Here is a 451015-nt window from a genome sequence, read left to right on the forward strand (position 1 = left end):
GGCCGGTTCCTCCAGCGGGACGAACTGAGCCCCGCCGAACGCCGTCATGGACGCACTCAGCGCTGCCGGGGACGAGTCGACCGGCAGCAGCATGTGATACGTGACGTCGTCGTCGACACCCTCATGAAGGGCGAGGATCTGATCGGCGTCCAGGGCGATGAGCTGGCGTTCCACCAGCAGGGCCACGTTGTACATGCCCCCAGCCTAGGCCGCGCGGCGGTCGCGGACCCAGCGCGTCAGCAGGACGCCGTCCTCCTCGACCACGTGGCCGAGTCGCATGGGCAGCTCCACGGCCCGCGCTCCCTCGGTGATCCGCTTGGCCGGGCCGCCCACCAGGTGGGGCGAGATGGTCACGCAGGCCTCGTCGACGAGGTCGAGATCGACCAGGGTGCCGTGCAGCGCGGGGCCGCCCTCGCACAGGATGCGGTTGAGACCGCGGGCGGCGAACGCGTCCAGCACCGCGGGCCAGTCCACCGCGTTCTCGCCCGCGACGACGACCTCGGCGGTCTGCGAGAGCCGCTGGCGGGCCTCGGCGGGGGAGGAGGCCGGCGTCAGGATGATGAGACCCGGGGTCAGCAGCGACTCGGGGATGTCGAGGTTGCGGCTGACGACGGCGAGCCGCGGCACGCGCGGGCGGCCCTCGCGCAGCGACTCGTGGATCGAGTCAGCCGAGATGGGGTGGTATCCCTCGGCGCGGGCGGTTCCCGCGCCCACGAGCACCACGTCACTCAGGCTGCGCAGGACCTTGAACACCGTGGCGTCCGGCTCACCGCCGAGATGGCCCGACAGGCCCTGGGGATCCTGGACCCCGCCGTCGACGGAGGCGACGAAGTTGGTCCGCAGCCACGGCTTGTGGGAGTCGGGGTAGGCGTACAGGTCGGCGAGCTCGTCCAAATCCGGCATGGCACCACGGTAGGGCGACCTGGGGCATACTGCCGAGATGACGGACCTGCGCTCCCTCCTCGCGACCACCGGACCGATCGACCTGTCCACGAGGCCCGCCGATGACACACCGGGCTTCGAGGGGACGAAGAAGGATGCGCTGCGACTGCTCCCGGGCATCGGCGAGCGCCTGATGGACTCCCAGGAGCTGCTCTTCGCCAACGGCCGCGCCGGGACGACCGACCGGAAGGTCCTGATCCTCCTGCAGGGGATGGACACCTCCGGCAAGGGCGGCACCCTGCGGCACGTGGCCGGGCTCGTCGATCCCCAGGGCCTCAAGATCACCGCGTTCAAGGCCCCCACGGAGGAGGAGCGGCAGCACGACTTCCTCTGGCGGATCCGGCCGCAGCTGCCCGAGCCCGGGATGATCGGCGTTTTCGACCGCTCGCAGTACGAGGACGTGCTGATCGGTCGGGTGCGCCAGCTCGTGCCCGCCGAGGAGATCGAGCGCCGCTACGACGAGATCAACGCCTTCGAGAAGGAGTTCGTCGACGGCGGGGGAGTCCTGCTGAAGTGCTTCCTGCACATCAGCGCCGACGACCAGAAGGAGCGACTGGGCGAGCGGCTCGACGACCCGACCAAGTACTGGAAGTACAACGCCGGCGACCTCGACGAGCGCGCGCTGTGGCCGCAGTACCAAAAGGCCTACGAGATCGCGCTCGAGCGCTGCTCCACCGACCACGCGCCCTGGTACGTCGTCCCGGCCAGTCGCAAGTGGTACCGCAACTGGGCCATCGCCACGATGCTCGGCGAGACGCTCGAGGGGCTCGGTCTGGACTGGCCGGCGGCCGACTTCGACGTCGAGGAGCAGAAGAGGCGCCTGGCCACGATGTGACCGGGCGCCCCTTCCAGCTCTCGAACGGTCAGACGTCCGCGAAGAGGGCGTCCATCGGGACGAGGTCCACCGCGCCCACGGCGTAGCGGGCCAGGATGACCTCGGCCACCTCGTCGGCCACGCCCAGCGGCTCGGCGACCGCCACGGCGCCAGCCTCGAGTGCCAGCTCCTTCGCGCGGTCGGGCAGGACGCCCGGCGCCAGGAACAGCATGCCCACGGCGATGTGCCGACGACCGTCGGCCCGGTGGGCCCGCACGGCCTCGCTGGCCGCCGGCGGGGCGCTGGAGGCGAACGCCGCGATCGTGGGCAGCTTGTGGTGGGCACCCCACGCACGGGCGGCGCGGGAGACCATCGCGTTGGCCATCGGGTCGGACGAGCCCGCGCCGGTGAGCACGAGGGCGTCGAGCTCGCGGACGCGGTTCTCGCGCAGCGCCTCACGCAGGCGGCGGTCCAGGACGTTGAGGAACGTGCCCTCGATGCCGAGGACCTTGGTGACCTCGATGCGGACGTCGTGCTTGGCCGAGGCCGCCTTCGCGGCCTGGGGCACGTCGACCTTCGCGTGGTAGGCCTCGGTGAGCAGCAGCGGGACCACGACGATCTCGCTGAAGCCCTCGGCGACCAGCCGCTCGACGACCTCGTCGAAGCTGGGGCCGCACAGGTCCAGGAACGCGGACTCCACGCGGAGATCGGGGCGCATGCACGCCACCACCTCCGTGAGGGCGTTGATGGTCTCGGCCGATCGCGGATCGCGGCTGCCATGGGCCAGGGCGATCAGTGCGGGTGCGGTCATCGTGCATTCCTCCCTTCCTGCGGTGCGGTGCTGGTGATGTCGGTATCGGTGGTGGTGCGGGCCAGGTGGCCCAGGAACTTGAGCCGGAACGCGCGCAGACAGCTGCGGCACTCCCACTCGCCGTGCGTCTCGCCGTGGGGACGCAGGTCCTCGTCGGCGCAGTACGGGCACGAATAGGGGACGAGGCGTTCACTCATCGGAGCACCTCCTCGTCGGCCCTGGCGACCCACGCGGCGAAGGACTCGCCGTCCTCGCGGTGCGCCAGGTAGGTGCGCGAGAGCTTCTCGACGTAGTCGGGCAGCTGGTCGCCGGTGACCTTGTGGGCGCGGAGCTTGCGACCGAAGCCGGCGTCCAGGCCCAGGGCGCCACCGAGGTGAACCTGGAAGCCCTCGACCTGCCGGCCGTCCTCGTCCATGACGAGCTGGCCCTTGAGGCCGATGTCAGCGGTCTGGATCCGCGCGCAGGAGTTCGGGCAGCCGTTCACGTTGACCGTGATCGGCGAGTCCAGCTCGGGCACGCGCTGCTCGAGCTCGTCGATGAGGTGGGCCGCGCGGTCCTTGGTGTTGACGATCGCGAGCTTGCAGTACTCGATGCCGGTGCAGGCCATCGTGTGCTGACGCCACTGCGACGGGCGGGCGTGCAGGCCCAGCTCGGCCAGGGCCGCGACGAGCGACTCGACGCGATCCTCCTCGATGTCGAGGACGACGATCTTCTGCATGGGCGTGAGCGCGACGCGGTTGGAGCCGTGGGCCTCCACGACGTCGGCCAGCTGCTGCAGCATCGGGCCGGAGATCCGGCCGACCGTGGTGGCGGCACCGACATAGAACTTCCCGTCCACCTGGCGGTGCACGCCCACGTGGTCGACGGGGGTGTCGGGCACCGGGGGAGCGTCGAGGTCGATGAGCGTGCGCTGGAGGTACTTCGTCTCCAGCACCTCGCGGAACTTCTCGATGCCCCAGTCCTGCACGAGAAACTTCAGGCGGGCGCGCGACCGCAGCCGGCGGTAGCCGTAGTCGCGGAAGATGCTGACGACGCCCTCCCAGACCGCGGGAACCTCGTCGAGCGGCACCCAGGCGCCGAGGCGCAGGGCGAGGTGCGGGTTGGTGGACAGGCCCCCGCCGACCCAGACGTCGAAGCCGGGGCCGTGCTCGGGGTGGACCGCACCGATGAACGCCACGTCGTTGATCTGCGGGACGACGTCGTGACCGGGGTGGCCGCTGATGGCCGTCTTGAACTTGCGGGGCAGGTTGGAGAACGCCTGGTCGCCGATGTAGCGGCTCTCGATCGCGTCGATCGCCGGCCGGCCGTCGATGATCTCGTCGGCCGACACGCCGGCGACGGGGCTGCCCATGATGACGCGCGGGCAGTCGCCGCACGCCTCCTGCGTCGACAGGCCGACGGACTCGAGGCGCTGCCAGATCGTGGGGACGTCGCGCACGTCGATCCAGTGGTACTGGATGTTCTGGCGGTCGGTGACATCGGCCGTGCCGCGACCGAAGTCGACCGAGACGTCGGCGATCGCGCGCAGCTGCTCGAGCGAGAGCTGGCCACCGTCGACGCGCACGCGCATCATGAAGCGGTCGTCGTCGAGCTCCTCGGGCTCCAGCGTGGCGGTCTTGCCGCCGTCGATGCCGGCCTTGCGCTGCGTGTAGAGGCCCCACCAGCGGAAGCGTCCGCGCAGGTCGCCGCCGTCGATGCTCTCGAAGCCGCGGTGCGCGTAGATGTTCTCGATCCGGGCGCGGACGTTGAGCGGGTTGTCGTCCTTCTTGGACTGCTCGTTCGCGTTGAGGGGCTCGCGGTAGCCCAGGGCCCACTGACCCTCGCCCTTACGGCGGCGGGGACGGGCAGGTGCTGCTGGGGTGGTGGTCATCGGTGCTCTCTGTCGCGTGGCTGGGCGCGAGCGTCATCGCTCAGCGCGGGGGCTGCGGGGTGGGGCAGATCAACGACACATCATGGAGCGCGCACGACCGAGGTCGACGTGGAGTCGTTCCACGAGCCAGGTGGTCTGTGCGGCGAGCATGCAGACAGTCTGTCCAGTGAGACGGCGGTCCAACAAACGGACGTCTCGAATCGTGGGACTGTCGTCCGTATCGCGAGACGCAAGAGAAACAAGTACTGGAATCCCAGTTCGAATTCACACGGCCGGTTGAGCCCTCTCGACGATGCCACGCAGGTCGAGGCCGCTGGGCAGCGTGCCGAACGTGCCCGCCCACTGCCCGCCGAGACGTGAGGCGCAGAACGCATCGGCCGCGGCGGGACTGGAGTACCGGATCATCAGGGAGCCCTGGAAGATGGCCGCCATGCGTGAGGCGACCCAGCGCGCGGAGGCCTCGGCGTCGGCGGGATCGGCCAGTCGGCGGAGCACTTCGTCGACCGCGGCGTCGAGGCGCGCGTCCTCGCCGCGGACGGTGCCGACCTCGGTGCGCCAGGCGTCGAGGGTGCCGTTCTCGCGTGAGAGCGCTCGCAGGACGTCGAGGGCGTTGACGTTGCCGCTGCCCTCCCAGATCGAGTTGAGCGGGGACTCGCGGAACAGCAACGGCATGCCGGACTCCTCGGCGTAGCCGTTGCCGCCGAGGCACTCGAGCGCCTCGCCGACCATCATCGGCGTGCGCTTGCAGACCCAGTACTTGGACAGGGCCAGGCCGATGCGCCGGAGGTTGCGCTCGTGCTCGTCATCGGGGCGATCCATCGCCGCTGCCAGGCGCAGGCCGGCCAGCATGCCCGCCTCGGACTCCAGGGCGAGGTCGGCCAGGACGCCCACCATGGCGGGCTGGTCGATGAGTCGCGCGCCGAAGGCGGAACGGTGCCGGGTGTGCCACGCGGCCTCGGCGAACGCCTTGCGCATGATCGAGGCCGATCCCAGGATGCAGTCCATCCGGGTGGCCGAGACCATCTCGATGATCGTGCGGATCCCGCGTCCCTCCTCGCCGAGGCGAACGGCCCACGTGTCGTCGAACTCCAGCTCGCTGGAGGCGTTGGACTTGTTGCCGAGCTTGTCCTTCAGTCGCACGATCGTCAGCGGGTTGCGCGAGCCGTCGGGCAGCACCCGCGGCACCACGAAGCAGGTGGAGCCGGAGTCGGTCTGGGCCAGGACCAGGAAGACGTCGTTCATCGCGGCCGAGGTGAACCACTTGTGGCCGGTGAGCCGGTACTCGCCCCGGACGTCGGTGGCCTTGGCGATGGTGCTGTTGATCCGCAGGTCGGAGCCGCCCTGCTTCTCGGTCATGCCCATGCCGGCCAGGAGGCCGGCCTTCTCCTGCGGCGCGCGCAGCCCGAAGTCGTACGTGGTGGAGGCCAGCCCCGGCGTCCACTGCGCGGCCAGCTCGGGGTCGGTGCGCAGCGCGGGCACGACCGCGTACGTCATGGTGATGGGGCACATGTGGCCCTGCTCCACCTGGCCCCAGGTGTAGAAGCCGGTGGCCCGGCGCAGGTGCGCGGCGGGGTGGTCGGAGGTCCACGGTGCCGCGGTGAGTCCGAAGCCGACCCCGCGCTCCATGAGCCAGTGCCACGAGGGGTGGAAGCGGATCTCGTCGATGCGGCGCCCGAAGCGGTCGACCGGCTCGTGGACCGGCGGGTACTGGTTGGCCAGGTGCCAGTGCTCGCGTGCCTCCGCCGTGCCGGCGAGCGCGCCGATCGGCTGGAGGTACTCGCGGATCTCGCCCGCCTGAGCGCCCCCCAGTGCCGCGACGGCGTCCATCAGCGGGGTGTCGGCGGCCGCGATGTTCACGTCGTCGAAGGGCACGGCCTGGTTCTCGGGGATGCGCTGCACGGGATCCATGGACTCACCGTAATTCCTCGCGGTGACACGCCTGCCGACATAGCGCGGGTGCTATGGACACTCATAGCACGCATGCGATACGGTCCCGGCATGCGAGGACCGATCGAGCACGACGACTTCTACGAGGGCATCGCCCGGCAGGTGGTCGAGCAGCGAACGCTCCGGCGGCTCTCCCAGCGTGAGCTCGCCGATCTGTGCGGCACGACCCAGTCGGCGATCGCACGGTTCGAGTCCGGCTCGCGCCCACCCAAGCTCGACACGCTGCTGCGGATCGCCGCAGCACTGGACTGCGAGCTCGACGTCACGTTCCGCCCACGCACGCGCCCCACGAAGGAGTCCCGATGAGCACCCGAGTCGACACCGAGCAGATCGAGTCCACCCGCAGCGAGAAGCTGCTCGCGGTGCTGCTGGCCGCCTTCCTGCTCGTGGGCGCCGTGTGGTTCTACGCAAAGGTTCCCGCCTGGGTCGACGGCGCGCTGCCGCAGGTCGACGATTCGGCCGTGGTCCAGGCCGAGAGCCGACAGGTGGAGGCGGACCAGGCACGGTGGGACGCCGAGACCGAACGCGACGAGTCGAGACTCCAGCTCGACCTCGAGCGGGAGGAGTACAAGGTCGCGCTGCAGGAGGGGGAGGGCGTCGCCGACGCGCGGCGCGAGTACGAGGAGGCCCAGGCCGAGTACGACCGGGTCGACGCCGAGCTGGAGGCCGCCACGGCGGCGGCCGGCACGGCCGAGAAGGAGGCCGAGCGGGCGCGGGAGGCCTACAACCAGGAGAACCGCTCGGGCCTGAAGGCCTGGCTGGTCGCCGGCATCCGGCTCGCCTTCGTCGCCGGGTGGACGCTCGGCGCGTACCAGCTGATGGCCCGACTGCGGCGACGCGAGTCGCGCTACCTCACGCTCGCGTTCGCCGGCGCCGCGGTCGGCGCCATCATGGCGCTCGTCTTCGCGGTCGACTACATCACCGACTACGTCGATCCGCTGGACCTCGGGCCGTTCGTGCTGTCGGCCCTCGGCGTCGTGGCCACCGTGGTGGCGTTCCGGGTGCTGCAGAAGCACCTCGCCGCTCGGGTGCCGGGCCGCCGGGTGCGCAAGGGGGAGTGCCCGTTCTGCGGGTTCCCGCTGCACGACGCCGGTCTGGACGGCGGACCGCACTGTGCGGGCTGCGGGCGCGACGTCATCGCGGACTGCGCCTCGTGCGGCGCGCCCCGGCGTGTGGGTTCGCCGCACTGCGCGGCGTGCGGCGCGCCCTGATCACGGCAGACGACTCACCGTGACCCACCCGGCGGCGCCCGACAGGTCCTCGAGCTCGGCGGGAGTCAGCTCGATGGCCGAGTCCGCGCTGCCGGCCGCCGGGAACACCGTGTCGAAGCGCTTGAGCGAGGTGTCCAGGTGGACGGCGGCGTTCGCGGGGTTGGCGAAGGGGCAGACGCCGCCCACGGGGTGACCCGTGAGCGCCTCGACCTCGTCGGCCCTGAGCATGGTGGCCTTGCGGCCGAAGGTGGCCTTGAAGGCGGCGTTGTCGGTGCGCGCGTCGCCGGCCATCACGACGAGCACGCACGTGTCGGGGGAGTCGCCGCGGAACGAAAGGGTCTTGGCGATGCGGGCCGGCTCGACACCGAACGCCTCGGCTGCCTCGGCCACTGTGGCGCTCGAGCCGGCGGTCTGCAGGATGTCACCGGCGCGTCCGTGACCGGTCAGGAACTCGCGCACGCTCTCGATCGACATGGCTCGATCCTGCCCGACGACGTCAGGCGCGCGGGAGACGGTCGGCGAGACCGGAGTTCTGCAGGAACTGCTCGCTGAGGAAGCGGCTGCCCTCGTTGTTGGGGTGGACGCCGTCGGGCGCCTGGTCGAGGGTCAGCGGCTCGGTCTCCACCCAGGAGAAGCCGTGGCGCTCGGCGGCCTCGCGCACGATGGGCCGGATGATGCGGCCCTTGCGCTCCTTGGTGGTGCCCCACGGGGTCAGCACGAGGACGTCGTCGTGCGACCGGCCGAGCTCGTCCCAGACCGCGGCGAGCTCGTCGAAGAAGCCCTCGGCGGCGCGCTCGATCTCGGTGCGGGTGGCCTCGACGACCCGGCCGTCCTTCGTGCAGCGGCGCCAGTCGTTGCGCCCGCCCTCCACGACGAGGATCCGGGGGGCGACGGCGCGCACCGTGTCGAGGCGCGACGTGAACCGGGTGTGCTCGCAGCTGCTGCTGCGCGACAGGAATCCGGTGCCGCCCATGGCGTCGAGCTGCGGCTCGAGACCGAGCTGGAAGGCGACCATCGCCCACCAGCCGGGATAGCGGCTGTGGCGGTCGCCGTAGTACGAGGAGTAGGAGTCGCCGATGACGAGCATCTTCTCGGGCGCCGACGGGGCGACCAGCGGCGTGACCGTGGGACTGGCCGCGGCGGGCGTGGAGGGTGCTGCGGCGCCGGCGCTGGTGACCAGTGCGGTCAGGGTGCCGGCGACGGTGAGGACGACAAGTCCGAGGCGCCTGCGGGGCAAGTGGGCACGGCTCGTCACGCCGGTTCCTCCGTGGTGTCGTTACTGGTGAGTCAGTAGAAGATAGCGTGCCCGGTCGCCAGGTCCGCGAGCCACGCGGTGACATTCTCGTGTCGCGGACGAGAGGGGCACACGACGAAGCCGCAGACCGTGAGGCCTGCGGCTTCTTTCTGTGGGCGATACTGGGTTTGAACCAGTGACCTCTTCCGTGTCAGGGAAGCGCGCTACCGCTGCGCCAATCGCCCTTGATATTCAGTTTTCCGAGAGGTGGGTACGGGATTTGAACCCGTGTAAACGGATTTGCAGTCCGTTGCCTCGCCTCTCGGCCAACCCACCGCAGATGGGTCTGCCGAGACCCTCTCCGAGCGGACAACGAGATTCGAACTCGCGACCCTCACCTTGGCAAGGTGATGCTCTACCACTGAGCTATGTCCGCAGCGACCGATTTCCCGGCCGACAAGAAACATTAACCGATGGGTCCGGAGCGCACCAAACCGGGTCGGCATAAGGTCGGGGCATGAAGGCATGGGTCAACGGTCAGCTGCTGGAATCTCCGCACGATCGGGCGCTCAGTGTGCTCGATCACGGTCTCGTCGTCGGCGACGGCGTGTTCGAGACGGCCGCCGTGATCGACGGCGAGCCGTTCGCGATGACGCGTCATCTGGACCGGCTGGTGACGTCGGCCGAGGGGCTCGGCATCGGCCGGCCCGACGTCGAGGCCGTCCGCGAGGGGATCGCGGCGACGATGTCCGGCCAGAAGCTGCCGTTCGGACGGATCCGCATCACCGTGACCTCGGGCGAGGGCCCGCTCGGGTCGCCGCGGGGGAGCTCCGGGCTCACGCACGTCGTGGTCACGGAGCCGGCCGACCGTCCACCGCCGGTCAGCGCGATCGCGACCGTCCCGTGGACGCGCAACGAGCGCGGCGCCCTGGCCGGACTCAAGACGACCTCGTACGCGGAGAACGCGAAGATGGTCGAGTACGCACGGGCTCGGGGCGCGTCCGAGGCGGTCATGGCGAACACCCGCGGCGAGCTGTGCGAGGGCACCGGCTCGAACATCATGTATGTGCTCGACGGGCAGGTCGTCACGCCGACGCTGGAGTCGGGCTGCCTCGCCGGCATCACCCGGGCGCTGGCCCTCGAGTGGCTCGCGGGCGAGCTGGACGTCGTCGAGCGAGATGCGCCGCTGGAGGTGCTGTTCGCGGCCGACGAGGTGATGCTCGTCGGGACGACGCGCACCATCCAGGCGATCAGCCGCGTCGACGACCGCGAGCTGCCCGCGCCCGGCCCGATCACCCAACGGGCGCAGGAGATCTGGCGCGCGCGGGAGGCCGAGTCGACTGACCCGTGACGACACCTTGGGCTGGCGACCAAGAAGCAGCGCCACGCGATCTGGCTCTGGCAGGGCGGCGAGTGCGCGAGCGAGGGCTGCCGCGACCCGATCGACCACGTCCACCACGAGATCCCCTGGTCGCTTGGTGGGCCCACGGAACTCGGTGTAATGACCGGTCGTTGCGCCGTCTGTCACACCCACGTGCAGTCTCGCGAGGGCACGATCCGGGCGGTCGCGTAGAGCGGTGCGGGTATGGAGGACATGCCCCCGTTCGTGCTGCGCTGGGAGTGTGCGTTAGTCTGGTCGTCGCACTCGGGCGATTGGCGCAGTGGTAGCGCGCTTCGTTCACACCGAAGAGGTCACTGGTTCGAACCCAGTATCGCCCACCCGAGGAAAACCCTGGAATCGCAACGATTTCGGGGTTTTCGCTTTTTCGGGCGTAGTTCTCTAACAGCGTGGACCACTCGCCTCCGTGCGCGGTCGTCGGACCCGGGCCCATCTCGCCGCGTCCTGACCCTCAGGGGCCCTTCGCAATCATCTCCGCAATGTGAGGACTTCGAGCCGAATCCTTGGAACCGTGCGAGGACGCCGCTCACCAGCCAGCGGCCTTTCAACGACGAGAGGACACGACCATGCGGTTGCGCCGCGGAGGATTGGACGGACCCACGTTCCAGATGCGCCAGAAGATGATGGCGATCGGGGACGACTTCTGGATCGAGGACGAAGATGGGAACAGGGCCTTCAAGGTCAATGGCAAGGCCGCTCGAATGCGTGAGACCTTCGTCCTGGAGGATCCGCGCGGCCAGGAGCTGTCAAAGATCCAGGAGAAGAAGCTCACCGTCCGCGACAAGATGGTCATCGAGCGCGGTACCACCAGGGCCACGGTGCACAAACGGCTCTTGGGCCTGCGCGACCACTACCTCATCGAAGTCGACGGCGGCGAGAGCCTCAAGGCTCACGGCAACGTCGTCGATCATGAGTACGAGATCGAACGCGACGGGGACACGGTGGCAACGGTGTCCAAGAAGTGGTTCAGGATCCGCGACTCCTACGGTGTTCAGCTGGCCGAAGGTCAGGACATCCCGCTGATCTTGGCGATCACGGTCTGCGTGGACGCCATGTCAGCGGGCTGACGAATGGCTCGCGCCCCACGTGGGTGTCCCCTCGGTGCGCGACGCGGATCCTGAGCACGATCCGTCGGCCGTCAGATGCGGGACTTCTCCGTTCGCGGGCCGGTCCCGATCATCCGAAGAGGCCGCGCTCCACCGTGCCGAGTCGCACCCGCTGGGGGTGGTCGCCGACCGGCAGGTAGGCGATCTCCTTCTTCGTGCGGACGTCCAGGACGGCGACGGAGTCGGAGTCCGACAGCGAGATCCAGCACGTGTCGTTCAGGCCCTCGGTCGTCCAGTAGGGCTTGAGGTAGCTGTGCCCCGTGGTCGCGGTGTCGAAGAACGTGGGCGCGCCGGTGGCACGGTCGACGAGGGCAGCGTAGTCGTCCATCGTGCCCGCCACGCAGAGCGTCGTCCCGTCCTTGTCGATGGACAGGCCGTGGTGCGCGGAGTCGTTGACGTACTCGGTGATGGGCATCTTGGGCACCCGGTTCGGCAGCGGGATGAGGCGCGTCACGGCACCCGTGCGGGGCTCGGCGATCTTGCCGGTGGAGTAGTCGGCCTTGCCGTTGATGTCCGCGGCCATCGTGTCGAACTCGACGTACCCGTGGAAGTAGGAGACCTGGAAGTAGACGAAGCGCTCGCCCGGGGCGATCGCCATCGGCCGGACGGCCGAGCTCATCTTGGGGTGGCCTGCCTCGGCGAGCTCCTTGCCCATGTCCCAGCGCTTGTCGATCCCGAAGTCGTCGTTGCGCACGATCTCGAACCACCGGTCTCCCTTGGTCCAGTCGCCGAGGGGCCCGTCGAGGGCCGTGTAGGCCGAGCCGATGGAGGCGTGGAAGATGCGCTGGCCGTCGGCACTGTAGTTGTTCTCGTGCGGGGTGTCGCCCGACTCGAACGTGCGCAGGCGGTCACCCATCTTGACGGTCCGGCCGTCCGGCAGCGTCTGGTCGACCATCGCGAACTCGATGACCTGGCGCTCCACGGAGTCGCTGACCAGCAGCCGCTTGCCGTCCGGGGAGAGGCCGGCGTGGTCGCTGCGGTAGCCGTCCATCGGCTGCTCGGCGACGATCGAGTCGCTGTCACCGGCGACCGCCTTCGCGATGTCGATCCACACGACGTCGGCGAAGCTCGGGCGGGACACGGCCAGGAACCGGCCGTCCTTCGTGCTGAACATGTCGTCGACGAACTGGTCGTGGCCCTGCCCGGGGCCGACGCGCACCGCCGTGAAGGTGATCAGGCGCAAGGGGTTGCGATTGATGTCGCGCAGCTCCTGGGCCTTGTCGGGGATCAGGTTGATGCCCGACCTGAGGATCTTCGGGTCGTGGGCGTCCACGATCGAGGCGGTCCCGGCCCAGTTGTTGCCCACGAACATCACGTCGCGGAGCGAGTCGGGGCTCGCCGCGGCGGCTCCCGTCGCCGCCGCGGACGGCATCAGGGCGGCAGCCGTGACGGCGGCGGCCAGGGTGGCGGCGATGCGGGCGGGGCGTGGGCTCTGGGGCATGGATGGATCATGCACCCGGTGTAACTCGCTGTGACACCCCTGTCTCACCCCTTGGTGATCTGGGTCACGCTTCCCGACTGGAGGGGGCGGCCGGTCAGGCGAGGACGCCGATCACCAGCGCGATGATGCCGAGCAGCGGCAGCGTGCCCTGCTTGATGGCGGCGCCCCGCTTGGAGGGGTCGGACAGCAGCAGGACCAGCGCCGCGGCGGCCATCGAGCCGATTCCCGCGAGGACGAGCGCCACGCCGACGTCGTCCGAGTCGCTCGCGATGAACGCGATCCCGACGGCGGTGACGATGGCGAGGAAGAGGTTGTAGAAGCCCTGGTTGAATGCCAGCTGCTTCGTCGACTCGGCCTCCTCGAGGCTCATCCCGAACGTGGCGCGCGTGCCGGCGCTCGTCCACGTGACCGACTCCATCACGAAGATGTACACGTGCAGCAGGGCAGCGAGGCCCGCGAGGATCACACCGGCGACGACCATGTCTTGGTCCCTTTCGTGGACAGTCCCTCGAGGGTAAATCCTCGCCCGTGTGGATCGAGTCAGGCGCCGATGAAGAGCTCGACGATTCGGTCGTCGCGCAGCGTGAAGCGGTAGGCGAGGTCGGCGACGCCTCCGGGGAAGTCGCCCTCGAGCCTGACGTGCGCCACTCCGTGCGTGTCGTCGATGCGCTCGGCGCCCGTCAGCTCGGTCGTGTAGGTGAACTCGCTGCCCGCACGGGTCAGGAAGTCGCGGATCTCGTGGAGGCCGCGGAAGGTCTCACCCTGGTCGGTGACCACGGCGTCGGGTCCGAAGTGGGCGAGCGCGGCGTCGGTGTCCTGCCGCGTGTGGGCGTCGAGGTAGTCGCGGATGGGAGCCGGCAGCTGGGCCGGGGGAATCTTCGTCGATGTCATGCGACCAGCCTCCGGCGTGCCCGGACGGGAGGGTCAAGGACTGGACCCTCCTGCAGGGGGAGAGTGCACACTGATCACGTGCTGGCGATCGGCGCGTTCTCCCGGATGACGCATCTGAGCGTGCGCACGCTGCGGCGGTACCACGAGGCGGACCTGCTCGTCCCGGACACGGTGGACGACCAGACCGGCTACCGGTACTACAGCGCCGACCAGATCCCCACCGCCCAGGTCATCCACCGGCTGCGCCAGCTCGACGTCCCGCTGGCGGACGTGCGGCGCATCCTGCTGACGCCCGATCCGGAGGCCCGGGCGTCCCTGTTCGCCGACCACCTCGACCGCCTCGAGGCGGAGCTGCAGCGCACCCGCGCGGCCGTGGTCAGCCTGCGCCGGCTGCTCCAGCCCGAGTCGGCACCGCTCGAGGTCGAGCTGAGGTCGGTGCCGGAGACGACGGTGGCGGGCATCGAGGCCGAGGTGGACCACGCCGACGTGCTGACCTGGTACGCCGGAGCCATCGCCGAGCTCGACGCGGGCGTCCGTGAGCCCACCGGCGTGCCCGGGGCGCTGTTCGACAACGAGCTGGTCGAGGTCGGCCGGGGGCGCATGCTGCTGTACCGCCCCACGCCCCGACCCGAGGCCGTCGGGCGCATCCGGCCGGCGACGCTGCCGGCCGTCGAGCTGGCGGTGACGACCCACGTGGGCCCGCACGACGACATCGACGTGAGCTACGGGGCGGTCGGCGCATGGCTGGTCTCCAACGCCCTGGCGGTGGCCGGCCCGGTGCGCGAGACCTACCTGGTCGGCCCCCGCGACACCGACGACCCCGACGCATGGCGGACCGAGATCGGCTGGCCCGTGTTCCACGTCGGAGGAGGGGCCGTGGCCTGACCCGCCACGCCATTGAGCGGCGACCTTCGTCCTAGGACAGCTCGCGCGGCCGCACGGCAGCAGCCGCGACCCCCAGGGCGGCCGCCGCCGCGAAGGCGAGCCGTGTGCTGGAGGCGTCCGCCAGGGTGCCGAGCGCCGCCGCTCCGACAGCCTGTCCGAGGGCGAGGACGAGGAAGCCCCAGCCGACGCCCGCGGCCGGGATCCGTGGATGCACGCGCGTTCCCCACAGTAGGAGCAGGCCGCTCGCGGCGATGTAGGCCGCGCCGAAGGCGGCCAGCGCGAAGCATGCGGCGAGGAGGCTCCCGGGCCAGGCCGCCACGACGGCGGTGGCGCCCGCGAGCACCAGCGCGGTCGCCGTCCAGGCGGCGCGGAGGCCGAACCGCTCGGTGAGGTCGCCCCCGGCGGCACCCAGGACGCCGAAGGCGCCCAGCAGGATCCACGCGATGGTCGAGGCCTGCTCGCCGAGGTGACCGTCCGTGACCAGGAGGTCGCGCCCGAACGTCCAGACCGCGGCGCTGGCGACGCCCGTGAGTGCAGCGGCGACGGTGAGCCGCACGCTGCCCGTGGGGAACAGCGGTCGGGGAAGCAACGGATAGCGTCCGGCGCGTCGTCGCTCGCCGTGCGGCACGCCCACGGCGGCGCCCAGGGTGGCGAGGGCGCTCAGCAGGGCGAAGGCCAGCCACGCGCCGCGCCACTCCTCCTGGGTGAGCAGCGCGATCGGCCCCGCGACGGCCACGCCCACGCCCGTGCCGGCGTTGACGACGGTCTGGGTGCGGGCCTGCCGCTCCCGTGCCACGGTGCGGGCGACCGCGTGGGCGAGTGCCGGGGAGACGACGCCCGTGCTCGCTCCGCCGAGGAGGACGCCGAGGACGAGCGCCGGGGTGCTCGGCGCCAGCGCGACCGTCAGCGTTCCGGCGGTGGCGAGGGCGCCGGCCGCGACGGCGACCGCGCGCCCACCCAGACGCGGAGTGAGAGTGGACGACGCCAGGATCGCGACGCAGTAGACGGCGTACCCACCCGCCGCGATCGTGCCGGCCGCGGCGGCGCCGAGGGTGAACTCGTCCCGGAACGCCGGCACGAACAGGCCGTACGCGAACCTCGCCAGTCCGTAGCAGGCGCCGATGAGGCAGAGCCCCGCGGCGCTGAGCGCGAGCTCGTCGCGGTGCGAGGCGACGGAGCTCATCGGGACGGGAACTTCACTGATCGGTGAACCACGCTGTCGACGGTACTACACTGACCGGTGAAGTCGATCGGAGGAACGCATGGTGGAGTCGACCATCGGGCACGCGGAGGCGCTGCGCGTCCCCGACCTCACGCCCGGAGCCCGGCGGATCCTCGACGCGTCGGCCGACCTGTTCTACCGCCACGGCATCCACGCGGTGGGCGTCGACGCCATCGCCTCGGCCTCCGGCGTCACGAAGCGCACGCTCTACGACCGGTTCGGCTCCAAGGACGCCCTGGTCGCCGCCTACCTGCAGGCCCGGCACGCCGCCTGGTGGGACCGGATGGAGGAGCGGCTGGCGTCGGCACCTGCGCCGCGCGTGCTCGCCGTCTTCGACGCCTACGCCCTCGACGCCCCGTCGATCGACCGCGGCTGCGGGTTCCTCAACGCCGCGGGCGAGCTGCCCACCGGACACCCCGGACAGGCCGTGATCCGTGCCCACAAGGCGGCCGTGCGGAGCAAGCTCGAGGGGCTTCTGCGCCTGGACCGCCCCGACGTGACCGACCCTGCCGCAGTCGCCGACCACCTCTTCCTGCTCCTGGAGGGCGGAGTCGCGCAGCGCGGGATCGACGGCGACGGACGGATGCTCGCCGTGGCGCGGGAGACCGCCGCACGGCTCGTCAGCTGACGGCCGGGAACCCGCCGGCCCGCACGAGGTTGCCGTGCAGGTCGATGACGTGGAACTCCGTGGCGCCCCACGGCTCGTCACGCGGAGAGCTGAGGACCGCCGGCTCCGGGACCTCGACGTGGCTCCACCCCGCGTGGCACGCGCGCGCCGCCTCGGGGTCCGGGAAGCGGAGGTAGCAGGCCACGTCGTTCGTCCAGCGGTCGACGGAGTCGTCGAGCCAGAAGTGCAGCTCGATCGCGAGCTGCTCGTGCCGCAGGATGAGGTACTCGTCCCACCGCCCGAGGGGCGTGAACCCGAAGCGGTCCCAGAAGCTCACGGTGACGTCGAAGTCGGCGCTCGGCAGGATGGGGATGGTCTCCGTCACGCGGCCAGTGTCTCCCGTGGGAGGCCTCCGGGCCAGGCCCGACTGCGAGGATGGACGCGTGTACGTCAAGATCTGCGGCCTCCGCACAGCCGAGCACGCCCGCGTGGCGACGAGTGCCGGGGCCGACGCCGTGGGCGTGGTGATGAACCGGACCAGCTCCCGGCGGGCCACCGACGACGAGGCGCGTGCCGTGATCGAGGCTGCCCGTGGCAGCGCCGACTCCGTGCTGGTCGTCAACGACATGCCGGCGGAGGACGCCGCGCGCACCGCGCGCCGCCTCGGCTTCGACGTGCTCCAGCTGCACGGCCGGGCCTACGACCAGCAGGACTTCGCCGCCGCGCTGGAGGTCGTCCCGCGGGTCTGGCGGGCGACCTCGCTCGACCTCGACCCGCCGCTGGAGGTGGGTGCCTGGGGCGAGGAGGTGCTGCTGCTCGACGCCCCGAAGCCGGGGTCGGGGGAGCGATGGGACCTCTCGGACCTCGCCGACCGCGCGCCGGACGGCACGTGGCTGATCGCCGGGGGCCTGTCCCCGGCGAACGTCCGTGAGGCGGTCGAAGCCGTTCGGCCCTGGGGCGTCGACGTCTCGAGCGGCGTGGAGACCGCGCCCGGTGAGAAGTCGTCGGCGCTCATCCGCGCCTTCGTGGAGGCGGCGCTGCGGGCCTGAGGCCCGGTTGCGGGTGCACCCGCGCGCTCGCGACAGTGGGAGCAGCGGAACTCTCCGCGACGGTGGGAAGGCGTGACATGGCCAACGGAACGGCGGCCGCCGGCGGCGGCGCGATCTACGGTCTCGGGATGTTCGGCGCATGGGTGTGGTTCTGGACCGAGGCCGACGGCCTCTGGGAGCACCTCTACGCGATCTTCCAGGGCCTCTTCTGGCCCGCCTACATGGTCTACGAGGCGTTCGCGGCGCTGGCGTCCTGACGACCGGGAGCGCTCAGCGCGAGCGCCAGGCCTCGATGTGCTCGGTGCGCTTCATGACCGACGACGGCAGCGCGCCCTCGGCGAGCTGCTCGATCGTGACCGTCTCGAGCACCTCGCGCAGGGCGTCGCGCGCGGCGATCCACACCGGCTTGAGGATCTCGGCGCGGCCGTTGTACTCGACGGCCTCGGGACGCAGCCCGTAGATCGAGACGATGGGTCCGTCGACGGCGCGGAAGACGTCCGCGACGGTGACGGCGTACGGCGGTCGGGCCATCCGCCAGCCCCCGGACTGCCCGCGCTGGGACAGCAGGATGCCCGCCTTGCGCAGGTCTCCCAGGATCGACTGGAGGAACCCGTGAGGGATGTCCTGACGACGACCCAGCTCGTCGGCGGTCACGGGCTTGTCACCCGGTTCGGCCGCCAGCTCGATCAGCGCCCTCAGCGCGTAGTCGGACTTCGTCGAGACTCTCACCGCCCCAGTGTCGCAAAGCCGACCGGCCGTTCCGTGACTATCCTCCGAATGTGACGACTGCTTCCCCTTCCCCCGACGTCTCGAACCTGACCGCCGCCCCGCTCGCGCACGTCGTGCGCGGCGACCTCGTCGAGTCGGTGCACCTGGGCCACCTCGTCGCCCTCGGAGCAGACGGCACGCCCGTGCTGACCCTCGGTGACCCGGAGGTCACGATGTGGCCGCGCTCCAGCGTCAAGCCGTTCCAGGCCGTCGCGATGGTCCGCCACGGGCTCGACCTGCCCGAGCGGCTCATGGCCCTGGCCGCCGCGAGCCACAACGGCGAGCCCGACCACATCGCCGGTGCGCTGGCGATCCTCGCCCGCGCCGGACTCGACGAGCGCGCCCTGCGCAACACGCCCGACCTGCCGTGGGGGACGACGGCGATGCGCGACTGGCTCGAGAGTGGCCAGGGTCCCGAGCAGATCAGCCAGAACTGCTCGGGCAAGCACGCCGCGATGCTCCTCACGTGCGTCACGGCCGGCTGGGACACCGAGACGTACCTGGCGCCGGACCACCCGCTGCAGCGCGCGATCCGCGAGACGATCGGGGAGTTCACCGGCGTGCCCGTCGACCACGAGACCGTCGACGGCTGCGGGGCTCCGCTGTTCGCCACCACCGTCACCGGACTGGCGCGCGGGATCGGGCGGCTCGCGGCGTCGCCGAAGCAGGCTCCCGACTCGGCCGAGGCGCGGGTGGCGCACGCCATGTCGACGCACCCGCACATGGTCGCCGGCGGGCAGCGTCCCACCACGACCCTGATGCGCGCGGTGCCCGGACTCGTGGCGAAGGACGGTGCCGACGGCATCTTCGCGGCGGGCCTGCCCGACGGGCGCGCCGTGGCGTTCAAGGTGCTCGACGGGGCGGAGCGACCCCTCGCGCCGGTCCTGGTGACCGCGCTCGACGCGCTCGGTGCGTTCTCCGGGGACGACGTGGACCACGAGGCCGTGGAGTCGCTGCGCGAGCGCGCGGTGCTGGGGGCCGGCCACGCCGTCGGCGCGATCCGCGCGACGTTCTGAGCTAGTCCGCCCGCTGGCGCACCCAGTCGATCACGGCCACGTCGCTCGTCCGGAACCGCTCGACCTCCTCGCCGCCGTCGCACCGGCAGAGCACGACCTCGGCGCCCGCGGCGTCGGTCTCCACGACGCGACAGGTGCCGCCGTAAGTGACCCACCGTTCCAGGTCGTCGATCCGGGAGGTCATGCCTCGGCCGCCCAGGTGCGCAGCTGGCGGTGCACGTTCCACGCGCCGACGATGACGGGGGAGTCGCCCAGCTCCGGCACGTGCTCGGCGAGGTCGGGGTCGATCTTCCAGTCGCGGGGATGGATCAGCACGGCGTGGTTCTGCGGGCCGCCGATGCCGCCGTGCGACCCGACCTGCCCCTCGAAGGCATGGATCCCACCGAGCTCGTCCACGGTGGAGATCACGACGAGGTCACCGGAGTCGGGCAGCGCGTGCAGGCGCGCGAGGTCGAGCGCCGTCCGGGAGGGGAAGCCGCGGAGGGGATCGTTCCCCGTGGAGGCGCCGTCGGGGCCCAGGCCGCGGGTGCCGTCGGGCCCGAGCACGAGGGGAGCGCCGGTGTCGTCGGTCGACAGCACGAGCCCGACGCCGGGACTGGCCAGCAACCCCGGCACGAGGCGCGGCCACGCGGCGTCCACCTCGGCGAGCGTGGGCCGCGAGTCACGCCGGGGGAACCACACCATGCCGAGGTTGCCGCCACCGGTGACGACGACCTCGGGGTCGGCAGAGTCGGACACGACCTTCTCCGGCTGGCGCTTGCCCTCGCCGACGACGGAGGAGGCCAGCGCGTTCAGTGGCCCGAGCTCCTCGCCGCCGCCGGTCGTGGTGAGCAGCGACGCTCCGCCGCGGTCCGGACGCATGAGCGCCGCCACGTGGTCGGGGAATGAGCAGCCCGCCAACTGGGAGAACGGTGCGCCGAGGCTCTGCCCGTGGTCGGACACCAGCACCAGGTCGTAAGGGGTGGCGACCGAGCGGGCGACCTCCTCGAGCGCCGCCAGGACGCCGTCGAGGCCCTCGATCGCGCGCATCGCCTCGGGCCGTTCCGGACCCGCGTGGTGCGCGATCTCGTCGTAGTCGACGAAGTCCACGAAGATCATCGGCGAGCCGCTCGCCATCTCCTCGGCGACCAGCGACAGGTTGAGCTTGCGCAGCAGCACGTTCGTCACGCCGCGCAGGACGACGTAGCCGCCCTTGCGCGGGATGCGGGGCTGCACGTCGCGGGCGCGCTGGCGATAGCCCTGGTGGAGCTCCTTGAGCACCTCGCCGACGGTCATCACGAGAGCGCCGGGCAGCAGGAACGGACGGATGAAGAAGGCCAGGTAGGCGGAGCCGGAGCCGAGGTCGCGGGCGCGGGTCGCCTTGCTGATCGTGAGGTACGCCCGTGAGGAACCGCCGGTGTAGGTCGTGCTGATGGCGCTGCCCTCGGTGAGCAGCCCCGAGTCGGGCGGGAACCGTGACTCGACGAGCCGTGAGTCGGCCGGGTTGCCCGCGGCGAGCAGCCGGCCCGACCGCCGGTCCCACCAGCGGAACGCCGGGACGTCGGGGCTCCCGTGCAGGAAGCCGGCCATGCTGGCGGGGGTCGTGCACGGGATGGTGGCCCACCACCCGCTCAGCGTGTGGCTGGAGCCGATCCAGCGGGCGATGTTGGGTGCCTGGCCGCCGGCGATGGCGCGCCGCAGCACCGGCAGCGCCAGGCCGTCGAGCTGCACGATGAGCATGCCGCGCCCGTCGGAGTCGGTCCGCGAGCGCAGGGCACGCGAGGTGCGGGCGGTGGCGGCGCCGACCACGTAGCCGCTGTCGGTCGCCCCGGAGAACCAGCGACCGACCGCCATCACCGCGGAGGCGACCAGCAGGACCACGACCGTGTCCCCGACGGAGAGGTTCGCCCGGGCGCCCAGGCTGATGGCGGCGCCGAGCACGAGCACCTGGGCGCCGAGACCGAGGGCCATCGCGAGCAGCACGCTGCCGCGCGAGGCCAGCAGGCGCAGGGGAGTGGCCAGGATGACGTCGACGAGGAACATCGCCACCATGACGACGAGGACGAGCTCGAGCTCGTCGTAGACCTCCTCGCCCACGGCGAGGAGGCCGAGGGTGACGCCGACCCCGACGACGACGACCGTCCACAGCGCCTGCAGCAGGTCCGGCACGCGCGGCACCCACCGAGATCGTCGTGCGGCCTGCACGGGTGCGGCGGCCCACCCGACGGGCGTGGTCTGGCTCACACCGGCATGGTCCCACGCGGCAGGGGCGTGCGGACACCCATCGGCGGCATCACGACGCGGGCTCCGAGCCCGGCACCCGCGGCGGCGGCCCGGAAGCGCGGCGCGGGCCGCTGGAACCACTGCTCGTGGGTGGGGCCGGACGAGCGCAGCACCACCGGCCAGTACGTGCCGTGGTGGACCGGGAGGATCCAGCGGGCGCCCACCGCGCGGACCGCCTCGACGGCCTGCTCGGGGTCGAGGTGACCGTCGCCGAGGGACGGCCCCCAGCCGCCGATCGGCACCAGTGCGAGATCGACCGGCTCGACCGCCGCGAAGTCCATCACGCCGGTGTCGCCCGGGTACCAGCAGGTGGTCCCGTCACGGCCGAAGCGAAAGCCCAGGGAGGTCGCCTCCGCGGCGCCGGGCCGCTTGTCGCGTCGACCGTCGTGACGGGCGGGCAGCACCTCCACGTCGACACCGGCAACGGTGAGCCGGTCGCCCGGCACGACCTCGATCGTCTGGAGGCGCTCCAGCGAGCGCACCGCCTGCACCGCCCCGCGCGGGACCACGATCGGCACCGCATCGTCGAACCGGCGCAGGGTCGGCAGGTGCAGGTGGTCGTGGTGCAGGTGCGAGATCAGCACGAGGTCGGCCCGGGTGGCGTGCGCCGGCGGAGGGTCCGAGGCGCGCCGCACGTGGAAGAGCCGCCGGGACATCAGCGGATCGGTCACCACGGTGGCCCCCGGGAGCTCGATCGTGACGAACGAGTGTCCCCACCACGTGACGGCCGTCATGCCTCAGTGTGGACCATCCGGGGGCCCCGGTGACAGGGATGTGTCAGCGCGCGGCGAGTGCGGCGCGGGCCGCGCTCATGCCCATGAACTCCGAGTCGTCCTCGGCCGACATCAGCTCGCCGTTGGCGAACGTGGCGTAGACGTCGATGTCCTGCTTGCCGCAGCCCTGGTAGACGCGGTCCTCGAGCTGCGTCACGCCCTTGGCCTGCAGCGCCTTCACCTCGGCGATCGCCTGGTCGATGAGCACGACGAACTCCGGCATCTCGTCGCCCATCAGCACCTTGAGCGCCTCGAGCTGGGCGATGAGCTTCTCGGGCGTGTAGCGCTCGCCCTCACCGGCCGAACGCAGCTTGGAGGAGACGGTCGCGACGCTGTCGCCCTTGACGTCGGGGGAGAACGCGGCGTCGGTCTTGAGCGTGCGCATGTTGAGCACCGAGGCGCAGCGGCCCTGCTTGATGACGAGACGCTGCTTCGCGAAGGCGCCGCGCTTCTTGCCCTTGTACTTGTACGTGATCTTCGTCGTCACGATGTACGCGCCCGGCTTGAGCTTCACCGCGGAGCGGTTCTTGCGCAGCACCTTGCCGCCCTGCTTGATGGTCATGGCCTTCTTGAGGACCTTGACCTTCTTGGCGGTCTTGAGGTTCGGCTTCACGAGCGCCGTGCCGTACCAGTCGATCGACTTGTTCGAGATCTTCTTGATCGTGACCGGCTTCGGGGCCGCCTGGGCGGGGGCGGCGACGAGCGTCGCGCTGGCGCCGACGGCGAGGGCGGCCAGGAGGCCGAGGATGGTGCGGCGCATGAGTAACGCCTTTCCGAGATGAGGGGCAAAGTCGACCTAGCGTACTCGGACGGGGACGGTCCCGGGACGAAACGGCGACCTCGGTAGGGTGAGCCCAAGAGCGCCGCCCAGCCGTAGGGGCCGCCCAGTCACCGAGGGGTTCACATGAGTCTGTCCGTCACCGTCGCCGGAGCCCAGCAGCAGGTCGACCCCGGGACGCGGGCGTGGCAGCTGTTCTCCGAGGACCCGCAGGTGATCGCCGCACGCGTCGGCGGCGACCTGGTCGACCTCGCGCGCGAGCTGGCCGACGGCGACGAGGTGGAGCCGGTCGCGATCGACTCGTCCGACGGCCTCGACATCCTGCGCCACTCGACGGCGCACGTCATGGCCCAGGCCGTGCAGGAGCTCTTCCCGGACGCGAAGCTCGGCATCGGCCCGCCGATCGCGGACGGCTTCTACTACGACTTCGACGTCGAGGTCCCGTTCACCCCCGAGGACCTCGCGAAGATCGAGTCTCGGATGAAGAAGATCGTCAAGGAGGGCCAGAAGTTCAGCCGTCGCGAGATCAGCGACGACGAGGCCCGCGCCGAGCTGGCCGACGAGCCGTACAAGCTCGAGCTGATCGGCCTGAAGTCCACCGCCGGGAACGAGTCGATGGAGGGCGCTGCCGAGGGCCCCAGCGTCGAGGTCGGGGAGGGCGGCCTGAGCATCTACGACAACCTCAAGCGCGACGGATCGCTGGCGTGGAAGGACCTGTGCCGCGGCCCGCACCTGCCCACCACCAAGCGGATCCCGGCGTTCACGCTGATGCGCTCGGCCGCGGCCTACTGGCGCGGCGACGAGAAGAACAAGCAGCTGCAGCGCATCTACGGCACCGCCTGGGCGTCCAAGGAGGACCTCGAGGCACACCTGCACCGCATCGAGGAGGCCCAGCGCCGCGACCACCGCCGCCTGGGCACCGAGCTCGACCTCTACAGCTTCCCCGACGAGATCGGCTCGGGCCTGCCGGTGTTCCACCCGCGCGGTGGCGTCATCAAGCGCGAGATGGAGGACTACGTCCGCCGCCGGCACATCGAGGAGGGCTTCGAGTACGTCGGCACGCCGCACATCGCGAAGGAGGGGCTGTTCTACACGTCCGGCCACCTGCCGCACTACGGCGAGGGCATGTTCCCGGCGCTGGAGATCGACGGTGGCGACTACCGCCTCAAGGCGATGAACTGCCCGATGCACAACCTGATCTTCCGGTCGCGCCAGCGCTCGTACCGCGAGCTGCCGCTGCGCCTGTTCGAGTTCGGTCACGTCTACCGCAACGAGAAGTCGGGCGTGATCCACGGCCTGACCCGCGTGCGCGGCTTCGCCCAGGACGACTCGCACTCCTACGTCACGCCCGAGCAGGCCCCCGCCGAGGTGGCGCACCTGCTGAACTTCATGCTGAGCCTGCTCGACGACTTCGGGATGGACGACTACTACCTCGAGCTCTCGACCCGCGACGCGTCCAAGGACAAGTTCATCGGCTCGGACGAGGACTGGGAGAACGCCACCCAGGTCCTCGAGGAGGTCGCCACGGCGACCGGTCTCGAGCTGGTGCCCGACCCGGGCGGCGCGGCCTACTACGGGCCCAAGGTCTCGGTGCAGGCGCGCGACGCGATCGGCCGCACGTGGCAGATGGGCACCGTGCAGTACGACTTCAACATGCCGTCCGCCGACCGGTTCAACCTCGAATACGTCGCCGCCGACGGCACCCGGCAGCAGCCGGTGATGATCCACTCGGCGAAGTTCGGCTCGATCGAACGGTTCATGGGCGTGCTGGTCGAGCACTACGCCGGGGCCTTCCCCCCGTGGCTCGCGCCCGTGCAGGCCGTCGGCATTCCCGTGGCCGAGCGGCACGTGGAGTACCTGGAGCGGCTCGCGGTGCGCCTACGCGCCGAGGGGATCCGCTTCGAGGTCGACGACTCCGACGAGCGCATGCAGAAGAAGATCCGCAACGCCCAGACGCAGAAGGTGCCGTACATGGTGCTGGTCGGCGACAAGGACGTCGAGGCGAACGCCGTCTCGTTCCGCTTCCGCAACGGCGAGCAGGAGAACGGGGTGTCGCTCGACGACGCGATCGACAAGATCGTGACGGCCGTCCGCGACCGGGTGCAGGTCTGATGCCCGATCCCGACGGCCTCGAACGGCTGTGGGCGCCCTACCGCATGGCCTACGTGCGGGAGGCCGGCAACGACACGGGCTGCCCGTTCTGCGCGATGGTCGCGGGGGAGCGGCAGACCGACATGATCGTGGTGCGCGGCGAGCACTGCTTCGTGGCGATGAACCTGTACCCGTACAACCCCGGCCACCTCATGGTGCTGCCGCTGCGCCACGAGTCGGGCCTGACCGAGCTGTCGCTCGAGGAGTCCAGTGAGCTGACCCTGCTGACCCAGCAGGCGATCCGCGCGATCGGCGAGGTCAGCTCGCCGCACGGGTTCAACGTGGGGCTGAACCTCGGGGCCTCGGCGGGTGGCTCGATCTCGCAGCACCTGCACCAGCACGTGGTCCCGCGCTGGGGCGGCGACGCCAACTTCATGACCGTCGTCGGGCGCACGAAGGCGCTGCCGCAGACGATCGCCGAGTCGGCCGAGCTGCTGCGGGACGTGTGGGAGAAGATGGCCTGATGCTGGAGCGTTTCCGTGCCTTCTGGAACCGGCTGTTCTCGCCGGTCGCCGACGGCCTCATCAAGATCGGCGTGACCCCCGACATGGTCACGTGGGTCGGCACGATCGGCGTCTGCGTCGGTGCCCTGTGGCTCTTCCCGCAGGGCGAGTTCTTCTGGGGCACGATCTTCATCACGGCGTTCGTGTTCAGCGACATCATCGACGGCACGATGGCGCGCAAGCTCGGCCGTACCTCCAAGTACGGGGCGTTCCTGGACTCCACGCTCGACCGCGTCGGCGACGCGGCGGTCTTCGGCGGCATCGCGCTCTGGTACGCGTGGGAGGGCGACTCGAAGGTCTACCTGTGCCTCGCGCTGGCGTGCCTCGTCCTGGGCGGCCTGACCTCGTACGCGCGGGCTCGCGCCGAGTCGCTCGGCATGGAGGCCAAGGGCGGCATCGCGGAGCGCTCCGACCGCCTCGTGGCCATCCTCGTGATGACCGGCCTGTCGGGCCTGTTCGACCTGCCGGTCCTGCAGCACATCACGCTCTGGGCCCTCGCGGTCGCCAGCGCGGTGACCGTCGGGCAGCGGATGGCGATGGTCAAGCGGCAGGCCGAAGCGGCCTGATCCGGGGCCGTCCGTCTCGCGGGCGCCGAGCGATGCGTGAAGCGCCGCCGACGCCTCGTAGACTTGACCTGTGAGCACCCAGAACCCCAGCAACGACCAGTCCACGACCGGTAGCGCCCGGGTCAAGCGCGGCATGGCCGAGATGCTGAAGGGCGGCGTCATCATGGACGTCGTCGACGCCGAGCAGGCCAAGATCGCCGAGGACGCGGGCGCAGTCGCCGTCATGGCGCTCGAGCGTGTGCCGGCCGACATCCGATCCCAGGGCGGCGTCGCGCGGATGAGCGACCCCGACCTGATCGACGGCATCATCGAGGCCGTCTCGATCCCCGTCATGGCGAAGGCGCGCATCGGTCACTTCGCCGAGGCGCAGGTCCTGCAGAGCCTCGGCGTGGACTACATCGACGAGTCCGAGGTCCTGACCCCGGCCGACTACGCCAACCACATCGACAAGTGGGCCTACACGGTTCCCTTCGTGTGCGGTGCGACGAACCTGGGTGAGGCGCTGCGTCGCATCACCGAGGGCGCCGCGATGATCCGGTCCAAGGGCGAGGCCGGCACGGGCGACGTCTCCAACGCCACGGGCCACATGCGCAAGATCCGTGCCGAGATCGCTCGCCTGCAGAGCCTGCCGAAGGACGAGCTGTTCGTCGCGGCCAAGGAGCTCCAGGCGCCGTACGACCTGGTCGTCGAGGTCGCCGAGGCCGGCAAGCTCCCCGTCGTGCTCTTCACCGCCGGTGGCATCGCCACCCCGGCCGACGCCGCGATGATGATGCAGCTCGGCGCCGAGGGCGTGTTCGTCGGCTCGGGCATCTTCAAGTCCGGCAACCCCGCCCAGCGCGCCGAGGCCATCGTCAAGGCCACGACGTTCTACGACGATCCCGACGTCATCGCCAAGGTCTCGCGCGGTCTCGGCGAGGCCATGGTTGGCATCAACGTCGACGAGATCCCCGAGCCCCACCGCCTGGAGACTCGCGGTTGGTGAGTGCGTCCACCCTTTTCGTCAGAACGCCCCCGGTATCCACCGGGGGCGTTCTTTCGTGTCATGGACCTGGTCACAACGAACTAGCCGTACACCATCAATCAGTCGTGATCTCAGCCACTAACTCGCGTTTCTTTCACGTTTGACCCCATCAGCCCCACGTTCCGTCGTTGTATGGGACTTGTCCGAAGTTGCTGGCGGGGGAGAAGGAAGAGAAGTTGATGCTGAGACGCTCCATCCCCTCTCGCTTGCTCGCCGTCGTGGCGATGCGGCGGACCCGCGCGCTGCTGGGGCTCGGTCTCGCGCTGGGCCTGACCAGCGTGAACACCCTGGCCTACTGGACGGACGAGGCCCAGCTGACGAGCGGCACGATCCAGTCGGGCTCCCTGGACCTGCTGATCGACGGCGAGCTCTCCGGGCAGGGCGGCGCGGTCACCCGAACGGCCCTGTCGGCATCCTCCCTGATTCCCGGCGAGAGCTTCGCCTTCACCGTCCCGGTGCAACGCCGGGCCAACACGGCGGGCTTCGGGCTCAGTGCGACCGCCACGTCGGCCGGTGGGCTCGCCTCCCACCTGCGCTGGAGCGTCTTCGAGGGGACCGCCGGGACGCAGACCACGAATGCGAACGGGCTGCGCAGTGCCTCCTGCACCGGGACGAGCGTCTCCACCGGCGTGGTGCTCGGATCCACCGGCCAGTCGGTGATCGGTGGCACGAACCCCGTGGTGAACCTGGGCGGGACGACCTTCAGCAAGAACCTCTGCATCCAGGTGTCGCTTCCCGCCACCGCCAGCAACGCGGCGCAGAGCACGAGCGCCACCACCACCTTCAGTCTCACGGCATCGCAGCTCCTGTGAGACGCCGACTGCGCGAGACGATCCTGTGGATCGGCGCTGCCCTGGGAACGCTGTGCCTCGTGTGGACGGGTGTCATGTTCGCCTTCGGCCTCACGCCGCTGGTCTTCACGTCGGGCTCCATGGAGCCCGCGATCGGTGCCGGCGACCTCGCGTTCGCCACGACGGTCGAAGCGGTGGACCTCGCCGAGGGGGACATCGTGAGTGTGATCAACGATCGCGGCACGCGCATCACGCACCGGGTCACGAAGGTCGATCGCCAGGACGACGGGAGCGCGATCCTGCAGCTCAAGGGCGACGCGAACCTCTCGCCGGACCAGGAGTCCTACCGCGTCGATGAGGTGGAGCGCGTTTCGTTCGCCGTGCCCCAGGTGGGCCGCCTGGTCAATCTCGTCGGCTCTCCCAACGGCATGTTCGTCGTCGGACTCGTCGTGGCAGGTCTGCTCTACCTCGGCTTCCGTCGCCAGGACGACGACGAGCCCCGAGGGCCGTCGTCGGGCCACGACGGCGACGACGTCGTCGATGGCGACGCCTCGACGCGCGGTGCGGGCTCCGTGCTCCGCCCCGTGACGATGGGCGTCTCGTTGGCTGCGCTCGCCCTCTCCGCGACGGTGGGTCCGGCGGTGGAGTCGACGACGGCAGCCTTCAGCGACTCCGCGCAGCTGACCACCGGTTCCGTGGGCGCGGCGTCCCTCCCGACGCGTCCGTCGAGCATCAGCTGCAGCAAGCCCTTCCTCTCGACGTCGGCGGTCGTCAGCTGGTCGGACGACGACGCGCGCCACGGCTACTACTACGAGGTGGACGACGATGCCGCGTTCGGCAGTCCCGACGTCGAGGGGTCGGTGGCCCCCAACGGCACGAACAGCTTCACGTTCAACTCCGGGTCCGCCGGCGGCTGGTTCTCCTCGACCACCTACCACCTGCGCGTGTACTCCGCCCTCGTCGGTCCCGGGGGAGCGCTCACTTGGCGATCGGCCAGCTACCGGTCCTACCGCGTGACGCGGTCGGCGTTCTTCAACGACTTCAGCTGTTCGACGGTGACATCTCCTGCGAATTGAGTAAACGCATGTGATGAATGTTACGGTTGGGTTAACGCCTGCCGCGTCCCCGGACGCGTGTGGATTCCCCCTGCGTCCTGTTCCCCCGCTCGTGGAACAAATGTCCCAGTCCATGGGACCCATGTCACAATCTCGTCGTGACCTCTGTCATACACCCAAGATTCTTTCGGAATTCGGCGTCATTTTTCCGTCGATCCGTCGTTACATAGATGAAGCAACTGATCGATGGTCGATCAGCCAACCCAAGGAGAAAACACATGAACAAGTCCACCAAGGGCGCCGTCGCCGCCGGAGCCGCCGCCGTCCTGCTGCTGGGTGGCGCAGGCTCGCTCGCGTACTGGAATGCCGAGGGCGACGTCGTCGGCGGCAACATCGAGGCCGGCACGCTGACCCTGACGCCTTCGGGCACGGCGGCCACCTGGACGCTGAACGGCACCGCCGTGGCAGGCAACGACCTCTCCTCCGTCCTGGTCGTTCCCGGTGACACGCTCCGCTACACGGGCACGTGGACCATCGGCGCGACGGGCGACAACCTGCAGGCGGACGTCGACTTCACCGGTCTGGACGGAACGGCGAGCGTCGCCGACAAGATGACCGTCACCGACACGTACACGCTCGATGCTGCTCCGCTGGCGGCCGGCGCCGAGATCACCGACGCCAACGACGGTGACGTGCTCGGCGCGACCGTCGTCGTCGACTTTCCGTTCGGCACGACCGTCGACAACACGTCGCAGGGCATGACGCTCGACCTCACCGAGGGCAACATCACGCTCACGCAGTCCGACGCCACGCCGTGACGAAGGCTTGAGTTCGCAATCGACCATCGATGAGTGAGGTCACGGGGATGACGAGTACGACCGACCGAGGGCGCTTCACGGCGCTCCGGTGGGCCGGCCAGGTGGTTGCCTGGCTCGTCATCCTCGTGGCCGTCTCGGCGGTCGCGGTCGGTGTCCTGATCCCGCGGATCGGGGGCGCCACGCCCTACACCATCCTCACCAGCTCCATGGAGCCGAAGTTCCCGCCCGGAACGCTCGTGGTGGTGAGGCCGACCCCCGCCGAACAGATCGGCGTCGGCGAGGTCGTGACCTACCAGCTGGCGTCGGGTGAGCGAGCGGTCGTGACCCACCGTGTCGTCTCCGTGGCCCTCGGAGCCGACGGTGAGCGCCGCTTCATCACGCAGGGCGACGCCAACTCGAGCGTCGACCGAACGCCGGTCATGCCGGTGCAGATCAAGGGAACCCTCTGGTACGCCGTCCCCAAGCTGGGATGGATGAGCAACGCGATCGGACAGGACCGGCGCAACGCCGCTGTCTACGTCGTCGCCGGGGGACTGGGACTGTACGCCGCCTGGATGCTGGGCGGGGCACTCCGAGAGCGGTTCAGACGTGCTCGACCCACGGACGAGGAGGCGAGGCAATGAGGCGGCTCCTGACGACCGCCCTCGCGCTCGGCCTCGCCTTCGCGGGCATCGCGCCCGCAGCGGCTGACGACGGGATCGGCCTGAGCACGGACGGTACGCAATGGGCCGACACCATCAGCGAGCCCCTCTTCGAGCAGGATGCCGTCTGGGTCCCCGGTGACAAGCGCACCGTCTCGTTCCACGTCCGCAACCAGGAGAGCTCGGACGCCGAGCTGACGGCCTCGGTGCGAAGCGACGACACCGCCCGGCTCCTGGGCGCCGACCATCTCCGTCTGCGCGCGCGGGTGGACGGACGCTGGTTCGTCCTCCGCAACGGTGTCTCGTCGCCGGAGCTCACCGCGGCGAGCATCAGTCCGGGCAGTGCCGTGCGCGTCGACCTGGAGGCGGCCTTCGACCCGGCCTCGTCCAACGCTTCCCAGGCCGCTTCGCTGGACTTCGTGATCGAGGTCCGGTTGGCCGAGGCCGTGGAGAGCACGGATCCGGAGCCCGGCGGGGAGACGCCCACCGACCGTCCGACCGACAACTCGGACGACAGCGCCAACGAGGACCCGACTGCGGCTCCGGCGGACTCGAACGACCTCGACGGGTCCGGGGCCGGCGCCCGCGACGACTCGGGTGACTTGGCGCGCACGGGGTCGGACACCCCAGCCATACTGATCTGGACGGCCATCCTCGCCATCACCGCCGGAGCCGCGTTCATCGCGGCCGGGCGGCGCGAAAGGGAAGACGAACCATGCGTGACACCGCGATGACCAGCCACCACAGTCGCCTGCGCTCGACGTGGCGAGTGGTGGCGTCGGTCCCGGTTCGGCTGCTGCTGTCGCTCGGACTGGTGCTGGGGTTCGCCGCCGTGGGCACGACGGCGTACTGGGCCGACACCGCCGCGTTCACCACCGGCAAGATCGAGGCAGGCAGTCTCGACCTCCAGCTCGGCGGCCGTGACCCGGTCACGGGTGAGATCCGGTGGGAGGCCGTCGGACTCAACCAGTCGTGGACGTACTCGGTCATGCAGCTCGACAACGTCTCGCCCGGCGAGTCCGTGAGCATGGAGCTGCACATGCGCAACGTCGGCACGACGCCGCTGACCTTCACCGCGGTCGGGACCTCGACGACCAACGACATGAATCCGCACCTCTCGGCCACGACCATGCTGGGTGGCACGGCCAACAACGTCGGCACCCGGGAGGCGGTGAACCGCACCGGTACGTGCACCGGCGGTACGCCGTGGTGGACCAACCACGTGCTCTCGACCACGGGACAGCCGGTCACCCCGAACAACGCACCGATCCGGATGAACGCCAACGAGTCGATCCGTGTCTGCATGCTGGCCGGTCTGTCGTCCGCCGCGCCGAACTCCTTCCAGGGGACGTCCACGACCATCCGGGTCGTCATCTCCGCCAAGCAGGTCGGCGCGCCATGAGCCACCGGCTCCTGCGCGTGTTGCGCACCGGCGGCAATGCGCTGCTGTGGGTGACGGCCGTCCTCGGCGCGCTGTCGCTCGTCCTCGGACTCGCCAGTGTGGTCGCCGGCGTCCAGCCCCTCATCTTCCGCTCGAGCTCGATGGAGCCCGCGATCCACGCGGGCGCGCTCGGCCTGGCCAAGACGGTCGATGCCGGCGACGTGGCCGTCGGGGACGTGATCTCCGTCGAGAGCGCCAGCGGTGTTCGCGTGACGCACCGGGTCGTCGAGGTCGAGAAGGCCGGCGAGCAGGTCAGCTTCACCCTCCGCGGTGACGCCAACGCGCAGCCCGACAGTCAGCCGTACCTGGCCACCGAGGTCGACCGGGTGTTCCTCGACGTCCCGTACCTCGGGTACGTGGCCAACGCGATGGCGACACCGTGGGCGCTCTTCGCGGCCGGGATCATCGTGGCGCTGCTGGCGGTCCGGCTGTGGCAGCGCGCCGGGCGCGAGACCCGGTCCGCCATGGGCACCGGCGCAGCCGGGGTGGCGGCCATCGGCATCGCCGTGGCCGGCCTCGTGCCCATTCCCCGGACCGAGGCCTACTTCACCGACAGCTCCACGTTCGAGGCCGGACAGATCCACTCCCACCAGGTGCGGATCTTCGACTGGGGCTCTCCCGTGTGCACGAACGACGCGGGTGGCACCTCGATCACGCTGCGAACGCTCGTGGCGTCGCAGCGCTACAACCAGATCTGGTACGTGGCGCCGGCCGGCGGATCGCTCCCGGCCACGCCGTTCCGGCGCGTCTCACCGACCGGCGCGCCCGACAGCGTCGTGACCACCCAGGTCAGGCGCGCCGACATCGGTGGATCCTCGTTGACACCCGGCAACTACCAGCTCACGGGCCGTTCCGAGCTGAAGGGCACGGCGACGTCCCCGTGGCTCTCGAACGGCACGCGCAACACGAACGTCTCGCTCACCGGGACCACGGACCTGCAGTGCGGAAGCGTCAACCTGCCGCCCGCGATCACGTTCACGACTCCTCAGGACTCCACGGCCTACGCGTCCCCGTCGGCTGCCCAGTCCACCACGCTGGCGCAGTGCGGTCGCCGGTCGCCGTGCGGAACGGCTGCGGACAGCGACGGGATCTACCGCGTGGAGTACCGGCTCCAGCGCGTCAACTTCCTGCTCACACGGTGCTGGGACACGTCCTCCGGCTGGCCGCTGTTCAGCGGGTGCGGAACGTGGCACCAGGCCGACGTGAGTCCCACGCTGCCCACCTCGACGGCGAGTCCGGTCACGTGGCGCGTCCCGCTGACGACCTCCGGGGTGTCGCCGTTCGCGGAGTCCGGCACCTACACGCTCTACCTGAGGGTCTACGACAACTCCTCGAGCCGGATGGTCACCGAGCGGACGATCCGGTTCACGATCAACTGATGGGGCCCGCGCACTAGACTCTCGGGGTGACTTCCATCGGCGTCTTCGCGCTCCAGGGAGACGTGCGCGAACACGTCCAGGCGCTCCAGCGACTGGGCGTCGAGGCGTTCACCGTCCGCCGCCCGGCCGAGCTGGCGCGGTGCGACGGGCTCATCGTGCCCGGCGGCGAGTCGACCACGATGTACAAGCTGGCCCGCACCTTCGAGCTGCTCGAGCCGCTGCGCCAGCGCGTGAAGGAGGGCATGCCGACCTTCGGGACGTGTGCCGGGATGATCATGCTGGCCGACCGGATCCGCGACGGCGCGCCCGGCCAGGAGACGATCGGCGGCCTCGACGTCACGGTCCGTCGCAACGCCTTCGGTCGCCAGGTCGACTCGTTCGAGGTCGACCTGGACCTGGCGGGTGTGGACCGCTCGGTGCACGCGGTCTTCATCCGCGCGCCGTGGGTGGAGGAGGTCGGCCCCGGGGTCGAGGTGCTTGCCGAGGTCCCTTCGGGCGAGGCCGCCGGTAGAATCGTCGCGGTGCGGCAGGGGCCGCTCATGGCGACGTCCTTCCACCCCGAGGTCGGGGACGACGACCGTGTGCACGGACTCTTCGTTGACCTCGTGAAGCAGAGCTAGGACTACGCAAAGGAACGTCATGTCGGGCCACTCCAAATGGGCAACCACCAAGCACAAGAAGGCCGCGATCGATGCCAAGCGCGGCAAGCTGTTCGCCAAGCTGATCAAGAACATCGAGGTCGCGGCGCGCACGGGTGGCCCTGACCCCGAGGGCAACCCCACGCTCTACGACGCGATCCAGAAGGCGAAGAAGCAGTCGGTCCCCAACGACAACATCGACCGCGCGGTCAAGCGCGGCGGTGGCGCCGACGGCGGGGGAGTCGACTACACCACGATTATGTACGAGGGCTACGGCCCGAACGGCGTCGCGTTCCTGATCGAGTGCCTCACCGACAACAAGAACCGGGCCGCCATGGAGGTCCGCACCGCGATGACCCGCAACGGCGGCACGATGGCCGACCCGGGCTCGGTGTCCTACATGTTCAGCCGCAAGGGCATCATCATCGTCCCCGCCGAGCAGGAGGGTGGCCCGACGAACGAGGACGACGTGCTGATGGCCGTGCTCGACGCGGGTGCCGAGGAGGTCAACGACCACGACGGCAGCTTCGAGGTGCTGTGCGAGCCGGGCGACCTCGTCGCCGTGCGCACCGCGCTGCAGGAGGCGGGCCTGGACTACGACTCGGCCGACGCCTCGTTCGTGCCCAGCGTGCACGTCGAGGTCGACGCCGAGGGTGCCGCGAAGGTCGTCCGGCTCATCGACGCCCTCGAGGACAGCGACGACGTGCAGAACGTCTTCGCCAACTTCGACGCGCCCGACGAGGTCATGGCCGACCTCTGAGCCGGCCTCGGCCATGATGTGGCCATGGACCGACGCGTGCGCACTCCCGACGGAGTCGGCTGGAGCGTTCGCGTCGGCCGACCCGCGCTGCGCGGCAGCGAGGGGGACCTCGTCGTCGGTGGCGCCCCGGCCGCCGGCGGCTTCGCGCCGCTGCTCGTCGTGGTGGGGCTGATCCTGCTCGCGGTGCTGGCTCCGGTGCTCGTCAAGAGCGACCGGGCGTGGGCCCTGGCGCTCGTCCCGGTGCTGCTCGCCGCGGGCTGGCTGCTGCTCGCGCGCTACCCGGTGGAGCTGCGCCGCGACGGCTCCGACCTGCCGCTGCACCGCACTCTCGTCGCCGGACGCGGGAACGCCCGCCGCGTCGCCGCCGAGCTCGCCGAGGAGATCTCCCGCACGCCCGACGGGAAGCTGACCGGCTGACCGCCGATCCGACGAACCGGGCGGCGTGCCTCCACGGGCGCGTCGCCGCCACCGCCTAGAGTGTCGAACATGCGTTCCCTTCGCGTCCTGGGCGTCGACCCCGGCCTGACCCGGTGCGGCGTCGGCATCGTCGAGGGGTTCGTGGGCCGTCCGCTGGACCTCGTCGACGTCGGCGTCGTCCGCACCCCGAGCGACCTCGACCTCGCGAAGCGGCTGCTGCGACTCGAGCGTGCCCTCGACGAGATCGTCGTGCGGCAGCGACCCGACGTGGTCGCGGTCGAGCGGGTCTTCAGCCAGCACAACGTGAGCACCGTGATGGGCACCGCGCAGGCCAGCGCGATCGCGATGCTCGTGGCCGCGCGCCACGGGATCCCCGTCCAGCTGCACACGCCGTCCGAGGTCAAGGCCGCCGTCACCGGCAGCGGCCGCGCCGACAAGGCGCAGGTTGCGGCGATGGTCACCCGGCTGCTTCGCCTCGACGCGCCGCCGAAGCCCGCGGACGCCGCCGACGCCCTCGCCCTCGCGATCTGCCACATCTGGCGTGGCGCCGCCCAGAACCGACTCGCCGCCGCCGTCGCCGCGGCCGGAGCGGCCCGATGATCGCCCACCTGCGTGGCGCCGTCGCCGCGGTCTCGCTCAACTCCGCCGTCCTCGACCTGCAGGGCGTTGGCTACCACGTCATGTGCACTCCCTCCACGATCGCCGACCTGCGCCTGGGCCAGGAGGCCACGCTGTGGACCTCGATGGTCGTGCGCGAGGACTCGATGACGCTCTACGGCTTCGCGAACGCCGAGGAGCGCGACATGTTCGAGCTCGTGCAGACCGCCAGCGGCGTGGGTCCGAAGGTCGCCCAGGCGATGCTCGCGGTGCTCCCGCCCGAGCGGCTGCGCACCGCGATCGCCTCGTCCGACCACGCCACCCTCACGAAGGTGCCCGGCATCGGCCGCAAGGGCGCCGAGCGGATCGTGGTGGAGCTGAAGGACCGGGTCGGTGCCGTCGCCTCGTCCGCCGTCTCGCCGGCCGGTCCCGCCTGGCGCGACCAGGTGCACGAGGCGCTCGTCGGGCTCGGCTGGTCGGCCAAGGACGCCGACGCCGCGATCGACCGGGTGGCCGACGGTGTCGGTCCCGATCCCGACATCTCGGCGATCCTGCGCGACGCCCTGCGATCGATGGACCGAGGCCGGTGAGCATGGACGAGTACGACGACTTCGAGTCGATCGTGGCCGAGGCCGCGTCCCCTCAGGAGAGCGCCTTCGAGCAGGCCCTGCGACCGCGCACCCTCGACGAGCTCGTCGGCCAGGAGCGGGTCCGTGAGCAGCTCGCGCTCGTGCTCGACGCCGCGGTCGCGCGCGACCGCACCCCCGACCACGTCCTGCTGTCCGGCCCGCCCGGGCTGGGCAAGACCACGATCGCGATGATCATCGCGAACCAGCTCGCGGCGCCGCTGCGCCTCACCAGCGGCCCGGCGATCCAGCACGCGGGCGACCTCGCGGCGATCCTCTCGGGCGTCAACGAGGGCGACGTGCTGTTCATCGACGAGATCCACCGGATGTCGCGGCCCGCCGAGGAGCTGCTCTACATGGCGATGGAGGACTTCCGGGTCGACGTCGTCGTCGGCAAGGGTCCGGGCGCCACCGCCATCCCGCTGCAGATCCCGCCGTTCACCGTCGTCGGCGCCACCACCCGCGCCGGCCTGCTGCCCGGCCCCCTGCGCGACCGGTTCGGCTTCACGGCCCAGCTCGACTACTACGAGCCGTCCGACCTCGACCGCATCGTGCGGCGCTCCGCCGACCTGCTCGACCTGCAGGTGAGCGCCGAGGCGTCCGCGGAGATCGGCTCACGCTCCCGCGGCACCCCGCGCATCGCCAACCGCCTGCTGCGACGCGTCCGCGACTACGCCGAGGTCCGCGCCGACGGCGCCGTCGACCACGCGATCGCGCAGGCCGCCCTCGACCTGTACGAGGTCGACGACCTCGGCCTCGACCGGCTCGACCGCGCGGTGCTCGACGCCCTGTGCCGCAACTTCGGCGGTGGACCGGTCGGCATCGCCACGCTGGCGGTCGCGGTGTCGGAGGAGCGCGAGACGGTGGAGGAGCTGGCCGAGCCCTTCCTGGTGCGGCTGGGCTTCCTGGCCCGCACGCCGCGTGGGCGGATCGCCACCCCGGCGGCCTGGCGACACCTCGGCCTGACGCCCCCGGCCGGGGTCGATGCCGGGCAGCTGCCCTTCGACTCCGCCGACTAGACTCCATCCGGTGACGTTCGCTGACTTCCTGCCCCTGATCCTGCTGGCCCTGGTCTTCTTCCTGCTGATCATCCGTCCCATGCGGGAACGGCAGAAGCAGTACTCGGCGCTGCGCCAGATGCAGTCGGCGCTGAAGCCCGGTGCCCGCGTGATGATCAGCAGTGGCATCCACGGCACCATCTCGACGATCGACGACGAGACCGTCGGCTTGGAGATCGCGCCCGGCGTGGTCATCACCGTGGCGCGCGCGGCCGTCGCCGAGGTCGTCGCGCCCGACGTGATCGACCCCGAAGCATGAGCGACTTCCCGGACGCCGCCGCGCGGCTCATCCGCGCCATCGACGACTGGCCCGAGGCCGGCGTCACGTTCCGCGACATCACTCCGCTGCTCTCCGATCCGCAGGGGCTGGCCGCCACCGTCTCCGCTCTGGTCGACGCGGCGAGGGCCTTCGGACCGCTCGACGTCGTGGCCGGCGTCGAGGCGCGCGGGTTCCTGCTCGCGCCGCTGATCGCCGAGGCGCTGGGCATCGGCCTGGTGCCCGTCCGCAAGGCCGGCAAGCTGCCCGCGCGCACCCTCTCGGAGTCCTACTCGCTCGAGTACGGCGACGCCGTCGTCGAGATCCACGCCGATGCCGTTCCCGAGGGCGCCCGCGTGCTCGTCGTGGACGACGTCCTCGCCACCGGGGGAACGCTCGCCGCCGCCGGCCGTCTGTTCGAGCGCGCCGGCGCCGTCGTCGCCGGCAGCCTCGTCCTCATCGAACTGTCCGCCCTCGAGGGTCGCGCCGTGCTCGGCGACGTCCCCCTGACCGCACTCCTGGAGTACTGATGAGCCAGCGCACCGTCCGCATCGTCGCCATCATCGCCATCGCCGCGCTCGTCCTGGGCGTGCTCGCCTCGGTGTTCACCGGCGCCCTCTGAAGCGCCCTCCGTAGGATGGACTGAAGGAGGCACGCGTGGCTGAGCGCATCGATGGACCATCGACGAAGGCTGCCGAGACCAGGACCCCGGACTCGGCACGCACCTCCGCGCGCGTGCGCAGCCGGCTGGCCCGCATCGGCGGCAAGTCCACCGGCGGCGGCAACCCGGTCCTCGACCCGCTGATCAAGGTCTACCGCGACACCCATCCCAAGGGCGACGTCTCGTCGATCGAGAAGGCCTACGAGGTCGCCGCGGCGATGCACGAGGGCCAGAAGCGCAAGAGCGGCGACCCGTACATCACGCACCCGCTGGCCGTCGCCACGATCCTCGCCGAGCTCGGCATGACGGCGCCCACCCTGTGCGCGGCCCTGCTGCACGACACCGTCGAGGACACCTCCTACACGATCGAGCAGCTGCGCAAGGACTTCGGCGACGAGGTCGTCCACCTCGTCGACGGCGTCACCAAGCTCGACAAGGTCAAGTACGGCGACTCCGCCCAGTCCGAGACCATCCGCAAGATGGTCGTCGCGATGGCGCGCGACATCCGCGTGCTCGTCATCAAGCTGGCCGACCGCCTGCACAACATGCGCACCCTGCGCTACCTGCGCCAGGACAAGCAGGAGCGCATCGCCCGCGAGACCATCGAGATCTTCGCGCCCCTGGCCCACCGCCTGGGCATGAACACGATCAAGTGGGAGCTGGAGGACCTCGCGTTCGCCACCCTGCACCCCAAGGTCTACGACGAGATCGTGCGGCTCGTCGCCGAGCGCGCGCCGTCGCGCGAGGCGTTCCTGGAGCGCGTCATCCGCGACGTGAACTCCGACCTCGGCCACGCCAAGATCAAGGCGAAGGTCACCGGCCGGCCGAAGCACTACTTCTCGATCTACCAGAAGATGCTCGTGCGCGGCCGCGACTTCTCCGACATCTTCGACCTCGTCGGCGTGCGCATCCTGGTGGACGACGTCGCCGACTGCTACGCCGTGCTGGGCGTCCTGCACGCCCGGTGGAACCCCATCCCGGGCCGCTTCAAGGACTACATCAGTGTCCCGAAGTTCAACATGTACCAGTCGCTGCACACCACGGTGATCGGCCCGCAGGGCAAGCCGGTGGAGCTGCAGCTGCGCACCTACGCCATGCACCGCCGCGCCGAGTTCGGCGTCGCGGCCCACTGGAAGTACAAGGCCGAGTCGCTCGCGGCCGTCGGCGGGAAGGCCAGCAAGGACGGACCCGGCGGCAACGAGATGATGTGGCTGCGCGAGCTGGTCGACTGGCAGTCCGAGACCGAGGACTCCAGCGACTTCCTGGACTCGCTGCGCTTCGAGATGCAGAACGCGGGCGTCTACGCCTACACGCCTCGTGGTGACCTGATCCAGCTGCCGGCGCACGCCACGCCGGTCGACTTCGCCTACGGCGTGCACACCGAGGTCGGTCATGCGTGCGTCGGCGCCCGCGTGAACGGCCGCCTGGTGTCCCTGGAGTCCGAGCTCGAGAGCGGCGACGTGGTGGAGATCTTCACGTCGAAGTCGCCCACCGCCGGCCCGAGCCGCGACTGGCTCGACTTCGTCAAGAGCCCCCGCGCGCGCAACAAGATCCGGCAGTGGTTCACGAAGGAGCGCCGCGAGGAGGCCATCGACCACGGCAAGGACCTCATCGCGAAGCAGATGCGCAAGGAGGGTCTGCCGATGCATCGCCTGTTCCGGCAGGCGAACCTCGACACGGTGGCCAAGGAGATGGGCCACGCCGACATCTCCGCGCTCTACGCCGCGGTGGGGGAGGGCAACGTCGGCGCGCAGGGCGTCGTCGACCGCGTCATCGACCTCGCCGGCGGCCGCGAGGGTGCCGAGGAGGAGGCCGCCGAGGCCACGGCGATGCCGCTGCGCTCCAGCCGGCCGTCCACGGCCCGCGGCGACGCCGGTGTCGAGGTGGTGGGTGTCTCTGGCGACGTCATGGTGAAGCTCGCGCGCTGCTGCACGCCCGTGCCGGGCGACAAGATCGAGGGCTTCGTCACGCGCGGCTCCGGCATCTCCGTGCACCGCTCGGACTGTGTCAACTTCGTGGAGCTGGCGCACCAGACCGAGCGGGTCGTGCAGGTGCGCTGGGTCGCCAACGCCAAGACCACGTTCCTCGTGGCGATGCAGGTCGAGGGCCTCGACCGTCCGCACCTGCTGTCCGACATCACCAAGGTGATCTCCGACCAGCACGTCAACATCCTGTCGGCCACCCTCAGCACCGGCCGCGACCGCGTCGCCAAGAGCCGCTTCACCTTCGAGATGGCCGACGCCAAGCACCTCGGCGCCGTCCTGAAGGCCGTCGGCGGCGTCCAGGGCGTCTTCGACGCCTACCGCGTCACCCAGTAGGCCATCCAGCGTCGAGACACGTGATCTCGATACACCGTCTCGCTTCGCTCGCCGGCACTCGATCACCGGCTGCCCGGTGATCGAGTAGCTCGCGAGCGCCAGCGAGCGGCGTATCGAGATCAGCTGTGGACGAAGGGCACCGGCCCAGCGATCTCCGCCACGCTGAGCGGATGGCCCACGTCTACATCCTCCGGTGCGCGGACGGCTCCTACTACGTCGGCAGCTCACGCAACCTGGCCGGGAGCCTCCACCAGCACCAGACCGGCACGGGCGCGGAGTACACGAGGCACCGGCTCCCGGTCGAGCTCCTGTGGTCCCACGAGTTCGCATCAGTCGTCGATGCGTTCGCGGCGGAGAAGAGGATCCAGGGGTGGTCTCGAGCCAAGCGCGAAGCACTCATGCGCGGCGACTTCCACCTCTTGCCCGGGCTGGCGAAGAAGCGCAGCTGGCGCCGGGACGCATGATCTCGATACACCGTCTCGCTGCGCTCGCCGGCACTCGATCACCGGCGAGCCGAGATCAGCCGAAGTCGGAGGCGGTGCGGCGGGCGATGTCGAGGAACGCCTGGCGCGACTCGAGGTTCTCGCGCAGGCTCTTGACCTTCTTGGCGTCGCCGGCGGCCTCCGCCTTGGCGATGTCGGCCTCGATGCCGGCGATGGCGTCCTCGAGCTTGGTGATCATGTCGTCCGCGCGGGCCGACTTCTCGGGGTCCGTGCGCTTCCACTCCTGGTCACCCGCATCGCGGATCGCCTTCTCGACGGCGCGGATGCGGCCCTCGAGCTCCTTGATCTGGTCGCGCGGCACCTTGCCGGCGGCCTCCCAGCGGTCGGCGATGTCGTGCCAGGCACGGCGCGTGGCCTCGAGGTCCTTGATCGGCAGCAGCGCCTCGGCCTCGACGAGGATCTCCCGCTTCACCGTGGCGTTCTCGGCGAACTCGGACTCCTGCGCGGCGTTGGCGGCCTCGCGGGCCTGGAAGAAGACGTCCTGCGCCGCGCGGAAGCGCTTCCACAGCTTGTCCTCGACGTTGCGCGGGGCGGAGCCGGCGGCCTTCCAGCGCTGCATGAGGTCGCGGTAGGCGCCCGACGTGGTGCCCCAGTCGGTGGAGCCGGAGAGGGCCTCGGCCTCCTCGATCAGCTTCTCCTTGATCTTCTTCGCCTCGTCACGGCGCACGGTCTGCTCACCGAAGTGGGCCTTGCGCTTCTTCGTGTAGGCGGTGCGAGCGCTGGAGAACCGGTGCCACAGCTCGTCGTCGGCCGACTTGCTGAGGCGGGGGAGCGCCTTCCACTCGTCGAGCAGGGCGCGCAGCCGGTCGGCGCCGTTGCGCCAGTCCTGGCCCGCGCCGATCTTCTCGGCCTCGGCGACGATGCGCGTCTTGGCCTCGGTGGCCTCGGCGGTGCGCTGCTCGCGCTCGGCCTTGCGCTTGGCGCGGAGCTCGCCGAGGGCCGGCTCGACCTTGTCGAGACGCGCCGACAGCGACGCGAGGTCGCCGATCGCCTGCGCGTCGACGAGCTGCTCGCGGATCGTGGCGACGGCCTTGGTCGCGTCGTCGGGCGACACGGTTCCGGCCTCGATGCGCTTCTCCAGCAGGTCGACCTCGGTCTCGAGGTTGTCGAAGCGCCGGGTGTAGAACGCGAGCGCCTCAGCGGCGTCGCCTCCGGTGACCCATTGCCCGATCAGACGTTCGCCATCGCCCTCTTTGACGTAGACGTTGCCGTCCGCGTCGACGCGGCCCCAATCACTCATGGCGGTCAGTCTAGGAGGTTCGCGGCGTCAGGTCCTCCTCGCGTACCCTGACGGACGTGCTTCTCACCGCCTTCCCCGCCGGACCACTGCAGGCGAACTGCTATTTCGTCGCCTCGGGCCCGGGTTCCCCGTGCGCGATCGTCGACCCGGGCATGCAGTCCGCAGAGGGCGTGCGCGCCGTCGTGGCCGAGCACGACCTGACCCCCGCCGCCGTCCTGGTGACGCACGGCCACTTCGACCACATGTGGGACGCGGCGCAGGTCGCCGACGAGTACGGCTGCCCGCTGTGGATCCACCCGGCCGACCGGCACCTGCTGGGCGACCCGATGGCCGCGATCTCCAATGAGTCGGCGGCGATGCTGCGTCAGCAGCTCGGGGAGATCGACGAGTCGCAGTTCTCCGAGCCGGCCGAGGTCCGCGACGCCGTCGACGGCGCCACGATCCAGGTCGGCGACCTGACGCTCACCGTCGACCACTGCCCGGGCCACACGCCGGGCACCGTGGCCTACCGCGTCGACTACACCGGTGACGAGCCCGTCTCGCAGATCATGTTCTCCGGCGACTTCCTGTTCTTCGGCTCGATCGGCCGCACCGACCTCGTCGGCGGCGTCCACGCCGAGATGCTGCGCAGCCTGCAGACCAAGGTGCTGACGCTGCCCGACGACGTCGTCGTGCTGCCCGGTCACGGCCAGCAGACCTCGATCGGCCGCGAGAAGGCCACGAACCCCTTCCTGCTGGAGCTGACCCAGTGAGCAAGCTGTCGGGCTTCCCCGAGTTCCTGCCGGCGGAGCGCAGCGTCGAGCTGGCGGTGTTCGACCACCTGGCCCGCGTCTTCGAGCTGCACGGCTTCGCCAACATCGAGACCCGAGCGGTGGAGCCGCTCGAGACGCTGCTGCGCAAGGGCGAGATCGACAAGGAGGTCTACGCCGTCCGCCGCCTGCACGCCGACGAGTCCGAGGCCTCCGAGCTGGCCCTGCACTACGACCTCACGGTGCCGTTCGCGCGCTACGTCGTGGAGAACGCCGGCCACCTCCAGTTCCCGTTCCGCCGCTATCAGATCCAGAAGGTCTGGCGCGGCGAGCGGCCCCAGGCCGGCCGGTTCCGCGAGTTCACCCAGGCCGACATCGACATCGTCGGCGACGGCGCGCTGCCGTTCCACTTCGACGTCGAGGTGGCGCGGGTCATGGCCGAGGCGCTCGCCGGGCTGCCGATCCCCGGCCTGTCGCTGACGCTGCAGGTCAGCAACCGCAAGGTGCTGGAGGGCTTCTACCTCGGCCTGGGCATCGAGAGGCCCACCGCCGTCATGCAGGTGATCGACAAGCTCGACAAGCTGTCGGCCGACAAGATCGCCGACCTGCTCGGCGAGCAGGGGCTCACCGAGGCCCAGGCCACGTCGTGCCTCGCGCTGGCCGAGATCGTCACCACCGACACGTCGTTCGTCCAGCAGGTCCGCGACCTCGGCGTCGAGCACTCGCTGCTCGACGAGGGACTCGCCGAGCTGGAGGCCGTCGTGGCGGGGTGTGCCACCGTCGAGGGCGTGACCGTCACCGCCGACCTGCGCATCGCGCGCGGCCTGGACTACTACACGGGCACGGTGTTCGAGACCCGCGTCGCCGAGCACCCGGGCCTCGGCTCGATCTGCTCCGGAGGCCGCTACGACGAGCTCGCCAGCGACGGCAAGCGCACGTACCCGGGCGTGGGCTTGTCGATCGGCGTCTCGCGCCTGCTCTCGACGCTGACCACGAGCGGCGTCACTGCGTCGCGCTCCGTGCCCTCGGCCGTCCTCGTGGCGGTCAACGACGAGGACTCGCGTCCCGGCAGCGACGCCATCGCCCAGCGCCTGCGCGCCCGTGGCATCGCCTGCGAGGTGGCCCCCGCGGCCCAGAAGTTCGGCAAGCAGATCCGCGTCGCCGAGCGCCGTGGCATCCCCTTCGTCTGGTTCGTCACGCAGGACGGCGACCAGGTGAAGGACATCAGAACCGGCGAGCAGGTGTCGGCCGATCCCGACGCCTGGACGCCCCCCGAGACCGACCTGCGACCGCAGGTGACCCACAAGGAGACGACAGCGTGATCCGCACCCATGACGCCGGAACCCTGACGGCCGCGAACATCGGCGAGAGCGTCACCCTCGCCGGTTGGGTCGCCCGCCGCCGCGACCACGGCGGAGTCGCCTTCATCGACCTGCGCGAGGCCAGCGGCGTCGCTCAGGTCGTCGTCCGCGAGGACGTCGCCCACCAGCTGCGCAGCGAGTTCTGCCTCAAGGTCACCGGCACGGTCCAGCGCCGTCCCGAGGGCAACGAGAACGCCGCGATCGCCACGGGCGAGATCGAGGTCATCGCCGACGACGTCGAGATCCTGTCGCGGTCCGAGCCGCTGCCCTTCCCCATCGACGAGCACGTGGAAGTGGGGGAGGAGGCGCGCTTGAAGCACCGCTACCTCGACCTGCGCCGGCCCGCCCCGGCCCGCGCGATGCGGCTGCGCTCGAAGGTCAACGCGGCCGCCCGCGCCGTGCTGGACCGCCACGACTTCGTCGAGGTGGAGACGCCCACGCTGACCCGCTCCACGCCCGAGGGCGCGCGCGACTTCCTCGTGCCGGCCCGCCTGCGTCCCGGCAGCTGGTACGCGCTGCCGCAGAGCCCTCAGCTGTTCAAGCAGCTGCTCATGGTGGGCGGCCTCGAGCGGTACTACCAGATCGCGCGCTGCTACCGCGACGAGGACTTCCGTGCCGACCGCCAGCCCGAGTTCACCCAGCTCGACATCGAGATGAGCTTCGTCGAGCCCGATGACGTGATGGCGCTGGCCGAGGAGATCTACGTCGCGCTGTGGAAGCTGATCGACGTCGACCTGCCCACGCCGTTCCCGCGGATCACGTACGCCGACGCGATGAGCAAGTACGGCTCCGACAAGCCCGACCTGCGCTTCGACCTCGAGCTGGTCGAGCTGACCGACTACTTCAAGGACACGCCGTTCCGCGTGTTCCAGGCGCCGTACGTCGGCGCGGTCGTGCACCCCGGCGGTGCCTCGCAGGCCCGCCGCACGCTCGACGGCTGGCAGGAGTGGGCGAAGCAGCGCGGCGCCCGCGGTCTGGCCTACGTGCTCGTGCAGGAGGACGGGTCCCTCACCGGTCCCGTCGCGAAGAACCTGTCCGACGCCGAGCGTGAGGGCCTCGTGGAGGCCGCCGGCGCGAAGCCCGGCGACGCCGTCTACTTCTCGGCCGGCCCGGTCAAGAGCTCGCGCCAGCTGCTCGGTGCCGCGCGCATCGAGATCGCCAAGCGCGAGAACCTCATCGACGAGTCGAAGTGGGCCTTCGCGTTCGTCGTCGACTGGCCGATGTTCGAGTCGGTCAGCGAGCTGGACTCCGGTGACGTCGCGGTCGGCGGCGGCGAGTGGACCGCGGTCCACCACGCCTTCACCGCGCCCCAGGACCCCGAGACCCTCGCCACGCCCGGCGACTCGCTGGCGCAGGCCTACGACATCGTCTGCAACGGCAACGAGGTCGGCGGCGGCTCCATCCGTATCCACCGCGAGGACGTGCAGAAGCGCGTCTTCGAGATCATGGGCATCGGCGCCGAGGAGGCGCAGGAGAAGTTCGGCTTCCTGCTGGAGGCGTTCAAGTACGGCGCCCCGCCGCACGGCGGCATCGCGTTCGGCTGGGACCGCACGGTCGCGCTGCTCGCCGGCGCCGACTCGATCCGCGAGGTCATCGCGTTCCCGAAGTCCGGTGGCGGCTACGACCCGCTGACCGCGGCTCCGGCCCCGATCACGCCGGAGCAGCGCGCCGAGGCCGGCGTCGACGCCGAGCCCGACGAAGGCGACGACGCCGAGTGAGTCGCTGGCTGCCTCCGGCGGAGGACCCGCGCACCGAGGGCGACCCGGTCGGTGAGAAGGCCACGTACCTGGAGTACCTGGCCAACCACCGGCTGACGCTGCAGCTCAAGTGCGCGGGCCTCTCGCCCGAGCAGCTGGCGCACCGCAGCGTGCCGCCGAGCACGCTGTCGCTGCTCGGCCTGGTGCGGCACATGGCGTACGTCGAGCACACGTGGTTCGTCCGCGTGGCGCAGCAGTCGCCGGAGGAGCCGCTGTTCCTCAAGGCCCACGACAGCGACGCGGACTTCAACGGCGCGGTCGGCACGCAGGAGTGCGTGGACGAGGCGTTCGAGGCCCTGCGCGCGCAGATCGCCCGGGCCGAGGCGTGGCTCGAGGGCATCGACGAGGCCGACTTCGGCCGCGAGCTGCCCCACCACCGCGCCGGCACCGTCGCGATCCGTGACCTGCTCGTGCACATGATCGAGGAGTACGCCCGCCACAACGGCCACGCCGACCTCCTGCGCGAGTGCATCGACGGTCGCACCGGGGAATGAGCCGTAGGCTCGTGGGGTGACCGACGGACTCTTCGACCTGCCCGAGGCGCCCGCCTCGGGACGCCGCGACTCCAGCGGATCCCTCGCGGGCAACGTGCACTCCAGCGCCCCGCTCGCGGTGCGGATGCGACCGCAGACGCTCGACGAGCTGGTCGGTCAGCAGCACCTCCTCGCCCCCGGGTCGCCGCTGCGGCGGATGATCGAGGGCAACGCCCCGCTCACCGTGCTGCTCTGGGGCCCGCCCGGCACCGGCAAGACCACGCTCGCGAGCCTCATCAGTCATCAGACCGACCGCCGCTTCGTCGAGGTCTCCGCGGTGAGCGCCGGCGTCAAGGAGGTCCGCGAGGTCATCGCCGGAGCCCGCCAGGCGCTGTCGCGCGGCAAGGAGACGGTGCTGTTCGTCGACGAGGTCCACCGCTTCAGCAAGGCGCAGCAGGACGCGCTGCTGCCCGGGGTGGAGAACCGCTGGGTCAGCCTCGTTGCCGCCACCACCGAGAACCCGCACTTCAGCGTGATCTCGCCGCTGCTGAGCCGCTCGCTGCTGCTCACCCTCCAGCCGCTCACCGACGACGACATCGCGGTGCTGGTCGACCGCGCGATCGCCGACGAGCGCGGCTACGGCGGCGACATCGCGATCAGCGACGACGCCCGCGACCACCTCGTGCGGCTCGCCGGGGGAGACGGCCGCCGTGTGCTGACCTACCTCGAGGCCGCCGCGGGTGCGGCGTCCGACCAGGGCCACGCCGAGATCACCCTCGATGATGCCGCCCTCGCCGTGGACAAGGCTGCCGTCCGGTACGACCGCCAGGGTGACCAGCACTATGACGTGACGAGCGCGTTCATCAAGTCGATCCGCGGCTCCGACGTGGACGCGGCACTGCACTACCTCGCCCGGATGATCGAGGCGGGGGAGGACCCGCGGTTCATCGCGCGCCGCCTGATGATCCACGCGAGCGAGGACATCGGCATGGCCGATCCCACGGCGCTGCCGCTGGCCACGGCCACGGCCCAGGCGGTCGCGATGATCGGCTTCCCCGAGGCCCGGATCCCGCTGGCGCAGGCGGTGATCCACCTCGCCACGGCGCCGAAGTCCAACGCGGTGATCCGCGCCATCGACGCCGCGATGGCCGACGTCCGCGCGGGCAAGGTCGGCGCGGTGCCGCCCGCGCTGCGCGACGCGCACTACTCCGGGGCGAAGAAGCTGGGCCACGGGCACGACTACGTCTACGCGCACGACGACCCCCGCGGCGTCGTCCCGCAGCAGTACGCGCCCGACGACGTCGACGGCTCCGACTACTACGAGCCGGGCCCTCACGGCGCCGAGGGAGCGATCGCCGAGCGCCTCGCCCGAATCCGCGCAATCGTCCGAGACCGGTAACCTCGTTCCCATGTCCGTGCAGCTCGCGATGCTCGTCGCCACCGCCGTCCTGGCGGTCGTGGCAGTGGTCGCGGCCGTCGTCGCGCTGCGAGCTCTGCGCGAAGCGAAGGCACTCGGTGATCGAGTAGCACGCGACGCAGGAGCGGCATATCGAGATCAGCCCGAGGACTCACGTGATCTCGATACATCGCCTCATTCCTCGGCGACACTCGATCACCGAGCTCCCGCGCCCGAGCCGACCACCGAGGTCGTGCGGGTCGTCGAGGGCCGCGTGATCGTCCAGCCCACCCACGACCAGCTCGTCGCGGCCACGATGACGCGCCCGTCGGTGCGCCTGAACATCCTCGTCGGCGGCGTCGCCCACGCGCTGCGTCCCGAGAGCCGCGACCGGATCCTCGGCCTGATGCGCCGCGAGTACCGCGCGAGGAGGCGAGCTCGCCAGCGGGCCGCCCGCGCGGCGGCTCGCGCCACCAACGGTCCGCCTCCGTCGTCCGGTGGCCAGGGCTGGGTGGGCTCATGAGCGCCCGTCTCGCCTGGTTCGTCGCCGGAGCGGCGGCCGGCGTGTACTCCAGCGTCAAGGCCAAGCGAGCGGCCTACCGGCTCTCCATGCCGGGCCTGATCGACCAGGCCGCCGCGCTCGGCTCCGGCGTGCGGGCCTTCCGCGCGGAGATGCACGAGGGGATGCACGCCCGCGAGGACCACCTGCGCCACCACCTGCTGGACCACGAACCCCGGCTCGCGCTGACCGAGCCCACCGAACCCCCCGAACCAAAGGACCCCCTCTGATGGAGACCGCTGAGATCCGGCGCCGATTCCTCTCCCACTTCGAGAACGCCGGCCACACGGTCGTGCCGTCGGCGCCTCTGCTGTTCGACGACCCGAACCTGCTGTTCGTCAACGCCGGCATGGTGCCGTTCAAGCCGTACTTCCTCGGCCAGGAGACGCCGCCGTTCGACCGCGCCACGAGCGTGCAGAAGTGCGTGCGCACCCTCGACATCGAGGAGGTCGGCAAGACCACCCGCCACGGCACCTTCTTCCAGATGAACGGCAACTTCAGCTTCGGCGACTACTTCAAGGAAGGCGCCATCACGCTGGCGTGGGAGCTGATCACCAAGTCGGTCGACGACGGCGGCCTGGGCTTCGACCCCGAGAAGATCTGGGTCACGGTGCTGCACACCGACACCGAGGCGCGCGAGCTGTGGAAGAAGGTCGCCGGCCTGCCCGACGAGCGGATCCAGGACCGGGGCCTGCTCGACAACTACTGGCACATGGGCGTCGAGGGTCCGGGCGGCCCGTGCTCGGAGATCTACGTCGACCGCGGCCCCGAGTACGGACCCGACGGCGGCCCGGAGGCCGACGAAGACCGCTTCCTGGAGATCTGGAACCTCGTGTTCATGCAGGAGGAGATCGCCAACGTCACCGCCAAGGACCAGTTCGACGTCATCCAGCCGCTGCCGAAGCAGAACATCGACACCGGCATGGGCCTGGAGCGCGTCGCGTACCTGCTCCAGGGCAAGGAGAACCTGTACGAGATCGACGAGGTCTTCCCCGTCATCGAGCGGGCCGCCGAGCTCACCGGTCGCAGCTACGGCGCCGACCACACCGACGACGTGCGCTTCCGCGTGGTCGCCGACCACGTCCGCAGCAGCCTCATGCTCATCGGCGACGGCGTCACGCCCGGCAACGAGAGCCGCGGCTACGTGCTGCGCCGCCTGCTGCGCCGCGCCGTGCGCTCGATGCGCCTGCTCGGCTACGAGGATCCCGCGCTGCCCCAGCTGCTCCCGGTGAGCATGGAGCGGATGAAGGCGTCCTACCCCGAGCTGGAGACGGACTTCGCCCGGATCAGCCAGATCGCCTACGCCGAGGAGGAGGCGTTCCGCCAGACGCTCGGCAAGGGCACCCAGATCTTCGACGTGGCCGCGGGCGAGACGAAGCAGTCCGGCGGCAGCGTGCTCAGCGGCAGCCAGGCCTTCCAGCTGCACGACACGTACGGCTTCCCGATCGACCTCACGCTGGAGATGGCGCAGGAGCAGGGCCTCTCGGTCGACCAGGAGGGCTTCCGCTCCCTCATGGCCGAGCAGCGGGCCCGGGCGAAGGCCGACGCGAAGTCGAAGAAGGGCCTGCACGCGGACACCACGGTGTACCGCGAGACGATCGACGCATTCGGACCCACCGACTGGGTGGCCTACACGAACCTCATCACCGAGTCCAAGGCGCTGGCGCTGCTCTCGGGCGGCCAGTCCGTGCCCGTCCTCACCGAGGGCCAGGTCGGCGAGGTCGTGCTCGACCGCACCGGCTTCTACGCCGAGTCCGGCGGCCAGAACGCCGACGCGGGCGTCCTGCGCTGGGACGGTGGCCACGCCGAGGTGCTCGACGTCCAGCGGCCCATCCGCGGTCTCGTCGTGCACCAGGTGCGCGTCGTCCAGGGTGAGCTGACCGCGGGCTCCGAGATCTCGGCCGAGGTCGACCACGAGTGGCGCATCGGCGCCCGCCAGGCGCACTCGGGCACGCACGTCGTTCACGCGGCGCTGCGCGAGGTGCTCGGCCCCACGGCGCTGCAGTCCGGCTCGTACAACCGACCCGGCTACCTGCGCCTCGACTTCGGCTGGGGCGGCGCGCTCGACCCGGAGCAGTTCCACCAGGTCGAGCAGGTCTCGAACCGGGCGCTGCGCGAGGACCTGCAGGTCTCGCAGCACTGGATGACGCTGCCCGAGGCCAGGGAGTTCGGCGCTCTCGCGCTGTTCGGCGAGACGTACGGCGAGGAGGTGCGCGTCATCGAGATCGGCGGCCCCTGGTCGCGCGAGCTCTGCGGCGGCACCCACGTCGAGCGCTCCAGCCAGATCGGCACCGTCGTGCTGACCTCGGACTCTTCGGTGGGCGCGGGCAACCGTCGCATCGAGGCGCTCACCGGCATCGAGGGCTTCCAGTACCTCGCCCGCGAGCGCGATCTCGTGCTCCAGCTCAGCGACGTGCTGAAGGCCAAGGCCGACGACCTGCCCGCCCGCGTGCAGGACCTCGTGTCCCGTCTGAAGTCCACCGAGAAGGAGCTCGAGAAGTTCCGGACGGCGCAGCTGCAGGCCGGTGCCGGTGACGTCGCGAAGTCGGCGGAGGACATCGACGGCGTCGCATTCGTCGCGCACCGTGCCGAGGGCGTCGGTGGCGGCGACGTGCGCCAGCTCGCGCTCGACATCCGCGGCCGCCTCGCCGACCGCCCGGCCGTGGTCGTCGTGATCGGCACGTCGGGCGACAAGCCCTCCGCGGTCGTCGCGCTCAACCCCCAGGCCATCGAGCGCGGACTCTCGGCCCAGCAGCTGATCGCCACCGTCGGCGAGCGGATCGGCGGCCGCGGTGGCGGCAAGGCCGACGTCGCCCAGGGTGGTGGCACCGATCTCGGTGGCATCGATGCGGCCTTCGCCGCCGTCCGGGACGCCCTGCGCGGATGACCTGGCGCAGGGGACGCCGCCTCGGGGTCGATGTCGGCGACGCCCGCATCGGGGTCGCGTCGTGCGACCCCGACGGGCTGATCGCCACGCCCGTCGAGACCGTCAAGGCGGGGGAGGGCTCGATCGCCCGCCTCGTGGCGCTCGTGGACGAGTACGAGGCCCTCGAGGTCGTCGTCGGCCTGCCCCTCGGGATGTCGGGTCGCGAGGGCCCCGCCGCGGTCAAGGTGAGGGCCTACGCGACCGCTCTGGCAGCGGCGCTTCCAGGTGTTTCGGTACGGTTGATCGATGAACGACTCTCGACGGTGGCGGGCCAGGCCCAGCTGCACGCGAGTGGGCGCACGACGAAATCGTCACGATCGGTCATCGACCAGGCGGCTGCCGTGGTGATTCTCCAGTCGGCGATCGACGCCGAGAAGGCGCGCGGAAGCGCGCCCGGCGAAGTGGTCGACGTGGCGACGGAAGGAAACGACGGATGAGCGAGAGTGACGGCGGGCTGGAGATCCTGACCGGCGAGGAGGAGCCCCGACGCAACCGTCCGGGCTCGCGTCGCAAGGAGGAGCCCCCGGCGAAGAAGAAGTCGGGCCTGAAGAACGTGATCGCCCTGATCGCTGTCATCGCGATCCTGATCGGCGGCTACGTCGTGGTCACCCAGGCCATGGACCGGATGGGCGGCGCCGAGGACTACTCCGGCTCCGGCACCGGCACGGCCGAGGTGACCATCCCCTCGGGCGCGAACGGCGTCCAGATCGCCCGGATCCTGGCCGAGCAGGACGTCGTGAAGTCGTCCGAGGCCTTCTACCAGTTGAGCCTCACCGACGCGCGCGCCCAGCAGATCCAGCCCGGCACCTACACGCTGCGCCAGCAGATGTCCGCCGAGGCCGCGCTCGCCGCCCTGGTCGACCCGTCGGCCCGCGTCCAGGCGAAGTTCACGGTGCCCGAGGGGGCGCGCGTGGGCCAGATCGTGGAGATCATCTCCAAGAACACCGAGCTCGAGTCGAAGGACCTCGAGGCCGCGCTCGACGACCCCGCCTCGATCGGCCTGCCCGACTACGCCAACGGGAACCCCGAGGGCTACCTGTACCCCGAGACCTACTTCGTCGAGCCGGGTGACGACGCCAAGGCCGTCCTGACCCGGATGGTGCAGCAGACGCTCAAGGTGGCCAAGGACCTCGACATCGGCACCCGGGCGCCCGCGCTGGGCCTGTCCGGCGAGGAGGTCCTCACGGTGGCCAGCATCCTGGAGTACGAGGGCCAGAAGCCCGAGGACTACGCCAAGATCGCCCGTGTGCTCTACAACCGCATCGAGCAGGGCATGCCCCTGCAGCTGGACTCCACGGTGTCCTACGTCAGCGAGCGCAAGGGCGACGTGTGGACCACGGCCGAGGAGCGCGCCAACCCGTCGCTGTACAACACCTACCAGCACCAGGGCCTGCCGCCGGGACCGATCGGCTCGCCGGGCGAGGCCTCGATCGAGGCTGCGCTCAACCCGGCCACCGGTCCCTGGCTGTACTTCTTCGCGAAGAAGGACGGCTCGGTGGTCTACAACGAGGACTTCGGCAAGCACAACTCCGACTGCCAGGCCGAGTACGGCGCCGGTTCGTGCGGCGGCTGACATGAGGTGCGCCGTCGTCGGCTCGCCGATCTCGCACTCGCTGTCGCCGGCGATGCACCGCGCGGCGTACCGCCAGCTCGGACTCGACTGGAGCTACGGCGCCTTCGACGTGCAGGACGGCGAGCTCACCGAGTTCGTGTCCGAGCACCGTGAGGGCTGGCGCGGCTACTCCGTCACCGCGCCGCTCAAGCGCGAGGCGGCCGGCCTGGCCGCGGAGCGCGACGCCTACGTGGAGACCCTCGGCGTCGCGAACACCCTCGTCGCCATCGACGGTGGCTGGTCCGCGCACAACACCGACGTGCCCGGAGCGGTGAGCGCGCTGCACGAGATCGGCGTCGGCTCCCTGCGCTCGGTGCGGATCGTCGGTGCCGGCGCCACGGCGGCGTCCATGGCCCTGGCGTGCCGCCGGCTCGGCGCCCGCGAGGTCGAGCTGCGGGTCCGCGACACCGCCCGCGCGGCCTCCACGGCCCGGACCATCGAGGGTCTCGGCCTGGCTGTCACGGTGGTCCCGCTGCACGTCGAGGTGCTCGAGTCGGTCGACCTCCTGGTCAACACGGTCCCGGACGGGTCGCTGGCCGGACGTGAGCACGGGTTCGTCGGCGCGACGAACGCGGTGTTCGACGCGGTGTACGACCCGTGGCCCACGGCGCTCATGCGGTCGGCCCGGTCCGAGGGCCGCTCGCTGGCCACCGGACTCGACCTGCTGGCGCACCAGGCGGTGCTCCAGGTGGACCTCATGGCCGGCGACACGGTCGAGCCGGCCGTCCTGGTGACAGCGGCCATGGAGGCGCTCGCCAGCCGTTAGGGTGCACCTCGTGCCCCTCGTCGTGAGTGCCCTGCTGGCCGGTCTGCTGGCAGCGGTCTCCCCGCTGCTGCTCGCGCGGCTCCCCGAGCCGGTGGCGGAGCCCGACGACGACATGCCGCCGAAGATCCCGTACGCCGACCTGGCGGCCGTGCCCCGGCTCGGACTGTGGCTGGCGCTGCCGGCGGCCGCGCTGGGAGCGGTCGCCGCCGCGACGATCTCGGAGCCGAGGCTGCTGCCGGTGTGGATCCCGATCGCGGCCGCCACGCCGGTGCTGGCCTGGGTGGACTGGAAGGTGCACCTGCTGCCGTACCTCATCGTCTCGCGCCTGTACGTCGTCTCGTGGCTGCTGATCGGCGTGAGCGCGCTGTGGATGCAGGACGCGTCGGTGCTGCTGCACGCGTTGATCGGCAACCTCGCGGTGTTCGGCTTCTACTTCCTGCTCGCCGTCCTCGGACCCATGGGATACGGCGACGTCCGGCTGTCGGCCGTGGTCGGCGTCGGGCTGGGCCCCCTGGGTCTGGTGGCCACGTACTACGGCGTGTTCTTCGGCCTGTGCATCGGCGCCCTCGTGGGCCTGGTGCTCGTGCGCGGCCGCATCGGGCAGCGGATCCCGATCGCCTTCGGTCCGTACCTGCTGCTCGGTGCGTTCGCCGCACTCTGGGTCTGACAGAGGCTGGGCGCCGGGGGTCTGAGAGAATCACCGCATGCTTCGTTGGTTGACTGCCGGTGAGTCACACGGCCCCGCACTCGTCGCGACCCTCGACGGCCTCCCGGCCGGTGTGGAGGTCACGAGCAAGGAGATCCAGGCCGCCCTCGCGCGGCGCCGTCTCGGCTACGGTCGCGGCGCCCGGATGGCCTTCGAGGCCGACGAGCTGGAGATCATCGGCGGCATCCGCCACGGACGCACCCTCGGCAGCCCGATCGCGATGCGCATCGGCAACAGCGAGTGGCCGAAGTGGGAGCAGGTCATGGCGGCCGACCCGGTCGATCCCGAGACGCTCGCCGGGCTCAAGCGCAACGCGCCGCTGACCCGTCCCCGCCCGGGGCACGCCGATCTCGCGGGCATGCAGAAGTTCGACTTCGACGAGGCCCGGCCGATCCTCGAGCGCGCGAGCGCCCGCGAGACCGCGGCCCGCGTCGCCCTCGGCGAGATCGCCGCGCAGTTCATCGCCCAGACCACGGGTGCCCGGATCGTCAGCCACGTCGTCGAGCTGGGCACCGTCAAGGCGCCGGCGGGTGTGCTTCCGAGCCACGCCGACGTCGAACGACTCGACGCCGACCCGCTGCGCTGCTTCGACCCCGAGACGTCGCAGGCGATGGTGGCCGAGGTCGACGCGGCCCACAAGGACGGCGACACCCTGGGCGGCGTCGTCGAGGTCATCGTCGAGGGGCTGCCGCCGGGCCTGGGCTCGCACACGCAGTGGGACCGTCGCCTCGACAGCCGCCTCGCCGCCGCCCTGATGGGCATCCAGGCGATCAAGGGCGTCGAGCTGGGCGACGGCTTCGAGCTGGCGCGAACCCGCGGCTCCCTCGCGCACGACGAGATCGTCCCGACCTCCGAGGGCATCCGCCGCGTCTCCGGTCGCGCCGGCGGCACCGAGGGCGGCATGACCACCGGCGAGCTGCTGCGCGTCCGCGCCGCCATGAAGCCGATCGCCACCGTCCCGCGCGCCCTGCGCACCGTCGACGTCGCCACCGGCGAGGAGACCCGGGCGCACCACCAGCGCTCCGACGTCTGCGCCGTGCCGGCCGCCGGCATCGTCGCCGAGGCGATGGTCGCCCTCGTCGTGGCCGACGCGCTGCTGGAGAAGTTCGGCGGCGACTCCGTCGGCGAGACCGCCCGCAACGTGCGCACCTACCTCGAGAACCTGAGCCACCGGTGACCGGCACCCGTCCGGTCGTCGTCGTGGTCGGGCCGCCGGGTGCGGGCAAGACCACGGTCGCCGAGCTCCTCGCCGACCGGCTCGGGGTCCGCGTCCGCGACACCGACCAGGACGTCGAGACGAACGAGGGCGAGACCGTCCAGGACATCTTCGTCAGCCGCGGCGAGCCGGTGTTCCGCGAGCTCGAGGCCGCCGCGGTGGCCGAGGCCCTGAGCACCCACGAGGGCGTCCTCGCGCTCGGTGGCGGCGCCGTGATGGACGAGGGCACCCGCGCGCTCCTGGCGGAGCACACGGTCGCCCACCTCGACGTCGGGCTCGCGCACGCCGCCGCCCGCGTCGGCATGAACTCCGGTCGACCGCTGCTCATGGGCAACATCCGCGGCCAGCTCAAGAAGCTCATGGACGCGCGCCGTCCGCTCTACAACGAGGTCGCCACCTTCACGATCGACACGAACGACCTCACCCCGGACGAGGTCGTCGACCGCGTCCTGAAGGAGCTCGGCCGATGACCCGCCGCGTCGCCGTCGAGACGGCGCAGCCCTACGAGGTCGTGGTGGGCCACCGCGTCATGGCCGAGCTCGAGAGTCTCGTGCCCGAGGACGCCCTGCGCGTGGCGATCATCCACGCCGGCCCGGTCCTGGGCGTGGCCGAGGGGCTCGCGCAGCACCTGCCCGGCCGCGAGGTGCTGCTGATCGAGGCGCCCGACGGCGAGCGGGCCAAGACCGTCGAGTTCCTCGCGCACTGCTGGGACCAGCTGGGCCTGCGCGGCTTCACCCGCTCCGACCTCGTGATCGGCGTCGGGGGAGGAGCCACCACCGACCTGGCCGGCTTCGTCGCCGCCAGCTGGCTGCGCGGCGTCCGCTTCGTCACGGTGCCCACCACGGTGCTCGGGATGGTCGACGCCGCCGTCGGCGGCAAGACCGGCATCAACGTCGCCGCCGGCAAGAACCTGGTCGGTGCCTTCCACGAGCCCGTCGGCGTGCTCTGCGATCTCGCCACGCTCGCCGAGCTGCCCGAGCGCGAGCTGCGCGGGGGACTGGCCGAGGTCGTCAAGTGCGGCTTCATCGCCGACCCGTCGATCCTGGACGACGTGGAGGCGGCCCCCGAGCGCGCGCTCGACCCCGCCGACGACCTGCTCGCCGACCTCGTCACGCGCGGCATCGCGGTCAAGGCCCGCACCGTGGCCGGCGACCTGCGCGAGACCGGCGCGGACGGCTCGATCGGCCGCGAGGCGCTCAACTACGGTCACACCCTCGGCCACGCGATCGAGCGGCACGAGAAGTACACGATGCGCCACGGCGAGGCGATCAGCGTGGGCATGGTGTTCGTCGCCGAGCTCGCCCACCGCTCCGGCCTGATCGACGAGGCCCTGGCGGCCCGGCACCGTGCGACGCTGGGTCTCGTGGGACTGCCGACGAGCTACGACGGAGCGTCGTTCGAGGAGCTGCTCAGCGGTATGCGGCTGGACAAGAAGACGCGCGGCGACCAGCTGAGGTTCGTGGTGCTCGACGCGCTGGCTTCCCCGCGCATCCTCGCCGGGCCGGACGAGGACGTCCTGCGTGCCAGCTGGGAGGCCATCCGTGGCTGAGCCGACCCGCCTCGACCGGCTGCGTGGCCTCCTCGCGGAGTCCGGGCACGTCGCGATGTACGTGTCCGACCTCATCAACGTGCGCTACCTGACCGGGTTCACCGGCTCGAACGGCGCGTGCCTCGTGCGCGCCGAGGGCGAGGCGGTATTCCTCACCGACGGTCGCTACCGCGACCAGTCCGCCGCCGAGCTCGCCGCCGCCGGGAACGACGACATCGAGATCGTCGTGACCCGCGACCTCCTCGGGGTCGCGGCGGGCCGCGCCCCGGCCGACCTCGTGGCCGAGACGCACTCGCTCGACGTGGACTCGTGGCAGCAGCTGGACCGTCCCGAGTCCTCGGGCCGACTGGTCGAGCGGCTCCGCGAGACGAAGGACGACACCGAGATCTCCGCCCTGCGTCGCGCCTGCGAGATCTCCTGCGAGGCACTGGAGGCGCTCGTGGCCGGCCCGCTGGTCGGCCGTACCGAGCGCGAGGTCGCCCGCGACCTCGAGTGGCGGATGCTCGAGCTGGGCGCCGAGGACAAGGCGTTCGAGACGATCCTGGCGGCGGGGGAGCACACCGCGATCCCGCACCACGACCCCACCGACCGCGAGCTGCGCCGCGGCGACCTGCTGAAGATCGACTTCGGTGCGCGCGTCGACGGCTATCACGCCGACTGCACGCGCACCTTCGTCCTCGGCCCCGCAGCCGACTGGCAGCGCGAGATCCACGCCGCCGTCCGCGAGTCGCAGGCCGCCGGCCTCGACCGCCTCCGCGACGGCGTTCCGGTGGCCGATGCGAACACCGCCGCGCGCGGATCGCTCGAGGCCTCGGGCTGGCTGGACGCGTTCACGACGGGCCTCGGGCACGGCGTCGGACTGCAGATCCACGAGGACCCGTTCATCGCGTCGTCCCACACGGGTAGACTTGCCAGCCGCACCGTCCTGACGATGGAGCCGGGGATCTACCTTCCGGGCCGTGGGGGCGTGCGCATCGAGGACACCGTCCTCGTCACCGACCCCGCCCACGGCGGTGAGCCCGACGTGCTCACCGATCTGACCAAAGAACTCCTGGAGATCGACTGATGGCAACCACGAACGACCTCAAGAACGGCATGGTGCTCAAGATCGACGGACGGCTGCTGGCTGTCGTCGAGTTCCAGCACGTCAAGCCGGGCAAGGGCCCCGCCTTCGTCCGCACCAAGCTCAAGGACGTCGAGTCGGGCAAGACGCTCGACCGCACGTTCAACGCCGGCACCAAGGTCGAGACGGCCAGCGTCGACAAGCGCGACATGCAGTACCTCTACAACGACGGCTCCAGCTTCGTGTTCATGGACACGTCCACGTTCGACCAGATCGAGGTCACGCCCGAGGTCATGGGCAACACCGTCGACTACCTGCTCGAGAACCAGGACGCCGTCGTTGCCACGAACGAGGGCCGCGTGCTCTACGTCGAGCTGCCCGCCTCGGTCGAGCTCGTCATCGAGCACACGGATCCGGGCCTGCAGGGCGACCGCTCCAGCGGCGGCACGAAGCCGGCCCGCCTGGAGACCGGCAAGGAGATCCAGGTTCCGTTGTTCGTCGGCTCGGGCGAGAAGGTCAAGGTCGACACCAGGGACGGCAGCTACCTCGGTCGCGTGAAGGCCTGATGGCTGCACGCACCAAGTACCGCAAGCGGGCCCTGGACATCCTGTTCGAGTCCGAGTCCCGCGGGCTGGCCGCCGACGGCACCCTCGCCGACCGCCTCGAGGCCAACGACCCGCCGGTGAATCCGTACACGGTCTCGCTGGTCGAGGGGGTCGCCGCGAACGTCCGGCAGATCGACGGGCTGCTGGAGGAGCACTCGCACGCCTGGTCCCTCGACCGCATGCCGGCCGTGGACCGCAACCTGCTGCGGATCGGCGTCTACGAGATCCTCTACGCCGACGACGTGCCCGACCCGGTGGCGATCAGCGAGGCCGTCGAGCTGGCGAAGGAGCTGTCGACCGACGAGTCGCCGCGCTTCGTCAACGGCCTGCTGTCGAAGGTCTCGCAGATCAAGTCGACCCTGACGCTGGGCGAGCCAGAGCCCGAGATCGAGGAACCGTCAGGTGAAGAGTCCGTCGCCGACGGACCCACCGGGACGGACGCCCCCGGGGACGGCGAAGAGCGCTGACCCGATGTGGCGGATGTACTCGTTGAGCGCATCCCCGGCCAGCGACCTCTGGATCGTGATGAACTGCTGCGGTGAGCGGCTGAACGCCAGGAAGAACAACCCGGCGTTCAGCTGACCGAGGTCGTTGTTGCCCTCGACGTAGTTGTAGCCGCGGCGCAGCAGCCGTGCCCCGCCGTTCCGGTCGGGATGAGCCAGGCGCACGTGTGCCGTCTCGGGGATCGCCGGCCCGCCGGCCTTCGTGGAGACCACGTCGAAGTCGGGCTCGGTGAACTCCGTGCCGCCCGACAAGGGAGCTCCCTGCCCCTTGTCGCGGCCGATGATGGCCTCCTGCTCCTCCAGCCGCACCCGGTCCCAGGACTCGATCAGCATCTGGATCTTGCGGGCCACGAGGTAGGTGCCGCCGGCCATCCACGACTGGTCGGAGCCGTCGGTCCACACCGACGCCGCCAGGTCGGACGTGTCGTCGCCGAAGATGTTGGCCGTGCCGTCCTTGAACCCGAACAGGTTCCGAGGAGTGGACTGCGTCTTGGAGGTGGTGGACGTGCGGCCGTAGCCGAGCTGGGTCCACCGCACCTGGGCCCGGCCGAAGGCGATGCGCGAGAGGTTGCGGATCGCGTGCACGGCGACCTGCGGGTCGTTCGCGCACGCCTGGATGCACAGGTCGCCCCCGCTGAATCGGTCCTCGAGCAGGTCGAACGCGAAGGACGGCAGCTCGACGAGCTCCTTCGGCCGGCGGCCGGCGAGCCCAAACCGCTCGTCGAACAGCGTCGGGCCGAACCCGAACGTGATCGTGAGCGCGTTGGCGGCCAGGTCGAGCGCCTCACCGGTGTCGTCCGGCGGCTTGTACGGCCCGCCCCCGACGGCGCCTTCGGGGGTGACCTCGCGGCCCGTGGTCATCCGCGCGGCCGCGTCGGTCCAGTCGGCCAGGAGGGCCTGGAGGTCCTCGTGATCGGCCGTGGACGTCATGTCGAACGACGCGAAGTACAGGTGCTGCTGCACCGTCGTGGCGATCCCGGCCTGGTGCTTGCCGTGGAACGGGACGGCGAGGTCGGTGCCGCTGGCGGTGCTGTCCTGCGCGGCTCCCGCAGCGAAGCCGCCGGCCACCCCGACGGCTCCGGCGGCTCCGGCGGCACCGAGCAGGCCCAGGGCGGAGCGCCGGGACAGGCGAGGCCCGGTCACGACGAGGAGACCCCGAGGACGGTGTGCGTCAGCTGCGACAGCGGCTCGCTGAGGGCGTTGAGCTGGGCGCCGAGCTCGTTGCGCTGCGGCTGCTCGACCGTGTCGTACGAGACGAAGCCCTCGTCGTAGTCGCCGTGGGTCTCGAGCAGGGCGAACATCGACCCGAACTGCTCGTCGAGGCTGCTCACGAGCTGCTCACCGTCGGCGCCCTTGCTCTCGGCGATTCCGCGGACCGAGGCGTAGGCCACCTTGGCGCCCTCCACGTTGGCGTAGAAGTCGTACAGGTCGGTGTGGCTGAACTCGTCCTCCTCGCCGGGCAGCTTGCCGTCGGGCGCGGCGACCTCGTCGAGCAGGCCGATGGCGCCGTTGGTGATGTCGCCGATCGTCAGGACGAAGTCGTCGGAGTGGACCTTGTCGTAGAGCGCCTGGATGTCGGTCTTCAGCTGGGCACCCAGCTCGGCGCGGCCGGCCTCGTCGAGCGCCGCCAGCTTCTCGTCGGGGTAGTTCTTGCGCGCCTCGTCGAGCCACAGGTCCATCTCGATGCGGTGGAAGCCGGTGAAGGGCAGGTTCTCGGCCTCGGCCCCGGGCTTGCGGTAGTCGATCTTGGGGTCGAGGTCGCCGAACTGCTCGGCGGTGGGCTCGATGCGCTCGTAGTTGATGCGCGTGATCGGGAAGAGCCGGCGCGCGGTCTCGTCGTCGCCGGAGGTGTACGCGTCGACGAAGTCGTCGACGTTCGTGACGAGCTCGCCCACCTGGTCCTTCGTGTAGGCGGTGTAGGAGGCGACGGCGGCGTCGATCGCCTTCTGCTGGTCCTGGTCGACCGCGACGTCGTCACCGGTGACGGTGAACTGCGCGTTCCCGACGCCGTCGCCCACCATGCCGGGCTTGCACTCGGTGAAGTAGTCGCCGGGCTGCGCCTGGACGGTGAGCTTGCGCGAGGTGCCCGGCGCGATGTTCTCGACCTCGCCGATGATCCGCAGCTTGTCGCTGTCGAGCAGGTAGAACTCGGTGATCTTGTCCCCGTCGTTCGCGACGTCGAACGTGATGGTGCCGCTGCCGGCCTCGACCTCGGACACCTCGCACCCGTCGGCGGTGCTGGAGACCTTGATCGCGGCGGAGTCTGAGTCGGAGTTCTTGACGCAGGCGCTCAGGCCGAGCGTCGCGGTGAGGGCGACGGCCAGCACGGTGGAGCGGGAGCGACGGTTCATGCGGGAGTTCCTTCGGTCGTGACGGGTCGGGTCGGGGTGGGTCGCCGGACGACGCGTGCGTACGCGAAGCCGACGACGGCGAGGTACGTCGCCCAGACGGCAAGTTCGAGCTTGGTCATGTCGGGGGAGAAGCCGATCGTGCCCTTGAGCAGGGCGGCCGGGAGTCCGGACGGGTCGATCGTGTCGCTGAGCCGGAACGCCCACGCGGACCCGCCCTGCGTCCACGGTCCGGGAAGCACACCGGCCTCCTGGAGGTCGTGGATGCCGTAGGCGAGGACTCCGGCGGCCACCACGATCAGCAGGGCTCCCGTCCAGGTGAAGAAGGTGCCGAGGTTGATGCGGACGATGCCGCGGTAGATCAGCCAGCCGATGGCAACCGCCGTGGCCAGGCCGAGCACCGCGCCGACCCAGGCCAGGGGAGTGTCATCGGTGGAGCGGACGGCGCTCCACAGGAAGAGCGCGGTCTCGAGGCCTTCGCGGGCGACCGCGAGGAAGCCGACGGCCACGAGCCCCCATCCCGGCCCGTCCAGCCGGGAGTCGACCTGCTGCTCGAGCTCGCCCTTCAGGCCGCGCGCGGTGCGCGCCATCCAGAAGATCATCCACGTGACGAGCCCGACGGCCACGATCGACAGCGTGCCGCCGATGATCTCCTGGGCCTCGAACGTCAGGCCATAGGTGCCGAAGGTGAGCAGAGCGCCGAGTCCGAGCGACAGCGCCACGGCCATGGCGACGCCGGCCCAGATGCGTGGCACCACGTCGTCACGGCCGATCTTGCGGACGTAGGCGATGAGGATGCCGACGATCAGCGCGGCCTCGAGGCCCTCGCGAAGACCGATCAGGAAGGTACCGAGCATCAGCGACTTTCAGCTTCAGGGCCGACCCGGTGTTAGGTCAGCCTCACCAAGGTACTCCTGCGTCGGCCGTGCGTCGACGCGGGCGGTGTGTAGTAAGCCACGTGGCCGCCGCGGGGGGATCTGGTAGCGCTCGACGTGCCGCACGGGCGTGTCGAGGTACCGGTCGTCGAAATGACCGTGGGACTTCATGTTGTGGTGCTTCCTGCACAGGCACCTGAGGTTGGATCCGCTGGTGGCGCCGCCGCTGTCGTAGGCCTTCGCGTGGTCCAGATCGGTCTCATCGGCCGGTGCCCGGCAGCCCGCGACCCGGCAGGTGCCGTCGCGCCAGCGGAGTGCCTGGCGGAGTGATTCGGGCGGCCGGTACGTCAGGACCGTGGTGTCGAGGACCTGTCCGACGGGGTCGAGGACGAGTCGCCTGAGCACGGCGTGCTCGGACTCGGCGAGCTCGCGCGCCCACTCGGCGCCGACGGGTTCGCCGTCGAGGGTGAGGCCGGGTCCGTTCGTCAACCCGATCAGATCAGTCGCGTGGATGCTGATCGCGATCTCGGCGCGGATGTCGGTGCTGGTGCCGGTGCTGGACGTGAGCCAGTGCGCCACGAGGTCGGCCTGCTTCTGCTCGCGGGTGCGTCGGTCCTTCTCGCCGGACTCCGGGTCCACCGGCGGCAGAGCCCTCGCAGCGCGGCGGAGCCGGTCGCCGACGGCGATGGCGACGCCGGTGGGCAGCAAGGCGTTCAGCCACGACGTGCCGTCGCCGTTGTGGCTGATGGAGACCCGGCGCTCCTCGACCGCCCGATCGGTCTCCTGCTGCACCTGGTCAGGCTCGAGCCGCGCGCGCAGCCGCCGCAGCCAGGCCCGCAGCTCGGCGATCGTGTGGGTGGAGGCGTAGTTGGGAGCGGAGGCCTCGAGCGCCGCCCAGGCCTCCGGGGTCTCCAGACGCTCGGCGGTGTCGGCGATCGCGGACACGCGAACGCCGTCGATCTCGCCCGATCGGAACGCCGACCAGACCGCCGGCACCCGCTCACGAACCACCGTGGCCTCGCTGACCATCGCCCACACCTGTCGCTCGGTGACGTGCAGCGACTGAGCCAGCTCGAGCGTCACCTCGCGCCGCGCCAGGTCCTTCGACAGCAGGGTGTCGTCCGTGCGATCGATCTCGGCCACCCGCTTGGAGTGGAACGCGGCGACGAACTCCCACTCCTCGAACTCCGCGATCGCCCGCGCGCGACGCACGGCGTCGCCCGTCACGATCGCGCGGTTCGAACTCATGGACCCAACCTAGTGGGCCCCACCGACAGAAACCGAGAGCGCGGAACGTCCTGTGCGAGGGAAGCGCGAACACTAGGTTGACGCTGTGAACGAAGAGGTCGTCGAGATGCTGGTACGTCTCGCATGCGGGGTCCCGTCAGAGCCGCCGATCGTCGGCAGCGTGGTGATCGGCGGTCGGCGACATCGCGTCTGGAAGCACGGCGAGCGGGTCAGGGTGGAGACGCCGGAAGGCCGGCTGCAGATGAGCTGTGACGGTGAGCGCCTGCTCAGCTTCTCCGAAGGCTCGGAGCGACCCCTCTCGATGGGTGCCGAGGCCTTCGGTCTCCACGACGAGGATGCGCCGTGGCACCGACTGGCCCGCCCCAGCCTCCGTGACCTGGAGCTGAGCGAACGGCGGGCGGACGGGCCCGTCGAGCGCGGTGAGAGGTTCGGCCGCGCGACCGTCTCCGTCACGTTGGATCACACGTACCACGACGACTTCCCCCTGCACCTCGTGCTGGACGCCGTCACGGGAATGCCCTTCGAGATGACCGAGGCCCGTTCCTCCGTCCTTCGGTGGACCGACCTGGAGGTGCTCGACTCGATCGACGAGGAGCAGTGGCGCTGGGACGGCCCCACGGGAGAAGCTCGGTGGTTCGGCTACGTGGGGGTGGACGACGAGCTGGTCGGCGACGTCCCTCCCTCGGTGCGTGAGCAGTTCCGGGAGGCGGCGCTCCGGGGCGCGAGGCTGGCGGAAGAGCTGAATCTGCCAGCCATGACCGCGGAGGTGCCGTTGGCGGTCGAGGTGGGCTCCTTCGAGCCCGGGATCGTCACGATCGACCTCGAGGGTGATGCCTTCGTCAGTGTTCGTGGTCAGGCGTCCCCAGATCCTGAAGGCCACCACCGTGCACAGTCGCAGTGGACGACGGCCGACGGATGGACGTGGACCCTGCACGCGTCGGGCGTCACCGACGAACAGCTCTTCGCGACGCTCCGTGACCACGTCACGGCGTGGCGCGACTCGCGTTCGCCCTCCAATCCCGACTGACCGGCTCTGGTGTCGGGCGAACTCCGGGAAGCCATGAGCGCGCCCTCTGGACTGGTTCGCCGCCGGCTGGGAGGCTGTGGCCGACCGTGCCCTCGAGTGGGCGCTGCAGCAGGCGGCGCCGGACCTGGAGATCCGTGGCTGAGTTCGTCCCTGCCGTCGGCAACATCCTGAGCCTGATCGAGCGCCGCGACTGGGTGCGCCTGGAGCGCAGCCTCGCCCCGGACGTGCACTGGACCACCGCCGTCGAGGAGCACCTGCACGGCCCGGCCGAGGTCATCGCGTGCCTGCGCGACGACCCCGTGCCGGGCCCGCCGGCGTACCACGACGTCGACGAGCGCGGCCGGCTCGTGCGCTGGGTCGACAAGATGGGCTGAATCCGGCATCGCGGGGGACTACGTTGCGAGGATGGAGCCTGCAGCACTCCACGTCGTCCGTCACGGGCAGGGTCGCCCGGTGGTGGTGCTGCACGGCGCGGGAGTCGACCACCGCGAGCCGGAGGCGTGCTTCGAGCCGATCCTCGGGCAGGTCGACAGGCTGCGCCGCGTGTACCCCGACCTGCCGGGCATGGGCCGCTCGCCCGCGCCGGAGTCGCTGCGGTCGTCCGACGACGTACTGCACCTGATGCTGGACTTCGTGCACGCCGAGTGCGGTCGCGAGCCGTTCCTGCTCCTCGGCCACTCGTGGGGCGCGTACCTCGCGCGGGAGATGGCCGCGCGGGTGCCCGAGCAGGTGGCCGGGTTGGCCCTGGTGTGCCCCGTGCTGACGGGCGACCACGACGTGCCTGAGCACCGGGTGGTCGCCGGGCCGGGGGGTCTCGGCGACGCCGTCTTCCGCGACTACTTCGTGGTCCAGACACCGCAGATGCTCGAGCGGTACGAGAGGTTCGTCGCGCCCTCGGCGGAGCTCGTCGACGAGGCGGCGATGGAGCGCATCGGCGAGAACTGGGGGCTCTCGCTGGCCGCGGTGCCGTACCCCGGACCGACCCTGGTCGTGGCCGGTCGACTGGACTCGACGGTGGGGTACGCGGGTGCGGTCGAGCTGCTCGGCGTCCATCCGCGTGCGACGCTCGCCGTGGTCGATGACGCGGGTCACGCGCTCCCGCACGAGCAGCCCGAGCTGCTGGGCGCGCTGATCCGCCAGTGGCTGGCCCGGGTGGCGCCGTGACGGCCGGCGACGTTCCTGACGCCTTCGACGCTTACACCGTGGTGATCCTGCGAAGGCCCCTCGACGCCCCGGAGCTGCCCGAGGACGAGCTCGAGGCCCTCCAGGAGCGCCACCTCGCGTATCGCGCCGAGCTGGGGCGCAGAGGCGTCCTCGTCGCGAACGGACCCTTTTTGGAGCAGTCGGACCCGTCGTTCCGGGGGATGTCGATCTTCAGGTGCGACCCGGGCGAGGCCGCGCGGCTCTCGGCTGAGGACCCGTCGGTGCTCGCCGGGCGGCTGGCGTTCGAGGTGATGCAGTGGTGGGTCGGCGCGGACTCGCTGGCGTTCCCCGGCGCGGAGGGGACGGTCGGGGAGCGTCACTCCGTGGGCGACCTATAGGATGTAGGTGAACACCTACAGGAAGTAGTTTCGCATGGCTGCCCGCCCCACCCTCACCGCCGAGTCGCTCGCAACGACCGCGGCCGACATCGCCGACGAGCTCGGCTTCGAGCGGCTCAGCGTCTCCGAGGTCGCTCGGCGCGTGGGGGTCAAGCCCGCGAGCGTGTACTTCCACCTCGACGACGCCGACGACCTGCGCGGTCGTGTGAGCACGCTGGCCCTCACCGAGCTCGGCGACCGGCTGGCCCTCGCGCTCGCGGGGCGTGCCGGTCGTGACGCGCTCCGGGCGCTCATTAACACGGTGCGCGGATACGCGCTGGAGCACCCGGGGCGGTGGGAGGCGACGCAGGTCCGCATCACCGCACCGGAGGCCGCTCCGGCGGGTGCGCGCGTCGGCGCCCTGATGCTCGGCGTCGTCCGGGCGTACGGGCTGCCAGAGGACGAGCAGACCCACGCCGTGCGCCTCATCGGCAGCACCGTCAACGGCTTCGTGCGCCTGCACGTGAACGGCGGCTTCGACCACTCCGAGCCCGACCCCGAGGACTCGTGGCTCCGCATGACCCAGGCGCTCGACAACGCCCTCACCCACTGGCCCGCCAAGGCTGCACCCCACCAGGACACCTCACGATGAACCCGACTCTCCACGACGTCCCGCTGACCGAGGAGCTGTTCCGCGGCGCGGTCGAGCTCGAGCCGACGGCACGCGGCATGCAGCCGCACCGACTGCCGGCGTGGGCCCGTCGACAGCTGCCCGACCCGCAGCTCCTCATGGCCGAGGCCCAGCCCTCCGGCGTGCGCCTCGTGATGCGCACGGCGGCCACGACGATCGAGATCACGGCCCAGCCGACCCGCGTGGCCTACGTCGGGGCACCGCCGCGCCCGCTCGGCGTCTACGAGCTGCTCGTCGACGGCGTGCCGGCTGGGCACGGATCGGTCGGCGGGGGAGACGTGCTCACCATCGACATGAGCACCGGCGGACGCGAGGTGACCCACGGAGAGCCCGGCACCGTGACCTTCGAGGGCCTGCCGGCGACGGAGAAGACGGTCGAGATCTGGCTCCCGCACAACGAGCTGACCGAGGTCGTCGCACTCCGGGCGGACGCACCGGCAGACCCCGTGCAGGCGGCCGACCGGAGGGTGTGGCTGCACCACGGCAGCTCCATCAGCCACGGCTCCGCCGCCGTGCGCCCCACCGGGACCTGGCCCGCCGTCGCGGCGACCGCCGGGGGAGTGGACCTGGTGAACCTCGGCTTCGGCGGCAGTGCCCTGCTCGACCCGGCCACCGCCCGCACGATGCGCGACCTCCCGGCCGACGTGATCAGCGTCAAGATGGGGATCAACCTCGTCAACGCCGACCTCATGCGCGTCCGAGGGTTCGTCGCGGCGCTGCACGGCTTCCTCGACACCATCCGCGACGGCCACCCCGAGACGCCCCTGCTGCTCGTCTCGCCGATCCTGTGCCCGATCCACGAGGACACCCCGGGACCCGGCCTCGTCGACCCAGCGACCCTCGGCACCGACGACGTCCGGTTCAAGGCCGGCGGCGACCCGGCCGACGTCGCGTTCGGCAAGCTCACGCTGCGCGTGATCCGCGAGCAGATGGGCCAGGTCGTGGAGTCCCGCCGGGTCGACGATCCGCACCTGTACCTGCTCGACGGGCGCGAGCTCTACGGCGAGGCCGACTTCGAGACCGACCCGCTGCCCGACGCCCTCCACCCCAGCGCCGACACCCACCGGCTCATGGGGGAGCGCTTCGCGAAGCTCGCCTTCGCCGCGGGCGGCATCTTCGGGTCCGACTAGGACGCGGACTCGGGCGGCATCTCGGCGAACGCCAGCGCGTTGCCGTCCGGGTCGGGCACCATCACGTGGCGCACCCCGTTGCCGTAGGTCTCGATCTCGCCGTGCCCGATGCCGGCAGCCGCGAGCCTCTCCAGCAGGTCGTCGAGGCCGGAGACGCCGAAGGTGACGCGGCCGGCGCCGGCGCGCTCGGGAGCCGGCTCGATGAAGAGCGTCGCGTGCTCTTCGATGTCCCAGAGGATCTCGTCGCCGGCGCGGAGGTCCGGCTCGCGACCGAAGAACCGCCGGTACCAGTCGAGCGAGGCATCGAGGTCGGACACCGGGACTCCGGCGATCATGTGAGTGATTGATCCCGCCATGGGTGGATGATGTCGCACATGAGAGCGGTGGTCCACGACCGATACGGCGGACCGGAGGTCATGCGGGTCGAGGACGTGCCGGTGCCGACGCCGTCAGCGGGCCAGGTGCTGGTGCGGGTCGAGGCGACCTCGGTCAACCTCAGCGACTGGGAGTGCCTCGTCGGCTCGCCGGCGTACGCGCGGATCGGAGGCCTGCGGGCCCCGGCGCGCCCGACGCTCGGCTCCGACATCGCCGGCGTCGTCGAGGCGGTGGGCGAGGGCGTGACCTCGCTCCGTCCGGGCGACGAGGTGTACGGCGACAACCTCGCGCTGAAAGGCGGCTTTGCGGAGTACGCGGTGGCCCCGGAGGCGGTGCTCGCCACCAAGCCGGCCGGGCTCTCGTTCGCCGACGCCTCGACGATTCCGCAGGCCGGTGCGATCGCGATCCAGGGCACCGCGTGGGCGCGACCTGGCTCGCGCGTGCTGATCAACGGTGCGGGCGGCGGATCGGGCTCGTTCGCGATCCAGCTCGCGAAGCGCCTCGGTGCCCACGTCACCGGCGTCGACAACGCCACCAAGCTGGACTTCATGCGCTCGGTCGGCGCCGACGAGGTACTCGACTACGAGCGGCAGGACTTCACCCGGACCGGGCCCTACGACCTCGTGCTCGACCTCGTGGCACACCGCTCCGTCCTCGCGTACCGCCGCTCGGTGGCGCGCGGCGGGACGTATCGCTGCGTGGGCGGCTCGGTCGGCACGCTCCTGCGGGTGCTCACCGCCGGCACGGTGGTCGGGAAGGCCACCGGCCGCTCGCTGGGCGTCCTCGTGGTGAAGGAGGGGCCCGCGCAGTTCGTGCCGCTCGCCCACCTGGTCAGCCGCGGCGACGTCAGCGTGCACACCGAGCGGACCTACCGCCTCGACGAGGTACCGGAGGCCCTCGCCCACGTCGGCGAGGGGCGTGCCCTGGGCAAGGTCGTGGTGGTCCCGTCCTCGTGACATGCCAAGGGCGAGCCACCGTGCGGTGACTCGCCCTCGACGGGATCTGCGGTCGCTCAGACCCGACGGACCTTGTAAGAACCGGTCCAGATCTTGACCTTCTCGACGGACTTGCCCGGACGGGGCGAGTGCCAGATCTTGTTGTTCCCGGCGTAGATCGCGATGTGGTAGACGCCCGAGCCGTTGTAGAAGCCGATCAGGTCGCCCTTGCGCTTGTTGCCCTTGGAGACCTTCTTGCCCTTCGACATCTGGGCACCGGCGACGCGCGGCATGCTCTTCTTGACGGACTTCTTCACGACGTACTTGACCAGGCCGGAGCAGTCGAAGCCCGACGGGCTCGCGCCGCCGTAGCGGTACGGGGTGCCCTTGTACTTCGCGGCGGTGTTCATGATCTTCTTGCCGCGGATGATGGCGCGCTTGCGCTTGATCGCCTTCTTGCGGGCGATGACGTACTTCTTGCGCTTGATGGCGGCCTTGCGCTTCACGATGCGCTGGTAGCGGAGCTGGGCCGCGGACGGGGCCGCGGTCGTGGTGGAGACGGAGCTCTGGGCGCCGCTCGAGCTGACGGTGGCCGGGGCCGCCTGGGCGGGAGCACTCACGGTCATGATGGAGGCCGCCAGGGAGGCAGCGAGAATCGTTGCGACATGTCGCATAGGGGGATCTCCTTCAACGCCTTCGAGGAGAGACCTGTCGGACTGGCAGTGAAGGTGTGCCCCACGCTCGGTGGTTAGCCCCAAGTCGCGCGAACGCGACGCAATGCTGGTTTCCCCGGCTCGCCGATTGTGTGTTGATGGACTGGTCCCGTGAACCTCGGCGAGTTCAGCGTGCTCACGGCCTGGCCCAAGTAGGGCCTCAGGGACCATAGGCACGTGAAATCCGGGACCACGAATCGGAGAGATTCCGCCGTTACCGTCTGAGATCGTTGCGGTTACTGGCATTCCAGCGCTAAACGCGGTTTGCACGAACAGGCATGACGTGAGCCATCTCACACTTTCGCGGTGTCGGGGAGGATGCACCCATGGTCATCCTCGAACCTGCCACCGCCGAGAACTGGCGCGACATCGCGAAGGTCCGCGCCTCCGAGGCCCAGAGCGGCTGGGTCGCCGAGCCCACCTACTACCTGTGCCTGTCGGCGTACGACGGGCTGTGGCGCTCCTGTGCCGTGCGGACCGAGGACGGGACGACCGTCGGGCACGTCATGTGGGCCGTCGATCCCGACGACGACAGCCACTGGATCGGCGGCCTCGTGATCGACGCGGGACGACAGGGCGAGGGCCTGGGCCGCGCCACCGTCGAGGCGTTGCTGACCCTGTGGGAGCGCGACGAGCCCGCGCTCTCCGGGACGCCCTACCGGGAGGCGGCGCTGTCGGTCTCGGACGACAACGAGGTCGCGCTCGGGCTCTACCGGTCCTTGGGCTTCGTCGAGACCGGCGAGCTCTCCGACGACGAGATCGTGCTGAGGCGTCCGCGCCCCTAGCCCGACGCCGGACTGCGGGCGTACGTTGAAGGGGTGTCGTCGGGCTCGATGGTGCAGGGCATGGTCCGGGCCGTGGGCGAGAGCCCGGTCGCGGAGTGGGTCGCCGACGCCCAGCAGACCGTCTACCGCCCGCTGCTCGAGTGGGCCAGGCGAAGCCCGCTGCACTCCGGAGTGCTGGGCCACTCGGTGCATCCCGTGCTGACCGACGTCACCCTCGGCTGCTGGCTCAGTGCCTCGATCCTCGACGTGGCCGGCGGATCGAAGGCGCACGACAGTGCGAGGCTGCTGGTCGCAAGCGGGCTCGCGGCCGCCGTACCGACCGCCGTCGCCGGTGCCGCCGACTGGACCGAGCTGTCGGGTGCGGAACGCAGGATCGGCGCGGTGCACGCCGCCGGCACGGACATCGCCACCTTCCTCTTCTTCGGGTCCCTCGTCGCGCGGATGCGGGGGAACCGCGCCACGGGCTCGAAGCTCGCGATCGCGGGCAACCTCGTCATGGTCGGCGCCGGCCTGCTCGGAGGGCACCTGGCCCTCACGAAGGGAACGGCGAACCGCACGGTCGCCACTCCCTGAGGGTCCGATCGTCATCGCCCGAGCCGGCGAACTCCGGATTCCACCGATAGGCGCGCGCGAAAGCGCCTAGTCTGCATCGACGGAAGCGGCGATACGGGACGGTGGATGGAAGACAACGAGCGGCACCTCGATCCGCATGGTGTGCGGCGTGGCCGCCGGAGAGGCGTGGCGCTGCTGGCGGCTGCAACGCTCGTGGCGGCGACGCTGACCTTCAATGTCGCGGGCGCGAGTGACTCCGTTGACCGTGCGGCTCGAAACCTGGGCCTGCCCTGGTTCGACGCCCTCAGGGACTCCGACAGCGACGGACTGTCCGATCGCGAGGAGCTCCGCGGCTGGAAGGTCAGCGACGGCAGCGTGTACACGACGGACCCGAAGAAGCAGGACACCGACGGCGACGGCCTGGTCGACCCGCTTGAAGCCGGACCACGTGAGCGCGCTGCGGGTGCGGCGTCGGAAACGTACGCCGGACTCTCCGACCCGACTGAGACCGACACCGATGGCGACGGGCTCGACGACGGCAGCGAGTTCTTCGCCGATCTGGACCCTCGCCTGCCGGACACCGATGACGATGGCCTGCGCGACGACGTGGAACTGGCGTTCGGCTCCGATCCGTCGTCCGCGAATCCGGACGACGACTCGTACTCGGACAAGGCGGAGTACGAACGCGGATCTGACCCTCTGGTGTACGACCTCAGTCTGGCCCAGGCAGCGGGTGCTTTCGTCGTGGGAGCGAGCGCGGGCGACTGGGCTTGGGCTGCTCGCAAGATCGGCCGCCTCAACGAGCAGCAGCTCCAGTCGCCGGAATACCTGATCGGGCAGCTCATCAGTGGGCTGGTGGGCGTCGGTGACGTGCGGGATCTCGCGGCGAATCTGGGAACCTTGGACCTCGTCGACGCAATTCTCAGCCTGGTCGGGATCGTCCCGATCGTCGGCGACACCGCCCGGGTCATCGCCACTCTGGGGAAGTTCGCAGCGCACGGAGATCGCGCCGCGCGTGCCGTCGCGATGACGATCGAGCGCCTTCCGTGGTCGAAAGCCGACAAGGCGAGCGCACGGGAGAAGATCTTCGGTGGCACCCGCAGACTCCCGGTCGAGCTCCGAGGTGGGCCGAAGGAACACAGCGTCTACATCGGGGCCGGATATGTCGGAAGGACGAAGGACTTCCCGGCGCGGAAGGCGCAACATGCGTCCGCGGGGCGTTCCTTCACCCCACAGCTGATCCCCACGGCCACGAAGCTGAGCCTCGGCGAGGCTCGGGCGATCGAGGAAGCCTGCATCGTGAGGATTGGTCTCGGAGCGTCCGGTGGCGCTCTCGAGAACCGCATCCACAGCATCAGCCCCGGAGTCGCGCACTACGCCGCGGCGGTGGAGTGGGGAACGAGGTTCCTGGACTCGAACCGGGCGGCATGCTCTGTCGCCTAGATGTACAGAGCTCGTGGAACCACCGACCACCCCCGGTGATGAGTTCTCGCCACTTCCGCCGTCTTACCTGTGACAGGACATGACGAGACGGAAGAGGATGGCCATGAGTGTGGACACGCAACTGGGGGAGCGCAGCGACATGACCGAGGTCGACGAGCCGACGTTCTCCGCGATGGTCGAGCGGCACCGGCGGGAGCTGCACGTGCACTGCTACCGGATGCTCGGCTCCTTCGAGGACGCCGAGGACACCGTGCAGGAGACGTTCCTGCGGGCCTGGCGGCGGCGGGAGACCTACGAGGGTCGCTCGACGTTCCGCGCCTGGCTCTACAGGATCGCGACGAACGCCTGCCTCGACCTGCTGGCCAAGCGGCGCCCGGAGCCGGCCACCGGTGGCGAGGTGCTGTGGCTGCAGCCGTACCCCGACCGACTGCTCGACGAGCTGCGCGCGGACGACGCCGACGAGCCCGAGTCGCGGGTCGTGGCACGCGAGACGATCGAGCTGGCCTACCTGATCGCGGTCCAGCACCTGGCGCCACGGCCGCGGGCCGCGCTGATCCTGCGCGACGTGGTCGGCTGGCCGGCGAAGGACGTCGCCGAGCTCCTCGGGGACTCCGTGAACTCGGTGAACTCGGCGCTGCAGCGCGCCCGCGCCGGGATGCGCGAGTACCTGCCGGCCGAGCGCCAGGACTGGACGGGTGGCGCTGACGACCCCGAGACGCTCGAGCTGGTGCGCCGCTACACGGAGGCGTGTGTCGCCACGGACATCGACTCGATCGCCGAGATGCTGCGCGAGGACGTGCGCTGCTCGATGCCGCCGACGCCCGGACTGCACGTCGGCCGCGACGCGGTGGTCGGCGACTGGGTCGAGAGCGGCTTCGAGAGCATGACGGGCCTGCGGGTCGTCCCCACGTGGGCGAACCGGCAGCCTGCGGTCGGGGCCTACCTCTGGCGCGAGCAGGAGAACGCCTACCTGCCCCTCACGGTGGACGTGCTGCGCATCGAGGACGGGAAGATCAGCGAGATCCTCACCTTCCACAGCGACCAGTTCCCGCGGCTGGGACTGCCCGAGCGTCTGGAGGCATCATGAGCGCCGCGGAGGCACGAATCGGCACCCGGCCCCACCTCGGCAGGGTCGCCGTGACCGGCGTCGTCGCCGCGGTCGTGGCGGCAGCGGTCACCACCGCCTGCGCCGCGCTGGCGAAGGCAGCCGGCGTGGACTTCGAGGTCCCTGACGGTGGTGAGGCGATCCCGGTGGGCGGCTTCACCACGGTGACCGTGTTCTTCTCGCTCGTCGGCGTGGCCGTCGCGCTGGCGCTGGGACGCTGGAGCGCTCGCCCGGCGCAGCGGTTCCTCCAGGTCACGCTGGCACTGACCGCGGTGTCCCTGATGCCGCCGTTCCTCGCGGGAGGCAACGCGGCGACGACCGCCACCCTCGTGGGACTACACCTCGTCGCGGCCGCCGTGGTCATCCCGGTCGTGGGCCGGGCGCTCCGCACGCCGTGAGAGCCAGTCGCTGATCGTGGGAAGCACGAGGTCGAGCCTCCGCAGCATCCCGTCGTGGTCGAGCCCCGGCACGATCTCGTACGGGATGCCGCGGGCGTCGAGGTCGCGCGCCAGCTGGGTGGGGGAGAGGAGCGACGCCAGGACGGCGTCGTCCTCGCCCCACCAGAGGCGGAGTGGGCGGTCGAGGTCCGCCAGTGCGCCGGGCGGCAGGGCGGCGACGTCGTCCCAGAACGCCTCGGCAGCCGCGGGGTCGTAGGTCGCGAGGATCTCCTCCCAGGCCTCGGGGTCTTCGCACGCGGAGGCGTTGCGGGCCCGCGCACGGTCGCCCATGCCGCTCAGGTCGGCGGTCAGCGGGAAGCCGCCGCAGGCCACCGCCGTCACGCGTGCACTGCTCAGAGCGAGCCGCGCGGCCATCACGCCGTTCATCGAGTACCCGAACGTGGCGTAGGAGCCGATGCCGAGGTGGTCGAGCACCTGCTCGACGTCGCCGACGAAGCCGCTCATGTCATACGCACCGGGACGCACGCTCGGCCCGAACCCGCGCGGAGCCACGATCACCACCCGGAACCGTTCCGCGAGGGCGGACAGATTCATCGACGACCAGTCGACGTTCAGGCGCGGCACCACCACCGCGGCTCCCTCGCCCGCCGAGGACCACCAGATCCCGTCGAGCTCGGCCATGCGGCTCAGGGCATCCCGGCCATGGAGGTGAGCGCCGCGTAGTCGTCGGCGTCGAAGCCCGCGTCCGTGAGGACGTCCTTCAGCGAGATCGCGTCGAGCCTTGCGACGATCGCCTCCGTCACAAGTCGGTCGAGGTCGGTCAGCACGCCCTGGATGCTGCCGCCGACGGCGCACGCCGGATTGGGGCCATGGATCCCGAGCACCGGATCGTCGCCCTGGAGCAGTTGCCAGACCTGCGCGAGCGTGACGGATGCGGGGTCGACCGCCAGCTCCCAGCCGCCGCGGGCGCCGGGGCGCGAACGGACCAGGCCGCCGGCACGCAGGGGACCCAGCACCTTGCGCACGTGCACCGGGTTCACGGCAGTGCTGCCGGCCAGCTCCTCGGATCCGACGGGCTCGACGCGACCCGCCGCCGCACTGGCGGCGAGGTATGTCAGCACATGCACTGCCACCGCGAACTGGGTGTTGGTGGACCTGGCCATGACCCCATCTTGTCATATCGCCATCGTCGTGACTACAGTTAGGAACTGTCATCACCGTAACTACAGATCGGGACATCCCATGACCCTCGCCATCACCGGTGCCTCCGGCCAGCTCGGCCGCCTCGTCGCCGACCAGCTGCTCTCCACCGTCGATCCCTCCGAGGTCGTGCTGCTGACGCGCGACCCCGCCAAGCTCTCGGATCTCGCCGATCGCGGTGCGACGGTCCGTGCCGCCGACTTCGACCAGCCGGACGGCCTCGTCGATGCGCTCGCAGGCGTGGACCGGATGCTCCTGATCTCCACCGACGTCGTCGGCGCCCGGTTGGACGGCCACCGCGCCGCGATCGACGCCGCCGTGAAGGCCGGCGTGCGCCACGTCGCCTACACGTCGATCCCCGAGCCGACCGAGGACAATCCCTCGGGCGTCGTCCCGGACCACGCGGCCACCGAGGAGGCGCTCCGTGCCAGCGGCCTGGCGTGGACGATGCTGCGCAACAACCTCTACGCCGAGATGCAGGTCGGCACCGTCGAGCAGGCGGCCGCCAGCGGCCAGCTGTTCACCAACACCGGTGACGGGGGAGCCGCCTACGTCACCCGCGACGACGTCGCCGCCGTCGCGGTGGGCGTCCTCACGGGCGAGGGCCACGAGGGCCAGGCCTACGACGTGACCGGCCCCGCCGCGGTGACCGCCACGGATCTGGCCGCGCTCGCCACGAAGCGCGCCGGACGCCCCGTCGAGGTCATCGACGTCGACGACGAGGCGTACCAGGGCGGACTCGTCGCCGCCGGCGTGCCGGAGGCGTTCGCGCCGCTGCTCGTGTCGTTCGGTACCTCGATCCGGCTCGGGAAGCTCGCCCGAGTCACCGACGTGGTCGAGCGGGTCGGTGGCCGTACGCCGGCCGCTCTGGAAAGCCTGATCTCCTGATCAGGACCGACGCCGGCGCTGCTGCTCCAGAGCGCCGGCGAGGGCGTCCTTCATCTTGTTGAGCTGCTGGCTGATCCGTTCTCTTTCGTGCTCGGAGGTCCGTCTCAGCTGGGTGTCCATCGCGGCCTGCGCCTGGACGTCGTCGAACCCCATCAGCTCGCGCAGTCGGCGCCTGGCCTGCTGCTCCGATTTCGAGGAGTGGACCACGTCGGAGACCTCGGGCCACCGCTGCAACGCGTCGTGGATGGCCTGCAGGATGTGCAGGCGTTCACGGATGAGGCGGACGTCGTCGTCGGTGTACTCGTGCGCCTCGTCGTCCATGCGCGTCAGCATTCCACGGGACGACGCGCTGCGAGGGCGCGTTGGCGCGATCCGCGCACCGGTCACAATGGTCGCGTCCCACGTGTCCGAAAGGTGATGCCGATGCGCGCGCTCGTCCTCGATGCCGTCCGGGCCCGGCCGGAGATCCGTGACGTCCCCGAGCCGGCGGCTCCGGACAGTGGCGTGGTGGTCCGCGTGGCCGCCACGGGCCTGTGCCGCAGCGACTGGCACGCCTGGGCGGGCCACGATGACGGCGTCGCCTTCCCCCACGTGCCGGGCCACGAGCTGGCCGGCGTGATCTCCGAGGTCGGGTCCGGCGTCACGCTCTGGAACGTGGGCGACCGCGTCACGGTCCCGTTCGTCGCCGGCTGCGGCACCTGTGAGTGGTGCCTGGCCGGCGACGCGCAGGTCTGCCCCGACCAGGAGCAGCCCGGCTTCACCTACTGGGGCTCGTTCGCCGAGTACGTGGCCGTGCACGCCGCCGACACCAACCTCGTGCGAATCCCCGCGTCGGTCGACTTCGCGACCGCGGCCAGCTTGGGCTGCCGGTTCGCGACGGCGTACCGCGCGCTCGTCGGTCGCGCGCGGGTCGTCGAGGGCGAGTGGGTCACGGTGGTCGGCGCCGGGGGAGTGGGCCTCAGCTCGGTCATGATCGCCCGCGCGCTCGGCGCCCGGGTCATCGCCGTGGACCGCAACGCCGAGGCGCTCGCGGTCGCCGCGGACCTCGGCGCCGAGCACGGCATCCTCACGGGGCCGGACCTCTCCGGTGGCCCTGGCGCCGCGCCGCCCCCGACTTTTGTGACGGCAGTCGGTCCGGAAGTCGAGCGGGAGCGGAGCGGCGTCACAAATGTCGCCCTTGCGGTCGCGGAGCTCACCGGCGGCGGCAGTCACGTCGCGGTGGACGCGGTGGGCAGCGAGCAGACCTGCGCCGACGCGATCCTCAGCCTGCGTCGCCGAGGCCGTCTCGCCCAAGTCGGCCTGCTTCCCGCGATCGAGGGCCACCCGCGGGTGCCGATGGAGCGAGTCATCGGCTGGGAGCTCGACCTCCTCGGCAGCCACGGCATGGCCGCCGCCGACTACCCGGGCATGATGGCGCTCATCGAGCAGGGCGAGCTGGAGCCGCAGCGTCTCATCGAGCGCACCATCGGACTCGACGAAGCGGCGGCCCTGCTGCCGGTCTTCGACCGGGCGAAGCTCGCCGGCATGACGATCATCGACCCGATGCGCTGACGGACGCTGCCAGAGCGAGGGGACGCAGCCGGCCGTCGACCATCGTGTGGGCACTGCTCAGGCGCGGAAGGATGCGCTGGTCGTGCGTGACCAGGATCGTCGCTGTGTCGTGCTCGGCCGTGAGCCGCAGCAGCAGGTCGACGATCTGGGTGCCGCGTTCCTGGTCCAGTGCGCTGGTGGGCTCGTCGACGATCAGCACGGAGGGACGGTGCATCAGCGCGCGGGCGATGTTGACCCGCTGACGTTGTCCGCCCGAGAGCTGCGCGGGTCGTTTGTCGGCGTCGCGGCTCAGGCCGACCGCCTCGAGGAGCTCGGTGGCTCGCTCACGCGTCGCATCGCGTGCGCCACGGCGCTGCCGGTCGGTCGTGAGCTCGTTCATCACCAGCAGCTGCTCGAAGGCCGTCAGGGAGGCCAGCAGGTTCGATTGCTGGAAGACCAGTCCCACTCGTGTGCGGCGGAGTTCGGCTCGCTCGGGAAGGCTGAGGCCGGTCGCTTCGATGCCGTCGATGGTGACCGTGCCCCGGTCAGGGGTGATCAGGGTCGAGGCGACGGCCAGCAGGCTGGACTTCCCGGATCCTGACGGACCGGTGATGCCGACCGTCGCACCGGCCTCGACGTGCAGGCTGGCGTCGTCGATCGCGGTCACGCGGGATGTGCCGTCGGGGAAGGTCAGGGTGATGTTGGCGAGGTCGATCATCGGTTGCTCCCGAGGGCGGTGAGGGGGTCGATGCGGGTGACTGAGCCGGTGGCGAGACCAGCGCCGGCGAGCCCGAGTGCCGTCATGATGAGCCCGGGCAGCACCGTCGTCAGCGGACTCAGGACGAAGGGCAGGGCAGCGCCGGCCGCGGTGCCCAGCACCGCGGTCACCGCGATCCCGGTCGTCACGCCGACGAGCAGCACGACGGCGGCCTGTCCCAGGGCGTCGAGCGTCAGCATGCGGTTGGTGGCGCCGAGCGCCTTGAGCACCGCGATGTCCGGCTGCCGCTGGATGCTCCACACGGTGAAGAACGCGCCGACGACCAGGGCCGAGATGCCGAAGAGCATCCCGACCATGAGCAGCAGCGATCCGATCTCTGACTTGAAGGACCCGAGTGCCGGGAGCGAGGTCAGCACACCGGTGGACTCCGTGCCCGCCTCGGCGTCGGCAGCGGCGAAGTCGATCTGCGATCCCGAGACGGCCAGGACGGTCGCGAACGGTTCCGGCTCGCCGGGTCGTGCGGCGAGCTCCTGCCAGTCCGCCAGCGCGAGGTTGGCCACCGGCAGGTGGGAGTACCACGAAACGTCGCGGATGGAGTCGACGACGAACGCGCGGTCCGTGATCCGGACCGTGTCGCCGGCATCGACGCGCAGCTCCTGCGCCGTCTCCGCGCCCAGGGCGACGTGGCCACGCGGAGGTGATGGCTCGGAGGACATGGGTGGGCCGCCACCGAACAGCGCGACGGTCTCGTTCCGGTCGGCTGCGGACACCCGTGACGTGCTGATGCCCAGCGGGGCGACGGAGGTGACCCCGTCCCTCCCGGTCCAGGTGTCGGCCTGGGCCTGGGTGACCGCCGAGTCGGCGTAGGACGGCGGCTCGTCGCCCGGGGTCGAGAAGACGATGCGGTCCGCGTCGAGGGACGTGATGGCCGAGACGTTCTGCTGGGCCAGCCCTCCGGTGAGTCCGGCGAGGAAGGTCACCAGGACGGTGATGAGCGTGACGACGACGGCGATGAGCGCAAATCGTCCCTTCGCCACTTTGAGGTCGCGCCAGGCGACGAACATAGGATTCCTTCGAGAGAGGTGCGCACGATCCCGATGACGGGTGCGTCCCCTCCACCGTCGCTCGATTCCGGCGCCGCGCCATCGTGCACCCGATCGCTCTTCCGGTGGGCGAACGTACGAAGCACAATTCCACCTTTCGAACGAGGGCACCGACCGTCGCGACACCTAGACTGGATCGGTGATGTGGGTGTGAAGCGGGACGACAGCAGCCGCGGAATCGGCCCGGTCTCGACCTGGCTCTCGATGTCACTCCACGCGCTGGTGGCCGCACTGATCGCGATCGTGGTGCTCAACTCCGCCGATGGGACCGCCGCGGACCGCGTCGCGGTGATCTCGCTCGCGACGCTGTTCGCCGTCACGTACGTCCTCGGCGTCGTGCCGGAGGGTGCGTTGCCCGAGCCGGGACGGCGGGGTTGGTGGTGGATCGCGGCCCTGACCGTGGAGTGGCTCTCGCTGATGTGGCTCAGCGTGGAGGCGACCTACCTGGTCTTCGCGCTGTTCTTCCTCTACCTGCGCCAGCTCGGGACGGCGCTGGGCGTCATGGCGGTGATCGGCGCCACGATGGTCGCGATCGGCGCCTTTGGCCTGCACCGGGGCTTCGACGTCGCCGGGATCGTCGGGCCGGCCCTGGGCGCGGGAGTCGCCATCGTGATCGGCTGGGGCTACGAGGCCCTCCAACGCGAGGTCGCGCAACGACAGCGGCTGATCGAGGAGCTGACGCGGACTCGCGACCAGCTGGTGGTGGCCGAGCATGCCGCGGGCGTGGTGGCCGAACGCGAACGGCTGGCCCGCGAGATCCACGACACCGTCTCGCAGTCCCTCTCGAGCGTCATCATGCTGCTGCATGCCGCACAGCGGAGCGGTCCCGGTACGCCGAAGGGCGGCGAGCGGCTGGAGCAGGCCCGACAAGCGGCCACCGAGGCCTTGGCGGAGACACGCGAGTTCATCCACGCCCTGGCCCCACCCGCGTTGCGGAACGCCGGCATCGGGGATGCGCTGGTGCGGCTGGGAGCACGAACCCGGGACACCACCGGTCTGCAGGTCGAGGTGGACGTGCCGGCCGACACCGGCATCCTGCCCATGCCGGTGGAGACGGCTCTCCTGCGCATCGCCCAGGGCGCGATGGCGAACGTGATCCAGCACGCCCACGCCACTCGGGTCGACGTGACCCTGACGCGGCTCGATGACGAGGTCATCCTCGACGTCGTCGACGACGGTGTCGGGTTCGACCCGGCCCACCTCGGGCCGCTCGGGGACGTCTCCACGTCGTTCGGGCTGGCGGCCATGCGCGAGCGGGCGGCGTCCCTCGGTGGTCGACTCGACGTGGAGTCCCGTCCCGGCCACGGGACCAGCGTCGTGGCGAGCTTCGGAGTGGCCGGATGAGCGTGCGCGTCCTCATCGTCGACGATCACCCGCTGATGCGCGCCGCTCTGTGCGCGCTGTTCGAGACCGAGGGGTCGATCGAGGTCGTCGGGGCCGTGGGCACGACGGCGGAGGCTCTCGACGAGGCCCAGCGGAGCCACCCGGACGTCGTGTTGATGGACCTGCAGTTCAACCGCGTCTTCGAGGGTGCGCGGGCCACCCGCGAGATCCGCGGACTGGCGGAGCCGCCCGCGGTGCTCGTCCTGACGAACTTCGACACCGACGCTGACATCATCGAGGCCATCGAGGCGGGTGCCGCCGGCTATCTGCTGAAGGACGCCGCGCCGGAGGAGATCACCGCCGCCATCCATGCCGCTGCCGCGGGTCAGACCGCTCTGTCACCGTCGGTCGCGACGCGCCTCCTCGCACGGATGCAGCAGCCGCGGACGTCCCTGAGCGCGCGGGAGCTCGAGGTGCTGAACCTGGTCGCCGCGGGACACAGCAACACGGACATCGCCCGGCGGCTGCACCTGAGCGAGACCACCGTGAAGTCCCATCTGGCGCACGTCTACCCCAAGCTGGGCGTGAACTCGCGCACCGCGGCGGTCGCTGAGGCGCGTCGGCGGGGTGTCATCGGCCGCGCCTGAGAAACTCGTCCCCATGGCATCGAAGGCGGCGAGCATCACCAAGGCCACCGGAACCGCGTGGACCTCCTGGGACGAGTGGCTGACCGAGCAGGGAGCCCGTGAGCTTCCCCACCCCGACATCGCGAGGCTCGCGCTGGAGCGCGTCCACGAGCTCGGCATCACGCAGCACGCGGCGAACGGCAAGCCGTTCAACGACGGCTGGTGGGCCCAGACCATCGCGATCGAGTACGGACACCAGCACGGCCTGCGGGAGAAGGGCCAGCTGGCGGCGGGGGACCACGCGGTGTCGGCGTCGAAGAAGGTCGTCGGCACGCTCGACGAGCTGCTCGAGCGCTGGCTTGACCTCGTCGCCGGCCAGGACACGTTCGACGGTGTGGCGCTCGAGGGGGACCCACGCGTGAGCTCGACGGACAAGTGGCGCTACTGGCGAGCGAAGCTGGTGGACGGCTCGACGGTCAAGGTGGACGTCTCCGCCGATCGCATCGCGATCCAGCACGCCGGCCTCGCGTCGACGGCCGAAGGTGAGCGCTGGCGCCCGTACTGGAAGGCCCGCCTGTCCGATCTCGCGTGAGGCCGGTGTCCTGCTCGAGACGGATCAGACTCCGTCCTCGATCAGGGCCGTGGCCGGCAGCCAGTCGGCCCCGAGGAGCTGGGCGAGTTCACTGAGGCCCGTGGTGTCGCCTCCCGCGGTGTCGGAGGCTGCGGCGATCCGTTCCACCATGACCTTGCCGACCCGCTCCTCCACGGTGCCCTCGGCGTAGGCGATGTGCCACGGCGAGACCTGGTGGTCGCGGTGAGTTCGGCCGGTCACCTGTCGTCCGGCGATGCCCGAGAATCGCGCTTGGTGGAAGATGCCGACCCGCGGCTCGGTGCTCCCACTGCTGCCGTCTGCGAGGGTCTCGCCGGCGTGCAGACTGATCGAGGCGACGGTGGTGAACACGCAGACCTTCGCCTGTCCCGTCTGGAACCGGAGCCGCTCGGCCTCGACGTCGAACCGGTCACGGCCGTAGATGGTGGCGACCTCGATGCCGGTCTCGCGCAGTCGGTCGGCGATCGGGTCGGCGGCGGTCGCCACGAACTCGACGGAGCACGCGACCTGGCGCTCGGCCTCGACCTGCTGGGCGATCCAGGCGACGGTCGAGTCGACGCGGATCAGTCCGGCCTTCTGCCGGAAGCGCAGCAGCGCGGAGCGGCCCTTCGCGACGTTGCGGCCGCGCCGGGCGATGTCCATCTCATGGCAGAACTGGCCCCATTCAGTCTCGTAGGCGCTCCGTTCCGCCGGGGTGAGCGCCACGGGCATGCCGGAGATCGGCACCGGGCCCCACGGTGCGGCGCGGTGCAGCATGGCCGGTGGCCGTTCCTCGGCCAGCCAGCCACGTACCAGCTTGAGATCCGCGGCGCGCCGAGCGGGGTCGGTGGTCCACGTCGCGCCGTAGCGTCCGCGCTCCACCCCGACGCCGTGGCGCTCGAGCGCGTCGGCGAACGAGGCTGCGGGTTGCGTCGCTGAGGCCCACTCCTTCATCGGCTCGCCGAGCACCTGCGCATACGCCGGAGCGAGGTACGGCAGCTCGAGTGGCGTGTGCCCGGGCGTCGCGGTGGTCGCGATGACGAACGGCGCCTTGTCGTGCGGGCGGCCGTGTCCGGAGATCCGTGCCCAGAGCTTCCATCGCTTCGTCGTCGTCCGTCGCAGCGCGTGAGCCTCGTCCGCGATGATGACGTCCCAGGTGTGGTCCTTGACCTTCTCCAACCGGTCCCACGTGATGACCACCCAGTCGAGGCCGCCGTCGCCGAGTGCGGTGATCGTGCGGCACCAGTGCCCGATCGTGATCGCGGCGGGTCGGTCGGCCACGACGAGGACCCGCCGCGCAGCTCGGAGATCGGCCACCGCCGTCGCCCCGAGAACCGCAGAGATCGTCTTGCCCACGCCGGGCTCGTCGGCCAGCAGGAACTGCCGCCCGCCCGCTGCGGCACGCGCCGCGATCGCGTCGGCCGCCTCGAACTGGATCCTCCGCGGCTCAAGCTCGTCGGTCGGTTCGGGGCTCGGCGTCGGACGGTCGGGATTGAGGGAGTTCTCGATGAACCGACCGAGCGTGTGGGGCCCCGGAGCGTACGGGGCGAGGTGCTCGGGCAGCGCGCGTCCGACGTGGAGGTGAGTCCTGACCGCCGGGTGCCAGGTGGCGCCGTCGACCTGGGTCCCGTACGGAACGTCGAGCACCCAAACGCGCTCACCCGGTCCGGCGGTCGGCAACGGCCGCGACTGCTGGCGCGTCCCGCCACGGCGCGGAGACGCGGTGCGTCGGCGAGCACTGGATCGGCGAGGACTGGCCACCTTCCGGACGCTATCTGGGTGTCCGACCCGAACAGAGCTGGCTCGCCCGGGGGAGGCGTCCCGGTCGCCGTCTCCACTCATCGCCCCTAGGCTCGGGACGCTTGCGTCCCTTCGAGCGCGCGGGCCTGTGCCGACCTACCACGTCCCGGACCCATGATCGATCAGTGAAGGAAGCCCATGTGCCGCGTTCTGGCCTATCTCGGATCAGAAGTACCGCTGGAAGACCTGCTGCTCAAGCCTGAGAACAGCCTCATCAACCAGGCCCTCGACCCGGAGCGCCACCCGCAGCTCCAACTGGCCGGGTGGGGATTCGGAGCGTGGAGCGAGCACCTGCTCAAGCCGGAGAAGCCGTTCCTCTACCACCGTCCCATGGCCGCCTTCTACGACGACAACGTCGTCGGCATCGTGCCGAGCCTCCAGGTCAGCACCATGCTCGCCCACGTCAGGGCGGCGGACTACAACTCCAAGACCGTGCTGGCCGACGAGAACTGCCACCCCTTCTCCTTCGAGGGGACGCCGTGGATCGTCGCGCAGAACGGCGACGTGCCGAACTGGCAGCTCCTGCAGCGCGAGCTGCTGCAGCACTGCAAGGACGAGTACCCCGAGCAGATGGTGGGCACCACGGACACCGAGTTCCTCTACGTGCTCCTGCTGTCCCTGCTCGAGAGCGACAGCGACGAGGACGTGAAGCGCGCCTTTGAGGAGGTCATGAGACTCCTCGTCCAGGCGATGAAGGACCTCGATCTGCCTGCGCTGGCCAAGCTGAAGCTGGCGCTGGTCTCTCCGAACCGGATCATCGGGGTCAACGTCGGCACCGGGCACGACGGTGAGCCCGATCCGGCGGGGGACTGGGAGGAGCTGCGCAAGTCCGGCCCCGGCACGGACGACTACGCCCTCTCCATGCTCCTGGAGCCGATGTACCTGCTGATGGGCCGCAACTTCGACCACGACGGCCCGACCTACGACTTCGACGAGTGCACCGTCGACAACGCGACCGGCGTCATCTTCGCCTCCGAGCCGTTGACCGACAGCAAGGCGGACTGGGGGACGTTGGAGTTCGGCGAGATCGTGTTCCTCGAGAGGGACGGCGAGAAGATCACTAAAACCGTCGACAAGTTGAAGGTGTAGCGAAACCGGCGGCGGTCCGGCGGCGCGTAGGGTGGAGTCCGTGCAGCGCGAACGCTCCGGACACCGGGGCACCGAGGCCCGTGATCCGGTGTGAGCGCGATCGACCGAAGTCAGGGCTTGAAGTACTCGGACATGACGTCGCCAACTCACTCGGCCTGGTGCAAGTCGGTCCGGAGGAATTCGCGCATCACCGGCTGGAGGTCGATGACCGGGGTGCAGATGACCGCGTCGAGCCCGACCGCGGCCAGTTCTCGACCGGTGACCGACTCGATCATGCAGCAGGCCACCCGATGCGCCTGGGACCACCTCGGTCCGCGGTCCGCGAAAGACCCAACAACGGTCGATCGGTGCGACCGATCGGGCTGTGGCTCGCGATAACCGGCGAAGTTGTTGAAAACGAAGTGCACCTCGACGTGCGAGAAGCCATTCATGCCCTGAAGGCAACTGGCGCCGAACCGCTCGTCGACGGTGATCGTGCTGCGGACCCTACTCCGGCACAGCACGCACAAATTCAATCACTCGATCAGGCTCGGCTCCCATATCCGCAGGCCGTCGTGCGTGAACGCCAGATAGCCCTGTATGCGTTCGTTTTCGTGTCGACCGCGAATGATCCCAGCACGCTGTGGTACAAAGAACGCCTTCATCCCGGATATCTCCGCAGTGCCAGCCTGGGGTCCGCGGATCTGGGTGACTCGAGCTTCGACTACCCTCAATCGACTCGAGTCAGCCCAGAAATCGAGAGCAGGATCCCATTTTCCGAGTTCTGAGTGATGGACCAAGGATGCCATGCCTTCCCCGTCGCCATACCAATCAACCGAGCGTGTACGAGTGCCCTCATTCCGCGCCATCTCTGCGCTCTTTCGTGCGTGCTTCTCGGCATCCCCCACGGACGCCGGTAGCCCAGCCAGAACGTCGAGCGCGTAGGCAACGAGAGAGCAGTATTCGGCATCCAAGCACGGGTTCGAGGCCCTCCAGTACGCGAGAACTTCCTTCACGCGCTCGTGAGACACCGGTGGTTGCTTCAGTCGGACCGCACGCCACCATGCAAGTGCATCCGACGACGTGTATCCGCCCACTGAAAGGTTCTCGTCGAGTAGCGACACTACGCGGTCTACATCCTTAACAGACAATGCGCGCCAGTCCCTGTCAACGCGTGCAAGGTAGGTCCACACCAATTGGCGACGCACGATCTCAAGCGGAACGCTCCCCTTCTGCAGGAGCGAATCCAGGAGTTGAAGAGAGGCGGCGTGGTCACCGTAGATGCGCTTTAACTTGGCTCGCTCCGTCTGTTCGAAACCGCTCGGTTTCCTTGGGTCGCCGCGGTATCGCAGCGTGGAAATGAGGTCCTCGGCCTTCTCGACACTGGAAATGATGAGCGGGTGAGGAGCGCCGCTCAGGTAGGCCGCAAGGGACTTGTCACGGATCGCATGCTGGACGACCTTGATGCGCATCTGGATCTCACTGACGAAACCGTGATCCTTGGTACTCGCTGCTAAGTCGCGAGATATTGCGAATTCGCTTGACGCGTCATCGACCCACGGCGACAACTCGTCGAACGATACGTTTCGACCAAGGGCGTCGTAGACGCGAGACCGGTAAACCATTCCCAGAATGTGGTGCAAAGTAGGATTATCCGGAGAAAGAGCGCTCGCGCGTTTCGCGTATGTCTCCGCTGTGGGGTAGTCGCGCATTCGGAGCGCGTAATAGCGCGCCGTGTGCGCCCAGATGTGAGGATCCTCCGGCTGCCTATCCGCGAGATACCTCATTAGCTGTGATGCGCCGTCGTGCGACGGAATCTTTTCAATGAGCCGGGCAAAGCTCTCTCGGTTCGCGCCGGACTGTAGGGCGTCATCGTCGCGCTCGGTGAAGACGTTTTCGATCAACTTCCGCATTGAGTCGTCGTCGTCCCCAGCGAGGCAGAAATCTGCGAAGAGGCGACCCCAGCCCGCCAAGGCCTGCGGCCAGAGTTCATCACCCCCGCCCAACTGGCGGAGTATTTCCTCTGCAACCAGCGGATGAGTCGTCCTCCACTCACCTTCCCGAGACCGCCAAAGTAGACCACGCAACTCGGGGGCGAGGATGCGGACGAAGCGGCCCGAGCGGGACGAGGGAAGTCCCACGAGCCGAGCAAGGGCGTACTCAGGGACCGTGGTTTGTCCGAAGAAATGGGCAATGCTGCAGACGAGCATCACCTCTCGTTGTGTGCCTTCTATTCCAGCGAGTCGGCCACGGACAAAGCCATCAATTCCCTGGAAATCCCTTTCGAAGGCTACGAGGCCAAAAAAGAAGGCGTTGCGACGATGGTCCGGGTAGCGGGCGACGGTCTGCAGGTCGGTACGGGCTGCGAAATTACGTTCGCTATACTTCGCAACGAAATCCTCTGCCTCGAAATCAGTAAGTAGCTCAGCGATATAGGGCGAAGAAGATGCCGACGACGGAGGGCTGTAGGCGCGTGATACAGCCAGCACGACCGCAGGCAGCGAGACAGCGTGAAACTCGTTCATCAGTGTGGCAACTTGGTCATCGCGCACGGTCGGCGCTTCGACAACAACGAGCACAGCACGCGTAGTCTGGCGGGATAGCGACTCGATTCGACGAACAGTCTCACCCTCCACATAACGGGTTAGGAACACGACTGGGAACTGTGTTCGAAGATTGAACGCGACGCGTCGCGCAACGGTCGATCCGCCAGCGCCTGGCGCGTGCAGCAAGTTGAGGCGAAGCGTGCGGCGACCGGCGAGCATGCCCAGCAATTGCTTCTCAATCGACCCCGCTTGCGGGCGCGTCACGTCCGCGTCCGCGCCAAGCGCGGCCAACGTGATCTCTCCGCCCCGGAGGAAGTCGAGGGTCGCCGCCTCGGCCCCACTGCTATCTGGCTCGGCCATCCAGTAGATGTTTGCGTCCTCGGCTATCCAGGCTGCGTCGGCTGCCGATATCTCGACCGGGCCCTCTGCGCCCGGAAGTGTGCGAACTGTTGGCGCCTGCTGCGGAGGGAGCATCGAAACCAGCGCTGCAGTCAGCTCGTCGGGGTCAAGATCGAGACGGAAGTCTGAGTCGACGGATCGCCCCCTGCCGAGAACACCGACGTACGCTCGCTCTCCCATCTCGGTTAGTAGGTCATCGACAAGTGCGGACCGCCAGCCATCCCAAGCCTCGTCGCCGTCGTCTGCGACCAAGATCGTTACTCGGCGCCCTCCAATCGACGAGGCAAAGGAACTGAGCACGGTCCGCCACCTTCGACGAATGGAGCGGGTCCATTGCTTCAGATCGGAAACGGCGTCATCCAGTCCCTGCACACTCACCCACGAGGAAGAACTCATACCGAACGGGGGCGGATTCTCTGGAGACCCGAGATGGACAGCTCTGCGAGACTCAAGTTCGTCACGTGTGCGGGAATAGATTCCTCGGCTGTCAGACTCAGAATCGAGGTCCACAATTAAAGAGACTGGAAGTCCGCTGCTGACCACCGCTTCGGCGTGCATGGAATTCGGGGTCGCGACGAGTACGTAGCATTCTGTGGAAGACGGGAGCGGAAGCCCAGCGGCCACAAGGTCCAACTGGGTCTGCTCGATGGGAACGCTGATGTGCGAGGTGGCATCCCACGCTGCTATGAGTTCCAGGGTCGTCCCACGGGCGTTCTCGATCGCACGCTGCTGTCCACCGCCGGCGTCGGATTGCGACTTTCCGGCGACGAGGTCGGAGATACCGCGGACTAGGAAGTGCTTGGGGTTGTCGCCGGCACGATCTATTGCACTGAGAACAGCCGCGCCTTCCATCTCTACTGCGAGCGAATCGCCCCCAAGAGCCCGGATCCGATCAAGTTCGGCGGACTCCAGATCGGCGACGACTTTGTCTCCGCTCGCGAGCGCGCCAACGAACAGTTTGTAGCCCCCCGGAGTGAAGTTCACTCGGAGCTTTCGTGCGATGCCGACGAGGTCAGCAGGGAAGGTTCGCGTATCGGGTCGCGCTTGGAATCGGCCTCCTTCGAGTTTCCCAATTTCGTACGGGTAGACCTTGTCCGCGACCACGACATCTCCGATCTCGACGTCCTTGATCCCCCCTGCGATGCCGACAAAGATCACCAATGCAGGCCGGTACAACTCGACGGCCTTGAGGGTGGCCATCGCAGAGACGGTCAAGCCCATCCCAACCTCGACGAGCGCCGCGCGCAGACTGCTCTCACCGAACTCGATGCGTCCACGGATCGCTGGGTCGCTGAGTCGCGGGTCCTCTGTCGCGCTGACGACCAGTTCCTTTAGGCAGTCCCATTCGACTGGAATAGCGCACAGCAGCAGCACATCCACACCATCAGCCTGCACGGGACCTCCAGCATCTCGGGGATAGCATCCGCCGCCATTCCCATGGGCGAGACACTACCCACATCAGCGACGCCTCATCAGCCCTTTTGCCGGTCGACAGCGGCAGTTCTGCGGTGAGGAAGATCAGCTTCGAGATCCCGCTTTTTCGGATTGGGTGCCTTGCTAGTGGGGTCAGTGAGTTTGTTGAGGAGCCTTCCGGCCGCCGACACGCCCGTGAGGGTGCTTGTACTCGTGCGAATTGCTCCAACGCGTCGCTGTTCCCTCACTTCGCGGGCTGCGACTGAACGACGAAGAGGGAGTCAGTCGATTGTGCGGAGAGACGATGCGCGGGCGATGGCGGCCGGGGGATCATCAACCACCCAACCCCCACTGATAGCCTGACGCAGAACCATCCTTTAACCACCGTCCTGTGAGGCGGAGAAGGAGGTCGGGCTTGAGCACCGTCATGGATGCCACCGACATCTCGCGTGCGCTGACACGCATCACCCACGAGATCCTCGAGCGGAATCGCGACGCCGAAGGCGTGGTGATCCTGGGGATTCCCACCCGCGGGGTCGAGCTCGCCGAGCGGATCGCCGCGAAGATGGCCGAGGTCGAGGGGACCACCATCAAGCCGGGCGCGCTCGACGTCACGATGTACCGCGACGACCTGCGTCTGAAGGCGCCTCGCGCGCTCGAGGCCACCAACGTTCCCGAGGACATCGATGGGCGCGTCGTCGTCCTCGTCGACGACGTCCTCATGAGCGGCCGCACGATCCGCGCTGCTCTCGACGCGCTGAGCGACCTCGGTCGTCCGAAGGCCGTGCAGCTCGCCGTCCTCGTCGACCGCGGTCACCGCGAACTGCCGATCCGGGCCGACTTCGTGGGCAAGAACCTGCCCACCTCGAAGACCGAGAAGGTCCGGGTTCGGCTCAGCGACACCGACGGCGCCGCCGACTCCGTCTCGATCGAGGGGAGCGACGCATGAAGCACCTCCTGAGCGCCGGCGACCTGAGCCGTGACGAGGCCACCCTGATCCTCGACACCGCCGAGCAGCTGCTGAGCGTCGCCCAGCGACCCATCAAGAAGCTGCCCACGCTGCGCGGCCGCACGATCGTCAACCTGTTCTTCGAGGACTCCACGAGGACCCGGATCAGCTTCGAGGCCGCCGCGAAGCGCCTCTCGGCCGACGTCATCAACTTCAGTGCCAAGGGCTCCAGCGTCAGCAAGGGCGAAAGCCTCAAGGACACCGCGCTCACGCTGCAGGCCATGGGCGCCGACGCGGTCGTCATCCGCCACCACGCCTCGGGTGCGCCCCACCGCCTCGCCACCTCCGAGTGGACCAAGGGCGCCGTGGTCAACGCCGGCGACGGCACCCACGAGCACCCCACGCAGGCCCTGCTCGACGCCTTCACGATGCGCTCGCGCCTGGGCGACCTGGCCGGCAAGAACGTCACGATCGTCGGCGACGTGCTGCACAGCCGCGTCGCCCGCTCGAACGCGCTGCTGCTCGACACGCTGGGCGCAAACGTCACGCTCGTCGCCCCGCCCACGCTGCTGCCGGTGGGCGTCGAGACCTGGCCGGTCGAGACCTCCTACGACCTCGACGCCAGCCTCGAGAAGGCCGACGCCGTGATGATGCTGCGCGTCCAGCGCGAGCGGATGAACGCCTCGTTCTTCCCCAGCGCCCGCGAGTACAGCCGCCGCTACGGGCTCGACGTCGCCCGCATGAACCGGCTGCCCGACCACGCGCTCGTCCTGCACCCCGGACCCATGAACCGGGGCATGGAGATCAACGCCGATGTCGCCGACAGTGACCGCTCGGTCATCGTCGAGCAGGTCACCAACGGCGTTGCCGTGCGGATGGCGGTTCTCTATCTGCTGCTGGGTGGGGCTACGGAGGGGGAGGGCGCATGAACCGGGATCTCGATACGCGTCTCGCTTCGCTCGCCAGCTACTCGATCACCGCTTCGCTCGCCAGCTACTCGATCACCGCTTCGCTCGCCAGCTACTCGATCACCGGGGCGGCGCTCCGCAGCTACTCGATCACCGGAATGGAGAACGCATGAGCACCGTCATCAAGGGCGCCCGGATCCTGGGCGACGAGGCCACCGACATCCTCATCGAGGACGGGGTCATCACGGCGATCGGCGCGGACCTCAGCGGTGACGAGACGGTGGACGCCACCGGTCTCATCGCGCTGCCCGGTCTGGTCGACCTGCACACGCACCTGCGCGAGCCCGGCCGCGAGGACGCCGAGACCGTCCTCACCGGCACCCAGGCCGCCGCGCGCGGCGGGTTCACGTGCGTCTTCGCGATGGCCAACACCGAGCCCGTCGCCGACACCGCCGGCGTCGTCGAGCAGGTCTGGCGCCTCGGCCGTGAGCACGGCTACGCCGACGTCCAGCCCATCGGCGCGGTCACCGTCGGCCTGGCGGGGGAGCGGCTCTCCGAGCTCGGCGCGATGGCCGACTCGGCCGCCCAGGTGCGTGTTTTCAGCGACGACGGCAAGTGCGTCAGCGACGCCGTCCTCATGCGCCGCGCGCTCGAGTACGTCAAGGCGTTCGACGGCGTCATCGCCCAGCACGCGCAGGAGCCCCGGCTCACCGAGGGCGCCCAGATGAACGAGGGCCCGCTCTCGGGCGAGCTCGGCCTCACCGGCTGGCCCGCGGTCGCCGAGGAGGCGATCATCGCCCGCGACGTCCTGCTGGCCGAGCACGTCGGCAGCCGCCTGCACGTGTGCCACCTGTCCACGCGCGGCTCGGTCGAGATCGTGCGCTGGGCCAAGAGCCGCGGCATCGACGTCACCGCCGAGGTCACGCCCCACCATCTGCTGCTCGACGACGAGCTGGTGCGCAGCTACGACCCGATCTTCAAGGTCAACCCGCCGCTGCGCAGCAAGGACGACGTCCTCGCCGTCCGCGAGGGCCTGGCCGACGGCACGATCGACATCGTCGCCACCGACCACGCCCCGCACCCCATGGAGGACAAGGAGTGCGAGTGGGGCGCCGCCGCCTTCGGGATGATCGGCCTCGAGACCGCGCTGTCGATCGTCCAGCAGACCATGGTCGACACCGGTGCGCTGTCCTGGAGCCGCGTCGCCGAGGTCATGAGCGCGAACCCGGCGCGCATCGGCCGCGCCACCGGTCACGGCCGCCCGCTGGCGGTCGGTGAGCCGGCCCACGTCGTGCTCTACGACCCGTCGGTCGCCCGTACGATCGAACCCGCCGACACCGCGAGCCTCTCGCGCAACACGCCGTACGCCGGAAGGGAACTCCCGGGCCGCGTGGTCGCGACGTTCCTCGCCGGCAAGCCCACCGTCCTGGAAGGAAAGCTGCAGTGACGTTCACCCCCGCCATCCTCATGCTCGAGGACGGACGCACCTTCCGCGGACGCTCCTACGGCGCCACCGGCACCACGGTCGCCGAGATCGTCTTCAACACCGGCATGACCGGCTACCAGGAGACGCTCACCGACCCGTCCTACCGCGGCCAGATCGTCGTCATGACGGCCCCGCACATCGGCAACACCGGCGCCAACGCCGAGGACTTCGAGTCCGGCCGCGTGTGGGTCGACGGCTACGTCGTGCGCGACCCTGCCCGCCAGCGCTCCAACTGGCGCTCCGACCGCTCCCTCGACGACCTGCTCGCCGAGCAGGGCGTCGTGGGCATCAGCGGCATCGACACCCGCGCGCTCACCCGTCACCTGCGCGAGCGCGGCTCCATGCGCGCCGGCATCAGCACCGAGTTCCTCGACCCCGACGCCCTGCTGGAGCAGGTCACGGCCGCGCCGAGCATGACCGGCTCGAACTACCTGGCCGACGTCACCGTCGACGAGGCGCACGTCGTGCCGGCCGAGGGCGACCGGAAGTACACCGTCGTCGCGCTCGACCTCGGCATCAAGGGGATGACCCCGAAGCTGATGGCCCAGCGCGGCATCGAGGTGCACGTGCTGCCCGCTACCTCCACGCTCGACGAGGTGCTCGAGCTCAACCCCGACGGCGTCTTCATGTCGAACGGGCCCGGCGACCCGGCCACGGCCGACCACCAGGTCGAGCTCGTGCAGGGCGTGCTGGAGCGCGGCACCCCGTACTTCGGCATCTGCCTGGGCAACCAGATCTTCGGCCGCGCGCTCGGCCGGGGCACCTACAAGCTCAAGTACGGCCACCGCGGCGTGAACCAGCCCGTGCAGGACCGCACCACCGGCAAGGTCGAGATCACGGCGCACAACCACGGGTTCGCCGTGGACGCGCCGCTCGATGCCGACTTCGAGACGCCCTACGGCCCCGCGCGGGTCACCCACGTGTGCCTGAACGACGACGTCGTCGAGGGCATCGCACTGCTGGACCGCCCCGGGTTCAGCGTCCAGTACCACCCGGAAGCCGCCGCGGGTCCGCACGACGCCGGCTACCTCTTCGACCGCTTCACCGACCTCATGGAGGCAGCCCGTGCCGAAGCGCACTGACATCGAGTCAATCCTCGTCATCGGGTCCGGCCCGATCGTCATCGGCCAGGCCTGCGAGTTCGACTACTCCGGCACGCAGGCCTGCCGCGTCCTGCGCGAGGAGGGCATCCGCGTCATCCTCGTGAACTCCAACCCGGCCACGATCATGACCGACCCGGAGTTCGCCGACGCCACCTACGTCGAGCCCATCACGCCCGAGTACGTCGAGAAGGTCATCGCCGCCGAGCGTCCCGACGCCCTGCTGGCCACTCTCGGCGGCCAGACCGCGCTGAACTGCGCCATGCAGCTGGACGCGGCCGGGATCCTGGAGAAGTACGGCGTCGAGCTGATCGGCGCGTCCATCGACGCGATCGAGAAGGGCGAGAACCGCGAGACCTTCAAGGCGATCGTCGAGGACCTGCCCGCCGAGTGGGGTGCCGAGGTGGCCCGCTCGGTCATCTGCCACACCATGGCCGAGTGCGAGGCCGGCGTCGACGAGCTGGGTGGCTACCCGGTCGTCGTGCGGCCCTCGTTCACGATGGGCGGCTCGGGCTCCGGCCTGGCGTACGACCACGACGACCTGCTGCGCATCGCCGGCAGCGGCCTGGCGCTCAGCCCCACCACCGAGGTGCTCCTGGAGGAGTCCATCCTCGGCTGGAAGGAGTACGAGCTCGAGGTCATGCGCGACACCGCCGACAACGTGGTGATCGTCTGCTCCATCGAGAACCTCGACCCCATGGGCGTCCACACCGGCGACTCGATCACCGTCGCGCCGGCGATGACGCTCACCGACGTCGAGTACCAGCGCCTGCGCGACATCTCGATCGGTGTCATCCGCGAGGTCGGCGTCGACACCGGCGGCTGCAACATCCAGTTCGCGGTCAACCCGGTCGACGGCCGCATCGTGGTCATCGAGATGAACCCGCGCGTCTCGCGCTCGTCGGCGCTCGCGTCGAAGGCCACCGGCTTCCCGATCGCCAAGATCGCCGCCAAGGTCGCCATCGGCTACACGCTCGACGAGATCCCGAACGACATCACGCAGGAGACGCCGGCCAGCTTCGAGCCGACGCTGGACTACGTCGTCGTCAAGGTGCCGCGGTTCGCCTTCGAGAAGTTCCCGGCCGCCGACGCGACGCTGACCACGCACATGAAGTCCGTCGGCGAGGCCATGGCCATCGGCCGCAACTTCACCGAGGCCCTGCAGAAGGCCCTCCGCTCGCTCGAGCGCCCCGACGCGGTGTTCTCGTGGGAGCGCGAGTGGGTCGACCTCGACAAGGAGGCGCTGCTGAAGTCCGCCGCCGTGCCGCACGACGGCCGCCTGCGCGAGGTCATGGACGCGCTGCGCGCCGGCGCCACGCCCGACGAGGTCTTCGAGGCCACCGCGATCGACCCGTGGTTCGTCGACCAGCTGGCGCTGCTCAACGAGGTCGCCGCCGAGGTGACCGCCGCCGAGCGCCTCACGCCCGAGCTGCTCCAGCACGCCAAGCGCCACGGCTTCTCCGACGCCCAAATCGGCCGCATCCGCGGGCTCTCCGAGGAGGTCGTCCGCGGTGTCCGGCACGCGCTGGGCGTCCGCCCCGTCTACAAGACGGTCGACACCTGCGCCGCCGAGTTCGCCGCCAAGACGCCATACCACTACTCGTCCTACGACGAGGAGACCGAGGTCGAGCCGCGCGAGCGCGAGGCCGTCATCATCCTCGGATCGGGCCCGAACCGCATCGGCCAGGGCATCGAGTTCGACTACTCGTGCGTGCACGCGTCGCTCGCGCTGTCCGAGGCCGGCTACGAGACCATCATGGTCAACTGCAACCCCGAGACCGTCTCCACCGACTACGACACCAGCGACCGGCTGTACTTCGAGCCGCTCACGCTGGAGGACGTGCTCGAGGTCGTACACGCCGAGCAGCAGGCCGGCCCCGTTGCCGGCGTCGTCGTGCAGCTCGGCGGACAGACGCCGCTCGGCCTCGCCGCCGGCCTCAAGGCCGCAGGCGTGCCGATCGTGGGCACCCAGCCCGAGGCGATCGACCTCGCCGAGGAGCGCGGCGCGTTCGGACGGGTCCTGGCCGACGCCGGGCTGCCCGCGCCGAAGCACGGCACCGCCACCACGTTCGAGGGCGCCAAGCGGATCGCCGACGAGATCGGCTACCCGGTCCTCGTCCGCCCGTCCTACGTGCTCGGTGGTCGCGGCATGGAGATCGTCTACGACGAGGAGTCGCTCTCGACCTACATCGAGAACGCCACCGAGATCTCGCCCGATCGCCCCGTGCTCGTGGACCGCTTCCTCGACGACGCGGTCGAGATCGACGTCGACGCGCTCTTCGACGGCGAGGAGCTGTTCCTCGGCGGCGTCATGGAGCACATCGAGGAGGCCGGCGTGCACTCCGGCGACTCGGCCTGCGCCCTGCCGCCGATCACGCTCGGCAGCACCGAGATCGACCGGATCCGCGCCTCCACCGAGGCGATCGCCCGCGGTGTGGGCGTGCACGGACTGATCAACATCCAGTTCGCGCTCAGCTCCGACACGGTCTACGTGCTGGAGGCCAACCCCCGCGCCTCGCGCACGGTGCCGTTCGTCTCCAAGGCGACGAACACGCAGCTGGCGAAGGCCGCGGCAAGGCTCATGCTCGGCGAGTCGATCGCCGACCTGCGCGCCGCCGGCGTCCTGCCCGCCGAGGGCGATGGGGGCCGCCTGCCGGCCACCGCGCCGATCGCGGTCAAGGAGGCGGTCATGCCGTTCAACCGGTTCCGCACCTACGACGGTCGATATGTCGACACGCTCCTCGGCCCCGAGATGCGCTCGACCGGCGAGGTCATGGGCATCGACGCGTCGTTCGGCTCGGCGTTCGCCAAGAGCCAGTCGGCCTCGGGCGCGTACAACGGCCTGCCCACCTCGGGCACGGTCTTCGTCTCGGTCGCCAACCGCGACAAGCGCCACATGATCTTCCCGATCAAGCGCCTGGCCGACCTCGGCTTCGAGATCCTCGCCACGAGCGGCACGGCCGAGGTCCTCGAGCGCAACGGCGTGAAGGCCACGGTCCTGCGCAAGCTGCACGAGGACGACTCGCAGGGCAGTACGGTCGTGGAGAAGATCAACGACCGCGAGGTGCAGCTGATCGTCAACACGCCGCACGGCCTGGGCAGCGGCGCGAACGCCCGCGTCGACGGCTACGAGATCCGCACGGCCGCCGTGGCCGAGGGGATCCCGTGCCTCACCACGGTGCAGGCGCTCGCCGCCGCCGTGCAGGGCATCGAGGCCGAGATCGCCGGCAGCATCGGCGTGCGGTCGCTGCAGTCGTGGGCGGAGACGGTCACGCGATGAGCTTCGGCAGCCGCGCCCACGTGGCGATGCAGGCGTACGGTCCGCTGTGCGTCGGCATCGACCCGCACGCCCAGCTCCTCGAGCAGTGGGGCCTCGAGGACTCGGTCGAGGGACTCGACCGGTTCGCGGCCACGTGCGTGGAGGCCTTCGCGGGCAAGGTGGCGTTCGTGAAGCCGCAGTCCGCGTTCTTCGAGCGCTTCGGCGCGGCCGGCCTGGCGATCCTGGAGCGCACGCTGCAGGACCTGCGGCACACCGGCTCGCTGACGATCCTCGACGTGAAGCGCGGCGACATCGGCTCCACCGCGACCGCGTACGCCGACGCCTACCTCGACGACGACGCCCCGATGGCGGCCGACGCGATCACCGTGAGTCCCTACCTGGGCTTCGGCTCGCTGACGCCGTTCTTCGCGGCGGCGGAGAAGAACGACGCGGGCGTGTTCGTGCTGGCGTTCACCTCGAACCCCGAGGCGATCCGCTTCCAGGCCGCCACGACGTCGTCAGGCATGTCGGTGGGCGACGAGATCCTCGTCGAGCTCGGGCAGGCCAACGAGGGTGCCTCCCCGATGGGCTCCTTCGGTGCCGTCATCGGTGCCACCGTGGCCCACCTCGACACGCAGCGCCTCGGCTTCAACGGGCCGATCCTGGTGCCGGGCTTCGGCGCCCAGGGCGGCACGGTCGACGACCTGCGCCGCCTCTTCGACACCGTGACTGACCAGATCGTCCCGTCCACCTCGCGCGACGTCCTGGCCAAGGGCCCCGACGTCAACGCACTGCGCGCAGCCGCCGCCGCGACCAACGACGCGCTGTCCCTGCTGTAGCCCTGGGAGTGACGTTTCGGGGGTCTCACACGGCGTGTCGCCCCCGCGAACGTCACTGCCAGCGCTCCGTCAGCTCACCAGCCGGCGCCGAAGCAGACGAACGAGGTGGGGCGGTCGCCGGTCGCTTCGGCGAGCGCGACGGCCGGGGGAGTGCCCGCGGCCATGAGCTGGTGCACGTCCTGCAGGACCTCGCACGCCTCGTCGTCCGCCACGGCGGCGGGGGAGGCGATCACGCAGCGCGCACCGGCGTGCAGCCACGCGGTGACCATGCCCAGCGACTCCTCGGCCCAGCGCTGCGTGGAGCGGCCGACCTCGCACGCGGACAGGATGACGATCTGCGGCACCGTGGCGATCCGGTCGAGGTCGTAGCCGAACAGCGGCCCGTCCTCGAGCAGCACGCCGGAGAACAACGGGTTCTCGGCGGCGTGGCGCCCGTGGGCCGAGACGTGCAGCAGATCGACACCGTCGGCGAGGTCGAGCGTGGCCGCCACGGTGGCGCTCGCATCGGTGAGCGCGCTGGAGCCCGTCCAGTGGGCCGCCGACTGCTTGACCTCCTCCACGGCACGTGCGACGCCGGGTCCGGCGACGAAGCCCGCGCTGCGTGGTGCGCGGAGGTCGCGTGTGGCCAGCCACCGCGTGGCCGTGACCGGCACGGTGACCGGGCGCCCGGTGAAGCCCGGCAGCATTGACCACGGCAGGCCTGACAGCAGCCCCGCCGGAGTGATCACCACGCGTCGGTCACCCAGGTGGGGGAGCACAGGATCGACCAGGAGTCGTGAGAGCTCCACCAGCCTCCGGTCGCGCGATCCACGCACCGCTCGCTGCATCGCGGGCATCAGCGTGGCCGCCGCCATGTCGAGGTCGGCCTGGAGCCCGCCGAGCCGCTCGACGAGAGGACCGTGCGGGCCGAGGTCCAGCAGGACCGGGTCGCCGTCGGTGATCACCAGGGCGTGCACCCGGCGCCGGTCCCACAGGTAGCTCACGAGCGCGTCGCGGTCACCGAGGGAGTCGGTCAACTCGGCGGGCTCGACCACGTCGCCGACCTCGCCGGACCCGCGCTCGAGCCAGGCGCGGTGCCGCACCCTGTCGCGCAGGCGCGCGAGCTCCCGGGCCTCGGGGGACCCCTCGTCCGGCTCCTCCACGGTGAGCTGGCGGATCTGGGTGAGGTCGTCGGCGGCGTCGGCGTCCACGGGCGGCCGCACGGGTACGACGCGGCTGGTCAGCTCTCGCGCGCGCTCGGACCACTCCAGGACCAGCGACGGGTCGCCCGAGGCGAGGGCCTCGCGGATGCCGGTGAGCGCCAGTGCGCGACCGCTGCCGGCCACGCCGACGGCGAGGTCGAGGCTGCCGAAGGACGACTGCCAGTCGTGCAAGAGGTCGAGTCCGCGGCGCAGGTGGGCGAGCCCTTCGCGTCGTCGACCGCGCACCAGCGAGCGGGCGGCCATCGCCGACCGCTCGAGCAGTCGCTCGGTGAGGCCGTCGCGCTCGGTGGTACGGCCGCGCTTCAGCAGCAGGGTCGCCCGCTCGGGATCACCCAGGACGGCCGCGAAGCGGGCCGCGAGCAGGTCCAGCAGCTGGGCGAAGTGGTCGAGGCCGTGCTGCCGCAGGGCACCGGAGGTCTCCTCGGCACGGTCGAGCCACGCCACGGTGGGCGGCGCGATCGAGGTCTCGGCCGCCAGCGCGACCGTGTCGGCGCGCAGCGCCCACCACTCGCTGCCCGTGCCGCGCAGGCGCCGCGCCGCCTGCCGCGCCAGCCGGCGCGACCGGCGCGGATCGGTGAACAGCAGGACCCGCGCGGCGGTGGCCTCGCACTCGCCCTGGTGCTGGCGCAACCGTGCCTGGGCGAAGACGCGGGCGGCCGCGAGGATGAGGTCGACCGCCTCGTGGGTCTCACCGGCCGCCAACAACGCCTCGGCGGTGTCCTGGTCACACACGGCGGCGGCGACGGGGGAGAGGTCGGCCAGGTGCACGCGCGCCGCGTCCATCGCCGCGAGGGCCCCGACGAGGTCGCCGCTCTGCAGTGCCGCGTAGCCGTCGTTGTGGCGCGCCTGGGCCCACCCGGTCTCGTCGCCGGCCGCATCGAAGAGCGCGGCCGCCTCGTCGAAGTCGTGGCGCGCCCGCTCGAGGCGCCACTGCTGCAGGTGGAGCACGCCGCGGTTCATCAGTGCGTTCGCCCGGGCCGTGCCCGTCAGCGCGGGAACGGCGAGGTCGTACAGGGCCGACGCCCGGTCGGCGTCGCCCGCGTTCAGGTGCAGACCCGCCCGCTGGCTGTGCACGAGCGCACGCACCGCCGGCGCTCGCGCCAGCCTCGCGGCCTCGTCGCACCGCCGCAGGGCCTCCTCCGCATCGCCGAGGGTGGACTCGACGTGCGAGAGGTTGACCAGGATCCGCACCTCGCGTTCGGGATCGGCGTTGCGCTCCAGTGCCGTCAACAGCTGCCGCCGCGCCGTGCGGTACCGACCGGCGTCCATCGAGGCTCGGCCCCGCCGGTGCAGCTCAACGGCCGAGAGCACGGGACCTCACTCCGGGTCGGTGAGGCGACCGATCGCGGCGATCGCCCGCTCCACGGCCTGCGCCGGATCGTCGGCGGTTCCCTCCACCGGGAGGTCCTTCGCCAGTGCGGACGCCAGCTGGGCGGCGAACACGGGCGCGGCGAACGACGACCCGCTCCACACCGCGAAGCCGCTCGCGAAGTCGTCAGGGTCGACGGTCTCACGGGTGCGGCCACGGAAGGTGGCGCGCGCAATCGGCTGGAGACCACCCTCGAAGGGCGGGATGGTGCTGACGAGCGAGGCGCCCGGCCGGTACACGTGGACCCACGGCCCGGTGTTCGTGAACATCGCGTCGGTCCGTCCGTTCGGGTTCAGCGCGCCGACGGCGACGATCGGCGTGGCGCGGGGGTCGCGGCGCACGAGCTCGTCGGCCGGGTTCTCCCACGGCCCGAAGGCGGCGGGGAAGAGGGGTCGCGACGTCGCGTCGTTGCCCGCCGCGCAGACCACGGTGGTGCCGGTCCGGCCGATCAGGGCGAGCAGCTCGTACAGCGTCGGGTCGAACTCCAGGTCGTACGGCGTCTCGTGGTAGTAGCCGAAGGACAGGTTCAGCACGTCGAGGCTCAACCCGTTCTTCGCGCCGTCCCCGGCGCGGACGAGTTGCGTGATGCGGATCAGGGCGGTGACGAAGTCGGACTCGGCGAGCGTGCCGTCGGAGTCCATCACCCGCCACCAGTGGATGTCGGCGTCGGGGCAGCCCTGGTGCAGCAGGCCCACGATGAACGTCCCGTGGCCCGAGGCGTCGTCGATCGAGCCGTCGAGAGGGCCGCTGACGTTGCCGAGCGTCTCGGGGTCGGTGGGCGCGTCGTCGCGACCGATGGTGACTCCGGAGATCAGCTTCGTGCCGTCCTTGACCGCGCCGTTGGTGAACCAGGCGTGCTTGCCGCAGCCGGAGTCCAGCACCCCGACCCGCGGGCGGCGCTGGCCGTCGGGGTCGTCGGGGGAGCGAGTGGGGGCCGGGCCGACCCAGGCCACCGGCTGACGTCCGCCGGAGCCGACCTCGCCGTACGAGTCGACCGCCATGCTCGCGCCTCGGGTGAATGGGGCTCCGCGGGTGAAGGGTGCGCCGCGGGTGAACGGGGCTCCGCGGGTGAAGGGAGCTCCGCGGGTGAAGGGAGCGCCCCGCGTGAAGGGAGCCCCGCGCGTGAACGGCGCGCCCCGCGTGAACGGGCTGCTCTGCAGGACGTGGTCGAGACCGATGCCGTGCAGCAGGTCGGTGCCCTTCTCGGGCTCACGACCCAGCGCCAGGGCGCGGGCCGCCTGGAGCAGCGACCAGGCGTCCGGCGGACGGGCGTGCGAGCGAGCCGTGGCGGAGATGACGACGCGCGCCATGCCGACACCGCCGGTGGTGGTGAGCCACGGGTAGCGCTCGGCGCGCTCGCGGCGCTCCTCGTCGGTCTCCTCGACCACGATCCTCGGGTACGTCTCGTCCTCCACGACCTGCCAGTTGAACACCTCGGCCGCGTCCTTCAGCAGCTGGATCGCCGCATCGACGTCGACGAGGGTGGAGATGAGCAGCTTCGTCGAGAGGTACGCCGTGGGGTGGGTCTCGCGCCCGCCGGGGCCCACGGTGGCCTTGGACGGGTCGAGGGTCGCGCCCTCGCGCGCGGCGACGCTCTCGAGGTCCTGCTCCCGCTCCCACGGGTCCTGCTCTTCCCAGCGCGGCGGCTCCTGGCCAGTCGGACGCATCCGGTGCTCCTCAGATCTCGAAGGTGGGGGTCGCCAGCTCGGTGTCGCCCGAGAAGTAGATGCGGATCAGGCCGGCCGGAAGGGACTCGAACTCGAACCGGCCGTCGGTCACGTCGGCGGTCCAGGTCTGGTCGCCGGCGGTCAGCCGCGCGAGGTCGGCGCCGGTGCCCGTGACCCAGCCGTCCACGCGGCGGGTGGTCTCGTCGACCTCGGCCACGCGCAGCAGGATGGAGGTCTCGTCGTGGGAGAACTCGATGGTGATGACGCCCGAGCCGCGGGTGCCGACCAGCTCGGTGCTGCGGCCCAGCAGGCTCAGCAGCTCGTAGTCGGCGTCGAGGCTCTCGGCGGCGATGGCGGCGATCATCGCGTCGGCCAGGTGGGCCGGCGGCGGATCGAGCACCTCGTACATCGCTCGCAGGTTGGTGAAGATCGGATCGCGTTCGGTCATGACGTGGCCCCCTCGCCGGAGATGACGGCCTTGAGCTTCTCGAGGCAGCGTCGGCGTGTCGGGCCGATGCTCCCCACGGGCATGCCCAGGTCCTCGGAGATGTGCTGGTAGTCGGGCCGGTCATCGAAGGCGATCACGCGCAACAGGCGCTGGCAGCGCTCGTTGAGCTGCGCGACCGCCGACCACAGCCGGTGGTTCTCGTCGGCCGAGACGGCCTCGGACTCGGCGGCGGGCGAGCTGGGCAGCGCAGGCGCCAGCAGCTCGTCGTCGACCGCGTCCTCGCGCCGGTTCCGCGAGGCGACCCGCCACGCCTGGCGGCGGGCCGTGATGATGAGCCACGACGAGACCGCACGCGGGTTGTCCACGCTGTCGGCCTTGCGCACGAGCGTCAGCCAGGTGAACTGGATGACGTCCTCGCACACGTCCTCGTCGAGCCGGTAGGCGCGCACCACGTGCCACAGCACGGGGGTCATCTCGCGCACGAGTTCGTCGATCGCTCCGCGGTCCCCGTCACGCCAGCGTGCGAAGGCCTCGCCGGAGCGGATCCACGGGCCGTCGTCGGATTCTGCTGGTTCGTGTGACTTTTCGCTGGTCACGAAGTTCATTGTGCGCACATCCGGGACGAGGCAGGAAGAGGGCGCGCTGATACACGCGGTCGACGGACCGCCGGCGGGACGGTGCTCGCTAGTAACCTGTCGGGGTGCGACGACCCTCCCTGCTGCTGTCCGTGGTCCTCGGTCTCGCGACCCTGACGGGCTGCTCCGGCGGGGGGCCGTACTGCGACGCGGTCGACGCGGGCCGCGATTCGCTGGCCACCTTCGGCCAGCAGAACGACGCCGCGTTCGCCACCTACGCCGACGTCACGACGAAGGTCGCCCACGAGGCGCCCGAGGACATCGCGAAGCAGTGGACCGACATCGCCAAGGCGACCAAGAAGGTCGTGATCGCCCACCGCAAGGCCGACTTCGCGCTCGAGGACATGAAGAGCGAGGAGAAGGTGAACGCCCTGTCCCAGCAGGACATCGACCGGATCACCGCCGCCCACGAGGCCTTCAACGACACGAAGGCCCAGCGCGAGGACGTGGTCGAGCACGTGAACGACGAGTGCGGCATCGACCTGTCGAAGAAGTGAGGAGTTGACCGTGGCCCTGCCCGAGCTGACCGACGAACAACGCCGCGAGGCGCTGGCCAAGGCGGCCGCCGCCCGCCAGGTGCGTGCCGAGGTGAAGAACCGTCTGCGCCACTCCGGCGCGAGCGTCGCCGACGTGCTGGCCGAGGCCAAGCGCAACGAGGCCGTCGCCAAGATCAAGGTGCTCGACCTGCTCCAGAGCATCCCCGGCATCGGGAAGCTGACGGCCCAGCAGATCATGGCCGACCTGAGCATCGCCGAGAGCCGCCGCCTGCGCGGCCTCGGCACGAACCAGGCCAAGGGCCTCGTCGCCGAGATCGCCCGCCGTGGCTGAACCACGCAGTGCTGAACGGCGCGGTCGCCTGATCGTGCTGGCCGGGCCCACCGCGGTCGGCAAGGGCACGGTGGCGGCGTGGGTGCGCGAGCACCACCCCGAGATCTGGATGTCCGTCTCGGCCACCACCCGGCCCGCCCGGCCGGGCGAGGTCGACGGCCGGCACTACCACTTCGTGACCCCCGAGGAGTTCGACCACCTCATCGCCACCGACGGCCTGCTCGAGTACGCCACGGTCCACGGCGTCAACCGCTACGGCACGCCGCGCGCCGCCGTGGAGGAGAAGCTGGCGCAGGGCGAGTCGGTCCTGCTGGAGATCGACCTGCAGGGCGCCCGCCAGGTGCGCGAGCGGTTCCCCGAGGCGTTCCTGGTGTTCCTGGCGCCGCCCAGCTGGGACGAGCTGGTCAACCGCCTCGTCGGCCGCGGCACCGAGACCGAGGCCGAGCGCGAGCGTCGCCTGGCCACCGCCCGCGAGGAACTGGCGGCAGTGTCGGAGTTCGACGCCACCATCGTCAACACCGAAGTCGAGGAAGCGGGGCGGGAGTTGGTAGACTTGTTCAGATCACGCCCGCCAGCCGACCCTGCCGGGTAATCCTCGAACTTCTGGAGATTCTGAGTGTCCACGACACGTTCTGCCGCCGAAGGCATCACCAACCCGCCGATCGACGACCTGCTCGAGAAGGCGGACTCCAAGTACAAGCTCGTCCTCTACAGCGCCAAGCGCGCTCGCCAGATCAACGCGTACTACTCCCAGCTCGGCGAGGGCCTGCTCGAGTACGTCGGCCCGCTGCTCGAGACCGAGGTCCAGGAGAAGCCCCTGTCGATCGCGCTGCGCGAGATCAACGCCGGCCTGCTGACCGTCGAGGACATCACCCCCGACGCCGACGCGCCCGCGACCACCGACGAGGCCTGAGCCTGACGTCGCGATGAGTCGCATCGTCCTCGGCGTCACCGGCGGCGTCGCCGCCTACAAGGCGGCGCTGCTGCTGCGCCTGTTCACCGAGGCTGGGCACGACGTCCGCGTCGTGCCCACCGAGTCCGCGCTGGAGTTCGTCGGCGCCCCCACGTGGGAGGCCCTCTCGGGGAACCCGGTCCAGACCGGCGTGTTCGAGAACGTCCCCCAGGTCCCGCACGTGAAGCTGGGCCAGACCGCCGACCTCGTCGTCGTCGCCCCGGCGACGGCCAACACCCTGGCCCGCGCGGCGCACGGGCTGGCCGACGACCTGCTGACCAACACGCTGCTCACCGCCCGGTGCCCGGTCGTGATGGCTCCGGCCATGCACACCGAGATGTGGGAGCACCCCGCCACGGTCGCCAACGTCGCCACACTGCGTGAGCGCGGCGTGCTGGTCATCGAGCCCGACTCCGGGCGCCTCACCGGCGCCGACACCGGCCCCGGCCGGCTGCCCGATCCCGAGGCCATCCACGCGGTGTGCCTGCAGGTGCTGCAGGGCCGCCCGCGCGACCTCGCCGGCCAGCACGTCGTGGTCTCGGCAGGTGGCACGCGCGAGTTCCTCGATCCGGTGCGATTCCTGGGCAACCGCTCGTCGGGTCGCCAGGGGATCGCCCTCGCCGAGGCGGCCCTCGCCCGCGGTGCCACGGTCACGCTGGTGGCCGCCAACGTGGCGATCGACGTGCCCGCCGGCGCCGAGGTGGTCCGGGTCGTCACCACGTCCGAGCTGCGCGAGGCGATGCTCAAGGCCGCCGAGTCCGCCGACGCCGTCGTGATGGCGGCCGCACCGGCCGACTTCCGGCCGGCGTCCTTCGCCGACGCGAAGATCAAGAAGCAGCCCGACGGCGTCGCGCCGTCGATCGAGCTGATCGAGAACCCCGACATCCTCGTCGAGCTCGTCCGCACCCGCTCGGGTCGCCGTCCGGTCATCGTCGGATTCGCCGCCGAGACCGGCGACGCGAACGGCTCGGTGCTCGACCACGCTCGCGCCAAGATGGCCCGCAAGGGCTGCGACCTGCTCGTCGTCAACGACGTCGGGTCCGAGCGCACGTTCGGCCAGCCCGACAACGAGGTCACCATCCTCACGGCCGAGGGATCCGAGCATCCCGTGGCCCGCGCGGCCAAGTCCGAGATCGCCCACGCGATCTGGGACGCGGTCGTCCAACGGGTGGAATGAACCCGCCCCCTCATCACCCGCCCACTACAGTCATCACGACGTCTCAGACGTCGTAGCCACCAGCCAGAGAGGTAACCGTGAGCCGTCTATTCACCTCGGAGTCCGTGACCGAGGGTCACCCGGACAAGATCGCCGACCAGATCAGCGACAGCATCCTCGACGCACTCCTCGCGCAGGACCCGAAGAGCCGTGTCGCGGCCGAGACGTTCGTGACCACGGGCCTGGTCCTGGTCGGCGGCGAGGTCACCACCGAGGCGTACGCCGACATCGCGCGGATCGCGCGCGACCGCGTGCTCGCGATCGGCTACGACTCGTCCACCAAGGGCTTCGACGGTGAGTCCTGCGCCGTGCAGGTCACCCTCGACGCGCAGTCGCCCGACATCGCGCAGGGCGTCGACACGGCCGAGGAGGCCCGCCTCGGCGGCGCCACCGACCCGCTCGACCTCCAGGGCGCCGGCGACCAGGGCCTGATGTTCGGCTTCGCCTGCGACGAGACCCCCGAGCTGATGCCGCTGCCGATCACCATCGCGCACCGCCTCTCCGAGCAGCTGACCAAGGTCCGCAAGGACGGCACGCTGCCGTACCTCCGTCCCGACGGCAAGACCCAGGTCACCATCGAGTACGACGACAACGACAAGCCCGTGCGCGTCGAGGCGATCGTCATCTCCACCCAGCACGAGGAGGGCGTCGATCTCGAGCACCAGCTGCCCTCCGACCTCAAGAAGCACGTCATCGACGAGGTCCTGAGCCAGTACGACATCGACTCGTCGAACTACAAGTCGCACATCAACCCGACGGGCAAGTTCGTCATCGGCGGCCCCATGGGCGACGCCGGCCTGACGGGCCGCAAGATCATCGTCGACACCTACGGCGGCTACGCCCGTCACGGTGGCGGCGCGTTCAGCGGCAAGGATCCGAGCAAGGTCGACCGCTCCGCCGCGTACGCGATGCGGTGGGTCGCCAAGAACATCGTCGCCTCCGGCCTGGCCACCAAGGCCGAGGTCCAGGTCGCGTACGCGATCGGCGTGGCCCACCCGGTCGGCTTCTACGTCGACACGTTCGGCACCGAGGTCGTCGCGGTCGACACGATCCGCGAGGCCGTGCTCGAGGTCTTCGACCTGCGCCCGGCCGCGATCGTGCGCGACCTCGACCTGCTGCGCCCGATCTACGCCGAGACGGCCGCCTACGGCCACTTCGGCCGCCCGGGCCTGCCGTGGGAGAGCACCGACCGCGCCGACGCCCTGCGCGCGGCCGCGGGTCTCTGATCCCGTGCCCCGGGGCCCTGTCGGGCCCTGCTGGTAGAACAGCCGAGTGAACCCAGCACAGCGGCGTGTCGCGAGAGTCCTCGTCGACACGCCGCTGTCGCATCTGGACCGTCCGTTCGACTACGCCGTCCCCGACGAGCTGGCCGAGGCGGTCGTCCCGGGGTGCCGGGTCAAGGTGCGCTTCGCGGGGCGGCTCGTCGACGGATTCGTCCTCGAGCTCGCCGACGACTCCGCGCACGACGGCAAGCTCGCGGCGGTCGCCAAGGTGGTCTCCTCCGAGCCGGTCCTGACCGCTCAGGTCGCCGCCCTCGCGCGCGCCCTGGCCGACCGCTACGCGGGCACCGCGGCCGACGTGCTGCGGCTCGCGATCCCGCCGCGCCACGCCCGTGCCGAGGCCCACCCGCCGGTCGAGCCGGCACCACGGCCGCCCGACATCGGCAGCGCCTCGTGGCACGCCTACGTGCACGGCGCGTCCTACGTCGAGGCGCTGGCGGCGGGGGAGTCGCCCCGCGCCGTGCTGAACGTGCTGCCGCGCCACGAGCCCGAGCGGGCCGTGGCCGAGGCGGTGTCGGCGGTCGTGCGGTCGGGTCGGGGCGCGGTAGTCTGCGTGCCCGACGTGCGTGAGGTGGCTCGCTGGCACGCGGCCTTCACCGAGGCCCTCGGTCCCGACGCCCACGTGGCACTCACGGCCGCCGACAAGCCCGCGGCGCGCTATCGCAACTTCCTGCGGGTCTCCCGCGGTGAGGTGCAGGTCGTGCTGGGAACCCGTGCCGCCGCCTACGCGCCCGTGCGCGACCTCGGTCTCGTCGTGATCTGGGACGACGGCGACGACCTCCACGCCGAGCCCCGCGCGCCGTACCCCCACACCCGCGAGGTGCTGCTCACCCGGGCGATCGACACGGGTGCCGGCGTGCTGATCGCGGGCCATGCGCGCACGGCCGAGGCCCAGTCCCTCGTGCAGCAGGGCTGGTGCGCCGAGATCGTCGCCGACCAGGCGTCCCGCCGGCGCGAGTGGCCCGTGGTCGAGGTCACCGACGGCACCGAGCACGGCGCGGCCGCCGCACGGCTGCCCGCCGCGGTGTTCCAGGCGGTCCGGGCCGCCGAGGGTCCCGTGCTCGTCCAGGTGCCCCGGCGCGGCTACCGCACCTCCTTGGCGTGCCAGGACTGCCGCACGCCGGCCTCCTGCCCTCAGTGCCACGGACCGCTGCTGCAGCACCGCGCCGACGCCCCGCTGGTGTGCCGCTGGTGCGCCACGGAGGTGCCCCGCTGGCGCTGCACCGAGTGCGGCGGCACGCGCCTGCGCGCCCCGGTCGTGGGCCAGCTGCGCACCGCCGAGGAGTTCGGCGCCGCCTTCCCCGACCGCACCGTCCTCACCTCGGGCGGTGACACGGTGCTCGAGACGGTCGATCCCGAGGGTCACCCGCTCGTGCTGGCCACGCCCGGTGCCGAGCCGCCCGTCCCCGGCGGCTACGCCGTGGTGGTGCTGCTCGACACGTGGCTCATGCTGGGCCGCGACGACGTGCGCGTCACGGAGGAGTCGCACCGGCGCTGGTTCAACGCCCTGGCGCTGTCGGCCTTCGGCGCGCGCGCCGTCGCGGTCGGCGACACCACCGTTCTGCAGGCGCTCGTCCGGGCTGACCCGGTGGCCGTGGCCGCCCGTGAGCTCTCCGAGCGCGCCGAGACCCACCTGCCGCCCGTCGGGCGCCTCGCCACGGTCGACGGCACCGACGACGTGATCGGCGTCCTGGCGCGGCGGTCGTGGCCGGCGTTCGTCGACGTCCTCGGCCCGGTCCCGCTGGAGCCGGGCCGCGAGCGCCTCATCCTGCGGGTGCCCCGGCGCGAGGGACTGGCGCTCGCGGCGGTGCTCAAGCAGGTGGCCGCCGAGCGCAGCGCGGCCAAGGAGACACCGGTGCGGATCCAGGTCGACCCCGTCGCCTTCTGAGCCGCCCGGCGGCACGACCTAGACTCGGCGGGTGAAGATCGTGTTCGCCGGGACCCCGGCCACCGCCGTGCCGACGCTCGAGGCGCTCGTCGCCAGCCGCCACGAGGTGGTCGCCGTGATCACCCGTCCCGACGCGCGGGTCGGCCGCGGCCGCTCGTTGCAGCCCTCGCCCGTGGCGGTGGCCGCCGAGGCCCACGGGATCGACGTGCTCAAGCCGACGTCCACGTCCGACCCCGAGTTCCTCGACGCGTTGGCGGCCACGGAGGCGCGCCTGGGCGTGATCGTCGCGTACGGTGCGCTGCTGCGCCGCGACGTGCTCGACGCCCTCGAGTTCGGCTGGATCAACCTGCACTACTCCGTGCTGCCGGCCTGGCGCGGAGCCGCCCCGGTGCAGCGCTCGATCATGGCGGGCGACGAGATCACCGGCGCCACCGTCTTCAGCCTCGTGGAGGCGCTGGACGCCGGCCCGGTGCTCGGCACGATCACCGAGCGGATTCAGCAGGACGACACCACCGGAACGCTCCTGGACCGCCTGTCCGACCAGGGCGCCACCCTCGTCGTCGACGTCGTCGACCACATCGAGGAGGGCGACATCGGCGCGGTGCGCCAGCCCGAGGACAACGTCTCCTACGCCCACAAGCTGACCACCGAGGACGCTCGCATCGACTGGAACCGCCCCGCCTTCGCCGTCGACCGCCAGATCCGCGGCTGCACGCCCGCGCCGGGCGCCTGGACCGAGGTGGACGGGGCGCGCCTGAAGATCGGGCCGCTCACCATCGCCGAGGAGTCCACGCTCAAGCCGGGCGTGGCGTCGATCGGCAAGCGCGAGGTGCGCGTCGGCACCACCACGACCGACGTCGTGCTGGGCGAGGTGCAGCCGCACGGCAAGAAGGCGATGGCCGCCGCCGACTGGGGCCGGGGCCTCGGCGGCGCCACCGAGGTGGTGTTCGCATGAGCGCCAAGGCCATCACCGATCCGCGTGAGGTCGCGTTCGAGGTCATGTCGGCCGTCCGGACGCGCGAGGTGTACGTCAACCTGCTGCTGCCGACCTTGCTGGGCGGACTGTCCGAGCGCGATGCCGCCCTGGCGACCGAGCTGACCCACAACACGATCCGCAACCAGGGCACCTACGACGCGATCATCGATCGCGTGGCCACGGGCACGGTCCACCCGGCCGTGCGCGACGCACTGCGCCTCGGTGCCCACCAGCTGCTGGCGATGCGCGTGCCGCCCCACGCGGCCGTCGACACCACCGTGAACCTGGTCCGTCGCCGGATCGGGCACCGGCCCGTCGGCTTCACCAACGCGGTCCTGCGCAAGATCGGGCAGAAGGACCTCGGCCTGTGGCTCAACGAGGTCACCACGGGGCTGAGCCGGCTCGACGCGCTGGCCGTCCGGTACTCGCACCCGCGTTGGGTGGTCGAGGCGCTGGAGCAGGCCGTCGGCCCGGACCAGCTCGAGGACCTGCTCGAGGCCGACAACGTGCCGCCCTACGTCACCCTCGTGGCCCGACCCGGACTCGTCGACCCGCGGTCTCTGCCGGGGGAGACGGGCCGGCTCAGCCCCTATGCCCGCGTGATGACCGCTGGAGGAGACCCGGGCTTCGTGCCCGCCGTGCGCGACGGCCGCGCCGGGGTGCAGGACGAGGGCTCGCAGATGGTGGCGATCACCACGGCCGAGGCGCCGCTCGAGGGGTACGACACGCACTGGCTCGACCTCGCCGCGGGGCCCGGTGGCAAGGCCGCACTGCTCGGCGCGCTCGCCGCCCAGCGCGGTGCCTCCCTCGTGGCCAACGAGATGCAGCCGCACCGCGCCGAGCTCGTCCGTCAGTCCGTGCGGGCGCTCAACAACGTCGAGGTCACGGTCCACGACGGCCGCAAGGGTCCGTGGGAGGAGGAGTCGTTCGACCGCGTCCTCCTCGACGCCCCGTGCACCGGGCTGGGCGCCCTGCGCCGTCGTCCCGAGGCCCGCTGGCGACGCCGTGCCGAGGACGTCCCCGAGCTCGTCACGCTGCAGCGGCAGCTGCTCACGCGCGCCATCGACCTGGTCCGGCCGGGGGGAGTGGTGGGCTACGCCACCTGCTCGCCGCTGCCCGCCGAGACCCGCGAGGTCGTCGAAGCGGTGCTCGCCGAGCGGTCCGACGTGACGGTCGAGTCCGAGCACCACTGGTGGCCGCACATCGACGGCACGGACGCGATGTACCTGGCGCTGCTGCGCCGCAGCTGACGGATACGCTCGCCCCATGCGCATCACGCCGAGCCTGCTGAACGCCGACTTCGCGAACCTGGCGGGGGAGGCGGCCCGGATCCCGACGGCCGACTTCCTGCACATGGACGTGATGGACAACCACTTCGTGCCGAACCTGACGCTCGGCGCGCCCGTGATCGAGGCGCTGGCGAAGGCCGCGCCGCAGCCGATCGACGCGCACCTGATGATCGAGGAGCCCGACCGCTGGGCGCCGCAGTTCGTGGAGGCGGGCGCGTCGAGCGTCACCTTCCACGTGGAAGCCGCGAAGGCGCCGGTGCGCTTGGCCCGCGAAATCCGCGCGCAGGGGGCCCGCGCGTCGATGGCGCTCAAGCCCGCGACGCCGATCGAGCCCTACGAGGACCTGCTCCCCGAGCTCGACATGGTGCTGATCATGACGGTCGAGCCGGGGTTCGGCGGCCAGAAGTTCCTGGACCTGTGCCTGCCGAAGATCCGTCGCACGCGCGCCCTGCTCGACCGGCTCGGTGGCGACATCTGGCTCCAGGTCGACGGCGGCGTCTCGCTGGAGACGATCGAGCGCTGCGCGGAGGCCGGCGCCGACACCTTCGTGGCCGGTTCGGCGGTCTACAGCGCCGACGACCCGGGCGCCATGGTGGAGCGTCTGCGTGAGACGGCCGTCGGCGCCTGCCACTGAGCCGCTAGACTTTCCCCGTACGAGCTAATCGCTCGCGTGCTCCGGGGTCGGTGCAAGTCCGAACCGGCGGTGACAGTCCGCGACCCGAGGCCCTGCTCGCAGGGCCGAGGTTGAACCGGTGGAACTCCGGTACCGACGGTGAAAGTCCGGATGGAAGGCGCACGCTGCTCGGACGCATCCTGCGTCCGAGCCGTCCCCGGTGTCCCGTGAGCCTGATGTCAGGGAGACCGGTGGCCAGTCAGACCGAGACCGACGCGATGCGCCGGGCCGTCGAGGCCGCTCGCACCGTGGGTCGCACCCTGCCCAACCCGCGGGTCGGCTGCGTGCTGCTCGACGCCGCGGGCCGTGAGATCGCCGTGGGCGTCCACCGGGGCGCGGGCACGCCTCACGCCGAGGTCGACGCCCTGCAGCTCGCCGGCGACCGCGCCCAGGGCGCCACCGCCGTCGTCACCCTCGAGCCGTGCAACCACACCGGCCGCACCGGCCCCTGCACGCAGGCGCTGATCGCCGCCGGCGTGACCCGCGTGGTCTTCGGCACCAGTGACCCGGCCGAGGGTGCCGGGGGAGCGAAGGTCCTCCTCGAGGCGGGCCTCGACGTCGAGGGCGGCGTCCTGGCCGACGAGACCGACGAGCTGGTCCGCTTCTGGTCCCACCGCCACCTCCATGGGCGGCCGTTCGTCACCTGGAAGTACGCGGCGACGCTCGACGGCCTCAGCGCCGCGCCCGACGGCACCAGCAAGTGGATCACCAGCCAGACCGCCCGCCGCGACGTCCAGGCCTTCCGCGCCGAGTGCGACGCCATCATGGCCGGCACCTACTCCGTGCTCGCGGACGATCCGCGGCTCACCGTGCGCGACGCCGCCGACCTGCCGCTGCCGTACGACCGGCAACCGCTGCGCGTCGTGGTGGGGGAGTCGAAGATCCCCGCCTACTACCGCGTGTTCGACCGCGTCGCGCCCACGCGCCAGATCCACTCGCGCGACCCCCACGAGGTCCTCGCCGAGCTGCAGGCCGAGGGCATCCACCACGTCTGGCTCGAGGGCGGCCCCCGCCTCGCCGGGGCGTTCTGGGGCGATGGCCTCATCGACCGTGTCATCGGCTACATGGCGCCGGCGATGCTGGGCTCCGGTCGCGCCGCGCTCGAGGGCGAGGCGACCACGCTCGCGGACATCCGCCCCATCGAGATCACCGACCTGCGGATGGTCGGACCCGACATCCGCATCATCGGCACGCCGGGCCGGATGCCGCGCGAGGACATGGACACACCGATCGAGGAACCGGACAGCGAGGGCACGAACTGATGTTCACGGGCTTGGTGGAGGAGAAGGGCACGGTCGTGGCCCTCGACGACCTCGGCGACGCGGTGCGGATCACGATCCGCGGACCCGTCGTCACGTCGGACGCCGGACACGGCGACTCGATCGCGGTCAACGGCTGCTGCCTGACGGTGGTCGACCCGACGCAGGACACGTTCAGCGCCGACGTCATGCGCGAGTCGCTGAACCGCACCAGCCTCGGCGACCTGGAGGCCGGATCCGAGGTCAACCTGGAGCGCGCGATGCAGGCCGGGGCCCGGATGGGCGGCCACATCGTCCAGGGCCACGTCGACGGCACCGCCACGCTCATCGACCGCGCTCCGAGCGAGCACTGGGAGGTCGTCCGGTTCAGCCTCCCGGCCGAGCTCGCCCGCTACGTCGTGGACAAGGGCTCGATCACCGTCGACGGCACGTCGCTCACCGTGGTCGAGGCCGGCGACGACTGGTTCAGCGTGTCCCTCATCCCCACCACCCTCGCCGACACCGTGCTCGGCGACCGCAAGCCCGGCGACCGCGTCAACCTCGAGGTGGACGTCATCGCCAAGTACGTCGAGCGACTGCTCGAGAAGGGAGCTCACTCATGATCGAGGAGCAGCACACCGGAGTCCGCCTCGACAGCATCGAGCGCGCGATCGCCGACATCCGCGAGGGGAAGGCGATCGTCGTCGTCGACGACGAGGACCGCGAGAACGAGGGCGACATCATCTTCGCCGCCTCCAAGGCGACGCCCGAGCTGATGGCGTTCCTGGTCCGCTACTCCAGCGGCCTGGTCTGCGCGCCGATCACGGGCGAGATCCTCGACCGGCTGGCGATCCCGCTGATGACCCCGCACAACCGCGACCGGCTGCGCACGGCCTACACCGTGTCGATCGACGCGCGCGACGGCGTGACCACCGGCATCTCGGCCTCCGACCGCGCCCGCACGTGCCGTGTGCTCGCCGACTCGGCCACCGAGCCGTTCGAGCTGGTCCAGCCCGGCCACATCGTGCCGCTGCGCGCCAAGCCCGGCGGCGTGCTGGAGCGCGCCGGCCACACCGAGGCCGCGGTCGACTTCGCCCGCCTCGCGGGCCTGACCCCCGCCGGCGTGATCGGCGAGGTGATGAACGATGACGGCACGCTCAAGCGCGCGCCCGAGTTGCGCGAGTTCGCCGACGAGCACGACATGGCACTCGTGTCGATCGCCGACCTGCAGGTGTACCTGCGCCTGCACGAGTCGCAGATCACCCGCCTCGCCGACGCCCACCTGCCCACCGAGTTCGGCACGTTCCGCGCCATGGGGTTCAAGGACCGCATCGACGGCGCCGAGCACGTGGCCCTCGTCCACGGCGAGCCCGGCACCGAGGACGTGCTGGTCCGCCTGCACTCCGAGTGCCTGACGGGTGACGTCTTCGGCTCGCGCCGCTGCGACTGCGGCCCGCAGCTGGAGGCCGCGATGGCCGAGGTCGTCGCCGCCGGCGCCGGCATCGTGGTCTACCTGCGCGGCCACGAGGGCCGGGGGATCGGCCTGCTGCACAAGCTGCGCGCCTACGAGCTGCAGGACCAGGGCCAGGACACGGTCGACGCGAACCTCTCGCTCGGCTTCGGCGAGGACGAGCGCGACTACGCCGCCGGGGCGCAGATCCTGCGCGAGCTCGGCGTCACGTCGGTGCGCCTGCTGACCAACAACCCCGACAAGTCCACCCAGCTGGAGCAGTACGGCGTCAAGGTCGCCGAGCGGCTGCCCGTGGTCATCGCGCCGACGCCTGACAATTTGCGCTACCTGCAGACCAAGGCCGCCCGCATGGGCCACGACCTGCCCGACCTCCACCTGGACGAGGAGATCTGACATGGCCGGACACGGAGCACCCGAGATCACGGTCGACGGCAGCGGCGCCAAGGTCGCCGTCGTCGCGTCGAGCTGGCACACCGTCGTGATGGACGGCCTCATCGCCGGCACCGACCGCGCGCTGAAGGAGGCCGGCGTCAGCGACACGACGCTGCTGCGGGCGCCCGGCTCCTTCGAGCTGCCGATCATCGCCCAGGCCTGCGCGAACGCCGGCTACGACGTGGTCGTTGCGCTCGGCGTGATCATCCGCGGCGGGACGCCCCACTTCGAGTACGTCTCGGCGGCCACCACCGACGGGCTGTCCCGCGTGGCCCTGGACACCGGCGTGCCGATCGGCTTCGGCCTGCTCACGTGCGACACCGAGCAGCAGGCGCTCGACCGCGCCGGCCTGCCGGGATCGCCCGAGGACAAGGGCCGCGAGGCCGCCGAGGCCGCCCTCTCGGCATGGGCGACCGTCCGGGGCCTGACGCCCCGCCGATAGGATGACGACGATGAAGACGTTCGATGGCCTGTTCGCGGAACTGTCCGAGAAGGCCGCCTCCCGCCCCGAGGGCTCGCGCACCGTCGCCGAGCTCGACGCGGGCGTGCACGCGATCGGCAAGAAGCTCGTGGAGGAGGCCGCCGAGTCGTGGATGGCCGCCGAGCACGAGGGACCTGCGCGTGCGGCCGAGGAGATCAGCCAGCTGCTGTACCACGCGCAGGTGATGATGATCGCCGCTGGCATCTCCCTCGATGACGTCTACTCCCACCTCTAGGAAGCCCCACATGCTCAAGGTCGCCGTCCCCAACAAGGGCGCCCTGTCCGAAGCCGCCGCCGCGATGCTGACCGAGGCGGGCTACCGCCAGCGTCGCCACGCCAAGGACCTCGTCACCGTCGACGCCGAGAACGACGTCGAGTTCTTCTACCTGCGTCCGCGCGACATCGCCATCTACGTCGGCGAGGGCACGCTCGACGTCGGCATCACCGGCCGCGACCTGCTGCTGGACTCCGGCGCCAAGGCCGACGAGGTCATGGAGCTGGGCTTCGCGGGCTCCACGTTCCGCTTCGCCGCCCCCGAGGGCCAGCTGACCAGCGAGTCCGAGCTCCAGGGCCGCCGCATCGCCACGTCGTACCCCGGCATCGTGCGCCCGCACCTGGAGCGGCTCGGCATCGAGGCCCAGGTCGTGCGGCTCGACGGCGCGGTCGAGTCCTCGATCCGCCTCGGCGTCGCCGACGCGATCGCCGACGTGGTGGAGACCGGCACCACGCTGCGCCAGGCGGGCCTGGAGGTCTTCGGCGACCCGATCCTCACCTCCGAGGCGCTGCTGATCGCGCGCTCAGCCGCCGAGGTGCCCGCGGGCTTCGACGTGTTCCAGCGCCGCCTGCAGAGCGTCATTGTGGCGCGGACCTACGTGATGATGGACTACGACATCCGGGTCCAGAACGTCGACGAGGCCGTCCGGCTCACCCCGGGCATCGAGTCGCCCACGGTCTCGCCCCTTCATCGCGAGGGGTGGGTCGCGGTCCGGGCGATGGTCCCGCGCGAGGCCACCCAGAAGATCATGGACGAGCTGTACGCCCTCGGGGGCCGCGGCATCCTCGTCACCGACATCCTGTCGTGCCGGATCTGACGATGGGCCAGTCAGTCTCGCGGCGCACGTTCCGTCCCGTCGGCGTCATCGTCGTGATGTGGGCGTGCGTCGTCGTGCTCGCCGTCCTCGCCGCGCTGATCGGGATCCGCCTGCCCGAGGAGTACAAGTTCACGACCTCCCAGACCGCCACCATCTGGGTGCTCATCGGCTTCATGGCGCTGTTCGCCCTGTTCGTCTCACGCAGCCACGTCACGGCCGACGACGAGGGACTGACCTTCGTCAACGGCTGGCGCCGTCGCACGCTGCGCTGGGACGGGATCTCCGTCGTCTCGATGCGCCCCGGCACGCCGTGGCCCACGGTCGAGACGAAGGACGGCCGCCGCTTCGCCCTGTTCGCGATCCAGGCCAGCGAGGGCGATCCGGCGCGCGACGCCGTGACCTGGCTGTCCGGGCACGTCCGATGAGTCACGACGACGGTTCCTGGGGTGGCGGACGCTCGCTGGCCGAGCCGGCGTTCCCCGGCGACGACGGTGCCGTCGATCCCTCGCTCGACCTGACCGACGACACCACGCTGCTCGCCACGATCGGCACGGCGCGGGTGTTCGTCCCGGTCGTGGCGGTGCTGGGGGAGCGGGCCACCGACGGCAGCGACAAGAACTCCGACATGGCGGCGGTCCTGATGACCGGCGCCGACGGGCGCACCGCGCTGCTCGCGTTCAGCTCGCTGGAGACGATGAGCCGCTGGAACCCGACCTCGCGTCCCGTGCCCGTCTTCGGCCGCGACGCCGCACGGGCCGCCCTCGCCGATGGCGCCTCGGCCATGCTGCTCGATCTCGGCCAGCCCACCTTCGGGGTCGTGGAGACCGAGGACCTCGAGCACGTCGCCGCCGAGCACGTGCTGGTGCGCACCGCCGCCGGCACTGCCTGGATCGAGCCGGCGCGCGACTAGTCCTCCAGCGGTGCCACGCCCGTCAGCGGCACCGTGATGTGGACGTTCCCGTCGTGCCGCTCGACCCGGGCGACGAACCCGGCTCGTCCCACCGTGCGCAGCAGGGTGTCGTTCGCGGTGGCGGTGACGAAGGTCAGCCGTTGGGCGCCGAGCGCCCGGGCCCGTCCGGCGCCCTGCTTGACGAGCATCGTGCCGATGCCCCGGCCCTGCCACGCGTCCTCGACGATCAGGTGGAACGTCCACCGGTCCTCGACCTGCTCCACCAGGCCGTGGCCCACGATGTCCAAACCTGACTGCACGACGACGGCCATGCCACTGTCGGGGACGACGAGCCGACGTGCCAGCCGCGTGGTCATCGGCATCCGCAGCGGTGCCTGGTACCGGTGGTAGAGCGTCTCGGCGCTGCAGCGCTGGTGCAGGGCGGCGACGCCCTCGATGTCGGCGAGGGTGGCCCGGCGCGTCAGGGGCAACGGGGTCCGCTGGGCCGGCTGGAGCAGCGGCACGTCCATCCCCGCGTCACTGACGAGGGAGAGCAGTGCCTGGGCGCGGGACCGCTCGGCGGGCGTGAAGGGGACCGCCCGGCTGATCCGCAGGCTCGTGCCGTTGCGGCGCTGCAGGTCCAGCACGTCGTGGCCGTTGTAGTCCAGGACGTCCGGGGGAGTGGTGCCCAGCAGGTCGCGGAGCACGCTCTCGACGTCCCGCCCGCCCTCCAGCACCTCGTGCATCCCGCGGAGGTAGCGGGTCGCCTCGTCGTCGAGGGCGTCGGGACCCGTGCGGGTCACGGCCACGCGCGTGCCGCCGGCCTTCTCGAACACCTCGGCCAGCTGCAGGTCGGTCATGCCCGGTGCCGCGGTCACCACGAACTCGTCGGTCACGGTCGGGTCGCCGGGAAACACCTGCATGCTCGCGATGTTCACCTCGGCCTGCCCGCACGCGAGGGCGATCTCGGCCAGGATGCCGGGCCGGTTCTCCAGTGTCGTCCGCACGCGCCACATCATGCGACCAGTCTGACCCGCCGGTGTTTCGTCCCGATTTCCTCCGGGAACGAATCGGCTGCTAACATGGTTGACTGAAGTGGAGGTCACTCCCACCTGCCGGGTTCAAGGATCCGGGGGTCACCCGCTGCGGGTCGTTCTCGAACGATCTCGCGGCGTGCGGCACCGTACGGTGCGTGTGGTGGCTTTCGCTTCGACGGAGGCCACCTTTTTCGTGTCCTCCAAACCCGATCTCAGGAGGATCCATCAGCACAGATCTGCGCGTCAACGAGCGCATTCGCGTACCGGAGGTCCGGCTCGTCGGACCCAGCGGTGAACAGGTCGGCATCGTTCGCATCGAAGATGCCCTGCGCCTGGCCGCCGAGGCCGATCTCGATCTCGTCGAGGTCGCCCCCCAGGCCCGGCCCCCGGTCTGCCGCCTCATGGACTTCGGCAAGTTCAAGTACGAAGCCGCCCAGAAGGCGCGCGAGTCGCGACGCAACCAGACGAACACGGTCATCAAGGAGATGAAGCTCCGCCCGAAGATCGACCAGCACGACTACGACACCAAGAAGGGTCACGTCGTGCGGTTCCTGAAGGCCGGAGACAAGGTCAAGATCACGATCATGTTCCGCGGCCGCGAGCAGCACCGTCCCGAGCTCGGGTTCCGGCTGCTGCAGAAGCTCGCCGCCGACGTGGAGGATCTCGGCTTCATCGAGTCGAACGCCCGCCAGGACGGTCGCAACATGACGATGGTGCTTGGACCTCACAAGAAGAAGTCCGAGGCGCAGGCCGAGGTCAAGGCCGAGAAGGCCGTGACCACCGCCGCCCGCGAGGCTGAGCGCGAGGCCGAGGCCGAGGCCGAGAAGGTCCATCGCGAAGAACACCAGAAGACAGCGCCGCCGAAGAAGCCTCGCCGGCGCTCCGAGAACCTCGATCCAGACATGGAGGCATAACCGTGCCGAAGTTCAAGCCCCACTCGGGCATGAAGAAGCGCATCAAGATCACCGGCAAGGGCAAGCTCCGCCGCGAGCAGACCAACCGCCGCCACCTCTTGGAGGTCAAGTCCTCGACCCGAAAGCGCCGCCTCGACGGCACGACGTCGGTGTCGAAGGCTGACACCAAGCAGGTCAAGAAGCTGCTCGGTCTCTGAGCGCCCCCGAACTTTACGAAGATTTGAAGGAGTAACACTGTGGCACGCGTCAAGCGTTCAGTGAACGCGCAGAAGAAGCGCCGCGAGATCCTCGAGCGGGCCTCCGGCTACCGCGGACAGCGCTCGCGCCTGTACCGCAAGGCCAAGGAGCAGGTCACCCACTCGCTGGTCTACTCGTACAACGACCGCAAGGCTCGCAAGGGCGACTTCCGTCGTCTCTGGATCCAGCGCATCAACGCCGCCGCGCGTGCGCAGGGCATCACCTACAACCGCTTCATCCAGGGCCTGAAGGCCGCCGAGGTCGAGGTCGACCGCAAGATCCTCGCGGATCTGGCCGTCAACGACATCGCGGCGTTCAACGCTCTCGTCGAGGTCGCCAAGGCGAACCTCCCCGAGGACGTCAACGCTCCCAAGGCCGACTCGGCCGTCTGAGCTCCGGCTCAGTTCCACTCGTGGCGAGCCCCGGCGATCTGACCGTCCGTTCCGGACGGGTCAAGACCGCTCGGCGGCTCGCCACGCGTGCGTTCCGGGTCAAGACCGGCGAGTTCCTCGCCGAGGGCCCCCAGGCCGTGCGTGAGGCCCTCGATGCGCCGGGCGCGGTCATCGAGGTCTTCGCCACGGTCGACGCCACCGAGCGCCACCCCGAGCTGGCCGAGCGTGCCGAGACCTGGCACGTCGTCACCGACGACGTCGTCGAGGAGATCGCCGACTCCGTCACCCCGCAGGGACTCGTGGCTCGCTGCCACTCGATCCTCACCACGCTGGCCGACGTCCCGCAGGACGCGCGACTCGTGGTGGTCTGTGCCGAGATCCGCGATCCCGGCAACCTGGGGGCCGTCATCCGGTGCGCCGACGCGGCCGGAGCGGCCGGCGTCGTCGTGGCCGGCGACAGCGTCGACCCGCTCAACCCCAAGGTCGTCCGCGCCACCGCGGGCTCCCTGTTCCACCTGCCGATCGCCGTCGAGCGCGACGTCGAGGCGACCATCGCCGAGCTCCAGCGCCGCGGCTGCCAGGTGCTCGCCGCCGACGGCGCCGGTGAGACCGGCCTGTTCGACGCCGACCTCGACCTGTCCGTGCCCACCGCCTGGATGATGGGCAACGAGGCGCACGGACTTCCCGATCACTGGGCGCGCGCGGCCGACCGCGTCGTCCACGTGCCCATCCTGGGCCGCGCCGAGAGCCTGAATCTGGCCACCGCCGCGGCGGTCTGCCTCTACGCCTCCGCGCGCGAGCAGGGCTAGGCTCTGGCCGTGCCCTTCGAAGACTTCCCAGACGGCATCATCGTCGCCGACGAGCACGCCAAGGTGACACTGGCGAACAAGTGGGTCCGCTACTGGGCGCGTGCCGAGGGCGACGAGATGATCGGGATGGACCTGCGGGACGCGGTCCCGTTCGATGACCTCGCCGGCAACAGCTGGTTCGACTCCGTCCACCCGTACGACGGCCTCGCGATCCGCAAGCGCATCAGCGAGTCCTCCTGGTACTCCCCGCGCGGCAGCGAGTACCTCATCACCGCCTCCCTCGTGCGCGAGCGGCCCGCGGGCCGGGTCATCAAGGTGATCGTGAGCATGCGCAACGCCCGCGTGCGCCTGCAGCGCGACCGGCAGAAGTCCGACATGGTGGCCACGGTCGCCCACGAGCTGCGCTCGCCGCTGACCGGCATCAAGGGCTTCTCGGCCACGCTGCTGAGCCGTTGGGACGCGTTCACCGAGGACCAGCGCCTGTTCATGCTGCAGACCATCGACGCCGACGCCGACCGGCTCAGCCGCCTCATCACGGAGCTGCTCGACGCCGCGCGCATCGACGCCGGACGACTGTCGCTGCGCACCGAGCCGGTCCAGCTCGACGAGCTCACGGGGCGGGTCCTGAACTCGGTCTTCTCCGCGGTCGACGAGCCTCCCCAGCCCCGCGTCGAGGGCGAGGTGCCGGTGGTGTGGGGCGACGCCGACCGCGTCACCCAGGTGCTCACCAACCTCGTGGAGAACGCGATCCGCCACGGCGAGGGACTCCGCGAGGTCGTCGTGGCGTCCGAGCCCCGCGGCGACATCGACGGGGTTGCGGTGCGGATCGTCGACAGCGGTCCGGGCATCCCCGAGGAGTCGCGGGTCCGCATCTTCAGCCGCTTCTGGAGGTCGGGTCCCGGGGCCGGCAGCGGCCTGGGCATGTTCATCGTGCGTGGCGTCGTCGACCAGCACGGCGGGTCGATCGTCATCGAGGACGCCGACGGCGGGGGAGCGTCGATCTGCGTGTGGTTCCCGGTGAACGAGCCGGACACCATGGCGTCCTGACGCGCCGATAGACTCAAGGGCGTGTCTGCGCCCAATTCCGACTACGACCCGGTCGAGGTGACGCCCCTGCGCGCCGACGAGGTCGAACGCATGCGTGACGAGGCCCTCGCGGCGATCGCCGCGGCCGAGTCCCTCGACGCCCTCAAGCAGGTGCGCATCGACCACACCGGCGATCGCTCGCCCCTCGCGCTGGCCAACCGCGAGATCGGTGCGCTGCCGCCCGCCGCCCGCAAGGACGCCGGCCAGCGAGTCGGTCAGGCCCGCGGCGCCGTGAACCAGGCCCTGGCCGCCCGCACGACCGAGGTCGAGGCCGTCGAGTTCGAGCGCCGCCTCGCCGCCGAGACCGTCGACGTCACGCTGCCGGTCGACGTCGAGCCGGTCGGCGCGCGTCACCCGATCACCACGATCCAGGAGCACGTCGCCGACATCTTCGTCGCGATGGGCTGGGAGGTGGCCGAGGGCCCCGAGGTCGAGGCCGAGTGGCTGAACTTCGACGCCCTCAACCTGGGCCCCGACCACCCGGCACGCACGATGCAGGACACGTTCTGGCTCGACCCCGAGTCGGCCGCGATGGTGCTGCGGACCCACACCTCGCCGGTGCAGGCGCGCACGATGCTGACCCGCCAGCCCCCGATCTACATCGTCTGCCCGGGTCGCGTCTACCGCACCGACGAGGCCGACGCGACGCACATGCCCGTCTTCCACCAGGTCGAGGGCCTGGCGATCGACAAGGGCCTGTCGATGGCGCACCTCAAGGGCACGCTCGACCACTTCGCGCGCGCCGTCTACGGCACAGAGATCACCACCCGGTTCCGTCCCTCCTACTTCCCGTTCACCGAGCCCAGCGCCGAGGTCGACCTGCTCTGCTACGTGTGCCACAACGATCCCGCCGAGGTCGCCTCGTGCCGGACGTGCGGCGGCGAGGGCTGGGTCGAGTGGGGTGGCTGCGGCGTCGTGAACCCGCGTGTCCTGGTCGCGTGCGGCGTCGATCCCGAGGAGTACTCGGGCTTCGCGTTCGGCATGGGCCTCGACCGCACCGTCACCAGCCGCTACGACATCGCCGACCTGCGCGATCTCTGGGACGGCGACGTCCGCTTCACCGAGCCCTTCGGAGTTGGTCTCTGACATGCGTGTCCCCGTGGAGTGGCTGCGGTCACTCGTCGAGCTTCCCGATGCCGTCACGACGGAGCAGCTGGCCGACCGCCTGACGATGTACGACCTCAAGCTGGAGGAGATCGTCGGCGGCGGGCTCAGCGGTCCGCTGACCGTCGGTCGCGTCCTGGCGATCTCGCCCGAGGAGCAGAAGAACGGCAAGACGATCAACTGGTGCAGGGTCGACGTCGGCGCGCAGAACGATCCGTCCGTGCCCGACGCCCCTGGCGAGGACGTGCCGTCGCGCGGCATCGTCTGCGGCGCCCACAACTTCGGTGTCGGCGACCTCGTCGTGGTGTCGCTGCCGGGCACCTACCTGCCCGCGCTCGGCTTCGAGATCGGCTCGCGCAAGACCTACGGCCACGTGTCCGACGGCATGATCTGCTCCACCACCGAGCTGGGCCTGGCCGACGACGAGACCTCGGCCCACGGCATCGTCGTCCTGCCGGCCGGCTCGGCCGAGCCCGGCGACGACGCGATCGCGCTGCTGGGCCTCGGCGACCAGACCCTCGACCTCGAGGTCAACCCCGACCGCGCCTACGCGCTGAGCCTGCGCGGTGTCGCCCGGGACACCGCTCTCGCGTTCGACGTGCCGTTCACCGACCCCGCCGACCGCGAGGTGCCGTCCGCCGACACCCCCGCGTACCCCGTGCGCGTCGAGGACCCCGCGGGCTGCCCCGTCTTCACCACGCTCGTGGTGGAGGGCATCGATCCGTCGGCCACCACGCCGGCCTGGATGGCCAAGCGCATCGCCGACGCCGGCATGCGGCCGATCTCGCTCACCGTCGACATCAGCAACTACGTGATGCTCGAGCTGGGCCAGCCCAACCACTGCTACGACCGCGCCAAGGTCAACGGCGAGATCGTGGTGCGCCGCGCGACCGAGGGTGAGCGACTCACGACCCTCGACGGCGTCGACCGTGCCCTCACCACCGAGGACCTGCTGGTGGCGGACTCGTCCGGGCCGATCGGACTCGCCGGCGTCATGGGCGGCGACCACACCGAGATCGACGCCACGACGACCGATGTCCTGGTCGAGGCCGCCTACTGGGATCCGGTGACGATCTTCCGCGCGGTCAAGCGCCACAAGCTGCCGTCGGAGGCCGCCAAGCGCTACGAGCGCGGTGTCGACCCGGCACTGCCGCTCGTCGGCGCGGCCCGGGTGGCCGAGCTGCTGGTCGAGCTGGCCGGCGGCACGCTCGCGCCGGGCGCCACCGTCGTCGGGACCGCGCCTGCGCGGAAGCCGGTCACGTTCTCCACCGACCTGCCGGCCCGCATCAGCGGCCTGCCGATCACGCCCGAGCAGGCGCAGGACACCTTCGAGCGCAACGGCTGCACGGTTGAGCTCGCCGGTGACCGCTTCACGGTCACCCCGCCGTCGTGGCGCTTCGACCTGAACGACCCCTACGACTTCGTCGAGGAGGCGCTGCGCACCGCCGGGTACGAGAACGTCCCCTCGGTGCTGCCCACGCCCACGGGCGGACGGGGCCTGTCTCGCGACCAGGAGCTGCGGCGTCGCGTGGGCCACGTGCTCGCCGGGGCCGGTCTCGTCGAGGTCACCACGCTGCCGTTCGTCGGCCCCGCCGACCTCGACAGGCTCGGTCTGCCCGCCGAGGACGCGCGGCGCGAGCTCGTCCGGCTGGCGAACCCGCTGTCGGCCGAGGAGCCCGGGCTGACGCCCACGCTGCTGATCGGCCTGCTGCGCGCGGCGTCGCTCAACATCGGACGCGGCCACGAGTCGGTCGCCCTGAGCGAGATCGGGCGCGTGTTCCACCCGCGCGAGGGCAGCCCCGCGGCGCCGATCCTCGGCGTCGACCGGCGCCCCACCGACGAGGAGCTCGCCGCCCTCGACGCGGCGCTGCCCGAGCAGCCCCGCCACACCGGCTTCGTGCTGGTGGGGGAGCGCACGCGCTCCGGCTGGGCCGGCCCGGGTCGCGCCGTCGCCTGGACCGACGCGCTCGCGATCGCCCAGCGCGTCGCGGCGAACCTGCACGTCGACCTGACGGTGGAGGCGGCGAGCCTCGCCCCCTTCCACCCGGGTCGCTGTGCCCGACTCAGCATCGACGGCCGCGTCGTCGGCCACGTCGGCGAGCTGCACCCCAAGGTGGCCGAGACCTACGGCCTCCCGGGCCGCGTGGCCGCCGGCGAGCTCGACCTCGACGCACTCATCGAGTCCGCGCCGGCGATCGGCCCGAAGCCCCACTTCTCGGCCTTCCCGGTCGCGAAGGAGGACTTCGCCTTCACGGTGGACTCCGCCCTGACCGCGGGCGAGCTGGAGTCGGCGATCGCGTCGGCGAGCCCGCTGCTGGAGTCGGTGCGACTGTTCGACGTGTACACCGGCGACCAGGTCGGCGAGGGCCGCAAGTCCCTCGCGTTCAAGGTGCGCCTGCGTGCCGAGGACCGCACGCTCACCGACGCCGACATCAAGGCCGCGCGCGAGCAGATCGTCGCGGCCGCCGCGACACTCGGGGCCGGGCTGCGCTGACCGGCATCCGGCCTGTCCGGGTGATTGGATGGACGCATGACCGAGATCACACGCGTTCGGATCGAGCACGACCTGCTCGGAGAACGTGAGGTACCGGCGGACGTCTACTGGGGCGTGCACACCCTGCGCGCCCTGGAGAACTTCCCGATCACCGGTGTCCCCATCGCCATCAGCCCGTACCTGCCCCAGGCGCTCGCCGCCGTCAAGGAGGCCGCCGCCGAGGCGAACCATGATCTCGGCCTGCTCGACGACGAGCGGCACGCCGCCATCGTGCAGGCGTGCCAGGAGATCCGCCGCGGCGAGCTGCACGACCAGTTCGTCGTCGACGTGATCCAGGGTGGTGCCGGCACCTCCACGAACATGAACGCCAACGAGGTGATCGCGAACCGCGCCCTCGAGATCCTGGGCCACCCGCTCGGCGACTACACCCGCCTGCACCCGAACGAGCAGGTCAACCTCAGCCAGTCGACGAACGACGTCTACCCGACGGCGGTCAAGATCGCCGTCATCAACGCGACCCATGACCTCATCGCCGCGATGGGCGACCTCCAGGAGGCATTCGCCGCGAAGGCCGTCGAGTTTCACGATGTGCTGAAGATGGGCCGTACGCAGCTGCAGGACGCCGTGCCGATGACGCTCGGCCAGGAGTTCGGCACGTACGCGCTGATGATCGCCGAGGACCGCACGCGGCTGCGCGAGGCCGTGATGCTGCTGCACGAGATCAACCTCGGTGCCACCGCGATCGGCACCCAGCTCAACGCCCCGAACGGCTACGTCCCGCTGGCCCGCCAGCACCTGTCGCGGATCACCGGACTCCCGCTGGTGACCGCGGTGGACCTCATCGAGGCCACCCAGGACTGCGGCTCGTTCGTGCAGATGTCCGGTGTGCTCAAGCGAGTGGCGGTGAAGCTGTCGAAGATCTGCAACGACCTGCGGCTGCTGTCCTCGGGTCCGCGCGCGGGGCTGGGCGAGATCAACCTGCCGGCGCGCCAGGCCGGGTCGAGCATCATGCCCGGCAAGGTGAACCCCGTGATTCCCGAGGTGGTCAACCAAGTCGCCTTCCAGATCATCGGGCACGACGTCACCGTGTCGATGGCGGCCGAGTCGGGTCAGCTGCAGCTCAACGCGTTCGAGCCCGTGATCTGCTACTCGCTGTCGGCCGGGCTCTACCGGCTGCGCACCGCCATCACGTCGCTCACGGAGAACTGCGTCAAGGGCATCACGGCCAACACCGAGCACCTGGCGATGGAGGTGGCGAACTCGATCGGCCTGGTCACCGCCCTGAACCCGTACCTGGGCTACCAGACCGCGACCGAGCTGGCCAAGGAGGCGCTCGCCACGGGCCGGGGCGTGGCCGAGCTCGTGCTGGAGAAGGGCCTGCTGCCGCAGGACGAGCTCGAGCGGATCCTGCGGCCGGAGACGCTGGCCCATCTGGGGCCCAAGCCGGCCGACCGTTCCGGCGGCGTGTGAGGGGTGAGGTGGCACGGCGGCAGGGGTGTACCCTGTCGCCATGACCACCTTCGTGATCATCATTGGAAAGCGCGTCTGAATCTTCATCCCAGACGCGCCGCCTCCCGTACCCGGGAGGCTTTTTTTTGGCCCGACCAGACAGCAGGACGACCATGAGCACCACCTTCGGGAAGCACGACCCGGCGGACTTCCACGTCTACGACACGACGATGCGCGACGGCGCCCAGCAGGAGGGGCTCAACCTCTCCGTGCAGGACAAGCTGGCCATCGCCCAGCACCTGGACGACCTCGGCGTGGGCTACATCGAGGGCGGCTGGCCCGGCTCGAACCCCAAGGACACCGAGTTCTTCGCGCTGGCCGCCAAGGAGCTGGACCTGAAGCACGCCAAGCTGGCCGCGTTCGGCTCCACGCGCCGGGCGGGGGTCGCCGCGGCTGACGACCCGCTGATCGCCGCGTTGCGCGACTCGGGCGCGTCGGTGGTCACGATTGTGGCCAAGAGCCACGACCAGCACGTCACCAAGGCGCTGCGCACCACGCTGGAGGAGAACCTCGCGATGGTGCGCGACACGGTCGAGTACCTGCGGGCCGAGGGCCAGCGGGTGTTCGTGGACTGCGAGCACTTCTTCAACGGCTACCTCGACAACCGCGAGTACGCGCTGGAGGTGGTCCGCACCGCGATCGAGGCCGGCGCCGAGGTGGCCGTCCTGTGCGACACCAACGGCGGGATGCTGCCGCACCAGGTGGGCGAGATCGTGGCCGACGTGCTGGCCTCGACGGGTGCGCGACTGGGCATCCACGCGCACAACGACACGGGCTGCGCCGTGGCAAACTCGATCGAGGCGGTGCGCGCGGGCGCCACTCACGTGCAGGGCTGCATCAACGGCTACGGCGAGCGCACGGGCAACGCCGACCTCGTCACGTGCGTGGCCAACCTGGAGTTCAAGCTGGGCATGAGCGTGATGCCCGAGGGCGTGCTGGCCGACGCCACGCGCATCTCCCACGCGATCAGCGAGATCACGAACTACCCGCCGGTGGCGCGTCAGCCCTACACGGGCGTCTCGGCGTTCGCCCACAAGGCGGGCCTGCACGCCAGCGCGATCCGGGTCGATCCCGACCTGTACCAGCACATGGATCCCGCGCTCGTGGGCAACGACATGCGCCTGCTCGTCTCGGAGATGGCCGGTCGCGCGACGATCGAGCTGAAGGGCCGCGAGCTGGGCTTCGACCTGGGCGACAACGAGCTGCTCACCCGCATCACCGACCAGGTCAAGCAGATGGAGCAGGACGGCTACACGTTCGAGGCGGCCGACGCGTCGTTCGAGCTGTTGCTGACCGAGGCGGTCACGGGTCGCCGTCCGGAGTACTTCGACGTCGAGTCGTGGCGCGTCATCGCGGGCTCGGCCGGCGACGGCGGCGCCGAGGCGATCGTCAAGGTCGTGGCCGGTGGCACGCGCGCCGTGGTGGTGGGGGAGGGCAACGGTCCCGTCAACGCCCTGGACCATGCGCTGCGCCAGGCGATCGAGCGGATCTACCCCGACGTGGCCCAGTTCCACCTGATCGACTTCCGCGTGCGGATCCTCGACCAGGGCCACGGCACCGATGCCGTCACGCGTGTCCTCATCGAGACGACCGACGGCAAGAGCTCGTGGGTGACCGTGGGCGTGGGCCCGAACATGATCGAGGCGTCGTTCGAGGCGCTCGTGGACGCGCTGACCTACGGCCTGCGCTCCCACGGGGTCGCGGCGCTGTAGCGCGCGGGCGCGCCGAGGTGCCGGTCGTCGAGGTGACCGTGGGACTTCATGTTGTGGTGCTTCCGGCACAGGCACCTGAGGTTCTTCGCTGACGTCTCGCCGCCGGAATCGTAGTCCTTCGCGTGGTCGAGGTCGGTCTCGAACACCGGCGCCCTGCACCCGGCGACGCGGCAGGTGCCGTCCCGCCAGTGCAGCGCCTTTCTCAGCGACTCGGTGGGCCGGTAGCCCAGGACCGTGGTGTCGAGCACTTCGCCGACCGGGTCGAGCACGAGCCGTCTGAAGACGGTGTGCTCGCTCGCTGCGAGCTCGCGGACCCATGCCTGCTGCAGCGGCTCGCCGTCGCGCGTGATCCCCGGCCCGCCGGTGAGGCCGATCAGGTCGGTGGCGGCGATGCTGATGGCGATCTCGGCGCGAATGTCGGTGGTGGTGCCGGTGCAGGACGTGAGCCACCGGCCGAGGATGTCGGCCTGCTTCTGGTCGCGCGTGCGGGTGTCGCGGATGCCGGTCTGGGGATCGATCGTCGGCTCCGCCTTGGCGGCCTTGCGGAGTCGTTCGGCGGCGGCGATGGCGACTCCAGTGGGCAGGAGCGCGTTGAGCCAGCTGGTGCCGTCGCTGAGGTGGGTGAGGGACACGCGACGCTCGTCGAGGGCCTTCGCAGTCTCCTCGGCGGTCTCCTCAGGCTCGATGCGCGCGCGGAATCGGCGCAGCCACGCCCGCAGTTCGCTGACGGTGTGCGTGGCGGCGTAGCCGACGACGGTGGACTCCAGCTTCGCCCAGCTCTCGCGCTCGACGAGACGTTCGGCGGTGTCGGCGATCGCACCGGAACGCGCCGCGTCGAGGTCGCCGGCTCCGAACGCGTGCCAGACGAGGGGAGTGCGCTCGCGCAGCGTCTCGGCCTCGAACACGATGGCCCACACCCGGTGCTCCGTGACCTTCAGCGCCTGGGCGATCTCGAGCGTGACCTCACGCCGTGCCAGCTCCTTGCCGAGGATGATCTCGTCGGTGCGGTCGATCTCGGCGACGCGTCGCCGGTGATGGGCGGCGATGAGCTTCCACTCCTCGAACTCCGCCACCGCGCGAGCGCGACGTGCCGCGTCGAGTGCGCGAGCGGTGAGTTCCGAGGTCATGCACCCAACGTAGTGAGCCCCTACGACACCGGTCACTGGTCATTGCACGCGGAGGATCTGGCCTGCAGTTCCAGGGTGCCGACCCGTGAACTAGGTGCGGTGGAGTCCCGGCTGGAGGACTCGCTGGGTGGACGGAGGGTTGGCGCCGAGGTGTGCCGCAGGACGGATGGGGCGACGCTGGAGGTTGCCGCCACAGTTCGGGCACTCTCCACCCAGGCACGACTCGACGCATCGCGCGCACCAGGTGCACTCGAAGGTGCAGATCATGGCGTCCGTGGACTCGGGAGGCAGATCGATGTCGCAGCATTCGCAGCCCGGGCGCAGTTCCAGCATTCCGCCATTGTCGCGGGTGGGCGTCGCATCCAGCCTTCCCGGGTCTTTCCCCTCAGGGCGCGGTCGCGCGCTACTCCTCGGGCTGGTCGTTGGACGAGCGCCACAGCTCGGGCAGGACGAATGGGACGACGATCAGCGCGAGCACCCACAGGATGACGCTGGCCGGTCCGCCGAGCTCACCGAGGGGTCCGGTCTCGGTGACGTGGAAGATGAACGCCACCTCGATGGCGAACGCGGCGACGGTGACCGACGCTTCCTTGACACCGTTCACCGCGGCCTCTCCTGCCTCAGGGATGAGCCACCACGCTACCGGGTGACGCCCGCTTTCTGGTCACGCGTCGCGCTCTCGGACCGGAGTGCCCGCGCCTAGACTCGGCCCGTGCCCCCGCGATCGCCGTTGCCGTCCCGTCACGGCCTGGAGGCGGCCTGGTTGCGGACGCCCGACCGTCAGCCCGACGGGCCGCCGTGGCCGACGATGTCGGCGTGGCTGGAGCACCGGCTGTCGGAGCGCGCTGACGTCGGCCAGATGCTGGCGGACGAGCGCTTCGTCTACGACGACCTGCGGCCGGTGCAGGTCGACGACCCGTACGCGCCGCATACGTTCGTGTGGTTCCACCGCGACCTGCGCGACGAGGTCGAGGTGCCCGGTGAGATCCGGATCCTGCACCGCGACGAGCGCATCGTCGTCGTGGACAAGCCGGCGTTCCTGTCGACGATCCCGCGGGGCCGGCACGTGCTGCAGAGCGTCGTGGTGCGGCTCCGTGCCGAGCTCGGACTGCCCGAGCTGACGCCGCTGCACCGGCTCGACCGGGTCACGTCAGGGGTGCTGCTGCTGGCGACCGAGCGTCGCTGGCGCGGGCCGTACCAGACCCTCTTCGAGCACCGCCGGGTCGGCAAGACCTACCGCGCCCTCGCGCCGTGGCAGGCCGCGCTCGAGTCACCGGTCGTGGTCCGCAACCACGTGCGCAAGGAGCGGGGCGCACTCCGGGCCGAGGTCGTCCCCGACGCGCCGGTCAACGCCGAGACGCTGGTCGAGATGGAGTACCGCGACGGCGACCTGGCCGTCTACCGGCTCTCGCCCCGCACGGGTCGCACCCACCAGCTGCGCCTCCACCTGGCCGGCCTGGGCAGCCCGATCGTCGGCGATCCGCTCTACCCGACCGTGACCGACGCGTCGGTCGACGACTTCTCCCGGCCGCTCCAGCTGCTCGCCAGCGAGCTGCGGTTCACCGATCCGGTGGACGGCTCGGAGCGCCGCTTCGCCAGTGGCCGGAGCTTCCCGCTGCACCCCTGATTGACAGGCAAGCGACGACTTGCATAACGTGAGGGCGTGGGTGACGTCTTCAGGGCCATCGCGGAGCCGACCCGTCGTGCGCTGCTGGACGAGCTCCTGGAGCGCGACGAGCAGACGCTCTTCGAGCTGTGCTCGCGGCTCGCGATGAAGCACGACCTGACGCCTACGCGGCAGGCGGTCTCGCAGCACCTCGACGTCCTCGAGGACGCGGGACTGGTGCGGACCGAGCGCCGCGGCCGCTACAAGCTGCACACGATCGACACCGGGCCGCTCGCCCAGATCGCTGAGCGATGGCCACCACGAGAGGAACGCTCATGAAACTGCAGACGGTCAGCATCTTCGTCGACGACCAGCAGCAGGCGGTCGACTTCTACACGGGCACGCTCGGCTTCGAGGTCACGGCCGATGTGCCGATGGGTGAGCACCGATGGCTCACCGTGCGCCTCGGCGACAGCGTGGACGCCACGGAGGTGTCCCTCGAGCCCAAGGCGCACCCGGCGGCGGCCGCGTTCACCGACGCGCTGCTCGCGGACGGGATCCCGTTCTGCATGCTCGGTGTCGACGACGTGCAGCACGAGTACGAACGACTCGTCGCCTCCGGCGTGACCTTCAGCCAGCCGCCGACCGATGTCGGCCCGGTGATCATCGCCGTGTTCGAGGACGGCTGCGGCAACCTCCTGCAGCTCGCCCAGTTCAAGGACGCCTGAGCCGGCCGCGTCACCCGGACCGGGGCGAGAAGCGCTGCCGGTACGAGGTGGGCGTGGTGGCGTAGGACGCGGAGAAGTTCTGCCGGAACGTCACGACGCTGCTGAAGCCGCAGGCGTCGGCGATGCGGGAGATCGGCCAGGTGGTCGTCTCCAGCAGCCGGCGCGCCTCGTCGAGGCGGCGCTTCAGGACCCAGCGGGCCGGGGTGGAGCCGGTCAGCTCGACGAACCGGCGGGTGAAGTTGCGCCGGCTCATGCGGGCGTGGGCGGCCAGGTCGTCGACCGAGAGCGGCTCGTCCAGGCGGCTCAGAGCCCAGTCGATCGTCGGTGCCAGGTCGCCCACGCCGCCTGGCTCGGGCATCGGGCGGGTGACGTACTGGGCCTGGTCGCCCTCGCGGTGTGGCGCCACGACCAGCTGGCGTGCCACCGTGGCCGCGGCCTCGGAACCGAGACGTGTGCGCACGACGTGCAGGCAGGCGTCGATGGCCGACGCCGTGCCCGCCGAGGTCAGGACGTCCCCGTGGTCGAGGTACAGGGCGGCCGGGTTCACGCTCAGCCCGGGCCGCCGTGTCCTCAGGCGATCGACCGCACCCCAGTGCGTCACGACCTCCCGTCCGTCCGCCAGTCCGCTGTCGACCACAGGGAAGGCACCCAAGCAGAGCCCCGCGACGCTGCTGCCGCGATCGCGGGCTGCGCGGAGCCGGTCGACCAGGGCCGAGTCGGCGGGTGGGAGATCGGTCGGCCAGGACGGAAGGACCACGAGATCGGCCCCCTCGACCACCTCGGGGCCTGACACGTCCTCGATCCGGGGTCCCTCCGCCGTCCGGATCCCTTGGCCGTCCGCGGTCCAGACCACCGGATCCCAGCCCTCGGCGAGCCCCTGGCGACCGACCTCGCCGAAGACGAGCAGCGGGGCCGCGAGGTGGAACATGGTGATGCCGTCGAAGGCGTGGACGACGATGCGCACGAGCTGGCCCGATCTCATCGATAGATGGCTTTGGTGCCACTCACGGTACTCCGGCGAACCCGGCAGGCTTGATCCCGGAGCACCTGACCACACCACCTGCTGACCACCGCCTTGGAGACACCATGAACGCCCCGCGCCGCGCCCTGATCGTCATCGACGTCCAGAACGAGTACTTCGACGGAGTCCTGCAGATCCAGGCACCCTCGCGCGAGCAGAGCCTCGCCAACATCACCCAGGCCCTCGAGGTGGCCGCGTCCCAGGACGTGCCCGTCGTCGTGGTGCAGCACCAGACGCCCGAGGGTGCGCCGGTCTTCGCCGAGGGCAGCCACAGCTGGTCGCTGCACCCGGAGATCGAGGCGCTCGCCCAGCCGACCTGGAAGCGCGTCATCAAGCACAAGTCCAGCGTCTTCGCGGGCACGGACGTGGCCGCCTGGCTCGCCGACCAGGGCGTCGACACGATCAGCATCGTCGGTTACATGACGAACAACTGCGACCTTGGCACCGTCTTCGGCGCGGAGGAGCTGGGCTTGGAGGCCGAGATTCTCTCGGACGCGACCGGTGCGATCCACCTCGCGAACGAGGCCGGGAAGGTCTCCGCGGCGGACCTCCACGCCACGCTGCTGGTGCTGCTGCAGTCCAACCTCGCCGCCGTCGCGAGCACGGAGGACTGGACCACGGCGGTCGAGGCCGGCACCGCGCTGCCGAAGAGCGACCTCGGCACCTCGGCCATGCAGGGGCACGCGACGTTCGCGGGCTGAGAGCCGCTGCGCCGGGTTCTGCGGGTCTTCCTACCGAGGGGTCGTGGTGTCCGCGGTCGCGGCCCAGGACGCCAGCAGTCGGAGTCGCTCGGCCGACGGCGAGCCGGGCTCGGCGGTGTAGACGAGCAGCACGAGACCCGGCTCGGCGGTGATGGCCAGCTCCTCGTAGGCGAACGTCAGCTCGCCGACGACGGGATGGTGGAAGCGCTTCGTCCCCGTGCCGTGGGTGCGGACGTTGTGGTCGGCCCACAGCTGCCGGAACGTCTCGCTCTGCGTGGAGAGCTCGCCGACGAGGTCCTGCAGCTCGCGGTCGTGCGGGTCACGGCCCGCCTCGGCGCGCATGATCCCGACACACATCTCGGCGAAGAGGTCCCAGTCCGGGTAGAAGTCGCGTGAGGCGGGATCGAGGAATTGGAAGCGGGCCAGATTCGGCGTGCGGCCGCCGTCGCCGATCACGGGGGAGTAGAACGCCCGGCCGAGGGAGTTGGTGGCGAGCAGGTTCTGGTGGGAGTCGCGGACGAAGGCGACGCCCTCGGTGATCGCCTCCAGCGCCCACTGCAGGCTCAGCCGCGACGCGGCCTTGCCGGGGGAGCGGCGCCGTGGCCTGCCCGAGGCCGGGATGCCGTCCGCGGCGCGGGCGAGGTCGTAGAGGTGCGTCCGCTCGGTCTCGTCGAGCTGCAGGGCCTTCGCGAGGGACTCCAGCACCCCGGACGAGGCTCCGGCGATGTGACCGCGCTCCAGCCGGGCGTAGTACTCGACGCTGAGTCCGGCGAGCGAGGCGACCTCGCTGCGGCGCAGGCCCGGCACGCGGCGGGTGCCGGTGGTCGGGAGGCCGACCTGGTCGGGGGTGATGCGGGCGCGCCGGGTGGTGAGGAACTCGCTCACCTCCCGCCGGGCGTCCTGACGGTGGTCCACGCCTTCGAGCGTACGGGCGTTCGGTGCCGGGTGCGGACCACGAGGGATGCCCTGCCAGTACACCCATGCGCAGTGACTTCCTGCGCGCCGACGGGGCCGGTTCACTGGATCTCGTGGTGCCGTGCCGGCACCGCGGACGACGAGGACAGGAGCCATCGATGCGCCAGGTAGTCATGCACGCACCCGGGGACGTGAGGGTCGAGGACCGCGAGGACCCGACGATCGTCGAGCCGACCGACGCCATCATCCGCCTCGCGGCGACCTGCATCTGCGGCAGCGACCTGTGGCCCTACCGCGGCGCCGAGCCGGTCGACCACCAGGTCATGGGGCACGAGTACGTCGGCGTCGTCGAGGAGATCGGCGCGGACGTGCGGACCGTCACGGTGGGTGACTTCGTGGTCGGCTCGTTCTGGGCCTCGGACAACACCTGTGAGATCTGCCGCGCCGGCTACCAGGCGTACTGCACGCACCGCGTGCTGATGGGGACCATCGGGACGCAGTCCGAGCTGGCCCGCATCCCGCTCGCGGACGGCACGCTCGTCGCGACTCCCGGCATGCCCGACGCCGACCTGATCCCCTCGCTGATGGCCGCCTCCGACGTGCTCGGCACCGGCTGGTTCGCGGCCGTCGCGGCCGAGGCCGGTCCGGGCAGGACCGTCGCGGTCGTCGGTGACGGCGCGGTCGGCCTCCTGGGCATCCTCGCCGCGCAGCAGCTCGGCGCCGAGCGCATCATCGCGTTCAGCCGGCACGCGGATCGCCAGGCCCTGGCGCGGGAGTTCGGCGCGACCGACATCGTCGAGGAGCGCGGGGACGCCGGCGTGGCCCGCGTCAAGGAGCTGACGGACGGGCTCGGTGCCCACTCCGTGATCGAGGCCGTCGGCACGCAGGAGGCGATGATGCAGGCCATCCACTCCGCGCGGCCCGGTGGCCACGTCGGCTTCGTCGGCGTCTCGCACGACGTTGCCATCCCCGGTGACGAGCTGTTCATGGCGGGGGTCCACCTCCACGGCGGGCCCGCGCCCGTGCGCCAGTACCTCCCCGAGCTGATCCAGCTCATCTGGGACCGCAAGATCGAGCCCGGCAAGGTCTTCGACCTGACGCTGCCACTCGAGAGCGCCGCCGAGGGCTACCGGGCCATGGACGAGCGGACCGCGACCAAGGTGCTGCTGACGCTGTGAGCGTCGGTCTGACCCGCCGCGCGCGTGCCGTCCTGACGGTCGTCTGCCTCGCCGCGGCCACGACCGCGTGCGGCACGGGGGAGACGGCCGACCCCGCCCCGTCGGCCTCCGAGCCATCGGCTGAGGCGACTGCGAGCGACACCCCCACCACCGACCCGAGCGACCCGGAGGACGACATGCGCATCCGCATCACCATCGGCGAGGACCGCTTCACCGCGACCCTCGAGGACAGCGCCGCGGCGGACGACCTGCTCGCGCAGCTGCCCGTCACCATCGACATGACCGACCACGGCGGGGTGGAGAAGACCGGCCCGCTTCCGTCGCCGTTGTCCCTGGACGACCAGCCCGACGGGGCGGATCCGGACGTGGGAGACCTCGGCTACTACGTACCCGGCAACGACTTGGTCCTGTACTACGGCGACCAGTCGTACTTCCCCGGCATCGTGGTCCTGGGGCGGCTGGATGCAGACGCCGCGGCGCGGATCGCACGACTGGACGGCACGGTGACGGCCACCGTCGAGGCGGGGTGAGCGGGATGGACCTCCAGGAGTTCCTCGCCCACGTCGGCCGCGGCGACCTCATCGAGGGCGGCTCCGAGGCGCACCGCTTCATGCACGATGCCGCCCAGGACGCCTTCCGCGTCACCAGCCGGCTCAACTCCGGCTACTGCACGCCCGACGAGGTGCGCGCCCTGCTGACCGAGCTCACCGGGCGGCCGGTGGACGAGTCGGTCGCGCTCTTCCCGCCTTTCCACACCGAGTTCGGCAAGAACATCACCCTGGGCAAGGACGTCTTCATCAACCTCGGGTGCCGCTTCCAGGACACCGGTGGGATCACGATCGGGGACGGCACGCTCATCGGGCACGGCAGCACGCTGACTACGCTCAACCACGCCGTCGATCCGGACCGACGCGCGGACATGCTGCCGGCCCCGATCGTCATCGGCCGGAAGGTGTGGCTCGGGGCCTCCGTGACGGTCGTCCCCGGCGTGACCATCGGTGACGGGGCCATCGTCGGCGCCGGCTCCGTCGTGACGAGGGACGTGCCGGCCAACGCGATCGTCGCGGGCGTCCCGGCGAGGGTGCTGCGCGAGACGGGGTTCGACGCCCAACGAGCCTGATCGGGACGTTCCGGCCAGCCCACGCGTCCGGCCCGCCACAATGGGCGGGTGCTGTTGACGATCACCGCCACCCGGAGCGAGATGCTCGCCGATGCGAGCGACCTGGGCTACCTGCTGCACAAGCACCCCGACCGCGTGCAGACGTTCGACGTCTACGGCGGGACGGCGACGGTTTTGTACCCCGAGGTCTCGCCCGAGCGCTGCACCGTCGCGCTGGTGCTCGAGGTCGACCCCATCGGCCTGGTGCGCGGGCGACGCGGGCGGAACGAGGGGTTCTCGCTCGCGCAGTACGTGAACGACCGGCCGTACGCCGCGACGTCGCTGCTGTCGGTGGCGATGGGCAAGGTGTTCCGCAGCGCCCTGAACGGCCAGTGCAAGCCGCGGCCGGAGCTCGTCGACCAGCCGCTGGACCTGCGCATCGAGGTGCCGACCATGCCTGGCGGCGTCGACCTCGTGACCCGGATGTTCGAGCCGCTCGGCTGGGCCGTCGGGGCGGAGCCGATCGTGCTCGACCCCGAGATCCCTGCCTGGGGAGACTCCGACTTCTGCGCGGTCACGCTCACCGGGTCGTTCACCCTCAGCGAGGCGCTCAACCACCTCTACGTGCTGGTGCCCGTGCTCGACGGCGGGAAGCACTACTGGGTCAGCTCCGACGAGGTGGACAAGCTCGTGCGAGCCGGGACCGGCTGGCTGGCGAACCACCCCGAGCGGGAGCTGATCAGCCGCCGCTACCTGGCCCGCCAGCGGGACATGGTCGACGAGGTCCGTGAGCGCCTCGACGAGCTCGACGGGTCGACCGAGCCGGCCGTGCCCACGGAGGAGGGCGAGCCGCCGCTCGTCCGGCTGCGGCACGACGCAGTGATCGAGCAGGTCGAGCGGCTCCGCCCGGGGTCGGTCCTCGATCTCGGCTGTGGCCAGGGAGCCCTGCTGCGCCGTCTGCTGGAGACGCAGGGCGTCGACCGAGTGGTCGGCACCGAGGTGTCGGCGAGCTCCCTCGACGTCGCGTCCAAGCGCCTGCACGTGGACCGCATGACCGAGCGTCAGGCTGATCGACTCGACCTCTGGCTGTCGTCCCTGCAGTACCAGGACCCGCGACTGGTCGGCTTCGACCTCGCCGTGCTGATGGAGGTCGTCGAGCACGTCGACGCGGACCGGCTGCCGGCGGTCGTGGCGAACGTCTTCGGCTTCATGCGGCCCGCATCGGTCGTCGTGACGACGCCCAACAGCGAGTACAACGCCCTCTACCCGGCGCTGGCCGCGGGAGGGTTCCGCCACGTCGACCACCGGTTCGAGTGGTCGCGCGGCGAGTTCGCGGCGTGGAGCGACGGCGTCGCCGCCCGCTACGGCTACACCGTCGAGCGCTCCGGCGTCGGCGCCGAGGACCCCGAGCGGGGCACCCCCTCGCAGCTGGCCGTGTTCCGTCGCGCCGAGGAGGTGGCCGCATGAGCGTGCTCCAGGTGCCCGAGGTGTCGCTCGTCGTGCTCATCGGCGCGAGCGGCGCGGGCAAGACGTCGTTCGCGGCGCGGCACTTCCTCCCGACCGAGGTCGTCTCCTCGGACGCCTGCCGTGCGCTGGTGTCCGACGACGAGAACGACCAGTCGGCGACGACCGACGCGTTCGACCTGCTCGAGTTCATCGTCGGCAAGCGCCTGTCGCGCGGCCTGCTGACCGTCGTGGACGCCACGAACGTGCAGCCGCACGCCCGCAGGAGCCTGATCGCGGTGGCCAAGGAGCACGACGTGCTGGCGACGGCTGTCGTGCTCGACGTGCCGCCGGCGGTGTCGGTCGCGCGGAACGCCGAGCGGCCCGACCGCACCTTTGGCGCGTCCGTCGTCAAGCGGCAGCACGACCAACTGCGGCGGTCGCTGAAGTCGCTGCGGCGCGAGGGATTCCGGCACGTCCACGTGCTGTCGTCGGTCGAGGAGATCGAGGAGGCGACGTTCGAGCGCACCCGTCTGCACAACGACCTTCGTGACGTCACCGGGCCGTTCGACGTCATCGGCGACGTCCACGGCTGCCGTGCCGAGCTCGAGCAGCTGCTCGACGACCTCGGCTACGCGATCACCCGTGACGACGCCGGGCGGCCCGTCGACGCCGCCCACCCGGACGGGCGCCGTGCGATCTTCGTCGGCGACCTCGTCGACCGCGGCCCCGACTCGCCGGGCGTGCTGCGCCTCGTCATGGGCATGGTGGCGGCCGGCCACGCCCTCTGCGTCGCGGGCAACCACGAGGCGAAGCTGTCGAACGCGCTGTCCGGCCGCAAGGTCACGGTCAGCCACGGCCTCGAGACGACCCTCGCGCAGCTGGAGGCGGAGAGCGACGAGTTCCGCGCCGACGTCGCTCGATTCGTCGACGGCCTCATCGCTCACTACGTGCTGGACTGCGGCCGCCTCGTGGTGGCGCACGCCGGGCTGAAGGAGAGCTACCACGGCCGTGCCTCGGGCCGCGTCCGTGCGTTCGCGCTCTACGGGGACACCAGCGGCGAGACCGACGAGTTCGGCCTCCCGGTGCGCTACCCGTGGGCCGAGGACTACCGAGGCCAGGCGATGGTGCTCTACGGGCACACGCCGACGCCCACGCCGGAGTGGGTCAACAACACGATGTGCCTCGACACCGGCTGCGTCTTCGGCGGCTCGCTCACCGCACTGCGCTACCCCGAGCGCGAGGTCGTCCAGGTCGTCGCGGCCGAGACCTACTACGAGCCCGTCCGGCCCCTCGCGCCGCCGGAGCGCGAGCCCGACACGCTGCGCCTCGACGACGTGCTCGGTCCGCGCATCATCGAGACCTCGACCATGGGTCGGATCTCGCTGCGCGAGGAGAACGCCGCCGGCGCGCTCGAGGTGATGAGTCGGTTCGCGGTCGATCCGACGCGTCTCGTCTACCTCCCGCCGACCATGTCGCCGAGCGACACCTCAGTGCTCGAGGACCACCTGGAGCACCCCGAGCAGGCGTTCACGCACTTCGCGCGGACCGGCGCCGGCCCGGTGATCTGCGAGGAGAAGCACATGGGCTCGCGTGCCGTGGTGGTCGTCGACCGCGACGGCGGGGGCGTGGTGCACACGCGCACCGGGCGCGCGTTCTTCGACGCCGCGACCGAGCGCGCCGTCCTCGACCGGGTCGCCTCGGCCGTCGCCACGGCGAAGCTCTGGGACGAGCTGGGGACGTCATCGCTGGTGCTCGACGCCGAGATCATGCCGTGGTCGACGAAGGCGGGTGCGCTCATCCGCGAGCAGTACGCGGCGGTCGGCGCCGCGGCACGCGCGGGCCTGGCCGGCACGCTCGACGTCCTCGGCGCGGCGGCCGCACGAGGCCTCGACGTCGGCGACCTCGCCGATCGCACCAGCCGCCGGCGTGACGACGCCGACGCGTACACCGCCGCCTACCGCCGGTACGTCTGGGAGGTCGACGGCCTCGACGGGCTCCGGATCGCGCCGTTCCAGGTGCTGGCGAGCGACTCGGAGACCTTCGAGACCCGCGACCACCTGTGGCACCTCGCGATCGCCGACCGGCTGGCCGAGACCGACGGCGACCTCTTCACGACGACCGGCCGGCTGGTCGTCGACCCCGCCGACGAGGCCTCGGTCCGCGCGGGTGTCGCGTGGTGGAGCGACCTCACCGGCGCGGGCGGCGAGGGCATGGTCGTGAAGCCGCTCGCCAACCTCACCCGCGGACCCAAGGGCCTCGTCCAGCCCGGGGTGAAGGTGCGGGGCCGCGAGTACCTGCGCATCATCTACGGCCTCGACTACACCGAGCCGGAGAACCTCACGCGCCTCCGCGACCGCAACCTCGGTCACAAGCGCTCGATGGCCCTGCGCGAGTACGCCCTGGGACTCGAGGCGCTCAGGCGCCACGTCAGCGGCGAGCCCACGTGGCGAGTCCACGAGTGCGTCTTCGCGGTGCTCGCGATGGAGTCCGAGCCGGTCGATCCGCGGCTGTAGCGGTTCATCGTCGCTGCGTGCGCTGTCCCTTGACGCGAACCCCTCTTCGGGAGGTCACTGGGGAGGAGACCCCGGGCGAAGGTGGAGGGCGCGATGGAAGCGGGCAATCGGGACACGACGGTCCACGAGACGAACCGGACGCAGGCGGAGTCCTGGGACGGGCCCGGTGGCGAGTACTGGGCGGCGCACGCCGACCGGTTCGACCGTGCCGTGGCGGACTACCAGGAGCGCTTCGAGGCAGCCGTCGCCGTCCGTCGTGGCGAGCGCGTGCTCGACGTCGGCTGCGGGGGCGGGCTCACCACACGCCGCGCCGCTCGCGCGTCCGTCGACGGCGAGGCGCTCGGGGTGGACCTGTCGAGCCAGCTGCTCGACGTCGCCCGCGCCCGGGCCGAGGACGAAGGGCTCGACAACGTGCGCTTCCTCCGTGCCGATGCGCAGGTGCACCCGTTCGAGCCGGGCCACCACGACGTCGTCGTCTCCCGCACCGGCGCGATGTTCTTCGGGGACCCGGTCGCGGCGTTCGCCAACCTCCGTCACGCCACCAGACCCGGTGGCCGGATGGTGCTGATGACGTGGCAGCCGCCCGACCGCAACGAGTGGATCCGCGGCACCCTCGGTGTGCTCGGCGGGCCTCCCGGACCGACCGCCGACCTCGACGCTCCCGGCATGTTCTCGCTGTCCAGGCCCGAGCGGATCCGCGACGTGCTCGAGGCGGCGGGCTGGACGCAGGTGCAGGTGGACGGAGTCGAGGGGCAGGAGTGGTTCGGCGCCGACGTCGCCGACGCCCTCGGCTTCCTGCGAGGGCTGTTCGCGTGGCTCCTCGACGAGCTGCCCGAGGACGAGCGCGACGCCGCGGTCGAGCGGCTCCGCGAGAGCCTGGCGGCGCACGCGGCTCCCGGAGGGGTTCAGTTCGCGTCGGCCGTCTGGCTGATCAGCGCACGCAAGGAGACCGACGATGAACGATGACGCACCCACCTTCCGCGACGTGGACTCGTCCTCCGAGGAGGGACGGGCGGCCGCGCTGATGGCCCTCGACCTCCAGGCGCAGCTGCCGCCGATCCAGCGGTTGCACGCCTGGTTGATCGACCACCTGGAGCCGCTCCCGGGGATGCATGTCCTGGACGTGGGCTGCGGCACCGGCGAGGACGTCCGGGGCCTTGCGGTCCTCGTCGCGCCCACCGGCTCGGCCACGGGAGTCGACCCGAGCGAGACCATGCTGGCCGAGGCCCGGCGGCGCGGCGAGGCAGCGCGCAATCCTGCACGGTTCGTGCAGGGGACGGCCGAGGAGCTCCCGTCCGGGGACGGCGCCCTCGACCTGGTGCGTTGCGAGCGTGTGCTTCAGCACCTCGCCGACCCGGCCGTGGCGGTCGGCGAGATGGCTCGCGTCCTGCGTCCCGGCGGCCGGGTCGGCCTGATCGATACCGACTGGCGCACGATCGCGACCTGGCCCGGGGACCCGTACCTGGCCGCGGCCTGGCTCGAGGACTGGGCGGGGGTCCCGTCGCCGGCTGCCGGCGCCCAGCTCCTCGACCTCGTCCGGCGTCACGGGTTCGTCGACGCCCGCGTCACCACCGACACGTTCATGCTGCGCCCGCGTGCCCTCGACCAGCCACCGGTGTCCATCGTCCTGGAGCTCGCCGCTCGTCGTGCGGCGGCCGCGGGGGAGGAGGCCGCGTGGAGGCAGGCACTCGAGGAGAGCGCGGCGGAGGGAGCGTTCGTCTTCGCCGTCACGCTGTACGCCGTCGTCGCAAAGCGCGGGTAATCCTGCTCAGGACGCGGCCACGGCGGAGCGGAGGGCGTCGAGCGTGCGCTCAACGTCGGCGTCGGTCGTCGACCAGTTGCTGACGGAAATGCGCAGCACCGCCCGGTCGTGCCACACCGAGCCGGTGGTCCAGGCGGTGCCGTCCTCCAGCATCAGGCGGACGACGTCGCGGGTGCGGTCGTCGTCGCCGAAGGCGGCGCAGACCTGCGTGAACACCACGTCGTTGAGGACCTCGGCGGACTCGATGCCGGCGATGCCGTCCGCGAAAGCGCGGGCGTGCCCGGCCATCCGGTCGACCAGCTCGGCGACGCCACGGCGTCCGAGCGACCGCAGCACGGCCCACACGGTGAACGCGCGACCGCGGCGGGACAGCTCGGGGACCTTCTCGAAGGGGTCGCCAGCAGCGTCCTGGATGAGGTAGTCGCCGTGCATCGACATCGCCGCACGCAACGCGGCCGGGTCGCGGACGATCGCCAGTCCGCAGTCGTAGGGCACGTTCAGGGTCTTGTGCGCGTCGGTCGCCCAGGAGTCGGCGGCCTCGTAGCCGTGGACGAGGTGCCTGAACGACGGGCTGGCACCAGCGAAGAGTCCGAACGCTCCGTCGATGTGCACCCACGCGCCGTGCTCGTGCGCCGCGGTGATGGCGTCGTCGAACGGGTCGAACGCGCCGGAGTGGATGTTGCCTGCCTGGAGCACGACCATCGTCGGGCACTCGTCGTCGCCCTCCTCGAGCATCGTTCCGAGCGCCTCGGCCAGGAGTCGTCCCTCGGCATCCACCGGGACGAGCTCGGGCGCGCCCAGGCCGAGGTACCGCAGCGCCAGATCCACCGAGCCGTGTCCTTCGGCACCGGCCAGCACGCGCACGCCCGGCGAGCCCGCCAGTCCGCGGGTGCCGACATCCCAGCCCGCGCGGGTGAGCACGGCGTCGCGGCCCGCTGCCAGGCACGTGAAGTTCGCCGTGGTGCCGCCGGTGACGAAGCCGACCGCGCCGTCCGCAGGCAGGTCCAGGAGGTCGAGGACCCACGCCTCGGCGATGTCGTCGGCCGCGGTGGCCGCCGGGGTGACCGTGCGCATCCCGGAGTTCTGGTCCCACGCGGACGTCAGCCAGTCGGCTGCCATCGCCGCCGGGTGGGTGCCGCCGATCACGAACCCGAAGAACCGGCCCGAGGGCATCGCGGTCAGTCCCGGCTCCGCCGCCCGGGCCAGCAGGTCGACGACCTCGACAGGATCGGTCGGGCCCTCGGGGAGGTCGGCGCCGAGAGCCGCGATCACGTCGGCAACCGAGGCGACCGGCGGGACGGGGCGGTCGGGCAGGGTCGCCAGCCAGCTCAGGGCGTGCTCGTGAGCACGGGCGAGGGCTTCCGATGCGTCCGGCGGCCGGTCCATCTCGTCAGGATGACCCACCGACGAGGGGGAGTCCATAGCCCGCGGACGCCGCCGTCACTCCGGGAGACTGGGCCTCGAGAAGCGGATCTCCTCGATGTCGAGCCTGGCCTGCACCTGACGCAGCACGATGTCGTCGATGCGTCGTTCGTCGCGCAGCTGCACGAGAGCCTCGCGCCGCCGGGCGAGGAGGGCGAGCGACAGGCTCGTGTACTGGTCGTGGTGCTCCACCAGCGGGTCGCCGTCGGCCCCGGTCGCCTCCACGAGCCGTCGCTGCTTGTCGAGCTCGTGGCGGACCCGCGTCGTCACGATCTCGCCGACGCCGAGCTCGGTGGCCGTGTCGTCGATCGCCTCGATCGCGGCGTCGAGGGTGAGGACCTCGGCGAGCTGGATCTCCTCGTCGACCGAGGTGTCGCTGGGCAGCCGGGCGAACCGCACGATCGCCGGCAGGAGGAGTGCCTGGAGCAGGCTCAGCATGATCACGCCGCAGGCGATGAGCACGATGAGGTCGCGGTCGGGGAAGGGCGCCCCCGAGTCGACGGTGCGCGGCACGGCGAGGATCGCCGCGAGGGAGACCGCTCCCCGGAACCCGGCCGTCGCGGTGACGGTGCGCTGACGAGCGCTCACGCGACGCTCCCGCTGGACCGGGCGCCGGTCGACGGCACGGATCAGGTAGGGCGTCGTGTAGGTCCAGACCCACCGCACGCCGATCACGACGGCGGCCACCAGCAGGGTGTCCAGCAGCGCCCGCGCCATGGTCGTGCTGGAGAGGGCGCGGAACGCGGACTGCGCCTCGAGACCGATCAGCACGAACAGCGCGCTGCTCAGCATCGTGGTGGAGAGCGACCAGAACGGGACCACGAGGTGTCGGGTGGCCGCGCCGGTGATGCGCGGGGCGACCTGACTCAGGAAGAGCCCGCAGGCGACGACGGCCAGCACACCGGACGCCTCGATCGCCTCGGCCGCCAGGAACGCGGCGAACGGGGTCACGAAGATCGCGATGCCCTCGAGCATCGGGTCGTTCATCCGGCGGCGGATCTGCCAGCTGAGCAGCCCGACCAGCGCACCCGCGATGAGGCCGCCGCCGTACGAGAGCACGACGAGCCAGGTGACGTGCCAGCCGGTGAGGACCTCCTCGCCGACGGTGACGCCCACCGCGAGCCCGTAGATGACCAGGGCGGTGCCGTCGTTGATGAGGCTCTCGGCGCGCAGGGTCGTGACCGTGCGGCGGGGGAGGTGGCGGGCCAGGACGCCGACGGCGGTGGCGTCGGTGGGCGCGAGCGCCGCGCCGAGCACCCACGCCGGGCCCCACGACATGCCGAGCACGTAGTGGGCGGTCGCCGCGACGGCGCCGGCCGTGGCGACCACCAGGACGGTGCTCGTGAGGACCACGACGCGCAGGTTGTTGCGGATCTCCCGCAGCGACGTCGTCAGGCTCTCCCAGAAGAGCAGCGCGGGCAGGAACACGAGGAGGATGACCTCGGGTGGCAGGTGCGCCTCGCGCAGGGCCGGCGCGAACCCGATGAGCACGCCCGCGACGACCAGCAGGATGGCGGGGGCGATCGGGTAGCGGCTGGCGAGCGCGCCGCACGCCACGATCGCGATTCCCAGCAGGACGACCATCTCGAGTCCGAGCACGGGTCAATCCTGACGCACGCCCTGTCAGGCGCCGCCGAAGGGACGCGACGGGTAGCCCGTGTCGAAGTGCATGTAGTCGGGAACGTCGATGTTCTGCCAGATCCAGCCCTCGCGGTCGAACAGCCGCCACACGAGATCGTTCTCGAGGATCTTGCCGGGCCCCGGGGTGCGCTCGGCGTGGCGGGCCGAGGGCGTCCAGCAGTCGCAGCGCAGGTCCATCCACGGGTTCTCGAGCGGGTTGATGTCGACGGCGCGACCGTTCGCGTGGGGCGAGTCCTTGAACGGCGCGTTGATCTGGTCGGCGCGGCGACAGTTGAAGGCGGAGGTGTTGTCCGCCGCCAGACTCTTCGCGACGTCGCCGCCGTAGGCCTCGACGCCCCTCATCTTGCGGATCGGGAACTCCTCGGCGAAGAGGCGGTCGAAGATCCGCTGGATGCTTCGCGCCACGTCGGCGTTGACGATGACGTGACCGCGGCGCGTGCGGCCCTCGAAGTCGATGAAGTTCAGGTCGACGCGGCTCAGCTGCTCACGGCGCTGGATCGGGCACTCCGGACGAACCATGCCGGCTGCGACGATCGCGTCCCACTGGGCCGGGGGAACCTCGCGGATCCGCGAGGCGGGCGGGGGAGCGGGCGTCGTGGCGGTGGGCGACGGCGTGGGCGTCGTGGCCGTCGGGGTCGCGCTGGCGCTGCTGGGAGTGGCCGCGGGCTCGTCCTGCCCGCCGCTGCAACCTGCGAGCAGCGCCAGTGTCATGACCACGGTCGTCACGCGGAGGAGGTGTGGCATCGCGAATCGGCTCCCGTCGGGTCTGGACTGCACCTCCGCGAGTCTGTCAGGCGAACAGACGTCGGTAGTGGTCGGACTGCCCGGGGTGGTAGTCGTCGAAGCTGATCGCCGCGACGTCGGTGCCGGTCTCCGCCGCGACGAGGCGGTCGAGGTAGTACTCCCAGCCGGGGCCGACGTTGGCCGCCAGCTCCGGGTCGGTCATGGACTGGCTGAACGTCAGAGTGGTCGTGCCTGCGTCCTCGCTCAGCTCCAGCAGCAGGTCGAAGGTCTCCGTGTCGCCGGCGGGGGAGGAGACCTCAAGCAGGTGTGGTGGCTCGCAGCGGTGGATCGTGAAGGTCTCGTCCTGGACGTCGTCGCCCTCGGCGTTCATGCGGAACTCGACCGAGCCGGACGCGGGGTCGCCGCTCCACGTGCCGATCCACCGGGCGAGGCGGTCGCTCTCGGTGATCGCCGCCCACACGGCCTCGACGGGGGCTCGGAAGGTGCGGGTGAGCACGATGCCGTCGCTGCCGTGGCGGGTCTCGCGGCGTCCGGTCGGGTCGGGGGTCATGCGGTCTCCTCGGAGGAAGCGGGCGCCGGGGCGCCCCGGTGGTCCCTGACGGTGCGTCGGACCTCGAGATCCAGGCCGTCGAGCACGGATTCACTGAAGCGTGGCTGCGGGGTGAGCTCCTGCAGGAGGTCTCGCACGGGGGCAAGACCCTCGTCGACGAAGGCGTAGTGGCGCTCCCGCCCGTGGTCCTCCGCGGAGACCAGACCGGCCTCGACCAGCACCTTGAGGTGCTTGCTCACCGCCGGCCGACTGATCGGGTGCTCGGCCGCGAGGTCCACCACGCGCGCCGGCCCCTGGCTGAGCCGGAGCAGCAGCGCCCGGCGCACCGGGTCGGCGAGAGCGGTGAACGGATCCACGGTTCATTGGTAACGCAGTGGTTACCTGATGTCAACGGTGTCCATGCCGCGCGACTCGCGCCGGGTCGCATCTTGTGGCGATGGAGCCCAGATATGGGCCGAAGTGGCACATCATCCGGAGGGCGGGAGGCGCTCGCCGCGCCAGGGCGGGTCGGCGCCGGGGCGCGAGACCGTGATGGCCGCGGCGGTGACGGCGGCCTGCCCGAGCTCGCGCAGCTCGTCGGTGGTGAACGAGGTCCGGTCGGTCCACCCGCGCAGCAGCAGCTCGGTCAGCAGGGTGCCCATCCAGGTGTCGCCCGCGCCGATGGTGTCGGCGACCTCGACCTCGGGGACCTGCACCTCGACCTCCTGCGCACCGGAGCGGAGCACCGCCGACGCGCCGCCTCGGGTGAGGGCAGCCAGCACGGGACCGTGCGTGGCAAGCTCCCGGAGCACCGACAGCGGATCGCCGTGACCGTCCGCGAGCACCTCCGCGTCCTCGTCGCTCAGCTTCACGAAGCGGCTGAGCCGGGCGAGGTCGAAGACCCGCTGCCGGAGCACCGGCACGGACGGCGCGAGCGCGGGCCGCACGTTCGGGTCGAAGCCCACGGCCTGGCCACCGGCGTGCGCGCGTCGCACCAGGTCGGCGACGGCGTCAGCCCCCGGCGCCATCCACGCACCGATCGATCCGACGTGGACGAGGTCGAAGTCCGCCGGGTCGGGCAGCGACTCGGGGTCCCAGTGCAGGTCGAACTCGTAGGTGGCCGCGCCTGCGGCGTCGAGCGTCGCGGTGGCCGAGGCCGTGGGCGCCGACGACCCGGTGCCGTCGAGCGTCACACCGCTGCGCTCGAGGTGGGCCCGGACGAGGGAGCCGAAGTGGTCGTCCCCCACCTGCGCGGCCAGCGTGGTGTCGATGCCCTGGCGCGCCATGGTCACCGCGACGTTGAGGGGTGAGCCGCCCGGGTGCTCGGCGACGCTGCCGTCGGGCTTGCGGGTGACGTCCACCAGCGCCTCGCCGACGACGAGGGCGCGGGGAGCTCGTGCGGCGCTCACCGCGGTTGGAACAGCTCGACGAGGTTGCCGTCCGGGTCCGCGACGAGGACCTGCTGCCCGCCGGGACCGCCGACGATGTCCGTGGTCGGCTCGACGCCGCCCGCGCGGAGCCGTTCGACCTCGAGGGCCAGGTCGTCCACGATCACGTGGATGCGGTTGCGGCCCGGGACGTCGAGGTCGGCTGGGGTGGCGCGGGCGCCCGAGCTGCCCGGGCCGGACAGCAGGACCCGCAGCGAGCCCCGGGTCACGTCGGCGAACGGTGGTGCCGGATGGGCGCGCAGCGTGAACCCGAGCCGGTTCACGTAGAAGTCGATGGACGCCTGCACGTCCTGCACGATGTAGCGGACGCTGCCGTAGGTTTCGTCACCGCTCATGGGAGTACCTCCGGTCGCCCAGCCTAGGCACCCGAGGGTTCAGGTGCTCGGCTGCGCGGAGGGCTGGCGGGTCATCGGGATGTGGTCGATGCCGGCCTCCGTGTAGTGGGGCCCGGAGGTCACGAAGCCGAAGGAGCCGTACCAGTCCTCGAGGTAGGCCTGGGCGCCGATGCGGATCTCCTGGTCGCCCCAGCGGCTGAGGACCTCGCGGATGAGGGCTCCCGACAGTCCCGTTCCGCGGGCCTCCTTGAGCGTGGCCACGCGCCCGACCTTCCGGACGCCGCCGGCGACGTAGGTGCGCAGGTACGACTGCACGATGCCGTTGTCGTCGGCGATCCAGAGGTGGACGCAGTCGTCGGCCAGGTCGACGCCGTCGACGTCGGGCTCGTCGCACTGCTGCTCCACGGCGAACACCACGTCGCGGATGCGCCAGATCTCGTAGACCTCGCGGCCGCTGAGGTCCGGGCCGCTCCGGGCGGTGATGGTGGGGGTCGTCACGGGTCGACGATATCCGGCGCAGCGTGGTCTCGATACGCCGCTCGCTGCGCTCACGTGCTACTCGACCACCGGCGTGCTGAGCAGGTCCTCGACCGAGGCGAGGAGGCGCGCCCGCAGGGGAGCGGCGGCGTCGGTGAAGTCGCGCTGACGGCGCACGTACTCGGCCTTGCCCTCGGGCGTCTCGATGCGGATGGGCTCGTAGCCGAGGTCGCTGAGGTCGTACGGCGAGGCCATCATGTCGACCTCGCGCACGGCCAGTGCCAGCTCGAAGGCGTCCAGGACGATCGTCGCCTCGACGAACGGCAGCAGCCGGAAGGCGATGCGGTACAGGTCCATCGTCGCGTGGAGGCAGCCCGGCTGCTCCCACTCGAGCTGGTGCTCGCGGCCCAGCTCCTCGATGTTGAGCGGCCGCGCCTCGTCGGTGAAGAAGCGGAACGCGTCGACGTGGGTGCACGTCAGCCTGTGCGACTCGACGACCTCGTCGGTGCCGGCGCCGCCCAGGCGCAGGGGAGCGGGATGGCGCCGGTCGTCGGCGTCTCGGTAGACCATGGCCCACTCGTGCAGCCCGAAGCATCCGGTCCGCGCCGGGCGCGAGGCAGTGCGGGTGAGCAGGTCACGCGTCCAGCGCAGCCCCGGGAGCCGCTTCTCGAGTCGGGAGGTGTCCACCGAGACCACTCCGTCACCCTCGACGTAGGCGCCGAGCGCCGCGTACTCCGGCGCGTCGGCCAGCCCGACCCCGAGCCCGGGGTGCCACCGCTCGAGGGCGCCGGGGGAGAGGTTGTAGTACTCGAAGAGGAAGTCCGCGACGGGGTGCTTCTCGCCGTTCGCCCGCCGCGCCAGGTGGGGCGCGGTGTACCTGCGAGCCCGCTCGCGGTGGGCCTCCGCCAGGGGAAGCCAGTCGGTGCGGCTCAGGACCTGCATGATCCGCAGGTGCCGAAGATCTCCAGCGTGTGTGAGATGTCGGCGAAGCCGTTCTCCTCAGCCACGCGGTCGGCCCACTTCTCGACCGTCGGGCCCTCCACCTCCACCGTGCGCCCGCACGCGCGGCACACGAGGTGGTGGTGGTGCCCGCGGCTGCAGCGGCGGTAGAGCGTCTCGCCGTCGTCGGAGCGCAGGGCGTCGACCTCGTCGGCCTCGGCGAGTGCCTGCAGGGTGCGGTAGACGGTGGACAGGCCGACGTTGTCGCCGCGATCCTCCAACAGGGCGTGGATCTGCTGGGCCGAGCGGAAGCCGTCGAGGTCCTCCATGAGGTCGGCGACGGCGCGCCGCTGGCGGGTGTTACGCGGTGCCTCGACCATGAGGTGCCTCCTGTCGGGAACGGACGTGCGTCAGGCCGTGGGCCAGCGCCGCCACGATGAACACGCCGAGGGCGATCACCACGATCGTGGGCCCCGGCTGGGTGTCGATCTGGACGCTCACGAGCAGCCCGGAGACGGCCGAGAACAGGCCGATCCCCATGGCCGCCAAGTGGGTGGAGCGGAAGCTGCGCGTCAGCTGCTGGGCCGCGGCCACCGGCACCACCATGAGTGCCGAGACCAGCAGCAGGCCGACCGTGCGCATCGCGACCGTGATCGTCACCGCCGCGAGCACCGCGATGAGCATCCCGTACAGCCGCACGGGGATGCCCATGACGCGCGCCTGCGACTCGTCCTGGCACAGGGCGAACAGCTGCGGCCGCAGGGCGACAGTGGTCGCGATCACGACGAGGCCCAGCACCGTCACGACCGCGAGATCGGCCCGGCTCATCGTGATGATCGAGCCGAACAGGTACTGGTTCAGCACGGCTGCGGACTCGCCCGCGAGGTTCGTCAGCAGGACACCGCCGGCGAGGCCGCCGTAGAACAGCATCGCCAGGGCGAGGTCGCCGCTCGTGCGTCCGATGCTGCGCAGGACCTCGAGCAGGATGGCGCCGCCCACTGCGACGACCACCGCGGTGGCCAGGGGCGCGACGCCCGTCAGCAGGCCGAGCGCGACACCGGTGAGCGCGACGTGGCCGAGCCCGTCGCCGAGCAGGGCCAGCCGGCGCTGCACGACGAACGTGCCGACGGCCGGTGCCGACAGGCCCGTGATGACCGCGGCGACGAGGGCGTACTGCATGAACGCGTACGACAGGACGCTCATGACGTGCCTCCCGGAAGAGGGCCCTCGGCGGGCACGGGCCGTGTCACGGACGGCTCGCTGCTGTGCGCGTGGTCGTGCGCGTGGTCGTGGGTCCCGGGTCCGACCGCGGGTCCCTCGTACTCCACCAGCCCGCGGTCGAGGTGGACCGCGCGGTCCACCAGCGGAGCCATCGGGCCCAGCTCGTGCGCCACCATGACGATCGCGGTGCCGCGCTCGTCGAGCTCGCCCAGCAGGCCGGCGAAGACCTCGGCGCTGTGCGCGTCGATGCCCGCCATCGGCTCGTCCATGACGACGAGGTCGGGATCGGCCACCAGCGCCCGCGCGATGTGGGCGCGCTGCTGCTGGCCGCCGGACAGGTGCGTGATCGGCCGCTTCGCGAGGTGCGCCAGCCCGACGCGCTCGATCAGCTCAGCGGCCGCGGCGCGATCGGCGCGCGACGGCCAGCCGAAGCGCGGGCGGCGCGAGAGGGAACCACTCACCACGACCTCGCTCACCGTGGCGGGGACGCCGGAGAAGACCTCGGGGCGCTGCGACATGTACCCGATGCGCTGGTGGTCGGTGAAGCGACCGAGCGGGGTGCCGAAGAGCTCGATCGAGCCACGGTGCGGCAGCAGTCCGACCAGGGCGCGCACGAGCGTGGACTTGCCCGACCCGTTGGCGCCCAGGATCGTCACGAACTCGCCCGGCATCACCCGCAGGTCGACCCCGCGCAGCACCTGGGTGCCGCCGAGGTCGACCGTGACGCCGGTGGCGTCGATGACGGGAGGGACGGAGGGGGACGTCACGAGCAGCCGTTCGCCTTCGTCAGCGCGTCGAGGTTCTGTCGCATGAGGGAAACGTAGTCCTCGTCGCTCGTCTCGTCCGACAGGCCCTCGATCGGATCGAGGACGGCCGTGTCGGCCCCGGTCTCGCGGGCGACCGTCTCGGCCAGGGCGGAGGACGCGAGGCGTTCGGTGAAGACGGTGGTGATGCCGTGGTCCTTGACCTCCTCGGTGATCTCGGCCAGCGCCGCCGTGGTCGGCTCGGACTGCGGGTCGATGCCGCTGATCGCGATCTGGGTCAGGCCGTAGGCCGCGGCGAGGTGCCCGAAGGCGGCGTGCGACGTGACGAACTCCGTCTGCTCGCAGGAGGCCAGGCCGCTCGTGAAGTCGGCGTCGAGCTGCTCGAGCTCGGCGATCAGCTCCTCGGCGTTCGCCTCGTAGGTGGACGCCCCGGCGGGATCCGCCTCGACGAGGGCGTCCCGCACGCCCGCGGCAGCGGTCACCATGTTGGCGGGGTTGAGCCACACGTGCGGGTCGACACCGCCGTGGTCGTGATCATGACCCTCGTGGTCGTGGCCCTCCTCCTCGTGACCTTCCTCCTCGCCCTCGATCGGCGCCACGCCCTCGGCCAGGTCCACGGTGGACCCACCGTCGCGGTCCGCATCCTCGATCGCGTGGTCCACGGCCTCCTGGAAGTTCGACAGGTACACCACGACGTCGGCCTCGTTGACCTTCATGACCTGCTTGGCCGTGAGCTCGAGGTCGTGGGCCTCCGCGCCGGGGGACGTGAGCGTGGTGACCGAGACGTCGTCGCCGCCGATCCGCTCGGCGAGGAACTGCGCGGGATAGAACGACGTGACGACCTCGGTGCGTCCGTCGTCGTCACCGCCTCCCGCGCAGGCGACGAGGGTTGCGGCGAGGAGGGCGGTGCACGCGGCACCGGCAAGCAGCTTCATGACAACCATTCTCAAGAGGGTTGAGAACGATTGTCAAATCAGAGGCGGTGGCCGGTGGCCGGGTCGAAGACGTGGACGTCCGCGAGATCCAGGGGCGCGAGGCGGATGTGGCTGCCCTTCTCGGGCGGACGGCGCCAGTCGGTGCGGGCGACGAGGTTCTCCGTGAGGTTCTCGGTGTGCCCGTACAGGTAGGCGTCGGCGCCAGTCTCCTCGACGACGGAGACGGTGATCGGCAGCCCCTGCTCGGAGATGCCGAGGTTCTCCGGCCGCACGCCGACCGTGACGGTGGCACCGACCAGGTCGAGCACGGATCGCTCGATCGGGACCACGGCGTCGCCGAGCCTCGCGCCCCCGTCGACGACGGGCAGGTCCAGCAGGTTCATCGCGGGGGAGCCGAGGAACCCGGCGACGAAGACGTTCGCGGGACGGTCGTAGATCTCCCGAGGGGTGGCCACCTGCTGGAGGACCCCGGCGTCCATGACCGCGACACGATCGCCCATGGTCATCGCCTCGACCTGGTCGTGGGTCACGTAGACGGTGGTGGTCCCGAGCCGGCGCTGGAGCGCCGCGATCTGGGTTCGGGTCTGCACGCGCAGCTTGGCGTCGAGGTTCGACAGCGGCTCGTCCATGAGGAAGACCTGGGGCGACCGGACGATCGCCCGGCCCATCGCGACGCGCTGGCGCTGGCCGCCGGACAGGGCCTTCGGCTTGCGATCGAGGTAGGGCGTCAGGTCGAGGATGGCCGCGGCCTCCTCCACCCGGGTGCGGATCTCGGCCTTCGGGACGCGCGCGATCTTGAGCGCGAAGCCCATGTTCTCGGCCACCGTCATGTGCGGGTAGAGGGCGTAGTTCTGGAACACCATCGCGATGTCCCGGTCCTTGGAGGCCAGGTGGGTCACGTCGCGGTCCCCGATGAGGAGGCGACCGGAGTCCACGTCCTCCAGGCCCGCCAGCATCCGCAGCGTCGTGGACTTGCCGCAGCCCGACGGACCGACCAGCACGAGGAACTCGCCGTCCTCGATGGCGAGATCGATCGCGTCCACGGCCGGACGCTCCTGCCCGTCGAAGATCCGGGTCGCCTTCTCGAAAGTCACCGATGCCACGATGCTGCTCCTTCAACTGGGTTCATGGGCGCTGGGGTCACGGTCACCACGGCTGCCCGTCCGGCTTGTGGGCCACGGTGAAGCGGTAGTAGTCGATCAACGTCAGGTCCGCGGCGGCGTCCGGATCCACGACGCACGTCACGTGCGGGTGCAGCTGGAGCACCGAGGCGGGGCAGAACGCGCTCACCGGCCCCTCGACCGCGGCGGCCACCGCGGCCGCCTTGGCCGGACCGGTGGCGACCAGCACGACGTGACGCGCCTCGAGGATCGTCCCCAGGCCCTGCGTCAGCACGTGGATCGGCACCTCGTCGATCGAGCCGAAGAAGCGGGCGTTGTCCTCGCGGGTGCGCGGGGTCAGGGTCTTGGTCCGGGTGCGGGAGGCCAGGGAGGAGCCGGGCTCGTTGAAGCCGATGTGGCCGTCCGTGCCGATCCCGAGCAGCTGCACGTCGATGCCGCCCGCGGCGGCGATGGCCGCCTCGTAGCGGGCCGCCTCGGCAGGGACGTCCGTCGCCTCGCCGTCGGGGCCGTCGACCTCGATGCCGGCGCGGTCGGTGAAGTCGCGCCTGATCACCGAGTGGTAGCTCTGCGGGTGCGAGCGGGGCAGGCCCAGGTACTCGTCGAGCGTGAAGGCGCGCACGCCGTCGAACGAGAGCTCGCCGGTGTCGCGCCGGCGCAGCAGCGACGTGTACACCGGCAGCGGGGAGGAGCCGGTGGCCAGGCCGAGGACCGCACCCGGGTGCACGTGCCCGGCGATCGCATCCGCGGCGACCTCGCCCGGGCTCGTGGTGACAACGACCTCCATCAGCCCATCACTCCTTCGGTGACCAGCAGCGCGGCACCGCGCGTGCCGACCGCAATGTGATCGGGCAGCCAGCGCACGCGGTCGGCGACCGGGACGGCGCGGCCCACCAGGGCGCGGTCGTCGTGGTGCAGGCGGGCGCTCACCGCGGCACGCAGGGCGGGGTTGCGGGAGACGACACCACCGGTCACGAGGATCAGCGCGACGTCGGGGCCGTAGGCCAGCAGCGTGATCGCGTGCGCGATCCCGGCCGTGAGGTCGTCCGCGGTCCGGGCCGCCGCCTCGTCCCCGGCCTCGGCCGCGGCGAACAGCTGGCGTGCGGTGCCCGACCAGCCACGCCGCAGGCCGCTGCCGGAGGCGTACAGCTCGAGGCAGCCGGTCTGCCCGCACGGGCACACCGGGCCGCTGCGGTCGAAGACGAGGTGGCCGATCTCGCCGGCCGAACCGGTCGCCCCGGCGCGCAGCCGACCGCCGAGCACCATCCCCGCGGCCAGGCCCGTGCCGATGTTCAGCAGGGCGTAGTCGTCGACGCCCGGATCGTGCTGCGCGAGCCAGCCGCGGGCGCCGAGCGCGGCGGTCTTGACGTCGTTCTCCACGCCCACCGGCCCGGGCGTGAGCGCCCTCAGCGTCGGCAGCAGGTCGAGGGGCTCGGCCCCGAGGCCGAGGTTGACCGCGTGGGACGCGGTGCCCTTCGAGACGAACCCGGGGATGCCCACACCGATGCCGACGACGTCGGCGTCGGGGCCGACGGCGGCGGCGAGGTCGTGGACGGCCGCGGTGATGCCGTCGCGGATGCCATCGGCGCCGAGCTCGGTACGGCGGCGCAGCTCGGCCAGCGCGAGGCCGGTGGGGTCGGTGGGCGACACGGCCATCGCCTTGACGGAGGTACCGCCGATGTCGAGGCCCACGAGGATCGGGGTGGTCACGAGGCGTCACCCCTCAGCGCGCGCGAGAGCGCGGTCAGCAGGGCGGCCGACGAGCCCATCGTGCACAGGACGTCGGAGCGGTCCGCCAACCTCGGATCGGGCCATGCCAGCTCGACGAGCCGCGCCTGCGGATTGGCGTCCAGCTGGTCGGTGATCCAGGCGCGGACCTCGGGATGGGCGGCGGCCCGGCGTGCGACCACGAGGACCTCGCCCCCGAACGGCCCGACGCCCTCCAGATCGCGAGCGGTCAGGTCGACGACGTCGGCGTCCACGTCGAGGCGGCCCCAGTCGGTCCAGCCCACGGCGGGGTTGGTGCCGGTGTCGATGCGAACGACGGTGGCGCGTCCCGTCAGCGGGGTGACGCCGAGCCGGGCCACCACCTCCGCGGCGACCTTCTCGGAGGCGATCCGGGCGGTCTCGATCGTTCCCGGCTCGGCCGAGGGGCGACCCGACCAGTCGGCGCGCAGCCGCTCGACCCGCGCCGCTGCCTCCCTGAGCCGGCTGCGCTCCAGGGTGCCGGTCCCGACTGCCGCGACGACCGCCTCCACGGCCTCGGTGAGCGCACCGGGCCCGGCCGAGGACTCCGGGCCGAGGCACAGCAGGTCGGCACCGGCGGCGAGCGACGCGACGGCCGCGCCGCCCAGGCCGAGGGTGCCGCTGGCGCCGGCCATGTCGAGCGCATCGCTGACGATCACGCCGTCGTAGCCGAGCTCGTCACGCAGCAGGCCGGTCAGGACGGCCCGGCTCAACGTGGCCGGACGGTCGGGATCGAAGGCGGCGAGGACCACGTGGGACGTCATGATCGACGCCGCCCGAGCCTCGATCGCGGCCCGGAACGGCACCAGCTCGCGCTCGCGCAGGACTGCGGCGGAGGCGTCGACGCGGGGGAGCTCCAGGTGCGAGTCGGCGCTCGTGTCGCCGTGCCCGGGGAAGTGCTTCACGCTCGCGGCGACGCCCGCCGAGGCGAGTCCCTCGACGAAGGCGGCGACGTGGCGGGCCACGAGCGCCGGGTCGGCGCCGAAGCTGCGGGTGCCGATGACGGGATTGGCGGCGTTGCTGTTGGCGTCGGCGCACGGCGCCAGGTCCAGCCACACCCCGGCCTCACGCAGCTCGGCACCGATGCCGGCCGCGATCGTGCGGGTCAGCGCAACGTCGTCGACGACGCCGAGCGCGGCGTTGCCCGGGTGAGGGCTGCCCGTCGCCATGTGGAGGCGGGTCACGTCGCCACCCTCCTCGTCGAGGGCGAGGATCCGGGTGGGGTCCAGCGCCGCGACGGCTCGGGCGACGGGGCGGACGTCGCCGTCCGCGGGCAGGTTGTCGCCGTAGAGGCAGATCCCGGCCAGACCGTCGGCGAACGCCTCAGCCAACCACGAGGGAACCCGCGGGCCGTGGAACGCGGCCAGCATCACGCCGTGCGCGTCGGCGCGCACCGAGTCGTCGGTCATCCCTTCACCGCCCCCGAGACGAGGCCGGAGGTCATCCGGCCCTGGACGATCATGAAGAACACGATCACCGGAACGGCCACCATCGTCGCGCCGGCCATGACGCCGGGCCAGTCGATCGCCTCGTTGGACACGTCGGACAGGCCGCGCAGCCACAGCGGCAGCGTGCGGTTCGACGGGTCCATGACGACGACCGCGAGGGTGAACTCGTTCCACGCCTGGAGGAACCCGTAGACGCTGGCGGCCACCAGGCCGGGTGCCAGCAGGGGGAACGTGATCGTGAAGAAGGCGCGGGTGCGGCTGCAGCCGTCCACCATCGCGGCCTCCTCCAGGTCGATCGGCACGCCGTCGGCGAAGCCGCGCAGCATCCAGATGGTGAAGGGCAGGATCATCGCGATGTAGAGCAGACCCAGGCCGCCGATCGTGTTGTAGAGGCCGGCGTCGCCCAGCATCTTGTACTGGCTGATGAAGAGGGCCTCCGGTGGGATCATCTGGATCGCCAGGACGACGAGGACGAACTGGGCGCGCCCGCGGAAGCGGAAGCGCGAGATCGCCACGGCCCCCAGGAAGGCGCACAGGCCGGCGCAGATCACGGCGATCATCGTCACGGTGATGCTGAGCTTGAACGAGTCGACGAAGGCGTCGTCGAAGACCCGCGCGAAGCCCGAGCCCGTGAGGTCGCGGGGGAACCAGGCCGGCTCGGGGGAGCGCAGCCGGTCGGCGGGCTGGAACGCGCTGTTGAGGATCCAGTAGACCGGGAACATCCACAGGACCGCGACCACGACGGCCAGGGCACCCCACAGGCGGCGGGTCGTCGTGCGCGTCATCGCGACTCCTTCAGCAGCGCGCGGACGTAGCCCGCGGTGAGGACGAGGGTCAGCACGAGCACGAACATCGCCAGCGCGGACGCCATGCCGTAGTCGCTCTGGCCGATGCCGAGCGTGTAGATGTACGTGCCGAGCAGGTGCGTCTTGCTCGGAGTGCCTCCGACGCCCTGCAGGTAGTAGATCTGGGCGAACACCCGCAGGTCCCACACGACCTGCAGCAGCAGCGTGATCGTCAGGACGGGGCGGATCGTCGGGTAGACGATGTGCCGGAACCGCTGCCAGGCGTTCGCGCCGTCGAGCTCGCCGGCCTCGAGGGCGTCCTCGGACACCTGGGTCAGCGCCGCATAGATCGTGAACATGACGAACGGCACGCTCATCCACACGACGATCACGGTGGCCACGAAGTAGAAGGACCAGGGGTTCGTCAGCCAGTTGTGGCCGTCGAAGGACTCGAACCCCAGGCGGACCAGCGTCCAGTTGATGACGCCGTAGCGGGTGTCGAAGAGCCACTGCCACGAGGTCATCGCGGCGATCACCGGCATGGCCCACGCGAGCAGCATCGCGATCTGCAGCGTCAGCCGGGGCCCGCGCGACACGTGCTTCAGCAGCACCGCCAGCGAGATCCCGATGGCCATCGTCACGATCACGTTGACGGCGCAGAACGCGAGCGACCGGCCGACGACCGCCCACATCTGGGGATCGGTGAACAGCTGCGTGTAGTTCTCCAGGCCGACGAAGGGTGCCGCCTGGCCGAACTGCTGGGCCCGGCCGTACTCCTGGAACGACATCACGACCTGGCGCACCAGGGGATACCCCATGGCGATCCCGAGGATCACCACCGCCGGCGTCAGCAGGGCGTAGGGCCCGAACCTGCGGGCGGCCGTCTGCGTGCTCATCGTTCCTCCTTCCCTGGGCAGTGTGCTCCCGGCAGGCGGCGGGGCCCGGCCTCACGACCGGGCCCCACCGGGTTCCTCACCGCGAGCGGGTCACTTGTTGAGCTCGGCCTCGAGCTTGGCGTCGGTGGCCTTCGCGACGGTGGCGACGTCCTCGCCGTTCGCGATGGCACCGAAGAACTCCTCCATGACGCTCGACGTCTCGACCGCGGCCCAGTTCGGCGAGGTCGGGGTGAGCTTGGAGTTGCCGGCTGCGGTGATGGCCGCCGTGGCGAACTCGTCGTCGCCCATGAGCGACGTGAACTCGTCGTTGGCCGGGCCGAGGCCGTTCTTGGCGAGCAGCTGCTGGTAGTCGTCGCTGTAGATCAGCTTGAGCACCTCGAAGGCCAGGTCCTGGTTCTTCGACTTGGCCGACACGGCGAGGTTCGAGCCGCCGGCGAAGACCGGCGCGGCCTCGCCGTCGACACCCGGCAGCGCGAAGCCGCCGAGATCCTCGGCCTTGTCCTCGGCGACCGACCAGCGGGCCCAGCTCGGCGCCATGAACATCGCGGCCTCGCCGTTGTTGAACGGGGTCCACGCCTCCTCGTCCTTGCCGTCCTTCGGGGCGGTGGTGGCCTTCTCGGCCAGCTGCTGCCACTGCTCGAGACCCTGGATCGACTCGGGGCTCGACAGCTTGCCCACCCACGCGTCGCCCTCCTGGACGGCGATGTCGCCACCGTGCGCGAAGATCCAGCTGATGCCGTTGCGCCAGTCCTGACCGGGCAGCCAGAAGCCGCTGTACTTGTCGCCGCCGTCGGCCTTCAGCTGCGTCGCCGCGGCGCTGAAGTCCTCGAGGGTCTTCGGGGGCTCCAGGCCGGCGTCCTTCAGGGCCTTCTTGCTGTAGAAGACGTAGCGCGAGCCCCAGTAGTACGGCACCGCGTAGAGCTTGTCCTCCCACGTGCCGGCCTCGACGAACGACTCGGGGCCCATCGCGCCCAGCTCGTCGGCCTTGTCGGTCAGGTCGGAGAAGGCGCCGATGCTGGTGAACGAGGCGGCCTGGGTGTTGCCGATCTCCACGACGTCGGGCGACTCGTCGCTCGGCAGCGAGGTGTTCAGGCGGGTCAGCAGCTCGCCCCAGTCGATGCGCTCGATCTTGAGGGTCTTGCCGTCGTTCTGGGCGGCGAACTCCTTGGTCAGCCAGTCGCTGGCCTCGGTCGGGGTGTCCTCCTTGCCCGCGAGCCACAGGGTGATGGTGTCGGACCCGGCGTCGGACGACGAGTCGTCGTCGCCCCCGCACGCGGCCAGGACGCTCAGGGCGATCCCGGCCACGGCCGCGCTCGCCACGAACTTACGGAGCTTCATGATGTGCCTCTCCTGCATGATGTGTGGTGGTGGAGTGTTCGGCGCGGCGCACCTCACACGACTCCCAGCTCGCGATGGCGCACCAGCGCCGCCGCCCCGGTCAGGACGAGCTCGTCGTGGGCGACCAGGCGGATCCTGATGCGCTGGGCGACGAAGGGGAGACTCTGGCGGGCGACGGCGGCGCGTGCTGCCTCCAGCACGGGGCCGTCGAGCAGTTCGGTCGGTCCGTGCAGGACGACGTCGGCGATGCCGAGGGTGGTCACGATCGGCGTCAGGACCGATCCGAGGAGGTCGCCGACGTGGCGGCGGGCCTCGTCGGATCCGGCGGCCCGCAGGGCCGGCGCGCTGAGCAGGGTCTCGAGGCAGCCGCGGTTCCCGCAGGCGCAGGCGGCGCCGTCGGGATCGACGACGATGTGGCCGATCTCGCCGGCCGAGCGCAGGGGACCGGCCACCGGGTGGCCGTCGACGAGGATGCCACCGCCGACGCCCTGGCCGATCGTGACCATCAGCAGGCCGGCGTCGTCGCCGTCGCCGAAGGCGCCCTCGGCGACCGCCGCGATGTTGGCGTCGTTGCCGACACACACCGGCAGCTCGTGGCGCTCGGCCAGGGTGGCGGCGAGGGGGACGTCGTCCCAGGCCAGGTTCGGCGCCTGCAGGACGACGCCCGCGTCGTCGATGATGCCGGGCGTGCCGACGCCGATGCCGAGCACGCGGCGGGGGGCTCTCTCGACGAGGCGGGCGACGAGCGTGGACAGGTCGTCCACGGCGTCGGCGCCCCGGGTGAACGGGGCCTGCTCGCGCAGGAGGACCTGACCGTGCAGGTCGACGACGGCGCCGTCGAAGCCCGAGTCGTCGGACAGGTCGACCGCGACGATGACCGGCGCGTCCTTCGAGATGGCCACGAGCGTCGCGGGCTTGCCCAGGTGGGTGCCGGGGCGGGCGCCGATGTCGTCGACCAGCGACTCCTGGAGCATCTCGGCGACCAGGTCCGACACCGTCACGCGGGTCAGGCCAGTCTCGCGGGCGAGGTCTGCGCGGGTCGTCGGGCCGTGGTCCATGAGGTGCTGCAGCAGCAGGGTGCGGTGGTGCCGACGAGTGTCGGCCGGGCGCACCTTGCCCACCGCACGGCGGGTCACTGTGGTCGAGGTCACGGAGTTAATAAACCAAACTAACTAAAGCCCGTCAAGGCATTCGGGGGAACTGATCACGGACCGCCCTGAGGCCGGGGGTATCGTGGATCGCTGACCTCGGGCGCGCGTTGTCACGACGACGCGCAACGGCCCGCCGACATCCAGCCGGACAGGATTTCCTCCATGGCCTCAGTCATCGACACCGTCATCAGCCTCTGCAAGCGCCGCGGCTTCGTCTACCAGTGCGGCGAGATCTACGGCGGCACCCGCTCCGCCTGGGACTACGGGCCGCTCGGCGTCGAGCTCAAGGAGAACGTCAAGCGCCAGTGGTGGCGCTCGATGGTGCAGGGCCGCGACGACGTCGTCGGCCTCGACTCCTCGGTGATCCTGCCCACGCCCGTGTGGCAGGCCTCGGGCCACCTCGCCGCCTTCGTCGACCCGCTGGTCGAGTGCCTGCAGTGCCACAAGCGCTACCGCCAGGACCACCTCCAGGAGGCGTACGCCGAGAAGCACGGCCTCGACGACCCCGACGCGGTCGAGATGTCCACGCTGGTCTGTGCGAACTGCGGCACCCGGGGCCAGTGGACCGAGCCGCGCATGTTCAACGGCCTGCTCAAGACGTTCCTCGGACCGGTCGAGTCCGAGGAGGGCCTGCACTACCTGCGCCCCGAGACCGCCCAGGGCATCTTCGTGAACTTCGCCCAGGTCATGACGTCCTCGCGCCAGAAGCCCCCGTTCGGCATCGGCCAGATCGGCAAGAGCTTCCGCAACGAGATCACGCCGGGCAACTTCATCTTCCGCACCCGCGAGTTCGAGCAGATGGAGATGGAGTTCTTCGTCAAGCCCGGCGAGGACGAGGAGTGGCACCAGTACTGGATCGACACGCGCCTCAAGTGGTACACCGACCTCGGTGTGAACCCCGACAACCTGCGCCTGTTCGAGCACCCGGCCGAGAAGCTCTCGCACTACTCCAAGCGCACCGTCGACATCGAGTACCGCTTCGGCTTCGCGGGCTCGGAGTTCGGTGAGCTCGAGGGCGTCGCGAACCGCACCGACTTCGACCTGTCGACGCACGCCGAGCACTCGGGCCGTGACCTGTCGTACTTCGACCAGGCCAACAACGAGCGCTGGACCCCGTACGTCATCGAGCCGGCAGCCGGCGTGAACCGCTCGCTGATGGCGTTCCTCGTGGACGCCTACACCGAGGACGAGGCGCCCAACGCCAAGGGCGGCGTGGACAAGCGCACCGTGCTGCGCCTGGACCCGCGACTCTCGCCGGTCAAGGCCGCGGTCCTGCCGCTGTCGCGCAACGAGGCCCTCTCGCCCAAGGCGCGCGACCTCGCCGCCGAGCTGCGCCAGAACTGGAACGTCGACTTCGACGACGCCCAGGCGATCGGCAAGCGCTACCGCCGTCAGGACGAGATCGGCACGCCGTTCTGCATCACGGTCGACTTCGACACCCTCGAGGACGACGCGGTCACGATCCGGGAGCGCGACTCGATGTCGCAGGAGCGCATCGGCCTGAGCCAGGTCAGCGGGTACCTCGCGTCGCGCCTCATCGGTTGCTGAGCGTGCGCGCCCTCGCCGCAGCGCTCCTGCTGCTCGCGCTGGCCGCGTGCTCGAGCGGTGACGCCCAGGAGTCGTCAGCGCCCGAGCCGGGCTTCGAGGTGCCGGCGGGCCTGAGCCTGTCCGATCCGGGCACCGAGAGGAACGTCGGCGAGTCGCTGGCCGTGGCCTACCCGTCGGCCGACGACGAGGCCGGCACTGCGATGACGCTCGGCGTCGCCCGGATCGACAAGGCGCCGCGCCGCGACCTGTCGCTGTTCACGGTGCCCGAGGGCATGCAGCCGTACTACGTGCGCGTCGTGATGGGGAACCGCGGTCCGGCCGCGGCGGAGTTCCCCGAGGGCGTGCCGTGGTGGCTGCACCTCGCGGGCGACGTCCTCGTGCCGCCGACGGCCACGCCGGCCGGGCTCACCGCGTGCCGCGCGCCCAAGGTCGGTGCCTCCTTCGCGGCCGGTCAGACGGCCAAGGGCTGCCTGCTCTACTTCGTCCCGCGGGGCACGGCGGTCGAGTCGGTCGACTTCCAGCCCGGCGGCGTCACCACGGCGGTCCGATGGCGACCCTGACGCGGGGCCTCGACCTCGGGCGCGTCCACGTCGACGTGCCGGTCGTCCTCGCCCCGATGGCCGGCGTCACGAACGTGGCGTTCCGGCGCCTGTGCGCCGAGCAGGGCGCCGGGCTCTACGTGTGCGAGATGATCACCACCCGCGGCCTCGTCGAGGGCGACGCCACGAGCATGTCGATGCTGACGTTCGCCGAGGGCGAGCAGGTCCGCTCGGTGCAGCTGTACGGCATCGATCCCGACACCGTGAGCCGCGCCGTGGAGATCCTGTGCGCCGACCACGGAGTCGACCACGTCGACCTCAACTTCGGTTGCCCCGTGCCCAAGGTGACCCGCAAGGGCGGCGGCTCGGCGCTGCCGTGGAAGGCCACGCTGCTGGGCCAGATCCTCACCGCGGCCGTGAGCGCCGCGGAGCCGTACGGCGTGCCGGTCACGATGAAGACGCGCAGGGGCATCGACGAGGACCACCTGACCTACCTCGACGCCGGCCGCATCGCCCAGGACACCGGCTGTGCCGCGATCGCGCTGCACGGCCGCACCGCCGCGCAGCACTACAGCGGGCGCGCCGACTGGGACTCGATCGGCGAGCTCAAGGCCGCGGTCGACATCCCGGTGCTCGGCAACGGCGACATCTGGGAGGCCTCCGACGCGCTCGCGATGGTCGAGCAGACCGGCTGCGACGGCGTCGTCGTCGGCCGCGGCTGCCTCGGGCGGCCGTGGCTCTTCCGCGACCTCGCGGCCGCCTTCGACGGCCGCACCGTCGCCACCCTGCCGAACCTCGGCGAGGTCATGGCCGTCATGCGCCGCCACGCCGAGCTGCTGGGGGAGTGGCTGGGCGAGGAACGCGGCTGCGTGGAGTTCCGGAAGCACGTCGCGTGGTACCTCAAGGGCTTCCCCGCCGGCTCCAGCGTGCGGGACCGGCTCGGGCACGTCAGCTCCTACCGGGCGCTGGACGAGCTGCTCAGCGACCTCGACCCCGATGTCCCGTTCCCGGTGAGCGAGCTGGGCGTGCCGCGCGGCCGCCAGGGCTCCCCGCGCAAGGTCGTGCTGCCCGAGGGCTGGCTCGACTCGCGTGAGATGTCGGGCGCCATGGACGCGGCGGCCGAGGACGCGATCAGCGGCGGCTGACCCGGCGCGCCTCGCGCGCCAGCTCGACCTCGTCGAACGACACCCGGCGGGCGACCTCCGCGTCGAGGTGCGCTGCCTGGGCCGAGACCGGCCCGTCGGGCGTGTGCACGTGCACCGAGGCGACGCCCAGGCGGCGCTGCAGCGGCCCCTGCGAGAACTCCACCGACTGGACCTTGTGGTGCGGCACGATCGAGCGGCTGCGCGTGATCCAGCCCGTCGCCGTGGTCACCGTGTGCGCGGTGGACTCCAGCCAGCGGTACCTCCAGCCGACCGGCGCGAAGAGCCGCGAGCGGCTCGTGGGACGCACGCGGGCGCCGGTGCCCCGATCGGGATCGGGGATCAGCTCGTCGACGATCCGCTGGGCGAGGTCGAGGTCGGCGATCGGGAGCAGGGTCGTGGAGGAGACGCCCCCGCTGTCGTCCGAGACGGCGCCGTAGCCGGCGACGTCCACGTCGAGGCGCGACCAGCGGTAGCGGCGCCAGACGATCGGCTCCACGACGGCGATGCCCTGCACGCGGTCGTAGGGGATCGTCTGCGAGCTGCGGCTCAGCAGGCCGCGCTCGATGCGCAGGCCGCGAGGACCGCGGGACAGGGTGAAGTCCCACTGGGCGAAGATCCGGTTGGTGATCATCTGGCCGATGCCCCACAGGGCCGGGATGAGGATGGCCAGCAGGGCCCAGCCGGTCTCGGTGAAGAGGGCGAAGCCGATCGATCCCAGCGCGGCGAGCACCGTGGCGACGAAGTCCAGCGAGAGCAGCGTGCCGATGATGATGCGGTCCGGCGGCACGACGTGCAGCACCTGGCGCTGCTCCTGCACCGCGAGCTCGCCCTCGCCCTCGGGGTCCTGCGGCGTCCCGTGGGCGCGCTCGAGCAGGAGGCGGCGCAGGCGCCGCGACTCGGCCAGCGTCAGGAAGCGCAGTCGCGTGCGGGAGTCGGAGCCGCCGGCCATCTCGATCGTCAGCTCGGAGAGTCCGACCACGCGGGCGATGAGCGGCTCGTTGATGTCCACGGACTGCAACCGCTCGAACGGGATCCGGCGCGAGGACTTGAACAGCACGCCCTTCTCGACCCGGACCTCCTGGTCGTCGATCACGTAGCGGGTGAAGAGCCAGCTCACCCAGCCCGCCACCGCGCCGAGGACGAAGCCCGCCGGCAGGGACGCGAGGGTCCACCACTCGGGGTCGCTGAAGTCGAGGGCCTGCCAGGCGAACGCCACCGCGACGCCGGCTCCCCAGATCAGGCCCTGCAGGAGCGCGGTCAGGGGGTGGGTGCGGTGGGCCTCAGACGCCGGCGCCATGACCCTCACCGAGGTCGGTCAGCCGGTTGCGCAGGCGCGTGGCCTCGTCGAGGGGGACGCCGGGGATCTCGGCCGCCGTGGCGGTGGAGGCGGTGTGCAGCGTGACGGTGGCGAACCCGAACGCGCGGGCCACCGGGCCCGACTGCACGTCGACGAACTGCATCCGGCCGTAGGGCACGACCACGAGGCGGCGGAACATGATGCCGCCGCGCACGACGAAGTCGTCCTCGGCCTCGGCGTAGCCCCAGCTGCGGCGGTTGCGCGGCGCCCACCACCAGATCCACGCGATGAGCGCCAGACCGCCGCCGGCGGGCAGCCACACGAGCCAGTCCCATCCGCCGAGCGCGCCGTCGAACGGGATCCACAGGCCCACCGAGATGAGCAGGAGCACGATCCCGAAGGCCGAGCCGATGAGTCCGCGGGCTGTGGCTAGCTGCGGGGAGACGGCGGTCCACTCGCCCTCCGGGCTGGTGAACAGGTCCTGACGCATGCGATCCACCCTAGGGCTGCCCCGCGCAGCGTGTACGGTCCCCTCTCGTGGGACACCTGATCAGCGCCGAGGCGGTCGTCGACGTCCGGGTCGACCTCGAGCCGGGCTGGGTCGAGGTCGCCGACGGCATGATCGTGGCCTCCGGCACGGGCGCGCCGCCGCGGGCGGCCGACGAGCACCACGACGGCATCCTGGCGCCGGGGCTCGTCGACGCCCAGATCAACGGCGCCTACGGGGCGGACTTCGCAGCCGCCACTCCCGACGAGTGGGACCGGATCGTCGACGGCCTCGCCACGACGGGTGTCACGGCGATCGCGCCGACCTTCATCACCGCCCCCGTCGAGTCCCTCGTCGAGCAGTTGCGCGACTTCCGGGGCCAGCGGGCGCGGCTCGCCGGCCGCCCCGGTGCGACGCGCCTGCTCGGCGCGCACGTCGAGGGACCGTTCATCTCGGCCGCCTGCAAGGGCGCCCACGACGAGGCGTTCCTGGTCGACCCCACGCCCGAGCGCGTGGACGCGCTGATCGAGGCCGGGGGAGAAGACCTGGGCTACGTGACGCTGGCCCCCGAGCGGGCCGGCGCCATCGAGGCGATCGAGCGGCTCGTGCGTGCCGGGGTCCGGGTCAGCATCGGCCACAGCGACGCCGACGACGCCACCGTCACCCGCGCGGTCGACGCCGGCGCGACCCTCGTGACCCACCTCTACAACGCCCAGCGCGGTCTCGGGCACCGCGACGGTGGCGTGGTCGGCGTCGCGCTGACCGACTCCCGTCTGACCCCCGGCCTGATCGCGGACCTGCACCACGTCGACCCGATCGCCCTGCGGGTCGCGTTCGCCAGCGCCGCGGGCCGCATCATGCTCGTCACCGACGACCTGTCGACGTTCGGGATGCCGCCGGGCCGGTACGAGCTCGGTGGTGCCGCGGTCGTCATCGAGGAGGACCAGCCCGCGCGCCGGGAGGACGGCACGATCGCCGGCGCCGCGGTGCGCCTCGACGCGTGCATCGCCCACGTGGTCCGGGCCGCCGGGGTCGACGTCGCCACGGCGATCCGGGCGGCCAGCACCGTGCCCGCCGTCGCCCTGGGCGCGCCCGAGCTGGGCACGCTCGCGCCCGGGACCCCCGCCGATCTCGTCGTGCTGGACGCCGCCGAGCTGCGGGTCACGCACACGTGGATCGCGGGCCGAAGCCCCGGTTGACCGGGCGCCCGACCCGGTGGGACACTGGTAGACGCAGCCTTCGCGGCTGCCTACCCTCCACCTCTCCTGAACAAGGATGAACATGGCCAAAGCGCTGTACGGCTACGTCGGTGGCCCGTCCCCTGAGCACGCTCACGAGGTCGCGGTCCTGCGCCGCCGGATCGGCGACCTCGAGAACGAGGTGCTGCGACTGAAGGCCGAGAACGACGGCCTCCTCGCGCGCCTCGCCGAGACCGCCCACGACGGCGACCTCGCCGAGCTGCTCGAATCCGCTGCACGCTGATCCTGCGGCGTTTCCCCTGCGATGGCCGACATCGCAGGCACTAGGCTGACGTCGTGTATCTGAAGACCCTCACGCTGCGGGGATTCAAGTCCTTCGCGTCGTCCACGACGCTGGCCCTCGAACCCGGCATCACGGCTGTCGTCGGCCCCAACGGCTCCGGCAAGTCCAATGTCGTCGACGCCTTGTCGTGGGTGATGGGCGAGCAGGGCGCGAAGACGCTGCGTGGCGGCAAGATGGAGGACGTGATCTTCGCCGGCACCGCCGGCCGCGCGCCCCTCGGCCGCGCCGAGGTCGTGCTGACGATCGACAACTCCGACGGCGCCCTGCCGATCGAGTACGCCGAGGTCACGATCAGCCGCACGATGTTCCGCAGCGGCGGCTCCGAGTACGCGATCAACGGCAACACGTGCCGCCTGCTCGACGTCCAGGAGCTGCTGAGCGACTCCGGCATCGGCCGCGAGATGCACGTCATCGTCGGTCAGGGCCAGCTCGACTCGGTGCTGCGCGCCACCCCCGAGGAGCGTCGCGGCTTCGTGGAGGAGGCCGCGGGCGTCCTGAAGCACCGCAAGCGCAAGGAGAAGGCGCTCCGCAAGCTCGACGCCACGCAGGACAACCTGACCCGGCTGAACGACGTGCTCACCGAGCTGCGCCGCCAGCTCAAGCCGCTGGGCCGCCAGGCCGAGGTCGCCCGCCGGGCCGCCGGGATCCAGGCCACCGTCCGCGACGCGCGCGCCCGACTGCTCGCCGACGACATCGTCGCCGCGCGCACCACGATCGAGACCGAGCTGGCCGACGAGCACGCGCTGCGCGCCCGTCGCGAGGAGGTCGAGAAGGCCCTCGCCGAGGCCCGGCGCATCGAGGTCGAGCTCGAGCAGGCCCTCGCCACCGACGCGCCGCTGCTCGCCCGTGCCCAGGAGACGGTCTACGCCCTCGGCAGCCTGCGCGAGCGGTTCCACGGCACGGCCAACGTCGCCCGCGACCGGATCCGGCTCGCCGCCGACGCCTCGTCCGACCGTGTCGACGGACGCGACCCCGAGGAGCTGGAGGCCGACGCCCGGCGGGCCCAGGAGCGACTCATCGAGCTCGAGGCCGACGTCGCCACGGCCGCGGAGGCTCTCCAGGCAGCCATCGCCGTACGGGGCGAGGCCGAGGAGGCCTATTCCACCGAGGAGCGCCGGATCGCCGGACTGCTGCGCGCCGCCGCCGACCGCCGCGAGGGACTGGCCCGACTGCACGGCCAGGTCAACGGGCTCAAGAGCCGCGCCGCCGCCGCGGGCGAGGAGATCGGCCGCCTGACGGCCGCCCGCGCCGAGGCCCGGCAGCGCGCCGAGGAGTCGCAGCACGAGTTCAGCGCGCTCGAGAGCACGATCGCCGGACTGAGCGCCGGGGAGTCCGGCCTCGACGAGGAGCTGGAGGGCGCCGAGGCGGCCCTGGCCACCGCCGAGGCCGCCGTCACCGAGCTCACGTCGAAGCGCGACGAGCTGGAGCGCCGCCTGGCCACGGCCACGGCGCGCAAGGAGGCCCTCGAGCTGGGCCTGAACCGCAAGGACGGCTCGGGCGCGCTGCTCGCGGCCTCCGACCGGCTCAACGGCGTACTCGGCTCCGTCGCCGCCCTGATCACCGTCCGCGGGGGCCACGAGGCCGCCGTCGGCGCCGCCCTCGGCTCCGCCGCCGACGCCGTGGCCGTCGACCGGGTCGACAGCGCGATCGACGCGCTTCACCTGCTGCGCGAGGAGGACCTCGGCCGCGCGGGGCTGCTGCTCGGCTCGGGCCAGGTGTCCACCGACGACTGGCCCGCACTGCCCGGTGGCGCCGTCTACGCCGAGTCGCTCGTCGAGGCGCCCGCCGAGCTGCGCGGCTCGCTGCGCCGCCTGCTGCACAAGGTCGCGGTCGTCGAGACGCTCGCGGCGGCGAAGCGGCTCGTCGCCGACCTGCCCGACGTCACGGCCGTCACCGCCGACGGCGACCGCATCGGAGCTCATTTCGCCGAGGGCGGCTCAACCAGCTCGCCCAGCCTGATCGAGGTCACCGCGGCGATCGACGAGGCCGCCGAGACCATCGAGCGCACCGGGCACGAGCTGGAGGCCCTGCGCTTCGAGACCGAGCGCGCGACCACCGCTGCCGAGGCCGCGAACGACCGGGTCGACGCCGCGCTGGCCCGCCTGCACGAGTCGGACGCGTCGATGTCCGCCGTCGCGGAGAAGCTGGCCCAGCTGGGCACCACCAGCAGGTCCGCGGCCGCCGAGGCGGAGCGCCTCCAGACCGCGATCGCCGCCGCCGAGGAGGCCCGCGACCGCGACGTCGCCGGTCTGTCCGAGCTGGAGGAGCGGCTCACGGCCGCGGAGGACGCGCCGGACGTCGAACCCGACACCGCCGAGCTGGAGCGGCTCGCCGAGGCTGCCTCGGCCGCCCGCCGGGCCGAGACCGACGGCCGGCTCGCGCTGCGCACGGCCGAGGAGCGCGCCAAGGCCCTCGGTGCCCAGGTCGCGTCGCTGCTCGAGGCCGCGGAGGCCGAGCGTGAGGCCCGCGAGCGCGCCCGGATTCGCGCTGAGCGCCGCCGCCGTGAGGCCGAGACGGCCACCGCCGTCCTCCAGGCCGCCGAGACCGCGCTGCAGCATCTCGAGCAGTCGTACGCCGACGCCACCCGCACCCGGGTGGAGATCGAGCACGCGCGGTCCGAGCGCGAGCAGCGGCTGAAGGAGGCCCGCTCCACCGTCCGTGGCCTGTCGTCCGACCTCGAGGGCCTGACCGACTCGGTGCACAAGGACGAGATGGCGCGCGCGCAGCTGCGGCTGCGTCTGGAGTCCCTGCAGGAGCGCGCTTTGGAGGAGCTCGGCGTCGAGGCCGACACGCTGGTGGCCGAGTACGGCCCCGACCAGATGGTGCTGCCGATCGATGGCGAGGGTGAGCCGATCCCGTTCGACCGCAGCGAGCAGGCCAAGCGCCTCAAGACCGCCGAGCGCGAGCTGGCGATGCTCGGCAAGGTCAACCCGCTCGCCCTGGAGGAGTTCTCCGCGCTGGAGGAGCGTCACCAGTTCCTCTCCGAGCAGCTGGACGACCTGCGCAAGACCCGCGAGGACCTGCTCGAGATCGTCGCCGACGTGGACGCCAAGGTCGAGCAGGTGTTCACCGAGGCCTGGGCCGACGTCGAGCGCGAGTTCAACGACGTGTTCTCCCGCCTGTTCCCCGGCGGCGAGGGCCGGCTGATCCTCACCGATCCGTCGGACATGCTCTCGACCGGCATCGACGTGGAGGCCCGGCCCCCGGGCAAGAAGGTCAAGCGGCTGTCGCTGCTGTCGGGTGGCGAGCGCTCACTGGTGGCCGTCGCGTTCCTGGTCGCGCTGTTCAAGGCGCGCCCCAGCCCGTTCTACATCCTCGACGAGGTCGAGGCGGCGCTCGACGACACGAACCTCGGCCGCCTGCTGGAGATCTACGAGGAGCTGCGCGCCAACTCCCAGCTCATCGTGATCACGCACCAGAAGCGCACGATGGAGGTCTGCGACGCGCTGTACGGCGTCACGATGCGCGGCGACGGCGTCTCGGCCGTGATCAGCCAGCGCCTGCGCGAGGAGGAGTCGGCATGAGCCGTCCCGGAGCGATGTTCACGATCACCACCCGGTGGGAGGACGAGGACGTCTACGGCCACGTCAACAACGTGAAGTACTACTCCTACTTCGACACGGCCGTGAACGGCTACCTCATCCGCGAGACCGGCACCGACATCCGCCGGCTGCCGGCCTACGGCATCGTCGCGGAGTCCTCCTGCCGCTTCCTGCGCGAGCTCAAGTTCCCGCTCGACGTCGTGGCGGGCCTGACGGTCACGAAGCTGGGCACCTCCAGCGTCGTCTACGAGATCAGCCTGTACCAGGGCGACGACCCCGAGCCGGCCGCGATCGGCCGCTTCGTGCACGTGTACGTGACGGGGGAGGACCGCAAGGTCACCCCGATTCCTGACATCATCCGCACGGTGCTGGAGCCCCTCGCGGTCTGAGACGGACGAGGCGGGTGATGTCCGCCACGTCGAGTGCTCGACCGCACCTTCCTGACCCTGCCGCGACCTACGCTCGCGGGTGGATCACAACGGCGTGATCCACCGTCGGAAGGACCAGTGTGGACTCAGCACTCGAGCTCGCCCGGTGGCAGTTCGGCATCACGACCGTCTACCACTTCCTGTTCGTGCCGATGACGATCAGCATGGCGTTCCTGGTGGCGATCATGCAGACGGCGTGGTGGCGCACCGGGAACGAGAAGTGGCTCCGCCTGACCCGGATGTTCGGCAAGCTCTTCCTCATCAACTTCGCCATGGGCGTCGTCACCGGCATCGTGCAGGAGTTCCAGTTCGGCATGAACTGGAGCAGCTACAGCCGCTTCGTCGGCGACATCTTCGGCGCCCCACTCGCGATCGAGGGCCTGCTGGCCTTCTTCCTGGAGTCGACGTTCCTGGGCCTGTGGATCTTCGGCTGGGACCGGCTCAAGCCCGGCCTGCACCTGATGACGATCTGGATCGCCGCGATCGGGACGGCGCTGTCGGCCTACTTCATCCTCGCGGCCAACTCCTTCATGCAGAATCCCGTGGGCTTCACCATGAACGAGGAGCGCGGCCGGGCCGAGCTGAACGACTTCATGGCGGTGCTGACCAACAAGGTCGCCCTCATCACGCTGCCGCACACCCTGTTCGCGGCCTTCATGGTCGGCGGCGGGTTCGTGGCCGCGGTCGCGGTCTGGCACCTCATCCGCCGCCCCGACCGGGACGCCGAGGCGTTCCGCAGCGCGGCCAAGCTCGGTGCCGTGACGCTGCTCATCGCGGGCCTCGGTGTCGTCATCACCGGCGACATCCAGGGCAAGGTCATGACCGAGGTCCAGCCGATGAAGATGGCGGCCGCGGAGGCGCTCTACGAGGACGCCGACGAGTGCGCCCCGTTCTCCCTGTTCACGGTCGGCACCCTCGACGGCTCGAAGCCGCTGTTCAGCGTCGAGGTCCCTTGCCTGCTGTCCCAGCTGGCCACGGGCGGCCTCGACGGTGAGGTGCGCGGCATCAACTCGCTCAACGAGGAGTACGCCAAGACGTACGCCGACTCCGGGATCACCGCCTTCTCGCCGAACATCCCCGTCACCTACTGGAGCTTCCGCCTCATGATGGGCCTCGGCTTCGTGGCGATGGCCGCGAGCGCCTGGATCCTGTGGGCCCTGCGCCGGGGTCGCGTGCCGGCGCCCGGTGCGCGCACGACCCGCTGGCTGCTGTGGACCGCGATGGTCCTTCCCCTCATGCCGCTGTTCGCGAACTCCTTCGGCTGGATCTTCACCGAGATGGGGCGCCAGCCGTGGGTGGTCTTCGGCCTGATGCCCACCGAGGCGGGTGTCTCGCCGTCGGTCTCGGCCGCACAGGTGTGGACCTCGATGCTCGGCTTCGCGCTGCTGTACGGCGCGCTGGCCGTGGTGGAGGTCAAGCTGCTGCTGCGGTTCATCGACAAGGGCCTGCCCGACGCCAACCCGCCCTCCGCCCCCGACGACGACTCCGACGCCCCGCTGGCGTTCGCGTACTGAGGAGACCGCCATGGAACTCACCACCGTCTGGTTCGTCCTGATCGCCTTCCTGTTCGTCGGGTACTTCGTGCTCGAGGGCTTCGACTTCGGCGTGGGCATGCTCGTCGGCCTGCTGGCCAAGGACGAGAAGGAGCGGCGCGTCCTCGTCAACACCATCGGTCCGGTGTGGGACGGCAACGAGGTGTGGCTCATCGTCGGTGGCGGCGCGATGTTCGCCGCCTTCCCCGAGTGGTACGCCACCTTGTTCAGCGGCTTCTACCTGCCGCTGTTCCTCATCCTCATCGCCTTGATCGTCCGCGGCGTCGCGTTCGAGTACCGCGGCCTGCGCGACCAGCAGGAGTGGCGCGACCGATGGGACTGGGCGATCATCATCGGCTCGTTCGTCCCGGCCCTGCTGTGGGGCGTGGCGTTCGCGAACATCGTCCGCGGCGTCCCGATCAACGAGTCGCACGAGTACGTCGGCGGGTTCTTCAACCTGCTCAACCCGTACGCGCTGCTCGGCGGCCTGCTGACGACGTCGGTCTTCCTCGTGCACGGGGCGTTCTTCGTGGCGCTCAAGACCGTCGGCGACATCCGCGTGCGGGCGCACGCGTTCGCACAGCGGCTCGGTGCCGTCGTCGCGGTGCTCGCGGTGGCGTTCATCGGCTGGACCGCGGCCCGCGACGGCGACCTCGCCGTCTGGGTGATCGGCGGCGTGGCCGCCCTCGCGTTCCTCGGTGGCCTCGCCGCCAGCATGCGCGACCGTGACGGCTGGGCCTTCGTCGGCACGGCCGTGGCGATCGCCGGCGTCGTGGCGATGCTGTTCGTCGCGCTGTTCCCCGACGTGATGCCCTCGACCCTCGACCCGGCGTTCAGCCTGACCACCGAGAACGCGTCGTCGACGCCCTACACGCTCAAGATCATGACCTGGGTCGCGGTGGCGTTCACGCCCATCGTGCTCATGTACCAGGCGTGGTCCTACTGGGTGTTCCGCAAGCGCATCGGCGTCCAGCACATCCCGGCGTGAGACCCCTCGATCCGCGGCTCGTCCGCCGCTCGGCCACCGTCCGCACCCACCTCGTGTGGTCGGTGGTCCTGGGCGTCGTCACGGCGCTGCTCATCATCGGCGTCTCCTGGTGCGTCGCCGAGGTCGTCGCCCGCCGCTTCACCGGCGACGAGGTGCTGCTGCTCCCGCTCGCGATCGCCGCCGCCTTCGGGCTGCGGGCCGTGATCGCGTGGGCGCACGGCGTGGTCAGCGAACGGGCCGCGATCCGAGTGAAGGCCGAGCTGCGGTCCGAGGTCGTCGACGACCTGCTCGACCCGCGCCGCGTCGGCCCGCGGCCCGAGAGTGGTCGGCTCGTCGCGCTGCTCGGCCCGGGGATGGACGCGTTCGACGGGTACGTCGGTCGGTTCCTGCCGCAGTTGGCGCTCGCGGCGATCGTTCCGGCCGCGGTGATCGCCGTGATCGCGTGGACCGACCTGCTGTCGGCGGTGATCATCGTGGTCACGCTGCCGCTCATCGGCCTCTTCATGTGGCTCGTCGGCATGCTGACGCGCGACCGGGTGGAGCGCCGCTGGGCCGCCATGGAACGACTGGCCCGGCACTTCACCGACGTGCTCGACGGCCTCGTCGTGCTGAAGGTCTTCGGACGGCGCCAGGAGCGCGGGATTCGCGAGGTCGGCGACCGGCACCGGGTCGAGACGATGCGCGCCCTGCGGCTGGCCTTCCTGTCCTCGCTGGTGCTCGAGCTGATCTCGACGATCTCGGTGGCCCTCGTGGCCGTGAGTGTCGGCCTGCGCGTCGTCGAGGGCGATCTCGACCTGCGCGACGCGATGTTCGTCCTGCTGCTGGCGCCCGAGGCGTACCTGCCGGTGCGGCGGGTCGGGATGATGTTCCACGACAGCACCGAGGGAGCGACGGCCACCGCCGAGCTGCTCGACCTGCTCGACCACGACCGCCACGAGGGGACCGTCGCGCCCCCGTCCCGCCCGTCGACCATCACCGTGAGCGGCGCGCGGCTGACGCATCCGGGTCGCAGCGCACTGTCGCTGGCGGTCGACGAGCTGCGGGTCGAGCCGGGGGAGTTCCTCGCGGTCGTCGGCCGCTCCGGTGGCGGGAAGTCCACCCTGCTCGACGTCCTGCTCGGCTTCGAGCGGCTGGACGCCGGATCGGTCACCGTCGGCGACACGGCACTGGCCGACCTCGACGTCGCCGCCTGGCGGGAGTCGGTGGCCTGGGTGCCGCAGACGCCGCACCTCGTGGCCGGCACCCTCGGCGAGAACGTCGCGCTGGGACAGCGAGGCGCCAGCGCCGAGGAAATCGCTGCGGCCGCCGGCGACGCGGGACTGGACCTCTCCCTGGACCGCGTCGTGCGCGAGGGCACGACGGACCTGTCGGCGGGGGAGCGACGCCGCGTGGCGGTGGCGCGGGCCCTGCTGCGGATCCGGCGATCGGGCGCCTGGCTCGTGCTGCTGGACGAGCCCACCGCGGGCCTCGACGCCCACCACGAGGCCACGGTGCTGACCGCCCTGCGCGAGTCGGGCGCCACGGTGCTGGTCGTGACGCACCGCCCCGAGACGGTGGCCGCGGCCGACCGGGTCGTCGAGGTGGCCGCATGAGCCGCACCTACTCCCGCCGGGCGCGCCTGGGCACGGGACTGGCGATGGGCGTCGCCGCCCAGCTGGCGGCCGTCGGACTGCTGCTGGCCTCCGCGTGGCTCATCGTCCGGGCTGCCGAGCAGCCGCCCGTGCTCTACCTCATGGTCGCGATCGTCTCGGTGCGCTTCTTCGGGATCTCGCGGTCGGTGCTGCGCTACGTGGAGCGGCTGCTGACGCACGACGTCGCCCTCGCCGACGCGGTGGAGCAGCGTGTCGCCACCTACACCGACCTCGACCGCGCGGCGCCCGCCGGCCTGGGCGACCTGCGCCGTGGCGACCTCGTCAGCCGGGTCGTCGCCGACGTGGCCCGGATGCAGGACCGGCTACTGCGGCTGCGGATTCCGTGGTGGATCGGCCTGGCGGCCACGGCCGTCGTCGTGGTGGTCGTCGCGCTCATCGACTCGCCGTCGGGTCTGGTCATCACCGCCGGCGTGGCGGTGGCGGCGCTGTCGCTGCGGTGGCTCGTCGCACGCGCCGGCAGGGGGCGCAGCGGCCGGGCCGAGGCGCAGGGGCGCCTGTCGGCCGAGGTCGCCGCCGCGGCCGTCGCCGCGCGCGAGCTGGTGGCCTTCGGTGCCGCCGACGAGGCTCGGGCGACCGCCTCGACCGCCACGGGCGACGCCGCGTCGGCGCAGTCCGGCGGCGCGAGCGTCGCCGGCATCGGGTCGGCCGTCGTCCTGGCCGTCGCCGGGCTCACGGTCGCCGTCCTGGCAGCGCTGTCGGGTGGCCTCGACCCCGTGCTCGTCGGCGTGGTCCTGCTGGCGCCGATCGCCCTGGTCGAGCCGTGGGACGGCTGGTCCGAGGCCGAGCGGCTGCGGCCCGAGGTCACGGCCGCGGCAGCGCGCCTCGCCGCCCTGGCGGACCTGGGTGCGCCGGTCGAGGACCCTGCCGAGCCGCGCCCGCTGCCGGACGGCAACGACCTCGTGGTCGAGGACGTCCGCGTCGGCTGGGACGCGCCCGTGACGACGCCGATCTCGTTCAAGCTGCCCGAGGGTGCCGCGATGGCGATCACCGGTCCCAGCGGGGTGGGCAAGTCCACGCTCGCCTACGCGCTGCTGCGGCTGCTGCCGACGTGGCACGGCACCGTCTCGCTCGGTGGAGTGCCCACGACCGAGCTGTCGGCCGCCGACGTCCGACGCCGCATCGGCTACCTCGGCCAGGACGACGCCGTGTTCGACACCTCGATCCGCGAGAACCTGCGCATCGCCGATCCCGAGGCCGACGACGAGCGCCTGCGCGCCGCGCTCGCGTCCGCCGGGCTGCTCGTGTCGGTCGATGCCATGCCGCAGGGCCTCGACACCCCGGTCGGCGAGCACGGCGGCCGGCTCTCCGGCGGCGAGCGCCAGCGGCTGTGCCTGGCGCGGCTGCTGCTCGCCGACCACCGCGTGCTGGTGCTGGACGAGCCGACCGAGCACCTCGACGCGCCGACGGCGGCGGCACTGATGGACGACGTCCTCGCCCTCGCGGGTCCCGGAGGGCGCAGCCTCGTCGTCATCTCGCACAGCCCGGCCGTGCTGGCCCGGTTCGACGACGTCGTCCGCTTGTCTAGGGTGGACCCGTGACCACCGAGACCCTCGTCGTCCTGATCGCCGTCGCCGTCGTCATCCTCGGTGGCGGCCTCGCGTACCTCATCGCCAAGCCGCGCCGCGAGCTGCCGCCGCCCGACGTGATGGACGAGCTCACCGAGCGTGAGATCGAGCATCCCGAGCTGCGCGAGGTCGACCTCGACGAGGTCGAGGAGCTCGAGGCCGGGGTCCTGGAGGAGGAGCCGGCCGCCCCGGCGGCTCCCACGATCGAGCGCCCCGAGACCCCGCAGGGCCGCCTCGCGCGCCTGCGCTCGCGCCTGTCGCGCTCGCAGACGAGCCTGGGCCGCGGCCTGCTCTCGCTGCTGGGCGGCGGCGACCTCACCGAGGACCAGTGGGAGGAGATCGAGGACACCCTCCTCGCGGCCGACGTGGGCGTCGGTCCCACCACCGAGCTGGTCACGAACCTGCGCGCCCGGCTCGCCGCCGAGGGCGTCAAGGACCCGGAGCGCGCCAAGGCCGTGCTGCGCGACGAGCTGCTGGGCCTGGTGGGGCCCTCGCTCGACCGCACCATGCACACCACCGGGGACGACCACCTCCCCGGCGTCGTGCTCGTCGTCGGCGTCAACGGCACCGGCAAGACCACCACCGTGGGCCGCCTCGCCCGCGTGCTCGTCGCCGAGGACCGCTCGGTCCTGCTCGGCGCCGCCGACACGTTCCGTGCCGCCGCGGCCGACCAGCTGGAGACCTGGGGCGCCCGCGTCGGCGTGCCCACGGTGCGCAGCCACGAGGGCGCCGACCCGGCCAGCGTGGGCTTCGAGACCGTCAAGCAGGGCATCGCCGACGGCGTGGACGTCGTCCTGGTCGACACCGCCGGACGCCTGCACACCAAGTCGGGCCTGATGGACGAGCTCGGCAAGGTCAAGCGCGTCATCGAGAAGCAGGCCCCGGTCACCGAGGTGCTGCTGGTCATCGACGCCACCACCGGCCAGAACGGCCTCACGCAGGCGCGCGTGTTCGGCGAGGTCGTCGACGTCACGGGCATCGTGCTGACCAAGCTCGACGGCACCGCGAAGGGCGGCATCGTCATCGCCGTCCAGCGCGAGCTGGGCGTTCCGGTGAAGTACGTCGGCCTCGGCGAGGGCCCCGACGACCTCGCGCCGTTCGATCCCGCCGACTTCGTGGACGCCCTCCTGGAGGCGTAACACAGACGTAACACGGGGCGTCCCGACGCGAAATCGGGGACGGCCACAGTGGCGGGCATGGATGGTTACTACGCCTGGATGCTCATGGCCACGGCCATGGTGCTCTTCATGACCGTGCCCGCGCTCGCCCTGTTCTACGGCGGCATGACCCGCGCCCGCTCCGTGCTGAACATGATGATGATGTCCTACGTGGCCGCGGCCGTCGTCGGACTCGTCTACGTGCTCTGGGGCTGGTCGATGTCCTTCGGCAGCAAGGACGTCGGCGGCCTGTTCGCCAGCCCCTTCGAGCTCTTCGGGCTCGAGGGCGTCGAGTGGGGCGACTACATCGCCGTCGCGTTCCAGATGACCTTCGCGATCATCACCGCGGCCCTCATCTCCGGTGCGATCGCCGACCGGGTGAAGTTCTCGGCCTGGCTGGTCTTCCTGCCGCTGTGGGTCACGTTCTCGTACTTCCCGATCGCGCACATGGTGTGGGGCGGCGGCTTCATCGCCGAGCACTTCCCGGCCCAGGACTACGCCGGCGGCACCGTGGTCCACATCAACGCGGGCATCGCGGGCGGCATCCTCGCGCTGATCATCGGCCGGCGGATCGGGTGGCCGCGCGAGCAGATGCGCCCCCACAACCTGCCGTTGACGATGATGGGCGCCGCGCTGCTGTGGTTCGGCTGGTACGGCTTCAACGTCGGCTCGATCGTCTTCGCCGAGGGTGACGGCGCCGCCAAGGACACCGCCCAGTTCATGACCGAGACCGGCGTGACCTTCATGAACACGACCGTCGCCACGATGGCCGCGATCCTGGCCTGGCTGGCGGTCGAGAAGATCCTCCACGGCAAGGCCACCTCGCTCGGTGCGGCGTCGGGCATCGTCGCCGGGCTCGTGGCGATCACCCCCGCCTGCGGCGCGGTCGGCATCGTCGGCGCCATCGCGATCGGCGCGGCCTCCGGTGCGCTGTGCGCCTGGGCGGTCGGCCTCAAATTCAAGTACGGCCTCGACGACTCGCTCGACGTGGTGGGCGTCCACCTCGTCGGCGGCCTCGTCGGCACGCTGCTCATCGGCCTGTTCTCGACCGCCTCCGCGCCCGGTGGCATCGACGGGCTGCTCTACGGCGGCGGCTTCGAGTCGCTATTCAACCAGTTCATGGCGGCGCTCATCGCCATCGTGTGGACGGGCGTGTTCACCACGATCATCGCCCTGGCCATCAAGTACACGATCGGCTGGCGCGTCGACGACGAGGACGAGGTCACCAACGGCATCGACTTCGCCCAGCACGGAGAATCTGCCTACGACATCGCCGGGTCCACCGGATCCAGCTTCTGAGAACGGAGAATGATCGTATGAAGCTCGTGACCGCGGTGATCAAGCCGCACAAGTGGGAAGAGGTCCGGGAGGCGCTCGCCGCCTCCGGCGTGGCCGGCATGACCGTCACCGAGGCCAGCGGCTACGGCCAGCAGAAGGGCCACACGGAGGTCTACCGGGGCGCCGAGTACGACGTCTCCCTGGTGCCGAAGATCCGCCTCGAGGTCGTCGTCGACGACGCCGACGTCGAGGGCGTGGTCGCCACGATCACGTCCGCGGCCCAGACCGGCAAGATCGGCGACGGCAAGGTGTGGGTCATGCCCGTCGAGTCGGTGGTCCGGGTCCGCACGGGCGAGACGGACGAAGCGGCGCTCTGAACGAGACGCTCGACCAGGCCCGCCGGGGCCGGGCGGACGCAATGGACCGGCTGCTGCGCGAGGCCTTCGCGGCGGTGGCCGGGGACATCGAGACCGGCCTGGCCCTGGCGGCCATCGGCGGCTACGGGAGGGCGCAGCTCTCCCCGCACAGCGACGTCGACGTGGTCCTGGTCCACGCCGACCACCTCGATCCCGCCGAGGTCGACGCGCGGGCGGCGGCGCTGTGGAGCCGGCTGTGGGAGGCGAAGGTCCCGCTCGACCACTCCGTCCGGTCGCTGACCGAGATGGAGGAGTTGGCCGCGACGGACCACCGCGTCGCGATCGGCGTCGTCGACGCACGCTACGTGGCCGGCGACGCGGGCGCCGTCGTGGGCATGCGCTCCACCGTGATGGCCGGGTGGCGCCGGGAGGCCCGCTCGCGTCTCCAGGCCGTGCGCCAGGACCGGGACGCGCGGCTCGAGCGCTCGGGACAGCTGGCCTACGAGGCGGTCCCCGACCTCAAGAACTCCGGGGGAGGGCTGCGTGACGCCGTGCTGCTGCGGGCCATCGCGGCCACGTGGCTGGTCGACGTGCCGGCGCGCGAGGTGGCCCAGCTGACCGCCGAGCTGCTCGACGTGCGCGACCTGCTCCACGAGGTGGGTGGCCGGCGCACCGACAAGCTGGTCCCCGAGCTGGTGCCCGACATCGCCGCGCGGCTGGGGCTGAGCCCGGCCGACCTCGACGTGCACGCGCGCGACGTGGGCCGCCGGCTCGACCACCTCACGGCCCGCGCCTGGCGACGTCTGGACGACATCGCGCGCAGCCCGCACCGGTCGGTCGGCAGCCGCGGCCCCATCATCGAGAAGGTCGTCCCGGGCGTCGGCGTCCTCGACGCCGAGGTCGTGCTCACGACCGACGCGGCCCCCGCGGCGGACCCCGAGCTGCTGTTCCGTGCCGCCGCTGTGGCGGCGCGTCGGAACCTCCCGATCAACCAGGCGTCGCTCGACCGGATGGCACGCGAGATCCGGTGGCCGGACGAGCCGATGCCCGCGTCCACGCACCGCTGGTTGATCGACCTCGTCTCGTCGGGACGCCGCCTCGTGCCGGTGTGGCTGCAGCTGGACTTCGCCGGGCTGATCGACCCGTTCCTCCCCGAGTGGGCCGGCATCCGCCTGCGGGGCTCGTCCTCGCCGATCCACCGGTTCACCGTCGACCGGCACAGCCTCGAGGCCGCCGTGAACGCGGACGAGCTCAACCGCGAGGTGGACCGCCCCGACCTGCTGGCGGTGGCGGGCCTCCTGCACGACATCGGCAAGGGCGCGCCGGGCGACCACAGCGAGGTCGGGGAGCCGATGGCCGTCGCGATCGCGCGCCGCTGGGGCTTCGACGAGACCGATGCCGTGACGATCGGCTGGCTCGTGCGGCGCCACCTGCTGCTGCCCACCATCGCCACCCGGCGCGACATCGAGGATCCCCTCACGGCCTCGAACGTCGCGGAGTTCATCCCCGACGAGGCGGCGCTCGACCTGTTGTCCGCCCTCACCGCGTGCGACGCGCGGGCCACGAGCGCCGCGGCCTGGAGCGACTGGCGGCGCAGCCTCGTCGAGGGCCTCGTGCGCAAGGTCCGCGACCACCTCCGCGGCACCGCGGCGCCGGCATCCGACTACGCCGGCTGGCCGGCCCACGTGCCGATGCCCGACCTCGACCGCGAGGTGGTGGGGGAGTTCACCCTCGCCGTGCAGCCCCACCACGACGGCTCGCTGCTCACGATCGCCGTTCCCGACCGCCGGGGCATGCTGGCCGACCTCGCCGGAGCGCTCACGGTGGCGGGCCTGAACATCCGGTCGTGCCGCTCGGTCACGGTGGACGACGTGGCGGCCACGCTGTGGGAAGTCACGAGGTCCACGGTCGACGCCACCACCCTGGCCGAGCGCATCCGTCCGGTGCTCGAGGGCCGCGTCGACCTCGCCCAGCGCCTGGCCTACCGACTCGAGCGCGACGAGTACGAGCCGCGCGTGAACGTCCTCGACGCGCTCGAGCAGACGGCGACGCTGCTCCAGGTCCGCACCCTCGACCGCCGCGGGCTGATGTGGACGGTGTGCCACACGATCGCGACGCTGGGACTCCACATCCGCTCGGTGCACCTGTCGACGTACGGCGACGAGGCCCGCGACGTGTTCTACGTGACCGACGACGACAACGCCGCCCTGGGCGACGACGCGGCCCGCGCGTTGCGCCAGGCGGTGAGTGACGCCCTCGCCTGACGGGCGCTCGGCTACTCTGGGGACCTATGTTCGATTCGCTGCAGGACCGGCTCCAGTCGGCATTCAAGGGACTCCGCGGCAAGGGCAAGCTGTCCGATGCCGACATCGACGCTGTCGCCCGCGAGATCCGCGTCGCGCTGCTCGACGCCGACGTCGCGGTGCCCGTCGTGCGCGAGTTCATCGCGAACGTCAAGGAGCGCGCCCGCGGCGCCGAGGTGAGCCAGGCGCTCAACCCGGCGCAGCAGGTCATCAAGATCGTCAACGACGAGCTCGTGCGCATCCTCGGCGGGGAGACGCGCCGGATCCGCTTCGCCAAGAACCCGCCGACCGTGATCATGCTCGCGGGCCTCCAGGGCGCCGGCAAGACCACGCTGGCGGGCAAGCTCGGTCGCTGGCTCAAGGCGCAGGGCCACTCGCCGATGCTCGTCGCGGCCGACCTCCAGCGTCCCAACGCCGTCACGCAGCTGAAGGTCGTCGGCGAGCAGGCGGGCGTCACCGTCTTCGCCCCCGAGGCCGGCAACGTCGGGGGAGCCCAGACCGCCTCGGGCACCCAGAGCATCGGCGACCCGGTGCGGGTCGCGCGCGACGCCGTCGCCGAGGCGAAGCGCTCGCTGCACGACGTGGTCGTCATCGACACCGCCGGCCGCCTGGCGATCGACGCCGAGCTGATGAAGCAGGCCGCCGACATCCGCGAGGCCACGCAGCCCGACGAGGTGCTGTTCGTCATCGACGCGATGATCGGCCAGGACGCCGTCGGCACCGCCGAGGCGTTCCTCGAGGGCGTCGACTTCACCGGCGTCGTCCTGTCGAAGCTCGACGGCGACGCCCGCGGTGGTGCCGCCCTGTCGGTGCGCTCGGTCACCGGTCGCCCCATCATGTTCGCCTCCACGGGCGAGAAGCTCGACGAGTTCGACGTCTTCCACCCCGACCGCATGGCCTCGCGCATCCTCGACATGGGCGACGTCATGACGCTCATCGAGCAGGCCGAGAAGGTCTTCGACGCCGACCAGGCGGCGCAGGCCGCCGAGAAGGTCGCCGGCGGCTCCTTCACGCTGGCCGACTTCCTCCAGCAGATGGAGGCCCTGTCGAAGATGGGGTCGATGTCCAAGATGCTCGGGATGCTGCCGGGCATGGGCCAGTTCAAGGACCAGCTCGCGAACTTCGACGAGAAGGACATCGACAAGATCAAGGCGATCATCCGGTCGATGACGCCCTCCGAGCGCGACAACCCCAAGATCATCGACGGCTCGCGCCGCGCCCGCATCGCCCGCGGCTCGGGCACGCAGGTCAGCGACGTCAACCAGCTCGTCACCCGGTTCTTCGAGGCCGCCAAGATGATGCAGCGCATGGCCAAGGGCGGCGGGGTGCCCGGCATGGGCGCGATGCCCGGCATGCCCGGCATGGGCGCGGGCAAGCGCGCCGGGGCCAAGCAGCCGAAGCAGAACAACAAGAAGAAGGGCAAGCGCGTCTCGGGCAACCCGGCCAAGCGCGCCGCTGCCGCGCAGGCCGAGCCGGCGAAGCCCGCCGGGGCCGGTGCCTTCGGCTTCGACCAGAACGCCGCGGCCGACGACTTCGAGCTCCCGAAGGAGCTGCGCGACCTGCTCTGACGCGACTTGGTCCGCTCCCGGGCGTAGCGTGAGGGCCATGAGTCCGCCGCTGGTCGTGGTCATGGGGATCTCGGGGGTCGGCAAGTCCGCGGTGGGTCACGCGGTGGCCGACGATGCAGGGGTTCCGTACGCCGACGGAGACGACTACCACCCGCAGGCCAACATCGAGAAGATGTCGGCCGGGCAGGCGCTGACCGACGAGGACCGCTGGCCCTGGCTCGACCTGATCGGCGGCTGGCTCGCCGACCACGACGAGCAGGGCGGCGTCATCAGCTGCTCCGCCCTGCGCCGGGTGTACCGCGACGTGCTGACCCGGCACGCGCCACGCACCGTGTTCCTGCACCTGGTGGGCGACCACGAGCTCATCCTGTCCCGCATGGAGGGTCGCGACCACTTCATGCCGGTCTCGCTGCTGGAGTCGCAGGAGGCCACCCTCGAGCCGCTCGAGGCCGACGAGAACGGCGTCGTCTTCGACGTCACCGAGACGCCGGAGAGGATCGCCGCGGCGTTCCTGCTCTGGCTGCGCACCAGGGAGGCACACGCCTGATGTCCGATTCCACCCAGCTGATCCTCGCCGCCCTCCTGGGCATCGCGGTCATCGTCGTCCTGATCACCGTGGCGAAGCTGCACCCGTTCCTCAGCCTCACGCTCGGCTCGCTCACCGTCGGCGCGGCCGCCGGCATGTCGATGTCCAAGACGGTCGAGAGCTTCAGCGCCGGCGTGGGCACGACCGTGGCCGGTGTCGGCATGCTGATCGCCCTCGGCGCGATGTTCGGCAAGCTGCTGGCCGATTCCGGGGGAGCGGACCAGATCGTCGACACGATCATCGGAAAGTCGTCCGACCGGATGCTGCCATGGGCGATGGCCGGCATCGGCGCGCTGATCGGCCTGCCGATGTTCTTCGAGATCGGTCTCGTCCTGCTGATGCCGGTGATCTTCCTGGTGGCACGCCGGTCGGGGAAGTCGCTGATCGGCCTCGGCATCCCTGCGCTCGCCGGCCTGTCGGCGATGCACGGCTTCGTGCCGCCGCACCCCGGACCCCTCGTCGCCGTCGACGCGCTCGGTGCCGACCTGGGCCTCACGCTCGGCCTCGGCGTTCTCGTCGCGATCCCCACGATCATCGTCGCCGGGCCGCTGTTCGCGCGCGTGGCCACCCGCTGGGTGGACGTGCCGACGCCGCACCTGTTCGACGCCGACGAGCAGGTGCACACCGGTAAGCGGCCGAGCTTCGCGCTGACGCTCGCCACGGTGCTGCTCCCGGTCGTGCTCATGCTGGCCAAGACGGTGGCCGACATCGTCGAGGCCGAGGGCGTCCTGCGGTCGACGCTCGACTTCGTCGGCACCCCGCTCGTGGCCCTGCTCATCTCGGTGCTGGTCGCGATGTTCACCCTCGGCCGGGCCGGCGGGATGGAGTGGGACCGGATCATGGACACCCTCGGGGCATCCCTGGGACCCATCGCCGGCATCGTGTTCATCGTCGGCGCCGGTGGCGGCTTCAAGCAGACGCTCGTCGACACCGGGATCGCCGACGTCGTGGCCGAGTGGGTGGAGGGATCCAACTTCTCCGTCTTCGTCGTGGCGTGGCTCGTGGCCGTGCTGATCCGCCTCGCCACGGGCTCGGCGACGGTGGCCACGGTGACGGCCTCGGGCATCATGGCGCCGCTGGCAGGGGACCTGAGCAGCCCCGAGGTCTCGCTGCTCGTGCTGGCGATCGGCGCCGGCTCGCTGTTCTTCAGCCACGTCAACGACGCCGGCTTCTGGCTGGTCAAGGAGTACTTCGGCATGACGGTGGGCCAGACGATCAAGACGTGGTCGATCATGGAGACCGTGCTGTCCGTCTCGGGACTGATCGTCGTCCTCTTGCTCGGTCTCGTAGTCTGACCGGGTGCTGATCGCGCTCCTGCGCCACCACCTGCGGCCCTACCGGGTCCCGGTCCTGGTGGTGTGCCTCTTCCAACTCGTCCAGACGCTGGCCACGCTGTACCTGCCCGGCCTGAACGCCGACATCATCGATGAGGGCGTGGCCCAGGGCGACATCGGCCGCATCTGGCAGGTGGGCGGGCTGATGCTCGCCGTCACCGTGCTGCAGGTCGTGTGCAACGTCGTCGCGGTCTTCATCGGCTCGCGAGTCGCGATGGCCGTGGGCCGCGACCTGCGCGCCGAGGTCTTCGGCACGGTGCAGTCGTTCGGCAGCCGCGAGATGGCCTCGTTCGGACCGCCCACGCTGATCACCCGCAACACCAACGACGTCCAGCAGGTCCAGCTGCTGCTGTTCATGGGGCTGACGATGATGGTCGCCGCCCCGATCACCGGCATCGGCGGGCTGGTCATGGCCCTGCGCGAGGACGTTCAGCTGTCGGCCGTCTTCCTGATCGTCCTGCCGGTGCTCGTCATCTCGCTCGGGCTGATCATCGCGAAGATGCGCCCGCTGTTCCGCCTCATGCAGGAGCGCATCGACACGCTCAACCAGATCATGCGCGAGCAGATCACCGGCGTGCGCGTCGTGCGGGCCTTCGTCCGGGAGGACCAGGAGGCCGCCCGCTTCGCGCACGCGAACGAGCTCAACCGCCAGGTCGCCGTGGGCGCCGGCCGGCTGATGACGATCTTCTTCCCGCTGCTGATGGGCATCATGAACCTGTCGGTGGTGCTCGCGCTGTGGTGGGGCGCCTCGCGGATCGGTGCGGGCGAGCTGCAGATCGGCCAGCTGACCGCGTTCCAGCAGTACCTGATCCAGACCCTGATGGCCGTGATGATGGCCACCTTCATGTTCATGCTGTGGCCGCGGTCCGAGGTGTCGGCCGAGCGGCTCACCGAGGTGCTGCGCACGGAGCCCGCGATCGACCTCGACCCCGAGGTGCCGAGCGTCGAGCTGTCGCAGGGCCGCGTCGACGTCGAGAGTGCGTCGTTCTCGTACCCGGGTGCGGAGAACGCCGTCATCGAGGACGTGTCGCTCGTGGCCAGGCCGGGGGAGACCACCGCGATCGTGGGCTCGACCGGCAGCGGCAAGACCACGGTGCTCGGACTCGTCGCGCGACTGTTCGACGTCACCGGGGGTCGGGTCCTGATCGACGGCCTCGACGTGCGCGACGTGCGTCCGGCCGATGTCTGGCGGGCCATCGGGCTCGTGCCGCAGAAGGCCCTGCTGTTCACCGGCACGATCGCCGACAACCTGCGGTTCGGCCGGGCCGAGGCGACCGACGAGGAGCTCTGGGACGCGCTGCGCATCGCCCAGGCCGAGGACTTCGTGCGGGCGATGCCCGACGGACTCGAGTCCCCGGTGAGCCAGGGCGGCTCGAACTTCTCCGGAGGGCAGCGGCAGCGGCTCGCGATCGCCCGTGCGATCGTCAAGCGCCCGCGGATCTACCTGTTCGACGACTCGTTCTCGGCGCTGGACTACGCGACCGATGCCGCCCTGCGCGCCGCCCTGAAGCCCGTCACCGCCGACGCGGCCGTCGTGATCGTCGCCCAGCGGATCAGCACGATCCGCCAGGCCGACCGGATCGTCGTGCTCGACGAGGGCCGTGCCGTCGGCACCGGCACGCACGACGAGCTCATGGAGACCTCGGAGGTCTACCGCGAGATCGTCCTGTCGCAGCTGTCGCCGGAGGAGGCCCGATGAGCTGGCACGGCGCACCCCAGAAGCCCGCGAAGGCGAACAACTTCCGCGCGACGTTCGGCCGCGTGTTCCGCCGCCTGCTGCTCGACCGCACGATGGTGTTCGCGCTGGCCGCGTTCGGGCTGATCGGCGTGACGCTCTCGGTCATCGGCCCGAAGATCCTCGGGCACGCGACGGACATCATCTTCGACGGGTTCATCTCGAGCCAGTTCCCCGAGGGGATGACGAAGGCCGAGGCCGTGGCGTCGCTGAAGGCCGACGGGCAGGACCAGCTGGCCGAGCTCGTCGGCGCGATCGACCTGCAGCCGGGCCAGGGCATCGACATGGGCGAGCTCGGCACGGTCCTGGCGATCGTCACCGTGATCTACGTCGTGTCGTCGCTGTTCATGTGGCTCCAGGGCGTGCTGGCCACCACGGTCGTCCAGCGCATGGTCGCCGACCTGCGCAACGACGTCGAGGACCAGCTCAACCACCTGCCGCTGGCCCACCTCGACCGCCAGGAGCGCGGCGAGATCATGTCGCGCACGACCAACGACCTCGACAACCTCGCCCAGTCGCTCCAGCAGACGCTGAGCCAGATGATCACCAGCATCCTCATGGTCATCGGCACGCTCGCGATGATGTTCTGGATCTCGCCGCTGCTGACGATCATCGCGCTGGTGACGATCCCGGTGGCGATCGCCATCACCGGCGGCGTCATGAAGCGCTCCCAGCCGCAGTTCGTCGCGCAGTGGACCCAGACCGGGCGGCTCAACGCCATCATCGAGGAGTCGTTCACCGGGCACGAGGTCGTCAAGGTCTTCGGCCGCCAGCAGGTCGCCGAGAACGAGTTCGCCGCCACGAACGACGAGCTGTTCGGGGCCTCGTTCCGGGCGCAGTTCATCTCGGGCGTCATCCAGCCGCTGATGATGTTCGTCTCCAACCTCAACTACGTGCTGGTCGCGGTGGTGGGCGGGCTCCAGGTCGCCAACGGCACCCTGTCGCTCGGCTCGGTGCAGGCGTTCATCCAGTACTCGCGCCAGTTCACGCAGCCGCTGACGCAGGTCGCCGCGATGGTGAACCTGCTGCAGTCCGGCATGGCATCGGCCGAGCGGGTCTTCGCGTTCCTCGACGAGGAGCGTGAGCGCCCCGACCGCGTGGACGCCCCCGAGCCCGACCCGCTGCGCGGACGAGTCGTCTTCGACCACGTCGACTTCTCGTACACCGACGAGCCCCTGATCGAGGACCTGTCCCTCGTCGCCGAGCCCGGCCAGACCGTCGCGATCGTCGGTCCCACCGGTGCGGGCAAGACCACGCTGACGAACCTCGTGCTGCGCTTCTACGAGGTCGACGGCGGCCGCATCACGCTGGACGACGTCGACATCGCCGAGATGAGCCGCCGCGAGCTGCGTGACGACTTCGGTGTGGTCCTGCAGGACACGTGGCTGTTCTCCGGCACCATCCGCGAGAACATCGCGTACGGCGCGGACGACCCCTCCGAGGAGCAGATCCTGGCCGCCGCCCAGGCCGCCTCGGTGGACCACTTCGTGCGCACGCTGCCCGACGGCTACGACACGGTGATCACCGACGACGGCGGGGGAGTGAGCGCCGGCCAGCGCCAGCTGCTGACGATCGCGCGAGCGTTCCTGGCCGATCCGGCCATTCTCGTGCTGGACGAGGCGACCAGCTCGGTCGACACCCGCACCGAGGCGCTCGTGCAGTCCGCGATGAACGATCTGCGCTCGGGTCGCACCAGTTTCGTGGTGGCCCACCGGCTCTCCACGATCCGCGACGCCGACCTCATCGTGGTCATGGAAGCTGGCCGGATCGTCGAGCAGGGGACCCACGAGGAGCTCATCGCGGCGCAGGGCGCGTACCAGCGGCTGTACGCGGCGCAGTTCGCCTCCACGACGTTCACACCGCCCCGATAGGCTGTGCGGGTGTCCACACAGCCCGTCCTCGCCGTCATCGGCCGTCCCAATGTCGGCAAGTCGACCTTGGTCAACCGCATCATCGGACGGCGAGAGGCCGTCGTGGAGGACGTCCCCGGCGTGACCCGCGACCGCGTCCCGTACGACGCGATCTGGAACGGGCGAGCGTTCACCGTCGTCGACACCGGCGGCTGGGACCCTGACGCCAAGGGCATGGCCGAGCGCATCGCCGCCCAGGCCGAGGTCGCCATCGCCGTCGCCGACGCGATCCTGTTCGTCGTCGACGCCACCGTCGGTGCCACCGACATCGACGACAAGGTCGTGAAGCTGCTGCGCGCCTCCGGCAAGCCGGTCGTGCTGGCCGCCAACAAGGTCGACGACCAGAAGGGCGAGCTCGAGGCCGCCAGCCTCTGGAACCTCGGACTCGGCGAGCCGTACCCGGTCTCGGCGCTGCACGGTCGTGGCAGCGGCGACATGCTCGACGCGATCCTCGACGCACTGCCCGAGGCCCCCGAGGAGGACTTCGACGCGCCGCGCGGCCCGCGCCGCGTGGCCATCGTCGGCAAGCCCAACGTCGGCAAGTCCAGCCTGCTGAACAAGTTCGCCGGCGAGGACCGCGTCGTCGTCGACAACGTCTCGGGCACCACGGTCGACCCGGTCGACGAGCTCGTCGAGCTCGGTGGTCGCGTCTGGACCTTCATCGACACCGCCGGCATCCGCAAGCGCGTGAAGACCGCCACCGGCCACGAGTACTACGCCAGCCTGCGCACCTCGGCCGCGATCGAGCGTGCCGAGGTCGCCGTCATGGTGATCGACGCGAGCGAGTCGATCTCCGAGCAGGACCTGCGCATCATCAACACGATCGAGGAGACCGGCCGCGCCGTCGTGCTGGCCTTCAACAAGTGGGACCTCGTCGACGACGAGCGCCGCTTCTACCTCGAGCGCGAGATCGAGCGCGACCTCGTCCAGATCCCGTGGGCGCCGCGCATCAACGTGGCCGCCCGCACCGGCTGGCACATCGACCGCCTCGTGCGCGCGCTCGACGCGGCACTCGAGGGCTGGGAGACCCGAGTGTCCACCGGCGCGCTCAACTCCTTCCTCGGTCGCCTCGTCGCCGAGCACCCGCACCCGGTGCGCGGCGGCAAGCAGGCGAAGATCCTCTTCGGCACCCAGGCGTCCACGGCGCCGCCCACCTTCGTGCTGTTCACCTCCGGCAAGCTCGAGGCGGGCTACCTGCGCTTCATCGAGCGACGCCTGCGCGAGGAGTTCGGCTTCGTCGGCAGCCCCATCCACCTCCAGCAGCGCCCGCGCAAGAAGCGCGAGCGCCGCTGATGCGCTCGCCCGTCCCGGACTACCTCGACGAGGTCCTCCAGGCCTGCGGTGGCATCCAGGGCGAGCCGGCCGACTACATCCCGGAGCTGGCGAAGGTCGATCCGAGCCTGTCGGCCGTCGCGCTCAGCACCGTGGACGACGCCCACCACAGCGCCGGCGACGCGGAGCACCGCTTCACCATCCAGTCGATGTCGAAGCCGTTCGCGTACGCCGTGGCGATCGAGCACCTCGGCTGGGACGCCGTCCACGCGAAGATCGACGTCGAGCCGTCGGGGGAGGCCTTCAACGAGATCTCGGTGGACTCCGAGACGGGCCGCCCCCACAACGCGATGATCAACGCGGGCGCCATCGCGACCGCGGGCCTCGTGGGCTCGTTCGAGCGCTTCGCGGACTTCGCCTCGCGCCTGGCCGGTCGTGAGCTGGAGGTCGACGAGGCGGTCTACGAGTCCGAGATGGGCTCCACCCACCGCAATCTCGCGCTGGCCCACCTGATGGCGGCCTACGGCATCGTGGAGGATCCGCGGGACGCCGTCGAGCGATATGTGCGGCAGTGCTCGCTCGCGGTGGACGTCCGCGACCTCTCGCGGATGGCGGCGACCCTGGCGAACGGTGGCATGAACCCCGAGACGGGGGAGCGGATCATGGCCGAGCGCACCACACGCCAGGTTCTGAGCGTCATGGCCACGTGCGGCATGTACGACGCGGCGGGGGACTGGCTCAGCACCGTGGGCATCCCGGCCAAGAGCGGCGTCTCGGGCGGCATCATCGGCGTGCTGCCCGGGCAGGTGGGCGTCGCCGTGTTCTCGCCCGGCCTCGACGCGCACGGCAACAGCGCACGCGGCGTCGAGATGATGCGCCGGCTGTCCGACGACATGGGCATGCACCTGATGAACCCCGGTCGCCCGTCGCGGTCGGCGCTGGCCGACGTGCGGGTCGAGGACGGGACGACGGTCTACGTGCTCGGCGGTGACCTGCTGTTCGCGAGCGCCGAGTCGCTGATCCGCCACCTGGTGGAGCACCCGCCCGAGACCTCGGAGGTCGTGTTCGACATCAGCCGGGTCGACGAGGTCACCGACGTGGGGCGCCGGATGGCCGCGGAGGCCCGACGCCGCCTGGAGCTGGACGGCCTCGGCGTGACGGTGATCGACTTTGAGGGATCCGACCGGCTGGCCCAGCCGAGCTCCGACTAGGCCGCGGGCCACAGGTCGAGCTCGACCACCACGGGTGAGGGCAGGCGCCATCGCTCGCGGTGCTCGACCGCGGGGGCGATGAACTTCTCGGGGAGCCTGTCGTGGGACTTCATGTTGTGGTGCTTGCGGCAGAGGCATCGCAGATTCGCCGCACTGGTGGTGCCACCGCGGTCGTGGGCCAGCGCGTGGTCGAGATCGGTCTCGGCCGCCGGCGCTCGACACCCGGCCACCCGACAGGTGCCGTCGCGCCAGTGCAACGCCGCTCGCATCGAGTCCGGTGGCTGGTAGCCCAGGCTGGTGGTGTCCAGTACCCGCCCCACCGGATCGAGGACGAGCCGTCGGAAAAGCGTGGTCTCGGAGGCGGCCAGCTCGCGAACCCACGCGGCGGGAAGCGCGTGTTCGCCGTCGCGGGTGATGCCCGGCCCCTCGGTGAGCCCGACGAGGTCGGCCGCGTCGATGCTGATCGCGATCTCGGCCCGGATGTCGGTCTCGGTGCCGGTGCAGGACGTGAGCCAGTGACCGACGAGGTCGGCCTGGCGCTGGTCGCGGGTGCGTCGGTCGATCTCGCCCGTGTCGAGGTCCACCTTCGGCAGCTGCTTCGCCGCCCGCCGGAGGCGATTCCCGACCGCGATGGCGACGTGGGTGGGCAGGAGCGCGTTGAGCCAGGACGTGCCGTCGCCGTTGTGGCTGATGTCGACCCGGCGGGTCTCCACCGCGCGGTCGGCCTGCGCCTCGACCTCCTCGGGCTCGAGCCGTGCGCGCATGCGGTTCAGCCAGGCGCGCAGCTCGCCGGCGGTGTGGGAGGTGGCGAAGGGCACGACGCTGGCGTCGAGCACCTCGACCGAGGGCGTGTGCGCCAGCTTGTCGATCGTGTCGGCGATGAGCATGGCTCGCGCAGCGTCGATCGAGCCGTCGCCGAAGGCGATCCACGTGCGAGGTGCCCGCTCGCGCAGGATCCCGGCGTCGTTGACGATGCCCCACACGCGGTGCTCCGTGGTGCGGAGGGCCCGGGCGATCTCGAGGGTGACGCCGCGCCGGCCGAGGTCCTTGCCGATCTCGGGCGCGTCCTCCGCATCGACCTCGGCGCACCCGGACTCGTGGGCCGTGAGGATCAGCGACCAGGAGGCGAACTCGGCCCGTGCCTGCGCACGTGCAGCGGTTTGCAGCAGCAGCTCCTGGGGTCGTTCCATGGGCTCAATCTAGGGACGGCCACTGACAGTTCTGTTGGGCCCGGGATCGCGGTGCGCGCGTCAGAGGCCGAGGTCCTCCTGCACCTTCCGCAGCGCCTCGGCCGACGCGTGCAGCTGGCGCTCCTCGTGCGCCGACATCCGCACGTCCAGCACGCGCGCGACGCCCTTCGCGTTCACGATGCTCGGCAGGGAGAGGGCCACGCCGTCGATCCCGTGGTGGCCGCGATGGACGATGCTGACGGGCAGGACGGCGTTCTCGTCGCTCAGCACCGCCTCGACGATCCGGGTGGCCGAGACGCCGATCGCGTAGTTGGTGGCGCCCTTGCCCTCGATCACGGCATAGGCGGCATTGCGGACCCGGTCGGTGATGTCGTCCAGCTCGTGGTGGGAGAACGGTCGGGGGTCCTCCGCCGTGGCGGACGGCACCCAGTCGAGGATCGGCACCGGGCCGATGCGGGCCTGGGACCAGAGCGCGAACTCCGTGTCGCCGTGCTCGCCCACGATGTCGGCGTGCACGCTGTGCGGCGCAACCCCGGCGCGCACGGCGAGCAGCTGGCGCAACCGGGACGTGTCGAGCACCGTTCCGGATGCCATCACGCGCTCGTCCGGCAGCCCGGTGATCTGCTGGGCGGCCACGGTGAGGACGTCGCACGGGTTCGTCACGAGCACGTAGACGGCGTTCGGGGCGTGCTGCATCAGGACCGGCAGCATCTGCTCGAGGATCCTGACGTTCGTGCCCGCCAGGTCGATGCGCGTCTGGCCGGGGTCCTGCTTCGCGCCCGCGGTGATCACCACCAGGTGGGCGCCGGCGACGACCGCCGGGTCGGCCCCGCCGATGATCTGGCTGCTGCCGGTGAACAGGGCGCCGTGCTGCAGATCCAGCACCTCCGCCTCGACCTTCGGCCGGTTCACGTCGTACAGCGCGATGGTGCGCGCGGAACGTCGGATCAGGCAGGCGTAGGCGATCGCCGTGCCCACGCTGCCCGCACCCACGATGGCGACCTTGGAGTTCTCGATGACGGCCATGGCCCCATTGTGAGGTGCCCCCGGCCCGATGACGACCTCGGCGAGACCTGCGCTAGACTCTTGCAGGTTGTCACGGGCTGTAGCGCAGCTTGGTAGCGCACCTGACTGGGGGTCAGGGGGTCGCAGGTTCAAATCCTGTCAGCCCGACCGTGAGGTACCGGGAATTCCAGCGGAATTCCCGGTACCGAAAGAGACGCAGAATGGCCAAGTCTCCACTCTGTCTCCACATTGGATGCGAAGACAGCCTCCGCTCACACCTCCCGCGCAATCGGCGCCGACGTCTTCCGAGCGCCGACGAGTACCGCGGTCGAGTGCGCACACCTACTCGGCATGAACGACACCCACACCCTTTCCGCACTGGAACCGATGATGAGCGTCGAGGAGCTCTCCGCCTACCTCGACGTCCCGATCCTTGTCGCTTTGGGCCAGCGCCACCATCCACGACTACCTGCGACATGCCGCGCCCACCAACGTCACCATCACCTGGCTCCATTCGTCAGGTGGCTGCACCTGGGCCACCCCCATCGGACTCATGCTCGCACTCGGGTACCTATACGGGTCGCGTTTCTGTGCCGTGATCGTCGAGTCCGGTGGACCGGGGTGGGTCAACCTCCTGGTCATGCTCTTCTTCTGGAACTCCCTGAAGTTCATCTGGGTCGCGATATTCGGAATGCGACGAGTAACGCTGGCTGTCGCGCGTGCCGGCCATCGGACATTGCGTGGAGGTCCTCGTCTCGACGCCCATTCTGCTGGACACTTCAGATCGCGGCCATGGCGGCGGACAGCGAGTTCACGGCGGTCGTGCGTCGGCTCGGGTGCCTGCGCGGGGTCTCGACCCTGACCGGGTTCGCTCTGGCGGTCGAGATCGGCGACTGGGACAGTTCACTGGCAACACCATCGGATCGTTCGTCGGTTTGGTGCCCTCGGAGTTCTCCTCTGGCCGGTCACGGGTCCAGGGCCCGATCACCAAGGCCGGTAACACTCACGTCCGGCGGCTGCTTGTCGAATCGGCCTGGCACCATAAAGCTCGTTATGCGCCGGGCAAGGCTGGCCCGGCAGCCCGGGTGCGCGGTGACGAGGGAAACCGGCGCCTCCACGCCCGCTGGGTCCGGTTCACCGAGCGCCGCAAACGCCATGTCGTGGCCAACGTCGCCATCGCCCGCGAACTGGCCGGCTGGTGCTGGTCCTTGGCCGTCATGAAGGAGTAGACCGGCCACCTCAAGCTGGCTTCGTCGACAACAGTTCGGTGGTGGCAGCGTGAGGAGTGATCCGCGCAAACAACTATGAGCAGCCGGGCACTGCCGCTCGGTGACGCTCGTTTCTAGACACGCGGTCCACTCCTGCCGAACAACCGTCCTGCGGTACCCAACCCGCGCATATCGGTCTGACCGCGCGTCGCCAACGACACGCTCACCACCGGCCAGTCCACGAAGCCAAGAGGGGCCCGACGCGGCGATATCCAGGTCGGGCGCCTCGCTCTGCCACTTGACAGGAGGGACCTACCTATCAGTCATGACGTGGAAGCTCCCTGAGGAGCCTGAATTCCGGATCGGCTTGCGGTTGCGGATCATGCGAGTATGGGTGGGCTGGACCGTGCGTTTATGTGTCGCATCACCTCGAGCGAAAGGGGACCCTCGGATGACGAACGCCGCGAGAGGTTCCATCACCACGCTCTCGGAGGCTGAGTGCCGTGCGAGGCTCCAGACGACGACGGTTGGGCATATTGCTTTCGTCAATGAAGAGGGTCAGCAACTCATACCCGTCAACTTTGCTGTGCTCGATGGTGCGATCTACATGCGGACCTTTCCTGACAGCGTGCTCTCGGTGCTTGCACAAGGCCATCCCGACGTGGCTTTCGGCGTCGGCCACGACGACGTATTCCGGGTGGGCTGGAACGTCACCGTCCGAGGCGAGGCGTCCGGGGTCGACGACGCCGCTACCGTTGAGAGAGTGATGGAACGCCTTCATCCTTGGGCAGGGGGCTCACGGCCGCTGGTCATCAAGGTGACGCTTGACTCCATCGCCGGGCGGCGCGTCTCCGCCGTTGAGCCGTGAAGGATTAGGGCTGGAGGGTCTGTCGTGTCGTCAATGATCGCTGTCGGTGATGCCTTGGGCACCGCGACCGGGTTCGAACGCCGGGGGACTCGTGCGCGTACCGATACAGCCGAGTCAGCGACTTCGAGCCGACCGGGAGATTCCCGGTCACCGCGCAAATTACGTACAACGTGGGTGAGCATGAGAGCGATGATGAGGCTGGCCATATACTCGCCGACGGCCAGAGTCGCCACCATGGCGATCACGGCCAAAATGTCCAGCCCTCCAATGTCCCGCCATCAGGTCGCGGAGCAGGTCGACCGCCGTCACGACGATGACAATCCCGATGACGACGAAAGCCGTCACCGCGAGCACTGAGTTCTCCCCGAGCACCCAGAATCCCACCCCGAGGGCAAGACCGGCGAGGACGAACACGGTCAGGACCCGCTGCCGCAGGAACGACATGGAGTCACGCATGCGAATGCCTTCCAAATTGGATCCCCGTGCGCGGGCACATTCTTCGGTCTTCGGGACGCCCAACTTCCCGACGACATCATCTCACTACGCGATGTCGGGACCCTCGATACGCGACGCGGCGGCGCTGCGGAGGCAGCGACTACCTGCGCTTGGTCTCCGCCTCGGTTGCTGGCCAGACCCGCCGTCAACTGACGGCCGAACCGATGCTGATCAGCACCAGGCACGCGACGAAGAGGATCCCGAGCAGAGGACCCACGAATCGCAGCCACTGGTCGTAGCGCACCTTGGCGAGAGCGAGCCCGCCCATGACGACCGCGGAAGTAGGGGTGATCAGGTTGACCAGCCCTGAAGCGGATTGGTAAGCGGTGATCACCATCGCCCGGGAGACGCCGGCGAAATCACCCAGCGGGGCAAGGATTGGAATGGCCAGCGCGGCGTGCCCGGACGTGGAGGGAACCAGGAAGGCCAGGGGAATGTTGACCACGAACACCAAGGCGCCGAACACCCAGGAGGAGGTGTCGCTGACGAGGCTTTCCATGGAGTTCAGGACGGTGTCGGTGATCTCGGCGTTGTTCATGATCACGGTGACACCGCGGGCAAGGACGATGATCAGACCGACACCGATGAACTCCCCGGCCCCCCGTACCAGGGTGTCGGCGATCTGCTTCTCACCGAGCCTGCCGATGAGACCGACGACGAGCGACATCATCAGGAACAGGGCGGCCAGTTCGGGGAAGTACCAGTCCAGTTGCCAGGGGTAGCTCTCTGCATCGGTGCCTTCGATGATCTGGGCCCACGGCACCAGGGAGAAGATCATGAAGACAAAGGTCAGAGCGACGATGCCGAGCACGGTTTTGTGTGTGCCTTCGAGTGGCCCGACGTCGCCGATCCCCGCCCGCGCGATCTCGTCATCGCCTCGGGCTGGAACGGTCTTGGAGGTGGCAGGGTCGGCCTTGACCCTGCGGGCGTAGCGCAGAACGAACCAGACGCCGACCGGGACCAAGATCAGATACATGACGAGACGGAAGACGATGCCGTCCCCGATGGAGATGCCGGCAGCGTCGGAGGCGACGCCGGTGGCGAAGGGGTTGACGGTGGAGGCGAGCACGCCGATGGTCGCACCGACCAGGATCGTCGCTGCGGCGACCATGCGGTCGTAGCCGAGACTCAGCATGAGCGGGACCACGAGCGCGTAGAAGCCGAGGGTCTCCTCGGCCATGCCCTCGGTGGTCCCCCCGATGGAGAACACCACCATCAGCAGCGCGATGACCAGCGCTCCGCGGTGGCTGTAACGCTTCGCGATGCGCGCGACCCCGGCTTCGATGGCGCCGGTCTGCATCGCCATGGTGATGAAGATGCCGATCGCCAGCACGAACAGGAAGACCCCGGCGGCGCCGAACAGTTCGCCGGTCTCGTAGGGGCCGATGAACCCGCTCTCGGCGTTCTTGACCCCGTAGAGACCGTTGACCGGAGCAAGGAACAGCTCTTGGAGTCGATCCCAGATACCGAACTCGGTACTGGTCGACTCGTAGCTTCCCGGGATCGGGCGACCGTCATCGTCTACCTGGTAGGCCCCGGTGGGAATGATGAAGGCCAGCAACCACACCGCCAGCGTCACCACGAACAGGACGGTGAATGCGCTCGGGAAGTGCCACTTAGCGCCGTCCGATTGGACCGGCATGTCACTTCTGGCGGTCGTGGGCGTCATGGGCACTCCTCAGTCAGGAACAGATCACGTACGGCGCATCCTGCCGTCGAATCGCGATTTGGTCCACCATTCGACGGTCCTCACTTTTTACTCTCGTAGCAGTCATTCTCGGTACCATAAAGGGTTCGTGAAACTTCCATGAAGCTTTCAGCTGGCAGATGCTTATCCCTACCTTCCGGTGTGCCGCCTGTGCTTACATGACCGTTCGTCATGGACTCAGGAGGAACGAATGTCGCTCCACGTGGATTCAGAGGTCGGCCGGTTGCGCCAAGCGATCTTGCACCGGCCTGACATGGAGTTGGGCCGTCTGACGCCGTCGAACATGCGGGAGTACTTGTTCGACGACGTGTTGTGGGTCAAGGAGGCGAAGAAGGAGCACGATGGGTTCGCCGAAGCCCTGCGCGAGAGCGGCGTCGAGGTGCATTACTTCGACCAGTTGCTGCGCGAGGTCATCGAGATCCCCGAGGCCCGCAAGTTCGTCCTGGACGGCAGCTTCGACGAGCGCGTCTACGGACCGATGGCGATCGACACGGTGCGCAACACCTTCGATGCGATGTCCGGTGACGAGGCCACCGGGTTCCTGATCGGCGGGATGACCAAGCGCGAGTTGCTGGAACGGGTCGAGGGACCCGGATCGCTCGTGATCGCCGCCCTGGACATGGATGACCTCCTGCTGGCTCCACTGCCCAACCACATCTTCACTCGGGACACGTCCGCATGGATCTACGACGGTGTGTCCGTCAACTCCATGCGCAAGAGGGCCCGGTCCCGCGAGACCGTGCACTACGAAGCCATCTACCGCTGGCACCCGCACTTTGCCGACGAGGACTTCCAAATTTGGGGTGAAGGTCGCGCCGACGGCGCGGCAACCACCGAGGGCGGTGACATCTTGGTCCTGGGCCGGGGGGCGGTGCTGGTCGGGATGAGTGAGCGGACCAGCCCGCAAGGTGTCGAACGGTTGGCCACCAAGCTGTTCGCCGGAGGCGCTGCGAACAAGGTCGTGGCACTCGCGATGCCCCACAAGCGCGCGTTCATGCACCTGGACACCGTGATGACCATGCTCAACGAGGACACGTTCACCCAGTACGCCGGCATGCCGATGTTGCCCTCCTACACGGTCGAGCCCGGTGACAACGAGAAGGAGCTGAAGGTCACCCCGCACCGGCCCGAGGACATGCACACGGCGATCGCCGGCGCCCTCGGTCTGGACCGGATCAACGTGCTCACCGCCACCCAGGACATCCGGGCCGCCGAGCGTGAGCAGTGGGATGACGCGTGCAATGTGCTCGCGGTCCGGCCTGGCGTCGTGGTGGGTTATGAGCGCAATGTCACCACGAACACGCACCTGCGCAAGAACGGGATCGAGGTCATCACGATCGAGGGCGATGAGCTCGGTCGCGGCCGTGGCGGACCGCGCTGCATGACGTGTCCGATCGAGAGAGACGGGATCTGAGCCGATGTCACGGACATTGCGCAGCCGCCACTTCCTGAAGGAACTCGACTTCACCCCGACCGAGTGGAAGCACCTACTTGACCTGACGGCGACACTCAAGGCGGCCAAGTACGCCGGCACCGAAGTGCCGCGTCTGACCGGTAAGGAGATCGCCCTCATCTTCGAGAAGACCTCCACCCGCACCCGCTGCGCGTTCGAGGTCGCCGCCTACGACCAAGGCGCACTCATCACCTACTTGGACCCCTCTGGCTCCCAACTCGGGCACAAGGAGTCCATCGCCGACACCGCCCGGGTCCTGGGCCGGATGTTCGACGGGATCGAGTACCGAGGTTCCTCCCACGCCAACGTTGAGGAGCTCGCCGCGAAGGCCGGTGTCCCGGTGTGGAACGGCCTGACCGACCAGTGGCATCCGACCCAGTCACTGTGTGACATGTTCACGATGCGCGAACACAGCACGAAACACGACCACGAGATCGCCTTCGCCTACTGCGGAGACGCCCGCAACAACGTGGGCAACTCACTGCTGATCGCCGGCGCGATGATGGGCATGGACGTCCGCATCGTCGCGCCGAAGGAACTGTGGAACGACGACGACACCTTCGCCCGGGCCCGCACCATTGCCGAACGTACCGGCGCGCGGCTCCTGCTGACCGACGACGTCGCCGAAGGGGTCAAGAGGGTGGACTTCCTCTACACCGACGTCTGGGTCTCCATGGGCGAGCCCGACGACGTGTGGGACGAACGTATCGCCCTGCTTCGGCCTTACCAGGTCAATCAGGAGATGGTGCAGCGCACCGGCAACCCGGCCGTGAGATTCATGCACTGTCTGCCGGCCTTCCACGACCGCAACACGGTCGTGGGTCAGCAGATCTACGACAAGACCGGGATGGACGGCGTCGAGGTGACCGACGAGGTGTTCGAATCCGAACGTTCGATCGTGTTCGACCAGGCCGAGAACCGGCTGCACACCATCAAGGCCATCCTCGTGGCCACCCTGGGGGACTGACATGCGCATCGTCGTGGCCCTGGGCGGCAACGCTCTGCTCAAGCGAGGACAGAGCCCGGATGCGGAGATCCAGGAGGACAACGTCAAGCGAGCCGTTCGAGCGCTCGCACCGCTGGCTCGCGACCACGAACTGGTGATCACCCACGGCAACGGACCGCAAGTTGGAATCCTGGCCCTGCAGTCGGCCTCTGATCCGCGCCTGAGCACGCCGTACCCGTTCGACGTACTCGGTGCCCAGACCCAGGGAATGATCGGCTACTGGCTCCTGCAAGCCATGCAGAATGCCAGTCCGGGTCGACAGGTCGCCGCGGTCATCAACCAGACACTGGTGAGCGCGGACGACCCTGCGCTTGAGAACCCCACCAAGTTCGTGGGCGAGGTCTACGATGAGACGCAGGCTCAACGTCTCGCGCACGAGCGTGGTTGGACGGTCAAGCCCGACGGACCACACTGGCGCCGCGTCGTTGGCTCACCTCGCCCGGAGCGAGTCGTCGAGACCCGGCTGGTCCGGCTGCTCCTGACCAGCGGTGCCATCGTGATCTGCGCCGGCGGTGGCGGCGTGCCGGTGATCCGCAACGAGCAGGGCGAACTCGAAGGTATCGAGGCGGTCGTGGACAAGGACATGACCTCCGCGGTCCTGGCCGAGGCCTTGGAGGCCGACGCCCTGCTGGTGCTCACCGATGTCTCCGGCGTCCAAGAGAACTTCGGTACCCCCGACGCCCGGGTGATCCAGCGCGCCACCCCGAGCGCACTGCGCCGCTTGGACTTCCCAGCCGGATCGATGGGTCCCAAGGTCGATGCGATCTGCCGGTTCGTCGAACTCACCGGCGGCATCGGGATCATCGGACAACTCGACGACATCCCGGCGATCCTGCGGGGCGACGCCGGAACCGTCGTCACCCCAACGGGCGAGTACGACGGGCTCCCGATGCGATAGACAGCCGCCAGGGTAATGAACCACAGGGCCGATCGCGGCCGCCGGGCCAAGTTGACCTGACCAGACGTGTTGTTCGATTTCGGTCCTGGCTTCCGGACAACAGGTCGGGCACGATGACTTGAAATATTGGAGGGCCAGTGTCAAACCACGAAAATCACGGAAACCACCCGGCGAGCGATGTGGCTGGAGTCAGCGAGGGACCCCAGCACCCCGGTGACCACCCCGGCGGTGAGGATCACGGCCACGCCGGCCACGGCGCTGGTGCCGGACGAGATGGCGAAGACGGCGGTCACGGCCATCACGCGCATGGCGGCAAACACGCCGGACACCACACTGAGCAGTTCCGAAGTCGGTTCTGGTGGAGTCTCCTGCTGACCGTTCCGGTGGTGATCACCAGCGGGATGGTCATGGACTGGTTCGGGTACGAACTCGAATTCACAGGTCGGGAGTGGGTGGGCCCCGTCCTGGGTTCGGTGATCTTCTTCTGGGGCGGTTGGCCGTTCCTGGAGGGCGGCTGGCGCGAGATCAAGGAACGCAAACCGGGGATGATGCTGCTGATCACGATGGCGATCATCGTCGCCTACGTGGCGTCGATGGCGACGTCGCTCGGTTGGTTCGACCTGGACTTCTGGTGGGAGCTCGCCGCCCTGGTGACGATCATGCTGCTCGGCCACTGGCAGGAGATGAAGGCACTCGGCCAGGCTCAGGACGCGGTAGCTGCACTGGCTGAACTCCTTCCCGACGAAGCAGAACGAGTCGGACCGGACGGCTCGATCGAGCCCGTGGCGATCGAGGATCTGCACGACGGCGATGTCGTGCTGGTGCGCTCGGGAGCGCGAGTACCCGCTGACGGCGAAATCGTCGATGGGGCCGCCGAACTCAATGAGTCCATGATCACCGGCGAATCGAAACCGGTCGCCAAGGATGTGGGGGACCGGGTGGTGGCGGGCACCGTCTCGACAGACTCGGCGATCCGGGTTCGGGTCGACGCAGTCGGTGAGGAGACGACGCTCGCCGGAATCCAGCGACTGGTGGCCGAGGCCCAGGCGTCACAGTCCCGCACGCAGGTGCTGGCCGATCGGGCTGCCGCACTGCTGTTCTACGTGGCGACCGGTGTCGCTGTCATCACCGCCGTCGTGTGGTTCCTGCTCGGTGATGTCGATGAGGCCGTCACCCGGGTCGTGACGGTCTTGGTGATTTCTTGTCCGCACGCACTGGGCTTGGCCATCCCGTTGACCACCTCGATCTCCTCGGCGACCGCGGCCCGCAACGGCATCTTGATCAAGGACCGACTCGCCTTGGAACAGAGCCGCACCGTTGACGCCTTCTTGTTCGACAAGACAGGCACCCTCACGAAGGGGGAGCACAAGGTGGTGGGCGCCAGCGGTTCTGGCGGTGTGTCCGTGGAGGACGTGCTGCGCCTCGCCGCAGCGGTCGAGTCCGACAGTGAGCATCCCTTGGCGCGGGCCATCGTCGATGCAGCGAAGGCACACGGCGACGTGCCAGCCGCCACCGACTTCCGATCGAGCGCTGGCCGTGGGGTCGAAGCCACCGTTGACGGCGACGCCCACGCGGTCGGCGGGCCAGCACTGCTGCGGGAACGGTCCTTGACCGAACCGGGTGACCTTTCCGAGTGGTCCCGGGGGTGGAAGGACCGCGGCTCCTCGGTGTTGTACCTGGTTCGACGGGACACGATCATCGGGGGGATCGCACTCGAGGATGAGGTGCGCTCCGAGGCTCGCGCCGCTGTCGATGAAATTCACGCGATGGACCGACAAGTAATGATGATCACCGGCGATGCCCGCCAGGTCGCCGATGCTGTCGGCAAGGATCTCGGGATCGACGAGGTGATGGCGGAAGTACTTCCAGAGGAGAAGGACGCCAAGGTTGCCGAGTTGCAGGCTCGTGGGCTCAAGGTGGCCATGATCGGCGATGGCGTCAACGACGCCCCGGCTCTGGCCCGTGCCGATGTCGGCATCGCGATCGGTGCTGGCACAGATGTCGCCATCGAATCTGCAGGGCTCATCCTGGCCAGCTCGGACCCGCGGGCGGTCGCAGGCATCATTCGGCTCTCGAAGGCCGCCTACCGCAAGAGCCTGCAGAACCTGTGGTGGGCGGCGGGCTACAACGTGCTCGCCATTCCCGTCGCTGCCGGCGCATTCCACTGGGCCGGGATCAGCATGCCGCCCGCCCTGGCTGCTGTGCTGATGAGCGTCTCGACGATCGTCGTCGCCCTCAACGCCCAACTGCTCCGCCGGGTCGAGCTCCGTCACGCGACGATCGACGAGGACGCGCCGGAGGGAGCGGAGCCTGTCGAGGCGAAGCGATGAACGGAATTGGCGCCGGCGGTGATCGAGAGAAAGGGACAAACCGATGACGATCAACGAGGAATCCACTTCAACCCCATTGAAGAACGATGAACTCGCCAGGATCGACGTATGGTGGCGGGCGGCGAACTACCTCTCTGTCGGTCAGATCTACTTGATGGGCAATCCGCTGCTTCGCGAGCCGTTGCGGGACGAGCACGTCAAGCCGCGGCTTCTGGGGCACTGGGGCACCACGCCGGGTCTGAACTTCATCTACGCCCATCTCAACCGCGCGATCATGGCTCGGGATCTGGACATGATGTATGTCATGGGACCCGGTCATGGTGGTCCCGGTCCGGTCGCGGCCGCTTGGTTGGAGGGCACGTACAGCGAGGTCTACTCCGATGTGTCCCAGGACGAGGAAGGGATGCGCCGACTGTTCACCCAGTTCTCCTTTCCCGGCGGGATTCCCAGCCACGTGGCCCCGGAGACACCGGGGTCGATCCACGAGGGTGGCGAGCTGGGCTACGCGTTGTCCCACGCGTACGGCGCAGCCTTCGACAATCCCGACCTGATCGTGGCCGCCGTGGTCGGTGACGGGGAGGCGGAGACCGGGCCGCTGGCCGCCAGTTGGCACTCGACCAAGTTCGTCGACCCCGCCCGCGATGGGACGGTGCTGCCGATCCTGCACCTGAATGGGTACAAGATCGCCAATCCCACGGTGCTGGGTCGCATCGACCGAGACGAACTCGACGGGCTGCTCCGTGGCTACGGTCATACCCCGTACTACGTCGAGGGCTCCGATCCGGAGCAGATGCATCGCGACTTCGCCGCCGCCATGGACCGCTGTCTCGACGAGATCGCCGAGATCCGCCGCCTGGCCCGTGAAGAAGGGCATACGCAGCGGCCACGTTGGCCAATGATCGTGCTGGTCTCCCCGAAGGGCTGGACCGGGCCCAAGGAGGTCGACGGACTGAAGGTCGAAGGATTCTGGCGTTCCCACCAGGTTCCCTTCGCCAACGCGCGCGAGGATGACGCCCACCGCGCCGTGCTCGAGGAGTGGCTGCGCAGCTACCGGCCCGAGGAGTTGTTCGACGAGGACGGCGCACCGGTGGCGAGCATCCGCGACCTGCGCCCGACCGGGGAACGCCGGATGAGCGCCAACCCACACACCAACGGCGGGTTGCTGTTGCAGGATCTGCGGATGCCCGACTTCCGCGACTACGCGGTCCCGGTTGAACATCCTGGAACCGGCGCGGTGGAGGCGACCCGGGTGCTGGGCACCTTCCTACGCGACGTCATGGGCGACAACATGACGAACTTCCGAGTGTTCGCCCCAGATGAGAACAACTCCAACCGATTGGGTGCCGTTCTGGAGGTGACCGACCGCGCATGGATGGCACCGATCCTGTCCGAGGACGTCGGCCTGGCTCCGGACGGGCGGGTGATGGAGATCTTGTCCGAGCACACGTGCCAGGGGTGGCTGGAGGGCTACCTGCTCACCGGTCGGCACGGGATATTCTCCTGTTACGAGGCGTTCATCCACATCGTCGACTCGATGTTCAATCAGCACGCCAAGTGGTTGAAGGTCACCAACGGTATCCCGTGGCGCCGCCCGGTCGCCTCGTTGAACTACCTGTTGACCTCGCACGTGTGGCGCCAGGACCACAACGGCTTCTCCCATCAGGACCCAGGCTTCATCGACCACGTCATCAACAAGGGACCTGAAGTCATCCGTGTCTATCTGCCGCCGGATGCGAACACCCTGCTGTCGGTCGCTGACCACTGCCTGCGTAGCCGTCAGTACGTGAACGTGATCGTGGCCGGGAAGCAGCCCCAACCGCAGTACCTGTCGATGCAGGACGCCATCGTTCACGCCACGAAGGGAATCGGGATCTGGGAGTGGGCCAGTACCGACGCAGGGCAGGAACCCGACGTGATCCTTGCCTGCGCCGGGGACGTTCCGACGATGGAGACCCTCGCTGCGACGCAGATCCTTCTCGACTATTTCCCGGAACTGCGCATCCGGGTGGTGAACGTGGTGGACCTGATGCGCCTGCAGGACAAGCGGGATCACCCGCACGGTCTGACCGACCCCGAGTTCGATTCCCTGTTCACGACCGACACGCCAGTGGTTTTCGCCTATCACGGCTACCCGTGGCTGATCCACCGCCTGACCTACCGCCGGACCAACCACCAGAACTTCGCCGTCCGCGGTTATGTCGAGGAGGGAACCACCACCACCCCGTTCGACATGTGCGTGCTCAACCGGATCGACCGGTTCAACCTCGCCATCGACGTGCTCGATCGCGTGCCGCGACTCCACGCGGTTTCCGCGCATGCCCGGGAGGCACTGCAAACGAAACTGATCGAGCACCGCCAATACATCCGCAGCCACGGCCAGGACATGCCCGAGATCCGGAACTGGCAGTGGAGCAGCCACACGGGACCGTCAACAAGCGGACCGAATCCGCTGGAGGAACCAGAGCCTTGATCCTCACCGCTCGCGAGGGCGTCGTTGGGCTCGGTGAGCAGGGCGAGGCGTGACTGGACAACGCTCCTCAGAGGCGGGGAAGCGCGCGAGGACAAGCAGTGCATGAGGCCAACCGGTTTGGAAAGGAGAACTCGCATGAGTGAGAACATGATTCGCGTCGCGGTCAACGGCTACGGGGTGATCGGCAAGCGCGTCGCCGACGCGGTCCGCGCCATGCCGGACATGGCGTTGGTCGGCGTCGCCGACGTGGTCGCGGATTGGAGTACGCGTACCGCGGTCGGCCATGACATCGCGATGTTCGCCGCGACAGATCAGGGCGAGACCGCGCTGCGGGCTGCTGGTGTACCGGTGGCCGGGAGCTTGGCGGATTTGCTGGGGGACATCGACGTCGTGGTGGACACGACACCGAAGAAGGTCGGGGCGACCAATTTGGCGACCTATCGGGCGGCCGGGGTGAAGGCCGTGCTGCAGGGCGGTGAGAGTCATGCCACCACCGGGCACTCCTTCGTGGCGCAGGCGAACTACGCCAGCGCGGTGGGGCGCGACATGACCCGTGTGGTGTCGTGCAACACCACCAGCGTGGTGCGGGTACTGGGACCCTTGCAGGACGCCGGCTTGTTGAGTCGAGCGCGTGGCGTCTTGATTCGACGGGCCAGCGACCCGGGCGACTCCCACCTGGGTGGAGTGATGAACACCGTGGTGCCCGAGGCCTCCATTCCGTCGCATCAGGGACCGGATGCACTCACGGTGCGACCCGACCTTGACGTGGTGACGATGGCAGCGAAAGCCGCGCACACCCAGACTCACAACCACTATTGGACTCTGCAACTGACTCGACCCTCCAGCTCCGAAGAAGTGCTCGAGGTACTGCGGGCCGCGCCCCGGATCGCGTTCATCAAGATGACCGACGGCTTGACCGCACTGAACACCACCGTCGAGTTGATGCGAGATCTCGGTCGACCTCGCGGCGACATGTGGGAGGTGGCGATCTGGGAGGACGTCCTGACCGTGCAGGACGACGAGGCGTTCTTGACCTACCAAGTCGGCAACGAAGCAATCGTGGTCCCGGAGACCATTGATGCCATCCGAGCGCTGACCGGCAGCGTGACTGACGGGGCAACCTCCATCGCGATGACCGACCAGGTTCTGGGCATGCGTCAGAAGTTTCTCCCCTTTCTGGAACCACCGGTCACCGGTGTGTGACCACCAAGAGATGGAGCAGCGACCGCCAGTGGTGCCGAGCGGTACGGTGCCGACCGGTGCCGTACCACCCCACGACGCGGTGATCTTCGACATGGACGGCGTGGTCACCGACACCGCCGACCTCCACGCGAAGGCGTGGAAACGACTGTTCGACGCGGTACTGGACGACGAGCGGGCCAAGACGAGCACCCACAGCACGCCCGCCCCCTTCGACACGGACGCCGACTACCGGCGCTACGTGCACGGGCGGACACGGGAGGACGGGGTCGCGACCTTCTTGGCGGCGCGGGGCCTTGAAATCCCGACGGGGACCCCGCAGGACCCGTCAGGAAGTTGGAGCGTGTACGGCCTGGCCTCGCGAAAGAACGAGGTCTACCGTGAACTCCTTGCCGAGCACGGCGTTCGAGTGTTCGCCGGCACCCTGGACCTGCTGCACCGGCTTCGCGACGGGGGAGTGCCGGTCGCCTTGGTGACCGCAAGCCGTGACGCCGAAGCGCTTCTTGCTGCTGCCGATCTGGACGGGGTGTTTGACGTCGTCGTGGACGGTGGGTCCGCCGCCGAGACCGGTTTGCCGGGCAAGCCCGACCCGGCGACCTTCCGGGAGGCCGCACGACTCCTCGGCGTCGCCCCGGGCAGGACGGCGGTGGTCGAAGATGCCATCGCCGGGGTTCAAGCGGCCCGCCGCGGCGGTTTCGGGCTGGTGGTCGGGGTCGACCGGTCTGGGCAGCGGGAGTCACTGGAAGCCGAGGGCGCTGACGTGGTGGTTGAGGACGTCTCTCAATTGGATCTCGGCTCCCTGCGGGCCGACCCGTGGGTACTGGTCTACGAGGGGTTCGACCCGGCTCATGAGGGGCATCGAGAAGCGCTGACCACGCTCGGGAACGGATACGTCGGCACCAGGGGTGCGGCCCCGGAGCGGTCCGCGGACGAGGTGCACTATCCGGGCACCTACTTGGCAGGGGTCTACAACAGGCTCACCTCCACCGTGCACGGTCGAGAGGTGGAGGACGAACACCTGGTCAACGCCCCGAACTGGCTCTGCCTGGATGTGCGCACCGCGGGGGAGCCATGGTGGTCCCAGGGTGGCCTGGTGGCCTCTGCAGAGCGCCGCGAGCTGGACATGCGCCGCGGGGTGCTCACTCGGCACGCGGTACTCACCGATCCCGCCGGTCGCCGGATGAGGCTGATTCAACGCCGCGTGGTGTCGATGGCTCGCCCGCACCTAGCTGCACTGGAAACCACCTTGGTTGCCGACGGCTGGAGCGGCACGGTGACCTTGGCCAGCGGTGTCGACGCCGGAGTACGCAACCGCAATGTCGCCGAGTATCGGCCGCTGGCCGACCAGCACTTGCGCACGGTGAGGAGCGAGAGGGTCGATCCGAGCACGCTGCTGGTGGAGGTCGAGACCACCCAGAGCCAGATCCGCATCGCCACCGCCGTCCGGACCACGGTGACGGGCGGAGTTGCCACCGATTCAATGACCGCCGAGGAGGATCGGGCGGCGCACCGGTTCGAGTTGACCCTAAAGGACGGGGTGCCGGTCACGGTGGTCAAGACCGTGGCGATCTTTACCTCCCGGGACCGGGCGATCGCAGCGCCGCGGCTGGCGGCTCTGGATGAGCTGACCTGGGCCCCGGGTGGGCTCGACGACCTGCTGCCTGACCACGAGGCGGCATGGCAACGGCTCTGGGACCGTTTCGCGATCGAGCTCGAGGCCGATCGACAGACCCAATTGACATTGAATCTGCACGTGTTCCACCTGTTGCAGTCGCTGTCCCCGCACACCGCCGACATCGACGCCGGGGTGCCGGCCCGGGGCCTACACGGCGAGGGCTACCGGGGGCATGTGTTCTGGGACGAGTTGTTCGTGCTGCCGGTGCTGACACCGCACATGCCTTGGGTGACCCGCGCGCTGCTCGATTATCGGCTTCGACGTCTCGACGCTGCCCGCCGCGCCGCCAGCGTCGCCGGACTGGCCGGAGCGATGTTCCCGTGGCAGAGCGGCAGCGACGGCCGAGAAGAGACACCACACCAGCTGTACAACCTGCGCTCGGGTCGGTGGATGCCCGACAACTCCCGACGCCAACGCCACGTGGGGCTCGCGATCGCTTACAACGCCTGGCAGTACTACGAGGCCACCGGCGACGTCGCTTGGCTGGCCCATCGCGGCGCCGACCTGATCATCGAGGTGGTCCGCCTGTTCAGCAGCCTGGCCACTTACGACGACGACAACGATCGCTACCACATTGCCGGGGTGATGGGACCCGACGAGTATCACGACGGGTATCCCGACGCCCCGGGACAAGGACTGCGGGACAACGCCTACACCAACGTGCTCGCTGCTTGGTTGTGTCGACGCGCCCTGGACATCTTGGACCTGACCGCCGTGCACGACTGCGACGAACTGCGCACCCGACTCGACATCGGGCCCGACGAGCCAGACCGGTGGGAGCACCTCGGTCGCCGTCTCACCGTCCCGTTCCATGACGGGGTGATCAGCCAGTTCTGTGGCTACGAAGGATTGGCCGAGCTGGATTGGGACCACTATCGGGACGCCTACGGCAACATCGGCCGGCTCGACCTGATCCTGGAGGCCGAGGGAGACGCGACCAACGGCTACAAGCTCGCAAAGCAGGCCGACGTGCTCATGCTCGTCTACCTGCTCGGCCCCGATGGGCTCGTGGAGATGCTGCAACATCTGGGCTATCGCGCCCAACCCCACCTCGTCGAGGACACGGTGGACTACTACCTGGCACGCACCGCGCACGGCTCCACGCTGAGCCGCGTAGCGCACGCGTCCGTTCTGGCTCGCATGGATCCCGTCCGAGGCTGGCGCACCTTCCGCGAGGCGTTGACCGCCGACCTGGACGACACCCAGGGCGGCACCACAAGGGAAGGGATCCATCTCGGGGCCATGGCCGGGACCATCGACATCATCACCCGCGCCTTCGCCGGAATGCGCCGCGAGGATGAGGAGCTCGTGTTCGATCCGCGTCTGCCCGACGGTCTGGGATCTGCACGCTTCACCGTGGTCCATCGTGGCCGGCGGCTGCGGGTGACGGTCACCCCGGACCGGGTGCAGGTGAAACCCGACCGACGTGCCACCACCGGCAGATCCTCGTCAGGGCAGGGGGCACGAACCTGAGCGTTGATGCAGGCCAGCACGTGCTCGGTCGTGGTGCCATGTCTGAGTGACACCGCGCTTTCGAAAGGAGGACTCGACGGTGAACCTGCTGCATCGTCTCTACTGCCGGTCTCGGTTCTGGCGGTGGCACGTGGGTGTGCTGCTGCCCTGGGCGCTGGAGGGGATCGAACTCGAGCGAGCGGCGGTGTTGGAGCTCGGCCCGGGCCCAGGGCTGACAACGGACTGGCTGTTGCCGCGCGTGGGCTCGCTGACCTGCGTCGAGTACGACGAAGCTGATGCCACTGCACTGGCGCGACGGCACCCAAGCGTGAACGTGCGCCACGGCGACGCGACGGCACTGCCGTTCGCGCCGGACTCATTCGACGCGATCGTCTGCTTCACGATGCTGCACCACCTACCCTCGGCAGCGGCGCAGGACCGCCTGTACGCCGAGGCCGCCAGGGTCCTTCGCGCGCGTGGAATCTTCGCGGGCTCAGACAACCGATCAGGTCCCCTGCTCGCGCTGGCGCACATCGGTGACACCTTCACCGTGGTCGAGCCGGAGCGGCTATCGACACGGTTGAAAGTCGCCGGGTTCGGTGAGGTCGAGATTGGTGCCCGACCTGACGACTTCCGGTTCCGGGCGCGACTCAGAGCGCGTTGACCGCGTGCGGGGAGCGGCGTTGACCTGTGCCCGGCAGCGGTGCCCAGTCCCGATGTCGTGCTGCGGCTCAAATCGGCTGACGTCCCTCACATGCGGTCTGGGGGCCGTGTCACTTGTGGTCGTGCCCGCCGGGCATGACGAACATCATGGCCGCCATCATCGCGGTGCACAGCAGTGCGACGACGATGATGTTGGTACCTGCAATACCGGTCAGGAAAAGCAGGCCGGCGATGACCAACATCGGGATGCAGCAGATGATCATCATCAATCCATGACCGCGATGTGTCCCGTGGCCGACGCTGTCGGACTCGTGCCCGCCATGGTGGTTTTCGGAACTCGGCGAGGACTCCCGCGGATGGTGCCCCGCGTGCCCATCGCTGTGCGCACCGTGATCCATGCCGTGTGGCGTACTCATGATGTCTTTCCTTTCAAGGAGGCGGGCATGTGCCCGAGTTTGGCGTACAGCGGGCAGTGTCCGAGCGCTCCGGTGACGATGAGGTCGAGGCCTGCCGCCAGCAACAGCAGTTCGAGGACGACAGCCCAGGTGGATGAGGCGCCAGCCAGCAGCACGATTCCGGTAACGGTGCCGAGCGCTCCGACGACCACTCGAGCGACGCGTTCGGCAGGGGTGATGTTGATGCTCCACCGCTTACTCATGATCTCCTCCAACTCTTGGTCGACCGCCGATATCCGGTCCAATTCGATGTTCTCGCCGCGCGGTGAAGGTGACCGGCGTTGTCTCGTGAAGGTTCGTTGAAGAAGCGCTCGGTGGGGGGTGCCATGTCGACCGTTGGGTTTCCGGGACACGCAGCAGCCGGCGTCATGGCGCGGGTCGTCAGCCGTGGTGACCCTCGTGCTCGTCCGGATCAACGGTCCGCACGGGAACCCGTTCCTGGTCGCCGTTGCTGATGGCGGGACCGATGACGAAGGCCGAGAGGGAGAACATCAGCGCGAACACACCCAACGCGAGGGCGGGCGCCTTCCACGAGTCGAATCGTCGATGAAGACGTCGCAGTAGCGGTATGGAGAAGACCAGTCCGACGACGGCGAACAGCACGTTGCCGGTCGCGCCGGTCACCAGTACTGCTCCGCCGAGAAGGCCGACGTGGTGCAGCAGGTGGGGGAGCAGGCCCATGATGGCGCCGACAAGCGCGGTCAGTGCGTCCCATGCAGTCCCGAAGACGCCCACGTGCTTGTCAGATTCAGGACGAGCGAGTTCCGCCAAGTTGAGCTCACGATCCGGGACGTGGTGTGCGGGCATCGTCAGCCGCCCGTCCGGTGGGACAGCGTGGTCATCATGCCGGTCTCGGCGTGGTGAATGTCGTGGCATGGTGGGTCGTCCCCTGGCTCGGGTTGTGGCTTCGAAGTTCACTTCCAAGGCCCGCCATCGGGCACGATGACCACGATCGGACCTGGGTCCTCATGGCACGCCGTCGATCTCGTTGCGGCGACAAGACGGTGGTTGGTTCTCCTACCGCTGTGAGGTGCGCAGCACGGTGCTGCGGGCGTGGTACTCGTCCTCGTTGATCTCGCCGCGGGCGAACCGCTCGTTAAGGATCTGCATCGGGTCCCTGCGATCAGAAGGGGATGCATCAGTGCTCTGAGTGCCGCGGAAGATCGCGATCACTGCAACGACCACCAACGCCCAGAACGCGACCATGGCCAGGGTCATGAGGATCCAACCGACCCATCCCGTGCCGTCGTGATACCAACCCATCATCGTGCTCAGCTCCTCCGTCGGGCCTCGTACTTTCAATGATCGACCCGGCACCAGGGCGACATAGTGGACTTCGTGTGAAGGTTCGCTGAAGGATGGGCCGCCCGCGGTGCTGATCTGGGCTGGTAGGGCAGATGGACTGCCATCATGTCGGGTATGGGCGAGGACGTGATCAACGGAACGGCCGGCTCACCGGCGGGAGGTGCCGCGGGTGTTCGTCCCCCGACGGGCCTGCGGGCGATGGTCGTCGAGGACGAGACGCACCTTGCGGGGGTCATCGGCAGCTACCTCGAACGCGAAGGCCTGGAGGTGGCTGTGGTCCACGACGGTATGGAGGCATTGGAAGTCGCTCGAACCGTCGATCCGGATGTGGTGGTGCTGGACTTGGGTCTGCCGAGTCTGGACGGTGTGGAGGTCTGTCGGCAATTGCGCACATTCTCCGATGCCTATGTGGTGATGCTGACAGCGCGCAGCGAGGAGGTCGACACCTTGATCGGCCTCTCGGTGGGGGCAGACGACTACATGACCAAGCCTTTCAGCCCTCGGATCCTGATGGCCCGGATCCAGGCACTGCTGCGCCGACCTCGGAAGCCGGATGGGGCAGACGACCAGGTGGAGGGGGCCCGGACCTTCGGTGCGTTGGTCGTCGATCCGCTGGGGCGGGACGTCTGGCTCGAGGGGGAACCGGTGTCGTTGACGCGCACCGAGTTCGACCTTCTGGCCGCTCTCTCCGACCACCCGCAGATGGCATTCAGCCGCCGGCAGCTCATCGACACCGTCTGGGGTCCCACCTGGGTCGGCGATGAACATCTGGTCGACGTCCACGTCGGGCACTTGCGGCGCAAACTCAACGACGACGCCAGCCAGGCCCGATTCATCCGCACCGTCCGTGGAGTCGGCTACCGGATGGGCACCGGCCAGTGACCGACCGCCGAGCTCGCGCGGACACGACCCGTGTCCGCTCTCGGTTCGCCGCTCGGCTCCTGGTGGCCCAAGCCCTGGTCCTCGTGGCCGGGGCCCTGACCACGTGGCTCGTGGCTTCCGTCGTGGGCCCCGGCATCTTCAGCGACCACCTGCAACAGGCCGGTGACGAACACACCGCCGAACAGATTCGCCATGTGGAGGAGGCCTTCGCCTCCGCGCTGGTTCTGTCCATCTCTCTCGCGCTGATCGCCTCGGTGCTCGCAGCGCTGGCCGTCTCCTGGTACTTCAGCCGCCGGGTTCAGCGTTCGATCAGCGACGTCGCGGCGGCGGCGGCACAGGTCGCTGCCGGCCGGTACGGCGCCCGGGTGCCCGACCCGGGACTGGGTGAAGAGTTCGCCTCGCTCGCACTGACCTACAACCGCCTCGCCGAGAGACTCGAAGCGACGGAGTCGACCCGCCGGAGCATGCTGGCCGACCTGGCACACGAGATGCGGACCCCCCTGGCCACGATCGACGCCCATCTCGAGGCCGTCGAGGACGGCATCCGGTACCTCGATGACGACACCCTGGGCGTCATCCGGGGCTCGACAGGCCGACTGCGGCGCTTGGCCGAGGACATGACCGCCGTGTCGCGAGCGGAGGAAGGGCTCGACGTCACGCTGCGACCCGTGCCGGCAGCGGATGCTGCTGCGGCGGCCATCGAGGCCGCACGTGACCGGTACGCCACCAAGGGGGTTCGCCTGCTCAGCGAACTCGCCGACGCCGGCCAGGTCCGCCTTGACTCCGACAGATTCGGACAGGTGCTCGGCAACCTGCTCGACAACGCTCTGCGCCACACTCCGACGGGCGGGACCGTCACCTTGGACTGTCGCCGCATCGATGACTGGGTCCAGTACCGCGTCAGCGACACGGGCCAGGGGGTGGCGGCAGAGCACCTGCCGCACCTGTTCGACCGGTTCTACCGCGCCGACAGCGCCCGCGACCGCGGCCACGGTGGCTCTGGCATCGGTCTGGCGATCGCCAAGGCGCTCGTGGAGGCACAAGGCGGTGGCATCTCGGTGACCAGTGCCGGGCCCGGGAGCGGCACGACGTTCACGTTGCGCTTTCCCTGCTTCAAGTAACTCGTCCGCCCGGACTGAACGGCCCGGATCTTCAGCGAAACATCACAGAACCTCGCGGCCTTTCACCTACTGCCCTGGCCATCATGGCCGTGTTCAACACCGACTCGGTGAACGACATCAGCGTCTGACAGGGCAGGAAGCGGCGAACATGAAGGTTCGACGAAGTTCTCTTCGCGGCCGTGCTTTTCATTACCCGGTGGGGGTATGGTCAGTCACGAAGACCGATACCCCCAAGGGGTATCCTCCGAAGGAGTTTCGCGATGGCCGTTGAACCGGGATACATCACCGAGAAGCAGGCTGTCCTCGCCAGGCTCCGTCGCGTTGAGGGTCAGGTGCGTGGCCTGCAGCGGCTGGTGGACGAGGAGCAGTACTGCATCGACATCCTCACCCAGTTGTCGGCGGCCACGAAGGCCCTCGAAGGGGTCGCGCTGCTGTTACTCGACCAGCATCTCGAACACTGCCTGACGCACCCCACCGACCCTGCCGAGGCCCAGCAGAAGCTCAACGAGGCCTCCGCAGCGATCCGGCGACTCGTCCGCTCATGATCGATCCATCAAACGAAGGAGCACCCATGTCCGTGTCAGACGACAGCCGCAATCTTCAACTGCTCGACTCCTCCGCCGGCGACGGCGGGTGCGGCTGCGGGGGATGCGGCTGCGGATCCAACACCCAGTCCGAAAGTTCGACCGACACCACCACTGAGGCGATCACCATCGCCGCGCCGAAGGAGAGCGACATGACCACCAACACCTACGCCGTCACCGGAATGACCTGCGGCCACTGCGCCAGCGCCGTCACCGGCGAACTCAAGAGCCTCGACGGAGTCACCGACGTCACCGTCGACCTCGTCGCCGGCGGTACCTCGACAGTCACCGTCGCGAGCGCCGAGCCACTCGACCAGACCCAGGTCGCCGCCGCCCTCGACGAGGCCGGCGACTACCAACTCGCCTGAGGACCGAAACCCTCACGCGCATCCCGATTCAATCCAGGCAGGAGACACAGTCATGGCACAACCAACCCCTACGGTCGACGCGCTGCACGACGTCGAGCTCGCCATCGGCGGGATGACCTGTGCCTCCTGCGCCGCGCGGATCGAAAAGAAGCTGAACAAGGTCGAGGGTGTGTCGGCCACGGTCAACTACGCCACCGAAAAGGCCAAGGTCAGTTATCCGACGACGCTCACCCCTGCCGATCTTGTCAGCGTGGTGGAGGCCACCGGGTACACCGCGACCGTGCCCACTCAGGCGGCCAGCGGTGACGACCCTTCGACCGACGCGCAGACGGACCACCGGGATCTGGAGGCCGCGAGCTGGCGACAGCGCCTGATCGTCTCAACCGTGCTCTCCGTCCCGGTCCTGGCGATGTCGATGATTCCGGCGTTGCAGTTCGACAACTGGCAGTGGATCTCACTGACGCTGGCCTCACCCGTGGTCGTCTGGGGGGCGGCCCCGTTCCACCGTGCCGCGGTGACCAACGCGCGCCACGGCGCGGCGACCATGGACACCCTCATTTCCGTCGGAGTCACCGCCGCGTGGCTCTGGTCGTTGTGGGCGCTGCTGTTCACCCACGCCGGGATGACTGGCATGCGGATGCCGTTCGACCTCTTCCCGGATGGTGAAGCTGACGTCCACATCTACCTGGAGGTCGCGGCGGCGGTGACCACCTTCATCATTGCGGGCCGGTACTTCGAGGCTCGAGCCAAGCGCCAGTCTGGAGCGGCTTTACGCGCCCTGCTCGACATGGGCGCCAAGGACGTTGCCGTCCTGCGCGGCGGCACGGAGGTGCGCGTGCCGGTGGGCCAACTTGAGGTCGGCGACCGGTTCCTGGTGCGCCCGGGCGAGAAGGTCGCCACCGATGGCGTCGTCGAGGACGGTACATCGGCAATCGACGCGTCCATGCTCACGGGCGAGTCGGTCCCCGTCGAGGTCGGGCCCGGTGATGTCGTCGTGGGCGCCACGGTGAACGCCGGCGGACGTCTGGTGGTCCGGGCCGCCCGCGTCGGAGCCGACACCCAACTCGCCCAGATGGCACGGCTGGTCGAGGACGCCCAGAACGGCAAGGCGCAGGTCCAGCGACTCGCCGACCGTGTCTCGGCCGTATTCGTGCCCATCGTGCTCGTGCTCTCCTTGGTCACGCTCACCGCTTGGCTGCTGACTGGTCACAGCGTCACCGCCGCATTCACCGCCGCGGTGGCGGTGCTGATCATCGCCTGCCCCTGCGCCCTCGGTCTCGCGACCCCCACCGCACTGCTCGTCGGGACCGGCCGCGGTGCCCAACTCGGCGTGCTCATCAAGGGCCCGGAGGTGCTCGAGTCCACTCGGGTGGTCGACACGATCGTCCTGGACAAGACCGGCACCGTGACCACCGGAAGGATGGAACTGGTCGATGTGGTCCCCGCCGATGGTGTGAACAGTGCCGATCTGCTCCGGCTGGTCGGTGCCCTCGAGAACGCCTCGGAACACCCCATCGGTCAGGCCATTGCCACCGGGGCCAGCCAACGACTCGAGTCGCAGCTGCCCGATGTCGAGGGATTCTCCTCGACCCAAGGCCTCGGCGTCGCCGGGGTGGTCGACGGCCACGCGGTCGTGGCCGGCCGCCCCGGCTGGCTGGCCCGAGAGTGGAACCAACCCCTCGACGCGAGCCTGGCGGGAGTGGTCGAGGCCGCGGAACAGCAAGGCCGGACCGTGATCGCCGCTGGCTGGGACGGAGCGGCCCGCGGGGTCGTCGTGGTCTCCGACGCGATCAAGCCCACGAGTGCGCAGGCCGTGGCCGAGCTCAAGGAGCTGGGACTCGAGCCGATTCTGCTCACCGGTGACAACGAACGCGCTGCCCGTGCCGTCGCCGCCGAGGTGGGCATCGAGCAGGTGATCGCCGAGGTCCTCCCCGCTGAGAAGGTCGCCACTGTCGAGCGTTTGCAGCGCGAGGGCCGCACGGTCGCCATGGTGGGAGACGGCGTCAACGACGCCGCGGCACTGGCCACCTCCAACCTGGGCATCGCCATGGGCACCGGCACCGACGCCGCCATCGAGGCTTCCGACCTCACTCTCGTTCGCGGCGACCTGCGCGCCGCCGTGGACGCGATCCGGCTCTCTCGGCGCACGCTGCGGACCATCAAGAGCAACCTGTTCTGGGCTTTCGCCTACAACGTTGCGGCGCTGCCCCTGGCCGCGCTCGGTCTGCTCAACCCGCTGATCGCCGGCGCTGCCATGGCGTTCTCCTCGGTGTTCGTCGTGTCGAACAGTTTGCGACTGCGGCGCTTCCAGCCCGTCTCGACGCAGACAGCCGAGACGTCGCACGCTCGCCTTGACTCAAGCAAGACCAACCTTTCCCATGTGGAGGCAGTACGATGACGACGCACCAGCACACGAGCGGCCACCGCGACCATCACGCGCAGCGTGACGGGGGTACCACCGCCATCATCGAGGTCTCTGGGGTCCAGTGGGCGTCCAGCAAGAACGTAGCCGAAGCGATGCTGTCGCGCCGGCCCGGGGTGCTCTCCGTCGATGCCAACCCGGTCGCCCAGACGGCCACCGTCACCTATGACCCGAAGCGCACCAGCGTGAGCGATCTGCGGGACTGGGTGCGCGAATGCGGATTCCACTGCGCGGGACAGTCGGTTCCCAATCATGTGTGCGATCCGATGCTCGAGCCTGGCCGTGACGAGCACGCCGAGCACCACCACGAGCTCCAGCACGACGGTCACGACGCGGGCAGCAGCCACGCAGGCGCGGCTTCGCCGATCTCGTCACCGCATGATGCGATGGGCCACGGCGGTCACGGGACGATGTCGATGGCTGACATGGTTCGCGACATGCGCAACCGATTCCTGGTCGCCCTGCTGCTCGCGGTACCCATCACGCTGTATTCGCCGATGGGGCGGGACATGCTCGGCTTCGACGCGGCCGCTCCGTTCGGGATGCGCGATGACATCTTCGCCTTGATCCTGTCCCTGCCGGTGATCTTCTACTCGGCCTGGATCTTCTTCGACGGCGCCTGGCGGGCGCTCCGGGCCAAGACGCTGGACATGATGGTGCTGGTGGCCGTGGCCGTCGGAGCCGGCTGGCTGTACTCCCTCGGAGTCACCGTCACTGGGGGCGGTGAGGTCTTCTACGAGGCCGTTGTCATGCTCACCGTGTTCGTGTTGCTCGGCCACTGGTTCGAGATGCGGGCACGAGGCGGCGCCAACGACGCGATCCGTACGTTGCTTGATCTGGCTCCGCCGTTGGCGGTCGTTCTCCGCGAAGGCGAACCGGTCGAAGTTCCCACCTCCGAGGTCGAGGTCGATGACCTTCTCCTGATCCGGCCGGGGGCGAAGATCGCCACTGACGGCACCGTCGAAGAGGGCGAGTCGGAGGTCGACGAGTCCATGGTCACCGGCGAGAGCCTCCCGGTGCACAAGGGGCCCGGCGATCGGGTCATCGGCGCCACCATCAACGCCAGCGGCACCATCCGGGTGCGCGCCACCAAGGTGGGCGCTGACACCGCTCTGGCACAGATCGTCGCGCTGGTGCAACAGGCGCAGAACTCCAAAGCGCCGGGACAGCGACTCGCGGACAGGGCCGCATTCTGGCTCGTTCTGGTCGCACTGGTCGGTGGAGTCGGCACCTTCCTGGTTTGGCTCGCTGCCGGCGCAAGCGTGCAGACTGCGCTGCTGTTCGCCATCACCGTGGTCGTGATCACCTGCCCCGACGCCCTTGGACTCGCCACGCCGACAGCAATCATGGTCGGCTCGGGCCTCGGCGCGAAACGCGGGATTCTGTTCAAGAACGCCACCGCCATCGAGAGCTCCGCGCGCGTCGACACCGTCGTCTTCGACAAGACCGGCACCCTCACCAAGGGGGAGCCCGAGGTCACGGACGTCATTGTCGGCGACTTCGATCGCGATCGGGTCCTGGCGCTCGCGGGCGCACTCGAACGAGAGTCCGAACATCCTCTCGCTCAGGCCGTCGTGCGCCACGTCGATGCAACCGATGTGCCGCGCTTGCGCGCCACCGCGTTCCGCAACGTCACGGGCATCGGCGCCCTCGCCGAGGTCGACGGCCACCAGATCGCCATCGGCAACCGTCGCCTCATGGAATCCGAAGCGATCACCATCGGTGACCTGGGTGCGCAGCGCGACGAGATCGCCGCCGGCGGTCGCACGGCGGTGTTCGTTGCCGTCGATGATCGGGTCGTCGCGGTGATCGGGATCGCCGACGCGGTCCGCGAGACGTCCGCCGCCGCGATCTCCGCACTTCACGAGGCGGGCATCAGGGTCGCCATGCTCACCGGCGACAACCGTGCGACCGCCGAGCGGATCGCCGAGGAGTTGGGAATCGACGACGTCATCGCGGATGTCCTGCCCGAGGACAAGGCACACCAGGTCAAGCAACTGCAGGCGCAGGGGCGCACCGTGGCGATGGTCGGTGACGGAGTCAACGACTCACCTTCTCTCGTGCAGGCAGACGTCGGCATCGCGGTTGGCGCGGGTACCGACGTCGCGATCGACGCCGCAGACGTCGTTCTCATGAGGTCGGACCCCCTGGACGTCCCCGTGGCGCTGACGATCGGCCGAGGCACGCTGCGCAAGATGCGTCAGAATCTTGGTTGGGCGGTGGGATACAACGCGATCGCGCTACCCATCGCGGCTGGTGTCTTCCAGCCGTCCTTCGGCCTGGTCCTCAGGCCCGAGGTCGCCGCCTTGTCGATGTCCGGCTCCAGCTTGTTGGTGGCAGTCAACGCACTGCTGCTCAAGCGACTCCGGCTGCCCGGGCAGCAGCCCGACAACGATCCCACCCAGAACTCCGAGATGCAGCGGGCGTCCTGAGGGAGCTCGTGCCTCAGCCCAGACTGGCGAGGAGGTCGCGACAGGCCTCCTCGCACCGGCGGCAAGCCTCGGCGCAGATGCGGCAGTGTGCGTGCATGCTGGCGTGACTCTCACACTCGTCGCCGCAAGCCTTGCACGCGACGGCACAGGCTTCCAAGAACGCTCGGGTCACATCGGCGTCGTATGCGGTGCGCCTCGAAAGCACCTTGCCTGTGGCCGTGCAGATGTCGGAGCAGTCCAGATTGGTGCGGATGCATGTGGTCAATTCGGCGACCATGTCCTCGGCCAGGCACGCGTCAGCACAAGCCGTGCACGCTTGGGCGCATTCGAAGCAGGCTGCGATGCACTCGGCCAACTTCTGCTTGTCGATCTGACCCAGATCCTTCGGGTAGGCATCCAGCATCTTCGTGTGAACCATGGTTCCTCCTCCTCGAAATGGTGGCGGCGGGTGACCTGCGTCTGACGACCGGTGGGAACCGCCCTTTCATGATCAGTACCCGTCCGACTGTTGGATCATTCGCTTGACCGAGATCCTCCCGCGGAATGTTTACACGTGCAGATGTGCGCACGTAACGTTGTCGAGTGATCTTGGTCGAGCGTTCCGTCCTGCGGCATCGTGCCTACCGGCACCTGTTCAGTGCGCAGGTGGTGGCGCTGCTTGGCACGGGCCTCCTGACCGTTGCGTTGAGTTTGCTGGCGTTCGATGTTGCGCCGCGATCGGCGGGAACGGTCGTGGCTACTGCGTCGACGATCAAGATGGTCGCCTACGTGCTGCTTTCCCCGCTTCTGACCGCGGCAACTGCGAGTCTGCCGCCGCGTCGGGTGATGGTCGCGGCGGATCTGGTGCGCGGCGGGGTCGCAGTGGGCTTGCCATGGGTGAGTGAGGTCTGGCAGATCTACGTGCTGATCTTCGTGCTGCAGACCGCGTCGGCGACGTTCACTCCGACGTTCCAAGCGGTGATTCCCGCGGTCCTGCCCGACGAGCGCGACTACACGCGGGCGTTGTCGCTGTCGCGACTGGCGTATGACTTGGAATCGCTCGTCAGTCCCATGATCGCGGCGGCGCTCCTGACCGTGGTGTCTTTCCATGTCCTGTTTGCCGGGACGGCCGTCGGGTTCGGTGTCTCTGCGGTCATGGTCATCACGGCTGGGCTTTCGGTCCGGCCTCACAAGGCGGAAGTGTCGTTCTGGCGACGCGCGACAGATGGCATGCGCCTGTTCGTCACGCGCGGGCCGCTGCGCTTCTTGATGGCGTTGAACCTGGTGGTCGCGGCCGCCTCCTCGCTCGTCCTGGTCAACACCGTCGTCGTCGTTCGCGAAACACTCGGCTTGAGCTCGACCTCACTGGCGGTCGCGCTCGGTTGTTACGGCGCCGGATCCATGGTCGTGGCGTTGGCGGCACCGCGACTCCTCGACACGATCAGCGACCGGACGCTGATGCTCGCAGGTGGCGTCACCGTGCCCGCGGCTTTGGTGCTGGCTGTTCTCGTGACGGGAGGCGACCATGGTTGGGCGCCCCTGCTGGTGATCTGGGCTGTCATTGGCGCTGCGACGTCGGCGATCCTGACGCCATCGGGAAGAGTCATCAACCGGAGTGTCACCGAGGGCGAACGGGCCGGTGCTTTCGCCGCGAACTACTCGTTGTCCCACGCCTGTTTCCTGTTCGCCTACCCAGTCGCTGGATGGACGGGAGATCAATTCGGAGTCCCGACCACCGCCGCGGTCATGACCGCGATCTCAGTCCTGGGACTGGCGGCCGCCGTGGCATCGTCGCGCCGACCGGTACTCACTCGGTAGCAAGAGGTGGCAGGATCGGCAGCACCATGAGCGATCCGATCCCGACGCCGCGTCGTTCGAGCCTGGACCATCCGCAGCGCCCCGACCTCGAGCGCCTGCGTGAGGCTGCTGACGTGTTCGCGTTGATCGGAGAGCCCACGCGCTTGGAGCTCCTGTGGTTGCTCACGGAGGGACCTGCCACAGCCGGCGAACTGGCCGACGCGGTCGAAGCCTCGCGCACGGCGGTCAGCCAGCACCTGGCGAAGCTCCGCCTCGCCGGTCTCGTCGACGCCCAGCGCGACGGTCGCCATCAGGTCTACCGGATCCTCAGCGGACACGTCGCACGATTGGTGCGGGAGGGTCTCAACCAGGCGGACCATCTCGTCTCGGGCGAAGAACCACACCTCTGAGTCGCCCTGACCGCCGTGGAACAGGCGTGAGCGGGACGCGTCGAGGACCAGGGGAGGTCGTTCGGGGAGCACACTCGTGGAGCGATGTGCGGCTTTCGCCGGACAGACCATGACTAGGTGAGGCGACTCCACGTGGCACCCGAGGTCGTCGATTCGAAGACGGCACCACCCGCGGCTGCGTACCAGCGATCCGGCGTCACTTCGAGTGCCTCCGGGGAGTCCGGGAGCGCACCTCCCGCTCTCCAGCTCTCACCGCCGTCGCGACTCACATGAACACGTCCAGTGGCTGCAATGCCCACGACGAGACCGTCCTGGCCCCCATCGATGTACGCCAAGGACGGTGCGACGACGGTCCGCGCGCGAGCTCCGTCGCTCGCGGGATAACGAATCAATTCGCCGGACGGGGTCGTCGCGAAGAGGTCGGTCGAGTCGGGATCGGTGGCGACGTCGATGACTGGACGTTCATCGATCGTGGTCCAGTTCGTACGGTCGCTCGTGAGAAGCAGCTGTCCGGAAACGCTGTTGTAGCCCGCCAGCCGAGAGTCAGTGCCATCGAGTGCGTGGAAGTCTGCCTTTCCCGCTAGGGACACCTGCCGCCACGTCTTCCCCGCGTCGATGGACTCCATCAGACCGAGATGCGTGGGCAGGTCGCTTGCCAGGTCCGGGTGACCACTCGCGACGAAATGCCCGGGACCGATCACCGAGAATCCCATGAGATCGTGCCAAGCTTCCCCGACCCGCCGCGGTGGCGACCCTTCCTCCACGGTGAACAGGCCCAGATGAGATGCCACGAAGAGAGTCCCGTCGGCGGGGTCGATTCCCATGCCGTGAACGTGCCCCATGGCATCGCCCGACGTTGACTCGATCTTTGGTGCTGCCGTGCCGCAGGCCGCGAGCGAGGACACGATTACGGCGGATACAACAACTGCCGCACAGGCGCGGCGGGTGTTACTCACGTGACAGCCCTTCTGTCGAGGACGGTAACGGTGAACTCTCCGGCGTGGCCGGCTCGGGCGTCATACAGGTCATCTCCGGCTAGCTTGCTGAAATCCCTATAGAGCCAACACGAAACATGTGTCGGAATGTTCACCGCGCAATGAAGCTTCCCTGAAGATTTCAGCGTGACCGGCTCGGCCTTTCACTCCCGGGCAATGGGACGTCGTACAACGAACGTGGCGCCGTGGCCGCACTTGTGCGTGTTGTCGAGCAAGGACCCAGCAGCACCCGGCTGATTCACGAAGCGGGATCTTCAGCGAACCTTCACGGAATCAGCGCCCCAGTCGGGAGTCGGGGAGCGGATGCTGGGGTGGTTCGTCCCAGGGAGTGGAGTTCGACGTGAACCGGTTCAATGGCAAGTTGGTGTGGTTCGTCGCCGTAAGTGCGGCCGTGCTGGTCGGTGCGTTCGCCATGGGTGCGCCACCGTCGGGATTCGTGCTCATCCTCCTGCTCGCTTGCCCGTTGATGATGCTTCTTTTCATGCCTGAAACGCATGGCGAGGCTGACGAGGACGACGACTCGCGGCCCGTCGAGAAGGACCTTCAGCGGTGCGGGCCCCGCAGCGGACACTGAGGCCACGTGGAGTGTCGTTTCTGACCGCTTAAGGCCATCAATCTCACCCGGGCGCACAACGCGAGCGTCCAAAAGGGTGCCTCAGGGTCGATCGACCCCGCCCGGCCACGCATTGGCTCGACACCCATCGAGGGTTTTGGTCTGTTGGAGCATGACCGGAGCTGGCGCGCCGTTGCCTGGGCAAGCGGCGTGGGGGAGCCCGAGCGCATGGCCGAACTCGTGGTTCATCAGGTACCGACGATATGCACCGATGTCCTTCCCGTAAGACGGGGCGCCATTCACCCAGCGCCAGGCGTTGATCACGACCCGATCCCCATTGCGGCACGAGAGGCGGCCGCCCGTGTCAAGGGGAGCGCACAGGTCATCCGCCGTCTGTGGCGACGCGAGAATGATCCTCACTGAGGCATCGTTCGCCACGCGAGTGAATTCGTGGCCAGGGGACGCCCACCCCCGGGGATCGCTGAGGGTGGCGTCCACGGCTCGCGCGAAGCCCGCTGGCGCGAACGAAAGGCCCTCCTCGACTTCGACTTGGTAGGTCATGGTCGTGGGCGTGGATTTCCGCGGGGCAGAAGGGGTAGGTGCGATCTGGAACCTGCCTGACGCTGCCTCTGGGACACTGACCGGCTTGTCCGTGTCCGTGGATCGCCGCGCGGGTGGCCGGGCGGAACGGCTGCCCCGGCTTTCGACGTGGTCCTTCGGCGGCGACGGTCTGGCACGTGGCAACTCTGACCGAGCATCCGAACCGTTGGAAGCTGGGTCATCGGGGAGTTGCTTCTGTCCGTTGCCGACATAAGGGACGAGGAAAGCAGTTGCAACCACGGCTGCGGCCGACGCGGGTAGTCCTATCCACGCGGTCCTGGGTCTTCGCGCGCGCTGGGGCTGACGGCGCCGGTGTCCTCGCGGAGCCACCGGGCTGGCGGCTCCACTGCGACTCCTTCTTCGGGAACCTGTCACGACCTCGCTCGATCTGGAAGGGCGGCGTGCCGCCGGGCTGGGGGGGGAAGTGACCCAGCGGCACGCCAGTCGGCTGCAGCATCCATTCCGACGGCAGGTCGGAATCATGGTGGAGATGCTGCGAAAACGCTGCGTCAGGACCCGAGGAGACTGTTCATCAGGTCGATTTCAGCCTGCTGGTCGCTGATCACCTTCTGTGCCATCGCGATCGCGTCGGCATTCTCGCCGTCCTGGACTTCCGTCTCGGCCATGGCGACCGCACCCTCGTGGTGCTCGATCATCATCTGCAGAAACATGCGGTCGAACTCAGCGCCAGATGCATCCTCGAGGGACTTCATGTCCTCCTCGTCCATCATCCCGGCCATGCCGCCTTCGTCACTGGACCCGTGGTTCATGTCCCCGTGGTCCATCTCCCCGGACGGCACGTCTTCACCCCAGCTCTCGAGCCAGCCCTCAAGGGTCTCGATCTCGGGACCCTGCGCGGCTTCGATGTCGGCAGCCAAGGACTTGACTTCGTCGCTGCCGGCACGTGTCTCGGCGACCTTGGCCATCTCGATCGCCTGCTCGTGGTGAGGGATCATCTGTTGGGCGAACGTGACATCCGCGTCATTGAACGGGGCGCTCTGGCTGGAGGAGGAGCCCGTGTCGCTCGACTTTCCGCCATCGGAATCGTCGCTGCATGCGGCCAGGGTGAGACCGATCGTCGCGAACAGCGTGAGAGCCGCCAGCTTCCTCTTCATCAGGTTTTCTCCATCTCTGGTCGTCTTCAGTACGCCAGCGAGTCTGCCTCCCGAATGTGAAGAGCGACCACGCTCAGTCCTCAAGGTTCCATGAAGACTCCGGGACTGCGCCGGGTCCGAGGCTCCCGGTTGGTCGACCGGGGCGGTCGCACACACGTTGAAGGCGAGAGTTCAACTACTAGGAAGCATAGTAGACTCCAGCCATGGTCGACGAGGCGCTCAAGGAGAGAGATCAGTCGAAGTCGCCGACGCCAACCCGGACTGTCTACGGGTGGGGCTGGGGCCGCTGGGCGTGGCGAACGCTGACGTCGATGCGGACCGCCGTGATCCTACTGGCGCTGCTCGCGCTGGCGGCGATCCCCGGATCGTTCCTGCCACAACGGAACGTGGCGACCGATCCCGCGGCCGTCCCCCTCTTCTACCGAGACCATCCCACGTTGGCGCCATGGCTCGACCGACTCTTCTTGTTCGACGTCTACGCGTCTCCGTGGTTCGCGGCGGTCTACCTGCTGCTGCTCGTGTCCATGACCGGCTGCGTCCTCCCTCGCTGCGCGAAGCTCTGGCAGGAGTGTCGCGCGGAGCCGGCACGTGCTCCGACCCGCTTGTCGCGGATGGATGGTCATCGCGAGCTGTCCGTGCAGTCAGACCGTGGCTCGGTGCTGCGACGCGCAACTGAGATTCTTTCGCGGCGCGGTTACCGGGTCGTGCAGGCGCCTGGGGAAGTCCGGGCGGAGAAGGGCTACGTCCGCGAGGTCGGGAACCTCATGTTCCACCTCTCGCTGTTGCTGTTGTTGGTGGGCATGGCCAGTGGCAAGCTCCTCGGGTTCGAAGGTCGAGCCGCGCTCGCCGACGGGGACACCTTCACCAACGTCGAGTCGTCCTACGACGAGTTCTCCCGGTCGGCCCTCACCCGCGTCGATGAGCTGACTCCGTTCTCGGTCACCTTGGACGGCTTGGACGCCGAGTTCGCCCTCAGCGGTGCGCGTGCGGGGGAGCCTCGCAAGTTCGACGCCACGGTGACCTACCTGCAGGCCGACGGAACAGAGAAGTCCGCCAGCATCAAACCCAATCAGCCCCTCGACATCGAGGGAACCAAGTTGTTCCTCACGGGGCACGGCTACGCGCCGCGCGTCACGGTCCGCGACGGTACCGGTGAGGTCGTGTTCGCCGGTCCGGTGATTTTCCTGCCGATCGAGAACAACTTCACGAGCGACGGAGTCGTCAAGGCGCCGAACGCCCAGCCGACACAGCTCGGGTTCGAGGGTCTCTTCTTGCCGACGGCTCCCACCAATGAGGGCGACCGCTCGCAGTTCCCCGGTTTGATTGCCCCGCGGTTGGACCTGACTGCCTACACCGGTGATCTCGGGATGGACCGGGGTGCTCCTCAGTCGGTGTACGCCATCGAGCTCGACGGCATGGAGGAAGTGGCCCAGAAGCAGATGCGGGTGGGCGACTCGTTGGAGCTGCCCGACGGAGCCGGCAGCATCACCTTCGATGGCGTGTCACGTTTTGCCAACTTCCAGATCGCCTATGACCCGGGCAAGGAGATCTCGCTGGTCGCGGCGATCTTCCTGATGGTCGGCCTCACGACGTCGCTGGTCGTGCGTCGCAGGCGGGTGTGGGTTCGTGCCGTTGACTCCGGGTCGACGGTCACGGTGGAGATCGCCGGCCAGTCGCTGACCCGCAGGGATCTTCCCCCCGCTGATCTGGTCCGCCTTGAACGAGAACTACTCAGCCTCAATAAATCCTTGGAAAGGACCCCGTCATGACCTGGGCTCGGCTGTCGGACGATCTTGTCGTCGCCACCATGATGATCCTCGCGTTGGCGTTCTGCCTCTATGCGCTGAGCATGGCTCAACGCACCACACGGCAGCGAGGCGTCGCGAAGGAACCAGTGACCACACCAGCCGCCGCGTCCTCAGCGGCGGGCGGCGCACTTGAGCACGAGCCCGAGGTGGGCCAGCCGTGGAGCGAGCGGACCGCGCGGATCGCGTCGGTCATGGTCGTGATGGGCCTCGTGCTCAATGCGGCCGCGGTCCTGGCACGCGGAATCGCGGCCGAGCGAGCGCCGTGGGGAAACATGTACGAGTTCGCGATCGTGGGTTCGACCGCGATTCTCGGAGCCTATGTCGCGGGCCTGTCCCGGTATCCGCTCCACAGGCTGGGGATCTGGGTGATCGGACTGGTACTCGTGACTCTCGGAAGCGCGGTCACGGTCCTGTACACACCCGTCGATGCGCTGATCCCCGTTCTCGATTCGTACTGGTTGGCGATCCACGTCGGGGCCGCGATCGTCTCGGGCGGAGCGTTCACCGTCGCAGCCGTGACCTCGGCCGTGCGGCTGGTCCGGCCCGGGCGTCACCCCGAACGTGACGAGATGCTGGAGCGGGTTTCCTACGGGTTGATCGTGTTCGCCTTCCCCGTCTGGACGTTCGCGGTCATCGCCGGCGCGGTGTGGGCCGAAGCAGCCTGGGGACGCTACTGGGGCTGGGATCCGAAGGAGACCTGGGCCTTCATCACGTGGGTGTTCTACGCCGCGTACCTCCATGCGCAGTCGACCGCCGGCTGGCGGGGCAAACGCGCCGCCTGGTTCAGCATCGCGGGGTACATCGCGTTCCTGTTCAACTTCATCGGCGTCAACATGTGGGTTGGGGGACTCCACTCCTACGCAGGAGTCTGAGGCCCGAGACGCGCGGAGCCCGGCGCGCCGCTCCTCACGAGGGATCGCTGGCGCGTCGGGCTCGTCTCGACGCCGCGTACCGCCATGCTGCGAGAAGCAGGCCGACCATGCCACCACCGACGATCGCCAGCGTGCGTTGTTGCTGGAAGCGCACCGCCGGAGTGAGACCAGCGCGAAGCTGCACCGTCTCGACCAGCACCTCGGTGCCTCGGGACCGGTTCCGTGCGCGGACCAAGCCGTCCGCCGAGATGATCCCTGAGACGCCGTTGGTCGATGCCACCACGACGTCCCTGCCCAGCTCGACTGCTCGAGCGCGGGTGATCTCGAACTGTTGCGCTGGTTGGGCGGTGCCGGTGAACGTGGCGTTGCTGGTCTGCACCACGGCCACGCGAGCGCCGCGTCTCACTTGGGCCGGCAGCACGTCGTCGTACGCCACGTCGAAGCAGATCGCGTCGGCAACCGGCACGCCGTTGACCTGCAACGGCACCTGTCCGTTCCCGGGCAGCATGTCGCGAGGGATCTCCTCGAAGCGCGGGAACCAGTCACCGATGATCGGTCGCCAGGGGATGTATTCGCCGAACGGCACCGGGTTAGCTTTGGTGTAGGAACCGACGGGAATGCCATCGGAGGACCACAGGACTCCCCGGTTGAACGCCTGCTCAGGACGGGGACCGTCGACGATCGCCCCGACGAGCACCGGCGCGTCGACAGCCACTGCCGCATCCCCGATGGCCTCACTCAGGGCGAGATCCCTGGCCGGGTCGAGGGCAGTGGCGTTCTCTGGCCACACCACCAGGTCCACCGATCGCCCTTGCGCCGTCAGCGACTTCGCCAGCCGCCGGGTGGCCGCAAGGTGATTGCGGGTGACGGTCCGATGCTGTGCGATCAGGTCGGTGCCGTCGCCCGGCACCCCGCCCTGAACCACCGCGATTCGAGCGGATCCAACGGTGGGGACGTGGAAGGGCAGGGTGGCCGCGACCAGTCCGATGGTCATGGGAATCACGAGCCACAGGACCATGACGCGCCGGGGGAGCAGGACGAGGTGGGCCACACCGAACCCGGTCGTCGCGACCAGCAGGCTGGTGCCGGCGATACCGAGGTGAGCAAGCGCGGGCTCCCACGCCGTGTCCATCGCGGTGACCCCCAGTCGCCCCCAAGGCATCCCGCCCAGAGGCCAGCTGCTTCGTATCGTCTCCGCGCTGACCCAGATCAGTCCGCCCCACAGCGGCGCCGCAGGCACATCGCGGACCACCCGGATGCCCAGGCTGGCGATCGCAAGGAAGAGAGTTTGTGCCGTACCGAGTGCCAGCCACGCGGCCGTGCCGATGGATTCGTCCAACCACCAGAGCAGCGGAAGCATGTACGCGAGTCCGAAGCACAGACCCAATACTGGCGCACGGCTCCGAGACTCGCGTTGAATTCCCCACCACAGGAGTGCCATCGCGACAGGAGCCGCCACGCGGAATCCGAGTGGCTCGAAGGACGATGCCGCTAGGAGCCCCCCGAGGCTCATGGCGATGACTGAAGACCCCATGCGTGGGACCAGCCCCGTGAGCGCGGCCGAGAAGTCAGGCAAGAGTCGGCGAAGCGGTCCCCTCGAGGTGGTCTCGAAGACGATCACCCGGACCACCCCAGGCGGCACATCGAGTCAGACGAGTTTGAGCGTTGTCACGCACGTAGGTGCGTCCGGCTTCGTGGTGAAGTCAACGGTCCCTGTCTTGTCGCCCAGGCGAATCGACATGGTTCCCTCGATGTCGGCCGGCAGCCAGAATCCGACGAACCCGTTCGAGTACGTTTCGACGTCCTCGTCCACGATCACCGTGTCGTTGGTCTTGTCCACGATCTTCACGCGCACCTCGGTGTCAGCCAACTCGCCCTTGCACGTGGTCAGCGAGTGGAAGAAGCACTCGTGCGTTTGCGAAATGAAGGGTGCTGCGGACAGGTAGAAGCGGTCACGGTCCAACGGGACGCTGCCTTCACTGTCGCCCGCGCTGAGGATCAACTCGTCTGCTCTCACCGAGGCCATCAGGTCAGTTGGTCGTTGGTCCACCGGGAGGCGATCCAACGCGTTGATCACCTCGTCTGCAGATTTTCCGGCGAGCCCATACGGCTCCAGGATCTGTTGCGTGTCAGCGGAGTCGCCCTTCGCATCTTCGTTCCCGCCACGTTCTGGTGACGAGCTGCCGCAAGCGGACAAGACGAGGATCCCGAGAATCGCGATACAGAACAGTCTCTTCATCGGTGTGCGTTTCCTCTTCTTCATCTGGAACTGGTGGGTCGTGACCTGTCGGTTCTGCGCCATTACCGGACGTCGTCCGTCTCCTGAAGTACTGGTTCGAGCAGGCTACGCAGAGTCGCCGCGGTGGCCGGACCAATGACTCGGGCGGCAACTCTGCCCCGGCGATCCACCACGAGTGTCGTGGGGACCGCTGAAGTCGTCAGGGCTCCACCGAACGACAGTGTCGCGGTCGATGAGTCCTGAGCGATCACGCTGTCGTACGGGATCTCGTAATCGCGTTCGAAGGCACGTGCCGCCGCCTCGTTGTCCCGAACGTTGATGCCCATGAATGTCACCGCATCGCCGTACTGATGGGCGACCTCGACGAGGTCAGGTGCCTCGGTCGCGCAAGGGACGCACCATGAACCCCACACGTTGTAGACGGTCACCTCGCCGCGCAAGCTGTCCGTGTCGATGGTCTTCCCGCTGAGCAAGCGGGCTTTGAACGGCCGCGACTGGACGCGATCCGCCGATTCGTACTCCTCGATGATTGATCCTCCGTCGGCTCGGGCGGCCGATGTTGGTGTGGACGCGTTGCTGGACCACCACCACGCGAGAATGCCGAGCGTCGCCAGGACGGCAAGTGCTGCGAGAGTCCTCTTCCTGGTGCGGTGGGGGGTTCGAGATGGAGTAGTCACGGGTCAGGACCGCTTTCAGATCGGAGGATTCCACGTGTCGACAAGGCCTTGGGTGGCGGCCATCAGTTCGGACCACCATCCGGTCAGTTGCAGGACGCCCAGAGCAATGAGGAAACCGCCGCCGACTCGAGCCATGTTCGCGGAGTGCTTGCGAGCCCATGCGGTGCGTCGCATCCAGTTGGTCACGGAGAACGCGGCAATCAGGAAAGGGATCCCCAGGCCCAAGCTGTACGCGAAGGCGAGGCCAGCTCCTCGTCCCGCGGTGGCTGACGTTGTGGCCAGAGCGAGTACCGCCGCGAGCGCGGGTCCGATGCAGGGGGTCCACCCGACTCCGAAGACGATTCCGAGTAGAGGGGCACCGGCCAGGCCGACGCGCGGCCGGTACTTGAGTCGGACGGTTCTGTTCACGAACCGAAGGCCCGAGCCGGACAACGCGAAGCCCAGGCCCATCAGCACCGTGAGGACTCCGGACCAGCGGATGATCTGGTCCTGGTGCTCAACGAGTTGGGAACCGAGGATGCCGAAGAGCGCGCCGTAGCTGGTGAATACGGCAGCGAATCCCAGCACGAACAGTCCGGCGCCGACCAGTGTGCGCCCGCGGCCATGAGAAGCCTCGCCGCGTAGTTGGCGCGCCACGGTTGATTCCTGCCCCTCGACTCCCGCGACGTAAGAGAGGTATGCGGGCACGAGGGGGAGGGAGCACGGTGAGAAGAAGGAGACGACGCCAGCGATCACCGCTACGAGCATTGCGAGGATCAGCGATCCGGAGAGGATGGTTTCCTGCAGCTCGATCATGGGAGTCCGCCGAGCTCACCGGCACCTCGAGTGCATGGACCCATCGGCCCTTGTCGCACCACGGTCATACCCCTAATCGGTCGAGAACGAACGTTGATCCATCTACTAAGGAAGATAGTACATGGTGCTCGAGTGTCTCGGGGTGTCGCGTGCTGACGGCCCGCCGTTTGAGTCAGGAGAAGAGAGCGGGGCGACTGCAACAAGCGTGGGTGAAGCCGCTCTCCCCGCCCGAGTAGGCGGTCAGGAGCGCCGGCGCCGCACCTGTCCCCACGATTGCCGCCACGATCAGACCAGTGGTCATCCGGCGGAGCGGCGGCTGCGGCCGGACCAGTCGTCGTGCCCGAGCCAGCGTCGCGCCTCCTGTGGCGGCCAAGGCACCGGAGGGAACACGCGATGGGGTCATGACGGCGAGTTGAAGCAGTGCTGAGGCAAGTTCGGGGCCGTCCTCGGTCTCGATACCGTCGTCAGCATGCATCTCCGCGAGATCGGCGATCTCCTGGTGAGCGACGCCGAAGAAGGGCAGGAGCGGGAGTGCCTCCGCGAGAGCCAGCGACCGTTGGACCAGACGATCGTGACGTGCGGCGAGGTGAACTCGCTCATGTCGCAGGACCAACTCCAACTGCCTGGCGGTCAGGTGGTCGGCGGCCCCGCGGGTCACGACGATCTTCCCCCGGCGCGACCTGCGTCCATCGGGGATGCAGTAGACAGCCGCGGAACCGTGATCGAGCACGACCACGTCCTGACCGAGTGGGCTTTCGACGAGAGCAAGAGCCTGACGGTGCTGGCGGCGGGCGAGAGTCGCTTCGCGATGATGCCTCGTGAGTGCTCGGGCAACGCGCCACATCACCAGGAAGAACAGTCCGAATCCAACGGCGCTGACCGCCGCCCCCGCCGGGGTTGAGTACTGTCGCCGAAGCTCGACGAAGCAAGCGTGAAGGATCTCTCCTGCGGTGCCCACCGGCGAGAACCCGGGCAGTGCGAGGCAGATCGACCCGAGCAGCAGGGAAACTACGACCGCGCCCGCGAGGGCCTGCCAGAACGCAATGGCGAGCCGTGGGGAGCGATGAGTCCAACGAGCACGACCAAGCCCGAAGTGGCCGGCCAGCATGAATGCCCCTGCCAGGGCGAAGAACCCCGCCGCATGGCTCATGGGACGCCCTCGGGGTCATTCCCCGGCTCTTGGAGGAGTTGACGCAAAGACGCCAAGGCTTCCTCATCCAGGCGGTCGACGAAGTGCATCAGCACCCCGCGCCGGTCCCCGCCGTCGGCGAGTGCGTTGCCGAGCAATGAAGCGGTGTACTCCTCGCGAGTTTCGCGCGGGCTGTAGACGTAGGCGCGGCCCTGACGCTCACGGGTCACGAACCCCTTGCCATGGAGGTTGTCCAGCACAGTCATGACTGTCGTATAGGCAATGGTCCGGTCGGCCGCGATGAACTCCTGGACCTCGCGTACGGTCTGGGGCTGCTCGACAGCCCACAGGCGTTGCATCACGGATGTCTCCAGCGGGCCCATCGCTCACCAACTCTCGGTCTACTATGGGACATCGTATCCGGGGTCCGTGAATCTGGTTCGCCGTGGCCGCATCTACGCAGTGACAGATGGCGTGACCTAGGAACGCCGTCTACCGCTCGGTGCGCGTAGAGGGGGGCATCGGTTTGCTCGTACTCAGTTGGGACACGACTCGACTGGATCGAACGAAGCGCGTCCCATACTGGCCGCTTTGTGGCCTGATTGGCCCAGTTCTCGTTGCAGGTAGTCGGGTATCGTCGGAAGTGACCCGAAGGGATCATCCCTACCATTGGAGGGATTTCCGCGGTTCTCGGTACCCACCGTCTTGGCTCGTACGGAGCTCGGACTCGTCAGGGGTCGCAGGTTCAAATCCTGTCAGCCCGACCGTGTGTAATGTCTCAGGACATCGGAAACTCCCGGACCTGCATTTTGCAGGTTCGGGAGTTTTTTCATGTGGTTTTGTGTCGGGGTTGGTCGTCGCGGTCGGGGTTGATGATCAGGTCGCGGAGCAGTTCTCCGGTGGTGGCGTTGACGACTCTGACGTGGTGGTCGTCGATGAGCAGGGTGACGTGGGTTCGGGTGTGGGTTCGGCCGATGCCGATGTGGGGGAGTTTTCCGGCGATGCAGGTGTTCACGCGTGCATCGGGCGGGCAACGACGCTGGGCGTGCTGGGATCGCGACCGCGTGGCCGGCCGCGGTCTGTCTCCTTCTCGATGCGGAGAACTATAGGTAGCGGCAGACCTGCTCGGGACTGCACGTGTCGGGGTCCGGCTGCGCGGCGTCGTGCCTGAGTTCGGCAATAGTGTCATGCAGGGCGGTGAGCCGAGCGATCTGCTGCTCGATCTCGGCTAGGCGCTCGTCGAGCAGATCGCGCACGTGCTCACACGGCGCGGCGCCGTCATCGCGGATGTCGAGGATCTGGCGGATCTGAGCGAGGGTGAGTCCCGCCGCCTGGCCGCGGTGAACAAAGTCGATCCGGGCGACAGCGTCGGGCGCGTAGTCCCGATAACCCGACGGCGTCCGATCGGCTGGGGGCAGCAGTCCCGACTCCTCATAGAAGCGGAGAGTCTTCGGAGTGGTCCCAGCCGCAGCGGCCAGTTCCCCGATGCGCATCGCGGTCACCTCTCGTTCGGCAGGAGCACGCTTGACCTTCCCCTGCACTGGAACGTCAAGTATGGCTGAACAGATCAGAAGAAGACCGAAGGGTTGAAGGAGACAGCAGCGATGCCTACGAAGTACGACCTTGCCATCATCGGATCGGGCGGCGGGGCGTTCGCCGCGGCGATCCGCGCGACCGCGCTGGGAAAGTCGGTGGTGATGGTCGAGCGCGGCACGCTCGGCGGGACCTGCGTGAACACTGGGTGCGTGCCGTCGAAGGCGCTCATTGCCGCGGCTGGCGCGCGGTACTCCGCCGCCGACGCCCCGGACCGTTTCCCGGGGATCTCAACGACGGCGGGCCCAATCGACATGCCCGCGCTGGTCGCCGGAAAAGTGGCGCTGGTCGAGTCGCTGCGGGGCGAGAAATACGCCGACGTTGCTGAATCCTACGGCTGGCAAGTGCGTCAGGGAGTCGCCGCGTTCGCGGGCTCGCCTGATGCGCCGATGCTGAACATCACCGCCGCCGATGGGATGGCCGCGACCGTCGAGGCCGAGCACTACATGGTCGCAACCGGCGCTCGACCGTGGGTCCCGCCGATCGACGGCCTGGATAGCGCGGGGTACCTGACTTCGACCACGGCCATGGAGCTGCTCGAGGTCCCCAGGTCTCTCCTCGTCCTCGGCGGTGGCTACGTCGCCTTGGAGCAGGCCCAACTGTTCGCCCGACTCGGCTCCGAGGTCACGCTGCTGGCCCGCTCCCGACTCGCATCGAAGGAGGAGCCTGAAGTCTCCTGGGCGCTTGAGGACGTCTTCGCCGATGAGGGCATCCGCGTCGTCCGCCGCGCGGTGCCCACCCGGGTGACCCGGGCCGCAGGGACCGGGCTGGTCGTGGTGACCGCGGACGTATCCGGCGTCTCGCAGGACTTCCGCGCCGACCAAGTCCTGGTAGCCCTCGGACGCCGCCCCGTCACCGACGGACTCAATCTCGACTCTGTCGGAGTCAAGACAGGGGAGTCCGGCGAGGTGGTCGTCTCCGACAGGATGCAATCCTCGAATCGGCGGATCTGGGCCGCGGGCGACGTGACCGGGCACCCCGAGTTCGTCTACGTCGCCGCCCACCACGGCACCCTCGTGGCCGAGAACGCGTTCCTCCACGTCGACCGGACCGTCGACTACTCTCGTCTGCCGCGGGTGACGTTCACCGGCCCCGCGATCGGCGCGGTCGGGACGACCGAGAAGGAGGCGATAGGCGCGGGAATCCGCTGCGACTGCCGCGTCCTGCCGCTGCACCACGTGCCCCGAGCACTGGTCAACCGCGATACCCGTGGCTTCATCAAGATCGTCGTGAACGCCGACACAAGCGAGATTCTCGGCATCACTGCCGTCGCCAAGGACGCCGGCGAGCTCGCCGCCACCGGAGTCCACCTGCTCGGCAAGACCATCGCCGAAGTCGTCGACGCGTGGGCCCCCTATCTCACCATGACCGAAGGACTCCGGCTCGCCGCAAGAGCCTTCACCACCGACGTCTCACAGCTGTCGTGCTGCGCGTGAACGCGGTCGGCACTGGTACTCACAGGCGAGGGCGATGCCGCCGATGCGGACGGTTCTTGCGCTCGCGGAGCGGAAGGCCTGGCCGTACCCGCTGTCCCGGTCATCTCGGTGCCTCCGCCGAATTCGACTTGACCGAGCGTTCGATGGTACTCGACCCCGATACGCTCGGCATTCGCCTTGAGCCCGTTCGTCGCGTTCCAGCCGTTCTCGAGGGCAGCGCCGACGGCTCGCGTGCCGATGGCGTTGCCGAAGGTCCCGTCGCACGCTCGGCCGGCGGCGTGGTCGTTCGTCGCCGGCTCGCCCGGCCGCCAGCACGCCCACGACGAGCCCGGGAAGTGACTCTCGAGCTGAGCCGATCTCAACCAGAGACGAGGGTTTGCTCCGGTGAATCTCTTAGCGCGTGTCGTCCTCGGGTGGAAGGTTCTCGGCAATTCGCCGGCGGAGGATCGTCGTAGTCGAAGCCTGCTCGCGGGCACGCTCCTCCCGCCACATCAGGAGGGCTCCGGCCACCGCCCCCGTGACGATCACGATGTCGGCGAAGTTCCCGATGAACAGATTGCCGTAGGCAAGGAAGTCCACGACGTGTCCACGGCCGAATCCTGGTTCGCGGAACAGCCGGTCGCTGGCGTGAGAGGCTGCAGCTCCGCCCAGCGCACCGACCACGAGCGTCCACCCGAGCTGCCGAACGCGAAACGCGAAAACCGTCGCGACGACCACAGCGGCGACAGAGACCAAGGCGAACACCCACGTGAACCCTTCGCCAAAGGAGAACGCCGCGCCCGGGTTGTACGCCAGTTGAAGGCCGAACAGGCTTCCAACCAACGGCGTCCGCTCACCCTCGATGAGGGTGCTCTCGGCCCAGCTCTTGGTCCACTGATCGACAAGAACGACGAGCCCGCCAAGCAGGAGGGCTGTCACCGCGAACCGCCAGCGACCCCCACGGCGCACCCCTTCGGCCGAATCCTGATTCGCCCTCGCCCTCGGTCGACGAGTCATCCGATGACCTCGAAGAACCGGGTGATGACCTCGGACTCGATCAGGATGAACAGGCCCAAACCAATGAAGACCGTGGGCACGAGCCAGTGCTCGATGCGCTCCAGCGCCTCAGTGACGACCTCGCGGGTTCCGATCAGTCGTCCAGCGGCGCACCAAACGGCGACGAGGACGAGGAAGACCGCAATCATGACCGCGACGTCGGCCGGGGCGCTGGTGCGAAAAATCGGCGTGTAGAGCGAGATGTTGTCAGCCCCATTGGCGATTGTTATCCCGGCGACACTCCAGAGCCCGGCTGCGAGGGTCAAATCGCTGTCCTCGCCGTTGCGCTTGCGAAGCAAACCGCGGATGAGCGTCCAGATGCCGATGCTGAGAGGGATCAGTCCGAGCAGTCCGACCCATTGATCCGGCACGATCGTCAAGCCGAGCGCGGCGACCACACTGATCGCGACAAGCGTGATGAATCCGACGTATTGCCCCCCGACGATCTGCCACGGGCGCGGACTCCCATTGCGGGAGGCGAGGAACAGCACGGTGAGCACCACGATGTCATCGATGTTGGTAGCCGCGAACAGGCCAATGGCCGAACCGACAGTCGTCAGCATCAGCCCTCCAATCGCGGCGCGGGAGTGCGGGCGGCGCGCAGCCCGTTGAGAATCACGATGACCTCCGCGATCTCGTGGACCAGCACAACGGCGGCCAGCCCCAAGACACCGAACAGTGCGAGTGGAAGCAGCGCGGCGATGATCAGCAGCGACAGGATGATGTTCTGGTTGATGATGCGCCGTCCACGCCGCGCGTGTTCGAATGCCCGCGGGATGAGGCGCAGATCATGGCCCGTGAAGGCAACGTCGGCGGACTCGATCGCCGCGTCGGAGCCTGTCGCTCCCATGGCGATGCCGATGTCCGCGGCGGCGAGAGCCGGGGCGTCGTTGATGCCGTCGCCGATCATGGCGACCGATCCCGCTTCGGACAGCTCGGTGATCGCAGCGGCCTTGTCCTCGGGTCGGAGCTCGGCGCGGACATCGTCGATCCCGGCCTGCGCGGCGAGAGCTCGAGCGGTTCGAGCGTTGTCGCCGGTGAGCATGGTCACGCCCACTCGGTGATCGGTGAGGGTGCGCACGACGTCAGGGACTTCGGGGCGCAGCTCGTCGCGGACGCCGATCGCCGCGACCGGGACGCCGTCGCGGTGCACGATCACGACCGTCATGCCCTGCATTTCCAGATCCTCGACACGCGCGCCGAGCTCTCCGGCGTCGAGCCAGCGCGGGCTGCCGACAGTGATCTTCATCCCGTCGACGGTGCCATCGATGCCGTGTCCCGCCTGCTCGGTCACCTCCGCGGCCAGGGGAACGTCCTGGGCGGCCGCGGTGATCGCCGCAGCGAGCGGGTGTGTGCTGTGCTGCTCCAACGCGGCAGCCCACGCCAGTCCCTGAGCCTCGGTGATGCCTTCGACCACCAGGACCGCGGTGACGGCAGGCTCATTGCGGGTGAGAGTGCCGGTCTTGTCGACGGCGACGTGGCGGACGGTGCCGAAACGTTCGAAGGCCGCACCGGATTTGACGATCACGCCGAACTTGCTGGCCGCACCGATGGCGGCGACGACGGTCAGAGGGACGGAGATCGCCAGCGCACAGGGCGACGCCGCCACCAGCACGACGAGGGCGCGAGTGATCCACACGTCTGGGTCGCCCAGGATCGATCCGAGGAGCGCGACGAGCACAGCAAGGATCAGGACCCCCGGGACGAGGGGCCGCGCGATCCGGTCGGCGAGCCGGGCGCGATCGCCCTTTTCTGCCTGAGCCTGCTCGACCAGCTCCACGATCGTGGTGAGCGAGTTGTCAGTACCGGCCGCAGTGGTCTCGATCTCCAGCGCGCCAGCACTGTTGATCGCCCCGGCTGACACCGGGTCACCCGGCTCGACCTCGACCGGGATCGACTCACCGGTGATGGCCGAGGTGTCCAGGCTCGACCGTCCTGAGCGGACGAGTCCGTCCGTCGCGATCCGCTCGCCAGGTCGGACCATCATCACGTCGCCGACGACCAGATCCTTGGCTTGGACCTGCTCCGCGACACCGTCACGGAGCACCGTCGCCGTCTCGGGCACGAGCTTGAGCAACGCCCGCAACCCTCCGCGCGCCCGGTCCATCGCCTTGTCCTCCAAGGCCTCCGCGATCGAGTACAAGAACGCCAGCGCCGCGGCCTCCTCGACGTAGCCGAGAATGACAGCGCCGATCGCGCTGATCGTCATCAACAGGCCGATCCCGAGCTTGCCCTTGAACAGCTTTCGGATCGCGCCAGGGGTGAAGGTCGAGGCGCCCAAGAGGAGACCGACCCAGAAGAGCGCCAGGGCGGGAGTCTCGGCCCCGGACCATTCGGCGACCAGGCCGGCGAGGAATGCCAGACCCGAGAAGACCGGCACCATGACCCCTCTGTCCTTCCACCACGGCCGCTCCGAGTCCTCGAACTCCTCGCCCGTCGTGGGGACAGAATCGTGGTCGCATCCACACGCCGCGCTCATGCGCCCGCCCCCGTCTCGCAGCAGCCCGCCACGGTGCACGTCGAGTCCACGCACGGCGCGTGAACGTCCACGGCCAAGGTCACGTCCACCAGGGCGACGAGGGCGGCGGCGAGATGGGGATCGGCAATCTCATAGCGCGTCTGACGACCCTCGGCCTCCGCCACCACGATGCCGCAGTCGCGCAGACACGTCAGATGGTTCGAGACGTTCGAGCGAGTCAGCTCCAACTCGCGCGACAGCACGGCGGGATAGCTCGGTCCCTCGAGCAGGGTCATCAGGATGCGGGAGCGCGTGGGGTCGGCCATGGCACGGCCGAGCCGGTTCATGACGTCGAGACGCGAAGCAATGGTCAGCATGCGCTGAACTATACACTGAGCGCTGACCATTGGCGAAGGCCCCCGCGAGTCACGGGACGATGTGCCGGGCGATCAGTCGAGCGTCCGTGCCCACGCCTCCGAGGAGCGCTGAGCCCCTGTTGCGAAGCCACGAGTCTCCGAGGACGTACAAGCCCGCGATCGGAGTTCGTCCGTCCTGCTGATCCAGATTGCCGTCCGCGCCGACGACCGCTTCGGGCAACCACCCGAACCCGTTGCGATAGCCAGTAGCCCAAATCACCGATTCGAATCTGCGCTCGACGCCGTCGGCGAACGAGATCCTGTCGCGGTTCCCATCCACCGCACGAGGCAGAAGGTGGACGCCTTTCGAGGCCAGGTCGACCAAGCCTGGGCCCACCACCAACTCGCGCCGTGAGATGCGGCGTCCAATGCGACCGTCGGACGGCGCCGAGAGCACCCCCGTCAGTTGCAGCCACCTGAAGAGGTCGACTCCGAGCAGCCGGTGCGGAAGGCGCGGTTGCGGAGAGCCTTGGGCGATCGACACACAACGATGAGCCGAGAGCTCCCTGGCGATCTGGATCCCGGTATTTCCGGAGCCGACGACGAGGACCGGACCGTCGGAGAGTTGGTCGGGGTTCCGATAGGTGTCGCTGTGGAGGTTGGCTCCGTCTACGGCTGTGTTGTTAGCGAAGCCGGGGTACTGGGGGATCGCGAAGGGGCCGGTCGCCGCCACGACCGCGCGAGCGCGTAACGATCCCTTCGACGTTTGAAGGACCAAGGAGTCGTCCCGCTGTCGGTGGACGGAAACGGCGCGCGTATCCCACTTTGGCTCCACGCCCAGGCTCGCGCGGTAGAGGTCGAGGTAGTCGGCGACATCTTTCGATGACGGGTAGCGCCGCTGACCCCCTGGCATCCGAATCCCAGGTAGGTGAGAGTGCCAAGCCGGCGTGAACAGGGTGAGTGAATCCCAGCGGCGACGCCAGGAAAGCGTCTGGGCGGATCCTGCGTCCAGGACGACGAAGTCCTCGGCTGGCCGGAGACCCCGCTCGAGCAAAGCATGTGACATCGCGAGTCCCGCCTGCCCTGCCCCCACGATGGCGACGGGAAGCGACTCCGGCGGGGACGTTGGTGACACTGCGACTCCTTCTGGGCTGGCGATACGGGGACGCCGCTACTATTCAAGATAGTAGGCGTCATGTCGCGCGCCCATCAAAGATTACACGCTTGAGTGAATTCAGGACTCGATGTACTATCAGCTCATGAACGTTGCAGCCTCTACCGCTCTGGATGCGCTCGCCCGATTCGGTCACGCCCTGTCCGATCCGACGCGCGCCAAGATCCTCATGTCCCTGCGTGACTCACCAGCGTTCCCAGCTGACCTGGCCGACGCGTTGGACGTGAGTCGACAGTCGATCTCGAACCACTTGGCGTGCTTGCGGGGTTGTGGGCTGGTGGTCGCGGTACCGCAGGGGCGCCGCACCCGGTACGAATTGGCCGATCAGCGGCTGGGTCACGCGTTGGGCGACTTGCACGAGCTCGTCCTGGCAGTCGATCCCGGCCACGGTGTCAGCGGCGATGCCGGCGTGGAGAGTGATCGGTGATGGGCGCGGGTCACGGCCACGGTGCTGCAGGTCACGCCGGCGGTCGCCACCGGTGGCGCTTGGCGGTCACCTTCGTGCTGGTGTTCGCGTTCTTCCTCGTCGAGTTGGTCTTCGGTCTCATGTCGAACTCGTTGGCCCTGATCTCCGATGCCGGGCACATGTCCGCCGACGTGGTGGCCTTGGGGGCCGCGCTCGTAGCGACGCGGATCGCGACGCGGCTGGACACCACGGGCCGCAAGACCTACGGCTCCTACCGGGCCGAGGTCTTCGCCTCAGGCTTCACCGTGCTGATCATGCTCGGCGTGGCGGCGTATGTCGTCATCGAGGCCATCAGTCGAATCGGCGACGCTCCTGAGGTTGCCACCGGGACGATGCTCGTGGTGGGAGCACTCGGATTGGTCGTCAACATCGTCTCGATGCTGCTTCTGCGCGAGGGATCGCGCGAGTCCCTGAACGTCAAGGGTGCGTACTACGAGGTGGTTGCCGACGCTGCGGGAAGCGTCGGTGTGATCGCCGCGGGCATCCTGGTCGCCGTCAGTGGACAGCCCATCTGGGACACGCTCGTCGCCGTCGCGATCGGCATCTTCGTCGCCGTACGAGCGGTGGTGCTCGGCCGACAGGTGCTGGCCGTCCTCGGCCAGCATGTCCCCGAAGGCATCGTCGTGGACGAGGTGGTCGAGACGCTCGAAGCACTACCAGGCGTTGCGGGGGTGCATGACCTTCACCTCTGGACCCTCACTTCCGGCATGAACGTCGCGACCGCGCATCTCGTGGTGGAGAAGGGCTCTGACGGGCAGCTGGTCCTGACCAAGGCCCAGGGAGTCCTGGCCACCACCTATGGGATCGAGCACGCCACGCTGCAGACGGAGCTGGCCCCCACTCAGCAGTGCGAGGAAGTGAGCTGGTGAGGATCCCACTCGAGATCATGATGGAGCAGGGGATCAATGCGGACGGGAGCGAACCCATCGGCTGGCTGGCCGGTATCTACACCTTGGGGCTGTTCATGCTGGTGGGTTTGCTCCTCTGGTCGTTCGTGAGGACGATGCGGCGAGCCCAGCAGCCGTGGCTCGGCGAAAGCGCAACCGTCCCTGGGCAGACCGTCGATCAAGACCGATGCCACGGCTCACGCCGTCGTGCTGCGGAGCCACACGCCGCGATCGGGTGATCAGGTCACCGCACATCAACGTCACTCAGTGCGGGGGCTGATGGGGGAGGCGAGGGGGTTCATTCGCTGGTCGCCCGCTGGCGACGCCGGTCGCGCCCGATCGCCCAGAGCAAGACCGACAGCGGGAGAAGGAAGAACAGGCTGACACCCACGCCGATCAGAATCGCCGTGGTTCGGAAGTCGTCCCCGTCCTCGTCCACGGTCGAGGAGGATTCGCCCTTCGGAGTCTCACTCGCAGGGGAGCTCGCATCACGTGAGCTCGGGGTCGGGGGAAGCGGCGCCCTGAAACGGACGTTGCCGTCCACGGGGTGCCCGTCGGCCGAGATCACTCGGTACGCCACATCCCACGCCACATCGCCCGAGCCCGGGGGAGCGGTCGGCAATCTTGCGTCCGAAAGGTCAACCGAGACCGTCGGCCCGCTCGTCGACGGATCCAACACCAGGACTTGCTGCGGTGACGTGCCGATCGTGAGGCTCACCTTGGAGAACTCCTTGGACATCGGGTCGGTGAACTGCAACTGAATGCGGTCGGGAGTCGTCTGCACGGTGGAGTCGTCCGCCGGATCGGACGAGGTGAGGCCCGTGTGCGCCTGCGCTGACGGGGCAGGAGCGAGCACGAGGAGCGTAACGAAGGCTGCGGTCACTGTACGGACCAGCCACGTACCCCGCCGAGTGCCGGGGAGAGCCTTGCGAGATCGGGCGGAGAGCGGGGCCCTGTGTTGGGTGGTCACGGTTCTTCCTTGAGTCCAGGCGCGCCACGCAGCCATCGGGGCCAGGTGGGCATCGATGTCGCGGGCTTGCAGATGATCTACTAAGAACCATAGTTCATCGGTAAGGGCGTGACCCCACCCGGGGAGGAGCCGTTCCTCAGCGGCCGGAGGGCGAGGGACTGATCGTCGCCCCGGAATCAGACGCCTCCGGCGCAGCAACGACGCCTGTGCTGGAACAGCAGTCGTGCGATTCGCTGAGGCCTCCAGGAATGAGCGACAGGACGACCGGCGTCGTGCCGAGAAGCAGAATGGATGTGGCAAGAATCGTCTGAGCGGTCCGTCCGAGCGGCTCATGGGGGCGCATCAGCCGTCGGGCTCGCAGGATGACATCGGAGCCGGTCGCTGAGAGTCCGTTCGCCGTGGGCACTCGTTGGTTCGTGATGGCCAGCTGATAGAGGGCATCGGCCAACGATCTACGCTCGTCGGCCCTGACAGCATCGTCGGCCTGTAGTTCGGCGAGTAGCGCGAGCTGTTCGTGTGCCACCCGGAAGAAGCCGACGCGCGGAAACGCCCGGTTCAGTGCCCGAGCACGTGCCACGAGTCGAGCATGCCGCGAGTTCAGGTGGGCGTGCTCGTGCCGAAGCACGAGGTCCAGCTGGGCAACGGTGAGCGCTGCGCGTGCACCTGTGGTCACCACGACGGTGTCGTGCGTTCCGGCGCGGCGATTGCCCGGGAGGCAGTAGACGGCGGCGGCCTCGTGGTCGACGCTGAGGACTCCTTGGTGTCCGGGCTCTGCCACCAACGCAAGGTCTGCCAGGTGATCGCGGTGGGCGCGCAGGTCGGCCCGCCGCTGAGACCAGAGCGTCGACGTCATGCGCCAGGCGAGGAGGCCCAAGATCACCAGGCTCACGGTGGTGAGAGTCGCCCGCCCCGGGTGCGCGGACTGGCGTTGCAGTTCGATCACGCATGCCCTCGCGAACTCGGCGAGAGCGGCGGCAGCTGAGAGGCCCGGCATGGTGAGGGCCATCATGCCCAGCACGAACGACCCGGTCACGGCGGCGATGGCGACCTGCCACACGGCGATGCCCAGGCGGGGTGCGCGATGCAACCATGTCGCGGAGGGCAGCGCATACTGGCACGCCATCAGCATCGTGGCGAAGAAAGTCAGCAACAGGGCCGCGCCGATCACTTTGTGCCGTCCGGCCTGGTTCGTTCGGGGTTGGAGACGGCATCCCGCAGGGCGTCGAGTTCGGAATCGTCGAGCTGTTCGATGAATCGCATCAGGACGCCCGTTCGGTCGCCCCCGTCGGCAAGGACGTTGCCCAGAAGGGCGGCCGTATGGTCCTCGCGGCTGGCGGAGGCCGTGTACAGATACGCCCGGCCCTGGCGCTCTCGTCGAAGTAACCCCTTGGTGAAGAGGTTGTCCATGACCGTCATCACCGTGGTGTAGGCGATCTTTCTGTCGGCGGCCAAGGAACTGTGAATCGAACGAACCGATCGCGGTTCATCGCTCGACCACATCACCTGCATGATCGTCCCCTCGAGTGGACCCAGTCCGTGCATCCGATCTCCTCCAGTACGAACTCCCATCGTAGTGGCGGCCAGCGCAGTGTGAAGCGGCCAGTTCCCGTGCCGCGTCACGTGAGACACGCGGCTGGGCGGCAGCGCAGCCTCTTCGGCGCCGCGTTCTCGCCCCTGGTCCGGGCCGTGCGAGTACGCAGATACCGGCCAACTAAGATGCCTAGTAGATAGGCGCCAGTCTGCCGACGCCGGACCTCAGGGTCGGAGCGAGAGGTCCGCGGCGCCGCAGCCCTAGTCGCAAAGGAACTTGCCATGGTGGCGCACTCGGTCGGTGAGACCGTTGCATTCGGTCCTCTTCTGATCGCGATTCCCATCGCCCTGTTGGCGGGGTTGGTCTCGTTCCTCAGTCCGTGCAGCCTGCCTCTCGTGCCGGGCTACCTCGCCTACGTCAGCGGCGCCGCTGGGGCCGAAGTGGTGGGTCCAGACGCGCGCCGCCGATCAGTCGTCGTGATGGGGACGACTCTTTTCGTACTTGGGTTCGCCGCAGTCTTCACCTCCTACGGGGCCCTCGTCGGGGCGCTCGGAAGCAGCCTGCTGGACTACCAGGATGCGCTGGTTCGCGTGCTCGGGATCTTCACACTCATCCTGGGCCTGCTGTTCGTCGGCGCGCTTGACTCGGTCCCGTCTCTCTCCAGGACCTTTCGTCCGAAGTTCCAGCCTCGGATCGGACTCGCTGGTGCGCCTCTCCTCGGCGTCATGTTCGGGATCGGATGGACGCCCTGCATCGGACCGACGCTCGCCGCGGTGCTGACGATGGCGACGACGTCGGGGACGGCCGGCCGGGGAGCACTCCTGTCATTTGCCTACAGCGTCGGCCTTGGTTTGCCATTCGTCCTTGCAGCCGTGGGTGTGAGCCGGGCGATGCGGGTGTTCCAATTCGCCCGGAAGCACACCGTGGCGATCACCCGCTTCGGGGGCGTGATGCTGATCGGTCTGGGCCTCTTGCAGGTCACCGGCCTGTGGGGAGATTTCTTGGTGCAGATGCGTGGCTGGATCGGGACGTGGCAGACGCCCCTGTGATCGTGCGGCCGAGAGGCAGGCCTGCGCGTTCCGGCGAAGGCGAACGGGAAATCGGGTCAACTCATACGAGCGTCGACCAGTAAGTCCAGAATCGGACGCCGATCAGGCCCAACACGAACAGGAACGTGACCAACAGGATGGGCGCGTGCCACACCTCGGCCCAGCGTGTGACTCGAGCCGTAGCGACTCGTTCCCCGAAGATTCGTGCTCGGGCATTTCGAAGCGCGAGGTACCAGAACGTAGGGATGACGACGGCCCACACTGCCATGCAGTACGGGCAGAGCGCGCCGATCCGGTAGAGGCTCTGGAACACCAGCCACAAGACGAAACCCATTCCCGCCGTGACGCCGACCTGTAGTCCCAACCAGAACCAGCGCCGGAACTCAGCGCCCGCGAGCATCACCGCGCCGGTGGTCATCAGAACGGGAAATGCCGCCACACCCAGGATCGGATTGGGGAAGCCGAATACCGCGGCCTGATCCGACTTCATGATCGAGCCGCAGCTCAACACCGGATTCAAGCTGCATGACGGGGTGTAGGCGGGATTCTCGGCGAGCTCGAACCGTTCGACGAGAAGGACCGCTGAGGCAAGCAGGCCGATGGACCCGCCGACCAACAACAACCATGCCATCGCCGTCTCGCGCGTTGACGACCCCTGCGCGGCGCCGTTCACCTCGCCAGTGCCTCGTCGATCACCTGGGTGAAGTCCTCGACGCGTTGCGGCTCAAAGAGCTCTCCGTCGACGTAGAACGTCGGAGTGCCTCGAACGCCGAGCTCGATACCGTCATCGATGTCGCGCTGCACTCGAGCCTTGACCACGTCAGATCCGTAGTCCGTATCGAACTGGCTCATGTCCAGACCGATGTCTTCAGCAAAGCCGCGGAAGAGCTTGTCGTGCGGTTCCTGGGCCTCGCCCCAGGTTGACTGCGTCTCGTACATCTTTCGGTACATCTGCTCGAACTTGCCTTGACGGGCCGCCGACTCGACGGCCCATGCGGCGCGCTCCGCATTGAAGTGACCCGGCAACGGGAAGTACCGAGCAACGAAGGTCACCTCGCCCGCGTACTTCTCTCGGAGGTCCTCCACGATCGGGTACGCGGCACCACACGCCTCGCATTCGAAGTCGAGAAACTCGACGAACGTCACATCGCTGGAGCCCTTCTTCCCGAGCACGTGGGCGTCGGTCCGGCTCAGCGCCTCTTCCACCTGTGCGTCATCCGCGGTCGGATCGCTGGAATCATCGCCCGCCGACGTCATGAACACGCCAGCCAGTGCGGCGATGACGACGCCGGCGATGACTGCGGCGATCTTGGTCTGTCTGGTCAACTGTTCGCTCCTTGGACTGGGCGCATTACTATCGCCAATAGTAAGTCGTCCCACACGGCAACTTGGGCGGGGATCGCGTGAGTGTGCCGTCAGCTCGATTGCAGGTGCCAGGAACGTGTTGTCCGAGATCGTCGGTCTTCTCCTGCTTGCTGGGGCCGCGGTGTCGGCGTGGCGGGCCACGCATCCGACGCAAGCGTCTCTCGCCATTCCCGCCCGGCGGGACGCAGCACGTCGGCGGCGACCACGCCCCGGCGCCCGGCGAAAGGTGAGAAGGCGCAGCAGGCGGTGGCTTTCTCTGTCGGCCATCCTGTTCCTGGCGGGTGGGATCGTCCTCGGTGACGCGGTCGATGAGCTGGGCGCGAAGGATGCGACACGTGCTCAGGGATCGGCCAGAGCGGATCAACCACGCCCGGCAGCCACAACCCCGACGCCGGGCCGTGGTTCAGCAGCTGAGACCGACGCGCCGGCGAGCCGCACCTCCCGCACCGACGACAGGACGCCAGGCGCGGCCCCGGCGCTTCCCGAGTCTGGAAGCGGGAGGTTCTCCGTCGCGGGCGTTGGTCCCGCTGCGCCAGATGGGTCCGGTCGGGAGCTCACCTACTCGGTCGAGGTCGAAGAAGGTCTTCCGTACTCGGCGAACGATGTGGCCGGGTTCGTCGATGACGTGCTGTCCGACGGTCGCGGATGGACGTCGGTGACCACCGAGACGTTCCGGAGAGTCTCGACGGGCTCGAAGTTCCGGATTCGACTCGCCACCCCCGGAACGACCGATCAACTGTGCAGGCCCCTGGCTACGGGCGGACGGTTGTCATGTCGCAACGGCGAGATGATTGTCCTGAATTCGTGGCGATGGGCCCATGGCGCAAATGCCTACGGATCCGACCTCGCTCGCTACCGCACCTACCTGGTCAATCACGAATTCGGTCACGCCCTCGGAAACGGCCATGAGGCCTGCCCTGGCGTCGGTGAGACCTCGCCCGTCATGTCCCAGCAGACGAAGGGACTCGGTGGATGTCGCGCGAACCCGTGGCCCACCGCGACGGAGGGCAACAAGGCGTGACGCGGTGAGGGTGCGCATGAGGTACTACGTTTCATAGTAGGTTCGTTTCCAGGAGTGGGCGTTCGACTTCCCCCCGTCGTGGACGCCCACTCCGCTCCTGACAAGGAGTGCGATCTGCTCAGGCTCTTACACGGATACGCTCACTCCACCGAGCCTCTCGCGCTCCTACGGAGTGAATGCTCACCCCGCTCCCTGTTCGGTCGGTGGACTTCCTCAGGCGCAAACGGGACGGCGCCCGCGTTCGGTGGAAGCACTGTGACTTCAGAGGAGCACTTCGTGGAAGTCCTCAGCTAATGGCGAGGCTCTGCGTCTCTCGCGCGGTGGGGTCCCGCAGCACGTCGGACAGATGGCCAAGCGCTCCGGGGACGACGGAGTAGAACGCCCACGTGCCTCGCTGTTCGCGCGCGAGCAGTCCTGCCTCGACGAGGATCTTCAGGTGGTGGGACACCGTCGGCTGGCTCAGCCCCACGGGCTCGGTGATGTCGCAGACGCACGCCTCGCCGCCCTCGTGCGCCGCCACGAGTGAGAGTAGTCGTACGCGGGTGGGGTCGGCGAGAGCCTTGAACTTGCGTGACAGCTCGGTCGCGTCGTCCGGAGTGATCGGGGCGGCGGTCAGCGGGATGCAGCAGCTGGCGTCCTGTCCGTTGGGGTTGGCCATGGGCCCAGTATGTCCCCATTCTGCAAGGGGAAACGGCAAAGGTCGCGGGGGTGTCGAGCTGGCCGGAACAGTTCACCGGGCGTTCATCCGGCGTGGCGCGGTCGACCGGAAAGGCGGGGTACGCTCCTTCGTAGATAGACAACCGTCGATGGAGGACTGAGGTCCTCGAGGAGCCGCAAGTGACGTCCGCACCCGCCGCAGACAGTAGATCCGAAACCGAAGTCGTCGCCCACCTGTCGAGGCTGGACCGCTTCCTGCCGGTGTGGATCATCCTGGCGATGGCGCTGGGTCTGATTCTCGGTCGCACGGTCGACGGGCTGGACGAGGCGCTGGACTCGGTGAAGATCGGCTCGGTGTCGTTGCCGATCGCGATCGGCCTGCTCGTGATGATGTACCCGGTGCTGGCGAAGGTCCGCTACGACGAGACCCAGCGCGTCACGGGCGACCACAAGCTGCTCGGTGCTTCGTTGTTCATGAACTGGATCCTGGGGCCGGCGTTGATGTTCGCGCTCGCCTGGTTGATGCTGCCGGACCTGCCGGAGTTCCGCACCGGCCTGATCGTCGTCGGTCTCGCGCGCTGCATCGCGATGGTGCTGATCTGGAACGACCTGGCGTGCGGAGATCGCGAGGCCGCGGCGGTGCTCGTCGCCGTCAACTCCGTCTTCCAAATGTTCGCCTTCGGAGCCCTCGGCTGGTTCTACCTGCAGACGCTGCCGGGGTGGCTCGGGCTGGAGACGACGTCGGCCGAGTTCTCGTTCTGGTCCATCACCGGGAGCGTGCTGGTCTTCCTCGGCATCCCGCTGGTCACCGGATTCCTGACCCGCACGATCGGGGAGACGGCCAAGGGTCGCGAGTGGTACGAGGACACGTTCCTGCCTCGGCTCGGCCCCTGGGCGCTTTACGGCCTGCTGTTCACGATCGTGGTCCTCTTCGCCCTGCAGGGCGACGCGATCACGAGCCAGCCGTTCGACGTCGTGCGCATCTCGCTTCCGCTGCTGGCCTACTTCACGATCACGTTCGGTCTGGGGATGGTGCTCGGCAAGGTGCTCGACCTCGGCTACGCCAAGACGGCCACCTTGGCGTTCACCGCCTCCGGGAACAACTTCGAGCTCGCCATCGCGGTCGCGATCGGCACGTTCGGCGTCACCTCCGGCCAGGCCCTGGCAGGTGTGGTGGGGCCGCTGATCGAGGTCCCCGTTCTCGTCGGGCTCGTCTATGTCGCCCTGTGGGCCCGCAAGTTCTTCACTCCCTCCACCACCTCCGACCAAGGAGCACCGCATGTCTGATCGTCCCTCCGTCCTGTTCGTCTGCGTCCACAACGCCGGCCGCTCGCAGATGGCCGCCGGCTTCCTGACCGCGCTGGCCGGCGATCGCATCGACGTCCGCTCCGCGGGCTCCATGCCCGGAGACCAGATCAACCCGGTCGCCGTCGAGGCGATGCGCGAGGTCGGCATCGACATCGCCGGCGAGCAGCCCAAGAAGCTCACCGAGGACGCCGTGAAGGCCTCCGACGTCGTCATCACGATGGGCTGCGGGGACGAGTGCCCGTACTTCCCGGGCAAGCGCTACGAGGACTGGGTCCTGGAGGATCCGGCCGGTCAGGGAATCGACGCGGTGCGCCCGATCCGTGACGAGATCCGCGGCCGCATCGAGGAGCTCATCGCCTCCCTGACGCCCGAGGAGTCGAACCGTGTCTGACGTCCGCAGCGTCATCATCATCGGCTCCGGCCCCTCCGGGTACACCGCTGCCATCTACGCCGCACGTGCCAACCTCGAGCCGTTGGTGTTCGAGGGCTCCGTCACCGCCGGTGGCGCCCTGATGAACACCACCGACGTGGAGAACTTCCCCGGCTTCCCCGACGGCATCATGGGCCCGGCCCTGATGGACAACCTGCGCGCCCAGGCCGACCGCTTCGGCGCCGAGCTGGTGTCCGACGACGTCACCTCGGTCGACCTCACCGGCGACATCAAGACCGTGGCGCTGGCCAACGGCAGCACCTACCGCGCGCACGCGGTGATCCTCGCGATGGGCTCGGGCTACCGCAAGCTCGGCATCGAGGGTGAGGACGCGCTCTCGGGCCACGGCGTCAGCTGGTGCGCCACGTGCGACGGTTTCTTCTTCCGCGGCAAGGACATCGCCGTCGTCGGCGGCGGCGACTCCGCCGTCGAGGAGGCGCTGTTCCTCACGCGCTTTGCCGACAAGGTCACGCTGATCCACCGTCGCGACGAGCTGCGCGCCAGCAAGATCATGGCCGACCGCGCCTACGCCAACGACAAGCTCGAGTTCGCGTGGAACAGCGCCGTCGACCAGATCCACGGCGACGGCATCCTCGAGGGCGTCACGCTGCGCGACACCGTCACCGGTGAGACCCGCCGGCTCGACGTCAGCGGCCTGTTCATCGCGATCGGCCACGACCCGCGCTCCGAGCTGCTGACCGGGCAGGTCGACCTCGACGACGAGGGCTACGTCCTCGTCCAGCCCGGCTCCACCGCCACGAACCTCCGCGGCGTGTTCGCCGCGGGCGACCTCGTGGACCACACGTACCGCCAGGCCATCACGGCCGCGGGCACCGGCTGCCAGGCCGCCCTGGACGCCGAGCGCTTCCTCGCCGACATCGAGGCGGGATTGGTCAACGCCTAGGCGTCAGGCGTCCAGTGCGCGGGCGAGAGTCCCCATCGCGCCGGGGACGAGGGCGTAGAAGGACCACTGGCCGCGCTTGGTCCGGGTCAGCAGTCCGGCCTTGACGAGGATTCCCAGGTGGTGGCTGACCGTTCCTTGGCTCAGGTCGAGCGACTCGTTCAGGTCGCAGACACACGCTTCACCCGTCTCGGTGGCGGCGATGAGGGACAACAGTCGCAGGCGGCTCGGGTCGCCCATCGCCTTGAACCGCGCGGCGAGGCTCGTGGCCTCGGCATCGCTCAGGACGCCGCCGGTGACGGGGGAGCAGCAGCTCGTCGAGACCGGTTCGAGCACGGTGAGTTCGGTGGCCATGCCACCACCCTAGATCGTTCATTGACATTCTTCAATGAGGCGCTACAGTCGAGGCATCGACAATCGTCAATGTACGCGAGGAGCTTCCTGATGTCTGAGCTTTCCGACCTACCCGTCGTCGTGATCGGTGCAGGCCCCGCCGGCCTTGCGGCCGCCGCCCACCTGCGTGGCCGTGGAGTGGACTTCATCGTCCTGGAAGCGGGCGACGCCGCAGGTGCGGCCGTCCGGGAGTGGGGCCACGTGCGGCTCTTCTCCGCGTGGTCCGAGCTGATCGACCCCGCGGCCGAGAAGGTCCTGGCCGACGCCGGCTGGACCCCGCCTGACCCGAAGCGCTACCCCACGGGCGCCGACTGGGTGGCCGGCTACCTCCAGCCTCTGGCCGATGCGCTCGGTGGCTCGGTCCGCTTCAACACGACGGTGACGGCCGTGGCCAAGCAGTCGCGCGACCGCTTGGTGAGCTCGGGTCGCGACGAGGCCCCGTTCACCGTCCACGTCACCACGCCCCTCGGGGCCGAGCACCTCACCGCCCGTGCGGTGATCGACGCCTCCGGCACCTGGAGCGGTCCCAACCCGCTCGGCGGGGACGGCGTCCCGGCCATCGGTGAGCACGAGACAGCGGACCGCATCTCCTACCGGATCCCGAACCTCGGCAACGCTGGAGAGCTCGACCGCTACGCCGGAAAGCATGTCGTCGTCGCCGGGACGGGCGCTTCGGCGAAGGGTGCGCTGATCGGGCTCACCGCCCTGGCTAGGACGGCGCCCGAGACACGCATCACCTGGCTCGTCCGGCGCGCGAGCGTGGGGGAGGCGTTCGCCGGCAGCGGCCAGGACGAGCTGCCGGCGCGGGGTGAGCTCGGTCAGCAGGCCCAGGCGGCAGTCGAATCCGGACCCGTGACGACGATGAACGGCTTCCGGACATCGCGCGTCTCTCGGCAGGACGACGACAGGCTCACCATCGAGTCCTTCGACGGACAGATCGTCACCGACGTGGACGAAGTGGTCGTCCTGACCGGGTTCCGCCCCGACCTGCAGATGCTGTCGGAGATGCGACTGGACCTCGATCCGGTGCTGCAGGCACCTCGCGAGCTGGCGCCGCTGATCGACCCGAACGAGCACTCCTGCGGCACCGTCTACCCTCACGGCGCCAAGGAGCTCGCCCAGCCCGAGAGCGGGTTCTACCTGGTCGGCATGAAGTCCTATGGTCGTGCGACGTCCTTCCTCGCGCTGACGGGCTTCGAGCAGACGCGTTCGGTCGTCGCGGCCATCGCCGGCGACCACGAAGCCGCGGAGCGGGTGGAGCTGACCCTTCCCGACACCGGCGTCTGCGGTGGTGCCGGACTGTTCGACGAGGAGAGCGCCGAGGGCGGGAGCTGCTGCGCCGCCCCGGCTGCGCCTGAGCTCATCCAGCTCGGCAGCGCGACCACCTCATGAGCCAAGGAGACAGGACAGTGGACCCGTCGCACGAGTTGAACCGAGAGGCGATTGCGGCGGAGATCGCCTACGAGCACCAGGGCACGTTCTCACTCGACGAAGTCAGGGAATTCGTCGACCGCGCAGCCGAGTCGCTGTTGACCGACGCGAAGATCGCACGGCACGTCCCGCTGCTCGTCAGCCGCTACGCGCGCGAGCTCTTGGCGGCCTCGGCCCAGACGAAGGGACTGATTGCGAAGAAGGTTCCCGAGCTCCTGTTCGTCTGCGTGCAGAACGCTGGACGCTCACAGATCGCCGCCGCCATCGCCGCGCACCTGGCGCCGGGCAAGGTGCACGTGCGTTCGGCCGGGTCCCGGCCTACGGGCGAGGTCAACCCTCTCGCGGTCCAGGTGCTCGCCGAGCGCGGCATCGAGCTGGCCGAGGCGTACCCGAAGCCCCTCTCCGACGACGTGCTGCACGCTGCGGACGTCATCGTCACCATGGGCTGCGGCGACGAGTGCCCCTACTTCCCCGGCAAGCGGTACGAGGACTGGGGCGTCTCGGACCCCGAGGGCGCCACGCTCGAAGAGGCACGAGACATCCGGGACGACATCCAGCGTCGCGTCACGGATCTGCTCCGTGACCTCGCCGTCTGAGAGCCGAGGGGAGCCTGTCAGCGGCCGGTCTCGGGCCGCGGGTCACCATGGGGGAGTGAGAGACGACATCGCGATCCTCGGGATGACTCCCGAGGACTGGCCACAGGTGGAGGCCATCTACGCAGCCGGCATCGACGCCGGACACGCGACCTTCGAGTCAGTGGTCCCGATCTGGGAGTCGTTCGACTCCTCGCGGCTTCCCGACCACCGTCTCGTGGCGGTGCACGCCTCCGGGGCGGTGGCCGGATGGGCTGCCTGCTCGCCGGTGTCCAGCCGACCCGTGTACGCGGGTGTGGTTGAGCACTCGATCTACGTCGCGCCGCAAGCGCACGGCGGCGGGATCGGCGGTCTGCTCCTCGAAGCGCTCATCGAGTCCACGGAGGACGCCGGCATCTGGACCATCCAGTCGAGCATCTTCCCCGAGAACACGGCGAGCCTTCGCCTCCACGAACGCCACGGCTTCCGGACCATCGGCACCCGGACCCGCGTCGCGAAGGCCGTCGTCGGTCCCGCCGCAGGCAGGTGGCGGGACACCGTCCTGGTCGAGCGCCGGAGTCAGGTCGCGGGCATCGACTGAGCAACGGTCACGCCCGCCGCCCGCGTGTCCCGGTGATGGCGGCCGCTGTCGACCGAGCCGTGGGGCCGACGCCGGCCAAGGTTGCCGAGGCCGGTCCGGTCCAGTCTCCGTACCCCACCAGGAACAGCCGCGGCTCGCCGATCGCCTGCGTCCCGGAGGCGCCTCCGACAGCGATGCGTCCACTCTCGAGGCGCAGGCCCAACGGACGTAGGTGACGAAGCTCCGGTCGAAATCCGGTGCACCAGATGACCGCGTCACACGGTTGCTCCGTGCCATCGGCCCACGCGACGCCGTCAGTGCTGAGCCGGTCGAACATCGGTACCGCCTCGAGCACGCCACGATCCCTGGCGTCCTTCACGCTGGCCACCATGACGATGTCCCCGAGCCCGGCCACCCCGCTGTGCTCTCGCCCCTCCGCGAGCGCCTTGACGCGGGCGCTGGCCGTCTCGAAAAGCACCCTTCCATCCACGTCGTCAGCCAGGAACCTGGGCGGACGGCTGGTCACCCACGTCGTGGCAGCCACCGTGGATACCTCCGCGAGGATCTGGGCCGCGGAGTTGCCGCCGCCCACCACCACGACGTGCTGCCCGGCGTACTCGTCAGGCCTGCGATAGTCGGCGGCGTGCAGCTGCCGGCCGGCGAACGCCGCAGCGCCCGGGTAGACCGGCCAGAACGGTCGCTCCCAGGTGCCGGTGGCCGAGACCACGGATCGAGCAGCCACCGCGAGGTCACCGGCGACGACCCCGAGCGACCCGTGGGGGTCATCATCAAGGCGCGTCACGGACTCCACACGGCACGGGCGCAACACCGACAGCTCGTAGCGCTCCTCGTACCGGGTCAGGTAGTCCACCACGTGGTCCCGCGGCGGAAAGCCACGGGTCGCGTCATCCCAAGCCGGCATCATCCATCCCGGGAGCGAGGAGAAGCCCGACGGCGAGAACAACCGGAGCCCGTCCCACGTCCGGGGCCATGCTCCACCGGGCCGATCGGCAGCGTCGAGGATGACGAAGTCACGCCCCGGGACCATGCCCGCACGCCGCAGGTAGAACCCCGTCGCGAGCCCGGCCTGACCGCCACCGATCACGACCACCTCGACCTCTCGCGCCTTTGCACCAGCGGTCTCAGAGGGGGAGTCGTCTCGGGAGGACGCTCCCATCCGCTGACTCTCCACCGTGCCTCCGTTGCTGGTTTCGGACTCATCGACGCCTCGTCGGGGCAGCCGGTCGTTCGCCCCTGCGATTCTGTCCCGTCTGACGTTGCCAGGTGGGACGGGCCCACGTTCCGGTGGCCGTTATGTGGCCTGATTGGCCCAGCGTTCGTTGTGGGCAGTCGGGTATCGTCGGAAGTGACCCAGAGGAATCCCCCCCACCATTGGAGGGAGTTCCGCGGTTCTCGGTACCCACCGTCTCGGCTCGTACGGAGCTCGGACTCGACAGGGGGTCGCAGGTTCAAATCCTGTCAGCCCGACAACGGAAAGCCCCGGGAGACCGGGGCTTTCGTCATTTCTGTGGCTTGGCCGGCGGTCGCGATCACGCCCGGGAAGGTGCCCGATCCTGTGCCGTCATGGTGAGGGTGCCGCTCACGTATCCCTCGCCGTCACAGGCCCTCCCGTTGGGAAACGACGTTGTCAGCTCGACGTCTCGCCGAGCGGTCGCGGTCGTGGTGCCGGCGTCGTCCATCAACGCCACTGCGACCTTCACGGTTCCCGCGCTGAACCTCTTGTCGAGTTCGCTGAAGCTGACGCTGACCAGCCGCCCCACGGCACCTTCCGGGACTCGTGGGAGCGTCACGGTCGCGGTGGCACATTCGGCTGATCGGCAGACCTCGAACGTCACGCGACCTGAGGCGATGAACAGCGAACGCGGGATCTCCGCACTGAGCCCGTCGAACCCGCCGATTTCGGTGCACCCACCGCGCGCGACGCCGCATCCCTGGACCGCCAGGACGAGGATCAACGAGATCGTGGCCCAGCGCCGCATGCCGCCCTCTTCTCGGTAGGAGACGAAGTGTCACACGGGCAGGCCGTCGTCGGTGGCAGTTTCGCCGTAGACGGTCCGTTCCCGCGGGCGTAGCGTGCGGGGGAGAGGCCGGGGAGGGTGAGGCGTGATGCCGGCACGGGAGCCGATTCCACGTGAGGTGCGGATCCGCGACGAGCCACGCCGTCCCGAGGACGACCCGACCCTCGGCGTCTCCTTGGCGGCCGTCGCCCCGCAGCGACCTGCCCGCCACCGGCTCGTCACGGTGGGGGACTCGCTCGTCCAGGGATTCATGAGCGGAGCGATCCACCGTACGGATCTCAGCTGGCCCGCGATCATCGCCTTCGAGCTAGGACTGAGCGCCGACGAGTTCACCTTTCCGACGTACGAGTGGCCGACGGGTCCGGGCGGGCTTCCCGTCGATCTGGAGCGGCTCGCGCGCGAGTTCGACCGGCGGTTCGGCAGCGGCCTGGACCTCCTGGAGGCCGTCCGGGCGGCTCCTTGGCTCCGTGACCGGATGGACGACATCGAGGATCACTGGGAACGCGGCGCGGGGTCGCGGGAGCCGGAGGACGGCCGCCCGTTCCACAACACCGGAGTCCACAGCTGGGACGTGCTCGACCCGATCGTGACCACCGAGGCGAGGGTCGAGAAGCTGCTCGCGACGAAGCCGTCCGACAACTTCCTCGCCCAGCTCGTGGAGCACCACCCCGCGCGTGCCGCGTGGCCGATCCTGCACCGTGCCGCGGGCGGTGACCCCGGCCGGACGGTGCTCGACTCGGTGGCCGACCTCGCTGCCGGCGAGGGTGTCGAGACGCTCGTCGTCGCGCTGGGCTCCAACAACGCTCTCGGAACGGTGGTCTCGCTGGACATCGCGTGGACCCCCGACTCCTACGCGGAGATGACCCTCGAGCAGCGTCGTGACACCCGGGCCGGCTCGAACCTGTGGCGCCCCAGCGCGTTCCGCGCCGACTGGGCGGACCTCGTCGCGCGACTGCGGACGATCGAGGCGCAGCACGTCGTCGTGACGACCATCCCGTCGGTCACGATCGCGCCGCTCGCCCGTGGCACCCACGAGAAGGTCCGCCCCGACTCCCGCTACTTCCCGTACTACACGCGTCCCTGGATCACCGACGAGGACTTCGACCCTCGGCACGACCCGCACCTGACGGAGGACGACGTCCGCGCCATCGACTCGGCGATCGACGCGTACAACGAGACGATCATCGCGTCGGTGCGTGCGGCGCGGGAGGACGGACTCGACTGGTACCTCTTCGACATGGGTGGCCTCCTCGACCGGCTCGCCACCCGCCGCTACGTGGAGAGTCCCTGGGCACGACCGGCCTGGTGGGAGCAGTACGAGCTGCCCGCGGCCCTCCAGCGGCTGGACCCCGTGCCCACCACGCGGTTCTTCCGCGCCGGACCCGAGGGCCGCACCGAGGGCGGGCTGTTCTCCCTGGATGGCGTCCACCCGACGACGATCGGCTACGGGATCCTCGCCCAGGAGGTCATCCGGGTGCTCCGCCTCGCGGGCGTGGAGTTCTTCGACCGTCAGGGCAAGCGCCGTGCGGACCCGGTCGAGATCGACTTCGACCGGATCCTGCGCGCGGACACGCTCGTGTCCGATCCGCCCGCCTCGATCACCAGCACGCTCGGCCTGCTCGGCTGGCTCGACGACCGGCTCGGCTGGGTCACCCGCTTCCTGCCATGAGGCTCCGCACCCTCCTGCCGTTCGCCGACCGGGTCGATGCGGGCCGGCAGCTGGCGCGGCGTGTGCACCACCTGGCCGCGCCGGACGTCGTCGTGCTGGGCCTGCCACGCGGGGGAGTGCCGGTCGCCTTCGAGGTCGCGCGGGAGCTCGGCGCGCCGCTCGACGTCATCGTCGTGCGCAAGCTCGGCTACCCCTTCCGGCCGGAGCTGGCGATGGGCGCGATCGGCGAGGACGGCTGCGAGGTGCTCGACCGAGCGGAGGTCGCACTCCACGGGGTCACCGATGAGCTGGTCCGGGCGGTCGAACGCCGCGAGCGCGAGGAGCTCGAGGCCCGGGTCCGGCGACTGCGGGGCGATCGCGAGCGGATCGACCTCACGGCTCGCACGGCGCTGATCGTCGACGACGGCATCGCGACAGGTGCGACGGCCCAGGTGGCGTGCCGGGTGGCGCGACTCCAGGGTGCGGCGCGCGTCGTGGTCGCAGCGCCCGTCGCTCCGGCCTCGGCTGCCGAGGAGCTCGATGCCGCCGACGCCCTGGTGGTGGTCGAGTCGCCCGAGCCCTTCGGGGCCGTCGGCCGCTGGTACCGCCGCTTCGAGCCCGTCACCGACGAGGAGGTCGCCGCGCTCCTGAACGTATGACGAGGGCCCCGGGTCGCCCCGGGGCCCTCGTGGTGCCTTGCGTCACTTCACCTCGGACCGCAGGAGCGCCCGGGTGCCGATCAGCAGCGGGACGACCAGCCAGACGACCGCCGAGACGCCGAGCTGCGCCCACATCTCACCGGTGAGGCTCTCGTCGAAGAGCCGCATCGTGGCCCAGTTCAGGTCGAACCACGCGCCGTTGTCCGCCCACCACTGGTTCGTGCTGGCCAGGGCGCTGGACGCGCCGGGCAGGACGAGCGAGTAGACGAAGTACGCGACGATCGCGCCGGGGGAGTTGCGCAGGACGATGCCCAGCATCAGGCCCATCAGCATCCCGATCTCGTTGGCGAAGATGATCTGGGCGAACTCGCCCACGGTGATCGTCCACGTGGGGTCGACGCCGGCGATCGTCGTGCCGACGACGTTGCCCACCGCGCCGACGGCGCCGGCGATCAGCATCGAGACGGCGCCGATGGCGACGGTGATGACGGCCTTCGCCGCCAGCACCCGACCACGGTGGGGGACCAGCGTGAAGGTCGTCAGGGCCGTCCGCTGGCTCCACTCGCTGGAGACCGCGAGGATCGCGATCATCGGCAGGATGACCGACATCGGGGCTCCGACCGCACTGGCGAAGTGCTCGTACGTCAGGTCCTCGGCGTCGACGAAGATCAGCGTCGCCACGGTGGCGATCACCGAGAGGAGGACGACGCTGGCCATGAGCCAGAAGCCCGACCTCGTGTCGAACATCTTGCGCAGCTCGACGCGCAGGATCCGTGCGAACGGGATCCGTGCGGGCACGGTGCGCGGCTCGCGGGGCGCGATCCCGGTGGTGCCGGGAACGATCGTGGTGCTCATGCTGCTGCTCCTTCGGTGCGGTGCTGGACGTCGTCGCGCTGGGTGTCGGCGGTGAGGGACAGGAACATCTCCTCGAGGCGGGCGCCGTCCGCGGCACGCAGCTCCAGGAGGGGAATGCCCGCGTCGAACGCGACGGTGCCGACGGTGGTCAGGTCGGCCTCCGCGAGCACGGCGCCGCCGGAGCTCGGGGTGGCGGTGATGCCCGCGGCCTGCAGGGCCGTCGCGAGGGCGGCTCCGTCCGCGGCCCGGGCGAGGGTGCCGGCGCTGGCCAGCAGCTCGTCCTTCGTGCCCTGCGCGACGATCCGGCCGTTGCCGATGACGACCAGGTCGTCGGCGATGACCTCGATCTCGTGGAGCAGGTGCGACGAGAGCAGCACCGTGCCGCCGTCGTCCGCGAAGCCCCGGAGCAGGTCGCGCATCCAGCGGATGCCGGCCGGGTCGAGGCCGTTGGCGGGCTCGTCGAGGATCAGCACCTCCGGATCGCCCAGGAGGGCGGTGGCGATGCCGAGCCGCTGGCGCATGCCCAGGGAGTAGTTGCGGACGCGGCGACCGGCCTCGTCCGGGGTGAGGCTGACTCGCTCGAGCATCGCGTCGACGCGGGAGCGCGGCAGGCCCATCGTGAGGGCGGCGACGGTCAGGATCTCGCGGCCGGTGCGACCGGCGTGCTGGGCCGAGGCGTCCAGGAGGACGCCGACCTCGCGGCCGGGATCGGGGAGGTCCGCGAAGCGGCGACCGAGGACGTGGACGTCGCCGCTGCTGGGCGGCGTGAGACCAACCATGACGCGCATGGTGGTGGACTTGCCGGCGCCGTTCGGCCCGAGGAAGCCGGTGACCCGGCCCGGCGCGGCGATGAAGGAGACATCGTCCACGGCGGCGTGCGAGCCGTAGGACTTGGAGAGGGATTCGACGGTGATCATGTCGAGAAGCGTCGCGGTCCGGACCCCTCCGGCACATCGGGCGCGACCCCGAAGATCGCCCTGACGTGACCCTGAGCACCCCCGGTGGCCGACTCCGGTGTTCCTCAGGGCACGCGTGTCGCCGAGCCGCTAGCGTGCGGGCATGACTGTGCGAGAGCGAGCCGTCGTCGCCGGCTGGAACGGGTTCATCGGGCACCGGCTCGTCGAGGACCTCACGGAGCGCGGGTACGACGTCGCGCGCGTGGGGCGCAGTGGCCCGGACGCCAGGTGGTCGGACCCGGCGGGGCTCGCGCGACTGGTCGACGGCGCGGCGCTGGTGGTGAACCTCGCCGGCAAGAGCGTCGGCTGCCGCTACACCGACGCCAACCGCGACGAGATCCTGCGGTCACGGGTGGAGACCACCCGACAGCTGCGCGAGGCGATCGCGGCCGCCCACGAGCCGCCACGGCTCTGGCTCAACGCCAGCACCGCGACGATCTACCGGTACGCGATGGACCGTCCCCAGACCGAGTCCGACGGCGAGCTCGGCACGGGGTTCTCGGTCGACGTCGCGCGCAGCTGGGAGGACGAGCTCTTCGCCGGCGAGCTGCTGGGAACCCGCCGCGTGGCGCTGCGGATGGCGATCGTCCTGGGTGGTCCGGCGTCCGACCTGCTCGGACGTGTCGCGCGGATCGGCATCGGCGGGCCGCAGTACGACGGCCGCTGGTTCCAGCACCGGCGGTACCGGGGGATCGGGACGAACCCGACCGGCGGACCGGTGCCGATGCACCACTCGCGCGGCCGGCAGAAGTTCTCGTGGATCCACATCGACGACGTGCTCGCCTCGATCCGGTTCATCGAGGAGCACGCCGGCATCGAGGGTCCGGTGAACCTCTCGTCGCCGAACCCGAGCGACAACCGCACCCTCATGGCCGAGCTGCGCCGGACCGTCGGCATGCCGATCGGCCTGCCCGCGACGCGGTGGATGCTGGAGCCCGCGATGTGGGTGCTGCGGAACGAGTCCGAGCTGCTGCTCAAGAGCCGCTGGGTGCTGCCGGAGCGACTCGAGTCCGCGGGGTTCGCGTTCGGCTGGCCCGACCTACGACCTGCGCTGGACGACACCGTGGGATCGAGGAGGGCCCATGGGGCGCCCGACGAAGGATGACGCCTACCGGCTCGGCCGCCGGACCTACCTCAACGGCGAGCGGTTCGACCTCGGGCGGATGGCCGACGAGCTCGGGGTGAACCGTGTGACCCTCTACCGCTGGGTCGGCACCAAGGAGCAGATGCTGGTCGACGTCACGTGGCAGCTGACGGACCTGACCCTGCGCCAGGAGTGGGAGAAGGCGAAGGACTCGCCCGGCCCGCGTGTTCCCGCCGTGATCGGAGGGTTCCTGCGGGCGATGTTCTCGTGGCCCGAGGTACGCCGGTTCAACGAGGAGAACAACGCGTTCCTGATGCGGGTGATGACGACGGCGGAGTACGGGTTCCACGCACGGCTCGTGGGCGCGGTCCGCGGGTACGTCGAGCGTGACGTGGCCGAGGGCCGCACGACGGACACGGTTCCCGCGCAGGACCTGGCGTATGCGTGCGTGCGCCTCGTGGAGTCCTACGTCTACCTGCCGAGCATCACCGGCGCGCCCCCCGCGCCGGAGGCAACCCAGCGCGTGCTCGAGGCGCTGCTGCGGCCCTGAGCGCAGGCCGGACCACCAACGATGCAACAGAACTATTGTCATGTTGCATTCGCGGTTCTATGCTCCTCGCAAACGTGACCTACGCCACAGAGGTGCTCCCATGACCGTGACCCCCGAACGATCCACCTACGCCCTGCCCGGCCGACTCGGCGACGAGTCGCGCGGGCCCCGGACCGACGACCGGTTCCCGCCCGCGATGGTCGAGGCCATGGCGGCCTTCGGCCTCGATGCCGTGGCCGTCCCACCGCCGGTGTCCGCCGACGACGACCTCGAGACCGTCCTGGCCGCGGTCGGCGCCGCCCACGAGGGATTCCAGGCCGTCTACGACTCGATCCCGATCGACCTCCCGGGGGACCGGGACGATGTCGAGACTTCGACCGAGACGATCACCGGTGTCGACGGCAACGAGATCGTGCTGCACATCTTCCGGCCCGCAGGCGTCGACGGCCCGCTGCCCGGTGTCGTCTACACCCACGGCGGCGGGATGACGATCATCAGGACCGACAACCGGCTCCACCGTCGGTGGTGCACCGACATCGCCGCCTCCGGGTGCGTCGTCGTCATGGTCGACTTCCGCAACGCGTGGACCTCCGAGGGACACCACCCGTTCCCCGCGGGCGTCGAGGACTGCCTCGCGGGCGTGCTGTGGGCCGACGAGAACCGCGAGGCGCTCGGTCTGAGCTGCCTCGTGGTGCAAGGGGAGTCCGGCGGCGGCAACCTGGCCATCGCCACCACGCTCCTCGCGAAGAGTCGCGGCCGGGTCGACGCGATCGACGGCGTCTACGCCTGCATCCCGTACATCAGTGGCGGCTACTCCTGGGACCGCGACCGGCGCATCGCCGAGCTGCCGTCGCTGGTCGAGAACGACGGCTACTTCATCGAGACCGCGGGGATGGCGCTGCTCGTCCGTGCGTACGACCCGACAGGTGAGCACGCCGAGGACCCGCTCGCCTGGCCGTACTTCGCGACCGAGGACGACCTCCGCGGGCTGCCGGCCTTCGTGGTCTCGGTCAACGAGCTCGACCCGCTGCGCGACGAGGGCGTCGCCTTCGCGCGAAAGCTCGCACGCGCGGGCGTCGACGTCGCGGCCCGCGTCAACCTCGGGCTCATCCACGGCGGCGACGTGATCTTCCGTCAGTGGCTGCCGGGGCCGCAGGAGGCCGCCGTCCGGGACGTCGCGGGGTTCGCCGTCGACCGCGCCCGGCGCATGGCGGCGGGCGACTAGGGGAAGATCTCGACCCAGGTGAGCCTGACCGTACGACGAGGGCCGGCGCCCACCTCACCTTCGTGGGATGAGGACGGGCGCCGGCCCGCGGCTTAGCGTCGGGGATCGTCCGGACGTACGGGAGGCCACGGTGAACGTGCTCGCGGCAGTCGGGGCGCTGACTCTCCTCACCGCGGCTGCGGCGGCGCTCATGCTCTTCGCGCGGACGCGCGCGCCCGAGGGCAGTCGCTTCTCCGACGGCGACAGGGCCTCGGGTGTCTTCGGCGCCGTGGCGACGGGCTTCTCCGTGCTGCTGGGCTTCCTGATCTTCCTGGGCTTCAGCTCGTACGACGCCTCCCGCCAGGGCGCCGAGACCGAGGCCGTCCTCGTGCTGCAGCAGGCACAGACCGCACAGTTCATGGCACCCGCCGTCGCGTCGGACCTCTCGGGCGAGCTCGTCTGCTACGCCCGATCGGTGGCCACCACGGAGTGGGACACCCTGGACGAGGGCCGCCTCGGTGAGCGGGTGAACCCCTGGGGTGCCGAGCTCTTCCTGACCATGGTCGACGTCACGCCAGGGACCGAGACCCAGCAGTCGGCCTACGACCGGTGGATGGACCAGACGGCCGCCCGCGAGGATGCTCGCCTGGCACGGGTGCACGGCGCCGAGGGGATCGTCCCGCTGCCCCTGTGGATCGCGCTGGGCGTGCTCTCGCTGGTCCTCCTGGGATTCATGCTGCTGTTCGCCGACCCGGCCGAGGGGGTGGGAACCCAGGTGGCCCTGATCGGCAGCGTCACCGTGGTCATGGGAGCGCTGGTGCTGCTGCTGATCTTCTTCGACCACCCGCACGGAAGCGGCGTCGGGCGCCTCCAGCCCACCGCGATGGAACGCACCCTGCGCCTGCTCGACACCGAGTTCGAGGTGGCGGGCGTCGAGGTGACACCTCCCTGCGACAGGCGCGGCCGGGCGCTGTGAGGCGCAAGCCGCTCATCCCTTCTGGGTGATGGCCGTCCCCGCTGCGGAACGGACGATGGACTGCGGAGCGAGGGGAGCAGACCCATGGACGGTGTGCTGTCGACGCGCGGTCCCGTCCGGCTGAACCTCCTGTGCGCCGGCTCCTTCGTCTGTGGCGGCTCGCTCTTCGCCACCGGTGCGGCCTTGGCCCAGCTGGGTCCCGAGGATCCGACCGTCGCCACGGTGACGTACCTCGTCGGCGGGTTTTTCTTCAGCCTCGGCGGCTACCTGTCGGTGCTGCTCGCCGGCCGAGCCCGCTCCCGGGCCCGGCTCAGCGCGGTGGTCCTGTTCGTCGGGACCCTGTTCTTCGCCGTCAGCCTCGTGGCCGCCTTCGCGGACGGACTGACCCCACGTCAGTCGAACGGCTGGATCTGGATCCCCGACATCATCGGCTGCCTCTGCTTCCTCGCATCGGGGCACGTGGCGCTGGTCGAGGTCGGGGACGGCCGGTGGGTCGTGCGCCCCGGCGTCCTGACGTGGTGGGTCGCGGCCGTGAACCAGCTCGGCTCGGCGTTCTTCTTCCTCGCCGGACTCGCCGCCTTCACCCGCCCCGCGACCGACCAGCTGGTCAACGTGGGGCTCGTCAACTGGGGGACCTTCGCCGGCGCCGTCTGCTTCGTCGGCGGCGCGATCCTCCAGGCACTCGACACACCCACCTCGAAACGAACGGACGGTCTGGTCACATGACACTCGACGCGAAGCGGGCAGAGTCGCTCTACGGCAATCGCTTCCTGACGGAGCGGGCGCCCGCCACCGTCTTCCCGGCGAGCGGGATGCGTCCGACCGACGCGTTCCGGTTGCTCGAGGAGGACCTGAACCTCGAGGGCGATCCCCAGCGCAATCTCGCCACCTTCGTCACCACCTGGATGGAGCCCGAGGCGCAGCGGATCATCGCCGAGAACCTCCACCGCAACTTCATCGACCACGCCGAGTACCCCATCTCGGCCGAGATCGAGCAGCGGTGCGTGCGCATGCTCGCCGATCTCTTCAACGCGCCGGGGGAGACCACCGGCTGCCGGACCCAGGGGTCGTCGGAGGCGATCATGCTCGGCGCCCTGTCGCTCAAGTGGAAGTGGAAGCAGCGCCGGGAGGCCGAGAACGCGTCGACCGATCGTCCGAACCTCGTCTTCGGCGCGGACGTCCACGTCGTGTGGGAGAAGTTCTGCCGGTACTTCGATGTCGAGCCCCGGATCGTCCCGCTCGCCGAGAACAAGTACACGATCGGCCCCGACGACGTGGCGCCGCACCTCGACGAGAACACGATCGGCGTCGTCGGCGTCCTCGGCACGACGTTCACGGGCCACATGGACGACATCGCCGGCATGAACCAGCTGCTCCTGGACCTCAAGTCGGAGCGTGGCCTCGACATCCCGATCCACGTGGACGGGGCCAGCGGCGGGTTCGTGTGGCCGTTCCTCTACCCCGACACCGCGTGGGACTTCCGGCTGGAGCAGGTCAGGTCGATCAACGTCTCCGGGCACAAGTACGGCCTGGTGTACCCCGGCATCGGGTGGCTCGTCTTCCGCGAGACCTCCGACCTGGCCGAGGACCTCGTCTTCTACGAGAACTACCTCGGCAAGACCGACGCGACCTTCACGCTGAACTTCTCGACCGGCGCGGCCATGGTGCTGGCGCAGTACTACAACTTCGTCCGCCTCGGCCGTGACGGTTACACGTACGTCATGCAGCAGATGAAGCAGAACGCCACCGCCCTGGCCGAGAACCTGCAGGCGGGCGGTCGCTTCGAGGTGATCGGTGCCGACCTGGAGCAGCTGCCGCTCGTGGCGTTCCGGCTGCACGGTGACCATGAGGGATTCGACGAGTCCGACGTCTCGTGGCAGCTCTCGGCGGAGCGGGGCTGGATGGTGCCGGCCTACACGCTTCCCCCCAACGCGGAGAAGGTGAAGATCATGCGAGCGCTGGTGAAGGAGACGATGAGCCGCGAGCAGGTCGAGCGGCTCACCCTCGACATCGCCGAGGCGTGCACGACACTCGACGCGAAGGGGGGAGCGCACCACCGGGAACGGGCGCAGACGAAGATCGGCACCGGCTTCTGAGCGCCGCGGTCAGGAGGCGGAGCGGGCCACGGGAGCCTGCTCCGTGAGTCGCCGCAGCAGGGCTCCGAGCTGCAGGTCGGCGGTCTCGGCGTGCTCCGGGTGCCACTGCACGCCGGTGATCGGCGCGGTCTCGTGCACCACGGCCTCGACCACGCCGTCCGCCGCGCGTGCCGCGACGAGCAGCCCGTCGGCGACACGGTCGACCGCCTGGTGGTGGGCGCAGCGCACGTCCTGCGACGCATCCACCGCGGCACCGAGACCGTCGTGCGTCACGGTGACGCGGTTCCGGACGAAGTGGTCGTCGCCCTCCGCGCGGTGCCGCTGCGAGCCGAGGTGCTGCACGAGGGTGCCACCCAGGGCGACGTTCAGCACCTGGAGCCCGCGGCAGATCCCCAGCAGCGGCGTTCCCGCGGCGAGACACCGGTGCACCGCGTCGATATGGGCCTGGTCGGCATCCGGCTCGTGGTGTCCCGAGCCCGGGTACGTGGAGGCTCCGCCGTAGAACGACGGGTCGACGTCCTCGCCGCCCATGAGGACGACGGCGTCGGCCCGGTCGACGAGTTCGGCCGTGACCTCGGGAGGGACCTCGGCGCAGGCGACCGGCACGACGTCCCACCCGAGCTCCGCGGACACCCGGACCGTGGGCGCGTTCAGCGCGTCGAGGGTGACCTGGAAGGCAGGGTCGTGGGGTCGCCGGGTGCGCAGGTGCAGCACGGCCAGGAGGGGCCTCGCCGGCGTGGTCGAGCTCGTCACGTCGACAGCGTAGGCGTGCTGGAGTCCCAGGTGCGGAGCGAGGGTCGGTAGGTCAGCTCGACCGTCCGGCCGTCGAAGGTACGGGTGCCGACCAGCTCGAGGTCGAAGTCGGCGGCTCCGCCGAGGACCGGGCGCTCACCGGTCTGACCGGTGATCACGGGGAAGACCGTCAGCTGCACGACGTCCACGAGTCCGGCAGCCAGCAGTGCCCAGTTCAGCGACAGACTGCCGTGCGAGCGCAGGGGCACGTCGGACTCCTCCTTCAGCCGCGTCACGACGTCGACGGCGTCGCCCCGTGCCATGGTCGCGTCGACCCAGTCGGCCTGGGGGTCGACGGAGGACGAGACCACTGTCGCGGGCATCCGGCGCATCCGTCCCACCCACGAGTCCTCGATCTCGGGCCAGTCCTGCGACGCGGCGAACATCTCCACGAACTCCCGGAAGGTGGTGCCGCCGAAGACCATGCGCGCCTCGTCGGAGTAGAGGCGATCGCGGTACTCAACGAACTCGGGCCCCTGCTTTCCCCAGTAGCCGCCCCAGTCGCCCGGCGGCCGGTAGGAGCCGTAGCCGTCGACGCTGGCAAAGACGTCGAAGGTGTAGGTCGCGGTCATGGTGCCTCCGGTGGTGCGTTCCTGCCTCCGAGTGTGCGCCCGGCGCGACCCTCACGGCCAGCCCCGGCTCTGGCAGCATGGTCACGTGCCCCAGCCCCGCGTCGTCGCCGTCAGCCGGGACGACCTGCACCGCTTCAGCAAGGTGCCGGTCGACTCGATCACCCTCGTGGCCGGCCACGGGGTCGAGGGCGATGCCCATGCCGGCGCCTTCGTGAAGCACCGCTCCCGGGTCAAGCGCGACCCCCAGCAGCCGAACCTGCGCCAGGTCCACCTGATCCACGCCGAGCTGTTCGACGAGGCCCTCGCCCAGGGCTACGAGCTCGGCCCCGGAGACCTCGGAGAGAACGTCCTCACCGCCGACCTCGACCTGCTCGCCCTGCCCACCGGGACGCGGCTGGACCTCGGCGGGCCCGTGGTGCGCCTCACCGGGCTGCGCAACCCGTGCGTCCAGATCAACCGGTTCAAGCCCGGGCTGGTCAAGGTCGTGCTGGCGAAGGCCGACGGCACGCCGGCGGGACGCCCGGTCGGCACCTCGGTGCCCACGGTGATCAGGAAGGCCGGGGTCATGGCGGTGGTGGAGTCCGGCGGCGAGGTCGTTCCCGGCGGGTCGATCACCGTCACGCTCCCGGCGGAGCCGCACACGCCGCTCGCCCCGGTCTGACTAGTCCTGCACGAGCCGGGCGGGGAAGCCGCCCGTGGCGATCGGGCCCCATGACGTCGGCGTGATCCTGATGAGGCTCTTGCCCTGGTCGACCATCGCTTGGCGGTACTCGTCCCAGTCGGGGTGCTCGCCGGAGATGTTCCTGAAGTACTCCACGAAGGCGTCGAGAGCCTCGGGCACGTCGAGGACCTCGGCCGTGCCGTCGACCTGGACCCAGGCGTCGTTCCACTCGTCGGACAGGACGACCACGCTGACCCGCTCGTCCCGGCGGGCATTGCGGGTCTTCGCGCGCTCGGGGTAGGTCGAGACCACGAGTCGCCCCGCGTCGTCCACGCCTCCGGTGACGGGGGAGGCCTGGGGCCTCCCGTCGGCGCGATGGGTGATGAGGATGAACCGGTGCCGGGGACGGACGAACTCGAGCAGCTCGTCGAGATCGACCCGGGTGGTGGTGGCGATGGAGGGCATGGGATCACGCTACGCCGGCACGACGGGAGGGTTGACGGATCCACCCTCCGGTGTCACGTTGAAATGAGGCCCTAGGAGACATCATGCGCAGAGTCCTCGCCCTGATTTTCACCGCCGTCCTGATCCTGACGATCGGCATCCCCGGCGCGGCCGGCGCGCACCCGAGGCCCTCTCCCCGTCCCGGGGCGCCGGGCATCGGCGACCCGTATTTCCCGACGGACGGGAACGGCGGGTACGACGTCGGCCACTACGACCTCGACATCGCCTACGATCCGCCCACGGACCGCCTCCGGGGCCGCGCCACCATCTCCGCACGCACCACGCAGGCGCTTTCGGCGTTCAACCTCGACCTCAACGGCCTGACGGTCACGAGTGTCAGGGTTGACGGCCGTCCGGCCCGCTGGCGCCACGTGGGGGACGAGCTGACGGTCATCCCGCGTCGTGCCCTCGCGAAGCGGGCCCGCTTCCACGTCGTCGTGACGTACGGCGGCGTCCCGCTCGTGCTGGACGAGCCCGCGCTCGGGCGGGCCGGCGTGTTCCCGACCGACGACGGAGCCCTGATCGTCGGGCAACCCCACGTGGCCGACACCTGGTTTCCGGTCAACGACCACCCGCTGGACAAGGCGAGCTACCGGTTCCGGGTGACGGTGCCCCGGGGACTCGAGGCGGTCGCCAACGGCCGTCTGGCCGGTGTGAGGCGGCACGGCCGCACCCAGACCTGGACGTGGGTCGCCCGGGACCCGATGGCCTCGTACCTGGCGACCGCGACGGTCGGCCAGTTCAACCTCGACCACCGGCGCGTCGCCGGCATCGACTACTGGGACGCGATCGATCCGGTCCTCTACGAGCAGCCCGAGCCGCGCACGGGGGAGCGCTACGCGATCAACGGCGGCGAGAACTCGGCCTACCAGCGGCTGAGCCGGGTCATCGACGTCCCGGCGGCGGGCGGTGAGCTCTCGTTCCACGTCGCCCGCGACACCGAGCCGGGATGGGACCACTTCTTCGTCGAGGCGCGCCCGGTCGGCACCGAGGACTGGACGACGCTCCCCGATGCGAACGGTCACACCACCCGGGAGGTGGGCAACGCCTGCCCGGGCTGGCTCACCCTGCACCCGTTCCTCACGCACTACCAGACCGACGACGGCTCCGGCGGCTGCACGGCCGAGGGCACCACGGGGGAGTGGCACGCGGTGAGCGGCGCCAGCGACGGCTACGAGCAGTGGAGGCTGGACCTGTCCGCCTACGCCGGTCGGTCGGTCGAGGTCGCCCTGTCCGTCGTCGGCGACGAGTCGGTGGCCTACAACGGTGTGTACGTCGACGACGTGGTCGCGCCGGGTGGCGCGGGCTCGACCTCGTTCGAGGCCGACGCCGATCCGCTGGACGGCTGGGCGGCGACCGGTGCACCTGCCGGCAGTCCCGGCAACGCCAGCGACTGGCGCACCGCCACGGAGTCGGCGGGTCCGTCCACGGGCGAGAACGCCGAGGAGGCGCTGGCCCGCGAGCCCGAGATCATCGACTTCCTCGACGACATCCTCGGTCCGTACCCGTTCGGCGAGTCCGGGGGGATCGTCGACGACGACCCGGGGCTGGGCTTCGCGCTGGAGAACCAGACCCGGCCGATCTATGCGCAGGGCTGGTTCACCTCGCCCGGCGACAACACGTCGGTGGTCGTCCACGAGCTCGCGCACCAGTGGACTGGTGACGACCTGGCGCTCGAGGCCTGGCAGCACATCTGGCTCAACGAGGGCTTCGCCAGCTACATGGAGTGGCTCTGGTCGCAGGACGGTGGCGGGGCCTCGGCCCAGGAGATCTTCGACTTCTACGCCGCCATCCCCGCCGACGACCCGTTCTGGGCGACGGTGATCGGCGATCCGGGCCCTGAGCACATCTTCGACGGGCCGGTCTACGACCGAGGCGCGATGACCCTGCACGCGCTGCGCCTCGAGATCGGCGACGGCGACTTCTTCCGCCTGCTCAGGCGCTGGACGGCCATGCAGGCGGGGGCCAACGTGCGGACGGACGAGTTCACCGCGCTGGCGGAGCGAGTGTCGGGCGAGGACCTCGACGCGTTCTTCACCGCCTGGCTCTTCACGCCGGAGAAGCCCGCCAGCCTCCCCGAGACGGCTGCGCTGCGCAGGAGCCCGTCGGGCGACCTGGCCAAGCAGCTGGCCCGACCGGAGGTGCAGCGATAGTCCCGGCCGCAGGGGCCGTCGTCGTGGACGACGACGGCCGCATCCTGCTGGTCCGCCGCGGCCGTGAGCCGGGCCGCGGGCTGTGGTCGGTGCCGGGCGGCAAGGTCGAGCCGGGGGAGTCGCTCGAGGCCGCCTGCTCCCGCGAGGTGCTCGAGGAGACCGGCCTCACGGTGACGGTCGGCCCCGAGCTCTGGGTCGTCCGGCTGCCCACCGGCGACGGTCGCGAGTTCGAGATCCACGACTTCGCCGCCACGGTGACGGGCGGAGCCCTGCTGGCCGGTGACGACGCGGACGAGGCGGCGTGGTTCCCCCTGGGGGAGCTGGGCACCCTGCCGCTCGTCGACTCGCTCCTCGACCACCTGCGCCGTGCGGGCCTAGGGTCGTGACAACCCGCTCGACATCATCACCGGAGGTGGCCCGTGGCCCCGATCGTCCGAGTCCAGAACTTCATGCTCTCCCGCGACGGGTACGGCAGCGGGGCGGGCCAGAGTCTCGAGCGTCCGTTCGGGCATGCCGATCCGGCGGTCCTCGCCGGCTGGATGCTGGCCACGGCCCACTGGCCGGGCCGGATCGAGCCGGGCGGCAGCCGCGGGCTCGACGACTACTTCACCCGCGACTTCGGCAACAACATCGGCGCGGAGATCATGGGGCGCAACAAGTTCGGGCCGCAGCGTGGGCCGTGGGAGAACCACGACTGGCAGGGCTGGTGGGGCGACGAGCCGCCGTTCCACACCCCGGTGTTCGTCCTGACCCATCACGAGCGCCCGTCGTTCACGCTGGGCGACACCACGTTCCACTTCCTGGACGCCACGCCCGAGGAGGCGCTGGCCCGGGCCATGGAGGCCGCCGAGGGGAAGGACGTGCGCATCGGCGGAGGCGTCGCGACGGTGCGCGAGTTCCTGGAGGCGGACCTGATCGACACGCTGCACGTGGTCGTCGTTCCCACCGAGCTCGGCCGGGGCGAGCGCCTGTGGCAGGGGCCCGAGGACCTGCTCGACCGCTTCCACCTGGAGCAGGTGCCCAGCCCGAGCGGCGTGGCGCACCACCTGTTCTGGCGCCGCTGAGTCAGCCCGCCCGGGAGATCGTGAAGGCGCACAGGAAGCCGATCGTCGCCAGCAGGCCCACGTAGAGATGCGTGCGCTCGAAGGCCTCGGGGATCATCGTGTCGGCCACCATCGCCAGGATCGCGCCGGCGGCGCTCGCGGTGATGGCGGCGATCGTGGTGGGCGAGGCGTCGTCGAGCAGGAGGCAGCCGGCCATCGCGGCCAGGCCGCTGGCGAGCGCGATCGAGCCCCAGACGCCGAACACGTACCGGGCCGATCGGCCGCTGCGCTTCATGCCCGCGGCGCTGGACAGTCCCTCGGGGAGGTTCGAGACGAAGATGGCTGCCAGCACGGGCACTCCCACGCCGCCACCGCTCACGAGCGAGAGACCGAGCACCACCGACTCGGGCACGCCGTCGAGCAGGGCGCCGATCGCGATGGCCGTCCCGCTGCCCGCCTGCTCCTCCTCGGACGCCTGCTCATCGCCGGAGCGCTTGCGGTGGCGGGCGCCGTACCGCGCCAGCACGAGGTTCGCCGCGACGTAGACGAGCGCGCCCACGAGGAACCCGAGCACCGTGGGCGTGAGTCCGCCCAGCTCCTCGGCCTCGTCGACCAGGTCGAAGGCCAGGGCCGAGATCAGCACGCCGGCGCCGAACGCCATGATCGAGGCCACCACCCGGCGCGGCACATCCACGAGCCACGCGACGGCCGCGCCGATCACCAGGGCACCGCCGGCCAGCAGGCCCCACAGGCCCGCCTCGACCCAGAGCGGCACGTCCATGCCCCGATGATGTCAGCCAGGGCGCCCGGGTGAGCCGTTCCGGGCGCATGATGAAACGCAGGGACCGGAATCGGTGCCGTATCAGCCTGCAACGCCGGGCGCTCGTCATCGGTGAGCGAGGAGGTGGACGTCATGTCCGTCGACTACTACGTCGCCTGGTGGAACCTGGAGAACCTCTTCGACGAGGAGAAGGCACCCGCGACGCGTCGCACCGAGAAGCTCCGCCGGACGATCGGGAACGACCTCGTGGGGTGGACTCGCACCCTGCGCAACCGCAAGATCGACCAGCTCGCCTCGGTGATCGCCCAGATGAACGACGGCGCCGGACCCGATCTCCTCGGCGTCTGCGAGGTGGAGAACCGGTTCGTGCTCAACCTCCTCGTGGCCAACCTGGAGAAGCGGCTGCCCGGACGCCACTACGGGATCGCCCACGCCGACACCGACGACGCCCGCGGCATCGACGTCGCGTTCCTGTACGAGACGTCGGTGCTCGAGGTCCCCCCGAACGAGACGTTCTTCCACGTCGTCATGCGCCGCAACGCCACGCGCGAGCTGGTGCAGGTGAACTTCCGCACCACCCACGGCGCCAGGACCTGGGCCGTCTTCGGCAACCACTGGCCGTCGCGCAGCGGGGGTCAGTTCGAGTCCGCCGGCTACCGCCACATCGCGGGAGAGACCCTCGCCTACTTCCACGAGCGGGTCCTCGAGGTGCACGGTCCCGAGACGCCCGTGATCGTCCTCGGCGACTTCAACGACGAGCCCTTCGACACCTCACTCGTGCAGCACGCGCTCAGCACGCGTCAGCGCAACCGCGTGACCGGTGCGGAGATCCCGCTGCTGTGGAACCTCGCGTGGCCGCTGGCCGGCGGCAGGTCGGGGCAGCCGGACGGCACCTTCTACTGGCAGAACCAGCCCAACATGCTCGACCAGGTGCTGGTGAACCGCGCGATGACGGGTGACGCACCCCTGCGGGTGGACGAGGCCTCGGTGGAGATCCTGAGGTTCCCGGGGACGTCGGACGACGGACCGTACCCGCGCCCCGTGCCGTTCGGGGGAATGGGCCACCCGGTGGACGAGAACGGGTTCTCCGACCACTTCCCGCTCGGGATGCGCGTCACCGAGGCCGACTGAGCGGCGTCAGTTCCCCTTGCCCTTCCCCTTGTTCTTGCCCTTCGCCTTGCCGTTGTTGCCCTTGCCGGAGTTCCCGTTGCCCTGGTTGCCGGTGTTGCCGTTGCCACTTCCCGAGGACGAGCCTGCGTCCCCGGAACCGGAACCGGAGCCGGTCGGGGCGGGGGCCGCCACGGGGGCAACGGCGACCGACAGGGTCACGGTGGAGCCGTCGGGGAGTCGCCCGGACTTGTCCACCGCCACCACGTCGCCGGTGTCACCGGCACGTGTGACGTCGTCGCGCGCCACGACGAAGCCGCGACGCTCCAGCACCGCCGCCGCCTCGGCGAACGGCTTCCCAATGAGGCTCTTCGCGGAGATGCGCACCTTGCCCGAGGCGACCGACAGCGTGACGGGCGCGCCGTCGGTGCTCTCGGTGCCGGGGGAGGGGGACTGCTCGACCACCTCGCCCTTCGGTGTGCCGGCCACGTCGACGATCTCGGTCCGCGACGTCAGTCCTTCGTCCTCGATGCGGTCGGCAGCGGCGGCCGCCTGGAGGCCGATGACGTCCGGGATCACCGGGGCGCCACCGAACAGCAGCTCGCGGCCGCCCAGCAGCAGCGCAGCAAGCAGCACGGCCACGCCCACGGCGGCGTAGGCACTCACCGGGCGTCGGTGCCGCGTGACGACCGCCTTCTGCGTGGCAGTCGCGAGGGGGACGCTCGTCTCCACGGCCGCGCGTGCGGGCGCCGGCACCTCGAAGGTCGCAGGGAGTTCGATCGAGGTAGCGGCACCGATGGCGGCGGCGCAGCGCGCCACGTCGCCCGCCGTCGCCGGGCGGTCCGCCGGGTCCTTCGCCGTCATCGCGGTGATGAGCTGCTGGACCTCCGCGGGCACGGAGGGATCGAACGGGGGCAGCTCGTCGTTCAGCTGCGCCATCGCCGTGGCGATGTGCGTGTCGCGCCGGAAGGGCGACCGGCCCGTCAGGCAGTGGTAGGCGACCACGCCGAGGGCGTAGACGTCGGACTGAGCCGTCGCGCTCCTGCCGCGCACCTGCTCGGGGCTGATGTAGTCGGTGGTGCCGACGAGCGAGCCCGTGTCGGTCAGCGGCTCGCTCGTGGCGGCCTGCGCGATCCCGAAGTCGACGAGGACCGTCCGCCCGGCCGGGGTCAGCATGATGTTGGCCGGCTTCAGGTCGCGGTGGACGATGCCGGCGTCGTGGGCCGCCTGCAGCCCGTCGGCCACCTGCTCCACGACGGACATCACCTGCTCGGGCGGCATCGGGCCGCGCTCCCTCAGCAGCTGGCTCAGGGAGTGCCCCTCGACGTACTGCATGACGATGAACGTGGACCCGTCCGGCGCGGTGTCGTCCTCGACGTAGTCGAAGACCTGGGCGACGCCGGGATGGTGGATCGACGCGGCGAGATGGGCCTCGCTGCGCATGCGTGCCCGGCCGATGTCGTCGCCGCTCTGGTCGCCGTGGAGGACCTTGACGGCCACGGTCCGCCCCAGCACCGTGTCCGTCGCGCGGTGGACCGCTCCCATGCCGCCGGAGCCGACGACCGCGCCCAGCGTGTACCGCTGATTGAGTCGCACGTCCATGTCTGAACCCTAGGTCGGCGTCGTCGTACCCGCATGCGGGCGTTGGCGTAGGGTGAGAGCGAACGTGCTCGTGATGCACTGGGGGGCCGATCTGCGCGGAAAGGCGGTACGCATGACCACGGAGTCGCCGACTGGTCCGGCCTCGCCTGCCGAAGAGCCCGAGCGCTCCGGTCAGCACGACCCGTTCGATCTGGCCCAGACCGTCCTTGCGCTGCACGAGGCCGCTGACAGCGAACAGACGATCGAGCGCATCGCGGACTACTCGCGCTCCGCGATCGCCTGTGACGACGCCGGCGTCATGCTGCTACTCGGTCGCAACCAGATCGACACGGCGGGCGCTACGAGCGACGCTGTCGTCCGGGCCCACGAGCTGCAGATCAAGCTCGACGAAGGACCGTGCCTCGCCGCGCTCGAGCAGAGCGAGACCATCTACAGCGTCGAGGACACGACGACCGACACCCGGTGGCCACGATGGGGCGCCGCCGTCGCCGACTTGGGGTATCGCAGTGTGCTCAGCGTCCCGTTGGCGACGAAGAGCCGTCGGTACGGCTCGCTCAACGTCTACGCGCGTGAGCCGCGGGCCTTCGACGAGGACGACTTGGCCGTCACGATGATCCTCGCCCGTCACGCCTCCGCGTCCCTGGCAGCGAACCTCGACATCGAGGGATTGCGCAAGGCCGTGGACGCCCGCAAGCTCATCGGCATCGCGATGGGCATGATCATGGAGCGCTACGACATCGACGCAGATCGCGCGTTCGACGTGCTCCGTCGGATCTCGCAGACCGAGAACGTCAAGCTGCGCGACGTCGCGCGCCAGGTCGTCGAGGAACGGGGCCTGCCCGGGGCCTGACCCCGCATGCGTCACCGCACCAGTGGGTACGTGACGAGCATCGACACGGTTGCCTCACCAGCAGCGCCGCGGGACGGGGGACTTTCTGATGACCGAGACCTACGATCACGTGATCTCACGGCTCGCGGCGATCCTCGCCGCCCTCCAGGACGTCGAGCCCATCATCGAGCGGCTGTGCGAGGCGGGCCGGCGGATGCTCCGCGCGGATGGGGCCTCGATCGTGCTGCCCGGGGAGTCGGACCTGAGGGTCACGGCCTGCTCCACCGACGAGCTGGCCGCGACGCTCGAGGACCTCCAGACCGTGGTCGGGGAGGGCCCCACGCCCGCCGCCCTGGACTCGGGCGACGTCAGCACCGCCGACATCCCGGACGGCGACGACGAGGCGTGGCCCCTGTTCCACGAGCGCGTCGTCCAGCTGGGCTTCTCGGGCCTGGTCACGTCGGTGCCCCTGATCTTCGAGCACCACACGGTGGGCGTCCTGAGCGTGCACCGGCAGTCGCCCGACCAGATCGAGGCGGGCGTCTATCGCTTCCTGGGTGCGGCGTTGGGCGCCGCGCTCCTCGAGGACCCGGCGAACGCGCTCGGCGGCGGACCCCAGGACGTGGGGTGGCCGTCGCAGGCGAAGGTGCACCAGGCCACGGGCATGGTCATCGCCCAGGTCGGGGTGCGTCCCACGGATGCCATCGCGCTGCTGAAGGCACAGGCGTTCTCGGCGGGAACCACGTTGCTCGAGGTGGCGGAGCACGTTCTCGAACGCCAGATCAACTTTCGGAACTTCACGGTGGAGGGTGACTGACACGGACACCAGCAGCGCCACACCGCGTCTCGGCACGTGCAGCACGATCGCGGACGTGCGGGGCCGGTCCTGAGCGGGGACTGATCGTGATCGTCCTGCTCCCGCGGATCACGAGCGTGGTGCCGGCGCCCCTCGTGGCGATCGTGGTCCTCACCGCGATCACGGTCGTGGCCGCGCTCCACGTGCCGAACGTCGGCGACGAGGGCGAGCTGCCCAGCAGCCTCCCGGCGCTGTTCACCTCCGATGTGCCCTGGACGCTCGAGACCCTGCGGATCATCGCCCCCTACGCGGTGGGGATGGCCCTCGGCGGCCTGATGGAGTCGCTCATGACGGCCAAGCTCGTCGACGACATCACCGGCACCCACTCGGACAAGACGCGCGAGTCGTGGGGTCGGGGCGTCGCCAACGTGGTCACCGGCCTCTTCGGTGGCATGGGTGGCTGCGCCATGATCGGCCAGACGATGATCAACGTGAAGGCGTCGGGTGCGCGTACACGGATCTCCACGTTCCTCGCGGGCGTCTTCCTGCTCGTCCTGGTGGTCGGCTTCGGCGACGCCGTGGCGACGATCCCGATGGCTGCGCTCGTGGCGGTGATGATCATGGTCTCGGTCGGCACGTTCGGCTGGCACAGCGTCGCCCCGGCCACCCTGCGCCGGATGCCGCGCAGCGAGACGCTCGTGATGGTGGTGACCGTCGCAGTGGTCGTGGCGACGGAGAACCTGGCGATCGGCGTGGTCTCCGGTGTCGTGGTCGCCTCGGTGCTGTTCGCCCGGCGGGTGGCCCACTTCACCGAAGTCGTCGACGTCGCCCAACCCGATCCGGACACCCGCGTCTACAAGGTCGTGGGGGAGCTGTTCTTCGCCTCCAGCAACGACCTCGTCTACCAGTTCGACTACGCGGGCGATCCGCCGAACGTCGTCATCGACCTCTCCGAGTCCCACACCTGGGACGCCTCGAGCGTCGCGGCCCTCGACGCGATCGAGACGAAGTACGCGGCCAAGGGCAAGCACGTCACGATCCGCGGCCTGAACGAGGCCAGCCGCGAGCGTCACGGTCGGCTGGCCGGGCACCTCGACGCGGGGGAGTGAGCTGCTAGTCGACCTGACCCCGGCCCACCATCCGCGGGCCGGAGAGCCGTCGCTCGATGCGGTGCGCCTCCCGCTTGAGCGGACGCGCGATGTACTGCCCGAGGATCACCCCCGATGCCAGGGCGAGCGCCGTAGCGAGGGCGGACGCCAGCTCGAGCACGCCGTCCTCGCCCTCGGCGAGCAGGGCCAGCCCACGGTAGACGTCCAGGCCCGGCAGGAGCGGGACGATCGCCGGCACGACGACCACGAGGGGCGGCACCCGGAACCGGCCGGCGACGAGATGGCAGACCCCGCCGATCACCACCGCGGCGATCGCTGCGCCCCAGGTGTGCCCGACGTCGGTGGCATTGACCGACAGCAGCACGGCCTGCCCGAGCGCCCCGACCAGGGCGACCGCCACGAGGGCACGCAGCGGGGCGTAGGACGCGTAGGCGAACGCGGCGGCCGCCGTCGCGGCCCCGATCACCGTGGCACCCACCTCGGCCAGCCCGGACGCGCCGACGACGGTGACGTTGAAGAGATCGACCCCGAGCAGGTCGCCGACCGTCAGGCCGGCGGCCACCCCCGCGATGATGCCCATGGTGTTCAGGAACGCGTCGATCACACGAGCGGCAGCGGTCACGGGAAATCCCGTGAGCGCGTCCTGCGTGGCGCCGAGGATGCCGACGCCCGCCAGCAGCATCACGATGCCGGCCGTGACGACGCGGGACGGGTTCACGTCGAGCGTCGTCGCGGAGGCGCCCACCGCGACCATGGTGGCGACGAAGCCGCCCGCGGCCTGCTGGTAGAACGGCGGGATGCGCTGAGGCGGCAGCAGGCGCTGGGTCGCATCGATGCCGCACGCGGCGATGAACGCGAGCAGGCAGACCAGCGGTCCGCCGCCCAGCGTGAGCGCGATCCCTGCACCCATGAAGCCCCAGCCGACCGTCACGGACCACCGTCTCCGCTGGTGCCCGGTCGAGACGATCCGTGCGACCTGGTCCCGCGCCTCGAGCCGCGTGGTGTCGCCGGCGACCAGGGCACTCACGGCTTGGTCGACCTCGATCAGGTCGGCGTAGTCGACGGGGCGCCGGTTCACGCGGCGGACCTGGATCGCGGCGGCCTCGTCCCGGCCGGGCTGGTGGCGCAGGGTGAGGTCGACGAACGTCACGTCCGCCGAGACATTGCGCACCCCGCAGGCGCGGGTGACCTCCAGCATCGTGGCGCTGACGTCAGCGGCCCCCGCCCCCGAGGACAGCAGGACCTCCCCGATCCGCAACGCGAGGTCCAGCGTCTCGTAGACCTCGCGCCGGTCCGTCATGCGAAGCGCTGGAGGAACAGCGCCTCCGACAGGGCCATGGATGCGATCTCGGTCGGGTCGACGCTCTCGTTCGGGGCGTGGATGAGCGCCTGAGGCTCCTCCACGCCCATGAGAACGATCTCCGCCTCGGGGTACAGCTCCGCGAAGACGTTGCACAGCGGGATCGACCCGCCCTGCCCGAGGTGGGTCATCTCCACTCCGTACGCCTCCTGCATCGCAGCGGCCAGGGCCCGGTAGGCCGGGCCGTCCGTCGCGGCCTGGAACGGCGATCCCGTGGCCTCGATCTCGACGCTGCAGTGCACCCCCCACGGCGTGGCCGCGTCCACGTGGGCGACCAGGCGGGACTCGGCCTCCTGCGGCGTGATGCCCGGCGGGATGCGCAGGTTCAGCCGCGCCGACGCCTTCGGCACGATCGCCGCCGCCGAGCCGACCACCGGTGGACAGTCGATGCCCAGGATGGTCATCGCGGGCCGCGCCCACAGCATGTCGGACACGCTCCCACTGCCGAGCAGCGAGACGCCGTCGAGCACCCCCGCGTCGGAGCGGAACTGGGCGTCCGGGTAGGGCGCCCCCGTCCACTCCTGGGTGTTCTCCATCCCGTCGACGACGGTGTCTCCGTCCTCGTCGCGCATGGTCGAGAGCGCCTGCACCAGCGCGGCCAGCGCGTCGGGGGCGGCGCCGCCGAACATGCCGGAGTGCAGCTCGGTGGTCGCCGACTCCATCGTCACCACGACGTTCACCATGCCGCGCAGGCTCACCGTCGCCGCCGGCCGACCCACGGCGGCGTTCCCCGTGTCGCAGACCAGGATGGCGTCAGCCCGGAAGAGCTCGGGGTTGGCCTGCACGAACTCCTCGAGCCCGCCGGTGCCCTGCTCCTCCGACCCCTCCACCACCAGCTTGAGGTTGACCGCGAGGTCGTCGCCCAGGGCGCGCAGCGCGGTCAGGTGCATGAGGATGTTGCCCTTGCAGTCGGCAGTGCCACGGCCGTACCAGCGGCCGTCCACCTCCGTCATCTCGAACGGGGGAGTGCGCCAGGCCTGCTCGTCGACGGGCGGCTGGACGTCGTAGTGGGCGTAGAGCAGGACCGTCGGCGCGTCCGGCCGGGATCCGGCGCGGGACCCGACCACCGCCTGGCTGCCGTCCGCCGTCTCCTCCAGACGTACGTCGAACCCGACCCCGGCGAACCTGTCGCGCACCCAGGCCGCCGCCCGCTCGCACTCCTCGGGCGGGAACTGGCGCGGATCGGCCACGGACGGGATGGCGACGAGCTCGGCCAGCTCGTCGTGCACGTCGCCCATGAGATCGGTGATGCGCTGCTTGAGGTCCATGGCTCAGTCGCTCACGTGCTCGTCGGTCTTGAGGTCCTCGGCGAACTCGCGGAACTCGTCCAGCTCGTCGGGGCAGTAGACCTCCATGATGAGCAGCTGTCCCTGCACCGCCCGGCTATCGGCGATGACCGGACGCGTACCCGGCCCCGCCGCGCCGTTCGTGAGCATCGAGAAGAAGGTCGCACGGCGCAGGGCGCCGTTCGGGTCGTCGCACACGGCGCCTCCGTCGTCACCGAGAACACGCACGATCCTGTCCCGGTCGGGAGTCTGCGTGACCCCGGCCTCCTCGAGCGCCGTGATCAGCTCGTCGGCCCGGTCCTGCGCGCGGTTGCTCTCACGGACGTCCTCGAACAGCAGCACGGCCACGATGGCGGCGCCGGCGAGGAGCACGCAGGCCGTGATGTAGATCCACGACCTCTCCCGCGAGCTCTGGTTCTCCGTGTGTGTGCTCATGACGCGATCACCTCGTCGGGCTGGGGCTGCTTCCACGAGGGCTTGCGGAAGCGGTAGAACAGGAACGGAACGACTAGGCCGAGGCCCAGCGCGCCGCCGCCGACGATCGCGAAGTACACGCCGGAGTTGCCCGACGCGAACTGCGAGGGCGGGATGAAGCCGACGAGCAGCGCCGCCAGCGAAGCCGCGAAGCCGACGCCGCACATGCCGACCAGCATCGGTGCGCGGTAGCCGCGTGGGTGGTCGGGATGCTTGCGCCGCAGCTGGATCGCGGCCACGAACATCAGCAGGTACATGATCAGGTACACCTGCGTCGTGATGACCGAGAAGATCCAGTAGGCACTGGAGACGTCGGGGATCAGCGCGTAGGCCAGGCCGATCACCGTGGTGACCAGGCCCTGCACGACCAGGATGTTCTGCTGCACGCCGTTCTTGTTCAGCTTCTGCAGGAACGGCGGGAGGTAGCCCTCCTGGCGCGAGATCAGCAGCAGGCCCTTCGAGGGGCCGGCGAGCCAGGTGAGCATGCCGCCGAGCGAGGCGGTGACGAGCATGATGCCGACAATCGGGGTGAGCCACGACCAGCCGAAGTTGGCGAACACCGCGTCGAACGCCTGCATGACGCCGGCGGTGAGCGACAGCTCCTCGGCGGGCACGATCCACGCGATGGCGAGCGCCGGGAGGATGAAGATCGTCAACACCAGGCCCATGGCCAGGAACATCGACTTCGGGAACTCCTTGCCCGGGTTCTTCAGCGAGCTGACGTGCACGGCGTTCATCTCCATGCCCGAGTAGGACAGGAAGTTGTTCACGATGAGCACGAGGCTCGAGAGCCCGGCCCAGGCGGGCAGCAGGTTGTCCGCCGACATCGGGGCGGCCGACTCGTTGCCCTGGCCGAGGAAGACGACGCCCAGCAGGACCAGCACCACACCGGGGACGAGCGTGCCGATGATGAGGCCGCCGCTGGCCAGCCCCGCGACGCCCTTCGTGCCGCGTGCGGAGACCCACACGCCCGACCAGTAGACGACGATGATGACCGCTGCGGTCCAGACGCCGCTGCTGGCCAGCGCCGGGTTGAACACGTACGCCAGGGTGCTCGCCACGAATCCCAGCAGGCTCGGGTAGTAGAAGATCGTCATCGCGAACTGGCACCACACGGCGAGGAAGCCCGCGGGCTTGGAGATGCCCTCCGAGACCCACTTGTAGATGCCGCCCTCCCAGCCCGACGCCAGCTCGGCCGAGACCAGCGACGTCGGCAGCAGGAAGACGATCGCCGGCAGCAGGTAGAGGAAGACGCAGGCGAGCCCGTAGACGGCCATCGTGGGCGCGGCGCGGAGGCTGGCCACTGAGCTGGTGGTCATCATCGCCAAGGCGATCCACGAGATCCACTGGGTCGTGGTGGCCTTGGCGCGCGCGGCACGGACGGGAGCGCGATCAGCGGGGATGTCGGCGGTACTCACGACTCGCCTCGAGGCACGGGTGTGGTCTTCATGTGCCCGAGTGTCGCGCCGCGAGGGATCGTCTTCCTCACCCGTGGCGGGTGACCTGACGTCACTCCACGACGGCCAGGGACCGGTCCGTGGTGTTGAGCCGACGGCCGCCGGAGGGGGTCACGGTGACGATGTCCTCGATCCGCACGCCGAACCGTCCGGCCAGGTAGACGCCCGGCTCCACCGAGAAGCACATGCCCTCGACGAGAGGCTGCGCCTCGCCCTCGATCATGTAGGGCGGCTCGTGGGTCGTGGTACCGATGCCGTGCCCGGTGCGGTGGATGAACTGCTCGCCGTACCCGGCGTCGGTGATCACCCGGCGGGCAGCACGGTCGACGTCCTGGCACGCGACCCCCGGCGCCACGGCCTCGACGCCCGCCTGCTGGGCCTGCCGAACCACCTCGTGCACCTCGCGCACCAGGTCCGACGGCTCGCCGACGGACACGGTGCGGCTGGTGTCCGAGCCGTAGCCGTGCATCAGGCCGCCGAAGTCCAGGACGACGGCGTCGCCCTCCTCGATCGTCCGGTCGCCCGCCTCGTGGTGCGGGTTGGCGCCGTTCGGACCGGATCCGACGACCGTGAAGTCCACCTGCTCGTGGCCGAAGTCGCGCAGCAGCCGGGCCAGGTCGGCCGCGACCTCGGTCTCCCTCCGCCCAGCGAACCGCACGCTCAGGATCTCGCCGTACGTGGCGTCCGCGGCGGCGGCCGCGGCGTCCAGCCGGGCGAGCTCGGCCTCGTCCTTGACCGCCCGCAGCATCGGCAGCGCCTGCGTCAGCGAGCGGAACGCGACGCGGGGGACCGCATCCTGCAGGCCGAGAAGGTGCAGCGCCCATGCCGAGTCGGAGATGCCGAGAAGGCTCGACCCGCCGATCAGCGTCCCGGCCTGCGCGAACGGGTCGTCCCCGTCGGCCCAGTCGAGGAAGCGCAGGGCACTCGCCCCGTCGGCGCCCTCGGCGTCGGGACGCTCGAGCATCGGGACCATGAGCGTCGGCTCGCGCTCCGCGGTCAGCACGAGGACCGTGAGCCGTTCCGTGATCGCGGTGGGCCGGTACCCCGTGAGCCACACGAGCTCGGGGCCCGGCATCACGAGCATTCCGTCGAGTCCCGCCCGGTCCGCCTCGTCGACGGCGTGGCGCATGCGGGCGGCGTAGACGTCGGCGGTGAAGGGCTCCGGGGCGGCCGGGACGGTCATCGTCCGGTCCCCACGCCGGCCGTCGCCGAGGTCGGCAGCGTGTGGAGGGCGGCGGCGGCCGAGGCGGCGGCGTCGTCCAGCGTGCCGGCCGGGGGACGGTGCCGCTTCATCACCAGGGCCATCAGGACGCCGAGGAAGCTGAAGATCGCCATCAGCCACGCCGCGCCCGCCAGGCCGGCTGCCAGCGCATCGGCCTGGGCGGCGCCGTCGGCGGTGCGGTTCGCGATCACCGTGCCGTAGATGGTGGCCGCCAGCGCGGTGGCCACCGCGGCGCCGACGTACCGGGCCATGTTGGAGACGCCGGAGGCGCCACCCACCTGGCTCTGGGGCACCGAGGCCGTCGCGGCGGACGAGGCCGGGCCGTTCGACAGGCCCATGCCGACCGCGATGAGCACCAGGGGCAGCAGGAACGCCATGTACTCCCAGGAGGCGTCCGTGAAGCCCACGATGACGAAGCCGATCGTGGTGAGGAGGAACCCGACGCCGATGGTCTGCCGACCCCCGAATCTCGCGGCCAGCTTGGGCACGAGCGGAGCGACGACCACGAGACCGATCGTGGCGGGCAGCGTGGCCAGGCCGGCCTCGAGAGGGCTGAAGTTCAAGGTGGCGGGGTCCTGGAAGTACAGGCTCAGCAGGTACATCAGGCCGTTGATCGTGCCGGCACCGATCAGGATCGCGATCGTCGAGCCGACGAGGACCCGGTTGCGCAGCAGCGCGAGGTCGAGCAGAGGGACGGCGACGCGGCCCTCGACGACGATGAACGCGTAGCCCGCGGCGATCGAGAGGGCGAAGCAGCCCAGCGTGGCGGCGGACAGCCAGCCCCAGTCGCCGCTCTTGGTGAACGCGAAGATGAGCGGCGTCAGCGTGGCGGCGATCAGCACCGTGCCGGCGTAGTCGATCGACCGTGGCCGGTCGGGGTCCCGCGACTCGCCCACGGTCAGGAAGGTCAGCACCATGCAGACCACGGCGACGACGGCATCGATCCAGAACAGCCCCTGCCACCCCGTGAAGTCGACGAGGAGCCCGCCGAGCAGGGGTCCGGCCGCCGCACCCACGGCGGCCGCCGCCCCCCACAGGGACACGGCTCTCAGCTGTTGCTCGCCGTCGTTGGCGACCGACAGCAGGCTCAGGCCACAGGCGAGGATCGTCGCGCCCGCCGCGCCCTGGATGACCCGGCCCGCGATGACCATCCCGCCGGACTGGGCGAGCGCGATCATGACGCAGGAGACCACGAACAGCAGCAGGCCCAGCTGGAAGACCCGCTTGCGGCCGAAGACGTCGCCCAGCGAGCCGGACGTGACGATCACGGCGGCGCCGACGAGCGAGTAGCCGGTGACGGCCCACTGCAGGTCGGTGACCGACATGCCGGTGTCCTCGGAGATGGCGGGCAGCAGGATGCTGACCGCGGACGTGTTCGCGTTCACCACGAGGGTCGAGATGCAGGTGGCGGCGAGCACTCCGCCTGCGCGGGTGCTCACGGCAGCTCGGTTGTCCATCGGGCTCTCTTCCGTCAGGGTTCGCGGGGCTCGAAGTGCCCCAGGGTGTCGTCCCCGGCCTCCACCACGCCGTAGCTGGACTCGGGGATCGGGTTCCACGCCCCGGCGAGATCGCCGAGCGGCTCCGAGACGACCACGCGTGTCTCGTCGTCGAGGCCGGCGAAGACGGGATTCTCGGGGTAGAGCTCACGCAGGGCCGAGAGGGCCGAGCTGACGTAGAGGGTGCGGCTCTGGCCCACCGTCGAGTAGCGGAAGCCCCAGAGGCGTTCGCCGTCGGTGGTCGCGACGGTCATCTGCATCGCGTCGGGCACCCCGTGCCGGCGGGCGACGGCCTCGACGAAGCCGACCATGCGCTCCACGGCCGCGACGGGATCCTCGCGCAGGCCGAACGTGAGGGCCAGGAAGAACATGACCTCGGAGTCGGTCGACCCGGCCATCGCCGGGTACAGCTGCGGATCGACGGCGAGCACGAGGTCGCGCTTCAGGGTGTGGAACTCCCGGATGGCCCCGTTGTGCACCCAGAGCCAGCGGTCGTACCGGAACGGGTGGCAGTTGGACTGCTGGACGGGGGTGCCGGTGCTGGCGCGGATGTGGGCCAGGAAGAGCCCCGACGACGTGGATCGCGCGAGCTCGCGCAGGTTCTCGTCCCCCCAGGCCGGCCCGACCCCACGGAAGAGGACGGGCACGTCGTTGCGGCGCGCGCCGGGCAGGGACGGCGAGTCGTCGACGCCGTACCAGCCGATCCCGAAGCCGTCGCCGTTCGTGGTCTCCACGCCCATCCGCGAGTGCTGACTCTGGTCGATCAGCGAGTGCACGGGCTTGTAGAGCAGCTCCTCCAACAGGATGGGACTGCCCGAGTACGCCAACCAGCGACACATGGCAGCCTCCTTGGGAACGCCTCGGTCTCCTCGGCAGCGTGTGCCACGGTGGCGGCGTACCGCCTCATCCCACGAGGATGAGGCGGCCTCCGTGGGCGGTATCCACGATGAGTCCATGCTCACGGTCGGCGTGGAGGAGGAGTTCCTGCTCCTCGATCCCGCCGGGGCGGTCGTCGCTGCCGCGACCGACGTCGTGCGCGACGTCGCCGACGACCGGGTGAAGCCCGAGCTGATGACCTACCAGGTCGAGACGGCCACCGACGTGTGCACCGATCTCACGGCGCTCGCGAGCGAGCTGGTCGACCTCCGGCGGCGGGTCGCGTCGGCGTGCGACGCGGTCGGCGTGCGCCTGGCGGCGTTGGGCGTGCCGCCGGTCGGCGAGCCCGGCCTCGAGTTCGTGACGGACTCGCCCCGGTACCGCGACCTCGCCACCCGGTTCCCCGATGCCGCGGCGGTCGCGGGGACGTGTGCCTGCCAGATCCACGTGGGTGTGCCCGACCGCGACCTGGCCGTACGGGTCCTGGCACGGCTGCGGCGGTGGCTGCCGACCCTGTTCTCCCTCGGCACGAACTCCCCGGTGTCGGGCGGCCGCGACACCGGGTGGAGCAGCACCCGGTACGTCCGGCAGCTGAGCTGGCCGACCTTCGGCCCGCCCGGGTCCTGGACCAGCACCGACGCCTACGACGCGTCGGTCGCGGAGCTGGTCGACCACGGTGACGCGCTCGACCTGCGCAGCGTCTACCACCTGGCGCGGCTGTCACCGCGCTACCCGACGATCGAGATCCGCGTCGCGGACACGTGCCTGGACACCGCCGACACCGCGATGCTCGCGGGGATCTGCCGCGCCCTCGTGAAGGTCCTGGCCTCCGACATCGAGGCCGGACGACCCGACCTGCCGGTCTCGGACCCGGCGCTGCGGTCGGCCCTGCTGGCCGTCGCGGTGCACGGACGGCCACCCACCACCGGGCCCGAGGAGGTCACCCGCGCCGTCGTGGTCACCCGGCTGCTGCGGACGATCCTGCCGGGCATCGGAAGCTCCGCGGAGACCGACCTCGTGGTGGCGGGGCTCGAGCGCGTCCACCGGTGCGGCACCGGGGCGCAGCGTCAACGGCGGCTCCTCGCATCGACGGGGGACTACAGTCGCTTCGTCGACGCCGTGACGGCGGCCACGATCGGGGACGGAGCGACACGATGACCGAGGACCGCAGGAGCCATGGGAACCGCATGCGGCTGGCCCAGCGCCTCGCCGACCTGCACCCCTCGGGCATGATCCACGGCGCCCTCGTCATGGGTGCGACCCTCGCGTTGCTGAGCCACAAGACGGCGGCCGAGGTGAGCCTGCTCGGCGCCGGTGGCGTCCTGACGATCTACTGGCTGTCCCACGCGTACACGCACGCGCTGGGGCGGGGGATGGACGGGGACCCCGACCACCTGGCGCTGCGACTGGTCCGGAGCACCCGCCACGAGGCGCCGGTGTTCTGGGGCGGGCTGCCCCCACTCGTGGTCTGCGCGGTGGTGCTGGCGCTGGGCGGCGAGGTCGCGACCGCGATGCTGGCCGGCCTGTGGGTCACCGTGGTGCTGATGGCGGGCTACGGCTACCTCGCCGCGCACCAGGCCGGGGTGTCGGGCTGGCGGGCCGGCGCCGAGACAGCATTCGCCGCGCTGCTGGGCCTGTTCATGGTCGCGCTCAACACCCTGCTGCACTGACCGGTCGGACCGCCGGGAAGGGTCAGGCCCGCGCGGTGCGCCGGCTGCGGAGCACCAGCTTCACGATCTCCTCGATGACCACGAGCGTGGCGGCGAGACCGATGCACGTGCACCACTGCTCGAACGTCATCGCCGTGGTGCCGAAGATGCGCTGGAGGAAGTCCAGCGACGTGATGAGGATGATCGCGATCAGCGCGATGCCGTACCGGCGCAGCTGCGTCACCGCGGGGACGGCGTCGCGGTCGAAGATCGTGTTCTCCTGGTCGCGGCTCAGCAGCGCACCGGCCAGGTGGAACAGCGAGAGCGTCGTCAGCAGCATCGTCGCGCCCAGCAGGGCGTCCTCCCAGTCGGCGCCGATCTGGTAGGCGGCGAGCGATCCGGCCGTCATCACGGCGCCCTGGATGCACAGCCGGATCCAGTTCGCCCGCGACAGCACCGGCGCACCGACGGGTCGCGGCGGGCGGGCCATCAGCCCCCGCGCCGGCTGGTCGAAGCCGAGCGCGATCGCCAGCGGGATGTCCACGACCATGTTCAGCCACAGGATCTGCAGCGGGTTCAGGGGAGCGCCGTCGGCGATGCCGATGACTCCGGCGACGAGGAACACCGCGATGTAGGCCACGAGCGTCGACATCTGGAAGCGCAGGTACTTGAGCAGGTTGTCGTACAGCGTGCGGCCGTACGAGACCGCCTCGACGATCGTGGCGAAGTTGTCGTCGGTGAGGATCATGACGGCGGCCTCCTTCGAGACCTCCGTGCCGGTGATCCCCATGGCGACGCCGATGTCGGCCGTCTTCAGCGCGGGAGCGTCGTTGACTCCGTCGCCCGTCATGGCGACGACCTCGCCCTTCTGCTGCAGCATGCGGACGAGTCGCACCTTGTCCTCGGGCGCCACGCGGGCGACCACGCCGATATCGTCCAGGCGGCCCATCAGCTCCTCGTCCGACATCGCCGCGAACTCCGCCCCGGTCACGGCCTCGCCGGTGATGCCGAGCTCCTTCGCGATCGCCGCCGCGGTGGAAGCGTGGTCACCGGTGATCATCCGCACGCGGATGCCGGCGTCGCGACACTCGGCGATCGCGGCCTTCGCCTCGGCCCGCGGCGGGTCGACGATGCCGACCATCGCGAGCAGCGTCAGGTCGTGCACGTGCTGGATGAGGTCGCCACCGGCGCGCACGACACCCGGATCGAGATCGCGCTGCGCGACGACCATGACCCGCTCGCCGGCAGCGGCGATCCGGTCGTTCGCCTCGAGCGCGAGGTGACGGTTGTCGTCGGTGATCGGCACCACGGATCCGTCCGGACGGCGCAGGGTGGTGGCCCGGTCGATCAGCACGTCCGGGGCGCCCTTGACGTAGCAGCGCACCACGGCCGAGCCGTCGTCGGCGGTCATCTCGTGGAAGGTCGCCATGAACTTGTACTCGGAGTCGAACGGGACCTCGGCGACGCGCGGGTGGGCCGCGCGGGTCTCGGTGATGTCGAGGCCGCCCTTCGCTCCCAGCACGATCAGCGCGCCCTCGGTGGGGTCGCCGATGAGGCTGTCCCCGTCGAGGACCGCGTCGGCGCACAGCACCATCGGCAGCAGGTAGGGGGCGAGGTCGAACGCGCCGCTGCCGACGTGGCTGATCTCGCCCGTGGTCGCGTATCCCTCGCCCGACACGGTGTACCGGTGGTGGCCGGGAATGACCAGCTCGCGGGCCGTCATCTTGTTGAGGGTCAGCGTGCCGGTCTTGTCCGAGCAGATCGCCGAGGTCGAGCCCAGCGTCTCCACGGCGGGGAGGCGTTTGACGATGGCGTGGCGGTTGGCGATCTCGCGCGTGCCCATCGAGAGCAGGGCCGTCACGACGGCGGGCAGGCCCGTCGGAATGGCGGCCACCGCCAGCGCGACGCCGGTGATGAACAGGGTGTCGAACGACTCCCCGCGGGCCAGGCCCAGCAGCAGGACGAGCACGAGAGCGATGCCGGCGATGCCCGCGATGATCTTCGACAGCGAGTCGAGCTGCTTCTGCAGAGGCGTCTTGCCGATCGAGGTCCCGGCCAGCAGGTTGGCGATGTGGCCGATCTCGGTGGCCATCCCCGTGGAGGTGACGATGAACTCGCCGCGCCCGCGGGTGACGGCCGTGTTCATGTAGACCATGCAGGTCCGATCACCGAGGGGCACGTCGGTGCCCTCGACCGGGCGGTCGGACTTGCCGACCGGGAGGCTCTCGCCCGTGAGGGCGGCCTCCTCGATCTCCAGCGTCGCGGCCAGGGACACCCGTCCGTCCGCAGGGATGCGGTCGCCGGCCTCGACCAGGACGATGTCGCCAGGGACCAGCTGCTCGGCTTCGACCTCGATCGCGCGATCGTCACGGCGGACCCGGGCGATCGTCTTCATCATCTGCGACAGGGCCTTGACGCTCGCCTCGGCCTTGGCCTCCTGGCGCAGCCCGATCACGGCGTTGAACACCGTGAGACCCGCGAGCACCACCGTGGTCCCGGTCTCCTGGGTGACGATCTGGTTGATGAGAGCCGCGGCGAGCAGGATCACCTGCATGAAGTCCTGGTACTGCCTCAGGAAGGCCCGCCATCCCGGCTCGGCCGTTCCCTCGTCCAACCGGTTCGGGCCGACGCGATCGAGGCGGGCCGCGGCCTCCTGCTCGCTCAGTCCCGTGGCCGGGACGACGCCCAGCGCCAGCGCCACGCGGGAGGCCTCGGCTCCGACCGGATCGAGGTCAGTGGGCAGCAGGTCGGTCGTCGTGCGCTGATCCGTGGTCATGGGGTCCTCCCGTCGCCGCGAACGAGGTCGCGGGGCTGCACCGTTCGCCCGAGCATGGGGGCGGCGCCTGCCCGGCGCCTCACCCGCGACGGGTGAGGGCGCCGCGGCAGGACCGGCTACGCGTTGCGCAGCTCGTCACCGTGCACGATGACGGCCCAGATCACCAGGAGGCTGATCGTGACCATCAGGACCGACCAGAACGGGTAGGCGGCCATGAAGGCGAAGTTCACGATGACACTCAGCATGGCCACCAGGACCGCCACGATGCGGGCCCAGGTGGCGCCTGACATCAGCGAGAGGCCCGCGAGCGCGACGATGATGCCCCCGATCAGGTGGGCCCAGCCCCAGGCGGTGTAGTCGGCGTTGACGACGAGGCCGCTGCTGGCGACGACGAAGTACTCGTCCTTGAACAGGGCAACGAGGCCGGTGATCGCGTGCAGGACGCCCAGCAGCAGGAGCATGAACGCGGCGAAGTAGACCCAACCGGCCCAGCCGGAGACGGACGACGGCTGGACGGTCTGGTAGTCGGAGGAGGGGGTGGTTGCGGGCCCGGCGGGCTCTGCGGTGCGGGACATGATGGTGCCTTTCTGGTGAGGCTTCCTCCAGTCTTGGAGCCTGCACGAACCGCCTGCCTCACCCCTCACGGATGATCCGCTCACCGGCCCATGGGCGCTTGCATGGCAGGAAGGACCACACGGCCCCCGGCCGGAAGGTCGCCACCGACGTGACAAGGACGCAGCGACATGACCACAGCGCGCACGACCCCACGCAGCTCCGGGGGAGCAGCCTTCGGCCTCATCGCATTCGCCGCGGTGATGATGATCATCATGGGCATCTTCCACGTCTACATGGGGATCGTGGCCCTCGCGAAGAGCGAGTTCTACGTCAAGGTGCCGGACTACGTCCTCGAGGTCGACGCCTCGACGTGGGGCTGGATCCACCTGATCGCCGGCGTGATCATCGTCCTCGCCGGCTTCGGGATCTTCTCCGGGAAGGGCTGGGCGCGCGGCGTCGGCATCGCCCTGGCGGCCCTCAGCATGCTCGTGAACTTCGCGTTCATCCCGTACTACCCGATCTGGTCGCTGCTCGTGATCGCGATCGACGTGCTGATCATCTGGGCGCTCGTGGACCGGGGGACCGAGTTCGGACCACGGAACGACTCCTCCCGCGGCCTGATGTGAGGGACGGCAGAACCACGACCGCACGGAGGCCCGCATGAGCATCGATGGCGACCCGGGCTCCCGGGTGTCCGGCCGGACCGTCTCCGGCGTCCTGACGCTCGTCGTCGGTTTGGCTGCGCTCACGATCGTGCTCGGCGGAGTGCACGCCGTCTCCGGCCTGGTCGGACCCGTCTTCCTGGCGTTGGTGCTCACGGTCACCGTGCACCCGATCCGCCGGCGCCTGGAGAGGACCCGGCTGCCCGAGTGGGCGGTCTCACTCGTGATGCTCCTGTCGGCCTACCTGCTCATCGTGCTGATCACCCTGGCGCTGATCGTGTCGGTGGCCCAGCTGGCCGCCCTGCTGCCGCAGTACACCGCCGACATCACCTCGACCATCGACGATGCCCTGTCGGCCCTGGGAAAGCTCGGGGTCGACCAGGAGCAGATCGACCAGGTCGTCAGCGCCATGGACCCGTCGCGGCTCGTCGATCTCGTGGGATCGCTGCTCGCCGGCACGCTCGGTGCCCTGACCGACGTGTTCTTCCTCTTCACGGTCCTGCTGTTCATGGCGTTCGACACCAACGGCGCCCGGGAGAACCTGAGGATCCTCGGGTCGCGCTTCGGCGATCTCGTCGAGGCGCTGGCGCACTTCGCCCGCGGCACGCGCACCTACATGGCGGTGGCGGCGATCTTCGGGCTCATCGTGGCGGTGATCGACGGCGCTGCGCTCTACGCCATCGGGGTGCCCGGCGCCTTCGTGTGGGCCGTCCTGGCCTTCGTCACGAACTTCATCCCGAACATCGGCTTCGTCATCGGCCTCGTCCCACCCGCGGTCATCGCGCTGCTGGAGGACGGGCCGGGCCTCATGCTCGCCGTGATCGCCATCTACTGCGTCGTGAACTTCGTGATCCAGTCGATCATCCAGCCGCGGATCGTGGGGGAGAGCGTCGGACTGTCGCCGACGCTGACGTTCCTGTCGCTCGTCTTCTGGGCCTGGCTGCTCGGGCCGGTCGGGGCGTTGCTGGCGGTTCCGCTCAGCCTCCTGATGAAGGCCCTGCTGGTGGAGGCCGATCCCCGACTGTCGTGGGCGCTGCCGCTGATCTCGGGGCACCCGTCTCCTCGGGACGACGGCGAGCATGAGCCACGGGGCTGACGAAGACGGCTCGCCGCTAGCCGGCGTGCTGGAACGTCGCGTGGACGCGGTCATCAGCCGTCTGCCCGGGTGGGCCAAGGGACCGGTGGACTGGTTCCTCTCGTTGTGGATCGGGCGGACGCTGCTGCGGGTGGCCGGCGCGTGCGTGCGTGTCGAGATCTTCGACCGGGCCATGACGATCGCGGCGCAGTTCTTCAGCTCGATCCTGCCGCTGCTCATCGTCGCGGTGACGTTCCTGGGAGCCGGGTCCGACCAGATCTCCGACGTCATCGGGGCGACGGGATCGTCCGAGGAGCTGATCGACGAGGCCGTGCGCGGCTCGAGCGAGGCCGCCTTCGGGGTGGCCGGCGCGCTGCTCGTCCTGGTCTCGGCCACGAGCCTGTCCCGCGCGCTGACCCGCGCGTTCGCCGTGGTCTGGGAGGTCGACCGGCCACGGATGACCCTGCGTTCGACGTGGCGGTGGTTCGCCGTCGTCATGGTCCTGCTCATGGCCGTGGTCGTCGTGCAGAACCTGACCCAGCGCGCCGGGGTGTTCCCGCCGCGGTTCCTGTGGCCCGCGGCGCTCTCGCTGGCCACCGACGTGCTCGTCGCGGTCTTCGTGCCCTGGGTGCTGCTGGCCGGCCGGGTGGCCGCGCGGTGGATGGTTCCGGGAGCCGTGGTCTTCGGCCTCGTGATGATGGTGGTCCGGCCCGCCGCCGACGTGTGGCTGCCGTGGGCCCTCGACGTCAGCGCCGAGCGGTACGGACCCATCGGCATGGCATTCACGTACCTGGCGTGGCTCTACATCGTGGCCTTCGTCTTCATCGGGACCGCGGTGATCGGCCAGGTGGTCGTGAGCGACCGCGGCCGCGCCGGGATCTGGCTGCGCGGTGACCACGGACTCACCCAGGAAGCATGATGCCCGCCGCCACGGACACCGCAAGACTCGCTGGAGCGGAAGGAAGTTCCCGATGACCCAGGACACCGTGCAGGAATCCCATGCGCCCCTCGAGCCCCGAAGGCCGGACGACACGTCGCGAAGCCGCTCGGTGGCCGCCGTGCTGTGCCTCGTGCTCGCCGCGGTGCTCACCACGCCCGCGGCGATCGCCTACTGGGGCCAGCGCACGCTGAACGACGCCGAACGGTACGTCGAGACCGTGGGCCCGCTCGTCCAGTCGCCCGAGGTCCAGGAGGTGCTCGCCACCCGGGTGACGACCGCGATCACCGACCAGGTCGACGTCGAGAGCCTGCTCGAACAGGCCTTCGCGGGCCTCGCAGACGAGGCACCGCGGCTCGAGCTCCTGGCAGCGCCCCTCTCCGCCGCTGTCAACGGGGCCATCGAGCGACAGGTCCGCGCGTTCCTGGCGTCCGACGCCTTCGAGGACATCTGGATGCGCCTGAACATCCGCGCGCAGCAGGCGTTCCAGCGGATCCTCGAGGGTCGCGACGGGGGAGCGGTGTCGTTGCAGGGTGACGACGTCGTCCTGGACGTCTCCGAGGTGATCGACGAGGTCAAGGCGCGGCTCGTCGACCGGGGCATCACCTTCGTCGAGAACGCGCCGATCCCCGAGACCGACCGGCAGATCGTTCTGATGGAGGCACCTCGCGTGCAGCAGCTGCGGACGATCTACGCCTTCAGCGATCCGGTGGCGCGCTGGGCGCTGCCGGTCGTCGGTGCCCTGTACCTCGGCGCCATCGTCCTCGCCCGGCGCCGGCCGCGCATGACCGTCGCCGTCGGTGTCGCCATCGCGGTGAACGCGTTCGTGCTGGCGATCGCGCTCGCCATCGGCAAGCAGCTGTTCGCCGACGCACTCGCGGAGACCTCGTTCGGGCCGGCGAGCACCGCGTTCTACGAGACCCTGTCCGCCTACCTCGAGCAGGGGCGCCAGGTCGTCCTGCTGCTCGGCCTGACCCTGGTGGTCGCCGGCTGGTTCGCCGGGACGACCCGCTCCGGGATCGCCGTGCGTCGAGCGGTCGGTGGTGGCCTGGAGCATGCCGGGGCCACGGTCCTGGGAGAGCGGCTCGGCCTCGGCTGGCGCTGGGTGACCGACAACGTCGCGTGGCTCCGGGTCGTGGCCGTCGGCCTCGCCGTGATCGTGCTGGCGTGGGGGAACGAGATCTCACCGGAGCGGTGGTGGTGGTCCCTCGCGCTGGCCCTCGTGCTGCTGGCCGTGCTGCAGGTCCTGGCGGGTGCCGGGCGCGTGGTCAGGCCGCAGGATCCGGCCGCTCGTCCCGGGCCGACAGTCCCCGCTTAGCCGCCGAGGCGAAGATCCTCACGACGGCGCCGAGGACGACGAGGTCGAGGATCATCTGCACGGTAACCGCGATGCGCATCGCCTCTGAGTGCGCCACGATGTCGCCGAAGCCGACCGTGACGAAAGTCGAGACGGTGAAGTAGAGGGCATCGGTGCGGTCGAGCTGCTGGCTGAACGCGTCCGGGTCGCCCAGCGACGCCGACAGGTACCCGCGGGCGAACATCAGCAGGAAGACCGGGATCGCCAGCGATAGGGCCTCCACGGCACGGATCACCGGAAAATCGGACCGCACGATGATGGGCACCTGGATTGCCACGACCGCGGCGAAGATGCCCAGCGAGGCCAGGAACCAGGGCAGGTCGGTACCGTCCTCGCGCGCCGGCAGCAGGTAATAGGCCGTGACGAGCACCGTCACGGCCACGACGACCCGCACCGTGGCTCGCCGGACGAGGGCCCAGGCCTCGCGTCGCGCGGGGTCAGGCCGTGGTCGGATCATGGCTCACATCTGAGCGAGGATCCGTGCCTTCTGTGCGGCGAACTCCTCGTCCGTCAGCGTGCCGGCCTCGTGGAGACGGCCCAGGTCGCTCAGCAGGGCGATCGGGTCGTTCGCGGCGGGGGCGGGAGCGGCTTGCGGGGGCGGGGGAGGGGCGGCCTCGTAGGCGGGCTGCGCCTCCGCCGCCCAGCGTGACGCCTGCCGGCGTGACACGCGGTTCGAGACGGCGGTGGCCGTCCCGGCGATGGCCGCCGTTCGGGCGACGCCCCTGATGAGTCCTGGCATGGTCCTGCTCCGTTCGAATGGGTGGGTCGGTGGTGTCAGCTGGCGGCTTCGGCAGCGTCCAGCGCCTCGGCGATGTCGTCCAGCGGGATGAACCCCGCGGCGACCAGTTCGGCGCCACTGCGCCGCAGGGCACTCACGAAGGACGCGGCCCAGCGGTTCTCGTAGAGCAGGACCGCCGCGGCGCTGCCCGGGGTGAGGACGTTGCCCGCCTCGCGGAGGTCGTCCTCGCCCAGCAGGTCCGAGGAGGCTCCCTCGAAGATGGCCAGGTCGAGCTCGCCGTCACCGTCGAGGTCGGCGATCGCCAAGGCGTTGATCGTGCCGTCCTCCGCCTTCATCACGAAGGCCAGGTCCAGGACCCGGATGGTCCCGCGTTCGGTGAGCGCGACCAGCTCGCGCAGGCCCTCGCCGGTCATCTTCGCGCCGGGATACTCCACGACCAGGTAGCCGACCGGTCCCCATTCGACCTCGTCCATGACGATGCCGCCTTCCCTTGTGACTGAAGGACGCGCGGTGGTGCGCGTCCCGATCACGGTAGGAGCCGCGCCCCCACCCGGGCCTCATCCTGCGGGGACGAACCGGGACCCGCACGCGGCGCCGGCCCCATCACGAACTCATCTGGTCGTGACGATGAGGAGCAGTGGTGCGACGGGCCAGACTGCATCCAGGAGAGCACCGGTCTGGAGGTCGGCTCATGACGAAGGAACGCCCGCACAGGCAGGTGTTCGAGGTCCGGATCGAGGGCAGCGTTCCCGACGACGTCCTGCTCGAGCTGACGGACATCCAGGTCGTCACCCGCGAGCTGCGCACCTCGGTGCGCGCCAGCATCCGCGACCAGGCCGAGCTGCACGGCTTCCTCGCGCTCCTGCGCACGTACGGGCTGGAGGTCGTCGAGGTGCGGCGGATCGTCGTCCCCGAGCAGGGCTCCGGCGAGGACCAGACGGAGGGGGAACAGTCATGACCGACCGCGAGGCGCCTGTCATGGAGTTCGAGCTGACGATCGACGGAGGACTGGGTCCCGTCCTGCAGAACGCGCTCGGGCCCGAGTGCGAGACACGCACCCGCACGTACACGACGCTCCTCGCGGAATCGACCACCGACCTCGGGACCCTGATGGCAGCGCTGCACGAGCACGGTCTACGGATCGAGTCCGTCTTCGTCGTGGGGCCGCCCGCCGCTACTCTCTGAGCATGACTGGAGACCCGGCAGCGTCCGGGGCGGGGGTCAGCCGCAGCACGATCATCGAGGCCGCACGTGCGGGGTCCTACCGGGTCGTCGGAATAACCGCCCCGGCCGGCTACGGCAAGTCCGTCCTCCTGTCCCAGTGGGCCGCAGCCGAGCGCCGCGTCGTCGCGACCGTGAGGCTCGACCGCTCCGACGATGACGTGGAGCAGCTGCTGGGCGTCCTGGCGACCGCGTTCTTCGACGCGGTGCGCACGCCCGAGTCGTCCCGGACGACCACGGCACCCGGTGCCTGGGTGGTCGGGGCCCACCGGCTCGCCGCGGCGATGAGCGCCTGTCGTCGACCCTTCGTGCTCTTCGTCGACGACGTCCACGTGCTGCGGTCGCCCTCGTGCCAGGAGGTCCTGCGCATGGTGGTCGCGGCGGTGCCCTCGGGCTCGCAGGTCGTCACGGCGAGCCGTCACTCGCAGCCCCACCTGTCGCGGCTGCGGGCCGGCGGAGACGCCGCGGAGCTCACCAGCGTCCAACTGGCGTTCGGCCCCCGCGAGTCACGCGCGCTCTTCTCGCACGCGGGCGTCGAGCTCGACCGGGAGGAGGCCGAGCGTCTCGTCGTCGCCACCGAGGGGTGGCCGGCGGGCATCGCCCTCGCCGCGCACGGGGGACTGCCTTCTCCCTCGGCCGTCCGTGGCGACCACCGGGCCGTCGCGGACTACTTCGAGGCCGAGGTCCTGGCCCCGCTGACTCCGGCGCTCCGCGAGTTCCTGCGACGGTCCGCGATCCTCGACCGCCTGGGCGGGGGCGTCTGCGATGCCGTTCTCGGGCGCCGGGACTCGGCCGCACGACTGCGCGAGGTCGAGTCCGCCGTCCTGTTCGTCACGCCCGTCGGTCCGGGCCGGAGCTGGTACCGCCATCACCGGCTCTTCCAGCAGTTCCTCGTCGCCGAGCTGCAGCGCGAGGACACCGAGGTCGTCAGGGACCTGCACGGTCGCGCGGCCGACTGGTTCGAGCGGTCCGGAGCCCCGGAGGTCGCCGTCGAGCACCTGCTGGCCACCGACGACCACGACCGCACCGTCGAGCTCGTGGCCGGGATCGCACCCGCCGCGCTGGAGGCGGGTGAGATCGCCACCGTCCAGCACTGGCTCACCGCGCTCGGGGACGACCTGATCGCCGCCCATTCGCGACTCGCCGCCGTCCAGGGCTGGGTCGCGACCCTGACCGGACGTCCCGCCGCCGCCGAACGGTGGCTGGCCCACCTCGACGGACAGACGCCAGATGCGGAACGGGCCCCGGAGGTCGCCATCCTGCGCTCGGCGATGTGCCCCGACGGCCCGGACCGCGCCCTGAAGGACGCCCGACTCGCCGTGCAGGGCTTCGAACGATGGAGCGGCCGACGCACGGTGGCACTCGCGCTGTGCGGCGAGGCCCACCTGCTGCTCGGCGAGTCCGACGAGGCCGTGGAGTGCCTGGAGCGGGCAGCGCTCGAAGCGCAGGAGGAAGGCCGCCACGACGTGGTGATGGGGACGCGGGCGACCCTCGCTTGGATCGCGATGGACCGCGGCGCCTGGGACGAGGGCGCCGACGACGTGCGCGGCTGTCTCGCGGCACTCGCGGCGATGCGGTCGGCGCTGCATCCCTGGGCCCTGCTCGCCCACGCTGCGTCAGCGCGGGGGCACCTGCGCCGCGGCGACTCGGCGTCCGCGCTCCGGGACCTCGCGTCGGCGGTCGCCGCGCGAGGGGTGAGCACCTACGCCCGGCCGTTCCCGGCGGTGAAGGGCCGCCTGGAGGCCGCGAAGCTGCTCTGGGCCACGGGGGACCACGCGGGCGCTCGCGCCTTGGTGCGCGAGCTCCACGACATCTTCCGGGAGCGCCCCGACCTGGGTGTCCTGCGTGCCGAGTTCGACGGGTTCATCGAGATGATGCAGGGCGGACCCGAGCCGGGTCGCGACACCGTCACCGCCCCGTTGACACCGGCGGAGCTGCGCGTCCTGCCGTACCTCCAGACGCACCTGACCATCGCCCAGATCGGTGAGCGGCTGTTCGTGTCCCGCAACACGGCGAACTCCGAGATCGCCTCGATCTATCGCAAGCTCGGGGTCTCGAGTCGTGGCGACGCGGTCGCGAGGGCGACCGTGCTCGGCCTGCTCAGCCAGTGACGCACCTCATCAAACCCAGGCATCACACGGGCTTCATACGATTCGTGTGATCTGACGCCGAACCGCGGTCACTAGCGTGCTTGCAGGGGAGGCGAAAGCTATGGTGTCACGTCCTTCGAACGACCCGTCCGATCAAGATCCGCCTCGGTACCCTTCCTCCTACGGGGGCTGGCCCGGGATCCCCGAACGCCCGCGCCAGTTCGTCTCCCGGCCACGACTGCTCGACCGGTTCGACAGCGATCCGGCTGCCCCGCTGACCCTCGTCAGTGCGCCCGCGGGGACGGGCAAGACCGGCCTGGTTGCCGACTGGGCCTCGACCCGCGCGCCCGGACGGCTGGAATGGATCACCTTCGATCCAGGTGACGTGCTGTGGCCGTCGTTCATCGAGGCCCTCGAGCGGCTGGGAATCGTGTCTCCTCCGTCATCATCGCCCTCCGGCGACGCGGGCCTGGATCCACACCTGCGTCGCGACCTGGCCCTCGCGATCGCCTCCGCGTCCGATCCGGTCACCCTCGTGGTCGACGGCTACGAGGTGAGCTCGTCGAGCGTCGCCACCGACCTCGACTTCCTGCTGCGACACTCCGGGCATCGTCTGCGTCTGGTGCTGCTGACCCGGTCCGATCCCGTCCTGCCGCTGTACCGGTACCGGCTGGAAGAGTCGATGACCGAGATCAGGATGGCCGATCTCGCCCTGGACGACACTGAGGCCGCCGGGCTCCTGGGCCAGATGGGCGTGACCCTCACGAGCGAGTCGGTGCACGAGCTCAACGCGCGGACGCGCGGCTGGGTCACCGGCATGCGCTTCGCGGGAAGGCTGCTGCTCGACCACGACGACCCGGACGCCGACATCGGCCAGGTGATGGGGGAGAGCGGCAGCATCGCGGAGTACCTCATGGGCGAGGTCCTGGCCGATCTGTCGTCCCGTGACCTGGACCTGCTGATGGCGCTGAGCGTGCCCGACGTCATCGAGCCGGGGCTGGCTCACACCCTGGCCGGCGACGGCGCCGACCGGGCACTGTCGTCGCTCGCGCACGTGAACGTCTTCCTCGAACCCGTGCCCGACCATCCCGAGCACTACCGCTTCCACCCGTTCCTGCGAGACCTGCTGCGGGCCGAGCTGGGCTACCGGTCGCCGGAGACCTGGACGCTCCTCCAGGGCAGGGCCGCGCGGTGGTACGCCGCGCGGGGGACGCTCGCGACGGCGGCTCGCCACCACGCGTCGATCGAGGCGTGGGAGGACGTCGCCCGACTCGTGGCCGACCACGATGCCTGGGCGGAGCTGCTCCTGGCCGACCCGACCCACCCGCTCGTCCAGGTCATGCTCGCCGTGCCGGCCGACGTCGAGGCACCCGCGGCCGTCCTGGTCCGTGCGACGCTCGCGCTGGCCGAGCGGGACGAGGAGCGGTTCGACGCCGAGATGCTCCGGTTCGCCGTCGAGGGCGGACCGCGTCTGGAACCCGACCTGGAGCGAGCACGCGCACTGCTGCTCGCCCTCCGCGGTCGTGAGATCGCCGACCCGGCCCAGGCACGCGTCCTGGCCGACACCGCGGAGGAGGCGAAGCGGGACCACACGCGTCGCGACTCGGCGCTCGTGCCGCTCGCGCTCGCGACCAAGGGCATCGCCCAGGTCCGTCAGGGGCTCACGGCGGACGCGCGGTTCAGTCTTCGCGCGGGCGCCGTGGCCGCCGATCGCAGTGGCTCGGCGCCGCTGATGGTCGAGTGCCTCGGGCTGCTGGCGCTCGTGTCGTGCTGCGAGGGAGATCTGGGCCCTGCCTCGTCCGCTGCGGCGCACGCGGTCCGTGCGGCCCGCGAGGCCGGCCTCGCCGTCGAGGACCGGTCCGCGGCAGCGGAGATCGCGCTGGCCTGGGTCGCCGTCGAGCACTTCGACCTGCGCGCGGCCACCGATCACCTCCAGGCGGCCGAGTCCTCGCGCTCCGTCCTGTCCGATCCCGCCTCGCGGACGCTCCTCGCGCTCGTGAGGTCGAGGCTCCGCGCCGCTCAGGGCGACCGAGGTGCCGCCATCAGTGGCGTCACCGCCGCCCTCGACGGACTCCCGGATGCCGATCGCTGGCTCGCCGCGCGCCTGCGCGTCGAGCTCGCTGCGTGGCTCGTCGCCCGGGGCGACGAGCAGTCCGCCCGGGACGCGGTGGAGGGCGTGGACGAGCCCTCGGTCTCCGCTGCCCTCGCGCTTCTGCGGGCGCAGGTGGACCTCGCCGCGGGCCACGACGTGTGCGCGGCCGTCGCGATGGCGGAGGCGCGCGACCCCGCAGCCCCCGTCGCCGTTCGCGTCGCCGCGTCACTCGCGGAGTGCGCACGGCTGCTGCGTGGCGGAGCCGGAGCGCAGGCCCAGCGGGCGGTGACGGAGGCGTTGGTCCTCGCCCGCCCGATCACCCTCCGGCGGCCCTTCCACGAGGCCCCGGCGCCGGTGCGCCAGCTCGTGCTCCAGGACCGACAGCTCGCTGCGGCGCACGCCTGGCTCTTCGATCGGTCCGGCGCGCCGATGAACCGTCCAACGACCCGTCGGCCGTCGGAACCGGTCGAGCGGACCGCGCCGGTGGAACAGCTGACCGAGAAGGAGACGGAGGTCCTGGGCCACCTCGCCGCGCTCCTCACGACGGAGGAGATCGCCGCGGAGATGTACATCTCGGTGAACACCGTGCGGACCCACGTCCGGAACATCCTGCGCAAGCTCGGCGTCTCCCGCCGCAACGCCGCGGTCCGCATCGCTCGCGAGCTCGAGCTGCTCCCGCGCTGACTCCGATCCTCCCTCGAGGTCACCTGCTCACTGCCGCGCCAGCACGATGCGCAGCATCTCCTCGGGGGAGAGGTGATGGTCCGCGTCCTGGGCGTCCTCGCCGACCGCGATCTCCACCCAGTGCACCTCGCCGCTGAAGTGGTTCGGCACGGGATAGTCGTCGGCCACCAGCGCACCGTCCTCGCGTCCGACATCGCACGTGTCGTCCGCGGAGAAGATCATCGCGGCGGTGGCGTCGACCCTGCCCTCGCCGACCTCCTCCCCGTTCACGTACAGGCGAACGGTGCCGCCCTTGCCCAGGCCCGGACCCTCGTAGTCGAACTCCATCCGCACCTGGTGACGCCCGGCGGACAACCTCGTCTCGCTGCCGACGTAGAAGCGATGGATGCCGAACAGGTTGTAGCAGTACCGCAGGCAGCCGTCCTTCACGTACAGGGTCCAGCCGCCGATGCTGCCACCCTGGGCGATGATCACGCCGTGGGCGTCGTCCTCCACCGTGACCTCGGCCGTGACGGCGTGGGACGCGTTCTTGATGCTGACCACCGAGTGCTCGGAGAGACGTCCCATCCCGGCGTAGAGCCGCTGACGGTTGCCGCGGACGAGCTGGGGCCGGCCGCTCACCTCCGGCGACAGGCGCTCCGCTGCTCGATCGTCCAGCGGCAGCACCTGGTGGCGCACCGCCTCGATGAGGAAGAGTCGTTGCAGCTCGTGCAGCTTCTCGGGGTGCGTCTGTGCCAAATCCTCGCTCTGGGTCCAGTCGGTGTTCGTGTCGTAGAGCTCCCAGACGTCGTCGTCGAAGGCGGGCACGTCCTCGCCGATCAGCAGCCACGGGGTCTTGTGCCGCGTGACGGCGGTCCACCCGCGGTGGTAGACCCCGCGGTTGCCGAACATCTCGAAGTACTGGGTCTCGTGCCGGTCCGCGGCGGTCTCGTCGTCGAACGAGTACCGCATGGAGACCCCCTCCATCGGCGTCTGCTGCACGCCGTGGACGAAGGTGGGCTCGGCCAGCCCGGCCGCCTCGAGGATGGTCGGGGCGACGTCGATGACGTGGGCGAACTGGGAGCGCACGGCTCCGGCGGCCGTGAACCCGCGCGGCCAGTGCACGATCGCTCCGTTGCGCGTGCCGCCGAAGTGCGAGGCGACCTGCTTGGTCCACTGGTACGGGGTGTCCATCGCGTGGGCCCACCCCACCGAGTAGTGGCTGTAGGAGTCGGGGCCGCCGAAGTCCGCCAGCTTCGACATGAGGAACTCCGGTGTCTCCAGCGCGGCCGCACCGTTGAAGTTGATCATCTCGTTGTAGGTGCCGTTCATGGTTCCCTCGGCCGAGGCGCCGTTGTCTCCGATGATGTAGTAGATCAGCGTGTCCTCGAACACCTCGAGGTCCTCGAGCGCGTCCAGGAGCCGGCCGACGTGGTGATCGGTGAACTCGAGGAAGGCGGCGTAGACCTCCATCTGGCGGCGCAGCACCGGCTTGAGCTCGTCGGGCATCTCGTCCCACGAGGGAATCTCGGCCGGGCGGGGCGTGAGCTGCGCGTCGGCGGGGATGACGCCGATCTGCTTCTGCTGCGCGAAGATCTCCTCGCGCAGGACGTCCCAGCCCGCGTCGAAGCGCCCGGCGTACTTGTCGATCCACTCGGCGGGCACGTGGTGAGGAGCATGCGTGGCGCCCGGGGCGAAGTAGGCGAAGAACGGCTTGTCGGGCATGAGCGACTTCTGCCGCCGCATCCACCCGATCGCCTTGTCGGTCATGTCGCCCATGAGGTGGTAGCCGTCCTCAGGTGTGCGATCGGGCTCCACGGGGGTCGTGCCCTCGTAGAGCGCCGGGTAGAACTGGTGCGCCTCCCCGCCGATGAACCCGTAGAAGTACTCGAAGCCGCTTCCCGTGGGCCAGTTGTCGAACGGGCCGAGCGGGCTCGTCTCCCACACCGGGACCTCGTGGCACTTCCCGAACTGGGCCGTGGAGTAGCCGTTGAGCTTGAGGATCTCCGCCAGGGGCGCACAGGTGTTGGGACGACGCGAGTCGTAGCCCGGCGCCGAGGTCGCGATCTCGGTGATGCCGCCCATGCCCACCGTGTGGTGGTTCCGGCCACTGAGCAGCGCGGCGCGGGTCGGTGAGCACAGGGCCGTCGTGTGGAACCGGTTGTACTTCAGCCCCGCCGCGGCGAGGCGTTCGGCATGAGGCGTCGCGATGACGCCTCCGAAGGCGCTCGAGGCACCGAACCCGACGTCGTCGATCAGCACGACGAGCACGTTCGGTGCGCCGCTCGGCGGGCGGATCGGCCTGATGGGCTCGTGGCGCGTGTCCGGGTCCTTGGCGTCGTAGGTCACCAGCCCGACGGGTGCCCGATCCGGCACCGGCAGCACATCGCGTCGCGTCGCGTCGTCATTCGCAGGCATGGGCAGACCCGTTCGTCGGGGACCACCCGAGGGCGGCGGTCGATGACTGCCATCGTGTCCCCGCAGGACCGGGGTCTCGTCATCCACCTGGGATGATTCGGCGCTTCCGTCGGCGTCCGAGGATGGCGCACATGACCCACGAAGGCCTCGCACCCTGCTGCGTCCCGGGACTTCCGGGGGCGTCCGCGAAGCACCGCGACGTCGAGCTGCTCCCACCCGTCGTGGGTCCTCGGGGCGTGCGGCAGGTCAGGGTCCCGGGCGGCGTGACGTCGATGGGTGACCCGTTCGGCGACGGGGACCCGAACGACGGCGAGACGCCCGTCCACGCGGTGCGGCTGCACGACTTCTCGATGGACGCCACCGCCGTGACCAACGACGCCTTCGCGGAGTTCGTCGACGCCACCGGCCATGTCACCGACGCCGAGGACCTGGGGCTGTCCGCGGTGTTCGAAACGTCGTTCGCGGGCGACCCGCGCGACGTGCTGGGGCGCGCGGCCCACACACCGTGGTGGCTGGTCGTGGAGGGAGCCACCTGGCGTGCACCGGAGGGTCCCGGCTCCGATCTCTCCGACCGCGGCGACCACCCCGTCGTCCAGGTCTCGTGGAACGACGCGCGCGCCTATGCCGCGTGGGCCGGGAAGCGACTTCCGAGCGAGGCCGAGTGGGAGTACGCGGCGCGCGGTGGGACGGAGGGCCGGCGGTACCCGTGGGGTGACGAGCTGAAGCCGAGCGGCGAGTGGAGGTGCAACATCTGGCAGGGCGTCTTCCCGTCGATCAACCACGGTGACGACGGCCACCTGGCCACGGCGCCGGCAGCGGCCTTCGAGCCGAACGGGTACGGACTGCACCAGATGGTGGGCAACGTCTGGGAGTGGTGCGCCGACTGGTTCGACGCGCGTTACTACGAGGAGTCGCCCCCGACCTCACCGACGGGACCCGTGTCCGGGACGGCCCGGGTCATGCGTGGCGGGTCCTTCCTCTGCCACGACTCCTACTGCAATCGCTACCGCGTGGCCGCACGCTCTCGCAACACCCCGGACTCGGCGTCCGGCAACCTGGGCTTCCGCTGTGCCAGCCGCGCCGAGGGGCCCGAGTCGCCCTAGAGTCGAGCCGTGAGCCTCGCACTGCCTCCCGTCGGTTTCGGAACGTACAAGCTCAACGGCCTGAGCGGCGTGGACGCGGTCGTCTCCGCGCTGCACACCGGCTACCGCCTGCTGGACTCGGCGATGAACTACGAGAACGAGGGCGCCGTCGGCACCGCCGTCCGCCGCTCCGGCGTCGACCGTGACGAGGTCGTCGTCACCTCGAAGCTGCCCGGTCGGCACCACGCGTACGACCTCGCGGTGACGTCCATCGAGGAGAGCGTCCTGCGCACGGGCCTGGACCACCTCGACCTCCACCTCATCCACTGGCCCAACCCGTCGCGCGGCCTCTACGTCGAGGCGTGGCAGGCGCTGGTCGACGCGCAGCAGCGCGGTCTCGTGTTCCACATCGGCGTCTGCAACTTCCTGCCCGAGCACCTCGACCGGCTCGAGCGGGAGACCGGAGTCCTGCCCGCGGTGAACCAGATCGAGCTGCACCCCTACTTCCCCCAGGTCGACGCCCTGGCGCACCACCGGGAGCGAGGGATCGTCACCCAGGCGTGGAGCCCTCTGGGCCGCAAGAGCGACCTGCTCGAGAACCCGGTGGTCGTCGACGTCGCCCGCCAGCACGGGATCACCCCGGCGGAGGCCGTGCTCGCCTGGCACGCCGCGGTGGGCACGGTGCCGTTGCCGAAGGCCTCGTCGGTCGAGCGGCAGCGGCAGAACCTGGCCGCCGTGGAGCTCGAGCTCGACAGGGCTGCGGTGGAGCGGCTGACGGCGCTGGGCCGTCCCGACGGGCGCCTGTTCGACGGGGATCCCGCCACCCGCGTCGAGGACTAAACGGGACCCACACCATGACGACGCCACGCGCCGTGATGCTGGTCGTCCTGGCCGCCGTGCTGGTGCGACTGCCGTTCCTCGCGGTCCTGCCCGGACCGGACGAGGCGGGCCTGCTCCTGGTCGGCGGTCAGTGGGGCCCCGGGGACTCGCTGTACGGCGACTTCTGGGTCGACCGGCCTCCGCTGCTGATCGCGTGGGCCGAGCTCGCGGCACGCACCGGGGGAGTCGTGACCCTGCGCCTCGTGGGTCTGGTGGCGGTCGTCCTGACGGTGGTGGCGTGCGCAGCCGCCGCGGGCCGCCTGGCCGGCCCTCGCGCCGCGCGCTGGGCCGCGGTCACGGCGGCGATCCTCACGGTGAGCCCCTGGCTCGGCGCCGAGCGGGTCAACGGCGAGCTGCTCGCCGCCCCGTGGATCGCCGCGGGAATCTACGCAGCGGTGCGCGCCGTGCAGGAGCCCGGACCGCGCTGGGCGCTCGCCACTGGAGCAGCGCTCGCGGGTGCCGTCCTCACGAAGCAGAACCACGCCGACGGCGCGGTCTTCGCACTGGTCCTGCTGGTCCTGACCGTCACGGCGGGAGGTCTCCGAGCCCGCGAGGCCGTGCGACTGGCCGCCTGGGCCCTCGCCGGTGCCGTCCTGCTGGCCGTGACTGCGGTCCTGGCCGCGTGGGCCCGTGGCACGGACCCGGTCCAGCTCTTCGACGCGCTCTTCGCGTTCCGCCTCCGAGCCGCCGACGTGATGGCCAACGAACCTCCGGGCGCCACGGGCGGCCGACCGGCCGAGATGCTGGGCCGCGCCGCACTCGGAGGTCAGCTGATCCTCGTCCTCGGCGTCCTCCTGGCTGCGCTCGCCGACCGCTTCCGGTCACCCGCAGCACTCGCCGCCGCGGCGGCCACCGCGTTCGGCTGCCTCTCGGTGCTCGCCGGTGGGAGCTGGTGGAACCACTACCTCGTCGAGCTGGCCGCACCCGTCGCCGTCGGAACCGGCTTGATCGCGGCTCGCACCAGGATCGTCGTGCCCGCCGTCCTCGGTTACTCCGCGGTGGCCACGGTGATCGGCGCGATCGTCGTGCTGCCGGCCGTCGACACGGTGGACGGACGCGTCGGGGCCGGCCGGATGATCGCCGCGTCCGCCGAGGTCGGCGACACGGTCGTCAGCGCGTGGGGCCGCCCGGACCTCGTCCTGGCCTCAGGGCTCGACTCTCCCTATGCCCATCTGTGGAGCCTGCCGGTGCGCACCGACGACTCCGCGCTCGAGGAGTTCTCCCGCGTCGTCTCCGGCGACGACGCACCGACGTGGCTCGTGATGAACGGGTCGCTGAAGGGCTGGGGGATCACCAGCGGTGCCGCGGATCGGATCGTCGACCGGAGGTACCGCCGCCTCACCGGCGTCTGCGGACTCGACGTGTTGCTGCGCCGCGACGTCCAGCGGGTCACACCGACCGTGCCGGACGACGTTCGCTGCGAGCCGCCCACGGTGCTGCGCTGACGCGAGTCACGTGTCGAGACGTCGGTCCAGCCACGTCAGGGCGGCCAGGCACACCAGGACCAGCAGGGCGATGCCCGCACAGGCGATCGCCACGTCAGCGCCTCCCGAGGTCGCGACGTCCAGGAACGGGTACGGGTACCAGCCGGTCGTCCACCCGACCACGAGCGTCACCACCAGCCACACGACGGGCCAGGCGAAGGCCACGAGGGTCGCGTGACGATCGATGCGGCCGCGCGGCCCGAACACGACCCAGCCGACGACGGCCAGGGCCGGCACCGCCAGATGCAGCAGGCGATCGGCCACGAGGCTCGCGCCTTCGAGCTCCAGCAGCGGACGCAGCAGGAAGAAGTGCACGAGTCCCGTGACCGTGATGCCCATGACGCCGGCGAGGCGCAGCGCACGCCACCACCGACCGTCGGCCCGAGGGTCGCGCACCAGGGCGAGCACCGACACGAGGACCAGCAGGTTGCTCTGGATCGTGAAGTACGCGGCAAAGCGCGCGAGTCGGACAGGCAGGTCCGGGCGCTCGGTCTCGACCAGGACGGACGCGCCGCTGAAAACCAGTCCCAGCTGGAGGAGCAGTGCCACCAGAGCGGTCGCGGCGGTCAGTCCGTGCCAGGCGCGCGGCAGCGCGACGGATGGTGCGAATCGCGTTGCGTCCACCGGGGGTCCCTCGCTCTCGGTCTGCGGCGCCGAGGCCGAGTGGACCGTCGGTGCTCACGCTTCGGCCCTGAGTCTGGCAAAGCGCCGAGGCAGTCGTGCCTCCGGGATGAGCCCAACCGCATGACGATCCGGGACCGACCACCCATGATGTTCAGGTGACGTCCGAACCCGTGGTCCGCGCGACAGCCCTGACGAGAGTCTTCGACGACCGCGTCGCCGTCTCCGATCTCGACCTCGTCGTGGGGAGGGGTCGGGTGCTCGGTGTCCTCGGGCCGAACGGTTCGGGCAAGTCGACGACCGTGCGGATGCTGACCGGCCTGCTCCGGCCCACCTCGGGCACCGTGGAGCTCTTCGGCGAGGCCGTGACTCCCGAGTCGGCGCCGCGACTGCGTGCGCGGATCGGCGTCCAGACCGAGGCCAATCTCTACCACCGGCTGACCGTCGCGGAGAACCTGCGCACGTGGGGTGCGCTGCACGGACTCGGTCCTTCCGTCACCGAGCGGCGTCTGTCCGAGGTGCTCGAGGTCGTCGGCCTCTCCGACCGCCGTGACAGTCCCGTCGGCTCGCTCAGCAAGGGCCTGCGTCAGAAGGCCAAGATCGCGCGGGCCCTGCTGCCGGGGCCGGAGCTGATCTTCCTCGACGAGCCGACCGCGGGCCTGGACCCCGAAGCGGCCCTCGACGTGCTGGGTCACCTCGCGAAGCTCCGCGCCGACGGGGACACGACGATCGTCCTGTGCACCCACCAGCTGCACGGCTTGGAGCAGCTGTGCGACGACGTGGTCATGCTCGACCGCGGGCGCATCGTGGCGGCGGGCGAGGTCACCGAGCTCGTGGCCTCGCACTGGCCCGACCGCGAGTACGTCATCCGCGTGTCGGAGCGCGAGATCGCCGAGCGGGTCGTCGCCGGGCTCAGGGCGGAGGGAGTCGCCGTGCCCGATCCCGAGAGCACGGCGCCCTCGCTGCACGACCTCTACTTCGCGCTGCTGGCGGGGGAGGAGGCGTGAACGCCGGCCGGGTCCGCGCGCTCGTGACGAAGGACTGGATCGAGCTGCGCCGCAACCGCCAGACCCTCCTGCCCATCGTGATGCTGCCGATCGTCTTCGCGCTGGTGCTGCCCGCCACGCTGATCGCGGCCACGAGCCGCCCCGAGGCCCTGGCACGGCTCGACTTCCTCACCTCCTACCTCGACGGCCTGCCGCCCCACGTGGCCGCCGACCCGACCCGTGCGGTCGTCGAGTACTTCATGGCGCCGATCTTCCTGATGATCCCCGTCGTGATCGCGACGGTGCTGGCCACCGCGGCGTTCGTGGGGGAGAAGGAGCGCGACACGCTCGAGGGCCTGCTCTTCACGCCGCTCACCGACCGCGAGCTCGTGATCGGCAAGATCCTCGTCTCGTGGGTGCCCGCGGTGCTGGTGACCTGGCTGTCCACCGCGCTGTTCACCGTGGTCGTCTCCGCGTCCGCCCGCCCCTGGCAGCACGGCTGGTCCTTCCCGACCGGTACGTGGCTCGCGCTCGTCGGCGTGATCGCCCCGCTGGTGTCGTTCTTCGCCATCGGCTGCATCGTCCTGATCTCGCACCGCGCCTCGACGCTGCAGGGCGCCCAGGCCGTCGCCGGACTGCTCGTGCTGCCCGTGATCATCCTGATCATGTCGCAGGCGGCGGGGGCCCTGGCCTTCGACGGGCGGGTCGTCGTGGTGGTCGGCTTGCTCTCCGTGGTGGGCGATCTCGTGGTCTTCCACCTCGCCGTCCGTCGCTTCGACCGGGACCGCGTGGTCACGCGACTGTGACCCTTTCGTGGTGTGGCATTCCCCACAGGGCCCGCCGGAGGATGGCACCGAAGGCGCGGTAGGGTCGCGGTAATCTCCGGGATCGTGCCGTCGGAAATGTCCGTCGGCACGGGACGGAACATCGACGGGACCGGACCGGCCGGCGGGCTGGTCCAGGAGAGGAACAGGCAGACCGATGGTCGACGTGGACAAGGTCCTGGACGAGGCGGGGTTGAAGAACCCCCACGTCCATGAGTTCGTGAAGCACTGGGCGGGGGTCACCCAGCCCGATCGCATCGAGGTCGTCAGCGCCAGCGATGACGCGCGGCTCCTCCAGGAGGCGCTCGAGGCAGGCGAGCTCGAGCCGGCCGGTGAAGGTCTCTACTACTCGCAGAGCTACCACAAGGACACGGCACGCTCCGAGGAGCGGACGATCGTCGCCACCAGCGACCCGGCGGACCAGGGCGTCTACAACAACTGGCGTCACGCCGACGAGATCAAGCCCGTCGTCATCGGCAACATGACGGGTGCCTCGCAGGGCAAGACGATGTACGTCATCCCCTACCTGATGGCCGCGCCCGGCTCGCCGCTGGAGGCCTACGCCGCCGGCATCGAGCTGACGGACAACCGCAACGTCGTGCTCCAGATGATCCGCATGGCTCGCGTGGGCGTCGACCTGTTCGAGAACCTGAACGACCCCGAGAGCTTCGTGCGCGCCGTGCACGTCACGGGCGACCTGGAGAACCTCGGCCAGGGCACCCCCGACGACAAGCGCTACTTCGTGACCGTCGCCGACGAGCGCACGATCCTGCACTTCGGCTCGTCCTACGGCGGCAACGCGCTGCTGGGCAAGATCGCCCACGGCCTGCGCCAGGCGAACTGGGACGGCTGGGCCTCGCGCAAGTTCCTCGCCGAGCAGTACATGCTCATCGCGATCCAGGACAAGGAGACCGGCAAGAAGTACCACATCGCCGGCGGCTTCCCGAGCGCCTCGGGCAAGACGAACCTCGCCATGATGGTGGCCCCGGGCGTGCTCGGCGACCGCTACTACGTCGAGTTCTTCGGCGACGACATCGCGTGGCTGTGGGTCGGCGACGACGGCAAGCTCTACGGCATGAACCCCGAGTTCGGTGTGTTCGGCGTGGCGATCGACACCAACGCGATCACCAACCCGAACGCGCTCGCCGCGGTCCGCGAGGGCACCGGCGCCATCTTCACCAACACGGCGTACAACGTGAACACCCACGAGACCTGGTGGGAGGGCAAGTCGCCCGACTACCCCGAGGACGTCGAGGGCTGGCGCGACTGGAAGGGCCACCTCATCTCCGAGCGTCCGGCCGACGAGCAGCGCTCGAAGGCCCACGTGTGGGCCCACCCGAACTGCCGCTTCACGTCGACGATGACGAACGTCCCGAATGAGTCGCCCGACTACAACGACCCGGCGGGCGTGCCGATCGACGGCATCATCTACGGCGGCCGTACGCGCGACCGCGAGCCGCTGATCCGCGCGATCGAGGACCCGGCCGAGGGCGTCTACGACGGCCTGACGCTGGGTGCCGAGGCCACCGCCGCGGCCGAGGGCGTGGCCGGCCAGCTGCGCTACGACCCGATGTCGATGCGTCCGTTCCTGGCGCTGCCCGAGGGCCGCTACGCCCAGCACTGGCTCGACATCCTCGACCAGGTCACCGACAAGCCGCTGTTCGCCCACGTGAACTGGTTCCAGCGTGACGCCGACGGCGGCTACCTGTGGCCCGGCTACAGCGAGAACCTGCGCGCCCTGCTGTGGATGATGGACTTCCGCGAGGGCCGTGTCACCGGCACGAAGACCCCCGTCGGCGTCGTCCCCACGAAGGACGAGCTGAACCTCGAGGGCCTGGAGATCGACGACGCCACCCTCGACCAGCTCCTGTCGATCGACGTCGACCGCTGGAAGCAGGAGATCGGCCTGCGCGAGGAGCACCTCAAGCAGTTCGGCGGACTGCCCGAGCGCATCTGGGAGGCGCACCGTCGCGTCGCCCAGGACCTCGACGAGGCCTGACGCACCGAACGGAGGGGCCTCACCGCATTGCGGTGGGGCCCTTTCGTCATGCCGGTCGCGGCCGCTCGGCCCGGACCACCAGCGCGACCCCCACGACGACGATCGCGCCGCCGGTGACGATCGCGCCGGTGAGCGGCTCGGCGAGGATGAGGGCGCCGAGCAGCACCGCGACCACGGGGTTCACGTAGGCGTAGGTCGACACGAGCGAGAGCGGCGCGTTCTGCAGCAGCCACACGTACGCCGAGTAGGCGACGATCGACCCGAACACCACGAGGTACCCCAGCGCGATCCACGACGACGTCGAGGCATCGCCGAAGTCACCCAGGCGCTCTCCGCTCACCGTGCCGATCACCAGGAGCGCGATCGCGGCGGCCAGCATCTCCCACACCGTGGCGACGAACGGGTTCGCCGGCATCGGCATCCGCTGGGACATGAACGAGCCGACCGACCAGCTCAGCGAGGCACCGACGATGATCAGGATCCCGGCGGTCGTGCCGCCGGCGCCGCCACCGGGGAGCACGAGCACGGCGAGACCGACGAATCCGACCAGGACCCCGGCCCACGTGAGCAGCCGCGGGCGGGCGCCACTGGCGAAGCGGAGCAGGATCAGCCAGAGGGGAACCATCGCGACGAGCAGCGCCGCGATCCCCGAGGGCACTGTCCGCTCGCCGAGCACCACGCCGCCGTTGCCGCCGCCGAGCAGGAGGACGCCCACGATGGCCGCTCCCCGCAGCTCCCGCGGGCGGACCCGCAGCACCCGCGGACCCGACCGGAGGGCCAGGAACGTCCCCATCAGCACGGCGGCCGTCAGGAAGCGGGCTCCCGCCGAGATCAGCGGGGGCATGTCCTCGACCACGACCCGGATCCCCAGGTACGTCGATCCCCACGCGACGTAGACCACCCCGAGCGCACACCACAGGGCGGCGGGGGAGACGTCGGCTCGCTGGGTGGTGGTCGGCTGCGTTGTCATGACCGTCCTGTCCTCGTGGTCCTGACATCCATCCAACCGCGACGCTCCGACAGATCTCCAGCGCTTGAGCGCCATCACCCGCAGGGATCCGGCCAAACCTCCGCGACGGTCAGGCGGTCGGCAGCGACCAGGCGTTGCCGCCCTCGGCCTTGAGCCCCAGGGCGCGGGCGCGCTTGGCGACCCAGGCCTGCTCGGCCTTCTTCAGCGAGCCGAGCTCGAAGCGCGTGCCCCAGCCGAAGGGCGAGGTGCCGGGGATGTCGACGAGCGTGCCCTCGGGACCGCGCTGGATCTGGCCCACGATGTCGCGGTACCCGGCACGGAACTCCAGCGGCTCGTCGAACTTGCCGCGGAAGTCTGCCGCGAGGCGCTTGGCCCGCTTGGCCACGTCGCAGCGCAGCATCGTGTCGCCGGTGGCGCACAGGACGCCGCGGGGGACCTGCCCGTTGCTGTAGCCGCCCCAGCCCTTGCCGGCGCCGCTGTTGGTCAGGTACTGAACTAGCACCGGCATCGGGTCGATGAACTTGCCGTCGACCTGGATCTCGAAGTGCAGGTGCGGGCCCGTGGAGTTGCCACGGGAGCCGACCAGGGCGATCTCGTCGCCGGCGTTGACGGTCTGACCGTCCTGCACGAGCACCTTGGAGGAGTGCGCGTAGCGCTCGGCCGTGCCGTCGGGGTGCGACACCGTGACGAGCGTGCCGGCCCAGCCGATCTCCTCCAGCTTCACGACGCCGCCGCGCGAGGCGTAGATCGGGGTGCCGGCGGGTGCGGCGAGGTCCTGGCCGGTGTGGGTGGACTGCCACATGCTGCCGCCCATGCCGAAGCCGGCCGAGATCGAGTACGTGCCCTGCTTGAGCGGGAAGGTCCAGCCCTGGCGAGTGGCCGCGGTGGCCTTCGTGGCGTTGCAGATGGTGGTGGGGGAGGAGGCGGTGCCCTTCGGAGGCGTGTTGCGGCCCGTGCCCAGCGCGGGGCGGGTGATGGCGTAGGGCTTCTCCGGAACGCTCGAGACGCCCACCTGGCCGCGGGTGGCCGGAGCGTCGATCATGCGGCCGCCGCCGATGTAGACGCCCACGTGGTGGATGCCGGAGGCCTTGTTCGCCGAGAAGACCAGGTCGCCCCGGAGCATCTGCGCCTTCCGGACCTTGACCGTGCGGGCGTACAGCTGGGCCGGGGTGCCGCTGAGGTCGTAGCCGCCCTCGACCTGCAGCAGGCCGCCGCAGCTCCAGGCGCCCGAGGCGTTCCTGGCCGCGTAGTCGTCGCCGATCCGGCCGACCAGCGCGTTGATCATGCGGATGGTCTGGGCGGGCAGCACCTCGACGGTGGTGGAGCCGACCGTGGCCCTGCCGACGCCGCGCGTGGCCTTGAGGCGTCCCGCCGGCGGGGCCTTGACGCCGAGCCGGGTCAGCTGCCGGGTGTAGCGCTTCCACGCCGTGGTGGAGGCGGTGTTCCAGGACTCCTGCTCGACGCGGGTCTGGGGCAGGCCCGCGGGCGTGGACGAGGCGCCGAGGCCGAGCTGCTTCGCGATCTTGCCGACCTGCTTGAGCTGACGGGCCGCGCTGGCCTCGGCCTTCTCCGCGATCTTCGTGGCGCGGTCGGCGCGGGCCTGGAGCACCTGGGCCGCGTCGAACGCCCGCTTCGCGTCGCCGAGGTGTCCCTCCTGGGCCTCGGTGACCTGCTCGGTGCTGAAGATCCCGGTGATGAGGTCCTCGGGGTTCTCCGCCGCCGCGAGCGCCGTGAGCTTCTGGGCGAAGGGGTCGCCGCTCGGCGACATCGCGTACTCGACCACCTGCGCCACGTAGGCGCGGGCGATGGTGCGCTGCCGGTCGGCGTCGCGCTGGCGCTCGACGGCTTCCTTGCGGCGGTCCTCGGCCACGCTGAGGTTGGCCTCGTAGCGCAGGGCGAGGGTGGTCAGCTCGGTGACGGCGCTCGGCGCGATCGCGAGCGGATCGGGGACGTCCAGCGAGGGCGTGGAGCCGCTCGGGCCGGTGGTCGGGGACGGCGTGGGGTCGACGGCGTGAGCGGCGGTCGGCAGCGCCAGAGCGGCGAGCGTGACCGTCACTGTCGCGATGACCCGAGTCAGACGCACGTGTGACACCTCCACGGGTGAGTGAACCACGTGCCCCAACCTCCTGTTCACACAATCCCCATCAGTCACTCTGGTCGTGCCATCGACTCTGGTCCCGAAGGGCCAGAAACCCTCCGAACAACCGCCGGATAGGCTGAAGGAGTGCGTCTGACTTCTCTTGTGCTCCTCGTCACTGCGGTCATCCTCGGATGGTCGGTGCCTGCCCGAGCGCACACGTCCCTGATCTCCTCGGACCCCACGGACGGAGCTCGCCTGGAGGCCGTCCCCGAGCGAGTCGTGCTGACCTTCACCGAGAACCTGCGGGAGCCGTCGGAGGTGGGCGTGAGCGTCGACGGGAAGGCCGTCGATGCCGAGGTGCAGGTCGACGGTCCGCGAGTCGTCGTCACGCCGTCGAGTGAAGCACCCGATGGCGCGTACGAGGTCAATTATCGCGTCGTCTCGGTAGATGGCCACCCCATCATCGGAACCACCCGCTTCACGGTCACCGACCCCGACGCCGTCGCCAACGAGGCGCCGGCCGACGAGGGAACCCCCACGACCGTTCCCTCCGAGGAGATCTCGGCCGATCCCGCCGATCCCGCCGAGACCTCGGCCGACGCGAAGGACGACTCGGTGTGGTCCTCGCCGCTGGTGCTCGGCGCCCTCGTGGTCGTCGTGGTGCTCGCCATCGGCGGCGCCACCGTGCTCCGCCGCCGCTCGACGTCGTCCGACGATGACCGTCCCTGACCGCCCGGGTCTCCCGTTCGCCGCTGCGGTCGGCGGCCTGGGCCTGGTCGCGCTCGTCGCTGTCGTCGTCCTGAGCGGCGCCAGCCCGCAGCCCGTGCCCGTGGGCCTGCCCGACCCCGGGCCGGTCGTCGGATGGGCCATCCCGATCTCCCGCTTCCTGTCGAACCTGCTCGCCACCGCCACGGTCGGCTTCCTGCTGGTGGCCGTGGTGCTGCTGCCCTCGGGCGACCGGCTCGAGGGTCTCTCGGTGCAGGCGGTGCGGATCGCGTCGCGCACCGCGTGGGGCTGGCTCGTCGCGTCGCTGGTCTTCTACTGGGCCAACGTCGCCGATCTCTACGCCCGCCCGATGCACGACGTGGGCATCGGCCAGCTGTGGGACTTCGCCTCGGTCTTCGCCACCGGCCGCGGTCTGCTCGCGCAGGCGCTCGCAGCGCTCGTCGTGGCGCTGTGGACCTCCTGGACCTTCTCGGTGCGCCAGCTCGCCATCTGCGTGGGCGTGGCGCTGCTGGGCATCTCCGCGGTCGGGCTCACCGGGCACTCGGCCTCGTCCGGCTCGCACATGCTCGCGACCGCCAGCCTCGTGCTGCACCTGGTCGGCGTCGTGCTGTGGGTGGGCGGCCTGATCGCCCTGGGCTGGGTGGCGCTGCGCCGCAGCCGACGCCTCGAGGACGCCGTGGCCCGCTACTCGACCCTCGCCGCATGGTGCTTCGTCGTGGTCGCGGTCTCGGGCGTGGTGAGCGCCTCGGTCAACCTCGGCTCGCTCGGGGGACTGGACTCCACGTACGGGGTCCTGGTGATCCTGAAGGCCGTCGCGCTCATCGGGCTCGGGGCCATCGGCGTGGCCCAGCGGCGGCGGCTGCGCTCGCGAGGCGCGGGCTTCGCGCGCTTCGCGATCCTCGAGGTCGCCCTGATGACCGTGACGTTCGCGCTGGCGGTAGTCCTCGGCCGCACCGCCACCCCGGTGGGGGAGGACGTGCTCACCACCCCGGCCGAGCTCCTGCTGGGCCGCTCCCTGCCGCCCGAGCCGACGGTGACACGGATCCTGTTCGGCTTCTACCCCGACGGCATCGGCCTGGCCGTGGTCGGCTTCGGCACGGCGCTCTACGTCGCCGGCCTGCTGGTGATGCGCCGTCGCAACGACTCCTGGCCCGTCGGCCGCACGATCAGCTGGTTCCTCGGCCTGACCATCGTCGCGTGGGCGACGTTCGGCGGGCTGGGCCAGTACTCGAGCGTCGCCTTCAGCCTGCACATGGTGTCGCACATGATGCTGTCGATGGTGGCGCCGATCTTCCTGGTGCTCGGCGCCCCGATGACCCTCGCCCTGCGCACGCTGCCCGGCCCCCGCCGCCCCGGCGAGCACTCGCCCCGGTCGCTGCTGCGCGACGCCCTCCACTCGCGGGTCTCCCGCTTCTACACGAACCCGATCGTGGCGGCCGTGATCTTCCTGGGCACGCTCTACGCCGTCTACTACACCGGCCTGTTCGAGTCGATGATGCGCTCGCACACGGGTCACGCCTTCATGGAGCTGCACTTCCTGCTCTCGGGCTTCCTGTTCTACTACGTGATCATCGGCGTGGACCCCTCGCCGGTGCGGCTCAGCCCGCTGGCCCGATTCGGCGTGCTGATGCTCTCGGTGCCGTTCCACGCCTTCTTCTCCGTGGCGCTGATGTCCTCGAACGTCGTCATCGCGGAGTCGTACTACCAGGCGCTCGAGCGTCCCTACCTCACCGATCTCGCCCAGGACCAGTACCTCGGCGGCGGCATCGCGTGGGCGATGGGGGAGATCCCGCTCCTGCTGGTCATCGGCGCGATCTTCGTCCAGTGGTTCCGGTCGGACTCGCGCGAGGCCACCCGGTCGGACCGTGCCGCCGACCGCGACGACGACGCGGCCCTCGAGCAGTACAACGCCTACCTCGCCGGCCTGCGCGACGACGCCTCGCGTCGCTGACGCACCCCGGACACACCACTGCCCGGTCACCGCGAGGTGACCGGGCAGTCGTGTGGTTCGCCCCGACCGGGGCAGCGGGTCAGAAGAGGATCTGGCCGCCGCTGGTGGCCGCGGTGAAGCGCTCCTGGGCGTCGGCCCAGTTCGCGATGTTCCAGAACGCCTTGACGTAGTCGCCCTTGACGTTGAGGTAGTCGAGGTAGAACGCGTGCTCCCACATGTCGAGCTGGGAGATCGGGATCAGCGTCGCCGGGATGTTGGACTGCTGGTCGTAGAGCTGGACGATGACCAGCCGCTGACCCAGCGTGTCCCACGCGGTGATGGCCCAACCCGAGCCCTGGATGCCGAGGGCGACCTGCTCGAACTGCGCCCGGTAGGCATCGAACGAGCCGAAGTTGTCCTCGATGGCAGCAGACAGCTCACCGGTCGGCTTGTCGCCACCGTCCGGGGAGAGGTTCTTCCAGAAGATGGAGTGGTTGATGTGACCGCCGAGGTTGAACGCGAGGTTCTTCTCCAGCAGGTTGATCGTGCCGAACTCCTGGACCGAACGCGCTTCCTCGAGCTTCTCGAGGGCGGTGTTGAGGCCGTTGACGTAGTTCTGGTGGTGCTTGCTGTGGTGCAGCTCCATGATCTTGCCGGAGATGTGGGGATCCAGTGCCCCGTAGTCGTAGGGCAGATCGGGCAGGGTGTAGTCGGCCACGCGTCCTCCTGGTCGTTGTGAGTGAAGTCCTCGTTGGGTACAAGCCTCAGTCTGTCAGTTGTGTTCCCCGAGGCAAGGTCGGCCCGGATCGCGGGACCCTCGCCGGTAGGCTGTGGCCGTGGCAGGCAAGCGCGTTCGCCGGATCGAGGGCGAGGAGGAGATCGGGGTCGCTGCGACCTCCGAGGCCGACTCGCGCTCCGAGCGAGCCGATCCGGCGCCCGCGCCGGTGGAACCGTCGCCCGAGGCGCGCCCCGCGCCGCTGCCGAAGGCCGCGCAGGAGCCCACGCCCGAGAAGCCCTCGCTCAGCGGCGAGCTGTTCACGGTGCCGAACCTGCTGAGCGCCATCCGGATCCTGCTGGTGCCCGTCTTCCTGTGGCTCGTGCTCGTCCCCGAGGCCGACCTGCTCGCCATCGGCGTGCTCGTCGTCTCGGGCATCACCGACTACCTCGACGGCAAGATCGCCCGCGCCACCGGCAAGACCACGCGGCTCGGCGCGGTCCTGGATCCCGTGGCCGACCGGCTCTACATCCTCGCGGTCGTCGTCGGCCTGGGCCTGCGCGACATCATCCCGTGGTGGCTCGCCGTGATCCTGCCGCTGCGCGACGTGGTCCTGTTCTCCCTCGTGCCGTTCTTGCGCACGCGCGGCTTCAGCGCCCTGCCGGTGCACTTCCTGGGCAAGGCCGCCACCGCCGGACTGCTCTACGCCTTCCCGCTGCTGCTGCTCGGCGACGGTGACGGCGCGGTGGCCAACCTCGCGCGCGTCTTCGGCTGGGCGTTCACCATCTGGGGCGTCAGCCTCTACTGGTGGGCGGGCATCCTGTACGCCGTGCAGGTGCGGCGGCTGCTGGCCTCGACCCCCCGGTCGCGATGAGCGAGCGGACCGACGAGGCCTCCTCCGTCCGGGAGGCCGAGTCGATCCTCGACCGGCTCGCGGCCACGGCGCTCGACGACGACTACTACGCCGCCCACGACACCGCGCCCGGCCAGGTCTCGAAGCTGCTCGCCGGAGTCGCCGTGGCGGTCTTCGCACTCATGATCACCGTGGCTGCCGTCCAGACCCGCATCGACCGGCCGGCCACCGAGGTCGAGCGCAACGCCCTGATCGAGAACATCCGCGTGCGCGAGGACCTCGTCGCGAGCAAGCAGGAGACCGTCGAGGGGCTGCAGGGCGAGATCGCCGACCTCCAGGCCGAGTCCGTCGTCGACGGTCCCGGCACGGAGGCGCTGCGCGTCGCGGCCGGGTCCACGGCGGTCGTCGGCCCGGGCATCGAGCTCACGGTGGAGTCGTCCGCCAACGAGGACCGGCCCGGCGGCGAGCTCTCCGACAGCGACGTCCAGCTCATCGTGAACGGCCTGTGGCTGGCCGGCGCCGAGGCGGTGGCCGTCGGCGGGCACCGGCTCACGTCGACGTCGGCGATCCGCTCGGCGGGCGAGGCGATCACCGTGAACTACCGATCGGTCACCGAACCCGTCGTGATCGAGGCGATCGGCGACCAGGAGACCCTCGAGAACCAGTGGGAGCAGGGGCCGTCGGGCCGCTACCTGGCCGCGCGTGCCGAAGCCGATGGCATCAGGTTCGCCGTGCGAGGATCAGACGATGTCGAGCTGCCCGCTGCCCCTGAGTCGCGGCTGAGGGTCTCGGCCGAACCCCTGAGGAGGAGCGCTTCGTGATCCCGGTCATCGGTCTCGTGGTGGGTGTCACGATCGGCCTCGTGCTGCAGCCCACGGTGCCCACCGCGCTCCAGCCGTACGTGCCGATCGCCATCATCGCCGCGCTCGACGCCGTGCTCGGAGCCGCGCGCGCGTTCCTCGAGGGTCGCTTCGACGACCGCGTCTTCGTGGTCTCCTTCGTGTCGAACGTGGCCATCGCGTCGCTCATGGTGTTCCTGGGCGACCAGCTGGGCGTGGGCTCGCAGCTGTCCACCGGCGTCATCGTCGTCCTGGGCATCCGGATCTTCGCCAACTCCGCTGCCATCCGCAGGCTGATCTTCCATGCGTGACCTCCGCAGCCGCTCGGCCTGGATCGTGGCGCTCCTCGTGGGCCTGCTGGCCTTCACCATGACGGTGCAGTGGAGCCAGGACGACGAGACCGACGACTTCAGCGGTGTGCGTGGCGTCGAGCTGGCCGAGCTGCTCAAGTCGCTCGACGCGACGAACACGCGCCTGTCGCAGCAGATCGAGACCCTGCGTGGGTCCCGCGACGACCTGCGCGACTCCAGCGAGAGCTCCGCCGAGGCCCGCAAGGCCGCGGTCGAGCGCGCCAACTCCCTGGCGATCCTCGCCGGCAGCGTCGGTGCCGAGGGATCGGGCATCGAGATCTCGATCACCGCTCCGGCGGGCGCGGTCACCGCCTCGGTCCTGCTCGACGCGGTGCAGGAGATGCGTGACGCCGGCGCCGAGGTCATCGCCCTGAACGGCGTGGCCCGCGTGGTGGCCCAGACCTGGTTCCTCGACGACGACGCCGGGGTCCGCGTCAGCGGCCGCGTGCTCAAGCCCCCGTACGTGATGGAGGTGATCGGCGACCCCGAGACGCTCGCCGACGCCGTCACCTTCCGCGGCGGGCTCGCCGATCGCGTCGAGAGCCGCGGGGGAGACGTCTCGGTCGAGAAGCGCCAGCGCCTGCGTGTGACCGCTGTGGCTGACGCCCCCGAGCCCCAGTACGCTCGACCCGCGAACGACTGATCGCCTGAAGATGGAGGACGACCATGATTCCTGAGGACCTGTTCTACAGCGCCGAGCACGAGTGGGTGCGCGTCGAGGGCGACGTCGCCATCATCGGCATCACCGACTTCGCGCAGGACCAGCTCGGCGACATCGTGTACGTCGACCTGCCCGCCGAGGGCGACTCCGTGGACGGCGGCACCGTCGTCGGCGAGCTGGAGTCCACCAAGTCGGTCTCCGACGTCTTCACGCCGGTCTCCGGCGAGGTCATCGCCCGCAACGACGCGCTCGAGGCGACCCCCGAGGTGATCAACTCCGATCCCTACGGCGAGGGGTGGCTCCTGAAGGTCCGCACGAGCGAGGACGACGTCACGTCGGGCCTGCTCACGGCCGAGGCGTACTCGGCTCTGGTGACCGGCTGACCGGTCGGGTCGCGGGTGTTAGGTTTGGGGTCGAAGGAACTTTGAACCCCCACTTGAGCAAACCTTCAAGCTCTACTTGAGACGGAGTTGATCGCGGTGACGACGCCGGACGGTTTCGATGAGACGAACTTCATCCCGGTCATCGACGCCGACACCGAGGAGATGTCGGCCGGCGACGTGTTCGCGGTCGAGAACCTGCAGGTCGGCAACGCGATGCTCCTCGTGCAGCGCGGCCCCGACGCCGGCTCGCGCTTCCTGCTCGACCAGGACGTCGTCTCGGCCGGGCGCCACCCCTCGAGCGACATCTTCCTCGACGACATCAGCGTCTCCCGCCGTCACGCGACCTTCTCGCGGCGCGGGAGCGGGTATGTCGTCACCGACCTGGGCAGCCTGAACGGCACCTACGTCAACCGCGACCGGATCGACGGGGACATCCCGCTCGCGGGCGGCGACGAGGTGCAGCTCGGCAAGTACCGCCTCATCTACTTCCCCGGCACCGTGGCCTCCGAAGGTGGTCAGTGACCACGAGTGAGGCCGGGCGCGAACCGCTGCTCGGCATCTCCCAGGTGATCGCCGAGCTCTCCGGCGAGTTCCCCGACATCTCGCAGAGCCGCATCCGCTACTACGACGAGCAGGGTCTCGTCGAGCCGCGCCGCACGCCCTCCGGCTACCGCAAGTTCAGCTACGGCGACGTCGAGCGGCTGCGATTCGTGCTGCGCATGCAGAAGGACCGGTACTGGCCGCTGAGCCACATCCGGCAGGTCCTCGACCAGATGGACTCCGGCGAGGTGCCCGACACCGAGCTGCGCGCCACCCTGCGCGTGCCGCAGGTGACGCTCGCCGCCGACGGCACGCCCACGCCGCAGTCGGTCACCGAGGGCGGCGGGGCCACCCGCATGACCCGCGAGGAGCTGATGGACGCCGCCGGGATCGACGCGCAGACCCTCGACCAGGTCGAGGAGTTCGAGCTGATCCGTCGCCGCCCCAACCAGCGGTACTACGACACCGACGACCTCGTCGTCGCGTCCCTCGTGGGCCAGCTGGCCGAGCTGGGTCTCGAGCCGCGGCACCTGCGTGGCTTCCGCAGCGCCGCCGATCGCGAGCTGGGCCTGCTCGACCAGGTCGTCCCGCCGGCCACCCGCCAGCAGTCCGGTGCCGCCGCCAACCTCGCCGAGCTGGCCGCGCTCAACGTGCGTCTGCACACGGTGCTCGTGCGCGCCGGCCTGCGTTCCTGACAGGGAGGTCGCCGTGCGCGAACTCGACATCGTCGGAGTCCGGGTGGAGATGCCCACCAACCAGCCGCTGGTGCTGCTGCGCGAACGCGAGGGCACGCGCTACCTGCCGATCTGGGTCGGCGCGATCGAGGCCTCGGCCATCGCCTTCGCCCAGCAGGGCACCGTGGCCCCGCGGCCCCCGACACACGCCCTGATGGCCTCGATCATCGAGGGCCTCGGCGACGAGCTGACCGAGGTGCGGATCGTCGACGTGCGCGACGGCGTCTTCTACGCCGAGCTGGCCTTCGCCGGGGGAGCGGTCGTCGACGCCCGCCCGTCCGACTCGATCGCGCTGGCCCTGCGCACGGGGGTCCGGGTGGTGTGTGCCGAGGACGTGCTCGACGTCGCCGGCTTCGCACAGACACCCGACGAGGACGAGCAGGTCCAGCAGTTCCGTGAGTTCCTCGACCACGTCGATCCCGAGGACTTCGAGAAGCCTTCAAGTGAGGGTTGAGACTTTTTACCCGCCGACACGCGTGGCGGTGCGTGCGTCGAGAGACTCTCACGTCTAACTTGAGGGTACGCAAGACCACAGTGGTGTGGTTCTCTTGTTGTGGGAGGCCGGTCCACCGGCCGCCAGGAAGGCGTGAACATGATCGAACCTCGTGACGAGGCAGCGGAGGCGCAGGCACACGCCAGCGCCCAGGGCCTGCTGTTCGACGACGACCTCGCGCCCATGCCCCAGGACACGGGGTTCCGCGGTCCGACCGCGTGCAACGCCGCCGGCATCACCTACCGCCAGCTCGACTACTGGGCCCGCACCGGCCTGGTCGAGCCCACGGTCCGCTCGGCCACCGGCTCGGGCACCGCGCGCCTGTACTCCTTCAAGGACATCCTGCTGCTCAAGATCATCAAGCGTCTCCTCGACGCCGGTGTCTCGCTCCAGCAGATCCGCACCGCGATCGACCACCTCCGCGAGCGCGGCACCGAGGACCTCACGCAGGTCACCCTCATGAGCGACGGCGCCAGCGTCTACGAGTGCCGCTCCGCCACCGAGATCGTCGACCTGCTCCAGGGCGGTCAGGGCGTCTTCGGCATCGCCATCGGCGGGGTGTGGAAGGAGATCGAGGGCTCGCTCCACGAGCTGCCCACCGAGCGCGCCGAGGCCGACGTCCCCGTCGCCGGCGACGAGCTGTCGCAGCGCCGCGCCCGCAAGGCCAACTGACGGACGCTCCGCCCGCCCCGACATCGCTCGGGGTAGGCTGGTCACGCCGTTCGACCCGTACGGGAGAGTCCCGTCCCAGGGCGCCGAAGGGGCAATTCCTCCCCGGAACCTCTCAGGCCACAGGACCGTACGTCACAGGCGACTCTGAAGGCGTGCCACCGGCACGACGACAGAGGGGGAGGGCCTTGTCGTCGAGCCCTCGGAGCCCCGCCCATGTCGCAGTCGGTCCCCACGCCCCAGTCCGCCCGCCAGCCCGCCACCCGCTTCGTCGACCGTCACATCGGTCCGCGCGCGTCCGACCAGGCCGCGATGCTGCAGCGGCTGGGCTACGACAGCCTCGACGCCCTGATGCAGGCCGCGGTGCCGTCGGGCATCCGCTCGGTCCTCGACGGGCTGCCGGCAGCCGCCAGCGAGACCGAGGCCACCGCCCGCCTGCGTGAGCTGGCCGACCGCAACACCCCGGGCGTCTCGATGATCGGCCTGGGCTACCACCCCACCACGACCCCGGCGGTCATCCGCCGCAACGTGCTGGAGGATCCCGCCTGGTACACCGCCTACACGCCCTACCAGCCGGAGATCTCCCAGGGCCGACTCGAGGCGCTGCTCGCGTTCCAGACGATGGTGGAGGACCTCGCCGGTCTGCCCACCGCGAACGCGTCGCTGCTCGACGAGGGCACCGCCGCGGCCGAGGCGCTCACCCTCGTGCGCCGCGCGGATCGCAAGCGCACCGACCTGCCGGTCGTGGTCGACGACGGACTCCTGCCCCAGACCCTCGCCGTCCTGCACACGCGGGCCGAGGCGGTCGGGCTGCCGCTCGTGGAGGCCGACCTGCGCGAGGGCCTGCCCGAGGGCGACTTCAGCGGCGTCATCATCGCCTACCAGCGGGCCGACGGCACGGTCATCGACCTGGCGCCGGTGATCGACGCGGTCAAATCGGCCGGGGCGCTCGCCGTGGTCGTCACCGACCCGTTGGCCCAGGTCCTGCTGCGCTCGCCGGGCAGCCTCGGCGCCGACGTGGTGGTGGGCTCGACCCAGCGCTTCGGCGTCCCGATGTTCTACGGCGGCCCACACGCCGGCTTCATGGCGGTGCGCTCTGGGCTCGAGCGCCACCTGCCCGGCCGCCTCGTGGGCGTCTCGGTGGACTCGGCCGGGCGTCCGGCCTACCGCCTCGCGCTGCAGACGCGGGAGCAGCACATCCGCCGCGAGAAGGCCACGTCCAACATCTGCACCGCCCAGGTGCTGCTGGCGGTCACGGCTGCGATGTACGCGGTCTACCACGGCGCCGAGGGCCTCCGCGAGATCGCGACGCAGGTGAACGGCCGCGCGTCGCGCCTGGCCGCCGGCCTGCGTGCCGCGGGCGTCGAGGTCGTCTCCGACCGCTTCTTCGACACCGTCACGGCCGTCGTGCCGGGGCGGGCCGCCGAGGTCGTCGCCGCGGCGCGCGAGTCCGAGATCCACCTGTGGCGCTTCGACGACGACCGCGTCGGCATCGCCGTCTCCGAGCCCACGACCGACGCGCACCTCGAGGCCGTGCTCGCGGCGTTCGGCGCCGGGAGCCTGCCCGACGAGGCCGACGCCTCGCTCGAGCCGGCCTGGCTGCGCGACGACGAAATCCTGACCCACCCGGTGTTCGTGGAGCACCGCAGCGAGACCCAGATGCTGCGTTACCTGCGCCGGCTCAGCGACCGTGACTACGCACTCGACCGCGGCATGATCCCGCTGGGCAGCTGCACGATGAAGCTGAACTCCACCACCGAGATGGAGCCGATCAGCTGGCCCGGCTTCGCCGACCTGCACCCGTTCGTCCCGGCGCAGGACGCCGCGGGCATGATCGAGCTGGTCGAGACGCTGGAGTCGTGGCTGGCCACCGTCACGGGCTACGCCGCCGTCTCGGTGCAGCCCAATGCCGGCTCGCAGGGTGAGTTCGCCGGGCTGCTGGCGATCCGCGAGTACCACCGCAGCCGCGGCGAGGAGGCCCGCGACGTCTGCCTCATCCCCAGCTCGGCTCACGGCACGAACGCGGCCTCGGCGGTGATGGCGGGCATGCGCGTCGTGATCGTCAAGGCCACCGACGCCGGGGAGGTCGACCTCGACGACCTGCGTGCGCAGTGCGAGACCCACGCCGACGACCTCGCCGCCATCATGGTGACCTACCCCTCGACGCACGGCGTGTACGAGCACGGCATCAGCGAGCTGTGCGACATCGTCCACGAGCACGGCGGCCAGGTGTACGTCGACGGCGCCAACCTCAACGCGCTGCTGGGCCACGCCCGCCCCGGCGACTTCGGCGGCGACGTGTCGCACCTGAACCTGCACAAGACCTTCTGCATCCCGCACGGTGGCGGTGGACCGGGTGTCGGCCCGGTGGCCGTGGGCGAGCACCTCGTGCCGTTCCTGCCCAAGCACCCCTTCCACCCCGACGCCGACCGCCGGCAGGCCGCGGGCACCATCAGCGCCGCTCCGTACGGCTCGGCTGGCATCCTGCCGATCCCGTTCGCGTACGTGGCGATGATGGGCGCCGACGGCCTCACCGACGCCACGTCGGTGGCCGTGCTCGCGGCCAACTACGTGGCTGCGCGGCTCGGCGAGGCGTTCCCGGTGCTCTACTCGGGCGACCACGGCCTCGTGGCCCACGAGTGCATCCTCGACCTGCGCGAGATCACGAAGAACGCGGGACTGAGCATCGACGACGTCGCCAAGCGGCTCATCGACTACGGGTTCCATGCGCCGACCATGAGCTTCCCGGTGGCCGGCACGCTCATGGTGGAGCCGACCGAGTCCGAGGACCTGGCCGAGCTCGACCGCTTCTGCGAGGCGATGCTGGCGATCCGCTCCGAGATCGACCGGGTCGCGGCGGGGGAGTACGACGCCACGGACAACCCGCTGGTCAGCGCCCCGCACGCCGCTCACGAGCTGGTGGACTGGACGCACCCGTACCCCGTCGCCGAGGGCGTGTTCCCGGCCGGCACGACGCAGGACAAGTACTGGCCGCCGGTGGGTCGGATCGACAACGCCTACGGCGACCGGAACCTGGTCTGCTCCTGCCCGCCGATCGAGGCGTTCGCCTGATCGGTCCACCAGCGCACCACGCGGTCGACGACGGGTCCGGGGTGCTTCGCCCACAGCACGTGGTGGGTGGAGCCGCCCTCGGGCACGAGGTCGCGGGTGTACTCCCAGCTCGTCAGGGCCGACTTGTCGACAAGTGTCCGCTCGAACCGGTGGGCGGCCGCCTCGATGGAGAAGCCGTCGCCGGCCAGGTGCACGGCCAGCGTCGGCAGCGTGATGCGGCGCTGCACCGGGTAGGGCGGGCGACCGGTGCGGACGACGCGTGCCCACTCGCGCATCAGCGTGCGCGCACCGGGACCGCCGAACCACGGCTTCGGCACGTATCCCCGGACGAGGCCGACCACCGGCACCGTGAGCGCCATCGCCGCGAGCGGCAGCCCGATCCGGGGGTAGTGGCGGAAGTGGGGGAGGGACACGCCCACGAGCACCATCGCGTCGGCCGGACGGGGGCCGATCTGGACCGCACCGCCGAGCTGGCCGCCCAGGCTGTGTCCGAACAGCACGACCGGCCGGTCGGGGTGCTCGATCCGGGCCGCATCGATGGCGGCCTGGGTGTCGGCGATCTCGTCGGCGTACGACCAGTCGTGGCGGCGCGACGCGCGGGGAAGGTCGCGCTCGAAGCCTCGCCGGGGCAGGGTGCGCGCCTCCCAGCCGCGTTCGCGGAAGGCAGCCTCGAGGGGGCCGTAGAAGGACGAGGGGACCGCCATCGCGGGCGAGATCAGGACGACCGGGGTGCTCACCGGACCATCCTGCCAGCGTGAAAGACTCACGTCTGACATGCCTGACGCCCTGGTCTACGTGACCTCCGCCGCCGCCCTCGCCGCCGCCGTGTTCGCGGGCTGGCACACGGCGAGGTCGTACCGCTTCAGCAACCCGCTCTTCTACGCCGTCGCGGTCGTCGAGGTCCTGCTCCTGGCCTGCCTCGTCTGGGGGATCGTGGCCGTCACCGGCACCGACCGCGACGTCGAGAAGGCGCTGTACGTGTCGTACCTGGCCACGACCGTGCTCATCCCGCCCGCCTCGGTGCTGTGGGGGATCGGCGACAAGACCCGCTGGGGCACCGGTGTGGTCGCGGTGGCGATGTTCACGGTGTCGGTCATGCTGATCCGTACGCACCAGATCTGGGTGGGACATGGCTGAGCACGACTCCGACACACAGCACGGGTTCGGACGCGCCCTCGTGGCGGTCTACGCCGTCTTCGCCGTGGCCGCCACGGCGCGGTCGGTCTACCAGCTCGTGACGAAAGCCGACGAGGCCCCGGTCGCCTACGCGCTGTCGGCCGTCGCCGGTGTCGTCTACGGCATCGCGACGTGGGCGCTGGCCACCGGCAACCGCCGGGTCGCCACGGCGGCGATCGGCTTCGAGCTGGTCGGCGTGCTCGGTGTCGGCCTGCTGAGCATCGTGGACTCCGAGCTGTTCCCCGACCAGACGGTGTGGTCGGGCTTCGGCGCCGGCTACGGCTTCATCCCGCTCGTGCTGCCCTTCGTCGGCCTGTGGTGGCTGCGCCGCACCCGGGGAAGGTGAGAGCCCCGTGCGCTCATACCGCGCGGGGCTGATCCCATTGAAACCCGCCTCGTGCCCGAATCCCGGCAGCGACACGGTCTGATGGAAAGTCGCGCGTACGAGTTCCGCTCGGTCTGGGACGTCGCCGAGCCGCCCGAGCGGCTCTGGCGCACCCTGGAGCAGTTCCTGGAGCAGGACGACCCGCTGCCGTGGTGGGACGCGGTGAGCGTGACCGCCCACCGCGGCGAGGAGATCGATCTCGTGGCGCGCAGCGCCTTCGGCTACCGGCTGCGCTTCACGGTGCACGACCTCGACCTGCAGCCCACCACCACGATGCGGTTCCGCTCGCGCGGCGACCTCGACGGGTCGGCCCACCTGGACTTCGCGTCGGGTCGCCCGGGGCGGACCCTGCTGACCATCGACTGGCACGTGGACACCACCGCGCCGTGGATGCTGCGCTCGGAGCGGGTGCTGCGCCCGGCGTTCGTGCTGGCGCACGGCCTGGTCATGAGGTCGGGAGAGCGGCGACTGAACCGGTGGTTGCGGCAGCGAGGCTGACGACGTCGCCGATCACGGTGATGGCCGGGGCCTGCGCGTGGGCGGCGCGGTCGGCGATCGTGCCGAGGGTGGCGATCGTGGTGCGCTGGTCGGGGGCGAAGCCGCGCTCGACGACGGCGGCGGGCGTGTGCGGGTCGTGCCCCGCCGCGATGAGCTCCTCGGCCGTGCTGCGCAGCCGCTTGACGCCCATCAGGAGCACCAGGGTGTGGTCGCCGCGTCGCGGCAGCTCGCCGACGGCCTCGTGCCCGGTGAGCACCGAGAAGCCGCGCGCGACACCGCGATGGGTGACGGGGATGCCCGCCGCCGCGGCCACCGCGATCGCCGACGTGACCCCGGGGACCACCTCGACCTCGACCCCGGCCGCGCGGCACGCGAGGAGCTCCTCGCCACCGCGCCCGAAGACGTAGGGGTCGCCGCCCTTGAGCCGCACGACGACCTTGCCCTGCTGGGCGCGGTCGACGAGGAGCTCGTTGATCCGCTCCTGCGGGATGGGGTGGTGGTCGGGCTGCTTGCCGACGTCGATCACCTCGACGTCGGGAGCGAGCTCGGCCAGGACGGACTGCGGGGCGAGCCGGTCGAACACGACGACGTCGGCCTCCGCGAGCAGGCGCCGGCCCCGCGTGGTGAGCAGGCCGGGATCACCGGGGCCGGCGCCGACGAGCGCGACGAGCCCCTTCGCGTGGGTGCGGTGGCGCAGCGGGAGGTCGCCGGTCTGCAGTGCCGTGGCCACCGCGTCGCGCAGGGCCGCGGCACGGCCTGCGTCGCCACCGCCGCTGACGGCGATCGTGATGTCGTCGACACGGGCCACCGCGGGGGTCCAGGCCGTGGCGCGCCCCGGGTCGCCGCCCTTGAGGCAGAAGATGCGCGCCGCCTCGGCGTCGTCCGCGACGAGGTCGTCGACCGGCGGGACGTCGGTGGCGGTCTGCACCAGCCAGGCACCGTCGAGGTCGCCCGTGCGGTAGGGCCGCTCGTGCCACGTGATCGTGCCGCGGCCGATCGCCGAGGCGAGCGAGTCCGAGACGGCGGGGGAGACCACGTGGACGTCGGCGCCGGCCTCGAGGAGGGAGAAGGCGCGGCGGGTCGCGACGTGACCTCCGCCGACCACGACCACGCGGCGACCGGCGATCCTCAGGCCGAGGGGGAAGGTGCTCACGTGTGCAGGCCGCACTCCGACTTGTCCAGGCCGGCCCAGCGGCCGGCCCGGGGGTCCTCACCGGGCGCCACACGGCGCGTGCAGGGCGCGCAGCCGATCGACGGGTAGCCGTCGTTCAGCAGGGGGTTGAGGATCACGTCGTGCTCGTTCGCGTAGTCGAGGACCTGGTCGAAGGACCAGTCGGCCAGCGGGTTGATCTTCACCAGGCTGTTCTTCTCGTCCCACGTGACGAACGGCGTGTCGGCGCGCAGCGGGCTGTCGTCGCGGCGGACGCCGGTGATCCAGGCCTCGTAGCCGCCGAGCGTCTCAGTGAGCGGCTCGACCTTGCGCAGCTGGCAGCACAGCGCCGGGTCACGCTCGAAGAGGCGCTCGCCGTACTGGGCGTCCTGCTCGGCGACGCTCTGGCGCGGCATGACGTCGACGATCGTGAGCTGCATCGACGACTCGACCGCGTCACGGGTGCCGACGGTCTCGGCGAAGTGATAGCCCGTCTCGAGGAAGAGCGTGTCGACCCAGGGGATGTGACGTGCGACAACATGCGGCAGCACGGCGTCGGCCATCGAGCAGGCCACGGCGGTCAGGTGCCCGAACTCCTCGGCGACCCACGCCAGCAGGGCATCGGTCTCGCCGTCGGCGAACCGCGTCGAGGCCTGCAACGCGAGGGCACGCAGCTCGTCAGGGGAGCGCCGCGGGCGCTCCGCCCGGGCTGCCAGGTGCTCGCTGCGTTCGCGGTCGTGGGCCAGCTGGCGCTCGCGCCGTTCGGCCAGGGTCGGGCTGCTCACCCCTCCAACCTAGTTCGCCGCCGTGCACGACTCCCACTCGTCCAACATGCGAACATCGCCAACTCACGGCAAGGTGGAGTCGAACCTAACGAAGGGAGTCACCCCCATGTGGGACACCATTTTGTGGATTGCTGCGGTGATCATCGCGATCTTCGGCATCATCCGTCTCGTCCAGCGCGACTTCGTGATGGGCGCAGTGCTCATCGTCATCGCTCTGCTGGTCGGGCCGGGCGGCGTGAGCCTCTTCACGTAACAGACGCCTAAGGTGGCGACATGGTTCGCTATCTCGACATTCATCCCGTCGACCCGCAGCAACGCACCGTCCAACAAGCGGTCGCGTTGCTGCGGGGAGGCGGGATGATCGCTTATCCCACCGATTCGGGCTACGCCCTCGGCGCGCAGGTCGGCAACGCCGAGGCCCTGCAGCGCATCCGGTCCATCCGTGACCTCGACGACAAGCACCACTTCACCCTCGTCTGCCGCGACTTCGCCCAGCTGGGCCAGTTCGTCCACGTGGACAACGCCGTGTTCCGCGCCATCAAGGCCGCGACCCCCGGCCCCTACACCTTCATCCTCCCCGGCACCCTCGAGGTGCCCAAGCGCCTGCTGCAGGCGAAGAAGAAGACCGTCGGCGTCCGGATCTCCGACCACCGGATCACCCGGGCCCTCGTCGAGGAGCTCGGCGAGCCGATCCTGAGCTCGACGCTGATCCTGCCCGGTGAAACCGAGGCGATGACCCAGGCCTGGCAGATCGGCGAGGAGCTGGGCGACCGCGTGGACGCCATCGTCGACTCCGGCGAGGAGGTCATCCCGCAGCCCACCACGGTCGTCGACCTCTCCGAGGGCTACGCCGAGGTCATCCGCGTCGGCGCAGGCGATCCCACGCCCTTCGAATAGGTCCCGGTCCGGCCGGGTCCTCCGGGGGCTGTGCGAGGCGCTCGCGGGCCCGGGCCGCGCGCCGCTCATGCCAGGCGGCCGCCTCGACCTCGATGTCGCGCAGCGCGGTGACCACCGGCGGGCCGCCCTGCAGCTGGCGTCGTGCGGCGACGATCCGGCGGTTGAACTCCTCCACGGCCTCGCGCACCGCCCGCTCCGACCTGAGCCCGTCGAGCTCGTCGCGCAGCACGGCGTCGTCCTTGCGCAACTGGAGCGCCTCGGGCAGCACGCCCGTGATGTTCTCGCGCTCGATGAACCGCTTCAGCCACCAGTCGGGCTCGGCCGCGGTGTCGATGTGGGGGAGAGGCTTCCCGGCGAGCGGCAGGTCGTCGAACTCGCCGCGCGCCATCGCGGCGCGGATCTGCTGGTCGACCCAGAGGGTCTGGTCCTCCGGACGCCGTCGGGGCGGGGGAGGGGAGTCGTCCTCGGACTCGTCCGTACCCGCCGTGTCAGCGTCCGGTTCCAGGCGGTACCGGGCGGCGCGGCGGCGGGCGTCGTCGTTCATCGGCTCAGCGGGGGTTCCTGATCCCCAGCACCTGGTGCGACGTGCAGGCCATGACGAGCGCGATGATCCAGCCCACGACCGTCCATCCCAACAGCAGGTTGAGCCAGAAGATGGCGCCGGTGTTGGACTTGCCGCGCGTGGCGGCGATCGCCCACGGCAACATGTAGCCGGCCGTGGCGATGGCGATGATCCAGCCGAACACCGTCTGGAACGGTCGGCCGCGCTGGTCGGTGATCAGGTCGTTCACGGTCCCAGCCTACGACTGAACGGCCAGTGCCACGAGGATTCGATCGCCCTCCGAGCATCCAGCGGCCTGCCGGACCGACTTCTTGATCGGCAGGATGAACGAGCGCAGCTCCTTGCTGGGGAAGACCGAGGTGCTCCAGGTCTGGGACCCCACGGTCACCTCGACCTTGACCGAGCCGAACCCGGCACGCACGGGAGTGCGGTCGTCGATGTCGTCGGCCACGTCCTCCGGCAGCGTGACGAAGTGCCACGCCCCGTCCTCGCGCCAGCGCCAGAGCGTCGCCTCGAACTCGTACACGGCACGAGCCTGCCCGATGACGGTGTCAGAAGGCGAACAGGGCGATCGGGTCGCTGGTCGGCTCTGTCGTGTCCGGGTCCTCCTCGACCGTCACGCCCGCGGCGGACGCCGTGAGCGCATCGCCCTCGAGCAGGACCGTGTTGTCCGGCCCCTCGGGCATCGTCGCGGCCTTGACCATCTCGTCGCCCTGCTGGAGCCAGACCACGTAGGAGTGACCCTCCGGGGCCGCGGGCATGTCGTGCGTGACGAGCACGGCGCGCTTCTCGGCGGCGGAGCGCACGACGGTGGCGCTCGCGCCGTCGTCGAACGTCTGGGTCACCCGCTGTGCCTGCGGGTCATCGAGGACACGGTCGGTCGCGGTGACGACCTGCGAGGTCTCGTCGTTCCAGGGCTGCGTGATCGCGACGCCGACACCGGCGGCCAGGACCACGGCGGACGCGGCGGCCACGAGCAGCAGGCGAGGGTCGAAGCGGGGCCGGCGGGAACGCCTAACCGGCTCGGGGGGCAGCTGACGCACCTCGGTGATGGCGGCGAGCACGGACTGGCGCAGCGCCGGGGGCGGCTCCTCCAGGCTGAGCTCGGTCAGCACGGCCGCCGTCTCGCGGAGGCTGGCCACCTCGGCCTGGCAGGCCTCGCAGCCGGCCATGTGCCGTTCGAAGCTCTCACGCTCGGCGTCGGTGACGGCGTCGAGAGCATAGGCGCCGGACAGCGCGTGCACGTCGCTCATCTTTCTGCTCCCATCGCGTCACGAAGTCTGATCAGGCCGTCCCGGATGCGGGACTTCGCCGTGCCCACGGGCACGTCCAGCATCGTGGCGACCTCGGTGTGTGTACAACCTCTGAAGTAGGCCAGGTCGATGGCCTCCCTCTGCGTCTCGGTGAGGCCGGCCAGGGCCCGGCGGACGCGCTGGGCGTCCAACCGGGCCTCGACCATCTCACTCGTCGAATCATGCGCCACCGCGACGTCCCGCAGGACGTGCTGCGTGTCGCGTGCCGTGGCGGCCTCCGCGCTGCGGACCCGATCCACCGCCCGGCGGTGCGCGATCGTCATGAGCCAGCTCAGGGCGGACCCGCGAGCGGGGTCGAACCGTGCTGCCTGCCGCCACACCTCGAGGTAGACCTCCTGCGTGACCTCCTCGCTCTGGGCGCGGTCCCGCACGATCCGCCGGACGAGTCCGTGGATGCGCGCGGAGGTCTCGTCGTACAGCGTGGCGAAGGCGGCTTCGTCGCCGCGTCCGCACCGCCTCAGGGTGTCGGCCAGCGCCTCGGGCGGCGACTCTTCGCCGCCCGAGGGCACTGCTCGCAGGTGGTTCACCGGAGTTGTCCCGTCAGTCGCAGGTCAGGGCATCAGGACGGAGTCGACGACGTAGACCTTGGCGTTCGCCGTGTCGACGTTGCCGCAGATCACGGCCGCCTCGCCCACGGTGAACTCCTCGCCGGAACCCTCCACGGTGATCGTGTCACCCGCGAGGGTCTCGTGCTCGCCGGCCACGTCCTCGGGCGCCAGCTGGCCCTCGACGACGTGGTGCGTCAGCACCTTGGTCAGCGCGTCCTTGTCGGCCAGCAGGGCGTCCAGGTCGGCGGCGGGGATCTTGGCGAACGCGTCGTCGGTCGGCGCGAACACCGTCAGGGCCTCGGCGCTGTTCAGCGTGTCCACGAGGTCGGCGGCGGTGACGGCCTTGACCAGCGTGGTGAGCAGGGGGTTGTTGGACGCGGCGGTCGCGACCGGGTCGTCGGCCATGCCGTCGACGGAGCCCTCACCCTCGGTGGGGACGGCGGAGCAGCCGGGGCCGAACGGGCCGGTCATCGCCTCGGCGGCCATCGACTCGGACGCGGAGGGCGTCGTCGACTCGCTGCTGCTGGAGTCGTCGCCACTGCTGCTGCAGGCGGCCAGACCGACGCACATGAAGGCGGCGGCAGCGGCGGCTGCGGTACGGCGGGGGAGCAAGCGGTTCATGATCGTGCCTCTCATTGGGTGACGAAGTTGTCAGTCATTCGGTGCCGGGGCGCATCCGGATGGGTCGATTCATGTGACCTGGACCACGATCTGCTGGTATCCGCTGGAACCGTCGGGAAAAGGCGCCGCTCGCTTCTCGGTCTGGACCTCCCCGTCGAGGCTCTTGGCACGCACGGTGAGCGTGTGGCGGCCGGGCTCGGCGTCCCAGAGCAGGTACCACTGGCGCCAGTAGTCGACGCCGGCATCGGGGCCGAACTCCGCGGGCTCCCAGTCGCCGTCGTCCACCTTGACCTCGACGGCGCCCACGCCGCGACCCTGAGCCCACGCGACGCCGCCAACGACGACGCGACCCGCGCCGACGGGTTTCAGCGCGGCGGGCGTGTCGATGCGCGACGAGATCTTGATCGGCCCGTCGATGGCCCAGTCGCGGTCGGTCCAGTAGGCCGACTTCTTCTCGTAGGTCGTGACGGTGAGCCGTGTGAGCCACTTCGTGGCGCCGACGTACCCGTAGAGCCCCGGAGTCACCAGGCGGGCCGGGAAGCCGTGGTCGCGGGGGAGCGCCTCACCGTTCATGGCGACCGCCACGATCATGTCCCGGCCGTCCTGGGCGGCCGCCAGGGGAGTGCTGATCGTGAAGCCGTCGACGGCCGTGCTCAGGATCTGGTCGGCACCGGCCCGCACCCCCGCCCGCTCGAGCAGATCGGACACCCGGACCCCCAACCAGCGGGCCGCACCGACGTACGGGCCGCCGACCTCGTTGGAGACGCATGTCAGGGTGATGTCGCACTCGACGAGCGGGAGCTCGAGCAGCTCGTCGAAGGTCAGCTCGTAGGGTCGGTCGACCATGCCGTCGATCCGCAGGGTCCAGGTCTCGTGGTCGACCACGGGGACCGTCAGGTTGATGTCGACCCGGTAGAAGTCGTCGCGGTCCGTGCGGAACGACGAGATGCCGCGGTACTGCGCCTCGAGTCCACGGGGGAGGGGCGGCAGGGGCTTGCGAGCGCGAGGGAACACGATGTTGGTGACGTCGCGGGCGCGCACCGTGAGCCACTGGCCCACCGATCCGACGACCACCGCGGCACCCACGATCGCTCCGGTCCCGATCAGGAGGCGTCGTCGGCCGGGGCCGTCCGCGACCTCGTCGGGCTCGTCGGGCCCAGGGGAGAGCCAGCGCAGGACGACGATGGCGACGATCGCGGTCACGGCGGCTGGCAGCACGTCGACGGGGCGAGCCGCGGGGCGGGCCAGCGCGGCCCAGCCCGCAGCGGCCACGAGGCCGAGCACGACGGCGGCGCCGGCGATGAACGACCGGCGGGCCAGCAGGCCGCCGAGCGCCGCGAGCAGCAGTGTCACGACGAGCACCGTTCCGAGCAGGATCGGCTTGTCGGCGGTGCCGAACCGCTCGATGGCGAACTGCTTGAGGGCTGTCGGTGTCCGGTCGATCACCGCGCTCCCGACGGAGAGCACGGGGGAGGCGGCCGGCGCGATCAGTGCGGCGGCGAGGTGCCCGGCGGCGAGCCCCGCCAGGGCTGCGGTCAGCCCCGAGGTGACTCCCGAGACGGCTTCGTGGCGATTCATGGAAGGGGTTCGTTGCGGAGCGCCGAACGGATGGGACCCGAACATGAGAGCACTCTCATGTTTCGTTCACCTCCGGCTCACTTCGGCTCTGCACGATGGGGTCATCACGTACCGAACGAAGGAGCGCACGATGAAGACCAAGACCCTCGCCCTCGCCCTGACCGGCGGCGTCCTGCTGGCCGGACTGCCCGCGATGGCCTCCGCGGATGACGACGACAACCGCAACATCAGCCGCAAGGGCAGCTTCACGGTGAAGAAGAACCGCGACATCGACGGCAACATCAGCATCCGCAAGGGCAACCTCGTGGTCAACGGCGACGTCGACGGGAACCTCACGGTGCGCCACGGCAACATCATCATCCGAGGTGACGTGGACGGCAACGTCCGCCAGCTCGGTCGCGGCTCCGTCACGGTCACGCCCTCCGGCTCCGTCGACGGCAACATCACCGAGCGCGACAGCGGCAACCTGACCGTCGCGGGCGACGTGGACGGCACGGTCACCGAACTCCACAGCGGCCACGTCCGCATCTACCGCGCGGCGGAGATCGACGGCAGCGTCCGTGAGCGCGGCGCCGGCCACCTGCTGATCTGGCGTGGCGCGGACGTCGAGGGCTCGCTCAGCGAGGGTGGCGCTGGTCGCCTCGTGCGCCGCTGACCGACCTCAGCCCGGAACGGCCCCTGGAGCACCCGCTCCGGGGGCCGTCCGCGTCTCGGGAGGGTCACTCACCCGGAGGCCGGCTTGAGCCGTGCGGCGGGCAGCCACCCGGTGTGGACGACACCGTCCGGCGAGGCCCACGTGCACAGCGCCTCCCAGCCCTTCACCACGGGTCGCCACTCCACGAGCACCCCGGGATACACCGCGGGCGCGTGCTGGACGGTCGACAGGTTGACCCAGACGTGCTGGGGCCGGATGCGAGGCGGGGGAGTCACGGCCGGAGGGTCCAGCGCCGACAAGCGGTCGCCGTACCTCCGGTTGTGACCCATGGGACCACTGTAGAACGGGTGTTCGACGTACGGCCCGTTTGGGCTGTATCAGCGGTCGATGTGGCGTGCCCATGCGAAGCAGAACAGGCCGAACGCCGCGAAACCGGCGCCGACGAGGGCGATCACGACGGGCCCGAACGGCTGGTCCAGCACGGTGAGCAGCGCCTCGTCGATGCCGCCGGACTTGTCCGGCTCGTGGGTGATCGCGGCGTAGCCGAAGAGCGCGGCGACGCCCAGGACCGCGGCACCCTTGGCGACGTAGCCGATCTTGCCCAGCCAGACGTAGGCCGAGCCGACGCGGCCGCTGGCGCCGCCGGCCTCGATGTCCTTGAGGAAGCGCTCGGTCAGACCCTTGTAGATGAGGTAGACACCGACGGCGGCGATCCCGAGGGCCACGAGCCCCACGAGCGCCTGGCCGAGGGGAAGGTCCATCAGCTTGGCGCTGAACGACGCGGTGCCGTCCTTCTTCGAGGAGCTCGACCCGGTGACGACCTTGAAGGCGCTGAACGCGATGACGGCGTACAGGACCGCCTTGCCCAGGCTCGTCACCCGCTTGCGCAGTCGCTTCGGGTCGTCCTCCTGGCGGTGTCCCACGGCGGCCTCGATCGCCTGCCACACCGCGAGCAGCACCATGCCGAGGCCCACGGCCCACACGATCGGCTCGCCGAAGGGCTGCTGGGCGAGCTCACGGACGGCCCCGGTGCTGTCGGCCTTGTTCTCGCGGTCGCCGAACGCGAGCTGGAGGGTGAGCCAGCCCATCATCAGGTGCACGATGCCGAACGCCACCAGTCCGGCACGTGCCACGTAGTCCAGCGCGGGATGGTCGTCCACCGCGCGCGCGGTGGATTTGGCTGATCGGGGGGTCATGGGCCGAGCCTAGGGCGTCAGGGGCGGTGCGGCCCGTTCACGACGACCGCGCTCGTTCAGCCGCCGAGGATCCGACGCGCGAGGGTCTCGACGAGCGCGTCGACGTCTGCCGTCTCGTCGAGCGGGACGGTCAGCCGGTCGAACACCAAGCCGTCGATCGCGTAGTGGAACAGGGCGATGTCCGAAGCGTCACCGGGCAGGCCCATGGACGTGTTGAACTCGACGTCGGCGGCCAGGCCGTCGCGGCGCCAGCTCGTCAGCGCCTCGGCCACATGGGGGCGGCGCGTGGCCTCCAGGCGCAGCTCGAACAGCGCGATCATGACGTCGGACTCCGCCGTCAGCCGGTGGACGATGTCCTTCAGGTAGTCCGTGAACAGGTCGATGCCCGGGGTGCGCCGCGCGAGCTCCGCGTGGATCTCGGGATCGGGGGAGAGGCGCTCGCCGATGCGCACGAGGATCGCGGCGATGATGTCGTCGCGCGAGGCGAAGTAGTTCGACGCCGTGCCCTTCGGCACGCCGGCCTCGAGGTCGATCGCCCGGTGCGTCAGGCCTCGGGAGCCCTGCTGCGCGAGGACGCTCACGGCGGCGTCGGCCAGGAGCGTGCGGCGCTCGACATTGCGGACCATGGCCTCAGGGTATCGCTACCACGACGGGCGTCGTGGTACGTTTCAACCACAACATCCGTAGTGAATGGAGAGATGATGCGCGAGCTCGTCTACTACGTCGCCGTCTCGATCGACGGCTTCATCGCCGAACCCGACGGTGCCTTCGACGCCTTCCCGGTGACCGGCGATCACGCCGCCGTCCTCACGAGCGACTTCGCGGACGCCGTTCCGTCGGGATTCCTCGAGGCGCTCGGGATCGCGCCGCCACGCACCCGGTTCGACACGGTGATCCAGGGGAGCAGGAGCTACCAGATCGCCCTCGACGAGGGCATTCAGAACCCGTACGCCCACCTGCGCGAGTACGTGGCGACCCGCTCCGGGGCCACGCCGCCGGACGGCGTCACCTACACGGCCGACGCGCTGGCCACGATCCGGGAGCTGAAGCAGGAGGACGGCCTGGGCATCTACCTGTGCGGTGGCGGCGAGCTCGCCGGCTCGCTGCTGTCCGAGATCGATCGACTGGTGCTCAAGCGGTATCCGATCGTCCTCGGTGACGGCATCCGCCTGTTCGGCGGCGCCGACCCGACGGTCGCGCCGTTCGACCTCGTCAGCACGCGACGGTTCGAGTCCGGCCTGGTGATCGAGGAGTACCTGCGGTCCACGTGAGGGGAGCCTGCCTCTTCCGCGGGCCGCCTCGTGCATAACTGACATAATGTGCATTATCGGACAATCGTGCAGAGCGACGACAGATCTGTCGGAGCGTGTTCCTACGGTCGTTCCATGTCCACTCACGAGTACTCCACGCGCCTGGCGTGGAATGGGTCCACGGGCGACGGCTACCGGGCGTACGACCGGACGCACGACGTCGAGCTCGCCGGCGGAACGCTGCCGGTGAGCGCCGATGCCTCGTTCCGCGGCGACGCCAGCATGACGAACCCCGAGCAGCTGCTGCTCGCCGCTGCCAGCTCGTGCCAGCTGCTGTCGTTCCTGGCGGTCGCCGCGCTGGCCGAGATCGAGGTCCTGGCCTACGAGGACGACGCGACCGCCGTGATGCCGCAGGCCGCAGCGTCCATGCGCATCACCGAGGTCGTGCTGCGACCCCGGATCACGGCCCGCGCCACGGACGAGGCCACCGTGGAGCGGCTGGTCGAGGCGGCGCACCGGCACTGCTTCATCGCCAACACCCTGAACGCCACCGTCCGCATCGAGCCCACGATCGAGCTGGTCGCGTGATGCGCGACATCGCCATCGTGGCCCGTGACGGTGCGGCATCGCTGGAGCGCATCGGTGCGGTCCTGGGTGCCGCCGGCGTCGACCTCCTCGGCGGCGGAATGTGGGAGCGGACGGCGCACTACCTCGTCGCGGATGCTGACGCGGCCGCCCGTGCCCTGGCGGAAGCTGACATCGACGTGATCGCGGTCAGCGAGGTGCTGCTGGTCCCCCTCGAGGCCGACGTCCCCGGCGCGCTCGGACGACTCATGCGACAGCTCGACGTCGCCGGCGTCCGGCTCGACGTCCAGTACACCGATCACGACGGACGCAAGGTCCTCGTCGTCGACGATCGTTCCCGCGCCGCCCGCGCCCTGGGGCTGGCCGACGGACCCGACCCTGCCTAGCCTGCCGGCCGCTCGAAGATCGTCTCCAGCCCGTCCACGTCGTCCCACTGCTCGCCGACCTCGCGGAAGCCGTACTGGTCGAGCAGAGCCCTGGATGCGAGGTTGTCCGGAGTGACCGTCGCGCGGACGACGTGTACCCCTGGATGGGCGTTCGCGATCGTCAGCATCACCTGCAGGGCCGACCGTGCGTAGCCACGCCGACGGCGCGTCGGATCGATCCGGTAACCGATCTCGACCATGCCGCGCTGGTCCGGCGCTCCGTGGAAGCCGGCCACGCCGGCGACGTCGCCGGAGCGACCATCGACGATCAGGCGGGTCACCCACGCGTGGTCGTCGGGACTCGCGAGGAGTTGCGCACTGCGTATCTTCCAGAGCCAGAGACAGTCGGGTCCCGTGACGTACGGACCGAGCTCCAGCTCGGCGAGCCGCTCGGCCGACTCACCGTCGCCGCGCGCCAGCGCGTCCAGCACGGGCAACGGGATCCGTACGAGGCTCACCTGCCGCGGTGACGACCCGGGATCCGTCCACGTCGCCTCGATCGACGTCAGGTCGCCCGTCATCCCTCGTCGACCAGGGCCGACCACAGGTGGCCGTCGGGATCGGCGAACGTACCGGTGTAGCCCCAGGGCTGCCGGGTTGCCTCGGTGACGATCTCGGCGCCCGCGGATCGCGCCCGCTGCAGCAGCGCGTCGACGTCGGACTCCGATCGCACCGACAGCGTGAACACGCACTCGTGCTGCCCCGCGGCCGCCACGGGACGGCCGCCGATCGCCCACCCGAATCCCCCGGTCGGCACCAGCATCACGCTCACCGTCTCCGACAGTGCGAGCTGCAGGGGCTCCGGGACGCCGTCGTCGGCCAGCTCGCCCGGCGCCTCGAATCCCAGGACGTCGCGGTAGAAGTCGCGCGACGTCGGACGGTCGGCAATGGGCAGGCCGATGACGATGCTGTGCGGAGTCATGAGGTCTAGCGTGGCACTCATGAGCAGTCGACTGGAAGCCCTTGTCATCGACGCCAGCGAGCCGGCGAGGCTCGCCACCTTCTGGGGCCGGGTCCTCGACCGTGAGGTCGTCGACACCCACGACGAGGGGGTGCTCACGCTGCCCTCCCCCGACGCCCTCGGGTTCGCCATCGACATCCAGCCCACGCGGCACCCCAAGACCCTCCCCAACCGGATGCACTTCGACCTCACGAGCGCGTCGTTCGACGACCAGGAGGCGATGGTCGCGCGCGCCGTGGAGCTCGGTGCCCGTCACCTCGACATCGGCCAGGGCGCGGACGCCGAGCACGTCGTCCTCGAGGATCCGGAGGGCAACGAGTTCTGCGTCATCGAGCCCGGCAACAAGTTCCTGGCCGGCTGCGGCACGATCGGCGCCCTGTCGTGCGACGGCACCCGCGAGGTCGGACTGTTCTGGCAGGCGGCCCTGGACTGGCTGCTCGTGTGGGACGAGGACGAGGAGACGGCGATCCAGTCACCTCACGGCGGCACCAAGATCTCGTGGGGTGGTCCCCCGCTGCTGGAGAAGCCACCCAAGAACCGCTGGCACTTCGACCTGCGCCCGACGGGCGACCAGCAGGCCGAGGTCGAGCGACTCGAGCGACTCGGCGCGACCCGCACCGACATCGGTCAGGGCACGGTGGACTGGGTGGTCATGCGCGATCCCGACGACAACGAGTTCTGCGTCCTGTCCTCAGCCAGCCGCAGGTGAGGTCGTGGCGATGAACCGGGCCAGGACGTCGGCGAAGCGGTCGGGGTCGTCGAGGTGCGGGAAGTGCCCGGCGCCCTCGAACAGCTCGACCTGACAGCCCGGCACCGACTCCTGGGCCTTGATCGCGTGCCAGGCGGGGATCATCCGGTCCCTGCTCCCCCAGACCAGCAGCACCGGGATCGGGCCCACGTCCCCGAGGTGGTCGTGCGCGCTGACCGTCTGGCCGCCGGGGTCGACCACCGCACGGGTCGTCGCCAGGAACGCCTTGCGGCTCTCCTTGTCGCCGAGCGACGTGAAGCCGCGCCAGATGGCGCCGACGTCGGCGCCGGGCTTCCAGCCGATCCTGGCCGCAGCGCGCCCGGCGGACTCCACCTTGCCGAGCACCCAGCCGGAGGCGACGACGCTCAGCACGTGTTCCGCGCCCGGCAGCGTCGCGGCGCGCAGCAGCGGGCTCACCTCGCGGCCGAGCCCGCCGCTGGCCACGAGGACGAGACGCTCGACCCGATCGGGGAACAGGTAGTAGAACTGCATCGCGATGCCACCGCCGAGCGAGTGGCCCACCACCGTGACGGTGTCGACACCGAGCCGGTCGAGCAGGTCACGCAGCGTCGCCGCGTGCGAGCTCAGCGAGTAGTCCCCCATCGGCTTCGCCGAGGCGCCGTGCCCGAAGAGGTCCGGGACGATCACCCGCTGGGTGTCGTCGATCCGGTTCACGAGGTGCACCCAGTTGTGCTGGGAGCCCAGGATCCCGTGGATGAACAGGACCACGGGTCCGTCGCCCCGGTCGAGGTACGACAGCTCGTGGCCGTGCAGGACCATCGTCCGCGCTGAGGTGGACACGGGCAGCCTCCTGATCCTCGTCGGGTGTTACTCCACGGTAGCCCCGCCGGGGGTCTCCCGCGGCCCGACCGGCTTGACCCACCGGCTCCACTCCCCCTGCGGCGCATGACCCGCCGCTCGCCAGACCGCGGCTCCTGCCTCGTTCCCGTCCAGGACCATCGCGTCGAGACGGCTCGCGCCGAGATCGATGAGTCGCTCCTCGGCGTGCCGCAGCAGCCGCCGCGCGATGCCGCGTCCCCTCACGTCCCTCCCGACCGCGAGTCGGTAGAGATGCGCCCGCCAGCCGTCCCAGCCCGCGATCACGGTGCCGACGATCCGGTCATCCACATCGGCCACGATCAGCGCCGCGGGATCGCGCGCGAGCAGCCGCTCCACCGCCACCTCGGAGTCCTGGGGACGCGACGCGTTCTCCGCCGATCCTGACCAGAACTCCAGCAGCTCCCCCACGTCGGCGGGTCGTGCCTGACGCACCACGAGATCACCGTCGACGATCGTCAGCGGCTGCTCGGCGAACGTCGGTGCCTCGAAGCCCTCCACCTGAGCTCGCACGACCTCGTCGGTGAGCCGGTAGTCGTCCGGACCGGTGTCCCGCCGCTGACGGACGCGGTCCAACGCTGTCGACATGTCGACCGGCAGGTGGACGGTCTCAGCCGCGACACCGAGTTCCGCGACGAGCCCGCGGTAGGCGTCCCGCAGCGCGCGCGTCGCGAACGAGAGGTCGACCACCACGTCACGGCCGGCGCGCACTGCCTCGGCGAGGCGGGCTTCCAGCTCGTCCTCGATCCCGGGCAACAGCTCGGGCGGCGCCGGCAGCGCCCTCACGCCGCGGCGCCACGTCTCGACGTCGAAGCACAGGCGAACCCAGCCGTCGGCCTCGAGGCGGCGGGCGTACATGGACTTGCCCGACCCGGCCACGCCGCACAGGAGGATCACGGCCACGGGCGTCGGGTCCTGTCTGCCGGGAACATGACAAGGGGAAGGCGTTCGTCCTTCCCTTCTCAACGTACCGCTCGTCAGTCGGTCGAGCCGAACTTCCGCAGCACCGCGGCCAGTGCCGAGAGCGTCACGACGACCCCGCCGTAGACCATCGCGGTGGGCGTGAGACCGAACTCACCGACCGCGAACCCCGCGATGACCGCCGGCACGCCGAAGGCGACGTAGCTCGCCACGAAGACGGCGGCGAACAGCTCGCCCCGGCGTTCGGGCGGTGCCAACGGCGTGACCGAGCGCATGATGCCCATGAAGGAGGCCCCGAAGCCCGTGCCCGCGAACACGGCGGCCGCGAGGAACCAGGGCAGGCTGCCGGCGGCGAGGGCCACGAGGGTGAGGGCCGTGCCGACCGCGAGGGTGGTGGTGCCGTACAGCGTGATGCGACGGCCGGTCCACCCACGGGCGACGAAGCACATCGCGGCGCCCGCGCCGTTGATCGCGGTGATGGCCAGACCTTGCATGACGTGGCTGTCGCCGCCGAGCTCCTGGGCGACCAACGGGGCGCCGAGCGAGAGGTAGAAGCCGCTCGTGGCCCACCCGGCGACGAGGGCGGGAAGCGCCCGGAGGAAGGCGGCGCGGGCCTCGGGAGGCACGCCGACGTTCGGTCGGAGCGAGGCCCAGACACCCGATCGCCGGGCCGACGTCTCGGGCGCCACCCACACCAGGAGCGCCATCAGCACGAACACGCCGGTGAGCACGCCGAAGATCGCGGTGAACGGATCCTCGTCCACGTACTCGAGGACGAGACCCGCGATCAGGCCTCCCGCGGCGAGTCCGGCCAGCGGCGTGACCGAGTTCGCGATCGCGCCCCAGCCCGGGTGGCTCACGGGCTCGAGGTCGACGACCGCCGCGGACATCGAGGACATCAGGAGGCCGGCGCCGAATCCCTGGACGATGCGTGCGGTGATGAGAAGACCGACGCTCTCGGCCTGCCAGAACGCGGTCATGCTGACCGCCAGGACGAGGAGTCCGGCGGTCATGACCGGCCGCCGGCCGAGGTGGTCCGACAGGGATCCGGTGAGCAGCAGCGTCACCAGCATCGACACGGCGTAGACCGCGAAGATCAGCGTCATCGTGACCGAGGAGAAGCCGATGCGCTCCTGCAGCACCGGGTAGAACGGTGAGGGAGCGCTGGCGCCGATCAGGAAGACCGTCAGTGCGACCAGGACGACGACGAAGCCCACCTGACGGCGGACCGGGGTCCGTTCGGTGGGAAGCGCTCGCATGATGAGGCCGAGTGTAGGACAGGTCACACCTGGCCCCAGCAGCCCCACCTTCCGACGATCAGGAGCCGACGTAGGCCGCCAGGTGCTCTCCGGTGAGCGTGGGGCGCTGGGCCACGAGGTCGGCCGGGGTGCCCTCGAAGACGACCCGGCCACCGTCGTGACCGGCGCCCGGACCCAGATCGATGATCCAGTCAGCGTGCGCCATCACGGCCTGGTGGTGCTCGATCACGATGACGGACTTGCCTGCCTCGACGAGGCGGTCGAGCAGGCCGAGCAGCTGCTGGACATCGGCGAGGTGCAGGCCGGAGGTGGGCTCGTCGAGGACGTAGGTGCCGCCCTTCTCCCCCATGTGCGTGGCCAGCTTGATCCGCTGGCGCTCGCCGCCGGACAGGGTGGACAGCGGCTGGCCCAGTGTGAGGTAGCCCAGGCCCACGTCCTCGAGGCGGGCGAGGATCCTCGCGGCGGCGGCGACGTTGACGCCGTCCTTGGCGAAGAACGCGTGCGCCTCGGCCACCGGCATCGCCAGCACCTCGCTGATGTCGCGCCCACCCAGCTTGTACTCGAGCACGGCGGCGTCGAAGCGACGGCCCTCGCACACCTCGCACGGCGACTCCACGGTGGCCAGGATGCCGAGGTCGGTGAAGACGACGCCGACGCCGTTGCAGTTCGGGCAGGCTCCCTCGGAGTTGGCCGAGAAGAGCGCGGGCTTGACGCCGTTCTCCTTCGCGAACGCCTTGCGGATCGGATCGAGCAGGCCGGTGTAGGTGGCGGGATTGCTGCGTCGCGACCCGCGGATCGCGCCCTGGTCGATCGCGACGACATCGTCGTTCCTGGCGACCGAGCCGTGGATGAGCGAGCTCTTGCCCGACCCGGCGACGCCCGTGACGACCACGAGGACGCCGAGCGGGATGTCGACGTCGACGTCCTGCAGGTTGTGCGAGTTCGCACCGCGCACCTCGAGCTGGCCCGTGGGGGTGCGCACCGAGTCCTTGAGGGAGGCCCGGTCGTCGATGTGGCGCCCCGTGACGGTGTCACTCGCGCGCAGGCCGTCGAAGGTGCCCTCGAACATGATCTGGCCACCGCCGCTGCCGGCCGCTGGACCGAGGTCGACGACGTGGTCGGCGATCGCGATGGCCTCGGGCTTGTGCTCGACCACCAGGACGGTGTTGCCCTTGTCGCGCAGCTGCAGCAGCAGCTCGTTCATCCGGTCGATGTCGTGCGGGTGCAGCCCCACCGTGGGCTCGTCGAACACGTACGTCACGTCGGTGAGCGACGATCCGAGGTGTCGGATCATCTTGGTGCGCTGGGCCTCGCCGCCGGACAACGTGCCCGCCGGCCGGTCGAGCGACAGGTAGCCCAGGCCGATCTGGACGAACGAGTCGAGCGTGTCGCCCAGCACCGACAGCAGCGGCGCCACCGACGGCTCGTCGAGCTCGCGCACCCAGGCCGCGAGGTCGGTGATCTGCATGGCGCAGGCGTCGGCGATGCTGATGCCCTTGACCTTGGAGGACCGTGCGCCCTCGTTCAGGCGCGTGCCGTCGCACTCGGGACAGGTCTGGAATGTGATCGCCCGGTCGACGAACGCGCGGATGTGCGGCTGCATCGCCTCGCGGTCCTTCGACAGCATCGACTTCTGGATCTTCGGGATCAGCCCCTCGAACGTGATGTTGACGCCCTCGACCTTGATCTTGGTCGGCTCCTTGTAGAGCAGGGCGTCGAGCTGCTTCTTCGTGAAGTCCTTGATCGGCTTGTCACCGGGGAAGAAGTCTCCGTTGCGGTAGATCCGGCCGTACCAGCCCTCCATCGAGTAGCCCGGGATCGTCAGCGCGCCCTCGGCGAGCGACTTCGTCTCGTCGTAGAGGGCGGTGAGGTCGAAGTCCGACACCGCTCCCCTGCCCTCGCAGCGCGGGCACATGCCACCGGTGATCGAGAACTCGCGACGCTCCTTCACCGTGCGGCCGCCGGTCTCGAACGAGACGGCGCCGGCGCCGCTGACGGACGCCACGTTGAAGGAGAACGCCTGGGGCGAGCCGACGTGGGGCTCGCCGAGGCGGCTGAACAGGATCCGGAGCATGGCGTTCGCGTCGGTGGCCGTGCCGACCGTGGAGCGCGGATCGGAGCCCATGCGCTCCTGGTCGACGAGGATCGCGGTGGTGAGACCGTCGAGGACGTCGACGTCGGGACGGGCCATCGTGGGCATGAAGCCCTGCACGAACGAGCTGTAGGTCTCGTTGATCAGGCGCTGGGACTCCGCGGCGATGGTGCCGAAGACCAAGGAGCTCTTGCCCGAGCCCGAGACGCCGGTGAACACCGTGAGGCGCCGCTTCGGCAGCTCGACGCTGACATCCTTGAGGTTGTTGACCCTGGCGCCGTGGACGCGGATCAGGTCGTGCGTGTCGGCCGGATGACTCATGCGGAAGGTCCTCTCCTGTTCCCTCGCAGAACCTATACCGTGGCCCGGACGAGATTCGACGAACTTTTTCGTGAAGGCTGTCGATCTCGGCCGACGCCGTTCGACGTCAGGGTGAGAGGACGCAAGGTGCGTCCGGTGAGAGGACCGAAATCATGAGGAAGTACATGCTGATCATGCGGACCACCGACGAGGCCCTCGCGGCGTCGAAGGAGATGGACTTCGAGGAGATCATCAACGCGATGGGCGCGTACAACGAGGCGCTCATGAACGCGGGCGTGATGGCCGGGGGCGACGGCCTCTCCGACCCGTCGGAGGGCTTCGTGGTGGACTTCTCCGCCGAGGAGCCGATCGTCACGGACGGTCCCTACGGCGAGACGCACGAGCTGTTCAACGGCTTCTGGGTCCTGCAGGTCGCCTCGCGCGAGGAGGCCGTCGAGTGGGCCAAGCGCTGCCCGCTGGGCCCCGGGTCGAAGCTGGAGGTGCGTCGCATCACCGACGAGTCCGACTTCGAGGACTTCGCCGACAACGAGTACGTGCAGAAGGAGGCCGGCTGGCGCGAGCAGCTCGGCAACGCCTGACATGGACGATCTCGCCGCGACCCTCGATGCCGTCTGGCGCATCGAGGGCCCGCGGGTCGTCGCCACCTTGGCTCGCGTGACCGGCGATCTCTCCGAGGCCGAGGACCTGGCCCAGGACGCGGTCGCCGAGGCATTGCGCGTGTGGCCCGAGTCGGGCGTGCCGCGCAACCCCGGTGCCTGGCTCACCACGGTGGCCCGGCGCCGGGCGGTCGACGGCTGGCGGCGCAGGGCGGCGCTCGACGAGCGTCACCGGACGATGGCCCACCAGCTCGACCAGGAGGACGACGCGGCGTGGGAGCCGATCGAGGACGACCTGCTGCGCCTCGTCTTCACCGCCTGTCACCCCGTGCTCGCGCGGGAGGCCCAGGTCGCACTGACCCTGCGCGTCGTGGCCGGACTCTCCACCACGGAGATCGCGCGCCTGCTGCTGTCCACCGTCCCGGCGGTCCAGCAGCGCATCGTCCGAGCCAAGCGGACCCTCAGCGAGGCGCGTGTGCCGTTCGAGGTGCCCGACCACACCGAGTGGTCCACCCGGCTCTCGGCGGTGCTCACCGTGATCTACCTGCTCTACACCGAGGGCTACGCCGCGAGTGCCGGCGACCGCTGGGTCCGCCGCGACCTCGCCCAGGAGGCGCTGCGCCTGGGCCGCGTCGTCAGCCGCCTGCTCCCCCGCGAGCCCGAGATCATGGCCTCGTCGCGCTGATGGAGCTGCAGTCGTCGCGCTTCGCGGCTCGCACGGACCGCCTCGGGGATCCGGTGACGCTCGCCCACCAGGACCGCCGGCTCTGGGACCGGTCGCAGATCGCCCGAGGCGTCGAGGCGCTCGAGCGGGTCGACGACCTGGGCCGCGGCCGGGGGCCCTACGCGTTGCAGGCCGCCATCGCGGCGTGCCACGCCACAGCGCCGTCGTTCGCCGCCACGGACTGGGAGCGGATCCTCGTGCTCTACGACGCGCTCGCCGCGCTCGTCCCCGGACCCGTCGTCCGGCTGAACCGCGCCGCGGCGCTCTCGATGACCGAGGGCGGCCTGGAGCCCGCGCTGGCCGAGATCGACCGGATCGACGCCGAGGGCACGCTCGCGCGCAGCCACCTCGTCGCCAGCACGCGCGCCGATCTGCTGCTGAGGCTCGGCCGCACCGCCGAGGCACGCGGCCAGTTCATCGCGGCGGCCGAGCTCGCGGGCAACGACCTCGAGCGGGCCTGGCTGCAGGCGCGCGCCGCGTCGCTGGAGTTCGGCCCCTCCTGATCAGGTCCGGTCAGCCACGGTCCATCACGGTGCAGAGGCAGGCCTTGTTGCCCTCGACGTCCTCCAGCACGACGAAGGACGGCGACTCCGAATCGTCGAAGACGCGCCCGCCCGCGGCCACGCCGGCCTCGATCCGGGACGGCAGCTGGCCCACCGGGATCCAGATGTCGAGGTGGAAGCACATCGGCGGGACCTCGGTGCGCTCCTCGGTGGGCTGGAACCACAGCAGCGGCACCTGGCCCGTGTCGTCGGTGACCTGCTCACCGTCGTAGGCGTTCGCGTCGCCCGTCAGCATCGCGGCCCAGAACGGGCCGATGGCGTCCTTGTCCTGGGCGTTGAGCGCGATCTCGACGATGGCCAGGCGCGCCGGGTCGGACTCGAACCCTCGCTCCCCCGCCAGGTCGCTGATCGTGCGCGCGAGGTCGAGGTCGCGGTCGGTGATCCCACCGGAGTCGTGACTGATCAGCGTGATGTCGACGTGCGTGTAGGTGAGCTTCACGTCCGGGTGGTGGTTCGCCGCCTCGGCCGCGGCACCGATGTCCACGACGAACTCCAGGCCCTGCGCGAAGTCGCCGGTGCGGAACCGGGCGTGCAGGCTGTGGACGAGGGGGCGCCAGTCATCCAGGCCGGCGGCGATGATCGTCGGGACGTCGAGCGTGCTCATGAGGACAGCATCGACCCGGGTCGCGATCAGCGCCAGCCCAGTGCCGGAGCCACGCGCGTCAGCAGGCTCTCGATCACGTGGGCGTTGTAGTCGACCCCGAGCTGGTTCGGGACGGTGAGCAGCAGCGTGTCGGCAGCCGCGATCGCCTCGTCCTCGGCGAGCTCCTTCACCAGCACGTCGGGCTCGGCCGCGTAGGAGCGGCCGAAGCGCGCCGAGCCGCCGTCGAGGAAGCCGACCTGGTCGGTGCTGCGCGACTCGTGCCCGAAGTAGGCCCGGTCGCGGTCGGACACCAGCGGGAAGATGCTGCGGCTGACCGAGACGCGGGGCTCGCGCTCGTGACCGGCCGCCTTCCACGCGTCGCGGAAGCGCTGGATCTGCTCGGCCTGGAGCTGGTGGAACGGCACGCCCGTGTCCTCGGTGAGCAGCGTCGAGCTCATCAGGTTCATGCCCTGCTCGGCGGTCCACTCGGCGGTCGCGCGCGAGCCGGCGCCCCACCAGATGCGGTCGCGCAGCCCGGGCGAGTGCGGCTCCAGCGGGAGCGGGCCCGGAGGGTTCGGGAACATCGGCCGCGGGTTCGGCTCGGCGAAGCCCTCCCCCTTGAGCACCTCCATGAGCACCTGCGTGTGGCCGCGGGCCATGTCGGCGTCGCTCATGCCCTCGGGCGGCTCGAAGCCGAAGTACCGGTAGCCGGCGACGACCTGCTCCGGTGATCCCCGGCTGATGCCCAGCTGGAGCCTGCCGCCGGAGATGAGGTCGGCGGCGGCGGCGTTCTCGGCGAAATACAGCGGGTTCTCGTACCGCATGTCGATGACGCCGGTGCCCAGCTCGATGCGGCTCGTGCGAGCGGCCGCGGCGGCGAGCAGCGGGAAGGGCGAGGCCAGCTGGCGGGCGAAGTGGTGCACGCGGAAGTAGGCCCCGTCAGCGCCCAGCTCCTCGGCTGCGACGGCGAGGTCGATCGACTGCAGGAGCGTGTCCCGGGCCGAGCGGGTCGCCGACTGGGGCGAGTCGGACCAGTGCCCGAACGACAGGAAGCCGATGTTCTTCATGTCGGGGTCAACGCTGCGCGGCGCCAATCATTCCGCGATGAGCTGTCATTCCGCGATGACCAGCAGGTCCCCGATCTCGCAATCGAGAGCCTCGCAGATCGCGGTGAGGGTGGTGAACCGGATCGCGCGGGCGCGGTCGTTCTTCAGCACCGACAGGTTGACCACCGTGACGCCGACGATCTCGGCCAGCCGAGTGAGGGTCATTCCCCGGTCCGCCAGCAGCTCGTCGAGCCGGCAGTGCACCCGGTGCTCGTCGTCCTCCGGTGGCATCAGATCAGACCCTCGGCGTCCCGCTGCATCCGCTCCCCCGCGTGGAACGCCGCGGCAAGGCTGCCCACGACGATCGCGATGAAGAGGTACATCAGGGAGAACTGCATCGTCACGGAGACGTCGGCCGCCTGGGGCGAGACCGTGGCCAGCGCTCCATTGCTGGCCATGGTCCTGGCCAGGGAGCTCAGCATCCAGCCACCGACGATCAGCAACGACGTCGCGGTGACCAGTCGGGTGTTGGTCCGGCTGAAGAACACGCCCCCGGCGAGGTTCCGGCACAGCCAGGAGATGCACACCATGACGCCGATGACGGCCAGGGCCGGGACGACCACGGCGGCGATCGCCGAGACGTAGCTGGCCGGTGCCAGGTCCGAGACGCGGATCGTGGCATGGTCCAGGTCGACGCGCACCGGCTCGGTCAGCCCGGTGATCCCGATCGGCTGCTGCTGGCTCTCGAAGTAGACCTCGACCGGGACGTCGCGGTTCGGCAGGATCTCCACGACCCGGCGCGCCGCGTCGATCGCCGTGCCCACGATGACCGCGGCCGCGAGGGCCACGGCGAGCCACAGGTCCGAACGGGTGGCGGTGCCGAAGGGCGCTTTCATGAAAGACCTCGCATCATATCGTTTGTCGATGTTATCGAAACACGATATGTGAGCCGCGTCAAACCTCCGGCGCCCCACGGCCCGTGCCTGACATGATTTCGCCATGGCCGTCACCCGACTCGTCGCCACGACCGACGCCGAGGCGCTCGCCGACGTCCTGCGCCGCAATCGCCGCGCCATGGCCGCGCTGGAGCCGAAGCGTCCCGAGGTCTACTTCACGGAGAAGGGACAGCGCGCGATCATCCAGGACGCGCTCCGCCGGTACGAGGAGGGCGTGTCGTTCCCGCGGGTGATCCTCGGCCCCGACGACTCCGTGGTGGGCCGGGTCAACCTCAACGAGATCGTCCGCGGCCCCTCGATGAAGGGCGTGCTGGGCTACTACGTCGACGAGGCGCACCAGGGCCAGGGGCTGGCCAGCGCCGCCGTCGACGAGATCGTGCAACTCGCGTTCGTGCGGCTCGGCCTGCACCGGATCGAGGCCGGCACGCGCCTGGACAACCACTCCAGCCAGCGCGTCCTGGAGAAGAACGGCTTCGTGCGCTTCGGCGTGGCGCGCGACTACCTGCGCCTCGCGGGGACGTGGCACGACCACGTCCTCTACGAGCGCATCTTCGGCGACTGACCTAGCGTCGGGGCATGAAGACGATCGGCCGGATCCTGCTCGGCGGCATGCTGGCATTCGCCGGCATCGGCCACCTGACCTTCGCCCGCGACGAGTTCGACGCGCAGGTGCCGAACAGCATCCCCCTCGACGAGGAGTTCGTGGTCGTCGTGTCCGGCATCGTGGAGATTGCGCTGGGTGCCGCGCTCATGGCGATCCCCCGGCACCGACGGGTGATCGGTCTGGTGGCCGCCGCGTTCTTCGTCGCCGTCTTCCCGGGGAACGTCTCGCAGTACCTGAACGGGGTCGATGCCTTCGGCCTCGACAGCGACCGAGCCCGCCTGGCCCGGCTGTTCTTCCAGCCGGTGCTCGTGGTGTGGGCGCTGTGGTCGACCGATGCGCTCGAGCTGGTCAAAGAACGCCGGCGACGCGGAACTGCACGCTGATCCTGGGTCCCACGGCACGTGCGGTCTTGAGGATCGCGTGCTCCCACGTGCGCTGGCAGCTGCCGCCCATGACCGAGAGGTCGCCGTGGCCGAGGCTGAAACCGGTCTGCGGGCCTCCCCCGGCGGGCCGGAGGCTGAGCTTGCGCTCGGCGCCCAGCGACAGGATGGCCACCATCGTGTCCTCGGTGCGGCTGCGGCCGATGCGGTCGCCGTGCCAGGCCACCGAGTCGTTCCCGTCGCGGTAGAAGCACAGGCCGGCCGTCACGAACGGCTCGCCGAGCTCGTCGGCGTAGTGCGCGGACAGCGCATCGCGCGCCTCCTCCAGCGCAGGATGGGGCAGCGGGCGCCGCGGGCCGTAGAAGCACAGCAGCCGGGGAACGTCGACGACGCGCTCGTACATCTCCCGCCGCTCCTCGCGCCAGGGCACTTCCGTGCGCAGCGTCTCGAACAGCTCGTCCGAGCCGCTCACCCATCCCGGCAGCGTGTCGACCCAGGCGCCGTCGGACAATGGGTGGCGCTGCACGCGATCGAGCGGGCCGACACGCACGCCCGCGTCACCGTCGAGCAGGGATCCTTGGAACCACATGCCTATACATTACGCGGTTTTCCCGAACACGTGTTCCACTCGGCGGCGTGTCACGCGTGGACGGCGCCCCAGAACGCCTCGAGGTACTCCGGCGGCTCGGGCGTGCCCAGACCCTGCCGCGTGAGCAGGACGCCTCCGACGCCCGACACCGGGTCGACCCACAGGCTGGTGCCGGTGCCGCCGTCCCAGCCGAAGCGGCCCGCGTGCGAGCCGGGGTACCGCGAGCCGAGGTCCACACCCACCCCGAGCCCCCAGGTGAGGTTCGGCTCGAGGAACTCCCGGGCCATGGCGCGAGCCGGCTCGACCACGGAGTCGGTGGTGAGCGCCGCGAACGACGCCCGCGAGATGACCCGTCCCCGAGGCCCGCGGCCCTCGCGCAGGAGCATCTGCGCGAACTTCGCCAGGTCGCCGGCGCTCGAGAGCAGCCCGGTGGCGCCCGACCGGAACACCGGGACGTTCATGAGCCTCGGGTCGCCGGTGGGAGCCACCTCCACGAAGTCGCCCCGCCGGTTCGGGAACCAGGCCGACGGCACCCGGTCGACGTCGTTCATCGGCACCGCGTAGCCCGTGTGGTCCATGTCGAGGGGCGCGAAGACCTTGTCCCGCAGCAGGAGATCGAGCCGCCGCCGGGTGGCCCTCTCGATGAGCACCGTGAGGACGTCGTAGGAGTACTGGTACATCCAGCCCTCCCCCGGCTGGTGCGCCATCGGCAGCGCGCCCGCCAGCTCGGCCCAGCGGTCCGGGCGCACCACGGGAGGCTCCCAGCCCGAACCGAGCTCGCGCGCGTCGAACTCCCGCGCGAGGGGGTCGTCCGGCGCCGCCTTCATGTCCCAGCCGAGCCCGGATCCCATCGCCAGGACGTCTCGCACGGTGGTCGGCCGAGCGGCCGGCACGGTGTCGGTGAGGGCCCCTCCGCGCTCCCGCAGGACGCGACGGTCCGCGAACTCCGGCAGCCAGGCGTCGATCGCGTCGTCGAGGGCGAAGACGCCCTCGTCCACGAGCCGCAGGGCCAGCACGCCGACGATCGGCTTCGTGATCGAGGCGATGCGGAAGATCGTGTCGTGGCCGAGCGGTCCCGCGGACCCGATCTGGACGGTCTGGCGCGGGCCGGAGATCGTGGCCCAGGTGAGGCCGGGGACGGCCATCCGCGTGGCGACGTCGCGCATGGTCCCGGCGACGCGGTCGAGGCTCATCGGGGACTCAGGCGTCCAGCACGCCGGTGCGCGACGTGATGACGGGCTCGCTCGACCAGGGGAAGTTGATCCACTTGTCGGTGCGTCGCCAGGCGTAGTCGGGCGCGAGGATCGTGCGCGGCTTCTCGTAGATGACGGCGGAGCGCACCTCCCCCGCGTGCTCCGAGCAGACGCGCGCCACGAGCTCGAGGGTCTTCCCGCTGTCCGCCACGTCGTCGACGACCAGCACCGACAGGTCGTTCAGCTCGGCGAGGTCGAGGAAGGGCGGCAGCAGCGTGGGCTCGTCGCGCGTGGTGCCGACTCCGGTGTAGAACTCGACGTTCATCGTGAACAGGTTCTTGCAGTCCAGCGCGTAGGCCACGGACCCGGCCGGGATCAGCCCGCCGCGGGCGATGCCCAGGACGATGTCGGGCGCGAAGCCGGAGTCGGCCACCGACTGCGCCAGCTCGCGGACCGCCGTGCCGTAGGTGTGCCAGGTCAGGATCTCGCGGTCGTCCATGCGCCCATCGTGGCACGATGACGAACATGGACGTCACCCGTTTCGGGCACGCCGCCGTCCTCGTCGAGGCCGCCGGGACCCGCATCCTCATCGACCCGGGCGCCTTCAGCGTCCCGGCCACCTTCGCGCTGACGGACCTCGATGCCGTCGTCGTCACGCACCAGCACGCCGACCACGTCGACCGCGACCGGATCGGCGATCTCGTCGCGGCGAACCCGCGGGCGAGGCTGCTGGCGGAGCCGGAGACGGCCGCCGAGCTGGACGGCTTCGAGCCCACGGGCGCCGACGCGTCCTTCGAGGTCGGCGGGCTCACCCTCACCGGAGTGGGCTCGCGTCACGCCGAGATCCTGCCCGCGCTCCCCCGGGTCGGGAACGTCGGCGTCCTCGTCACGGCCGAGGGCGAGCCGACGCTGTTCCATCCGGGCGACACGTACGAGTACCGGCCGAGCGGCGTCGACATCCTCGCGCTCCCGCTGTCGGCGCCGTGGGCGAAGGTCAGTGAGACCGTGGAGTTCCTGCGCGCGGTGGCGCCCCGCACCGCCTTCCCGATCCACGACTGCACGATCTCCGAGGTCGCGTACGGGATCTACTGGACCCACGTCGAGGGCCACGGCGGCGTCGCCGACCTCCAGCGGCTCCCCCAGGACGGCGCCCTGACGCGCTGATCGGCGCGGTGTCGACACCCACACCGTGTCGACACTCACCTTGGCCAGACTGGCTTTATCTCACAACTGATATACGCTGGAGCATATGACCCAGAGCGACTCCTACCTCGCCCGGATCGGCACCCTGATCCGCGACGCGCGCCAGCACTCCGGCCTCACCCAGGCACAGCTGGCCACCGAGCTGAAGACCAGCCAGAGTGCCATCAACCGCATCGAGAAGGGCCAGCAGAACCTCACGCTGGACACCTTGGCCCGCATCGGGTCGGCCCTCGACTCCGAGCTCGTGAGCGTCGCGCCGGTCGCCGGCCCGAGCCACCTGCGCGTCAAGGGGGGCACCACCCTCTCGGGGAGCATCGACGTCAAGTCGAGCAAGAACGCCGGCGTCGCGCTGCTCTGCGCGGCCCTGCTGAACACCGGCACCACCGTGCTGCGCAAGGTCGCCCGCATCGAGGAGGTCAACCGCCTGCTCGAGGTGCTGGAGTCGATCGGCGTCCGCACCACCTGGCTCAACGAGCAGAACGACCTCCAGCTCGTCGTCCCCGAGCGCCTCGACCTCGCCCGGATGGACGCCGACGCGGCCCGTCGCACCCGCAGCATCATCATGTTCCTCGGTCCGCTGATGCACCGGGTCGACGAGTTCGAGCTCCCCTATGCGGGCGGCTGCGACCTCGGTACCCGCACCGTCGAGCCGCACATGACCGCCCTGCGGCCGTTCGGCCTCAAGGTCCTGGCCACCGAGGGCAGCTACCACGCCTCCGCCGCACGCGGCGTCTCCCCCGAGCGCCCGATCGTGCTCACCGAGCGCGGTGACACCGTCACCGAGAACGCCCTGCTGGCTGCGGCGCGCTACGAGGGCACCACCGTGATCCGCAACGCCAGCCCGAACTACATGGTCCAGGACCTGTGCTTCTTCCTGGAGCGGCTCGGCGTCCAGATCGAGGGCATCGGCACCACGACGCTGCGCGTCACCGGCAAGCGCGACATCCGCGGCGACGTCGAGTACGCGCCCAGCGAGGACCCGATCGAGGCGATGAGCCTGATCACCGCCGCGATCGTCACCGGCTCCGAGATCACCGTGCGGCGCGTGCCGATCGAGTTCATGGAGATCGAGCTCGCCCTGCTCGAGGAGATGGGCTTCGCCTACGACCGCTCCGCCGAGTACCTCGCCGAGAACGGCCAGACGCGGCTCGTCGACATCACCACCTACCCGTCCACGTTGCGGGCCCCGATCGACAAGATCCACCCGATGCCGTTCCCCGGCCTCAACATCGACAACCTGCCCTTCTTCGCCGTCATCGCGGCGACCGCCGAGGGCCAGACGATGCTGCACGACTGGGTCTACGAGAACCGCGCGATCTACCTGACCGAGCTGAACAAGCTCGGCGGCAAGGTCAAGCTGCTCGACCCGCACCGCGTGCTGATCGACGGTCCCACGCACTGGAGCGGTGCCGAGCTGGTGTGCCCGCCCGCCCTGCGACCCGCGGTGGTCATCCTCATCGCGATGCTCGCCGCCAAGGGCACGTCGGTGCTGCGGAGCGTCTACGTCATCAACCGCGGCTACGAGGACCTGGCGATGCGACTCAACGCCCTCGGCGCCGAGATCGAGACCTTCCGCGACATCTGACGGGTTCCGCGCACCTGCCTCCTCCGCCCTCACAGGTGCCCTAGGTTGGTCGCGTGAGGACACCGCCGTACCTCGAGCCGGCCCCGCCGATCGCCTTCGCGCACCGCGGGGGCGCCACCGTCGAGGAGAACCTCGGGATCGAGAACTCGCTCGCCGCGTTCACCCATGCCTACGACCTCGGCTACCGCTACATGGAGACCGACGTGCGCTGCAGCCGCGACGGTGTCGTGTACGCGTGCCACGACGCGAAGCTCGACCGGCTGCTCGGCCGGGACACCGCGCTCGCCGACCTGACGTCGGCCGAGATCGACGAGGCCCTGCTCGGCGACCGTGAGCCGATCGTGCGGCTGCAGACCCTCGTCGAGGCGCTCCCCGAGGCCCGCTGGAACATCGACGTCAAGGCCGACGACGCCGTGGACGCCACCACCGACCTCGTCGACCGGCTGGGCATCCTCGACCGCATCTGCCTCGCGTCGTTCTCCCACGCCCGCCTCGTGCGCATGCGGGCGCGGCTCCCCCACGTCGTCACGTCGGCGTCCTCGCGCGAGGTCGCCCGAATGGTGCTCACCGGGCGGGTCCCGGCGGCACCGCTGATCTTCCAGGTGCCGGTCCGCCACGGTCGCGCCCGCGTGATGACACCGCGCTTCCTGAGCCGGGCCCACCGCGCCGGCAAGTTCGTGCACGTGTGGACGGTCGACGAGCCCTCCGAGATGCACCGCCTCGCCGACCTCGGCGTCGACGGGATCATGGCCGACCGCACCGACCTGCTCAGGCAGGTGCTCCAGGAGCGCGGCCAGTGGAAGGAGCCCGCATGAGCGACGAGATCGTGGCCACCCGGCGTGATCGGGGACGTGTCGTCGCTTGGGGGCTCTGGGACTGGGGCTCCGCGGCGTTCAACGCCGTGATCGTCACCTTCATCTTCTCGGTCTACCTGGTCGACGGCGTCGGCGACGACGTCCCCGGTCCCTTCCGGGCGGCCACCTGGCTCGGACTCTCGAGCGCGGCCGGGGCCGTGCTGATCGCCGTGATCGCGCCGGCGCTCGGCCGCCGGACCGACGCCGGCGGCGCGCGCAAGAAGAGCCTCTTCTGGCTCACCCTCGCGGTCGTCGTCATCACTGCGTCGCTGTTCTTCGTCGAGAACGACTGGCACTTCCTGTGGCTCGGCCTCACGCTCATGGCCGCGGGCTCCGTGATCTTCGAGCTCACCCAGGTCCCGTACTTCGCGATGATGCGCCAGGTCTCCACGCCGGACGACGTCGGGCGGGTCTCCGGCTTCGGCTGGGCCATGGGGTACTTCGGCGGCATCGTCCTGCTGCTGATCTGCTACTTCGGCTTCGTCACCGGCGACGGCGACACCCGCGGCATCTTCGGCGTCTCGTCGGAGAACGGGCTGAACATCCGCGTCATCGCCCTCGTCGCTGCCGTCTGGTTCCTGGTCTTCGCCATCCCGCTGTTCCTGAAGGTCCCCGAGCTGCCCGCCACCGCGAACGAGGACTCCCCCAAGGTCGGCATCCTCGACTCCTACCGCGGAATCTGGAACGACGTGACCACCATGTGGCGCGACGACCGCGACACCCTGAAGTTCCTCATCGCCAGCGCCTTCTTCCGCGACGGCCTGGCGGGGGTGTTCGCGTACGGCGCCGTGCTCGCGGTGTCCGTGTACGGCATCACGAAGGACGACGTGATCCTGTTCGGCGTCGCCGCCAACGTCATCTCCGCCGCCGGCGCCCTGCTCGCGGGCCGGTACGACGACCGGATCGGGCCGCGCGCGGTGATCGTGTTCTCGCTCGCCTCGATGCTCGTGTGCGGCGTCATCCTGCTGTTCGTCGAGGGTCCCCGGATGTTCTGGATCTTCGGTCTCGGCCTGTGCCTGTTCGTCGGCCCGGCCCAGTCGGCCTCGCGCACCTACCTGACCCGCATCACCGTGCCGGGCCGCGAGGGTCAGAACTTCGGGCTCTACGCGATGACCGGCCGCGCCGTCTCCTTCATGGCCCCGCTGGCGTTCGCCCTGACGATCTGGGCCGGCAACCTCCTGCTGGGCACCACGACGGATCGCTGGGGCATCTTCGGCATCATGATCATCCTGGCCCTGGGGCTCGTCCTGCTGCTGCGGGTGCCCGCAAACATCGAGGACCGTGCGAGGAGCCTCACGCGCTGACGGGGCGAAACGTCGCTCTCAGGGGAATCTCACGGATCTGGCGTACGTTGGAATGGACGGACACCACCTGAAGGGGGACCGACCATGGCAGAACGAGCCCTGCGCGGAGCGCGGCTGGGAGCCCAGAGCTTCGAGGACGAGCGCGGAGTCGAGATGGCACCGCGGCAGCAGATCGAATACGTGTGCGCCGACGGCCACACGTTCACGGTGACGATGTCGGAAGAGGCCGAGGTCCCGGCCGAGTGGGAAGACCCGAAGACCGGCCAGATGGGACGTCGCGTCGGCGGCGCCGAGCCGGACCGCAAGGAGGAGAAGCCCGTGCGCACGCACTGGGACATGCTCCTCGAGCGGCGTTCGGAGGAAGAGCTGGAGGAGATCCTCACCGAGCGGCTGGAGATGCTGCGCGGTGGCGAGATCGGCCCGCCGCACCTGCACCGCAAGAGCAAGTCGCGGAAGAAGTCCGTCAGCGCCTGAACGGATTCATCCGCTGGAGGCCCCACACGGTAACCCGTGTGAGGGCCTCTTTCACGATGTCGAGGCTCATCTTCGACTGACCGTGCACCCGCTCGACGAAGGTGATGGGCACCTCGGCGACCGCGAGGCCGGCCCTGCGGGTCTGGCGCGTCATGTCGATCTGGAAGCAGTAGCCCTGCGACTCCACGGCATCGAGGTCGATCGCCTCGAGCGTCTCGCGGCGGAACGCGCGGAAGCCGGCCGTGGCGTCCTTGACGCCGAGATCGAGCATCAGCCGGGCGTAGAGCGAGGCCCCGCGCGAGAGCGCCTCGCGACGCTTGGGCCAGTTCACGACCGAGCCGCCGGGCACCCAGCGCGAGCCGAGCGTGAGCGGCGCACCGGCGCGCGCCGAGTCGAGCAGCTTGCCGAGGTCCTCGGGACGGTGGGAACCGTCGGCGTCCATCTCCACGAGCACGTCGTAGTCACGCTCGAGGCCCCACGCGAACCCGGCACGGTAGGCGGCGCCGAGGCCCTCCTTGCCCTGCCGGTGCAGGACGTGCACCCGGGGGTCGGCCTCGGCCAGCTTGTCGGCGATCTCGCCGGTGCCGTCGGGCGAGTTGTCGTCGGCGACCAGGATCTCGACCTCGGGCTGCTGCTCCAGGACCCGGTCGGTGATCCAGCCGACGTTGTCCGCCTCGTTGTAGGTCGGGATGATGACCAGCGTCTTCACGGCCGCTCCGTTCGTAACTTCCATTTACCGAGGGCCCATCCTGCCACGGACATGACGTAGATCACCATGGTCCATCCAGATCCCCAGCGCGTGGCGGGCGTCGTGCCGTGCGCGGCCTGCACCTCGGCGACCACGGTGGCGGGCTCCTTGACCGGCGCCCTGCCCTCCACGCGGCCGTGAGGATCGACGATCCCCGAGATGCCGTTGGTGGACGCGACGGTCACCCAGCGTCCCGTCTCGATCGCGCGCAGGCGGGAGATCGCCCACTGCTGCTGCGGCTGCACGCCGCGCCCGAAGTCCATGAAGCTGGCGTTGCTGGTCTGCACGGCCAGCACCTCGGCGCCGAGGTCGACGGCGCCGTGCACCGCGCCGTCGTAGGCGATGTCCCAGCAGATCGTCAGCCCGATCGTGAGGCCGTCGAGCGTCATCGCGCCCGCCTCGTCGCCGGCCACGATGTCGCGCGGGATGTCGCGGTCGAACCGCGGCACGAGCGAGCCCAGCTGGGCGCGGAACGGCACGTACTCGCCGTACGGCACCGGGTACTGCTTCAGGTACAGGTCGTCTCTCGGGCCGTTCTCGTCGACCAGGACGGACGCGTTGTAGGCGGTGTCGTCGGTGGGCCCGTCGAGGATCGCGCCCACCAGGATCGGCGCGCCGAGCCGCCGCGACAGCGCGATGACCTCCTCGCGGGCGTACTCGTTGGAGCGGACGTCGAGGTCGGACCCGTTCTCCGGCCAGATGACCACGTCAACCGGCTGGTCGATCCGCTCGGTCTCGGCCACCTGGAGGCGGAAGATCGCCGCGCGGGGCCACTGCAGGAAGGGCCCCGGGGTGTTGCCCTGGACGACCGCCAAGGTCTTGGTCTCTCCCCCGTCGGCGATGCCGATGGGCAGCACCGCGCCGATGGCCGGGATCGCGATCGCGGCCACCAGCACGAGGGCGCGTCGCTCGGTGACAGCGACCACGAGCAGTCCGGCCAGCAGGGCCATCAGCCACGACGTGGCGGGCAGGGCGACGAGCCGCACCCAGCCCTCGAGCGGCGTGTCGATGGCGGTGTGCGCGAGGCGCCCCCACGGGAACCCGCTCAGCGGGAACGCGCCGCGGACCTGCTCGCCCGCGGTCCACACCGCCGCCGCCCAGACGGGCCAGTACGGCGCCCAGACGGCCACACGCAAGACCCACGTGATCAGGGCCAGGAAGAGCGCCTCGATCGCCACGAGGGTCACCCAGGCCCACGGGTCCACGGCGTTCATCCACCAGATCAGCGGCCCCATGAACGCCAGGCCGAACACGAACCCGACCGCCAGCACCCGGCCCACCGAGTCGTCGCGCAGCGTGCGCACGAGGTACAGGTACCCGGCGACGGTGACCACCATCAGGCCCGGGAGCGCGAGCGGCTCGAAGGCCGCCGCCGACGCGACGCCGAGGAAGGCGGCCGCGAGGAGCCGTCTCACAGCCGGACGAGATCGCGCGAAGTGTCGTTGAGGACCTCGATGCCGTCCTCGGTGCAGACCACGATGTCCTCGATGCGGGCACCCCACTGGCCCTCGACGTAGATCCCCGGCTCGATCGAGAACGCCATCCCGGGCTCGAGCTCGAGGGTGTTCCCCTCGACGATGTAGGGCTCCTCGTGGGTCTCCTGGCCGATGCCGTGGCCGGTGCGGTGGATGAACAGGTGGCCGTAGCCCGCGTCCGCGATGACCTGGCGACCGACGGCGTCGACGGACTCGGCGGTGACGCCCGGACGCGCGTACTCGCGCTGGACCTGCTGGGCGCGCTGGAGCACCGCGAGCATCGCGATGTAGCCCGGGTCGGGCTCGCCGCCGGCGACGTAGTTGCGGGTGGAGTCCGAGCAGTAGCCGGCGGCGGTGGTGCCACCGATGTCGACCACCACCGGCTCGCCCGCCCCGATGACCCGGTCGGAGACCTCGTGGTGGGGCGACGCGCCGTTCGGGCCCGAGCCGACGATCACGAAGTCGACCTGCTCGTGGCCCTCCTCGACGATGGCGCGCGCGATGTCGGCCCCGACCTCGCGCTCGGTGCGGCCGGGACGCAGCCACTCCCCCATGCGGGAATGGACGCGGTCGATCGCGGCACCGGCCTCGCGCAGCGCGTCGACCTCCGCGGGCTCCTTGACGGTGCGCAGCGCGGACACCAGCTCGCCGCCGAGCACGAACCCGGACTCGGGCAGCGCCTCCTGGAGGGCGAACACGCGCGAGGCCCACATCTGGTCGTCGACCGCCACCACGTCGGGCGACCCGAGCAGCTCGGCCACGAGCGCGTACGGGTCGTCGGTCTCGGACCAGGTGACGATCGGCATGCTCACGCCCGCGGCCTCGGCGGCCGCGCGCTCGAGGCCGGGCACCACGAGGTGGGAGCCCAGCTGGGTCACCACGAGGCAGGTCAGACGTTCCAGGGGCTTGGCGGCATAGCCGGTCAGGTAACGCAGGTCGGCCCCCGGGGTCACGAGGAGGGCGTCGATGCCCTGGTGTCCGGCGAGCAGGCGGGCGCGGTCGAGGCGTTCAGTCACAGCACGAGGTTACCTAGCGCTCCCGACGATCCTGTGTGAACGTAGGGCCTATCTGCTCCACACCCTTAAGGATCGGGGGATCCATGAAGAAGGCAGTCATCGCCGCATCCGCGGCCATCCTCACGGCAGGACTCGTCACCGCGTCACCCGCGGTGGCCAAGTCCGGCCCGACGGCACCCCAAGGTCAGGCCACCAAGCTGACCAAGGCGGTCACCGTCAACGGCATTCTGAAGCACCTCCGCCAGTTCCAGGCCATCGCGAACGCGAACGGCGGGAACCGGGCGTCCGGCCTCCCCGGCTACGACGCCTCGGCCGCCTACGTGGCGCGCGAGCTGAAGAAGGCCGGCTACGACGTCACGGTCCAGGAGTTCACGTTCCCGTTCTTCCAGGAGCTCACTCCCGCGACGCTCACCGTGGGCGGGGAGTCGATCGAGACCTCCGTGTTCACGTACTCCTCGAGCGGCAGCGTGACCGGACCGATCATCCCGACCAACGACGTCCAGATCCCACCGGGCCCCGAGGCGGGGAGCAGCAACTCGGGCTGTGAGGCGGCCGACTTCGATCCGGCTCCGGCCGAGGACGCGATCGCGCTCGTCCAGCGCGGCACGTGCGACTTCGCCGTGAAGGTCGACAACGCCGTGGCCGCGGGCTACGACGCGGTGCTCGTCTTCAACGAGGGCCAGCCGGGCCGGACCGACGTGGTCGCCGGCACCCTCGGCACGCCGAAGACCGTCCCCGTGTCGGGCCTCAGCTTCGAGCAGGGCGCGGAGTTCGTCGCGGCCGGCACCCCCACGGGCACGCTGACCACCGACGTCGAGTCCGACCTCGAGCGGAGCACCTACAACGTGATCGCGGACGTGCCGCAGTCGGTGCTGAAGAAGATCAAGAACCCGGACCAGGTCGTCGTCGTCGGTGCACACATCGACAGCGTGGCCGAGGGGCCGGGCATCAACGACAACGGCTCCGGCTCAGCCACGACCCTCGAGATCGCCAAGCAGCTGAGCAGCACCGGCGTCTACAAGGGACTCCAGCGTCCTGTTCGCTTCGCCTTCTGGGGTGCGGAAGAACTGAGCCTGCTCGGCGCGGAGCACTACGTCGCCAACCTCCCCGAGGACGAGCTGTCGCGGATCTACGCCAACCTGAACTTCGACATGATCGGCTCGCCGAACTACGCGCGGTTCGTGTACGACGGCGATGGGTCCGACTCGGATCCCGGCCCGGCCGGGTCCGGTGAGATCGAGAAGGTCTTCACGGACTACTTCGACAGCAAGGGTCTGGCCAGCGAGCCCACGGCCTTCGACGGACGGTCGGACTACGGCCCGTTCATCGCGGTCGGCATCCCGGCCGGTGGCCTGTTCACCGGTGCTGAAGGGGTCAAGACGCCCGAGCAGGTCGCGCTCTACGGCGGCACCGCCGGCGTGGCGTACGACAAGTGCTACCACCAGGCGTGTGACGACATGACGAACGTCAACGTCAACGCGTTGAACGAGATGGGCGACGCCGCGGCCTTCGCGGTGGCGACGCTCGGACTCTCCAAGGCCGGTCTCTACCCCGACGGCAGCCGCAAGGCGGCCAAGCAGGGTCAGGCCAAGGTCCGCGGAAAGGTGCCCGGCACCCTCGCTCAGCGCTGATCACCACGTGTCGTCCCCGTCACCGGTCCCGGTGGCGGGGACGACGCACGTTCGCAGCGGTGTCCGTCGGGCGTGCCATCATGACGCCATGTCCTCGCGACTGCTCCTCCTCGACACGGCCAGCCTCTACTTCCGCGCCTTCTACGGCGTGCCCGATTCGATCAGGGCCGCCGACGGGCGGCCCGTGAACGCCGTGCGCGGGATGCTCGACTTTCTCGCCACGCTGCAGGACCGGTACGAGCCGGAGGCCGTCGTGGCCGCGTGGGACGACGACTGGCGGCCGGCGTGGCGCGTCGAGCTGCTCGACACGTACAAGACCCACCGCGTCGCCGACCCGGAGGCTGGCATCGAGGAGACGCCCGACCTGTTGGCGCACCAGGTCCCGCTCATCGCCGAGGCGCTCACGCTGGCCGGCGCCACGGTGGTCGGTGCGCCAGAGGCCGAGGCCGACGACGTGATCGGCACCCTCGTGAACCGCTGGGAGACCGGGATCGACGTGGTCACCGGCGACCGCGACCTGTTCCAGCTCGTCGACGACGCCCGCGACGTCCGCGTCCTCTACACGGCGCGAGGTGTCGGCAAGCACGACGTCGTGAACGCCGCGTGGGTCCGCGAGAAGTACGGCGTCGAGCCCCAGCAGTACGTCGACTTCGCGGTGATGCGCGGTGACGCCTCCGACGGGCTGCCCGGCGTCAAGGGCATCGGCGACAAGACCGCCGCGGCGCTGCTGAACGAGTACGCGGACCTCGACGGCATCCGGGCCGCCGCCGCGGATCCGTCGTCCTCCCTGCGCCCACGGATCCGCCAGTCGCTCCTGGACAGCTCGGACTACATCGACGCGGCGGTCCGGGTGGTCACGGTGCGCCCCGACCTCGACCTGGACGATCCCGTGACCGGCGTGATCGACGAGGCCGCCCTGCGTGCCTTCGGCGAGCAGTGGAACGTGGCCGGCCCCGTCGACCGGTTGCTCGCGTCCGTCAGGACGTGACGCTCGAGTAGGCCACCACGCCGGTACGGAGCTCGTCGAGCGCCGACCGCGCGGTGTCGCGCAGCGGTCCCGGGCCGGCCGCGTCGGCGATCTGGGCCACGGTGTCGATGAGCTGCTTCATCGCGCGCACGAAGTCGCCCGCGGCCATCTCGGCCGAGCCCAGCACGAGATCGAGGCTGGTGCCCTCGCACCACATCCAGACCGCGTACGCGAACCCGAAGTCGGGCCGGCGCAGGAACGACAGCCGGTGCTCGCGCTCGAGCTGGTCGAGCTGGAGCCACAGCAGCCCCATCGACTCGGCGGCCTGGGCCACGGCCTTCGTCGGGAAGCGCGGCGGCGGTGCCTCGTCGGAGTTGCGCGCCGCGTACGTGAGCCCGCTCGCGACCGCGGCGAACTCGGCGGGCGACAGGGCGCCCCACACGTCGTGGCGCAGCGACTCGCTGACCACGAGGTCGGACTCGCCGTAGATGCGCTGCAGGCGCCGGCCCTCGGGCGTGACATCGTCGCCGTTCAGGTAGCCGAGCGAGTCCAGCACCTCGCACACGCGGTCGAACTGGCGCGCGACGCTGTTCGTCCGCTGCTCCACGCGGCGGCGCATGCTGTCGGTCTCGCGATCGAGCTTGAGCGCGCGCTCCGCCCAGCGGGCGTGTGCCTCGCGGTCGGGGCACGCGTGACAGGGGTGGTCGCGCAGCTCGCGCCGCAGCTCGGCGATCCGCGGGTCCTCCGCGGTCGGTCCCTCGCGGTACGCCACGGGGTACTCGGCCAGGTGCCCCGCGCGGTTGCGCAGGGACGACGCGAGGTCGCGCCGCGACTGGGCGTCGCGCGGGTTGAACGACTTCGGGATCCGCATCTGCATGAGCGGGTCGACCGGAGTGGGGAAGTCCACGACCGCCAGTCGGCGCGCGTGGCGGTTGGCGGTCAGCACCATCGGGCGCGGGCCCTCGCGGTTGCCGGTGTCGGGATCGAGCACCACGGCCAGCCCGGAGAACTTGCCGGCCGGGACGTTGATGACGTCGCCCCGCTTGAGCCGCGTGAGGGACTCCATCGCCTCCTCGCGCTTGGCGGCGCGGCGCGACTTCGACCCGGCGGACTCCAGCTCGCCGATGCGGCGACGGATGCCCATGTACTCCATGAAGTCGCCGCGCTCGCAGCTGACGGACTCGCGGTAGCCCTCGATCGCCTCGTCGGCCTTGCGCACCTTGCGGGCGAGACCGACGACGGCGCGGTCGGCCTGGAACTGGGCGAACGACATCTCGAGCAGCTCGCGGGCCCTGCCGCGTCCCACCTGGTGCACGAGGTTGACCGCCATGTTGTACGACGGGCGGAACGAGGAGTTGAGCGGATACGTGCGCGTCGAGGCGAGGCCGGCCACGTGGCGCGCGTCCAGGCCGGGCTGCCACAGCACCACGCCGTGGCCCTCGACGTCGATGCCGCGGCGTCCGGCCCGTCCGGTGAGCTGGGTGTACTCCCCCGGCGTGACGTCGACGTGGTTCTCGCCGTTCCACTTCGTGAGCCGGTCGATCACCACGGAGCGTGCGGGCATGTTGATGCCCAGCGCGAGCGTCTCGGTGGCGAACACGACCTTCACGAGGCCGGCGCTGAACAGGTCCTCCACGCACTCCTTGAAGGTCGGCAGCATGCCGGCGTGGTGCGCGGCGATGCCCCGGCCGATGCCCTCGCGGAACTCGTGGAAGCCCAGCACGGCGAGGTCGTCCTCGGGCAGGTGCGCGCAGGCCGCGTCGACGTGCTCGTGGATCGCCTCGCGCTCCTCCTGCGACGTGAGGATGAGGCGCGCGGCGAGGCACTGCTCGACCGCCGTGGCGCAGCCGGCACGGCTGAAGATGAAGACGATCGCCGGCAGCAGGCCCTCGGACTCCAGCTTGAGGACGATGTCGATGCGGTCGGGCGTGCGGTGGCGGCTGCGCGGGCGGCGACCGCCCTTCTGCGGGCGGCGCGAGCGGTTCTTGGCGAACGCACGGTTCCACTGCGCGTCGTCGCGGGCCATCTGCTCGAGGGTGTGGTTCACCTCGGTGGAGTTCGGCTCGAACAGGTCGAACATCTTGCGGCCCACCAGCACGTGCTGGTGCAGCGGCACGGGCCGCTTCTCCTCCACGATCGTCACCGTCTCGCCGCGCACCTCGTGCAGCCAGGCGCCGAACTCCTCGACGTTGGAGACGGTGGCCGACAGCGACACGATCGAGACCGACGGGGGCAGGCCGATGATGACCTCCTCCCACACGGCGCCGCGGAACCGGTCGGCGAGGTAGTGGACCTCGTCCATGACGACGTGGCCGAGGTTGGTCAGCGTCGAGGATCCGGCGTAGATCATGTTGCGCAGCACCTCGGTCGTCATGACGACGATGGGCGCCTCACCGTTGATCGTGTTGTCGCCGGTCAGCAGGCCCACGTTCTCGGCGCCGTACCGATCCGCGAAGTCGCTGAACTTCTGGTTCGAGAGGGCCTTGATCGGGGTGGTGTAGAAGCACTTGCGCCCCGTGGCCAGCGACAGGTGGACGGCGAACTCGCCGACGAGCGTCTTGCCCGAGCCGGTGGGCGCCGCCACGAGCACGCCGTGGCCGTCCTCGAGAGCCTCGCAGGCGCGCACCTGGAAGTCGTCGAGCCCGAACGGGTAGAGGTCCCGGAAGGCTGCGACGTGCGGGTGCTTCTGGTCCTTGCGGAATCGGGCGTACTGCTCGGCCGGGGTGGACATGTCCCCAGCCTACGGAGGATCAGTCGTCGAGGCCTCGGGGAGCGTCGAGTGTCGACGCCTCTTCGTCGTCGACCTGCTCGTCCGAACGACCGCGCCGACGGTCGGTGACGCGCGCGATGATCTCCGAGATGAAGTACAGGACGCTCATCGGGATGGCGAGGAACAGGAACGTCACGGGATCCACGGTGGGCGTGGCGATCGCCGCGAACACGAAGATGCCGATGATGATCCAGGGGCGCGCCCGGATCAGCTGCGCACCGCTCACGGCACCGATGCGGTTGAGGATCACGACCACCACGGGGATCTGCGCGCCGATGCCGAACAGCAGGATCATGCGCGTGGCGAAGCTGAGGTAGTCGGCCCCGTTCAGCAGGTTGGTCCAGCCCTCGGGGGCGAAGCCGACGAGCAGCTCGATCGCCTTCGGGAAGGTCCAGTAGCCGATCCACGCGCCGCCGAGGAACAGCGGCAGGCACGTGGCGGTGAGCAGCAGCGCGGCACGCTTCTCGTGGCGGTGCAGCGCCGGCAGGACGAAGGCCCACAGCTGCCACAGCCACACGGGGCTGGAGAGCACGAGTCCGGCGATGACGCTGGTCTTGAGCTGGAACTGGAACGCGCCACCGATCCCGCTGATGACGAGCTCGGTGTCGATGCCCTCGTCCTCGAGGGTGGGACGGACCTGCTCGTACGGCGCGGTCAGCCAGTCGAGGATCTCGGGATAGAAGTACCAGGCGACGCCGACGCCGACGACGATGGCGGCCAACGCCTTCACCAGGCGGGAGCGCAGCTCGGCGAGGTGGTCGAAGAGCGGCATCTCGCCGCCGGGGGCGGACTCACGTCCGGCCCGACCGAATCCCAGGGCCACCCGGGTCAGCGCGTGGGGTCGTCGCGGCGTTCGGTGGCGGCCGGGTCGATCGTGCGAGGAGTCTCGGCCTGCTTCTCCTCCTGCTCGCTCTCGCGGATCTCGGACTTGAAGATGCGCAGGGCGCGGCCTGAGCCGCGAGCGAGTTCGGGAAGCTTGCGACCGCCGAACAGCAGAATCACGATCCCCAGGATGATGAGGATCTCCGTGGCACCGAGATTGGGCATGTCAGGCTCCTTGATCGGAAGTGACTCCATCGTACGCGGCCAGTGCTGAGCGGGCGGCGTCCCGTACCTCGGAGGAGAACTTCCCCGGCTCCACGACCCGCATCCGCCCGCCCGCGCGCATCACCACGCGGCGCAGCCATGCCGGATCGCTGCCGAACAGCCGCGCCCGCACGGCGCCGTCGGGCCGCTGCTCCACGACGTCCATCCGGTACTGGCCGAGCAGCCAGTCGGCGCCGGGCTCGATCTCGACGAGCACCGAGGGCGTGTGGGGTCCCTGCGGGAAGAGGTCCTCGAGCCGCGTGCGCTCGTCGGCGTCGGTGGTGACCGGCGCGTCGAGCACCGCGGCGGCGACGATGCGGTCCACGCGGAACAGCCGGTCGGCCTCCACCTTGTGGCACCACGCGGAGAGGTAGCGGTGCCCGTCCTGCGTGAAGGCGCGGTGCGGGTCGACCACCCGCTCGGTCTGCTCGTCGCGGGTCTCGTTGGCGTAGACCATGTGCAGCTGGCGCTTGCCGGCCAGGGCCTCGGCCACCGCGGCCTGGACGGCGGGGTCGACCTCGGGCAGCAGGACGTCCACCGGGGTGTCGACCTCGGTCCCGGCGGCCTCAGCGAGCTTCGCCAGCGCCGAGTCGATGAGGGCGGCCTGGTCGCCCGCGGCGGACTGGCGCAGCGTGCGCAGGGCCACCATCAGCGCGGCAGCCTCGCTGCGCGAGATCCGCAGCGGGCGCGCCATGAACTCGGCGTCGCGGATGTAGACGACACCCTCGTCCTGCAGCGCCGTGACGTCGAAGTCGATCAGCTCGCCGTGGTACTCGCCCCAGCCCGTGAGCATCATGATCTCGAGCTCGCGCTGGGCCTGGGCGGGCTTGATCTTGAACTCGCGGGCGAGGTCGGCCAGCGGGATGCCCTGGTTGCTCTGCAGGTACGGCACCATCGCCAGCATCCGGACGACCTGCTTCAGCGACGGGTTCACGCGTGCACCTCCGCGACGGTGCGCAGTCTCGTGACGACGGCGTCGCGCAGCTCGGGCGGCGACACGACGATCGCGTCGGCGCCGTAGGACGCGATCTCGTCGGCGAGGTCGCCGACCACCGCGTAGGCGACCTCGACCTCGTCGGTGGCGTCGTCGAGCCGGTCGACGCGCACGGCGTGACGGCGCAGCGACTGGGCCCGGCCGGCGCTGACCCTCAGGACGGCGGTGGCGTCGGGCTCGGGCGGGTGGAGGGCGCGTGCGACCTTCTTCAGGTCGACGTCGTCGGGCACCTCGTACTCCCCCGGCTCGCCGTCGGGCAGCACGGCCCCGACGATCCGCGACAGCCGGAAGAGGCGCGGTCGCTGGCGGTCGCGGTCGAAGCCGCCCACGTACCAGTGCTCACGGAACGAGGTCATGCTCCACGGCTCGAGGTGGCGCACCGAGGTCTCGCCGCCGGGGCGGCGGTACTCGAACGCGATCGGCATCCGGCGGCCCGTGGCGTCGAAGACGGCATCGAACGCGGGCTCCTCGGCGCGCAAGCGCGCCTCGGTCATCCGCAGGACCGACGGGTCGAAGTCGTGGCCGATCGCCTTGAGCTTGGCCAGCGCCGTGGTGGTCTCGGCGGCCATGCCGGCGTGGTCCCACAGCTGGCCGGCCAGGCCGATCACGGCGGCCTCCTCGACGGTGAGGTCGATCTGGGGCAGCTCCACCTCGGCGCGCAGCAGCCGGTAGCCGGTGACGCCGCCGAGCGCGTCGAACGTGCCCGTCTCGATCTCGAGGCCGAGGTCGCGCAGCTCCTGCTTGTCGCGCTCGAACTTGCGCTCGAACGCCACGTCGTTGTCCTCGCGGTACTCCGCGATGGAGGAACGGATCTGTTCCTTCGTCAGGTACTGGCTGGTGGCCAAGAGGGTGAAGACGAGGTTCATCAACCGTTCGGTCTTCCGCTGGGCCATGAGCGAAAGACTAGCTGGCGTCGAGCAGGTCCACGACGAAGATCAGCGGCCCGTCGGGCTGGCCGTTCTTCTTCGCGTCCTTCCCGTACGCGTCGTCGGACGAGCAGGTGACGACGACGCGGCTGCCGATCGTGTGGCCGGGGATCTGGTCGCTCCAGCACGGGATGGCCGAGCCCTCGGCGATCGAGATCTGGCGCGGGCCCGTGGCCCAGGACTGGTCGAAGACCTTGCCGTCGGGGTACTGCTGGCCGACGTACTGCACGCTGAGCGTGGCGCCCTTGGCGACCTTCTCGCCGCCGCCCATGATCAGGACGGCCGAGTCGGACTTCTTCACCTCGGCGGGCGTCTTCTTGGTCTTGGCGAACTTCGCCGGGCGCTTGTCCTTGTCGTACGTCAGCTTCGGCAGCGAGGCGGGGGCCTTCATGGCCTTGCCGCTGGCCTCGGTGGGCACCTTGGAGACCAGGTCGAAGAGGAACACCATCGTGTCGTCCTTCTCCAGGCCGAGCGAGTCGGCGCTCTGCAGGAGGGACACGCCGTCCTTGGCCGGCACCGAGACGAGGACGCGCGAGCCGATGTCCTGGCCCACGAGCCCCTTGTAGAAGCCCGGCAGCGCCGTCTTCTCGTTCAGGGTGAGCGTCATCGGGGTCTCGTTCTCGAAAGAGTTGTCGAACTCCTTGCCCGTGCGCCCGTTGACCGCGACGTAGTTGATCTTGATCGTGTCGCCGTCGGCCACCTCGTCGCCGCCACCCTCGGAGACGACGCGGGACTCGGTCTTCTCGGTGGTGTAGTCCTGCTCGACCGTGACCTTCGGCGTGCTGCCCTTGGAGACCTCGATCCCGTCGAGGTCGGTGCCGCCGCCACAGCCGGCGAGAACGAAGGATGCGGTGGCCATGGCGGTCACGAGAGCGGTACGACGCACGGTGAGGTTCCTCCTGGGGATCGATGCCGTGGCCACACTAACGGCCGATCCCAAGGAACGTCTGAGAGTCACATGGAGTCGATGAGGCGCTGGACGCGGTCGTCCTCGGAGCGGAACGGGTCCTTGCACAGCACGGTGCGCTGGGCCTGGTCGTTGAGCTTCAGGTGGACCCAGTCCACGGTGAAGTCGCGACGCCGTTCCTGCGCCCTGGCGATGAAGTCACCGCGCAGGCGGGCCCGCGTGGTCTGCGGCGGGACCGACTTGGCGGTGAAGACGTCGAGGTCCTTCGTGACGCGCGCGACCGACCCCTTGCTCTCGAGCAGGTAGAACAGCCCCCGGTCGCGGCGGATGTCGTGGTACGCCAGGTCGAGCTGGGCGATGCGCGGATCGGCCCACGAGAGCCCGCGCTGCGTGCGGTAGCGGTCGAGGAGCCGGTACTTGATGACCCAGTCGATCTCGCGCTCGATGAGGCTGAGGTCCTCGCTCTCCACCGCCTTCAGCGTGCGCTCCCACAGGTCCATCGTGCGATCGATCGTGGGGGTGCGCAGGCCGTTGCGGTCGATGAAGTCGGCGGCCTTGGCGAAGTACTCGGCCTGGATCTCCAGGGCCGAGAGCTCGCGGCCGTTGGCCAGCTGCACCTTGCGTCGTCCGGTCATGTCGTGCGAGATCTCGCGGATCGCCCGGATCGGGTTCTCCAGCGTGAGGTCGCGCATCGTGACGCCGCCCTCGATCATCCGCAGCACGAGGTCGGTGGTGGCCACCTTGAGCATCGTGGTGGTCTCGCTCATGTTCGAGTCGCCCACGATCACGTGCAGCCGGCGGAACCGCTCGGCGTCGGCGTGTGGCTCGTCGCGGGTGTTGATGATCGGCCGCGACCGGGTGGTGGCGCTGGAGACGCCCTCCCAGATGTGCTCGGCGCGCTGGCTGACGCTGAAGACCGTGCCGCGCGGCGTCTGCTGGACCTTGCCCGCGCCGCAGATGATCTGGCGCGAGACGAGGAACGGGATCAGGACGTCGGCCAGGCGGCTGAACTCGCCGCCGCGGCTCACGAGGTAGTTCTCGTGGCAGCCGTAGGAGTTGCCGGCCGAGTCGGTGTTGTTCTTGAACAGGTAGATGTCGCCCTCGACGCCGTCCTCGGCGAGGCGCTGCTGCGCGTCGAGCATGAGGCCCTCGAGGATGCGCTCCCCCGCCCGGTCGTGCGTGACGAGGTCGACGATGTCGTCGCACTCGGGCGTCGCGTACTCGGGGTGGCTGCCGACGTCGAGGTAGAGCCGGGCGCCGTTGCGCAGGAACACGTTGCTGCTGCGCCCCCAGGAGACGACCCGCCGGAACAGGTAGCGCGCGACCTCGTCGGGAGACAGGCGGCGATGGCCGTGGAACGAGCAGGTGACGCCGTACTCGTTCTCGATCCCGAAGATCCGCCGGTCCATGCCGACAGCCTAGTCCCGCACGCCGCACGTGCACGCGATCCTGGCGGCCGCGGTGTGGTGCCTGCCACATTGGCTCTTCCCAAACGGGTCACGAGAGGCGCACGATGTCAGGAGTCCGTCCACGGGGGCACGGACCACCGGACTTCGGCCCGGTTCTCTGAGGAGCACCATGACCACTCATCGATCTCCGCGCAGGACCGGCCTCTGGCTGGTCGGCGCGACCACGTTGGCGTTGACCGCGTCCGGGCTGGCGTTCAGCTCGAGCTCCGTGTCGGCCGCTCCCCCACCGGCGCCGTCCGGTGGCGCGGCGGCCGTCGCCCCGGGCTACATCAACTACGTCGCACCGCGTGCCGAGATCTCGTCCACCCCCGACCGGGCGGTGGAGCTCAAGGGCAAGCGCGTGTCGAAGCAGTCGGTCCAGAAGCAGCAGAAGGCCCTCATCAAGGCCAAGCAGGTCGACCGCAAGCACAGCCAGGGCAACCCGGCGGCAGCGCGTCAGCTGGCCCGCGTCGAGGCGGAGTCGCTGCGCACGGGCCGCAGTCCCAAGGAGGTCCGGGACCGGCGGTTCAAGCAGGCCAAGAGCACGCAGCAGGCGAAGCTCCTCACGATCCTCGTCGAGTTCAACGAGCAGGCGAACGACGACTTCACCGGCAGCTACGTGCCCGACGGCTACGGCTCGGACACCTGCGTGCCGGGCAACGTGCAGAACGGGCCCACCCACAACCAGATCCCGAACCCGGCGAACAGCGACCTCGAGGACAACAACTCCATGTGGGTGAAGGACTTCTCGCCCGCGCACTACAACGCGATGCTCTACTCGAAGAAGGGCATCACCCAGCGGGTGCGCACCGACCTGCGCGGCCCTGACGGCCGCCGCGGCATCGACATCTCCGGCTACACGATGAAGAACATGTACGAGGAGATGTCCAAGGGCGCGTACACCGTCGGCGGAGCGGCGACGCCATGGGTCACCGTGGACCGCTCCGAGGCGTACTACGGCGCCACGGTCTGCCACCAGGACGAGAACGGCGACTGGGTCTACGGCGCGGTCCAGGACATGCAGGGCCACCCCGACAACCCGCTCGGTGCTGGCCAGCTGCCCATCGACGCGGTGGCGGCGCTCGCGAAGGCGCAGCCGAACTTCCCCTGGGCCGACTACGACACCGAGGACCAGGGCGACACCGACGGCGACGGCAACCTGCTCGAGCCCGACGGCGTGATCGACCACGTGGTCCTGGTGCACGCCGGCGAGGACAAGTCCGGCGGTGGCGGTGCCGAAGGTCCGTACGCGCTCTGGGCGCACTCGTCGGCGGTCGCCGGCGGCGCCCCGGTGCCCGGCACGAACCTGCGGCTGTCGAACTACATCGTCCAGCCCGAGGACTCCGGCGTCGGCGTGTTCGCGCACGAGTACGGCCACGACCTCGGTCTGCCCGATCTGTACGACACCGCCAGTGGCGGCGACTCCGACGTGGACTTCTGGGACCTGATGTCCTCCGGCTCGCACTCGGGCCCGATCTTCCAGTCGATGCCCACCCACATGGGCATCTGGGACAAGTGGATCCTCGGCTGGGCCGATCCCCTCGAGATCGACCCCGGCGACCGCGCCAGGACGGTCAAGGTCGGTCAGACCAGCCGGACGCCCAAGGGCTCCGAGGACGGCATCAAGATCAACCTGCCGGACAAGATCGTCACGCGGGCCACCCCGCACAGCGGCGACAACATGTGGTGGGGCAACAACGACCAGAACTGGGCGATGAACTCGCTGTCGCGCACGATCGACGTGCCCGACGCCGCGGACGCCCGCTTCTGGATGTGGAACAACTACGTCATCGAGCAGGACTGGGACTTCGGCTTCGTCGAGGTCTCCACCGACGGCGGCGCGACGTGGACCCCGCAGAAGGTCTACGACGAGGCCGGCGAGGAGGTCACCACGCCCGACGACTACCCGGATCCCAACGGGAACCTGGCCACCTTCGGCAACCGCAGGTACGGCCTCACCGGGACGAGCGACGGCTGGCGTCACGACTACATCGACCTCAGTGCCTGGGCGGGCGACACCATCCAGGTCCGGCTGATGCAGTCGACCGACGCGGCGTTCACCGAGCGCGGCTGGTTCGCCGACGACTTCTCGGTCACCGGCGGCGGGGCCACCACCTTCACCGACGACGTCGAGAGCGGCCTCAACGGCTGGACCGCCACGATCGACTCGTGGGTGGCCGGTGAGGCACGCGGTGCCGGCTGGGTCATCGACAGCGGCACCACGTCCAACGCGCAGTACTACATGGTGGAGTGGCGCAACCTCGACGGCTTCGACAAGGGCCTGAAGTACGCCTACGACACGACGTACCAGAAGCTCGGCGAGGACGGCGCCTGGAAGGTCGAGAAGATCCGGTACAACGCGCCCGGTGCCCTCGTCTGGTACCGCGACACGTCGTACGGCGACGCCAACCACGTGCTGAACAACCTCACGGACCTGCCCAGCACGGGCGCCAAGGGCGGCCTGCTCATCGTCGACAGCCACTTCGACCCGCTCCGCCGGACCGGGGCGAACGCGGCCAACGACACGAGCACGCTGAAGAACCTGCCCTCGCGTCCGCAGTCGTCGAACGCGGCGTTCAACCTGTTCGGCAGCTACGCGTTCCGCGAGTGCACCACGCAGCCGGACTTCACGAACGAGGCGTGCAACCGCTTCGGCTCGCAGCGCGCGGTGCGGTCGTTCACCGACGACCGGGGCTGGTACCCCGGCATCGAGGTGCGGGGCAGCAGCCTGTTCTACCGCGACGCTGACGCCTCCACGGTGGTGCCGTCGGTGGGCAACGCCCCGTACAGCACGCGGGTCGTCGACGAGAACGGCGCGCCGCGGACGGACCTGTACGGCACGGACGTCGGACTGGCGACGCCGCTCGGCTCGGGCAACCCCGAGGACGACGGCGTCGGCTACGGCACCGGCGTCAGTGTGCAGAAGTCGTTCCGCGGGAACATGGAGGCCCTGCTGAGGATCACACCGCCCACGGCGCCGTAGCCGAGAGGCGAGCGGGTCTCGATACACCCGCTCGTTCCTCGCGGGCACTCGACCACCGGCAGTCCCGGTGATCGAGTGCCCGGGGTCGTGCCGGCAAGGCGACGAACGGTCTCGATACACACGCTCGTTCCTCGCCGGCGGTCCCGGTGATCGAGTGCCCGGCGAGGAGCGAGACGGGTGTATCGAGATCAGGCTGGAGCCGGGGAAGCGTCAGCCGAGGAGTTCGGCGACCTGCGCCTGGCCGAGCCGCTTGAACTTGCGGGGCTGGCTGCGGGTGCGGTCGAGGACCGCGACCTCGAGGTCGTCCGGGGCGATCGTGCGGGCGGGCTCGGTGTCGTTGCCCAGGGCCGTGAGCGCGAGCCGCAGCGCCTCGGCGAGCGGCAGGTCGGGCTGGTAGTGCGCGCCGAGGTGCTCCTCGACCTTGTCGCTCTGGCCGCCCATCACGCCGTAGGCGGGCACGTCGGCCACGGAGCCGTCGTAGGTGAGCCGGTAGATCTGGTCGCCGGCGGGCGTCGCGCCCACCTCGGCGACGAAGATCTCCACCTCGTAGGGCTTCTCTCCCCCGCTGGAGAAGATGGTGCCCAGCGTCTGCGCGTACGCGTTGGCCAGTCCGCGGCCCGTGACGTCGCTGCGGTCGTAGGAGTAGCCGCGCATGTCGGCCAGTCGCACGCCGGCGATGCGCAGGTTCTCGAACTCGTTGTAGCGGCCCACGGCGGCGAAGCCGATGCGGTCGTAGATCTCGCTGATCTTGTGCAGCGCGCGCGAGGGGTTCTCGGCGACGAAGACGATGCCGTCGGCGTAGCGGACGACCGCGACGCTGCGGCCCCGGGCGATGCCCTTGCGGGCGAAGTCCGCCCGGTCCTTCATCAGCTGCTCGGGCGAGACGTAGAAGGGGGTGGTCATGGCGCTCCTAGGTCAGCGGGGCGGACGGGCCGTCGGGCGACTGCATGCGCCCGCCGATCACGACGTCGGCGATGGCAGCGGTCTTGGACTCGTCCCACGCACGGTAGCCGTCTGCGGTGATGACCGAGACCAGCGGGAAGATCCGTCGGGTGAGGTCGGGTCCGCCGGTGGCGGTGTCGTCGTCGGCCGCGTCGTAGAGCGCCTGGATCACGGCGGTGACGGCGTCGGTCTCGGACATGCCCGTGCGGTAGAGCTTCTTGAGCGAGCCGCGGGCGAACGTGGAGCCCGAGCCCACCGAGTGGAAGGTGCGCTCCTCGTTCTTGTTGCCGGTGACGTCGAACGCGAAGATGCGGCCGCACTGCGCCTGGAGGTCGTAGGCCGCGAACAGCGGCACGACCGCGAGCCCCTGCATGGCCATGCCGAGGTTGCCGCGGATGAGCGTGGCGAGCCGGTTGGCCTTGCCGTCGGTGGAGAGCGTCGTGCCCTCGATCTTCTCGTAGTGCTCGAGCTCGACCTGGAACAGGCGCGTCATCTCCACCGCGATGCCGGCGGTGCCCGCGATGCCCACGCAGCTGAACTCGTCGGTCGGGAAGACCTTCTGGATGTCGCGCTGGGCGATGACGTTGCCCATCGTCGCGCGGCGGTCGCCGCCCATGACGACTCCCCCGTCGAACGTGGCGGCGACGATCGTGGTGCCGTGCGTCACGTCGAGCCCGGAGACAGAACCCACGGCGGCGTTCGGGAGCAGGTCAGGAGCCTGCGTGGCGAGGAACTCGGTGAACGAGGAGGATCCGACGGCGCGGAAGCCTCCATCGAGCATCACTGCCCGCCCTTCTGGACAAAGCTGCGCACGAACTCCTCGGCATTCTCCTCGAGGACGTCGTCGATCTCGTCGAGGATGGAGTCGACGTCGTCGTCGAGCTTCTCCTTGTGCTCGGTGTCGACAGCGGGAGTCTCGACCTGCTCCTCGTCGACGTCGCTCTTGCGGGTCGTCTTGTGCTGTTGCTCGGCCATGTCTCCACCCTATCCACTAGCGGCCCGTGATGGCCCTGAAGAGCTCTGCGGCGGACTCGACGCGTCCGAAGAGTCCGTCGACGTGTTCGGCGGTGCCCTTGAGGGGCTCCATCGTGGGCACCCGCTGCAGCGAGTCGTGCCCGGGCAGGTCGAAGATCACCGAGTCCCACGACGCGGCGGCGATGTCGGACGAGAAGCGCTGCAGGCAGCGGCCCCGGAAGTAGGCGCGCGTGTCGTGCGGCGGCTCGGTGACGGCCTCCTCGATCGTGGCGTCGTCGAGGAGTCGCTCCATGCGGCCACCGGCCACCAGCCGGTGGTAGAGCCCTCGCTCGGGGCGCACGTCGTGGTACTGCAGGTCGATCAGGTGCAGCTTCGCGTGGTCCCACTCGAGGCCGTCGCGCTCGCGGTACTGCTCCAGCAGCGCGAGCTTGGCCACCCAGTCGAGCTCGCGGACGAGGTTCATGGGGTCGTCGGCCAGGCGCGTGAGGACCGACTCCCACTTCTCCAGCACGTCGAGGGTCTGCGGGTCGTCGTCGCCCTGGCTCTCGACGAACTTCTTGGCGTGCTCGAGGTAGTGGCCCTGGAGGTCGAGGCCGGTGATGGTGCGGCCGTCGGCCAGCTTCACCGCCGTGCGCAGGGTGGGGTCGTAGGAGATCTGGTGCAGGGCCCGCACGGGGTCGGCCAGCTCGAGCGGCTCGGGCAGCGCGTCGGCCTCGATCATCGCCAGCACGAGTGAGGCGGTGCCGTGCTTGAGGTAGATGGACGTCTCCGAGAGGTTCGCGTCACCGATGATCACGTGCAGGCGGCGGTACTTCTTCGGGTCGGCGTGCGGCTCGTCGCGGGTGTTGATGATCGGCCGCTTGAGCGTCGTCTCGAGGCCGACCTCGACCTCGAAGTAGTCCGAGCGCTGGCTGATCTGGAAGGCGTGGACGCTGCCGTCCTGGTTCTGGCCGACCCGGCCCGCGCCGGTGATGATCTGGCGGCCGACGAAGAAGGGCGTCAGCTGGCGCACGATCGACAGGAACGGGACGTCGCGGCGCATGAGGTAGTTCTCGTGCGAGCCGTAGGCCGCGCCCTTGTTGTCGACGTTGTTCTTGTAGAGCATGATCGGCGCCACGCCGGGCACCCGGGCCGCCAGCTGCGCACCGCGCAGCATGACCAGCTCACCGGCCTTCTCCCAGCGCACCACGTCGAGCGGGCTGGTGACCTCGGGGCTGGAGTACTCGGGGTGCGCGTGGTCGACGTAGAGCCGCGCCCCGTTCGTGAGGATGATGTTGGCCAGGCCCATGTCCTCGTCGGTGAGCTGCGAGGGGTCGGCCACGTCGCGGCCGAGGTCGAACCCGCGCGCGTCGCGCAGTGGGCTCTCCTCCTCGTAGTCCCAGCGGGCCCGGCGTGTGAGCCCGTTGGCCGCGGCGTAGGAGTTGACGACGTGGGTGGCCGCCACCATGGGGTTGGCCAGGGGCTGTCCCTGCACGGCGATGCCGTACTCGACCTCGGACCCTTGCACTCGTCGGACGCTCACGCCTTCACCCTACGCGGCACGGCCCCGTGATCCCGGGTCTCCGAACGCGGCGGACACGGCGGACACGGCCGACACGGCCGACCGCGGCCCCCGCCTCCACTTTTGTGACGCCGTTCGGTTGCTGAGGCCGGCCGAGGCCGATTCGCGTCACAAAAGTGGGGTGGGACGCGGGACGCCCACCGGCCCATGTCGTCGCCAAGCTCCCATGGCGACCGGGCGGTCGCTGACGTACCCGCCGATCACCACTTCCGGAGCGTCGTACGAGCTCTGCTCGCGGGCTGACAAGGAGCCAAGATCCACCGAGCCGTACCTCGTCGAGTACTCCGCATCGAGCAGAGCTGACAGGCTCTGAACATCATCGTGTTCGCGGGGGACGATGCGCAGTTCGAGGTCTGTGCGTCCGGCTCCTGCAGACGTCACGGCAGGGGCCGTTCGGCGGGCGATCCGGAAGCGTGCGATTCCCTGGTCGCCTCCGAGTCAGAGGATCTTGCCGAGGTGCACCGAGTCGTCGTACTCCGCGTAGAAGCCGAAGGCGGGCACGTCCACGTAGCCCGCCGAGCGGTACAGCGCGATGGCCTCGGGCTGCTCGGTGCCGGTCTCCAGGACGAGGCGCGTGATGCCCTGGCGGGCGGCGCTGCGCTCCAGCTCGTCGAGCACCTGGCGCGAGAGGCCCTGTCCGCGGTGCGAGTCGAGCACGAACATGCGCTTGATCTCGCCGTCGGTGTCGCCATTCGGGCCACCGCGGCGCCAGCCGCCCATCGCCACGGGGATCTCGTCCACGTAGCCGATGAAGAAGATCCCGTTGGGGTGGTCGAACTCCTCAGGGGCCATCGGCGAGGAGTCGCCCACCTCGCTGGCGTATCGCCGGACGTACTCGGCCTGGACCAGCTCGGTCAGCTTCACGGCGTCCGGGTGGTCATAGCGGACCACGCGCAATTCGAGTGTCAGAGGTACTGTCCCGTGTTCGCGACCGTGTCGATCGATCGACCCGGCTCATTGCCGCCCTTGCCCGTGATGAGCGTGCGGATGAAGACGATCCGCTCACCCTTCTTGCCCGAGATCCGCGCCCAGTCGTCGGGGTTGGTCGTGTTGGGCAGGTCCTCGTTCTCCTTGAACTCGTCGACGCACGCCTGGAGCATGTGCTGGACCCGCAGGCCCTTGCTCTGGTGGTCGAGGAAGTCCTTGATCGCCATCTTCTTCGCGCGATCGACGATGTTCTGGATCATCGCGCCGGAGTTGAAGTCCTTGAAGTACAGGACCTCCTTGTCGCCACCGGCGTAGGTGACCTCGAGGAACTGGTTCTCCTCGCTCTCGGTGTACATCCGCTCGACGGTGCGCTGGATCATCCCGTGGACGCAGGCCGTGCGGTCGCCGCCCCACTCGCGCAGGTCGTCCTCGTGCAGCGGCAGCGTCGTGGTGAGGTACTTGCTGAAGATGTCGCGGGCGGCCTCGGCATCGGGGCGCTCGATCTTGATCTTCACGTCGAGGCGGCCCGGACGCAGGATCGCCGGGTCGATCATGTCCTCGCGGTTCGAGGCACCGATCACCAGGACGTTCTCCAGGCCCTCGACGCCGTCGATCTCGCTCAGCAGCTGCGGCACGATCGTGTTCTCCACGTCGGACGAGACACCCGAGCCGCGGGTGCGGAACAGGGAGTCCATCTCGTCGAAGAAGACGATGACCGGGGTGCCCTCGCTGGCCTTCTCGCGCGCCCGCTGGAACACGAGGCGGATGTGCCGCTCGGTCTCGCCGACGTACTTGTTCAGCAGCTCGGGGCCCTTGATGTTGAGGAAGTAGGAGCGACCCTCCTCCCCCGTGCGCTCGCTGACCTTCTTGGCCAGGCTTGCGGCGACCGCCTTGGCGATCATCGTCTTGCCGCAGCCGGGCGGGCCGTAGAGCAGGATGCCCTTCGGCGGCTTCAGCTCGTGCTCGACGAAGACCTCGGGGTAGAGATAGGGCAGCTCGACGGCGTCCTTGATGATCTCGACCTGGTTGCCCAGTCCGCCGATGCTCGTGTAGTCGATGTCCGGGACCTCCTCGAGGACCAGCTCCTCGACCTCGGACTTCGGGATGCGCTCGTAGACGTAGCCGGCGCGGCTGTCGAGCAGCAGCGAGTCGCCCGCGCGCAGACGCTGGCCCGCGAGGACGTCGGCCAGGCGCACGACCTTCTCCTCGTCGGCATTGCCCAGGACGAGGGCGCGCTCGCCGTCGGCCATGAGCTCCTTGAGCATCACGACCTCGCCGACCTGCTCGAACTCCAGGGCGGCGACGACGTTCATGGCCTCGTTGAGGATGACCTCCTGGCCCTTGCGCAGGCCGGTCTTGTCGACCGCGGGGCTTACGTTGACCCGCAGCTTGCGGCCGCCGGTCATCACGTCGACCGAGTCGTCCTCGTTCAGCTTGAGGAAGGTGCCGAAGCCCGTGGGCGGCTGGGCGAGGCGGTCGACCTCCTCCTTGAGCGCCACGATCTGGTCGCGGGCCTCACGCAGTGTGGACGTGAGGCGCTCGTTCTGGGCGGCCGTGCTGGCCAGGCGCGCCTCGACGTCGGCGAGGCGGGCCTCGGCGTACCTGTCGGTGTACTCGCTACCGGTCATGTGACACCTCCTGGAGGGGTTGCTATGACCCTACCCGGCGACGACGTCCTCACCAGTCCATCTCGGAACGATCGTGTTGCGATCCGGTTGCGTCAGTCCACGTCGGCCGGTCGCGGGCCCACGTAGTCGGGTCCGTAGGCGCCGGGAGCGGGTCGTCGCGTCTTGGGCATCGGCCGCTGCCCGGGGGCGAGTCGGCGGGCCGTGACCAAGAAGGCGGTGTGCCCGTTCATCTTGTGGTTCGGCCGGACCGCCAGGCCCTCGAGGTGCCAGTCGCGCACGAGCGTCTCCCACGCGTGCGGCTCGGTGAAGCCCGCCGACTCGCGCAGCGTCTCGACGAACCGCGACAGCTGCGTGGTGGTGGCGACGTAGCCGCAGACGATGCCGCCGGGCACCAGCCGCTCGAGCGCGAGCGGGATGCAGGTCCAGGGGTCGACCATGTCGAGGATGATGCGGTCGACCTCGGGTCCGTCGGCCGCGTCGCGCAGGTCGCCGACGGTGAGGGTCCAGGTGTCGGGCACGCCGTGGAGCGCCTGCTCCACGTTGGCGCGGGCCTTCTCGGCGAAGTCCTCACGCAGCTCGTGCGACTCGAGGTGCCCCTCGGGTCCGATGGCGCGCAGGAGGTAGGACGTGAGGCTGCCCGAGCCGGCGCCGGCCTCGATGACGCGCGCGCCGGGAAAGATGTCGGCCTGGACGAGGATCTGCGCCGCGTCCTTGGGGTAGATGATCGCGGCGCCGCGCGGCATCGAGACGACGTACTCGAACAGCAGCGGGCGGAACACCTGGTAGGGGAACTCCAGCGACGTCTCGACGACGATGCCCTCGGGGCGGCCGATGATGTCGTCGTGCCGGACCTGGCCCTTCTTGGTGCTGAACTCCTTGCCGGCGACGAGCTGGATGTTGTGTTTGCGGCCCTTGGGATCGGAGAGGCGGATCCATTCGCCCTCGACGAAGGGTCCGGTGCGTTGGTGGTTCATCCGGCTTCACGATAGGCGCGGTCCACCGAGGACGCGAAGAGGGTTCCCACCACGGTCCCCCGGCCGTCCACCAGCGCGTAGGCGTTGGCGGGGTTCTCGGCCATCGCGACCAGCAGGTCGCGGCCCTTGAGGTCGACCGAGATCGGCACGGCGCCGGTCGGCGGAGGCTCCGGACGCATCAGCTGCTCGGCTCTCAGAGCGCCGATTCGCGCGAGCGCGACACCTTGGCGCAGGGCGTAGGAGGCGCCCTGCCAGAGGAAGAGCGCGACGGCCAGCAGCAGCAGCGCGCGGCCGATGGCGAAGGTGTCCTCGCCGAACAGCATCGAGACCGCGATGGCCATGAGCACCAGGGCGGCGGCGCGACCGATCCAGCCGGCCACGCGGACGCCCTTCGCCTCGCTGCCCGTGGTGGCCCAGATCAGGGCGCGCAGCACGCGACCACCGTCGAGCGGCAGGCCCGGCAGCATGTTGAAGACCGCGATCAGCAGGTTGATGAAGCCCACGGACCACAGCACCGAGTACGTGGCGCCGGAGGTGATCTGCGCGCCCCACAGTGCCGCGAGACCGAGGACGAAGGAGGCCAGCGGGCCGACGATCGAGGTGACGAGCTCCTGCCACGGGTGGCGCGAGTCGCCCTCGATGCGGGTCTCGCCGCCGAGCAGGTGCAGCTCCACCGAGGAGACGCTCATGCCGAACCACAGGGCCGCCGCGAGGTGCGCCAGCTCGTGCAGGAGCACCGACACGTAGAGGCTCAGGACGAAGACGACGGCGGTCAGGTAGGGGTTGGGTCCCGCGCCGAGGGAGTCGAACTGCGGCGCGAAGACGATCACCAAGATGACGCCCATCACCAGCAAGGAGGGGCGCACGACGATGTCCGCGCCCGCGATGCGCGCGATGCGCCAACCGCCACTCATGGGTACAACCTACTGGCGCCGTGGCGGGCAGCCGGGACTTCGTCCGCAGTCGCGGACGTCGTGTTCACTCCGGTCCGCGGTCGGCGAGCCGGGCCAGGTCGGCCACGCTGAGGTGGGTGAGGCTGGTGACGATCGTGCGGCGGGGCGCCTCCGGCACGTTCACGGCGTGCGGCACGGCCACGACGTGGCAGCCGGCCGCGTTCGCGGATGCGGCACCCGTGCGCGAGTCCTCGATCGCGACGCAGTCGGCGGCCTCCACGCCGAGCAGCCGCGCGGCCGTCAGGTAGGGCTCGGGGTGCGGCTTGCCGTGGGTGACGCTGTCCCCCGTGACGACGGCGTCGAACCCGAGGGCCTCGACGACCGGCTCGGCGATGTAGGCGTACGACATGGTGACGAGCGCCTGGGGCACACCGGCCTCGCGCAGCGCGGTGATCAGCTCGACGGCGCCCGGCCGCCAGTCCTGCTTCTCGCGCAGGCCGGCCGCGACCCGCCCGCCGAGCCAGTCGGTGATCTCCTCGGGCGCCATGTCGGTCCCGATGCGCCGCTTGATGTAGACGGCCGCCTCGCGCAGGTCGCTGCCCACGAGCGTGAGCGCGTCCTCCTCGGTCCACACGGCGTCGTGCTGCGCGGCGAGCTCGTACTCGCCGTTGATCCACAGCGGCTCGGTGTCGACGATCGTGCCGTCCATGTCCCATAGGACGGCTTTCGGGTGCTTCCAGGGCGCATTCATGCTCTGACCTGCAGTTTCTCGAGAATTGGCGGCACTCAACATGGCTTCAAAACCGTCCGATGCGACTATCCATGCGACTATCCACCCTAGATCGGGGCCCCACGGCATAGAAATCCGGCGTGGCGCACGTCCCGCGTCCAGGTGCTTTCAGCACCGCAGGAAGGGTCCCGGCGCGCACCTGTCGGGTATGACGAACCACACCATCGCAGCCCCGATCCGCACCTGGGCCGAACTCCTGGACACCGACCGCGAGGTGCTGAACCGCACCGAGGTCGCCACCTTGCTCGACGTCGACCCGCGCACCATCGACCGGGCCATCGAGGACGGCACGATCAGCGTCGTCCGCCTCGGCCGTCGGCTCCTCATCCCCCGGCGCCCCTTCCTCGCCGCCTTCGGCGTCGACCCGACGAGTCGACCATCTTCGGAAGTCTCCTCATGAGCCCGCGCGCCAAGCCGACCTCCGCTCGCCCGCGACGCGAGAAGGGCACCGGCTCCATCAGCACGTACCCGACCAAGTCCGGTCCGCGGTGGCGCTACGAAATACAGGTCCCCGTCGAACCGGGCCACCCCGAGGCCGGCACCCGCACCCACACCTGCGCCGGGTTCGCCAGCTACGAGGACGCCGACGAGGCCCTCACCTTGGTGCGCGCCGACGTGATCCGCAAGATCCCCCAGGCCGTCGGCCGCGACACCTTCAGCCCATATGCGCGACGGTGGCTCGACGGGCACTCCGTCGGCAACGGCACCCGGATGTACATCCAGCGGGTCATCGACGCGATGGATCCGTACATTGGCCACCTGCAGCTGACCGACATCCGTCCCACCGATCTCGCTGCGGCGTACCGCGGCCTGGAGCGCGGCACGAAGCAACCGCCCTCGCCGAAACGCCCCCGCAAGGGGCTCGCGACCTCGACCGTCGCCAGATACGCAAACTGGGTTAACACGATCTTCCTCGCGGCTCTCGACGAAGGCCTGATCGTCAAGAACCCCGCGAACTCCAAACACGCGGGACGTCCCAAGGGCGAAACAGCCAAACGCGTCAAGCCGTTCGTGATCTGGAACGTCGAGCAGCTGACCCGATTCTGCGCCTGGGCGCTGGCCGAGGACGAGGCTCGCGCCACCGAGTGGGTGCTCCTCGCGCGGACCGGCATGCGATCGGGCGAGTTGCTCGGTCTGCGGTGGGGCGACATCGACTTCACCAAGAGGCAACTGCGGATCGAACGCGCCCTCCACTACGACGAGACCCTCCCCGCGGGGGAGCGCTACGTCATTGGCCCGGTGAAGTGCGGACGGCCTCGCACGATCACCTTCGATGCCACGTGCGAGCACCTGCTCCAAGCGTGGCGCCGCGAACTGCCCGGCCTGCTCACTGGCGACGGCAACGTGACACCCCTGCACGGCCTCCGCAGCGGTGACCCGGTGTTCCCGTCCCGACCGGGACGTGCGGCGACCCAGTCGGGCCTGCACTCGGCCTTCCTGAGAGTCCAGAAGCTCTATCGCGACGCTCACCCGACGCACGACCTTCCGACACTGAACGTGCACGAGCTGCGCCACACCCATGCGTCGCTGCTGTTCGAGGCCGTCCAGTCGGTGAAGGTCGTCCAGGAACGACTGGGCCACGCCAGCGCACAGGTCACCTTGAACACATACGCGCATCTTCTCCACGACGCGCAGAGCCGCGCGGCAGCTGCGCTCGAAGACCTACTGGGCGGATCCGGTCGGCCTGATCAACGCGACACCCGCTTATGAGCGTCGCTGCGTGGTGGGCACGCAGGACCGCGTGAGAACGCGCTGCAGAGGTTGCTGGCTGATCGGTGCTGACTGTCGCATGAGTAGTCAGACGCGAACACGATTGACGAGGTCGATGCGTTGGGTCGCTGTGAACCGCAAACACTAGGATCGGCTTAGGACGCATCTGCTATCGAGCCCTCTCGTGCGGGCCTCTAACGAAACGTGGGAAAGGCACCTGAGCACCTCGTATTCTCGTTAGTCTCGCGGGGTGAACCGACGGATACTGGCTGCGGTGCTGGTGTTGCTGGCCTTGGCAAGCGGATGCAGCTCGATCAGCGATGTCATGTACCCGCCGGACCCGCCAGGCCCGACCTGTCACTTCGGCACGTATTCGGACGACGCCGACAGGCGACTGCCTGAATGTCCCCGCCCGACCGGGTCCGCCCCGTTGACCGACATTGAAGTCGAGCGACAGTGGGAAGAAGGCGAGCGCGAGCGCGCAGAGCAGGAGCGGTCGTGGCGCGAGGAATCCTCCCAAGCTGAAGGCACCTGCGCGGACGTCACCTCATTCGACGACAATTGGGACAACGACATGCTCTGCACCCGCGCCGATGGGACGAAGTTCTACACGGACTACGCCGGCGCTGACGAGTTCCTGGCGGACTGGTGACACGACAGCTCCGCCGGAGCCTGGACTTACGAGTCGAGTTTGTCTGAGGCCTAGAACACTTCGAATAGAAGTGCTGAAAGCACGGGACATCGCCGGGAGACTGATTCGAACGGGCACACGTGGGGCAGGACCTGTCCCGGTCTGACCGATTTTGATTCTCACCAGTTGATCGCCGGGATGCGGCGGAGGGCGGCTTCGAGGTCTTCCAAGCGGATCCGGATCTGGCCGGCCGCAGTGGTAAGCCGGGACCGTCCGTCACTGATCCGCCTGCGGACGGTCTTGGTGGAGACCGAGAGGATCTCCCGCGGCTTCTTCCAAGCTCACGTACACCGGCAGCTTCTTCTTCGTCGTGGCCATCGTGGAACTCCGTCACGTCGTGATTGCGGGATCTCGCAGTAGGCCGGACGCGTGTCCTTGGTCACTTGACGACCAGACCTGGCCTCGCGAGGGCTCCCTTGTGAGGTGCTCCCCCGGGCACGCCGGTAATCGGCGCAGACCACACGAACACACCTGTTCGACAGGAGACGTACCGTCTCGGGTTGAGCAGGAGGCCGACGATGAGGATCACGGTCAGTTCGCACGACGAACTGCTGGCGGCAGTGCCGCACATGTTCGGCTTCACGCCGCACGAATCGCTGGTGCTGTATCCGTTCGCGCCGGGGTTGCCTCGGGTGCGCGCGTCGACCTGCCGACGTCACAGGTGGCACGCGACGACGTGTGGGAGTCCCTGAAGGTCCCCTTCGGACGTCACGCGCGGCCAGGCTCCTCGGTTGCGATCATCTGCCTCACGACAGACCGGTCCAACGCTGAGAGCGCGAGTGAGGACTTGCGGAGCCGGCTGGAATCCATAGACGTCTCGTCCCCGCTTCGGCTGTGGGCCGACGACAACCAGTGGTACGACCTCGAGAGTCACGAGTCCGGCCAGCGCACCGAAGCAGCGCGCACCCGGATCGACGCACAGATGGTCGCCGCCGGGCACGCGCTCCCCATCGCCAGCCGCAGCGCCATGGCCGCCTCACTCGTCGGTGACCGAGATCCGATCGCGCGTCTCATCCCGGCGGCACGGACGGCCTCCGCGGCGAGCAATCCTCCGGCCGAGCACGCATGGGCAATCGAGCGCTTGTACCGGGTCCATGCCGACGGCAACAAGCTCAATGATCTCGACGCCGCCCGGATGCTCCTGGCGGTCACATCTGTCCCGGTTCGCGACGACGTCTGGGAGAGCATCAACCGAAGGACGGCTCAGTCACACGTGGCGCTGTGGACCAACCTCACCCGGCGGGCTCCCGATGACGTGCGAGCGGCACCTGCGACCCTGCTGAGCTTCGCCAGCTGGATCGGCGGCGACGGAGCCAAAGCGTGGTGCGCTCTCGAGCAGGTCCCCAACGCACAGGAATATCCGATGGCCCGACTCATGACCGCCACGCTGACCGCCGGCATGAATCCGGGCGAGTGGGAGGCGCAGACAGCGCGTCTGCACGACGTCAACGAGATGGCCCGAGACTTGGCGCGTGCTCTGCAAGCGCCTCAGGGCCCGTCCGACCGGTCAGCACCCGAGATGTGATCCGGATGCCCATCAATCGGTCCTACCGCCGTCACAGCCGGCACAGCGCTCTCGAGCGCCGCCTCAGCCGCCTTACCCGACTCGTCACCGCGCCGCCCTGGAGATCCCCACCAACGCGGGTTGACATCGTCGAATCCAAGGTCGAGTTCGATCACGACCAGGAAGGATGAGTGCAAGAACGCGCGATCGCGCTACAAACACAGCGGGTCACATGTTGCGCTGAGCCGGATCATTGGGCAGCGCGCTGGCGCTGAAACAGCGCACGCTCTACCTTCGTCGGGTCGTCCGCAAACGGTTCCTGTCTCGCCAGCGCAGACAACAGCGACAGGTAGTACTGACCTGTAACCGGTTTCCCGGACACCGAGTCTGAGGCGATGATCGTCTCGGAGAGGAGTCCGCTATGCCAGCACCGACGAAGGATCCGGAGTTTCGTCGTCGGGCGGTTGAGCTTGCCCGGTTGCGGGAGAAGCCGATCGCGCAGATTGCGAGGAATTTGGGGATTGCCGAGTCCGGGCTTCGCCGGTGGGTGGCCCCGGAGGGCGCGCCCCTCAACGGAGGCGCGCCCTCAAGACCAGAGAGCGAGACTAGCTACGGCCCCTCTGGGGCGTTAACGGCATACGCCAAGCTTTCTTCGAGTCTCGTGCGATTCGCGAGACTCCTGAGTGGCATCGAGAGGACCACCTCGGCTGCTGTCTGGGTAATGTCGAGCAATTCACACAACAACCTCTCTGCCGACTCCTCGGACCCAGCTTGCTCAACGACTGAACTAACCTCCGCCCAACGGTCGAGCGCTGAAAGCATTGCTGTGTAGACGTCGATCCTCGTCTGTCGCTGGTTGTGCATTCGGTCTCGATTCATTGTCAGAACACCGGATCTTGCCCGTTGGCATCGTACTTAAAGGTCGCGCCACGGAACGAAAAGTCCTTGGCTTCATACTTCACCCCGGCCGGGTCGATGCGAAGGTGAATGTCGTTGTGATAGCTCTCGTTGCGGATTCCTCCGAATCTCTTCATATCCGTGGGTATGTTGATAGTCATCGTTGGGTAGCCGAGCGTGTTCAGCCAGTCGCAGTACGACCAAGTAGAGACAGTCGTGTCCGCACCCCAGTTCTGTCGTCGGAGGCGGCAGCGTCCCTCCTTGACCTGGATTCCGGGCCCCTTGAGGACGCGTACTGAGGCATCGAGTGAGAGTTCTCCGCTGGTTGTCATGCTCAGCAGCTTGACCTCAGTTTTCGCCGCGGCGCGCTTGCATCCACACCCGCCACTTCGAGCCTCCCAGTGGCGATACTTCACAGTCCTGCTCACGAAGGGGCTCGCGCCAGCCATCAGCACCACCTGAGGCGAAGTGCCCGCACCTGCCCCTTGTGAGCCGCCGTTGAGATCCGGGTGGATCTCGGGATCTTCAGATGAGTTCGCCGGGAGGCCGTTCGTGATGAGATCAACGAGTCGCGCCTGAATTGGGTCATTCATCGACTCTCCCCGCGCCTGCACGTAGGCCGGCCGGAGGCCTCCCGGAGATCGCCGACCTCCTGCGGGAGTGGATCGATCTCAACGCGACCTCCAGCAGCGCCGCGGTGATCAACCGTTGGAACATCCCGGCCCTCGGTGACGGCACCCGACCCTGCGACATCGTCGACGCGATCGACACCTCCGACACCGCGGCAGCGAACGAGCTCACGCTGGCCCTCTTGCACCAGTTCCAGAACGGCCAGGCCCTCGCCGGTCGCATCCTGCTCCAGGAGTTCATGCCCAACCTCTGGCGCATGAAGGCGTCACCAGGCGCGGACAGCCAGCGCGACAGGCTCCAGCTGGTTATCACCGAGTTCTGGGCCATCATCAGCTCCTACCCCACCGGCCGCGGTGACAGGAGTGTGGGAGGACGCATCGTGCTGGACACGCTCAACGCCGTCACCCGCATCAAGAGCCGCGTCCAGCGCCAACCCGACGAGGTCCCAGTCGAGGAAGTGGTCCTGACCTCCGTGGCGGGGCAGCGCAGCGAACCCCACACCGGCGGCCTCGAGGACCTCCTCGACCTCGAGGCGCTCGTCGCGTGGGCACGACGCAACGAGATCTTGGACCACACCGACGCCACGCTCCTGTTGACTGCCCTCGGCACGAACGATCACGTGATGAACATCCGAGCCGCGTGTGCCGCCACCGGACTGTCCAACGACGCCGCCAGACGCCGCGTCACCCGCTCCCGAGCCCGCCTCGTCGAAGCCGCACAGCGCGAGCTGCAGCGCGGCACTCTGCACGTCCTGCGTGAGCCCGCGACCGCCGGACACACAGTCCAGACCGCCTGACCTGACCCCCGAATCGGGCTCCGCCGAATGGCTCGCCATGCTTACGAAGGGTTCTATGCGCGGTGCATGGGTCAGAGCAGCGCTACCCAATCCACACTCAGCGCGTGGTGATGAACTTCCGTACGACAAGAGCGCCCCATCGTTCCACTCACGCGAGCAATGACCTCCTCGTCGCGCAACAGTCGATCGGGCACATCCTGGCGCGCCGCGTCCTCGGGGAACCATCCCGCGCGCCGATCACGTCACCGTTCTTCAGCATGACCGTCCGGGTCGGACCGGTGGTCGACTCAACCCGCGTGCCATCGGAGTTGTAGGTGATGATCGTCCAACAACGGCTCGGTGCTGGAGGCCCGATCTTCTCTGAAGTCCCACACGCCACCGATTCGAGTCGACAACTCGATTCCAGGTTAGGCCGATTCCGTGCATTCGCGCAGGCGTCCGAGCCTGTGTAGGTACTCGCGAATGACATGCAATTCGTCCGAATCGAGCACTTCCGATGTGGCCCACTGTCGCAGGACTAGTTCCACACCGCGCGCTCTTTGCCGGAGTTCTTCCTCGTGCTCGAAGACTAGAGGTGGGTACCAGCGAGCCGGCCGGTAACTACGATCCTCTTCACCAAGGCAATGAGGTGATCGGGCGGCAAGGATCAGGCTCGCAGCTGCGTAACCCACGCAGGCGGGAGCAAGACCAGTGCTCGCAACCGATCGAGGCAGTTCTGCACCAACGCAAGCCGCGCTCAATAGTCGCTCGACCTCCATCACCGATGCTGCGTCGTCGAGTTCGAACGCGAAGTCGGCCGCGTAATCATTACCAAACGGAGAATATGACCAGATACCCATGATCGGAAGCTACTCATTCCGTGATTGCAGGCGGCAAGAACCACCGGCCCCGCGATTCGGAAGCCAGCGCACGCAGAACTTCGCGAGGCGCTGGATACGCCGGCCCTATGATGCGAACACTCGCGGAAGAGTGGGCGAGCTTACGTAATCCATCAACTCGCCCGCAGTTCTCGAGGACCACCTTCTGGAGCTCTTTCCCAAGGACCCAATCGTCAAAATCACCTGTCGCAGAGACTGATTCGAGCGTAAGGGAATCCAACAGCGGGGTACGAATACTGTCGACATGGAACTCCTTGGCGCCGTGAACGTGCAGATTCTGAAGTTCAGGCAGGGCTGGGATCGACGACACTGCTGCGGCACTAGCGAGTGTCAGCCGCTTCAATCGAGTCGGCAAAGCCTCTACGCACTCGGCCGTTGGGTGGTCAATAAAAAGGTCAGCGAGCTTGGGAGCTCCCAGCACGCTGCTCCATTCGCTTCGGCTTTGACCAGCAAATGAGGTGAGTGCCGGCAGCGCACCGAGTTGGACTGGAAATCGGGGGCGAGCCTGAATCACGTCGATTGATTCGATCGCTTCCGCCTGCGCAAGAACGGAGAGGTCCCGGCACCTGGAATCTGTGACAAGTAAGCTCCGCAACCGGTCGATAACTGGCTCAAGGAAGGCCAACGAATCCATCTCTTCCGGCATCGCCAAGATCTCGACATCCAGTTTCTTGGCGAAGCGAGAGCGCGAAGCAAGCCGAAGCGGCACCCGGCCTTTGATGCGGAGCGTCATGTCATCTCCTGTGACGACCAGGAAGCAGATGCTGGCGGTTCTTCCCGATCGGATTCACCTTGTTATCGAGCTTTCTGATCCCGCCACGCCTGTTGATCTCAATTTGCTCGCGCACTTCCCGCTGTGTCTTCCCGCCTCGAACACGCTTAACCCGAGCGCGGTTCTCGCCTGACTCTTGGTTACCTTCCCGGACTTGGCGTGTTGAGACAAGCGCTTTCCGACGTTCGACGATTGCCCGACGTACTTGCCACCCGTACTGGTTCGCACGCGTCAACGTGAATCGCCCCGGGTTTCGTGGAGGCTCGGTTACTTGGTTCCGGCCCCTGCTGGGGTCGGGGTTTCAACGTAGTGCGTGATGCCCTGGAGCGACCAGTGGTTCGCTTCGAACTCGGCGGGTGGGACCTGCCGTAGTTCGCCGTGCAGGCGCCTGTGGTTGAACCAGTCGACGTATTCGGCGACGGCGAGCTCGACGTCGCCGACCGACTTCCAGCCGCCCTTGGGACGCATGATCGGGTTGCGAATGCACTCGGCCTTGAACAGCGAGTTGAACGCCTCGGCCATCGCGTTGTCGTAGCTGTCGCCTTTGCTGCCGACGGAGGCGACGGCGTCGGCTTCGGCGAGACGTTCGGTGTAGCGGATCGCGCGGTATTGGACTCCACGATCGGAATGATGGGTCAGCCCGCCGACGCTCTGGCCGGTCCGCTGCCGTTCCCAAAGGCCCATGTCGAGGGCGTCCAGGGCCAGGTCGGTGCGCAGCGATGTCGAGACCTGCCAGCCCACGACCTTCCTGCTGAACACGTCGATCACGAACGCTGCGTAGGTCCAGCCGGCGTGCGTGCGGACGTAGGTCAGATCGGCGACCCACAACTGGTTCGGTGCCGCAGCGACGAACTTGCGGCTCACCAGATCCTCCGGCCGTTCGGTCTCAGCACCGTCACCGATCGTGGTCTTGCGGGACTTCTCCCGCCTGATCCCGCGCAGACCCTCGGCGCGCATCAGCCGCTCGACGGTGCACCGAGCAACCGTGATTCCCTCACGGTTCAGCGCGGCGTGGACCTTCCTGGCGCCGTAGACGCCCAGGTTGGCCCGGTGCACGACCTTGATGTCCTCAACCAGCTCGGCATCACGCACCGAGCGCTGCGAGAGCGGCCTGATCTTGGCCGCGTAGTAGCCACTCGGGGCGATCTGGACGCCGGCGTTCTTCAGCACGGCGCAGATCGGCTCGACCCCGACCTCGCGCCCATCGACCACGTCGTGGCGATGGGCGTCGAGGTAGGCCACTACCTGCTGGTGGGGCGGTCGAGCTCCGCCGCGAAGAAAGCCGACGCCGTCCTCAAAATGTGATTAGCCCGTCGCAACTCGCGGTTCTCCCGCTCCAACTCGGCCAGCCGCTGCGCATCGCCAGTCGTGGTGCCCGGCCGGACCCCACCGTCGATCTCGGCCTGGCGGACCCAGTTCCTCAACGTCTCTGGATGCATGCCGAGCTGTTCAGCCACTCGGGTGATCGCACCCGACTTCGTCTCCGGATCCGCCCGGAGCTCGACCGCCATCCTCGTGGCACGCTCACGCAACTCGTCGGGGTACTTCCTCGGTGCTGCCATAACTCTCATCCTCCATGGATTGAGAGCCTCCATCAGACCCGGGGCGATTCAACCAGTCGGTGCAGCAGGCTCTACTCCGCTGGGATCAACGTGGGCTTTCTATCGGCTGCGCCATAAATGTCGCGCATTGCTCGATTCCATTCCTGGATCGCGCGCTCACGCGCGGAAAGTTCATTCGCAAATGCGGACGGAGCTCCTGTATCGATCGCTGTGATGAGATGCCTACTCGCCTCGGCGAATCCGGCCATGGCGTCCCTCATGCGATCGGCTACTCCATCCAACTGCTTGATGCTGTCAAGTGAGTCTGGAGGGCCGATTTCCTTGGTGTTGAAGGAGCTGAGTAGTCGATCGAAGGCGTCCCTAGCCGCGATCGCGTTCTGTGCAGCGACCACTGGCCCACCGCCGCTCGCGTGGACCTTGTCGGCGTTGCCGACGTACAGGTTGACTAGGCCCGGCACCGACTCGCCGAGAACTCGATCGATTTTTTTCGCGTATGCCTGTGCATCGTGCCTTAACTTCTTCTTGGCCGCTCGAGCGTCTTTGGCCTTCTGTTTGGCCTCTTCCTGAGCCAACTTCTCCTTCTCAGCGGCATCTTTCTCCCTCTCAGCGGCCTTCTCGGACTGCTCGAGAGCGAAGGGCGAATCAGACGGAATGCGATCGAGGACTTCCTTGTCGTCTTGGTTGCCGACTGACAGCTCGACTTTCGTACCCGTATCCACCTTGGCAGTCCCGGCAGCTGGGTTCTGCGACACGACGACCCAGTTACGGTCCAAGAAGATGGTGTCTTCCTTCCCTAGGACGTCGACATCCTCGAACTCATCCACATCCAGCTTTTCCAGCGCACGGTGTGCATCGTCCAATCGCATGCCGACAACGTTGGGCATGGTGATGGTCGGCCCACAAGCGGTGAGGGTGGAGACCAACATCGCAAGCGAAGCCAGCACTGCAGCCCTGCGAGCGATAGCCATCCGACGCGGGCGAGCAGGAGTCGAAAGTAGAACTCGTTTCAGCACCGACTCATCCTAGAGTTCGTCTGCGTGAAGCGCCCCGGGTTTGGTGCCGCTGGTCCGCTCCGTCCGTAACCCCGCTCTTGCGCGCCCATCGGGCTGATCCCGCCCGCGGAGTTCGAGGCCAACCACTGGGCCGGTATCACCGCCCGGCACTACCCTGAGACAACCGTCCCGATCGGGGCTGGTTCCAAATAACCGCGCCGCCAAGAAACCCGGGGCGTTTCAGTACGTACCAATGCACGACTCAAGCGGTACGTCCGATCGGGTCACCCAGCGCGCGAGGTGAGGAGTTCCACTGCGGCCATGTACGCCGAAGAAGTAGGTCCTCATACAGACATGCTTCAGTGCAGCCTTGGAGATCGGCGACCAGGTCAACTCAGACCCTCGGTCGAGAGCTACGGCGGCGGGAAGTCTCGGGTCGTCAGCCTTCCTCCGAGGGGTCGGCGCCCCGGGCGACGGGCGAGTCACGGGCACTCACCGGCGGACGCACTGCCGCCCTTTCGATCGATGCCAACCGAAAGGACGGCAGCCGCTCAGGAGCTGAACTGGAATCGCCAGCCGGTCTTCCGAAAGTGCCGGCACGTGTTGTCCTGGCACTCGTAGAGCTTCTTGCCGGTGGCGTTGAGGTCCTTGACGTACCGCATCACGTATCCGCACTCGGGGCACTTGTGGCTCATGGGGTTCTCCTTCGTGTGCCGGCTGCCCGGGTGGCAGCCGGTTCGCTCACCTCACCGATCCCGTGTCCTCCACATCGCGAGCCGACGGGATTCGAGATTCCCCGCATGGGAGGTTGCCGATCAAGTAACCTGCCCGCGAGACTCCACACCCGAGGGGACGGTCAGTGCAACCGATGAAACAAGCGCTCGTCGTGGGAATCGGCGACTACTCGGACCTTCCTACACTGCCCGGGGCGATCACCGATGCGACCAAGATCGCTCAGCTCCTCCAGGGAAGCGACGGAGATGTCGCAGGCGAGGTCGTCTGGCACCTCGACGAGGAGTCACTCCTCGTCGACGGCGTAGAGAGTCCCGCCGGTCACCGGGTCACCGTCCGACAACTCAACCGGGCCATCGGGACCTTCTTCGACGAGAGCCGGTTCGACCCCGACTCCCGGGTCGATCTCCTCTTCTACTTCTCCGGTCATGCTGTCCAACACACCAGGACGCTGGTCAAGCTGCAGGCCTTTGACGGCGACTCCTACTCCTTCGGCGATCTCATGGAGCTGGTTGAAGGGCTGCGTTCGCCGAATCGGACCGTCACCATCATTCTCGACTGCTGCATGTCGGGAGCACTCGGCGCCAATCCGTTCGTCCCGCGCCAGGCTCTCCTGTTGGAGAATGTCTCGATCCTGAGCGCGACGCGTTCGGGCGAGCTGGCCAAGGAAGATCCGCGGCGGGGCGGACTCTTCTCCCAACAGCTACGCGGTGGGCTTGAGGGAGCCGCTGCGGACCTGCTCGGCAACATCACTCCCATGGGCCTGTACGCGTATGCCTCGAGCGCGATGGGCGACGTCGACCAGACCCCCACCTTCAAGTCGCACGTCGTGGAGCCGCCGCTCATCCGCAAGGTCGAGCCTCGCGTTCCCCTCGCCAGCTTGCGACAGCTCCACACGATCTTCCGCAAGGCGAGTTCCCGCGTGACGTTGACTCCTTCTCACGAGGGCCTCGCGCAGTCACGTCTCGACGATCCTCACGACACCGCGTACCTGACCGCCCCGGACGACGAGGACTACGGGGCGAACAACCGTCACGACGAGAAGCGCCAGCCCTTCACCGGCAGCAGGAAGCAGATCGAGAACGACCACCTGAAGGCGTACCGGAACGCCAACCTCCTCAAGACGCAGGACGACCGTGACTTCTGGTTCCTGGCCATGGAACCGAATCCAGCGAAGAGCAACGTCTGGCTCACGGAACTCGGACGCTACTACTGGCGGCTGGCGAAAGCCGGCCTCCTCCCGGAGGAGTGAGCATGCCACGACTGGTCGACGTCTGGCGAGAAGCCTGGACCGGGATCGGAGGCCCGTATAGCGAGGTCCATCGGATCCTCTCCACGCGGACCGCGGGAGCCCGCGTCGCCTTTACCCCCTCCCCACGCGCCGTGCGGTCGCTCTTTCCTGCGGTATTCGATCGCGACCTCGACCCGGCGCTGAAGGTGCCTGCGCAACACCGTGGTTTGAAGTACGTCAAGGCGTTCACGCCGATCGGGGAACCGGACGCCCGCCGGATTCTGGACGCCGTGGAGGTCCAGGCGCCGCTGCTGCGGCGAACAGCGGCGTTCGTGACGGTCGTCGATCCTCTCGTCACCGCGGAGTCCTTGGGCGTCCGGGACAAGCGGGAGGCGCTCCTGCGTCTCTGCTACGAGTGGGCTCGGCTCAACGACACGATGACCCCCGAGCTGGCGCACGCGCTCCTGTGCGAACTCGACCAGCTCCCGAGCATCGCCGGCGTGACCGCGCTGTTGCGTGAATCGGAGGCGGTCAGGAAGCTGGAGGACCATCTCGAGCAGGCCGCCGCCACCGCACACGCCACGTCCGTCAGCGGCGGCACACCCGCCGGAAGGAGCCCTACCGGTTGGGAGGCCCTCGCGGGCTTCCTGAACGACCCCGACCTCGCCACCAGATTCGTCGGCGAGGCTCCGGATGCGCCGCCCCGGACACTGACGGACGCGACACTCTCCCGTTGGGACGCGGCCCGTGCCATCGACACCACCGCATTGGGCGGCCGCGCGGCCGCACTGGGACTCTCCCATACGTCCCCGCCTCCCCCACCCGTGCTTCGCAGCGCCTCGGAGGCATCGGCCACCGCCGAGGAGCTCACCACCCTTCACCTCGACACCAGCGTCGAGGATCGGCTGACAATGGCCCTCAACACCTCCCGGGAGAACCGGAGGGGCCTGCCGAGCGTCTTCGAGCTCCTCGAGGAGGAGTGCGAGCGAGCAGTGCAGCCGCTCGGCCTCAAGGATCCGATCTCGCGCACGGTCGTGGCACTGGGCAGCCTGCTCGCCTTTGATCTCGACACCGATCGTGACGAGTCGTCCTCGGCGTACCGGGAGTACGTGAAGCGCATGCCCCATCTGACCCGCCAAGCTCACACCATCATTCGCCGGTGGCGACGTGCCCGCCGCGAAAGGTATGCCACCGCAGGCCTGCCGGGAGTCATCGCGCGCCAGGGCGGAGACCTCACCGCGCCGTACCTGCGACTGCTCTGGAAGCGCGTTCACAACCACGAGGTGCGCCGCTCCAACGACTACTCCTCCCCCGACACCGCGTGGAGTCTCCTCAGTGGCATCGCACGAACGCTCACGGAGCGGCTCGACCATGCGTCCGCGACCGCGCCCCTTGAGAGACCTCTCGAAGCGCACAGCGACACACCCCGCCGGGGATCGGCAGGAATGGCCGAGTACGCCGCCGGCGACACCGTGCTCCTGTCGATCGAGTTGTCCACCATCCGCGAAAAGGTCGGAATCGACCAGGAGACGTTCGCAGCGTTCTTCAGCGGCTTCGACCTCAACGACGAGGACACCCGGGCGACGTGGACACGCTGGTGCGAGACAGCCGGGAGCCGACTCCCCCTGCGGGCGGTCGCCGACTGGCTCGACCAGCATGCGCCAGCGCGATAGGTGCCGGCCGGGATCGGTAAACACACGGAGACAAAGACCGTGAAGACAGATGGAGATTGACATGAGTGCGCAACCCGAGACAAGGGGCGAGGTCTCGATTCGGCTCGGCGAGGATGAGTTGGTCACCATCTCACCACCCACGCCCCGGCCCGCCCCGGTGGATACCGCGTCCATTCCGGCCGCCGGCGGCGTGCTGTTCGTCGACGTCACCCGACCGGAGCAGGCACCTCACGCGATCCTCCACGACTCTTTCGTGGCTCAGGCGTGGCTCGCGGGTGTCTACGGCACCGTCGTCGCCGAAGCCGTGGAGGCCTTGGTCGACGAGGCTGAGCATGCCGAGCCGGTGAGGGTGGCAGTTGCTCGCGGTGCCTTGACCGACGCCGTCGAACGCCTCGCCGTCGGCTTCTGGCTGCATCGGTGGTGGCCATCCGGCGCACCGGCGATCCCCGACATCGATGAACGCATCCTCGAGATCGAGATCGCCGCCAACGCTTGGGTCGCGGAGGCGGTGTTCGTCGCCACCGACGCTATCGAGGCGCTCCTGGCGCCCCATACCGAATTCCTCACGAGCCAGGTTCAGGCGTTACGGTCCATGGCGGGTAAGGGCGCCGAACTCGACCTCGGCGTGCTGGAGTCCGCCTTACGGGCCACCGTCGACCTCGTCGAGGACACGGTTCTCGGATACCACGAGTGCGCGACGCTCCTCGCGACCATCGAGTCCGAGAACAGTGCCGTCGACGACGCGATGGGCGCCGTGCAGTGGGACTCGCTGGTCGCCGACCTTTGGGACCAGTTTGTCGAGGGTCTCGCCGCGACCCGGACCGAGCTCACCCTCGCCTCCAGAGGGCAGAGCGGAACCGCCATCTCCGACGTCCTGCGCCGTGGCGTCACGACGGTGGACGAACTCCAGGTAGGCCCTCGCACCGTCGCAGCACGCGCCGGGAACGTGACGTGGCAGCTCATTGCAGACGGGAGCGGCGGCGCGACCCTGACGATTCGCGTCGCTGCCGCTCCCCAACACCCGCAGGACTCGGACACTCCGTTGCTCGCGCGGGTCTACCTCAGCGCCGTCCCCGAGGTGTTCAGCCTCTGGTACGACGCCGGCTGGCGCGCCTTCGTGGGAACCCACCGCTGGCCCACCATCCCGGACTCCGACCCTCGGATCGACATCTTCGACCCCGCCTACGCCGTACGACCGCGACTCAGCGAGCAGGGTCGCACGGAGGCCGCCGCCGACCGGGCCCGGCGGGAGGAGATCATCGTGTCGCGGCGCGACGCCGCGAACTCGCGCGTGTTCATCGCCGAACGGGCCGCCTGGGATGACGCCGATGAGTGAGACGGCACTGCCCCCGACTACGACCGGGCGGGGTGAGGCCGACCCCACGCCTCGCGACGCTGCTGTCTTCATCGACGTCGAGAACCTCTTCAAGCCGTTCCGCCAAGAGATCGACTTCGCCGAGAGCGGTTGGCACGATTCGCGCGAGCCGGTGTGGAACCGATCGGTGGCCGCCGCCCAAGACGCAGCATCGCGAATGCTGCCGCTGGGCGCGCGGTTCGAGGACTGGCACCGGAAGGGCCCGGACGTCGCGGACCGGCTGGTGCGGTGGTTCGCGTTGGCCGGCTTCACCGTCCGGGAGAACCATGGGCGGACCTACGGCTACATCGCCGACAACGGGGTGGAGTCCGCTTGGAAGACCTTCGTCAACAAGCACAACTGGAGCCACGTCCTCACCCAGCAGGGCGCGGACCGCGCGGACCGCGCGATCATCAGGGACGTGCAGTTGTTCGCTCGGGAAGACCTTACGTGGTACTTCATCGGCTCCCAGGACCAGAAGCTGGTCCTGGCCGAAAGCGTGGCGGCACTGCGTGGGCATCCGGGCAAGCGGATCGCGGCCATCTTGTTCGAGTGGAGCCCCCGCCTGCGCGAGGCCTTCCGCACCAAGGAATCCCTGCGCGGCGTCAGCATGCGCCTGAACTTCTGGAAGATGTACCAGGCTGTTCTGGAGGCCGAAAAGGCCGCCCCGGCCCCCCACCGCCGGCGCCGGCGCCGCCCGACAGCTGGGCAAAAGTTCAACACGGCCGACAGCGTCAAACGTGCGCTTGCGCGGGCCGAGCAGTGGGCAGGCCTTCCCGACGCGGAGGCCGAGGCCGCAGTTCGAGCGCTGATCCGCACGTCAGGCCAGGTGTCCGCGCTTCGCATCAGCGCTCGCCGCCAGCTCGACGCGCTCGCGACGCTCCCGGACCCCGACCAGCGCACGCGACTCGCCGATCTGGTCGGACAACAGTTCCAGGAGCGGCTCGACGAGCTGGTCGACCGTGACTCAGGCCCGCGGGGCAGCGCATGACGACCATCGGGGTCACCGGCCATATGGGACTCACGGCGGCGACGCGCGTCGCCGTGTCCGCCGAGCTCGCGGGCCGGCTCGCCGACGTTCCCGGACCTCTCGTGGGGTACACGTCCCTGGCACCCGGCGCCGACCAGATCTTCGCTTGGTCGGTGCTGGCGGCGGGCGGCTCGGTGGTGTTCGTACCGCCCTGCGAGGAGATCGAGTCGACGATCCCCGAGGCCAACCTCCGGCAATTCCGGGCTGCCCAGTCCGCCGCCTCCGAGATCATCCCACCCGCGCACGTCCTGCCGAGTGAGCAGGCGTTCTTCGATGCGGGGAGGTACATCGCCGAGCACGTCGACCTGCTCGTCGCCGTCTGGGACGGCGGACCGTCCGGAGGGCTTGGCGGGACCGCCGACATCGTCGAGATCCGTGAGTCCTCCGGACGGCCCTGGCTGCGCGTCTGGCCGGCCGCTGCGTCCCGCGGCTGACGATCAGCCGTCGGAACCGTCGGCGTGCGCGGCCCGGGTGGCCGCCTCGATACCGGCCAGCACGGCGGCATCGCCGGCCGCATCCAGCTTCTCGAACCACAGGCTCACGGCGTGGGACAGCATCCGCTGAACGCGCGGCAGCGCCGCCACCAGCTGATCAGCGGTCGGCAAGCTGTCGGGCGCGCCGACCAGGCCCTGGTGGGCGAAGACCACGCTGGTGGTGCGCTGCAGCAGCGAGACCGAGACCCCCTTGGCCCGCAAGGTCACCTCGTTGGCGACCTCCAGCAACTGAGCACGGTCGCCCTCGGACGGTGCTGCGTAGAGGGCGTAGACGTGGAGGAACTCGGGGTCATGCGGAGCTGTGTTGGCGATGACGAACCGGCCCGCCTGCGTGACGACCAGGAGATCGCCGTCAGGGGCTTCCTCGAGGTCCCATCCGAGCCGCGCGGTGGCGGTGTCGAGGTAGCGAGTCGTCCACATGGTCGGGTTGCACATCGTCGTTCTCCTGTCCCGCTCCGCCCGGCGCGGAGTGTCACCTCCTCCACCGATCCCGGCACCAGCCGGGCCAGCCGGCTAGACCGGGACGAAGTTCAGCACGACGTCGCAGACGCGCGAGAGCACCGTCCGTCGCGGTGAGGTGCTGTTCGGGTCGAACCGCACGAGCCCGTCGGGCGCTCGTTCCACGTGGGCCCGTGCCCACGCGACCGGCTCACCGACGGCCAGCTCGGCTGCGATCGCCCGCTCCAGGGCATCACTCACCGCCGCCACGTAGGCGTCGGCGGTCCGGCCCGCAGCGGCATGCACCGTCGGCGTTCCGTGCCCGTCGAAACCCAGGACGAGCAGCCGTCGAGACTCCTCGGTGGCGAGCACCGAGCGATCGAGCCCCAGCGCGTCGCCCACGACCCGGCACCGTTCCGATGTCTCGCCGTCGTCGACAGGCGGGAACACGATCAGCGTCTTCGCGAGCCGTCGATTCGCGCGGAGCTCACCGATCTCCCAGACCAGGCTGGGTGAACGCCCGGCGATCAGGATGTACGCCTGCGCCTCGTCCGCGAGGTCCCGGATCGCCTCCTCCCAGTGCTCGTCGGCGTGGTAGTCGCGGGCGGCACCCAGGGGCTGCAGCACGGTGCCGGGTTGCCCGAACGTCCGCAGCGGTCCAAACAACCACGCCGCCCACGCCACGACCTCCTCGAAGCGCACCCGCACCTCGCCGGCGAAGGTGTCGATGGCCCCGGTCAGGGCCACGGGTGGACGCACCTCGAGGGCGTCGTCCTGGAAGGACCGCAGGAGCAGGATCGGGGCCCTGGCATCCAAGCTGACCTGGCGTCGTACCAGCGGCTGCAGGAGCCGCCGCGCAAGTCGGACCGGCTCTCGACTGCGCGTCATGATGCCCAGCCCGAAGACGAGCATGGCGATGATCAGGAACGGTGTCACGGCGTCGTGTCCCGACACGACCCCGGCCACCGCCGACGCCATCATGAACACGCCGGCCACGACCACCAACGTCGAGGCTGCGCTTCCTGCCGCGACGTAGAGGACGGCCCTCCCGCCACGTGCCACGTCGGAGCGGCCGCCACGACTCCGCCACCAGGATTCGGCGAGAGTCCAGCAGCCGACGAAGAGCGTCACCACGACGGCCGACTGCCACACCTGCAACGACGGGGCAGCCAGGCTCGCCCCCAGGACCGCGGCCAGCGCCGTCCCGCGGACGACGGGGATCACGGCACTGCGTCGTTGAGCGCGTGCCAGGGCGTGGGTCAGATCCACCTGGACGCCGTGACGTCTCCCGGGGGATCTCCTGCGGTTGCGGAGCCACTCACGAGCCCCGCGGTCGGTCACCACGCTGAGCAGCCAGCCGAGCAGGACACCGCCGAGAATCAGGAGCGCCGAGACCGTGCCCCACCACACGGCGAACCCGCTGCCGATCGCGGAGGCCCCCGACGTCGACAGATCCTCCAGCAGGGGAAGTCGGTCGCGCTGCGAGCGGTAGAGCTGCTCGGCGAGCTCATCGGCCTGGGCCTTCGCCTCGGGCGTGGCCTCGGGACCTCGGACGATGACGGTCGCCACGAGACGGCCCACGGAACCTGCGTAGGCGAGGTCGAGCCCGGTGTCACTGCTCCGGTCGCCGCGGAAGCTGTCTGGCAGTCCCTCCCACGTGCCGGTGCCCTGGGCCTGCGCGAAGGCCGTCGCGGCGTCGTGGGTCCTGGCTTCGATGATGATGACGCCGAGCTGCCTGCCGTCGAGCTCGTACAGCCAACCCCTGCCATCGACGTAGAGCGCTCGATTGATCTCCGCTGCCGCGTTGTCGCCCGGGGAGATGTCGTGCGCGGTCAGGGTCATGTCGCGCACCAGTCGAGCGCCCTCGAACTCCTCGGCCAGGTCGACAGCCAGCGCGCCGAGTTCCAGGTGGGGGTCGGCGGCGACCGCACGTGGGGCGCCGACGACGACGAGCAGCAGCGCAGTTAGCGCCACGACGAGACGGGGGCGGTGGGGCGTCCTGCGGGTCAGCACGCGAGTCATCCTCGCCCACCGCGCCGGCTCCTGTGCCCGATTCGGCCCAGGAGACCCGAGGCGGTCAGCTGACGGCACGGCGCCAACCCCACCTGCGACGCCCTCGCCCCTCGCCCGTGCGCGCGCGACCGAGGGTCGGGCCGGTCAAGAGGAGGTGGTCCGCCGCGGCCCGCGGGGTGGGGCGGCTGGCCCAGGACCGGAAGGCCGCCTCGGCGCGGCGACGCAGTTCGGCCTGACGGCGGGCAGCGAACTCTGCGTCCACGGCGATGCCCATCGCGGCGATGGCGTCGGCGCGATGCCGCTCGATGTCGAGCTCCGCAGCCTGCTGGAGCCGGGCCAGCTCCTGCTCGTGTTCGGCGACAAGCTGGATGCGGTCGAGCTCCGCGTCCTTGGCGAGGAGAGCGGCCTCGTAGGCCGTCTCGGCCTGGATCTGGGCCTCGGCGCGACGGGTCTGCGCACCGGCGACGCCGTACTCGTCCAGGCTCCGGGCGACTTCCTCGTAGTCCTTGCCGCCGGGAGTGATGCGCCACAGCAGCTTGGCCATCACCGGCAGCACCTCGATGACGATGAACAGCAGGGCGATCAGCAGGTGGGTCACCATGAGGAGCGTGCTCTGCTCGCCGGCCTCCCAGAGAGCGGTGAGCTGGGCGAGCAGACCGGTGTTCCCGGTATTGGCATTCTCGACGCCGGACTCGAAGCCGGTCAACGCCCGACGGGCTTCGGCGAGCTGGGGACGAAGCGTCTCGAGCTGGCCGGAGGCCTGCGCCTGGAGCGCACCCAGCCGGTCACGGTTGGCGTCCTCGAGCCGCTTCTGCAGGGCGTTGATCTTCGTCTGGGCGTCGAGAACGGCCTGTGCGGCCTCGTCCGCCTGCGCCTTGTACAACGCCGAATTGCCGTTGGTGCCGGGCACGGCCGCGCACTTCTCGGGATGGTCGAGCTTTTCGCGCCCGCCGCCGTACGTGTCGCAGTTGTAGAGGATCGCGGCCTGGTCGGCGGCGTGCTCCAGGTCGGGAAGCTGCTCCTTCAGCTGGGCGACCTGGTCGGCCAACGCGGACGAGTCGGAGTCGGCGAAGGAGGCGGGCAGGACGCCGGCGGCGATGTTCTCCCAGTCGTCGACCTGCTGCTCGAGATCAGCGACCTGCTGCTTCTCCTGGGAATCGGCGATCCACGCCTTGTTGAGTTCGCTTTGGGTGGCTCGCATCGCCGCGAGTTCGGCGTCGATGTCGGAGGCGAACATGCGCAGCGTGAGAGGAGTCGAAACGACGATGCCGATGAGCACCGCGGCCGTGAAGCGGCCCGCGACCGATGCGATGGTGGCGCCCCGGCCTCCGCCCATGCCGAGCAACATGAGCGTCCGGTCCATCCCCAGGATGACGAGCCCCCAGCAGGGTGCGATCAGCGTCGCCACGAGCCAGTGGGCGTCGAGGGCATCGTGCAGGGCGAACCACATCGACGCGGTCGCCATCGAGGCGGTCACCAGCAGGGCGATGGCGATCTGGATGAACGCGGGCCGGGCCGACGGCACGCGTTCGAGTACGGCCTCGTCGCCTCCGCCCAGCCGGACGAACGTGTCGGAGAGGTCGTTCATGGGTTCCTCCTTCGTCGGTGCGACCCCGGCGGTCACACCCCCGTCACCGATCCCGGATCGAACGGCTCGCGCCACCCTTGGAAGCTCACGCCGAGGCCAGGCCGACGAGGAGCGCGACCATGCCCACGACGACGACGATGGTGAGGGCGACCACGATGGCGACGCCGAGAGTGGCGGCGAATGCGACCACGACGAGCGCGGCCAGCGACCCGGCCACGCCCGCGAGGGCAAACAGGATGCTGACGAACATGGTGGCTCCGGACCCGCCACCCACCTCACGGAGCCCCCGGCTACGCACAGCGGCCAGCGCCAGCCCGACGGCACCGAACGCCGAGAGCCACGTCGGCCAGCCCGGATGTCCCGCCCAGGTGATCAGCGTGGTGACCGCTGGACCGTAGTCGACCACCCCGGCGAACGGCAGACCGGTGCCGATCCCACCATGGGTCCGGAACAGCAGGTAGGCGTTGCCGGCCGCGAGGACCATCAGGAGCCAGGCGATCGCGGTCACCGGGGGCGAGACCGGCTCGGCGCCTCGACGCCCGGTCGGAGCGGACACGGCCGACAGCAACGGCCGGGTCACCGGGGCGACACCCGCGACGCGGGCCGGGGGTCGCACCGGCGACGGCGCCGACACGCGCGCCACGCCGCGGTGCGAGGGCGGCCGGACCGCGGTGGGTCGTCGGGTGCGCGTCGGACGGGTCGGGCGCGGCGAGCGGCTCGAGCGGGTCTGCGTCGGACCCGCCGGAGTCGGCTGCGGAGACGGCTGGGCCGTGGGCGACGCAGGTGAGGGCTGCGCGGGGGGCGGCGACGCCGGGCCCGTCGGCTGACCTCCGAGCAGAGGCGGCGGCATGTCGCCGACGGGTGCCAGCCCGATGAGCGCATCGAGGCTGCGGAAGTCGTTGGTCATGTCACCACTTCCAGGCCGCCAGGGGGTACCAGAGGGACGCCTGCGGGGACGACGGGCAGGCACCGGCACGACGGGCCTGCAGGCGGGTCGGGCGCGCCGTCCCGAGACTCCCGGCCGGGTCGACGTGAAGGACACCGAAGACGATCGGGTCGATGCCTTCGACGGCAGCGGCGGCCAGCGCGAGCGGGGCGGCGACGATGGCGACCGGCGCGAGAGCCAGGCCCAGCAGCACCTTCGGCCCGGACTCGGCGATCGCATCGCCCGCCCGGTTGAGGGTGGTGGCCATGCGCTTGCTCGCGCCGGTCGCCGGGGTCTCGCCGACCAGCGTCGCGGTGGTGGACGCATCGCAGACCAGTCCCGTCGGTGGGATCTTCTCCAGCAGCGGCGCAACCGCCCCCTTCGGGTCGAGCTCGTGGGCGATCGCCAGCGAGTCGAAGTCGACACCCCTCGTTGCGAAGTCCTGGAGTCGTCGCTTGACGTCGCGCGGGAAGGGATACCCGCCGTCACGGGCGCGCAACGGGTCCTTGTCGTAGGGCATCACGATCCACGGGGACTGCTTGTCCAGGACTAGGAGCGGTTCCGGACTCCACGGCGCCACCCGGTAGTCGGGCAGCTCGGGGGCGCGCCTGCGGAGCGCGGCGTCGCGGGAGACGGCGAGGTCGGTCCACTGCTGGTCCGGCTTGGTGGTGAGTACGGGGAGCATGGTCACTGCCTTTCGTTGGTCGCTGTTCCTACCGTCACGACCGATCCCGCCTCCGGCTCGACGGCGGCGGGCGCCGCAGCCAGCGACTCGAGCAGGGCGTCGAGGTCCTCGGGCGGCGCGACCGCCGCCAGCGGCGTGGCGGGCGGAACCCGGTCGGGGCCGCACACGGCGCACGTGGGCTGGGACGCCGTCTTCGCCCACACCGAGGCGAAGGGTCCGTCCATCGGCGGCACGGCGACGTGCTCGAAGATGCCCCACCCGGGCACGGAGCACGACAGGTTGAGCGTGCGTCCGGCCTCCAGGAGCGGGGCGATCCAGTCGGCGAGCGGGCCGGGGGTGTCGCGGTGCAACAGTGCGAGCGCCGTGCGCGTGGCCCGCGCCGAGACCGCGGTGATGTCGGCGCCCAGAGCGGGCTCGCCGTCGAGACGACCGGTCCCGTAGTTGACGGCGCCACGGCCCTGCCCACCGGCGGTCATGCCGGTCGCACAGGCCAGGCACGCGGTCGAGGCCCCGGGCACGACGAACGCGATCTCACCCGCGTCCGCCTTCGCGAAGAGCTTGGCCGAGACGTACGGGATACCTGCGTCGTAGAGGACGTGGGAGTGCCACGCTTCCGCAGCCGGGTCGTCGGTGACCATGATCGCGAGGTCGACCTCCCCCAGCAGGTCGGCGGCGTCCTCGGCCAGCGCCGCAGCGTGTAGGGTGATCACGGCGTGGGGAGCGATCGCACTCAGCCGGGACGCGAGGGCGTCGACCTTGGCGCGTCCGACGTCGGCGTAGGCGTACGCACCGCGGGAGAGATTGGCCGCGCTCACCTCATCGGGGTCGACGAGCGTGAACGCCTCCACACCGGCGCGGACGAGCAGCTCCGCGATCGTGGAGCCCACCGAACCGCAGCCCAGGATCGCCACGTGCTTCGCGCTGCCGTCCGAGGTCGGGATGTGGTGGGAGAGCCGCGCGCCGATCCCCGCACGGGCATCGGGGAGGTCAGCCCGCGCCGCAGCGCCAACGACAGCGTGGATCGCCTCGGCCAGACGGGTTCCGAGATCGGTCGACAGATCCCACCTCGGCGCGGTGAACTCCCCCTCGCCGCAGCGGATCAGCGGGGCCGACTCGGGGTAGGACTGCGGGACCAGCAGGTCGACATGGGTGTCGCCCTCCAGTGGCACGAGCAGCCACGCCGTGCCGATGCCCTCGACCGGGACCGTGGCACCGGCGGTGAGCGTCAGGCTCGGTGCCAGTACGGCAAGGGCCGCCTCGATCGACCCGCGCAGGGGCATCACCGAGACCCGGCACGAGTCCAGCCCGTGAGTGGTGCGCCATGTGTAGGGCGCGAGGGTGCCGTGCGCCAGGTCGACGAGGTGGCCCGTTCCGAACCGCTCCGGCATGCGCAGGTCCGCGGACGCCGTCGCGACGACGATCGGGAACAGACCGGCCTCCAGGCCCGAGGCCGCGACCGAGGACGAGAACGCCTGGTGGTCGGGCAGGCTCGGCCAGGCCATGCCGCCGGGATGGGAGTGGGCGGTGCCCACGTAACGCAGCAGCGGCGAGTCGGCGATCCTCGCGTTGAGCAGTTCGCCGAGCCGCGGTGAGTGCCAGTAGCTGACCTGCTCACCGGGGACGGGGTCGACGATCACGTCGACGACCAGCCGGGTGTCGGCTGGGGCCAACAGCGCGGCCCCGCACTCCGGGGCTGGGGTGGCGAGTTCACGGTCGAGGATCGCGAGCGCCTCGTCGGTGATCTGCCACCGCGGCGCGGGCGTCCTGGCCACGGTCCGGTCGGCGATCACGGGGGTCTTCTTGGGCCTACGGGTCTTCATCGTCGGTGTCTCCTCAGGGCGTTCGGGTGTGGTCTGGTCAGGTCGGTCTCGGCGCGGTCGCACGCGGTCACTCGCGGTAGGGGAAGCGACGGCCCCGGACCACCTCGCCCATCCCGTCCGCCCACTTGGCGGCCTGGAACACGACCGCGGTCAGCGACGGGAGGCCGCCACGGGCGTTGGTCGAGAGGCACAGCACCGCTCCGCCGCGGCCGTTGGGGTACATGTGGGTGCCGTGCGCGGTGAGGTTCGGGTGCGCATGGAGGTAGGCCGGCAGGTCGACCGACCCCATCCGGCCGTCGGCGTTCCGCACGTCGAAGCGCCAGAAGTGGAAGTGGTACAAGCCGCTAGAGGGGTTGAACTCGATGAGACCCGTCAGTTCGTCCCCGTGCGACGTCGGTCGCGAGGTGAAGACCCAGCCCGCCGGGGAGTCCGCTGGCCAGTTCCGGATCTGTGAAGTGTGCTGGAGGAGCTTGAGGAGCGACCCCGCGCCGGCGGCCGCCATCGCCGTCACCTCGGCGTTCTCCGCCCGGAAGCGCTCGTCCGGCGCGGCGAACCGGTCGCGGGGCAACTCGACCTGCTGCGCCGGGCCATCGCCCTGGCCGGTGACCAACTTGCCGTCAATCATCGAGACCACCTGGCCCCCGGCCTGCTGCGCCTCCGCCGCGGACCAGTCGACCGGTCCCTGCCCGGCGAACCGGTCGGTCGGCAGCGCGACGGGCTGACTCGGCCGCTCGTCCTCCACCAGACCGTGGTCGGTCATCGTGAGCGCCGAGCCTGTCCGCGGCGCCGGGAGGAGCGCGCTCTCCTGGAGCCCGAAGATGATCGACCCCGTGTCGGGGTCAGTCATCTCCTCGAGCGTGATGATGTCCTCGTTGTCGAACTGCTGTCCCATGGGGCGTCCCTCCTGTGGTGGTTGCACCCCCTTCACCGATCCCGGCTCGCCTCGACCGACTCGACAGGTTAGGGGTCACCGGAGCGGAGGAATCGCCCGCGTTGTGGCTGTCATGTGTCGCAGGAGCCGATAACCTCGCCGTGGCCGCGTCGCATCCGACGAGATCGGAGATCCCCACCGTGGACCTGGAGTTGCCCTTCACCGTCGCCCTGAGCGGCGGCCCTTACGCTTTCGTGTCCTACGCGCACGGCGACGCGGCGCGCGTGTATCCGATCCTCGCCCAGCTCCACCGCGACGGATACGGACTCTGGTACGACGAAGGCATCGAGCCGACCGAGCAGTGGGCCGAGACCATCCCTGGCAGGATCGACGGATCCAACGTGTTCATCGTGTTCGGCTCCACCATTTCGTCCAGTCGGCGAGGTGTGCGCAGCGAAGTCGACTGGGCCTACAAGCACAACGCCACCATCGTCGTCGTCCAGCTCGATGACACCATCCCGATGTTCCTGGACTTCTTGAGCGGCGATGAAGAAAAGATCCTCGTATCGCAGGGATCACGTGACGACGTGCTCACGAAGCTGCGAGAAGCGCTGGAGAAGTACGGCGTGCACCCCGATCCCGACCGTGTGACTCCTCCCCCGCCAGCTGCAACGCCTCGGTCGAAGGCTGGGATGCCCCGACGCCAGAAGCCGAAGCATCACCAGTCGGTGGCCGACACGTTCGCCGACCGTATTCCCGAGAGCGAGGCGCTGCGGGCATCGGTGGAGCACCAGCTCACCCGGCTGCGCGGTGAGGCCGAGATCGTCGACGGCGAGTTCCCGAACGTCCTGGTCTTCTACGGCCACGGGGGTCGCGGTAAGACGGGGATGTCGCGGCGCATGGAGCAATGGGTCATTGGCGCCCTTCCGGAGACCAGCGAGTGGGGTCCGTGGCCGCACCCGGATGTCGTGCCCGTGCGCTGGGATTTCCACGACGCCGAGGGGGTGTTCCCCGTTCGGGACCTCCTGCTCACTCTGCGGCGCTCCCTCACGACCGTCGACCACCGCTGGACGACGTTCGACCTCGCGCTCGCGGCCTACTTCGAGACGGTTCGCGGAAACGACCGCGACCTCGGGCTCTCCGGGCCGGTGGCGGACGAGATGCTCCTCTCCCCGCAGACGATCGCCGGCCAATTGGGTATGGGCATACCGAACGCGCTGACCGCCGCCCAGGTCCGCCGCGTTCTCAGCGAGATCGACCACGCGGGACGACACCTTCCGATGTTCGAGGAGTACGACGGTCTCGCGGAACTCCTCGACGACATCACGCGCATCCCGCAGGGTTCGCAGGGCGTGAACGTCGCCGCCGACCTGCTCTACCTGCTGACCCAGGAGATCTTCTTCCTCCCCGCCGACCGGCGTCCCGCGCTCGTGGTGTTCATCGATCCGTTCGAGAAGGTCGAACGACACGGCAACCACCTGCTCGAGGCGACCATCGCCTCCTTCGTCGCACAGCTCCCCTACGCCCTGTTCGTCGTCACCGGCCGGAACCGGCTGAGCTGGGCCGATCCCCGCCGCACCGACCTGGGACTCGCGGGTCCCGCGGCGTGGCCAGGTCTCGCCGAGGACGCGACCGAGGATCCGCGCCAACACCTGCTGGGGAAGTTGAGCGACGAGGACGTCCGGCGGATCTATGAACACGCCCGACAAAGCGCCGGGTGGGACGTGTCCGACGACCTCATCGCCGAACTCTTGGCGCGCGCCGACGGCCTGCCCCTGCACATCGACGCCGTGCTTACACTGATCCAGAACCTCGAACGTGCGCAACCGGGTCGGACGTACACGAGCAGCGACCTGGGCGGCGAGTTGCCGCAGGTCGTGGTGCAACTCCTGGAGGTGCTGTCGCCGGAGGAAGCCGATGCCTTCCGGGCGGCGTGTGTGCTCCCGTCGTTCGACATCGAGCTCGCGGCAGCAGTTGGGCGGGTCGACGGCGGCGCCGTGGACCGGGCGCGCACCTACGCACTCGTGGAGCGGAACGACGAGGCTTCGATCTACCCCTACCGCGTCCATGACGAGGTACGGCGACTCGTGCAGCTCGACCGGAAGTCGGTCGGTTACTGGTCCGACAGCGACTGGCAGGAAGCCGCTGAGCGTGGCATGGCCGAGGCCGTCCGGCGCGTCAGGGCCGGCCACGAACGCGGCTCGGACGCGGCGCAGATCGAGGGCACCGCGCTGGCCCTGCGTCTCGGCTACGAGTGGGATATCTATCTACCCGGTCTCGCCAAACTGGTGAACGACGGTCCGTCCATCGCGGCGCTCGCGCGTCTGTTGCCTCAGCCTGATCCGGAGCGCAGGTCCGACGCCGCCGCACTCCTGGCCTTCGTCCACGCGATCGCACTGCCCTTCCCCGACGGGCCGGCGGCCCTGGAGGCCATCCAACCGGCCAACCCCGAGATCGGCGCCTTCGTCGATGTGTTCACCGTCTACCGACTGCGCAGCCAGGCCCGCTTCGAGGAAGCGCGAGTGAAGATGGCTGCGACCGTCGCCGCGTACCCGGGGTTCGAGGCCAAGCACCACCATCAGTACGCCGTCACCCTCCGCCACGCCCGTCGGTTCCGCGATGCCCTCGCCTACGAGGCCGAGCACCGACCCGACCTGCTGGATCGCTTCACGGTCGTCATCGAGAGGCTCCACGGGCTGGCTCCGAGCAACGCGCTCGACCTGGAGTACATCGCGCGGCAGACCTCGCGCCGGTTCACGTTGGAGTTGCAGGCGAGCGACATGGTCAACCGCGCTCGCCGTGAAGGTGTCGAGCGCGAGGAGGTCCTGTACCTGCTCCAGCGCGCGATCGACACCGGCCAGCGTTCGGATCAACGCCAGTGCCTCATCGCCCTCGGATACCTGGAACTCAAGCGCGACGCCGAGTTCGAGGCCATCCTCGAACGGATCCGGGCGCTGCAGGTCAGCTACGGCAGCCAGAACCCCGCCACCGCGCACCTCCTGGCGTTGCGCGCGATCTTCACGGGGGAGAAGGCCGACGCCCAACGTGCCGCCGATGCCTTCGTCACGAAGCGCCCGGGCTCGAGCGCGATTCCGACGGAGATGTGGCTGGAGGAGATCGGCCATCCCCAGGAGACGTTGGAGACCCAGTGGCTCATCCCTCCCGATCAGGTCCGAGCCAACTGGAGGACGCTCGCCGACGGCATCATCGCCCGCGCTCCTGAGTAGCGGCCCGATTCATCGGCGCGGCGGCTTCCAGGTGTCCTCGTAGCTCGACGAGGCTCGCGGCTGGCGCCGCTTCAGGTCGCGGATCGTGTCTTGAACGCGCTCGATGGTCTTCACGGCGAACGCCTTGTCCTGGGCGGCGGGGTACCGCTCGTACTTCGCAATGTGGTCGCGGATCGCCTTACGCTGGCCGGCGATCTTGGCCTCGGTCTTCTTCAGGTCTTCTGCCATGCCCTCACCACCGATCCCGCCTACGCGGGATCGGTGGTGAGGGCGACACATCCGCACACCAAGGAGAAGCCTGATGCCACTGTTTCCCGATCTCACCGACGAGCAACCCGTGCAGCGCCACGTCGAGTTGGAGACGCAGATCGCTGCCGTCGACAGCGAGATCGAGCGTCTCCGGGCCAGCGCGGAGCTCTCGGACCTGCACGCGATCCAGCTCCTCACCCACAGCTACCAGCAGGCGTCCGCCCGCCTGCACGAGCACCCGTTGGTGCTCGGGTGCTTGGACCACCGCGGCCCGCACTACCCCAAGAACATCCGCTACTACATCCGTTCCGGGATCAACGGCGCCGAGAACGAACTCCTGCACCGCATCGACGAGGACCGCGCCGCCGAGCGGTTCTCGACGCTCGTCATCGCGAGCGGCGACCACGCCTTCGCCGAGTTGGCGATGCGGGCCAACCACGCGGGGATGACGACGTGGCGCGTGCGCGGGAACGGCACGCAGAGCCAGGCCCTGGAAAGGGCGTGCTCACTCCACGCCCACCTCAAGGTGTCCAGGGCGGACCGCCTCCGCACCTCCCGCACGCGGCTCGCGGAGGTGGCCTGACCATGGCGCTCAAGGAGACCGCCCTCATCGGAGCCACCGTCATCACCTTGGCGGTCGGTGCGAACCAGATGCTCCTGCCCGAGAGTCCCGCCGACCATCGCGAGCAGATCAGGCAGCAGCAGGTCGAGGATCTCTCCGATGCCCACGAACGGGAGACCGACCGCATGCGCGACGCGGGCAGGAGCCACGCCGAGGCCGAGAACGCGCAGAAGAGCGTCCACGGCGAGCACCGCCCTCCTGTCCGGCTGCGGATTCCGTGATGTGGTGGCACACCGCCGGACCCGGCGACTGGGTTCGGGCCGACAAGCACATCCACGCGAGCCTCGGCGACTACCTCGTCGGCGCAGGGATCTCGCCCGGGACCCGCGGTGTCGTGGTCGAACGGCGGGGAGGGCGGGCGCTCGTCGAGTTCGGGCACGGAATCGGGGCCACGCGGGCCACCGTGCCCGTCAACAACCTCTCGGTGGTCCGCCGCGGCGGGGGCATCGACAGTTTCCACACGCGGTCACGTCGCATGGCTGTTGTTCGACTGGCCCTCGCTGCCTTCCTGCTGTTCCCTTTGGCACAGTTCGTCATCCTCCACCTGTGGGAGCACCACACGTTCGCCGGCATCGTGCCTGCGTTCGCCGAGGCCGCCGTGTGGAGCGTGGGTGACTGGCTCGGAATGCTCCTCGGGAACCCCGTGCAGACCCTCGTCTACTGCGGCTTCCTCTGGGTGCTCGCGAAGATCGCCTTCCGACGGTGAATTCGACATACTTTTCGACCACGAGCGGCAACGTCGAACCCTAGGATCGGACGGTGACCGAGCCGAGCACCACTTGGGGCGACGTCGAGGTGCACGTCACCGGCAAGGGGACGGAGATCCGCCCGGTCGGCTTCATCTCGGACCCCGCCCACCATCTGATTGCCGTTTGGGATGGGAAACCATCAGGCGGGCGCGGGGGCACTAACGACATCGTCGAACGCCGTCGAGCGAATGGGCAGCCGGTCACCATCATCTGGCCTCATGGCACGGTCAGGTCGTAGACGGGTGAGGCCTGGGAAGTCCGAGAGCGACCCGACACGAGGCAGAACGTGGTACTGGAACATCAGCTGCCTCGTCTTCCTCGCCCTTGCGCTGCTGGCGTTCCAGTCGAGCCAAGCTTGGGATGCGCCGGCCGTTCCCGATCTGGCACCGCCGTTCGACACTCCTTCGGTCGCGGCCAGCTTTCCCAGCCTTGGCGATGTCTCCGGCTCCGTCGGGGGGTCCGTGGTGCTGTACTCGGAGGGACCGCCCCAAGTGCAGGCGTTCACCTCGAACTCGGCGATGGCGCAAGACCTGCGCGCCGCAGTGGTCACCGGCGCATGGGAGCGCACGTGGGTGACGCTCGATGACAGTGTGGAAGTGCAAATCCGCGTGTACGAGGTCCGCAGGGCTGCGAGCACGTACGGCCAGACGGACCACTGCACCCAGGGCGACGAACTCTCCCTTTCCTCCGACGCGGGCCGTGCAAGGTACGAAGGATCCGGCAACGGTCGTGAGCGGTACTGCGCCAATCTCTCAGCCGGCCGCACCCGTGCCTACGTGGATCTGTCGGTCCGGGCGGCCCATTCGTCACAGGTGAATCCGCAACAGGCGCTCAGTGGCCTGCTCGACGCGATCCAGGTGAACACCTCCCCTGATGAGCCGCCCCCGGACGTCTACGGCTCCCAGCAGCGCGCAGCGATCCTTGCCGCATGGATCGTGGCGGTGCCCTTTGGCGCACTGCTGAGCGTCCTTCCGGCCTTGGTGTTCGACCGGGCTACGTATCAGCGAGCAATTTCTCACCTGTGCCGCAGGAGACTGCGAGGCCACCAAGTGGACGTCACCAAAGACGTCTCCGCCGCGGCCGCGAAGTCTCGTGCCATCGGCGCCGCACGACTTGCGGCATTGCTGTGGGCGGTGCGTCTCACCGAGGAGCTGTGGCTCGGTGTCTTCGGTTCGCTTGCGGTGGTGGTCGTCGCCTATCTTGCGACCTTGTTCGTCGAACGGCACCTGGTCAACAGGCAGGCAGGTAGGAACGTCACCACGGCCTTCACCGGACGTCGTGTCTGGTGGATCGCCACCGGCGCAGCCCTGACCATCCTGGTGATGGCGGGCGCCACGTGGTTGTGGGCTGCCGGTGCGGCAATGTCTGCCGGCGTCACGGCGCCGGGCCTTCCCGACTGGCAGGTGCGCCGGACCGGCGTGATCATGCAGTGCATCGCTGGAGCAATTCTGCTGGGTTCCCTGCTCCCGTTGGCACTCGCACGACGGATCGCGATGCGCCGCGCACCCGCACCCGAGGACGACACCCGACCTCCGATCCTCCTGCTCCGCTCCTTCGTGGACGACAAACTGCGCATGCGCTCTCGCCGTCTCGATCGCTCAGGCGTGCTGGACCAACTCGCGCTACGACGCCGGGAACGGTTCGAAGAAGTCGCTGCCGCCGCCCTGTCGAAGATCGGTCCGGTCATCGCAGTGGGAACACCCGGCCAGGCGCTCCCGCCCGGGCTCGGCGCCGTGCGCATCCAGTTGTCCCACGAAGAATGGCAGGACAAGGTCACCGAGATCGCAGAGCACACGGCGTTCCTAGCGATGACGCTAGGGCGAACCGAGAGTCTCGTCTGGGAAATACGTCAGATCCACGCCCGCGGCCAGCTCGACAAGACCTTGTTCCTTGTTCCTCCGCTGCCCAGATCCGAACGTGCCCTGCGCATCAACACCCTCGCCGACGTGTACGGGGTGCCGAGAGAATCCCTCTGGCCGAGTGCCGGATCTGTTCCCTTGGTGATCGCCTTCCCGCGCGACCACGACGAACCTCTGGTCCTCGTCGCTCGGGCTGCGGACGATCTGGCCTATGACGCAGGCATCCACCAAGCGGTGGCTACGCTGCTGCGTGCCGACGTATCGGCGCCACTGCCCATCGGGCACGCAGCGCCACGCGAGCCCACCGACGTCATTCCGATGGGAATGGCAAAGCCGCACAAGACGTGGAAGCGCGAACCGTGGGCCTGGTACCTCATCGTGAACGTGGGCGTGCTGAGTCTCGCGATCCCATTTGTGCTCGGCGGAACTGTCGGCGTTCAGGCCGACGTCGCGGCAGTCGAGCTCAACCCTGACTACTCCATCACGCACGTGCTCAGTGGAAGCGGAAATCAGCCGCTGGTGATTCTGAACGGCATCCACGCCACCCGCGTGAACTTCGAGGACTCCACCATCGAGCCGGCTTGGCAGTTCGGCGCACCAGTGGAGGAAGCCATCTTCGATGACGGCACAGTCTACTCGGCGTTGCGCGACGACGGGACAGTCCAAGCCCGCGACGCTGATTCGGGTGTCGTCCGTTGGACGAGGAGCCTTGGCGACCGAGTGCGGGGGTTGTCGGTCGCCAACGAGACGCTGTATGTCTCGCTTCCCGGCGAACGAAAGGTACTGGCCCTGGCCGCTGGCTCGGGCGAGGTCACTCAGGAGGCCGAGCTGAAGGGCCACCCATGGGATGTCCTCGCGCTGGGCAAGTTCGTCTACGTCCCGCTGATCGACCGCAACGAGCTGGTAGAACTGGACGGTAGGTCCTTCGAGGTGGACGGGCGCATTCACACCGACAGGGCACCGTCGGAAGTGACGTCGTGGGGTGGAACACCGACGGTCATCTCGCGGGCTGATCATGTCGCGGTTCGGCTCCTTCCCGGTGAGGAGACGCTGCAGGTGGTGTGGCTCGCCCGCACACAGGGTGAGGTTCTCGGCATCGGCCCGCTACTCCTGGCTGAGGGCCACGACCGGCTCACCGCCGTCCATGTCGATGGCCGGATCCAACGTTTGAACACCCTCGGCGGGCACGACGACGGGCTCGCGATCACTGGCGGCGGCGTGGTCGTCGCAGAGGACAGCATGCTCCGCCTCTTCGGGTTGTGAGCGCTACGTCGCAGGTGAATTCTGATCCTGCTGCTCCTGCCGGCGGCTGCGCGTTGCCATCAATCCGCTCGTTGATCGGGCGCTCGTGAGCGCCGGCGGAAGATGCGACCCAGCTACGGATCGTTGCTAGTGGGGATTGCCACACTTGCGGCCGATGGCAGCCTGAACCGCTACGGCGTGTCCGGAGACTCGGCTCGTTGGCTCAGCCGGTCGGCGTGAGCCCGTTCTTGCAGCGTGGTGACGTTTGTCGGCCCGGAAGAGGATTCAGGTCGTCGAGGGCCTCGTGGGGGCGCTCGTTGTTGAAGTAGTCGACCCAGTCAGGGTCCCACCCCAGGATCGTCACCAAACGCCAGCGCCTACATCGAGCCGGAGGACCTTTCCGCACTCACCTTCTGACCCACGAGGGATCACGCACCGCTACACCACTTCCCGGGACCTGACCTTGCGCGATATCGTCTGACGGCCCCGTCGCAGTGGAGCAACGGCCAATCGAAGGGCATGGTATGGCGAGCATTCGCGTGCATGAGCTGGCGAGAACGTGGCGCGTCTCGAGTTCAGTCGTACTGGAGGCGCTGCGCCGCTGCGGGTACCCCACTGCGAGCGCGTCCAGCCGGGTTCCACGGATGGATCCCGAGGAGTTGGAACGGGTCGAGAGCGCGCTGTCGCAGGTGGGAGACGTGGTCGAGGTGCAGGGCCTTCGCGCCCGCGCCCGCACCCGAGGGGACCACAAGTCCGAGGCCGGGCATCTGCACCGAGAAGCCCGGCTCCTGGCGGTCCGTGGTGACTGGGATCGCGCAGTGACCCTTGCTGAGGAGGCCCTCTACATCCGTCAGTCCCTGTCCGCAACCGAACCAGACGATGTAGGCACCCGAGGCACCGTCGCGAGCAGCATGATCGAGATCTCGCGACTTCTCACCGATCGCGACCCGCAGCGCGCACTAGACTTGACCTGGGAAGCGCTGGCCATCCGTCGGGACTTGGTCGCGGCCCGCCCGCGCGTGCGGGACTTCCAGCGCAGTCTCGCCTCCGACCTCGGTGAGGTCGCCCAGCTCCTCGCGGACCGTGGTGACTGGGATCGCGCCGTGACACTGGCGCTGGAGGCCCAGTACGCCTGGAGCGAGGCTGCCACCATCGACCCGGACTCGACGCAGGTCCGTGAGGGACTCGCGCGCAGTCTCGAACTCGTCAGCCGCCTCACGGAAGCTTCCACCGCGGGGGCGGAGGCCACCGCCACGATCGGAGCCGCGGACGTATCCCTTCCACCGGAGAATGCCGCCGCGCCCACGCCAAGCACTCTGGACGAGGGCGGACTCCGGGTCTTCATGTGCTTCGCCGAGGAGCACAAGGAGATCGCGGAGATGCTCGATGCTGCCTTGGCCGCCCGTGGAGTGCGCAGCTGGATCTACTACCGGGACATTCCGACCGGCAGGAACTATCACGTCGAGTCGACCCGAGCGATCCGCCAGGCTCGGGCGCTGGTCCTGCTCTTCTCCGAACACACCCAGAGCTCCCATCACTGCCAGGCAGAGGTGGCCATTGCCCACGGGCGACGCATGCCGATCTATCCGCTCCGCATCGACGATGCCGAGCTGGACGAGATGGAATACCCCCTGGTGCTCGCGCAGTGGAAGGGCGACCCAGATGAGCTCGTCTCCGACCTCGCCCGAGATCTGGTCAAGGGTTCCTGACCATCCCTCATTGACCTCGCCTCATGTGCTTAAGCGAACGGGGAAGCCTGCGCGAGAGGCGACCGGCCGCGCGCTTCTGGTGGATGAGGTGTGCCAAGGCCGCCCTATACTCCTCGGCGATCTCGAAGCTGTTGTCCACCCACACCTTGCCGAAGTCGACGTCCACGGCGGCGCTCAAACACGCCCAGCCTTGACCATTCAGCTCGTGCGGATCCACCTGCTCAAGCAACTCCCACAGCCGACTCCCCGGCGCCCCCAGGATTGAGAACACGACCGGTGCCGCCGCGCTGACCGACATCTCATTCAGGCAACCCGCGACCAGTGCTAACTCACTGGGCAGACCATCCGGAACCCCTAAGGCGATCAGCACAAGGAGTTGGACACGGTCCTCATCGTCGCGCACGCCCCTGGCCAGCAGTTGATGCGCGAGCAACGTGCGAGAGCGGGGGGTCGCATACCGCCACAACACGTCGGCGAACGGTTGATGCGCCGGTCGCAAACCGGCGTCTCGCGTGCTCTCGATCACTTGGTCATCAAGCATGTTGCGGGCTGTGCTCACCACGAAGCGTGCGTCTGGCACCACATCCTGCAGTGCCGCGACAAGATCGTCCTGCGACAACGCCAAGTACGAGGCACCGAGTAGGCCGAGTACGTCCGCAGCTGGTTCATGACCCAACCGCTCGCCGATGGCTTCGCACATCATGCCGAACAAGCCCTGCATGTCAGGCGGAAGCCCTTCGGCTCGTTCCGTGAGAAGCCGAGCTATGGCATCCGCCGGATGGGGTGACTCGCCGATCCGCCGAAAGTCGTCAGCGTCCAGTGTGCTCAGCACACTGACCGCCAGTCGGATCCACAGCGGAAACCGCACCTCGGAACCGAGGAGGTCTACGACCGAGGCCGGCAGGTCACGACCACTTTGTCGTGCCCACTCGCGAGCAGCCTGCTTGGCCTCGTCCGGATACAGCGGACCAAGCGCGTAGAAGGTGACGTCAGGCTCCGCCAGCATGCGCATCTGCTCTTCACTACTCGTCGTCACAAGTACACCAACCTGCGCCGGGATGTGCTCAAACCAATTCAGGGCCGTCTTCTCCCGGTCTCCCTCGACCCGATTGAGCCCGTCGAGGATGAGGCAAAAGCCGCCCACCTCGCGATGAACGCTCGTGAGGATCTCAGCCAGCCACCGGCGTGCCCCCCTCTTAGTCCGGGGTGTCGCAGGAACAGCCACGCCGGGCGCCAGCGCCAGGGCTGCCCTGATCAGCTCGCCCAGGACGTCGCCCATGACTCTGGTCTGGGAGTCGGTGCCCACGAACACCGAGACCACGGGTACGCCACGTTCTCGCAACGACCGCTCGACGGCCACCGCCACCGCCGACTTCCCGGACCCCCACGGCCCGTAGATCCCCACCCGACTAGGTGCAGGCTTGCTCAACATCCCGACGATGTCGTCAACCAGACCCACCCGCCCGACGAGCACCGGATGACGGTCCCGAACGATGCGGCGCGATGCGCGCTCGTCGTCTCCCAATGCCTCAGAAGCGTGAGCGACCAGCACCGGCAGCAGCGACTCGACCACCATGTCCTCGAACGCCATGGCCCCACCGTCGTCGATGACGACGCGCAGGTCCGCCGCCCCCGTCTCCGGTCGGTATCGAGAAGAGTACGACCGGCATACGATCCGTTCACCCTCCCGAGCGGCTTCGCGCACGTCCGCGACGAAGGTGGCCAACCGCTCCCGATCCGCGTCGCGCCAGGACTCTGGGCTTCCTTCGACTGTCGTTCTGATGAACACCGTTGCGTTCGCCTCGACGTCGGAAGGGGCCCAGAGGAAGGCGTGGCCAAACTCCAACTCCGTCACTGCCACACCCGTCACCGACCTGGTGCGAGGGATGCCTGCCAGATCCGCCACGAACCGCGCGTGCAGCGGGTCCGGCACGGTGCCGTAACGTTCTCCGATCAGCCCCACGAAGAAGGGCCGCGCACGATCCACCTCCGTCAGGCAGACGTCGAGGATTCGACGCTGCGCCTCGTCCTCCTCATCAACTGTTGTATCGACCCCCCATCTCAGGTCGATGAAGTCCACCCGGCAACCGAGGTCACGCAGCGAGGCGTTGAGCCGCTCACGAACAGGTCCGACCAGCGCATCTCGTTCGGCGTGAAAGTCATTGAACGTCGATGACACGAAGACGCGGATGGTCGGCACGGCAGCTCCAGCCCGATCGAGACGGAGCGCCAGACTAGCGTGACACCCAGCGTATGGGGACGCAGGCGAAACGCCACCACTGCGGCTGCGCCGGCGGCCTGGGCCTGGCAGTGCTAAGCGTAGAACGCACGGGCGATCGCTCGGGGCTGCTGCACGGGCGGGTGACGTTCGATCTGCCGTGTCGCAAACCCGTGCACTTGTAACTCATCGACGCTGCAATCTCATGCGAGTATCGATGCGACTATCCGTTGCGCACCGCGACGAACCAGCATGTTGCCGAAAGTGGCGTCGCGGTCGCAACGGGTCGCCTCATCGCTTCTGACCTGCGGTAACGTGGATCAGGAAGCACTCTGATGCGTCAGTGAAAAACCCGCTGGTCGTCCATGTCCCACAGGACGGCGGCGGGCAGCCGGATCTCACCGTCCGCCAGCGGCTCTGCTGACGCTGGCGTTGGGTCGGTACTCACGGACGTCCCACGGATCTCGCGAAGATCGGGTTTCGGCATGCTGACCATTCTTCCAGCGGCACACCTAGCGGCACAGTTCAGATGTCACCTATCCGTGCAGCAGACCCGGGAGCTTCACCACGACGTCCGTGAACGGTGGCCACGGCCGAGTTCGACCGTGGCCACCGTCGCATTCACATCGCGGCAGCTGCCGGCTCTCGACTGCTCAGTGCCAGCAGGTCGTTCCCGTCGACGCGGTAGGTCTCCCACACGTCCATCTGGTCGCCGCCGTGACTGACGAGGGCGCTGCGCAGGGGGTTGCTGCTGATCACCTGACCCTCCACTCGGGTGTAACCCTGGTCAACGGCGAGTCGTGCGAGTTCGGACATCAGGATCAGACCCGTGCCGTGTCCCCTGGCCTCAGGGTCCACGTAGAAGTCCTCGACGTGGATGCCTGGCGCGGCATCCCACGTCGAGTACGTGCGATACCACAGCACCATCCCGGTGACGCGCCCGTCCCGCTCAGCCACGTGGGCCCTCAGCGTGGGATCGGTTCCGAAGAGCTGGATGCGAAGGATGGGCCAGGTCATCCGACAGGATTGACCTTCGCCATGGAAATCGGCCAAGGCCTGGATCATCTCGGCCAGTTTGGGCACGTCGGCCGGGAGGGCAGGACGGACGTGGGTGGATTGGGTGCGGGGGTAGGTCATCGGGTGTCCTTTCACGGGACGGAGTAGTTGACTCCATGCTGTGTGTCGGGACATTGCCATCAATAGTCTGATGAGCCATAGGGGCTGTGCAGCAGTTGGACTCGCAGGACGAAGCGTTCGGAGTCCTCGCCCCGCGTGGGCACGCAGATCGTCGTGGCGACGGACGCATCGAGGCCCAGGGCAGTCTGCGCCTCGTGGTCGATCAGCAGCTTCGCCTGGTCAGCCTCGTCGGGCTTGAACATGGCGACAAAGACCCATGCTGAGAGTCGTCCCCATCGCACGTTGGGGAACATCATCTCCAGACGTCGGGCGACGACGAACATGGTCTCGTCCTCACGGGCTTGAGCGTCTGCTGGGAGAACGTCCACACGGACTGCGGCGTCACCGCTCGTCGTGGCAGCGCGCAGGAGGTCCATGGTCTCGCGCTGATTGAGGGTCTGTGTGGCTGGGTCGTGGCCGGCGAGGCCTCCGGAGATCGTCGGGAACGAGGACTGGCTGACGCTGGACCGCACCGGCCGCAGCATCACGACCCAATCGCTTCGACTTGTCCGCGAGGTGGGGTCGACCTTGTGAATGTGGGCGGAGGTGCGCATTCGCCCATCCAGAAGGTTGAGGTCGATCGGTTGGCCATCCTCGAACGGAAGGGGGCGACCGAGAATTTGCGTTGCGGTGAGGTCGCGTTGTGGCCGCTGTCCCGTGAGTTCGATGAGGCGATCGGCATTGCCGTTCCAGTCCTTCAGCCTGCCGAGGTGGTCGAACACGAACAGGAAGACACCGATGGAGTTGAGCAGACTGTCCGCGCGGGCTCTCGAGTTGCTCCAGTCGTCGGGGTGGCGCGCCACCCAGACAGCGAAGAGGGCGGCCAGGACGACCACGAACTGGGTCTGCTCGCTGGCTGAGACCTCCATCGCGATGATCGCGATCACCAGGACCTGGGACGTGAGTACGAAGATCCGAACGCGACGTCGAGGGTGCCGTTGACGGACGTTCAACGTCAGAATCACGCTCAGCAGCAGGGCGAAGCAGTAGGCCGCGTGGGCGATGAACGGCGCGGTGCGACGGAACTCGGCCGAGGAAAGCTCCGGGTACACCACCAAGCGGACGAACACGATCACCATCGGCTCTACGAAGAACATGATCGTCACGAGAGTGGGTATCGACCACCGACCCGACACGAGGCGCTGGGAAGCCACGAAGGCGGCGGCTGCGGCTGAGGCTGCGGCCGCGAGAATGCAGGCGTTCGCGCCGGAGTTGGAGCCGGGCTCGGCGTAGGTCCACGCAGCGCCGACCGACCAGAAGGCCGCTGCAATGCACAGGATCGCGATCGGCCGCGCGGCCGCGGAGGCGCGCACCGACAACAGAAAGCACGCAGCGACCAGAGCGACGGAGGCTGCAGCCAGATTGGCTCCGATCACCCCGTCATTGTGGCAGGCGGACCATGTTCAAACGGTGGAGCGGCCCAAACGGCACGTCGGGCTGCTTGCAAAATGACCACCGGAAGAGATGACAGCGGGGTTCGAGGCGTGCGGTCCCATCCGATGACACTGACTCCCTCTGGCGGCGACGAAACATCGGGTTCGACGCATGCACGATCACGGTCCTGCTCATTGGACCAAGGCGCTCGGGATCGGCCACACGACGGTCCCACCCGGTTACCTCGGGTGGGGCCGTTCCCTCTGATGTCGTCGTCCTTGTCCCACAGGACGGCGGCGGGCAGCTGCGCATACGACGTGACCACCTCAGCAATCATCTGCGTGTGGCGAGGAGCACGCTCAGCGCCAGGCGAACGTCGGCTGCTCGAGGTCGTCGACCCGGGTCGGGTCCCCCTCGAGTCCCAGCCGGCGGAACTGGAGCAGGACGGCTGCGGTGGGCGCATGGACGCGGTCGGTGTCCCCCAGCGGGATCTGGACCACGGGCCGGTCACTCTCCGGGATGTCCAGGAACCGCGGGGAGTCGCGTCGCAGCAGCTGGTGGAGTCCGACCCGGTAGACCGCCAGAACTTCGTCGGGCGACGGCCGCAGGTCCAGCGGTCCCCGGCCCCAGACCACGACCGGGGTGATGACGTAGCCCGAGCGCGTCGGGTAGTCGTCGAGCAGTCCGAGCACGTCGTCGCGGCCCAGCCTCACGCCGAGCTCCTCGTCCGTCTCCCGGAGCGCCGCGTCGACGGCGTCCTCCCCCTCGTCGATCCGACCGCCGGGCAGGGCCCACTGACCCGAATGCGTACGGAGGCGCCCGGAGCGCCGGCTCAGCAGGAAGGCCGCGCCACCGGAGACGTTGTCCATGCGCCCGTCGAGCTCGTGAACACCGGGTGCCGCCTCGTCCGCAGCGTCGCGGGGAGGGTCGACCCGGGCCTCGCGAGGCGCGGAGTCGACGAGGACGACGGCCACCGCCGCGTGACGCCTGCCTTCTGCGTCGGCCACTCGCCGCTCATGTCCCGCGAGGTGTGCGACGACCCGATCGCGGAGCGCGGCGTCGTACGGAACGGGCGTCGGAACTGTGAGGCTCATGGCCCCATTGTCCCGCGAGCGGGCATCAAGCCATCGAGGATCTCCGCCACGGGCACTTCGCAGGCACCGCGCCACTGCTGCCCCGCCCAGAGGTTGAGTGCCGAGGGGTCGTTCGCCGCGACCGCGGCGGCACGGAGCGGCCGGGTGAGATGGTGCAGGGCCGGATAGCCACTGGGCGCCGCTTCGTCGTGGTCGAGCACGAAGCGGTTCACCAGGGCTCTCGCCGGTCGGCCCGTGAACGCGCGGGTGAGGGTGGTCGAGGTGTACTGCGGGTCGGCGAGCGCGTTCTTGTGGAGGTCCGAGGCACCGCTCTCGGGGGCGCGGAGCACCGCGGTTCCCACCGCCACGGCGGACGCTCCCGCTGCCATGGACACGTCGACGTCCCCTGGAGTCGCGATGCCGCCGGCGGCCACGAGCGGGAGGGACACCGCCCCGGCCACCTCCTCGACGAGCTGGGACAACGGCATGTCGGCGGGCCAGGCGTCGGCGTCCCAGACACCCGAGTGCCCGCCTGCGGCGAAGCCCTGGACGACGAGTGCATCGACGCCAGCCGCGTCCGCACGACGCGCCTCCTGTGACGACGTCACGGTCTGCACGAGGACCGACCCGGCGCGGCGCAGGGCGTCGAGGACGGCTGGCGACGGGAGCCCGAACGTGAAGCTCACCACCGGGACCGGCTCGGCGACGAGCGCGGCGATCTTCGCGTCCCACGCGTCGTCGTCCTCGCACAGCGCCACAGGTGCGGCGTCGTGGAGGAGCCGCTCCGCCGTGGGCAGCAAGGAGCGCGCGTAATCGTCGTAGGCGGCTGGGGTGATCGGGTGGACGTTCGGGACGAAGAGGTTGACGCCGAACAGGTCCGTCCCGGCGTCGCGCACCTCTCGCACCTCGCGCGTCATCGCCTCGGCGCTCTTGTACCCCGCGGCGAGCTGGGCGAAGTGGCCCGCGCGGGCTGCGGCGACGACGAGGCCGGGGTTCGACGGCCCGCCCGCCATCGGCGCGACCCAGACGGGCTTGCTCCGGGCGAGGGGCGCAGGCAGACGTCGGGCAGGCGCGTGGGACATGGTCGTTCCTCTCGTCCGAGGTGCTCACCGACAGCAGCGAGCCGCTTCCAACGTAGTCACCGCGGAACATGGTCCACGTTTCGGACACCCGTCCCATTGGCGTGAAACTCTCGTAACCTACTCGTGTTTGGACACAACGGACGGAAGGCAGGTGGGCATGGGGATCATCGTCGCGTTTGCGCTGGCAGGCGGACTCGCCCAGCTCGTCGACGGCACCCTCGGCATGGGCTTCGGCGTCACCTCGGCCACCGTGCTGCTGTTCATGGGCGTCGCTCCGGTCACGGCGAGTGCCGCCACCCACGCGGCGAAGCTGCCGACGACACTGATCAGCGGCCTGTCGCACTGGCGCGAGGGCAACGTCGACACGGCGGTCCTGGTCCGTGTCGCGCTGCCGGGCGCGGTGGGCGGCTTCCTGGGCGCCGTCGTGCTCACCAACATCAGCCTCGCCTCGGCGAAGGGCTGGATGTCAGGCCTGCTGGTCTTCTTCGGCCTGGTGATCTTCGCCAGGTTCGGGCTCGGGGTGCGGCTGATCCCCACCCCCAGGAACGGCCACACGGCACGCTGGCTCTCACCGATCGGCCTGCTCGGCGGCTTCGTCGACGCCACCGGTGGCGGCGGCTGGGGCCCGGTCGTGACGCCCAGCCTGATGACCGTCACCCGCCACGAACCGCGCAAGATCGTGGGAACCGCGAATGCCGCCGAGTTCCTGGTGGCCGTCTCCGTCTCGTTCGGATTCCTCACCGGTGCCGCACAGCACGGGATCCCGTGGCTGCCCGTGATCGGCCTCGCGCTCGGCGGCATCGTCATGGCCCCGATCGCGGCGCGCCTGGCCGGTCGGCTCCCGCATGCCGCGATGGGCACGATGGTCGGCGGCCTGGTGATCCTGGTCAACTGCGTCACGATCTTCGACGCGCTGGGCGGACTGCCGAGCTGGCTCGACGCCCTGCTGATCCTGCTCGCGGTCGGCGTCACCGGCACGGTGGCCGTCAAGGCTTGGCGCCGCGAGAGGGACGAACGCAGAGCCGCGGTGCTGGTTCAGGCCTCCTGAGCCCCGCTCACCCGTCGGCGCAACAGATAGGTGTCCATCACCCAGCCGCGTGCTGTGCGGGCCTGCGCCCGGCGGCCCGCGATCTCGTCGGCAACCTCATCGAGCCGCCCGGACACCAGCTGCTCGTCGGACGAGCCGAGGTTCGCGCCCCACCAGATCCGCCAGGCCGACGGGACGGGAAGGCTCACGCATGTCAGCGAGCCGTCGAGCATGACGACGAGGTTGTCACCCTCGACGGCGTCCTCCAGCAGGCGACGCCCCGTGGTGATGGTGATCGGCCCGCCGATGGTGTTGAGCACGAGCCCGTGGCGCGCGGCGAGCAGCTGGACGCTGCTCAGGCCGGGCACCACCTCGACCGCGACGTCGACGATCCCGCGCTCGACGATGCGGTCGGCCAGCCGGATCGCCGAGTCGTAGAGGGCGGGGTCGCCCCACACGAGGATCGCGGCGTCACCGGGGTGCTCCAGCAGCGCCTCCTCGAAGGCCGCGGCGCGCGCCTCGTGCCAGTCGCGCACGGCGGCGCCGTAGTCGGTCGGGTCGGCACGGTCGCGCTCCGGATCCGGCACGTGGACGAGGCGCCACTCCCCCGTCACGTGCCGGTCGCAGATCGCCTCGCGCATGGCGATGAGGTCGGCCGTGCCCGGGTGCTGCTCGGTCTTGTCCGCGACGAGGAAGAAGTCGACCTCGTTGAGCACGCGTGCCGCCTGGGCGGTGACGAGCTCGGGGTCCCCCGGACCGAGACCGACGAGCGCGAGCCGGCGTGTCACGCGTCGTCCTCGAGGTCGCCCTCGACCTCCAGGTAGACGCGCGCCATCTCGGCCATGACCTCTGGGTCCGGCTCGTCCCACAGGCCACGGTCGGCCGCCTCGTTGAGCCGCTCGACGATCCCACGCAGCGCCCACGGGTTCGACCGGCGCATGAACTCCTGGTTCGTCTCGTCCAGGACGTACTCCTTCGCGAGCGACTCGTACATCCAGTCGTGGACGACGCCCGCGGTCGCGTCGAAGCCGAAGAGGTAGTCGACCGTGGCGGCCAGCTCGAACGCGCCCTTGTAGCCATGGCGCTGCATCGCCGAGATCCAGCGCGGGTTCACGACACGCGAGCGGAAGACGCGGTTCGTCTCCTCCTGCAGCGACCGCGTGCGCACCGCGTCGGGGGTGGTCGAGTCACCGACGTACGCCTTCGGCTCGGCGCCGGTCAGCGCGCGGACCGTGGCGATCATGCCGCCGTGGTACTGGAAGTAGTCGTCCGAGTCGGCGATGTCGTGCTCGCGCGAGTCGATGTTCTTCGCCGCGACCGCGATCCTGCGGTAGCTCGTCCGCATGTCGTCACTGGCCGCGACGCCGTCGAGCCCGCGGCCGTACGCGAAGCCACCCCACGCGGTGTAGACCTCGGCGAGGTCGGCGTCGTCGCGCCACGAGCCGGACTCCACCACCTGGAGGATGCCCGCGCCGTACGAGCCGGGCTTGGAGCCGAAGATGCGCGTCGTCGCACGGCGCTCGTCGCCGTGCTCGGCGAGGTCCTGACGCGTGTGCGCCCGGACGAAGTTCAGCTCGTCCGGCTCGTCGAGGCCTGCCACGAGCTGGACCGCGTCGTCGAGGATCTCGATGACGTGCGGGAACGCGTCGCGGAAGAACCCCGAGATGCGCACGGTGACGTCGATGCGCGGGCGACCGAGCTCCTCGAGGCCGATGACCTCGAGCCCGTTGACCCGGCGCGACGCCGGGTCCCACGTCGGCCGCACGCCCATCAGCGCGAGCACCTCGGCGATGTCGTCGCCCGACGTGCGCATCGCGGACGTGCCCCAGACCGAGAGGCCGACCGAGCGAGGGTGCTCGCCGGTGTCCTCGAGGTGGCGACTGACGAGCGACTCGGCCATCGCCTGGCCGGTGTCCCAGGCCAGTCGCGACGGCACAGCACGCGGATCGACGGTGTAGAAGTTCCGGCCCGTCGGAAGGACGTTCACGAGTCCGCGCAGCGGCGAGCCGGAGGGGCCCGCCTGGACGAAGCCGCCGTCGAGCGCGTGCAGGATGTTCGTCAGCTCGTCGGTCGTGGCCGCGAGGCGCGGTACGACCTGCTCGGCGGCGAACCGCAGGACGTCGCGGACCACCGGATCGTCGTGGAGCGTGTCGATCGCCTGCGGGTCCCAGTCCGCCTTCTCCATCGCCTCGACGAGGCCACGGGCCTGGGCCTCGACGGCGTCGACCTCGGCCATCGGGGCGTCGTCGGCGAGCCCGAGCGCTGCCCGCAGCCCCGGCAGGGCACGGTTCTGGCCGCCCCACACCTGCGTGGCGCGCAGCACCGCGAGGACGAGGTTCACGCGCCCCTCCCCCGCGGGTGCCTGGCCCAGGACGTGCAGGCCGTCGCGGATCTGGACGTCCTTGATCTCGCACAGCCAGCCGTCGACGTGCAGCAGGAAGTCGTCGAACTCCTCGTCGCCGGGTCGCTCCTCGAGGCCGAGGTCGCGGTGCATCTGGGCGGACTGCATGAGGGTCCAGATCTGTTGGCGGATCGCGGGCAGCTTGGGCGGGTCCATCGCGGCGACGTTGGCGTACTCGTCGAGCAGCTGCTCGAGCTTCGCGATGTCGCCGTAGCCCTCGGCCCGTGCCATCGGCGGGACGAGGTGGTCGACGATCGTGGCGTGGGCCCGGCGCTTGGCCTGGGCGCCCTCGCCCGGGTCGTTGACGAGGAACGGGTAGATCAGCGGCATGCTGCCGATCGCTGCGTCGGTGGCGCACGCCGCCGACAGCGCGGCGTTCTTGCCCGGCAGCCACTCCATCGAGCCGTGCTTGCCCAGGTGGACGACCGCGTCGGCACCGAAGCCCTGCTCGAGCCATCGGTAGGCCGCGAGGTAGTGGTGCGACGGGGGCATGTCCGGGTCGTGGTAGATCGCGACCGGGTTCTCGCCGAAGCCGCGCGGCGGCTGGATGAGGATCACGACGTTGCCCGCCCGCAGGGTCGCCAGGACGATGTCGCCGGCGTCATCGACGAACAGCGAGCCGGGCGCCTCGCCCCAGGTCTCCACCATCTCCTCGCGCAGCGCAGCGGGCAGGTGGGCGGTCCACCGGAGGTAGTCGTCGCGGCTGATCCGCACGTGCGACTCGCTCAGCTGGGCCTGAGTCAGCCACTCCTCGTCCTGGCCGCCGGCCTCGATGAGCGCGTGGATCAGGGCGTTGCCCGACGTCGTGTCCGGCTCCTCCCCCTCGACCGGCGGCAGCGGGTCGAGACCCGGGATCGCGCCGGGCTCACCGAGGTCGTAGCCGGCGTCGCGCAGCTGGCGGAGCAGCCGGATGGCCGACACGGGAGTGTCCAGCCCGACTGCGTTGCCGATGCGGCTGTGCTTGGTGGGGTAGGCCGACAGCACGAGGGCGACCTTGCGCTCGGCCGGCGGCACGTGGCGCAGGCGCGCGTGGTTCACCGCGATGCCGGCCACGCGGGCGCAGCGCTCGGCGTCGGTGACGTAGCGCGGCAGGCCGTCGGCATCGACCTCCTTGAAGGAGAACGGCACCGTGATGAGGCGCCCGTCGAACTCCGGGATGGCGATCTGGGTGGCGGAGTCGAGCGGGGTCACGCCGTCGTCGGACGCCTCCCACTCCGCGCGGCTGGAGGTGAGTGCGAGCGCCTGGAGGACGGGCACGTCCAGCGCCCGCAGCCGCTCGACGTCCCACGACTCGTCGTCCCCGCCGGCGCTCACCGCCGCAGGCTTCGAGCCGCCGGCGGCCAGGACCGTGACGACGATCGCGTCGAGCGTGCCGAGCTCGGCGAAGAGGTCGTCGGCCGCCGCGCGCAGCGACGAGACGTAGACCGGCACGCCGCAGGCCCGGCCGGTGGCATCGATGGCATCGGCCAGCTCGTGGGCGAAGGCGTGGTTCCCGCTGACCTCGTGGGCCCGGTAGTAGAGGATGCCGACCCGTGGCAGGTCGCTCGGCGCGGGCTGGCGGCTCACACCCCACTCCGGCAGCAGCGCCGGCGGCTCGAATCCCTCACCGGTCAGCAGCACCGTGTCGGACAGGAACGCGTGCAGCTGGCGCAGGTTCTCGGTGCCGCCCTCGGCGAGGTAGCGGTGGGCCTCGGCGCAGATGCCGATCGGCACCGTCGACAGCTCCATCAGCGCGGCGTTGGGCGTGCGCTCGCCGCCGAGCACGACGAGCGGCCGGCCGGACTGCCGGATGACCGCTGCGACGTCGCGCACGTCCTCGGGCGATCCGAGCACGCGCAGGACCACGAGATCGGCGTCGGCGGTGAGCTCGTCCCGCCTTTCGTCCGTGACGCGGGCCGGGTTGGCCCAGGTGTAGTCCGCGCCGCTGGCACGGGCCGAGAGCAGGTCGGTGTCCGACGTGGACATGAGGGCGATGCGGGTCATGGGGCTCCTTGGGTGGAGGTGGTCGGGGAGGCGGGACGCGGGTCGAGGAGGGTCATGGCTGCCACACCACGGTCAGCGCGCCGGTGATGCGATGGCGCTCGACGAAGGCCTTCACGCCGTAGACGTCGGCGACGAGCTCCTCGGTGATCACCTGGACGGGCGTCCCGGCGGCAACGACGCGGCCGTCGGCGAGGACGACGATCTCGTCGCAGTACGCCGCCGCGAGGTTGAGGTCGTGCAGCGCGGCGACGGCGGTGACCTCCGCGTCGCGGACGAGCCGCAGCACGTCCAGCTGGTGTCGGACGTCGAGGTGGTTGGTCGGCTCGTCGAGCAGCAGGACCTCGGGGTCCTGGGCCAGCGCGCGGGCGATCTGCACGCGCTGCCGCTCGCCGCCGGACAGCGTCGCGTAGGGCTGCTCGAGCCGGTCCAGGACTCCGGTCGCCGCGGCGGCGCGACGGATGGCCTCGACGTCCCGCTCCCCCACGGGCTGCCACGAGCGCCGGTGCGGGATGCGACCGAGCTCGATGACGTCACGGACCAGCGGGTCGGTGTCGGTGGCCGACTCCTGCTCGACCACGCCGACCCGCTGGGCGATCTCGCGGCGACGCAGGGACGCGAGGTCGTCGTCGCCGAGGCGGACGACGCCGGTCGTGGGCGCGCGCAGGCCCGCGAGGAGGCGGAGGAGGCTCGACTTGCCCGAGCCGTTGGGGCCGAGCAGGCCGACCATCGAGCCGGGTGCGGCCGTGATGCTGACGCCGTCGACGATCAGCCGGTCACGGACCGACCACGAGACGGTGTGAGCGGTGAGGTTCATGCCCGCGCACCCTTCCGCCGCAGCAGGATGAGGGCGAAGGCAGGGACGCCCAGCAGGGCGGTGGCGACACCGACCGGGAGCTCCTGCGGCGCGATGACGGTGCGGGCCGCGGTGTCGACCCAGACCAGGAACACGGCCCCGCTGATCGCCGCGAGCGGCAGCATCCGCCGGTGGTTGACGCCCACCATCGCCCGCGCGACGTGCGGCAGCACGAGTCCGACGAACCCGATCGCCCCCGAGGTGCTGACGATGACCGCGGTGGTCAGGGCGGTCACGACGAGCAGGATCAGTCGCGCACGGGCCACGTCGATGCCGAGCGTGGCCGCGCTGTCCTGGCCGAAGGCGAACGCGTCGAGCGTCGACGCCAACAGCAGGCACGCGATCACGGCCCCGACCACCGTCACACCGACGACCGCGACGTCGGACCAGGAGGCGCTGCCCAGCGACCCGAGCAGCCAGAAGAGGACGCCGCGCGTCTGCTCCGCGTCGGCGGAGGTGAAGACGATGAACGACGTCAGCGCCGAGAACAGCTGGGTGGCCGCGACTCCGGCTAGGACGACGCGGTCGGTGGTCCCGCCGGCCGCCGCGGCCAGGACGAGCACGAGCAGGAAGGCCCCGATGGCGCCGACGAACGCTCCGGCGGCCAGGCCCACCGCGCCCGCACCGACCCCGAGGACGACGATCGACACGGCTCCGGTCGAGGCACCGGAGGAGACACCCAGCACGAATGGGTCGGCCAGCGGGTTCCGCAGCAGGGACTGCAGGATGACGCCGCACACGGCCAGCCCGGCACCGCAGGCCGCCGCGAGCAGCGTGCGCGGCAGCCGCAGGTCCCAGACGATGCCCTCCTGGATCCGGCTCAGCCCGGACTCGCCCCCGGCCAGTCGCGACCACGCGAGGGACACGACCGACCGCGGACCCACGTCGGAGGGTCCGATCGTGACCGCGATGCAGGCCGAGGCCACCAGCAGGGCCAGCCCTGCGGAGCCCAGGAACCAGGCGCGCCGGGTCGTCGTCACCGTGAGAGGCCGAAGTCGGCCAGTGCGTCGGCGACCTGCTCCAGTCCTTCGACGGTGCGGATCGAGGGGTTCAGGGCGGCGCCGGTGAGGGCGACGTAGCGGCGGTTCCTCACCGCCGTCATCTCGCGGGTGACCGGGTTGGTCTCGAGGAACTCGATCTTGGCCTTCGCCGTCTCGGCCGTCTGGCTCTTGCGGGTGAGGTCGCCGATCACGAGGACGTCGGGGTCACGCTCCGCGACCGTCTCCCAGCCGATCTGGGGCCACTCGGACTTCGTGTCGTCGAAGACGTTCTTCAGGCCCAGGGCCCGGGTGATGATGCCGGGCCCGCCGCAGCAGCCGGCCATGTAGGGCGCCTCGCTGTTGGCGAACCAGTAGAGGACGGTGACCTCGTCCTCCGGCGCCTTCGCGGACGCTGCGGCCACCCGGTCCTGCAGGCTGGCGACGAGCTCCTCGCCCTGCGCCTCGACGTCGAGCAGCTCGGCGAGCTCGGTGACCTCCCGGTAGATCGTGTCGATCTCGAGGACGCCGGTGCGCGCGCCGTCGCCGTCGCCCTCGTTCTCCTTGCCCTCGCACTCGGCGGGCGACAGGTACGTGGGGACGCCGAGCTTCTCGAAGGCGTCCGCCGAGCCGACGCCGCCCTGGCCGAGCACGCTCGCGAACGAGGCGGTGACGAGGTCGGGCTCGGTCTGGAGCACCCGCTCCATCGAGGGCGCGCTGTCCGCGAGGCGCTCGACCTTCGCGTTGTCCTCCTCGAGGCCCTTCATGACGGGATCGGTCCAGGTGGACGTGCCGGCCATGCGGTCGGCGAGCCCGAGGGACAGCAGGATCTCGGTCGAACCTTGGTTGAGCGACACGATGCGCTCGGGAGGGGCCGTGACGGCGGTGGTGCGACCGCAGTTCTCGACCTCGCGCGGGTAGCCCGCGGCGGTCTCGGCATCGGGGGTGGCATCGCTGCTCGAGCAGGCGCTCAGCGCGAGCGCGGCACCGACGAGCAGGACGAGGGGACGACGGGATGGAGTACGCACGGACGCGGTCCTTCGAGGTCTGGGGCTCTTTCGCGAAGCCCGGTGGACCAAACGGCGGTCGCCGTGAGGGCCAGCAGGTCTTCGGACTCGGGATCGACCGGACGGAGCGCCTTCCCAGACCTCTCGGTCCAGTGGCTTCGTGCCCCGCCCGTCACCCTCACCGCTGCGCGTCAGTCCCGGACTCTCACCGGGTTCCCTGGCTCATCGCTGAGTTTGACTGGCGCCACGAACGTAGCAGCCCGTCCGCCGATGCGTCGCCAGGAGGGTGCCTGACACCATGACCGGGTGACCGGACGGACTCGACGCGACCTGTGCCCCGGCCTGCTGCGCCCGTGGATCGCCGACGACGGCGCCCTGATCCGGGTCCGCATCCCGGGCGGTGCCGTGTCGGTCGACGCCCTCGGAGGGCTCCTCGACGTCGCCCGGGACCACGGCGACGCCACGGTGCACCTGACCAGCCGTGCCAACCTGCAGGCGCGAGCGATCCCGCACGACGACGGCTGCCTGTCCGACGCCGTCGTAGACGCGGTCATGGCCACGGGCCTGATGCCCTCGACGTCGCACGAGCGCATCCGCAACGTCATGGCCTCACCGCTCACCGGACGGTCCGGCGGCAGGGCGGACCTGCGGCCCGTCGTCGAGGAGCTCGACCGCCGGCTCTGCGCCGAGCCGAGCCTCGCGGCCCTGGCCGGGCGCTTCCTGTTCGTCCTCGACGACGGGCGTGGTGACGTGCTCGACCGGGACCTCGACCTGGGACTCGTCGCCCTCGACGCGGACACCGCCCAGGTCCGTGTGGGCAGCAAATCGTGGGGGCCCGTGGTCCCCCTGCCCGCCGCCGCGGAGGCCCTCGCAGCGCTCGCCTCGCGGTTCGTCGAGCTCGCGGGAGCCCGGGCGAAGTCGCCCTGGCACGTCGACGAGCTGCCCGGCGGCGGCGCGGCGCTGCTCACCTCGCCGTCGCAGCCCCACCCCGGCACCCGGGTGAGCAGCGCTCCCCCGGACCTTGGCAGGATCGAGCAGGTCGACGGCCGCATCGCGTGGCACCTGCCGGTGCCCGACGGCCGGCTCGACGCCCGCCTGTTCGACGAGGTCCGCGCGCACGGAGCGCACCGCCTCGTGGTGACGCCGTGGCGCACCCTGATCGTCCCCGACCTGGAGAACGCATGACTCTCGCCCCACCGTCGCGCCGCTACGACTACGTCACCGACGGCGCCGCGATCTACGTCGACTCCTTCGCCACGATCCGCGCCGAGGCCGACCTGTCGCGCATCCCCGCGGACGCCGAGAAGGTGGCGGTCCGGATGATCCACGCGTGCGGTCAGACCGACCTGACCCGGGACCTCGTGATCCATCCCGGTCTGGTGTCCGCGGCCCGCTCCGCGCTGGAGTCCGGGGCCCCGATCATCACCGACGCGCACATGGTCGCCGCCGGGGTGACGCGGGCCCGGCTGCCGCGCGAGAACGACGTCCTGTGCTTCCTGCGCGACCCCGCCGTCCCGACGCTCGCGAAGGAGTGGGGCACCACGCGGTCGGCCGCCGCGGTGTCGCTCTGGACCGAGCGGCTGGACGGTGCGGTCGTCGCGTTCGGCAACGCGCCCACGGCGCTGTTCCACCTCCTTGAGACGCTCCGCGACGGAGGCCCGCGGCCGGCCGCGATCATCGGCACCCCGGTGGGCTTCATCGGCGCCGCCGAGTCGAAGCAGGCCCTGATCGACCTCGCGACCGACGATCCGGGCCTCGACGTGCCGTTCCTGGCCGTCACCGGACGCCGGGGCGGATCCGCGATGGCCGCGTCGGCGCTCAACGCCCTGGCCCAGGAGGCGGAGTGAGCGGGCGGCTGTACGGCGTCGGCGTCGGCCCCGGCGACCCCGAGCTGATCACCCTCAAGGCCGCCCGGCTCATCGGCGCGGCCGACGTGATCGTCTTCCACCAGGGCGTGGGCAAGCAGTCGAACGCGCGACGGATCGCGGCCGAGCTGATCCCGTCAGGGGTGGTCGAGGAGGCCCTCGTCTACCCCGTGACGACGCAGACGACCGAGCACCCCGGTGGCTACGCCGGGGCGATGGCCGACTTCTACGCCGAGTGCGCCGAGCGGGTGCGCGCGCACCTGGCGGCCGGCCGCGACGTCGTCGTCCTGGCCGAGGGCGATCCGATGCTCTACGGCTCGTTCATGTACCTGCACGACCGGCTCTCGCCCGACTTCGAGACCGAGGTGGTCGCCGGCGTCCCCGCGTTCGCCGCGGCCACGGCCACCACCGCGCTGCCGCTCGTGCGCCAGACCGACGTGCTGACCGTGCTGCCGGGCACGCTGCCGGAGCCCGAGCTGGCCCGCCGCCTCGCCGACACCGACGGGGCCGTGATCATGAAGCTCGGCCGGACCTTCGCGAAGGTGCGCTCCGCGCTGGAGCAGGCCGGACGCGTCGAGGGCTCCTGGTACGTCGAGCGCGCCTCGATGGACGCCGAGCGCGTCCTGCCCGTGGCGGACGTCGATCCCGAGACCGTCCCCTACTTCTCGATCGTCCTGGTGCCCGGCGACACCCGGCCCGGTGTGGCGCGGTACGACAACCCTGTCGCGGAGGCCGTCGCCCCGGCCGCGGAGGCCGAGGTCGTCGTCGTGGGACTGGGCCCGGGACCGGACCACTGGATCTCGCCCGAGGCGTCGCAGGTGCTGGCCGAGGTCGGTCACGTGATCGGGTACGGGCCCTACGTGCAGCGCGTCCCGCAGCGACCCGGGCTGGTCCGACACGCCTCCGGCAACACGGTCGAGGTCGACCGGGCCCGCGAGGCGCTCGACCTCGCCCTGGCCGGCGAGCGGGTCGCGGTGGTGTCGGGCGGCGACGCCGGGATCTTCGGGATGGCCTCGGCCGTCTTCGAGGCCGCGGAGGACCCGCGCTACGTCGACGTCTCCGTGCGTGTCGTGCCCGGCATCTCGGCCGTGCAGGCCGTCGCCGCCCGGGCCGGCGCGCCGATCGGCGCCGACTTCGCCGTCATGAGCCTCTCGGACCGGCTGAAGCCCTGGGACGTCGTGGTGCGCCGCCTGCGGGCGGTCGCCGAGGCCGGCCTCGTCCTGGCGCTCTACAACCCGCGGTCGCGGTCGCGCACCGAGCAGGTGGCGCAGGCGAAGGCCGTGCTACTGGAGCACAAGTCGCCCGACACCGTCGTGGTCGTCGGTCGCGACGTGGGCCGCGCCGAGGAGAGCCTCACGGTCACGACGCTCGGCGACCTCGATCCCGAGACCGTCGACATGAAGTGCCTGCTGCTGATCGGCGCCTCGTCGACCCGGGTCACGCCGTCCGGACGCGTCTGGAGCCCTCGCTACGTCGAGTGATCAGCCGCGAGCGCGGCGATCCCGGCTGGCCGCGTAGAGGAACGACTCGCCGCCGCGCACGTCGGGTGCCAGCGCCGGCCCGACGAGGATGACGGCGGCCTGGCGCAGACCGGCCTGCTCCACCTGGTCGCCGATGTCGCCCAGCGTGCCGCGCAGCACGAGCTGGTCGGGCTGGGTCGCCTTCGACACCACCACCACGGGGCAGTCCTGGCCGTAGTGCTCGGCCAGCTCGGCGGCCAACTCGCGCGTGCGGGTGATCCCCAGGTGCAGCGCCAGCGTGGCACCGGTCGCGGCGAAGGCGGCGAGCCGCTCGCCCTCAGGCATGGCGGTCGAGCGCGCCTGGGTGCGGGTCAGCACGACGGACTGAGCGACCTCGGGAACCGTCAGCTCGGCGCCCACGATCGCGGCCGCGGCCGCGTAGGCGGGCACCCCGGGCGTCACGTCCCACGGCACCTGCGCGGCGTCGAGCCGGCGTGCCTGCTCGTGCACGGCGGAGTACAGCGACGGGTCGCCCGAGCAGAGCCGGACGACCTCGAGGCCCTCCCCGTGTGCACTCACGAGGTGCTCCGTGATCTCGTCGAGGTCGAGGTGCTGCGTGTCGACCAGCCGGGCGCCCTCACGGCAGTGCCCCAGGACCTCGGCGTCGAGGTAGGTGCCCGCGTAGAGGCACACATCGGCGGTTTCCAGCAGGCGCACGGCGCGCAGGGTGAGGAGGTCGGCGGCACCGGGGCCGGCCCCGACGAAGTGGACGGTCATGAGTCTCCCTTGGTGACGGACCACTGGCTGACGGCGCGCGCGGGCGTCCAGCCGGTGAAGGATCCGAGCGGCTCGGCGCGCTCGACGTGCAGGCGGACGAGCTCGCCGCCGTGGCGACGGTACCGCTCGAGCAGCACGGCCTCGGTCTCGGCGGTGACGCCGTGGACGACGAGGCGGCCGCCGGGCCGCAGGGCGTCCCAGCAGCTGTCGAGGACCCCGTCGACCGTCGCTCCCCCGCCGACGAACACCGCGTCCGGCCGGTCGAGACCCTCGAGCGCCTCGGGAGCCGAGCCCTCGACGACCTGGAGCGCGGGGACTCCCAGGGCGTCGGCGTTGCCGCGGATGAGCGCGAGGCGGTCGGGTCGTGGCTCGACGGCGATCGCCCGGGCACTGGGCCAGGCGCGCATCCACTCGACGCCGATCGAGCCGCTGCCGGCGCCCACGTCCCACAGCAGCTGGCCCGGGGCCGGCGCCAGCCGGGCGAGCGCACTGGCGCGCAGGTCGCGCTTGGTGATCTGGCCGGCGTGCTCGAACGCGTCGTCAGGCAGGACTCCCCCGGCCGCCCAGCCCGGGCCGGAGCCGCGAACCTCGACGGCCAGCAGGTTGAGGCGGGGCACGTCAGTGATGTCCCAGCCTCGCGCCGTCGACGTGGCCCGCGACTCGTCGGCGCCGCCGAGGTGGCCCAGCACGACGAGCTCGGAGTCACCCCAGCCGAGGTCGGTGAGCAGCGTCGCCACGGCCGCGGGGGTGGTCTCGTCACTCGACAGCACCAGCAGGCGCCGCCCGGCGGAAAGTGCCGGAACGATGAGCCGGACGTCGCGGCCGACCACGCTGACGACCGTGACCGTCTCGGCCGGCCAGCCCATCCGCGCCCGGGCCAGCGCGACCGACGACACCTCCGGGACGACGGTGACGCGGTCCGGACCGAGCAGCTCGAGCAGCGTGGTGCCGATGCCGGAGACGAGAGGATCGCCCGACGCGAGGACGACGACCGGCTCCCGCGCCTCGTCCAGCAGGGCGGGGAGCCGCTCGCGCAACGGGGAGGGCCACGCGACCCGTTCCTGCCCTGCAACCGCAGGGATCGCGTCGAGGTGGCGCCGTCCGCCGAGCAGGGTCGCGGCAGCCCTCACGAGGTACCGCGAGGACTCCGGCAGGCCATCCCAGCCGTCGGCCCCGACTCCGACGACGGTCACGTGCGCATCCATGGTCGAGCACCCTAACCCGACGCGTCCGTTGGTCGGGCCCCCTGCCCGAGGCCCGCCGGCGGCGTCTAGGGTGTGGGCGAAGGTTCGAGGTGCCCCACGGCCGATGGCCACGGGGAGAATCTGGGAAGCCGGTGAGAATCCGGCACAGGGCCCGCTGCGGTGACTCAGGCACAGACCTGGGAAGTCCGAAGACCGGCCTCGATCCGACCCGCGACGCTGCCCGCGTCGCGGACCGTCATGGCAGATCGAGCGGGAGCCCTACATGCCAACGCAGTACCCCTTTTGTGCCGTCGTCGGCTCCGACGACATGACCCTCGCCCTCACCCTCGTCGCGATCGACCCGCTGATCGGCGGCGTCCTGGTGCGTGGCGAGAAGGGCACCGCCAAGACCACCACCGTGCGTGGACTCGCCGACGTGCTGCCGCCGGTCCGCGCCTACCGGGGTGATCGGTTCTCCATCGATCCGGCGGACCCCTCCGCCGTCTCCCCCGACGGACCGTTCGACGCCGGGACGCCCGTCGACGAGCGCCCCGTCCGGCTCGTCGAGCTGCCCGTGGGTGCGAGCGACGACCGCGTCACGGGCTCGCTGAAGCTCGACTCGGCGCTGCGCGACGGCGTGGTCGAGTTCGAGCCCGGTCTGCTGGCCCGCGCCCACCGCGGCCTGCTCTACGTCGACGAGGTCAACCTGCTGCACGACCACCTCGTCGACCTGCTGCTGGACGCCGCCGCGACCGGCCGGGTGAGCGTCGAGCGCGACGGGGTCTCGGTCGAGCACGCGTCGCGGTTCGTGCTGATCGGCACCATGAACCCCGAGGAGGGTGAGCTGCGCCCGCAGCTGCTCGACCGGTTCGGCCTGACGGTCGAGGTCTCGGCGCCGCGCGAGCCCGCGCTGCGCGTCGAGGTCGTGCGACGCCGCCTGGCGTTCGATGCCGACCCAGCCGCTTTCGCGGCCGCGTGGGCCGACGAGCAGGACGCGCTGCGCGCACGCCTCGAGTCCGCCCAGGAGCTCATGGGCGACGTCGTCCTCGACGACGACGCGCTCACGACGATCGCCGAGATCTGCGCCGCGTTCGACGTCGACGGGCTGCGGGCCGACCTCGTCACCGCGCGGACCGCCGCGGCTCACGCGGCGTGGCAGGGGCGCACCCACATCACCCGCGAGGACGTCCGCGTCGCCGCGCGGCTCGCCCTGCCGCACCGCCGCCGTCGCAACCCGTTCGACGAGCCCGGCCTCGACGAGGACCGCCTCGACGACCTGCTCGGCGACGACGAGCCCGACCCGGGACCCGACGACGACGGCCCGGGTGGTCCGGACGGTTCGGGCTCGGATTCCCCCCAGGACGGTCCCGAGGACCAGCGCCCGGCTGACGCCCCCGACGCCTCCCCGAACCAGGACGAGCAGCAGCCGCAGCCGGCCGGCGCCGGCTCGGTCGCCGCGGCCGGGGACCCCACCCGGGCGCGACTGCTCGTGGTCCGCGGCACCGGCGAGGGCCAGTCCGGGCGACGCTCCCGGGCCCGCACGCCGCAGGGCCGCGTCGTCGGCCAGCGGCCCGATGCGGCGTCCGGTCGCCTCCACCTTCCCGGCACCATCGCCGCGGCCGCCCCGCACCAGCGGAGCCGCGGCGGACTGGTCGACGGGCGGGGCCTCGCGCTCTCGCCGTCGGACCTCCGCCGCGCCGAGACGGTCGGTCAGGAGTCCAACCTCGTGCTGCTGTGCGTCGACGCCTCGGGCTCGATGGCCGCCCGGCGCCGCATGGAGCAGGTCAAGACCGCCGTGCTCTCGCTGCTGCTGGACGCCTACCGGCGCCGCGACAAGGTCGCCCTCGTGACGTTCCGTCAGCACACCGCCGAGGTCGTCCTGCCGCCCACCGGCTCGGTCGACGTGGCCTCACGCCGCCTCGCCGAGCTGCCGGCCGGCGGTCGCACCCCGCTGGCGGAGGGCCTCGAGCGCTCGGCGGAGATCCTGCGGCGCGAGGCGCTGCGCGACCCGTCCCGGCGCCCGCTGCTGGTCGTGGTCACCGACGGTCGCGCCACCTCCGGCGCCGATGCGCTCGGCCGGGCCCACCGGTCCGCCGCGCACCTGGCCGCCACCGGCCTCGACAGCGTCGTGGTCGACTGCGAGACCGGCCGCTTCCGGCTCGGCCTGGCCGCCCAGCTGGCCGGTCACCTGCGCGCCGAGCACGTCCCCCTCGGCGAGGTGACGGCCGACGGCCTGACGGATGTGGTCCACGCCGCCACCTCCTCGCGCGAGGGAGCAGCCTGATGCCGCAGGGCAAGCCGCTGACCGTGCCGGACGACGGCCTCACGACGCGGCAGCGACGGAACCGACCGCTTCTGATGGTGCACACCGGCAACGGCAAGGGGAAGTCCACCGCGGCGTTCGGGATGGCGATGCGGGCGTGGAACCAGGGCTGGGACGTCGGGGTCTTCCAGTTCGTGAAGTCGGCGAAGTGGCGCATCGGCGAGCAGACCGTGCTCGAGCGCCTCGCCCGGCTGCACGACGAGACCGGCGAGGGCGGGCCGATCGAGTGGCACAAGATGGGCTCGGGCTGGTCGTGGAGCCGCAAGGGCGGCACCGAGGCCGACCACGCTGCCGACGCGGCCGAGGGATGGGCCGAGGTCAAGCGACGGATCCACGCCGAGCGCCACCGGTTCTACGTCCTCGACGAGTTCACGTACCCGATGCAGTGGGGCTGGGTGGACGTCGACGACGTGGTCGAGACCCTCGGCAACCGTCCGGGCACCCAGCACGTCGTCGTGACGGGCCGCCGCGCCGACCCCCGGCTGGTCGAGGTGGCCGACCTGGTCACCGAGATGCAGCACGTGAAGCACCCGATGGACGTCGGGCAGAAGGGCCAGCGAGGCATCGAGTGGTGAGCCTCCCGCGCCTCGTCGTGGCGGCTCCGGCCTCCGGGCACGGCAAGACCACGGTGGCCACCGGACTCATGGCGGCGCTGGCCGGACGAGGCCTCGCCGTCTCCGGGCACAAGGTCGGCCCGGACTACATCGATCCCGGCTACCACGCGCTGGCCACGGGTCGTCCCGGTCGCAACCTCGACCCGCACCTGACGGATCCGTCGCTCATGGTGCCGCTGCTCCTGCACGGCGCCCGGGGTGCCGACGTGGCGGTGGTCGAGGGCGTGATGGGCCTGTTCGACGGACGGATCGGCGGCGACGGATTCGCCTCGACGGCCCACGTCGCGACCCTCACGGACTCCCCCGTCGTCCTCGTGGTCGACGTCTCGCACGCCTCGCGCAGCATCGGCGCGGTGGTCCACGGGATGGCCGGCTTCGATCCGACGGTGACCATCGCGGGCGTCATCCTCAACAAGGCCGGATCCCCGCGGCACGCCGCCGAGGCCGCCCGCGCCGTGGAGTCGACCGGCATCCCGGTCCTCGGAGTCCTGCACCGTGACGACGGCGTCAGCGCGCCGTCCCGCCACCTGGGGCTTGTCCCTGCCGAGGAGCGCGACGAGGCCGCCGGGGCACTGGAGCGCCTGGCCGGCCAGGTCGCGGCGCACGTGGACCTCGACGCCGTCCTTGAGCTGGCACGACACGCACCCGCGCTCGACGCGGACCCGTGGGACCCGGCCGCGCACGTCCGGCCGAGCGGCGCCGACTCTCCCGTCGTCGCGGTGGCCGCGGGCCGCGCCTTCACCTTCCGCTACGCCGAGACCACCGAGCTGCTCGAGGCAGCCGGCTGCACCGTGGTGCCGTTCGACCCGGCGCGTGACGCGCACCTCCCGGCCGGGACCCGCGGCCTCTACCTCGGCGGTGGCTTCCCCGAGGTCCACGCCGCCGCCCTGAGCGCCAACGCCAGCCTGCGGGCCCACCTGCGCGAGGCCGTGCTCGACGGCGTGCCCACCGTGGCCGAGTGCGCGGGCCTGCTCTACCTCTGCCGCAGCGTCGACGGCCACCCGATGGTCGGGGCGCTCGACGCCGACGCCGTGATGACGCCCCGCCTCACGCTCTCCTACCGGCGTCCCGCCCTGGCTTCCGACCAGCTGCTCGGCCCGGTCGGCACGACGGTCACCACGCACGAGTTCCACCGCACGACCGTCACCCCGGTCCACGGCGACCGGCCCGCCTGGACGGTGGACGACCGCGCCGTCGGCTTCTCCGGTCCGACGTTGAGCGCGTCGTACCTCCACGTGCACTGGGCCGGCCACCCCGCCCTGGCCCAGTCGTTCGCGGACGCAATGCACTCTGCTACTCCGGTCGCCTCGGCTCCGGAACCCGCTCCTCCCGTCACGGCGACGGGGGCATCGCTGCCACCCGTCACGGACCCCCTCCGTCATCACGGCGACGTCGAGGCGTCCGACGGACTGCTGGACCTGGCCGTCAACGTCAGCCGACTGCCCCGTCCCGCGTGGCTGGAGCAGGCGCTCCGCGACGGCGTGGCCGGATCGGCTTCCTATCCCGAGTCCTCCGCGGCGCACGACGCGGTGGCTCGACGTCACGGTCGTGAGGTCGACGAGGTGCTGGTCACGGCGGGTGCTGCCGAGGCGTTCTCCCTCATCGCCCGTGCGCGCCGCTGGCGGCGACCCGTCGTCGTGCATCCGCAGTTCACCGAGCCGGACGTCGCCCTGCGGGCCGCCGGTCACGTGCCGGGTCACGTCCTGTGCCGCGCCGAGGACGACTTCGCTCTCGACCCGGGCGCCGTGCCCGACGACGCCGACCTCGTGGTCGTGGGCAATCCGACGAACCCGACCGGGCGCCTGCATGCGGCGTCGACGCTGGCGTCCCTGTGCCGGCCGGGCCGCGTCGTCGTTATCGACGAGGCGTTCATGGACTTCGTGCCGGGCGAGCCGCAGACGCTCTCCTCGCGCGCCCTGCCCGGCCTGGTGGTCGTCCGGAGCCTGACGAAGCTGTGGTCGATGCCGGGGATCCGCGCCGGCTACGTGGTGGGCGACCCGGCCGTCGTCGCCGACCTGCGCGGCCAGCAGGCGCCCTGGTCCGTCGGCACGCCGGCGCTCCATGCCGTGGTCGCCACGGCAGGTCCCGACGCTGCGGCCGAGGCGGAGCGCCGCGCCCGGCTGGCCGTCCAGCACCGCCGTGTCCTCGTCGACGGACTCGCCGAGCTGAGCGTCGACGTGGTGCCCTCGGACGCTCCTTTCGTGCTGGCACGCCTCGGGCGGGGAACGCACGCACGGCTGCGCGGTGCGGGCATCGCGGTCCGACGCGCCGACACCTTCCCCGGCCTCGACGACTCGTGGGCGCGCCTCGCCGTGCGCGAGCCCGAGGCCACCCGTCACCTGCTCACCACGTTGGGAGTCCACGCCGCATGGAACTGAACGTCGCCGGGCGCTCCGTCCTCGTCCTCGATGGCAACGAGACGGTCGTCCCCACCATCGCCGGACTGCTGCGCGAGAACGCGAAGGTCACCGTCGGCGCCCCCACCGTGTGCGCCGCCATCGAGGACCTCGCCCGTCGCGGGCTCGTCGACTGGGTCCCGGAACACGCCGACGAGTCGGCCCACGAAATGGTGCTGCGCAGCGTGCCGCGCGAGGCCCCGCCGTCCCGGCCGGCG

At 70.0% G+C, this 451015-nt stretch carries 456 protein-coding genes, 5 tRNA genes, 1 pseudogene and 4 riboswitches (2 of these 466 cut by a window edge); of the genes and pseudogenes, 263 read left to right on the top strand and 199 right to left on the bottom strand.

Annotation, left to right across the window (positions count from 1 at the left end):
* Positions 1–195, bottom strand: partial view of a universal stress protein gene (locus B2363_RS02970; protein ID WP_286928355.1) — the beginning only. 303 nt of this gene lie to the left of the window's left edge; 195 of the gene's 498 nt are visible here — the first part of the coding sequence; it begins with the start codon at positions 193–195; its stop codon lies off the left edge, out of view.
* Between the two features lie 9 nt (positions 196–204).
* Positions 205–903 carry a pyrimidine reductase family protein gene (locus B2363_RS02975; RefSeq protein ID WP_286928357.1) on the bottom strand — a complete coding sequence of 233 codons (699 nt, stop codon included), beginning with the start codon at positions 901–903 and terminating at the stop codon, positions 205–207.
* 37 nt (positions 904–940) lie between these two features.
* Here B2363_RS02975 and B2363_RS02980 point away from each other — a divergent pair, with 37 nt between their 5' ends.
* Positions 941–1777 (top strand): PPK2 family polyphosphate kinase, encoded by an 837-nt coding sequence (locus B2363_RS02980; protein WP_286928359.1) that lies wholly within the window; start codon positions 941–943, stop codon positions 1775–1777.
* A 28-nt stretch (positions 1778–1805) separates the two neighbouring features.
* On the opposite strand, the gene B2363_RS02985 is transcribed toward B2363_RS02980, so the two are convergent.
* The 4 genes from B2363_RS02985 to B2363_RS03000 all read right to left on the bottom strand — a co-directional run bounded on the left by B2363_RS02985 (position 1806) and on the right by B2363_RS03000 (position 6345).
* Positions 1806–2567, bottom strand: coding sequence for a sirohydrochlorin chelatase (locus B2363_RS02985; protein ID WP_181756044.1), 762 nt, complete (start codon positions 2565–2567; stop codon positions 1806–1808).
* Complete coding sequence (locus B2363_RS02990; RefSeq protein ID WP_078700833.1) at positions 2564–2764, bottom strand: hypothetical protein; 201 nt, start codon at positions 2762–2764, stop codon at positions 2564–2566. The genes B2363_RS02985 and B2363_RS02990 overlap by 4 nt, the downstream gene beginning before the upstream one ends.
* On the bottom strand, positions 2761–4437 hold the full coding sequence (locus B2363_RS02995; protein ID WP_286928360.1) for a nitrite/sulfite reductase: 1677 nt from the start codon (positions 4435–4437) through the stop codon (positions 2761–2763). The genes B2363_RS02990 and B2363_RS02995 overlap by 4 nt, the downstream gene beginning before the upstream one ends.
* A gap of 264 nt (positions 4438–4701) precedes the next feature.
* Complete coding sequence (locus B2363_RS03000; protein WP_286928362.1) at positions 4702–6345, bottom strand: acyl-CoA dehydrogenase family protein; 1644 nt, start codon at positions 6343–6345, stop codon at positions 4702–4704.
* A 90-nt stretch (positions 6346–6435) separates the two neighbouring features.
* Here B2363_RS03000 and B2363_RS03005 point away from each other — a divergent pair, with 90 nt between their 5' ends.
* Complete coding sequence (locus B2363_RS03005; RefSeq protein WP_286928363.1) at positions 6436–6690, top strand: helix-turn-helix domain-containing protein; 255 nt, start codon at positions 6436–6438, stop codon at positions 6688–6690.
* Complete coding sequence (locus B2363_RS03010) at positions 6687–7595, top strand: zinc ribbon domain-containing protein (protein WP_286928364.1); 909 nt, start codon at positions 6687–6689, stop codon at positions 7593–7595. Before B2363_RS03005 ends, B2363_RS03010 begins: the two co-directional genes overlap by 4 nt.
* Here B2363_RS03010 and B2363_RS03015 read toward each other — a convergent pair whose 3' ends face one another.
* From B2363_RS03015 to B2363_RS03035, 5 genes are all read right to left on the bottom strand, one after another.
* The gene (locus tag B2363_RS03015; RefSeq protein WP_286928366.1) at positions 7596–8069 is read right to left on the bottom strand and encodes a YbaK/EbsC family protein; all 474 of its coding nucleotides are present in this window, start codon (positions 8067–8069) and stop codon (positions 7596–7598) included.
* A 22-nt stretch (positions 8070–8091) separates the two neighbouring features.
* Entirely contained in the window at positions 8092–8850 is a 759-nt protein-coding gene (locus B2363_RS03020) for an SGNH/GDSL hydrolase family protein (protein WP_286928367.1), read from the bottom strand.
* A gap of 152 nt (positions 8851–9002) precedes the next feature.
* Positions 9003–9074 (bottom strand) — tRNA-Val (locus B2363_RS03025).
* Positions 9075–9094: 20 nt separating this feature from the next.
* A tRNA-Cys gene (locus B2363_RS03030) sits at positions 9095–9165 on the bottom strand.
* Positions 9166–9193: 28 nt separating this feature from the next.
* Positions 9194–9265 (bottom strand) — tRNA-Gly (locus B2363_RS03035).
* An 81-nt stretch (positions 9266–9346) separates the two neighbouring features.
* Here B2363_RS03035 and B2363_RS03040 point away from each other — a divergent pair.
* From B2363_RS03040 to B2363_RS03050, 4 genes are all read left to right on the top strand, one after another.
* On the top strand, positions 9347–10180 hold the full coding sequence (locus B2363_RS03040; protein ID WP_286928368.1) for an aminotransferase class IV: 834 nt from the start codon (positions 9347–9349) through the stop codon (positions 10178–10180).
* Between the two features lie 39 nt (positions 10181–10219).
* The gene (locus B2363_RS16250) at positions 10220–10402 is read left to right on the top strand and encodes an HNH endonuclease (RefSeq protein WP_376785956.1); all 183 of its coding nucleotides are present in this window, start codon (positions 10220–10222) and stop codon (positions 10400–10402) included.
* A gap of 74 nt (positions 10403–10476) precedes the next feature.
* A tRNA-Val gene (locus tag B2363_RS03045) sits at positions 10477–10548 on the top strand.
* 246 nt (positions 10549–10794) lie between these two features.
* Positions 10795–11295, top strand: a complete 501-nt coding sequence (locus B2363_RS03050; protein WP_286928369.1) for an LURP-one-related/scramblase family protein — start codon at positions 10795–10797, stop codon at positions 11293–11295.
* A gap of 109 nt (positions 11296–11404) precedes the next feature.
* On the opposite strand, the gene B2363_RS03055 is transcribed toward B2363_RS03050, so the two are convergent.
* From B2363_RS03055 to B2363_RS03065, 3 genes are all read right to left on the bottom strand, one after another.
* Positions 11405–12775 carry a serine/threonine protein kinase gene (locus B2363_RS03055; RefSeq protein WP_286928370.1) on the bottom strand — a complete coding sequence of 457 codons (1371 nt, stop codon included), beginning with the start codon at positions 12773–12775 and terminating at the stop codon, positions 11405–11407.
* A 94-nt stretch (positions 12776–12869) separates the two neighbouring features.
* On the bottom strand, positions 12870–13256 hold the full coding sequence (locus B2363_RS03060; protein ID WP_286928371.1) for a DUF1304 domain-containing protein: 387 nt from the start codon (positions 13254–13256) through the stop codon (positions 12870–12872).
* Between the two features lie 59 nt (positions 13257–13315).
* On the bottom strand, positions 13316–13666 hold the full coding sequence (locus tag B2363_RS03065) for a nuclear transport factor 2 family protein (RefSeq protein ID WP_286928372.1): 351 nt from the start codon (positions 13664–13666) through the stop codon (positions 13316–13318).
* A 78-nt stretch (positions 13667–13744) separates the two neighbouring features.
* On the opposite strand from B2363_RS03065, the gene B2363_RS03070 reads away from it, so the two are divergent.
* Positions 13745–14551, top strand: a complete 807-nt coding sequence (locus tag B2363_RS03070) for a MerR family transcriptional regulator (RefSeq protein WP_286928373.1) — start codon at positions 13745–13747, stop codon at positions 14549–14551.
* Between the two features lie 31 nt (positions 14552–14582).
* Here the strand turns inward: B2363_RS03070 and B2363_RS03075 are convergent, their stop codons facing one another.
* On the bottom strand, positions 14583–15734 hold the full coding sequence (locus tag B2363_RS03075; RefSeq protein WP_286928374.1) for an MFS transporter: 1152 nt from the start codon (positions 15732–15734) through the stop codon (positions 14583–14585).
* A gap of 79 nt (positions 15735–15813) precedes the next feature.
* Between B2363_RS03075 and B2363_RS03080 the strand changes: the two genes are divergently transcribed.
* Complete coding sequence (locus tag B2363_RS03080; RefSeq protein ID WP_286928376.1) at positions 15814–16401, top strand: TetR/AcrR family transcriptional regulator; 588 nt, start codon at positions 15814–15816, stop codon at positions 16399–16401.
* Here the strand turns inward: B2363_RS03080 and B2363_RS03085 are convergent.
* On the bottom strand, positions 16394–16765 hold the full coding sequence (locus B2363_RS03085) for a hypothetical protein (protein WP_286928378.1): 372 nt from the start codon (positions 16763–16765) through the stop codon (positions 16394–16396). The two genes, B2363_RS03080 and B2363_RS03085, sit on opposite strands and share 8 nt — an antisense overlap.
* 58 nt (positions 16766–16823) lie before the next feature.
* On the opposite strand from B2363_RS03085, the gene B2363_RS03090 reads away from it, so the two are divergent.
* Positions 16824–17429, top strand: a complete 606-nt coding sequence (locus tag B2363_RS03090; protein ID WP_286928380.1) for a phosphoribosylanthranilate isomerase — start codon at positions 16824–16826, stop codon at positions 17427–17429.
* 77 nt (positions 17430–17506) lie between these two features.
* On the top strand, positions 17507–17686 hold the full coding sequence (locus B2363_RS03095) for a hypothetical protein (protein ID WP_078700849.1): 180 nt from the start codon (positions 17507–17509) through the stop codon (positions 17684–17686).
* A gap of 13 nt (positions 17687–17699) precedes the next feature.
* On the opposite strand, the gene B2363_RS03100 is transcribed toward B2363_RS03095, so the two are convergent.
* The gene (locus tag B2363_RS03100) at positions 17700–18158 is read right to left on the bottom strand and encodes an RrF2 family transcriptional regulator (RefSeq protein ID WP_181756028.1); all 459 of its coding nucleotides are present in this window, start codon (positions 18156–18158) and stop codon (positions 17700–17702) included.
* Between the two features lie 50 nt (positions 18159–18208).
* On the opposite strand from B2363_RS03100, the gene B2363_RS03105 reads away from it, so the two are divergent.
* Positions 18209–19213 carry an asparaginase gene (locus B2363_RS03105; RefSeq protein ID WP_286928383.1) on the top strand — a complete coding sequence of 335 codons (1005 nt, stop codon included), beginning with the start codon at positions 18209–18211 and terminating at the stop codon, positions 19211–19213.
* A gap of 1 nt (position 19214) precedes the next feature.
* Here B2363_RS03105 and B2363_RS03110 read toward each other — a convergent pair whose 3' ends face one another.
* From B2363_RS03110 to B2363_RS03125, 4 genes are read right to left on the bottom strand one after another with little or no spacing between them, the layout of a single operon-like run.
* Entirely contained in the window at positions 19215–19397 is a 183-nt protein-coding gene (locus B2363_RS03110; RefSeq protein ID WP_286928385.1) for a hypothetical protein, read from the bottom strand.
* On the bottom strand, positions 19394–21436 hold the full coding sequence (locus B2363_RS03115; RefSeq protein ID WP_286928387.1) for an alkaline phosphatase family protein: 2043 nt from the start codon (positions 21434–21436) through the stop codon (positions 19394–19396). Before B2363_RS03115 ends, B2363_RS03110 begins: the two co-directional genes overlap by 4 nt.
* A complete protein-coding gene (locus B2363_RS03120; protein ID WP_181756024.1) occupies positions 21433–22209 on the bottom strand; it encodes an MBL fold metallo-hydrolase in 777 nt (258 codons plus the stop codon). Before B2363_RS03120 ends, B2363_RS03115 begins: the two co-directional genes overlap by 4 nt.
* Before the next feature lie 43 nt (positions 22210–22252).
* A complete protein-coding gene (locus tag B2363_RS03125; protein WP_286928388.1) occupies positions 22253–23008 on the bottom strand; it encodes a hypothetical protein in 756 nt (251 codons plus the stop codon).
* A gap of 144 nt (positions 23009–23152) precedes the next feature.
* On the opposite strand from B2363_RS03125, the gene thrS reads away from it, so the two are divergent.
* From thrS to B2363_RS03230, 21 genes are all read left to right on the top strand, one after another.
* Positions 23153–25138 (top strand): threonine--tRNA ligase, encoded by a 1986-nt coding sequence (gene thrS / locus B2363_RS03130; RefSeq protein ID WP_286928389.1) that lies wholly within the window; start codon positions 23153–23155, stop codon positions 25136–25138.
* Positions 25138–25641 (top strand): HIT family protein, encoded by a 504-nt coding sequence (locus tag B2363_RS03135; protein WP_286928390.1) that lies wholly within the window; start codon positions 25138–25140, stop codon positions 25639–25641. The genes thrS and B2363_RS03135 overlap by 1 nt, the downstream gene beginning before the upstream one ends.
* Positions 25641–26246: a phosphatidylinositol phosphate synthase gene (pgsA, locus tag B2363_RS03140; protein ID WP_181756020.1), complete on the top strand. Its 606-nt coding sequence runs from the start codon at positions 25641–25643 to the stop codon at positions 26244–26246. The genes B2363_RS03135 and pgsA overlap by 1 nt, the downstream gene beginning before the upstream one ends.
* 70 nt (positions 26247–26316) lie before the next feature.
* Positions 26317–27228 carry a pyridoxal 5'-phosphate synthase lyase subunit PdxS gene (gene pdxS / locus B2363_RS03145; protein ID WP_181756019.1) on the top strand — a complete coding sequence of 304 codons (912 nt, stop codon included), beginning with the start codon at positions 26317–26319 and terminating at the stop codon, positions 27226–27228.
* 218 nt (positions 27229–27446) lie between these two features.
* Positions 27447–28079: a SipW-dependent-type signal peptide-containing protein gene (locus tag B2363_RS03150; protein WP_286928393.1), complete on the top strand. Its 633-nt coding sequence runs from the start codon at positions 27447–27449 to the stop codon at positions 28077–28079.
* Positions 28076–29134, top strand: coding sequence for a signal peptidase I (locus B2363_RS03155; protein WP_286928394.1), 1059 nt, complete (start codon positions 28076–28078; stop codon positions 29132–29134). Before B2363_RS03150 ends, B2363_RS03155 begins: the two co-directional genes overlap by 4 nt.
* A 257-nt stretch (positions 29135–29391) precedes the next feature.
* The gene (locus tag B2363_RS03160) at positions 29392–29931 is read left to right on the top strand and encodes an alternate-type signal peptide domain-containing protein (RefSeq protein ID WP_181756016.1); all 540 of its coding nucleotides are present in this window, start codon (positions 29392–29394) and stop codon (positions 29929–29931) included.
* Between the two features lie 47 nt (positions 29932–29978).
* Positions 29979–30554 (top strand): signal peptidase I, encoded by a 576-nt coding sequence (locus B2363_RS03165; RefSeq protein ID WP_286928395.1) that lies wholly within the window; start codon positions 29979–29981, stop codon positions 30552–30554.
* The gene (locus B2363_RS03170) at positions 30551–31306 is read left to right on the top strand and encodes a hypothetical protein (protein WP_286928396.1); all 756 of its coding nucleotides are present in this window, start codon (positions 30551–30553) and stop codon (positions 31304–31306) included. Before B2363_RS03165 ends, B2363_RS03170 begins: the two co-directional genes overlap by 4 nt.
* Positions 31288–31974, top strand: coding sequence for a SipW-dependent-type signal peptide-containing protein (locus B2363_RS03175; RefSeq protein WP_286928398.1), 687 nt, complete (start codon positions 31288–31290; stop codon positions 31972–31974). The genes B2363_RS03170 and B2363_RS03175 overlap by 19 nt, the downstream gene beginning before the upstream one ends.
* On the top strand, positions 31971–33392 hold the full coding sequence (locus B2363_RS03180) for a signal peptidase I (RefSeq protein WP_286928400.1): 1422 nt from the start codon (positions 31971–31973) through the stop codon (positions 33390–33392). The genes B2363_RS03175 and B2363_RS03180 overlap by 4 nt, the downstream gene beginning before the upstream one ends.
* Before the next feature lie 26 nt (positions 33393–33418).
* Positions 33419–34012, top strand: a complete 594-nt coding sequence (pdxT, locus tag B2363_RS03185; RefSeq protein ID WP_286928401.1) for a pyridoxal 5'-phosphate synthase glutaminase subunit PdxT — start codon at positions 33419–33421, stop codon at positions 34010–34012.
* 19 nt (positions 34013–34031) lie between these two features.
* Entirely contained in the window at positions 34032–34790 is a 759-nt protein-coding gene (locus tag B2363_RS03190) for a YebC/PmpR family DNA-binding transcriptional regulator (RefSeq protein ID WP_181756010.1), read from the top strand.
* A 24-nt stretch (positions 34791–34814) separates the two neighbouring features.
* On the top strand, positions 34815–35207 hold the full coding sequence (locus tag B2363_RS03195) for a hypothetical protein (RefSeq protein WP_286928403.1): 393 nt from the start codon (positions 34815–34817) through the stop codon (positions 35205–35207).
* Between the two features lie 87 nt (positions 35208–35294).
* Positions 35295–35807, top strand: a complete 513-nt coding sequence (gene ruvC / locus B2363_RS03200) for a crossover junction endodeoxyribonuclease RuvC (RefSeq protein ID WP_286929012.1) — start codon at positions 35295–35297, stop codon at positions 35805–35807.
* A complete protein-coding gene (ruvA, locus tag B2363_RS03205; protein ID WP_286928405.1) occupies positions 35804–36394 on the top strand; it encodes a Holliday junction branch migration protein RuvA in 591 nt (196 codons plus the stop codon). The genes ruvC and ruvA overlap by 4 nt, the downstream gene beginning before the upstream one ends.
* A 2-nt stretch (positions 36395–36396) precedes the next feature.
* On the top strand, positions 36397–37449 hold the full coding sequence (gene ruvB, locus B2363_RS03210) for a Holliday junction branch migration DNA helicase RuvB (protein WP_286928407.1): 1053 nt from the start codon (positions 36397–36399) through the stop codon (positions 37447–37449).
* Positions 37450–37459: 10 nt separating this feature from the next.
* On the top strand, positions 37460–37747 hold the full coding sequence (gene yajC, locus B2363_RS03215) for a preprotein translocase subunit YajC (protein ID WP_286928408.1): 288 nt from the start codon (positions 37460–37462) through the stop codon (positions 37745–37747).
* Complete coding sequence (locus tag B2363_RS03220; RefSeq protein ID WP_286928410.1) at positions 37744–38274, top strand: adenine phosphoribosyltransferase; 531 nt, start codon at positions 37744–37746, stop codon at positions 38272–38274. The genes yajC and B2363_RS03220 overlap by 4 nt, the downstream gene beginning before the upstream one ends.
* A 127-nt stretch (positions 38275–38401) precedes the next feature.
* On the top strand, positions 38402–40723 hold the full coding sequence (locus tag B2363_RS03225) for a RelA/SpoT family protein (protein WP_376785943.1): 2322 nt from the start codon (positions 38402–38404) through the stop codon (positions 40721–40723).
* 170 nt (positions 40724–40893) lie between these two features.
* On the top strand, positions 40894–41187 hold the full coding sequence (locus B2363_RS03230) for a GIY-YIG nuclease family protein (protein WP_286928412.1): 294 nt from the start codon (positions 40894–40896) through the stop codon (positions 41185–41187).
* 55 nt (positions 41188–41242) lie between these two features.
* Here B2363_RS03230 and B2363_RS03235 read toward each other — a convergent pair whose 3' ends face one another.
* Positions 41243–42466 (bottom strand): DUF349 domain-containing protein, encoded by a 1224-nt coding sequence (locus B2363_RS03235; protein WP_286928413.1) that lies wholly within the window; start codon positions 42464–42466, stop codon positions 41243–41245.
* A 56-nt stretch (positions 42467–42522) separates the two neighbouring features.
* On the opposite strand from B2363_RS03235, the gene B2363_RS03240 reads away from it, so the two are divergent.
* Genes B2363_RS03240 through nusB form a run of 18 tightly spaced genes read left to right on the top strand, consistent with a single transcriptional unit; the run spans position 42523 to position 59671 of the window.
* A complete protein-coding gene (locus tag B2363_RS03240; RefSeq protein ID WP_286928415.1) occupies positions 42523–43218 on the top strand; it encodes an MBL fold metallo-hydrolase in 696 nt (231 codons plus the stop codon).
* A complete protein-coding gene (gene hisS, locus B2363_RS03245; protein WP_286928416.1) occupies positions 43215–44537 on the top strand; it encodes a histidine--tRNA ligase in 1323 nt (440 codons plus the stop codon). The genes B2363_RS03240 and hisS overlap by 4 nt, the downstream gene beginning before the upstream one ends.
* Complete coding sequence (gene aspS / locus B2363_RS03250; RefSeq protein WP_286928418.1) at positions 44534–46294, top strand: aspartate--tRNA ligase; 1761 nt, start codon at positions 44534–44536, stop codon at positions 46292–46294. The genes hisS and aspS overlap by 4 nt, the downstream gene beginning before the upstream one ends.
* Positions 46291–46827, top strand: a complete 537-nt coding sequence (locus B2363_RS03255; protein WP_286928419.1) for a DinB family protein — start codon at positions 46291–46293, stop codon at positions 46825–46827. The genes aspS and B2363_RS03255 overlap by 4 nt, the downstream gene beginning before the upstream one ends.
* Positions 46828–46843: 16 nt before the next feature.
* Positions 46844–48205: a replication-associated recombination protein A gene (locus B2363_RS03260; protein WP_286928420.1), complete on the top strand. Its 1362-nt coding sequence runs from the start codon at positions 46844–46846 to the stop codon at positions 48203–48205.
* Between the two features lie 10 nt (positions 48206–48215).
* Positions 48216–48725 carry a hypothetical protein gene (locus B2363_RS03265; protein ID WP_286928421.1) on the top strand — a complete coding sequence of 170 codons (510 nt, stop codon included), beginning with the start codon at positions 48216–48218 and terminating at the stop codon, positions 48723–48725.
* Positions 48722–48991 (top strand): DUF6167 family protein, encoded by a 270-nt coding sequence (locus B2363_RS03270; RefSeq protein WP_181755995.1) that lies wholly within the window; start codon positions 48722–48724, stop codon positions 48989–48991. Before B2363_RS03265 ends, B2363_RS03270 begins: the two co-directional genes overlap by 4 nt.
* Positions 48991–51648 carry an alanine--tRNA ligase gene (alaS, locus tag B2363_RS03275; RefSeq protein ID WP_286928424.1) on the top strand — a complete coding sequence of 886 codons (2658 nt, stop codon included), beginning with the start codon at positions 48991–48993 and terminating at the stop codon, positions 51646–51648. Before B2363_RS03270 ends, alaS begins: the two co-directional genes overlap by 1 nt.
* On the top strand, positions 51645–52124 hold the full coding sequence (gene ruvX / locus B2363_RS03280; RefSeq protein ID WP_181755993.1) for a Holliday junction resolvase RuvX: 480 nt from the start codon (positions 51645–51647) through the stop codon (positions 52122–52124). The genes alaS and ruvX overlap by 4 nt, the downstream gene beginning before the upstream one ends.
* Positions 52121–53260, top strand: coding sequence for an endolytic transglycosylase MltG (mltG, locus tag B2363_RS03285; RefSeq protein WP_286928426.1), 1140 nt, complete (start codon positions 52121–52123; stop codon positions 53258–53260). Before ruvX ends, mltG begins: the two co-directional genes overlap by 4 nt.
* 1 nt (position 53261) lies before the next feature.
* Complete coding sequence (locus B2363_RS03290; protein WP_286928427.1) at positions 53262–54065, top strand: shikimate dehydrogenase family protein; 804 nt, start codon at positions 53262–53264, stop codon at positions 54063–54065.
* Between the two features lie 10 nt (positions 54066–54075).
* Positions 54076–54732: a prepilin peptidase gene (locus B2363_RS03295; RefSeq protein WP_286928428.1), complete on the top strand. Its 657-nt coding sequence runs from the start codon at positions 54076–54078 to the stop codon at positions 54730–54732.
* A gap of 37 nt (positions 54733–54769) precedes the next feature.
* Positions 54770–55948, top strand: coding sequence for a chorismate synthase (aroC, locus tag B2363_RS03300; protein WP_286928430.1), 1179 nt, complete (start codon positions 54770–54772; stop codon positions 55946–55948).
* Positions 55945–56457: a shikimate kinase gene (locus B2363_RS03305; protein ID WP_286928431.1), complete on the top strand. Its 513-nt coding sequence runs from the start codon at positions 55945–55947 to the stop codon at positions 56455–56457. The genes aroC and B2363_RS03305 overlap by 4 nt, the downstream gene beginning before the upstream one ends.
* Positions 56454–57536: a 3-dehydroquinate synthase gene (gene aroB, locus B2363_RS03310; protein WP_286928432.1), complete on the top strand. Its 1083-nt coding sequence runs from the start codon at positions 56454–56456 to the stop codon at positions 57534–57536. Before B2363_RS03305 ends, aroB begins: the two co-directional genes overlap by 4 nt.
* Positions 57529–58602 carry a M24 family metallopeptidase gene (locus tag B2363_RS03315; protein WP_286928434.1) on the top strand — a complete coding sequence of 358 codons (1074 nt, stop codon included), beginning with the start codon at positions 57529–57531 and terminating at the stop codon, positions 58600–58602. The genes aroB and B2363_RS03315 overlap by 8 nt, the downstream gene beginning before the upstream one ends.
* A complete protein-coding gene (efp, locus tag B2363_RS03320) occupies positions 58602–59165 on the top strand; it encodes an elongation factor P (protein ID WP_078700894.1) in 564 nt (187 codons plus the stop codon). Before B2363_RS03315 ends, efp begins: the two co-directional genes overlap by 1 nt.
* Entirely contained in the window at positions 59165–59671 is a 507-nt protein-coding gene (nusB, locus tag B2363_RS03325; RefSeq protein ID WP_286928435.1) for a transcription antitermination factor NusB, read from the top strand. Before efp ends, nusB begins: the two co-directional genes overlap by 1 nt.
* On the opposite strand, the gene efeB is transcribed toward nusB, so the two are convergent.
* From efeB to B2363_RS03345, 4 genes are read right to left on the bottom strand one after another with little or no spacing between them, the layout of a single operon-like run.
* Entirely contained in the window at positions 59603–60850 is a 1248-nt protein-coding gene (gene efeB / locus B2363_RS03330) for an iron uptake transporter deferrochelatase/peroxidase subunit (protein ID WP_286928436.1), read from the bottom strand. The genes nusB and efeB overlap by 69 nt on opposite strands.
* Positions 60847–62058 carry an iron uptake system protein EfeO gene (gene efeO / locus B2363_RS03335; protein ID WP_286928437.1) on the bottom strand — a complete coding sequence of 404 codons (1212 nt, stop codon included), beginning with the start codon at positions 62056–62058 and terminating at the stop codon, positions 60847–60849. Before efeO ends, efeB begins: the two co-directional genes overlap by 4 nt.
* Complete coding sequence (gene efeU / locus B2363_RS03340; protein ID WP_286928438.1) at positions 62055–62912, bottom strand: iron uptake transporter permease EfeU; 858 nt, start codon at positions 62910–62912, stop codon at positions 62055–62057. The genes efeO and efeU overlap by 4 nt, the downstream gene beginning before the upstream one ends.
* Positions 62913–62927: 15 nt before the next feature.
* Positions 62928–64178: an HNH endonuclease signature motif containing protein gene (locus B2363_RS03345; protein ID WP_286928439.1), complete on the bottom strand. Its 1251-nt coding sequence runs from the start codon at positions 64176–64178 to the stop codon at positions 62928–62930.
* An 85-nt stretch (positions 64179–64263) separates the two neighbouring features.
* Between B2363_RS03345 and B2363_RS03350 the strand changes: the two genes are divergently transcribed.
* The 6 genes from B2363_RS03350 (at position 64264) to B2363_RS03375 (ending at position 68546) form a co-directional block, all read left to right on the top strand.
* Positions 64264–65205: a hypothetical protein gene (locus tag B2363_RS03350; protein WP_286928440.1), complete on the top strand. Its 942-nt coding sequence runs from the start codon at positions 64264–64266 to the stop codon at positions 65203–65205.
* Positions 65206–65339: 134 nt separating this feature from the next.
* Positions 65340–65579 (top strand): hypothetical protein, encoded by a 240-nt coding sequence (locus B2363_RS03355; protein WP_181755985.1) that lies wholly within the window; start codon positions 65340–65342, stop codon positions 65577–65579.
* A gap of 31 nt (positions 65580–65610) precedes the next feature.
* A complete protein-coding gene (locus B2363_RS03360) occupies positions 65611–66369 on the top strand; it encodes an alpha/beta fold hydrolase (protein WP_286928442.1) in 759 nt (252 codons plus the stop codon).
* A gap of 38 nt (positions 66370–66407) precedes the next feature.
* Positions 66408–66746 carry a YciI family protein gene (locus tag B2363_RS03365; RefSeq protein ID WP_286928443.1) on the top strand — a complete coding sequence of 113 codons (339 nt, stop codon included), beginning with the start codon at positions 66408–66410 and terminating at the stop codon, positions 66744–66746.
* 34 nt (positions 66747–66780) lie between these two features.
* Positions 66781–67377 carry a TetR/AcrR family transcriptional regulator gene (locus B2363_RS03370; protein ID WP_286928445.1) on the top strand — a complete coding sequence of 199 codons (597 nt, stop codon included), beginning with the start codon at positions 66781–66783 and terminating at the stop codon, positions 67375–67377.
* Positions 67374–68546, top strand: a complete 1173-nt coding sequence (locus B2363_RS03375; protein ID WP_286928447.1) for an SGNH/GDSL hydrolase family protein — start codon at positions 67374–67376, stop codon at positions 68544–68546. Before B2363_RS03370 ends, B2363_RS03375 begins: the two co-directional genes overlap by 4 nt.
* Here the strand turns inward: B2363_RS03375 and B2363_RS03380 are convergent.
* Positions 68543–68902: a VOC family protein gene (locus B2363_RS03380; protein ID WP_286928448.1), complete on the bottom strand. Its 360-nt coding sequence runs from the start codon at positions 68900–68902 to the stop codon at positions 68543–68545. The two genes, B2363_RS03375 and B2363_RS03380, sit on opposite strands and share 4 nt — an antisense overlap.
* Positions 68903–68920: 18 nt before the next feature.
* Here B2363_RS03380 and B2363_RS03385 point away from each other — a divergent pair, with 18 nt between their 5' ends.
* Positions 68921–69877, top strand: coding sequence for an NAD(P)-dependent alcohol dehydrogenase (locus tag B2363_RS03385; RefSeq protein WP_286928449.1), 957 nt, complete (start codon positions 68921–68923; stop codon positions 69875–69877).
* 56 nt (positions 69878–69933) lie between these two features.
* Here the strand turns inward: B2363_RS03385 and B2363_RS03390 are convergent, their stop codons facing one another.
* Positions 69934–70530 carry a C40 family peptidase gene (locus tag B2363_RS03390; RefSeq protein ID WP_286928451.1) on the bottom strand — a complete coding sequence of 199 codons (597 nt, stop codon included), beginning with the start codon at positions 70528–70530 and terminating at the stop codon, positions 69934–69936.
* A 365-nt stretch (positions 70531–70895) separates the two neighbouring features.
* Between B2363_RS03390 and B2363_RS03395 the strand changes: the two genes are divergently transcribed.
* The 5 genes from B2363_RS03395 (at position 70896) to B2363_RS03415 (ending at position 74852) form a co-directional block, all read left to right on the top strand.
* Positions 70896–71354 (top strand): GNAT family N-acetyltransferase, encoded by a 459-nt coding sequence (locus B2363_RS03395; protein ID WP_286928453.1) that lies wholly within the window; start codon positions 70896–70898, stop codon positions 71352–71354.
* 33 nt (positions 71355–71387) lie between these two features.
* The gene (locus B2363_RS03400; RefSeq protein ID WP_286928454.1) at positions 71388–71927 is read left to right on the top strand and encodes a DUF2231 domain-containing protein; all 540 of its coding nucleotides are present in this window, start codon (positions 71388–71390) and stop codon (positions 71925–71927) included.
* A 105-nt stretch (positions 71928–72032) separates the two neighbouring features.
* A complete protein-coding gene (locus B2363_RS03405; protein ID WP_286928455.1) occupies positions 72033–73349 on the top strand; it encodes a hypothetical protein in 1317 nt (438 codons plus the stop codon).
* A gap of 103 nt (positions 73350–73452) precedes the next feature.
* A complete protein-coding gene (locus B2363_RS03410; RefSeq protein WP_286928457.1) occupies positions 73453–74436 on the top strand; it encodes an RNA polymerase subunit sigma-70 in 984 nt (327 codons plus the stop codon).
* Complete coding sequence (locus tag B2363_RS03415; RefSeq protein ID WP_286928458.1) at positions 74433–74852, top strand: DUF6069 family protein; 420 nt, start codon at positions 74433–74435, stop codon at positions 74850–74852. The genes B2363_RS03410 and B2363_RS03415 overlap by 4 nt, the downstream gene beginning before the upstream one ends.
* Here the strand turns inward: B2363_RS03415 and B2363_RS03420 are convergent.
* Both B2363_RS03420 and B2363_RS03425 read right to left on the bottom strand, forming a co-directional pair.
* Positions 74790–75533: an alpha/beta fold hydrolase gene (locus tag B2363_RS03420; protein ID WP_286928459.1), complete on the bottom strand. Its 744-nt coding sequence runs from the start codon at positions 75531–75533 to the stop codon at positions 74790–74792. The two genes, B2363_RS03415 and B2363_RS03420, sit on opposite strands and share 63 nt — an antisense overlap.
* Positions 75534–75538: 5 nt before the next feature.
* On the bottom strand, positions 75539–76015 hold the full coding sequence (locus B2363_RS03425; protein WP_286928460.1) for an Rrf2 family transcriptional regulator: 477 nt from the start codon (positions 76013–76015) through the stop codon (positions 75539–75541).
* Between the two features lie 79 nt (positions 76016–76094).
* Here B2363_RS03425 and B2363_RS03430 point away from each other — a divergent pair, with 79 nt between their 5' ends.
* Positions 76095–76940, top strand: coding sequence for an SDR family oxidoreductase (locus tag B2363_RS03430; RefSeq protein ID WP_286928461.1), 846 nt, complete (start codon positions 76095–76097; stop codon positions 76938–76940).
* Here the strand turns inward: B2363_RS03430 and B2363_RS03435 are convergent, their stop codons facing one another.
* The gene (locus B2363_RS03435) at positions 76941–77261 is read right to left on the bottom strand and encodes a DNA gyrase subunit A (protein ID WP_286928463.1); all 321 of its coding nucleotides are present in this window, start codon (positions 77259–77261) and stop codon (positions 76941–76943) included. It lies immediately after the preceding gene.
* 102 nt (positions 77262–77363) lie between these two features.
* Here B2363_RS03435 and B2363_RS03440 point away from each other — a divergent pair, with 102 nt between their 5' ends.
* Positions 77364–78491, top strand: coding sequence for an alcohol dehydrogenase catalytic domain-containing protein (locus tag B2363_RS03440; protein WP_286928464.1), 1128 nt, complete (start codon positions 77364–77366; stop codon positions 78489–78491).
* Here B2363_RS03440 and B2363_RS03445 read toward each other — a convergent pair.
* Positions 78472–79188: an ABC transporter ATP-binding protein gene (locus B2363_RS03445; RefSeq protein ID WP_286928465.1), complete on the bottom strand. Its 717-nt coding sequence runs from the start codon at positions 79186–79188 to the stop codon at positions 78472–78474. The two genes, B2363_RS03440 and B2363_RS03445, sit on opposite strands and share 20 nt — an antisense overlap.
* A complete protein-coding gene (locus tag B2363_RS03450) occupies positions 79185–80252 on the bottom strand; it encodes an ABC transporter permease (RefSeq protein WP_286928467.1) in 1068 nt (355 codons plus the stop codon). The genes B2363_RS03445 and B2363_RS03450 overlap by 4 nt, the downstream gene beginning before the upstream one ends.
* A gap of 189 nt (positions 80253–80441) precedes the next feature.
* Between B2363_RS03450 and B2363_RS03455 the strand changes: the two genes are divergently transcribed.
* The 3 genes from B2363_RS03455 to B2363_RS03465 are packed head-to-tail and all read left to right on the top strand — an operon-like array spanning position 80442 to position 82832.
* Entirely contained in the window at positions 80442–81635 is a 1194-nt protein-coding gene (locus B2363_RS03455; RefSeq protein ID WP_286928468.1) for a sensor histidine kinase, read from the top strand.
* Positions 81632–82261 (top strand): response regulator, encoded by a 630-nt coding sequence (locus B2363_RS03460; protein WP_286928469.1) that lies wholly within the window; start codon positions 81632–81634, stop codon positions 82259–82261. Before B2363_RS03455 ends, B2363_RS03460 begins: the two co-directional genes overlap by 4 nt.
* 13 nt (positions 82262–82274) lie before the next feature.
* A complete protein-coding gene (locus B2363_RS03465; protein WP_286928471.1) occupies positions 82275–82832 on the top strand; it encodes a hypothetical protein in 558 nt (185 codons plus the stop codon).
* A gap of 24 nt (positions 82833–82856) precedes the next feature.
* On the opposite strand, the gene B2363_RS03470 is transcribed toward B2363_RS03465, so the two are convergent.
* Entirely contained in the window at positions 82857–84476 is a 1620-nt protein-coding gene (locus B2363_RS03470; RefSeq protein ID WP_286928473.1) for a helicase, read from the bottom strand.
* A 291-nt stretch (positions 84477–84767) separates the two neighbouring features.
* Between B2363_RS03470 and B2363_RS03475 the strand changes: the two genes are divergently transcribed.
* Positions 84768–85718: a class II glutamine amidotransferase gene (locus tag B2363_RS03475; protein WP_286928475.1), complete on the top strand. Its 951-nt coding sequence runs from the start codon at positions 84768–84770 to the stop codon at positions 85716–85718.
* A gap of 146 nt (positions 85719–85864) precedes the next feature.
* Here B2363_RS03475 and B2363_RS03480 read toward each other — a convergent pair whose 3' ends face one another.
* Together B2363_RS03480 and B2363_RS03485 are read right to left on the bottom strand one after the other, a co-directional pair.
* A complete protein-coding gene (locus B2363_RS03480; RefSeq protein WP_286928479.1) occupies positions 85865–86221 on the bottom strand; it encodes a TrmO family methyltransferase domain-containing protein in 357 nt (118 codons plus the stop codon).
* Between the two features lie 12 nt (positions 86222–86233).
* A complete protein-coding gene (locus tag B2363_RS03485) occupies positions 86234–90022 on the bottom strand; it encodes a 5'-methylthioadenosine/S-adenosylhomocysteine nucleosidase (RefSeq protein ID WP_286928481.1) in 3789 nt (1262 codons plus the stop codon).
* Between the two features lie 448 nt (positions 90023–90470).
* Between B2363_RS03485 and pyrR the strand changes: the two genes are divergently transcribed.
* The 7 genes from pyrR to pyrF are packed head-to-tail and all read left to right on the top strand — an operon-like array spanning position 90471 to position 98596.
* On the top strand, positions 90471–91004 hold the full coding sequence (gene pyrR, locus B2363_RS03490) for a bifunctional pyr operon transcriptional regulator/uracil phosphoribosyltransferase PyrR (RefSeq protein ID WP_286928482.1): 534 nt from the start codon (positions 90471–90473) through the stop codon (positions 91002–91004).
* Positions 91001–91933 carry an aspartate carbamoyltransferase catalytic subunit gene (locus tag B2363_RS03495; protein WP_286928483.1) on the top strand — a complete coding sequence of 311 codons (933 nt, stop codon included), beginning with the start codon at positions 91001–91003 and terminating at the stop codon, positions 91931–91933. The genes pyrR and B2363_RS03495 overlap by 4 nt, the downstream gene beginning before the upstream one ends.
* Positions 91930–92085, top strand: a complete 156-nt coding sequence (locus B2363_RS03500) for a hypothetical protein (RefSeq protein ID WP_286928485.1) — start codon at positions 91930–91932, stop codon at positions 92083–92085. The genes B2363_RS03495 and B2363_RS03500 overlap by 4 nt, the downstream gene beginning before the upstream one ends.
* Positions 92082–93359, top strand: coding sequence for a dihydroorotase (locus B2363_RS03505; RefSeq protein WP_286928486.1), 1278 nt, complete (start codon positions 92082–92084; stop codon positions 93357–93359). The genes B2363_RS03500 and B2363_RS03505 overlap by 4 nt, the downstream gene beginning before the upstream one ends.
* A gap of 20 nt (positions 93360–93379) precedes the next feature.
* Entirely contained in the window at positions 93380–94480 is a 1101-nt protein-coding gene (carA, locus tag B2363_RS03510; protein ID WP_286929016.1) for a glutamine-hydrolyzing carbamoyl-phosphate synthase small subunit, read from the top strand.
* Entirely contained in the window at positions 94464–97778 is a 3315-nt protein-coding gene (gene carB, locus B2363_RS03515) for a carbamoyl-phosphate synthase large subunit (RefSeq protein WP_286928488.1), read from the top strand. The genes carA and carB overlap by 17 nt, the downstream gene beginning before the upstream one ends.
* Positions 97775–98596, top strand: a complete 822-nt coding sequence (gene pyrF, locus B2363_RS03520; protein ID WP_286928489.1) for an orotidine-5'-phosphate decarboxylase — start codon at positions 97775–97777, stop codon at positions 98594–98596. Before carB ends, pyrF begins: the two co-directional genes overlap by 4 nt.
* Before the next feature lie 74 nt (positions 98597–98670).
* Here the strand turns inward: pyrF and B2363_RS03525 are convergent, their stop codons facing one another.
* From B2363_RS03525 to B2363_RS03540, 4 genes are read right to left on the bottom strand one after another with little or no spacing between them, the layout of a single operon-like run.
* A complete protein-coding gene (locus B2363_RS03525) occupies positions 98671–101067 on the bottom strand; it encodes a CHAT domain-containing protein (protein WP_286928490.1) in 2397 nt (798 codons plus the stop codon).
* Between the two features lie 48 nt (positions 101068–101115).
* Positions 101116–102834, bottom strand: a complete 1719-nt coding sequence (locus B2363_RS03530; protein ID WP_286928492.1) for a S8/S53 family peptidase — start codon at positions 102832–102834, stop codon at positions 101116–101118.
* A gap of 10 nt (positions 102835–102844) precedes the next feature.
* Entirely contained in the window at positions 102845–103282 is a 438-nt protein-coding gene (locus B2363_RS03535) for a hypothetical protein (RefSeq protein ID WP_286928493.1), read from the bottom strand.
* Positions 103279–103878, bottom strand: coding sequence for an RNA polymerase sigma factor (locus B2363_RS03540; protein WP_286928494.1), 600 nt, complete (start codon positions 103876–103878; stop codon positions 103279–103281). Before B2363_RS03540 ends, B2363_RS03535 begins: the two co-directional genes overlap by 4 nt.
* 104 nt (positions 103879–103982) lie before the next feature.
* Here B2363_RS03540 and B2363_RS03545 point away from each other — a divergent pair, with 104 nt between their 5' ends.
* The 18 genes from B2363_RS03545 (at position 103983) to B2363_RS03630 (ending at position 118642) form a co-directional block, all read left to right on the top strand.
* A complete protein-coding gene (locus tag B2363_RS03545; RefSeq protein WP_181755949.1) occupies positions 103983–104414 on the top strand; it encodes a hypothetical protein in 432 nt (143 codons plus the stop codon).
* A gap of 10 nt (positions 104415–104424) precedes the next feature.
* Positions 104425–104745 (top strand): integration host factor, actinobacterial type, encoded by a 321-nt coding sequence (gene mihF / locus B2363_RS03550; RefSeq protein WP_286928495.1) that lies wholly within the window; start codon positions 104425–104427, stop codon positions 104743–104745.
* The gene (gmk, locus tag B2363_RS03555) at positions 104738–105337 is read left to right on the top strand and encodes a guanylate kinase (RefSeq protein WP_286928496.1); all 600 of its coding nucleotides are present in this window, start codon (positions 104738–104740) and stop codon (positions 105335–105337) included. The genes mihF and gmk overlap by 8 nt, the downstream gene beginning before the upstream one ends.
* 24 nt (positions 105338–105361) lie before the next feature.
* Positions 105362–105658: a DNA-directed RNA polymerase subunit omega gene (gene rpoZ / locus B2363_RS03560; RefSeq protein WP_181755946.1), complete on the top strand. Its 297-nt coding sequence runs from the start codon at positions 105362–105364 to the stop codon at positions 105656–105658.
* Between the two features lie 13 nt (positions 105659–105671).
* Positions 105672–106874: a bifunctional phosphopantothenoylcysteine decarboxylase/phosphopantothenate--cysteine ligase CoaBC gene (coaBC, locus tag B2363_RS03565; RefSeq protein WP_286928497.1), complete on the top strand. Its 1203-nt coding sequence runs from the start codon at positions 105672–105674 to the stop codon at positions 106872–106874.
* Between the two features lie 77 nt (positions 106875–106951).
* A complete protein-coding gene (metK, locus tag B2363_RS03570; RefSeq protein WP_286928499.1) occupies positions 106952–108139 on the top strand; it encodes a methionine adenosyltransferase in 1188 nt (395 codons plus the stop codon).
* 46 nt (positions 108140–108185) lie between these two features.
* A complete protein-coding gene (locus B2363_RS03575) occupies positions 108186–110081 on the top strand; it encodes a primosome assembly protein PriA (protein ID WP_286928501.1) in 1896 nt (631 codons plus the stop codon).
* A 31-nt stretch (positions 110082–110112) separates the two neighbouring features.
* A complete protein-coding gene (fmt, locus tag B2363_RS03580) occupies positions 110113–111036 on the top strand; it encodes a methionyl-tRNA formyltransferase (RefSeq protein WP_286928502.1) in 924 nt (307 codons plus the stop codon).
* A complete protein-coding gene (locus B2363_RS03585) occupies positions 111033–112307 on the top strand; it encodes an RsmB/NOP family class I SAM-dependent RNA methyltransferase (protein ID WP_286928503.1) in 1275 nt (424 codons plus the stop codon). The genes fmt and B2363_RS03585 overlap by 4 nt, the downstream gene beginning before the upstream one ends.
* Positions 112308–112323: 16 nt before the next feature.
* Positions 112324–112980 (top strand): ribulose-phosphate 3-epimerase, encoded by a 657-nt coding sequence (gene rpe / locus B2363_RS03590; RefSeq protein ID WP_286928504.1) that lies wholly within the window; start codon positions 112324–112326, stop codon positions 112978–112980.
* 33 nt (positions 112981–113013) lie between these two features.
* Positions 113014–113146: riboswitch (FMN riboswitch) on the top strand.
* Between the two features lie 49 nt (positions 113147–113195).
* Positions 113196–114281 carry a bifunctional diaminohydroxyphosphoribosylaminopyrimidine deaminase/5-amino-6-(5-phosphoribosylamino)uracil reductase RibD gene (ribD, locus tag B2363_RS03595; RefSeq protein WP_376785944.1) on the top strand — a complete coding sequence of 362 codons (1086 nt, stop codon included), beginning with the start codon at positions 113196–113198 and terminating at the stop codon, positions 114279–114281.
* Positions 114281–114880 (top strand): riboflavin synthase, encoded by a 600-nt coding sequence (locus B2363_RS03600; RefSeq protein WP_286928508.1) that lies wholly within the window; start codon positions 114281–114283, stop codon positions 114878–114880. Before ribD ends, B2363_RS03600 begins: the two co-directional genes overlap by 1 nt.
* Positions 114877–116121 carry a bifunctional 3,4-dihydroxy-2-butanone-4-phosphate synthase/GTP cyclohydrolase II gene (locus B2363_RS03605; protein WP_286928510.1) on the top strand — a complete coding sequence of 415 codons (1245 nt, stop codon included), beginning with the start codon at positions 114877–114879 and terminating at the stop codon, positions 116119–116121. Before B2363_RS03600 ends, B2363_RS03605 begins: the two co-directional genes overlap by 4 nt.
* 1 nt (position 116122) lies before the next feature.
* Entirely contained in the window at positions 116123–116602 is a 480-nt protein-coding gene (ribH, locus tag B2363_RS03610; protein WP_181755938.1) for a 6,7-dimethyl-8-ribityllumazine synthase, read from the top strand.
* A gap of 10 nt (positions 116603–116612) precedes the next feature.
* Positions 116613–116876, top strand: coding sequence for a phosphoribosyl-ATP diphosphatase (locus tag B2363_RS03615; protein ID WP_078701480.1), 264 nt, complete (start codon positions 116613–116615; stop codon positions 116874–116876).
* 10 nt (positions 116877–116886) lie between these two features.
* A complete protein-coding gene (gene hisG / locus B2363_RS03620; RefSeq protein WP_286928512.1) occupies positions 116887–117732 on the top strand; it encodes an ATP phosphoribosyltransferase in 846 nt (281 codons plus the stop codon).
* Positions 117733–117734: 2 nt separating this feature from the next.
* Positions 117735–118157 carry a PH domain-containing protein gene (locus tag B2363_RS03625; protein WP_286928513.1) on the top strand — a complete coding sequence of 141 codons (423 nt, stop codon included), beginning with the start codon at positions 117735–117737 and terminating at the stop codon, positions 118155–118157.
* Positions 118154–118642: an SseB family protein gene (locus B2363_RS03630; protein WP_286928515.1), complete on the top strand. Its 489-nt coding sequence runs from the start codon at positions 118154–118156 to the stop codon at positions 118640–118642. Before B2363_RS03625 ends, B2363_RS03630 begins: the two co-directional genes overlap by 4 nt.
* Here the strand turns inward: B2363_RS03630 and B2363_RS03635 are convergent.
* Positions 118639–119640 carry a GNAT family N-acetyltransferase gene (locus B2363_RS03635; RefSeq protein ID WP_286928516.1) on the bottom strand — a complete coding sequence of 334 codons (1002 nt, stop codon included), beginning with the start codon at positions 119638–119640 and terminating at the stop codon, positions 118639–118641. The genes B2363_RS03630 and B2363_RS03635 overlap by 4 nt on opposite strands.
* A 173-nt stretch (positions 119641–119813) precedes the next feature.
* On the opposite strand from B2363_RS03635, the gene infC reads away from it, so the two are divergent.
* From infC to cimA, 9 genes are all read left to right on the top strand, one after another.
* A complete protein-coding gene (gene infC, locus B2363_RS03640; RefSeq protein WP_286928517.1) occupies positions 119814–120572 on the top strand; it encodes a translation initiation factor IF-3 in 759 nt (252 codons plus the stop codon).
* Between the two features lie 2 nt (positions 120573–120574).
* Positions 120575–120769: a 50S ribosomal protein L35 gene (rpmI, locus tag B2363_RS03645; RefSeq protein ID WP_078700949.1), complete on the top strand. Its 195-nt coding sequence runs from the start codon at positions 120575–120577 to the stop codon at positions 120767–120769.
* Positions 120770–120808: 39 nt separating this feature from the next.
* The gene (gene rplT / locus B2363_RS03650) at positions 120809–121201 is read left to right on the top strand and encodes a 50S ribosomal protein L20 (protein ID WP_078700950.1); all 393 of its coding nucleotides are present in this window, start codon (positions 120809–120811) and stop codon (positions 121199–121201) included.
* A 20-nt stretch (positions 121202–121221) separates the two neighbouring features.
* Complete coding sequence (locus B2363_RS03655) at positions 121222–122010, top strand: TrmH family RNA methyltransferase (protein WP_286928520.1); 789 nt, start codon at positions 121222–121224, stop codon at positions 122008–122010.
* Between the two features lie 9 nt (positions 122011–122019).
* Entirely contained in the window at positions 122020–123057 is a 1038-nt protein-coding gene (locus B2363_RS03660; RefSeq protein WP_286928521.1) for a PAS domain-containing sensor histidine kinase, read from the top strand.
* A 21-nt stretch (positions 123058–123078) separates the two neighbouring features.
* Positions 123079–124182, top strand: coding sequence for a phenylalanine--tRNA ligase subunit alpha (gene pheS / locus B2363_RS03665; RefSeq protein ID WP_286928523.1), 1104 nt, complete (start codon positions 123079–123081; stop codon positions 124180–124182).
* 1 nt (position 124183) lies between these two features.
* The gene (gene pheT / locus B2363_RS03670; RefSeq protein WP_286928525.1) at positions 124184–126694 is read left to right on the top strand and encodes a phenylalanine--tRNA ligase subunit beta; all 2511 of its coding nucleotides are present in this window, start codon (positions 124184–124186) and stop codon (positions 126692–126694) included.
* A 36-nt stretch (positions 126695–126730) separates the two neighbouring features.
* Positions 126731–128164, top strand: coding sequence for an aspartate ammonia-lyase (gene aspA, locus B2363_RS03675; RefSeq protein WP_286928527.1), 1434 nt, complete (start codon positions 126731–126733; stop codon positions 128162–128164).
* Between the two features lie 152 nt (positions 128165–128316).
* Positions 128317–129915, top strand: a complete 1599-nt coding sequence (gene cimA / locus B2363_RS03680) for a citramalate synthase (protein ID WP_286928528.1) — start codon at positions 128317–128319, stop codon at positions 129913–129915.
* On the opposite strand, the gene B2363_RS03685 is transcribed toward cimA, so the two are convergent.
* The 3 genes from B2363_RS03685 to B2363_RS03690 all read right to left on the bottom strand — a co-directional run bounded on the left by B2363_RS03685 (position 129879) and on the right by B2363_RS03690 (position 131646).
* Positions 129879–131042 carry an HNH endonuclease signature motif containing protein gene (locus tag B2363_RS03685; RefSeq protein ID WP_286928530.1) on the bottom strand — a complete coding sequence of 388 codons (1164 nt, stop codon included), beginning with the start codon at positions 131040–131042 and terminating at the stop codon, positions 129879–129881. The two genes, cimA and B2363_RS03685, sit on opposite strands and share 37 nt — an antisense overlap.
* A 90-nt stretch (positions 131043–131132) precedes the next feature.
* Positions 131133–131375 (bottom strand): DUF1272 domain-containing protein, encoded by a 243-nt coding sequence (locus B2363_RS16255; protein WP_376785945.1) that lies wholly within the window; start codon positions 131373–131375, stop codon positions 131133–131135.
* A gap of 70 nt (positions 131376–131445) precedes the next feature.
* Positions 131446–131646 carry a hypothetical protein gene (locus B2363_RS03690; protein ID WP_286928532.1) on the bottom strand — a complete coding sequence of 67 codons (201 nt, stop codon included), beginning with the start codon at positions 131644–131646 and terminating at the stop codon, positions 131446–131448.
* Positions 131647–131850: 204 nt separating this feature from the next.
* Here B2363_RS03690 and B2363_RS03695 point away from each other — a divergent pair, with 204 nt between their 5' ends.
* From B2363_RS03695 to B2363_RS03705, 3 genes are read left to right on the top strand one after another with little or no spacing between them, the layout of a single operon-like run.
* Positions 131851–132669, top strand: coding sequence for a pseudouridine synthase (locus tag B2363_RS03695; protein WP_286929017.1), 819 nt, complete (start codon positions 131851–131853; stop codon positions 132667–132669).
* Positions 132670–132705: 36 nt separating this feature from the next.
* The gene (locus B2363_RS03700) at positions 132706–132987 is read left to right on the top strand and encodes an ArsR/SmtB family transcription factor (RefSeq protein ID WP_286928533.1); all 282 of its coding nucleotides are present in this window, start codon (positions 132706–132708) and stop codon (positions 132985–132987) included.
* Positions 132984–133376 carry a VOC family protein gene (locus B2363_RS03705; RefSeq protein ID WP_286928535.1) on the top strand — a complete coding sequence of 131 codons (393 nt, stop codon included), beginning with the start codon at positions 132984–132986 and terminating at the stop codon, positions 133374–133376. The genes B2363_RS03700 and B2363_RS03705 overlap by 4 nt, the downstream gene beginning before the upstream one ends.
* 10 nt (positions 133377–133386) lie before the next feature.
* On the opposite strand, the gene B2363_RS03710 is transcribed toward B2363_RS03705, so the two are convergent.
* On the bottom strand, positions 133387–134358 hold the full coding sequence (locus tag B2363_RS03710; protein WP_286928537.1) for a GlxA family transcriptional regulator: 972 nt from the start codon (positions 134356–134358) through the stop codon (positions 133387–133389).
* A 104-nt stretch (positions 134359–134462) separates the two neighbouring features.
* Between B2363_RS03710 and B2363_RS03715 the strand changes: the two genes are divergently transcribed.
* Positions 134463–135098 carry an isochorismatase family protein gene (locus B2363_RS03715; protein WP_286928538.1) on the top strand — a complete coding sequence of 212 codons (636 nt, stop codon included), beginning with the start codon at positions 134463–134465 and terminating at the stop codon, positions 135096–135098.
* Between the two features lie 30 nt (positions 135099–135128).
* Here the strand turns inward: B2363_RS03715 and B2363_RS03720 are convergent, their stop codons facing one another.
* Positions 135129–136013 carry a helix-turn-helix domain-containing protein gene (locus tag B2363_RS03720; protein WP_286928539.1) on the bottom strand — a complete coding sequence of 295 codons (885 nt, stop codon included), beginning with the start codon at positions 136011–136013 and terminating at the stop codon, positions 135129–135131.
* 158 nt (positions 136014–136171) lie between these two features.
* Here B2363_RS03720 and B2363_RS03725 point away from each other — a divergent pair, with 158 nt between their 5' ends.
* The 7 genes from B2363_RS03725 to B2363_RS03755 all read left to right on the top strand — a co-directional run bounded on the left by B2363_RS03725 (position 136172) and on the right by B2363_RS03755 (position 144011).
* Positions 136172–137191, top strand: a complete 1020-nt coding sequence (locus B2363_RS03725) for a zinc-dependent alcohol dehydrogenase family protein (RefSeq protein ID WP_286928540.1) — start codon at positions 136172–136174, stop codon at positions 137189–137191.
* Positions 137188–137721, top strand: a complete 534-nt coding sequence (locus tag B2363_RS03730; protein ID WP_286928541.1) for a cyclophilin-like fold protein — start codon at positions 137188–137190, stop codon at positions 137719–137721. The genes B2363_RS03725 and B2363_RS03730 overlap by 4 nt, the downstream gene beginning before the upstream one ends.
* Positions 137722–137726: 5 nt before the next feature.
* Positions 137727–138311, top strand: a complete 585-nt coding sequence (locus B2363_RS03735) for a sugar O-acetyltransferase (protein WP_286928543.1) — start codon at positions 137727–137729, stop codon at positions 138309–138311.
* A 48-nt stretch (positions 138312–138359) separates the two neighbouring features.
* Positions 138360–139757, top strand: coding sequence for a 3' terminal RNA ribose 2'-O-methyltransferase Hen1 (locus B2363_RS03740; protein WP_286928544.1), 1398 nt, complete (start codon positions 138360–138362; stop codon positions 139755–139757).
* Positions 139754–142249, top strand: coding sequence for a polynucleotide kinase-phosphatase (locus tag B2363_RS03745; RefSeq protein WP_286928546.1), 2496 nt, complete (start codon positions 139754–139756; stop codon positions 142247–142249). Before B2363_RS03740 ends, B2363_RS03745 begins: the two co-directional genes overlap by 4 nt.
* 93 nt (positions 142250–142342) lie before the next feature.
* A complete protein-coding gene (locus B2363_RS03750) occupies positions 142343–143215 on the top strand; it encodes a class I SAM-dependent methyltransferase (RefSeq protein WP_286928547.1) in 873 nt (290 codons plus the stop codon).
* Complete coding sequence (locus B2363_RS03755; RefSeq protein WP_286928549.1) at positions 143205–144011, top strand: methyltransferase domain-containing protein; 807 nt, start codon at positions 143205–143207, stop codon at positions 144009–144011. The genes B2363_RS03750 and B2363_RS03755 overlap by 11 nt, the downstream gene beginning before the upstream one ends.
* 6 nt (positions 144012–144017) lie before the next feature.
* On the opposite strand, the gene B2363_RS03760 is transcribed toward B2363_RS03755, so the two are convergent.
* The 21 genes from B2363_RS03760 to B2363_RS03860 form a co-directional block, all read right to left on the bottom strand.
* Entirely contained in the window at positions 144018–145397 is a 1380-nt protein-coding gene (locus B2363_RS03760; protein WP_286928551.1) for a pyridoxal phosphate-dependent decarboxylase family protein, read from the bottom strand.
* Positions 145398–145451: 54 nt separating this feature from the next.
* Positions 145452–147032: a Na+/H+ antiporter gene (locus B2363_RS03765; RefSeq protein ID WP_286928553.1), complete on the bottom strand. Its 1581-nt coding sequence runs from the start codon at positions 147030–147032 to the stop codon at positions 145452–145454.
* Between the two features lie 24 nt (positions 147033–147056).
* Entirely contained in the window at positions 147057–147818 is a 762-nt protein-coding gene (locus B2363_RS03770; protein ID WP_286928554.1) for a M15 family metallopeptidase, read from the bottom strand.
* A gap of 46 nt (positions 147819–147864) precedes the next feature.
* The gene (locus tag B2363_RS03775; protein WP_286928555.1) at positions 147865–148368 is read right to left on the bottom strand and encodes an SRPBCC family protein; all 504 of its coding nucleotides are present in this window, start codon (positions 148366–148368) and stop codon (positions 147865–147867) included.
* The gene (locus B2363_RS03780; protein ID WP_286928557.1) at positions 148365–148724 is read right to left on the bottom strand and encodes an ArsR/SmtB family transcription factor; all 360 of its coding nucleotides are present in this window, start codon (positions 148722–148724) and stop codon (positions 148365–148367) included. Before B2363_RS03780 ends, B2363_RS03775 begins: the two co-directional genes overlap by 4 nt.
* Positions 148725–148835: 111 nt before the next feature.
* On the bottom strand, positions 148836–149756 hold the full coding sequence (locus B2363_RS03785; protein WP_286928559.1) for a PfkB family carbohydrate kinase: 921 nt from the start codon (positions 149754–149756) through the stop codon (positions 148836–148838).
* Positions 149753–150130 (bottom strand): VOC family protein, encoded by a 378-nt coding sequence (locus tag B2363_RS03790; RefSeq protein ID WP_286928560.1) that lies wholly within the window; start codon positions 150128–150130, stop codon positions 149753–149755. Before B2363_RS03790 ends, B2363_RS03785 begins: the two co-directional genes overlap by 4 nt.
* Positions 150131–150169: 39 nt before the next feature.
* Entirely contained in the window at positions 150170–150628 is a 459-nt protein-coding gene (locus tag B2363_RS03795) for a GNAT family N-acetyltransferase (protein ID WP_286928561.1), read from the bottom strand.
* Between the two features lie 57 nt (positions 150629–150685).
* On the bottom strand, positions 150686–151549 hold the full coding sequence (locus tag B2363_RS03800) for a 3-methyladenine DNA glycosylase (protein WP_286928562.1): 864 nt from the start codon (positions 151547–151549) through the stop codon (positions 150686–150688).
* Complete coding sequence (locus B2363_RS03805) at positions 151537–151926, bottom strand: Fur family transcriptional regulator (RefSeq protein ID WP_181755909.1); 390 nt, start codon at positions 151924–151926, stop codon at positions 151537–151539. Before B2363_RS03805 ends, B2363_RS03800 begins: the two co-directional genes overlap by 13 nt.
* Positions 151907–152749, bottom strand: a complete 843-nt coding sequence (locus B2363_RS03810) for a metal ABC transporter permease (protein ID WP_181755908.1) — start codon at positions 152747–152749, stop codon at positions 151907–151909. Before B2363_RS03810 ends, B2363_RS03805 begins: the two co-directional genes overlap by 20 nt.
* A complete protein-coding gene (locus tag B2363_RS03815) occupies positions 152746–153534 on the bottom strand; it encodes a metal ABC transporter ATP-binding protein (protein WP_286928564.1) in 789 nt (262 codons plus the stop codon). Before B2363_RS03815 ends, B2363_RS03810 begins: the two co-directional genes overlap by 4 nt.
* Positions 153531–154466 (bottom strand): metal ABC transporter substrate-binding protein, encoded by a 936-nt coding sequence (locus B2363_RS03820; protein WP_286928566.1) that lies wholly within the window; start codon positions 154464–154466, stop codon positions 153531–153533. Before B2363_RS03820 ends, B2363_RS03815 begins: the two co-directional genes overlap by 4 nt.
* Before the next feature lie 38 nt (positions 154467–154504).
* On the bottom strand, positions 154505–155569 hold the full coding sequence (locus B2363_RS03825) for an ABC transporter ATP-binding protein (protein WP_286928567.1): 1065 nt from the start codon (positions 155567–155569) through the stop codon (positions 154505–154507).
* 43 nt (positions 155570–155612) lie between these two features.
* The gene (locus tag B2363_RS03830) at positions 155613–156371 is read right to left on the bottom strand and encodes a glucosamine-6-phosphate deaminase (RefSeq protein WP_286928568.1); all 759 of its coding nucleotides are present in this window, start codon (positions 156369–156371) and stop codon (positions 155613–155615) included.
* Complete coding sequence (locus B2363_RS03835; protein WP_286928569.1) at positions 156371–157294, bottom strand: ROK family protein; 924 nt, start codon at positions 157292–157294, stop codon at positions 156371–156373. Before B2363_RS03835 ends, B2363_RS03830 begins: the two co-directional genes overlap by 1 nt.
* Positions 157291–158739, bottom strand: a complete 1449-nt coding sequence (locus tag B2363_RS03840) for a glycoside hydrolase family 3 N-terminal domain-containing protein (RefSeq protein ID WP_286928571.1) — start codon at positions 158737–158739, stop codon at positions 157291–157293. Before B2363_RS03840 ends, B2363_RS03835 begins: the two co-directional genes overlap by 4 nt.
* Positions 158736–159563, bottom strand: coding sequence for a carbohydrate ABC transporter permease (locus tag B2363_RS03845; protein WP_286928573.1), 828 nt, complete (start codon positions 159561–159563; stop codon positions 158736–158738). Before B2363_RS03845 ends, B2363_RS03840 begins: the two co-directional genes overlap by 4 nt.
* Entirely contained in the window at positions 159560–160459 is a 900-nt protein-coding gene (locus B2363_RS03850) for a carbohydrate ABC transporter permease (protein WP_286928575.1), read from the bottom strand. The genes B2363_RS03845 and B2363_RS03850 overlap by 4 nt, the downstream gene beginning before the upstream one ends.
* 90 nt (positions 160460–160549) lie before the next feature.
* Positions 160550–161797 (bottom strand): extracellular solute-binding protein, encoded by a 1248-nt coding sequence (locus tag B2363_RS03855; protein ID WP_286928576.1) that lies wholly within the window; start codon positions 161795–161797, stop codon positions 160550–160552.
* 53 nt (positions 161798–161850) lie between these two features.
* On the bottom strand, positions 161851–162948 hold the full coding sequence (locus B2363_RS03860) for an ROK family transcriptional regulator (RefSeq protein WP_286928577.1): 1098 nt from the start codon (positions 162946–162948) through the stop codon (positions 161851–161853).
* 162 nt (positions 162949–163110) lie between these two features.
* Here B2363_RS03860 and B2363_RS03865 point away from each other — a divergent pair, with 162 nt between their 5' ends.
* The 3 genes from B2363_RS03865 to dusB are packed head-to-tail and all read left to right on the top strand — an operon-like array spanning position 163111 to position 166180.
* A complete protein-coding gene (locus tag B2363_RS03865; protein ID WP_286928578.1) occupies positions 163111–164496 on the top strand; it encodes a glycine--tRNA ligase in 1386 nt (461 codons plus the stop codon).
* Between the two features lie 2 nt (positions 164497–164498).
* Positions 164499–165056 carry a hypothetical protein gene (locus B2363_RS03870; protein WP_286928579.1) on the top strand — a complete coding sequence of 186 codons (558 nt, stop codon included), beginning with the start codon at positions 164499–164501 and terminating at the stop codon, positions 165054–165056.
* Positions 165044–166180 (top strand): tRNA dihydrouridine synthase DusB, encoded by a 1137-nt coding sequence (gene dusB / locus B2363_RS03875; RefSeq protein ID WP_286928581.1) that lies wholly within the window; start codon positions 165044–165046, stop codon positions 166178–166180. Before B2363_RS03870 ends, dusB begins: the two co-directional genes overlap by 13 nt.
* Here dusB and B2363_RS03880 read toward each other — a convergent pair.
* Both B2363_RS03880 and B2363_RS03885 read right to left on the bottom strand, forming a co-directional pair.
* A complete protein-coding gene (locus B2363_RS03880; protein WP_286928583.1) occupies positions 166167–167477 on the bottom strand; it encodes a PH domain-containing protein in 1311 nt (436 codons plus the stop codon). The two genes, dusB and B2363_RS03880, sit on opposite strands and share 14 nt — an antisense overlap.
* Complete coding sequence (locus B2363_RS03885) at positions 167461–167967, bottom strand: PH domain-containing protein (protein ID WP_286928585.1); 507 nt, start codon at positions 167965–167967, stop codon at positions 167461–167463. The genes B2363_RS03880 and B2363_RS03885 overlap by 17 nt, the downstream gene beginning before the upstream one ends.
* A gap of 47 nt (positions 167968–168014) precedes the next feature.
* Between B2363_RS03885 and nagA the strand changes: the two genes are divergently transcribed.
* From nagA to glsA, 19 genes are all read left to right on the top strand, one after another.
* Positions 168015–169163, top strand: a complete 1149-nt coding sequence (gene nagA / locus B2363_RS03890) for an N-acetylglucosamine-6-phosphate deacetylase (protein ID WP_286928586.1) — start codon at positions 168015–168017, stop codon at positions 169161–169163.
* A gap of 82 nt (positions 169164–169245) precedes the next feature.
* Positions 169246–169446: a hypothetical protein gene (locus tag B2363_RS03895; RefSeq protein WP_181755893.1), complete on the top strand. Its 201-nt coding sequence runs from the start codon at positions 169246–169248 to the stop codon at positions 169444–169446.
* 53 nt (positions 169447–169499) lie between these two features.
* Positions 169500–173030: a chromosome segregation protein SMC gene (gene smc / locus B2363_RS03900; RefSeq protein ID WP_286928587.1), complete on the top strand. Its 3531-nt coding sequence runs from the start codon at positions 169500–169502 to the stop codon at positions 173028–173030.
* A complete protein-coding gene (locus tag B2363_RS03905; protein ID WP_286928588.1) occupies positions 173027–173437 on the top strand; it encodes an acyl-CoA thioesterase in 411 nt (136 codons plus the stop codon). The genes smc and B2363_RS03905 overlap by 4 nt, the downstream gene beginning before the upstream one ends.
* Before the next feature lie 119 nt (positions 173438–173556).
* On the top strand, positions 173557–174990 hold the full coding sequence (locus tag B2363_RS03910) for a cytochrome ubiquinol oxidase subunit I (protein ID WP_286928590.1): 1434 nt from the start codon (positions 173557–173559) through the stop codon (positions 174988–174990).
* Positions 174991–175000: 10 nt separating this feature from the next.
* Complete coding sequence (cydB, locus tag B2363_RS03915; RefSeq protein WP_286928591.1) at positions 175001–175996, top strand: cytochrome d ubiquinol oxidase subunit II; 996 nt, start codon at positions 175001–175003, stop codon at positions 175994–175996.
* Positions 175993–177588, top strand: coding sequence for a thiol reductant ABC exporter subunit CydD (gene cydD / locus B2363_RS03920; protein WP_286928593.1), 1596 nt, complete (start codon positions 175993–175995; stop codon positions 177586–177588). Before cydB ends, cydD begins: the two co-directional genes overlap by 4 nt.
* Positions 177585–179186, top strand: a complete 1602-nt coding sequence (gene cydC, locus B2363_RS03925; protein ID WP_286928594.1) for a thiol reductant ABC exporter subunit CydC — start codon at positions 177585–177587, stop codon at positions 179184–179186. Before cydD ends, cydC begins: the two co-directional genes overlap by 4 nt.
* Entirely contained in the window at positions 179183–180352 is a 1170-nt protein-coding gene (ftsY, locus tag B2363_RS03930) for a signal recognition particle-docking protein FtsY (protein WP_286928595.1), read from the top strand. The genes cydC and ftsY overlap by 4 nt, the downstream gene beginning before the upstream one ends.
* Positions 180353–180409: 57 nt before the next feature.
* The gene (locus B2363_RS03935) at positions 180410–181669 is read left to right on the top strand and encodes an ammonium transporter (protein ID WP_286928596.1); all 1260 of its coding nucleotides are present in this window, start codon (positions 180410–180412) and stop codon (positions 181667–181669) included.
* A gap of 17 nt (positions 181670–181686) precedes the next feature.
* Positions 181687–182025: a P-II family nitrogen regulator gene (locus tag B2363_RS03940; RefSeq protein WP_181755884.1), complete on the top strand. Its 339-nt coding sequence runs from the start codon at positions 181687–181689 to the stop codon at positions 182023–182025.
* Complete coding sequence (locus B2363_RS03945) at positions 181959–184268, top strand: [protein-PII] uridylyltransferase (RefSeq protein ID WP_286928598.1); 2310 nt, start codon at positions 181959–181961, stop codon at positions 184266–184268. The genes B2363_RS03940 and B2363_RS03945 overlap by 67 nt, the downstream gene beginning before the upstream one ends.
* Positions 184269–184294: 26 nt before the next feature.
* Positions 184295–185875, top strand: a complete 1581-nt coding sequence (ffh, locus tag B2363_RS03950; RefSeq protein ID WP_286928600.1) for a signal recognition particle protein — start codon at positions 184295–184297, stop codon at positions 185873–185875.
* 37 nt (positions 185876–185912) lie between these two features.
* On the top strand, positions 185913–186422 hold the full coding sequence (locus B2363_RS03955) for a gluconokinase (RefSeq protein WP_286928601.1): 510 nt from the start codon (positions 185913–185915) through the stop codon (positions 186420–186422).
* The gene (locus B2363_RS03960) at positions 186422–187756 is read left to right on the top strand and encodes a GntP family permease (RefSeq protein WP_286928602.1); all 1335 of its coding nucleotides are present in this window, start codon (positions 186422–186424) and stop codon (positions 187754–187756) included. The genes B2363_RS03955 and B2363_RS03960 overlap by 1 nt, the downstream gene beginning before the upstream one ends.
* Before the next feature lie 4 nt (positions 187757–187760).
* Positions 187761–189494 carry an ABC transporter ATP-binding protein gene (locus B2363_RS03965; RefSeq protein ID WP_286928603.1) on the top strand — a complete coding sequence of 578 codons (1734 nt, stop codon included), beginning with the start codon at positions 187761–187763 and terminating at the stop codon, positions 189492–189494.
* On the top strand, positions 189491–191401 hold the full coding sequence (locus tag B2363_RS03970; protein ID WP_286928604.1) for an ABC transporter ATP-binding protein: 1911 nt from the start codon (positions 189491–189493) through the stop codon (positions 191399–191401). The genes B2363_RS03965 and B2363_RS03970 overlap by 4 nt, the downstream gene beginning before the upstream one ends.
* Before the next feature lie 9 nt (positions 191402–191410).
* The gene (der, locus tag B2363_RS03975) at positions 191411–192733 is read left to right on the top strand and encodes a ribosome biogenesis GTPase Der (protein WP_286928606.1); all 1323 of its coding nucleotides are present in this window, start codon (positions 191411–191413) and stop codon (positions 192731–192733) included.
* Positions 192733–193923 (top strand): glutaminase A, encoded by a 1191-nt coding sequence (glsA, locus tag B2363_RS03980; RefSeq protein WP_286928607.1) that lies wholly within the window; start codon positions 192733–192735, stop codon positions 193921–193923. The genes der and glsA overlap by 1 nt, the downstream gene beginning before the upstream one ends.
* Here the strand turns inward: glsA and B2363_RS03985 are convergent.
* Positions 193920–195113, bottom strand: a complete 1194-nt coding sequence (locus tag B2363_RS03985) for an HNH endonuclease (RefSeq protein ID WP_286928609.1) — start codon at positions 195111–195113, stop codon at positions 193920–193922. The genes glsA and B2363_RS03985 overlap by 4 nt on opposite strands.
* Positions 195114–195173: 60 nt before the next feature.
* Positions 195174–196139: an L-lactate dehydrogenase gene (locus B2363_RS03990; RefSeq protein WP_286928610.1), complete on the bottom strand. Its 966-nt coding sequence runs from the start codon at positions 196137–196139 to the stop codon at positions 195174–195176.
* Positions 196140–196212: 73 nt separating this feature from the next.
* On the opposite strand from B2363_RS03990, the gene B2363_RS03995 reads away from it, so the two are divergent.
* From B2363_RS03995 to B2363_RS04010, 4 genes are all read left to right on the top strand, one after another.
* Positions 196213–196286 (top strand) — tRNA-Pro (locus tag B2363_RS03995).
* A gap of 572 nt (positions 196287–196858) precedes the next feature.
* Positions 196859–197347 carry a transposase gene (locus B2363_RS04000; protein ID WP_286928612.1) on the top strand — a complete coding sequence of 163 codons (489 nt, stop codon included), beginning with the start codon at positions 196859–196861 and terminating at the stop codon, positions 197345–197347.
* 430 nt (positions 197348–197777) lie between these two features.
* Complete coding sequence (locus B2363_RS04005) at positions 197778–198194, top strand: pyridoxamine 5'-phosphate oxidase family protein (protein ID WP_286928614.1); 417 nt, start codon at positions 197778–197780, stop codon at positions 198192–198194.
* Positions 198195–198428: 234 nt separating this feature from the next.
* Positions 198429–198551, top strand: a complete 123-nt coding sequence (locus B2363_RS04010; protein ID WP_286928615.1) for a hypothetical protein — start codon at positions 198429–198431, stop codon at positions 198549–198551.
* A gap of 283 nt (positions 198552–198834) precedes the next feature.
* Here the strand turns inward: B2363_RS04010 and B2363_RS04015 are convergent, their stop codons facing one another.
* On the bottom strand, positions 198835–200358 hold the full coding sequence (locus B2363_RS04015; protein WP_286928616.1) for a YfcC family protein: 1524 nt from the start codon (positions 200356–200358) through the stop codon (positions 198835–198837).
* Between the two features lie 178 nt (positions 200359–200536).
* Between B2363_RS04015 and B2363_RS04020 the strand changes: the two genes are divergently transcribed.
* The 3 genes from B2363_RS04020 to arcC are packed head-to-tail and all read left to right on the top strand — an operon-like array spanning position 200537 to position 203754.
* Positions 200537–201811: an arginine deiminase gene (locus B2363_RS04020; protein ID WP_286928618.1), complete on the top strand. Its 1275-nt coding sequence runs from the start codon at positions 200537–200539 to the stop codon at positions 201809–201811.
* Between the two features lie 4 nt (positions 201812–201815).
* A complete protein-coding gene (gene argF, locus B2363_RS04025; protein ID WP_286928619.1) occupies positions 201816–202817 on the top strand; it encodes an ornithine carbamoyltransferase in 1002 nt (333 codons plus the stop codon).
* Position 202818: 1 nt separating this feature from the next.
* Positions 202819–203754, top strand: coding sequence for a carbamate kinase (gene arcC / locus B2363_RS04030; RefSeq protein WP_286928620.1), 936 nt, complete (start codon positions 202819–202821; stop codon positions 203752–203754).
* Between the two features lie 140 nt (positions 203755–203894).
* On the opposite strand, the gene B2363_RS04035 is transcribed toward arcC, so the two are convergent.
* A complete protein-coding gene (locus B2363_RS04035; protein WP_286928622.1) occupies positions 203895–204074 on the bottom strand; it encodes a hypothetical protein in 180 nt (59 codons plus the stop codon).
* Positions 204075–204140: 66 nt separating this feature from the next.
* On the opposite strand from B2363_RS04035, the gene B2363_RS04040 reads away from it, so the two are divergent.
* The 5 genes from B2363_RS04040 to B2363_RS04060 all read left to right on the top strand — a co-directional run bounded on the left by B2363_RS04040 (position 204141) and on the right by B2363_RS04060 (position 213545).
* The gene (locus B2363_RS04040) at positions 204141–206084 is read left to right on the top strand and encodes a copper-translocating P-type ATPase (RefSeq protein WP_286928624.1); all 1944 of its coding nucleotides are present in this window, start codon (positions 204141–204143) and stop codon (positions 206082–206084) included.
* A 43-nt stretch (positions 206085–206127) separates the two neighbouring features.
* Entirely contained in the window at positions 206128–208554 is a 2427-nt protein-coding gene (locus B2363_RS04045) for a phosphoketolase family protein (RefSeq protein WP_286928625.1), read from the top strand.
* Positions 208555–208689: 135 nt separating this feature from the next.
* A complete protein-coding gene (locus B2363_RS04050) occupies positions 208690–209757 on the top strand; it encodes a type II glyceraldehyde-3-phosphate dehydrogenase (protein ID WP_286928627.1) in 1068 nt (355 codons plus the stop codon).
* A 10-nt stretch (positions 209758–209767) separates the two neighbouring features.
* Positions 209768–212902, top strand: a complete 3135-nt coding sequence (locus B2363_RS04055) for a beta-phosphoglucomutase family hydrolase (RefSeq protein ID WP_286928629.1) — start codon at positions 209768–209770, stop codon at positions 212900–212902.
* Positions 212903–212981: 79 nt separating this feature from the next.
* Positions 212982–213545 (top strand): class I SAM-dependent methyltransferase, encoded by a 564-nt coding sequence (locus B2363_RS04060; RefSeq protein WP_286928631.1) that lies wholly within the window; start codon positions 212982–212984, stop codon positions 213543–213545.
* 109 nt (positions 213546–213654) lie between these two features.
* On the opposite strand, the gene B2363_RS04065 is transcribed toward B2363_RS04060, so the two are convergent.
* The 4 genes from B2363_RS04065 to B2363_RS04080 form a co-directional block, all read right to left on the bottom strand.
* On the bottom strand, positions 213655–213960 hold the full coding sequence (locus tag B2363_RS04065) for a hypothetical protein (protein WP_286928632.1): 306 nt from the start codon (positions 213958–213960) through the stop codon (positions 213655–213657).
* On the bottom strand, positions 213957–214202 hold the full coding sequence (locus B2363_RS04070; protein ID WP_146825552.1) for a YgaP family membrane protein: 246 nt from the start codon (positions 214200–214202) through the stop codon (positions 213957–213959). Before B2363_RS04070 ends, B2363_RS04065 begins: the two co-directional genes overlap by 4 nt.
* Positions 214203–214380: 178 nt before the next feature.
* Positions 214381–214680, bottom strand: a complete 300-nt coding sequence (locus tag B2363_RS04075; RefSeq protein ID WP_222593354.1) for a hypothetical protein — start codon at positions 214678–214680, stop codon at positions 214381–214383.
* A gap of 336 nt (positions 214681–215016) precedes the next feature.
* Positions 215017–215217 carry an SHOCT domain-containing protein gene (locus tag B2363_RS04080; protein ID WP_286928637.1) on the bottom strand — a complete coding sequence of 67 codons (201 nt, stop codon included), beginning with the start codon at positions 215215–215217 and terminating at the stop codon, positions 215017–215019.
* A gap of 285 nt (positions 215218–215502) precedes the next feature.
* On the opposite strand from B2363_RS04080, the gene B2363_RS04085 reads away from it, so the two are divergent.
* From B2363_RS04085 to B2363_RS04110, 6 genes are all read left to right on the top strand, one after another.
* Entirely contained in the window at positions 215503–216186 is a 684-nt protein-coding gene (locus tag B2363_RS04085; RefSeq protein WP_146825686.1) for a response regulator transcription factor, read from the top strand.
* A 62-nt stretch (positions 216187–216248) separates the two neighbouring features.
* A complete protein-coding gene (locus tag B2363_RS04090) occupies positions 216249–217307 on the top strand; it encodes a sensor histidine kinase (protein WP_286928638.1) in 1059 nt (352 codons plus the stop codon).
* Positions 217308–217567: 260 nt separating this feature from the next.
* On the top strand, positions 217568–217852 hold the full coding sequence (locus tag B2363_RS04095) for a metal-sensitive transcriptional regulator (protein ID WP_087625510.1): 285 nt from the start codon (positions 217568–217570) through the stop codon (positions 217850–217852).
* A 26-nt stretch (positions 217853–217878) separates the two neighbouring features.
* The gene (locus B2363_RS04100; RefSeq protein WP_286928640.1) at positions 217879–218259 is read left to right on the top strand and encodes a heavy-metal-associated domain-containing protein; all 381 of its coding nucleotides are present in this window, start codon (positions 217879–217881) and stop codon (positions 218257–218259) included.
* A gap of 52 nt (positions 218260–218311) precedes the next feature.
* Positions 218312–220657 (top strand): heavy metal translocating P-type ATPase, encoded by a 2346-nt coding sequence (locus tag B2363_RS04105; RefSeq protein ID WP_286928642.1) that lies wholly within the window; start codon positions 218312–218314, stop codon positions 220655–220657.
* Positions 220654–223113 carry a heavy metal translocating P-type ATPase gene (locus B2363_RS04110; RefSeq protein ID WP_286928644.1) on the top strand — a complete coding sequence of 820 codons (2460 nt, stop codon included), beginning with the start codon at positions 220654–220656 and terminating at the stop codon, positions 223111–223113. The genes B2363_RS04105 and B2363_RS04110 overlap by 4 nt, the downstream gene beginning before the upstream one ends.
* Before the next feature lie 13 nt (positions 223114–223126).
* Here B2363_RS04110 and B2363_RS04115 read toward each other — a convergent pair whose 3' ends face one another.
* Positions 223127–223531, bottom strand: a complete 405-nt coding sequence (locus tag B2363_RS04115) for a four-helix bundle copper-binding protein (protein ID WP_286928646.1) — start codon at positions 223529–223531, stop codon at positions 223127–223129.
* Between the two features lie 164 nt (positions 223532–223695).
* Between B2363_RS04115 and B2363_RS04120 the strand changes: the two genes are divergently transcribed.
* Both B2363_RS04120 and B2363_RS04125 read left to right on the top strand, forming a co-directional pair.
* Positions 223696–224910, top strand: coding sequence for an MFS transporter (locus tag B2363_RS04120; RefSeq protein ID WP_286928648.1), 1215 nt, complete (start codon positions 223696–223698; stop codon positions 224908–224910).
* Between the two features lie 26 nt (positions 224911–224936).
* Positions 224937–225299, top strand: coding sequence for an ArsR/SmtB family transcription factor (locus B2363_RS04125; protein ID WP_286928650.1), 363 nt, complete (start codon positions 224937–224939; stop codon positions 225297–225299).
* 113 nt (positions 225300–225412) lie between these two features.
* Here B2363_RS04125 and B2363_RS04130 read toward each other — a convergent pair whose 3' ends face one another.
* A complete protein-coding gene (locus tag B2363_RS04130; RefSeq protein WP_286928652.1) occupies positions 225413–226255 on the bottom strand; it encodes a F510_1955 family glycosylhydrolase in 843 nt (280 codons plus the stop codon).
* Between the two features lie 379 nt (positions 226256–226634).
* On the opposite strand from B2363_RS04130, the gene B2363_RS04135 reads away from it, so the two are divergent.
* Complete coding sequence (locus B2363_RS04135) at positions 226635–226868, top strand: DUF2933 domain-containing protein (protein WP_146825559.1); 234 nt, start codon at positions 226635–226637, stop codon at positions 226866–226868.
* A gap of 81 nt (positions 226869–226949) precedes the next feature.
* Here B2363_RS04135 and B2363_RS16260 read toward each other — a convergent pair whose 3' ends face one another.
* A complete protein-coding gene (locus B2363_RS16260) occupies positions 226950–227930 on the bottom strand; it encodes a DUF3152 domain-containing protein (protein WP_376785946.1) in 981 nt (326 codons plus the stop codon).
* Between the two features lie 26 nt (positions 227931–227956).
* On the bottom strand, positions 227957–228562 hold the full coding sequence (locus tag B2363_RS04140) for a DUF305 domain-containing protein (RefSeq protein WP_087625517.1): 606 nt from the start codon (positions 228560–228562) through the stop codon (positions 227957–227959).
* A gap of 203 nt (positions 228563–228765) precedes the next feature.
* Between B2363_RS04140 and resB the strand changes: the two genes are divergently transcribed.
* Both resB and ccsA read left to right on the top strand, forming a co-directional pair.
* Positions 228766–230331, top strand: a complete 1566-nt coding sequence (gene resB / locus B2363_RS04145) for a cytochrome c biogenesis protein ResB (protein WP_286928654.1) — start codon at positions 228766–228768, stop codon at positions 230329–230331.
* Positions 230328–231242: a cytochrome c biogenesis protein CcsA gene (gene ccsA, locus B2363_RS04150; RefSeq protein WP_286928655.1), complete on the top strand. Its 915-nt coding sequence runs from the start codon at positions 230328–230330 to the stop codon at positions 231240–231242. Before resB ends, ccsA begins: the two co-directional genes overlap by 4 nt.
* 34 nt (positions 231243–231276) lie before the next feature.
* Here ccsA and lnt (B2363_RS04155) read toward each other — a convergent pair whose 3' ends face one another.
* The 8 genes from lnt (B2363_RS04155) to B2363_RS04190 all read right to left on the bottom strand — a co-directional run bounded on the left by lnt (B2363_RS04155) (position 231277) and on the right by B2363_RS04190 (position 237575).
* Positions 231277–232776 (bottom strand): apolipoprotein N-acyltransferase, encoded by a 1500-nt coding sequence (gene lnt, locus B2363_RS04155; RefSeq protein ID WP_140400261.1) that lies wholly within the window; start codon positions 232774–232776, stop codon positions 231277–231279.
* 114 nt (positions 232777–232890) lie between these two features.
* Positions 232891–233544, bottom strand: coding sequence for a CueP family metal-binding protein (locus B2363_RS04160; RefSeq protein ID WP_087625521.1), 654 nt, complete (start codon positions 233542–233544; stop codon positions 232891–232893).
* The gene (locus B2363_RS04165; RefSeq protein WP_087625522.1) at positions 233544–234158 is read right to left on the bottom strand and encodes a TlpA family protein disulfide reductase; all 615 of its coding nucleotides are present in this window, start codon (positions 234156–234158) and stop codon (positions 233544–233546) included. Before B2363_RS04165 ends, B2363_RS04160 begins: the two co-directional genes overlap by 1 nt.
* A 15-nt stretch (positions 234159–234173) precedes the next feature.
* Positions 234174–234953, bottom strand: a complete 780-nt coding sequence (locus tag B2363_RS04170) for a cytochrome c biogenesis CcdA family protein (protein WP_222593358.1) — start codon at positions 234951–234953, stop codon at positions 234174–234176.
* 172 nt (positions 234954–235125) lie between these two features.
* Positions 235126–236103: a M56 family metallopeptidase gene (locus tag B2363_RS04175; protein WP_087625523.1), complete on the bottom strand. Its 978-nt coding sequence runs from the start codon at positions 236101–236103 to the stop codon at positions 235126–235128.
* On the bottom strand, positions 236100–236465 hold the full coding sequence (locus tag B2363_RS04180) for a BlaI/MecI/CopY family transcriptional regulator (protein ID WP_087625524.1): 366 nt from the start codon (positions 236463–236465) through the stop codon (positions 236100–236102). Before B2363_RS04180 ends, B2363_RS04175 begins: the two co-directional genes overlap by 4 nt.
* A gap of 446 nt (positions 236466–236911) precedes the next feature.
* Positions 236912–237097 carry a hypothetical protein gene (locus B2363_RS04185; RefSeq protein ID WP_181755837.1) on the bottom strand — a complete coding sequence of 62 codons (186 nt, stop codon included), beginning with the start codon at positions 237095–237097 and terminating at the stop codon, positions 236912–236914.
* Positions 237098–237185: 88 nt separating this feature from the next.
* Positions 237186–237575 carry a heavy metal-responsive transcriptional regulator gene (locus tag B2363_RS04190; RefSeq protein WP_087623269.1) on the bottom strand — a complete coding sequence of 130 codons (390 nt, stop codon included), beginning with the start codon at positions 237573–237575 and terminating at the stop codon, positions 237186–237188.
* Positions 237576–237686: 111 nt separating this feature from the next.
* On the opposite strand from B2363_RS04190, the gene merA reads away from it, so the two are divergent.
* Together merA and B2363_RS04200 are read left to right on the top strand one after the other, a co-directional pair.
* Entirely contained in the window at positions 237687–239111 is a 1425-nt protein-coding gene (gene merA / locus B2363_RS04195) for a mercury(II) reductase (protein WP_146825575.1), read from the top strand.
* Between the two features lie 177 nt (positions 239112–239288).
* Positions 239289–239450, top strand: a complete 162-nt coding sequence (locus B2363_RS04200) for a hypothetical protein (protein ID WP_181755834.1) — start codon at positions 239289–239291, stop codon at positions 239448–239450.
* A gap of 54 nt (positions 239451–239504) precedes the next feature.
* On the opposite strand, the gene B2363_RS04205 is transcribed toward B2363_RS04200, so the two are convergent.
* From B2363_RS04205 to B2363_RS04225, 5 genes are all read right to left on the bottom strand, one after another.
* A complete protein-coding gene (locus tag B2363_RS04205) occupies positions 239505–240029 on the bottom strand; it encodes a signal peptidase II (RefSeq protein WP_286928659.1) in 525 nt (174 codons plus the stop codon).
* A 74-nt stretch (positions 240030–240103) separates the two neighbouring features.
* Positions 240104–240709: a cadmium resistance transporter gene (locus B2363_RS04210; RefSeq protein WP_146825579.1), complete on the bottom strand. Its 606-nt coding sequence runs from the start codon at positions 240707–240709 to the stop codon at positions 240104–240106.
* Positions 240709–242625 (bottom strand): heavy metal translocating P-type ATPase, encoded by a 1917-nt coding sequence (locus tag B2363_RS04215; RefSeq protein ID WP_286929021.1) that lies wholly within the window; start codon positions 242623–242625, stop codon positions 240709–240711. The genes B2363_RS04210 and B2363_RS04215 overlap by 1 nt, the downstream gene beginning before the upstream one ends.
* Positions 242622–242981 (bottom strand): Cd(II)/Pb(II)-sensing metalloregulatory transcriptional regulator CmtR, encoded by a 360-nt coding sequence (gene cmtR, locus B2363_RS04220; RefSeq protein WP_286928660.1) that lies wholly within the window; start codon positions 242979–242981, stop codon positions 242622–242624. The genes B2363_RS04215 and cmtR overlap by 4 nt, the downstream gene beginning before the upstream one ends.
* A gap of 49 nt (positions 242982–243030) precedes the next feature.
* On the bottom strand, positions 243031–244095 hold the full coding sequence (locus tag B2363_RS04225) for an NAD(P)/FAD-dependent oxidoreductase (RefSeq protein WP_313600929.1): 1065 nt from the start codon (positions 244093–244095) through the stop codon (positions 243031–243033).
* A gap of 124 nt (positions 244096–244219) precedes the next feature.
* Between B2363_RS04225 and B2363_RS04230 the strand changes: the two genes are divergently transcribed.
* The 3 genes from B2363_RS04230 to B2363_RS04240 are packed head-to-tail and all read left to right on the top strand — an operon-like array spanning position 244220 to position 245726.
* Entirely contained in the window at positions 244220–244561 is a 342-nt protein-coding gene (locus tag B2363_RS04230) for an ArsR/SmtB family transcription factor (RefSeq protein WP_286928661.1), read from the top strand.
* The gene (locus B2363_RS04235) at positions 244561–245469 is read left to right on the top strand and encodes a cation diffusion facilitator family transporter (RefSeq protein WP_087623239.1); all 909 of its coding nucleotides are present in this window, start codon (positions 244561–244563) and stop codon (positions 245467–245469) included. Before B2363_RS04230 ends, B2363_RS04235 begins: the two co-directional genes overlap by 1 nt.
* The gene (locus tag B2363_RS04240) at positions 245466–245726 is read left to right on the top strand and encodes a hypothetical protein (RefSeq protein ID WP_286928664.1); all 261 of its coding nucleotides are present in this window, start codon (positions 245466–245468) and stop codon (positions 245724–245726) included. The genes B2363_RS04235 and B2363_RS04240 overlap by 4 nt, the downstream gene beginning before the upstream one ends.
* Before the next feature lie 59 nt (positions 245727–245785).
* On the opposite strand, the gene B2363_RS04245 is transcribed toward B2363_RS04240, so the two are convergent.
* From B2363_RS04245 to B2363_RS04255, 3 genes are all read right to left on the bottom strand, one after another.
* Complete coding sequence (locus tag B2363_RS04245) at positions 245786–246370, bottom strand: copper resistance CopC family protein (RefSeq protein ID WP_181755827.1); 585 nt, start codon at positions 246368–246370, stop codon at positions 245786–245788.
* A 223-nt stretch (positions 246371–246593) separates the two neighbouring features.
* Positions 246594–247625, bottom strand: coding sequence for a M56 family metallopeptidase (locus B2363_RS04250; RefSeq protein ID WP_286928666.1), 1032 nt, complete (start codon positions 247623–247625; stop codon positions 246594–246596).
* Positions 247622–248026, bottom strand: a complete 405-nt coding sequence (locus B2363_RS04255; RefSeq protein WP_349680444.1) for a BlaI/MecI/CopY family transcriptional regulator — start codon at positions 248024–248026, stop codon at positions 247622–247624. Before B2363_RS04255 ends, B2363_RS04250 begins: the two co-directional genes overlap by 4 nt.
* Before the next feature lie 243 nt (positions 248027–248269).
* Here B2363_RS04255 and B2363_RS04260 point away from each other — a divergent pair, with 243 nt between their 5' ends.
* On the top strand, positions 248270–249037 hold the full coding sequence (locus tag B2363_RS04260; protein WP_286928669.1) for a cytochrome c biogenesis CcdA family protein: 768 nt from the start codon (positions 248270–248272) through the stop codon (positions 249035–249037).
* Between the two features lie 61 nt (positions 249038–249098).
* Here the strand turns inward: B2363_RS04260 and B2363_RS04265 are convergent, their stop codons facing one another.
* Together B2363_RS04265 and B2363_RS04270 are read right to left on the bottom strand one after the other, a co-directional pair.
* On the bottom strand, positions 249099–249710 hold the full coding sequence (locus tag B2363_RS04265) for a vitamin K epoxide reductase family protein (RefSeq protein WP_286928671.1): 612 nt from the start codon (positions 249708–249710) through the stop codon (positions 249099–249101).
* Complete coding sequence (locus B2363_RS04270; RefSeq protein ID WP_286928673.1) at positions 249707–250363, bottom strand: DsbA family protein; 657 nt, start codon at positions 250361–250363, stop codon at positions 249707–249709. The genes B2363_RS04265 and B2363_RS04270 overlap by 4 nt, the downstream gene beginning before the upstream one ends.
* Between B2363_RS04270 and B2363_RS16265 the strand changes: the two genes are divergently transcribed.
* The gene (locus tag B2363_RS16265; protein ID WP_376785957.1) at positions 250332–251423 is read left to right on the top strand and encodes a DUF3152 domain-containing protein; all 1092 of its coding nucleotides are present in this window, start codon (positions 250332–250334) and stop codon (positions 251421–251423) included. The genes B2363_RS04270 and B2363_RS16265 overlap by 32 nt on opposite strands.
* A gap of 286 nt (positions 251424–251709) precedes the next feature.
* Here B2363_RS16265 and B2363_RS04275 read toward each other — a convergent pair whose 3' ends face one another.
* Positions 251710–252081, bottom strand: a complete 372-nt coding sequence (locus B2363_RS04275; RefSeq protein WP_286928674.1) for an ArsR/SmtB family transcription factor — start codon at positions 252079–252081, stop codon at positions 251710–251712.
* A 179-nt stretch (positions 252082–252260) separates the two neighbouring features.
* Here B2363_RS04275 and arsB point away from each other — a divergent pair, with 179 nt between their 5' ends.
* From arsB to trxB, 3 genes are read left to right on the top strand one after another with little or no spacing between them, the layout of a single operon-like run.
* Complete coding sequence (gene arsB, locus B2363_RS04280) at positions 252261–253367, top strand: ACR3 family arsenite efflux transporter (RefSeq protein WP_286928676.1); 1107 nt, start codon at positions 252261–252263, stop codon at positions 253365–253367.
* Positions 253360–253779: an arsenate reductase ArsC gene (locus B2363_RS04285; protein WP_286928678.1), complete on the top strand. Its 420-nt coding sequence runs from the start codon at positions 253360–253362 to the stop codon at positions 253777–253779. The genes arsB and B2363_RS04285 overlap by 8 nt, the downstream gene beginning before the upstream one ends.
* Positions 253772–254722 (top strand): thioredoxin-disulfide reductase, encoded by a 951-nt coding sequence (gene trxB, locus B2363_RS04290; RefSeq protein WP_286928680.1) that lies wholly within the window; start codon positions 253772–253774, stop codon positions 254720–254722. Before B2363_RS04285 ends, trxB begins: the two co-directional genes overlap by 8 nt.
* Positions 254723–254725: 3 nt before the next feature.
* On the opposite strand, the gene B2363_RS04295 is transcribed toward trxB, so the two are convergent.
* Entirely contained in the window at positions 254726–255073 is a 348-nt protein-coding gene (locus B2363_RS04295) for an ArsR/SmtB family transcription factor (protein WP_286928681.1), read from the bottom strand.
* Positions 255074–255163: 90 nt separating this feature from the next.
* Here B2363_RS04295 and B2363_RS04300 point away from each other — a divergent pair, with 90 nt between their 5' ends.
* The 3 genes from B2363_RS04300 to B2363_RS04310 are packed head-to-tail and all read left to right on the top strand — an operon-like array spanning position 255164 to position 257716.
* Entirely contained in the window at positions 255164–256504 is a 1341-nt protein-coding gene (locus B2363_RS04300) for an FAD-dependent oxidoreductase (RefSeq protein WP_181755867.1), read from the top strand.
* Positions 256505–256521: 17 nt separating this feature from the next.
* A complete protein-coding gene (locus B2363_RS04305; RefSeq protein WP_286928684.1) occupies positions 256522–257139 on the top strand; it encodes an arsenate reductase ArsC in 618 nt (205 codons plus the stop codon).
* Positions 257140–257194: 55 nt separating this feature from the next.
* Positions 257195–257716 carry a GNAT family N-acetyltransferase gene (locus B2363_RS04310; protein ID WP_286928686.1) on the top strand — a complete coding sequence of 174 codons (522 nt, stop codon included), beginning with the start codon at positions 257195–257197 and terminating at the stop codon, positions 257714–257716.
* Positions 257717–257723: 7 nt separating this feature from the next.
* On the opposite strand, the gene B2363_RS04315 is transcribed toward B2363_RS04310, so the two are convergent.
* On the bottom strand, positions 257724–258806 hold the full coding sequence (locus tag B2363_RS04315; protein WP_286928688.1) for an ArsO family NAD(P)H-dependent flavin-containing monooxygenase: 1083 nt from the start codon (positions 258804–258806) through the stop codon (positions 257724–257726).
* 439 nt (positions 258807–259245) lie between these two features.
* The gene (locus tag B2363_RS04320; RefSeq protein WP_286928690.1) at positions 259246–259695 is read right to left on the bottom strand and encodes a hypothetical protein; all 450 of its coding nucleotides are present in this window, start codon (positions 259693–259695) and stop codon (positions 259246–259248) included.
* A gap of 124 nt (positions 259696–259819) precedes the next feature.
* Between B2363_RS04320 and B2363_RS04325 the strand changes: the two genes are divergently transcribed.
* A complete protein-coding gene (locus B2363_RS04325; protein WP_286928691.1) occupies positions 259820–261403 on the top strand; it encodes a hypothetical protein in 1584 nt (527 codons plus the stop codon).
* Positions 261400–262041 (top strand): phosphoribosyltransferase, encoded by a 642-nt coding sequence (locus B2363_RS04330; protein ID WP_286928692.1) that lies wholly within the window; start codon positions 261400–261402, stop codon positions 262039–262041. Before B2363_RS04325 ends, B2363_RS04330 begins: the two co-directional genes overlap by 4 nt.
* A gap of 42 nt (positions 262042–262083) precedes the next feature.
* Here B2363_RS04330 and B2363_RS04335 read toward each other — a convergent pair whose 3' ends face one another.
* Complete coding sequence (locus B2363_RS04335; RefSeq protein WP_286928693.1) at positions 262084–262896, bottom strand: ABC transporter permease subunit; 813 nt, start codon at positions 262894–262896, stop codon at positions 262084–262086.
* A complete protein-coding gene (locus B2363_RS04340; RefSeq protein WP_286928695.1) occupies positions 262893–263813 on the bottom strand; it encodes an ABC transporter ATP-binding protein in 921 nt (306 codons plus the stop codon). Before B2363_RS04340 ends, B2363_RS04335 begins: the two co-directional genes overlap by 4 nt.
* Before the next feature lie 142 nt (positions 263814–263955).
* On the opposite strand from B2363_RS04340, the gene B2363_RS04345 reads away from it, so the two are divergent.
* The 6 genes from B2363_RS04345 (at position 263956) to B2363_RS04370 (ending at position 269762) form a co-directional block, all read left to right on the top strand.
* Positions 263956–264957: an epimerase gene (locus B2363_RS04345; RefSeq protein WP_286928696.1), complete on the top strand. Its 1002-nt coding sequence runs from the start codon at positions 263956–263958 to the stop codon at positions 264955–264957.
* Positions 264935–265486: a QsdR family transcriptional regulator gene (locus B2363_RS04350; RefSeq protein ID WP_286928697.1), complete on the top strand. Its 552-nt coding sequence runs from the start codon at positions 264935–264937 to the stop codon at positions 265484–265486. Before B2363_RS04345 ends, B2363_RS04350 begins: the two co-directional genes overlap by 23 nt.
* A gap of 100 nt (positions 265487–265586) precedes the next feature.
* On the top strand, positions 265587–266711 hold the full coding sequence (locus B2363_RS04355; RefSeq protein ID WP_286928698.1) for an alpha/beta hydrolase fold domain-containing protein: 1125 nt from the start codon (positions 265587–265589) through the stop codon (positions 266709–266711).
* 130 nt (positions 266712–266841) lie between these two features.
* Positions 266842–267666 (top strand): hypothetical protein, encoded by an 825-nt coding sequence (locus B2363_RS04360; RefSeq protein WP_286928699.1) that lies wholly within the window; start codon positions 266842–266844, stop codon positions 267664–267666.
* An 84-nt stretch (positions 267667–267750) separates the two neighbouring features.
* Entirely contained in the window at positions 267751–268392 is a 642-nt protein-coding gene (locus tag B2363_RS04365) for a hypothetical protein (protein ID WP_286928701.1), read from the top strand.
* On the top strand, positions 268389–269762 hold the full coding sequence (locus tag B2363_RS04370) for a glutamate decarboxylase (protein ID WP_286928702.1): 1374 nt from the start codon (positions 268389–268391) through the stop codon (positions 269760–269762). The genes B2363_RS04365 and B2363_RS04370 overlap by 4 nt, the downstream gene beginning before the upstream one ends.
* A 9-nt stretch (positions 269763–269771) precedes the next feature.
* On the opposite strand, the gene B2363_RS04375 is transcribed toward B2363_RS04370, so the two are convergent.
* Together B2363_RS04375 and B2363_RS04380 are read right to left on the bottom strand one after the other, a co-directional pair.
* Complete coding sequence (locus B2363_RS04375; RefSeq protein WP_286928703.1) at positions 269772–270515, bottom strand: gamma-glutamyl-gamma-aminobutyrate hydrolase family protein; 744 nt, start codon at positions 270513–270515, stop codon at positions 269772–269774.
* Complete coding sequence (locus tag B2363_RS04380) at positions 270512–271126, bottom strand: dihydrofolate reductase family protein (protein WP_286928704.1); 615 nt, start codon at positions 271124–271126, stop codon at positions 270512–270514. The genes B2363_RS04375 and B2363_RS04380 overlap by 4 nt, the downstream gene beginning before the upstream one ends.
* An 85-nt stretch (positions 271127–271211) precedes the next feature.
* On the opposite strand from B2363_RS04380, the gene B2363_RS04385 reads away from it, so the two are divergent.
* The gene (locus B2363_RS04385; protein ID WP_286928705.1) at positions 271212–271787 is read left to right on the top strand and encodes an MOSC domain-containing protein; all 576 of its coding nucleotides are present in this window, start codon (positions 271212–271214) and stop codon (positions 271785–271787) included.
* On the opposite strand, the gene B2363_RS04390 is transcribed toward B2363_RS04385, so the two are convergent.
* Positions 271788–272252: a PPOX class F420-dependent oxidoreductase gene (locus B2363_RS04390; RefSeq protein ID WP_286928706.1), complete on the bottom strand. Its 465-nt coding sequence runs from the start codon at positions 272250–272252 to the stop codon at positions 271788–271790. It lies immediately after the preceding gene.
* 83 nt (positions 272253–272335) lie between these two features.
* Between B2363_RS04390 and B2363_RS04395 the strand changes: the two genes are divergently transcribed.
* The 3 genes from B2363_RS04395 to B2363_RS04405 are packed head-to-tail and all read left to right on the top strand — an operon-like array spanning position 272336 to position 275508.
* The gene (locus B2363_RS04395) at positions 272336–274444 is read left to right on the top strand and encodes a M1 family aminopeptidase (RefSeq protein ID WP_286928708.1); all 2109 of its coding nucleotides are present in this window, start codon (positions 272336–272338) and stop codon (positions 274442–274444) included.
* Entirely contained in the window at positions 274441–274830 is a 390-nt protein-coding gene (locus B2363_RS04400; protein ID WP_286929024.1) for an NUDIX hydrolase, read from the top strand. Before B2363_RS04395 ends, B2363_RS04400 begins: the two co-directional genes overlap by 4 nt.
* 33 nt (positions 274831–274863) lie before the next feature.
* A complete protein-coding gene (locus B2363_RS04405; RefSeq protein WP_286928710.1) occupies positions 274864–275508 on the top strand; it encodes a dihydrofolate reductase family protein in 645 nt (214 codons plus the stop codon).
* Between the two features lies 1 nt (position 275509).
* Here B2363_RS04405 and B2363_RS04410 read toward each other — a convergent pair whose 3' ends face one another.
* On the bottom strand, positions 275510–276268 hold the full coding sequence (locus B2363_RS04410; protein ID WP_194956260.1) for a ZIP family metal transporter: 759 nt from the start codon (positions 276266–276268) through the stop codon (positions 275510–275512).
* A gap of 132 nt (positions 276269–276400) precedes the next feature.
* Between B2363_RS04410 and B2363_RS04415 the strand changes: the two genes are divergently transcribed.
* A complete protein-coding gene (locus B2363_RS04415) occupies positions 276401–277399 on the top strand; it encodes an endonuclease/exonuclease/phosphatase family protein (protein WP_181755805.1) in 999 nt (332 codons plus the stop codon).
* Between the two features lie 6 nt (positions 277400–277405).
* Here B2363_RS04415 and B2363_RS04420 read toward each other — a convergent pair whose 3' ends face one another.
* Positions 277406–278977: a protein kinase domain-containing protein gene (locus B2363_RS04420; RefSeq protein ID WP_286928711.1), complete on the bottom strand. Its 1572-nt coding sequence runs from the start codon at positions 278975–278977 to the stop codon at positions 277406–277408.
* Between the two features lie 112 nt (positions 278978–279089).
* Here B2363_RS04420 and B2363_RS04425 point away from each other — a divergent pair, with 112 nt between their 5' ends.
* The 3 genes from B2363_RS04425 to B2363_RS04435 all read left to right on the top strand — a co-directional run bounded on the left by B2363_RS04425 (position 279090) and on the right by B2363_RS04435 (position 281711).
* The gene (locus B2363_RS04425) at positions 279090–279827 is read left to right on the top strand and encodes a GAF and ANTAR domain-containing protein (RefSeq protein ID WP_286928712.1); all 738 of its coding nucleotides are present in this window, start codon (positions 279090–279092) and stop codon (positions 279825–279827) included.
* An 88-nt stretch (positions 279828–279915) separates the two neighbouring features.
* Positions 279916–280623 (top strand): GAF and ANTAR domain-containing protein, encoded by a 708-nt coding sequence (locus B2363_RS04430; protein ID WP_286928713.1) that lies wholly within the window; start codon positions 279916–279918, stop codon positions 280621–280623.
* 86 nt (positions 280624–280709) lie between these two features.
* Complete coding sequence (locus tag B2363_RS04435; protein WP_286928715.1) at positions 280710–281711, top strand: SulP family inorganic anion transporter; 1002 nt, start codon at positions 280710–280712, stop codon at positions 281709–281711.
* Between the two features lie 4 nt (positions 281712–281715).
* On the opposite strand, the gene B2363_RS04440 is transcribed toward B2363_RS04435, so the two are convergent.
* The 7 genes from B2363_RS04440 to B2363_RS04470 all read right to left on the bottom strand — a co-directional run bounded on the left by B2363_RS04440 (position 281716) and on the right by B2363_RS04470 (position 289845).
* Complete coding sequence (locus tag B2363_RS04440) at positions 281716–283011, bottom strand: threonine/serine ThrE exporter family protein (RefSeq protein ID WP_286928716.1); 1296 nt, start codon at positions 283009–283011, stop codon at positions 281716–281718.
* Entirely contained in the window at positions 283008–284339 is a 1332-nt protein-coding gene (locus B2363_RS04445) for a dipeptidase (RefSeq protein ID WP_286928718.1), read from the bottom strand. Before B2363_RS04445 ends, B2363_RS04440 begins: the two co-directional genes overlap by 4 nt.
* A gap of 3 nt (positions 284340–284342) precedes the next feature.
* Positions 284343–284792, bottom strand: coding sequence for a hypothetical protein (locus B2363_RS04450; RefSeq protein WP_286928719.1), 450 nt, complete (start codon positions 284790–284792; stop codon positions 284343–284345).
* Entirely contained in the window at positions 284789–286249 is a 1461-nt protein-coding gene (locus tag B2363_RS04455; RefSeq protein WP_286928721.1) for an APC family permease, read from the bottom strand. The genes B2363_RS04450 and B2363_RS04455 overlap by 4 nt, the downstream gene beginning before the upstream one ends.
* Positions 286250–286340: 91 nt before the next feature.
* A complete protein-coding gene (locus B2363_RS04460; RefSeq protein WP_286928722.1) occupies positions 286341–287471 on the bottom strand; it encodes an aminopeptidase P family protein in 1131 nt (376 codons plus the stop codon).
* Positions 287468–288949 carry an MFS transporter gene (locus tag B2363_RS04465; RefSeq protein ID WP_286928724.1) on the bottom strand — a complete coding sequence of 494 codons (1482 nt, stop codon included), beginning with the start codon at positions 288947–288949 and terminating at the stop codon, positions 287468–287470. The genes B2363_RS04460 and B2363_RS04465 overlap by 4 nt, the downstream gene beginning before the upstream one ends.
* Before the next feature lie 32 nt (positions 288950–288981).
* Positions 288982–289845: a class II glutamine amidotransferase gene (locus tag B2363_RS04470; RefSeq protein ID WP_286928727.1), complete on the bottom strand. Its 864-nt coding sequence runs from the start codon at positions 289843–289845 to the stop codon at positions 288982–288984.
* A 115-nt stretch (positions 289846–289960) separates the two neighbouring features.
* Between B2363_RS04470 and B2363_RS04475 the strand changes: the two genes are divergently transcribed.
* Both B2363_RS04475 and B2363_RS04480 read left to right on the top strand, forming a co-directional pair.
* On the top strand, positions 289961–291040 hold the full coding sequence (locus B2363_RS04475; RefSeq protein ID WP_286928728.1) for a carboxylate-amine ligase: 1080 nt from the start codon (positions 289961–289963) through the stop codon (positions 291038–291040).
* Positions 291037–291552 carry a hypothetical protein gene (locus tag B2363_RS04480; protein WP_286928730.1) on the top strand — a complete coding sequence of 172 codons (516 nt, stop codon included), beginning with the start codon at positions 291037–291039 and terminating at the stop codon, positions 291550–291552. Before B2363_RS04475 ends, B2363_RS04480 begins: the two co-directional genes overlap by 4 nt.
* 22 nt (positions 291553–291574) lie before the next feature.
* Here B2363_RS04480 and B2363_RS04485 read toward each other — a convergent pair whose 3' ends face one another.
* Both B2363_RS04485 and B2363_RS04490 read right to left on the bottom strand, forming a co-directional pair.
* Positions 291575–294307: a cation-translocating P-type ATPase gene (locus tag B2363_RS04485; protein ID WP_286928732.1), complete on the bottom strand. Its 2733-nt coding sequence runs from the start codon at positions 294305–294307 to the stop codon at positions 291575–291577.
* A gap of 116 nt (positions 294308–294423) precedes the next feature.
* The gene (locus tag B2363_RS04490; protein ID WP_181755791.1) at positions 294424–294882 is read right to left on the bottom strand and encodes a DUF7144 family membrane protein; all 459 of its coding nucleotides are present in this window, start codon (positions 294880–294882) and stop codon (positions 294424–294426) included.
* 168 nt (positions 294883–295050) lie between these two features.
* Here B2363_RS04490 and B2363_RS04495 point away from each other — a divergent pair, with 168 nt between their 5' ends.
* From B2363_RS04495 to B2363_RS04510, 4 genes are read left to right on the top strand one after another with little or no spacing between them, the layout of a single operon-like run.
* Positions 295051–295488: a DUF7144 family membrane protein gene (locus B2363_RS04495; RefSeq protein WP_286928734.1), complete on the top strand. Its 438-nt coding sequence runs from the start codon at positions 295051–295053 to the stop codon at positions 295486–295488.
* A gap of 34 nt (positions 295489–295522) precedes the next feature.
* Positions 295523–296620 carry an AI-2E family transporter gene (locus tag B2363_RS04500; protein WP_286928736.1) on the top strand — a complete coding sequence of 366 codons (1098 nt, stop codon included), beginning with the start codon at positions 295523–295525 and terminating at the stop codon, positions 296618–296620.
* Between the two features lie 25 nt (positions 296621–296645).
* A complete protein-coding gene (locus B2363_RS04505) occupies positions 296646–297518 on the top strand; it encodes a YhjD/YihY/BrkB family envelope integrity protein (RefSeq protein ID WP_286928738.1) in 873 nt (290 codons plus the stop codon).
* A gap of 52 nt (positions 297519–297570) precedes the next feature.
* A complete protein-coding gene (locus B2363_RS04510; RefSeq protein WP_286928740.1) occupies positions 297571–298854 on the top strand; it encodes a hypothetical protein in 1284 nt (427 codons plus the stop codon).
* Here B2363_RS04510 and B2363_RS04515 read toward each other — a convergent pair.
* From B2363_RS04515 to B2363_RS04525, 3 genes are read right to left on the bottom strand one after another with little or no spacing between them, the layout of a single operon-like run.
* The gene (locus tag B2363_RS04515) at positions 298805–299350 is read right to left on the bottom strand and encodes a potassium channel family protein (protein WP_286928741.1); all 546 of its coding nucleotides are present in this window, start codon (positions 299348–299350) and stop codon (positions 298805–298807) included. The two genes, B2363_RS04510 and B2363_RS04515, sit on opposite strands and share 50 nt — an antisense overlap.
* Before the next feature lie 3 nt (positions 299351–299353).
* On the bottom strand, positions 299354–299632 hold the full coding sequence (locus tag B2363_RS04520; RefSeq protein ID WP_286928743.1) for an SHOCT domain-containing protein: 279 nt from the start codon (positions 299630–299632) through the stop codon (positions 299354–299356).
* Positions 299633–299667: 35 nt separating this feature from the next.
* Positions 299668–300105 carry a DUF6325 family protein gene (locus B2363_RS04525; RefSeq protein ID WP_286928744.1) on the bottom strand — a complete coding sequence of 146 codons (438 nt, stop codon included), beginning with the start codon at positions 300103–300105 and terminating at the stop codon, positions 299668–299670.
* 218 nt (positions 300106–300323) lie between these two features.
* Between B2363_RS04525 and B2363_RS04530 the strand changes: the two genes are divergently transcribed.
* From B2363_RS04530 to B2363_RS04545, 4 genes are all read left to right on the top strand, one after another.
* The gene (locus B2363_RS04530; RefSeq protein WP_286928745.1) at positions 300324–300590 is read left to right on the top strand and encodes a hypothetical protein; all 267 of its coding nucleotides are present in this window, start codon (positions 300324–300326) and stop codon (positions 300588–300590) included.
* A complete protein-coding gene (locus B2363_RS04535; RefSeq protein ID WP_286928746.1) occupies positions 300587–300817 on the top strand; it encodes a hypothetical protein in 231 nt (76 codons plus the stop codon). The genes B2363_RS04530 and B2363_RS04535 overlap by 4 nt, the downstream gene beginning before the upstream one ends.
* A gap of 2 nt (positions 300818–300819) precedes the next feature.
* A complete protein-coding gene (locus B2363_RS04540) occupies positions 300820–302964 on the top strand; it encodes a LuxR C-terminal-related transcriptional regulator (RefSeq protein ID WP_286928747.1) in 2145 nt (714 codons plus the stop codon).
* A 100-nt stretch (positions 302965–303064) separates the two neighbouring features.
* Positions 303065–305719 carry a LuxR C-terminal-related transcriptional regulator gene (locus tag B2363_RS04545; protein WP_286928748.1) on the top strand — a complete coding sequence of 885 codons (2655 nt, stop codon included), beginning with the start codon at positions 303065–303067 and terminating at the stop codon, positions 305717–305719.
* A gap of 27 nt (positions 305720–305746) precedes the next feature.
* Here the strand turns inward: B2363_RS04545 and B2363_RS04550 are convergent, their stop codons facing one another.
* Entirely contained in the window at positions 305747–308116 is a 2370-nt protein-coding gene (locus B2363_RS04550) for an arylsulfatase (RefSeq protein WP_286928749.1), read from the bottom strand.
* 131 nt (positions 308117–308247) lie between these two features.
* Here B2363_RS04550 and B2363_RS04555 point away from each other — a divergent pair, with 131 nt between their 5' ends.
* The 3 genes from B2363_RS04555 to B2363_RS04565 are packed head-to-tail and all read left to right on the top strand — an operon-like array spanning position 308248 to position 311522.
* Complete coding sequence (locus B2363_RS04555; RefSeq protein ID WP_286928750.1) at positions 308248–309219, top strand: formylglycine-generating enzyme family protein; 972 nt, start codon at positions 308248–308250, stop codon at positions 309217–309219.
* Positions 309220–309228: 9 nt separating this feature from the next.
* Positions 309229–310038 (top strand): aldo/keto reductase, encoded by an 810-nt coding sequence (locus tag B2363_RS04560; RefSeq protein ID WP_286928752.1) that lies wholly within the window; start codon positions 309229–309231, stop codon positions 310036–310038.
* Between the two features lie 14 nt (positions 310039–310052).
* On the top strand, positions 310053–311522 hold the full coding sequence (locus B2363_RS04565) for a glycosyltransferase family 39 protein (protein ID WP_286928753.1): 1470 nt from the start codon (positions 310053–310055) through the stop codon (positions 311520–311522).
* 6 nt (positions 311523–311528) lie between these two features.
* Here B2363_RS04565 and B2363_RS04570 read toward each other — a convergent pair whose 3' ends face one another.
* The gene (locus tag B2363_RS04570; RefSeq protein ID WP_286928754.1) at positions 311529–312185 is read right to left on the bottom strand and encodes a Pr6Pr family membrane protein; all 657 of its coding nucleotides are present in this window, start codon (positions 312183–312185) and stop codon (positions 311529–311531) included.
* Positions 312186–312340: 155 nt separating this feature from the next.
* Here B2363_RS04570 and B2363_RS04575 point away from each other — a divergent pair, with 155 nt between their 5' ends.
* From B2363_RS04575 to B2363_RS04585, 3 genes are all read left to right on the top strand, one after another.
* On the top strand, positions 312341–313189 hold the full coding sequence (locus tag B2363_RS04575) for an ABC transporter ATP-binding protein (protein WP_286928755.1): 849 nt from the start codon (positions 312341–312343) through the stop codon (positions 313187–313189).
* Complete coding sequence (locus B2363_RS04580; protein ID WP_286928757.1) at positions 313186–313974, top strand: ABC transporter permease subunit; 789 nt, start codon at positions 313186–313188, stop codon at positions 313972–313974. The genes B2363_RS04575 and B2363_RS04580 overlap by 4 nt, the downstream gene beginning before the upstream one ends.
* A 175-nt stretch (positions 313975–314149) precedes the next feature.
* A complete protein-coding gene (locus tag B2363_RS04585; RefSeq protein WP_286928758.1) occupies positions 314150–315991 on the top strand; it encodes a phosphoenolpyruvate carboxykinase (GTP) in 1842 nt (613 codons plus the stop codon).
* Between the two features lie 46 nt (positions 315992–316037).
* Here B2363_RS04585 and B2363_RS04590 read toward each other — a convergent pair whose 3' ends face one another.
* Both B2363_RS04590 and B2363_RS04595 read right to left on the bottom strand, forming a co-directional pair.
* Positions 316038–316961 carry an EamA family transporter gene (locus B2363_RS04590; protein ID WP_286928759.1) on the bottom strand — a complete coding sequence of 308 codons (924 nt, stop codon included), beginning with the start codon at positions 316959–316961 and terminating at the stop codon, positions 316038–316040.
* 109 nt (positions 316962–317070) lie between these two features.
* A complete protein-coding gene (locus tag B2363_RS04595; RefSeq protein ID WP_286928760.1) occupies positions 317071–319044 on the bottom strand; it encodes a peptidoglycan DD-metalloendopeptidase family protein in 1974 nt (657 codons plus the stop codon).
* A gap of 195 nt (positions 319045–319239) precedes the next feature.
* On the opposite strand from B2363_RS04595, the gene B2363_RS04600 reads away from it, so the two are divergent.
* The gene (locus B2363_RS04600; protein ID WP_206680007.1) at positions 319240–319770 is read left to right on the top strand and encodes a copper resistance CopC family protein; all 531 of its coding nucleotides are present in this window, start codon (positions 319240–319242) and stop codon (positions 319768–319770) included.
* Positions 319757–321718, top strand: a complete 1962-nt coding sequence (locus B2363_RS04605; RefSeq protein ID WP_286928762.1) for a bifunctional copper resistance protein CopD/cytochrome c oxidase assembly protein — start codon at positions 319757–319759, stop codon at positions 321716–321718. Before B2363_RS04600 ends, B2363_RS04605 begins: the two co-directional genes overlap by 14 nt.
* A gap of 79 nt (positions 321719–321797) precedes the next feature.
* On the opposite strand, the gene B2363_RS04610 is transcribed toward B2363_RS04605, so the two are convergent.
* Complete coding sequence (locus tag B2363_RS04610; RefSeq protein ID WP_181755768.1) at positions 321798–322415, bottom strand: superoxide dismutase; 618 nt, start codon at positions 322413–322415, stop codon at positions 321798–321800.
* Positions 322416–322533: 118 nt separating this feature from the next.
* Here B2363_RS04610 and B2363_RS04615 point away from each other — a divergent pair, with 118 nt between their 5' ends.
* From B2363_RS04615 to gcvP, 10 genes are all read left to right on the top strand, one after another.
* Complete coding sequence (locus tag B2363_RS04615) at positions 322534–323286, top strand: CDP-alcohol phosphatidyltransferase family protein (RefSeq protein ID WP_313600932.1); 753 nt, start codon at positions 322534–322536, stop codon at positions 323284–323286.
* Positions 323283–324086 (top strand): DUF881 domain-containing protein, encoded by an 804-nt coding sequence (locus tag B2363_RS04620; protein WP_181755767.1) that lies wholly within the window; start codon positions 323283–323285, stop codon positions 324084–324086. The genes B2363_RS04615 and B2363_RS04620 overlap by 4 nt, the downstream gene beginning before the upstream one ends.
* Positions 324083–324415: a small basic family protein gene (locus B2363_RS04625; protein WP_181755766.1), complete on the top strand. Its 333-nt coding sequence runs from the start codon at positions 324083–324085 to the stop codon at positions 324413–324415. The genes B2363_RS04620 and B2363_RS04625 overlap by 4 nt, the downstream gene beginning before the upstream one ends.
* Positions 324408–325097 (top strand): DUF881 domain-containing protein, encoded by a 690-nt coding sequence (locus tag B2363_RS04630; protein WP_286928764.1) that lies wholly within the window; start codon positions 324408–324410, stop codon positions 325095–325097. The genes B2363_RS04625 and B2363_RS04630 overlap by 8 nt, the downstream gene beginning before the upstream one ends.
* Positions 325098–325120: 23 nt before the next feature.
* The gene (gcvH, locus tag B2363_RS04635) at positions 325121–325498 is read left to right on the top strand and encodes a glycine cleavage system protein GcvH (protein ID WP_078701086.1); all 378 of its coding nucleotides are present in this window, start codon (positions 325121–325123) and stop codon (positions 325496–325498) included.
* A 132-nt stretch (positions 325499–325630) separates the two neighbouring features.
* Positions 325631–326020 carry an FHA domain-containing protein gene (locus B2363_RS04640; protein ID WP_231949073.1) on the top strand — a complete coding sequence of 130 codons (390 nt, stop codon included), beginning with the start codon at positions 325631–325633 and terminating at the stop codon, positions 326018–326020.
* Positions 326017–326733: a MerR family transcriptional regulator gene (locus B2363_RS04645; protein WP_286928766.1), complete on the top strand. Its 717-nt coding sequence runs from the start codon at positions 326017–326019 to the stop codon at positions 326731–326733. The genes B2363_RS04640 and B2363_RS04645 overlap by 4 nt, the downstream gene beginning before the upstream one ends.
* 13 nt (positions 326734–326746) lie before the next feature.
* Positions 326747–327226 carry a bifunctional nuclease family protein gene (locus B2363_RS04650; RefSeq protein ID WP_286928767.1) on the top strand — a complete coding sequence of 160 codons (480 nt, stop codon included), beginning with the start codon at positions 326747–326749 and terminating at the stop codon, positions 327224–327226.
* Positions 327227–327364: 138 nt separating this feature from the next.
* Complete coding sequence (locus B2363_RS04655) at positions 327365–327937, top strand: MerR family transcriptional regulator (protein WP_181755761.1); 573 nt, start codon at positions 327365–327367, stop codon at positions 327935–327937.
* 50 nt (positions 327938–327987) lie between these two features.
* Positions 327988–328075: riboswitch (glycine riboswitch) on the top strand.
* A gap of 75 nt (positions 328076–328150) precedes the next feature.
* On the top strand, positions 328151–331006 hold the full coding sequence (gene gcvP, locus B2363_RS04660; RefSeq protein ID WP_286928768.1) for an aminomethyl-transferring glycine dehydrogenase: 2856 nt from the start codon (positions 328151–328153) through the stop codon (positions 331004–331006).
* On the opposite strand, the gene B2363_RS04665 is transcribed toward gcvP, so the two are convergent.
* The gene (locus B2363_RS04665) at positions 330952–331743 is read right to left on the bottom strand and encodes a serine aminopeptidase domain-containing protein (protein WP_286928769.1); all 792 of its coding nucleotides are present in this window, start codon (positions 331741–331743) and stop codon (positions 330952–330954) included. The two genes, gcvP and B2363_RS04665, sit on opposite strands and share 55 nt — an antisense overlap.
* A 37-nt stretch (positions 331744–331780) precedes the next feature.
* Between B2363_RS04665 and B2363_RS04670 the strand changes: the two genes are divergently transcribed.
* From B2363_RS04670 to B2363_RS04680, 3 genes are all read left to right on the top strand, one after another.
* Positions 331781–332143, top strand: coding sequence for a hypothetical protein (locus tag B2363_RS04670; protein WP_286928770.1), 363 nt, complete (start codon positions 331781–331783; stop codon positions 332141–332143).
* Positions 332136–332528 carry a hypothetical protein gene (locus B2363_RS04675; protein ID WP_286928771.1) on the top strand — a complete coding sequence of 131 codons (393 nt, stop codon included), beginning with the start codon at positions 332136–332138 and terminating at the stop codon, positions 332526–332528. Before B2363_RS04670 ends, B2363_RS04675 begins: the two co-directional genes overlap by 8 nt.
* 81 nt (positions 332529–332609) lie before the next feature.
* Positions 332610–333065, top strand: a complete 456-nt coding sequence (locus tag B2363_RS04680; RefSeq protein ID WP_286928772.1) for a hypothetical protein — start codon at positions 332610–332612, stop codon at positions 333063–333065.
* Here B2363_RS04680 and cobA (B2363_RS04685) read toward each other — a convergent pair.
* Both cobA (B2363_RS04685) and B2363_RS04690 read right to left on the bottom strand, forming a co-directional pair.
* Positions 333013–334218: a uroporphyrinogen-III C-methyltransferase gene (gene cobA, locus B2363_RS04685; RefSeq protein WP_286928774.1), complete on the bottom strand. Its 1206-nt coding sequence runs from the start codon at positions 334216–334218 to the stop codon at positions 333013–333015. The two genes, B2363_RS04680 and cobA (B2363_RS04685), sit on opposite strands and share 53 nt — an antisense overlap.
* Positions 334215–335000: a phosphoadenylyl-sulfate reductase gene (locus B2363_RS04690; RefSeq protein WP_286928776.1), complete on the bottom strand. Its 786-nt coding sequence runs from the start codon at positions 334998–335000 to the stop codon at positions 334215–334217. Before B2363_RS04690 ends, cobA (B2363_RS04685) begins: the two co-directional genes overlap by 4 nt.
* Positions 335001–335106: 106 nt before the next feature.
* Between B2363_RS04690 and B2363_RS04695 the strand changes: the two genes are divergently transcribed.
* Positions 335107–335253: a GPGG-motif small membrane protein gene (locus tag B2363_RS04695; RefSeq protein WP_172806395.1), complete on the top strand. Its 147-nt coding sequence runs from the start codon at positions 335107–335109 to the stop codon at positions 335251–335253.
* A gap of 20 nt (positions 335254–335273) precedes the next feature.
* Entirely contained in the window at positions 335274–335897 is a 624-nt protein-coding gene (locus B2363_RS04700) for an L-threonylcarbamoyladenylate synthase (protein WP_286928780.1), read from the top strand.
* On the opposite strand, the gene B2363_RS04705 is transcribed toward B2363_RS04700, so the two are convergent.
* The 7 genes from B2363_RS04705 to B2363_RS04735 all read right to left on the bottom strand — a co-directional run bounded on the left by B2363_RS04705 (position 335857) and on the right by B2363_RS04735 (position 340519).
* A complete protein-coding gene (locus B2363_RS04705; protein WP_286928781.1) occupies positions 335857–336441 on the bottom strand; it encodes a DUF1992 domain-containing protein in 585 nt (194 codons plus the stop codon). The genes B2363_RS04700 and B2363_RS04705 overlap by 41 nt on opposite strands.
* Before the next feature lie 4 nt (positions 336442–336445).
* Positions 336446–336688 carry a superinfection immunity protein gene (locus B2363_RS04710; protein ID WP_206680006.1) on the bottom strand — a complete coding sequence of 81 codons (243 nt, stop codon included), beginning with the start codon at positions 336686–336688 and terminating at the stop codon, positions 336446–336448.
* Between the two features lie 9 nt (positions 336689–336697).
* Entirely contained in the window at positions 336698–336985 is a 288-nt protein-coding gene (locus tag B2363_RS04715; RefSeq protein ID WP_286928783.1) for a DUF1905 domain-containing protein, read from the bottom strand.
* Between the two features lie 25 nt (positions 336986–337010).
* Complete coding sequence (locus tag B2363_RS04720; protein ID WP_286928785.1) at positions 337011–337712, bottom strand: anti-sigma factor; 702 nt, start codon at positions 337710–337712, stop codon at positions 337011–337013.
* On the bottom strand, positions 337709–338299 hold the full coding sequence (gene sigK, locus B2363_RS04725) for an ECF RNA polymerase sigma factor SigK (RefSeq protein ID WP_181755750.1): 591 nt from the start codon (positions 338297–338299) through the stop codon (positions 337709–337711). The genes B2363_RS04720 and sigK overlap by 4 nt, the downstream gene beginning before the upstream one ends.
* 24 nt (positions 338300–338323) lie before the next feature.
* Complete coding sequence (locus B2363_RS04730; RefSeq protein WP_286928786.1) at positions 338324–338941, bottom strand: fasciclin domain-containing protein; 618 nt, start codon at positions 338939–338941, stop codon at positions 338324–338326.
* Between the two features lie 69 nt (positions 338942–339010).
* Complete coding sequence (locus B2363_RS04735; protein WP_286928787.1) at positions 339011–340519, bottom strand: molybdopterin-dependent oxidoreductase; 1509 nt, start codon at positions 340517–340519, stop codon at positions 339011–339013.
* Between the two features lie 130 nt (positions 340520–340649).
* Between B2363_RS04735 and B2363_RS04740 the strand changes: the two genes are divergently transcribed.
* A complete protein-coding gene (locus B2363_RS04740) occupies positions 340650–341174 on the top strand; it encodes a polymer-forming cytoskeletal protein (RefSeq protein WP_286928788.1) in 525 nt (174 codons plus the stop codon).
* A 68-nt stretch (positions 341175–341242) separates the two neighbouring features.
* Here B2363_RS04740 and B2363_RS04745 read toward each other — a convergent pair whose 3' ends face one another.
* From B2363_RS04745 to B2363_RS04755, 3 genes are all read right to left on the bottom strand, one after another.
* Entirely contained in the window at positions 341243–341449 is a 207-nt protein-coding gene (locus tag B2363_RS04745; protein ID WP_181755746.1) for a hypothetical protein, read from the bottom strand.
* 102 nt (positions 341450–341551) lie between these two features.
* Positions 341552–342370 (bottom strand): DUF1206 domain-containing protein, encoded by an 819-nt coding sequence (locus B2363_RS04750; protein ID WP_286928789.1) that lies wholly within the window; start codon positions 342368–342370, stop codon positions 341552–341554.
* A 56-nt stretch (positions 342371–342426) separates the two neighbouring features.
* Positions 342427–342996 carry a TetR/AcrR family transcriptional regulator gene (locus B2363_RS04755; RefSeq protein WP_286928790.1) on the bottom strand — a complete coding sequence of 190 codons (570 nt, stop codon included), beginning with the start codon at positions 342994–342996 and terminating at the stop codon, positions 342427–342429.
* 75 nt (positions 342997–343071) lie between these two features.
* Here B2363_RS04755 and B2363_RS04760 point away from each other — a divergent pair, with 75 nt between their 5' ends.
* The 3 genes from B2363_RS04760 to B2363_RS04770 all read left to right on the top strand — a co-directional run bounded on the left by B2363_RS04760 (position 343072) and on the right by B2363_RS04770 (position 344591).
* Positions 343072–343641 carry a dihydrofolate reductase family protein gene (locus B2363_RS04760; protein WP_286928792.1) on the top strand — a complete coding sequence of 190 codons (570 nt, stop codon included), beginning with the start codon at positions 343072–343074 and terminating at the stop codon, positions 343639–343641.
* A 114-nt stretch (positions 343642–343755) separates the two neighbouring features.
* Positions 343756–344208, top strand: coding sequence for an OsmC family protein (locus B2363_RS04765; protein WP_286928794.1), 453 nt, complete (start codon positions 343756–343758; stop codon positions 344206–344208).
* Positions 344208–344591 carry a hypothetical protein gene (locus B2363_RS04770; protein WP_286928795.1) on the top strand — a complete coding sequence of 128 codons (384 nt, stop codon included), beginning with the start codon at positions 344208–344210 and terminating at the stop codon, positions 344589–344591. Before B2363_RS04765 ends, B2363_RS04770 begins: the two co-directional genes overlap by 1 nt.
* Here the strand turns inward: B2363_RS04770 and B2363_RS04775 are convergent.
* Complete coding sequence (locus tag B2363_RS04775; RefSeq protein WP_286928796.1) at positions 344588–345151, bottom strand: GNAT family N-acetyltransferase; 564 nt, start codon at positions 345149–345151, stop codon at positions 344588–344590. The genes B2363_RS04770 and B2363_RS04775 overlap by 4 nt on opposite strands.
* Positions 345148–345552 carry a VOC family protein gene (locus B2363_RS04780; RefSeq protein WP_286928797.1) on the bottom strand — a complete coding sequence of 135 codons (405 nt, stop codon included), beginning with the start codon at positions 345550–345552 and terminating at the stop codon, positions 345148–345150. Before B2363_RS04780 ends, B2363_RS04775 begins: the two co-directional genes overlap by 4 nt.
* Before the next feature lie 19 nt (positions 345553–345571).
* Between B2363_RS04780 and B2363_RS04785 the strand changes: the two genes are divergently transcribed.
* Entirely contained in the window at positions 345572–346300 is a 729-nt protein-coding gene (locus tag B2363_RS04785) for a VOC family protein (RefSeq protein ID WP_286928799.1), read from the top strand.
* Here the strand turns inward: B2363_RS04785 and B2363_RS04790 are convergent.
* The 4 genes from B2363_RS04790 to B2363_RS04805 form a co-directional block, all read right to left on the bottom strand.
* Positions 346283–347140: an alpha/beta fold hydrolase gene (locus B2363_RS04790; RefSeq protein WP_286928801.1), complete on the bottom strand. Its 858-nt coding sequence runs from the start codon at positions 347138–347140 to the stop codon at positions 346283–346285. The genes B2363_RS04785 and B2363_RS04790 overlap by 18 nt on opposite strands.
* A gap of 27 nt (positions 347141–347167) precedes the next feature.
* Positions 347168–348079 (bottom strand): GNAT family N-acetyltransferase, encoded by a 912-nt coding sequence (locus tag B2363_RS04795; RefSeq protein WP_286928802.1) that lies wholly within the window; start codon positions 348077–348079, stop codon positions 347168–347170.
* 74 nt (positions 348080–348153) lie between these two features.
* Positions 348154–349356, bottom strand: coding sequence for an MFS transporter (locus B2363_RS04800; RefSeq protein WP_286928804.1), 1203 nt, complete (start codon positions 349354–349356; stop codon positions 348154–348156).
* 58 nt (positions 349357–349414) lie between these two features.
* Positions 349415–351769, bottom strand: coding sequence for an excinuclease ABC subunit UvrA (locus B2363_RS04805; protein ID WP_286928806.1), 2355 nt, complete (start codon positions 351767–351769; stop codon positions 349415–349417).
* 152 nt (positions 351770–351921) lie between these two features.
* On the opposite strand from B2363_RS04805, the gene B2363_RS04810 reads away from it, so the two are divergent.
* Both B2363_RS04810 and B2363_RS04815 read left to right on the top strand, forming a co-directional pair.
* A complete protein-coding gene (locus B2363_RS04810; protein ID WP_286928807.1) occupies positions 351922–352347 on the top strand; it encodes a YciI family protein in 426 nt (141 codons plus the stop codon).
* A 1-nt stretch (position 352348) separates the two neighbouring features.
* A pseudogene (locus tag B2363_RS04815) lies at positions 352349–353592 on the top strand (RNA polymerase sigma factor).
* A 10-nt stretch (positions 353593–353602) separates the two neighbouring features.
* Here the strand turns inward: B2363_RS04815 and B2363_RS04820 are convergent.
* From B2363_RS04820 to B2363_RS04835, 4 genes are read right to left on the bottom strand one after another with little or no spacing between them, the layout of a single operon-like run.
* Positions 353603–354256 carry a 4a-hydroxytetrahydrobiopterin dehydratase gene (locus B2363_RS04820; protein ID WP_286928808.1) on the bottom strand — a complete coding sequence of 218 codons (654 nt, stop codon included), beginning with the start codon at positions 354254–354256 and terminating at the stop codon, positions 353603–353605.
* Between the two features lie 26 nt (positions 354257–354282).
* Positions 354283–355302 carry an LLM class flavin-dependent oxidoreductase gene (locus B2363_RS04825; RefSeq protein WP_286928810.1) on the bottom strand — a complete coding sequence of 340 codons (1020 nt, stop codon included), beginning with the start codon at positions 355300–355302 and terminating at the stop codon, positions 354283–354285.
* Positions 355303–355347: 45 nt separating this feature from the next.
* Positions 355348–355572 carry a helix-turn-helix domain-containing protein gene (locus B2363_RS04830; RefSeq protein WP_181755731.1) on the bottom strand — a complete coding sequence of 75 codons (225 nt, stop codon included), beginning with the start codon at positions 355570–355572 and terminating at the stop codon, positions 355348–355350.
* Entirely contained in the window at positions 355572–356177 is a 606-nt protein-coding gene (locus B2363_RS04835; RefSeq protein ID WP_286928811.1) for a DUF2975 domain-containing protein, read from the bottom strand. The genes B2363_RS04830 and B2363_RS04835 overlap by 1 nt, the downstream gene beginning before the upstream one ends.
* 103 nt (positions 356178–356280) lie before the next feature.
* Between B2363_RS04835 and B2363_RS04840 the strand changes: the two genes are divergently transcribed.
* Positions 356281–356799: a GNAT family N-acetyltransferase gene (locus tag B2363_RS04840; protein ID WP_181755729.1), complete on the top strand. Its 519-nt coding sequence runs from the start codon at positions 356281–356283 to the stop codon at positions 356797–356799.
* Between the two features lie 14 nt (positions 356800–356813).
* The gene (locus B2363_RS04845) at positions 356814–357224 is read left to right on the top strand and encodes a DoxX family protein (protein ID WP_286928812.1); all 411 of its coding nucleotides are present in this window, start codon (positions 356814–356816) and stop codon (positions 357222–357224) included.
* On the opposite strand, the gene B2363_RS04850 is transcribed toward B2363_RS04845, so the two are convergent.
* From B2363_RS04850 to B2363_RS04860, 3 genes are read right to left on the bottom strand one after another with little or no spacing between them, the layout of a single operon-like run.
* Positions 357190–357810 carry an alpha-ketoglutarate-dependent dioxygenase AlkB gene (locus tag B2363_RS04850; RefSeq protein WP_286928813.1) on the bottom strand — a complete coding sequence of 207 codons (621 nt, stop codon included), beginning with the start codon at positions 357808–357810 and terminating at the stop codon, positions 357190–357192. The two genes, B2363_RS04845 and B2363_RS04850, sit on opposite strands and share 35 nt — an antisense overlap.
* Positions 357811–357860: 50 nt before the next feature.
* Positions 357861–359003, bottom strand: a complete 1143-nt coding sequence (locus B2363_RS04855) for a serine hydrolase domain-containing protein (protein ID WP_286928814.1) — start codon at positions 359001–359003, stop codon at positions 357861–357863.
* A gap of 7 nt (positions 359004–359010) precedes the next feature.
* A complete protein-coding gene (locus B2363_RS04860; protein WP_181755725.1) occupies positions 359011–359502 on the bottom strand; it encodes a phosphoribosyltransferase in 492 nt (163 codons plus the stop codon).
* A 26-nt stretch (positions 359503–359528) separates the two neighbouring features.
* Between B2363_RS04860 and B2363_RS04865 the strand changes: the two genes are divergently transcribed.
* The 5 genes from B2363_RS04865 to B2363_RS04885 all read left to right on the top strand — a co-directional run bounded on the left by B2363_RS04865 (position 359529) and on the right by B2363_RS04885 (position 364423).
* On the top strand, positions 359529–360167 hold the full coding sequence (locus B2363_RS04865) for an MBL fold metallo-hydrolase (protein ID WP_286928815.1): 639 nt from the start codon (positions 359529–359531) through the stop codon (positions 360165–360167).
* Positions 360168–360252: 85 nt separating this feature from the next.
* Entirely contained in the window at positions 360253–361791 is a 1539-nt protein-coding gene (locus B2363_RS04870; RefSeq protein WP_286928816.1) for a UDP-N-acetylglucosamine 1-carboxyvinyltransferase, read from the top strand.
* Positions 361792–361844: 53 nt separating this feature from the next.
* On the top strand, positions 361845–362606 hold the full coding sequence (locus B2363_RS04875; RefSeq protein ID WP_286928817.1) for a glycerophosphodiester phosphodiesterase family protein: 762 nt from the start codon (positions 361845–361847) through the stop codon (positions 362604–362606).
* Complete coding sequence (locus B2363_RS04880; protein WP_286928818.1) at positions 362603–363949, top strand: MFS transporter; 1347 nt, start codon at positions 362603–362605, stop codon at positions 363947–363949. Before B2363_RS04875 ends, B2363_RS04880 begins: the two co-directional genes overlap by 4 nt.
* 84 nt (positions 363950–364033) lie before the next feature.
* Entirely contained in the window at positions 364034–364423 is a 390-nt protein-coding gene (locus B2363_RS04885; protein ID WP_181755720.1) for an RNA polymerase-binding protein RbpA, read from the top strand.
* On the opposite strand, the gene B2363_RS04890 is transcribed toward B2363_RS04885, so the two are convergent.
* Genes B2363_RS04890 through B2363_RS04900 form a run of 3 tightly spaced genes read right to left on the bottom strand, consistent with a single transcriptional unit; the run spans position 364413 to position 367662 of the window.
* Positions 364413–365156 (bottom strand): polyprenol monophosphomannose synthase, encoded by a 744-nt coding sequence (locus B2363_RS04890; RefSeq protein ID WP_376785947.1) that lies wholly within the window; start codon positions 365154–365156, stop codon positions 364413–364415. The two genes, B2363_RS04885 and B2363_RS04890, sit on opposite strands and share 11 nt — an antisense overlap.
* On the bottom strand, positions 365129–366586 hold the full coding sequence (gene lnt / locus B2363_RS04895; RefSeq protein ID WP_286928820.1) for an apolipoprotein N-acyltransferase: 1458 nt from the start codon (positions 366584–366586) through the stop codon (positions 365129–365131). Before lnt (B2363_RS04895) ends, B2363_RS04890 begins: the two co-directional genes overlap by 28 nt.
* A complete protein-coding gene (locus tag B2363_RS04900) occupies positions 366583–367662 on the bottom strand; it encodes a M24 family metallopeptidase (protein WP_286928821.1) in 1080 nt (359 codons plus the stop codon). The genes lnt (B2363_RS04895) and B2363_RS04900 overlap by 4 nt, the downstream gene beginning before the upstream one ends.
* An 83-nt stretch (positions 367663–367745) precedes the next feature.
* Between B2363_RS04900 and B2363_RS04905 the strand changes: the two genes are divergently transcribed.
* Both B2363_RS04905 and B2363_RS04910 read left to right on the top strand, forming a co-directional pair.
* Complete coding sequence (locus B2363_RS04905; RefSeq protein WP_286928822.1) at positions 367746–369293, top strand: M28 family metallopeptidase; 1548 nt, start codon at positions 367746–367748, stop codon at positions 369291–369293.
* An 88-nt stretch (positions 369294–369381) separates the two neighbouring features.
* Positions 369382–370281: a 5'-3' exonuclease gene (locus B2363_RS04910; RefSeq protein WP_181755715.1), complete on the top strand. Its 900-nt coding sequence runs from the start codon at positions 369382–369384 to the stop codon at positions 370279–370281.
* On the opposite strand, the gene B2363_RS04915 is transcribed toward B2363_RS04910, so the two are convergent.
* From B2363_RS04915 to pafA, 7 genes are all read right to left on the bottom strand, one after another.
* The gene (locus tag B2363_RS04915; RefSeq protein WP_181755714.1) at positions 370271–372991 is read right to left on the bottom strand and encodes a DEAD/DEAH box helicase; all 2721 of its coding nucleotides are present in this window, start codon (positions 372989–372991) and stop codon (positions 370271–370273) included. The genes B2363_RS04910 and B2363_RS04915 overlap by 11 nt on opposite strands.
* Before the next feature lie 19 nt (positions 372992–373010).
* Entirely contained in the window at positions 373011–373853 is an 843-nt protein-coding gene (gene tatC, locus B2363_RS04920; protein WP_286928824.1) for a twin-arginine translocase subunit TatC, read from the bottom strand.
* A 5-nt stretch (positions 373854–373858) separates the two neighbouring features.
* Positions 373859–374077, bottom strand: coding sequence for a twin-arginine translocase TatA/TatE family subunit (gene tatA / locus B2363_RS04925; protein ID WP_181755713.1), 219 nt, complete (start codon positions 374075–374077; stop codon positions 373859–373861).
* 1 nt (position 374078) lies between these two features.
* Positions 374079–375050 carry a helix-turn-helix transcriptional regulator gene (locus B2363_RS04930; protein ID WP_286928826.1) on the bottom strand — a complete coding sequence of 324 codons (972 nt, stop codon included), beginning with the start codon at positions 375048–375050 and terminating at the stop codon, positions 374079–374081.
* Complete coding sequence (locus B2363_RS04935; RefSeq protein WP_286928827.1) at positions 375047–376003, bottom strand: helix-turn-helix transcriptional regulator; 957 nt, start codon at positions 376001–376003, stop codon at positions 375047–375049. The genes B2363_RS04930 and B2363_RS04935 overlap by 4 nt, the downstream gene beginning before the upstream one ends.
* A 10-nt stretch (positions 376004–376013) precedes the next feature.
* Positions 376014–376895, bottom strand: coding sequence for an FKBP-type peptidyl-prolyl cis-trans isomerase (locus tag B2363_RS04940; RefSeq protein ID WP_286928829.1), 882 nt, complete (start codon positions 376893–376895; stop codon positions 376014–376016).
* A 95-nt stretch (positions 376896–376990) separates the two neighbouring features.
* Complete coding sequence (gene pafA / locus B2363_RS04945) at positions 376991–378352, bottom strand: Pup--protein ligase (protein WP_286928831.1); 1362 nt, start codon at positions 378350–378352, stop codon at positions 376991–376993.
* A gap of 169 nt (positions 378353–378521) precedes the next feature.
* Here pafA and B2363_RS04950 point away from each other — a divergent pair, with 169 nt between their 5' ends.
* A complete protein-coding gene (locus tag B2363_RS04950) occupies positions 378522–381374 on the top strand; it encodes an immune inhibitor A domain-containing protein (protein WP_286928832.1) in 2853 nt (950 codons plus the stop codon).
* 210 nt (positions 381375–381584) lie between these two features.
* On the opposite strand, the gene prcA is transcribed toward B2363_RS04950, so the two are convergent.
* From prcA to B2363_RS04995, 9 genes are all read right to left on the bottom strand, one after another.
* Positions 381585–382277 carry a proteasome subunit alpha gene (gene prcA, locus B2363_RS04955; RefSeq protein WP_181755707.1) on the bottom strand — a complete coding sequence of 231 codons (693 nt, stop codon included), beginning with the start codon at positions 382275–382277 and terminating at the stop codon, positions 381585–381587.
* 7 nt (positions 382278–382284) lie between these two features.
* Positions 382285–383097 (bottom strand): proteasome subunit beta, encoded by an 813-nt coding sequence (prcB, locus tag B2363_RS04960; RefSeq protein ID WP_286929026.1) that lies wholly within the window; start codon positions 383095–383097, stop codon positions 382285–382287.
* A complete protein-coding gene (locus tag B2363_RS04965; RefSeq protein WP_181755706.1) occupies positions 383097–383291 on the bottom strand; it encodes a ubiquitin-like protein Pup in 195 nt (64 codons plus the stop codon). The genes prcB and B2363_RS04965 overlap by 1 nt, the downstream gene beginning before the upstream one ends.
* A 16-nt stretch (positions 383292–383307) precedes the next feature.
* Complete coding sequence (gene dop / locus B2363_RS04970) at positions 383308–384813, bottom strand: depupylase/deamidase Dop (RefSeq protein ID WP_286928835.1); 1506 nt, start codon at positions 384811–384813, stop codon at positions 383308–383310.
* A gap of 477 nt (positions 384814–385290) precedes the next feature.
* Positions 385291–385743, bottom strand: a complete 453-nt coding sequence (locus B2363_RS04975; protein ID WP_286928837.1) for a GNAT family N-acetyltransferase — start codon at positions 385741–385743, stop codon at positions 385291–385293.
* A gap of 14 nt (positions 385744–385757) precedes the next feature.
* Positions 385758–387407: a proteasome ATPase gene (gene arc, locus B2363_RS04980; RefSeq protein ID WP_286928840.1), complete on the bottom strand. Its 1650-nt coding sequence runs from the start codon at positions 387405–387407 to the stop codon at positions 385758–385760.
* Between the two features lie 92 nt (positions 387408–387499).
* A complete protein-coding gene (locus B2363_RS04985; RefSeq protein WP_286928842.1) occupies positions 387500–388381 on the bottom strand; it encodes a tRNA (adenine-N1)-methyltransferase in 882 nt (293 codons plus the stop codon).
* Positions 388378–389295, bottom strand: a complete 918-nt coding sequence (locus B2363_RS04990; RefSeq protein WP_181755701.1) for a M50 family metallopeptidase — start codon at positions 389293–389295, stop codon at positions 388378–388380. Before B2363_RS04990 ends, B2363_RS04985 begins: the two co-directional genes overlap by 4 nt.
* 64 nt (positions 389296–389359) lie before the next feature.
* Positions 389360–390025: an HAD family hydrolase gene (locus B2363_RS04995; RefSeq protein WP_286928843.1), complete on the bottom strand. Its 666-nt coding sequence runs from the start codon at positions 390023–390025 to the stop codon at positions 389360–389362.
* A gap of 187 nt (positions 390026–390212) precedes the next feature.
* On the opposite strand from B2363_RS04995, the gene B2363_RS05000 reads away from it, so the two are divergent.
* The 4 genes from B2363_RS05000 (at position 390213) to B2363_RS05015 (ending at position 393990) form a co-directional block, all read left to right on the top strand.
* Positions 390213–390464 (top strand): helix-turn-helix domain-containing protein, encoded by a 252-nt coding sequence (locus B2363_RS05000; RefSeq protein WP_286928845.1) that lies wholly within the window; start codon positions 390213–390215, stop codon positions 390462–390464.
* Positions 390465–390667: 203 nt separating this feature from the next.
* Positions 390668–391774: a tyrosine-type recombinase/integrase gene (locus B2363_RS05005; protein ID WP_286929027.1), complete on the top strand. Its 1107-nt coding sequence runs from the start codon at positions 390668–390670 to the stop codon at positions 391772–391774.
* Positions 391775–392048: 274 nt separating this feature from the next.
* On the top strand, positions 392049–392426 hold the full coding sequence (locus B2363_RS05010; RefSeq protein ID WP_286928847.1) for a hypothetical protein: 378 nt from the start codon (positions 392049–392051) through the stop codon (positions 392424–392426).
* Positions 392427–392883: 457 nt separating this feature from the next.
* A complete protein-coding gene (locus tag B2363_RS05015; RefSeq protein ID WP_286928849.1) occupies positions 392884–393990 on the top strand; it encodes a DUF4192 family protein in 1107 nt (368 codons plus the stop codon).
* Positions 393991–394850: 860 nt separating this feature from the next.
* On the opposite strand, the gene B2363_RS05020 is transcribed toward B2363_RS05015, so the two are convergent.
* The gene (locus B2363_RS05020) at positions 394851–395459 is read right to left on the bottom strand and encodes a hypothetical protein (protein ID WP_286928851.1); all 609 of its coding nucleotides are present in this window, start codon (positions 395457–395459) and stop codon (positions 394851–394853) included.
* Between the two features lie 104 nt (positions 395460–395563).
* On the opposite strand from B2363_RS05020, the gene B2363_RS05025 reads away from it, so the two are divergent.
* On the top strand, positions 395564–396292 hold the full coding sequence (locus B2363_RS05025; protein ID WP_286928853.1) for a hypothetical protein: 729 nt from the start codon (positions 395564–395566) through the stop codon (positions 396290–396292).
* A gap of 407 nt (positions 396293–396699) precedes the next feature.
* Here the strand turns inward: B2363_RS05025 and B2363_RS16270 are convergent, their stop codons facing one another.
* The 6 genes from B2363_RS16270 to B2363_RS05045 all read right to left on the bottom strand — a co-directional run bounded on the left by B2363_RS16270 (position 396700) and on the right by B2363_RS05045 (position 401191).
* Positions 396700–397131, bottom strand: a complete 432-nt coding sequence (locus tag B2363_RS16270) for a DUF4259 domain-containing protein (protein WP_376785948.1) — start codon at positions 397129–397131, stop codon at positions 396700–396702.
* Positions 397132–397144: 13 nt separating this feature from the next.
* Positions 397145–397903 (bottom strand): hypothetical protein, encoded by a 759-nt coding sequence (locus tag B2363_RS05030; protein ID WP_286928855.1) that lies wholly within the window; start codon positions 397901–397903, stop codon positions 397145–397147.
* A gap of 54 nt (positions 397904–397957) precedes the next feature.
* The gene (locus B2363_RS16275) at positions 397958–398170 is read right to left on the bottom strand and encodes a GIY-YIG nuclease family protein (RefSeq protein ID WP_376785949.1); all 213 of its coding nucleotides are present in this window, start codon (positions 398168–398170) and stop codon (positions 397958–397960) included.
* Positions 398171–398209: 39 nt separating this feature from the next.
* A protein-coding gene (locus B2363_RS05035) for an IS3 family transposase (protein ID WP_376785950.1) occupies positions 398210–399504 on the bottom strand; the annotation gives its coding sequence in 2 pieces (ribosomal slippage) (positions 398210–399225 and positions 399225–399504; 1296 coding nt in all).
* A 71-nt stretch (positions 399505–399575) separates the two neighbouring features.
* Positions 399576–400517, bottom strand: coding sequence for a PASTA domain-containing protein (locus B2363_RS05040; RefSeq protein WP_286928857.1), 942 nt, complete (start codon positions 400515–400517; stop codon positions 399576–399578).
* Between the two features lie 530 nt (positions 400518–401047).
* Entirely contained in the window at positions 401048–401191 is a 144-nt protein-coding gene (locus B2363_RS05045) for a hypothetical protein (RefSeq protein ID WP_286928860.1), read from the bottom strand.
* Between the two features lie 173 nt (positions 401192–401364).
* On the opposite strand from B2363_RS05045, the gene B2363_RS05050 reads away from it, so the two are divergent.
* The 5 genes from B2363_RS05050 (at position 401365) to B2363_RS05070 (ending at position 406950) form a co-directional block, all read left to right on the top strand.
* On the top strand, positions 401365–402480 hold the full coding sequence (locus B2363_RS05050; protein ID WP_286928861.1) for a caspase family protein: 1116 nt from the start codon (positions 401365–401367) through the stop codon (positions 402478–402480).
* Positions 402481–402482: 2 nt separating this feature from the next.
* Positions 402483–404132, top strand: a complete 1650-nt coding sequence (locus B2363_RS05055; protein WP_286928862.1) for a hypothetical protein — start codon at positions 402483–402485, stop codon at positions 404130–404132.
* A gap of 61 nt (positions 404133–404193) precedes the next feature.
* On the top strand, positions 404194–405468 hold the full coding sequence (locus B2363_RS05060; RefSeq protein WP_286928864.1) for a hypothetical protein: 1275 nt from the start codon (positions 404194–404196) through the stop codon (positions 405466–405468).
* Positions 405461–406477 carry a hypothetical protein gene (locus B2363_RS05065; protein ID WP_286928866.1) on the top strand — a complete coding sequence of 339 codons (1017 nt, stop codon included), beginning with the start codon at positions 405461–405463 and terminating at the stop codon, positions 406475–406477. The genes B2363_RS05060 and B2363_RS05065 overlap by 8 nt, the downstream gene beginning before the upstream one ends.
* Positions 406474–406950 carry a hypothetical protein gene (locus tag B2363_RS05070; RefSeq protein ID WP_286928868.1) on the top strand — a complete coding sequence of 159 codons (477 nt, stop codon included), beginning with the start codon at positions 406474–406476 and terminating at the stop codon, positions 406948–406950. Before B2363_RS05065 ends, B2363_RS05070 begins: the two co-directional genes overlap by 4 nt.
* Before the next feature lie 3 nt (positions 406951–406953).
* Here B2363_RS05070 and B2363_RS05075 read toward each other — a convergent pair whose 3' ends face one another.
* From B2363_RS05075 to B2363_RS05105, 7 genes are all read right to left on the bottom strand, one after another.
* On the bottom strand, positions 406954–407445 hold the full coding sequence (locus B2363_RS05075; protein ID WP_286928869.1) for a hypothetical protein: 492 nt from the start codon (positions 407443–407445) through the stop codon (positions 406954–406956).
* Positions 407446–407523: 78 nt separating this feature from the next.
* Complete coding sequence (locus B2363_RS05080) at positions 407524–409461, bottom strand: hypothetical protein (protein WP_286928870.1); 1938 nt, start codon at positions 409459–409461, stop codon at positions 407524–407526.
* Between the two features lie 64 nt (positions 409462–409525).
* The gene (locus B2363_RS05085) at positions 409526–411049 is read right to left on the bottom strand and encodes a DUF4407 domain-containing protein (RefSeq protein ID WP_286928871.1); all 1524 of its coding nucleotides are present in this window, start codon (positions 411047–411049) and stop codon (positions 409526–409528) included.
* Between the two features lie 85 nt (positions 411050–411134).
* Complete coding sequence (locus B2363_RS05090; protein WP_286928873.1) at positions 411135–411956, bottom strand: hypothetical protein; 822 nt, start codon at positions 411954–411956, stop codon at positions 411135–411137.
* A gap of 1 nt (position 411957) precedes the next feature.
* Positions 411958–412659 (bottom strand): hypothetical protein, encoded by a 702-nt coding sequence (locus B2363_RS05095; protein ID WP_286928874.1) that lies wholly within the window; start codon positions 412657–412659, stop codon positions 411958–411960.
* Positions 412660–412661: 2 nt separating this feature from the next.
* Positions 412662–414479: a ThiF family adenylyltransferase gene (locus B2363_RS05100; RefSeq protein WP_286928876.1), complete on the bottom strand. Its 1818-nt coding sequence runs from the start codon at positions 414477–414479 to the stop codon at positions 412662–412664.
* A 67-nt stretch (positions 414480–414546) separates the two neighbouring features.
* On the bottom strand, positions 414547–415371 hold the full coding sequence (locus tag B2363_RS05105; protein WP_286928877.1) for a hypothetical protein: 825 nt from the start codon (positions 415369–415371) through the stop codon (positions 414547–414549).
* Between the two features lie 14 nt (positions 415372–415385).
* Between B2363_RS05105 and B2363_RS05110 the strand changes: the two genes are divergently transcribed.
* A complete protein-coding gene (locus B2363_RS05110; protein ID WP_286928879.1) occupies positions 415386–418577 on the top strand; it encodes a TIR domain-containing protein in 3192 nt (1063 codons plus the stop codon).
* A gap of 9 nt (positions 418578–418586) precedes the next feature.
* Here the strand turns inward: B2363_RS05110 and B2363_RS05115 are convergent, their stop codons facing one another.
* On the bottom strand, positions 418587–418805 hold the full coding sequence (locus tag B2363_RS05115) for a hypothetical protein (protein WP_286928881.1): 219 nt from the start codon (positions 418803–418805) through the stop codon (positions 418587–418589).
* 73 nt (positions 418806–418878) lie between these two features.
* Between B2363_RS05115 and B2363_RS05120 the strand changes: the two genes are divergently transcribed.
* The 6 genes from B2363_RS05120 to B2363_RS05145 all read left to right on the top strand — a co-directional run bounded on the left by B2363_RS05120 (position 418879) and on the right by B2363_RS05145 (position 425007).
* Positions 418879–419409 carry a hypothetical protein gene (locus tag B2363_RS05120; RefSeq protein WP_286928883.1) on the top strand — a complete coding sequence of 177 codons (531 nt, stop codon included), beginning with the start codon at positions 418879–418881 and terminating at the stop codon, positions 419407–419409.
* 2 nt (positions 419410–419411) lie between these two features.
* On the top strand, positions 419412–419669 hold the full coding sequence (locus tag B2363_RS05125) for a hypothetical protein (protein ID WP_286928885.1): 258 nt from the start codon (positions 419412–419414) through the stop codon (positions 419667–419669).
* Entirely contained in the window at positions 419669–420154 is a 486-nt protein-coding gene (locus B2363_RS05130) for a hypothetical protein (RefSeq protein ID WP_286928886.1), read from the top strand. The genes B2363_RS05125 and B2363_RS05130 overlap by 1 nt, the downstream gene beginning before the upstream one ends.
* Before the next feature lie 53 nt (positions 420155–420207).
* Positions 420208–420435 (top strand): hypothetical protein, encoded by a 228-nt coding sequence (locus B2363_RS05135; protein ID WP_286928888.1) that lies wholly within the window; start codon positions 420208–420210, stop codon positions 420433–420435.
* 4 nt (positions 420436–420439) lie between these two features.
* On the top strand, positions 420440–423319 hold the full coding sequence (locus B2363_RS05140) for a hypothetical protein (RefSeq protein ID WP_286928890.1): 2880 nt from the start codon (positions 420440–420442) through the stop codon (positions 423317–423319).
* A 623-nt stretch (positions 423320–423942) separates the two neighbouring features.
* Entirely contained in the window at positions 423943–425007 is a 1065-nt protein-coding gene (locus B2363_RS05145) for a toll/interleukin-1 receptor domain-containing protein (protein WP_286928891.1), read from the top strand.
* Between the two features lie 7 nt (positions 425008–425014).
* Here B2363_RS05145 and B2363_RS05150 read toward each other — a convergent pair whose 3' ends face one another.
* The 5 genes from B2363_RS05150 to B2363_RS05170 all read right to left on the bottom strand — a co-directional run bounded on the left by B2363_RS05150 (position 425015) and on the right by B2363_RS05170 (position 431930).
* A complete protein-coding gene (locus B2363_RS05150) occupies positions 425015–427207 on the bottom strand; it encodes a DUF4062 domain-containing protein (protein WP_286928892.1) in 2193 nt (730 codons plus the stop codon).
* Between the two features lie 639 nt (positions 427208–427846).
* Positions 427847–428362 carry a GNAT family N-acetyltransferase gene (locus tag B2363_RS05155; RefSeq protein WP_286928893.1) on the bottom strand — a complete coding sequence of 172 codons (516 nt, stop codon included), beginning with the start codon at positions 428360–428362 and terminating at the stop codon, positions 427847–427849.
* A 59-nt stretch (positions 428363–428421) separates the two neighbouring features.
* Positions 428422–429777 carry a hypothetical protein gene (locus tag B2363_RS05160; protein WP_286928894.1) on the bottom strand — a complete coding sequence of 452 codons (1356 nt, stop codon included), beginning with the start codon at positions 429775–429777 and terminating at the stop codon, positions 428422–428424.
* A 357-nt stretch (positions 429778–430134) separates the two neighbouring features.
* Positions 430135–430869, bottom strand: a complete 735-nt coding sequence (locus tag B2363_RS05165; RefSeq protein ID WP_286928896.1) for an NUDIX hydrolase — start codon at positions 430867–430869, stop codon at positions 430135–430137.
* Entirely contained in the window at positions 430866–431930 is a 1065-nt protein-coding gene (locus B2363_RS05170; RefSeq protein ID WP_286928898.1) for a nitronate monooxygenase, read from the bottom strand. Before B2363_RS05170 ends, B2363_RS05165 begins: the two co-directional genes overlap by 4 nt.
* 157 nt (positions 431931–432087) lie before the next feature.
* On the opposite strand from B2363_RS05170, the gene B2363_RS05175 reads away from it, so the two are divergent.
* Positions 432088–432978: a sulfite exporter TauE/SafE family protein gene (locus tag B2363_RS05175; protein ID WP_286928899.1), complete on the top strand. Its 891-nt coding sequence runs from the start codon at positions 432088–432090 to the stop codon at positions 432976–432978.
* Here the strand turns inward: B2363_RS05175 and cobF are convergent.
* From cobF to B2363_RS05200, 5 genes are read right to left on the bottom strand one after another with little or no spacing between them, the layout of a single operon-like run.
* Positions 432966–433745: a precorrin-6A synthase (deacetylating) gene (gene cobF / locus B2363_RS05180; RefSeq protein WP_286928901.1), complete on the bottom strand. Its 780-nt coding sequence runs from the start codon at positions 433743–433745 to the stop codon at positions 432966–432968. The genes B2363_RS05175 and cobF overlap by 13 nt on opposite strands.
* Complete coding sequence (gene cobN, locus B2363_RS05185; protein WP_286928903.1) at positions 433742–437341, bottom strand: cobaltochelatase subunit CobN; 3600 nt, start codon at positions 437339–437341, stop codon at positions 433742–433744. The genes cobF and cobN overlap by 4 nt, the downstream gene beginning before the upstream one ends.
* Before the next feature lie 52 nt (positions 437342–437393).
* A complete protein-coding gene (locus B2363_RS05190) occupies positions 437394–438155 on the bottom strand; it encodes an ABC transporter ATP-binding protein (RefSeq protein ID WP_181755685.1) in 762 nt (253 codons plus the stop codon).
* A complete protein-coding gene (locus B2363_RS05195) occupies positions 438152–439174 on the bottom strand; it encodes a FecCD family ABC transporter permease (protein ID WP_181755684.1) in 1023 nt (340 codons plus the stop codon). Before B2363_RS05195 ends, B2363_RS05190 begins: the two co-directional genes overlap by 4 nt.
* Positions 439171–440199 (bottom strand): ABC transporter substrate-binding protein, encoded by a 1029-nt coding sequence (locus B2363_RS05200; RefSeq protein WP_286928906.1) that lies wholly within the window; start codon positions 440197–440199, stop codon positions 439171–439173. The genes B2363_RS05195 and B2363_RS05200 overlap by 4 nt, the downstream gene beginning before the upstream one ends.
* Positions 440200–440254: 55 nt before the next feature.
* A riboswitch (cobalamin riboswitch) is annotated at positions 440255–440435 on the bottom strand.
* A 49-nt stretch (positions 440436–440484) separates the two neighbouring features.
* On the opposite strand from B2363_RS05200, the gene B2363_RS05205 reads away from it, so the two are divergent.
* Genes B2363_RS05205 through B2363_RS05215 form a run of 3 tightly spaced genes read left to right on the top strand, consistent with a single transcriptional unit; the run spans position 440485 to position 443524 of the window.
* A complete protein-coding gene (locus B2363_RS05205) occupies positions 440485–441363 on the top strand; it encodes a nitrite reductase (protein ID WP_286928908.1) in 879 nt (292 codons plus the stop codon).
* Complete coding sequence (locus B2363_RS05210; protein ID WP_181755681.1) at positions 441360–442025, top strand: precorrin-8X methylmutase; 666 nt, start codon at positions 441360–441362, stop codon at positions 442023–442025. The genes B2363_RS05205 and B2363_RS05210 overlap by 4 nt, the downstream gene beginning before the upstream one ends.
* Positions 442022–443524 carry a precorrin-2 C(20)-methyltransferase gene (locus tag B2363_RS05215; RefSeq protein ID WP_286928909.1) on the top strand — a complete coding sequence of 501 codons (1503 nt, stop codon included), beginning with the start codon at positions 442022–442024 and terminating at the stop codon, positions 443522–443524. The genes B2363_RS05210 and B2363_RS05215 overlap by 4 nt, the downstream gene beginning before the upstream one ends.
* Here the strand turns inward: B2363_RS05215 and cobM are convergent, their stop codons facing one another.
* Together cobM and cbiE are read right to left on the bottom strand one after the other, a co-directional pair.
* Positions 443525–444280, bottom strand: coding sequence for a precorrin-4 C(11)-methyltransferase (gene cobM, locus B2363_RS05220; protein ID WP_286928911.1), 756 nt, complete (start codon positions 444278–444280; stop codon positions 443525–443527).
* Positions 444277–445473, bottom strand: coding sequence for a precorrin-6y C5,15-methyltransferase (decarboxylating) subunit CbiE (gene cbiE / locus B2363_RS05225; RefSeq protein WP_286928913.1), 1197 nt, complete (start codon positions 445471–445473; stop codon positions 444277–444279). The genes cobM and cbiE overlap by 4 nt, the downstream gene beginning before the upstream one ends.
* Positions 445474–445555: 82 nt before the next feature.
* A riboswitch (cobalamin riboswitch) is annotated at positions 445556–445700 on the top strand.
* A 47-nt stretch (positions 445701–445747) separates the two neighbouring features.
* Here cbiE and B2363_RS05230 point away from each other — a divergent pair.
* From B2363_RS05230 to cobA (B2363_RS05245), 4 genes are all read left to right on the top strand, one after another.
* Entirely contained in the window at positions 445748–447748 is a 2001-nt protein-coding gene (locus B2363_RS05230) for a VWA domain-containing protein (protein WP_286928915.1), read from the top strand.
* The gene (gene cobO, locus B2363_RS05235; protein ID WP_286928916.1) at positions 447748–448362 is read left to right on the top strand and encodes a cob(I)yrinic acid a,c-diamide adenosyltransferase; all 615 of its coding nucleotides are present in this window, start codon (positions 447748–447750) and stop codon (positions 448360–448362) included. The genes B2363_RS05230 and cobO overlap by 1 nt, the downstream gene beginning before the upstream one ends.
* Positions 448359–450779 carry a cobyrinate a,c-diamide synthase gene (locus B2363_RS05240; protein WP_286928918.1) on the top strand — a complete coding sequence of 807 codons (2421 nt, stop codon included), beginning with the start codon at positions 448359–448361 and terminating at the stop codon, positions 450777–450779. The genes cobO and B2363_RS05240 overlap by 4 nt, the downstream gene beginning before the upstream one ends.
* Positions 450780–450967: 188 nt before the next feature.
* Positions 450968–451015 carry the 5' portion of a uroporphyrinogen-III C-methyltransferase gene (gene cobA, locus B2363_RS05245; RefSeq protein WP_286929029.1) on the top strand. 726 nt of this gene lie beyond the right edge of the window, so the window shows 48 of its 774 coding nt (coding positions 1–48); it begins with the start codon at positions 450968–450970; its stop codon lies beyond the right edge, outside the window.

It is taken from the genome of Aeromicrobium sp. UBA7512, from assembly GCF_002476985.1.
In the GTDB taxonomy this organism is placed as follows: Bacteria; Actinomycetota; Actinomycetes; order Propionibacteriales; family Nocardioidaceae; genus Aeromicrobium; species Aeromicrobium phoceense.

What these genes read in the sequence shown, in the direction of transcription:
- B2363_RS03630 (WP_286928515.1), top strand. Translation starts at nt 118,154, where the DNA reads ATGAGTCACGACGACGGTTCCTGGGGTGGCGGACGCTCGCTGGCCGAG.
- B2363_RS03165 (WP_286928395.1), top strand. Translation starts at nt 29,979, where the DNA reads ATGACGAGTACGACCGACCGAGGGCGCTTCACGGCGCTCCGGTGGGCC.
- B2363_RS03725 (WP_286928540.1), top strand. Translation starts at nt 136,172, where the DNA reads ATGCGCCAGGTAGTCATGCACGCACCCGGGGACGTGAGGGTCGAGGAC.
- carA (WP_286929016.1), top strand. Translation starts at nt 93,380, where the DNA reads ATGCTCGAGGACGGACGCACCTTCCGCGGACGCTCCTACGGCGCCACC.
- ribD (WP_376785944.1), top strand. Translation starts at nt 113,196, where the DNA reads ATGTCAGGGAGACCGGTGGCCAGTCAGACCGAGACCGACGCGATGCGC.
- B2363_RS03445 (WP_286928465.1), bottom strand. Translation starts at nt 79,188, where the DNA reads ATGATCGACCTCGCCAACATCACCCTGACCTTCCCCGACGGCACATCC.
- B2363_RS04855 (WP_286928814.1), bottom strand. Translation starts at nt 359,003, where the DNA reads ATGAGCCTCGACCGCGTCGCCGGGACCATGCGCGACGTCGCCACGCGG.
- B2363_RS04440 (WP_286928716.1), bottom strand. Translation starts at nt 283,011, where the DNA reads ATGACGGACCGGCGCGAGGTCTACGAGACGCTGGACCTCGCGTTGCGG.
- B2363_RS04480 (WP_286928730.1), top strand. Translation starts at nt 291,037, where the DNA reads ATGACCGAGGACCGCAGGAGCCATGGGAACCGCATGCGGCTGGCCCAG.
- B2363_RS03710 (WP_286928537.1), bottom strand. Translation starts at nt 134,358, where the DNA reads ATGAGATCGGGCCAGCTCGTGCGCATCGTCGTCCACGCCTTCGACGGC.
- B2363_RS03465 (WP_286928471.1), top strand. Translation starts at nt 82,275, where the DNA reads ATGGCATCGAAGGCGGCGAGCATCACCAAGGCCACCGGAACCGCGTGG.
- B2363_RS03175 (WP_286928398.1), top strand. Translation starts at nt 31,288, where the DNA reads ATGCGTGACACCGCGATGACCAGCCACCACAGTCGCCTGCGCTCGACG.
- B2363_RS04080 (WP_286928637.1), bottom strand. Translation starts at nt 215,217, where the DNA reads ATGACCCTGGCCATGGTCGCGTTCTGGGCGTTGGTGGTCGTTGCAGTG.
- aroC (WP_286928430.1), top strand. Translation starts at nt 54,770, where the DNA reads ATGCTTCGTTGGTTGACTGCCGGTGAGTCACACGGCCCCGCACTCGTC.
- lnt (WP_140400261.1), bottom strand. Translation starts at nt 232,776, where the DNA reads ATGGGGTCTTCAGTCATCGCCATGAGCCTCGGGGGGCTCCTAGCGGCA.
- B2363_RS04515 (WP_286928741.1), bottom strand. Translation starts at nt 299,350, where the DNA reads ATGATCCGACCACGGCCTGACCCCGCGCGACGCGAGGCCTGGGCCCTC.
- efeU (WP_286928438.1), bottom strand. Translation starts at nt 62,912, where the DNA reads ATGCTCGGTACCTTCCTGATCGGTCTTCGCGAGGGCCTCGAGGCCGCG.
- B2363_RS03735 (WP_286928543.1), top strand. Translation starts at nt 137,727, where the DNA reads ATGGACCTCCAGGAGTTCCTCGCCCACGTCGGCCGCGGCGACCTCATC.
- B2363_RS03235 (WP_286928413.1), bottom strand. Translation starts at nt 42,466, where the DNA reads ATGAGTGATTGGGGCCGCGTCGACGCGGACGGCAACGTCTACGTCAAA.
- B2363_RS04230 (WP_286928661.1), top strand. Translation starts at nt 244,220, where the DNA reads ATGAACGTTGCAGCCTCTACCGCTCTGGATGCGCTCGCCCGATTCGGT.
- B2363_RS03960 (WP_286928602.1), top strand. Translation starts at nt 186,422, where the DNA reads ATGTCCGATTCCACCCAGCTGATCCTCGCCGCCCTCCTGGGCATCGCG.
- B2363_RS04340 (WP_286928695.1), bottom strand. Translation starts at nt 263,813, where the DNA reads ATGATCACCGTCGAATCCCTCTCCAAGTCCTACGGCTCGCACGCCGCC.
- B2363_RS05050 (WP_286928861.1), top strand. Translation starts at nt 401,365, where the DNA reads ATGAAACAAGCGCTCGTCGTGGGAATCGGCGACTACTCGGACCTTCCT.
- B2363_RS05165 (WP_286928896.1), bottom strand. Translation starts at nt 430,869, where the DNA reads ATGAGCCTCACAGTTCCGACGCCCGTTCCGTACGACGCCGCGCTCCGC.
- B2363_RS04125 (WP_286928650.1), top strand. Translation starts at nt 224,937, where the DNA reads ATGAGCGATCCGATCCCGACGCCGCGTCGTTCGAGCCTGGACCATCCG.
- B2363_RS03150 (WP_286928393.1), top strand. Translation starts at nt 27,447, where the DNA reads ATGCTGAGACGCTCCATCCCCTCTCGCTTGCTCGCCGTCGTGGCGATG.
- B2363_RS04965 (WP_181755706.1), bottom strand. Translation starts at nt 383,291, where the DNA reads ATGGCCGAGCAACAGCACAAGACGACCCGCAAGAGCGACGTCGACGAG.
- B2363_RS04235 (WP_087623239.1), top strand. Translation starts at nt 244,561, where the DNA reads ATGGGCGCGGGTCACGGCCACGGTGCTGCAGGTCACGCCGGCGGTCGC.
- B2363_RS05105 (WP_286928877.1), bottom strand. Translation starts at nt 415,371, where the DNA reads ATGGGACAGCAGTTCGACAACGAGGACATCATCACGCTCGAGGAGATG.
- B2363_RS05115 (WP_286928881.1), bottom strand. Translation starts at nt 418,805, where the DNA reads ATGGCAGAAGACCTGAAGAAGACCGAGGCCAAGATCGCCGGCCAGCGT.
- B2363_RS04395 (WP_286928708.1), top strand. Translation starts at nt 272,336, where the DNA reads ATGCGCAGAGTCCTCGCCCTGATTTTCACCGCCGTCCTGATCCTGACG.
- B2363_RS03430 (WP_286928461.1), top strand. Translation starts at nt 76,095, where the DNA reads ATGACCCTCGCCATCACCGGTGCCTCCGGCCAGCTCGGCCGCCTCGTC.
- B2363_RS03440 (WP_286928464.1), top strand. Translation starts at nt 77,364, where the DNA reads ATGCGCGCGCTCGTCCTCGATGCCGTCCGGGCCCGGCCGGAGATCCGT.
- B2363_RS03460 (WP_286928469.1), top strand. Translation starts at nt 81,632, where the DNA reads ATGAGCGTGCGCGTCCTCATCGTCGACGATCACCCGCTGATGCGCGCC.
- B2363_RS04295 (WP_286928681.1), bottom strand. Translation starts at nt 255,073, where the DNA reads ATGGCCACCGAACTCACCGTGCTCGAACCGGTCTCGACGAGCTGCTGC.
- efp (WP_078700894.1), top strand. Translation starts at nt 58,602, where the DNA reads ATGGCAACCACGAACGACCTCAAGAACGGCATGGTGCTCAAGATCGAC.
- B2363_RS03525 (WP_286928490.1), bottom strand. Translation starts at nt 101,067, where the DNA reads ATGGACGCCGGTCGGTACCGCACGGCGCGGCGGCAGCTGTTGACGGCA.
- dusB (WP_286928581.1), top strand. Translation starts at nt 165,044, where the DNA reads ATGGCGACCCTGACGCGGGGCCTCGACCTCGGGCGCGTCCACGTCGAC.
- B2363_RS04785 (WP_286928799.1), top strand. Translation starts at nt 345,572, where the DNA reads ATGAGCAGTCGACTGGAAGCCCTTGTCATCGACGCCAGCGAGCCGGCG.
- B2363_RS04275 (WP_286928674.1), bottom strand. Translation starts at nt 252,081, where the DNA reads ATGGCCAACCCCAACGGACAGGACGCCAGCTGCTGCATCCCGCTGACC.
- B2363_RS04460 (WP_286928722.1), bottom strand. Translation starts at nt 287,471, where the DNA reads ATGACCGTCCCGGCCGCCCCGGAGCCCTTCACCGCCGACGTCTACGCC.
- B2363_RS03415 (WP_286928458.1), top strand. Translation starts at nt 74,433, where the DNA reads ATGAGCGCCGCGGAGGCACGAATCGGCACCCGGCCCCACCTCGGCAGG.
- B2363_RS04540 (WP_286928747.1), top strand. Translation starts at nt 300,820, where the DNA reads ATGACTGGAGACCCGGCAGCGTCCGGGGCGGGGGTCAGCCGCAGCACG.
- B2363_RS04015 (WP_286928616.1), bottom strand. Translation starts at nt 200,358, where the DNA reads ATGACGCCCACGACCGCCAGAAGTGACATGCCGGTCCAATCGGACGGC.
- B2363_RS04550 (WP_286928749.1), bottom strand. Translation starts at nt 308,116, where the DNA reads ATGCCTGCGAATGACGACGCGACGCGACGCGATGTGCTGCCGGTGCCG.
- B2363_RS04320 (WP_286928690.1), bottom strand. Translation starts at nt 259,695, where the DNA reads ATGCGGCGCTGGGCCACGATCTCGTTGATCCTCGTCCTGGCGGTCCAG.
- hisG (WP_286928512.1), top strand. Translation starts at nt 116,887, where the DNA reads ATGCTCAAGGTCGCCGTCCCCAACAAGGGCGCCCTGTCCGAAGCCGCC.
- B2363_RS04485 (WP_286928732.1), bottom strand. Translation starts at nt 294,307, where the DNA reads ATGACCACGGATCAGCGCACGACGACCGACCTGCTGCCCACTGACCTC.
- B2363_RS03390 (WP_286928451.1), bottom strand. Translation starts at nt 70,530, where the DNA reads ATGCGACATGTCGCAACGATTCTCGCTGCCTCCCTGGCGGCCTCCATC.
- B2363_RS04630 (WP_286928764.1), top strand. Translation starts at nt 324,408, where the DNA reads ATGCGTGACCTCCGCAGCCGCTCGGCCTGGATCGTGGCGCTCCTCGTG.
- B2363_RS04835 (WP_286928811.1), bottom strand. Translation starts at nt 356,177, where the DNA reads ATGAAAGCGCCCTTCGGCACCGCCACCCGTTCGGACCTGTGGCTCGCC.
- B2363_RS04055 (WP_286928629.1), top strand. Translation starts at nt 209,768, where the DNA reads ATGGAGCAGCGACCGCCAGTGGTGCCGAGCGGTACGGTGCCGACCGGT.
- cydB (WP_286928591.1), top strand. Translation starts at nt 175,001, where the DNA reads ATGGAACTCACCACCGTCTGGTTCGTCCTGATCGCCTTCCTGTTCGTC.
- B2363_RS05100 (WP_286928876.1), bottom strand. Translation starts at nt 414,479, where the DNA reads ATGAAGACCCGTAGGCCCAAGAAGACCCCCGTGATCGCCGACCGGACC.
- B2363_RS04705 (WP_286928781.1), bottom strand. Translation starts at nt 336,441, where the DNA reads ATGAACGACGACGCCCGCCGCCGCGCCGCCCGGTACCGCCTGGAACCG.
- B2363_RS03180 (WP_286928400.1), top strand. Translation starts at nt 31,971, where the DNA reads ATGAGCCACCGGCTCCTGCGCGTGTTGCGCACCGGCGGCAATGCGCTG.
- B2363_RS03095 (WP_078700849.1), top strand. Translation starts at nt 17,507, where the DNA reads ATGGCCAACGGAACGGCGGCCGCCGGCGGCGGCGCGATCTACGGTCTC.
- B2363_RS04810 (WP_286928807.1), top strand. Translation starts at nt 351,922, where the DNA reads ATGAGGAAGTACATGCTGATCATGCGGACCACCGACGAGGCCCTCGCG.
- arcC (WP_286928620.1), top strand. Translation starts at nt 202,819, where the DNA reads ATGCGCATCGTCGTGGCCCTGGGCGGCAACGCTCTGCTCAAGCGAGGA.
- B2363_RS04915 (WP_181755714.1), bottom strand. Translation starts at nt 372,991, where the DNA reads ATGTCCACCCCGGCCGAGCAGTACGCCCGATTCCGCAAGGACCAGAAG.
- B2363_RS04720 (WP_286928785.1), bottom strand. Translation starts at nt 337,712, where the DNA reads ATGAGCGACGTGCACGCGCTGTCCGGCGCCTATGCTCTCGACGCCGTC.
- B2363_RS04520 (WP_286928743.1), bottom strand. Translation starts at nt 299,632, where the DNA reads ATGCCAGGACTCATCAGGGGCGTCGCCCGAACGGCGGCCATCGCCGGG.
- B2363_RS03850 (WP_286928575.1), bottom strand. Translation starts at nt 160,459, where the DNA reads ATGAGCACGCAGACGGCCGCCCGCAGGTTCGGGCCCTACGCCCTGCTG.
- B2363_RS03265 (WP_286928421.1), top strand. Translation starts at nt 48,216, where the DNA reads ATGTCCGTGCAGCTCGCGATGCTCGTCGCCACCGCCGTCCTGGCGGTC.
- B2363_RS04260 (WP_286928669.1), top strand. Translation starts at nt 248,270, where the DNA reads ATGGTGGCGCACTCGGTCGGTGAGACCGTTGCATTCGGTCCTCTTCTG.
- B2363_RS03125 (WP_286928388.1), bottom strand. Translation starts at nt 23,008, where the DNA reads ATGCGCCGCACCATCCTCGGCCTCCTGGCCGCCCTCGCCGTCGGCGCC.
- B2363_RS04430 (WP_286928713.1), top strand. Translation starts at nt 279,916, where the DNA reads ATGACCGAGACCTACGATCACGTGATCTCACGGCTCGCGGCGATCCTC.
- B2363_RS04210 (WP_146825579.1), bottom strand. Translation starts at nt 240,709, where the DNA reads ATGCTGACGACTGTCGGTTCGGCCATTGGCCTGTTCGCGGCTACCAAC.
- B2363_RS03425 (WP_286928460.1), bottom strand. Translation starts at nt 76,015, where the DNA reads ATGGCCAGGTCCACCAACACCCAGTTCGCGGTGGCAGTGCATGTGCTG.
- B2363_RS03385 (WP_286928449.1), top strand. Translation starts at nt 68,921, where the DNA reads ATGAGAGCGGTGGTCCACGACCGATACGGCGGACCGGAGGTCATGCGG.
- B2363_RS04750 (WP_286928789.1), bottom strand. Translation starts at nt 342,370, where the DNA reads ATGACCCCCCGATCAGCCAAATCCACCGCGCGCGCGGTGGACGACCAT.
- B2363_RS03940 (WP_181755884.1), top strand. Translation starts at nt 181,687, where the DNA reads ATGAAGCTCGTGACCGCGGTGATCAAGCCGCACAAGTGGGAAGAGGTC.
- B2363_RS04450 (WP_286928719.1), bottom strand. Translation starts at nt 284,792, where the DNA reads ATGAGCACACACACGGAGAACCAGAGCTCGCGGGAGAGGTCGTGGATC.
- B2363_RS03380 (WP_286928448.1), bottom strand. Translation starts at nt 68,902, where the DNA reads ATGGCGGGATCAATCACTCACATGATCGCCGGAGTCCCGGTGTCCGAC.
- B2363_RS03065 (WP_286928372.1), bottom strand. Translation starts at nt 13,666, where the DNA reads ATGACATCGACGAAGATTCCCCCGGCCCAGCTGCCGGCTCCCATCCGC.
- B2363_RS04585 (WP_286928758.1), top strand. Translation starts at nt 314,150, where the DNA reads ATGGTCGACGTGGACAAGGTCCTGGACGAGGCGGGGTTGAAGAACCCC.
- B2363_RS04160 (WP_087625521.1), bottom strand. Translation starts at nt 233,544, where the DNA reads ATGGCGCAGAACCGACAGGTCACGACCCACCAGTTCCAGATGAAGAAG.
- B2363_RS05075 (WP_286928869.1), bottom strand. Translation starts at nt 407,445, where the DNA reads ATGTGCAACCCGACCATGTGGACGACTCGCTACCTCGACACCGCCACC.
- merA (WP_146825575.1), top strand. Translation starts at nt 237,687, where the DNA reads ATGCCTACGAAGTACGACCTTGCCATCATCGGATCGGGCGGCGGGGCG.
- B2363_RS03040 (WP_286928368.1), top strand. Translation starts at nt 9,347, where the DNA reads ATGAAGGCATGGGTCAACGGTCAGCTGCTGGAATCTCCGCACGATCGG.
- B2363_RS03600 (WP_286928508.1), top strand. Translation starts at nt 114,281, where the DNA reads ATGTTCACGGGCTTGGTGGAGGAGAAGGGCACGGTCGTGGCCCTCGAC.
- B2363_RS04670 (WP_286928770.1), top strand. Translation starts at nt 331,781, where the DNA reads ATGCCTGACGCCCTGGTCTACGTGACCTCCGCCGCCGCCCTCGCCGCC.
- B2363_RS03750 (WP_286928547.1), top strand. Translation starts at nt 142,343, where the DNA reads ATGGAAGCGGGCAATCGGGACACGACGGTCCACGAGACGAACCGGACG.
- B2363_RS04780 (WP_286928797.1), bottom strand. Translation starts at nt 345,552, where the DNA reads ATGACTCCGCACAGCATCGTCATCGGCCTGCCCATTGCCGACCGTCCG.
- B2363_RS04995 (WP_286928843.1), bottom strand. Translation starts at nt 390,025, where the DNA reads ATGAATGCGCCCTGGAAGCACCCGAAAGCCGTCCTATGGGACATGGAC.
- rpe (WP_286928504.1), top strand. Translation starts at nt 112,324, where the DNA reads ATGCGCATCACGCCGAGCCTGCTGAACGCCGACTTCGCGAACCTGGCG.
- B2363_RS04950 (WP_286928832.1), top strand. Translation starts at nt 378,522, where the DNA reads ATGACCACTCATCGATCTCCGCGCAGGACCGGCCTCTGGCTGGTCGGC.
- B2363_RS03905 (WP_286928588.1), top strand. Translation starts at nt 173,027, where the DNA reads ATGAGCCGTCCCGGAGCGATGTTCACGATCACCACCCGGTGGGAGGAC.
- thrS (WP_286928389.1), top strand. Translation starts at nt 23,153, where the DNA reads ATGAGTCTGTCCGTCACCGTCGCCGGAGCCCAGCAGCAGGTCGACCCC.
- B2363_RS03830 (WP_286928568.1), bottom strand. Translation starts at nt 156,371, where the DNA reads ATGGAGGTCGTTGTCACCACGAGCCCGGGCGAGGTCGCCGCGGATGCG.
- B2363_RS03060 (WP_286928371.1), bottom strand. Translation starts at nt 13,256, where the DNA reads ATGGTCGTCGCCGGTGTGATCCTCGCGGGCCTCGCTGCCCTGCTGCAC.
- B2363_RS05065 (WP_286928866.1), top strand. Translation starts at nt 405,461, where the DNA reads ATGAGTGAGACGGCACTGCCCCCGACTACGACCGGGCGGGGTGAGGCC.
- B2363_RS02995 (WP_286928360.1), bottom strand. Translation starts at nt 4,437, where the DNA reads ATGACCACCACCCCAGCAGCACCTGCCCGTCCCCGCCGCCGTAAGGGC.
- B2363_RS04840 (WP_181755729.1), top strand. Translation starts at nt 356,281, where the DNA reads ATGGCCGTCACCCGACTCGTCGCCACGACCGACGCCGAGGCGCTCGCC.
- aspA (WP_286928527.1), top strand. Translation starts at nt 126,731, where the DNA reads ATGACCGAGATCACACGCGTTCGGATCGAGCACGACCTGCTCGGAGAA.
- B2363_RS04555 (WP_286928750.1), top strand. Translation starts at nt 308,248, where the DNA reads ATGACCCACGAAGGCCTCGCACCCTGCTGCGTCCCGGGACTTCCGGGG.
- ccsA (WP_286928655.1), top strand. Translation starts at nt 230,328, where the DNA reads ATGACCTGGGCTCGGCTGTCGGACGATCTTGTCGTCGCCACCATGATG.
- B2363_RS03705 (WP_286928535.1), top strand. Translation starts at nt 132,984, where the DNA reads ATGAAACTGCAGACGGTCAGCATCTTCGTCGACGACCAGCAGCAGGCG.
- B2363_RS03880 (WP_286928583.1), bottom strand. Translation starts at nt 167,477, where the DNA reads ATGGCGCCGGCGTCTGAGGCCCACCGCACCCACCCCCTGACCGCGCTC.
- B2363_RS03475 (WP_286928475.1), top strand. Translation starts at nt 84,768, where the DNA reads ATGTGCCGCGTTCTGGCCTATCTCGGATCAGAAGTACCGCTGGAAGAC.
- B2363_RS03535 (WP_286928493.1), bottom strand. Translation starts at nt 103,282, where the DNA reads ATGACCGAACGCGATCCGATCTTCACCAACCTGCGAGCGATGTACGAG.
- B2363_RS03715 (WP_286928538.1), top strand. Translation starts at nt 134,463, where the DNA reads ATGAACGCCCCGCGCCGCGCCCTGATCGTCATCGACGTCCAGAACGAG.
- B2363_RS04755 (WP_286928790.1), bottom strand. Translation starts at nt 342,996, where the DNA reads ATGGTCCGCAATGTCGAGCGCCGCACGCTCCTGGCCGACGCCGCCGTG.
- B2363_RS03420 (WP_286928459.1), bottom strand. Translation starts at nt 75,533, where the DNA reads ATGGCCGAGCTCGACGGGATCTGGTGGTCCTCGGCGGGCGAGGGAGCC.
- B2363_RS04510 (WP_286928740.1), top strand. Translation starts at nt 297,571, where the DNA reads ATGACCCAGGACACCGTGCAGGAATCCCATGCGCCCCTCGAGCCCCGA.
- B2363_RS04065 (WP_286928632.1), bottom strand. Translation starts at nt 213,960, where the DNA reads ATGAGTACGCCACACGGCATGGATCACGGTGCGCACAGCGATGGGCAC.
- B2363_RS03745 (WP_286928546.1), top strand. Translation starts at nt 139,754, where the DNA reads ATGAGCGTGCTCCAGGTGCCCGAGGTGTCGCTCGTCGTGCTCATCGGC.
- B2363_RS04140 (WP_087625517.1), bottom strand. Translation starts at nt 228,562, where the DNA reads ATGAAGAGGAAGCTGGCGGCTCTCACGCTGTTCGCGACGATCGGTCTC.
- ribH (WP_181755938.1), top strand. Translation starts at nt 116,123, where the DNA reads ATGGCCGGACACGGAGCACCCGAGATCACGGTCGACGGCAGCGGCGCC.
- B2363_RS03810 (WP_181755908.1), bottom strand. Translation starts at nt 152,749, where the DNA reads ATGAGCGTCCTGTCGTACGCGTTCATGCAGTACGCCCTCGTCGCCGCG.
- B2363_RS04075 (WP_222593354.1), bottom strand. Translation starts at nt 214,680, where the DNA reads ATGGGCCTGCTCCCCCACCTGCTGCACCACGTCGGCCTTCTCGGCGGA.
- B2363_RS04990 (WP_181755701.1), bottom strand. Translation starts at nt 389,295, where the DNA reads ATGAGTGGCGGTTGGCGCATCGCGCGCATCGCGGGCGCGGACATCGTC.
- B2363_RS04050 (WP_286928627.1), top strand. Translation starts at nt 208,690, where the DNA reads ATGAGTGAGAACATGATTCGCGTCGCGGTCAACGGCTACGGGGTGATC.
- B2363_RS03955 (WP_286928601.1), top strand. Translation starts at nt 185,913, where the DNA reads ATGAGTCCGCCGCTGGTCGTGGTCATGGGGATCTCGGGGGTCGGCAAG.
- B2363_RS05045 (WP_286928860.1), bottom strand. Translation starts at nt 401,191, where the DNA reads ATGAGCCACAAGTGCCCCGAGTGCGGATACGTGATGCGGTACGTCAAG.
- B2363_RS04255 (WP_349680444.1), bottom strand. Translation starts at nt 248,026, where the DNA reads ATGGGAGTTCGTACTGGAGGAGATCGGATGCACGGACTGGGTCCACTC.
- B2363_RS04420 (WP_286928711.1), bottom strand. Translation starts at nt 278,977, where the DNA reads ATGGACGTGCGACTCAATCAGCGGTACACGCTGGGCGCGGTCGTCGGC.
- B2363_RS04985 (WP_286928842.1), bottom strand. Translation starts at nt 388,381, where the DNA reads ATGAACCACCAACGCACCGGACCCTTCGTCGAGGGCGAATGGATCCGC.
- B2363_RS03005 (WP_286928363.1), top strand. Translation starts at nt 6,436, where the DNA reads ATGCGAGGACCGATCGAGCACGACGACTTCTACGAGGGCATCGCCCGG.
- B2363_RS05030 (WP_286928855.1), bottom strand. Translation starts at nt 397,903, where the DNA reads ATGACGCTCCGCATCAAAGGCCGGGTGCCGCTTCGGCTTGCTTCGCGC.
- B2363_RS04605 (WP_286928762.1), top strand. Translation starts at nt 319,757, where the DNA reads ATGACCGTCCCTGACCGCCCGGGTCTCCCGTTCGCCGCTGCGGTCGGC.
- B2363_RS05020 (WP_286928851.1), bottom strand. Translation starts at nt 395,459, where the DNA reads ATGAATGACCCAATTCAGGCGCGACTCGTTGATCTCATCACGAACGGC.
- B2363_RS05085 (WP_286928871.1), bottom strand. Translation starts at nt 411,049, where the DNA reads ATGAACGACCTCTCCGACACGTTCGTCCGGCTGGGCGGAGGCGACGAG.
- B2363_RS04350 (WP_286928697.1), top strand. Translation starts at nt 264,935, where the DNA reads ATGGGGCGCCCGACGAAGGATGACGCCTACCGGCTCGGCCGCCGGACC.
- B2363_RS04085 (WP_146825686.1), top strand. Translation starts at nt 215,503, where the DNA reads ATGGTCGTCGAGGACGAGACGCACCTTGCGGGGGTCATCGGCAGCTAC.
- B2363_RS04740 (WP_286928788.1), top strand. Translation starts at nt 340,650, where the DNA reads ATGAAGACCAAGACCCTCGCCCTCGCCCTGACCGGCGGCGTCCTGCTG.
- B2363_RS03405 (WP_286928455.1), top strand. Translation starts at nt 72,033, where the DNA reads ATGGAAGACAACGAGCGGCACCTCGATCCGCATGGTGTGCGGCGTGGC.
- cmtR (WP_286928660.1), bottom strand. Translation starts at nt 242,981, where the DNA reads ATGCTGACCATTGCTTCGCGTCTCGACGTCATGAACCGGCTCGGCCGT.
- pafA (WP_286928831.1), bottom strand. Translation starts at nt 378,352, where the DNA reads ATGGACCGGCGGATCTTCGGGATCGAGAACGAGTACGGCGTCACCTGC.
- B2363_RS03290 (WP_286928427.1), top strand. Translation starts at nt 53,262, where the DNA reads ATGAGGTGCGCCGTCGTCGGCTCGCCGATCTCGCACTCGCTGTCGCCG.
- B2363_RS03695 (WP_286929017.1), top strand. Translation starts at nt 131,851, where the DNA reads ATGTCGGCGTGGCTGGAGCACCGGCTGTCGGAGCGCGCTGACGTCGGC.
- B2363_RS05120 (WP_286928883.1), top strand. Translation starts at nt 418,879, where the DNA reads ATGCCACTGTTTCCCGATCTCACCGACGAGCAACCCGTGCAGCGCCAC.
- coaBC (WP_286928497.1), top strand. Translation starts at nt 105,672, where the DNA reads ATGAGTCGCATCGTCCTCGGCGTCACCGGCGGCGTCGCCGCCTACAAG.
- B2363_RS04530 (WP_286928745.1), top strand. Translation starts at nt 300,324, where the DNA reads ATGACGAAGGAACGCCCGCACAGGCAGGTGTTCGAGGTCCGGATCGAG.
- B2363_RS03170 (WP_286928396.1), top strand. Translation starts at nt 30,551, where the DNA reads ATGAGGCGGCTCCTGACGACCGCCCTCGCGCTCGGCCTCGCCTTCGCG.
- B2363_RS05155 (WP_286928893.1), bottom strand. Translation starts at nt 428,362, where the DNA reads ATGACCTACCCCCGCACCCAATCCACCCACGTCCGTCCTGCCCTCCCG.
- B2363_RS04735 (WP_286928787.1), bottom strand. Translation starts at nt 340,519, where the DNA reads ATGAATCGCCACGAAGCCGTCTCGGGAGTCACCTCGGGGCTGACCGCA.
- B2363_RS02990 (WP_078700833.1), bottom strand. Translation starts at nt 2,764, where the DNA reads ATGAGTGAACGCCTCGTCCCCTATTCGTGCCCGTACTGCGCCGACGAG.
- B2363_RS04940 (WP_286928829.1), bottom strand. Translation starts at nt 376,895, where the DNA reads ATGGCCACCGCATCCTTCGTTCTCGCCGGCTGTGGCGGCGGCACCGAC.
- B2363_RS05190 (WP_181755685.1), bottom strand. Translation starts at nt 438,155, where the DNA reads ATGAACCTCACCGCTCACACCGTCTCGTGGTCGGTCCGTGACCGGCTG.
- B2363_RS03530 (WP_286928492.1), bottom strand. Translation starts at nt 102,834, where the DNA reads ATGCGTCCGACTGGCCAGGAGCCGCCGCGCTGGGAAGAGCAGGACCCG.
- B2363_RS03605 (WP_286928510.1), top strand. Translation starts at nt 114,877, where the DNA reads ATGATCGAGGAGCAGCACACCGGAGTCCGCCTCGACAGCATCGAGCGC.
- B2363_RS04590 (WP_286928759.1), bottom strand. Translation starts at nt 316,961, where the DNA reads ATGACAACGCAGCCGACCACCACCCAGCGAGCCGACGTCTCCCCCGCC.
- gcvH (WP_078701086.1), top strand. Translation starts at nt 325,121, where the DNA reads ATGATTCCTGAGGACCTGTTCTACAGCGCCGAGCACGAGTGGGTGCGC.
- ruvB (WP_286928407.1), top strand. Translation starts at nt 36,397, where the DNA reads ATGGACGAGTACGACGACTTCGAGTCGATCGTGGCCGAGGCCGCGTCC.
- B2363_RS04470 (WP_286928727.1), bottom strand. Translation starts at nt 289,845, where the DNA reads ATGTGTCGCTGGTTGGCGTACTCGGGCAGTCCCATCCTGTTGGAGGAG.
- B2363_RS03885 (WP_286928585.1), bottom strand. Translation starts at nt 167,967, where the DNA reads ATGCGTCAGGACCTGTTCACCAGCCCGGAGGGCGAGTGGACCGCCGTC.
- glsA (WP_286928607.1), top strand. Translation starts at nt 192,733, where the DNA reads ATGCGCTCGCCCGTCCCGGACTACCTCGACGAGGTCCTCCAGGCCTGC.
- B2363_RS03360 (WP_286928442.1), top strand. Translation starts at nt 65,611, where the DNA reads ATGGAGCCTGCAGCACTCCACGTCGTCCGTCACGGGCAGGGTCGCCCG.
- B2363_RS04770 (WP_286928795.1), top strand. Translation starts at nt 344,208, where the DNA reads ATGCGCGACATCGCCATCGTGGCCCGTGACGGTGCGGCATCGCTGGAG.
- B2363_RS03865 (WP_286928578.1), top strand. Translation starts at nt 163,111, where the DNA reads ATGGCCTCAGTCATCGACACCGTCATCAGCCTCTGCAAGCGCCGCGGC.
- B2363_RS04010 (WP_286928615.1), top strand. Translation starts at nt 198,429, where the DNA reads ATGGCGATCACGGCCAAAATGTCCAGCCCTCCAATGTCCCGCCATCAG.
- aroB (WP_286928432.1), top strand. Translation starts at nt 56,454, where the DNA reads ATGACCCGCCGCGTCGCCGTCGAGACGGCGCAGCCCTACGAGGTCGTG.
- B2363_RS03990 (WP_286928610.1), bottom strand. Translation starts at nt 196,139, where the DNA reads ATGGCCGTCATCGAGAACTCCAAGGTCGCCATCGTGGGTGCGGGCAGC.
- B2363_RS04115 (WP_286928646.1), bottom strand. Translation starts at nt 223,531, where the DNA reads ATGGTTCACACGAAGATGCTGGATGCCTACCCGAAGGATCTGGGTCAG.
- B2363_RS04380 (WP_286928704.1), bottom strand. Translation starts at nt 271,126, where the DNA reads ATGACCGCGACCTACACCTTCGACGTCTTTGCCAGCGTCGACGGCTAC.
- B2363_RS03015 (WP_286928366.1), bottom strand. Translation starts at nt 8,069, where the DNA reads ATGTCGATCGAGAGCGTGCGCGAGTTCCTGACCGGTCACGGACGCGCC.
- B2363_RS05230 (WP_286928915.1), top strand. Translation starts at nt 445,748, where the DNA reads ATGCCAACGCAGTACCCCTTTTGTGCCGTCGTCGGCTCCGACGACATG.
- B2363_RS03840 (WP_286928571.1), bottom strand. Translation starts at nt 158,739, where the DNA reads ATGACCGACGACTCGGTGCGCGCCGACGCGCACGGCGTGATGCTGGCC.
- B2363_RS04370 (WP_286928702.1), top strand. Translation starts at nt 268,389, where the DNA reads ATGACACTCGACGCGAAGCGGGCAGAGTCGCTCTACGGCAATCGCTTC.
- ffh (WP_286928600.1), top strand. Translation starts at nt 184,295, where the DNA reads ATGTTCGATTCGCTGCAGGACCGGCTCCAGTCGGCATTCAAGGGACTC.
- B2363_RS04445 (WP_286928718.1), bottom strand. Translation starts at nt 284,339, where the DNA reads ATGGACCTCAAGCAGCGCATCACCGATCTCATGGGCGACGTGCACGAC.
- B2363_RS04070 (WP_146825552.1), bottom strand. Translation starts at nt 214,202, where the DNA reads ATGAGTAAGCGGTGGAGCATCAACATCACCCCTGCCGAACGCGTCGCT.
- B2363_RS03000 (WP_286928362.1), bottom strand. Translation starts at nt 6,345, where the DNA reads ATGGATCCCGTGCAGCGCATCCCCGAGAACCAGGCCGTGCCCTTCGAC.
- B2363_RS04345 (WP_286928696.1), top strand. Translation starts at nt 263,956, where the DNA reads ATGACTGTGCGAGAGCGAGCCGTCGTCGCCGGCTGGAACGGGTTCATC.
- B2363_RS03110 (WP_286928385.1), bottom strand. Translation starts at nt 19,397, where the DNA reads ATGACCTCCCGGATCGACGACCTGGAACGGTGGGTCACTTACGGCGGC.
- B2363_RS04830 (WP_181755731.1), bottom strand. Translation starts at nt 355,572, where the DNA reads ATGCCACCGGAGGACGACGAGCACCGGGTGCACTGCCGGCTCGACGAG.
- B2363_RS04655 (WP_181755761.1), top strand. Translation starts at nt 327,365, where the DNA reads ATGATCGAACCTCGTGACGAGGCAGCGGAGGCGCAGGCACACGCCAGC.
- B2363_RS04215 (WP_286929021.1), bottom strand. Translation starts at nt 242,625, where the DNA reads ATGAGCGCGGCGTGTGGATGCGACCACGATTCTGTCCCCACGACGGGC.
- B2363_RS04870 (WP_286928816.1), top strand. Translation starts at nt 360,253, where the DNA reads ATGACCCAGAGCGACTCCTACCTCGCCCGGATCGGCACCCTGATCCGC.
- B2363_RS03370 (WP_286928445.1), top strand. Translation starts at nt 66,781, where the DNA reads ATGGCTGCCCGCCCCACCCTCACCGCCGAGTCGCTCGCAACGACCGCG.
- B2363_RS04180 (WP_087625524.1), bottom strand. Translation starts at nt 236,465, where the DNA reads ATGGGCCCGCTGGAGACATCCGTGATGCAACGCCTGTGGGCTGTCGAG.
- B2363_RS03190 (WP_181756010.1), top strand. Translation starts at nt 34,032, where the DNA reads ATGTCGGGCCACTCCAAATGGGCAACCACCAAGCACAAGAAGGCCGCG.
- prcB (WP_286929026.1), bottom strand. Translation starts at nt 383,097, where the DNA reads ATGCTCGATGGAGGCTTCCGCGCCGTCGGATCCTCCTCGTTCACCGAG.
- B2363_RS04175 (WP_087625523.1), bottom strand. Translation starts at nt 236,103, where the DNA reads ATGAGCCATGCGGCGGGGTTCTTCGCCCTGGCAGGGGCATTCATGCTG.
- B2363_RS04300 (WP_181755867.1), top strand. Translation starts at nt 255,164, where the DNA reads ATGTCTGAGCTTTCCGACCTACCCGTCGTCGTGATCGGTGCAGGCCCC.
- B2363_RS03395 (WP_286928453.1), top strand. Translation starts at nt 70,896, where the DNA reads ATGGTCATCCTCGAACCTGCCACCGCCGAGAACTGGCGCGACATCGCG.
- B2363_RS03010 (WP_286928364.1), top strand. Translation starts at nt 6,687, where the DNA reads ATGAGCACCCGAGTCGACACCGAGCAGATCGAGTCCACCCGCAGCGAG.
- B2363_RS02980 (WP_286928359.1), top strand. Translation starts at nt 941, where the DNA reads ATGACGGACCTGCGCTCCCTCCTCGCGACCACCGGACCGATCGACCTG.
- B2363_RS04095 (WP_087625510.1), top strand. Translation starts at nt 217,568, where the DNA reads ATGGCCGTTGAACCGGGATACATCACCGAGAAGCAGGCTGTCCTCGCC.
- B2363_RS16265 (WP_376785957.1), top strand. Translation starts at nt 250,332, where the DNA reads ATGACTGCGGCGATCTTGGTCTGTCTGGTCAACTGTTCGCTCCTTGGA.
- B2363_RS16260 (WP_376785946.1), bottom strand. Translation starts at nt 227,930, where the DNA reads ATGATTCCGACCTGCCGTCGGAATGGATGCTGCAGCCGACTGGCGTGC.
- B2363_RS04675 (WP_286928771.1), top strand. Translation starts at nt 332,136, where the DNA reads ATGGCTGAGCACGACTCCGACACACAGCACGGGTTCGGACGCGCCCTC.
- B2363_RS03935 (WP_286928596.1), top strand. Translation starts at nt 180,410, where the DNA reads ATGGATGGTTACTACGCCTGGATGCTCATGGCCACGGCCATGGTGCTC.
- B2363_RS04105 (WP_286928642.1), top strand. Translation starts at nt 218,312, where the DNA reads ATGGCACAACCAACCCCTACGGTCGACGCGCTGCACGACGTCGAGCTC.
- B2363_RS04890 (WP_376785947.1), bottom strand. Translation starts at nt 365,156, where the DNA reads ATGGAAGTTACGAACGGAGCGGCCGTGAAGACGCTGGTCATCATCCCG.
- B2363_RS03685 (WP_286928530.1), bottom strand. Translation starts at nt 131,042, where the DNA reads ATGACCTCGGAACTCACCGCTCGCGCACTCGACGCGGCACGTCGCGCT.
- B2363_RS03500 (WP_286928485.1), top strand. Translation starts at nt 91,930, where the DNA reads ATGAACCGGGATCTCGATACGCGTCTCGCTTCGCTCGCCAGCTACTCG.
- B2363_RS04390 (WP_286928706.1), bottom strand. Translation starts at nt 272,252, where the DNA reads ATGCCCTCCATCGCCACCACCACCCGGGTCGATCTCGACGAGCTGCTC.
- B2363_RS04850 (WP_286928813.1), bottom strand. Translation starts at nt 357,810, where the DNA reads ATGTGGTTCCAAGGATCCCTGCTCGACGGTGACGCGGGCGTGCGTGTC.
- B2363_RS03635 (WP_286928516.1), bottom strand. Translation starts at nt 119,640, where the DNA reads ATGATGTGGCGCGTGCGGACGACACTGGAGAACCGGCCCGGCATCCTG.
- B2363_RS04285 (WP_286928678.1), top strand. Translation starts at nt 253,360, where the DNA reads ATGTCTGATCGTCCCTCCGTCCTGTTCGTCTGCGTCCACAACGCCGGC.
- B2363_RS02975 (WP_286928357.1), bottom strand. Translation starts at nt 903, where the DNA reads ATGCCGGATTTGGACGAGCTCGCCGACCTGTACGCCTACCCCGACTCC.
- B2363_RS04355 (WP_286928698.1), top strand. Translation starts at nt 265,587, where the DNA reads ATGACCGTGACCCCCGAACGATCCACCTACGCCCTGCCCGGCCGACTC.
- B2363_RS04425 (WP_286928712.1), top strand. Translation starts at nt 279,090, where the DNA reads ATGACCACGGAGTCGCCGACTGGTCCGGCCTCGCCTGCCGAAGAGCCC.
- B2363_RS05125 (WP_286928885.1), top strand. Translation starts at nt 419,412, where the DNA reads ATGGCGCTCAAGGAGACCGCCCTCATCGGAGCCACCGTCATCACCTTG.
- B2363_RS04620 (WP_181755767.1), top strand. Translation starts at nt 323,283, where the DNA reads ATGAGCGAGCGGACCGACGAGGCCTCCTCCGTCCGGGAGGCCGAGTCG.
- B2363_RS04525 (WP_286928744.1), bottom strand. Translation starts at nt 300,105, where the DNA reads ATGGACGAGGTCGAATGGGGACCGGTCGGCTACCTGGTCGTGGAGTAT.
- cobO (WP_286928916.1), top strand. Translation starts at nt 447,748, where the DNA reads ATGCCGCAGGGCAAGCCGCTGACCGTGCCGGACGACGGCCTCACGACG.
- B2363_RS04500 (WP_286928736.1), top strand. Translation starts at nt 295,523, where the DNA reads ATGAGCATCGATGGCGACCCGGGCTCCCGGGTGTCCGGCCGGACCGTC.
- B2363_RS05170 (WP_286928898.1), bottom strand. Translation starts at nt 431,930, where the DNA reads ATGTCCCACGCGCCTGCCCGACGTCTGCCTGCGCCCCTCGCCCGGAGC.
- B2363_RS04760 (WP_286928792.1), top strand. Translation starts at nt 343,072, where the DNA reads ATGCGCGAGCTCGTCTACTACGTCGCCGTCTCGATCGACGGCTTCATC.
- cobM (WP_286928911.1), bottom strand. Translation starts at nt 444,280, where the DNA reads ATGACCGTCCACTTCGTCGGGGCCGGCCCCGGTGCCGCCGACCTCCTC.
- B2363_RS03345 (WP_286928439.1), bottom strand. Translation starts at nt 64,178, where the DNA reads ATGAGTTCGAACCGCGCGATCGTGACGGGCGACGCCGTGCGTCGCGCG.
- B2363_RS03450 (WP_286928467.1), bottom strand. Translation starts at nt 80,252, where the DNA reads ATGTTCGTCGCCTGGCGCGACCTCAAAGTGGCGAAGGGACGATTTGCG.
- B2363_RS04475 (WP_286928728.1), top strand. Translation starts at nt 289,961, where the DNA reads ATGCTCACGGTCGGCGTGGAGGAGGAGTTCCTGCTCCTCGATCCCGCC.
- B2363_RS04910 (WP_181755715.1), top strand. Translation starts at nt 369,382, where the DNA reads ATGTCCTCGCGACTGCTCCTCCTCGACACGGCCAGCCTCTACTTCCGC.
- argF (WP_286928619.1), top strand. Translation starts at nt 201,816, where the DNA reads ATGTCACGGACATTGCGCAGCCGCCACTTCCTGAAGGAACTCGACTTC.
- B2363_RS03410 (WP_286928457.1), top strand. Translation starts at nt 73,453, where the DNA reads ATGAGTGTGGACACGCAACTGGGGGAGCGCAGCGACATGACCGAGGTC.
- B2363_RS03800 (WP_286928562.1), bottom strand. Translation starts at nt 151,549, where the DNA reads ATGCAGGTCCTGAGCCGCACCGACTGGCTTCCCCTGGCGGAGGCCCAC.
- B2363_RS04765 (WP_286928794.1), top strand. Translation starts at nt 343,756, where the DNA reads ATGTCCACTCACGAGTACTCCACGCGCCTGGCGTGGAATGGGTCCACG.
- B2363_RS04565 (WP_286928753.1), top strand. Translation starts at nt 310,053, where the DNA reads ATGACGACGCCACGCGCCGTGATGCTGGTCGTCCTGGCCGCCGTGCTG.
- B2363_RS05095 (WP_286928874.1), bottom strand. Translation starts at nt 412,659, where the DNA reads ATGCTCCCCGTACTCACCACCAAGCCGGACCAGCAGTGGACCGACCTC.
- B2363_RS03760 (WP_286928551.1), bottom strand. Translation starts at nt 145,397, where the DNA reads ATGGACCGGCCGCCGGACGCATCGGAAGCCCTCGCCCGTGCTCACGAG.
- B2363_RS05060 (WP_286928864.1), top strand. Translation starts at nt 404,194, where the DNA reads ATGAGTGCGCAACCCGAGACAAGGGGCGAGGTCTCGATTCGGCTCGGC.
- gcvP (WP_286928768.1), top strand. Translation starts at nt 328,151, where the DNA reads ATGTCGCAGTCGGTCCCCACGCCCCAGTCCGCCCGCCAGCCCGCCACC.
- B2363_RS02985 (WP_181756044.1), bottom strand. Translation starts at nt 2,567, where the DNA reads ATGACCGCACCCGCACTGATCGCCCTGGCCCATGGCAGCCGCGATCCG.
- B2363_RS05210 (WP_181755681.1), top strand. Translation starts at nt 441,360, where the DNA reads ATGACTCTCGCCCCACCGTCGCGCCGCTACGACTACGTCACCGACGGC.
- B2363_RS03160 (WP_181756016.1), top strand. Translation starts at nt 29,392, where the DNA reads ATGAACAAGTCCACCAAGGGCGCCGTCGCCGCCGGAGCCGCCGCCGTC.
- B2363_RS04415 (WP_181755805.1), top strand. Translation starts at nt 276,401, where the DNA reads ATGTCCGTCGACTACTACGTCGCCTGGTGGAACCTGGAGAACCTCTTC.
- nusB (WP_286928435.1), top strand. Translation starts at nt 59,165, where the DNA reads ATGGCTGCACGCACCAAGTACCGCAAGCGGGCCCTGGACATCCTGTTC.
- B2363_RS03985 (WP_286928609.1), bottom strand. Translation starts at nt 195,113, where the DNA reads ATGGAACGACCCCAGGAGCTGCTGCTGCAAACCGCTGCACGTGCGCAG.
- prcA (WP_181755707.1), bottom strand. Translation starts at nt 382,277, where the DNA reads ATGACCACCCCCTTCTACGTCTCGCCCGAGCAGCTGATGAAGGACCGG.
- B2363_RS03845 (WP_286928573.1), bottom strand. Translation starts at nt 159,563, where the DNA reads ATGACGCGCACGACGACCCGCCGCCTGTGGGGTGCCCTGGCCGTCGTG.
- B2363_RS04865 (WP_286928815.1), top strand. Translation starts at nt 359,529, where the DNA reads ATGGACGTCACCCGTTTCGGGCACGCCGCCGTCCTCGTCGAGGCCGCC.
- B2363_RS03770 (WP_286928554.1), bottom strand. Translation starts at nt 147,818, where the DNA reads ATGCCACACCTCCTCCGCGTGACGACCGTGGTCATGACACTGGCGCTG.
- resB (WP_286928654.1), top strand. Translation starts at nt 228,766, where the DNA reads ATGGTCGACGAGGCGCTCAAGGAGAGAGATCAGTCGAAGTCGCCGACG.
- B2363_RS05175 (WP_286928899.1), top strand. Translation starts at nt 432,088, where the DNA reads ATGGGGATCATCGTCGCGTTTGCGCTGGCAGGCGGACTCGCCCAGCTC.
- B2363_RS04545 (WP_286928748.1), top strand. Translation starts at nt 303,065, where the DNA reads ATGGTGTCACGTCCTTCGAACGACCCGTCCGATCAAGATCCGCCTCGG.
- B2363_RS04045 (WP_286928625.1), top strand. Translation starts at nt 206,128, where the DNA reads ATGACGATCAACGAGGAATCCACTTCAACCCCATTGAAGAACGATGAA.
- B2363_RS03805 (WP_181755909.1), bottom strand. Translation starts at nt 151,926, where the DNA reads ATGGTCGAGGCACCGCGTAACACCCGCCAGCGGCGCGCCGTCGCCGAC.
- B2363_RS04535 (WP_286928746.1), top strand. Translation starts at nt 300,587, where the DNA reads ATGACCGACCGCGAGGCGCCTGTCATGGAGTTCGAGCTGACGATCGAC.
- B2363_RS03820 (WP_286928566.1), bottom strand. Translation starts at nt 154,466, where the DNA reads ATGAAGCTGCTTGCCGGTGCCGCGTGCACCGCCCTCCTCGCCGCAACC.
- B2363_RS03615 (WP_078701480.1), top strand. Translation starts at nt 116,613, where the DNA reads ATGAAGACGTTCGATGGCCTGTTCGCGGAACTGTCCGAGAAGGCCGCC.
- B2363_RS03505 (WP_286928486.1), top strand. Translation starts at nt 92,082, where the DNA reads ATGAGCACCGTCATCAAGGGCGCCCGGATCCTGGGCGACGAGGCCACC.
- B2363_RS04825 (WP_286928810.1), bottom strand. Translation starts at nt 355,302, where the DNA reads ATGAAGAACATCGGCTTCCTGTCGTTCGGGCACTGGTCCGACTCGCCC.
- B2363_RS03050 (WP_286928369.1), top strand. Translation starts at nt 10,795, where the DNA reads ATGCGGTTGCGCCGCGGAGGATTGGACGGACCCACGTTCCAGATGCGC.
- B2363_RS05090 (WP_286928873.1), bottom strand. Translation starts at nt 411,956, where the DNA reads ATGACCAACGACTTCCGCAGCCTCGATGCGCTCATCGGGCTGGCACCC.
- B2363_RS03435 (WP_286928463.1), bottom strand. Translation starts at nt 77,261, where the DNA reads ATGGACGACGAGGCGCACGAGTACACCGACGACGACGTCCGCCTCATC.
- arc (WP_286928840.1), bottom strand. Translation starts at nt 387,407, where the DNA reads ATGACCGGTAGCGAGTACACCGACAGGTACGCCGAGGCCCGCCTCGCC.
- B2363_RS04800 (WP_286928804.1), bottom strand. Translation starts at nt 349,356, where the DNA reads ATGCGAGCGCTTCCCACCGAACGGACCCCGGTCCGCCGTCAGGTGGGC.
- B2363_RS03195 (WP_286928403.1), top strand. Translation starts at nt 34,815, where the DNA reads ATGGACCGACGCGTGCGCACTCCCGACGGAGTCGGCTGGAGCGTTCGC.
- B2363_RS03625 (WP_286928513.1), top strand. Translation starts at nt 117,735, where the DNA reads ATGGGCCAGTCAGTCTCGCGGCGCACGTTCCGTCCCGTCGGCGTCATC.
- B2363_RS03120 (WP_181756024.1), bottom strand. Translation starts at nt 22,209, where the DNA reads ATGACGGCCGTCACGTGGTGGGGACACTCGTTCGTCACGATCGAGCTC.
- B2363_RS05000 (WP_286928845.1), top strand. Translation starts at nt 390,213, where the DNA reads ATGACGAACCACACCATCGCAGCCCCGATCCGCACCTGGGCCGAACTC.
- B2363_RS04495 (WP_286928734.1), top strand. Translation starts at nt 295,051, where the DNA reads ATGACCACAGCGCGCACGACCCCACGCAGCTCCGGGGGAGCAGCCTTC.
- efeO (WP_286928437.1), bottom strand. Translation starts at nt 62,058, where the DNA reads ATGAACCGTCGCTCCCGCTCCACCGTGCTGGCCGTCGCCCTCACCGCG.
- alaS (WP_286928424.1), top strand. Translation starts at nt 48,991, where the DNA reads ATGGAGACCGCTGAGATCCGGCGCCGATTCCTCTCCCACTTCGAGAAC.
- B2363_RS04805 (WP_286928806.1), bottom strand. Translation starts at nt 351,769, where the DNA reads ATGAGTCATCCGGCCGACACGCACGACCTGATCCGCGTCCACGGCGCC.
- cimA (WP_286928528.1), top strand. Translation starts at nt 128,317, where the DNA reads ATGAGCACCACCTTCGGGAAGCACGACCCGGCGGACTTCCACGTCTAC.
- ruvA (WP_286928405.1), top strand. Translation starts at nt 35,804, where the DNA reads ATGATCGCCCACCTGCGTGGCGCCGTCGCCGCGGTCTCGCTCAACTCC.
- B2363_RS16270 (WP_376785948.1), bottom strand. Translation starts at nt 397,131, where the DNA reads ATGGGTATCTGGTCATATTCTCCGTTTGGTAATGATTACGCGGCCGAC.
- B2363_RS04860 (WP_181755725.1), bottom strand. Translation starts at nt 359,502, where the DNA reads ATGGACGACCGCGAGATCCTGACCTGGCACACCTACGGCACGGCGGTC.
- B2363_RS16255 (WP_376785945.1), bottom strand. Translation starts at nt 131,375, where the DNA reads ATGCTGGAACTGCGCCCGGGCTGCGAATGCTGCGACATCGATCTGCCT.
- B2363_RS03055 (WP_286928370.1), bottom strand. Translation starts at nt 12,775, where the DNA reads ATGCCCCAGAGCCCACGCCCCGCCCGCATCGCCGCCACCCTGGCCGCC.
- B2363_RS03790 (WP_286928560.1), bottom strand. Translation starts at nt 150,130, where the DNA reads ATGAGCGGTGACGAAACCTACGGCAGCGTCCGCTACATCGTGCAGGAC.
- B2363_RS03495 (WP_286928483.1), top strand. Translation starts at nt 91,001, where the DNA reads ATGAAGCACCTCCTGAGCGCCGGCGACCTGAGCCGTGACGAGGCCACC.
- B2363_RS04335 (WP_286928693.1), bottom strand. Translation starts at nt 262,896, where the DNA reads ATGAGCACCACGATCGTTCCCGGCACCACCGGGATCGCGCCCCGCGAG.
- B2363_RS04700 (WP_286928780.1), top strand. Translation starts at nt 335,274, where the DNA reads ATGGTTCGCTATCTCGACATTCATCCCGTCGACCCGCAGCAACGCACC.
- B2363_RS04885 (WP_181755720.1), top strand. Translation starts at nt 364,034, where the DNA reads ATGGCAGAACGAGCCCTGCGCGGAGCGCGGCTGGGAGCCCAGAGCTTC.
- pgsA (WP_181756020.1), top strand. Translation starts at nt 25,641, where the DNA reads ATGCTGGAGCGTTTCCGTGCCTTCTGGAACCGGCTGTTCTCGCCGGTC.
- B2363_RS03375 (WP_286928447.1), top strand. Translation starts at nt 67,374, where the DNA reads ATGAACCCGACTCTCCACGACGTCCCGCTGACCGAGGAGCTGTTCCGC.
- B2363_RS04845 (WP_286928812.1), top strand. Translation starts at nt 356,814, where the DNA reads ATGAAGACGATCGGCCGGATCCTGCTCGGCGGCATGCTGGCATTCGCC.
- B2363_RS04410 (WP_194956260.1), bottom strand. Translation starts at nt 276,268, where the DNA reads ATGGACGTGCCGCTCTGGGTCGAGGCGGGCCTGTGGGGCCTGCTGGCC.
- B2363_RS03135 (WP_286928390.1), top strand. Translation starts at nt 25,138, where the DNA reads ATGCCCGATCCCGACGGCCTCGAACGGCTGTGGGCGCCCTACCGCATG.
- B2363_RS04905 (WP_286928822.1), top strand. Translation starts at nt 367,746, where the DNA reads ATGAAGAAGGCAGTCATCGCCGCATCCGCGGCCATCCTCACGGCAGGA.
- B2363_RS03075 (WP_286928374.1), bottom strand. Translation starts at nt 15,734, where the DNA reads ATGAGCTCCGTCGCCTCGCACCGCGACGAGCTCGCGCTCAGCGCCGCG.
- B2363_RS04365 (WP_286928701.1), top strand. Translation starts at nt 267,751, where the DNA reads ATGGACGGTGTGCTGTCGACGCGCGGTCCCGTCCGGCTGAACCTCCTG.
- B2363_RS03855 (WP_286928576.1), bottom strand. Translation starts at nt 161,797, where the DNA reads ATGAAGCTCCGTAAGTTCGTGGCGAGCGCGGCCGTGGCCGGGATCGCC.
- B2363_RS04935 (WP_286928827.1), bottom strand. Translation starts at nt 376,003, where the DNA reads ATGGCCCAGCGGAAGACCGAACGGTTGATGAACCTCGTCTTCACCCTC.
- B2363_RS05130 (WP_286928886.1), top strand. Translation starts at nt 419,669, where the DNA reads ATGTGGTGGCACACCGCCGGACCCGGCGACTGGGTTCGGGCCGACAAG.
- B2363_RS03220 (WP_286928410.1), top strand. Translation starts at nt 37,744, where the DNA reads ATGAGCGACTTCCCGGACGCCGCCGCGCGGCTCATCCGCGCCATCGAC.
- B2363_RS04110 (WP_286928644.1), top strand. Translation starts at nt 220,654, where the DNA reads ATGACGACGCACCAGCACACGAGCGGCCACCGCGACCATCACGCGCAG.
- B2363_RS03775 (WP_286928555.1), bottom strand. Translation starts at nt 148,368, where the DNA reads ATGACCCCCGACCCGACCGGACGCCGCGAGACCCGCCACGGCAGCGAC.
- cydC (WP_286928594.1), top strand. Translation starts at nt 177,585, where the DNA reads ATGAGCCGCACCTACTCCCGCCGGGCGCGCCTGGGCACGGGACTGGCG.
- B2363_RS04170 (WP_222593358.1), bottom strand. Translation starts at nt 234,953, where the DNA reads ATGATCGAGCTGCAGGAAACCATCCTCTCCGGATCGCTGATCCTCGCA.
- B2363_RS04820 (WP_286928808.1), bottom strand. Translation starts at nt 354,256, where the DNA reads ATGAGCACGCTCGACGTCCCGACGATCATCGCCGCCGGCCTGGATGAC.
- B2363_RS03585 (WP_286928503.1), top strand. Translation starts at nt 111,033, where the DNA reads ATGAGCGCCAAGGCCATCACCGATCCGCGTGAGGTCGCGTTCGAGGTC.
- B2363_RS04880 (WP_286928818.1), top strand. Translation starts at nt 362,603, where the DNA reads ATGAGCGACGAGATCGTGGCCACCCGGCGTGATCGGGGACGTGTCGTC.
- ruvX (WP_181755993.1), top strand. Translation starts at nt 51,645, where the DNA reads ATGACCTGGCGCAGGGGACGCCGCCTCGGGGTCGATGTCGGCGACGCC.
- B2363_RS05145 (WP_286928891.1), top strand. Translation starts at nt 423,943, where the DNA reads ATGGATCCCGAGGAGTTGGAACGGGTCGAGAGCGCGCTGTCGCAGGTG.
- B2363_RS04680 (WP_286928772.1), top strand. Translation starts at nt 332,610, where the DNA reads ATGGAAAGTCGCGCGTACGAGTTCCGCTCGGTCTGGGACGTCGCCGAG.
- B2363_RS04330 (WP_286928692.1), top strand. Translation starts at nt 261,400, where the DNA reads ATGAGGCTCCGCACCCTCCTGCCGTTCGCCGACCGGGTCGATGCGGGC.
- B2363_RS05055 (WP_286928862.1), top strand. Translation starts at nt 402,483, where the DNA reads ATGCCACGACTGGTCGACGTCTGGCGAGAAGCCTGGACCGGGATCGGA.
- B2363_RS04775 (WP_286928796.1), bottom strand. Translation starts at nt 345,151, where the DNA reads ATGACGGGCGACCTGACGTCGATCGAGGCGACGTGGACGGATCCCGGG.
- pyrF (WP_286928489.1), top strand. Translation starts at nt 97,775, where the DNA reads ATGAGCTTCGGCAGCCGCGCCCACGTGGCGATGCAGGCGTACGGTCCG.
- B2363_RS03755 (WP_286928549.1), top strand. Translation starts at nt 143,205, where the DNA reads ATGAACGATGACGCACCCACCTTCCGCGACGTGGACTCGTCCTCCGAG.
- cobN (WP_286928903.1), bottom strand. Translation starts at nt 437,341, where the DNA reads ATGACCCGCATCGCCCTCATGTCCACGTCGGACACCGACCTGCTCTCG.
- B2363_RS03080 (WP_286928376.1), top strand. Translation starts at nt 15,814, where the DNA reads ATGGTGGAGTCGACCATCGGGCACGCGGAGGCGCTGCGCGTCCCCGAC.
- B2363_RS03970 (WP_286928604.1), top strand. Translation starts at nt 189,491, where the DNA reads ATGAGCTGGCACGGCGCACCCCAGAAGCCCGCGAAGGCGAACAACTTC.
- B2363_RS03895 (WP_181755893.1), top strand. Translation starts at nt 169,246, where the DNA reads ATGGCCAAAGCGCTGTACGGCTACGTCGGTGGCCCGTCCCCTGAGCAC.
- B2363_RS04190 (WP_087623269.1), bottom strand. Translation starts at nt 237,575, where the DNA reads ATGCGCATCGGGGAACTGGCCGCTGCGGCTGGGACCACTCCGAAGACT.
- B2363_RS04490 (WP_181755791.1), bottom strand. Translation starts at nt 294,882, where the DNA reads ATGTCCCGCACCGCAGAGCCCGCCGGGCCCGCAACCACCCCCTCCTCC.
- B2363_RS04730 (WP_286928786.1), bottom strand. Translation starts at nt 338,941, where the DNA reads ATGAACCGCTTGCTCCCCCGCCGTACCGCAGCCGCCGCTGCCGCCGCC.
- B2363_RS03230 (WP_286928412.1), top strand. Translation starts at nt 40,894, where the DNA reads ATGGCCCACGTCTACATCCTCCGGTGCGCGGACGGCTCCTACTACGTC.
- B2363_RS04695 (WP_172806395.1), top strand. Translation starts at nt 335,107, where the DNA reads ATGTGGGACACCATTTTGTGGATTGCTGCGGTGATCATCGCGATCTTC.
- B2363_RS03270 (WP_181755995.1), top strand. Translation starts at nt 48,722, where the DNA reads ATGAGCGCCCGTCTCGCCTGGTTCGTCGCCGGAGCGGCGGCCGGCGTG.
- pheT (WP_286928525.1), top strand. Translation starts at nt 124,184, where the DNA reads ATGCGTGTCCCCGTGGAGTGGCTGCGGTCACTCGTCGAGCTTCCCGAT.
- B2363_RS04100 (WP_286928640.1), top strand. Translation starts at nt 217,879, where the DNA reads ATGTCCGTGTCAGACGACAGCCGCAATCTTCAACTGCTCGACTCCTCC.
- B2363_RS04005 (WP_286928614.1), top strand. Translation starts at nt 197,778, where the DNA reads ATGACGAACGCCGCGAGAGGTTCCATCACCACGCTCTCGGAGGCTGAG.
- mltG (WP_286928426.1), top strand. Translation starts at nt 52,121, where the DNA reads ATGAGCGAGAGTGACGGCGGGCTGGAGATCCTGACCGGCGAGGAGGAG.
- B2363_RS05070 (WP_286928868.1), top strand. Translation starts at nt 406,474, where the DNA reads ATGACGACCATCGGGGTCACCGGCCATATGGGACTCACGGCGGCGACG.
- tatA (WP_181755713.1), bottom strand. Translation starts at nt 374,077, where the DNA reads ATGCCCAATCTCGGTGCCACGGAGATCCTCATCATCCTGGGGATCGTG.